Origin of the sequence: Microbacterium sp. NPDC058021, assembly GCF_042885955.1 — a bacterium.
Classification (GTDB): domain Bacteria; phylum Actinomycetota; class Actinomycetes; order Actinomycetales; family Microbacteriaceae; genus Microbacterium.
This window is the reverse complement of the sequence record NZ_JBHVRF010000003.1, coordinates 111,533-490,659: the sequence shown is the minus strand read 5'-3', so window position 1 is coordinate 490,659 and position 379,127 is coordinate 111,533. Positions and strand designations below refer to the sequence as shown.

Here is a 379,127-nt window from a genome sequence, read left to right as displayed (position 1 = left end):
GCGAGCGCGGCGACCGCGGCCGGGTACCGGTCCAGCAGGGTGGTGGCCTGGTGGATGCGGTTCTGCATGCCCCGATCCGACCGGCGGATCGCCGCGGCCAGTTCCGCCGCGATCGACCGCAACGGCATCTCCCGCTCCCGCTGCAACCCGAGCGGGATGCGGACGGTCTGCTCCGCCGCGATCTGCCCCGCCCGACCCAACAGCACCAACTGCCGGGCCTGCAACGCCGCGATGCCCCGCTCCGTCGCCACGAGCTCCGCAACCACCCCGGACGCCGACAACACGGCATCCACGGGACGGGTCGGGGAACTGTTCATACCCCCATCCTGCCGACCCCCACCGACATTGAGAGCCCGGAAAACCCAGATCAACCCACGTTGTGGACAACCCGCAAAAGATCCATCCTGGGGAGGAAGCGACGGGTCAAGACGGCAAGAGTAAGGGCCGGTCGGAGAGGCTCCCGACCGGCCCTTGTCCCTTGCACCAAGAGTGTCCTGCAATCACATGAAGGGTAGTTGCCACAGCAAAACAACTACCGTGCGAGCACTCTATAACGGAAAGATAACGACCCACAAGGGTTCGTCGTTACCTTTTTGTAATCAGTTCGCCGGCGGGCGCACAGCCCCCGGCGCGGCGCGCTCGTCGAGCCGGCGCACCGACTCCCGCACCGCGCCGTGCAGCATGATCTCGAGATCGCCGACCACGCGGTACGGATGCTCGACCATCCCGTCTGAGACCCAGCGCAGCACCACGGCGAGCACCGCCGAGGTGTAGAAGTCGACCACCAGCACGCGATCCTCCGCGCGCACCGGGCCCCCGCCGTCCTGGTCCATGACCGCTTCGGTCACGGGCCGCATCTGTTGGAACAGGAAGCGTTCGAGTCCCGAACGGCCCAGCCCGTCGAGCACCCCGAGCGTGGACGAGCGGTTCTCGCGCATGTACAGCATCAGTCGCACGAGCCCGTCGGCCCAGCCGAGCTCCGAGGTGAAGGAGCGCACCCGGCCCGCGACCTCGGTCTCGAACACCCAGACAGCCAGATGCCGCACGTCGGGGAAGTGGTAGTAGAACGCCTGTCGGGCCAAGCCGCAGTCGCGCGTCAGCTGCGTGACCGTCACCTTGTGGAGGGGTTCGGTGCGCAGTCGTGCCTTCAGCGCGGCCGCCAACGCGTCGCGGGCACCCGCCCGCCGACCCGCCTCGGAGCCCGCATCGACCATGCCTCACGGTACCGCCCGGCGTTCCTGGACACATCGCATCGATTGTCTAATGACGAGATGAGCGCAGATTTCTACCGTGGTTAACCGGACGGCACGCGTCCGGCGGGCCGCTGAGGAGAGGTCCACACACATGTTCTTGTACGAATCGATTCCCTGGTATTCCTGGGCGATGTTCGGGGTCGTCCTGGTCGGCCTCATCGCGCTCAACGAGGTCACGCGGCGCTGGAAGTGGGCCGGCATCGGCTTCTTCGTGGTGCTGCCCCTTCTGCTGACGATCTTCGTGTGGCCGACGACGGCCGGCGAAGGCTCGTCGACCGGTACCTGGTTCCACTGGGTGAAGGTCTACTCGGCACTGATCGGATGCCTGGGCTTCATGCTCATCCGCTACGTGCCGCGTCTCGCGGCGAACCGCTGGATGCTGCTGTTCCCCCCGCTGATCCTCGCGATCAACATCGGCGAGGCCGTCATCCGCGACTTCGAGGTGGCCGGCCTGCAGGGCATGCACGACGGCGTCTTCATGGTCGGCGGCCCCTGGAACTACATGAACGCCATCGCCGGCATCCTGAACCTCGTCACCATCTGCGGCTGGGCCGGCATCATCGTGTCTCGCGACAAGTCGAAGGACATGATCTGGCCCGACATGATGTGGTTCTGGGTCATCGCGTACGACCTGTGGAACTTCGCCTACGTCTACAACTGCGTCGGTGACCACTCGTTCTACGCCGGCGCTGCCCTGCTCATCTCCTGCACCATCCCCGCCTTCTTCATCAAGAAGGGCGCCTGGCTGCAACACCGTGCTCACACGCTGGCTCTGTGGATGATGTTCACGATGGCCGTTCCCACGTTCGTGACCTCGTCTCCGTTCGCCGTGCAGTCGTCGCACAACCCGACCGCCCTGTTCGTCGTGTCGGCCATCTCGCTCGCGGCCAACGTCGCCGTCGCGGCCTACCAGCTGCGCACGATCATCAAGCTGCGCCGTAACCCGCTGCGCGACGAGCTGTACACCCAGCTGCCGCAGTACCAGGAGGTGCGCGAGGCGAACCTCCCCGTCGAGGTGCCTGCCACCCGGTCGGTCACCCGGGAGACCGAACCACTGGTGACGGTCTGACACCACTCCGCGCCCAGGCCCTCGGCCGGACGCGCCAGACACCCCGCGCCGTGGTCGAGCTCGACGAAGCTCGACCACGGCGCCGGCGCACCCACCGAGCCCTTAGCGTTCGGGGTCGGTCACTCGCCGCGTCTTGCGCGATGGGGGAGCCGGGGAGGGGGTGCGCGGGGGCTGCGAGGGGATGCCGCCCCTGTCGGCCCTTCCCGCGCGGGGGTAGACTCCCGCGCCAAGCAGAGTCGACGACGCCCCGGCGCACGGCTTTGCGCAGCGCTCTCCTCGCTACCTGCGTACGAGCCTCCGGGCTCGGGTTCGGAGATCTCCATGCCTGCCTTCTTCGCCGATCTCGTCCGCGAGACCAGTTCCGATCTCAGCCTCGGCGAGCTGCTCGAAAAACCCGTCACGGAACTCATCGGCGTCAGCGACACCGCAGCCGCCGCGCTGGCGCCGCTCGCGATCGAGACGATCTTCGACCTCGGTTCGTCGTCGGTGTTCGCACGGGCAGCGGCGGCCGTCGCCGCGGCTGACGGCGACGTGCGGCTCGTGCCGCGCGACCTGCTGGGCCCGTCGGGCGCGGACCTCGACCCGGCCGGCATCCCCGAGCTGCCGCTTGTTCGCATGCACGGGCTGTCGCAGGCGGTGGCGGCGGCACTCACGGCGGCACTGGCCGTCGCCAGCATCCGCGAGTTCGCGCTGTGGCCGCCGCGTCGTGCCGCGCACGCCATGGTGTCGGCTGCCTCGGGCAGCGACCTCGGCATCGACGAGGCCGAGGCAGCGGCCGAGCAGCTGCGCCCCTCGATGGGGGAGTACCCCACCGAGCGGGTTTACTACGACACCCTCTTCATGCTCGGGACCGACGCGGCTCGCAATCAGCAGCCGCTCTCGCAGCCGTTGTCGCTGGCACGACTGGCGAGCGGGTCGCTCGCTTTCGGCACACCAGCGATCGGCGCCGTCGCGACCTATGCGCAGTCGTGGTTCGCGCAGGGCATCACCCTCGGCCACATGGTGCATTCGCTCGCACTGGCCCCGGGTGAGGCGACCCGGCTCGCTGTGATCGACTGGACCCGGCGGACCACCGCCACCTCGAGCGAGAGCATCGATGAGAGCGAGCGACTGTCGAACTCGACGAGCCACGTACGTGCGATCAGCGAAGTGCAGAACGCGGTGGCCGACGAGATGCAGGAGGGCGGCTCGATCGCGACGGGCTGGGCGAAGTCGTCGAGCAAGAGCAAGGGCATCGCCGGCAGCGTCGGCGGCGGCATCGCCGGGTCTATCGGCTCCGCCGTCGGCGCGCTGGGCTTCGGCGGTGGCGGGTCGGCCACGAGCCAGTCGTCGGAAACCCGATCCGAGGCGACGAGTGCCTCGTGGTCGGTGGGCTCGCGATCGGTGCTGGCCGAGATGAACCAGCGGGTGAACGATCGCACCGAGCAGAACGCCACGTCGGTGCGCAACCGCCGCGCAACGGCGGTGCGCGAAGTCTCGCAATCCGAGCACGAGCAGGTCAGCACGCGCATCGTGGCGAACTACAACCACATGCACGCCCTCACCGTGCAGTACTACGAGGTGGTGCAGATCTATCGCGTGGCGGTGGAGCTGAATCGCTTCGACCGCGCGCTGTTCCTCCCGTTCGAGCTGCTCGACTTCAGCGCACCGGGCGGTGCCGATGTGGTCGCCCGCTTTCGCGGTGAGCTGCTGGCGGGTGCGCTGACGCCGCGCGCGGCCGAGTTACTGCTTGATGACCGTGGGCGCATCGAGGTGCGCGGCGCAGTGCGGGTGCCGTTCCCGATCCGGGTGGCCGATGTGCTCGACCTCGCCGCGACGGCGACCCCCGCGACTGCGGCGGCGCGCGCGGCACTTCGGCGCACGGGGGCGGCGGCCCTGGAAGAGGTCGTGGATGAGGGTGCCGGCGTGCTCGCGGCGACGGCGCACGTCGTGCCGTCGCGGGTGGTGTCGAAGTTCACCGTCGTGCGACCGGGCCCGATCGCCGAGGTCGTCCCCGGCGACGCCCGGGTGACGTCGATCGCCTTCGACGACGTCACCGTCGGCCGGGTGCGGCTGGACCAGCCCGGGGTGTCGGCCGAAGCGAGCACCTTCGTCGTGGCGGCTGCCGAACAGCAGGTGGATTTCCCCCGTGGCATCCCGATGCGCGGGTTGGAATCGATCAGCGTCGGCCATGACTCCGGTGCCGCGGCGGAGGGATCGATGGTGATCCGGTTCGAATCCGACGGCCACGCCGCGATCGCGGTCGTGCCGGTCTCGCTACTCGCCACGGGCGCGATGCAGAAGGTGGTGATCTTCCACGGCGATGCCGCTGACCGCCGAGGGGAGCTGCTCGAGCACCTGCAGGCCAACCGCAGTCATTACACCCGCGTCGTGCTGGGGCGGCTCGACGCGGCATCCCTCGCGCTCCTCCTCGCCGACGTGTCCTGGCTGGGGCGGCCGCTGGCGGAGCAGGTCGAGCCCACGCCACTGGCGGTCAGCGGCAACTACCTGGTGCTGCGCGCGCCCGCCGAGGCCGGTGATCCGAGCGGGCTCGCGGCCTTCCCGACCTGGGGGGACGTCTTGAAGGACCGGGGCGTCGACTTCACATCGCAATCGACCCGGCTCGTGCCCATCCCCACCGCCGGAGTCTTCGCGGAGGCCGTGCTGGGGCGCTCGAACGCTGCGGAGAAGCTCGACATCACGCGCTTCTGGAACTGGCAGGACTCGCCCATCCCGCTGCAGCCGCCCGAGATCTCCCCAGTGGGGACCGGTTCGCGCGCGACCGCAGAAGACCTGACCCCCGGGGCGCTCGGCGCGCCCGTGCTCAACATCGCCACCCCCACGTCGGTGCCTGACCCGGCCGGCCTCGCGGCCGCGCTCGGGGCGCTCGCCAACGGCAGCATGTTCCGCGACATGGCGGGGCTTGCGGGCACTCAGGCCGCTGCGCAGGCGGCGTCGGCGGGCACGCTGGATGCCGCGACCGAGGCGGGTCGCATCGCGAGCACCAACTTCCAGGCGGCGACGACGCAGGCGACCGAGATGGGCAAGGCCGCGGCCAACATGTTCTCGGCGATCAAGACCGGCGAAGCGGAGAAGGGCCGCGCCGGCGGCATCTCCGGTGACGGCGCCCGCATCAACCACGGTCGCGACATGGATGAGCGCGGGGTGCCGTCTGGTGCAGGCGCGGGCGGGCGTGCCGCCGCGAGCGGCACCGGCGGTGGCTCGTCGGGCGGTGAGGCCGTGGGAGGAGCCGGCGACGGCGACGGCGGCACTGCGCCCGACGTCATGCCCGGGGTCGGGCAGTTCCCGCGCGAACTCGCCTTCGCCGACGACGCGGCGGCGGTCTCGCCGGATCTGCTGGGGGCGACCACGGCGGCGCTGGGCGTGCCGCTGATCCCGGCGTCCTTCGGCGGTGGCAGTGCCTCGACCAGCGCCCTGGCCACGAGCGCGAAGGCGCTCCTGGACGCCATGCGTGCCGACGCGAAATCGGCCGGGGTCTCACTGGCGGGGATCACCCTGCGTCCGATGGTGCGCCACCGAAACGCCGCCACGTTCGAGGCCGTGCCCTACGCCGCCTGGACCGACGATGCGAAGAGCATCTATGTGAACACCAAGCTGTTCCAGAAGACCATCGCGTCGATGATCAGCGCGGGCGCCGCGCAGATCGTCGCGGAGGACTTCGTGCGCGGGCAGGCGTTCGTCGCGCTGCTGCACGAACTCGTGCACATCGGCCAGGCGAAGACGCTGACGACCCGTGTGCCGTCCTTCGCCCAGATGGTCGACTTCGAAGTCCAGGCGTACACCGCGGATGTGACATGGATCTCGACCGCCGCCAACCGGCAGCGCATGGACAACGAGTTCGGCTGGGATGCCACGGACTGCGCAGATCAGCAAGCGGCGTCGGATGCCAACCGCCTGGTCTTCCAGAACATCAAGAACGACCCTGCGCTGACGACGGAAGCCGACTACCGTGCGGCGATGCAGGCGAAGCAGATGCTGCCCGCCAAGCTCAACGGCAGAACGGCGTACACCTCCCGAGCCCTGTACCAGCGCTGAGCCGGAGCGTGGGATGCCGCCACCGCGGCGAGCGACTCTCGCTCCTGGATCGGAGCCGGCCTCTCGACGCCGACTTGCAGCCGTCCTGCGAAGGAGGCGCCGTTCATCCGAGCAGGATCAGCAGCCGGCGAGCGCCGCTTGCGCACCGCCTCGGCTAGCGACCGGCATCCCGGGGTTCGATGGAGATGAGGTCCTGCGGGGTGCAGTCCAGCGCATCGCAGATCAGGCCGATGCTGCTGGCCAGATAGACGTTCGCGACGGTATCCATGACGCCCTGCAGCACGCCGCCCCCGAGCAGGGCGAGCGTCAACAGGCGCCAGTTCCAGGGTTCCGGTCGCCCCCTCGCGAAGGTCGGCCTGCAAGAGTTGTGGCAAGAAGGAGAGTGGGAGGCGTCCATCTGTGCCACCGCCGGCCAGCAGAGCGTGCCCCGTCGTGATCGTGATCACACGCAGCGCCGGCGGGTCGCGCTGACAGTGGGCAGCGCCCGCCCGCGACCTCAGCTGCGCGCGTACTCGGCGAGCACCACGCCGGACTCGTAGGCCGTGACTCCCAGCGGCTCCAGCGCCGCCGGGTGATAGGGGCGATCACCGAACAGGCGGATGCCGTCGCCGAACAGCACCGGGTTGAGCTTGAGGGCGAGGCGGTCGATCTCGTCCGCGAGCGATGCCGCGAGCGCGCCGCCGCCGCAGAGCCAGATGCCGCCGCCGTCCTCGGCCTTGAGGTCTCGTACGACCTCCACGGGGTCGCGGTCGGTGAACTCGACACCCGTCGCCCCCTGCGGTGCCTCGTGGTCGCGGGTGAAGACGATCTGCCGCAGGTGGCGATACGGGCTCGGCAACGCGGGCAGGGCGACGGCATACGTGTTCCAGCCCATGAGCACGGTGTCGAAGGGGCCGTCCGCCACCGACAGGCCCCCCGCTACGGCCAGGTCGGTGGGGGCGGTGCCGCCGTACCGCGACCAGATGTCGACGGCGTGGTCGCCCTCGACCAGGAAGCTGTCGAACTCGCCGGCCGGACCGGCGATGAAGCCGTCCATGCTCACGGCGACGAAATAGGTGAGGTCTCGCATCATCGCTCCAATAACTACAGGTGAAGTGGTTGGAACCATAGCAGCTGTCGTGGTTGCGGGCTAGGGTGGTCGGCATGGCGAAGAACGAGGCGCGGCGCAGCGCCCTGGCCGACGCCGGGATCTCGGTGCTGGCGCGCGAAGGATCGCGTGGCCTCACGCATCGGGCGATCGATGCCGAAGCGGGTGTGCCGGTCGGGACGACGTCCAACTACTTCCGCACGCGGGAGACGCTGATCGCGGGGCTGTTCGAGCGGATCGGCGCGCGACTCGCCCCGGCCCCCGCCGACCTCGAGGCGAGGGCCGCCGAGCCACCCAGTCGGGAGCTGTTCGCGGCGCACGTGCGCGACATCGTGCGTCGGCTGACGGCGCAGCCCGAGGTGACCCTCGCGCTCTACGAGCTGCGGCTCGAAGCCGCACGGCGGCCCGAGCTCGCCGCCGCGCTCGGCGAATGGCAGCGCGCAGGACTCGAGGCTGACATCGCCTTCAACGCCGAGGCCGGGCTCCCCGGCGGGCGCCGCGAGATCGTGCTGCTGCACTACGCGATCGAAGGGCTCGTGTTCGACCTCCTCACCTCTCCGATCGACCCGGGAACGTCCATAGACGAGGTGGTCGACGCGTTCGTGACACGCCTGCTGCCCTGAGTCCCGCCGTCGCCGTCAGCGTCGGCGGGGCGGTGCCGTGCTCTCCCGCACGGTCAAGCTGGTCGCCAGCTCGACGTGTCGTGAGGACGGGTGCTGTCCCTCGGCCATGACCCGCAGCGTCTGAACCGCCATCGCGCCCATTCCCTCCAGGTGCTGGTGCACCGTCGTGAGGGGCGGGGTCGTCCAGGCCGCCTGCGGGGTGTCGTCGAACCCGGTGACGCTGAGGTCCTCGGGCAGGCGCACGCCCAGCTCGTGCGCGGTGGCGAGCACGCCGACGGCGATCTCGTCGTCGGCCGCCATGATGGCCGTCGGCGGCTCCGGCGCGGTGAGCAGATCGCGGGCGTGGATCGCGCCCGTGCTGACGGTGAAGTGATCGGCGCGGATCAGCGACGGATCGACCGCGATGCCGGCGGCATCCAGTGCCGCCTGGTATCCGTACAGGCGGTCACGCGCCGCCGTCGACGTCTCGGGCCCGCCGATCCAGGCGATGCGGCGGTGGCCGAGGTCGATCAGATGCTCCGTCGCGGTGCGCGCCCCGGCCCAGTTGCTCGACCCGACGCTCACCATCCGGGCGTGGCTCGTGTCGACGGGGTCGACGATGACGAAGGGGAGGCTCGCGTTGCTGGCGGCGTCGATGAGGGCGTCGGGCGCCGAGAGCGTCAGCCCGATGATCCCCGTGACGCCCGATGCCTGCTGCTCGAGCACCCAGTCGCGTGCCACGGCGCGCTGACCGCGTGACGCCCGCGGGGGCGCGAGGCGGGTGAGCAGGTCGACGTGCGTCTCCGTTGCTGCGGCGAGCACGCCTTGAAGCACCCCGAGGATGTAGGGCGAGGCGGGAACGTCGAACACCACCGCGATCGCCCGCCGCGTCGATGCGCCGCCCGACACCGTCGTCGGCCGGTACCCCAGCTCGGCGACGGCGGCCAGCACGCGATCACGCGTCTCGGCAGCGATGTCGCCGCGCCCGTTGAGTGCCTTCGACACCGTCGCCGTCGATACCCCGACGGCGTTCGCCACGTCCGCGAGCGTCGCCCGACTGCTTTTCCCGTTTCTCATCTGCCCCCGAAACTATTTCGAAAGATCAGCGTTGCTAGAGCCGCGCACCGCTCGCTATCTTTTCGCCAGGCCTGCTGAAACGCGCAGTCGCCTCGTTCCGCCGAAGCTATCGCTCGCGAAACCATTTCGCAAGCAAAGTGCAATTTCTGACCAATGGAGGTCTTGTGTCCGTCGCGACCACGCCCATGCTCTCGATCGACGGCCAGTCGGCCGGGGAGATGCCGCTCCGGCACATCTGGAACGAGTGCGTGGGGGCGGGCCGGGCGAACGAGGCGCTGCGGGCGGACTGGCAGGCGCACTTCCGGGAGGCGGTCGACACGCTCGGCGCCCGGTACGTGCGGTTCCACGGTGTCTTCCACGACGACATGTTCGTCTACCGGGCATCCAACGGCGGCGGCTTCGGCCCGCCCACCCCCTTGGCGAAGCCGGTGTACACGTTCGCGTACGTCGACAAGGTGTTCGACGCCATCCTCGAAGCAGGTGCCCGCCCCTTCGTGGAGCTGGGCTTCATGCCCCGTGAGCTGGCGACGCAGACCGAGACGCTGTTCTGGTGGAAGGCGCACTGCAGCCCGCCGAACGACATGCAGGCCTGGGTCGACCTCGTCACCGCCACCGTCACGCACTGGATCGACCGCTACGGCATCGACGAGGTGCGCACCTGGCCCTTCGAGGTCTGGAACGAGCCCAACCTCGTCCCTCACTTCTGGACCGGCACGCGCACGGAGTACTTCGAGCTGTACGCCGCCACCGCCCTCGCGCTGAAGGCGATCGATCCCGCGTTCAAGGTGGGCGGGCCGTCGTCGTCGGTGTTCGTCCCCGACGAGAGGTATGACGGCGAGTACCACGACAAGAGCGTCGAGGCCGCGACGGCAGAGGCGAGCGACCCCGACGTGCTGCCGTGGAAGCCGGTGTGGATCCACGAGTTCATCGCCTACTGCGTCGAGCGTGACATCCCGATCGACTTCCTCTCGACGCACCTCTATCCGACCGACTTCGCCTTCGACACCCAGGGCAAGGGGCGCCCGATCAGCCGCGGTCGCGACGCGACCCGCGACGATCTGCGGGTCATGCGCGAGCTCATCGCCGCGTCGCCCTATCCGCATGCCGAGCTGCACATCACCGAGTGGTCGACGTCGCCCTCCAGCCGCGACCACATGCACGACACGGTGTTCGCCGCCACCTACATCGTCCGCGCGTTCCTGCAGAGCACCGACCTCGCCGACTCGATCTCGTACTGGACGTTCACCGACGTCTTCGAGGAGGGCGGCGGCGGCATCGGTCCGTTCCACGGCGGGTTCGGTTTCGTGAACGAGCAGGGCATCCACAAGCCGACCTTCCACGCGATGGCGATGCTGAAGCGGCTCGGCGCCCACCTCGCCCTGCGGACAGAGCATGGCGTGATCACCCGCACCGACGACGGCGGCCTCGCAGCGCTGTTCTTCAACTACCCCGACTCGATGGGCTCCCGCTCGGTCGGATCGGCCACGAGCCACACGGATGCCGCCCGGCTCGCCGTGGAGGGACCGGAGCGGCGCATCACGCACGCGGTCGCCGGGCTCACCCCCGGCGACGCCTATCTCGTGGAAACGCTCGACCAGGATCACGGCAACGTCGCCGCGGCCTGGCACGCGCTCGGCGAGCCCCTCAATCTCACGCGGGAGCAGGTCGCCGACCTGGCCGGGGTCGCCGATGAGCTCGATCGGCGCACCCTCCTGGTGGATGCCGGGGGCGAGCTGACCATCGACGTCACGCTGGCCCCCTGGGCCGTAATGTCCGTCTCCCGCGTCCCCGCCTGAACCCTGCTGATCCACACGAACAACGACGTATCGAAAGGACCACATCATGAAGACACGCACCCGCGCCGCCGCCTTTGCGGCATCCATCGCGGTCAGCGCCCTGCTGCTCGCCTCGTGCTCGGGCGGCGGAGGTGACTCCGCCCAGGCCGAGGAGGCGAGCGAGGACAACAAGCCCGAGAAGCTCACCGTCGCCGCCTGGATGGACTTCCCGCCGGACCTCCTCGCCTCGTTCGAGGAGGAGTACGGCATCGAGGTCGTCGTGAACTCGTTCCCCGACGGCGCCTCGGCGCAGACAGTGCTGCGCAACGGACTCTCCTCCGACGGTGCGGGACTGTCCGACGTGCATCTGATCGAGCTCGACTGGTGGACCGAGATGATGGCGGTGCCGCAGGACTGGGTGGAGCTGCCCGAGATCGATGACCGCTGGGTCGACTGGAAGGTCACGCAGGGATCGGCCGACGGCGCCGTCCGCGGCTACGGCACCGACATCGGCCCCCTCGGCATCGCCTACAACGGGGCGATGACCGGCGCCGCCGGGGTCGCAGGCGACGCCGACGCGTTCGCCGAGTTCATCGGCGGCGACGCCGCCACGTGGCAGTCGTTCCTCGATGCCGGCCGCGAGTACGTGGCCATGGCCGACAACTACTTCATCGACTCGCTCTCGAGCGCATTCCAGGCGGCGATCAACCTGCTCCCCGCGGCGTTCGAGGACCCGGAGTCGGGCGATCCGTACGACATGGCCGGGAACACCGAGATCAAGGACCTGTTCATGACGTTCGCGGAAGCGGCGGAGGACGGGATCTCGGCCGGCATCCCCATCGGGCATGCGGACTGGGGCGCCGGGTTCCAGAACGAGCAGTGGGCCACGGTCGTGACCCCCGCCTGGATGGCGGGAATCATCGCCGAGAACGCCGACGGCATCGACGGTTGGCGCGTATCGGGCACGTTCCCCGACGGCGGCGGCAACTGGGGCGGCTCGTTCTTCTCCGTCCCCGCCACGGGGGACAACACCGGCTGGGCCGTCGTGCTGGCCGACCACCTGACCACGGCCGACGCGGCCGTGCAGTGGTTCCACGAGACCGGTCAGTTCCCGTCGCAGCTCGAGGCCATCGAGAGCGCCGACATCGCCGACACGAAGAACGAGTTCTTCGGCGGGCAGCAGCTCGGCCAGGTGTACGGCGAGCTCGCCGCCGCGGCCGGTGACGCCGCGGCCGGGGGCTACCGCGGCGAGAACTTCGCCGGCATCCAGACGCTCGTGACCGACGGCATCCGCCTCGTGGAGTCCGGTGGCGCGACTGCGGACGAAGCGTGGGAGTCGGTTGTGAAGAACTTCGACGCCCTCGGCTTCGACACCGCCTCATGATGAACGGACCGCGGGCCGGTCGGGCGACCGCACCCCACCGGGCCGCGGTCCGTCCCCGCACCCGCCAGACTCCTCGGAAGGCTCTCCCGATGGCACACGATCCCGCCTCACCGCGCCCGGTCCGGCGCGTCGGATGGGGGCAGCGCATCTCGCGGTGGGACTTCAAGCTCTCGCCCTATCTGTACATCTCCCCGTTCTTCCTGCTGTTCGCCGTGTTCGGTGCGTTCCCGCTGTTCTTCAACGTCGTCGTGGCGCTGCACGACTGGCATCGGCGCACCGGCATGGGCGAGTTCGTGGGCCTGGACAACTTCACGTGGGTGCTGCAGCAGCCGCTGTTCTGGCGCTCGTTGGAGAACACGATCTCGATCTTCCTGCTCGGGGGAGTGCCGCAGCTGTTCCTCGCGCTGCTGATCGCGGCGATTCTCGATCAGAACCTCCGCGCCCGTACCTTCTGGCGCATGAGCGTGCTCATCCCGTTCGTCGTGATGCCCGTGGCGACGTCGATGATCTTCGGCCAGGTGTTCGGCCAGTTCGGGATCCTCGTGCCCAACCTGCAGGAGCTGGGGCTGCTCACCGACTACAGCTCGCCCTTCTTCCAGGACCGGTTCCTCTCCCACGTCGCCATCGGCTCGATGGTGGTGTTCCGCTGGACCGGCTACAACGCCCTCATCCTGCTCGCCGCGATGCAGGCGGTCCCGCGCGACCTCTACGAGGCGGCGACTGTCGACGGGGCGAGTCGCTTGCGGCAGTTCTTCTCTGTCACGATCCCCAGCATCCGTCCGACGCTCATCTTCGTGATCCTCACGATGACGATCGGCGGTCTCGAGATCTTCGACGAGGCGCGGCTGTTCGACGGCGGAGGCACCGGCGGCGGTGCCGGCGGCACCGACAACCAGTGGACCACGGTGATGCTGTACCTGTTCAACCTCGGTTTCGGGCAGTGGCAGGACAGGCTGGGGCAGGCCGCCGCGGTGGGGTGGATCTTCGCCTTCATCATCCTGCTCATCTCTCTGGCCAATTTCTGGCTCACGCGTCGGATCTCCTCGTCGGATGCCACAGCCCCGCGGCCGCGCCGCGTGCGCCGGCGCCCGCCGGCGCCCGACCTGCCCACCCCGTCGGACATCACAGAAACCTCGCTCGAAGGAGCCCGCCGATGAGTACGGCATTCATCGAGAACACCGCCGGCCCGAGCGCCGCCCGCTACGCCCGCCGCCGCGCCGCGCGCGGGCGCCCGGTCTCGGTGAACCCGTCGTCACGCCGTCCCGGCTGGGTCACGTACGCGTTCCTGGCCGTGGTCATCGCCGTCTCGGTCTTCCCGCTGTACGCGGCGGCGATGTACGGGTCCTCGACCACGACCGAGATCACGCGCGCGGTCGGCAATCTGCCGCGGTGGCTGCCGACGATCACCCTGTGGGAGAACTTCGGCGAAGTGTTCGCGACCGAGCAGTTCAGCATCTGGGTCGCGTTCGGCAACTCGCTGCTCGTCGCGGTGACCGTCAGCGCGTCGACCGTGTTCTTTTCGGCGCTGGCGGGTTTCAGCTTCGCGAAGCTGCGGTTCCGCGGTCGGCAGGGGCTGTACGTGACGGTGCTGGCGACGCTCATCATCCCTGCGCAGGTGGGCACGATCCCGCTGTTCGTCATGATGAACGAATTCGGCTGGGTGGATTCGCTCCTGGCGCTGATCGTGCCCGGACTCGTCGGCGCGTTCGGCGTGTTCTGGATGACGCAGTATCTGCAGGAGGCGCTGCCCTACGAGCTGATCGAGGCGGCACGTGTGGACGGCGCCTCGATGTTCCGTACCTTCTGGTCGATCGCGCTGCCCGCAGCCCGGCCGGCAGCGGCGACGCTGGCCCTGTTCACGTTCATCGGCTCGTGGAACAGCTTCTTCTGGCCGTCGGTGGTCATGCGCTCCCAGTTGACGATGCCGTTGGTCGTGCCGCAGCTGCGGGGAGTGTTCACCTCCGACACCGGGCTGGTGATGGCGGGCGTCTTCCTGGTCGCGGCGCCCCTGCTCGTGGTGCTCGTCCTCGCCGGCCGTCAACTCGTCGCCGGGGTGATGGCGGGGGCGGTCAAGGGCTGACGCGTCAGGCGCAGGGCCGCGCCGGGTTGCTGTGTACTGTCGAAGCGTGCGCCTCGGCGGTCACTCGAATCGCCGCGCCCCCCTGCTCCCCGTGAAAGGCCCGTCGGCACCCGTGTACTCGCTTCTGCTCACGATCATCTACGTCGCCTTCGTCAGCCTGGGCCTACCCGACTCCCTCGTCGGCGCCGGCTGGCCGGTGATGCACCAGGACCTCGGCGTCCCGCTCGCCGCAGCCGGCCTCATCACCATGATCATCGCCGGCGGCACGATCCTCTCCAGCCTCGCCTCCGAGCGCGTCACGCGCCGGTTCGGGGCGGGCGTGGTGACCGCCGTGAGCGTGGGCATGACCGCGGCCGCCCTCGTGGGGTTCTCGTTCTCCGGCTCGTTCTGGATGCTGTGCCTCTGGGCCATCCCCTACGGACTGGGCGCCGGCGCCGTCGATGCGGCGCTGAACAACTACGTGGCGCTGCACTACGCGGCGCGGCACATGAACTGGCTGCACAGCTTCTGGGGTCTGGGCGCCTCGATCAGCCCGTTCATCATGAGCTACGCACTCACCTCGGGCCTCGGGTGGTCCAGCGCCTACCTCATCGTCGGCGTGGTGCAGGTCGCGCTCACCTTCGTGCTGTTGGTGAGCCTTCCGCTGTGGGGCAGGGTCAACTCCGTCGTGCCCGCAGGGGCCGGCGCCGAGACGGATGACGCAGCTGACGACGCCGATTCGTCCGGACGGGGGACCGCGCACGTCCCGCTCGCCCAGGCGTTGCGCATTCCCGGTGTCGCGCTGATCCTCACCGCCTTCTTCGCCTACTGCGCGCTGGAGTCCACCGCGATCCTGTGGGCGTCCACCTGGCTCGTCACCGACCGCGCCGTCCCGGCGGCCACCGCGGCCGCGTTCGCCTCGCTCTTCCTCCTCGGCATCACCGGCGGCCGGTTCCTCGCCGGGATCTTCGCCGACCGCGTGGGGGACCGGGCGCTCATCCGGGGCGGGTTCGCCCTGGTCGCGCTCGGCGTCGTGCTCCTCGCCCTGCCGCTGCCGACCGACGCGGTCGCCCTCGCGGGTCTCGTGCTCACCGGGCTCGGCGCCGCGCCGATCTATCCCGCGATCATCCACTCCACGCCGATCAACTTCGGCCGGCGCAACTCGCAGGCCATCATCGGCATCCAGATGGCGGCGGCCTACACCGGTTCCACGCTTGCACCGCCCCTGTTCGGCGTGCTCTCGGAGTGGGTGGGGATGTGGCTGTTCCCGGTGTTCCTCGGCATCCTCGTGATCCTCGGCGTGGTCATGTCGGAGCGACTCAACCGCCTCGTCGACCGTCGCGACCGCGCCGATCAGCCGGCCGGCTGAGCCGGCGGGCCGCCGCACCACGGCACCCCACCACCCCCGCGTGTCAGGGTAGGGGGATGAGCCGTCGCCCCGACCCGCGCACCTACGACCTCGATCGGCTCCGCGCGGAGGTGCTCGCCGAAGACGGCGGTGAGGTGCACGACAGCATCCCGCAGCTCGCCGAGGCCGACTCCGGGTTCTGCGCCCTTGCCATCGCCCTGCCTGACGGCAGTGTGCGTTCGAGCGCGCAGGCCGACGTGCGCTTCAGCGTGCAGTCGGCCGTCAAACCGTTCCTGTTCGCGCTCGCCCTGTTCGACACCGACGGCGAGGCCCTCGACCGCATCGGCATCGAGCCCACCGGCGAGGCGTTCGACGCGATCAAGCTCGAAAGCGGCACCGGTCGGCCGCCGAACCCGATGGTCAACGCCGGCGCCCTGCTGACGGCGGCCCTCGTCGACGGCGACGACGTCGCCGCGCGCGATGAGCGCATCCTCGCCGGGCTGTCGGCCTTCGCCGGCCGCGCCCTCGAGGTCGACGAGGAGGTGGCCCGCGACGAGCACCTGCTCGGCGATCGCAATCACGCCCTCGCCCACCTCATGCGGGCCGAGGGCACGCTGCGGGTCAGCGCCGACGACGCCGTCGCCGTGTACGCCCGCGCCTGCGCCGTGCTCGTGGATGCCGAGGCGCTTGCGGTGATGGGTGCGACGCTGGCCTTCGGTGGCCGCAACCCCGTGACGGGCGAGCAGGTGGTGCCGGCGGACGTGGCCCGCGACGTCGTCTCGGTCATGGCGACCTGCGGTGTGTATGACGGGTCGGGCCGGTGGATGCGGGCCGTGGGGGTGCCGGCGAAGTCGAGCGTCTCGGGCGCGATCGTGCTCTCCGCCCCCGGGCGGCTGGGCGCGGCGGTGGTCAGCCCGCCGCTGGACGGATACGGCACGAGCGTGCGCGGCCATGCGGCGAGCCGGCGACTCAGCGACGACCTGGGACTGCACGTGTTCGGCGATACCGGCGAGCCGACCGGGATGCCCGCACCGCGCGACTGACCCGGCGCGCGAAGCTGCGGCTTCGTGCCCGTCCGCGACGCAGCCCCTCACCCCGCGACGCCGGCGTTCAGACGCTCCCCGCTGTCGACGTCGAAGACGTGGATGCGCCCGGGCTTCGGGGTCGCCGAGACCGTGTCGCCCACGGCCGGGTGCACCCGCCCGTCGACCCGGGCGATGATCGCGATGCGCTCGCCGTCGATGTCGGCGTGCCCGTAGAGGTATCCGTCGGCGCCGAGTTCTTCGACGAGGTCCACGGTGATCGTCAGCCCCGCGTCGGCCGTGCTCCCGATGGCGACGTCCTCCGGTCGGACGCCGATGGTGACACGCGGCCCGGCGGCCGCGACGACGTCGCGCTCGACGGGAGCGATGGCGCTTCCGAATCGCATGCCGTCCTCGGTCGCGTCCGTGGTGAACAGGTTCATCGCTGGGGATCCGATGAAACCGGCGACGAACACGTTGACGGGGTGCTCGTACAGGTCGCGCGGTGTGCCCAGCTGCTGCAGCGCGCCGTCGGCCAGCACGGCGATGCGGTCGCCCATGGTCAGCGCTTCCACCTGATCGTGCGTGACATAGACGGTGGTGACGCCCAGGCGGCGCTGCAGTGAGGAGATCTGCGTGCGGGTCTGCACGCGCAGCTTCGCGTCGAGGTTCGACAGCGGCTCGTCCATGAGGAACACCTGGGGCTGGCGCACGATGGCGCGACCCATGGCGACACGCTGCCGCTGCCCCCCGGAGAGGGCCTTCGGCTTGCGCTCGAGGAACGGCACGAGGTCGAGCAGCTTGGCGGCCTCGAGCACGCGGGCGGCGCGCTCCTGCGTGCCGACGCCGGCGATCTTCAGAGCGAAGCCCATGTTCTCGGCGACAGTCATGTGCGGGTACAGGGCGTAGTTCTGGAACACCATCGCGATGTCCCGGTCCTTCGGTGGGACGTCGGTGACGTCGCGGTCGCCGATGAGGATGCGGCCGGAGTCGACCTCTTCGAGGCCGGCCAGCATGCGCAGCGAGGTGGACTTGCCGGAGCCCGACGGCCCGACCAGCACCAGGAATTCGCCGTCGGCGATATCCAGATCCAGCTTGTCGACCGCGGGGCGGCGCACGCCGGAATACTCCCGCGTCGCCTGGTCGAAGGTCACTGTCGCCATTGTCTCTTTCCTTTCACCGGCGGGTACGCGCCGGACGATCCGTAGTGATGGAGTCCCCAGGGCCGAGGTCAGGCGGCCGCGTCGGCACGCTGGGGCTGCCGCACGTCTTGGAGGGCTTCGGACCAGGCGACGAGCTGGTCGAACAGGATGCCGAGGTGGGCGGACTGCTCGCGCCCGGGGGTGAAGGTGGCGAAGTTCTCGAACTCGGTCATGAGGGAGAGGGTCAGGGTCTGGCGCACGGTGGCGACCTGGAGTTCGGCCAGCACGAGCCGCAGATGCTCGATCGCGCGTGCTCCGCCGACCCCGCCGTATCCCACGAGCGCGGCCGCCTTGTTGTTCCACTCGGTGTACAGGTAGTCGATCGCGTTCTTGAGCACGCCGGATGTGGAGTGGTTGTACTCGGGCGTGACGAAGATGTACCCGTCGAACTGGGCGATCTTCTCGGACCACCGCCGGGTGTGGTCGTTGCTGTACTGACCCGACATCGCCGACATCGGCTCGTCGAGGTGGGGGAGCACGTAGTCGGCGAGGTCGACGAGCTCGAAATCGGCGTCGTCGCGCTGGGCGGCCTGCGCGAGCACCCAGTCCGCGACCTGCTTTCCGTTGCGGCCGGGACGGGTGCTTCCGAGGATGATGGCGATCTTGGTCATTGCTGCACTGCTCCTTCTTTGTGTGGTTCGTGTTCATCGATCAGCAGACGCAGGTCCGCTGCCGGGAGATGGGCGCCGAAGGCCGGATGGCCCGGCTGCAGCACGACGCCCGCAGCGAGGGGACCGACGATGACGGGGTCGAACCCGAGGGCGTCGACGAAGTCCGCCACGCGCGCGAGGTCGGTGGCGCGGTCTGCCGCGATCGCGATCGCCTTGCGGCCCATCGCGCCGGTGGGTCGTGCCTCTTCCTCGAGGTCGTGGTAGCCCATGTGGTTCAGCGCCTTCACGACGCGCGAGCCCGCAAGGAAGACCTGGACGATCTCGCTCGTGGAGATGCGCGGGTCGTCCAGGTCGTCCCGGATGCCGTCGGTCTCCCACCAGTAGTTCATCGCGTCGACGACGAGCTTGCCGTCCAGTTGCGTGAGGGGAAGGCGGCGGTGCTTGCCCAGAGGCAGGGCGAGCACGACGATGTCCGCCTCCATGGCCGCCTGTTCCGCACGCACAGCGGTCGCCCCGGGTGCGAGCACGTCGATCGTGAGAGCGATCCGCTCGCGGTCCCCGGAACCGGCGACCAGGACGCGGTACCCAGCGGCCACGGCGAGGCGGGCGAGAACCGTGCCCACTTTGCCGGCACCGAGGATGCCGACGGTCGTCGTGCTGCGGCTGGTGATGTCCATGTCGTCGGTCTCCTTCATCGCCGGAACGCCGCACCGGTCGTCGCCCGTCGGCCGGGGGTCTCGGCGAGGAGCTCGCGGACCATCGGGATCACCTTCGTGCCGTACAGTTCGACGGCACGGAGGCGGGCACTCGCGGCGAGGGCCCCGCCGGCGGCGTAGGTGAGATCGAACCGACCGACGTCGAGCGTCGTGATGGCATCCGCCATCTTGCGGGCGACGGTCTCGGGCGAACCGACGTACAGCGAGCCCCGCTCGACGTCGGCCTCGAACTGCGATCGCTGCACCGGCGCCCAGCCGCGCTCGGCCCCGATGCGGTCGTGCATGACCTTGTAGCCCGGGTAGAAGAGCTCCTTGGCTTCGGCGTCCGTCTCGGCGATGAAGCCGGGGGAGTGCATGCCCACCGGGAAAGCGATCGTACCCAGCTGCTCCGTCGCCCGTCGATACAGGTCGACATACGGCGCGAAGCGAACGGGTGGGCCGCCGATGATGCCGAGCATGAGCCGGAATCCGTAGTGCGCCGTGCGCAGCACCGACTGAGGGGTGCCGCCGACGCCGACCCACGTGCGCAGCCGACCGGAGTCGGTCTTCGGGAAGACGTCGGCTTCGTGCAGGGGCGCGCGCGTCGTTCCTTCCCACGTGACCGGCTTCTCGTCGAGGAGCGCATGGAAGAGGTTGATCTTCTCGTCGAACAGCACCTCGTAGTCGGCGAGGTCATAGCCGAAGAGCGGGAAGGACTCGGTGAAGGATCCGCGGCCCAGGATGACCTCGGCGCGCCCGTTCGAGAGAACGTCGACGGTGGCGAAGCGCTGGAACACCCGCACCGGGTCATCGGAGGACAGGACGGTGACGCCGGAACCCAGTCGGATGCGTTCGGTCACGGTGGCGATGCCTGCCAGCACGGTCTCGGGCGACGAGATCGCGTACTCGGGCCGGTGGTGCTCGCCGACGGTCATGGCATCGACGCCGATGTCGTCGGCGAGCACGGCCTCGGCCAGGGTGGCGCGGATCGCTTCCGCGTACGAGACGACGGCGCCGCGGTCGTTGCGCGGCAGATCGCCGAAGGTGTCGATGCCGAACTCCATCTGGGTGGTCATGATCCCATCCCTCCCGTCACCGGCCCCTCCGGATTGACGTGTCAATGCGTCAACCGTAGGATTGACGTATCAATTCCCAAGGAGGCGGAATGGGCGAGAAGCACCGGTCGATGCCCACCCGGGAACAGCTGCGCATCTGGCGGGAGTACATCGAGACGGCAGAGGCGCTGCGCACGCGCCTCGCGAACCGACTGCAGACCGAGTCGGGCCTCTCATCGGGCGATTACCAGGTGCTGATCGCTCTCACCGAGGCGCCGGAACACACGCTCCGTTCGTCGGAGCTCGCGACGGTGATCGGGTGGGAGCGCAGTCGCCTGTCGCATCATCTGGGGCGGATGGAGAAGCGGCAGCTCATCCGAAGGGCGCACTGCGCCGACGACGTGCACGGGGTGGACGTGACCGCGACGGAGCACGGCCGCGAGGCGTTCCGCGCGGCATCCGTCCCGCACCTTCGCGCCGTGCGGGAGCTGTTCCTCGATGCGCTCACCCCTGAGATGCTCGCCCATGTTGACGACGTCGCCACCGCCCTGAGCCGGCACCTCGCGCCGGGTTCGGTGCCGGGTCCTCCCGAGGCGAGCCGGTGATCTCGCTCACCGCAGGGTGATCAGCAGCCCGCCGAGCGCCCCGACGAGCACCACGCCCCACGCCGGCATCCGCCATGCCATCAGCAGCACGAAGCACACGGCAGCAAGGGTGAACGAGGCCGGGTCGACGACGGCGGTGACGAAGACAGGGTCGTAGAGGGCGGCGGCGAGGATGCCGACGACGGCGGCGTTCGCCCCCCGGATGAGTGCCCGGGCTGTCGGGCGGGTGCGCACGGCGTTCCAGAACGGCAGCACACCGACCATCAGCAGCAGGCCGGGGAGGAAGACCGCCACGAGCGCGACCGCGGCGGTCAGGATTCCCGCCGCTCCCGGCGCGGCCAGCGCCCCGAGATACGCGGCGAACGTGAACAGCGGACCGGGCACGGCCTGCGCCGCGCCGTAGCCGGCGAGGAACTGGTCGGCGCTCACCCAGCCGTCCGCGACCGCCTCGGCCTCGAGCAGCGGCAGCATCACGTGACCGCCGCCGAAGACGAGGGCCCCGGCGCGGTAGAAGCCGTCGGCGATGTCCGTCAGGCGCGTGCCGACGGCGGCAGCCACGGGCGGCAGGAGCACGAGCAGCGCCGCGAACACCGCCAGCGCGACGCCGCCCGCGCGGCGCGAGACCGGCGGGCTCAGGTCCGCCGCCGCCTCGCCGTCAGCGCCTTCCGGTGCGCGGCAGAGCAGCAGACCCGCCAGCGCACCCAGCAGGATCGCGGCGAGCTGCCCGAGCGACCCGGCGGCCAGCAGCGCGATGGCGACCGCGCCGACGGCGATCGTCGCGCGCCGAGCATCGGGGGCGAGGGTGCGCGCCATGCCCCACACCGCCTGCGCGACGATCGCGACCGCGACGATCTTGAGCCCGGCGACGATGCCGTCGCCCACCGGGTTGTCGAGCAGTGCGGCCCCGTACGCGAAGGCGACCAGCAGGATCGCCGAAGGCAGCGTGAACGCCAGCCATGCCATGATCGCGCCGAGGGGTCCCGCCCGCATGAGCCCGAGGGCGAAGCCGACCTGGCTCGACGCGGGCCCCGGGAGGAACTGCGCGAGCGCCACGATCTCGGCGTACCGGCGGTCGTCGACCCAGCCGCGGCGCAGCACCAGCTCGTTGCGGAAGTACCCGAGGTGCGCGATCGGTCCGCCGAACGACGTGAGTCCCAGCCGCAGGAACGCGCGGAAGACCTCGCCGGCGGTGCCGGCGTGCGGTGCGGCGTTCGCCGCGGGCTGTCGGGTCACATCCCCTCCCGGCGACCATTCAAGCGGATGCCGGTCGTGGCATCCGCTGCCAGGATCGCCGCGGGGGTGGGCTCGCAGGAGACCTCCGTCGTCAGCCGATCTCTCCGCCGGCGACCGTCTCGGCCAGCGCGTGCACGCGGGGGAGGTGGTGGGCGCCGTAGAAGTCCGCGGACGTCAGGCGGGCGGCATCCGTCTCCGATGCGGCGTCGCGCGCGAGCACGGCGGTCACCGCGAGAGCGTGCATCCAGCCGCCGGCGAGGGTGCCGAGCAGCATCAGGTAAGGCACGCTCACGGCGTAGGCGTCGCGCGGCGAAGCGGCGAAGCCGAGCAGGTCGTCGGTCGCGCGGCGGGATGCCGCGAGCGCACGCTCGAGCCGCTCCGCGGTGCGCGCCGCGACGGGGTGGTCGAACCCGCGCAGGCTCGCCACGGTCTCGTCGATGCGGTCGAACAGGGCAGACACCGTGGCGCCGCCGTCGCGCAGCACCTTGCGGCCGACCAGGTCGTTGGACTGGATCGCGGTCGTGCCCTCGTAGATCGTGGTGATCCGCACATCGCGGTAGTGCTGCGCGGCGCCGGTCTCCTCGATGAAGCCCATGCCGCCCTGCACCTGGATGGCATCGCTCGTGACGGTGATGGCGTCCTCGGTCGTCCAGCCCTTGAGGATGGGCACGAAGAACTCCGCCAGCTTCACGACGGACTCGTCGCTGTCGGCCCGGTCGAGCAGGTCGCCGACGTAGACGCCCAAGGCGCGCATCGCGAAGATCTTGCTCGACATCGACAGCAGCAGGCGGCGGACGTCGGGGTGCTCGGCGATGGGCGTGCCCGCCGGGCGCTCGAGCACGCCGCCCTGTCGGCGGTCCGCCGCGTAGGCCGCCGCCTGCTGGTAGGCGCGGTCGGCGATGCCCGTCGCCTGGAACCCCATGGCCGCACGGGCGGAGTTCATCATGACGAACATGCCGGCCAGCCCTCCGCCGACCTCGCCGACGAGGTAGCCGGTGGCGTCCTCGTAGGCGAGCACGCACGTGGGGCTGGCGTGGATGCCGAGCTTGTGCTCGATCGCGACGGTGGTGATGGCGTTGCGGTCGCCGAGCGACCCGTCGTCGTTCACGAGGAGCTTGGGTGCGACGAACAGCGAGAGTCCCTTGGCGCCCTCGGGTGCGCCGGGGGTGCGGGCGAGCACCAGGTGGACGATGTTCTCGGCGATGTCGTGATCGCCCCACGTGATGAAGATCTTCTGGCCGCGGATCGCCCAGCTGCCGTCGTCCTGCGGCGTCGCGGTCGTGCGGATGGCGCCGAGATCCGTGCCGGCCTCGGGCTCGGTGAGGTTCATCGTGCCGGTCCACTCGCCCGAGACGAGCTTGGTGAGGTACGTCTCGCGGATGCTGTCGGATGCCGCGGCGTCCAGTGCGTGGACCTGCCCGGCCGTGAGCAGCGAGCAGAGCGCGAATGCCGCGTTCGAGGCGTTCCAGATCTCGCCGAGTCCGGCACGGACGGCGCCCGGCAGGCCGTCGCCGCCGGCGGAGACCGGCGCCTCGGCGGTGACCCAGCCTGCCTCGACGAACGCGCGATATGCCGCGGCGAACCCCTCGGGCAGACGCACCTGGCCGTCTTCGAGCCGTGCGCCGACGCGATCTCCGATGACCTCGAGCGGGGCGATGACGGAGGCGGCGAACTCGCCCGCGCCCGCGATGATGTCCGTCGCGTCCTCGGCGGTGAGCTCGCTGCCCGAGGCGCGCGCGACGAGATCCTGGCCGAACGCCTCGGTGAAGAGGAACGCGTAGTCCTCGACGGGCGGCGTGTATGCGGATGCGTCAGCCATGACGGACTCCTGTGCTCGAGGTTGTGGAACTGCGGTTCATCCTACGCGGGACTGCGTTCCACCCGCGCCTGCGGTGAGGCAGGGTGCGGTGCGGGCATCACGGCCCGCCCATCCAGTGCTCGATGCGGTGGGTGTCGGGGGTGAATCCGTGTCGGACGCCGTAGAGCACCGCCTGTGTTCGGCTGGTGGCGCCGATCTTGCGATAGACGGATCGGATGTAGGACTTCACCGTGTTCGGGCTGAGATAGGTGAGGCGGGCGACTTCGGCGTTGCTCTTGCCCTGCGTGATGAGCGCGAGGATCTCGGACTCCCGATCGGTGATGCCCTCGAGGCGCCCCGGCCACTCCAGGCCCGGCGCGCTGGGCGCCCGACGGGCCTGGTCGCTGATCACGACCTCGCCGGAGTGGACCGCCTCGATCGCGGCGACCAGCTGGGCCGCGGTCAAGGTCTTCGAGAGATACCCGTGCACCCCTTGCCGGCGCGCCGACTCGATGAGCTCGGGGTGGAAGTTCCACGTGTACATGACGACCCGTCGCGCCCGCGGATTCTTGATGAGCTCCGAGATCTCCTGGTGGTCGGACTCGGGCTGGGCGAAGGAGTCGTACAGCACGACGTCGACCTGATCGCTCACGTCCCGGTTCGCGTCGATCTCCGCGATCACGACGCGGTCGCGGTAATCGTCGAACAGATGCGCCAGACCCTTCAGCACCACGTCGTAGTCATCGACGAGGGCGACCGTGATGGGGGGCGGGTTGGGGGACGAGGGCACGCCTGAGCTTTTCACCCCCAGGGGTGTGCCGCCACACCCCGAGGGGTGGTGGAGTGACGTGATGTCGCGAACTGCGGCATCCCGAGTACCGAACGGTGCCCGACACGACACGCCCCCGGGCGTTCAACAAGAGGAGCAATCATGCTCGGTCTCATCATCAGCATCATCGTCATCGGTCTGATCGCCGGGTTCATCGCCCGCGCCGTCGTTCCCGGAAAGCAGGACATGAGCCTGCTCATGACCATCGTCCTCGGCATCGTCGGCTCGTTCGTCGGTGGATTCCTCGGCTTCCTGCTCTTCGGACAGGATGCCGCCGACGGGTTCTTCCAACCGGCGGGCATCATCGGCTCCATCATCGGTGCGATCATCGCCCTGCTCGTCTACGTCATGGTGCGCGGCCGCAGCACCACGTCGCGTCGTCGCTCCTGATCCGGCGGTCGCACGCCGGGGTCGCGCCGACGCGCGGCCCCGCGTCCGGCCGAGCGGAGGTCGCGCATTCCTAGGATGATGCTGCGACGACGAGGAGGAGGGGGCATGCAGAGGCGCGTGCGAGTCGGCATCTCGGGATGGCGCTACCCGAGCTGGCGTGGCGATTTCTACCCGAAGGGCCTCGCCCAGGCGCGCGAGCTGGAGTACATCGGTGAGCAGATGTCGACGCTCGAGCTCAACGGTTCGTTCTACTCGCTGCAGCGGCCCACGAGCTACCTGAAGTGGCGCGACGCGGTTGCGGACGACTTCGTGTTCGCGGTCAAGGGATCCCGCTACATCACGCACATGCTGCGGCTGCGCGGCATCGAGGTGGCGCTGGCGAACTTCTTCGCCTCCGGGGTGCTGGCCCTCGGCGACCAGCTCGGGCCGGTGCTGTGGCAGCTGCCCGAGCGGGAGGAGTTCGACGCCGAGACGCTCGAGCAGTTCCTGGCGGCCCTCCCGCGCACGACCGGGGCGGCACTGGACCTGGCTCGGCGCCACGATGAGCGACTCGACGGGCGGTCGTGGCTCGACATCGAGCGGGACCAGCCCATCCGCTACGCGTTCGAGCCACGTTCGACGACGTTCGAGGATGCCGCCGTCGCCCCCATCCTGCGCGCGCACGACGTGGCGCTCGTCGTCGCCGACACCGCCGGGCGCTTCCCCGCCTTCGGCGAGGCGACGGCATCCTTCGTCTACGTGCGGCTGCACGGCGCGGAGGACCTCTACACCAGCGGTTACACCGATCCGCAGCTGGATGCCTGGGCCGCCCGCATCGCCGACTGGCGCTCGGGCGCGGCCGACGGCATCCCCCGCGACGTCTACGTGTACTTCGACAACGACGCCCGCGGTCACGCCCCGCACGACGCCGTCGCCCTGGCCCGCCGAGTGGGCGACACCCCACAGCGGTAGCGCGCGGGCATCCCCATCCCGGCACAGGCGATCTCCCCGCAACAGGTCGTTTCGGCGGGATCGGGCCTGTTCCGGGGAGATCACCTGTTCTGGGGAAGGCCGGATGCCACCTACAGCCTGATCGGCGGCACCAGCACCCGGTGCCGATCGCGCACCCAGCGCACGCGGTCGCGGCGGTACTCCGCGTGGCTCGAGAACCGGTAGCGGTACGACACCACCCGTACCCACCGGGGCCGCTCGCTGCCGAAGGGCGCCGCGCGCAGCAGCGCCAGCGTCGCGGCATCCGCTTCGAGCAGCCGCACCAGCAGCACCGTGAACCAGCCTTCGAGCGACCGCCCGAGCGGCAGGAACCACATCAGCCAGTCCAGCCGCAGGTGGTACGGCGCCCATTGCCGCGGCACCCGCCGCACATCGCCGGGCTTCCCCTTGAAGTCGTACTCGCGCCACGTGGCGTCGTCGGGGTCGGCATCCATCGTCGCCTCGATCACGTACTCGATGCGCTCCCGCGTCACGGTGCCGAACGCGCCGTACGCGTTGGCCAGCTGCCACCGGTTGAAGCTCGCGTTCATCAGCTGCCGGCGGGCGAAGAGGTTGCGCAGCGCCGGCCAGCTGATCACGAGGTACAGCAGCCCCACGCCGCAGGTGATCACGAGCCAGTACAGCGGGAGGCCGTCGATCGTCCAGGGCGGGTCGGATGCCACTGCGTCGCCCGATCCGGGAATCGACATCGCCGCGAAAGCCAGCACGATCGTCGCCCAGTTGAGCCAGGCGAAGTTGCCGGTCAGCACGAGCCACAGCTGCGTCGCGATGACGATGGCCGCGGCGCCCGCACCGATCAGCGCCGGGACGGGCCCCGGGATCCAGAGCCCGAGGATCGGGGCGAACAGGAGCCACGGCACCACGAGCTGGGCGAAGTGGTTGCCGATCACCTCGATCTCATGGAACCACCGCGGCAGCAGGTGCGCCTGCCGGCTGAGCGGTCCCGGCATCGGTTGCGTCTCGTGGTGGAAGGTGAGCGCCGACAGGTCGCGCCACTCCCGCCCGCCGCGGATCTTGATCATGCCGGCGCCGAACTCGAGCCGGAACAGCAGCCACCACAGCAGCACGATCACCACGGTGGGCGGCGGCTGGTCGTTGGAGCCGAGGAACGCCGCGAGGAAGCCGGCCTCCAGCAGCAGCATCTCCCACCCGAAGCCGTAGAAGGTCTGCCCGATGCTCACCACCGACATGTACCCGAGCCAGAGCAGCAGGAAGCACACCATCGGCACCCACGGCGGCCCCAGCTGGGGGATGCCGGCGATGAGCGCCGCGCTGACGACGAGGCCGGCGATGCACAGCGCCGCCAGCCGTCGGTCGGTGTAGCCCACCCGCCGGAAGAGGGTCGGGCCCAGCAGACGCGAGCGGCGAGCCGACGTCGCCACCCATGACAGCAGCTCCGGAGCCGGCAGCAGCCCGCGCTCGCCCAGGAGCGCCCGGAACTGGTTGAGCGTCGACAGGAACGCGACGGCGTACAGCGCCGCGATGCCGCGTTGCAGCACCTGCCGGGCGAACTCGAAATCGACAGCAGCGAAACCCTGCATGGACGAAACGTTAGGCCCGCCGCCCGCCTCGCGCACGGGGTTGCGCCGGCGACGGGCGTGCGCCCGCGACGTCGGCGCGAGGATAGCGCGCCGTCGCCGCCGAGGGAACGGGGTGAACACGGGCACCCAGATGGGGGACGCTCGCTGGGCGGGTGCATCGCCCGTAAAAGCCGCGACGAGAGGAGCCGACATGGCAGAGACACAGGATGCCGCTCAGGGTGGCAGCACGAGCGCAGCCGAGAGCGACACGCTCGCCGGCAGCGAGTACTCGGAGCAGCTCGACGGCGCGACCGACGAGGCGAACGAGGAGTCCGCAGACGCCGCCGGCGGCCCGTCCGAACCCGACGACCGCTTCGACGGCGGTGTCGGCGACGGCCCGGGCACGGCCGCCGAAGCCGACCTGCGCTTCGGCGACCCGGGTGCGCAGGCGGCCGCCGCCGCTGCTGCGGAAGACGTCGGCGCGCCGGCCGTGCTGCAGCCCGAGACGCAGGGGGAGGACCCCCTGATCGCGGAGCTCGGCGAGGAGGGCGAGGGCGACCTCGCCCCCGAAGACGTGTGAGATCCGAAGCGGCTGCGGACACACCAACGGCGCCGACCCCTGCGGGTCGGCGCCGTTCGTCGTTCAGGCTTCGCCGAGGATGCTGCGCATCACCTCGAGCGAAATCTCCTCGCGCTCGCCGTCGGCGCTCTCATACACGCGGAACGGCACGCCGTGCTCGAGCAGGTACGCGGCGGTCTTCTCCAGCCGGGGCACGACCTGCAGGTGGTCGGTGCCGAACAGCTCGGCGGTGTAGAGCGGTTCGCCGGATGCCACCGCGAGGCGCATCTCCACCGTGGAGCGCCCGTTGATGCGGTACAGCGACTGCAGGGCGGCCGGGGAGAGCACCGTGACGCCGTCGAGCGTGAGCGACATCGAGACGGGGGAATCGGTCATGTTCCCATCGAACCACGCCCGACGGCACCGTCACGCCGCGCTGCGGCGTACGGCCCGCGCGAGCGGCTCGGTGGCGGCCATGGCCCCGGTCACCGCGGCGAACCCGGCCACGAAGGTCAGCACCACGACGAGGATCGGCACCGGCGCGATCATGCCGGCCGCACCCACGATCGGCAGGCAGAGCGCCGTGCCGACGGCGGCCCCGCCCAGCGCCGCCCAGCGCAGCGGCACCATGACGGCGAGGCTGCGAGAGCGGCGCAGCTGGTCCTCGGGCACGCCCAGGCGATCCAGTCCCACGATCAGTTCGCGGTCTTCGAGCACGGATGCCGCCTGGGTGACGCCGACCGAGCAGGCCAGCAGCACGAAAGCGGCACCCAAGGTGACCAGCACGCCCACGCGGATGTCGGACAGGACCGTACCCTGCTCGTTCTCGCCGATCGCCTCGAGCAGGCCCATCCCGCCGCCGGCGACGACGGCGATGAACGCGATCATCGCGATGCCCGACACCCGTCGCCACGCCTGCGGTGCGTGGGCGGCCAGCTCGCGACCCGCGATGAGGGTCGCCGCCGACGTCGCCCGCCGCGCCATGCGGCGACCGTGCGCTGCGACGATGGGGGCGCCGATGACGTTGATCAGCGCCATCGCGCCCGCGAACATCCCGATCAGGATCAGCACACCCAGGGCATCGGCCACCGACACGGTCGCGGCGGCGGCGATGAGTGCGATCAGCAGCACGAGGCCGACCACGAGCACCACGACCCGGCGCGGCGCGGCATCCGTGCGCCGGCGCACGCCGAGGGGACCCAGGCGCACGGCGCGGAGGCTGAGGGCGGCGCTCGTGGTGGCCAGGGCGGTCACGCCCACGACGGCCCAGCCCAGGGCGGGCAGGCCCGCCCACACCGCGGCGATGCCGACCGGCCCGCCGAAGAAGGGCAGCAGTCCCACCAGCGGCAGGAGCGCCAGGTACAGCACGACGCCGACGAGCGCGCCGGCGAAGGCCACCAGCGCCGCCTCGGCGACGGTCATCGCCGACACCTCGGCGCTGGTCGCGCCCAGCAGCCGCAGAGTGGCCAGCCGGTCGTTGCGGCGCCGGCTCGACAGGCGGGCCGCCGCGGCGCCCAGCGTGAACACCGGCACCGCCAGCAGCACGAGGGCGAGCAGGCTCAGCATCGGGTAGAGCGGGTCGCCCGCCACCCGGGGGTCGGTGTGGAACATCACGGTGCCGCCGACGACCACGAGCAGCAACGCCGTCGTGACCGCGAACGCGACGACCGGCAGCAGCAGCGCCGCCCGCCCCTGCCGCGACGGGCGGGCCATCAGCGTCGTGAGCGTCACGATGCGCCCGACCGAGCCCACCGTGCCGCGCGGCGGGGCGGTGGGGGCGCCGACCAGGGCGGCGGTCATCGTCCGGCCCCGCTCGCGGCGGCGGCGGAGGCGGTGCCCACGGCTTCGCCGACGATGCGGCCGTCGCGCATGTGCAGCACGCGGTCGCACCGCGCAGCGACGCCGGGGTCGTGGGTGACGACGACGAGGCTGCGGCCCTGACCCGTCGTGGCCTGCAGCAGCGCCCCCATCACCTCGGCCGAGGTCGCCGAATCGAGAGCTCCGGTCGGCTCGTCGGCGAAGACCACCGGGGCGCCGGTGGTCTGGGCGCGGGCGATGGCCACGCGCTGGGCCTGCCCGCCCGAGAGCTGGCCGATGCGGCGCTCCTCCATGCCGGCCAGCCCCAGCGCCGCCAGCCAGCCGGCGGCGTGCGCCTCGGCCTGCTTGCGGGGGACCCCGGTGACGATCAGCGGCAGCGCGGCGTTCTCGATGGCGGTGAGTTCGGGCAGCAGCAGGTGCTCCTGGAACACGAACCCGACGTGCGAGCGGCGCACGGCCGACCGCTCGGACTCGCTCATGCCGACCAGCTCCTGCACCGCCGCCCCTGGCACCGTGAGTCGCACCGACCCGGCGTCGGGGGCGAGGATCGCGGCGAGGCAGTGCAGCAGCGTCGTCTTGCCGGAACCGGACGCGCCCATCACCGCGACGGATTCGCCGCGCGCGATGGTGACGTCCACGCCGGCCAGCGCGGTGAGCGGGCCGTAGCGCTTGATGAGGCCTGAGGCGGCCAGGGCAGGAGGGGCAGGGGTGTTGTTCACGATGCCAGTCTTCGCGGCGGCGGGCGTCGCGTCGTCGGCCTGTAGACGTATGCGCCATCCCACTCGGGGATGATTCGCAACCCCTCGACCGGTCGCGGATCCCGGGCTAAAGTCGCCCGCGATGGTCCTGGTCCTCCTCGCGACCGAGCCCGGTCGGCAGGCTCATCCTGGTGAAGGGAGCAGTGCTCATGCCTGACAGCCCCGCAGCCGAGATCGTCGAGAAAGTCGGCGGACCCGGCAACATCGAGAGCCTCACCCACTGCGCCACGCGACTGCGATTCCAATTGCGCGACGGGGACCTGGTCGACCAGAGCGGCATCGAGTCGCTGCCCGGCGTCATGGGGGCCGTGCCGCAGGCCGGGGACCGCTTCCAGGTCGTCATCGGCGGCGGCGTGCAGACGGTCTACAACGACATCATGGCGCTGCCCACCATGACCGGCGATGCGGAGGGCGACGTCGACGACGCCGCCGCGATCAAGGCGCGCGAGCGCGCCAGGGGTCCGCGCGGCAAGGTGGCGTGGCTGGACACCCTGTTCGAGTTCCTCTCCGACTCGTTCCGCCCCATCCTGGGTGCGCTGCTGGGCGCCTCGCTGTTCATCACCTTCATGGCGCTCATGGCGACTCTCGGGGTCATCCCCTCGTGGAACGCGCCGGGCGTGGTGCTGGAGCCCTCGTGGGCGTTCATCAACCTCATGTGGCAGTGCGTGTTCATCTTCCTGCCGCTCATGGTGGCCTACAACGCCTCGCAGAAGATCGGCGCCGACCCCTGGGTGGGCTTCGCGATCATGGCGGTCGTCATGCTCCCTGGCTTCATGGCGCTCGGTCAGGATGCCACGGCGCAGCAGATCGTCTTCCTGGGATCCGACATCACGACGGTGCCCGTCTTCGGCATCCCGTTGACGGTGTTCGACTACAGCTCGCAGGTGTTCCCGCCGCTGCTCATGGCCGCCGTGCTCGGGCCGCTGTGGAAGGGGCTGAAGAAGATCATCCCCACGAACCTGCACCTCATCTTCGTGCCGTTCCTGGCGATGCTGATCATGATCCCGCTCACGGCGTTCCTCATCGGCCCCATCGGCGTCTACGCCGGTGCGGGACTTGCGAACCTGCTGAGCTCGATCAACGACTTCTCGCCGTTCATCTTCGCCATCATCATTCCGCTGGCCTACCCGTTCATGGTGCCGCTGGGGCTGCACTGGCCGATCAACGCGATCATGCTGCTGAACATCCAGACCCTCGGCTACGACTTCATCCAGGGCCCCATGGGTGCATGGAACTTCGCCTGCTTCGGCGCCACGGCCGCCGTGCTGGTGCTGGCCTGGCGCGAGCGTGACCCGGCGATGAAACAGACCGCCACCGGCGCGCTTGCGGCGGGTCTGCTCGGCGGCATCTCGGAACCGTCGCTGTACGGCATCCATCTGCGGTTCAAGCGCATCTACCCACGCATGCTCGTGGGCTGCTTCGTCGGCGGTCTCATCATCGGCATCGGCGGCGGGGTGCGCACGGAGGCGTTCGTCTTCACGTCGCTGCTCACCATCCCCGCCTTCCAGCCGCTGGCCCTGTACGGCATCGCCGTCGCGGCGGCGTTCATCACGTCGATGACGCTCGTGATGATCTTCGGCTACAAGCCGAAGCCGACCGCCGAGGAGGCTGCTGCTGCCGACACCGACGCGACCGCCGCACCGGCGGGCCCCTCGGGCGCACCCGCCGCGGCGACCGCGGCCGCAACGGCCGGCGGGGTCGCGACCGCGACGGCCGCCAGACCCGCGACCGCGACGGCGACGGCCGATCCGGGCAATGCGCCCGAAGTCGGGACGGCACTGCAGATCATGTCGCCGCTGGATGGGCGGGCGGTCCCGTTGTCAGAGGTCCCCGACCCGGTGTTCGCGGGCGGCACGATGGGCCCCGGCGTCGCGATCGAGCCGAGTGGCGACACCGTGTACGCCCCGGGCGCGGGCACGGTGGCTGCCGCCCAACCGACCGGGCACGCCTTCGGGCTGGTGCTCGACGGGGGCATCGAGCTGCTCATCCACGTCGGCATCGACACCGTGAACCTGAAGGGCGAGGGGTTCGACGTGAAGGTGAGCAACGGCGACCGCATCGAGGTCGGCACGCCGCTGGTGACCTTCGACCGCGCGGTCATCGAGAAGGCCGGCTACCCGCTCATCACCCCGGTGATCGTGCTCAACGCCGACCAGTTCGACGCGGTCGACCCCATCGAGCTCGGCCCCACGACTGCCGGTGCGCCGCTGCTGTCGGTCGAGACGAAGGCGTCGGAGCGGTAGCGCCGGTCGGCTCACGCGGGGGCGGTGTACCGCATCGCGTGAGCCGACCAGCCCGCTTCGGCGGGGAGCGAGCGCACCCCGCGGCTGCCGACGGCCAGAGCGGTCGCGATCGCGCACAGCGCGGCGCAGGCGAGGATCGTCTGCTGGCTGCCGATCCACGTGAGGCCGAAGCCCGCGATGAGAGGTCCGAGCGGCATCGCGCCGATGCTCAGCGCCATGCTCGCGCTGTTCGCCCGGCCGAGCAGCTCGGTGGGCACCGCGACCATGAAGTAACCCAGCAGCCCCGCGTTCAGTGCGGGCAGGAGCAGCACGGATGCCGCGAGCACCGCCGTGATCGCCCCGGGGGCATGCAGCTGCGAGATCACCAGGATCCCCAGCGTCGCTGCGGTCAGGCCCGCCATGATGAGCATGCCGCTGCGCACGCGCGAGACCAGCAGCGGGGCGACTGCGGCGCCGGCGAGCATGGCCGCACCGGCGCCCGCCGAGAGCCACCCGATCGTGGCGGGGGAGTGCCCCGACTGCTGCAGGGCGAAGATCACGGTCGTGAGGCCGGCGTTGAAGCCGAGGTTGATGATCGTGGCGATGAACAGCACCGGACGTAGATCCGCACGGCCGAGCAGCCAACCGAACCCCTCGCGCATCTCGGCGATGGCGCTCGTGCTCGGGCGCGCTGACGGCAGCTGCTCGTTCACGGGCCCGGGCTCGGGTTCGGGTTCGCGGGCGAGATCGGCAGATGCCGTGCGCCGGCCGCGTCGCAGCATCTCCGCGGTGATGGCCGAGATCAGGTGGCAGAAGGTCATGGCGGCGCCGATCAGCCACGCGCCGACGGCCAGCAGCGCCCCGCCGAGCGGGCCGCCGGCCAGTTGCAGCGCGGCATCCCGAGCCTGGTTCGCCGCCTGCGCGCGACCCATCGCGCTGTCGGGAACGATCTGCTTGAGCGCGCTCTCGCCGGCGACGTCGAAGAACCCGGCGCGCGCGGCGAGCAGCACTGTCAGCACCAGCAGTGTCGTGAAGGTGAGCGAGCCGCCGAGGGCGAGCAGGGTGAAGGCGAGGGAGAGGACGACACCGGTCGCCGCCCCCAGCACCATCAGCCGGGTGCGGGAGTGGCGATCGGCCAGCACGCCGCCGTAGAGCGTCGTGAGCGTGCGCACGACGCCGGCGACGGCGCCGATGATGCCGGCCTGCATCGCGTCACCGGTGACGATCAGCGTCACCAGCGGCAGGGCGAAACCGAACAGCCCGGCGGCGAGACCTTTGCTGGTGTCGCTCACCAGCCAGATGAGGAAGGGGGTGTTGCGCCACAGGCGGTGCGGCACGGTCGTGGTCGTCATGGCCTCAGAGTAGTTACGCAAGAGAAGTTGCGCAACTACGCGTGCGCAATATGTCTTGCGGATAGACTCGGCCCATGGCCGATGAAACGGATGACGACCGCGCCGCAGTCATGACCTCCGCCATGCTGAAGGCGATGTCGCATCCGCTGCGCCGCGGGATCCTCAAGGTGCTCGCGTCGCGCGATTTCGCGCGGGCCGCTGATATCGCCGCCGTTCTCGAGGCGCCAGCGAACAGCGTGAGCTTCCACCTGCGGGTGCTGGCTGATGCCGGCCTGATCGTCGAGGCGCCGGAGAAGGCGCGTGACCGCCGGGACCGGGTCTGGACCGCCGTGCCCGGTGTGCTCAATCTCGGCACCCCCGAGCATCCGGTCGAGGATGAAGCGCTCGGCGGCGCCCTGCTGGGGGCGCTGGCGCAGGAACATACCGAGGTTCTGCGCCGCGTCATCGCGTGGGCTCCCGAGTACACCGCGGCGCGGACCACTGAGGTCCACGGCACCTTTTTGCGGTCGACGCTGCGCCTCACGGAGGGAGAGTTCGAATCGCTGATGACAGCGATCAGTCAGGCGATCGACGACGCCCGCGAAGCGCACGATCCCACGGCGGCCGGGATCCGGGTCTGGGATCTCGACATCGTCGCCGCCGACGACGCGATCTGACCTCGCGGCTCAGCCGGCGGCGGTGACGGCGTCGCGCAGGCGTTCGCCGTCGGTGCCGTCTTCCCGGATGTCGAAGGTCTCGCCGTCGACGACCAGGAGCGGCACATGGTCGACCGCCGACTCGCTGCCGACGGTCTTGCCCAGCCAGTGGTCGTTGCTCTCCTGCACCCACTCGGCCATCGTCCGGCCCTCGACGCCCGCGGCGAGGTCGGCGGTGACGCCCGCCTCGGCGGCGAACTCCAGCAAGTCCGCGTCGGTGGGTGCGCCGTCGGCGTCGACCTGGTTCGCCTGCAGCAGGGTGTACAGCGGCAGGACGGCGTCGAGCTCGCCGGCATCCGCCGTCAAGGCCAGCAGATTCGCGGCGCGCGTGGAGTAGTCGGTGGTGTCGCCACGCTTCGTGCTGACGTAGTTCATGGGGTGGATCGTGAGGGTGATGGTGTTGTCGGCGACCCATGTCGCGATGTCGTCGCCGGTGGCCGCGTCCAGTAGTGCGCAGTGCGGGCACGATGTGTCGGTCCACAGCTCGACGGCGACCGGCCCGTCGCCGAGCACGATGCCGTCGGCGGCCACCAGCGAGGTCGGTGCGGACGGCGCGGCGGCCTCCGGCGTCGCGGTGGTGCAGGCGGTGAACGCGAACACGGTGGACGCGACGAGCGCGGCGAGGGCGAGAGGGCGGAGACGGCTCACCCTTCGTTCCTACCGTGCCCGTGGTGCTTTCCTCACGTCGGTGGTGGGCGTCCTACGAAACCGTGGCGTCTATGGTCTGACCATGTGGAGGAGGTCTACGAACTCGACATCCGGGGCCGCGCATTCGCCGCGTAGGGCCGGACGCTCATATTTCGGCGCATGCCAAATGATTCCGGTTCTATGGTCGTGCCATGACGATCCATTCATACGAGAGCACGTTGAGCTGGCGCGGCCGCACGCAGCACTACGACAGCTACGACCGTCGACACGACGTGACCATCGCGGGCACCCAGTTGGCGGTGAGTGCGGATGCCGCGTTCCGTGGCGACGCGGCTCTCCCCAACCCGGAGCAACTCGTCGTCGCGGCGGCGAGTTCGTGTCAGCTGCTCTCGTTTCTCGCGGTGGCCGCTCTCAGCGGGGTGGAGGTGGTCGAGTACAGCGACCGGGCGCGGGGGGAGATGCAGGCAGACCAACGCCCGATGCGTTTGACCCGGATCGTGCTCCGCCCGCATATCGCCGTGGTGGGTGGGAGTGTCGAGCGGGTGGAGCGGCTCGTGCACAGGGCACATGAGCAGTGCTACATCGCCCACAGTCTCACCGCGGAGGTCTCCATCGAGCCCGTCATCGAGGTGGTGTGATGTTCGATATCGAGGTGCCGGCACCGGAAGGCGCGAGATCGCTCATGCAGATCGGGCAGGCACTGGGCCTGGCGGGAGTCGGCCTCGAAGGCGGGGGCATGTGGTCGTCAGTGGCGCACTACCTGATTGCGGACCCCGAAACCGCGACTCGCGTCCTCGCCGCGGCTGGATGCGGAGGCGCCATCGTCCGGCCGGTTCTCCTCGCCGAGTTGGATGCCGATGTCCCCGGAGCCCTGGCGCGGATGATGCGTTCGCTGGTCGACGCGGGTGTCACGTTGCACGCTCAGTACAGCGATCACGACAACCGCAAGGTGCTCGTCGTGGATGACGTGGAGCGCGCCCGTGAGGCACTCGGGGCAGCATAGGGCCATGAGTGGGGAACCCGACATCGCGATACCGGCCCGGGCGCTGGGCGATCCCGCACGGGGGCTGATCGCCTCTGCATTGCTGGGTAACCGGCAGATGCCGGCGGGCGAGTTGGCGCGCGCAGCGGGTGTCTCGCCCTCGACCGCGAGCGAACACCTGCACGTGCTCCGCGCGGCCGGCATCGTCGAAGTGGAGCATCGTGGTCGTAACCGCTTCTACCGCCTGGCCGACGAGGACGTCGCGCGCGCGATCGAAGCGCTGCAGGCCATAGCCCCGACGAGTCCCGTGCGGTCCCTTCGTCAATCGAGCATCTCCATCGAACTCCGGTCGGCGCGGACGTGCTACGACCACCTCGCCGGCGATCTCGGACTGCGGATCATGGACCTGCTGACCGCTACCGCCGTCGTGCCGGCGCTCGCGGTGGGATCAGTGGCACAAGCTCCGCAGCCGTTCCCCGACGGGGTCGTCGTCGAGATGCTCGGCCTCCGTGCTCCGGAGGGTCGCCGCCCGTGGGTCCGTGGGTGCCTCGATTGGAGCGGGAGGCGCCCCCACGCGGGAGGGCAGCTGGGCGCGCAAGTCCTCGAAACCTTGGAAGCGAACGGCTGGATCGTCAGACGGAGAACCAGCCGGGCGGTGCGCCTCACTTCACCCGGGGAGAGTGCCCTTGCGCTGCTCGAGACTCAGGCTGGCCGTGATCATGCGCCCGAGGGAACCCGTGACCGGCATCGCGGACCTCAGTGACACCCGGGCGCTCGGTTGTCTGTTCTCCGCGAAACGGCAGGATGGGCTACTATCGATTGTCGATAACAGACGAACGGTAGACGATAGGTAGCTCATGAGATCTCCGCTCATCGTGGTGACGAAGGCGTTGATCGTCGTGATGTTCGCCACCGTCGTCGCCTGTCAGGTCTGGGTGGTTCCGATGATTGCGTCGGGGTTCGCGAGGACCGCGCCCGAGTTCGCCCATCTCGAGATGCCGGGCATCGCGCTCGTCGTCGCTCTGCTCATGTGCGTCGAGGCGGTGCTCGTGTGCGTGTGGCGATTGCTCACGTTCGTCTCACGGGGCAGTGTGTTCGATGCGCACTCGTTCCGCTGGGTCGATGCGATCATCGCTGCGATCGGTGCAGCCGGGGCGATCGTCGTCATCGGGATGACGGTGATCTCAGAAGCGCGGGCGGGAAATCCGTTCGTCGCGCTGATGGGCACGATCGCGTTGGTCACCATCATCGGCCTCGCCCTCGTCGTGCTGGTCATGCGCAGGCTGTTGCGCCAGGCGACGGTGCTGCGGCAGGAGATGGCGGAGGTGGTGTGATGCCGATCATCGTCGACCTCGATGTCGAACTCGCGAAGAAGAAGATGAGCGTCTCCGAACTGGCCGCCGCGATCGACATCACCCCGGTCAACGTCTCCGTGCTCAAGAACGGCCGCGCAAAGGCGGTGCGGTTCTCGACCCTCGATGCGATTTGCCGAGTGCTCGACTGCCAGCCCGGCGACATCCTGCGATGGGTACCCGAGACCGTGCCGGTACCCGAGGGGACGCGTTCGTGAGCGCACCAGCCCACCGCGGCGGTCCGGATGGCGCGTCGGCGACGCCGAGGCTCACCCGCAAAGCCCGAACGTTCGTGGTCGCGTTCGTGGTCGCCGTCGTGGTCCCGCTCGCCGGGTGCGCCGCGATTGCCGAAGAGGACTATCTCAGGGCCCTCGAGAAGAGCGCACCCGTGCTGCACGCAGCGAACTCGCGTCACGACTTGACGGGGAGGGGCCGTGAGGCGTGCAACGCGCTGGCGACGGATGCGCTCCCGACGCTCTTCGATGGACGGGCCGTCGACGGCTCGAGCGGCGCCACGGAATGGAGCCGCATTCTCGACGCCGCGGTTGACAGCCTCTGCACCGAACATCGGACTGGGCTCGATGAGTGGTTGAACGAACACAAGTAGCGCCCGGGACACAGCCGCATCAGGTGACCGATGTGACGTGCACGAAGCGGGCTCACCGGTCTGCGAACGGCCGGCACCGCCCGCCCCGGCTCCGTTCTCGCGCCCACGCGCGAGGTGGTGTTCGCTGCCGCGGTGGTGCTGTTCGCGGTGGGGCTGACGACGGTCTTCTACGTGGATCTCCTCGTATCGCTCAGCGCGGCGCTCATCGCCGTCGTGCAGATCGCCCGGGCGCGCGCTGGGTCACAGCCACCCCGCGTGTGATTGAGTGGGGGCGATATGGCAGCGGCGGTTGGGGGCAGCACGGTGAATCGAAGAGCCGGCTTCCGCGCGCACGCCTTGATCGCAGCGGCGGTGGTCCTCTCGGCCGCCCTCACCGGGTGCGCGACCGCGACTGCGGCGAGCCCGGACGCCATCGCCGAGCGGGCGGACGCGGTCGGCATCGCACCCGAGCTCGTCTACACGACCGACGTCGACGGCTACGACCTGGCGCCGCAGTCCGTGGGGCCGACCGGCGGCATCGGCATCTCGGCCACCTGGTTCAACAACAGCACGGGCGCCATGCTGACCATTCGCACCGAGCCCGGTGAGCTCACCGCGGCCTCCTGCGCTTCCACGCCGCTGTGGGACGGCCCAGATGAGCCGGTGACGTGCGCTGAGGAGCAGGGCGTCTGGCACCGCGTAGGCGGCGACGTGCACGAGTACGTCGCGCAGCGAGGCGATGCGCAGATCTGGGTCACCGGCAGCAGCAACGCGCCACCGGAGCATCTTCTGCAGGCAGCGAACGCCGCACGTGTGCCGTCGGATGCGGAGCTCGAACGGCTCTTCTCCGACCTGCCTGCGACCCCTGCCGGCCCCGTGGAACGAGGCGACCTGCCCGAGAACGGCGACGGCGCGCCCATCGATCCCTCGGGGCCCGGCGGCTGACGGTTCCGCACGGCCTCGTTCCCCCGTCGCGCGATGTCGCTTCCGGGAGCGCGAACCCGCAACGCGCGACGGGCGAGCAGGCGAGCGCGAACCCGCAACGCGCGACGGGCGAGCGGCGGGCGGATGCCGCAACGCGCGGCTGACGATCCGGGTCAGGCGCGACGGTGGGTGCGGTAGTACTCCAGGAGCGCGCGCGTGGAGGCATCCTGTGCCTCGAGGGCATCGGCGTCGCCCTCGATCGCCGGGGCGATCTGCATCGCGAGCTGCTTGCCGAGTTCCACGCCCCACTGGTCGAACGAGTTGATGCCCCAGATCACGCCCTGCGTGAAGGTGATGTGCTCGTACAGCGCGATGAGCTCGCCCAGCACGCGCGGGGTGAGCGCGTCGGCGAAGATCGACGTCGTCGGCCGGTTGCCCGGGAACGTCCGCGCCGCCACGAGCGGCCCGGTGGTGCCCTCGGCCTCGACCTCCTCGGCGGTCTTGCCGAAGGCGAGCGCCTTGGTCTGCGCGAGGAAGTTCGCCAGGAACAGCCCGTGCACGTCGCGCCCATCGTCGGCGAGCGGGTAGGCGGGGTTCACGAACGCGATGAAGTCCGCCGGGATCAGCCGGGTGCCCTGGTGGATGAGCTGGTAGAACGCGTGCTGCCCGTTGGTGCCGGGCTCCCCCCAGAACACCTCGCCGGTGTCGGTCGTGACGGGCGTGCCGTCCCAGCGCACCGACTTGCCGTTGGATTCCATCGTCAGCTGCTGCAGGTAGGCCGCGAAGCGATGCAGTTGCTGCGCGTAGGGCAGCACGGCGTGCGACTGCGACCCGAGGAAGTTGGAGTACCAGACGTTGAGCAGGCCCATGAGGACGGGGACGTTGCGCTCGAGCGGGGTCGTGCGCACGTGCTCGTCGACGGCGTGGAAGCCGGCGAGCAGCTCGCGGAACACGTCGGGGCCGAGCTCGATCGCCAGCGACAGCCCGATCGCCGAGTCCACCGAGTAGCGGCCGCCCACCCAGTCCCAGAACCCGAAGGCGTTGGCGGGGTCGATGCCGAATGCGGCGACCTTGTCCAGCGCCGTCGAGACGGCGACGAAGTGGTGCGCCACGGCATCCGTGCGCGCGGCTTCGCTGCCGTCGATCGCACCGGCCTTCTCGAGCTGCGTCCACAGCCAGTCGCGTGCGAGCCGCGCGTTGGTGAGGGTCTCGAGTGTCGTGAAGGTCTTGGATGCCACGATGAACAGCGTGGTCTCGGGGTCGAGGCCCGCGGTCTTCTGCGCGATGTCGGTGGGGTCGATGTTCGACACGAACCGGGCCGAGATGCCGGCATCGGCATACGGCTGCAGTGCCTCGGACACCATGACCGGGCCGAGGTCCGAGCCGCCGATGCCGATGTTGACGATCGTCTGCACCTTCTTGCCCGTGACGCCCACCCATTCGCCCGCGCGCACGCGGTCGGCGAAGGCCGACATCGCCGTCAGCACCTCCTGCACGTCGTGGTCGACGTCCTGACCGTCGACGACGAGCGCGGGGGTGGCGCCGGCGGGGCGGCGGAGCGCGGTGTGCAGCACGGCGCGGTCCTCGGTGGTGTTGATGTGCTCACCGGCGAGCATCGCCGCATAGCGCTCGGCGACGCCGGTCTGCTCGGCCAGCCGAACGAGAGCGGCCAGCACCTCGTCGGTGACGAGGTTCTTGGACAGGTCGACGTGGAGGTCGGCCAGCGGCAGGCTCAGCCGCTCGGCGCGGCGCGGGTCGATGGCGAACCAGCCGCGCAGGTCGGGGGTGAACGAGTCGCGCAGGGCGGCGAGCTCGGTCCAGGCGGGCGTGGCAGTGGCGTCGATGGGGGCGGTCACGCCGTCAACGCTAACGCGGCGGAGCCGACAGCGTCCACGTGGGGGCCGTGACAACGGCAGGCGGAAGGGCCGGTCGGAGCACTCCGACCGGCCCTGGTTCCCCTGCGCCGGGGATGCCGCACCGCCTGGGTTCAGCGATCCGAGCGCAGCGTCACGTCTCCTGCCGACACGCTCACCGAGATGGTGCGGGTGGCCTGCGACGTGGTCTCGAGTCGGTTGTCGAGGCCGCCGGCGGAGACGTCGGACTCCACTCGGTACTGCCCGTCGGGCACCGTGAGGTCCAGCGAACCGGCGCTGACGTCGATGGTGACGTCGTCGGGGGCACTGCCGGTGAGCACGGCCTTCAGGCCGCCCGCGCTGACGTTCAGGCTGGCGGTGTCGATGTCTGCCAGCTCCAGGTCCGCCCGGCCCGCGCTGACGTCGGTGTGGAGTTCCGTGGCGGAACCGGCGAGGGTGAGTTCGCCCGCGTTCACTTCGAGATCGAGCGCCCCGAAGTCGCCGTCGACGTCCAGCGACCCGGCCGAGAGCACGAAGTCCGCGTCGAGTCCGGTGCCCTGCAGCGCCTCGGGGAGCTCCAGCACGACCCGGGTCGGGCCGTCGTAGAACCACCAGCCGAAGAACCAGCGCTGCGGGGAGCGCACGACCAGTTCGTCGCCCTCGCGGGTGAGGGTCCAGTTGCCGGCGCCGGCATCCGCCGTGATGTCGAGCACGGCCTCATCGGTGTCGGTGAACAGCACCCGCACATCGCCGGCGGACACATCGATGTCGAGGGAGTCGACCCCGGCGGCATCCACCGCGATGCGGTCGTCGACCGGGCCGCCTGTGCGCACGACGGCGCCCAGGATGCCGAAGGCGACCGTGCCGAGGATCAGCAGACCGCCGACGACGATGGCGATGATGGCCACGATGCGGCCCGCGGACGACCGCTGCGGGGGCGGGGTGGGGGCGGCGGGCTGGGGGCCTGCCGGGGGAGTGAGGGTCGTGCTCATCGCGATGCTCCTGTCTGCGGCTGGTCGCCGCCGTGTTCGAGGTGGACGAGCGCTGCCAGCACCCGCCGGTTTCCTGCTTCGTCCTGCTCGAGGTCGAGCTTCTGGAAGAGGGACGTGATGTACTTCTCGACGCTCGCTTCGCTGACGTGCAGCGTGCGGGCGATCGCCTGGTTGGACTTGCCTTCCGCGATGAGCGCCAGCACCGTGCGCTCACGGTCGGTGAGCCGGGCCATGCGGTCATCTCGGGTGCGGCGCATGAGCAGCTGCGAGACGACTTCCGGGTCGAACACGGTGCCGCCGGCGCCGATCTGGGCCACCGTCTCGACGAAGTCGGCGACGTCGGCCACCCTGTCCTTCAGCAGGTAGCCCAGCGCCCCGCCCCGCCCCGCGATGAGCTCCGACGCGTAGCGCTCCTCCACGTACTGGCTGAGTACGAGCACCGGCAGCTGCGGGTTCGCCGCGCGCAGGGTGAGCGCGGCACGGATGCCCTCGTCGGTGAACGTCGGCGGGAGCCGCACATCGAGGATGCAGAGGTCGGGTGTCGTGTCGGCGACGACCGTGTCGAGGTCGTGGGCGTCGGGGAGGGCGGCGACCACGGTGTGGCCGGCGTCTTCGAGCAGTCGTACGAGGCCTTCGCGCAGCAGCGCGGAATCCTCACAGATCAGGATGCGCACGGCACACTCACCTCCAGCGAGGTCGGGCCCCCCACGGGGCTGTCCAGACGCACCGTGCCGCGCGCGGCGACGATGCGGTTCGTGATGCCGTCGAGGCCGCCGCCGGGGAGCACGCGGGCGCCTCCCGTGCCGTTGTCCTCCACGCGTGCCCAGAGCGTGCCGTCGTCGCGGCTGCGCACGACCACGCGGCATTCGCTGGCGTGGGAGTGCTTGGCGGCGTTGGTGAGCGACTCGGCGATCGCGAAGTACACCGCGGCCTCCGCCTCGCGGGTGCAGCGTCCGTCGATGCGCACATCGACGTGCACGGGCACGTGGGAGCGGGCGACGAGGGCCGACAGGGCGGCGTCGAGGCCGCGGTCGTCCAGCACCGAGGCGTGGATGCCACGTGCCAGCTGCCGCAGCTCCGTGATGGCGGCCTTGGTCGAGGTGTGCGCCTCGGTGATGAGCTCACGCGCGGCATCCGGGTCGGTGTCGAGCTTCTGCTGGGCGAGCCCCAGCGTCATGCCGACCGACACCAGCCGAGGCTGCACCCCGTCGTGGAGGTCGCGCTCGATGCGGCTGCGCTCCACTTCGCTGGCGCGGACCGCGCCGGCGCGCTGCACGTCGGAGGTGTGCACGCGCTCGGCCAGCATCGCCTCGCGGGAGGGGACGAGGATCGCCCGGGTCAGGATGCCGTCCAGCAGCGCGATGCCCACGAGCATCGCGGCGCTGATGACGACGGCGAACCCGCCGATGACGGCGGCCCAGCCGCTGTCGACGACGGCACCGGTCCAGGGGATGCGCACGACGTCGTCAGCGAGCGGAGCGAACAGCAGCCCGACGCCCGAGGCGAGGGTCGACAGCAGCGCGAGCACGAGCGAGCCGAGGAGGGTCGCGAGCGCAGCGCTGGCGATGCCGCGCCACATCGGGCCGTCGATGAACTGCTGCCACAGCATGCGCAGCCAGCCGCCGAAGCCCGGCCGCGTCATGCGGCGGGGACGCAGCGACGGCAGTCCGTAGTCGTAGAAGCCGTCGGCGCGGGCGTACTCGAGCCAGGCGGTGGCGTAGAGCACGTAGACGAAGCCGATGAGGAACAGCAGGCCGATGCCGAGCACCAGCGCGAGGCCGAGGCCGAGGCTGAGGAACGTCACGATGACGGTGAACAGGACGGTCCCGGCGATGGCCCAGGCGGCCAGCATGGCCAGGGCGCCGAGGACGCGCAGCGGCGTCACGCGTGGCGTGTTCGTGCCCGGTGCGGCGGGGACGGGAGGAGTGGTCATGGCTCAAAGGTAGGGCGGGGGCGGGCTGCGCCACCGCCCCGGCATCCGGAGTCTTTTGTTCGGGTTATCCCGAGAGCCGCGTTCAGCGCGGGCTGAGACGATGGGGCGGTGACTGCTCCCGACATCCGCCTCATCGCCGTCGACATGGACGGCACGCTCCTCGACCCCGACGGCGCGGTGCCGCCGCGGCTGTGGCCGCTGCTGGAGCGGCTGCGCGAGCGGGACATCGCCTTCGCTCCGGCCAGCGGCCGTCAGCTGGCGACGCTGCAGCGATCGTTCGGTGCGGCCGGGGGCGGGCTGGACTACATCGCCGAGAACGGTGCGTACGTCGTGCGCGACGGAGTCGAGGTCAGTTCCGACGCGCTGGATGCCGCGTTCGTGCGCACCGTCGTCGAGCGACTGCGCGCGCTCGCCGCGCAGGGCATGCGGCTGGGCGTGGTGGTGTGCGGCAAGGCGTCGGCGTACATCGAGTCCCCCGATGAGCGGTTCCGCGCCGAGGCGGAGAAGTACTACGCCAAGCTGACCGAGGTCGACGACGTGCTGGCGCAGGACGACCAGGTGCTCAAGATCGCCGTGTACGACCACGATGGCAGCGAGACCCACACCGCCCCGGCGCTGCGCGACCTGGGGGAGAGCCACCAGGTGGTCGTCTCGGGTCACCACTGGGTCGACATCATGAACCCGGGCGTCAACAAGGGCGTGGCCCTGCGGCACCTGCAGCAGGCGCTCGGCATCACCCCCGCCCAGACCGCGGCGTTCGGGGACTACCTCAACGACATCGAGCTGCTGCAGGCCGCCGACTGGTCCTATGCGATGGCGGACGCGCACCCCGACGTCGCCGCGGTCGCACGGTTCCGGGCGCCCTCCAACGCGGAGTACGGCGTCATCACGACGATCGAGTCGCTGCTGGACTGAGCCCGCCCCCGAGGCGGGGGAGCGGGCGTAGCGTGGAGGCATGATCACGATCCCCACGGTGACGCTCAACGACGGCACGGACCTGGCGCAGCTCGGCCTCGGAACCTACAACCTGCGCGGCCCGGAGGGCGTCGATGCGATCGCCGCCGCGATCGACAGCGGCTACCGACTGCTGGACTCGGCGGTCAACTACCAGAACGAGGCCGAGGTCGGCGAGGCTGCCCGGCGCAGCGGCATCCGCGACGAGCTCACCGTCACGACCAAGGTGCCCGGCCGCGACCACGGCTACGAACAGACCCTCGCCAGCGCCGCCGGCTCGCTCGAGCGGCTGGGGCTCGACCGCATCGACCTGTACCTCATCCACTGGCCGAACCCGTCCGTCGACCGCTTCGTCGACACGTGGCGCGCCATGGTCGAGCTGCGGGAGCGCGGCACCGTCCGTTCGATCGGGGTGTCGAATTTCACCGAGCCCATGCTCGCCCGTCTCATCGACGAGACCGGCGTCACGCCCGCGGTCAACCAGGTGGAGCTGCACCCCTACTTCCCGCAGGCGAAGCTGCGCGCCTTCCACGCGGCGCAGGGCATCCGCACCGAGAGCTGGAGTCCGCTCGCCCGGCGCAGCGAGCTGCTGACCGAGCCGGTGCTGGCCGAGGTCGCCGCAGCGCACGGGGTCACCCCGACCCAGGTCGTGCTGCGGTGGCACACCCAGCTGGGCTCGACTCCCATCCCCAAGTCGGCCAGCCCCGAGCGGCAGCGCGAGAACGCCGACGTGTTCGGCTTCACCCTCACGAACGACGAGGTCGCCGCGATCAGCGCGCTCGAGCGCGGGCGGCTGTGGGACGGCGACCCCGACACGCACGAAGAGATGTAGCGAGCGGATGCCGGAGCTCCCGGCATCCCGTCACCGGTTCGCGAGCCACTGCGCGAACGTGACCATGCCGTGGTCGGCATCCGGACCGGGCAGCAGCGTGCCGTCGCGCTGCGCGCGGCCGAGTGGGCCGGGAAGCGGGAAGGCGGGGATCCAGCCGCGGTGACCGGTCGCCCGCGCGTAGGCGCGGATCATCTCGACGAGCGACTCCTCCCGGGGCCCCGCGAGGTCGCGTGCCCGCCCTGCGGGTGGCGCTTCGGCGAGGTCGACCAGCCGCGTCGCGACATCGTCGAGTGACACCGGCTGGGTGCGCATCTGCGGCGCCACGTGCACGGGGCCGACGTGTGCCGAGGCGAACACCTGCGCCGCGAAGTCATGGAACTGGGTCGTGCGCAGGATCGTCCACGGCACCTCGTCGGCGGTGATGAGCGATTCCTGTGCCACCTTGCCGGCGTAGTAGCCGTACGGGGCCCGGTCGCAGTTGACGATCGACAGCGCCACGTGGTGCCCCACCCCCACATCGCCTTCGGCGGCGAGCAGGCGTCCGGTGGTGGCTCGGAAGAACTCCTCGCTCTCACGGGCGTTGAGGGTCGAGACGTTGAGGGTGTCGATGACGACATCGACGTTCTTGAGTGCGTCGCGCAGCCCGGCGCCGCTGGCAGCGTCCGCTCCCGTGCTGCGCGTCACGATCACCACATCGTGGCCGCGGGAGCGGGCCACCTGCGCCACGCGGCTCCCGGCGGCACCCGTGCCGCCCACCGCCGCGATCCTCACGACGCGGCGGCTGCGGTCCGGCCCCCCGCGTCTTCTGTCGCGGGGTCGACCGAGACCAGCCACGAGATGCCGAACCGGTCGGTGAGCATGCCGAACAGCCCGCCCCACGGCGCGTCGCCGAGCGGCATGGTGACGTTGCCGTCGGTCGACAGTGCGTCCCAGAAGCGGCGGGCCGCCGGTTCGTCGTCGCCGCTGATCGACACCGAGAACCCGGTGGCGGCATGATGCGACATGCTGCTCGGGGTGTCCGCCGCCATGAGCGTGAATCCCTGCGGCGTCTCGAGTTGGGCGTGCATGACGAGGTCGGCATCGGCGGGGTCGTCGGTGCCGCCGAATGAGCCGAACGTGTCGACGGTCAGCTCGCCGCCGAACACCTCCTGATAGAACTCCATCGCCTCGCGCGCCCGGCCCGGGAAGTTGAGGTACGGATTCAGGGTCAGCATGACGGTTCCTCTCGCGCCGGTGCGGGATGCCGGTGGTCCCGGCGGTCCTCAGTATTCAGCCGCGCGCCCCGGCGGGCAAGGCGGCGCACCCGCGTCCGCACAATAACCCCTGATCGCGTAGTCATCTCCGCTTTCACGGTTCGCTCAGTATCGGCGGAGGGTTCGTCCAGACAGACCTTGCACAGTGGGTTACCGCGCCCGGCCCGAGGGCGTGGCGCCGCCGTGCCGGCGCACTCCGCTCACGAAAGCACGTTTCCCATGCCTTCAGCATCCACGTCAGCCCTGTCCCGGCGCGCCCTGCGCGTCGAGCACCTCCGCCGCGTCCATCGTCGTCTGGCCGTTGCCGGCGCCATCCTCGGCGGCATCGCCCTGGGCGGGCTCGCCGCGACGGGAGCCGCCGCCGCCGCCGACGCGCTGCCGATGTCGGACGACCCCACGGGTGCGACGACACTGCAGCAGGTCGCGGCCGAGGCCGAGGCGACCGTCGGAGAAGCCCACGCCGCGATCGCCGCCGCCGAGACGGTCAGCGCCGAGATCGCACAGTCCGGGCTCGACCTCGGCGTCGAGACCACGGAGGTCGACACGACCCACCTGGATGCCGCGGTGGAGCGGCTCTCGGACTTCGAGGTGATGCCGCTGCTGCTCGTGCCCGACGTCGTCGATGAGACCGAGGAGCACATCGAGACGGTCACGGTCCGCGTCGCCGACCTGCGCTCCCGGCTCGACGCGGCGCTCGCCCAGAAGGCCGCGGAAGAGGCGGCCGCCGCGGCAGCCGCAGCCGCCGAGGCCGAGGCTGCGGCGATCGCCGCGGGCAACACCGTCGAGGGTGCCAAGGCGACCGCCGCCCACCTCGCCGCCACTCAGTACGGCTGGGGGAGCGACCAGTTCCGGTGCCTCGACTTGCTCTGGCAGAAGGAGTCGGACTGGAACTACCAGGCCGTGAACCCCTCCAGCGGTGCCACCGGCATCCCGCAGTCGCTGCCCGGGCACAAGATGGCCGCAGCCGGACCCGACTGGCAGACCAACGCCACGACGCAGATCAGGTGGGGCCTGGACTACATCTCGCGGGCGTACGGCACTCCGTGCGCCGCGTGGGCGCACTCGCAGGCGACCGACTGGTACTGAGCCGCAGCCGCCCGCTCAGTGCGGTGCGTGGTACTCGTCCTCGCCGCGCTTCCAGTACCCCTTCGCCACGAACGAGTCCGGCTCGAGGCCCCAGCGCTCCTGCAGCAGGGCGCGTGCGGGCTTGACGATGCCCTGCTCGGCCGCGACGAAGCCGAACACGGCGCCCGTGGGGCGGTCGTCGGCGGTGAGCGCGTCCAGTCGGCGTGCGAGTGCCGCTCCCGCGGCATCCCCGCCCCGGTGCACCTGCTCCACCGTGACGCCCGACGGCGCCTCGATCGGCAGCTCGTGACCCGCGTCGGGCACCTCGACGAAGATGCGGCCGACCGCGTCGGCATCCATCGCGTGGGCGAAGCGTCGCATCGCGGGGACGGCGGTCTCGTCGCCGGCCAGCAGCCACGCGTCGGGCCGGCCGGTGATGATCATCGAGCCCCGGGGGCCGCCGACGCCGGCGATCGCGCCGATCTCGGCGGTCGCCGCCCACTGCGTGGCGACGCCCTCGCCGTGGATCGCGAACTCCAGGTCGAGCCAGCCGTCGTCGGAGCTCCACGCGAGCGGCGTGTACTCCCGGTTCGGCGCCGCGCGCAGCTCCTCGACCGTGGCGGGAGGCGAATCGGGGAAGAACACCCGGATGTGGTCGTCGGCGCCGAGGGAGTCGAAGCCGCGCAGGTCGTCACCCTCCAGCCGCACCCGCACGTAGCCGGGAGTCAGCCACCGCCGAGCGGCCAGACGGGTCATGCGGAACCGCAGGTCCAGCGGACGACGCTCGAGGCGGAAGGATGCCGAGGTGGTCGAAGTCATGAGGTTAGGCTAACCTACATACGGCTGGTGTGATGTGATCCCCGGCCTTTCCCACCCTACGACGATGCCGTCGGAGCCGACGTCATCCGTCGATGCATCGCGCTCCGAATCGTCGCCCCCCACAGGAGATGACACCTCTATGCGCACCACACGACCGCTGCTCGCGGCCTCCCTCGCCTTCGTCACCGCCGTCGCCCTGACCGGCTGCGCGACGGGCTCCACCGAAGAGACCGCCGAAGCGGCCGAGGGTGCCGACGCCGGCACCGTCTCGTACTCGTGGGACCGCAACCTCGCCGGCGAGGACGAGGAGCCGCAGTACGAGGAGACCACGGTCGAGGTGCCCGTGAACCCCGAGACCATCGTCGTGTTCGACATGGCCAGCCTCGACACCATCGGCGCGCTCGGCGGCGAGGTCGCCGGAGCGCCGCTGGAGTCCGTCCCCGACTACCTGCAGGGTTACCTCGCCGACGACGCGTTCAACGCCGGCACCCTGTTCGAAGCCGACCTCGTCGCGATCGAGGCCCAGCAGCCCGACCTCATCATCATCGGCGGGCGCTCCACCGGTCTGTACGAGGACCTCAGCGAGATCGCGCCGACTGTGGACCTCAGCATCGCCGGCTCCTTCCAGGAGACCCTCGAGCGCAACACCACGTTCCTCGGCGAGGTCCTCGGAGCCGAGGATGCCGCAGCAGAGGCGCTCGCCGAGCTCGAGGCCGGCATCGAAGAGGCGCGGGCAGCGACCGCCGACGCCGGCACGGGCCTGGGCCTCATGGTCTCCGGCGGCCGGCTCAACGCCATGGCCCCCTCGGAGGGCGACGCCACCGGTCGCAATGCCCGCGGCGGACTGATCTACGACGTCTTCGGCGTCGAGCCCGTCGTCGAGGACGTCAAGTCGGCCACCCACGGTGAGCCGGTGTCGTTCGAATTCCTCCTCGAGCACAACCCCGACTTCCTCTGGGTCGTCGACCGTGACGCCGCCACCGGCGAGGAGAACGCGCAGGCCGCGGCCGCGGTGCTCGACAACGACATCATCAAGCAGACCACGGCGTACCAGGAAGACCAGATCGTCTACCTCAACCCCACCGCCTGGTACATCGTCTTCGGCGGGATCGACACCACCCGCATCATGATCGAAGACGTCCTGCAGATCGCCGAATAGGCGCTCGATCAGAGAGAACCGGCACTGAGGTGACTGCGACGGTCGTCGCGACGACGAGCGCCCCTGCCCCCGCCCGCCCCCGGCGGACGTGGGTGGGGGTGCTCATCGGCGTCTGTCTCGTGCTGCTCGGCATCGCCAGCCTCTTCATCGGGGTGTCCGACGTCTCCCCGGCGGCGCTCCTCGAAGGCGGCACGGACGGCACGGCTGCGTTCCTCCTCGCCGCCAGCCGCGTGCCGCGCACCGTCGCGGTGCTGCTCGTCGGCGCATCGCTCGGCATCGCGGGGCTGATCCTGCAGATGCTGGTGCGCAACAAGTTCGTGGAGCCGGGCACCACCGGTGTGACCGAGTTCGCGACCCTCGGCATGCTGGTGACCATCGTGCTGTGGCCGGGCATGGCCGTCATGGGCAAGATGGGCGTGGCGGCTGCGTTCGGGCTCGTGGGCACGTGGGTGTTCCTGCGCGTCGTGCGGGCGGTGCCGGTGCGCCAGCTCGTGCTCGTGCCGCTCGTGGGCATCATGCTCGGCGGGATCGTCGGGGCCGTGACGGCATTCTTCGCCTACCGGCTCGATCTGCTGCAGTCCCTCGGGCAGTGGTCGCAGGGCAGTTTCGCGACGATCATGGCGGGCCGGTACGAGTACGTCTGGATCGCCGGCGTCATGGTGATCGTCGCCTGGATCGCCGCCGACCGGTTCAGCGTCATCGGCCTCGGTGAGGAGTTCGCCACGAACCTGGGCTTGGACTACCGCCGGGTCGTGGCGATCGGCATGGTGGTCGTCGCCGTCATCACCGCCGCGGTGCTCGTCACGGCGGGGATGATCCCGTTCCTGGGGCTCGTCGTCCCCAACATCGTGAGTCTCATCATCGGCGACAACGTGCGCCGGTCGATCCCCTGGGTCGCGGGGCTCGGGGCCCTGTTCGTGCTCGCGTGCGACATCGTCGCGCGCACGGTGCGCTTCCCCTACGAGATCCCCCTGTCGGTCATCGTCGGCATCGTCGGGGCGGGTCTGTTCCTCTGGCTGCTGCTGCGAAAGGGCTCTCGTGCGCACTGACACCGTCGCCCCCACGGCATCCGCACCCGAGCCCGCCGTCGCGTCGCCCCGTTCGCGCCTGGCCTCCGCCTGGGCGCGACCCGGCGTGCGCCTCGGGTTGCTGGTGACGCTCGTGCTGGCCCTCGCCGCGGTGTACCTGTTCACTGCGGTGCCGGGTTCGCTCGAGTACGCCCTGAAGATCCGCAGCACGACCGTCGTGGCCATGGTGGTCGTCACGATCGCGGTGGGCGTGTCGACGGTGGTCTTCCACACCATCACCCAGAACCGCATCCTGACGCCCTCGATCATGGGGTTCGACGCGTTCTACATGCTCGTCTCCACCGTCATCGTGTTCTTCCTGGGCGCGACGACGTTCCTGCGTGCCGACCCGGTGACGCTGTGGCTCGTGCAGGTGGCGATCATGGTCGCCTTCAGCGTGTTCCTGTTCACCTGGCTGTTCGGCGGCAAGCGCCGGTCGATCCACCTCATGCTGCTGGTGGGCATCGTGCTGGGCACGTTCTTCCGCAGCCTCACCGAGTGGATGCAGCGGATGCTGGACCCGCTGGATTTTCAGGTGCTCACCGACACGGGCTTCGCCTCGCTCACCCGACCCGACGAGACGCTGCTGCTGCTCACCGGCGTCCTCGTCGTGCTGGGCTGCATCGCCGTCCTCCCGCTGTTGCGCACGCTGGACGTGCTGACCCTCGGTGAGCCGGTGGCCGTCGGACTCGGCGTCAACCACCGGCGTGTGATCATGGCCCTGTTCGCGATCGTCTCGGTGATGGTCGCGGCATCCACGGCGCTGGTCGGGCCGATCCTCTTCTTCGGACTCATCGTCGCCAACCTCGCCTATTCGTACGCCGGCACCTTCCGGCATCGGTGGACGCTGCCGACCGCCGCCCTCCTGGGCGTGGTGTTCCTGCTCGGCGGCCAGCTGCTGCTGGAGCGCCTGTTCGGGTTCGGCGGGAGCCTCTCGATGGTCATCGAGTTCGCCGGCGGACTGTTCTTCCTCTACCTCGTGCTGCGAAAGGGGGCGCGATGATCGCGCTCGACTCCGTCACCAAGCGCTACAACGGCCGCGTCGTGCTCGATGACGTCTCGATCACCCTCGGGGGCGAGGGCGTGACCGCGCTCATCGGGCCCAACGGGGCCGGCAAGTCGACGCTCTTCTCGCTCGTCGGGCGGCTGGTCCGGCCCGACAGCGGCACCGTCACGATCGACGGCCAGGATGTGCGCACGGCGGCATCGGGCGACTTGGCGAAGACCCTGGCGGTGCTGCGGCAGGACAACCACATCGCTGCGCGTCTCACCGTGGCCGACCTCGTCGAATTCGGGCGTTTCCCGCACTCCAAGGGACGGCTGACCGCGGCGGACCGGGAGCAGATCGACCGGGCCATCGCGTACCTCGACCTCGAGGGTTTCCGCGACCGCTTCCTCGACGAGCTCTCGGGCGGCCAGCGGCAGCGCGCGTTCATCGCGATGGTGCTCGCGCAGGACACCAAGTACGTCCTGCTGGACGAGCCGCTGAACAACCTCGACGTGCGCCACATGGGCGAGATCATGAAGCTCGTGCGGCGGATGGCCGACGAGCTCGGCAAGGTCGTCGTGGTGGTCCTGCACGACATCAACTTCGCGGCGACCTACTCCGACCGCATCGTGGCGATGCGCGACGGGCGGGTCATCGCGGACGCCCCGGTGGCGGAGATCATGCGCCCCGAGGTGCTCGCGGAGGTCTACGAGACCCCCGTCGACGTACGCGAGATCGACGGGCGGCCCGTCGCGCTGTACTACGCGTAGCTACAGCTGCGCGCCGTCGTCGTCACGGTCGTAGATGCCGGTGTTGCGGCCGCGCCAGGACTCGTACGCGATGAGCCAGCCGATCGAGACCGCGCCGGCGAGCACGAGGCCCAGCCAGACGTTGTCCATGATCATGCCGAACAGCACGCCGACGACGAGCAGCAGCACGGTGCCGGCGATCCAGCCGATGCGCCCGCGGGGCCACCCGGAGTCGGTGCGAGGGTCGGTCATCCCGCCAGCCTACGCGCCGACCAGTCCGCGGAGCATCCCGCAGCCCACCCGCCCTGTGTGAGCGGGAACTCACGCAACGTGGGCAGACCCGGCGGGTCGGGGCGCCTGCCGGCATCCGGCACGAATCCCGCGCGCTCGCGCGCACAATGTCGCCTTTTCAGGGCGTTCGGATCGGCGGCGCCCGGTTTCGGCGGCGGGCCCGGCCGGATTGGCGACGTTGTGCAGGGCCGCCCCCTCGCGGCGCTCAGCGGTCGCGGTGGTCTTCGGGGTGCAGCCGCGGGCCGCGGCGCTGCTCGCGCACACCGCTGGCGTAGATGAGCCTGATCACCCGCTGCCGGTGACCTGCCCAGGGCTCGAGCAGCTCCAGCATCCCGTCGTCGTCCACGCGGTGGCCGGTGAGGGCGTTTCCCACCTCATGCGCGAGGTGGTAATCGGCGACGCTCACGGCATCGGGGTCGCCGAGGGCGCGGATGCGGGTCTCGGCGGAGGTCCAGATGCCGATGCCGCGCAGGCTCATGAGCACCCGGTCCACGGCCTCGCCGGCACCGGCATCCGTCACCGCCGCCACGACCGTCGCACCGCGTCGGGCCGTCTCGACGATCGTGCGCGCCTGCGGCGGCTCGACACCCGCGCGATGCCACGCCCAACTCGGGATGTGCCGCCACCCGTCGATCGACGGCGGCGCGAACATCGGCTTGGGGGTGGGGCCCGGCGCCCGCTCGCCGAAACGGGTCACCAGCACCCGCCACGCGCCGAAGGCCTGCAGGCCGGTGACCTTCTGCTCGATCACGGCGCTCGCGAGCGCCTCGAAGACGAGGTCGGTGCGGCCGATGCGCAGTCCGGGGTTGCGGCGGTGCACGTCGGCGATGAGCGGATGCCGCGCGGCGTCGAAGCCGGTGGGATCGTCGAGCCCGCCGCACAGCGCCGGCAGCTGGTGCAGGGCCCACTCCGCCCCCGGTCCCCACGCCGCCGCGCGGATGCGGTCGCGGTCGGCGCGGATCGCGAGGGTGGCGATGCCCTCGGGGGTGCGGCTCGCGCGCCAGAGCACCTGGCCGTCGACGGCGAAGGTCGGATCGTGCGCGCCGTGCCGCTGGTAGCGGATCGCCCCCGCCGCGTCGATCGGCACCCGCGGCCGGTACTCCGTCTCGAGGGGTCGGGCGGTCGGCGCGGTGGTGTCGGTGCGGTTCATGGTGCCGGGCCGCGCGCCGACGCGACCGGCTGCGCGTGGCATCCGTCCCGCGTGCACCGTGCTCATGCCGTCGACCCTACGCGCACCCCGCCGACATCCCGCTGAGCGTGGGCTCCCGCTCGCTGGCGTCGCCGATGCCCGCGGCATCCGCTCGCCTGTCGCTTGTTGCGGGTTGCGTGCCGCGCAAGCAGCAGCGCGCGACAGGGGAAGCGCCCGAAGCGCCGGCGCGGGTCAGAAGCGGTCGGGCGAGGGCGAGCCGTGGCCGTAGCGGATGACGACGTCGGCGTGCCGGTCGAAGCGGTAGCCGACGCCGCGCACGGTGCGCACGATGTCTTCGTAGCGGCCGAGCTTGGCGCGCAGGCGCCGCACGTGCACGTCGATCGTGCGCTCGCCGGGGGCGTCGTCGTCGGCGGTGCCCTGCCACAGCGACGACACCAGCTCGGTGCGCTCGATGGTGCGCCCCTCGCGCAGCACGAGGTACTGCAGCAGCTCGAACTCCTTGAAGGTGAATGCCGCCGAGGCGCCGTCGATCAGCACGCGCTTGCGGGAGATGTCGACCGTGACGCCGCCGGGGGCGGCATCCTCGTCGGGCTCGTCCTGCTGCGTGCGGGCCACGGCGCTGGGCTCGTGGAGGGCGAGGCGCACGACGTCGACATCGCGGCCGCCGGCGGTCGTGGGGGCGAGGGCGACGGTGGCGTAGGTCTCGGCGTGCGGGGCAAGCTCCCCCAGCGTGCGGCGCAGTGCCTCGACCAGAACCGACAGCGAGACGCCGTCTTCGGCGGCCTTGGCCTCGTCGATGCCGACGTACAGGGCGAAGCCGCGGGGCGCGGTGCCGGCGGGCAGCTGCCGGGCGGCGGGGGCGGGAGCGGCGGCCGGGGCGGTCGGCGCCGGGGCCAGCGGGGCGACGTCCTCGACGGCGCGCAGGTGACGGGTGACGGCGGGACGGGTGAGGAGAGCGGTGTTCGACATGGGAGAAGTCCTTGTGGAGAAGAACCCGGGCGATGCGCCTGGAGTGGGTTCGGAGTGTGTTGCGAGGGGCCGACGTTGGCCAGGTGACGAAGCAGTCGACGACGCCGCGGGGGCGTTCGTGACGATGCTCGGGGGCTCGGCCGCGGCGTTCAGATCAGCGGCGGCAGGAGCCCGGCGGGGTCATCGTGTCAGCGACACATTCGGCAACACATGACAGCAACACGGCCGGCCATCATCATGGCGGCAGTCCCGTTCGCCTCCACGGCGGACAGAGAGCGTGCGTTGTCAGTCATGTGGGTCATTATGACCAACGATGTCGAAGCATGTCAAACCGCACGGATGCCGCGCCTTGAGGATGACGAAATGTGACAGATTGCTCAATCCGCCGAGCAGCGCCCCCCGCGGCGCTGCAGGACGGATAAGTTGCCAATTTCCACAAACGTCTTGACCTCGCGCCCCCGACGGCTCTAACTTCGACTCGAAGCGCTTCCGCGAAACGCTTCGACAGCGAGAGGGACGACGGAGTCGACGTGGCGAACATCAACGAAGTGGCCGAGGCGGCCGGGGTGTCCATCAGCACCGTCTCCTACGCGCTCAGCGGGAAGCGGCCGGTGTCGCCGGCCACGCGGCGGCGCATCGAGGAGGCCGTGCGCGACCTCGACTACAGCCCGAACGCCGGGGCTCGCATGCTGGCGGGGACGCGCACGCAGATCTTCGCGCTCACCGAACCGCTCCGCAAAGACACCCACGCTCCGACCCACATGGCGTTCGTGCTGGCGACGGCGATCGCGGCGCGGCGCAACGACTACGACATCCTCCTGCTCACCGATGAGGAGGCGCAGGCGGGTATGCGTCGCGTCGCGGCCAACGGACTGGTCGATGCGATCCTCGTGCTCGACGTCGCGCCCGACGATCCGCGCGTCGCGTTGGCGCGGCAGATCTCCACACCCGCCGTGTTCATCGGCATCCCCGACGATCATGAGGGCCTCATCTGCGTCGACCTCGACTTCGAGACCGCAGCGGCGGTGGCGGTGGATCTCCTCGCCGACGCCGGGCACCGGTCGATCGGACTGGTCGGCCAGATCGAGACGGCCTACACGACGTCGAACTTCCCACCCCGCGTGCGCGCCGGCTACCTCGATCGCGCACGCGAGCGCGCGATCGAGGCCGCGCACACGACCACCGGGGTGACGCACTCCGACCGCGCGGTCGCCCGGCGAGCGGCAGCCACGCTGCTCGACGGCGGTGCGACCGGGCTCGTGCTGCACTGCACCGACGACGCACACGCCGCGGTGCTGGCCGAGATCGCCGATCGCGGGCTCCGCGTGCCCGAGGATGTGTCGGTCGTGTCGGTGGGGGCGTCCTTCGACACCGCGGCGCTTTCGGCGCCGGTCGACTCGATCCCGCTGGTGCCCCAGGCATCGTGCGATCTGGCCGTCGAGCTGGCGCTGCAGGCGCTCGAGCCCGGCGGGGTCGGGCCCGGCGTGCGTCTCATCCCACCCGCGCACCATGACCACGGCTCCATCGCCGCGCCGCCAGAGGTCCGCATCGCGGCGGACTGACCGCGGCATCCACGGCGCTTCCGCATGCCCTGCATCGAAGCGCTTCGACAACGCAGCACCACACCGACCGATGACGGTCACCGAGAAAGGAGTGCCGACGATGGCACGCAGCACACACACCCACACCCGGCGGGCCCTCGCGGCCGTCGGCGCCCTGACGGCGGGAGCACTCGCACTGGCGGGATGCAGCGGGGGAGCCGGCGACGACGCCGACGGCGACACGCTGACCCTCTGGCACTACGAGGGCGCCAACAGCGCGATGGGAATCGCGTGGGCAGAAGCCATCAAGGTCTTCGAGGAGGAGACCGGCGCGACGGTGGAGTTCGAGGAGAAGAGCTTCGAGCAGATCCGCTCGACCGCCAGCCAGGTGCTCAACTCCGATGAGGCCCCCGACCTCATGGAGTTCAACAAAGGCAACGCGACGGCGGGGCTCCTGGCCAGCCAGGGCCTGCTCGCCGACATCTCCGAGGCGGTGGAGGAGTACGGCTGGGACGACAAGCTCGCTCCCGCGCTGCAGACGACGGCACGCTACAGCGAAGACGGCGTCATGGGCACGGGTTCCTGGTACGGCGTGCCCAACTATGGCGAGTTCGTCACCGTCTACTACAACGCCGACGCCTTCGCCGAGGCGGGGCTGGAGATCCCCACGACGTACGAGGAGTTCACGGCCGTGCTCGACGCGTTCGTCGCGCAGGGGGTCACGCCGCTGGCGGAGGCCGGTCTGGAGTACCCGCTCGGACAGCTCTGGTACCAGCTCGCGCTGAGCCAGGCCGACCGCGGCTTCGTCGATGACTACCAGCTCTACACCGGCGCGGTCGACTGGGAGGGCGAGGAGATCACGTACGCCACCGAGACGCTGGCCGACTACGTCGACGCGGGGTACATCTCGCCCGACGTCACCGGGCTCAAGGCGGAGGATGCCGGGGTGTCGTTCATCAACGGCACGGCCCCGATCTTCGTCTCCGGCAGCTGGTGGTACGGGCGATTCGGCGATGAGATCGACGGCTTCGACTGGGGGCTGTTCCCCTTCCCGGGTGCCGACCTCAGCCTGGGGTCGTCGGGCAACCTCTGGGTCGTGCCCGAGCGGGCGGCCAACAAGGACCTCGCGTACGAGTTCATCGAGATCACGATGCGCCCTGAGATCCAGGCGCTGATCGGCAACAACGGCGGGCTGCCCGTCGCGGCCGACGAAGCCGACATCACCGATGAGAAGAGCCTCGAGCTGATCCAGGCGTTCAACGCGATCAACGAGAAGGACGGACTGTCGTTCTACCCGGACTGGCCGACCCCCACCTTCTACGACACGCTCGTCGCCGAGCTGCAGGAGCTCGTCAACGGCACCAAGTCGGCTCTGCAGGTGCAGCAGTCGCTGGGCGCCGAGTACGACTCCTACGTGGCGGACTTCCGCTGATCCGCTGCCCGGGCGGCTGATCGGCCGCCCGGGCACCCTGCCACAGGAGAAGGTCATGACCGCCGTTCCCTTCGTGCGCCCCGCCAAGGCCAAGCGCACCCCCTTGCCACCGGAGGAGCCGCTCATCCCGCAACGGGGTGGGCGCGGCTCCGGCTCGTACTGGCTGTATCTGCTGCCCGGGTTCACCCTGCTGACGGTGATCGTCATCATCCCGCTGGGCTGGAACCTCTTCCTCACCTTCACCGAGTGGCGGGGCATCAAGCCGCCCGAGTTCATCGGCCTGGACAACTGGATCCAGCTGTTCGGCGACGCGAAGTTCTGGACCTCGTTCGGCAACAGCGTGTGGATGATCGTGGCGATGGTGGTCGTCCCCACCCTCGTCGGGCTCATCCTCGCCGCGCTGCTGTTCGACCTCGTCGGCCGCAAGTTCGGCGGCAAGACCGCGAGCTTCCTGCGCGCAACGTACTACCTGCCGCAGATCCTGCCCGCCGCGATCGCCGGCATCGTGATCGGCTGGATCCTGCGACCGCAGGACGGTGCGCTGAACACCATCTTGGAGAGCATCGGGCTCGGCGCGCTCGCCCACAACTGGCTCGGCAGTCCTGACACCGCGCTGGTGAGCCTCATGGTCGTGCTGGTGTGGATCCAGATCGGATACCCCGTCGTGGTCTTCATGGCGGCGCTGCAGCGGGTGGACCCCGAGCTGTACGAGGCCGCCGAGCTCGACGGCGCGAACTGGATCCAGCGGTTCCGCGCGATCACGGTGGCGATCATCCGCCCCGAGATCTATGTCGTCACCCTCACCTGCACCATCGCCGCCCTCAAGGTCTTCGGCCCCGTGTACGTGCTCACCCGCGGTGGACCCGGCACCTCGACGATCGTCCCCGCGTACTACGCGTACACGGAGTTCTTCCAATCCCAGCAGGTCGGCTACGGCGCGACCATCGCCACGGCCCTGACGATCGTCATCGCGATCGTGTCGGTGCTGTTCATCCGCGCGCAGAACGCCGCGGAGCGCAAAGAAAGGGCGGGACTGTGATGGCCGCCACGACCACGTCCGCCCCGGTACGGTCCCGCCGCACGCACCACGCGACCCCGCCCGCGCGGAGCCGCCGCGCTGCCCGCCCCCGCGGGGGCATGCGCAAGCGCACGGGTGTGGACTGGCTGATGCTCACCTTCGCGGTGATCGCCGCGATCGCGATCATCGCGCCGTTCTACCTGATCCTGGTGAACTCGTTCAAATCGCCCGCGGACTACTCCAACGGCGGACCCCTGCAGCTTCCGAGCGCGCTGTACTTCGACGGCATCGTGGCGTTCTGGGAACGGGTGAACTTCCCCGAGAAGGTGTGGAACTCGTTCTTCATCTCCGGCATGGTCGCCGTGCTCGCGGTGCTGATCTCGGTGCTCAACGCCTTCGCGATCGGCATCGGGCGCGTCAAGGGCCGGTCGTGGATCGTGCTGCTGTTCCTGCTGGCGAACCTGCTGCCGCAGGAGGCACTGCTCTACCCGCTGTACTACATGTTCAAGGCCGTCGGCCTCTACAACAACGTGTGGTCGGTGATCATCGTCTTCACCGTGATCCAGGCCGCGTTCGGCACGTACCTGCTGGCGTCGGTGTACGGCACCTTCCCCAAGGAAGTGCTGGAGGCGGCATCCATCGACGGGGCCAGCCGCTGGCAGATCCTCTGGCGCGTGATCTTCCCGATCTCGCGGCCGACGCTGTCGGTGCTGGTGATCTTCTTCTTCATCTGGACGTGGAACGAGTTCCTGATCCCGCTGACCTTCCTCGTCTCCAACGAGAACCAGACCGTCCCTGTCGCGATCAGCATGCTCCAGGGCGACCGGCTCATGGACGTCACCACGACGAGCGCGTCGGCACTGCTGGGCCTCATCCCCACCCTCATCTTCTTCCTCATCTTCCAGCGCACCCTCACCCGGGGCATCACGGCAGGAGCAGTCAAGTAATGAAGTTCACCGACGGGTTCTGGCAGCTGCGCCCCGGCGTCACCGCCCTGTACGCCCAGGAGGCGTACGACATCGAGCAGACGGATGCCACGGCCGACGGCCCGGGCTTGGTGATCACCGCGCCCACGGCGGTCATCACCAAGCGCGGCGACACCCTCAACCGCCCTGTGCTCACCGTGACGCTGTCCTCGCCGCTGGAAGGCGTCGTCCGGGTGCGCATCGCGCACCACGAGGGCGGGCGGTGGCACGGCGGGTTCGACCTGCCGGGCGCGGTCGCCGGCGGGGTGGGATCGGCGGTCGTCGACGCTGAGGGCGGGAGCCTGCGCAGTGGACCGCTCACCGCGCGGGTCGCGCCGGGCGCGCCGTGGAATGTGTCGTTCGAGTCCGGGGGGCGCCGTCTCACCGGCAGCGGGCACAAGGCGCAGGGCTACGTGCGCCTGGCTCCGGGCGCCCAGGTGGATCCCGGCATCGTCGGCAACGCACGCACCGGCGAGACGGCAGGCAACCCCGACACCTTCGTGCACGAGCAGCTCGACCTCGACGTCGGGGAGCTCGTCTACGGGCTGGGGGAGCGGTTCGGCCCGCTCGTGAAGAACGGCCAGACCGTCGACATCTGGAACGCCGACGGCGGCACCTCCAGCGAGCAGGCCTACAAGAACGTGCCGTTCCACCTCTCCAGCAAGGGCTACGGGGTGCTCGTGAACGACCCCGGCCACGTCTCGTACGAGATCGGTTCCGAGACCGTCGAGCGGGTGCAGTTCTCGGTGCCGGGCGAGGCGCTGGAGTACTTCGTCATCGCGGGGCCGACCCCCGCGGACGTGCTCGCCCGCTACACCGCGCTCACCGGGCGGCCCCCGGTCGTGCCGGCCTGGTCCTACGGGCTGTGGCTGTCGACGAGCTTCACGACCGACTACGACGAGCAGACCGTCACGTCGTTCATCGATGAGATGGCGCGGCGTGAGCTGCCGGTGTCTGTGTTCCACTTCGACTGCTTCTGGATGCGCGAGTTCAACTGGTGCGACTTCGAATGGGATGCCAGGGTCTTCCCGGATCCCGAGGGCATGCTCGCCCGGCTGCACGAGAAGGACCTGCGGGTGTGCGTGTGGCTGAACCCCTACATCGGGCAGCGCTCGGCGCTCTTCCGCGAGGCGGCCGACCTCGGCTACCTCGTGACGCGGCAGGACGGCTCGGTGTGGCAGTGGGACCTGTGGCAGGCGGGCATGGGGCTCGTCGACTTCACGAACCCGGATGCCACCGCCTGGTACCAGGCGCACCTGCGCCGCCTCATCGCCCAGGGCGTGGACTGCTTCAAGACCGACTTCGGGGAGCGCATCCCCGTCGACGTGGAGTGGTTCGACGGCTCGGACCCGTCGCGCATGCACAACCTCTACACCCAGCTGTACAACGCCGCCGTGCACGAGGTGCTCGTCGAGGCCCGCGGCGATCTCGACGCGGTGCTCTTCGCCCGGTCGGCCACGGCGGGCGGCCAGACCATGCCGGTGCACTGGGGTGGGGATTCCACCTCGACGTTCGCATCGATGGCCGAGACCCTGCGCGGCGGCCTCTCGCTCGCCCTCAGCGGCTTCGCCTACTGGAGCCACGACATCGGCGGCTTCGAGGGCACGCCGGATGCCGGGGTGTTCAAGCGCTGGACGGCTTTCGGCCTGCTGGGCTCGCACTCCCGCTTCCACGGCTCGCAATCCTACCGCGTGCCGTGGGCCTTCGACGAGGAGGCGGTGGAGGTCACCCGGGTGTTCACGCGGCTGAAGATGCGGCTCATGCCCTACCTGTTCGGGCTGGGGGTCACGGCGGCCGAGAGCGGCATCCCGCTGATGCGGCCGATGATGCTGGAGTTCCCCGACGACCCGGCGACGGCCTACCTCGACCGGCAGTACATGCTCGGTCCTGATCTGCTCGTCGCCCCGGTGTTCAGCGAGACCGGCGAGGTGGAGTTCTACCTGCCGACCGGCACCTGGACGAGCGTGCTGACCGGCGAGAGCGTCGAGGGCGGGAGATGGGTGCGCGAGACACACTCCTTCACCAGCATCCCGCTCTACGCCCGGCCCGGTGCCGTGCTGCCGTGGGGCGCGCGCGAGGACCGTCCCGATTACGACTACCTGGACGGGCTCACCCTCCGCGTCTTCCCGGGCGGCACGGGCACGGCGGAGGTCCTCGTGACGACGCCCGACGGCCGCACCGCGACGTTCACCGCCGACCGGAACGACGTGACCCGATGAACCCCGTGACTTCGACGGCCACGCCGGGCTGTTCGGACGTGGCATCCGACCCGTGGTGACGTTGGCCACAACCGGCGTGCTTCCGGCCTGGGGAGTCCCCTCCCAGGCGTAGCCTGGCGGCATGACCGAATCGCGGTTCGAGAATCAGACCGACGCCTCCCGCTGGGCGATGTTCCGTGGCGACGACCTGGTGAGCGTGCTGGACTACCGCGACGACGGTCGCACCGTCGCGATGACGCGCGCCTACACGGTGCCCACATTCCGTGGGCACGGCTACGCGGGTCAGCTGGTCGCGCACGCGGTGGCCGAGCTCGAAGCCCGGGGCGACCGTTCGGTCGTCCCCACCTGCTGGTACGTCGCCGACTGGTTCGACGCCAACCCGCGCCACCGCGGCATCCTGCGCGAGGCTCACACGGCTTGAGCGCGCTCCCGTCGCACGCAGGCGCTTAGGCCCGCGGCGGGCCATCCGTCAACCCCATGCGGCACCCGCCGGTGCGGGGCGAGAGTGGGACGCAGACGAGAGGAGCATCCCATGACCGCAACCCCGGATCAGGAACTGCCCGAGGGCGTCATCGACGCCGACCCGCCCGGTGGGTGGGAGGGCATCGACGATGTGGAATCGCGCGAGCGCAACGCGGATGCCGTCGGCTCGCCCGACCTGAGCGGTGCGCCGGAGGACGTGGGCGATGTCGAATCGCCCGAACCGTCCCGCGGCACCGACCCCGACCTGGGAGTGGAGGAATCATGACCGAGCGCGAACGCGAGAACGAGTTCGACAACACCGGCGGCAACTACCCCGACCAGGGTGGCGCGGACGCGGCGGCGATGCAGGAGACGGCCGCGGCCAGCCCTCGCGAGACCGACCCAGCAGACCAGGCCGACGGGACGGACTCCGCAGCCGAGCCCGTCGACGGCTCCGCGCCGCCCGCCGGACCGCCGAGCCACGAGGCGGTCGGTGTCGGTGTCATCGACGGCGAGCCCATGGGAGCGGATCACCACGGTCAGGACGAGGGCCGCGACACGCTCACCGTGAGCGAGACGCAGCAGCGCGACCTCTCGGACGCGCAGGAGCAGCGGCTGCCGGCGATGTCGCAGAACAACGCGCCCGAGGTCGACAAGGTCGCGGGCATCGTCGCGCAGACCCGGTCCGACGTCGCCACCGAGCCGCACGAGCGCATCGTCGAGGTGCTGCACCAGCGGCTGGAGCAAGCCGGCATCCACCTGCCCGACGACGAGGTCTCGGAGCTGGCGCGTCAGGTGTCGACGGGCTGAATCCCGAGGTCGGCGAGGATCGCGCGCGCGGCGGGTGCCGCGTCGCGGATCATCGTCTCGTGGCCGTGCCCGGGGATCTGCACCACCTGGGTCCCGAGCGCGGCCGCGACCTGCGCGCACCACCCGGGTGGGCACACCACGTCGTTCTCGCCGCGGATCACCAGCGCCGGCACCCGCACGTGCGGATAGGCGTGCTCGGGGCGGTGGATGAGCATGGCCCGCATCTTGCGACGCAGGTGCGGCCCGGCGCGCACGTACTCCCGGGCGCCGACGAACAGCACCCGAGGGCTCTCGATGAGCAGATCGTGCCCGAGCCGGGCGAGCTGCCCGAGGGCGGTGCGGGCGGCGGGGTCGACGGTCGGGGCGACGAGCACGATGCGGTCGACCCGCCCCGGATGCCGGGAGGCGAGCTCGGTGACGACCTGCGTGCCCATGGAGTGGCCGATGGCGATCGTCTCACCGGGCGCATCGTGTGCGCGCAGGTACGCCGCGAGCAGGTCGGCGAGCCGCTCGATCGTGGGGATGCGGGCCGGCTCGGCGGCATCGCCGTATCCGGGCAGGTCCACCGCCACCACCCGGCCGTAGGGGGCGAGCTGGGCGACCAGCTCGCCGAACACCCGGCGCCCCATGCCGATGCCGTGCACGAGTAGGAACGTCCGCGTCCCGTCGCCGGTCTCCTCGACGACCAGCTGTGCGCCGTCGTGCCGGAAGGTGCTGACGCGGGGCTCGGGAGCCGGGGGTGCGGGGTCGCTCACCGTACGACAGTACGGGCTCGCCGCCGCGGCACCCTGAGCGGACGCAGGGCGCGGCGCGGTGTGCGGGGCTGCGGGGTGGTCGCTGCGGCATCCGGAGCGTACGGTGACCGCATGTGCCGGAACATCCACACCCTTCACAACTTCGAACCCGCCGCGACCGGCGACGAAGTCCGCGCGGCCGCGCTGCAGTACGTGCGCAAGATCTCGGGCACGACGAAGCCCTCGAAGGCCAATGCACAGGCGTTCGATCGGGCCGTCGATGAGATCGAGCATGCGACGCGGCATCTGCTGGCCGACCTCGTCGCCGTCGCTCCGCCGAAGAACCGCGAGGAGGAGGCGGCCAAGGCGCGCGCCCGGGCGGAGAAGTCGGGGCGCTACGCGCCGCGCGTGGCCTGACCGTCGCGCGGGCGGCGCGGGCGGCGCGGGCTGTCGAGGCCGATGTGGATGCGGGTGCGCTTGCGCTCCACCACGATGAAGACGCTCCCGATGACCCACAGCGGCACCTGCGTGAGGAACGCGAGCCGGAACGCGTCGAGCGTGTAGGTCTCCGGGGTGCCCGCACCCTGCAGATCCAGCGCCACCCCGATGAGGAAGATCGCGATGAGCCCGGCGAGGAAGCCGCCGGCGTTCGTGATGCCGGTGGCGGTGCTCAGCCGGTGCGACGGGTTGTGCGTGCGGGCGTGATCGAAGGCGATCATCGACGCGGGGCCGCCCATGGCCAGGGCGATGGCGAGGCCGAGCAGCATCCACAGCGGTGCGGGTCCTGGCTGGGCGATGACGATGAGCCACGCCACCGCCTGCACCACGATCGACGGCAGCACGAGCGCCCGTGAGCGCACATGCGGCACGCGGGACGACAGGGCGCCCATGATCGGTCCGATGCAGATGCCGGCGAGCACGTACACGGTGGTCACGAGCGCGGCCTGACCGGGCGTGAGGCCCTCGCCGGCGGTGAGGAAGGGGAAGCCCCACAGCATGACGAACGCCGATCCCGCGAACGGGGTCGTGAAGTGCGACCAGAACGCCAGGCGGGTGCCGGGGTGCGACCAGGCGGCACGGATGCCGACGCGGGTGTCGACGGCCGAGGTGACGACGCGGATCGTGCCGGTGTCGGTGTCGACCGTGACGTCGGTGTCGCGGTCGGGCGGCCGGTTGCGGATGACGGCGAGCACCAGCACCGTGAACAGCACGCACAAGCCCGCGAGGCTGCCGAACGCGACCGACCAGCTGGTGGCGTGCAGCAGCGCCGCCAGCGGCACGACCGCGGCGATCTGACCGAGTTGACCCAGGATGCCGGTGAGCTGCACCATCACGGGTCCGCGCTGCGCGGGGAACCAGGTGGCGATGACGCGCAGCACGCTCGGGAACACCGCGGCGTCCCCCGCCCCCAGCAGCACACGCGCGGTGATCGCGATGCCCACATCGGGGGAGACGGCCATGACGAGCTGACCGGCGGCCATGAGGGCCATGCCCGCCGTGATGAGCGGGCGCGCGCCCCAGCGGTCGAGCATGAGGCCGACCGGGATCTGCATCGCGCCGTACACGCCCAGCTGGATGACGGCGAACATCGACAGCGTCGACGCGTCGATGTCGAAGCGGTGCGAGGCATCCACCCCGACCGAGGCGAGGGAGGTGCGGTTGGTGACCGAGAGCATGTAGGCGACGACCCCGACCCCCCACACCGTCCAGCTGCGCCACGAGGGCGAGGAGACGGGGAGGGCGGTGGTCACGGCTGACCCAGCCTACGCGGGCGATCCTCCCCGTCGATGTCGGCGGTGCCGATTACCGTGAAGACATGCGCATCCTGCACACCTCCGACTGGCACATCGGGCGGACCTTCCACGGTCACTCCACGCTCGATGCGCTCGGTGGCGTGCTGCGGGCGCTCGTGGCGCAGGTGCGCGATCACGACGTCGACGTCGTGATCGTCGCGGGCGACGTGTTCGACTCCGCCACCCCCGCCGCCGGCTGCTACGCGCTGCTGACCGACACGCTCGCGGCCATCGCCGACGCCGGCGCGCAGGTGGTGGTCACCAGCGGCAACCACGACTCCGCGGCGCGGCTGGGGTTCCAGTCGACGCTGCTGCGGCCCGGCATCCACGTCGTCACCGACCCGCAGACGGTGGGCACGCCCATCACGGTCAGCGACGCCGACGGCCCCGTGCACATCTACGGCATCCCCTTCCTCGAGCCGGCGCTGCTGCGGCACGTGTGGCCCGGGGTGCGTACGCAGGCTCAGGTGCTCGGGCGGGCGATGCAGCTGGTGCGCGACGACCTCGCCACCCGCGGCGGGCGCTCCATCGCCGTGGCGCACTGCTTCGCTGCGGGCGTGGAGCCCACGCCGCGCCTCGAGCGCGACATCCAGCAGGGCGGGCTCGACGTCGTGCCGCTGTCCACCTTCGACGGCGTCGACTACATGGCGCTCGGCCACATCCACGGGCGGCAGCGGCTGTCGCAGCGCGTGCGCTACGCCGGCGCGCCGCTGCACTACAGCTTCGGCGAGGGGGACAAGCCGCGCGGGTCGTGGCTGGTCGAGCTGGATGCCACGGGCCTCGCCGACGTCACCTGGCTCGAGCTGCCGGTGCCGCGCCGGCTCGTCACGCTCGCCGCCCCGCTGGAAGACCTGCTCACCGACGAGGCGTACGCCGGACACGAGGGCGACTGGGTGTCGGTGGAGTACACCGACACGCTGCCGCAGCGCGACCCGATGCGGCGGCTGCAGGAGCGCTTCCCGCACTGCGCGTGCGTGGCCCACAAGCCCGCAGAGAAGACGCGTGACGACGGCCTCAGCTACGCACGCCGGGTGCGGTCGGCGCGGAGCGACCGCGAGCTGCTCGACGCCTTCCTGCGTCACGTGCGCGAGGGCGACGGGGCGAACGAGCGAGAGACCGCCCTCATCGACGACGTCCTCGATGCGCGCACGGTTGCCGAGGCGGCCACATGAAGCTGCACCGCCTGGACCTCACCGGGTTCGGCCCGTTCCTGGCCACCCAGACCGTCGACTTCGACGCATTCGAGCGCGACGGCATCTTCCTCATCTCCGGCCGCACGGGTGCCGGCAAATCGAGCATCCTCGACGGGGTGAGCTTCGCGCTCTACGGCAGCGTGCCCCGCTACGACAGCGGCGACAAACGCCTCCGAAGCGACCACTGCGCGCCCGAGGACCCGACCGAGGTGCGGCTGGAGTTCACGGTCGCCGACCGCCGGTGGCGCGTCACGCGCGCGCCGGAGTATCAGCGGCCCGCCCGTCGCGGCGGCGGCCTGACGACCGAGGCGACCCGCGCCGAGCTCGAGGAGCTGGTCGACGGCGTGTGGATCGGCCGGGCCGCCAAGCCGCGCGATGTCGGGCTGGCGCTGGACGAGATCATCGGGCTCAACGCGCAGCAGTTCCAGCAGGTCATCCTGCTCGCGCAGAACAAGTTCTCCCGGTTCCTGCTCGCCTCCGGCGCCGATCGTCAGCCGCTGCTGCGGACGCTGTTCGGCACACGGCGCTACGAGGAGTACGTGCGCGCCCTGGGCGAGCGCAGCAAGGCGGCGCAGGCCGGGCTCGACACCCTCGGCGAGCACGCCCGCACGCTGCTCGACCAGGCCGAGCGCCTCATCACCGAGCATGCGCTCGCCGGTGACGGCGCCGCACCCGACGACCTGGCCGGGCGCCGCCAGGCCGCCGAGATCGCGGTGCAGCGCGCCGACTACCGACTCGACACGCTCGCTCGCGAACGGGCGGCTGCCGATGCGGCGTTCGCCGCGGCGACGACCGCCCACGCCGAACGGGTGGCGCTGGCGAAGGCGCAGGCCGATCTCGCACAGGCCCGGACGCGGCTGGCGGCGCTCGAGGCCGATGCCGAACGGATCGCACAGGCGCGGCGCGAACTCGAGCGCGCCCGCGCCGCCGAGGCACTGCGCTCGGTGCTCGACGCGGCCACCCGCACGGCGCGGGCCGCCACGGCGGCGGCCGCAGACGCCGCCACGGCCGAGCGGGTGTGGGAGCAGGTCGCGCCCGATCCCGACACCGACCTCGCCCGCTACGTCGAGCAGCTCACCGGCGACCTCGCCGTCTGGTCGGCCGCCGCCGAGCAGGAGGCCGCGCTCGCCGCCCGCGAGGCCGAGACGGCCGCGGCGGCCGAGCGCGTCGCCACGCTCGAACGGGAGCTGCAGGCCCTCGACCAACAGCGCGCGCAGATCCCCGCGGAACTGGCCCGGCTCGGCGACCTCCTCGCCGCGGCCCGGGCGCAGGCGGCCACGCTCGACACCGCGCGCGCCCAGCGGGACGGCCTTGCGGCCAGGGTCGTCGCTGCGCGCGAAACCGAGATGCTCGCCGTCGCGCTCCGCGAAGCCGATGTCGCCCGCCTCGACGCGTCGGCCGCCGCCGATGCGGCCGCGGCGGCTGTCACCGCGCTGCTGCGACGGCGGCTCGACGGCTACGCCGGCGATCTCGCCGCGGCGCTGGTCGACGGTGAGGCCTGTGCGGTCTGCGGCTCGACCGCCCACCCGCACCCCGCCGCCCGCGGCGACGAGCCGGTGACCGATGAGATGCTCGCCGCGGCCGAAGCCGCCAGGGATGCCGCACAGGCTGCCGACCGCACCGCCGCCGAGGCGGCGCGCGCCGCACGTGACCGGCACGCCGCGGCGGCCGCCCGCGCGGGCGGTGAGACGCTCGACGTGCTCGAGGCGGCGCTCGCGAGCGCGGAGGAGACACTCGCCGCCGCCGAGACCGCCGTGCGCGAGCATGACCTCCTCGCGGCCCAGCGCCGCGAACTCGAAGCGCTCGACACCGCCTCGCAGGTGGCTCGCGACGAGCTCGCCGCGCAGCTGACCGATGCCGGTGCGGCGGTGGCCGCACTCGGGGCGACGCTCGACGGCATCCGCGCCACCGTCGACGCGGCACGGGGCGATTGCGCCACCGTGGCCGAACGCGTCGCCGAGGCGACCGTGCGGCGCGAGGCCGCCCGCTCCTGCCTCGCCGCCCTCACCGCCGTCGCCCGCGCCGACGCCGACCTCGCGGCGGCCGCGACGGAGCTCGACGAGCGCCTGGCGGCATCCGACTTCGCCGACGCGGCCGACGCGACAGGTGCCCTGCGTGACGCCGGCGCCGTGCGCGCCCTGGCCGAGCGCGTCGCCGCGCACGACGCCGCACTCGAGGCGACCCGGGTGCGCACGCTCGAACTCGAACTGGAACTCGCCGGCACTTCCGAGGACCCGGTGGACCTCGACGCGTCGTCGGCCGCCGTGGCGACGGCCGATGCCGCGCGCGCGGCGGCGATCGCGGCGGAGCGCGATGCCCAGAACGTCGCGGCACGCCTGCGCGACCTCGTGGTGCAGACCGACGACGCCTACGCGGCGGTGGCCGAGCACGCCGAGGCGGCCGAGGCCGTGCGGCGCCTGGCCGACACCGTAGCCGGGCGCGCGCCCAACACGATGAAGATGGATCTCGAGACGTTCGTGCTCGCCGCCGAGCTCGAGGAGATCGTGGCGGCGGCCAACGTGCGGCTCGAGGAGATGTCGGCCGGGCGGTACACGCTGCACCACTCCGACGCGCGGGCCGCCCGCGGCGCGGCATCAGGTCTCGGCATCGACGTGCTCGACGCCCACACCGGCCAGCTGCGGCCGCCGCAGTCGCTCTCCGGCGGCGAGACGTTCCTCGCCTCGCTCGCCCTCGCGCTCGGGCTCGCCGAAGTCGTCACGGCGCGCGCCGGCGGGATGCGGCTGGACACCCTGTTCATCGACGAGGGGTTCGGCTCGCTCGACGCCGACACCCTGGAGCTCGCCATGCGCACGCTCGACGAGCTGCGCGCCGGCGGCCGCACCGTCGGCGTCATCAGCCACGTCGAGGCGATGAAGGAGCAGCTGCCCGCTCAGCTGCTGGTCGAGGCGACGCCGCGCGGGCCCAGCCTCATCCGGCAGGACGACGTGCTCGCGGCCTCGTAAGCTGGCGTCATGAACACAAGCACTCTGTGGACCGTCGTCGGCGTGATCGCTGCGGTCGTGATCGCGTGGATCCTGGTCAGCGTGCTCGGCAGCCTCCTGTGGTTCGTCGCGAAGCTCGCGATCGTGGCCGTCGTCGCGGTGATCGTCTTCTTCGCGCTGCGCGCGGTCTTCTCGGGCTCGCGGTCGTAGCGGCATGAGCTCCGCGGATCCGCAGAAGAACAAGCCGTCGCCGACGCGCGTCCTCATCTGGCTCGTCGTCGGAGCCATCGGCGTCTACTTCCTGGCATCCGGGGTCATCGGCATCATCGCCGGCGGCAGCTGAGGAATCCGAGAGGTTTTGCACGGGCGGGTGGCGTGGCTACTCGACGTGTTCTCGGCGAAGATGAGACATTCGGCGGTCCTTCCGCCGGGGAGAGGTACGTCATGGAATCCATTCCGCTCGACACGCCCGACGGCATCACCGCTCGGCTCGGCTGGGACCCCAGCGTCAGCGTGCACGACCGTCGCCGCATCCTCACCCGCGAGATCGTCGCGGGGCTCGTGCGCTGCGACCCGAAGGAGATCCGCGTCGAGCGCGAACCTCCCCGGGGGTACGGCTACCACACACGGCTCATCGCCTCCCGCAACGGGGAGGACCTGCCCTACGCCGTGAAGACGGCCAGCTTCCGCGCGGCCACCGTCGTCGCCGTCGCCGCCCCGTCGATGCCGCTCGGCATCGACGTGCGCGACATGCACCCTGACGCGGTCGACATCCACATGATGCAGAAGCACTCGCACCTGCTGGACGAGAACAACATCCCCGCGCTCGTGGATCACTGGACGAAGGTGCAGGCTGTGCTCGAGGCCGACGGCCGCGGCGTGCGCGTGGCCGCCGAGCACGTGCGGCTGGATCCCACCGGCCGCAAGGGATGGCTGCCCGACCGCAAGTCCGGGTACCACCTCGTCGACCTGTCCCGCGAGGGTTGGATCATCACGATGGCCTACGGGTCGCTCACCGTCTGAGCCCGCCCCGCGCCCCCAGGCGCTCGCTCGCCCGTCGCGTGTTGCGCTTCCGCGCGCCCGCAACCCGCATCGCGCGACGGGGGAGTGGATGCCGCGCGCTGCTACGCCGGCGGGAACGCGGCGTCGAGCTCGGCGAGCCACGCACGGGCGTTGCCGTCGCTCGGTGCCCGCCAGTCGCCGCGGGGTGACAGCGACCCGGCGGCGGTGACCTTCGGGCCGTTGGGGATCGCGGAGCGCTTGAACTGCGCGAACCCGAAGTAGCGCTGCAGGAACACCCGCAGCCACCGCACGATGGTCTCGCGGTCGTAGCCGTAGCGCTCGTCCTCGGGGAATCCGGGCGGCCACGCACCGGCATCCGGATCGGCCCACGCGTGCTCGGCGAGGAAAGCGATCTTCGAGGGCCGGAACCCGTAGCGCAGCACATGGAACAGCGTGAAATCGTGCAGCGCGTACGGGCCGATGGTGTCCTGGGTCGACTGCACCTTGCCGTCTTCGCCGGCCGGCACCAGTTCAGGGCTGATCTCGGTGTCGAGCACCGATCGCAGCACCGACACGGCCTCGTCGCTGAGGCTCGTGGCGGCGTCATCGGGCGTTGATCCGGCGCCGGGCCGGTGGGCGATGACCCAGCGGATGATGTGCTGGATGAGGGTCTTGGGCACCCCCGCGTTGACGGCGTAGTGGCTCATGTGATCGCCGACGCCGTACGTCGCCCAGCCGAGTGCGAGCTCGGACAGGTCGGACGTGCCGATCACGATGCCGTTCTCGCGGTTGGCGATGCGGAACAGGAAGTCGGTGCGCACCCCCGCCTGCACGTTCTCGAAGGTCACGTCGTAGACCGGCTCGCCGGAGGCATACGGATGCCCGATGCCCTTGAGTAGCTCGTTCGCGGCGGGGCGGATGTCGATCGTGGAGATCGTCGCCCCGATCGCCTCGGCCAGGGCGATGGCGTTGGACTTGGTGTGCTCGCTCGTCGCGAAGCCGGGCATCGTGTACGCCAGGATGTCGCTGCGGGGGCGGCCCATGCGGTCCATCGCCCGCGCGACCACGAGCAGCGCGTGTGTGGAATCGAGGCCGCCGCTCACTCCGATCACGGGGCGCGGGCCGCCGATGGCGCGGAGGCGCTGCTCGAGCCCGGACACCTGGATGTTGAACGCCTCGTAGCAGTCCTGGTCGAGGCGGGCCGGGTCGTCGGGCACGAAGGGGAACCGGTCGAGCGGGCGCCGCAGACCGATGTCCTTCGCGGGCGGCTCCAGGAAAAGTTCCACCGTGAGGAATTCGCCGCCGTCGGCGAGCCGGTTGTCGTCGAACGTGCCCTGACGGATGCGGTCCTGGCGCAGCCGATCGAGGTCGATGTCCACGACGCTGCGGCGGGCGCCCTCGGGGAAGCGTTCGGTCTCCGCCAGCAGCGTGCCGCCCTCGTAGATCATCGTCTGGCCGTCCCATGAGACGTCGTTCGTCGATTCGCCCATGCCGGCAGCGGCATACGCGTAGGCGGCGAGGCAGCGCAGCGACTGCGACTGGCACAGCGTCTTGCGGTCGTCGGCCCGGGCGATGGTGATCGGGCTGCCGGAGAGGTTGGCGAGAACCGTGGCGCCGGCCAGTGCCGCGCGTGACGAGGGCGGGATCGGCACCCACACGTCCTCGCAGACTTCGGCGTGCAGCACGAGCCCCGGCACGTCGCGCACGTCGAACAGCAGGTTGTTGCCGAAGACGGCCTCGTACACCCCGACGCGGATCGACTCGCCGTCCCACGGCGTGCCGGCGGCATACCAGCGGCGCTCGTAGAACTCGCGGTAGGTGGGCAGGTACGACTTCGGCGCGACCCCGACCAGTTCGCCGCGGTGGATGACGACCGCGCAGTTGTAGAGCCGGTTGCCGTGGCGCAGCGGCGCGCCCACGACGAGCACGGGGAAGAGATCGGCGGATGCCGCCACGAGCCGCTCGATCGCCTGCTCGACGGCATCCAGCACGGCATCCTGCATCACGAGGTCCTCGATGGAGTACCCGCTCAGGCACAGTTCGGGGAAGATCGCGACGGCCACCGACTCGTCGTGGCATTCGCGCCACGACGCCAGGACCGACTCGGCGTTGGTCGCCGGGTCGGCGACGGCGAGGGGGATCGTACATGCGGCGATGCGCGCGTAACCGTGCCGGTAGATGCTCTCGAAGGGGAGGCTCATCCGTCCAGTCTGGCACTGTCGGACCCCGCGGCTAGGGTCGAAGGCGAAAGGTGGACATGCGATACATCGAGGACGAAGCCCGAATCGTCTGGAGCGCGAGCGACCTGAAGGCCGCGGCCGAATGCGAGTTCGCGTGGCTCCGCGCGATCGACGCGAAGCTGGGGCGCGTGGCGGCCGTCGAGGAGCCCGTGGACCTCACGCTCGAGCGCGCCGGCCGCCTGGGCATGGCGCACGAGCACCGCGTGCTCGAGGCGTACCGTGACCAGTTTCCCGGCCAGGTGATCGAGATCCCCGAGGCCCGGTCGACGGATGCCACGGCCCTCGGTGACGCGGTGCAGCGCACCAACGAGGCACTGCGCTCCGATGCCGAGGTCATCTACCAGGCGGCCTTCGCCGCCACCGACTTCGTGGGCTTCGCCGACTTCCTCGTGCGCGATCCCGCCACCGGCGGCTGGGTCGTGCAGGACACCAAGCTCGCCCGTCACGCGCGCGTGACAGCGCTCATGCAGCTGGCGGCCTACGTCGTGCAGCTCGATGCCCTCGGGGTGGCGCGCGCCGACCACGTCGAGCTGCTGCTGGGCGACGGCACCGTCTCGACCCACGCGGTGCGCGACCTGCTCCCCACCTTCCGACTGCGCCGCGCCCGCCTGCTCGCTCTCATCGCCGATCGCGAGGTGGCGGCGGGGGCCGCCGGGGCGCCCATCCCGTGGGGCGACCCGCGCGGCGAGCTGGGCGTCATCGCGTGCGGCCGCTGTGCGACATGCGACCTCGAGGTCGTTGCGCACCGCGACCTGCTGGTGGTCGCCGGCATGCGCCCGGTGCAGCGCGAACGGCTGCGCGCCGGCGGCATCACGACGATCGACGACCTCGCCGCAGCCCGCGAGGCACCCGCGCGCATGTCGTGGGACGTCTTCGCGAGCCTGCGCACGCAGGCGCGGCTGCAGCTGGACAGTCCCGCCGGCGTGCCCGAGCCGGCGGCATCCGTCGCGGTCGCACAGGCTGTCGCGGCCGGCGATTCGGGCGCGGCCGACCCCGCGGGCCTTCTCGCGCCCGTCACCGGGCCGGCGCCGATCCCGACGTTCGAGGTCGTCTTCCCGCAGGCGCTCGGCGCGCTGCCGCTGCCCGATGCGGGCGACATGTTCTTCGACTTCGAGGGCGATCCGCTCTACACCGAGGGTGCGGGGACGACGTGGGGCATCGACTACCTCTTCGGCTGGGTCGACGTGCGCGAGCAGTACAGCGCGCTGTGGGCGCACGACTTCGGCGAGGAGCGGGCCGCGTTCGAGCGCTTCCTCGACCTGGTGTCGCTGCGCCGCCGCGAGCGCCCCGGCATGCACATCTATCACTACGCCCCCTACGAGCCGACGCACCTGCTGCAGATGGCGGCCCGCTACGGCGTGCGCGAGGGCGACGTCGACCGGCTCCTGCGCGACGGCGTCTTCGTGGACCTGTACCCGATCGTGCGCCGCGCGCTGCGGGTGGGGTCGCGGTCGTACTCCATCAAGAAGCTCGAGCCGCTGTACATGGGCGACGAGGTGCGCACGAGCGACGTGCAGCGCGGCGACGACTCGATCGTGAAGTACGTGCAGGCCCGCGCCCACGCCGCCGACGGCGACACCGCGGCATCCCAGCAGATCCTCGCCGACCTCGCCGACTACAACCGTTACGACTGCGTCTCCACGCGGCGGCTGCGCGACTGGCTCGTCGAACGGGCGAAGGATGCCGGGATGCGGCCTTCCGTCGAGCCCGACCCGGTCGACTCCGGTTACGACCCCTCGCCGCGCGCCGAGGCGCTCGGTCGGCTCGCCGCGACCGAGGACGACGCCGACGCCCGGGCGCTGCGGCTGGCGGCCGCCGCCATCGACTACTACCCGCGCGAGCGCAAGACGTTCTGGGCCACGCACTTCCTGCGGCTGCGCGAGCCGGTGTCGGTGTGGGCCGACGCCCGCGACGTCGTCGTCTTCGACGCCGAGCGGTCCCGCGTGCTCGAGGACTGGCATCGCCCCGAGGGTGGCAGGGTCGACCGCCGCCTCGTGGAGCTCCGCGGCGAGCCGGCACCGGGCACCCGGCTGAAGGAGCGCGGGCGGCCCTACCTCGTGTACGAGCGGCCCGCGCCCTTCCCCGTCGACGCCGGGCCGCGCGCTCTGCACGCCGCGCGCTCGGCCGAGATCGTCGAGGTGCTCGATGACGGCGTCATCGTCAGCGAGACGCCCGTCGACGGGTTCACCTGGTCAGAGCTGCCGGTCGCGTTGACCCCCGAGGGCCCGCCCGCGGCCGGCAGCCAGCAGGGTGCGATCGACGAGTGGGCGGATGCCGTCATCGCCGCGAGCCCGGCTCTGCCCGCCGATGCCGCCACGGACCTGCTGCGCCGCATCCCGCCGCGCACGCGCTCGGGAGCCCTGGCGCGCGGCACGGGGGACCGCATCTCCGACATCACCGCGACCATCGCCGACCTCGACCACAGCTATCTCGCCGTGCAGGGACCTCCCGGCACCGGCAAGACCTTCGTCGGCTCGCACGTCATCGCGCGGCTGGTGGCCGAGCGCGGCTTCCGCGTGGGCGTGGTGGCCCAGTCGCACGCCGTCGTCGAGAACATGCTCGACCGCATCGTCGCGGCGGGAGTGCCGAAGGGGCAGGTCGCCAAAGCGATCAAGGACGCCCCGACGGGGGAGGAGTCCTTCACCGTCATCGCCAAGAACGGGGTCGCCGCCTTCACCGCCGATCAGCCCGGCGGGTTCGTCGTCGGCGGCACGGCGTGGGACTTCTGCCACCCCGCCCGCGTGCCGCGCCAGAGCCTCGACCTGCTCGTGATCGACGAGGCCGGCCAGTTCTCATTGGCATCCACCATCGCCGTCTCGGTCGCCGCGTCGCGGCTGCTGCTGCTGGGCGACCCGCAGCAGCTGCCCCAGGTCAGTCAGGGGACCCACCCCGAACCGGTGGACACCTCCGCCCTCGGGTGGGTCATGGACGGCGCCGAGGTCATCGACGAGGCGTACGGGTACTTCCTGGCGCAGACGTGGCGCATGCATCCGGCCGTCGCCGCGCCCGTGTCGGAGCTGGCGTATGCCGGTGAGCTGGCCTCCCACCCGTCGGCTGCGGAGCGGCTGGTGGCCGGCATCGAGCCGGGAGTGCACCCCGTCGCCGTGCGGCATCACGGCAATGCGACGCAGTCGCCCGAGGAGGCGGCGGAGGTCGTGCGCATCGTCCGCGACGTCGTCGGGCGGGCGTGGACCGACGGCGCCGGTGCGCCGCCGCGACGGCTGACTCCCGCGGACATCATCGTGGTGACGCCGTACAACGCGCAGCAGGTGCAGGTGGAGGAGGCGCTGGCCGCAGCCGGATTCGGCGACGTGCCCGTGGGCACCGTCGACCGGTTCCAGGGGCAGGAGGCGGCGATCGCGATCGTCTCGCTCGCGGCATCCAGTGGACGAGACGCCCCGCGCGGGCTGGAGTTCCTGCTGCTGCAGAACCGGCTCAACGTCGCGGTCTCGCGCGCGAAGTACGCCGCCTACGTCGTGTACGCCCCGGGTGTGCTCGACGACCTGCCGCGCACTCCGGAGGGCGTGGCGCGGCTGAGCGCCTTCGCCCGCCTCGTCGGGGCGTAGGGCTCAGGCGCGGCCGGCTCAGCGGTGCGGGTCAGACCGTGCCGTAGAGGCGGTCGCCGGCGTCGCCGAGGCCGGGCACGATGTACCCCTTCTCGTCCAGACGCTCGTCCAGCGCGCCGAGCACGAGGGTCACGTCGCGGTCGCCGACCTGCTTCTCGATGGCCGCGACGCCCTCCGGGGCGCCGAGGATGCAGATGGCGGTGACGTCCTGGGCGCCGCGGGCGAAGAGGAAGTCGATCGCCGCGCCGAGTGACCCGCCGGTGGCGAGCATGGGGTCCAGCACGAAGCACTGCCGGTCGCTGAGGTCGTCGGGCAGCCGCTCGGCATAGGTGGCCGGCTGCAGGGTCACCTCGTCGCGCAGCATCCCGAGAAAGCCCACCTCGGCGGTCGGCATGAGCTTGACCATGCCCTCGAGCATGCCCAGACCCGCGCGCAGGATCGGCACGACGAGCGGACGCGGCTCACTGAGCTTCACGCCGGTCGTCTCGGTGACGGGGGTGCGGATGGCGACGGGCTCCACGTGCACATTGCGGGTCGCCTCGTAGGCGAGAAGCGTGACGAGTTCCTCGACCAGCTGGCGGAACATCGGCGACGGGGTGCGCTCGTCGCGCAGCACGGTCAGCTTGTGGGTGATGAGGGGGTGGTTGGCCACGTGCACACGCATGAGTCCAGCCTACGCGGTGGGCTCCTCCGCCGCGGGCGCCGCATTCCAGGCGGCGCCCAGGATGATGTTGTCGGCCAGCAGCCGCACCTCGGCCAGCTGTTCGAGGTGGGGCGTCGAGAAGCTCACCAGGCACAGCCCCCGGCCCGTCGGGGAACGCGAGCCAGTAGTCGATGACCCCCAGGGGGCGCCCCGCGAGTTCGGCCGGCCCCATGCGGCGGCTGGTCAACCGCAGTGCGATCGGCTTCGACTCCGGTTGCTCGGTCACGGTCACCCCGCACAGTCGTCGCCAGCCTATCCACGCATGCTTCGCCCGCCCGCCCGCCCGCCCGCCCGCCCGCCCGCCGCGTCCGCGTCGTGGTGGCTCACCTGCCGCGTGGTGCGGCTTCCGCGCCCGGGAACCCGCGTTGCGGGACGGGGGAGCGCCGCCGCGTCGCGTCGTGGTGGCTCACCTGCGGTCGCGGACGCGTGTCATCGCACCGTGAGCGTCAGGTCGTCGACGGGATCAGGACGTTCGGATGTTCTGCATCAGCCATAGGCGCGGAGGAGGGCACTGAACAGCCGGGCATCGTTCGTGATCATCGCCTCGCCGATTTCGCGGAATCGGCGACCGTTGCTGGGAAACCGTTGAGGTTCCAGTCGCAGTCCTGGGGACACTTCGTACAGCAGGCCTTCCGCGACCGGTTCGTCGTCGTCGGTCCAGACTGACCGTGAGGCGACGTACCCGAACCTCGCGCCGCCGGCCGCGTCCAAACGGACGAACCCGCGGTACGGCTCGCCTGCGTGTACCGGTGATGTCGCAGGCAACCGCTCTGCTCGCCACTCGGGAGCAGACGCAGCCAGCGAGACAGTGTGGGCGAATTCACGCGCGTCGATGCGGGTCACGGGAACGCCCCCTGCGACGTGGTGACGCGGCCGACGAGCGGATCGAACGGGTCGCCGCCGCGGAACACCCACTCGGCACCTCCGCCGGGCATGCCGTCCAGCGGCAGTGCGTGCCGGACGTGCAGCACTTGCGAGGCATCGGCGACGGTGCCAACGGACAGCTGGGTCATGCCGTTGACATCCGGCAGGCCGAACAGGTCGATCTTCAGATCCGGCATCCGGTGCTCCTCCCCGCCGTGAGCGAGTCTAGGGCGCGCCCGGCTGCGCGCCGATGGGGAGAAGTCCCCGTGTGCGCCGGCCGGGCAATAGCCTGGTCGCGTGGATCTCCCCGCCCGTGACGCCGACCTGGCCGCGATGGACCGCGCGCTGGCGCTCGCCGCCGAGGCCGCCGAGGGTGGCGACATCCCCGTCGGGGCGGTGGTGACGGATGCCGCCGGCACGATCATCGGTGAGGGGCGCAATCTGCGCGAGGCGACGCACGACCCCCTCGCGCACGCCGAAGTCGTCGCGCTGCGCGCCGCCGCCCAGGCGCTGGGCTCGTGGAACCTGTCCCGCTGCACGCTGGTCGTGACCCTCGAACCGTGTCTCATGTGCGCGGGCGCGATCATCCAGTCGCACGTGGACCGGCTCGTCTTCGGAGCCTGGGACGACAAAGCCGGGGCGGCGGGGTCGATGTATGACGTCGTGCGCGACCGGCGGCTGCCCCACCGGGCCGAGGTGATCGCCGGGGTGCGTCAGGAGGAGGCATCCGCGCTGCTGCGCGCCTTCTTCGGCGCGCGCCGCGACCCCTGAGCCGGCGGAGGCGGGAGCTCAGTCGGACGAGGCGATGACGATGGCCTCGGTGGGCGGGGCGGGGTCGGCCGGGCGGCCGATGTAGCCGATCGCGGCGAGCAGAGCGTGTCGGAACTTCGCCGGGCTCTCCAGGTGCGGCGTGTGGCCGATGCCCTCGAGGGCGAGTTCCACGACCTCGCCGCCGGCGGCGGCGTAGGCGCCGAGCACGTCGCGGGTCTGGGTGACCATGGGCTGCGCCGGGGCCACCTGCTCGCCCGGCCAATCGGGGATCACCCCGACCTCGCCGAGTTGGTTGACGTCGGAGAACGAGGCATCCGACACGATCACATCGGCGGTGCCGTGCACCCACAGGATCGGCGGCTTGGGCTCGATCGAAACGATGCCGGACACGTCGAAGTACCGCGGTGCGAGCGCGTTGAGCGCGCCGATCGTGCCGGCGGCGAAGCCCGGCCAGGTGTCGGTGTGGACGATGTCGCCGGGGTAGTTGCCGGTAGCCGTCGAGGTGCTGAGCATCGACGCGACCCACACGTCCTCGTGGTCGGTGCGGTAGTCGGGTGCGACATAGGTGGCGCGGAAGACACGGCGCGGCGAGGTGATGGCCTCGTCACCGTCATCGCGCGCCGTCAGACGGTCGACGAAGTCGGGATTGGCCGTGCCCGCGCCGCACCCCGCGTCGTCGTCGGTCAGGCGCGATCCGTCGCGGCGGGTGCCGCCGAAGCCGTAGGGCGAGACGGGGGATTCGAGCGTGAGCGAGAGCACGGGGTGATCCAGCGCGTACTGCATCACCACGCCCGCCCCCATCGCCCAGCCGACCAGGTGCGTCGCCGGCAGCCCCAGCGCCTCGAGCACGGCGTGCAGGTCGTCGCTGAAGTCGCGCACGCCCCGCGTCGCGTCGACGGGCTCGTGGTCGGTATCACCGTAGCCGCGCAGATCCACCGCGATGGCACGCAGGTCGCCGGGCAGATCCTGCATGAGTTCCTGCCAGATCAGGCTCGACGACACGTTGCCGTGCACGAAGACCACGGTGCGGTCGGCGGGGGTGGCGGCGTCGTCGGCGATGCGCTCGAGGATGTTGACCGTCAGGCGCGGCGTCTCGATGAGGCGTGCCGAGATCCCGTCGAGGAGGGTCTGCATGGTGCGTCCTTCGTCTGCTCGGTGGCCCGGCCGGCGGGGCCGTGCCCGTTCTCGTCACTATAGCCGCGCGCCGGCTCCGATCCGATGGGCCCGGAGCCGTCTCAAATCACCCGCCGGGAGTGTCTGGGAAGATGGCGGCATGACTTCTGCGCTGCCTCCTGTCGCGATCCTCGGTGCCGGTTCCATGGGTGGGGCGGTGCTGCACGGCCTCGTCCGATCGGGGCTCGCCCCGGCGGTGACGGTCACCAACCGCACCGCCGAGAAGGCGGCGAAGCTCGACGGGCTCGCGGGCGTCACGAGCATCGCGCTGGAGAACGAGCCCGACGGCAACGCCCGCGCCGCGGCATCCGCCGACATCGTGCTCATCGGCGTGAAGCCGGGCATGGTGCCCGATCTCCTTCGCGAGATCGCGGGCGGGCTGCGCCCCGGCACGATCGTGGTGAGCCTGGCCGCCGGCGTCACCGTCGCGACCTTCGAGTCGATCCTCGGCTCCGACGTCGCGGTGCTGCGCTCCATGCCCAACACGCCCGCCCTCGTCGGCAAGGGCGTCACGGGCCTTGCCGGCGGCACCGCCGCGACCGCCGAGGACATCGCGCTCGTGCGGCGCCTGTTCGAAACGGTCGGCGCCGTGGTCGACGTCCCCGAAGACCAGATCGACGCGCTCTCGACGATCTCGGGCTCGGGCCCCGCGTACGTCTTCCTGCTGATCGAACAGCTCACCGCGGCCGCCCGCGGCAAGGGCTTCGACGATGCGTCGGCGCGGCTCATGGTGGAGCAGACGTTCATCGGTGCCACGGCGCTGCTCGAGGCATCGGGGGAGGAGCCGGCGGAGCTGCGCCGTCAGGTGACCAGCCCCAAGGGCACCACCGAGCGGGCCGTGGCCGTGCTGCAGGACGCGCACCTGGACGACGTGTTCGCCCGGGCGACGGATGCCGCGCTGGCGCGGGCCCGCGAACTCGCCGCCGGCTCCTGACACCCGCCCGCCGCGCGCGCCGTCGTGCTCGGTGGTCGCGAAGGTCCCGCCGCGCGCGCTGCGGGGGTGCGGATGCGACGACCGAGCCCCGGGCGGCCGCGACCCGTCGCGCTCGGTGGTCGCGAAGGTCCCGCCGCGCGCGCTGCGGGGGTGCGGATGCGACGACCGAAGGTCAGCGGTCGAGTCCGGCGAACCGTTCGATGTCGGAGTTGGTCCCCGACACGATGATGAGGTCGTGGTTGGTGACGACCGTGTTCGCCTCGGCGTAGCGGAACGGCTTTCCCGGGCTCTTCACGCCCACGACCGTGACGCGGTACTTGGTGCGCACGCCCGATTCGTTGAGGCCGACGCCGCGGATGAACTTCGGCGGGTACATCTTGGCCAGTACGAAGTCGTCGTCGAACCGGATGAAGTCCAGCATCCGCCCGCTCACCAGGTGCGCCACGCGCTCGCCGGCTTCGCGTTCGGGGTAGACCACGTGGTTCGCACCGACGCGGGCGAGGATCTTGCCGTGCGACTGCGAGACGGCCTTGGCCCAGATCTGCGGCACCTTGAGGTCGACGAGGTTCGCGGTGATGAGCACGGATGCCTCGATGGAGGAGCCGGTCGCGACGATCGCCACCTGGAAGTCCTGCGCGCCCACCTGCTTCAGCGCATCGATGTTGCGGCCGTCGGCCTGCACCGTGTGGGTGACGCGCTCGGACCACTTCTGCACGAGCTCGAGGTTGGCGTCGATGGCGAGCACCTCGCGATCGAGGCGATCGAGTTCGCCCGCGCACGCGGCGCCGAACCGGCCGAGGCCGATGACGAGGACGGGGGCGTCGCCCCGGATCTGCTCAACCAACGATCGGCCTTTCCACCGGCATCGAGTACAGCTGCGAACGCGCGGTCGCTGCCACCGCCGCTGCGAGTGTCACTGTACCAACGCGCCCCATGAACATGGTCGCCGCGAGGACGTAGATCGCGGAGTCCGGCAGCTCTGCGGTGAGCCCGGTCGACAGGCCCACCGTCGCGAAGCCGGAGATCACGTCGAACAGCACCAGCTCCACCGGTGCCTTCGTGATCTGGGTGATGGTGATCGTCGACAGCGCAACGATGGTCGCGCCCCACGCCACGACCGACAGCGCGACGCGCTGCACGTCGCTCGGGATGCGACGGCCGAACGCCTCGACAGACTGGCGACCCTTGGCCTCCGACCACACCGCGAGGGCGAGCACGGCCAGCGTCGTCACCTTGATGCCGCCTGCGGTCGAGGCCGACCCGCCACCGACGAACATGAGCATCGAACCCGCCACGAGCGACGAGCCGTTGAGTTCGCCGATGTCCACGACCGAGAACCCACCCGAGCGTGTCATCGCCGACAGGAAGAACGACTGGAACACGGTGTCCCAGGCATCCATCGACCCGAAGGTCTTGGGATTGAGGTACTCCAGGCTCAGGAACACGATCGCGCCGGCGAAGAACAGGATGACGGTCGTGATGAGGGTGAGCTTGGAGTGCAGCGACCAGCGGCGCACGTGCCAGGTGTGCCGCCAGAGCGTGAAGATCACCGGGAAGCCGATGGACCCGAGGAAGACGCCGGCCATCAGCACGCCGAGGAAGTAGTAGTCGTCGGCGAAGGGGGCGAGTCCCTCCGCGTTCGGCACGAAGCCGGTGTTCGTGAACGACATCGCCGCGTAGTACGGCGCTTCCCAGAGGGCGGCGACGGGGTCGATGCCCGCGACGATCAGCGCGGGGTAGATGAGGATGGTCAGCACGGCCTCGATGATGAGGGTCGACAGTGCCACGGTCGCCAGCAGCTGGCCCACTTCGCCCAGTCGCACGGTCTGGCCCTCGTTGACGGGCCCGCCGTGCGCGCGCAGCGGGTTGCTGTCGCCGGCGGCGATGAGCTTGGCGCGCAGCCCGAGGCGCTTGGAGATGACGAGCCCGAGGATGGAGGCGAGGGTCAGCACGCCGAGCGCGCCGACGTTGACGCCGATGTAGGTGAACACGTGCCCCAGCGGGGACCAGTGCGAGTACATGTCGACGGTCGACAGGCCCGTGACGCAGATCGTGGACACGGCGGTGAAGAGGGCATCGGCCAGCGCGGTCGGCTTGCCGTCGGCGGCCGCCGCCGGAAGCGAATACAGCGCCGTGAACAGCAGGATGAGCGCGACGAAGATCAGCACCGCGAAACGGGCAGGGGAAGCGGTGGTCAACGAACGCAGTTCGTCCCACACCCACTCGAGCCGAGCCAGAATGCCGCGCCGCAGACGCGTGCCGACGGTGTCCCCCGTCATGCGGCGTCCTCCTCGCTCTTGGATCCGTGTCATGGTACTCCCGCGGAGGCGCCGCTAACCTATCCTCATGGCGGATATCTTCGACGTGATCGCCGACGGCACCCGTCGGGACATCCTGCAGCTTCTGCTTGATCGCGCCGGCAACGGCGAACGCGGAGGCACCAGCGTCTCGCACATCGTGCAGGACCTCGGCGTCAGCCAGCCGACGGTCTCCAAGCACCTCAAGGTCCTGCGCGAGGCCGAACTCGTCTCGGTGCGCGAGGAGGGCCAGCACCGGTACTACAGCCTGTCGACCGCGCCGCTGGACGCCGTGGACGACTGGCTCATGCCGTTCCTGCTCGAAGAGGAGTCCGACGACGGCTCGCCGAGCCTCAACGACTCCGCCGCTCAGGCCGCCGAAGCGGTCGGGCGCGCTGCGGCATCCGCCAAGCACGCCCTCTCGAACGTGTTCAGCAGGATGCCGGGGCGCTGACCCGACGCAACGCCGCTCCTCTTCCGTCACAGGGGAAGCGTCTGCCCCAATCGCCCCACGAATCCCAGTGGTTTACAGGCGTCGCCCCCACGGCCTAGAGTGGCCACAGCGTGAGGGGGAAACCATGGCTGAACTGCCGGATATGCGATTCTTGACGGTCGCCGAGGTCGCCGATCTCATGCGTGTGTCGAAGATGACGGTCTACCGTCTCGTGCACGCGGGGGAGCTGCCCGCCGTGCGGTTCGGGCGCAGTTATCGGGTGCCCGAGAGCGCGGTGCTCGACGCCCTGCAACGTCCCGTCGCCGACGTCGGCTAGACTGATCTGAGGCATTTTTCGTTTGCCCCGATCCCGGGTGCGGTACCGCCGCTCCCAGACCCCCGACATAGTGAGGTTTTCCGTGGGTTCTGTCATCAAGAAGCGCCGCAAGCGCATGGCGAAGAAGAAGCACCGCAAGCTGCTTCGCAAGACTCGCCACCAGCGCCGCAACAAGAAGTAAAAAGCGGCATCCGACACAAGCGCCCCCGACCGGTCCTTTGCAGTCGAGACGCGGCTCAGCCGCGGATCGATGACCGCGTCGCAGGGGGCGCTTCGTGTTCTGTCGAAGGGACCGTCATGAAGTCGATCACCGTTCAGCAGCTGCGCGAGCGTCAGGGCACGCCGCTCATCGACGTGCGCGAGGAGCACGAGTTCGCCGCCGGCCACGTGCCCGGCGCGATCAACCTGCCGATGTCCGCGCTCGGCGGGCAGCTCGACCGCCTCCCCGACGAACCGTTCGATGTGATCTGCCAGGTCGGCGGGCGGTCGGGCCAGGTCGTGGCCGCCCTCACCCAGCGTGGGTACGACGCGACGAACGTCGACGGCGGCACGTCCGAGTGGATCGCGGCGGGGTTCCCGGTCGAGCACTGACGTGACGACGCTGACCATCATCACCAAGCCCGACTGCCACCTCTGCGACGTCGCACGGGAGATCGTCGACGCGGTCGTCGCCGACTTCCCCGAAGACCGCGTCGAGGTTGCGGAGGCGTCGATCCTCGACGACCCCGCGCTCTACGAGCAGTGGTGGGAGAAGATCCCGGTCGTCCTCATCGACGGTCGGCTGCATGCACACTGGCGCGTCTCGCCCGACCGGCTGCGCGCCGCACTCACCGAGGAGATCTCCGCATGATCCGTCACATCGTGGCCTTCAAGCTCGCCGCCGACGACGCGGGCACCCGTGCCGCGCAGGCCGCAGAAGCCGGCCGCCGCCTCGAGGCGCTCGTGGGCGTCGTGCCGACGCTGCGCGCCATGAGCGCGGGCGCGAACGCACTCGACCTTCCCGGCAACTGGGATCTCGCCCTCGTCGCCGATTTCGACGGCGCGGCGGGCCTCGACGCCTACCAGGTGCACCCCGCGCACGAGGAGGTCGCCGCGTTCATCGGCGGCATCCGCTCCGACCGCGTGGCCGTCGACCTCGAGGTCTGACGCGACGGCTGCCGTACCGTCGCGCCCGCCGATCAGGCGGCGAGGCGTGCGCGCAGCGCGGCCAGCTCGGTGTCGGTGAGGCCGCCGGACTGCAGGTACGCCGCCGATCCGCCCCGCTCGTCGAGCCAGCCGAGGGCTTCTTCGATGGCGGATGCCGGTGAGCCGACGACCAGCGATGTGAGTGCGGGGGTCAGCGGGACCCCCATCTTCTCGATCACTCCGAGCATGCGCTCGGCCCACGGCCCCGACAGGTTCCGCTCGGACACGGCGTAGTCCGCCACGATCGCCTCCCGCTCGGCGCCGACGGCATCGAGAATGACCGCGATGGCCACTCCCGTGCGGTCCTTCCCCGCCGTGCAGTGGACGAGCACGCCCTGCTGGGGTGTCGTCGGCACGGCGATCGTGCGCGCCACTTCGGCGAACGCCGTGGCGCCGTGCTGGAGCATCCCGATGTACAGCTGCCCGAGCGTCGGCAGGTCGTGGAGGGCCTCGGCGACCGCGCTCGCGGCGGCATCCGCGTCGCCGGCCTGGCGTCCCGCCTGCATGGCCTGCTGTGCGAGCCCCGTCAGCGCGCCCTCGAGCAACGGCAGGGTCACGGTGCGGAAGGAGCGGCTGGCCGGCAGCCGGTTGGGGGCCATCTGCTGCTCGAACGCCGTGCGGAAGTCGACGATCACGTCGATGTCGGTCGCGGCGAGCTGCTCCAGGCCGTCGGCGGTCAGCCCGCTCAGTGCATCGGAGCGGTAGAGCACCCCGGTCGGGGTGGCGCCCCCGCCTCGCAGCGGCATCCCGCCGGTGTCTCGGGAGTTGACGGTGCCTTCGAGCATCTGCGACATGCGCCGAGCCTAACCCCGCTGCCGCGCCGTGGCAGCGGACCGCAACCCCTCTCTGTTCACGAAGACCCCGCTGAAGAAGTACGACCTGCCGTACACGACGGCGCCGTTCGTCATCGTCGCGACGATCATCGTGCTGTCGACCCTCGTTCTGGCCGTCGACGGCGCGGCATCGGATCTGCCCGACGAGCCGTGCAGGCGTTCTTCCTGTCGCTGCTGACCAACGTGTCGCAGGTAGTGCTCGTGGACAGCCCCATCGCGGGCGCCCTCATCCTGCTCGGACTGTTCATCGCCAGCTGGCAGGTGGGGCTGGCCGCGGTGCACGGCTCGGTCATGGGCACGCTCACGGCCATCGTGATGGGCGAATCGTGGAACGAGATCGCCAACGGGCTCGCGAACTACTCGGGGGTGCTGACCGCGATCGCGCTGGCGGTGACCTTCCTCAAGAGCTCGACGGCGTCGTGGCTGTACGCGCTGCCGTGGATCGTCATCACCGCGATCGTCACGCTGCTGATGCACCGGCTCGGCCTCGAGACCTATACGTGGCCTTACATCCTCACCACGTGGGTCGCGCTGATCGTGGCGTACTACGTGCAGGGACTCAAGCGCACGTGACGCCCGTGCGGGGTGCGCGCGGGGTAGAGGATGCCGCGTGCCGGTGGCACCATGAGGGTCATGCCTGACCCCGGAGCCCGCCTCGAGCACGATGCGATGCACTCCGCCGCGCGGGACGAGGACCTGCGTGCCGCGCTCGCGGCGCTGCGGCAGCGGGGAGAACGGGTGACCGCTCCCCGCCGCGCCGTGCTGACGGTGCTGGCCGGCCGTGCCGACCACCTCACCGCCGATGACGTCTCGGCGCTGCTGGAAGGCAGCGACGTGCACCGCGCGACCGTGTACCGCACGCTCGATCTGCTGGCGGCATCGGGCGTGGTCTCACGGCAGCACTCGCAGGGCGGTGCGACGCGCTTCCACCTGGCGACGGTGGGGGAGTCCCGTAAGCACCTGCATGGGCACTGCACCGACTGCGGCGCCGTCGTCGTGCTCCCCGTCGGCGCGTTCCGCACGGCGGCGCGCATGCTGCGGGCGTCGACCGGCTTCGCGATGTCGCTGCCGCAGAGCACGCTGATCGGGCGGTGCGCCGCGTGCCTGGCGGCCGCCGCCGCCCCCTCCCGCTGAAACCACAGTTGGCGGCCGAGACAATGGGAAATCCCCATGGTCTCGGCCGCCAGCTGTGGTCTCACGGACCGGGGGCCGGGCCGGGCCGGCGCCGCGGCGCGGCGGGCCGGCCTACGGGGCCAGGCGGGTGGGGCCGCGGAAGAGGTAGGTGACCTCGCGGATCGAGTCCTGACCCAGCAGCAGCATCATCACGCGGGCAAGGCCCATGCCGAAACCGCCGTGCGGCGGGGCGCCGAAGCGGAAGAAGTCGAAGTAGAAGTCGAGGTGCTCCGGCTCCAGACCCTTCTCGCGGGCCTGCTCGATCAGCACATCCACGCGGTGCTCGCGCTGCGCGCCGGTGGTGATCTCCACGCCCTTGAACAGCAGGTCGTACGACTTCGTCAGCCCGGTCTCCTCGTCGCGCATGTGGTAGAACGCACGGATCTCGGGGTGGTAGTCGGTGATGAAGACGAACTGGTGTCCGTAGGTCTCCTCGACGTAGGCGGAGATCTGACGCTCGCCCTCGGGGTCGAGGTCGCCGTCGGTGCGGGGGATGTCGTATCCGCGTGCCTTGACGATCTCGCGGGCCTCGGCCAGCGGGATGCGCGGGAACGGCAGCTGCGGCACCTGCACGTCGATCCCGAACAGTTCCTGGATCTCGTCGCCGTGCTTGTCCTTGACCGCCTGGATGGCGGTGGCCAGCAGTTCCTCCTGCATCGCCGCGACGTCCTCGTGCGAGTCGATCCAGCTGATCTCGGCGTCGATCGAGGTGAACTCGGTCGCGTGACGGCTCGTGAACGACGGGTCGGCGCGGAAGGCGGGGGCGATCTCGAAGATCTTGCCGAAGCCGGCGACCTGCGCCATCTGCTTGTAGAACTGCGGCGACTGCGCGAGGTAGGCCGTCTTGTCCTCGAAGTAGGGCACCTCGAACAGCTCGGCGTTGGACTCCGAGGCGGATGCCATGAGCTTGGGGGTGTGGATCTCGATGTAGTCGCGCTCGATCCAGTACGACCGCATCGCGTGCTCGAGGGTGGTCTGCACGCGGAAGATGAGGTTGTTGCGACGCTGGCGGAGGTCCAGGAAGCGCCAGTCCATGCGCTTGTCCATGCCGCTGTCGGCGGCGATGGGGGTCTCCGGCAGGGCGGCGGATGCCACGTCGAGCGTGCCGATCTTGATCTCGACGCCGCCGAGCTTGACGCGCTCGTCGTGCTTGAGCTCACCGGTGACGGTGAGGAAGGTGCCGGTGGTCAGCTCGGAGATGAGCGAGGTCAGCGCCAGCGCTGCGGCATCCTGCTCTGCCGCCGCCTCGGGATCGGCGGCCGGGCGCGTGGCGGGATTGACCAGCTGCACGGCGCCGGTCTCATCCCGCAGGATGACGAACTGCACCTTCTTCTGGTCGCGGACGGTCTCCACCCATCCGGACACCGTGACGGGCCCATCGGGGAGACCCTGAAGCTGCTGGACGAGAACGCGTTCACTCACGATCGACCAGTCTACGTGCGGGAGGCTTTCGCGGAATCCCGGCCGACGCGTACGGGCTTCGCCCAGGTTTCCCGGCACCGCCTTCCCTAGCGTGGAGAGATGACGCTCGCCGCCGTGACGATTGCCGCCGCCGCCTCCGACGCCTCGGACGGCTCCTGGCTGACCGCACTGGCGGATTGGACGGTGTCGCTGATGGACACCATCGGCCCCGTCGGCGCGGGGGCGGCGATCGCGCTGGAGAGCCTCTTCCCGCCGCTGCCCAGCGAGGCCATCCTGCCGATGGCGGGCCTGGCGGCCAGCCGCGGCGGATTCACCCTGTTCGAAGCGCTGCTGTGGACGACCGCCGGATCGGTGGTCGGAGCGTTCCTGCTCTACGGCCTCGGCGCGTGGCTCGGTGCCGGCCGGCTGCGGGCGATCGCCGCGAAGGTGCCGCTGCTGCATCCCGAGGACATCGACCGCACCATCGCGTGGTTCGCCAAGCACGGCGGCAAGGCCGTGTTCTTCGGGCGCATGATCCCGATCTTCCGAAGCCTCATCTCCATCCCGGCCGGCGTCGCCCGCATGCCGGTGTGGCGGTTCGGTCTGCTGACGCTTGCGGGAAGTGCGATCTGGAACAGCATCTTCGTGCTGGCCGGGTTCTTCCTGGGCGAGTCGTGGCACGTCGTCGAGGCGTATGCCGATGTGCTGCAATACGTCGTGATCATCGCCGTGGCGGTGGGTGTGGCCTGGTTCCTCTACGCCCGCATCCGGGCGCTACTGGACGCCCGCACCCCGGACGCCGACGCCGCCTGAGATCCCCGCACGCTCAGCGCGTGCACAGATCCGACCCCCGTAGACTTGCCGGGTGCCTGCCGATCGCCTCCACCTCGTGCGCCACGGCGAGGTCCACAACCCCGCGCGCGTGCTCTACGGGCGACTCCCCGGCTTCGGGTTGAGTGTCGACGGCCGCCGCATGGCGCGCCAGGCAGCCGAGTACATCCAGTCGCTCGAGAGACCCGTCGGGAGCCTCGTCTGCTCGCCGCTGCAGCGCACCCGCGAGTCGTCGGAACCGTTCACCGAGCTGTTCGGGCTCGAGCCGCAGATCGACGAGCGCGTGATCGAGCCCACCAACGTCTTCGAGGGTCGCCGCATGAAGCGGGCCCTCGCCAACCCGGTCAACTGGCGTCACCTGCGTGCCCCCGACCTGCCCAGCTGGGGCGAGCCCTACCTGCAGGTCGTGGCCCGCATGGATGCCGCGATGCGCGACGCGTGGGATGCCACCGAGTCCGGCGACGGGGTGATCGTGTCGCACCAGCTGCCGATCTGGGTGACCCACCTGGCCGTCACCGGTGCCCTGATGCGGCACAACCCCACGCAGCGTCGGTGCGCCCTGTCGAGCATCACGAGCTTCACCCTCGCCGAGGACGGGACCTGGTCGGAGGTCGCGTATGTGGAGCCGGCGACCCTGTCGGGCGCCGTGGATGTGGGAGCGGTCTGATGTCACGTGACCCGAATCGTCGCCGCCGCGTGCGGTCGGTCGCCGCTGCCCTGGTCGCGGTGGCGCTGACGGCCGGTCTCGCCGCCTGCACCGGTGAGAACGACGACCTCGTCGACGCCTACCGCGAGGGGGACACCTCCGGGTTCGTCTCCCGCGACTTCGCCACGAGCGAGATCGCTCCCGACGAGCGCGAGGAGCCGATCGTCTTCTCCGGCACCGCTGTGGACGGCGGCACGATCTCCAGCGACGATCTGGCCGGCGACGTCGTGGTCGTCAACTTCTGGTACGCCGGCTGCGGCCCGTGCCGCGCCGAGGCGCCGTACCTGCAGGAGGCGAACGAGGAGTTCGCCGACGAGGACGTCTCGTTCCTCGGCGTCAACATCTACGACGAGGCCGCCACCGCGGCATCCTTCGACCGCACCTACGGCATCACCTACCCGTCGGTGCTCGCCCACCGCGACCCCGACCTCAAGCTCGCCTTCGCCGAGGTGACCTCGCTCCAGGCGGTGCCGACGACCCTCGTGCTCGACGCGCAGGGCCGGTTGGCCGCGCGCATCATCGGTCAGCTGCAGGACGCATCGATCCTCACCACGATCGTGGCCGACGTGCGCGCGGAGACGTCGTGAACCCCTTCGCGATCGTCTTCGACGGCGCGCTGTGGCTCGCGATCCCGATCGCGGTGCTCGCCGGTCTCGTGTCGTTCCTCTCACCCTGCGTGCTGCCGCTCGTCCCGGGTTACCTGGGCTTCCTCGGCGGCGCCGTCCCCGAGCGCACCGGCGGCACGCGCACGAAGAACCGCTCGCGGCTGCTGTGGGGCGTGCTGCTGTTCATCGCCGGGTTCACCGCGGTGTTCGTGACGATCTTCGTGCTCGGGGGCACGTTCGGCCAGCTGTTCATCCAGTATCAGGACCCCATCACCCGGGTCCTCGGCGTCGTCGTGATCCTGCTGGGGCTCGTGTTCATCGGCGTGTTCGGCGTCGCCCAGCGCAGTTTCCGCCCGCGCATGCGCGAGAACCTCGGTCTTGTCGGGGCTCCGCTGCTCGGCGTCGCGATGGGCGTCGGCTGGGCCCCGTGCATCGGCCCGACCATGACGGCGATCCTCGCGATCTCGATCAACCAGGGCGACCCGGTGCGTGCCGGCATCCTCGGGGTGGCCTACTCGATCGGCCTGGGCGTTCCATTCATCCTGCTCGCCATCGGCTTCGGCTGGGCGACGCGGTCGGTCGCCTTCTTCAAGCGCCACATCCGCGCCATCAACATCACCGGAGGGGTGCTGCTCATCGCACTCGGACTGCTCATGGTCACAGGCGTCTGGACCGATCTCATGTCGCGGCTCGGGGCGGTGATCGGCAGTGTCCAGCTCCCGCTCTGACCGAACCACGCCCGCGGAGCCGATCGACGGCCCGCTGCGCCCGACCGACCACGCCGACGGCGACGCGCCCGATGGCATCCGTCAGCCCACCCTCGGGTTCGTCGGCTGGCTGCGCTGGGGCTGGCGACAGCTGACGAGCATGCGCACGGCCGTCGTGCTGCTGTTGCTGCTCGCGATCGCCGCGATCCCCGGCTCCATCGTGCCGCAGCGCACGGCCGACCCCAACGGCGTCACCCAGTACAAGAGCGACAACCCCGACCTGTACCCGATCCTCGACAGCCTGAGCCTGTTCGACGTGTACGCGTCGCCGTGGTTCTCGGCGATCTACCTGCTGCTGTTCGTCTCGCTGATCGGCTGCGTGATCCCGCGCACCAAGCACCACTGGAAGGCGATGCGGTCGCGTCCGCCGCGCACTCCCGCGCGCCTCGCGCGCCTGGATGACCACACCGAAGCGGTCGTGCAGCTGCCGGAGGGGGCGGATGCCGAGGCCACCGCCGCCGAGGCCGTCGACCTCGCCGCCGATCAGCTGCGCCGCGCCGGTTACCGCGTGGAGCGCTACGACGGCCGGGGCACGTTCTCGGTGTCGGCCGAGCGCGGGTACCTGCGTGAGACCGGCAACCTCGTCTTCCACGCGTCGCTCGTGGGCGTGCTCATCGCCGTGGGCGTCGGAGGGGGCTACACCTACACCGGGCAGGACGTGCTGGTGGAGGGGCAGAGCTTCGTCAACACCCTCGCCGACTACTCCTCGTTCAACCCCGGTCGCTTCGTCGACACCGAGACGCTGCCGCCGTACTCGATGACCCTCGACGAGTTCCAGGTCAGCTACATCCCCGCCGGCGAGCAGGGGGCGGGACAGGCGGGCGATTTCGCCGCGATCCTGACCACCCGGGTGCCGGGGCAGGAGGAGAAGGCCGGCGAGGTGCGGGTCAACCACCCGCTCGACCTCGAGGGCGACCGCATCTACCTGATGGGCAACGGCTACGCGCCGACCCTGACGGTGCGCGATGCGGAGGGACTCGTCGTCTTCAGCGAGTCGGTGCCGTTCCTGCCGCAGGACGCGAGCATGACCTCCCTCGGCGTCGTCAAGATCACCGACGGGATGCCCGAGCAGCTGGGCCTCATCGGCTTCTTCTACCCGACGGCCGCGACCCTCTCGACCGGGGCGCTCACATCGGTCTACCCCGACCTCGTCAATCCCGTGCTCACCCTCGACGTCTACGCCGGGGACCTCGGCATCGATGACGGCACGCCGCGCTCGGTCTACACGCTCGACCCGGAGGGCATGGATCAGCTCACCGGCCGCGCCGTCGACGTCGATTCGATCGAGCTCGCCCCCGGCGAGACCGCGGATCTGCCGGACGGGCTCGGCACGATCACGTTCGAGAACGCGTCGCCCGCCGGGGCGGACGGCTACGCCGAATCGGTTCCCCGCTTCGCGTCGCTGTCGATCCACCGCGACGTCGGCGCCCCGTGGGTGCTGCTGTTCGCCGTGCTCGCGACGCTCGGTCTGCTCGTCGCCCTCTTCGTGCCGCGCCGGCGCATGTGGGTGAAGGCGACCGTCGCCGGGAAGACGGTGCGGCTCGAATACGCGGGCCTCGCCCGCGGTGAGGATCCGACGCTGCGCGCGGCCGTCGACGACGTCGCCCGCCGCCACGGCGACGCCCTCGAAGCGCGCCTGCGCGCCACCGACTGACCCCGCGGCGGCGCACTTCCGCGGCGCCGCCGCCCCCATGAACCGCGCTCCGCCGCCCCGAATCGGCGCGACGCGCCCGACGTAGACTGGATGCCATGCCTGCCACCGAAGCGCTCTCGCTCGACGACGTCTCCGTGCTGCTGGTGTGGACGGCCATCGTCATCTACGCCCTCGCGTTCATCGCCTACGCCGTCGACCTCGCCCGCCGTTCGGACCAGGCCATCAAGGCACAGGACGAGCGCGTGCGCGAACTCGTCGGCGCCGGCGGCGTCGCGAACGGCGAGGGCCTCAGCGACCTGCGCGCGCAGGAAGCGGCATCCGCTGCCGCACTCGACGCGCGTCCGGGCCAGCGCGCGCGCTACCTGTGGGCACGCATCGCCACGGCGCTGACCTGGCTCGCCTTCCTGTTCCACGTCGCCGCCGACGTGCTGCGCGGCATCGCCGCCGAGCGCGTGCCGTGGGCCAACATGTACGAGTTCGCGCTGACGGGCACGATGCTCATCGTCGCGGTATACCTCGGTGTGCTGTTCCGCTACGACCTGCGCTTCCTCGGCGCCTTCATCACGGGGCTCGTCGTGGTGCTGTTGGGAGGGGCGACCCTGGCGTACTACGTCGAGGTGCAGCCGCTGATGGATCCGCTCAAGAGCGTGTGGCTCGTGATCCACGTGTTCGTGGCATCGCTCTCCACGGCGTTCTTCGCCCTCGCGTTCGCGCTGTCGGTGCTGCAGCTGTTCCAGGCACGTCGTGAGACCCGCGCCCGCGCCGCCGCGACGGTTGCCGTCGATGCCGCCGTCTCGCGCCCCGCCCGTTCGGGGTTCCTGCGCATCCTCCCCGGCGCCGACGCGCTGGAGTCGCTGGCGTACCGCTTCGCGATCATCGGCTTCATCTTCTGGACCTTCACCCTCATCGCCGGCTCCATCTGGGCCAACGACGCGTGGGGCCGTTACTGGGGCTTCGACACGAAGGAAGTGTGGACCTTCGTCATCTGGGTGCTCTACGCGGGCTACATCCACGCCCGCGCGACGCGCGGGTGGCGGGGCACGCGGTCGGCGTGGCTGTCGATCATCGGCTTCGCGACCGTCATCTTCAACTTCACGATCGTGAACCAGTTCTTCAAGGGGCTGCACGCCTACAGCGGCCTGGAGTGACCCGCGGGGAATCTCACCAGAACAGGTGATCTCACCGGAACAGGTCGTTCCGTGGGGCATCGTCCTGTTGCGGTGAGTCTTCCTGCGGCGGGGAGGGGATGCCGGCCGGCGCCGGCCCCCTCGCTCAGGCGACGGCCAGCACCTGCCGCGCCGACGTGGTGCGCCGGCGGGCGACGGCCACGGTCGTCGCGATGAACGCCAGCGCGCCCCAGAACACGAGGCCGAGCACCCCGGCACCCACGCCGCCCGCGGCGGTGAGCGCACCGACCAGCGCGTTCGAGGCGGGCCCGGTCGGCAGCAGGGCGGCGATCGAGGTGAGCACCCCGGGCACCGTCGAGACGATGCCGGTGGCGATCGCGAGCACGCCCACCAGGGCGGCGATCCAGCGTCCGGCGCCGCCGAACACGGCCACGAGCGCCTGGTTGACGGCGGCGAACGCGACGCCCGCGACCACGCACACGAGCGCGAACAGCGACCAGTCGGCCCAGTCGTACCCCGCCGCGAACTGCACGACCGCGGCCACGAGCACGCCCTGGGCCGCGCCGATCACGGCAGCCGGGGTCAGCGACCGCAGCGCGAGCAGCGCCGACGGGCGGCGCGAGGTGAGGGCGTGCGACGACACGGCGCGCAGCACCACGAACGAGCCGAGACCGCCGAACCACAGGGCGAGGGTCACCAGCAGCGGCACCGCGGTCGCACCGAACAGGTCGGTGCCCACGCCCGCAGTCGCGACCGGGTCGGCCACGACCGAGGCGAGATCGGCTGCCGTCTCGTCGGTGTAGGACGGCAGTGAATCGGCCGCTGTGCCGATGCCCTCCGCCAGGGTGTCCACCCCGGAGGCCAGCTGGCCGGCACCGTCAGCCAGCTCCGTGCCGCCGTCGGCGGCTGCCGTCGCGCCGGAGGCCAGCTCGTTCGCGCCGCCCGCCAACTGGCCGGCACCGGACGAGAGCTCGCCGGCACCGGCCGCGAGCTGCTGCACGCCGCCGGCGGCCTGCTGAGCGCCCCCGGCGAGGGCCTGGATGCCGCCGGTGAGCTGCCCGGACTGGCGAGCCAGCTCGCCGAGCCCCGCGCCGAGCGCCGGCAGCTGGTTGAGCCCGTCGAGTCCCACAGCGATCGTGCCCGCCTGCCCGACGAGCGCGAGCGCGGTGGGGAGGGAGTTCTCGGCGGCTTCGGCCGCAGCGGTGATGTCGGCGCAGAGTTCGGGGGTGCCGGTGGCCGTGCACTGGTCGGCGAGGATCCGCAGCTGCGCGGCGGAGTCGGTGAGCTGCTGCGAGATCGCGGTGCTGTCGGCGGCGATCGCGTTGGCGGCATCGATGAGTTCCTGCGGCACCTGCGCCTCGGTGGGGAATTGTCCGGCGATGGCGCCGAGGGCGGCGGTGATCTGCGCAGATCCGTCGGCGAGCGTCGTGGCGCCGCCCGCCCATTCGCGCAGGCCGTTCGCGGCCGTCGTGGCGCCGCCGGCGAGACCGGCCGCCCCGTCGGCGAGACCCTGTGCACCCGTGGCGATTCCGTCGGACCCGGTGGCGAGCTGACGGATGCCGTCGGCGAGGCTCACCGCTCCGGTCGCGGCGGACTGCGCACCGTCGGCGAGCTCAGCGGCGCCGTCGGCCGCCTCGCCCAGCTGGTCGCCGAGGGTCGTGAACCCCAGGAACACGTTCTCCAGGTAGACCTGCGACAGCTGGCTGCCCATGAGCGCCGCCGCCGCGCGGGTGACCTGCGCCGTGATGGCGTCGTCGACGACGAGGTTGTCGGGGGCGGTGGTCACCGTGATCGTCGCCTGCTCGGGCGTCTGCCCGGGCGCGGTCGACGTGGCGGCCGCGGAGAAACCCTCCGGGATCGTCACGACGGCGGTGTAGTCGCCGTCGGCGAGGCCCGAGCGTGCGTCGTCGGTGTTGGTGATCGTCCACGTCGGGTTGCTGGGGGTGTCGTCGCTGCCCTCGACCAGGCCCGCGATGAGCTGGCGGCCCAGCGGCACCATCTGACCGTCGATCGTCACAGGCTCGTCGTCGTTGACGACGGCGACGTTGAGCGCGTCGAGTCGCTCGACGGGGTTGTACAGAGCCGCGACGAGGATGCCGCCGATGAGGGCGGGCAGCAGCAGCACGCCGAGCAGGGTGCGCCAGGTGATGGGGCCGCGCGAACGGGCGCGCTCGATGGGGAACGTCATGCGTTCACCTCGCTTTCTGCCGTGACGGTGTGCGCGGGGGAGGTGCTGTCACCGATCGGCCGGTCGTGCAGGTGGAGCGTGCTGATGCCGGTGCCGCGCGCGTCGGCGAGCACCGCGGCGGCAGTGCCGCCGGGGCGACCGGACGCGACGACGGTCAGTGTGGACCGCGGGTCGCCCGAGCGGGCCGAGAGGGCGGATGCCGCGTCACGCAGGATCGCGGCGGCGGCGCCGGCCTCGGCGGGGGAAAGCAGGTCGAGCCCGTCGATCGCGACCACGCGCGGCGACCCGGCGAGGGCGCGGCGCAGCTCCGCGCCGGCGTCGGGCGCGCCGTCGAGGAGCGCTACCCCGACGTGCGAGCGCACCCACGCCCCGCGGCCGGGAAGCAGGTGCCCGGCGACACGGAGCAGGCCCGCGTCGGGGGCGACCCGGCCGGCGACCATGAGCACGAACGCGCGGGCGGCGGCGCGGTCGTCGGCGTCGACGAGCAGCGTGCCGCCGTCGTCGAGGTGGAACGAGGCCTCGGCGAACACGGTGCGCTGCGTCCCGTCACGGTCGGTCGCGTGCAGGGCCACGTCCTCGCCGGCGACGGCGGCGGGGCGTTCGGGCCAGTTCGCGGTGGCGAGCTCGCGCTCCACCGCCTCGCCCTCGATGTCGAAGTGCGGGAGCGAGCGGTCGAGCCACCGCGGCATCCACCACGCCTTCTCGCCCAGCAGCGCCATGACCGCCGGCACCAGCGTCATGCGCACGAGGAACGCGTCCACGGCGATGCCGGCGGCCAGGCCCAGCGCGATCGGTTTGATGGACGAATCGCCCTCGGGGACGAACGCCGCGAACACCGCGAGCATGATGACCGCGGCGGCCGTCACGACGCGGGCAGACGCGGTGAAGCCGGAGCGCACGGCGGCGATGGCGGTGTGCCGGTCGTCCCGGCCCCCACGCGCCCGCCGGGCGTGAACATAGTCCTCGCGCATGCGGGACACGAGGAAGACCTGGTAGTCCATCGCGAGGCCGAAGAGCACACCCATGAGGATGATCGGCATGAAGCTGATCACCGGTCCCACGCGGGTGACGTGGAGGAGGTCGGCGAACCAGCCCCATTCGAACACGGCGGCCACGACACCGAACGAGGCGGCCACCGAGAGCAGGTAGCCGGCGGCGGCGGTCAGCGGCACCCAGATCGAGCGGAAGACGATCGCCAGCAGCACGAGCGAGAGCCCGACGACGAAGATGCCGAACGGCACGAGCGCCGCACCCAGGCGGTCGGAGATGTCGATGCCGACGGCGGTGTACCCGGTGACCTTCAGGTCGACGCCGTACTCCTCGAGGAAGCGATCGTGCTGGGCGCGCAGCTCCCGCACGAGGTCGGCGGTGGCGGGATCGTCGGGCCCGGTCTCGGGGATCAGCTGGATGAGGCCGGTGTCGGCGGTCTCGTTCGGGGTGGCCAGCACTACGTCCTTCACACCCGGGATGGCCGCGACCTCGTCGCCCAGGTCCTGCATGAGGGTGAGCGGGTCGGTGGAGGTGACGATCGTCCCCGTGAGGATCAGCGGACCGTTCTCACCGACCCCGAAGTGCTCGGCGGTGAGGTCGTACGCCTGGCGCGCCTGGCTCGACGTCGGCTGCACGCCGGCGTTGGGAAGGGCGAGGGTGAGGGATGCCGCAGGGATCGCCACGACGCCGAGGCCCACGATGACGGCGACGGTCGTCAGCACCGGGTGGCGGGTGACGGCGGTCACCCAGCCGTGGGCGAACCCGCGGCGGGTGCGGGCGGGGCGGCCGGCGCGCGTGCGGCGCGTGCGACGCGGCCAGCCGGCGACCCGGCCCTTGGCGAAGCCCAGGAGCGCGGGGGTGAGGGTGACGGCCACCGCCACGGCGATGGCGACCGCCACTGCGGCACCGATGCCCATCGTGGTGAGGAACGGGATGCCGGCGAACGAGAGCCCGATGAGCGCGATGAGCACCGTGACGCCGGCGAAGACGACGGCCGAGCCGGCCGTGCCCGTCGCGCGGGCGGCGGACTCCTCCGGTTCCACGCCGTCTCGCACCTGATCCTGATGCCGCGCGACGATGAACAGGGCGTAGTCGATGCCGACCGCCAGCCCCAGCATGATCGCCAGCATCGGCGTCGTGGAGGAGATCGACGCGAACGCGGTCGCCGCGTAGATGAGCGCGATCGCGAGCCCCACGCCGATGAGGGCGCTGACGAGGGGGAACCAGGCGACCACGAACGAGCGGAAGGTGACGATCAGCACGAACAGGGCGATGAGCACGCCCACCGCCTCGATGAGCGACAGCGCCGGGATCGACGCGGCGAACAGGTCGCCGCCCAGCGCCACCTGAGCCTCCGCGGGCAGCGCGGCGCGCAACTCGTCGGTGATCTCCCCGAGCGCGTCGGTGGTCGCGGGCGACACCGACGTCGCCTGCCCGTCGAACTGCAGCGTCATGATCGCGGCTCGACCGTCGTCGGACACGAGGCCCGTGATCATCTCGTCGAACGGGCTCGTCACCGCCAGTACGCCGTCGAGGTCGGCGAGTTCGGTGAGGGTGTCGTCGATGGCATCCGCGTAGGGGGCGTCGGTGACCTCGGCCCCGTCGGCGGCGACGACGATGATCTGCGCGCTCGTGCCGCTGGCCTGCGGGAAGGTGCGTTCGAGCAGTGCGATGCCCTCCTGCGCCTCGGTGCCGGGGATCGAGAACGCGTTGTCCGTCCCCTTCATGAACAGGCCGGCACCGGCACCGGCGAGCGCCAGCAGCAGCAGCCACGACACCAGCACCCGCCAGGGGTGACGGTACGACCAGCGGCCCAGGGAGAACAGCAGAGTGGACACGGCAGCCTTCGGATCGTCGTCGGAGGTTTCGATACAGCGGTGTATCCAATACGTAGGTGTATCGTAATTGCCGCAGAGACCGCGAGCCTGAGCGGTTCATGTGAAGACGGGGAACGGGGTGAATCAGGATGCGACCGACCACACGCAGCCGCGAGAACACCCGCGGTCGGCTCATGGATGCCGCCCTCGAGGTGTTCGCCGAGGTGGGCCTGGACGGAGCGTCGGTCGAAGCGGTGTGCGAGCGCGCCGGGTTCACCCGAGGAGCCTTCTACTCCAACTTCGCCTCGAAGAACGAACTGTTCCTCGCCCTCGTCGCCCGGTTGGCGGAGGGCAAGCTCGAAGAGGTCGAGAGCCGCGTGCACGAGTTGGAGGCGGGCGAGGTGCCGCCGGATCCCACCGAGCTGGTGCGACGGGTCGTCGGCCTGTCGCTCGACGACATGGACCCCGCCCTCGTCAGCGAGATCCGCGCGCAGGCGCTGCGCGACCCGCAGATGGCTGCGGCCTACCTCGCGTGGCAGGACGGTCTCATCGCACGCATCGCCGAGATCGTGTCGGGCCTCGTCGACGTCTACGGGCTACGGCTGCGGCTGCCCGCCGAGGAGGTGGCTCGCCTGTTCGTGGAAGTCGCCGACGACACGAGCGCGCGAGCGGCGTTGCTGGGCCTCGGCAAGGAGGAGGCCGGCGAGATGCTCCATGGGCGCGCCGAGCGCCTCGCGACCGCGCTGGTGGATCCGCCGCTCAGCTGACCTGCGCGAGCAGCGCGTGGCAGCGCGCGACGCGGTCGAGCCACCAGGCGCGTCGATCGGCGGATGCCGCGTGGGCCGCCAGGGCATCGGCCTCCGGCTCGACGCGGCCGATGGGGAGCGATCCGCCCTCGGGCGAGAGTGCCGGCGCGGTGATGTCGCCGGTGAACAGCGCGGCCGTCCCCAGCCCGCAGTCGAAGTCGAGCTGCGGCAGCGCGGCCGCGAGGGCGACCCCCATCGACAGGCCGATCGAGGTGTCGAGGGCACTGGAGACGACCGCCGGCAGGCCCGCCTCCGCGACGATCTCGAGGGCGCGGTGCACGCCGCCCAGCGGCTGCGCCTTGACCACCACGATGTCCGCCGCGCCTGCTCGCGCCACCGCGAGCGGATCCGCGGCTTTGCGCACGCTCTCGTCGGCGGCGATGGGGATGCCCATGTAGCGGATGCGGCTGCGCAGTTCCACGAGCTCGGGGACGCTCGCGCAGGGCTGCTCGACGTACTCGAGGTCGTACTCGGCCAGCGCGTGCACGGCGTGCTCGGCCTCGTCGACGTTCCACGCGCCGTTGGCGTCGAGGCGCACGCGGCCCTCGGGGCCGAGCGCCTGACGCACGGCGCGCACGCGCGCGACGTCGTCGGCGAGCGTCTGGCCGGGTTCGGCGACCTTGACCTTGACGGTGCGGCATCCGTCGAACCGGGCGAGCACCTCGTCGACGCGGCTCGCCGCCACGGCGGGCATGGTGGCGTTCACCGGCACGCGGTCGCGCAGCGGCGCGGGGGAGTCCCGCCAGCCGAAGTCGATCGCCCCGGCCAGCCAGGTGGCCGCCTCGGTGTCGTCGTACTCGGCGAACGGGGAGAACTCGGTCCAGCCGGCCGGTCCGCGCAGCAGCACCGCCTCGCGCACGTCCACGCCGCGGAAGCGGGTGGCCAGCGGCAGGGCGACCACGACGGCGCCGTCGAGCAGTTCCGGGAGCGGGGGGAGAGGGGTCACCCCTTCATCCTGGCCCGATCGTCGGCCGGCCGTCGGTGCCGCGCGAGCGCTCGCGAGAATTGTGATGGACAATAGTGTGTGACGCACAGTACAGTGTGAAGCATGAGCGAGACGGAAGCCCTCGAGACGCACCTGCAGGAGCTGCGGCGCGGCACGATCGTGCTCGCGTGTCTCCGCCTGCTGCGGGATCCGGGCTACGGCTACGGGCTGCTGGAGGAACTCAACCGGCGCGGCTTCGACACCGACGCCAACACGCTGTATCCGCTGCTGCGCCGCTTGGAGAAGCAGGGGCACCTCACGAGCGAGTGGAACACCGACGAGGCCCGGCCTCGCAAGTTCTACCGCACCACCGCCGCCGGTCGACGACTGGCCGGCGCCCTCACCGACGACTTCACGGCGATCGCCGACGCGATCGCCGCCCTCCCCGAGGAGAACTGACGATGAACGTCACCGCAACTCTCACCGACCGCTACGTCGAGACCGCGATGCGCACCGTGCCGGAGAAGCAGCGTCCCGACCTCGCCGCCGAGCTGCGCGCGTCGATCGAAGACCAGATCGATGCCCGCATCGCGGCCGGCGACCCCGCAGACGAGGCCGAGCGCGCCGTGCTCACCGGCCTCGGTGACCCCGATGCGCTCGCCGCCCAGTACACCGACCGGCCGCTCTGGCTCATCGGCCCGCGGTACTACCTCACCTGGTGGCGGCTGACGAAGCTGCTCTGGGCCATCGTGCCCGCCTGCGCCGCGTTCGGTGTCGCCCTGGCCCAGATGCTCGCGGGGGCGGGCATCGGCGAGGTCATCGGCGCGATCGTGCCGGTCGTGATCTCCGTGATCGTCAACATCGGCTTCTGGACCGCCCTGGTGTTCTTCATCATCGAGCGCAACGTCGGCGGTAAGGACATCGCCCTCGGCGCAGGCTGGACCCTGGATCAGCTGCCGGAGAAGAAGGAGCGGGGTGCGGGACTGTCAGACCTCATCGCGAGCCTCATCTTCCTGCTGCTGGCCGCCGGGGCGGTGGTGTGGGACCGGTTCGTGGGACTGGCCTACCTCGCCGAGGGGGACGGCTGGATGCCCGCCCTCGCGCCGGCGCTCTGGCCGGGCTGGATCCTGGGGCTGTTCGTCCTGATCGCCCTCGAGATCGCGCTCGCCGTCTGGGTCTACCTGCAGGGGCGGTGGACGCCGGCCGCAGCGGCGGCGAACGCCGCGCTGAACATCGCGTTCGTGGTGCCGCTGCTGTACCTGCTGACGCGTGACGAGCTGCTCAACCCTGCTGTGTTCCCGGCTCTTCTGCCGGCCGAGTCCGCGCAGACCGTCATGACGATCCTCACGCTGCTGCTGGGCTTCGGTGCCGTCGGCGTCGCCCTGTGGGACACCATCGACGCTTTCCTCAAGGCCCGCCGCGCTCGGTGACGCCGGGCGACGGAAGCAGCTGCCGCGCGGCGACGCCGACCAGGCGCTGCCCGCCGGTGCCTTCGTGACCCTGCGGGCGCGGATCGTCGGGCGATGGGGGATGGGCAGCGCGATCGCGAGCTCCCTGCTCGCGCTGGCGTGGGCGCTGCCGGTCGTGCTGCTCGCGCTCACCGGCGGCCTGTTCGATCCCGCGCGCGCGGCGCCCCTAGGCTGATCCCCATGCCTCTCATCGACACCCCCGTGCGCCTCGGCATCCAACTGCAGCCCCAGCACGCTGCGTACCCCGCCTTCCGCGACGCCGTGCTGCGGCTGGAGGAGATGGGGGTGGACATCCTGTTCAACTGGGACCACTTCTTCCCGCTGTCGGGAGACCCCGACGGGATGCACTTCGAGTCGTGGACCATGCTCGCCGCATGGGCGGAGCAGACCGAGCGTGTCGAGTTCGGGGCGCTGGTCAACTGCAACAGCTACCGCAACGCCGACCTGCAGGCCGACATGGCCCGCACGATCGACCACATCTCCGCAAAGGGCGGCACCGGCCGGTTCATCTTCGGCACCGGCGCCGGCTGGTTCGAGCGGGACTACCAGGAGTACGGATACGAGTTCGGCACGCCCGGCTCGCGGCTGCGCGACCTCGAGCGAGGGCTCGAGCGCATCGAGCGGCGCTGGGAGAAGCTCAACCCGCAGCCCACCCGCCGCATCCCCGTGATGATCGGCGGCAAGGGCGAGCAGAAGACGCTGCGTCTGGTGGCTCGTCACGCCGACATCTGGCACAGCTTCGTCGGCCCCGACGAGCTGCCCCACAAGCTCTCGGTCATCCAGAAGTGGGCCGACGTCGAAGAGCGCCCCGCGGACGGGCTGATCATCTCGAACGAGCTGAAGGACCGCGACGAGGACTTCGCCGATGCCCTCTACAGCGCGGGCGTGCGTCTGTACACGCTCGGCTTCCAGGGGCCGGACTGGGACTACGCGCTCATTGAGCGCTGGCTGCGCTGGCGCGATCGCAAGAACGACGCCTGACCGGAAAGGTGTGATTCAAGGCTCGATTCAGGCCGCAGCCTCTTGTAGAGAAGTGACCTCGCGCGGCGGAGGCCAACTGCGGCGGTCGACGACTCAGTCGTCAGCCAGCATCTTCGGGAGGTACCCAAGCGTGTCGAGCCGACGAATGAGACGCGGAGCGAGTGGCCCCCGGGAGAGCGACAGCCGATAGAACCGAGGCCCTTCTTCGGCTTGCTGGAGAAGCCCACGGTCAAGCAGGGCGCGAATCGACCTCGATCGATGTGACGCCGACCCCGGGATAACGTGCTCGAGGTCGCCAGCCTTGACGACGCCCAGCTCGAGCGTTCTGCGTAGAGCAGCCGCTTCCTCCGAAGAGACCAGTCCATCACGCCGTAGGGAGTCGAGCGCTGGCCCAACGAGCTGATCGGTGACGAAGTCGTGCTGCTGGAGTTGGACCAGCCGGGCGACGTCGTCGCGGATGCCGCGCACGAAGAACTCCGCCCACGCGACCGTCCCGGAGTCGGTGAGTCCGTCGGCGCGCTCAAGCGCCGAAATGTATGCATCCCGATTGTTGCCGAACACCGCAGTTGGGTTCAAAGCGCTGTGACCACGAGTCGCGAAGATGGTTTTGCGGAGCATCGCGTAGGTGAGCAGACGCGAGACTCGGCCGTTGCCGTTGCGGAAGGGGTGGATCCACACGAAGCGATGGTGCGCGATCGCAATCTGCAACATCTGCTCATGCATCGGGCGGTTCTCGTTCGCGAAGTCAAGCAGAGAAGTCATCTCCGCATGCACAGTCACCCAGGTTGGCGGCGTGTGGGCAGAGTTGGAGATCGCCACCTCCTGTTTGCGGTACGCCCCCGGAGTGGGATCGCCCTCTCGCATGAGTCCGCCGACCGTTCGTTTGTGCAACTCACGAATGAACGAGTGCGTGAGCGGCGCGTCTGCTTCCAGCTGATCGATGAACCGCGCGGTCTCCGCGATGTTGGAGATTTCGCGGAGGTGGTCTTCGCCCGTCCTGGTGGCGGTGTCGATCTGGTCGAGTGCATCGTAGACCGTCGTGTGGTTGCCCTCGATTCGAGCTGACACCACGCTCATGACCAGGTCGAAGAGTCGATGAAGCTCGACATAGGTGTCGGCGGGCGTGGTGCCTGTTCCGATGTCCGCGCGCAGGCGCTCGATCTCGAACAGGGTTCCCACGAGCTCGGAGCCGAAATCGAGACTTGGAATCGAGTACTTGCTGGTCATCAGTCTCCTTCTTGCTTCCTAGTTGCCCAGCTTTTTGCAAGCTACCACGCTGTAGCCGCATTTTTATGGTGCTTTTTCGTCTCACTGCTGAGTGACTAATTGCTCGATCGACGATCAGAACTTGACCACGACCTTCCAGGATTGTTGGCGGGCTCATCGTCTCCAAGAGCTGCGCGGCCGTGACGAGGAGCTCATCGAGCGCTGGCTGCGGTGGCGCGATCGCAAGAACGACGCCTGACCGCCGTCGGGCCTGACGACCGCGGCGGCCGGGAATAGGCTGGAGGCATGGTCTCCGAGCTGTTCGATCCGACGATGTGGCAGCCGGCGCCCGGCGCCGATGCCTACACCGACATCACCGCGCACGTGTCCGGCGACGGACGCATCGCGCGCATCGCGTTCGATCGGCCCGAGGTGCGCAACGCCTTCCGTCCGCACACCGTCGACGAGCTGTACCGGGCACTGGACATCGCACGGCAGGACTCCCGCATCGGCGTGGTGCTGCTCACCGGCAACGGACCGAGCCCCAAGGATGGCGGGTGGGCGTTCTGCTCGGGCGGCGACCAGCGCATCCGCGGCCGCGACGGCTACAAGTACGAGGGCGACGAGGCGTTCGTGCCCGACCCCGCCCGATCGGGGCGGCTGCACATCCTCGAGGTGCAGCGGCTCATCCGGTTCATGCCGAAGGTCGTGATCGCGGTGATCCCGGGGTGGGCTGCCGGCGGCGGGCACTCGCTGCATGTCGTCTGCGACATGTCGATCGCCTCGCGTGAGCAGGGCCGCTTCAAGCAGACCGATGCCGATGTCGGCTCGTTCGACGCCGGATACGGCTCGGCGTACATGGCTCGCCAGGTGGGGCAGAAGATCGCCCGCGAGGTGTTCTTCCTCGCCGAGGAGTACTCCGCCGATCGGGCGTACGAGATGGGGGCGGTCAACCGCGTCGTCCCGCACGCCGACCTCGAGCGCGAGGCGATCGCGATGGCGCAGACGATCCTGACCAAGTCGCCCACCGCCATCCGCATGCTGAAGTTCGCCTTCAACGCCGTCGATGACGGCCTGGTCGGCCAGCAGGTGTTCGCCGGTGAGGCGACGCGTCTGGCCTACGGCACCGACGAGGCCGTCGAGGGGCGCGACTCGTTCCTCGAGAAGCGCGATCCCGACTGGTCGCCCTACCCCTGGCACTACTGAGGCGACGATGAAGCTCGAAGCGGTCTCGGGCGAGGATCCCCGCGAGGTGCTCCGGGGGCTGCGGGCCGCGATCCACGGCACCGGTCCCGCACTCGGGCTCGGCATGGTCGAGTCGGCGCCGCGCGTGGTCGATGCCGGCACCGCCGTCGTCGTGACGACGTCGGGGTCGACCGGCGTGCCGAAGTCGGTCGTCCTCAGCCGCAGCGCCCTGACCGCCGGCGCCATGGCGACCGCGGCGCGCATCGGCGAGGGTGCGTGGCTGCTGGCGCTCCCGGCGTCGTACGTCGCCGGGCTGCAGGTTCTCGTGCGCGCGATCGTCTCCGGTCGGGAACCCGCCGTGCTGTCCGGCGCGTTCACGCCGCAGGCCTTCGCCGCGGCATCCCTCATGATGCTGTCCACTGAGCACGGCGAGCGCGTCGCGAGCTACACCTCTCTCGTGCCCGCACAGTTGACGAAGCTCCTCGACGCCGCCGAGCACGACGGCGCCGTGGCCGCGGCGCTGCGCTCGTTCGAGGCGATCCTCGTGGGCGGGCAGGCCCTGCCGCCGGCGACCCTCGAGCGGGCGCAGACCGCCGGCGCGCGGATCGTGCGCACCTACGGATCCACCGAGACCAGTGGCGGCTGCGTCTATGACGGCGTGCCGCTGGACGGGGTGCGACTGCGCATCGTCGAAGGCGAGGTGCAGGTGACCGGCCCCATCCTCGCCGACGGGTACCTCGACGAGCCCGAGCGCACCGCCGCGGCCTTCCCCCGCGACAGCGACGGCACCCGCTGGTACCGCACGGGCGACGCCGGCCTCCTCGCCGGCGGGGTGCTGCGCGTGCGGGGGCGACTGGACAACGTCATCGTCTCCGGCGGCATCAACGTGTCGCTGGACCGGGTGGAGCAGATCGTTCGCGACGTCCCGGGGCTCGCGGGCGCCGTCGTCGTCGCCGTTCCCGACGAGCGGTGGGGCGAGGCGTCGGTCATCGTCGCCGCCCGTGGCGAGGCGCTGCGCCGCAGCGAAGCCGATCGGCTCGACGCGGCCCGCGACGCGGTCGCCGCAGCGATCGGTCCGCACGCCCGTCCGTCGCAGCTCGTGCTGGTGGATGAGCTCGCGACCCTCACCAGCGGCAAGCCCGACCGCGAGGCGATCCGCCGTGCGGTGCGCGATCTCGCGCACTGACCACGCCCGGCGGCATTGACCCGTCAGCGCACACCGGCCGTCCACGGCCCCGACGGCGACCGCCTAAACTGACTGCTCGTGGCAGCACGCACCCGCAAGAAGCGCTCGACGTCGGCATCGAACCGCACGCCCCGCGGCAACCCGCAGAAGGCGACGGTCGCGCGCGGCCCGGTGGCGCCTCAGAAGGCGACGCTGCGGGACTGGATCGGCGCGGCGCGACTGCGCACCCTGCCGCTCGCGGTGACGCCGGTGCTCATCGGCACCGGCGCGGCGCTGCTGGTGGACCGCGAACTGCACTGGGTGCTCGCGCTGGCCTGCCTGGTCGTGGCCGTCGCGCTCCAGATCGGCGTGAATTACGCCAACGACTACAGCGACGGCATCCGCGGCACCGACGACCACCGTGTGGGCCCCGCGCGCCTGACCGCGTCACGCAAGGCGCAGCCGCGCACCGTGCTCATCGTCGCACTGGCGTTCTTCGGCATCGCCGCCGTCGCGGGCCTGGGCATCGTCATCCGCACACAGCACTGGTGGATGCTGGCGGTGGGACTGGTCTGCATCGTCGCGGCCTGGTTCTACACCGGCGGCAAGCGGCCCTACGGTTACGCGGGGCTGGGAGAGCTGTTCGTCTTCGTCTTCTTCGGGCTCGTCGCCACCGTCGGCACGACATTCGTGCAGGTGGGCGTGGTGCCGCAGGAGGCCTGGCTGGGTGCGGTGGGCGCGGGGCTGCTGGCGTGCGCCGTGCTGCTGGCGAACAACCTGCGCGACATCGACCAGGACCGCGTCGCCGGCAAGCGCACCCTGACGGTGCGCATCGGCAAGCGCGCCACGCAGGTGCTGTTCACCGTGTTCCTGCTCGTGCCGTTCGCCATCGCCGGGCTCCTGGCGCTGCTCTACCCGATCGCGTGGCTGTCGCTGCTGGCGCTCATCCCCGCCGCCGCGGCCATCCTGATCGTCTGGACCTACCGTGCCCCGCGGGAGCTGGTGGTGGCCCTCGGGGTGACGTCGCTGACGTCGGTCGCCTACGGCGCGCTGCTGCTGTGGGCGTTCGCGGCCTGACTCAGCGGGACGTCGAGTCGTCGCCGAGCGCGTCGCTGGCGGCATCCTCGGCGTCGGCGTCGTTCTCCGCGCCGGTGCGCCGGCCACGACGCTCGGGCAGGCCGGAGGTCGCCTCGGCGAGCGGGCGGCGCAGGAACAGCAACGACAGGCTGAGCCCGATGAGCGCGGCGAAGATCGCCGCGAGCCAGTAGTACTCCCGCAGCACCGGCGACAGCATCATGAGCCCGAAGGGCACCAGGAATGCCAACAGTCGCAGCACCGAATAGACGATCGCGGGGCGTGCTTTCACGTCTTCCATCCTAGGCGTCGGCTGGGTGCGGCTTCGGTTCGGTCACGGGAGGGCGACCGCATGCTCCAGCGCGCCTAGGATGGGACCGTGGCGCGTATCCTTCTCATCGTTGCGCTGCTGTTGGCAGTCTTCTGGGTCTACAGCATCGTCGACTGCGCCGTGCAGCATCCCTCACGGCATCGCGGGGTGAGCAAGCCCATGTGGATGCTCATCGTGATCGCACTGCCGGTTGTCGGCGGCCTGCTCTGGTTCACCATCGGTCGCACCCGTGCGTCGGCGGTACCGCGGGTGAGGGCCCCCGACGACGACCCCGAGTTCCTCGGGCGCATCGGCGACATCCGCGATCAGGACGAGCGCATCCGGCGCATCGAGGAAGAGCTGAAGGCGCTCGACTCCGAAGACGACGACCCCCGGTCGGGAAACCCGCCGCAGCGACCCACCGACGCATGAGCATGGGCGGGCAGGCGCCGGCGACGGATGCCGCAGCGGCACTGCTGGGCCGACTCGTCGAGTCGGGCGTGCAGCACATCGTGCTCAGCCCCGGTTCCCGCTCGCAGGCGCTGGCCCTCGTCGCCGCCGAACTCGAGAGCCGCGGTCTGGTGCGCCTGCACGTGCGCATCGACGAACGCGTCGCGGGGTTCACCGCACTCGGTCTCGGCCGCGAGACCGGTGTGCCCGCCGCCGTCATCTGCACCTCCGGCACCGCCGCCGCCAACCTGCTCCCCGCCGCGCTCGAAGCCCACCACTCCGGCGTGCCCCTTCTGCTGCTGACCGCCGACCGCCCGCCGGAGCTGCGCGGCGTCGGCGCCAACCAGACCACCCGTCAGCCCGGCATGTTCACCGCCTGCGCGCGGCTCGAAGCCGACCTGCCGGTGCCTGACGAGACGGATGCCGACGGCGCCGCCGACCAGACGGCCATGTTCCGCGGCGTCGCCGACGACGCCTACACCGCGAGCCTCGGGTGGGGGAGTCGCCCCGCCGGGCCCGTGCATCTGAACCTGCCGACGCGTGAGCCGCTCGGCGGCGTGCTGCCGGCGTGGCTGCCGGGCCGCCCCGACGACGACGCCCCCGCGGTCGCGTCCGCCGAACCCACGCCCCCCGCCGATGACGCCGACGACGTGTCCGGCGCGCTGTACCAGGGCGGCGGCGGTATCGGCCAGGCCGACGTGCCGGTGGACACCGACGACGGCCCGCTGCTGCTCGCACCGGGCCCCCGCACGATCGTCATCGCCGGCGCGGACGCCGGCGCCGATGCCGAACAGCTCGCGCACCTCGGCTCGTGGCCGCTGGTCGCCGAGATCGTCAGCGGCGCCCGCTTCGGCCGTAACCTCGTACACGGCTACCGCGCGCTGCTGCGCGATCCGGAGCTCGGCGGCCGCGTCGAGCGAGCCGTCGTGTTCGGTCACCCCACCCTCAGCCGTGAGGTCGTGGCGCTCCTCTCGCGCCCCGATGTCGAGGTCATCGCGGTGCGCGGCCCCGGCGAGCCCCTCAACCTCAACGGCACGACCACCGCCGCGGGCGCAGTGGGAGTCGCAGCGGGGGAGGCCGATCGCGACTGGCTCGGCCACTGGCTGCGTGCCTCGCGTGCGGCATCCGTCGACCTCGCCCCGCCCGCACCCGATGCCGACGGGCTGGCCTCCGCCGAGCCCGCCGCGCGTCTGGGCGCCATCGCCGCAGAACTGTCCGCGATCCGCGCACCCCTCGACCGCGAAGCCCTCGTCGACGCGGTGTGGCGGGCGACGTGGCCGCACGACCGGCTGATGTTCGGGTCGTCGCGTCTCGTCCGGGTCGCCGACGCCGTGCTCGGCGGCAAGAAGGTTCCCGTGCACGCCAACCGTGGGCTCGCCGGCATCGACGGCACCGTGGCGACGGCGCTGGGCATCGCGCTGGCCTCGCAGGGCGGCGGAGTGCCCGGGGTCACCCGGCTGCTGCTGGGCGACCTGGCCTTCCTTCACGACGTGGGCGCGCTGCTGCTGCCGCCGCGCGAGGACGAGCCGCGCATCCAGGTGATCGTCGGCAACGACGGTGGCGGCACGATCTTCGACGGGCTGGAGGTCGCGGCCGTCGCTTCGGCCGATGCGATGGACCGTGTGCTGTACACGCCCCAGACCGTGCGCCTCGAGCAGCTCGCCACCGCGTACGGGTGGGAGTATCAGCGGGTCACGACCCGCGCCGCGCTCGACCAGGTGCTGACCGCGCCCGTGGGTGGCCGGCAGCTCATCGAGGTTCCGCTCCCGCGCTGAGCCCGGCACCATGCCCGGCCGCAGTGGTGTGCAGCGGGGGCGCGCAAGCGGATTCCACAGGCGTGCGGATTCCGCGGGCGCGCGGCATCCGCCATGATGACGGCATGACAGCGAGAAGTCAGAAGCACTGGGACGGCGACGCGGTGACGCCGCTGCGGGTGGGCGAGGGGTTCCGGCTCGCCGACGTCGACCCCGCCGCCACGCCCGGCTTCGGGGGAGACCGCAACGACGCCGAGCAGGATCTCGAGGCGGGCGCGGCGGAGTTCGACGAGCTGCAGGAGCGCCTGTACGCGCAGAGCCGCGAGAACACCCGGACACCGTCGTTGCTGCTCGTGCTGCAGGCGATGGATTCCGCAGGCAAGGGCGGCATCGTGCGGCACGTCATCGGCACGACCGACCCGCAGGGCATCCACCTGAAGGCGTTCAAGAAGCCGACCGAGGAGGAGCTCGCCCACGACTTCCTGTGGCGCATCGAACGCGACGTGCCCGAGGCCGGGTACATCGGCGTGTTCGACCGCTCCCATTACGAGGACGTGCTGATCGGGCGGGTGCGCAGCCTCGCCGAGCCCGATGAGATCGAGCGCCGCTACGGCGCGATCAACGACTTCGAGCGCCGGCTCACAGAGACCGGCACGCTCATCGTCAAGGTCATGCTGCACATCTCACCCGGTGAGCAGAAGAAGCGCCTGATGCAGCGACTGGATCGGCCGGACAAGCACTGGAAGTACAACCCCGGCGACGTCGACGAGCGCAAGCTCTGGGACCAGTACATGGATGCCTATCAGATCGTGTTCGACCGCACCTCGACCGATGCCGCGCCCTGGCACGTCGTGCCCGCGAACAAGAAGTGGTACGCCCGCCTCGCGGTGCAGGAACTCGTGCTCGAGGCGCTGGAGCGCCTCGACCCGCAGTGGCCGCCGGCATCGTTCGACGTGGAAGCCGAGAAGAAGCGTCTCGCCGCGACCTGACCCTGGGGTGCTTCGGTCGTCGCATCCCTCCCGGTTTCGGGGCGTGGCGCGGTCGTTTGCGGCGACTGAGCGCGGTGGTCGCTTCCGCGGACCGCGGGCGATGCTTCGGTCGTCGCATTCGCCCCGTAGGGAGGGGCGTGGTGGGACGTTTGCGGCGACTGAGCGCGGCGGTTGCGGTCGCGCGTTGCTTCGGTCGTCGCATTCGTCCCGGTTCCGGGGCGTGGCGCGGTCGTTTGCGGCGACTGAGCCCGGGGCGGCATCCGCGGGCCGCGGGCGATGCTCCGTCGTCGCGTTCGCCCCCAGGGAGTGCCTTGGTGGGCGCGTTTGCGGCGACTGAGCGCGGTGGCGGGCGTCGCGCGTCGGTTCCGCGGACCGAGGGGCACGCTCGGTCGTCGCATTCGCCCGCAGGGAGGGGCGTGGTGGGCGCGTTTGCGGCGACTGAGCGGCGCAGCGCGGCCGGGCCGGCGCGGGCTAGGCCAGCGCGTCGACGATCGGGCGGAACTTCACGCGCGTCTCGATGAGCTCGGTCTCGGGATCGCTGTCGGCGACGATGCCCGCACCGGCATACGCCGTCACCGGGATGTCGGCGCCGTCGGCGGTGGCCACGGTGTCGAACTGGGCGCAGCGCAACGCGATCGCCCATTCACCGTCCCCGCGGGCGTCGATCCACCCCACCGGGCCGGCGTAGCGACCGCGGTCGAACGGCTCCAGCCGGTGGATCAGCTCGATCGCGGCCTCCGTCGGGGTGCCGGCGACGGCCGCGGTCGGATGCAGCGCGCGCACCAGGTCGAGAGCGGATGCCGCCCCGCTCAGTTCCCCCTCGACGTCGGTGGCGAGGTGCCAGACGTTGGGGAGTTTCAGCGTGAAGGGCGCGTCGCTGGCCGCGAGCGCGCGCAGATGCGGGCGGAGGGAGGCCAGCACGCTCTGCACCGCGAACTCGTGCTCATCGAGGTCTTTGGTGCTGGAGGCGAGAGTGGATGCCGCGGCGGTGTCGGCATCGGCATCCGCACCGCGCGGCGTCGTGCCGGCCAGCACCCGGGCGGTCACCGTGCCGGCGTGCACCGTGACGAGCGTCTCGGGGCTCGCGCCGATGAGGCCGTCGACGGCGAACATCCAGGTGTCGGGGTAGTCGGAGCCGAGCGCCCGGGCGAGGCGGCGCAGATCCGAGCCGCCGGGCACCGTGCCGCCGAGGTCGCGGGCGAGCACGACCTTCTCGACCTCGCCCGCCGCGATCGCGTCGAGGCCCGCGCGGACGGCGGCGAGGTACCCCTCGGGCGACTGCTCGCCGGGACCGAGGGTGCCCGACCAATGCGTGCCGTAGGGGGTTTCCGTCGCCTCGGCGGGGCGCTCGCCGTCGTGGTGGATGGTGGTGACCCACGAGCGACCGCCCCGGCGGCCCACGACGACGCTCGGAACGCGCACAACGCTGTCGTGCGCGGAGCGCGGGTCGAAGGCGAGGGCGCCGAAGGCGATGAGTCCCGTGCCCGGAAGTCCGACAGGGTCATCGATGTCCGCCGCGGCGGACAGCCGCTTCCACTGCGCCGCGAGGGCAGCGTACGCCTGGTCGCCCCGCTGGCGCAGCGAGAACGCCTCACCGACGGCCGCCATGCCGTCGCCGCGGCGGATCCATGCGGTCGGGTCGTGCGGCGACGTGAACGGCAGCAGGTCCTCGACGTGGTCGATCTCCCGCGTCCGGACGACGAGGCGCGGCAGGGTCAAAGTCACCCCTCAAGCCTAGACTCGCGAAGATGAACGCGATCCCCGCGGCATCCGCCCGCCCTCTGCCCGGCACACCGCTGCTGTTCCGGTGGCGCAAGTGGGACGGCGGGGCGCACTGGGTGCACGAATGCGTCTATCTCGGCAGCGACCGGTGGGGCGACTGGTTCGGACAGCGGGTCGGCGACCGCAGCGTGCGTCCGGGGCGCGACTTCCTCGCCGTGTACCCGAACATCACGCTCATGCCGCCCGACGGCGATTGGGTGCTCACTGTCAACGCGCCCCCGCACCGCACCGCCATCTACATCGACCTCGCGTGGGCTGTCGAGTGGATCGAGGGGGAGCCGGCGGGCATCGACATGGACCTCGACGTCGTGGAACGCGCCACCGGCGAGCTGTACATCGACGACCAAGACGAATGGGACGCGCACCGGGTGGCCTATGGCTACCCGCTGGACATCGTCGACCGTCTCGAAGCGCGAGCCGTGGAACTGGAGACCCGCGTTCGCGAACACGAGGCGCCGTTCGACGAGGAGACCACCCAGCGCTGGTTCGACCGGCTCGCCGGATTCGATGGGGCGGCCCACGCCGCGCCGTAGGATCGAACGGTGACTTCCGACTCGCATCGCGCCGACCTCGGCAAGGACCCCTCGCGCGTCAGCGGGATGTTCGACGAGGTCGCCCCGGCCTACGACCGCACCAACACCGTGCTGAGCCTCGGCAACGACAAGCTCTGGCGCGTCGCGACGACGCGGGCCATCGCCCCGCGCCCCGGCCAGCGCATCCTCGACCTCGCCGCCGGCACCGGCGCGAGCTCGGTCGCGCTCGCCGCGAGCGGTGCCGAGGTCGTCGCCGCCGACTTCTCGCCCGGCATGATCGCCGAGGGCAAGCGTCGCCACGGCGGCGTGGAGAATCTCTCGTTCGTCGAGGCGGATGCCACCGCCCTCCCGTTCGAGGATGACGCGTTCGACGCCGTGACGATCTCCTTCGGCCTGCGCAACGTCAACGAGCCGAAGAAGGCCCTCGCCGAGATGCTGCGGGTCACCGCGCCCGGCGGCCGGCTCGTGATCTGCGAGTTCTCGCACCCCCGCTCACCCGTCTTCGCGGGGCTCTACCGCTTCTACAACGACCGCGTTCTGCCGGTGGTCGCGCGCACCATGAGCTCCAACGCCGCCGCCTACGACTACCTCAACGAGTCGATCCGCGACTGGCCCGACCAGACCACCCTGAGCTCCTGGCTCCGCGAAGCCGGCTGGACCCACGTCGCCCACCGCGACCTCACCTTCGGCATCGTCGCCCTCCACCGCGCCCGCAAGCCGCTGGTCGCCCCGGCCGGCTGAGACTCTTCCGTGCGTCCGTCGGGCGAAGCGGCGCCCCCCGCGACCCCGGTAGGCTGGAGAGCGTGACTGCGAGCCCCCCCGCGCCGGGTACGCGCCTGGCCAGCCGTCTCGGACTGACCGAGCGGGTGTTCGCCGGACCCCGCGGACGCAAGCTCATCTCGGTGATCGAGGAGGGTCTGGACCGCGTCGAGGCGAACATCGCCGCCGAGCTGAAGAGTGCCGATCAGCTCGTCGACGCCACCACCCGTTACCTGTACGAGGCCGGCGGCAAGCGCGTGCGCCCCATGCTGGCGCTGTTGACCGCCCAGCTGGGCGACGGTGCGACCGACGATGTCATCGCCGGCGCCACGGCACTGGAACTCACCCACCTCGGCTCGCTCTACCACGACGACGTCATGGACGGTGCCGACGTGCGTCGGGGCGTCCCCAGCGCCCACGCGGTGTGGGGCAACAGCGTCGCGATCCTCACCGGCGATCTGCTCTTCTCCCGTGCCAGCCAGATCATGGCCGGGCTCGGCGAACCCGCCATCCGTATGCAGGCCGACACGTTCGAGCGTCTCGTGCTGGGGCAGATGCACGAGACCGTCGGTCCGCAGGCCGGCGACGACCCCGTCGCGTTCTACCTGCAGGTGCTCGCCGACAAGACCGGATCGCTCATCGCGGCGGCCGCGCAGGCCGGCGTCACCTTCAGCAACGGCCCCAGCGAGTTCGAAGCCCCCCTCATCGCGTTCGGCGAGCGGGCGGGTGTGGCGTTCCAGCTGCTCGACGACGTCATCGACCTCTCGGCCGACCCCGACGAGACCGGCAAGGTCCCCGGCACCGACCTGCGCGCGGGCGTGCCGACCATGCCGTACCTGCTGCTCGGTCAGCGAACGGATGCCGCCTCGGTGGCGCTGCGCGCGCAGATCGACCAGGGCGTGGCCGACATCGCCGATGGTGCCGACCCCGCCATCCTCGACGAGCCGCTCGCGCGGCTGCGCGACCACGAGGCGACCGCCGCGACCCAGGCGCTCGCCGGGGAGTGGTCGGACGCCGCGATCGACGCCCTCGGACCCATCCCCGACGGTGCGGTACGTGAGGCGCTCACGCGATTCGCGCGAGCTGTCGCCGACCGCTCCAGCTGACGGCATCCGCCCCTTCGACGGGCCGGGACCGCGGTCCCGGTGTCGACCACGAAAGGACCATCATGACCAAGCTGCGACTCGCCATCGTCGGAGCGGGCCCCGCGGGCATCTACGCGGCCGACATCATCCTCAAGGCCGAGCGTCGCTTCGACGTGTCGATCGACCTGTTCGAGCAGCTGCCCGCGCCCTACGGACTGGTCCGTTACGGCGTCGCCCCCGACCACCCGCGCATCAAGGGCATCATCACGGCGCTGCGCGAGGTGCTCGACCGCGGTGACATCCGCCTGTTCGGCAACGTGCGTTTCGGCGAGGACATCACCCTCGACGACCTCAAGCGTCACTACAACGCCGTCATCTTCGCCACCGGCGCCATCCGCGATGCCGAGCTCGAGATCCCCGGCATCGACGCCGAGGGTTCGTACGGCGCAGCCGACTTCGTGAGCTGGTTCGACGGTCACCCCGACGTGCCGCGCACGTGGCCGCTGGAGGCCGAGTCGATCGCCGTCATCGGCAACGGCAACGTCGCGCTGGACATCTCCCGCATGCTCGTCAAGCACGCCGACGACCTCCTGCCCACCGAGATCCCCGACAACGTCTACGAAGGACTCAAGGCCTCGCCCGTCACCGACGTGCACGTGTTCGGCCGCCGTGGCCCCGCACAGGTGAAGTTCACCCCGCTCGAGCTGCGTGAGCTCGGCGAGCTGCGGGACGTCGACATGGTCGTCTACGACGAGGATTTCGACTACGACGAGGCATCCAAGGCCGCCGTCGCCAGCAACAAGCAGGTCATGGTCATCGACCGGGTGCTGCAGTCGTGGCGTCAGCGTCCGTCGGCCAACAACGCCGGCGGCGAGGCGTCGCGCCGACTGCACTTCCACTTCTGGGCCAAGCCCGTCGAGGTGAAGAAGGACGAGGCCGGCCGGGTCAGCGCGTTCGTGTACGAGCGCACGCGTCCCGACGGCCAGGGCGGTGTCGTCGGCACCGGCGAGCTGCGCGAGGTGCCGGTGCAGGCGCTGTACCGCGCCGTCGGCTACCTCGGCTCACCCCTCCCGGGTGTGCCGTTCGACAAGCGTCACGGCGTGATCCCCAACCACGAGGGCCAGGTGCTGCGCAAGGACTCGAACGAGCGCGTGCCCGGCGTCTACGCGACCGGCTGGATCAAGCGCGGGCCGGTGGGCCTCATCGGTCACACCAAGTCCGATGCCATGGAGACGGTCAGCCACATCATCAACGACCAGGGCTCGTGGTGGGACCCCGAGGACGCCTCCGAAGAGGCGATCCCCGAGTTGCTCGCCACCCGTGGCGTGCGCTGGACGGACCTCGAGGGCTGGCACCGCCTCGACGAGTACGAGGTCGCCCTCGGCGCCGCGCAGGAGCGCGCCCGCATCAAGGTCGTCTCGCGCGAGGAGATGATCACCGTCTCGCGCGGCGAGTAGCACCCGGGCGGCGGCGGTGTCCCACCGATAGGCTGACGGCATGCCGGAGCAATGGGTCACCGACATCCTCGGGGAGCCGTTCGAGAGCCTCACGATCCCGCTCGGCGAAGACGAGGAAGGCCCGCTCTTCGCGACCCTCGTGCGCAGCCTTCCGCAGCTGACCTCCCGGTTCACCGGACCGCTCCGCGACGTCGACGTGCTCTACGTGCACGGCTGGTCGGACTACTTCTTCCAGACCGAGCTGGCTCGGTTCTGGAACCGCCTCGGCGCCCGATTCCATGCCTTGGACCTGCGCAAGTACGGGCGCAGCCTCCGCCCGGGGCAGACGCCGGGCTACATCACGAGCCTCGATGAGTACGACGTCGACATCGAGGCGGCCCTGACCGTGATGGGGCACGCGAAGGATGCCGCGACCGGCCGTCGCCTCGTGCTGCTCGGGCACTCGACGGGCGGGCTCACCCTCACGCTGTGGGCCGCGCGCCACCGCGGGCGCGCGGCGGCGCTCGTCCTCAACAGTCCGTGGCTCGAACTGCAGCTCGGCGCGATCGGGCGCCAGGCCATCGCCCCGCTCGTGCAGGTGCGCGCCCGGCTTGATCCGCTCGGGACCCAACCCGCCGTCGATCTCGGTTTCTACACCCGCGCGCAGACCGAGCTGGGATCTCTCCCCGACCGTGTCGAACGGGTGCTGTGGCGGCCCGACCGCGGCTTCCCGACGCATCCAGGCTGGCTCATGGCGATCCTCGAGGGGCACCGCCGCGTCGCGGCCGGTGTCGACGTCGGCTGCCCCGCCCTCGTGATGCTCTCGACCCGTTCGTCGAACCCGCTGGTATGGGCGCCCGAGATGATCTCCGCCGACTCGGTGCTCGTCGTCGACGACATCGCCAAGGCCGCCACGCGCATCGGCACGCGCGTGAGCGTGGACCGCATCGACCGCGGCATCCACGACCTCTTCCTCTCTGCGCCGGAGCCGCGCGCCGAGGCCTACGCGGCTCTGAATGCTTGGCTCACGCGCGGGGCCCTCAGCCGGGTGTGATCTCTAGTCTGGAGACATGAACGGCTCTGTGAGGATGCCGCAGGGGAGCGCGGCACGATGACCGGTGATCTGCTGCTCAACATCGCGCTCGTGCTGGCGTTCGTGCTGATCGGCGGCGTGTTCGCCGCCACCGAGATGGCGCTCGTGACACTCCGCGAGAGTCAGGTGAACGCGATCGCGTTGCGCGGGCCGCGGGGCCAGAAGGTCGCCGACCTCGCCCGCAACCCCAACACATTCCTCTCGGCAGTGCAGATCGGGGTGACCGTCGCCGGCTTCGCCTCGGCGGCGTTCGGTGCCTCGTCGATCGCTCCGTCGGTGGCGCCGCTGTTCGTGGCGTGGGGGTGGTCGCAGTCCACTGCGACGCTCGTGGCGACCATCCTGCTCACGCTCGTGATCGCCTACCTCTCGCTCGTGTTGGGCGAGCTCGTCCCCAAGCGGCTCGCGATCCAGCGCAACGCGCAGTTCGCCTACGGCATCGCACCGCTGGTGAACGGCTTCGCGCGGCTCATGCGCCCCGTGATCTGGCTGCTGTCGGTTTCGACGAACTCCATGGTGCGGCTGCTCGGCGGCGACCCGAACAAGACCGCCGAGGGGCTCAGCGACGAGGAGTTGCGCGACATCGTCTCGAGCCATGAAGGGCTGCCCGAGGACGAGCGGCGCATCCTCGACGACGTGCTGTCGATCCGTCACCGTCATCTGAGCGAGGTCATGCGGCCGCGGCCCGAAGTGATCACGCTCGATCTCGACGCCACGGTGGCCGAGGCGGCGGTACGTGTGCGCGACCTGCCGTTCTCGCGGTATCCGGTGCTCGACCAGTCGATCGACGACATCACCGGATTCGTGCACGTGCGCGACCTGCTCGAGGCTGCCGCCGATGATCCGGCGACGCCGCTGTCGACCATCGTGCGTCCCATCCGCTTCCTCCCGTCGACGGCGCGCGTGCTGCCGACGCTCACCGGCATGCGCGCCGACGGCGACCAGATCGCCGTCGTGGTCGACGAGTACGGCGGCACGGATGGCATCGTCACGCTGGAGGACCTGGTCGAGGAGGTCGTGGGGGAGATCTTCGATGAGTACGACACCGAGGTCGCCCCCGCGACCCTCGCCGCGCACGGCGGGCTCGTCGACGGACGGCTGAACCTGCAGGACTTCGAGGAGACCACCGGCATCAGCCTGCCGCGCGGGGCGAGCGACACCGTCGCGGGATTCGTCATCGAGCAGCTGGGCCGCCTCGCCGTGATCGGCGACAAGATCGAGGTGTCGGGGGCGACGATCCAGGTGGCCGAGATCGATCGTCGGCGCATTTCGCGCGTGCTCGTCACTCCTCGCGACGCCGGGGAGACGGTGGCCGCGCCCGGCGCGGACTGAACCATCGGGCGGAAGATACACCCGCCGAACCGGGCGTGTCGTGTACCGACAGGGTGTCGGTAAGGTGGGATGCATGGAGATCCTGAAGAACGTCATCCTCGCCATCCACATCATCGGAGTCGCGGCTCTGCTCGGAGGCGTGCTGTACCAGATGGGCTCCTCGCGCCGCGGCACCCCCCGCGTGCTGCCCGCCATGATGCACGGCGCCTGGACGATGCTCGCCACTGGCGTGCTGCTCGTCGGCCTGCAGTACCCGATCGGCAACGAGCCCAACAACGTCAAGATCAGCGTCAAGCTGGCCATCCTGATCGCGATCATCGTCATCGCGTTCATCAACCGCAAGAAGGAGCAGGTCGCTTCGTGGGTGCTGCCCACGATCGGTCTGCTCACCGTCGTGAACATCCTGCTCGCGACGGTCTGGAAGTAATCCCGCCGCCGGATGCAGCCCGGCTGTCACGACGATGCCCGCCCCGGTTTCCGGCGGCGGGCATCGTCCTTCAGCTGAATGAGTCTCCCAGCTTTTCCTGACATACTGTCGGCATCATGTCGACGGTTGTCGACAACCTCTCGATCAGAAAGCCCTCCATGTTCCTTGCCTTGCGCGAATTGAAATTCGCCCGCGGCCGTTTCGCTCTGATGGGTGTGGTCATCGCCCTCATCTCGCTGCTCGTCGTGCTGCTGTCCGGCCTGTCATCGGGCCTCGTCAATGACGGCGTCTCCGGCCTCAAGTCCGTGCCCGCGACCGCGTTCGCGTTCGACGGCGGCACCAAGAAGGACAACGCCTTCAGCCGCTCGGTCGTCGACGAGGAGCAGCTGGCCGCGTGGCAGGGCGCTGAGGGCATCGCCGAAGCCGAGCCGATGGGCGTCAACATCGTCAACGGTGTGACCGACGACGGCACCCAGATCGACCTGACGCTGTTCGGCGTCGAGCCCGACGGGTTCATGGCGCCCCCGGTGTCATCGGGTGAGGGCATCGCCACTCCCGGCGGCATCGTCGTCTCGGAGCCGCTGAAGGACGAGGGTGTCGAGATCGGCACCGTCGTGACGCTCGAGCGCCTCGACCTGGAGCTGACCGTCGTCGGGTTCACCGAGGGGCAGGCGACCTTCGGCCACGTCGACGTCGCCTACCTGCCGCTGGACACCTGGAAGCTCATGGCAGCCGGTGCCGCCCAGCCCGGCGCCCCCACCGACGAGCAGATCGCCGCGCTGGACTTCCCATTCTCGAGCGTCGTGGCGCTCCAGGCGGCCGACGGTGTCAAGCCCGACTACGCCGCCGTCGACACGGATGCCGACACGACGACGATGACGCTGACCGAGTCGTTCAACGCCTCGCCCGGCTACGAGGCCGAGACCCTGACGCTCAGCATGATCCAGTTCTTCCTCTACGCCATCTCCGCGCTCGTCGTGGGCGCGTTCTTCACGGTGTGGACCATCCAGCGCAGCCACGACCTCGCGGTCCTGCGCGCCGTCGGTGCGTCCAGCCGCTACCTGCTGCGCGACAGCCTGATGCAGGCGGCCATCCTCCTCGTCGGCTTCACCGCGCTCGGCGTGGCGGCCGGCGTCGGACTCGGTGCGCTCATGCCGGACGCCATGCCCTTCGCGCTCGAAGCCGCCCCGATCGCCGTGGCATCCGGTCTGACGATCGCGCTCGGCCTCATCGGCGCCGCCGTCGCGGTGCTGCGCATCGTCCGAATCGATCCGCTCCGAGCCCTGGGAGGCCAGCGATGAGCACCGACAACATCCCCGCCCTCGACGTCAGCAACGCCGTACTCGAACTCGGCGACGGCGACTCGCGCGTCCGCGCCCTCGACGACGTGTCGGTGACCGTCATGCCCGGCGAGTTCCTCGCCATCGTGGGTCCCTCGGGCTCCGGCAAGTCGTCGCTGCTCGCGATCGCCGGCGCGCTGGCACACCCCGACAGCGGCACCGTGCGCGTGCACGGCACCGACCTGGCGACGCTGTCCAAGCGCACCCGCGCGCGGTTCCGCCTGCGCAACATCGGGTTCGTCTTCCAGTCGGGCAACCTGCTGCCGGCACTCACGGCCGCGGACCAGCTGCGCCTCGCAGGCCGTCTGGCGGGCAACCGCCACGTCGACCCGATGCCCGTGCTGGAGTCGGTGGGCATGAGCCACCGCGCCGGTCACCGTCCGGGCGAGCTCTCCGGGGGCGAGCGTCAGCGCGTGGGCATCGCCCGGGCGCTGGTGAATCACCCGAGTCTGCTGCTGGTCGACGAGCCGACTGCCGCGCTCGACCGCCGTCGGAGTCACGAGGTGGTCCAGCTGCTGGCCGACCGGGCGCACGACGCCGGCGTCGCCGTGGTCATGGTCACCCACGACCGTGACGTGCTGGAGCACTGCGACCGTGTGCTCGAGATGGTCGACGGGCGCCTGGGCGTTCCCGCCGTCGTCTGAACCGCGGCATCCATCCGCGGCTCTCGACGCCGCTCCACAGACCGCCCTGCGCCGCGCCGCGTGGGGCGGTCTGCCGATTCCGGCCGGAGAAGGAGGATAATTTCCGGATGCCCAAGATCACCGCGCCCACCGTGGCCGAGCATCGCGCCGCGCAGCGCGCCGCGCTCGTGAGCGCCGGTGAAGCGCTGCTGACCGAGAAAGGCCTCGCGGCTGTGACTCCCGGCAGCGTCAGCGAGCGGGCCGGCATGGCGCGGTCGAGCTTCTACGACTACTTCCCCTCGAAAGACGACCTGCTGGTCGCGATCGCCATCTCCGCGATCGACCGGTGGGATGCCGAGATCGAGCAGGAGCTCGACGGGGTCGAGCCGGGGCTTCCCGAACTGCGCGCCTATGTCGATGCCACCATGCGCATGACGGCCGACGGCAAGCACGCCATCGCCGGGGCTCTGCGGGAGGCCAACCTCAGCCCCAGCCGGATGGACGACCTCATGGTGCTCCACGACGCGCTCATGCGCCCGCTCATCCGCGTGCTCGAGGATCTGGGCCTGCCGGCATCCCCGTCGACCGTCGCTCTCGTGCAGGGAGTGCTCGGTGCCGGCGTGCAGTTGGTGACGCACGGCATCGCGCCCGACGCGGCCGCCGACGACGTGTACCGGCTGCTCACCCGCGGGATCGTGCCTGATCCCGGCGCCCGCCCGGCGCCGTCCGGCGCCGTCTGAAGCTACACCTGCCGGTCCCGGCGGTCGAAGGCACCGCCACGCACCGACGTTTGCGGCGGGGGCATCCGCTCTGCCAGGATGGGCGCGGCTGGGGAGCCGAATCTGGGGATTCCGCGGACGCGAGCGGTTGTTCATCGCGTCTTGAGGCACCGACACTGCAGTGTGCCGAGCGGTTCGCGCGGCGAGAGGACACTTCCCGAGTCAGGAACCCACCGCGGAGATGATCCGCTCTCGAGGAAGCGTCAACGAAGAAGTGACCGAGTCGTACCAGCACCAGCACGTCGTCTACCAGCACATCGTCCGAGCGCCGTCGAACGGGCAGGGGGTGGCCGCGCTCGTTGTCGGCATCCTGGCGATGTTCTTCGGGGTCACCGTTCCCATCCCGGTGTGGGGCCTCTTCGTGAGCTTCGTGGCGTTTCCGCTGAGCGTCGTGGCCATCATCCTCGGACACATCGGCCTCGCGGCGGCGCGGCGCGTCGGAGTGGGACGCGGCAACGCGCTGGCCGGGGCGATTCTGGGGTACATCACGCTGGCCATCTGTCTGCTCACGACCGGGTTCTGGTTCGCGGCCCTCAGCGGGGCCGCATCGAGCGCGTCCCTCTGAGCGTCACGTGCGCAGAGTGCGGGTCGGCGGCGTGGCGGCGGACTTCCTCGTGCCGCCGAAGTGGCCGACGCCGACGGACAGATGGATCCGCAACAACACCTTCTGGGAACCGCCGCCGGGGTGGACTCCGCTCGGCGGCCTGCCGCCGGCCCCCGTCGGGTGGGTGTTCTGGAAGCCCAACCCGCAGTTCCTGCGGCGCCGCATCGCGACCGATGCGGCGCTGGCGCTGTGGGCGCGGCTGTCGAATCTCCTCTTCCTGTTCTGGGTGGCGCTCGCCGCGCTGCACGTCGTGGTCACGGTGATGGAGTTGCCGCGTCCGCCCGCCCTCGGATTCCTCCTCAGCGGGGCGTTGATCGCGAGTCTTGGCTGCACGATCGTGCGCGAGTCCCTGCGGACCCGGCTCATCCGGCGCACCGCGCAGCAGGCCGCCGTCGCTGCCGCCGACGAGCGGCAGCGCCGGCTCGTCCGTGAGTACCAGCGGTACCTGGCGGACCCGGCATGACGCTGGACGAGGCACGCGCCGTCCTCGGCCTCGAGCGTGGAGCGACCGGTGAGGAGGTCCGCAAGGCGTATCTGCGGTGTGCGCGCGTCTCGCACCCCGACCGGCATCCGGAGGCGGATGCCGCAATGCGCGCGCAGTACGCGCACGACTTCGACCGCGCGCGCGAAGCCCGCGACATCCTGTTGCTCGTCGCGCCGGCCACCTGCCGACCCGCAGCCCCGGAGCCGCCGCGGCCGGCCCCGGCATCCGATCGGAACCCTGCTCCAGCATCGTCGGCACCCACGCCGGGCAGCAGGCGGGCGGCACGCGCGCGACGCGCGCAGCCCCGCGCCACCGACATGCCGCCGCGCACGACCCTGCGGTTCGAGGAGTTCGTGCGGCAGACGGATGCCGAGGGCTTCGGGCCCGGGGTGAAGACGGGCCTGTACCGCGACCTGACGAGGGTCGTCGTGTGGTCAGGGCTCGCGCTCGTCGCGGGAGGCGTCGGTGCGGGCATGGTGCTCCTGGCGGTCGGCTGAGCACCGCCTGGTGGGCGCGGGAGTCGGCTGGCGGTGGTCGTCGATGACGGGGCGCGCGGACCTCGCGAGCGGCCCACGTCCCCTACGCCGCGCGTAGCCTGGATGCATGAGTGGCGCACTGAGCACGACCCCGGCGCTGGGGAGTCGCTACGCCCGCGAGTTCCCCGAGCTGGCGGTGCCGTGGCGGGCGCAGGAGTTCCCCGACGCGCGGCTCCTCGTGCTCAACGAGCCGCTGGCCGCCGAGCTGGGTTGGGATGCCGCAGCCCTGCGCGACGGTGACGGCGCCGGCGTGCTGGTCGGTGCCGGACTCCCCGACGCGGCGGAGCCGGTCGCCCAGGCCTACGCCGGCCACCAGTTCGGCGCGTACTCGCCTCGTCTCGGCGACGGTCGCGCGCTGCTGCTCGGCGAGGTCGCCGACGCGAACGGGCACCTGCGCGACATCCACCTGAAGGGTTCGGGCCCGACGCCGTTCGCCCGGGGCGGCGATGGGCTGGCGGCGACCGGACCGATGCTGCGGGAGTACATCGTCAGCGAGGCCATGCACGCCCTCGGCGTACCGACGACCCGCGCGCTCGCCGTCACCGCGACCGGCGAGGACGTGTACCGCGAGAGCGTGCTCCCCGGCGCGGTACTCACCCGCGTCGCGAGCAGCCACCTGCGGGTGGGCACTTTCCAGTACGCCGCCGCGATGGGGGACGACGACCTCGTGCGTCGCCTCGTCGCCCACGCCCTCAACCGGCACTACCCCGACCGTGCCGCGGCCGACAACCCGTCGCTCGCGCTGCTCGAGGCCGTCATCGACGCGCAGGCCGCGCTCATCGCGCAGTGGATGCTGGTGGGCTTCGTCCACGGCGTCATGAACACCGACAACATGACGATCTCGGGGGAGACGATCGACTACGGCCCGTGCGCCTTCATGGATGCCTTCGATCCGGCATCCGTGTACAGCTCGATCGACCTGCAGGGCCGCTACGCCTTCGGCCGGCAGCCGCTGATCGCCGAGTGGAACCTCGCGCGATTCGCCGAGACCCTGCTGCTCACGCTCGACGACGACGAGGACCGCGCCGTCGAGCTCGCCCAGGAGGCCCTCGGCCGGTTCCGCGGCGCGTACAACGCGGCCTGGTTCGGCGGGATGCTGCGCAAGCTCGGTCTGCCGGCAAGCGCGGGCGCCGGCGCGACCGAGGACCCGGTCACCACGGCGCTGCTCACCGACCTCATCGGCCTGCTCCACGTCGGTCGCGTCGATTACACCGGGTTCTTCCGGCAGCTCAGCGCCGCTGCGCGCGGCGACCAGGCGCCGGCGCGTGAGATGTTCAGCGACCCCGACCCGTTCGATCTGTGGGCACCGCGCTGGTTGGAGCACGGCCCCGACGCCGACGTGATGGACGCGGTGAACCCCGTCTACATCCCGCGCAATCACCTCGTCGAAGAGGCGTTGGATGCCGCGACGGGCGGTGATCTGTCGCCCGTCGAGCGACTGGTCGACGCCGTGACGTCACCGTATGTCCAGCGCCCCGGCTTCGAGCGTTACGCGGAGCCCGCGCCCGAGGCGTTCGGCCCGTACCGCACCTTCTGCGGCACCTGACGCTCGAGGGGGTGTGACGCGAGCCCGTGTCAGACCCGTTGCCGCACGACGCGCGCCGTGGCATCCGGGTCGGGTCGGTGCATGACCGATTCCGGCACGATCACGAGCTCGGCGTGCGGCATCGCCTGCGCCAGCCGATCGGCGGAGGCGACCAGCATGGGGAACGTCTGCTCGCCGCGCAGGATCGTGACCGGCTGCGACACTGCCAGCATCTCGGGAGTGGGCGTCGACAGCTGGCGTGTGAGGGTGGCGTCGTAGACGGTGGACTGGGCGACCGCGACGAGCGAATCGAACATGTCGCTCCGGCGGATCTGCTCCACCATCTCCGGCGGCAGTTCGACGCCTTCGAGCTGGAACGTGACGACGGCCTCGTCGCTCCTGCCGTCGTCGACGAGGCGCTGCAGTCGCTCGGGCAGGTCTGCGGCGGGGTCGTCGACGCCGAACCGGAACGGCGGCTCCGAGAGGAAGAGGGCGCTCATCGGCACGCCGCGGGCTGCGGCGAACAGGGCGAGCACGGCACCCGACGAATGCCCGAGCACCATCGCGTCGCCGCCGACCGCATCGACTACCGCGGCGACGTCGTCGGCCTCGTTCTCGGGCGTGGAGCCGCGGCGGTCGCCGCTGGAGCCGCGCCCGCGCCTGTCGACGGTCACCGCGCGGAACCCCTGTTCCGCAAGCGCGTTCGCGATCGGCGCGCCGTCGGAGGCCACCGAGAACGCGCCGCCGACGATGATGATCGGCGGTCCGTCTCCGACCTCGTCGAACGCGATCGTGGTGCCGTCGGCGGACGTCGCTGTCTTCACGCTGACAAGAAAGCACGGACCACGCGCACCCGCAAGACATCGAGCGGCGCGTCCGCGCCGGCATCCCTCACGCCCGCGAGCCGGTTCCGCCCCGCCGTCGTCTCGGGTACCTTTTCGGACATCGCCCGCCGAGGGAGGGACGCGGATGCCCGAGACCACCTGCCACGTCTCGATGTCCCTCGACGGCTTCGTCGCAGGGCCCGACCAGAGCCTCGACGATCCGCTCGGCAGGCGCGGCATGGAGTTGCACCGCTGGCACCTGGGCGACCCGCGCGCGACCCAGGCCGACGCCATCACGTCCGCCCGGCTGGGGCGCCCGCGCGGTGCATACGTGATGGGACGCAACATGTTCGGCCCGATCCGTGGCGCGTGGGATGGTGACTGGCGCGGCTGGTGGGGACCTGAGCCGCCGTACCACGCACCCGTGTTCGTGCTCACCCACTACGCCCGCGACCCGATCGAGATGGAAGGCGGAACCACCTTCCACTTCGTCACCGGAGGCTTCGATGACGCCTACGCGCGCGCGGTCGAGACCGCAGGCGAGGGCGGCGTCCACATCGCGGGCGGAGCCTCGACCGTGCGGCAGGCTCTGCGCGCGGGGGTCGTCGACGAACTGACCCTCGACATCGCGCCCGTGCTGCTCGGCTCGGGGGAGCGCATCTTCGACGGAGGCGAGTCGTTCGGGTTCGAGCCCGTCGAGGTGCTGCACTCGCCGCTGGCCACGCACGTCCGCTACCGCCGGGTGGAGGTGGCATGACCTACCGTTTTCACGGGATGTGTCTACCGTTTGCGGCGTGACACGGTGACCAAGCGGACCACCTGATCGCGCGTACGCTGGAAGGCATGCTGATCGGTTCCATCCGCCCTGTCGAGACCCGCGAGATCGCGGTTGAAGGTGATTCCCTCGCGGAGCTGCACAAGAAGCTCACTGCCCAGACCCCGGCGGGTTGGGAGCTCGCGGAGGCTCCGGTGCGTATGACGAAGGGTACCGTCGCGGTGACCGCTGTCGGGAAGTTCGTCCGCCGCGACGGAGCGCGCGAGATCGAAGCGGACGACATGGCCGCCCTGCGAGCAAAGGTTCCGGCCGGTTGGCAGTTGACCAACGTTCGGCAGATCTGAGGACGACGGCATTCATGTGTGCAGCCGACGTCGGAAACCGCTGAGCGTCACCATCACACTGTTCGGGTGCCCGGCAGGTGCGCCAGTTCTCGCTCCAGCCCGCCGCCCTACCGGTAGTTGATGAACTGCAGGTCGACGTCCAGGTCGGCCGCCTTCAGCAGTCGCTGCACTTCCTGCAGGTCGTCGCGGCTCTTGGACTGCACGCGCAGCTCATCGCCCTGGATCTGCGACTTGACCGACTTCGGGCCCTCGTCGCGGATGAGCTTGCCGATCTTCTTCGCGTTCTCCTGCGAGATCCCTTCCTTCAGCGTGGAGACGATGCGGTACTCGCGGCCGCTGGGGACCGGGTCGCCCGTCTCGAGGCTCTTCAGGGAGATGCCGCGCTTGATGAGCTTGGACTGGAACACGTCGAGCACGGCCTTCGCGCGGTCCTCGCTGTTGGCCTTGATGAGGATCGAATCGCCGCTCCACTCGATCGACGCGTCGGTGCCCTTGAAGTCGTAGCGCTGCTCGACCTCTTTACGCGCCTGGTTGAGGGCGTTGTCCGCCTCCTGGCGGTCGATCTTCGAGACGATGTCAAAGGAGGAATCAGCCATGTCGTGAGTCTACCGAGCAACGCGTCGGGCACTATGTGTCCCATGGGATCAGCGTTGACCACCATCGGACTACCCGTCGCCCTCGGCATCATCATGCTGGGCCTCGGCCTCAGCCTCACCCCGCGCGACTTCGCGCGGGTCGCGAAGCAGCCCAAGGCGGTGATCGTCGCCCTGCTGTGCCAGCTGGTGCTGCTGCCGGCGATCTGCTTCGGCCTCGTGCTGCTGTTCCAGCTGCCGCCCGTGCTGGCGGTGGGCATGATGATGCTCGCCGCCTCGCCCGGCGGCACCACGGCGAACCTCTACAGTCACCTCTTCCGCGGCGACATCGCCCTGAACATCTCCCTCACGGCGCTCAACTCCGTGATCGCCGTGGTGACCCTGCCGATCATCACGAACCTCGCCATCGCCTACTTCGACCCGTTCGACGGTGAACTCGGAATGCAGTGGGCCAAGACCGTCGAGGTGTTCGCCATCGTGCTGCTGCCGGTCGCGCTCGGGATGCTCGTGCGGCGCGTGTGGCCGCAGTTCGCCGACCGCATGGACAAACCGGTGCGCATCGTCTCGGTGATCGTGCTCATCGTCGTGATCGCGGGAGCCGTGGCATCCAACTGGGCGCTGCTGGTGGAGAACGTCGCGAGCCTCGCGCTCATCACGGTGCTGTTCTGCCTCATCAGCCTCGGTGTGGGATATCTGGTGCCGCGCCTGCTCAAGGTCGGCAAGCGACAGGCGATCGCGTCGTCGTTCGAGATCGGCATCCACAACGCGACCCTGGCGATCGTCATCGCCCAGACGGTGATGGGCTCGGTGGAACTCAGCCTGCCGGCGGCCGTCTACGGCGTGCTGATGTTCTTCATCGCGTTCGGGTTCGGCTTTCTCATCCGCGACCGGCGCGCGACGGCATCCGAGATGCGCCAGGAGGATGCCGCGACGGCGGCGCCTTCGTAGACTGGCCCGCATGCGTCCGCTCACCGAGGACGAACTGCGCACGTCGTTCGTCAACGCCGGCCCCGACGACATCCGCCAGGTGGCGGTGCCCGCCGACTTCCTCTTCGCCGACTGGGACCACCTCGACTTCTACGCGTGGCGGGATCCGCGCACCCGCAGTCGCGGGTACGTGGTCGCCGAGGTCGGGGATCGTCTCACCGGCGTCGTGCTGCGCGCGGCCGATGGATCGGGCCGGGCCAGGGCGGCGATGTGCAACCTCTGCCACACGATGCAGCCCGCCGATCAGGTGGCGCTGTTCACGGCGCGCAAGGCGGGGGATGCCGGTGCGCACGGCGACAGCGTGGGGACCTACATCTGCGCCGACCTGTCGTGTCACGAGAACGTCCGGCTCGCCGCACCCCTCGCCCCCAGCGAGGTCCGGGCGAGCGTGGATCGCCGCATCGACGGCACCAGGCAGCGCACCGAGGCCTTCGTCGCGCGGGTGGTGCAGGGCTCGGTCTGAGCCGATTTCGGACACCCGGCGGAACAGAGTAGGATTGTCAATCGCGCCTCCGGTCGACTGGATAAGCTGGGCGGGTGCGCACCTGGCGAGTTACCCAAGCGGCCAAAGGGATCTGACTGTAAATCAGACTGCTCAGCATTCGGGGGTTCGAATCCCTCACTCGCCACGAATGTGAGTCACCAATGAACGAGAGCCCGGCCATCGGCCGGGCTCTCGTTTTGGTTGCGCCTGCGGGTCCGGTGGACCGCAGGGAAAAGAAGAGGGAGCCCGCCCTCTGCTGAATCAGCAGGAGGTCCGGGCTCCCTGGCTCTGGAGGCCTGTGGGTCAGGCCATCGGCACCGTGGCGCCCACGCACACCCGCAGGCTCTCGCGGATGGCGGCCACGACATCTTCGGGGCCGTAGCCGAGCGCAGCCTGCACCGGCTCCGGGTCGATGTACGCGAACCGTTCCTGCACCTGCACCGCGTCCGCCTGGTGCATGCCGTGCTCGATGCCGCGCGCCGCCTCAGCCTCGTCGAAGGCGATCATCCCGGGCAGGAACGCCGCAGCGGGCAGCGGCGTCACGCGCGCCGGGTCCATGCCGGCCTCTTCGGCGATCATGCGGTGGAAGTCCGCGTAGGTCATGTTGATGCCGCCGAGCGCGTAGGTCTTGCCGTGCTCACCGCGTTCGATCGCACCGCGCGCGGCCTTGGCGACCTGGCCTGTGGTGACCATGACCGTGCCGCCGGAGGCCACGGCGATGGGGGCGTCCTCGGGGACGGCGGCATCCATCGTGACGAACATGTTCCACAGCGGAATCGTGTCGGGCATGGTCCCGAAGATCCAGGGGAGCCGGAGCGAGGTGACCGTCATTGCACCGTCGCCCTCGAGGAAGGCGACCTGCTCCTGCAGCAGCCGGGTGCGCACGTACCCCGCCTTCTCGCGCAGGCCGATCTCGGGCCACCGCTCGGCGAACTCGGAGAAGTAGGAGCCGAACACGACGAAGGAGCTGACGCCCGCCTCTCGGGACAGGCGCGCCATCCGCTGGGTCGGCAGCACGTTGGCGCGGTAGAAGAAGCCGGCTGCGGGGGCCTGGGGGGCGACCCGCTCGTCGACACCAGCGGCATAGGCGACGGCGTCGACTCCCTGGAGCAGCGCCAGCAGTTCATCGTCCGATGCCTCGGCGACGTTGCAGTAGGCGTACCGCACGCCCTCGAGCGGGTGGGCGGTCTCGGGCGGGAGCGCGATCGAAAGGACGTCGTATCCGTGGGCGAGGAGTTCCTCGGCCGTCGCGCGTCCGAGGAGACCGGTTCCGCCGATGATGGCAACTGTGGACATGGTGTTCCCTTCGTGATGGGTCAGTTCGCAGTTGTCATCTACGGCTCTGGCCTGTGGTCTGACCACAACCTATCGCGGTGGATCGCCGCGCACCAGAGCCACCGGCCGGAAATAATCCAGACCGGTCGGGGTGGCCTCAAGTGGTCCGCAGCACGCGGTCGTGGAAGTATGGGGGCTCTGCGGCGGCCACGCCGCGGGAGAGGATCAACGATGACTGAGCCGATCACGAGCCCTGCCTCCGCCAAACTGCTGCGTATCGCGATCTGGGTCGCGATCGGTGCGCTGATCGCCGCCGCCCTGGTATGCGTCGTCTGGGTGCTGTTCGGACCCGAGAGCGGCATCGTCGGGCGCGCGTTCCTCACGATCCTGTTGCTCGCGGCCTTCGCCGGCATCTCGATCCTCGAGACGCAGCTCGCCCCTCGCCGCCCCGCCTGGTTCGCGCTGGCGAGCATGGCGGTGTGGGTCATCACGCTGCTGATCGGCGCGTTCATGATCTGGATGCCGGAGGCGGACCGCTACTTCGGCATCGGCGCCGACCGCTTCTTCCGCTTCCTGCTGATCGTGCTGGTGCTGCAGCTCGCCCTGCTGCACGTGCGGCTGTTCAGCAAGGCGCATGCGCGGTGGTCGTCCACGTTCACCACGATCGTGACCTACGTCACCATCGCGCTCGTCGTGATCCTCGCGATCATGCTCGTGATTCCGCTCATCTTCTCCGAGTTCTACGACTTCCTCGCCATCTACTGGCGCATCGTGGTGTCGCTCGCGATCCTCGCCGCCGTCGGCACGGCGTTGGTTCCGCTGGTGAACGCGCTGCTCTCGCCCAAGCGCCCCCGCCCTGCCGTCGCCCCCTACGCCGCGCCGCAGGCCGCCCCGCACTCCGGGTCCTACGCCCCGACGTACGCGGCCCCCGCTCTGCAGGCCCAGCCGGCGCAGCAGTGGCCGACCTACGCCGACGGCTACACGCCGCTGCCGGTCATGCCCGACGGGTCGCCCGACTGGAACGCCTACTACACCGGCTACCCCACCTACGCTCAGCCCGGCTACGCCGCGGTCGAGCAGACTCAGCCGTCGACGCGCACGACCGAGCACGCGCCCGCACCCGAGCCCCAGCCCGAGTCGGCGGCGGCGCAGGAGGACTTCCCGCCCGTGCCCCCGCGCCCCCCGCTTCCCCCGCGCCCGTAGCGCCGAGCCGTGGTCCGGCGCGTCAGCGATCGAGCAGTTCCAGCGCGGCGTGTGCGGCGTTGTGACCGCCGATGCCGCTGACGGCGCCGCCGCGGCGCGCCGCCGACCCACACCACAGCACCCGCTCGTGCCCGGTGGAGACTCCCCAGCGCGCGGCCGGGGAGTCGAGGTCGTCGTCATCCTCGGCCCACGGCCATGACAGGTCGCCGTGGAAGATGTCGCCCCCTGTCATGCCCAGAGACGCCTCGAGGTCACCGGTCGTGCGCGCTTCGATACACGGCGCACCCTCGGGGGTCTCGTAGAGGACGTCGGCGATGGGCTCGGCCAGCACGCTGTCGAGCGTCGCCTGCGCGGCGCGCAGCAGGTCGGCACGCGCTCGCTCAGGGTCGGCGCCGGCGACCAGCCGGTGCGGCGCCTGCAGTCCGAACAGGGTGAGCGTCTGTGCGCCGGATGCGCGCAGTCCGCTCCCCAGGATCGTCGGGTCGGTGAGCGAATGGCAGTAGATCTCCGCCGGCAGGGGAGTCGGCAGGCGGCCCGCGGATGCCGCCGCGTGCGCGGCATCCAGCTGGGTGAGCGTCTCGTTGATGTGGAAGGTGCCGGCGAAGGCGGCGGTGGGGTCCACGGCGTCGTCGCGCAGCCGCGGCAGCCGGCGCAGCAGCATGTTGACCTTGACCTGTGCGCCCTCGGGCGCGGATGGCGCGTCGCCTGCCACGCCGCCGGCGGCCAGGAGCCCGTGCAGCACCGCGGGGCCCACGCCACTGAGCACCAGACGGCCGTGGAAGACCCCGCCGCCGGCCGTCTGCACCTCGCCCTCGGGGGTGACGGAGGTGACGGTCGCGTCGGCGATGAGCTCGGCGCCGGCCTCGCGCGCGGCGCGCTCGAGCTCGGCGGACACCCGGCCCATGCCCCCGACCGGCACGTCCCAATCGCCGGTGCCGCCACCGATCACGTGGTAGAGCAGGCAGCGGTTCTGCCGCAGGCTCGGGTCGTCGGCTGTGGCGAACGTGCCGATCAGGCCGTCTGTCAGCGCGATGCCCCTGGCGAGGTCGGTGCGAAGGCTCTCACGCAGTAGTTCGCCGAGGGGTGCCTGTGTCACGGCGTGCCACAGGGCGTCGTCGGCCACCTGCGTGCGGACATCGGCGGCCCGGGGGAGAGGCGCGGTGACGGTGGGGAACACGGCGCGAGCGAGTGCGCTCAGCCGGGTACCCAGCGCGGCGAAGCGCTCCGCCTCGTCGGCATCACCCGTGGTGCGGGCGAAGCTGCGCGCGGTCGCCGCGGCATCCGCCGTATCGATCAGGATGCCGCGCTCGGGCCGTGCCGGGTCGGGGGTGTACGACGAATAGCGTCGACGGCGAAGCGGGATGCGCATACCCAAGTCGTCGATGATGCGGGCGGGCAGCAGGCTCACCAGGTAGCTGTAGCGCGACAGGCGGGCGTCGACGCCCGGCCACGGCTGCTGCGACACGGCCGCACCGCCGAATCGGCCGAGGCGCTCGAGCACGGCCACGGAGCGGCCTGCGCGGGCGAGGTAGGCGGCAGCGACGAGGGCGTTGTGGCCGCCGCCCACGATCACGACATCGTGGGTACGGGCTGCCTCGACCATGGCGCCACCATAGTGCGCGTAGCGTGGTGCGCATGGGTCTGGAGCAGCAACTCGAATCCCTCGCCGTCGATATCGCCCGCGAGGCCGGAGCCCTCGCCCGGGCGAGACGGGAGGAGGGCGTGTCGATCGCGGCGAGCAAGTCGGCGCTCGCCGACATCGTCACCGAGGCCGACCGTGAGGTGGAGGCGCTGATCCGCGCCCGCATCGCCGCCGCACGCCCCGGCGACGGGTTCCTCGGGGAAGAGTCGGACCCCGAACGCGGTTCGACCGGCGTCACCTGGGTGGTCGACCCGATCGACGGCACCGTCAACTACGCCTACGGCATCCCCTCGTACGCCGTCAGCATCGCCGCCGTCAGCGGCGAGCCCGACCCGCTCTCCTGGACAGCCCTCGCCGCCGCCGTGCATGCGCCGGCTCTCGGCGAGATGTTCCACGCCGCACGCGGCGAGGGGGCCTGGCTGGGCGAGTCCCGGCTTGCCGTGAATGCCGAGGTCAACCCGGCCGGATCGCTCCTGGCCACCGGCTTCGGCTACGACCCGGCCACCCACGGGCCGCAGCTGGCCCTGCTCGGGCGGGTCATGCCGCTCGCGCGCGACATCCGTCGCATCGGTGCCGCGTCGCTGGATCTCGCCTATGTCGCCGCAGGCCGCCTGGACGGGTACTTCGAGCGCGGACTGAATCCCTGGGATCACGCCGCCGGCGTGCTGCTGGTGCAGGAGGCCGGAGGTGTGGCTGTGGGGATGCCGGGCGACGCGCCGAACCGCGACATGACGATCGTCGGCAATCGGGCGCTGGTGCAACGCCTCGCCGACGTGGTCTTCGCAGACGACACGGCAGGCGACACGCAGGGCCGCTGAAACGGTCGAATTCGGGCGTGACAATCACCTCGCGCGCGGGGTAGTGTTTACCCGATCGTTACTTTCTCGGCCCGAACGAAAAGGTGACATCACCACCACCCGAAGACGTCCCTCGCCCCCCGAGCGGCCGACCCGAGAGCCCGCGATTTGACCATCGACGCCGACACGGCTGTTCCTGCGCCCACGCGCCGGTCCAGCCGCACCGTCGCCACGCCCCCGAGCGAGACGCCGAGCGCGCTCACTCGCGCGGAGCTTCGCCGTCGTGCCGCACGGCAGGCCGCTCAGCAGAGCGAAGCGGTGGAACTGGCCGCCCTCGTCGTCGCAGCGGCCGCGATAGAGCTTCCCGCATCCCTCACCCCGGATGCCCACCCCTTGACGTCGGCGACGGATGCCGCTAGTGACGCGGCCCCCGAGCACGTCGAGGCGCCCGTCGTCGAGACGCCCGTCGTCGAGACTCCCGCTGTCGTCGAGGTCGCGGCGCTGCCGCTGTCGCGCCGCGCCCGCCGTGCGACATCCGCCGCGCCGCTGATCGTCGAAGCCGCGCAGCAGGCCGAGACGCAACCCGGGGCGGATGCCGCCCCGACCACCGCCGCGGTGTTCGTCGCGACCGCTCCTGCGCTCGAGGCATCGGCCGCCGCATCGGTCCAGAGCCGGCACGACGATTTCGAACAGGCTGCCCGCTTGTTCGCCTTCAGCCCCGCAGTCGCCGCCCCGACCGCTCGCACCGAGCCCGAGCAGCAGACCGAGTGCGCGCTGGTCCGCGCGCAGCCGCGGCCGCCGCGCTGGGCTTCCGCCCGCAAGCGGCTGGCCGCCGCGTCCGTCTCGATCGGCGCCATGGGCGTCGTGGGGTTGCTTGCGGTCGGAATGACCACCCCCGCCGGTGCCGTCGGCGCGAGTGCAACCAAGGGCAGCGCCGCGACGACCTCGCTCGCCGCGGCGGCGCCGTCGGGCGAGGAAGAGATCCAGGCGTTCGTCGCCTCCTCGACGGTGGGCGATGTCACGCTCAACCGCGACGAGAGCTACTCGACCGCGACGATGTCGGATCTTGCCGCAGCATCGGGCGTGCGCAACTTCGACAACTCGTTCATCAACAACCCGAACTCGCCCGTGCAGTGGCCCTTCCCCGTCGGGGTGCCCTACACGTGGGGCTTCGAGATGCGCGACGGCAGCCTGCACCACGGCATCGACTTCGTGCCCGGTCAGGGTGCCGAGATCCACGCGATCGCCGACGGCACGGTGCGGATCGCGACAGAGTCGGGCGGCCTCTACGGCGTGCACGTGGTCATCGACCACGAGATCGACGGTGAGCTCGTCTCGAGCCACTACGCGCACATGGAGTACGGCTCGCTGCGGGTCAAGACCGGCGACACCGTGAAGGTGGGCGAGGTGCTCGGAACCGTCGGCGACACCGGATACTCCTTCGGCGCGCACCTGCATTTCGAGGTGTGGCAGAACGGTACGACCAAGATCGACCCGCTTCCGTGGATGAAGGAGCACACGGCGGGGTGACCCGCGTTTCAGAGGAGGCGTTCGCTCTGATATCCTCTTCTAGTTGCCTGCTTGCAGGCAGCACGCCCCGATAGCTCAGTGGCAGAGCACTTCCATGGTAAGGAAGGGGTCGTCAGTTCAATCCTGACTCGGGGCTCGCAGTATCCATCGGATGCATCGCGGCAGGGTAGCTCAGTTGGTGAGAGCGCACGACTCATAATCGTGAGGTCGCGGGTTCGAACCCCGCTCCTGCTACAGAAAGCCCCGGAATCTCAACGATTTCGGGGCTTAGCTGTTGTCGGCGACTGCGCTCTCCCCGCACAAACCCCGCAGATTCAGAAGCCCAGCACCAAATCAAGAGCCTCTGAGGCTCGGGTGCCGCCCACGGTCTTCGACATATACGTGCCCATGGTGAGCGACGGGTCGCTGTGCCCTAGGTACTCCGCGATGTCGCGGGGGGTGAGGCCTGCCTGGTCCAGAGCCGTGGCGACTGTTTTGCGGAATGAATGGAAGCTGTAGTCCCCGAGGTTGAGCCGGACGCGCGCGGCCGCCCAGTCTCTTGCTGTGTTGCGCGGGTCGCGGATGTTCCCGAGAACGGTCGGGAAGACGAGGTCGTGGGGATTCGGCCCGATGCGGAACCGACGATCGCCCAGGATGCCCACAAGCGCACCGGGGAGCTGGATACGTCTGGTGCCAGCCTCGGTCTTGGTGTGCTCCTGGCGGATGACGCCACGCCCGGTTGCGCGCACGACGTTCGCTCGAATGGTCACCGCGCCTGCGGAGAGGTCCACATCGCTCCAGGCCAGTCCGCACGCCTCACTGATCCGCGCGCCGGTTCCGGCGACGAAATCGATGAGGTCAACCATGTCCAGCTGCTGCAAGCGTTCGTCTGCGCGCACACTCTCAAGCAATCCGGCCAGTGCCTCGAGCGGCACGGGTGACGCGCCCGTCGCCCTCGCTCTCACTGTCTCGAGCTCCCGCACGGGGTTGTGGCGCACGGCATCTGCGCGCGTTGCGAGGCCCATCATGCCGGAAAGCACAGCGCGTACGGTCTTCGCGCTACCGGGGCCGATGTCGGCCGTGACAGAGTCCAAAAAGCGCTGCAGGCGGTCCGGCGTGGCCTCGGAGACGGACAGGTCTCCGATGCGGGGAGCGATGATCTTGCGAACGCAACGCTCATACGTCTCCAGGGTCCGGGGAGCGCGGTCTGCCTTGGCGAGGAGGAAGCGCTCGCCAAGGTCTCGGAGGCGAGTTTCGCGGCGCACCTCCACCGCGCTCGACGCCTGGATATCCGCAAGCGCCTGCCGCAGATTGGCCTGAGCCTTGGCCTTGGTCGGCGCAAACCGTTCAACCTGTCGGAGCTTGCCATCGTCGAAGCGATGGCGGGCGCGTGCTCGCCATTTTCCGGGCGTGACCTCCGAGAGGTGGATGGTCCCGTGGCTACTCAGCGGTGTCCGTGGTCGAGCCATCAAGGTGCCTTTCTAGTTCGAGAATCAATTGACGAGTGATGTGCCCACGAGCCTGGGGTGAGCCTGTCGTTGCCCGTTTGGCGGCTTCTTCGTCGAGTGTTTGTCCCCAGATTTGCTGGGCCCAGTCGTTTACAACGGAGGCTTCGACGCCTAGCCGCCTTGCCGCGCGTCGCTCAGCGAGGGTGGAGGTGTTATCAGCGGTTGGTGGGGCGGGTGCCGGAAAACCGAGCCGGTGGACGCTCGCCTGCGCGACCCCGTGGGGGCGGTCGGTGCTCGCGAATCGAGAGTCATTCGGGAGGGTGGACGCCATGTCGAGGTTCGCGAAGTCGCCCGAGATAAAGCTGCTCAGGTCGCCAACGCTGATGCTCCATCGATCGGTGATCGGGATATCAGCGTGACCTGCCAGATCAGACACCGAGACACGGTAGCCCTCACGTTCGTTCGAGAGTGCAGCGGCCACGCACAGCAAGACCGGCAGTGTGATGCGACGTTCTCCACGCTCCAGTTCGCTCACACGTGACGTCGTCCACGCGAGGCCGTACGCACGCGCCTTGCGCGCTAGCTGATCCTGGGAGAGCCCCAGCTCCTCGCGTGCTTTGCGTACGGCGACTCCGACTGCACGGCTATCAAGTGACATGGCACGAGCATACATGAATGAAGTAACCACCCATTGGAAACTTCTGATAGCGTCCTCAAGTAGCCAATATCTGGTTACTTCAGAAAGGAGCACGTTATGTCGGCAGTCACGGTCGAACTCCCGGAGGTCGCAACGCGGTCGCAGGTTGCGCATTACACGCAGACGTCGGTGCCCACACTTGCGCGTTGGGCGACTGAAGGAACCGGTCCGAAGGTCACCAAACTCGGACTGCGAGCGGTCCGCTATCGGCGCGAAGACGTCCTCGCCTGGCTGCAGCAGATGGCGGAGGCCGGTGACCGCTGAGCGCGCAGGCAGGGGCGGACGGGGATTCCGCCGTGATCGGCCGAAGACTCGCGTGGTGAGCACGTTGGTTGCCCGTGCGTCGCGCCCGGGGTCGGGGGCGTGGCGCGCAAAGAGGATTGGAGGACCGCAATGTCGTCGCATGCGATGAGCGATCTCGGCGATGGCCTGGTGAGGTGGGCGCTCGGTGCGGAACTGACTGAGCGAAGTCCCAGCGTCGGGCCGGATCGGGCGAGTCGGGTACTGGTCGCCCTCGCGCTCCACGCCGACCCGACTGGGGTCGCCTGGCCGTCTGCGGCCACTCTTGCAAGCATGCTTGGGGGTCTCCAGCGACGCGACGTGCGGAACGCGCTGGAGTTGCTTGAAGCGAATCGTTTGATCGAACGGGTGGCTACGGCACCCACGGCCCGTAGGTCCATCACGTGGCGGATCCTTGCGCCCGACGTAGCCTCGTGGGCATCCAATCGGCGCGCGCAGGATGTGGCGGGGTATCCCGCCACTGCGCCCAGCGGAACCTCGGAAACGTTGCGTAAGAGCGTGGCGGGGTATCCCGCCACCGAGGGCGGGTCGCATGTGGCGGGGCATGTGGCGGGGCGTGTGGCGGGGCATGTGGCGGTATACCCCGCCGCGAAGGAAAGGGAACAGAACTCTCTGGGGGATGACGTGGCATCGGCGTCGATTGGCGCTAGGACGAGCCGTGCCTGCACGCGGCACGCACACTGGGCGCACGATGAGCCGTGCCGCGCGTGCATGGTTGACCGGAACGCAGAGAAGTCGCGAGGGGCCGCCCAGCACCTGGGCAGGACCGATGGCTTGCGTACGGGGCACCGTCCGCTGGCAGAGGTGTCCGCGGCCGAACGGGCCATGATTGAGGACGCCTTGCGGGGATACCGCTGCGACCTCCCTGAGCATCTGTCGATCGCGTTGGTTGAGGCGCGGCTCGAGCGCGATCTTCTGACGCCGGTGGGTGTCTAGCGACGGGGACTTGCGACGCGGCAGCGATGGCGAGCCAACACGAAGGCAGATCGGCCCAGTACAACGTCGGGCGCGGTGACCCGCGCCGGTTGCACCGAGCGCTCTACGAGGAGGGGGTAGCACCCCGCCCCCCTCCTCGCCCCCGGCCCGCAAGCGTTCTGCCTCTCTCCCCGCGCGCGGGTTCAGGGGGTAGTGGCAGCGGGTGAAGGGTTCCCGGCGACGCGCTCAGGAGGCTTGTGCGGCCACGCGATCCACGCCCACATCGGAGGTCGTTCTTGCGTGCCATTCGACGGCATGCCGCCCGTACGCCTGCATCGGTGGCATGAATGGCGGTTCTGCTCGAGCACTTGCTGCCGCTTCTCGTCCGTGACGAGCGCGATCCCATCGGCCAGGTATCCCTTCCCCGGCCGAGCTCAAACAACCCCACGTCGGTACGAAGCACATTCGTTGATCAGTGCCCGCGTGCCATTCGTCGTGCTAAGGCAGGGGCAGTGTCCGTGGGGGGCCGTACGTTAAGGGCATGACTAACGATTACGCAACTGCATGGGACGCGCTCGCATCGGCGATCGGTGCGGCAAAGGGCATGTCAACTGGAAACGTCACGAGTGTGGAGCACATGACCGTCGACCAGCAGCTGAAGGTGGCGGAGGTCGCCGCGCTGCTTTCCATCTCTCAGGAGCTTTCGCAGATCCACCACGATGGCATCGCGGAGCATCGCGCGCGGTAGCGACATGCATCGCTCCCCGGCGAGCCCTAGCGAGGTGCTGGCCCGGACGGCCGGTCCGTCACAACGTGCCCGGATCGCCTGGAGACGGCATTGTGCCCAGAAACACCAACGAGCACGTCACACACGCAAACCCCTTACCCGTCGACCGGAGCACCGTCCCGCACCCCGGGCATCGTGGCTGCGCGACGTCGTCGAGGTCCATGGAGGAACGCTACGCTCCGTGCGAGGACGTTTCGAGGGGATTCCGAACCATGACGCACTGTGTGCCAGGGCGCGAATGCCGATGCTGCGGCGTCGCTACGCCCTTCACCGGTACCGCACGACCTGTCGTGTCAGATGAACTTCCGGGCATCGACGGCTCACTGTGTGTGCCGTTGCGCACCGACGGGGCCGGACGCCCTGCCCCCTCCGCGCGTAGCCCGCAAGCGTTCTGACGCTCGCCGTGCGCGCGGGTCTGCGGGGTGGTGGGAACTGCGCAGGACCCGGTGGTGACCCGCGGGTGCGTGTTCGGCTGACGGCACGAGATCGTAGATTCCGAGAGTTGACTGAGCTGCGGATACCGGCGAGCCAGCTAATTGCGAGCCGCCAAATTGGCTATTTGAGCCGAGGAAGCGGGATGGTATCGTGAGGTCATGACGGGCCGCTGGAACGTCATCCGCCTGAGGCCCCGCTGAGCGGGGCCTTCAGTGCGTTAAGGGGTCCATACGTGCTGGCCTTTGAGGCATGGGATCGCGAGGTTACGGATGCGCTCCACTTCCGCGACCGTGCGCGGATGCGCGCTCGCGAAGCCGTACCGCTTGCGCAGATAGATGTAAGTGAGCATGTCCGATGCCTGCAACGGTCGATGCTCACGGGAGTCGACCCAGTCAAACGGGCGCTCGATGCGGTCGAGCGCAAGGGCCTTCCAACCAGGTGTGCGGCCCACGTCCTGCCACTGCTGTACCCGCGCCTCGTGATGGGCCTGGTCCGGTACTTGATCCGCGATGATGGTGACACGAGACCCTCGCTCGGCCGCATACTGATCGACCAGTTCGAGCGCGTACTGCAATGAGATCTCGTGTGGGGGCCACGGGTCGACATATCGCTTCGCGAGTCGGTCCACACGGCTTACCCCTCCGATGAACCACGCCCCTCCCACGTTCGCTATCTGTGCGATCGCCCGGCGGTATAGGGCGAAGGCAACGGCTTGCTTGTTCCGAAGGCATGACCACTCTTCGGATCTCTGGAAGAGATTCTGCCCGTGGAACTCTGCAGTGAGTGGAACTTCGGGGTGCGCGCGATTGGTCTTCCAGAGCACGTCGTCCAGCGCCAGGCGGATCCTGTCCACCTGCCGTGCATCGAGGACTAGCGCACCCACCAGGTGCACCTTGCCCTCTATGTACGACTCGTCGATGTAAGCGAACAGCACGGCCCCGAGCATAGACAGTCGACGCCCGGCGTGGGAATTAGGACGCAGACCTGAGCGCAGAGCCTTCGCAGCCGCATCGGGGATGGCATACTTGCGCTGAACTTATGCACAGTCAGCGTTTCGCTGGCCACATCTGGGCCCGAAGAGGCGAGTGCGAGTCTGACAACGCAGTTGGGGGAACATGCGCTTTTACGTGGAGTCCGGTCACGCTCCCGATCCCAACCATCGGGGGGCTGTCAGGCTCACCCGTCAGGACTGGGACGATTGGTTCAAGTACGCGACGCTCTACTCGGTTGAGTACATAGACGCGGAAGGTCGAGAGCACTATGTAGGCAACACGAAGATCGGTCGCTTCGGGCTAAAGCCAGCCCGAGCGAGGGATGCGGGGCCAGGCGAACGCACGCCAGCGCCGCCGTCCGCTTTCGATCGACTCCCCGCTGACTTCTTCTCACTTGGGCAGGATCCCTCGTACTACGAGGATCTCACCAAGCTGGGCGGTCAAATCAGGGAAGCAGTGTTGCTGGGGCTTCGCGACATCGCCCACGATCCCGATCTACTTCGACAGGCTGAGTCCGAGGACGTCACGCGCGTTTCACTCCTACGAACGGTGCCGTTGCCGACTGTCCGCGACCAGTTCGCGCGCCTGGCGCGCGGTGGAGCACGTCTTACCCCCTACGAACTCTCCTACTCGCTCAAGTACTCCAAGCCGAAGCCGGTGCGAATCGAGTTCTCGGTGACTCCGGGGGCGGTGCCCCCGACGAACGTTCATGTCCTGATCGGGCGGAACGGGGTTGGCAAAAGCACGTTTCTCAACCGTCTCGCAAAGCACCTGGTGCAGAAGGAGGCGCGCGATGCCCCTGATACTGACGCAGAGAGCGCGGCGCTCGCCAACTTGGTCTCTGTATCGTTCAGCGCGTTCGACGAGTTTGAGCCTATTCCTGTGCCCCAAGACCGGACGAAAGGGCTTACCTATCACTACGTAGGGCTGAAGAAGATCGGCGGGAAGAAAGACGATCCGTTCAAAAGTCACCAGGCCTTAGCGTCGGAGATGACTAGGAGTGCGAAGCTCTGTCTCGACCGGGGCCGTCGCCAGAGGTGGCTCGACTCCCTTCGCCTTCTGGAATCAGACCCGATCTTCGGTGCGGCCGGCATCGCGGACACCATCGAAGAGGGGGAGGACGAAGCTGAGATTCTTGATTACATCTCAGACCGATTCCGCTTGCTCAGTTCGGGTCACAAGATAGTCCTGCTCACGATGACTCGGCTCGTCGAGACTGTCGAGGAGAAGAGTCTTGTCTTGCTCGACGAACCCGAGGCACATCTCCATCCGCCGCTTCTCTCAGCGTTCGTGCGCGCCCTGAGCAGTCTCTTGATCGACCGCAACGGCGTGGCAATCGTCGCGACGCACTCACCCGTGGTGCTGCAGGAGGTGCCGAGGTCGTGCGTGTGGCGCCTCGACCGAAACGGGAAGCAATTGTCGCTGGCCAGGCCGACCATTGAGACCTTCGGGGAGAACGTGGGCACCCTGACGAACGAGATCTTCGGGCTCGAAGTAATCTCGACCGGCTTCCACGGCGTGCTTGAGGAGGTCGTTTCGAGAGCCCGGACATACGAAGCGTCGATCCAAGAACTCGACGGCCAGGTCGGTGCAGAGGGTCGCGCGATTCTGCGGGCTATGGTGAATGCGGCTATCGAGGACACCAATGTGGCGCATTGATCGTCCGGCGATCACCGTTCACGACGTTGCCACGCAGTGTGCAGCCGGCGTGCGTGACAGTGCGTTTGCTCGCCGCATCCGGAGTTCTCGCGCGAATCTCACGGCCAACAGCCTCCGACTCTCGGCTGCTCACGACTCCGACCGCTTACACGATCTCGATCCTGATCATTTCGAGGTGTCAGATCTGACTGATGCGGAAATGAAAAAGATCTACAAAACGCAGCTAGCCCGCAGTGGGCGGCCAGCGCGCTCGAGCTATGACGAGCTCATATCGGGCGCTCTGCGAAATCTGTGCACGTACTGTCAGTATGGGGTGGCTAACACCCTGGATCACTTCGTTCCGAAGGACGTGGTTGCGGGCCTCGCAATCGAGCCGCTGAATCTGATACCGGCCTGTAGTCGATGTAATCACGTGCTTGGCAGTAGCGTCGCGGACGGCTACGACGACCAGTTTTTGTACCCGTATGGGGCCCCGTCGCTAGGCCGGTGGCTCTGGGCCGAGCTCCTGGAGACCGAGCCGGTGAGCGTGCGCTTCGTCGCGCGTCCCCACCCCGGACTAGCACCCACTGTGCAGTCGAGAGTGACGTTTCAGTTCAGACAGTTGAAACTTGGGCAACTCTTCGCGGTGGTCTCGGCGACCGACTTGGCGGAGATGCGTGAGACGCTGACGGCCAACTTCTCCGATGGGTGCGCTGACGATGTCCGAGGGCACCTCCGCGACACAGCCAGAATCCTGTTCGGTGTGGACGAGAACAACCGTCGTGCAGTCCTCTTCGAAGCGCTCGCAGACAACGATTGGTACTGCGAAGGCGGCTACTCGTCCCTGTAGTGCGTTGCGGGCGCCAGCCTGCTCACGTCCAGGCCACCACTTGACCACCCCGCATAAACCCCGCGTATTGCTCAAGCATCCGTGCACGTCGACGAGTTCTCAAGAACTGTCACCGTCAGACTATTGGGCGCGTTGACGTCGCATGCGTTCTCGTGAAACCAGCCGACGCCTAATCGTGAGGTCGCGGGTTCGAACCCCGCTCCTGCTACAGACGAAGAACCCCCGGCTCACGCCGGGGGTTCTGTCGTTCCGGTGCCGCGGGCCTACGCCGTGATGAGCACCTTCAGAGCCTTGGTCTCGGCGGCGCGCCCGAACACGTCATAGGCCTTCTCGATCTCGGCCAGCGTGAATTCGTGGGTCACGAACCGTGAGGCATCCAGCTTGTGCTGCTCGACCAGCTTGAGCAGCGTGTCGGTCGTGTTGGTGTTCACGAGCCCCATCGTGATGGCGATGTTGGCGATCCACAGGCGGTCGATCGGCAGCTCGACGGGCTTGCCGTGCACCCCCACATTGGCGACGACCCCACCGGGACGCACGATGTCGATCGCCGCGGCGAAGGTCGCCGGGATGCCGACCGCTTCGATCGCGACGTCGACCCCCAGTCCGTCGGTCATCGCCATCACCTGGTTGCGCCAGTCGGCCTCCGATGACAGCACGCCGTCGGTCGCGCCGAACCGGCGGGCCTGCTCGATGCGGTTGGCGTCCAGGTCCATCGCGATGATGCGCGACGGTCCGTACAGCCCCGCCGTCGCGATCGTCGCCAGGCCCACGGGCCCCGCCCCGATGACCGCCACGACGTCCCCCGCCTTGACCTTGCCGGCGAGCACGCCGATCTCGTGGCCGGTGGGGAGGATGTCCGACAGCAGGATCCCCTCGGCGTCGGTGACGGAGGCGGGAACCTTATAGAGCGAGTTCTCGGCATACGGCACCCGCACGTACTCGGCCTGCGTTCCGTCGATGAGGTGGCCGAGGATCCACCCGATGCCCGAGGCGCCCTCGGGCGCCAGGCAGTGGGAGTACACCTGCTTGCGGCAGTAGGCGCAGTGACCGCACGCGCTGACGCACGAGATGATGACGCGGTCGCCGATGGCGAGGCCCTCCACCGCGGCGCCCACCTGGGTGACGGTGCCCACTCCCTCGTGGCCGAGGACGCGCCCGTCGACGACAGCGGGCACATCGCCCTTGAGGATGTGGAGATCAGTGCCGCAGATCGTCGTGGAATCGATCTTCACGATGGCATCCGTCGGGTTGGTGATGACGGGATCGGGCACGTCCTCCCACGCCTTGTTTCCCGGTCCGTGGTAAACGAGCGCCTTCATGGCGGCCTCCTATCGTCGGTGTGCCCATGATCACCCCGCACCGGGTGGCGCGGAAGGCCCCTTGTCGCGCCACGAGGGTGCGATTAGCGTCGGCCGGACGACAGTGTGCAGCAGCGGACGCTCAAGGGCGCCTGGTGGTGCATCCCGAACGCTGCCCGCTGTGGAGCGTCGCTGTGGGTGGCTCGATCAAAGGTAGGAACCCATGGCTGATCTGATCGTCATCGCCTTCGACTCGGAGTCCGACGCCGAGGCGGCGTACAACACCGTGCAGCAATTGCAGGACGACCTGGTGGTGCAACTGGCCGGCCTCGCGCTGGTGAAGGTGAACAGCGAGGGGAAGACGAGCGTCGAGTACCCGGGCGGTGTGGCGAACATCGGGTTCGGCGCCGTCGGTGGAGCCCTGTTCGGCACGCTCATCGGGATCCTCTTCTTCGTCCCCGTCGCCGGTCTCGTCGTCGGCGGACTCGTCGGTGCCCTGTTCGCGGGGCTCGACAAGGCGGGGATGGACTCCGAGTTCCGCGGCCGCGTGCAATCGGCGGTCTCCGCCGGCAAGTCGGCGGTCGTGATCTATGCGACCAAGCTCACCGCCGACAAGTTCGCCGCGGCGTTGGCGCCTTTCCACGGCACGATCATGCAGACCTCCCTCTCACAGGAGGCGGAGCAGGAGCTCGCGCACGACCTCGCCGCCGGGGCAGAGACCCCGGCCCCGACGCCCGCGCCCGCGCCGACGCCCGGCCCGCCTCCGACGAACACCGCCGGCTAGGACCTGTGGGGCGCTCGCTTGCAACGAATGCGGGCGAGCGCAACCCCGGGTCTTTCCGGCCGGCGGGTTCTAGGGTGGGCGGATGCCGGTGAAGACTCTGTGGCTCGTACGACACGGCGAGAGCGTGGGAAACGTGGCGGCCACGCGCGCCGAACGCGAAGGCCTCGAGCGCATCCCGCTCGACATCCGCGACAGCGACGTTCCCCTGTCGCCCACCGGCCGGGACCAGGCCGCTGCCCTCGGCGAGTGGCTGGCCGAGCAGCGGGCGGGCATCGGCACCTACTGGGTGTCGCCCTACCTCCGCGCCCGCGAGACCCTCGCCATCGCGCTGGGCGACGACCCGGCCGTCGTCCTGGTGGACGAACGGCTGCGCGACCGCGAGCTCGGCATCCTCGATCTGCTGACCACCCGCGGCGTGGCGCGGCTGCACCCGGAGGAGGCGGAGCGCCGCCGGCACCTCGGCAAGTTCTACCACCGGCCGCCGGGTGGGGAGTCGTGGGCCGACGTCGCCCTGCGGCTGCGCTCGTTCCTGGGCGACCTGTTCGCCGGCCCCGGGGAATCGGCGCTGATCGTCGCCCACGACGCGGTCGTGACGCTCATCGCATCACTGCTGCGCAGCCTGCAGGAGCAGGAGCTGCTGGAGTTCGCCGCGGCCAATCCGGTGCTGAATGCCTCGGTCACGCACCTCGAGTTCACCGGTGAAAGCTGGGAGATGCCCGCCTTCTCCGACGTGCGGCACCTGCGCGAAGAGGGAGCCACGGTCACCGTGCACCCCGGCACCCCCGAGGTGGGGGATCCGCAGGCCGCGGACGCCGAGCAGGACCCGGCGCGATGAGCCGCCGACCGGAGCCGGTCGACCCCGAGCCGGTCACCGGCGAGGTGCTCGCCCGGTGGGGGCTGCCCGACCCCGGTGCCGACAAGAAGGCGCGCGGCGATGTCATCGTGGTGGGGGGATCCCGCCGCACGCCCGGGGGAGTGATGCTCGCGGGGGAGGCGGCGCTGCGCGTCGGCGCGGGGCGGCTGGGGGTCTTCGTCCCGGGCTCGATCGACGCCCAGGTCGGCATCGTGCTGCCCGAGGCCGCCATCTACGCCCTGCCCGATCGTGCCACCGACCCGTTCGAGGAGCCTGATCGGCGGAAGATCGCCGCAGCCGACGCTGTGCTCGTGGGTCCGGGCTTCGACGACGCCGACGAGACCCGCGACACCCTGCTCGCCATCGCCGACGCGGGACCGGCGTGCCTCGTGCTCGACGCCTATGCCCTCGGCATCCTGCCCGGCGTCGATCGGGACCGGCTGCCGGACGGGCTCGTCCTCACTCCCAATCGTGAGGAGCTCGCCCTTCTGCAGGGTCAGGCGCTCGGCGACGACATCGAGGGCGACCTGACGGATGCCGTGCGTGACGTCGCCCGCCGCCACAGAGCCGTCGTCAGCTGCTACGACCTGGTCGCCGACCCCGAGGGCGCCGTCTGGCGCATCGACGGCGGTGGCCCGGGGCTCGCGACCTCGGGGAGCGGCGACGTGCTCGCCGGCGCCGTCACCGGCTTCGTCGCGCGCGGCACCGGGCTGGCGCGCGCCGCCGTGTGGGGCGCGTGGGTGCACGCCCGCTCCGGCGACCGCCTCACTGAGCGGATGGGACTCGGCTTCCTCGCGCGCGAGCTCGTGGCGGAGCTGCCGCTCGCCGTTCTCGACGCCGACTGACGCCTGTTACGCCGCCGACTCGCGCGCCGCGGCGTCGGCCTCCAGAGCGGCCGCCATACGCTCCACGGCCTCACGCAGCAGCGGGCGCGGCAGTGCGAACACGAAGCGGGTGTGACCGCGGCCGGCTTCGCCGCACGCGATGCCGTCGGTCATCGCGACACGCGCGTGCTCGCGGAACCACTCGCTCAGGTCGCCGTCGAGGCCGTAGGCCCGCAGGTCGATGAGGGCGATGTAGGTCCCCTCCGGCACGGTCATGCGCGCCTGCGGCAGCAGCTGCGCCACCAGCTCGGCCAGCAGACGCCGATTGCCGTCGAGGTACGCCACGACCTCCTCGAGCCAGGGCGCGCCCCCGGTGTAGGCGGCGGTGTTCGCCAGCACGCCCAGGGTGGCGGTGCCGTGGCCGGCCCAGAACCCGAACTCCTCCCACGCCGTGGCATCCGCGTCGCTCGAGAGGATGACCTGCGCGCACTTCAGTCCGGCGAGGTTCCACGCCTTCGAGGCGGATGCCGCGGTGAGCGTGTGTGCTGCGGCGACGTCCGAGATCGACGCGTAGGGGATGTGCTGGGCCGGGCGGTAGACGATCGGTGCGTGAATCTCGTCGGAGAACACCCGGCCACCGGCGGCGTCGACCACCGCAGCGACGGCCTCGAGCTCCTCCCGCGTGAACACGGTGCCGAGCGGGTTGTGCGGGTTGCAGAGCACGAGCAGGCCGCCGCCGTCCTCGAACGCGCGGGCGATGCCGTCGAGATCCATGACCATGCGGCCGTCGACCTCGATGCTCGGCACCTCGATGACACGGCGGTCGTGCATGGGCGGCACCGACAGGAAGGGCATGTACGCGGGGGTGGGGACGATGACGGCGGATCCCGGCGCGGAGAACCGCTCGAGGGCGAGTTCGAACGCGGCGATGACGTCGGGCACGTGGTGCACGCGCTCCGGCGGCACCGCCCAGCCGTAGCGGTCGGCATACCAGGCGGCGGTCGCGGCCGACAGGTCGGCCGCGGCCTGCGCCGGCAGGTAGCCCGTGGCGCCGCGGTCGAGGGCACCGGTGATCGCGTCGCGGATCGCGGGCGCGACGCCGAAGTCCATCTCGGCGACGAACGCGCCGATGGCGTCGGGGAACATGGTCCACTTCAGGCTGCCGTTCTCACGCAGCTGCGCTTCGGTGAGGGCGTCGAAGTCGATCGATGGCACGGCGGTTCCTTTCGCATGCGAACGCCCCCGCCGACGGATCGGATGTCCGGCGGATCGATGCGGGGCATCCGCAGTGAGTCGCTTCCAGCGTCGCACACTCCGGGGACGCCAGATCGGTTCGGCGCAGCGCAGACCCTCGACCGCTTGCCCGATGCACAGCGCCGATGCCATCGTGACCTATGAGCACCGCGCCCCTCCCCGCAGACGTCGCGACCCATGCCCGCAACGCGATCGCCTGGGCGATGCGCCGGGTCGGGTCGACCGCGTACGCCACCCGCTGCCTGGCGTTCGTCGAGGATGCCATCGAACGCGCGAACGCGCTGGAGCTGTTCGGCGGCGACGATGCCCACGAATCGGCCGAGCTCTACGACGCCGCCGCGAACACCGGGGTGCCGCCGGCGGGTGCCTTGGTGTTCTACGACGCGTTCGGCGAGCTGTTGAGCACCCACCGCAACTGGGGTCATGTGGGACTCGCGCTGGGCGACGGCGACGTCATCCACGCGTGGGACCGCGTGCGCGTCGACGGCTATCGCGGCCTGGCGGCACTGACGCCCGCCCCGGGTTGGGAGTCGCCGCGCTTCGTGGGCTGGGCGCCGCTGGCTCGCGTGCTCGAGGGCAGCATCCGTCGGGAATGGCCGGCCGACGACGACCCCGCCGAGACGGCGAGCAGGATGCAGACCGACCGGTTCGCCCCGCGTTCTGGCTAACGCACCTCGATCGCCACGTCGTTGCCGCCCTCTTGCGTGAGGCGCGCGCCCACCTGCACGATCTGCGCCTGCTCGGCGAAGCCGCCGGCGAACAGCGCCTGACCCTGACGGAACGACGGCGCCTGGGTGAGCAGCTCGTCGGGCGCGTAGCCGAGCTGGCGGCCGAGGTCGGCGACGTCGGACAGCGAGCTCATCTTCATGAGGGCGAGGTTGTCGCACTGCGACAGCGCGTTGGGGTGCACCTTCGACGGGCGTTGCGTGGACAGCAGCAGCCAGATCCCGTACTTGCGGCCCTCTGCCGCGATCTGCACGATGCGCTCGGTGAGCAGGCGGTCGACCTCTGTCACCGGATCGGGGGAGCACAGGTTGTGTGCCTCGTCGATGACGATCAGGCGACCGACCCGCTCGTTGCGGTTGTTCCACAGGTGATCCAGCAGCGCGAGCGCCGCGGCCTTCGGCTCGAGGGGGGTGGAGAAGCCGCCGAGGTCGATGACGGTGGCATCCGCCCGCTCGTCGACGACGTCGATCAGGTCGCGCCCGCCCCAGGCCCACACGTCGAGGTCCGCGATGCCGAGGTTCTCCAGGCGCATCGCGAGGCGATGCCATGCCGGGTCGTTCTGCTCGCGCAGCCACTGCACGAGGTGCCCGCGCAGATCGGTGTGCACGAACGACTCCAGCCGCAGCATGGCGTTGTAGTCCTCGGGATCGATGATGGGGTCGATCTTGAGCACGGCGGCGCGCGCCTGCAGGGTCATCCCCAGAAACCTCACCCGCAGGCGGTCCTCTTCGGGTCCGTCGAGCCGGAGCACGCGGATGTCGCGTTCGCGCCACAGCGCGGCCGATTCCGGGGGTGCGGTGTCGCGCAGCTCGCGCAGCCGCACGAAATCGGAGTTCGGGTCGAGCACGACCACCGGCAGCCGCGTGTCGAGGATCAGCTGCTCCAGCAGCACCCCGAGCGCATAGGTCTTGCCCGATCCGCTCTGGCCGCACCAGAAAGTGTGCCGGTTCAGTTTCTTCGCGAGAACGTGGGCGGGGACGCTCGAACCGAATCGAGTACCGATGGTGAGATCGTTCGACATGACCGCAACCTAGCGGCCGTCGGCCCCCGGCACCATGGTGGATGCCGGGGGATCGAGGGTCAGGCCAGTGCCGAGGACGAGCCCTGGCGGGCGTCGTCGGCGACGTCCATCGACTCGGTGTCGAAGTGCTCAGCGATGAGCATGATGCCGCCGGACGAGCTCGCGCTGCTGGCGAGCTCCTCGACCCAGCTGCGGCTCAGCTGCGCGGGCTCGGGGTCGTCGAAGACGAACCGCAGCGGAATGGACGGGTGGATCCAGACCGTGCTGCGACCGCGCGGCTGGTCGTCGGGGTGGCGCCAGGAAACGGTGAAGCTCTCACCTCGGCGCAGCTTGGTCGCGATCACGACCTTGAGGTGGGCCAGTGCCCGGTCCTCGATGTGGACGGCTGTAGATTCACCGCCGTAATACAGGGTTCCCATGAGGCTTACGCTTCCTTCTGGCTGAGGTTGTTCACCACGTTGAGAAGGTGGCGTGCAGCATTTCGCAGTCTACCTCTTATGCCTCTCTGCGGGTCGGCGCAACCTCTCCCGCACATTCCGCGGCGCGGCATACATTGCGTGCATGGTGTTTCTGTTGGTTGGCGGACCGAGGGCAAGACAGCTCGTGGACGACCTTCCCCGGGGCTACCGCCGGGTGGATCCGAAGTCGGGGTCGGGGGTGGTGACGCTGCTGGAGGACCTCGTCGTGGAGGAGGCCGTGTGGACGGGCAGCTCCGCGTACTCGCTGGCTTGACGCGCACCCCCCACCGAGCGTCGCCGGGTGCTGCGCCCATGCCAGGCTGGGCGCATGACAGTTCCCACCCTCACGCTCAATGACGGCCACACCATTCCGCAGCTCGGGTTCGGTGTCTTCAAGGTCGACCCCGCCGAGACCGAGCGCATCGTCACCGACGCGCTCGAGGTCGGCTACCGCCACATCGACACGGCAGCGGTCTACGGCAACGAAGAAGGCGTCGGCCGCGCGATCGCGGCATCCGGTATCTCCCGCGATGAACTGTTCGTCACCACGAAGCTGTGGAACGCCGACCAGGGCACGCAGTCGGCCTACGACGCGCTCGCGACGAGCCTGGACAAGCTCGGCCTCGACCGGGTCGACCTGTACCTCATCCACTGGCCGCGCCCCGACCTCGACCGCTACGCCGAGTCGTGGCGTGCGCTCGAGCAGCTGCGCGACCGGGGACTGACCCGCTCCATCGGCGTCTCCAACTTCCACCGCTCGCACCTCGAGCGCATCCTCGCCGAGTCCGACACGGTGCCCGCGGTCGATCAGATCGAGCTGCACCCCGCCTTCGCGCAGCGCGAACTGCGGGCGTTCACCGAGCCGCTCGGTATCCGGACCGAGGCATGGGGGCCGCTCGGTCAGGGCAAGTACGACCTGTTCGGTGAGCAGGCGATCGCCGGCGCCGCTGCCGCCCACGGCGTCACGCCCGCCCAGGTCGTCATCCGCTGGCACCTGCAGCAGGACATCATCGTGTTCCCGAAGTCCAACTCCCGCGCGCGCATGGCCGAGAACTTCGACGTGTTCGGGTTCGAGCTTTCGGCGGCCGAGATGGCGGCGATCGACGGCCTCGACCGCGGTCAGCGGGTGGGGGCGGACCCCGACCTCGCGACGCACTGAGCGAGCGGACCGAAAACACGGCCCGGGCGGTGAGCCCGGGCCGTCTTCCTGGCGGGGTGACCCGAACACCGCACAACCAGGGTGGAGCACCTCAACGGTAACGCCGGGATGCCGGAGAGCGCTCGAAGGGTGAGAACACTCTCACCGGAGAAGTGTGGATGCCGTGCCCGAACGACCCCGGTGGGAGGGCCAGGGCGAGGGCTAGGCTGATCCGGCGGCGGCATCCGTCGTCCGGGAACGGTCATCGCACACGCGAAGGAACGCCATGAGCACAACACCTCCGGGCTGGTACGACGACGGCAGCGGGACCCAGCGTTGGTGGGACGGTGAGGCGTGGACCGATCAGGTGCAGGCCGGCTCCGCCGACGACTCCCCTCCCGCGGCAGAAGCCGGCTCCGCCGCGCCCGCCGAGCCGGGCAGTCCTACGGCTGCCGAGGCGCTCGCAGGTCTCGACCCCGCCGCGGCCGCAGCCGCCGGCATCGCCCCGACCGGCGCCACCCCCGACACCCCCGGCTACCCGGCACACGCGGCCTCCGGTGCCCCGGTCGGCGCCTACCCCGGTGGTTTTCCGGGCGAACCGGCAGCCGGCGCCGCCGATGGGCGCGCCACCTATCAGGAAGGGTCCCCGCAGCCGGCGGCGAAGTCGAAGCTCTGGATCGTGTTCGCCGTGCTCGGCGTGCTCGTGGTCGCGCTCATCGTGCTGGCGGCGGTGTTCATCCCGCGTCTCATCGGCCAGATCACCGGCGGCGGCTCCCCGGCGGGCAGCGACGCGGAGCGCGCGGCGGTGGAGGTCGTCGAGCGGTACGACGACGCGTGGGACGACGCGGACTGCGACCTGTACTTCGAGACCACCACCGAGGGGTATCGCCAGGCGCTGGGGATGACCGACTGTGCCGCGTTCGAGTCGACCGCGGAGGTCTTCGACGAGTCGACGGACGAGTACGAGATCGAGGTCGACACGGTCGAGCAGACCGGTGAGAACATCACCGTGTTGACGACCGAGCGCTACCTGAGCCTCGTCGATGAGAACGGGGACCCGCTTCCGACGCCCGACCCGATCGCCGAGCCCCTCCAGTACACCCTCGTCCCCGCGGCGGGCGGCTGGGCGATCGACAACGTCCAGTAGCCGATGACCACTCCTGCTCCCCGCGCCGAGCGCAACGCGCGGTTCATCCTGTCGTGTCTCGGCGTCGGCCTCGCGGCCGGCCTGCTGTCGGGCTTGTTCGGCGTCGGCGGCGGCACCGTCATCGTGCCCTTGCTGGTGCTGCTGCTGCATTTCGATCAGCGGCTTGCGGCGGGCACCTCGCTCGCGGCGATCGTGCCGACGGCGACGGTCGGTGTCATCTCCTACGCCGTCAACGGCTCGGTCGCGTGGATCCCGGCGCTCATCCTCGCCGCCGCGGCCGTCGTCGGCGCACAGGTGGGGGCGCGGCTGCTGGCGCGGCTGCCGCAGAACGTCCTGCGCTGGGGGTTCGTCGGGTTCCTCGTCGTGGTCATCGTGTCGCTGTTCCTCGTCGTGCCGTCGCGTGACGCCGAGCTGACGCTCACCTGGCTCACCGGCACGGGGCTCGTGGTGCTCGGCTTCATCACCGGCATCCTCGCGGGCCTCTTGGGCGTCGGCGGCGGAGTCGTCGTCGTGCCCGCTCTCATGCTGCTCTTCGGCACCAGTGACCTCATCGCCAAGGGCACGTCGCTGCTCATGATGATCCCGACGGCGTTGTCCGGGACCATCGCCAACGTCCGCCGGGGCAACGTCGATCTGCTCGCGGCGGCGCTCGTGGGGGTCGCCGCGTGCACCACCACGGCTCTCGGGGCGTGGATCGCGACGCTCCTGGACCCGTTCACCGCCAACGTGCTGTTCGCGGTTTTCCTCACCTTCATCGCCGTGCAGATGGCGTTGCGGGCGCTGCGGCCGCGCCGGTCGTGAGACCGCGAACGCCCGGGGCGGCTGTGCGAGGATGGAACGCGTGTCCGTGAATCCCGAGCTCGTCGGCCGTGTCTTCCCGCCGACGCCGCCGTACCTCGTGGGGCGTGAGAAGGTGCGCGAGTTCGCGCGTGCCGTCTTCGCCACCGACCCGCAGCACACCGACCCGGCCGCCGCGCAGGCGCTGGGCTACCCCGACGTGGTCGCGCCGCCGACGTTCGCGATGGTGGTGCAGGACCTGACGCTGCAGCAGCTGCTGGCCGAGCCGGATTCCGGCATCGCGCTGGAGCGCACCATCCACGCCGAGCAGCGGTTCCGCTACACGCGGCCGATCGTCGCCGGCGACGAGCTGACCGCGACCCTCACCGTCGCCACGGTGCGCCCCTTCGGCAAGGGCGCCATGGTCACCAGCGAGGCGGAGATGACCGATGCCACCGGCGCCCACGTCGTCACGGCGATCTCGGTGCTGCTGATCGGGGGAGAGGACGCATGAGCGAGCTCACCGTCGGAGACGTCGTCGCCCAGCGCACCGTGCACCTCACGCGCGAGTCGCTCGTGCGCTACGCCGGAGCGTCCGGGGACTTCAATCCCATCCACTACCGCGACGATGTCGCCGCCCGCGTCGGGCTGCCCGGGGTGCTCGCCCACGGCATGCTGACGATGGGCCTGGCGGTCGAGACGATCGTGCCGTGGCTCGGAGATGCCGGGCGCATCGTGGAGTACGGCGTGCGGTTCACCCGGCCGGTCGTCGTCGACGCCGAGGACGGCGCCGACGTGGAGGTCACTGCGACGGTGGGAGCGGTGGACGCGGACGCCGCGCGCATCGATCTCACCGTGACGAGCGCCGGGACGACGGTGCTCGGCAAAGCCCAGGTGCGCGTGCGTCTCTGACATGCCCGACATCACACCCCGGCCGATCGCCGACCTCACCACGCTGCGTGCCGGCGGCATCCCCCGCCGTCTCGTCGACGCGCGGACCCGCGACGAGCTGATCCAGACCATGCGGAGCCTGTGGGCCGACCGCGAGCCGTGGCTCGTCGTCGGCGGCGGCTCCAACCTGCTCGTGGCGGACGAGCCCTTCGAGGGCACGGTCGTGCTCGTGCGCACGCAGGGCATCCAGCGTCTGGCATCCCCCCGCGAAGGCTTCGTGCGACTGCGCGTCGAGGCAGGGCACGACTGGGACGAGCTGGTGTCGTACGCGGTGGCGGAGGGGCTCGCCGGCATCTCGGCGATGTCCGGAATCCCCGGCACCGCCGGCGCGGCGCCGATCCAGAACATCGGGGCGTACGGCCAGGAGATCGTGCAGACCCTCGTCGAGGTGGAGCTGCTCGACGAGGCCACCGGTGAGCTCGTCACGGTTCCCGCCTCCGAGCTCGGGCTGGGATTTCGCACCTCGGTGCTCAAGGACCACTACGGCATCGGCGCCGAGCGCCACGGCGTCATCGTGTCGATCACGTTGGAGCTGGCCGACGTCGGCCACGGCGATCTGCCGGTGCGCGGCGCCCAGTTGCGGCAGGCGCTGCGCCTGGCCCCGGATGCCGAGGTCTCGCTGGCCTGGACACGCGAGACAGTGCTGGCCACCCGACGCTCGAAGGGCATGGTGCTCGACGACGCCGACCCCGACACCTACAGCGCGGGATCGTTCTTCCAGAACGCGATCGTCTCGGCCGAGTTCGCCCGCACCCTCCCCGCGGAGTGCCCGCGGTGGCCGGTCACCCCTGATGTCCCTGCCGTCACCGTGATTCCGCTGGACACCTTCGACGGCATCGTGCCTCCGCCGGTCGTGGCGGAGTCCGACGTCAAGGTCAGCGCGGCCTGGCTCATCGAGCATGCCGGCCTGGGCAAGGGCTTCCGTCTTCCCCGCTCACGCGCGGGGCTCTCGACCAAGCACGCGCTGGCGATCACGAATCGCGGTTCGGCGACGGCCGCGGAGATCGCCGAGCTCGCCCGGTTCATCCAGCAGCGGGTGCAGGCCGAGTTCGGTCTCATCCTGCAGCCCGAACCGGTGCTGGTCGGCATCCAGCTCTAGCCGCCGCCCGCGGCATCCACCCTCACCCCGTGAGACACCACTTTCCGGCTGAGACACCACGCGGGGCGGTGGGTGTCAGCCGGGAAGTGGTTTCTCGCCGCGATGACGGCGCGCGGACAGCACCGCGGCGCGCGCGGCGCGCGGACGTGACCGCGGCGCGGTGACGGTGGGCGCGGGTCAGGCGAACAGCGACTGCAGGCGCTGGATGCCTTCGAGCAGCTGCTCGTCGCCGAGCGCGTACGACAGGCGCAGGTATCCGGACGGCCCGAACGCCTCGCCGGGGACGACGGCCACCTCGGCGCGCTCGAGGATGAAGTCGGCCAGCTCCAGCGACGTCGTCGGGGTCACGCCCGCCCAGGTGCGGCCCAGCAGGCCCGTGACGTCGGGGTAGACGTAGAACGCACCGAGCGGGTTGGGAACCGTGACGCCGTCGATCTTCGACAGCTCTTCGACGATGAGGCGCCGGCGACGGTCGAATGCCTGTCGCATCTGCTCGACCTCGTCCTGCGGCCCGGTCAGCGCGGCCAGCGCTGCGCGCTGCGCGATGTTGTTGACGTTCGAGCTCAGGTGGGACTGCAGGTTGCCGGCGAGCTTGATGGCGTCGGCGGGGCCGACCATCCAGCCCACGCGCCAGCCGGTCATGGCGTAGGTCTTCGCGACGCCGTTGACCAGCAGCGTCTGGCCGGCCAGTTCCGGCACGGCCTCGACGATCGAGACGGCGCGGACACCCTCGTAGACGAGGTTCTGGTAGATCTCGTCGGTGATCACCCAGATGCCGTGCTCGAGGGCCCACTCGCCGATCGCCGCGGTCTCCTCGGGCGTGTAGACGGCACCGGTCGGGTTCGAGGGCGAGACGAACACGAGCACCGTCGTCTTGTCGGTGCGGGCGGCCTCGAGCTGCTCGACGGTCACCTTGTACCCCTGGTCGGCGCCGGCGAACACCTCGACGGGGACGCCGTCTGCCAGCGCGATCGCCTCGGGGTACGTCGTCCAGTACGGCGCCGGGAGCAGCACCTCGTCGCCGGGGTTCACCACGGTCTGGAACGCCTGGTACACCGCCTGCTTGCCGCCGTTGGTGACGATGACCTGGGCGGGAGAGATCTCCAGCCCGGAGTCGCGCAGCGTCTTCGCCACGATCGCCTCGCGCAGCACGGGCAGCCCCGCCGCGGGGGTGTAGCGGAAGTTCGCGGGGTCGTGCAGTGCCTCGGCGGCGGCATCCACGATGAACTGCGGCGTCGCGAAATCGGGCTCGCCGGCGGCGTAGGAGATGACGGGGCGGCCGGCAGCCTGCAGCGACTTCGCCTTGGCATCCACCTTCAGCGTCGCGGATTCGGCGATGGCGGACAGCTTGCGGGACAGGGGAGCGCGTTCGGTCACGAGAGAAATCGTAGCCCGCGCCGCCGCCTCGCGCGGCTCGGGGCCGGCCCCGGCGAAAAGGCTTAGGGAAAGGCGCGCCGAACGCGCATGCTGTATCAATGGACACCGATGCCGTGCGCGTGGCGAACCTGCGCAAGACCTACGGCGACACCCCCGTGGTCGACGACGTGAGCTTCACCATCGCGCGCGGCGAGACCTTCGCTCTCCTCGGCCCCAATGGGGCCGGAAAGTCCACGACGGTGGAGATCCTCGAGGGCTACCGGCGCCGCAGCGGCGGGTCGGTGAGCGTGCTCGGTGCCGACCCCGGCACGGCGGGGCTCGCCTGGAAGGCACGCATCGGCATCGTGCTGCAGTCCGCCGGCCAAGGCGGCCTCTACACGGTGCGCGAGCAGCTGCGGCAGTTCGCGGCGTACTACCCGCGGCCCCGCGACGTCGAAGAGGTCATCGCCGCGGTGGGCCTTCAGGCTCAGGCGAACACCCGCATCGCCAAGCTCTCCGGCGGTCAGCAGCGGCGCGTCGACGTGGCCCTCGGCATCATCGGCCGACCCGAGCTGCTGTTCCTCGACGAGCCCACCACCGGGTTCGACCCGCAGGCGCGTCGCGAGTTCTGGCAGTTGATCCGCGGATTGCAGGAGGAGGGCACGACGATCCTGCTGACCACCCACTACCTCGACGAGGCTGCTCAGCTGGCCGACCGCGTGGCCGTCATCACCCGAGGCAGGCTGCGCGCGATCGGGCCCGTCGCCGGCTTCGGCGGCGAGCAGGCCCGCACGCCGCGGGTCACCTGGCGCGAGGGCGGGGTGCTGCGCGAGGCGCGCACCGCCCGGCCGTGGGAGTTCACCGCGGCCCTGGCCGAACGACTCGGCGGGGAGCCGGAGGCGCTGGAGATCCGCCGCCCGGCACTGGAGGAGATCTACCTCGAGATGGTCGATGAGCACGATGGGGCTGCCGCGCAGGATGCCGCGGACGACGATGCCCCGCAGGCGCCCGCGACCGAGGGGGCCGGCCGATGAGCGTGCTCGCCCTCGGCGCGCACCGCGCCGCCTACGAAGTGCGCGGCTACTTCCGCGCCGGGGACACCCTCTTCTTCACGTTCCTGTTCCCGGTGTTCATGCTCGCGCTGTTCAGCACGATCTTCCAGGAGGAAGGCGGTATCGCCGGCGGCCCCGGCGTGCCCGAGCTCTCGGCGGCCGAGCTGTACCTGCCGGCCATGCTCGCCGCCGGGTTGCTGCTGTCGGGGTTCCAGAACCTCGCCGTCGACATCGCGATGGAACGCTCCGACGGCACCCTCAAGCGCCTCGGCGGTACCCCGCTGTCTCCGGTGAGCTACTTCGCCGGCAAGATCGCGCAGGTGCTCACGACCGGCATCCTGCAGGCGTTCATCCTCATCGTCGTGGCCGCCCTGGTGTTCGATGTGGCCCTGCCGTCGGATGCCGACTCGTGGATCACCTTCACATGGGTGTTCTTCCTGGGGATCATCGCGTCGGCGCTCATGGGCATCGCGGTGTCGGCGCTGCCCCGCTCGGGGCGCAGCGCCACGGCGGTGGTCGTGCCCATCGCGCTCGTGCTGCAGTTCGTCTCGGGTGTCTACATCTTCTTCTGGCAGCTGCCCGACTGGCTGCAGTACGTCGCCAGCGCGTTCCCGCTCGTGTGGATGGCGCGCGGGATGCGCGCGGCGTTCCTCCCCGCCGAATACGCCACCCTCGAACCCGGGGACGGCTGGGAGCTCGGCTGGGTGGCGATGGCCCTCGGCATCTGGCTGCTCGTGGGGCTCATCCTCAGCCGTGCCACGTTCCGCTGGATCCGCCGCGACGCCTGAGCGCAGGCGCGGACGGGCGGGGCCGGGTGTCGGCCCCGCCCGTCCGGCTGCCTACAGGTCCAGCGGCCAGGCCGGATGCAGCTGGATGACCCCGGCGGTGGCCATCGGATGCCGCGAGGCGAGCTCGACGGCCTCCTCGAGGGTGTCGCACTCGAGCACGTCGAACCCGCCGATCAGTTCGTACGCCTCGGCGAAGGGACCGTCGCTGACGATCACCTCGCGCCGCCGCCGCCGCACCGTGGTCGCCTCCGACGCCGGCCGCAGCCGGTCACCGGTCACCGCCCGCCCGGTGTCGTAGGCCTCCTGCACCCATTGCTCGATCGGGACCGGCACCTCCTCGGGTGTGTCCAAGTCGGGATCCGTGAGCACCAGCATGAGATATCGCATCGCACTGCCTTTCGTCTGTGAGTGACGCTACGACAGGGCGTCGTACCGGCGGCAGTGCCGATCGACATTCCGATCGGGATTCGGCGCATGACACGGCGGATGCCCCGAACCGGGTGGTCCGAGGCATCCGCCGTGCAGGTCGAGCCGAGCGCTCAGCCGAACTGGTTCATCGTGTTGTGCTGGCCGCCGGCTTTGAGGGCTGCGGCGCCGGCGAAGTACTCCTTGTGGTTGTCGCCGATGTCACTTCCCGCCATGTTCTGGTGCTTGACCGTCGCGATGCCCTCGCGGATCTCGCGGCGCTGCACGCCCCGGACGTAGGCGAGCATGCCTTCGTCGCCGAAGTACCCCTTGGCGAGGTCATCGGTCGAAAGTGCCGCCGTGTGGTAGGTCGGCAGCGTGATGAGGTGGTGGAAGATGCCGGCCCGGGCGGACCCGTCGCGCTGGAAGGTGCGGATCTTCTCGTCGGCCAGCCGGCCGAGGTCGGTGTCGTCGTAGACGACGTTCATGAGGTCGCCGCGGTCGTAGGCCGAGACGTCCTGGCCTTCCTCGGCCAGCTGGTCGTAGGCCTGCTGGCGGAAGTTGAGCGTCCAGTTGAACGACGGGCTGTTGTTGTAGACGAGCTTGGCGTCCGGGATCTCCTCGCGGATCGCGTCGACCATGCCGGCGATCTGCTCCACGTGCGGCTTCTCGGTCTCGATCCACAGCAGGTCCGCGCCGTTGCGCAGCGACGTGATGCAGTCGAGCACGACGCGCTCCTCACCCGTGCCGGCGCGGAACTGGTAGAGGTTGCTCGGCAGGCGCTTGGGGCGCAGCAGCGCGCCGTCGCGCTTGATGACGACATCGCCGTTACCGAGGTCGGCTTCGGAGATCTCCTCCGCATCGAGGAACGCGTTGTAGCGGTCCCCGAGATCGCCCGGCTCCTGCGTGACGGCGAGCTTCTGCGTGAGGCCGGCTCCCAGCGAGTCGGTGCGGGCGACGATGATGCCGTTGTCGATGCCGAGCTCCAGGAACGCGTAGCGCACGGCGTTGAGTTTGGCGATGAAGTCCTCGTGGGGGACGGTGACCTTGCCGTCCTGATGACCGCACTGCTTCTCGTCCGACACCTGGTTCTCGATCTGGATGGCGCACGCGCCCGCCTCGATCATCTTCTTGGCGAGCAGATACGTGGCCTCGGGGTTGCCGAAGCCGGCATCGATGTCGGCGATGATCGGCACGATGTGGGTCTCGTAGGAGTCGATCTGCGCCTGGATGAACTCGGCGGCCGTCTCATCGCCGGCGCTGCGTGCGCGGTCGAGCTGCGTGAAGAGCAGGTCGAGTTCGCGGGCGTCGGCCTGGCGGAGGAACGTGTACAGCTCCTCGATGAGGGCGGGGACCGAGGTCTTCTCGTGCATGGATTGGTCAGGCAGCGGCCCGAACTCCGAGCGGAGCGCGGCGACCATCCACCCCGAGAGGTAGAGGTAGCGCTTGTTCGTCGTCTTCAGGTGCTTCTTGATCGAGATGAGCTTCTGCTGGCCGATGAACCCGTGCCAGACGCCGAGCGACTGGGTGTAGACCGACGAGTCCTGGTCGTACTCGGCCATGTCGCGGCGCATGATGTCGGCGGTGTACTGGGCGATCTCGAGTCCGGTCTTGAAGCGGTTCTGCGCCCGCATGCGGGCGACGGACTCGGGGTCGATGGCATCCCAGGCAGAGCCGTGCTGCGCCTTGAGAGCCCGGATGGCGTCGATGTCGTCCTGGTAGGTGGTCATTTCTCTTCCCTTCGTGGGGCTGACGGTGGGGGCTACTCGGCTTCGACGAGGAAGCGCGTGTAGGCCGGGAGGGTGAGGAAGGCCGGGAAGTCCTGACCCAGGGCGACGTCGCGGAAGACCTCCGCGGCGTCGTCGAACCGATCACCCTCGCGGCGTTCGGCCTCGCCCAGCACCTCGGCGATGAGCCCCTCGATGTACTCGCGGGTGATGCGGTCGCCTTCGGCGGTGGACAGGTCCTGGTGGATCCACTGCCACACCTGCGAGCGGGAGATCTCCGCCGTTGCGGCATCCTCCATCAGGTTGTCGATCGCGACCGCGCCGAGGCCCCGCAGCCACGCCTCGATGTAGCGGATCGCCACCGAGACGTTGCCGCGCACACCCTGGGCGGTGATGGGGCGCCCGATGTGCACGTCGATCAGATCCGCCGCCGAGACCTCCACCTCGGGCCGCTGGCGATCGAGCTGGTTGGGTCGGTCGCCCAGCACGGCGTCGAACTCGGCCCTCGCGGTGGGGATGAGGTCGGGGTGGGCGACCCAGGTGCCGTCGAAGCCGTCGCCGGCCTCGCGCTTCTTGTCAGCGGCCACCTTCTCGAAGGCGAGCCGGGTCACCTCGGGGTCGCGGCGGTTCGGGATGAACGCGCTCATGCCGCCGATCGCGAAGGCGCCGCGCCGGTGGCAGGTCTTCACCAGCAGCTCGGTGTAGGCCCTCATGAACGGCACCGTCATCGTCACCTCGCTGCGGTCGGGCAGCACGAACCGGGCGCCGCGGCCGCGGTAGTTCTTGATGATCGAGAAGATGTAGTCCCAGCGCCCGGCGTTCAACCCCGCGCAGTGGTCGCGCAGTTCGAACAGGATCTCCTCCATCTCGAACGCCGCCGGCAGGGTCTCGATCAGCACGGTCGCGCGGATCGTGCCGTGCGGGATGCCGATGTACTCCTCGCTGAAGCTGAAGACGTCGTCCCACAGCTTCGCCTCTTCGCTCGATTCGAGCTTGGCGATGTAGAAGTACGGTCCCCGGCCGTTCGCGATCAGCTGCGCGGCGTTGTGGAAGAAGTACAGGCCGAAGTCCACGAGTGAGCCGGATGCCGCCATCTCGCGGCCGAACCGGTCGGTGAAACGCAGGTGGTGCTCGGTGAGGTGCCAGCCGCGCGGGCGCATCACGATCGTCGGGGTCTCTACGGCGGTGACCTCGTAGCGCTTGCCCTCGGGACTCGTGAACGACAGCTCGCCGCGGATGGCGTCGCGCAGGCTCAGCTGGCCCTCGATGACGTTCTTCCAGGTGGGGCTCGTGGCGTCCTCCTGGTCGGCGAGCCAGACCTTGGCGCCGGAGTTGAGCGCGTTGATCGTCATCTTCGGGTCGGTGGGGCCGGTGATCTCCACACGGCGGTCCTCCAGGCCCGGACCCGCGCCGGCGACCCGCCACGACTCGTCCTCGCGGATGTGGCGGGTGTCGTGGCGGAAGTTCGGGTCGTGGCCGTTGCCGATCTCGAAGCGACGGCGCATGCGGTCGGCGAGCCGGTCGTGGCGACGGGCGCCGAAACGGTGGTGCAGTTCGACGAGGAAGGCGAGGGCGTCGGGGGTGAGGATCTCGTCGTAACGGCGACCCAGGGGGGCGGCGATCTCGATCGACGGCTCGGAGGTCGGGGTGGCGATGGCCCCGGTACGGGTGCGCATCGGGGTGGCGGTTGCAGGTGTCATGAGCCTGATCTCCTGTGGGCGAGTGCGGGCGGGTGGTTCCGGGACCGCGTCCCCCGACGAGTGGGTCGGGTGCGGCAGTCCGTGATCCGCGGTCCGGATCCCTGGGTGGTGCGTCGTGTGTCCACTATCCGGTGAACTTCCCGGCCCTTGACGACCGAATCCGGTGTGAACTTTCTGGATAGTTCTGCTTTCGTGACAGAATCGCGGCATGACCACGCACCTCCAGGGCGCAATGACGAGCCTCACGACCGACGATCATGAGGTGGACTCACTCACGATGGGCCGGCGGATCCGGCAGCTGCGCACCGCACGGGGGATGACGCTCGACGAGTTGGCGACCGCCGTGGAACGGGCCCCCAGTCAGCTGTCGATGATCGAGAACGGCCGGCGCGAGCCGAAGCTCACGCTGCTGCGCGCGATCGCCCGGGCGTTGGGGACGACGTTGGATGCGCTCCTGGAGTCCGAGCCGCTGGACGAGCGGTCGACGCTGGAGATCCAGCTCGAGCGTGCCATGCAGGGGCAGACGTTCCAGGCCCTCGGCATCGCGCCGTTCCGCGTGGGCAAGACGGTGCCCACCGAAGCACTCCGGGCCCTGATGGCGCTGCAGGGCGAGATCGAGCGGCTGCGCGACGAGCGGTCGGCGACCCCCGAGGAGGCGCGTCGGGCGAACGTGGAGCTGCGGCGCCTCATGCGCACCCAGAACAACTACTTCCCCGACCTCGAGCAGCACGCCCGCGGCATCCTGGACGCCGTCGGCCACCCCGGCGGGCCGCTCACGCAGCGCACGGCATCCGACATCGCCGCGCACCTCGGGTTCACGCTGCACTATGTGTCCGACCTGCCGCAGACGACCCGCAGCGTCGCGGACATCAAGAACGGGCGGCTGTACCTGTCGAGCCGCGTGACGGCCAAGGCCGACCCCCGCACCGCCGTGCTGCAGGCGCTGTCCAGCCGCATCCTCGGGCACTCCGAGCCGCACAGCTACGCGGAGTTCCTGCGCCAGCGGGTGGAGACCAACTACCTCACCGGGGCGCTGCTCATCCCCGAGGCGCACGTCGCGCCGGCGCTGCAGGATGCCAAGGCTCGCCGTGCGCTGTCGATCGAGGACCTGCGTGACACCTACTCGGTGTCGTACGAGACGGCCGCGCACCGCTTCACCAACCTCGCCACGATGCACCTGGACATCCCGGTGCACTTCCTCAAGGTGCACGAGTCGGGCACGATCACGAAGGCGTACGAGAACGACGACGTGAACTTCCCGACCGACGGGCTGGGTTCCATCGAGGGGCAGCTGTGCTGCCGCAAATGGACGAGCCGGGTCGTCTTCGACGTCGACGACCACTTCAACCCGTACTACCAGTACACCGACACCGGCAACGGGACCTACTGGTGCACGGCGCGGGTCGAGGCATCCAGCGAAGGCGCGCACTCGGTGAGCGTGGGCGTGCGCTTCGACGACACCAAGTGGTTCCTCGGGCGCGACACCCCCAACCGCGGGGTGTCGAAGCACTCCGTCGAGGTGTGCTGCCGCCGGGCGCCCGCCGATCTGGAATCGGCCTGGCGCGAGCATTCGTGGCCGAACGTGCGCACACCCCGGACGCTTCTGGCGACCCTGCCGACGGGCGCCTTCCCCGGCGTGGACACGACCGAGGTGTACGAGTTCCTCGAGGCGCACGCGCCGCGCTGACCGCCCCCTCTCGAGCTGCTCCGGTGTCACTCGCGCACAGTCGCGAGCTGTGGCATCCGCCATTCGTGACACTCGAGCCGCCCTCGGTCGCGGGGCGACCGAAACGAGCCCGGCGCGCGCGGCGCGCGGGTTCGGTCGTCGCGAACGACCCCGAGCGCGCCCGGAAAGGGGCGGATGCGACGACCGAACGGGGCGGCGCGGGCGGGCGGGTCAGTCGAGGGCGGCGAACGCGGCCCAGAGCTCTGCCCGGGCGGCGAACGACGACAGGTCGATGCCGAGCAGCGTCTGCGCGGCGCCGAGGCGGGTGCGCACCGTGTGCCGATGCACGCCGAGGGCGCGGGCGGCGGATTCGTGGGAGCAGTCGGCGGCGAGCCACGCGCGCAGCGTGGCGACGAGCGCGGTCGCGTGCGCGGCATCGTGCGCGGCGAGCGGGTGCAGCGCCGCCGCCGCCAGCGATCGCGCCTCGGGGGTGGTCAGCGCCGAGCGGATGCCGCCGCGCGCCGTGTCGGCGAAGTGCGTCACCCCGGGCCCGCCGCGATCGCGCGCGACGCGCGCCTGGTCGAGCGCGGCGGCGAACCCGTCGTACCCCGTCGGTGCCGACACCCCGATCGACAGCGCGAACCGGCCGGCGAACTCGTCGAGGCTGCCGACATCGGTCGCCGACACCGCGATCACCATGCCGTCCTCGCCTCTGCCGTAGAACAGTGCTCCCCGCCGCTCGTCGGCGCGCAGCTCCAGCAGTTCGCCGAGCGCGTCGGAGTCGGCGGCGGTGGCGTCGGTCACCGCCACCACGACGGGGGCTGCCGGCAAGGGTCCCCACACATCCCGGGAGATGCGGCGGGCGAGGGTGGGATCCCCGGTGCGCAGCGACTGCAGCATGCCCGTGCGCAGCACGGTGCGCGCCCGCCCCAGGCGCTGGTGCTGCTCGAGGGCGAGGCTGGCCATCGAGATCACCGACGTCACGACGTCACGGCCCTCGCGGTCCAGCCCGCCCGCCGCGATCGCCACGACGCCGCGCAGGCGGCCACCCCGGCCGAGGGTCTGCAGCGTGAACGCCGTGCCCTCTCGTCGCACCGACGATCCCGCGCGGGCGCCGCGGCGCAGCACCGCGCCGACCTCGTCGTGGACGCTCCGGGCGATGGCGGCATCGAGCGCGCCTGCGGGGTGCTCGCGCACGAGCTCGCCGGCGGCGTCGTACATGCCCACCCACGTGTCCAGCTGCCGGGCGAGCTCGCCGATCGTGGCATCCAGCCCGTCGGGACGGAGGGCAGCGAGCGAGATGGCGCGCTGCGCCGCGAGCGCCCAGCTGCGCCTCGCGTAGGCCTGCGCGGCGATCGTCTCGGCGTTGGCGCGGGCGACGGCGATGAACGGCGTGTCGTAGGGCACCTCGAACAGCGGCATCCCCGCTTCGCTGCAGGCGCGGGCGAGGGCGGGCGGGATGCCGGCGCGCGCGACCTCGGTGCCGAACCCGAGCCCGGCGACACCGCGCTCGGACAGGCGTGCGACGTAGTCGTCGTAGGGCTCGGAGGCGGCATCGCCGGTGTCGGCGAACTGCGTGCCGGTCGTCAGCAGCACCAGGTCGTCGGCGAGGAACGGCGTGGGATCGGCGAGATCCGAGCTGTGCACCCAGCGGATGGCACGGTCGAGGGCCTCGGCCGGGAGATGCTGCGGATCGGAGGCCAGCCGCAGGCGCAGCTCGCCACGGCGCAGCAGGGCGCGCAGCGTCGGTTCGAGGTCCGTCGTCGTCGCCACCACCGGCATCTCCGCTCTTGTACAGGCTGTACATCAGCCGCCTCGAAATATACAGCGGGGCGAGTGCTCTGCGGGGCTCGAGGCTCCTACGCTCGCCGACATGACCCTCATCGACGCCTCCCCGACGCCGCACGGCGGACCCGGCCTGCCACAAGTGCGCCGCCTCGCCACCACCATCCCCGGACCCCGCTCCACCGCGATCCTTCAGCGCAAGGCGGCCGCCGTGCCGGCCGGGGTGGGTCACACGGTGCCGATCGCGGCGGTCGCCGCCGGCGGCGGGGTGGTCGTCGACGCCGACGGCAACTCGCTCATCGACCTGGGTTCGGGCATCGCGGTGACCACCGTCGGGTCCGCTCACCCCAAGGTCGTCGAGGCCATCGCCGCGCAGGCGGCCCAGTTCACCCACACCTGCTTCATGATCTCGCCCTACGAGTCCTACATCGCCGTGGCCGAGGCGCTCAACCGGCTCACCCCCGGTGACCACGAGAAGAAGAGCGCGCTGTTCAACTCCGGTGCCGAAGCCGTCGAGAACGCCGTGAAGATCGCCCGCAAGCACACCGGCCGTCAGGCCGTCGTCGCGTTCGACCACGGCTACCACGGCCGCACGAACCTCACGATGGCGCTCACGGCGAAGTCGATGCCCTACAAGAGCGGGTTCGGGCCGTTCGCGCCCGAGGTCTACCGCGCCCCGGCGTCGTACCCGCTGCGCGACGGGCTCACCGGGCCCGAGGCCGCCGCCCGTGCCCTCTCGCTCATCGAGAAGCAGATCGGCGCCGACAACCTCGCCGCCGTCATCATCGAGCCCATCCAGGGCGAGGGCGGCTTCATCGTGCCGGCCGACGGGTTCCTGCCGGCCGTTGCCGACTGGTGCCGCGACAACGGCGTGGTGTTCATCGCCGACGAGGTGCAGTCGGGCTTCGCCCGCACCGGCGCGATGTTCGCCAGCGAGCTGTTCGGCATCGTCCCCGACCTCATCACGACGGCGAAGGGGATTGCGGGGGGCATGCCCCTGGCCGCCGTGACCGGCCGGGCCGAGATCATGGATGCCGCCCACGCCGGCGGCCTCGGCGGCACGTACGGCGGCAACCCCGTCGCGTGTGCCGCGGCGCTCGCCGCGATCGACGCGTTCGAGAACGACGGGCTCATCGAGCGGGCGCAGCAGATCGAGCAGATCCTCGGCGATCGCCTCGGCGCGCTCGCCGCCGCCGACCCGCGCATCGGCGAGGTGCGCGGGCGCGGTGCCATGATCGCCGTCGAGTTCGTCGACCCGGCAACCGGCGCACCCGACGCGGCCCTCACCGGCGCGATCGCGAAGGCCTGCCTCGCCGACGGGGTCATCGTGCTCACCTGCGGCACGTACGGCAACGTCATCCGCTTCCTCCCGCCGCTGTCGATCCCCGACGCCCTGCTCCACGAGGGCGTCGACGTCGTGGCATCCGCCCTCGCCGCACGCTGACCCGGCCGCCGCGCTCGCCCCGACCCCACCCGAACCGCCTCGACCAAGGAGTGCACATGAGTGAGATCACGAGAGACGTCGTGATCGTGGGGGCCGGCGCCGCCGGCCTCACCGCCGCCCACGAACTGCAGAAGGCCGGCCTCTCGGTCGCCGTGCTGGAGGCGCGTGACCGCGTCGGCGGGCGGCTGTGGACCGACACGATCGACGGCGCGATGCTCGAGATCGGCGGGCAGTGGGTCTCGCCCGACCAGGATGCCCTCATCGACACCCTCGCTGAGCTGGGGCTGGAGACCTACAGCCGCTACCGCGACGGGGACAGCGTCTACGTCGGGCCCGACGGCACCGTCTCGCGGTTCACCGGCGACATGTTCCCCGTCAGCCCCGAGACCGAGCGCACGATCGCCGAGATCACCGAGCGGCTCGACGCGATGGTCGCCGAGATCGACCCCGACCGCCCGCACGCCCACCCGCGGGCCGAGGAGTGGGACACGATCTCGTGGGACGCGTGGCTGCGCGCCCAGACCGACGACGACGAGGCGGTGCGCAACCTCGCCTTCGCCACGGGGTCGGCGATGCTCACCAAGCCGACCCACGCGTTCTCGTTGCTGCAGTCGCTGCTCATGGCCGCCAGCGCCGGAAGCTACTCGAACCTCGTCGACGCCGACTTCATCCTCGACAAGCGGGTCGTGGGCGGGTTGCAGCAGGTGCCGCTGCTGCTGGCGGAGCGCCTCGGTGACGATGTGTTCCTGAACCAGCCGGTGCGCACGCTCGAGTGGTCCGATGCCGGGGTGACCGCCGTCGCCCACGGCATGACGGTGCGCGCGCGCTCGGCGATCCTCGCGCTGGCTCCTGTGCTGTACAACCGCATTTCGTTCGTCCCCGCGCTGCCGCGCCTGCAGCACCAGATGCACCAGCACCTGTCGATGGGCTTCGTCATCAAGGTGCACGCCGTCTACGACCGGCCGTTCTGGCGCGAACAGGGCCTGTCGGGCACGGCGTTCAGCCCGTACGAGCTCTCGCACGAGGCGTACGACAACACCAACCACGGCGACGAGCGGGGGACGCTCGTGGGCTTCGTCTCCGACCGCCACGCCGACGATGTCTTCCGGCTGAGTGCCGAGGAGCGCAAAGAGCGCATCCTCGAGTCGCTGTCGCACTACTACGGTCCCGAGGCGAAGAACCCGGTCGTGTACTACGAGAGCGACTGGGGGAGCGAGGAATGGACCCGCGGTGCGTATGCCGCGAGCTTCGACCTCGGCGGGCTGCACCGCTACGGCGGCGACCTGCGCACGCCCGTAGGACCCATCCGCTTCGCGTGCAGCGACCTGGCCGGCGCCGGGTACCAGCATGTGGACGGCGCGATCCGCATGGGGCGGCTCGTCGCGCACGACATCATCGAGGGGAATCGCACATGACCGTACGCATCGTCGTCGGCTACACCGCCACGAAAGCCGGCCGCGACGCGGTGGCGTTCGCGTCGCGGCTGGCCGCGGCATCCGCCGCCGAGCTCGACATCGTGCTCGTGCTGCCCGCCGAAGGGCGCAGTGTCATCACGCCGCCGGATGCCGGCTACGACCGGTACCTGCGCGATCAAGCCGACGCGTGGCTCGCGGAGGCGGCGGCGCGCGTGCCGGAGGGGATCGCGCACCGCGAGCACGCCCGCTACGCCGATTCGTTCGCCGAAGGTCTCATCGACATCGCGGGCGAACTGGGCGCGGGGCTCATCGTCGTCGGGGCCGCCGACGGCAGCTCGCGCGGCCGCCACCGGCTGGGGTCCACGACCACCGAGCTGCTGCACTCCTCGGACGTGCCGGTCGTGCTCGTGCCGCGCGGTGCCCGCAAGGTGGCGCCGGAGGCGGGCATCAGTCGCCTGACCGTGGCCGTCGGGCTGCGCCCCGGCGCCGAGGCGCTGCTGGACGAGGCGGTCGCCCTGTCCACCGCCACCGGCGCCCCGCTGCGGCTGCTGTCGTTGGTGACGGTCGACCTGCCGGCATCCGTCGATACCGGCGTGATCCGCATCGCCGGAGCCGCCCACGCCGAAGACGTGCTCGCCGAGACCCGGCGGGCGCTGCCGGCCGGCGTGGCGGCCGAAGCCGTCACGGCGCGCGGCGCATCGATCGAGGAGGCGGTGACCCACCTCGACTGGCAGCCCGGTGAAGTGATCCTCGTCGGCTCCAGCCGCCTGGCCCAGCCGCGACGGCTGTTCCTCGGCTCCACGGCAGCGAAGATGCTGCACGAAATCCCGGTGCCGATGGTCGTCGTGCCCCGTACCCGCACCCGAGAAGAGGCAGGCCGATGAGCCAGCAGACGAGCGCGGTGAGCGGCGAAGACGCCGCCACCGGCGGAATCACCAAGAAGGGGTTGAGCGCCGGCACCGTCGGCCTCATCGGAGCCGTCGTCATCGGCATCTCCTGCATCGCCCCGGCCTACACCCTGACGGCCGCCCTCGGCCCGACGGTCTCCGAAGTCGGCTTCCAGGTGCCGGCGATCATCCTCGTCGGGTTCATCCCGATGCTGCTGGTCGCCTTCGGCTACCGCGAGCTCAACAAGGCGATGCCCGACTCGGGCACGTCGTTCACCTGGGCCGCGCGTGCCTTCGGCCCGTGGGTGGGCTGGATGGCCGGCTGGGGCCTGATCGCCGCGACCATCCTGGTGCTGTCGAACCTCGCCGGCATCGCGGTGGACTTCCTGTTCCTGCTCATCGACCAGATCGCCGGCAGCCCCGGCACGATCGCCGCGCTCGCCGCCGAACCCGGCATCAACGTCGCGGTGTGCCTGCTGTTCATGCTGGGGGCGACGTTCGTCTCCTACCGCGACATGCAGACGACGCAGAAGCTGCAGTACGTGCTGGTGACCTTCCAAGTGCTCGTGCTGCTGGTGTTCTCGATCGCCGCCTTCGTGCACGTGGCCGGCGGCACCGCCTTCGACGCCAGCCCCATCGAGCTGTCGTGGTTCAACCCGTTCGCCGTCGGTTCGGTCGCCGCGGTCGTGGCGGGTCTGTCGCTGTCGATCTTCATCTTCTGGGGATGGGACGTCACCCTCACGATGAACGAGGAGACGAAGGACCCCGAGCGCACCCCGGGCCGCGCGGCGACGCTGACGGTCGTCACGATCGTCGTGCTCTACCTGCTCATCGCCCTCGCGCTGCTGTCGTTCGCCGGCACCGGCGACGGCGAGCTGGGACTCGGCAACCCCGACATCCAGGACAACGTCTTCTTCTTCCTCTCCGGCCCGATCCTGGGCCCGCTGGCATTCCTCGTCTCTCTCGCGGTGCTCACCAGTTCCGCGTCGTCGCTGCAGTCGACGTTCGTCGGGCCGGCGCGCACGCTCCTGGCGATGGGCCACTACGGGGCGCTGCCGAAGCAGTTCGCCGCTGTCAGCCCGCGGTTCTTCACGCCGGGGTTCGCCACCGTGGTCGCCGCGGTCGTGGCATCCGGTTTCTACGCGGTCATGCGCTTCGTCAGCGAGAACGTGCTGTGGGACACGATCACCGCGCTCGGCATGATGATCTGCTTCTACTACGGCATCACGGCGTTCGCGTGTGTCTGGTACTTCCGCAAGCAGTGGTTCGACTCGGTGCGCTCGTTCCTGTTCACGATGCTGTTCCCGCTCGTGGGTGGTGTGATCCTCGCCGTGCTGTTCGTCATCACGCTGCGCGACAGCATGGCTCCCGACTACGGCAGCGGATCGAACATCGCCGGTGTCGGACTCGTGTTCATCCTCGGGGTCACCGTCATCCTCCTCGGCGTCGCGGTCATGATCTGGCAGGCCGTCAAGCGACCCGCCTTCTTCCGCGGGGAGACCCTTTCGATGGATGCACCGGCGAGCCTGCGCCGCCGGCCGAAGAACACGACGACAGGAGGCGGCCGATGACCGCGGCTCGCGAAGCGGATCTGCTCGGACGGGTGCCGACCGGGCTGTACATCGATGGAGCGTGGACGGATGCCACGGGCGGCCGCACGTTCGCCGTCTACGACCCTGCGACCGGGGACGTCCTCCGCGAGATCGCGGACGCGTCGCCCGAGGACGGCATCCGGGCGCTCGACGCGGCCGTGGCCGCGCAGGAAGGCTGGGCGGCCACCGCGCCGCGGGCGCGCGCCGAGGTCCTGCGGCGGGCATTCGACCTCGTGCAGGAGCGACGCGAGGACCTCGCGCTGCTCATGACGATGGAGATGGGAAAGCCCCTCGCCGAGGCGCGAGGCGAGGTGGGCTACGGCGGGGAGTTCCTGCGGTGGTTCAGCGAAGAGGCGGTGCGCATCGCCGGCCGGTACGGCCTGAACCCCGAGGGCACCGGGCGCATGGTCGTCTCGCAGCGCCCCGTCGGGCCGTGCTTGTTCATCACGCCGTGGAACTTCCCCTTCGCCATGGCCACCCGCAAGATCGCGCCCGCCCTCGCGGCCGGCTGCACCGTGGTGATCAAGCCGCCGGAGCTCACGCCCCTGACGACGCTGTTCTTCACGCAGCTGCTCGCCGACGCCGGAGTGCCGGCCGGGGTCGTCAACGTCGTCACGACGACGACCTCCGGGGAGGTGTCGGCCCCGATCATCGCCGACCCACGCCTGCGCAAACTGTCGTTCACGGGGTCGACGCCGGTGGGCCGCAAGCTCATCGCGCAGGCCGCCGAGGGCGTGCTGCGGGTGTCGATGGAACTCGGCGGCAACGCGCCGTTCGTGGTGTTCGACGACGCCGACCTGGACAAGGCGGTCGACGGGGCGATGCTGGCGAAGTTCCGCAACGTCGGACAGGCCTGCACAGCGGCGAACCGCTTCATCGTGCACGCCGCGGTCGCCGACGAGTTCACCCGGCGCATCACCGAGCGGGTGCAGGCGATGCCCGTCGGCCGTGGCACCGAGGACGGCGTGCAGATCGGCCCCCTCATCGACGAGAAGGCGGTCGCGAAGGCCGCGGAGCTCGTCGAGGATGCCGTGGCGCGCGGCGCCCGCGTGCTCACGGGCGGCACGGCGCTGGAAGGCCCCGGCACGTTCTACGAGCCGACGGTGGTGGCCGGTGTCACGGCCGGCAGCGCGATCCTGCGCGAGGAGATCTTCGGTCCGGTGCTCGCCATCGCGACCTTCACCGACGAGGATGAGGCCGTGCGCCTGGCCAACGACACCGAATACGGGCTCGTGTCGTACGTCTTCACCCAGGATCTGGCCCGCGGCCACCGGATGATCGATCGCCTCGAGACGGGCATGATGGGGCTGAACGTCGGGGTCGTGTCCAACGCCGCCGCACCGTTCGGCGGCGTCAAGCAGTCGGGCATCGGCCGCGAAGGCGGTGCCGAAGGCATCCACGAATTCCTGTCCACCAAGTACACGCTGATCCCCGTCGACTGACGGGGGAACGGAGCACCATGAGCACGTATGCGGTCGTCAACCCCGCCACCGGCGAGACCCTCGCCACCTACCCCACCGCCACCGCCGACGAGGTGGAGGCGGCCCTGGCCGCCGCGGATGCCGCCGCCCGCGGGTGGCTGCGGGAGTCGTCGACCGACGAGCGGGCGCGGCTGCTGCGCCGCGTCGCCGAGCTCCACCGCGAACGCCGCGACGACCTCGCCGCGATCATCGTGCGGGAGATGGGCAAGCCCCTGGCCGCCGCCGAGGGTGAGGTGGACTTCGCCGCCGACATCACCGAGTACTACGCCGACCACATCGGCGAGATCACCGGGGACACCCCCGTGGACATCCTGGGGGAGGGCACCGCGGTCATCCGCCGGGCGCCGCTCGGGGTGCTGCTGGGGATCATGCCGTGGAACTTCCCCTACTACCAGGTGGCGCGGTTCGCGGCGCCGAACATCGCGATCGGCAACGCCATCCTGCTCAAGCACGCCTCGCAGTGCCCGCAGTCGGCCGAGGCGATCGAGAAGATCTACGCCGACGCCGGATTCCCGGCGGGGGTGTACACCGACCTGCGCCTGACCAACGAGCAGGCGGCGGAGGTCATCGCCGACCGCCGCGTGCAGGGCGTGTCGGTGACCGGTTCCGAGCGCGCGGGCGCGGCCGTGGCCGAGGTGGCCGGACGCAACCTGAAGAAGGCCGTGCTGGAGCTCGGCGGGTCCGACCCGTTCCTGCTGCTGTCCACCGACGACCTCGACCAGGCCGTGCAGGCCGCCGTCGACGCGCGGCTGGACAACGTCGGGCAGTCCTGCAACGGCGCCAAGCGCTTCCTCGTGGTGGACGACCTGTACGACGCGTTCCTCGAGAAGTTCACCGCAGCGATGGCCGCCGCCACCGTGGGCGACCCGTTCGCCGAGGACACCGTGCTCGGGCCGCTGTCGTCGCTGACCGCGGCCGAACGCCTCGCCGAGCAGGTCGACCGTGCGGTGGCGCAGGGGGCGACCCTCGTCACCGGCGGCGTCCGTGACGGGGCCTTCTACCCCGGGACGGTGCTCACCGACGTCACGCCCGAGATGGACGCGTACCAGGAGGAGTTCTTCGGCCCGGTGGGCGTGGTCTACCGGGTGGCCGATGAGGACGAGGCGGTGCAGATCGCCAACGACACCGGCTTCGGGCTCGGGTCCTACGTCTTCACGACCGACCCGGAGCAGGCGGCGCGCGTGGCCGACCGCATCGAAGCCGGCATGGTCTACGTCAACCTCGTGCTCGCCGATTCGCCGGAGCTCCCCTTCGGTGGCGTCAAGCGCAGCGGGACCGGGCGGGAGATGGGTCTGCTGGCGGCGGACGAGTTCGTCAACAAGAAGCTGATCCGCGTCGCGGCAGCCCCGGCCGAGGGCGCATAGCCTCTGGCATCCTCGCCCTTCGCGGGCTTTGATGGAGGTATGGACCAGACGCAGGATCCCGTCGCCGCGCTGTCGGACGAGGAATGCTGGGAGAGGCTGACCCGGCAGGAGCTCGGCCGCATCGTCACACGCGTCGATGCGGTGATGGACATCTTCCCCGTCAACTTCGTCGTCGACGGCCACGCCATCCTGTTCCGCACGGCACCGGGCAGCAAGCTGTTCGAGCTTACGGTGAACGACGAGGTGCTGTTCCAGGTCGACGACCACACCGACACCGACGCCTGGAGCGTCGTGGTGCGCGGGCGGGCGCACGTGCTCGACACGAGCGACGAGGTGCGCGCCGCCGACGCGCTGCCGCTGCGACCGTGGGTGCCGACCTTGAAGTACCACTACGTGCGCATCGAGCCCACGGTGCTGTCGGGGCGTGCGTTCGCGCGCCTGCCCGAACCCGACCGCTACGGCATCGCGGACTACTGAGACCGCGTGGTGCGCGCCGCGCCGGGGTCGCCTGATTCGCGGCGGCCTCCGGCCATGCCGTACACTGGAGAGTGCAGTCGAAATCTGCATTCTTTCGCCATGCCCGCGTACCGAAGATCGGGACGTGTCATGTCGGGAATCGGATTTCACCCAGGGCCCCCGGGCCTTAGGGCGGTAGCTCAATTGGCAGAGCAGCGGTCTCCAAAACCGCAGGTTGCAGGTTCGATTCCTGTCCGCCCTGCGCGTCAGCACTCGCTGGCACACCAGGTCACTAACAGGTGGGGTTGATGGTCCAGGACGAGCCGAAGGGCGAAGTCGTCGCCTCGAGCGACGCATCGCGCGAGAAGAAGCCCAACTTCTTCCAGCGCATCGCTATCTTCATCCGTCAGGTCTTCGCGGAACTCCGCAAGGTCGTGACCCCGACCCGCCAGGAGCTGCTGAAGTTCACGGGCGTCGTACTCGGATTCGTCGTCGTGATGATGGCGATCGTCTACGGCCTCGACTGGGTGTTCACCTGGGTCGTGCAGGTCGTCTTCGGCGTACCGAGCTGAGCCGCTCCCGCTGACGCAATCCGGTGAGCCTTGCTGAGTCGCCGGAACCACGAACGGAAGAGAACCCAAGTGTCTGAAAAGTATGTCGACGACGCCGATTGGGCGACCGCCGCAGAGCAGTCCAGCGAGGACGACGAAGCCCAGGAGGGCAACATCCTCGCCGCCGAGGAACGCTCCGTCGAGCCCGCCGAGCACGTGGCGCTGCACATCGTCGATGAGAACGGCGACGACGAGGACGGCGACACGTCGGACCGCGAACTGGACGACATGGACATCGACGACCCGGAGGCCGACGCCATCGTGAACGACGCACTCGAGATCGATGAGACCGCCGAGGTCGAGGCCGCCGCCGAGGTGCTGACGGACTCCCTCGCCGAGGAGCAGGCCGAGCGCGTCGCCGAAGAGGCCGACGAGGTCACCCCCTACGACGGCCCCGACGTCAACGGTGAGCCGGACGCGCCCGTCGAGAGCACCGACTTCCTGAGCGATTTCGAAGCCGCTGCGGGCGTCGTCGCCGAGGTGCAGGACGACGAGGATGCCGAAGAGGACCCCTATGAGGCGTTCCGCGCGGAGCTTCGCAGCCTCCCGGGCAAGTGGTACGTCATCCACTCCTACGCCGGCTTCGAGCGCAAGGTGAAGGCCAACATCGAGCAGCGCAAGTCGACGCTCGAGGTGGAAGAGGACATCTACCAGGTCGAGGTCCCCATGGAGGACGTCGTCGAGATCAAGAACGGTCAGCGCAAGATGGTCACGCGCGTCCGGATCCCCGGCTACGTGCTCGTGCGCATGGAGCTCAACGAGGACACCTGGTCGGTCGTGCGTCACACGCCCGGCGTGACCGGCTTCGTCGGCAACGCCCACAACCCGACGCCGCTGCGCTTCGAAGAGGCCTTCAACATGCTGAAGTCGCTCGTCGAGGTCAAGGAGGTCGCCTCCGCGAAGGGCGCCGCCAAGGGCTCTGCGACGCAGGCGCGCTCCATCCCCGCCGAGGTCGACTTCGAGGTCGGCGAGACGATCACGATCAAGGAGGGCTCGTTCGCGGGTCTTCCCGGTTCGATCAGCGAGATCAAGCCCGAGAGCGGCAAGCTCACCGTGCTCGTCTCCCTGTTCGAGCGCGAGACCCCCGTGGAGCTGTCGTTCGACCAGGTCACCAAGCTCTGACGCCGAACCGCGTCGCGACGAACGCCCCGCCGGCCCACGCCGGCGGGGCGTTCCCGCGTGTACGGGGCGGCAGGCTGCACGCGTTCGCCGCGCGCAACTCGGCATCCGCCCCGCCACTTCTCCGGAGAAAGCCGCTACTTCGGAGCGGGAACCCGGAAACGGTCCGAAGAACCGGCGATTACCGAAGAACCTGCGAAGTGGGTGCGGCCGGCCGCGGTGGGGACCAGCCTACCGCGTCGGGTAGGATGGGATGGTTTGCGTGTGCTTTCGCGCGCGCGGACGAACCGCTGTCCGGAACCGCCGGACCCGCGGGAGATGGACAGGCCCTTCGCGCGTCGCGGGGCAGGTCCCTCGAGGAGAGGAAAGCAACATGGCACCCAAGAAGAAGGTGACCGGCCTGATCAAGCTCCAGATCAAGGCTGGCGCTGCCAACCCGGCGCCGCCGATCGGCCCCGCGCTCGGTCAGCACGGCGTCAACATCATGGAGTTCTGCAAGGCGTACAACGCCGCGACCGAGTCGCAGCGCGGCAACGTCATCCCCGTGGAGATCACGGTCTACGAAGACCGCAGCTTCACGTTCATCCTGAAGACGCCCCCGGCAGCCGAGCTCATCAAGAAGGCCGCAGGCGTGGCCAAGGGTTCGCCGACCCCGCACACCACCAAGGTGGCCAAGCTCACCAAGGAGCAGGTGCGTCAGATCGCCGAGACCAAGCAGCCTGACCTGAACGCGAACGACATCGAGGCCGCCTCGAAGATCATCGCCGGCACCGCCCGCTCCATGGGCATCACGGTTGAGGACTGAGGGGATAACGAACATGGCTAAGTCCAAGCTTTACAACGCCGCCGCCGAGAAGATCGAGCCCGGCAAGTTCTACACGTCCACCGAGGCCGTTGCGCTGGCCAAGGAGACCGGGTCGAAGAACTTCGACTCGACCGTCGAGGTCGCCCTCAAGCTCGCGGTCGACCCGCGCAAGGCCGACCAGATGGTGCGTGGCACGGTCATCCTGCCCCACGGCACGGGTAAGACCGCGCGCGTCATCGTCTTCGCGACGGGCCCGGCCGCTGAGGCCGCCATCGCCGCGGGTGCGGATGAGGTCGGCGGCGCCGAGCTCATCGAGAAGGTCGCCGGTGGCTGGACCAACTTCGACGCCGCGGTGTCGACCCCCGAGCTCATGGGCCAGGTCGGTCGTCTCGGCAAGGTGCTGGGCCCCCGTGGCCTCATGCCGAACCCGAAGACCGGCACCGTGACCCCCAACCCGGCCAAGGCCGTCGAGGAGATCAAGGGCGGCAAGATCGAGTTCCGCGTCGACAAGCACGCCAACGTGCACTTCGTCGTCGGCAAGGCGTCGTTCTCGGCCGAGCAGCTGGACGAGAACTTCAAGGCCGCTCTCGAAGAGATCGTGCGTCTGAAGCCGTCGAGCTCGAAGGGCCGCTACATCCAGAAGGGTGCCGTGTCGACCACGTTCGGCCCCGGCATCCCGCTGGACGTCAACGTCTTCTGAGCCGCCGCGCTCTGAGCTGACGCTCACGATGGGACCTCGCCTCCGGGCGGGGTCCCATCGTCGTTCCCGGGGTGCGTTCCCACCCACGCCGGGCGCCGCGCGGTTCGCCGGGGCGGTTGCGGTGTCGCTTTCGCACAGTCCGCGGCCGCGCGACCCGCCATTAGTGACACACGAGGAGCCCTGGGCGAGCCCGGGGCTGGCCAGCGCGGCTCCGGTGTCGCTTTCGCACAGTCCGCGGCCCCGCGACCCGCCATTGGTGACACCCGAGCAGCCCTGGACGGGGCGGGTCAGGCGGTGGGGAGCACGGTGAAGCCGGGGGTGCGCTCCGGCTCGCGGTCGTGGACGGTGGCGGAGGCGACCAGCGACCCCGGCGGGCCTTCGGCCATCCACGCGAGCACCGCGTCGACCTGCTCGGCAGTGCCCTCGATCTCGGCCTCCACCGTGCCGTCGCGACGGTTGCGCACCCACCCCGACGCGCCGGCATCCTGCGCCACCATGCGCAGGGTGTAGCGGTAGCCGACGCCCTGCACGTCGCCCCGGACGATCACGTGCACCCGTCTCATGCCCCCATCGTGCCGTGCCCGCGCGCCGGGCGCGACCACGTGCCAGGATGCCGTCATGGGAACCATCGACGACTACCTGTCGGGCCTCGCCACTGCCGACGCCGCGGTGATCGGCCACGCTTACGACGTCGCCCGCGAGGTCGTGCCCGAAGCAGAGCAGGGACTCGGGTACGGGATGCCGGCGCTGACCTACCGCGGCAAGCCGCTGCTGTCGGTCATGCGTGCCAAGACCCATATCGGCATGTACCCGTTCAGCCCGGAGGCGATCGCCGCGTCGGCGGCGCTGTTGGAAGGCGTCGACTCGGCGAAGGGGACGATCCGCTTCGCCCCGGAGACCCCGCTGTCCGACGAGGCGATCCGCGCCGTCGTGTCCGCCCGGCGGGCGCAGATCGAGCGCTGAGGTCAGCGCGGCAGGACGAGACTCACCGCGAGCGCCGCCATGACCACGGCGATGACGCCGTCGAGTACCCGCCAGGCGCGGGGGCTCGCGAGCCACCGTCCGAGGTGCCGCGACCCGAAGGCGAGGGAGAAGAACCAGACGATGCTGGCGGTCATCGCCCCGATCGCGAACCACCAGCGCCCGTCGCCGTGCGTGCTCGCGACGCTTCCGAGCAGGAACACCGTGTCGAGATAGACGTGCGGGTTCAGCCAGGTCAGGGCGAGGCACGTGAGCAGAACCGGTGCGAGCCGGGTCGCGGTGCGGGTCCCGGGCCGCGCCGGGGTGTCGTCCGACACCACGGCCGCGTCGGCGGTCAGTGCCGCACCGCTCGGGCGCCAGGCGCGCCGCGCGGCCAGCAGCGCGTATCCGAAGAGGAAGGCCGCACCCGCCCAGCGGACGACATCCACGAGCCACGGCACCGCCTGCAGCACGGCCCCGAGCCCCGAGACCCCCGCCGCGATCAGCGCGGCATCCGACACGGCGCACACCGTCGCGACCGCGGCGACGTGCTCCCGCCGCAGCCCCTGACGCAGCACGAAGAGATTCTGCGCGCCGATGGCGACGATGAGCGAGAGACCCAGCGCGAAGCCGGCGACGAGGGAGGAAGACACGCTCCGACGCTACGTCGACGCAGCGAATCAGTACAGCTCATGATTCTTCAGCACCATTAGCATGGTTTGTGATGCGTATTCCGGTCGATCTCGCCGAGACCCTCGCCGTCGTCGTCGACGAGGGGACGCTGGATGCCGCCGCAGGGCGGTTGCACGTGACACCCTCCGCTGTCAGTCAGCGCATCAAGGCGCTCGAGCAGCACGTCGGCAGGGTGCTGCTCGTGCGCTCCAAGCCCGTGCGCGCGACCGAGGCGGGGCAGGCGGTCGTGCGCCTCGCCCGTCAGCTGGCACTGCTGGCGCACGATACGGCGCGCGAGCTCGGCGGCGAGGATCAGGCGGTCACCTCGGTGCCGCTCGCGGTCAACGCCGATTCGCTCGCCACCTGGTTCCTGCCGCCGCTCGCGCGACTGTCCGAGCGGCATCCGGTCGTGTTCGATCTGCACCGCGACGACCAGGACTTCACGGCGGGGCTGCTGGAAAGCGGCACCGTGATGGCCGCCGTCACCTCGCAGGGCACCCCCGTCGCCGGGTGCACCTCGACCGCGCTCGGGACGCTGCGCTACGAACCGGTGGCCACCCCGGCGTTCGTGGCGCGGTGGTTCGCGGCGAGGATGGATGCCGGCGCCCTCGCGGCAGCGCCCCTCGTCGACTTCGACCGCCGCGACGACATCCAGCGCACGTGGCTGGCGCGGCGGGGAGTGGACCCGGCCGTGCCGCCGCGGCACTATGTGCCGGCATCCCACGACTTCGCCACCGCGGTGCGGTGGGGGCTCGGCTGGGCCATGCTGCCGCGGCTGCAGTCGCAGCAGGCGCTGGATGCCGGTGAGCTCGTGCGCCTGGACGGCGACGCGGTGGAGGTGCCGCTGTACTGGCAGCAGTGGAACCTGCGCTCCGCACTGCTGGACGCCGTCGCCGCCGAGCTGATCGCCGAGGCGCGGGGCGTGCTCGTGCAGCCGGGTGCGGCATCCCCGGCCTCATGACCGGCGCGGTCAGTCGTCGCTGACGCGCAGCACCGACTTGCCGCGGGTGTGGCCGCGCTCGAGTTCAATGTGGGCGGCGGCGGCATCCTCGAGGTCGAAGACGCGGTCGATGAACACCCGGATCGACCCCGATTCGAGCAGTCGCGCAAGCGTGGTCAGCACGCCGCCGTCCGGGATCACCTTGTACGACGTGGCGCGCACGCCCGCCGCGGCCGCGGCCTCGGCGTAGTCCGGCCAGCCACCCGTCGGCACCAGGATGTACAGGCCCCCGGGGCGCAGCACCGAGAGCGATCGCGTGCCGGTGTCGTCGTGCACGTTGCCGACGAGGTCGATGACGACGTCGACCTGATCGGCCACGTCCTCGAAGCGGGTCGTGGCGTAATCGATGACCACCGAAGCGCCCAGCTCCCGGAGCCACGGCAGGTTGCGCTCGGATCCGGTCGTGATCACGTGGGCGCCGAAGTACGCCGCCAGCTGCACCGCGAAGTGGCCGACGCCACCGCTGCCGGCATGGATGAGGATGCGCTGACCCTCGTGGGCGCGCGCGGTCTCGACGACGAGCCCCCACGCGGTCAGGGCTGCCAGCGGCACGCCCGCGGCCTCGGCGTGGGAGAGGGAGGCGGGCTTGCGGGCGACCGAGAGCGAGGGTACGACCGCGTACTCCGCGTAGGTGCCGCCCGAGCGGGGGAACGGGACCATGCCGTAGACCTCGGTGCCCGGCGGCAGCGGGTGGGACTCGTAGGGGGCCTTCACGACGACGCCGCTGAAGTCGAAGCCGAGGGTGCTCGGGTACGACGGGATGCCGCCGGTGGCGCCGGCGCCCCCGCGGGTCTTCGCGTCGATCGGGTTGACGCCGGCGGCGACGACGCGCACCAGCACTTCGCTGAGCACGGGAGTCGGCACCGGCATCTCGGCCACGTGCAGCACGTCGGCGGGGCCGGGCCGGTCGTAGACGACGGCCTTCATGGTGGGCGGGGGAGTGGAGACGACGCGGTTCCCGGTTTCGGGGACGACGGTCGATCTCAGCGGCCGGAAACGCATCGGTCGCTCCTTCCGCGCGCCGCGGATAGGCGGCAGCGCTGCTCGGTTCGGCCCGGGAGGGGCTGGGGTACCCAGTCAACCCGGAATATGTCTCGCTCGTGTTACGCGGGTGAAAAGACTCGCGCCTCCCCACCCGCCCCGCGGCATCCACCCACCGTGAGACGATTCCGGACGGCCGAGACCCTGGGTGATACCCGTCGTCTCGTCCGTCGGTATTCGTCTCACCGGTGTGTGTCAGCCACGGGCGGCGAGGGCGTCGACGTTGGCGGGGGCCAGCACGTGGCGGGTCACCATGATCGCCGCGCCCAGCACGCCCGCGGTCTCGCCGGCCTGCGACTGGACGATGCCGAGGTGCTGGGTGGCCAGCGGGATCGAGCGGCGGTAGACGACCTCGCGCACCCCTGCCAGCAGATGCTCGCCGGAGCGGGCGATGCTGCCGCCGATGACGATGAGCGACGGGTTCAGCATGTTCACGACTGTGGCGAGCACCTCGCCCACCTCGCGTCCGGCCTGCCGGGTGGCCGCCGTCGCGGCGGGGTTGCCCGCCCGCACGAGCGCCACGACATCGGAGCTCGCCCGGGCGTCGATGCCCTGCGCCCGCAGCTCTGCGGCGATCGCGGTGCCGCTGGCGATGGCCTCGAGGTCGCGTTCGTCGCCCGGCGGGCGGGGGGAGTCGTGACTGTACGGCACCTGCACGTGGCCCATGTCGCCGGCCGATCCCTGGGCGCCACGCTGCAGCTGGCCGCCCGAGATGATGCCGGCGCCGATGCCGGTGGACACCTTCACGAAGATGAGGTCGTCCACTCCGGGCCAGCTGAGCGCCTGCTCGCCGAGGGCGAGGATGTTGACGTCGTTGTCGACGAGCACGGGCACCGGGAAGGTGGTCTGCACGTAGCCGGGGACGTCGAAGCGGTCCCATCCGGGCATGATCGGCGGGTTGGTGGGGCGTCCGGTGGAGTGCTCCACGGGGCCGGGGACGCCGATCCCCACCCCGACCAGCCTCTCCGGCGTCGCGCCGAGGTCGCCGAGGATCGCCGCGGCATCCGCCAGCGCACGGTCGAGCACGGGTTCGGGTCCGTCGGCGATGTCCTGGTGGCGCGTGCGGGAGCCGAGGATGTGGCCGGCGAGGTCCGCGACGGCGACCGTCGCGTGCGTCGCGCCGAGGTCCACAGCCAGCACGAGCCCCGCGAGGGGGTTGAAGGCGATGCGCGCGGGGGGTCGGCCACCGGTGGAGACGGCTTCGCCTGCGGGGCGGATGAGACCGGATGCCAGCAGCGCGTCGACCCGCGAGGACACCGTCGAGCGGGCGAGGCCGGTGAGGGTGGCCAGTTCCGCCTTGGTGCGGGCGCGGCCGTCGCGAAGGATCTGGAAGATCTCTCCCGCCTCGGGATTCGCAGCTCCCGTGCTGCGCGCGGCGTCGACCATGGCGACAGTAAATCACAGGACTTCACTCCTGCCGCGCATCCCATTCGCATCACGAGTCGATCACTTTTGACGGATCACTAGCAAAAGTCTTCCCATGCATGTCAGAATCGCCCGCATGACAACGGACGTCATCAGCACCGGCATCGGAACGATCCGAACCGGTGTCCTCGGCGGAGGCTTCATGGCCCGAGTGCACGCCGCCGCAGCGCAGGCTGCCGGCTCGCCGATCATCGCCCTCGCCTCCTCCACGCCCGATCGCGCCGCCGCAGCCGCGAGCCGACTCGGGGCGGCACGCGTCGAACCGGATGCCGCGGCGCTCATCGCCGCGTCCGACATCGACGTCGTACACGTCTGCACCCCCAACGCCACCCACGCCCCGTACGCGCTCGCCGCCCTCGAAGCCGGCCGCCACGTCGTCTGCGAGAAGCCGCTCGCGACCACCGCCGCCGACGCGCGCCGGCTGGTTGAGGCTGCCGCACACGCCGGCGTCATCGCCGCCGTGCCCTTCGTCTACCGCTACCACCCGATGGTGCGTGAGGCCCGCGCCCGCGTCGCCCGGGGAGACGTGGGAACGCTCCTGAGCGTGCAGGGCGCGTACCTGCAGGACTGGATGCTGGCCGCGTCCGACGACGACTGGCGCGCGGACGCCGCCACCGGCGGTCCCTCGCGCGCGTTCGCCGACATCGGCTCGCACCTGTGCGACCTGCTCGAATTCGTCGCGGGGGAGCGCATCGCGCGCCTGACTGCGGTGACCCGCCGCGTGTTCGACCGCCGCGCCGAGCACGAGGTCGACAACGAGGACATCGCCGGCATCCTCGCCGAACTCGCCTCGGGCGCCGTCGCGACGCTGCTGGTGTCGCAGATGGCGCCGGGGCGCAAGAACGGGCTCACCCTGGAGCTGCACGGCACCGCGGCGAGCCTCCGATTCGCGCAGGAGCGGCCGGAGGAGCTGTGGGTCGGGGGGCGTCACGGCTCCCAGCTGCTCCTGCGCGATCCCGAGACCGCCGACGCGTCCTCGGCCCGGCTGCATCGGATGCCCGCCGGGCATCCGATGGGCTACCAGGACGCCTTCGACGGCTTCGTCGCCGACGTCCACGCGGCCGTGCGGGGCGAGGCTCCCGACGGGCTGCCGACCTTCGCCGACGGGCTGCGGGCGGCCGTGCTCACCGAAGCCGTGCTCGCCTCGGCGGCACGCCGCGAGTGGATCGAGGTGGAGGGATGAGCGACACCGCACTGGCCGACACCCCGGTGCCCGCGGGCACGGGGGATGTGGTGCTGCGCGCACGCGGCATCGGCAAGAGCTTCTTCGGTGTCTCGGTGCTGCAGGGCGTCGACCTCGACGTACGACGGGGCGAGGTACACGGTCTCGTCGGCGAGAACGGCGCGGGAAAATCGACGCTGATGAAGATCCTCGCGGGGGTCCACCAGGCCGACGAGGGCACCGTGGCGTACGAGGGTGAGACGGTCGCCTTCACCCATCCGCGCCAGGCGATGGATGCCGGGCTCGTCACGGTCTTTCAGGAGTTCACCCTGCTGCCCGAGCGCACGGTCGCACAGAACGTGTTCCTGGGGCGTGAGCCCACCCGCGGCGGATTCATCGACAAGCGCGCCATGGTGCGGCGCACCCGGGCACTGCTGACGGACCTCGGCGTCACCTTCATCGATCCGGCCGGCCGGGTGGGATCGCTCACCGTCGCCGAGCAGCAGATCGTCGAGATCGTCAAGGCGCTCTCGTTCGACGCCCGTGTCATCTCGATGGACGAGCCGACGGCCGCCCTCAGCGACCACGAGGTGGAGCTGCTGTACGCGATCATCCGCAAGCTCACCTCCCGCGGCGTCGCGGTGATCTACGTCTCGCACCGGCTGAAGGAGATCTTCGACCTGTGCGACCGCATCACGATCCTCAAGGACGGCGCGCTGGTGTCCACCGATGCCACCGCGGATCTCACCACCGGGGAGCTCGTGCGCCGCATGGTCGGCCGCCCCATCCAGTCGTACTTCCCTGCGGCGCTCGCCGGCACGACCCGCGGGGCGGCGCGCCTCGAGCTCGACGGCTGCGGCAACGACTTCGTCGACGGGGTCACCCTCGCGGTGCACGCCGGCGAGATCGTGGGGGTGGCGGGTCTGCAGGGCTCGGGGCGCACGGAGCTCGTCGAGGGAATGTTCGGCGTGCAGGCGTTCTCGCGCGGCACGATGCGTCTCGACGGCCGCCCGGTGCGCCTCACGCGCCCCCGCGCGGCGGTGAAGGCGGGTCTCGCGCTCGTCACCGAGGACCGCAAGGCTCAGGGCCTCGCACTCAGCCAGTCGGCGCTGGACAACACCCTGCTCGTGGTGCGCAGCGTCTTCGCGGGACGCACGCGCGCCGCGCGGCGCGAGGTGCCCGGCATCCTCGGGTCGCTCGAAGTGACCGCGGGTCGGCTCGACCAGGAGGTGCGTTTCCTCTCCGGAGGCAACCAGCAGAAGGTCGTGCTGGCGAAGTGGCTCGTCACCGAGCCGCAGATCGTGCTCTTCGACGAGCCCACGCGCGGCATCGACGTCGGCGCGAAGATCGCCGTCTACCAGCTCATGCGTCAGCTCGCCGCGGAAGGCAAAGCCGTGCTCATGGTCTCGAGCGAACTGCCCGAGGTGATCGGGATGAGCGACCGCATCCTCGTGATGCGCGACGGCGAACTCGTCGCGGAACTGCCCGCCGGGTCGGCTGAGCACGACGTGCTGGCCGCCGCGACCGGGTCGGACGCACCCCCATCGACGGATGCCGGGGAGGTGCGACGATGAAGCGCCTGCGGGTCGACGCGAGCCTGATCGTGCTCGCCATCCTGGTGCTCGTCGTCATCATCGGGGCGGTGCTGGTGGCCACGACCGGCCGCAGCTTCTTCAGCCCCGGGAACATCCGCGACATCCTCACCGGCATGAGCGTGCTGGGGCTGGTGGCGATCGGTCAGACCCTCGTCATCCTCGGGGCCTCGCTGGATCTCTCGGTGACTTACGTCATGAGTCTCGCGAGCCTCATCGCGGCGACGACGATGGCCGGCAACGCGGGCAACATCCCGTGGGCGGTGACGCTGACGCTGCTGGTGTGCGCGGGCATCGGACTTGCGAACGGGCTCATCGTCACGGTGCTCAAGGTCAACGGGTTCATCGCGACCCTGGGGGTCGGGCTGATCCTGCAGGGCGTGCTGAACACGAACTTCCAGGGCAGTGCCGGCGCCGTGCCGTGGGAGTTCCAGGTGATCGGCGCCACCGGCATCGGTCCCGTGCCGATCTCCACCGTCATCATGCTGGCGCTCGCCGTCGTGGTGTGGCTGCTGCTGGATCGCACCCGCACCGGTGCCCACCTCTTCGCCGTCGGCGGCGACCCCGACGTGTCGCGCCTCTCGGGACTGCGCACCAAGCCCCCGCTCATCGTCGCCCACGTGCTGTGCTCGGTGTTCGCGGGGCTGGCGGGCCTGCTGCTGGCCAGCCGACTGGGGGTGGGGAGCCCCACCGTCGGTCAGCAGGGCGGCTACGCGCTGCTGTCGATCGCGGCGGTCGTGCTCGGCGGCACGCTGCTGCTGGGTGGTCGCGGATCGGTGTGGGGCACGATCGGCGGCGTCGCGATCTTCGCCGTGGTCGACAACGTCATGAGCGTCATGCAGGTGAACCCGTTCCTCAAGGACGTCGTGCGCGGCGTCGTGATCGTGGCGGCCGTGGCCGTCTACAGCCGCCGCGCCATCGTGCGCCGGCGGGCACGTTTCGGGCCGGGCGGCACGCGCACCGGAGGGGATGCCGCGGCGGTCGCGGCCGCGCCGGCGATGGTCGCCGCCTCTGCGGGTCTGCGCGCCGACGCCGCCCACTCGCCGGCGCCGGCGACGCCCGGCGCAGCCGGCTCGGCATCCGCCTCGAACCCGGGGGAGCGGTGATGAACGTCGCGCGTACCGTGCTCAGCCCTCGCGGGGCGGTGTTCCTGCTCCTGGTCGTGCTCCTGGTGGCGGTGACGATCCTCAATCCCGCCTTCGCGGAACCCGGCCAGATCATGCGGTTCTTGCAGCGGGTGGCCCCGATCGCGATCGTCGCGATCGGACAGTTCTTCGTGATCATCGCGGGGGAGTTCGACCTGTCGCAGGGCTCGCTCATCACCGCGCAGGTGATAGTCGCGGGCAACCTCGTCGGGCAGGACGACTCCCGCACCCTCCCGGTGCTCGCGCTCATGGTCGTCTTCGGCATCCTCGTCGGCATCGTCAACGGCCTCATCACGACCCTCGCCAAGGTGCCGTCGTTCATCGCGACGCTCGGCATGATGCTGGCACTGCTGGGCGGGGTGATGTGGTGGACCGGGGGAGCGGCCACCGGCAACCCCGCCGACAGCTTCCGGCAGATCGGCCGGGGCGGCATCCGGGACCTGCCGCTCTTCGACTTCCTGCCGTGGTCGGTGCTGATCCTCGCCGCCTGGCTCGCCCTCGGCATCTGGCTCACGACCCGCCCGCTCGGCAAGACCCTCATCGCGGTCGGCGACAACGCCACCGCCGCCCGCTACGCCGGCGCGCGCGACTGGTGGGTGACCACGCGCGCGTTCATCATCTCGTCGCTGTCGGCCACTCTCGCCGCCGTGCTGCTGGTCGGCTACGCGGGCGTGCATCCCTCGGTCGGGCGCGGATACGAGTTCGTCGCCATCACGGCCGTGGTGCTCGGCGGCGTCGTGCTCGGCGGCGGGCGGGGCTGGATCGTCGCGGCGGTCGCGGGCGCGTTCGTGCTCGAGGCACTGTTCCTGCTGCTGAACATCGCCGGTGTGCCGGCGTCGCTGCGCGACGCGGTGCAGGGCGTCATCATCATCGCCGCCGTGGCGTACTCGGGTATCGCGCTGCGCGCCCGTCGCCGCGCGGCCCCACCCGCTTCACCCGATCAGGGGAAGGAGCCCGATGCGCCCGCCGGCGCCTCGGCTCGGATGTCCGCATCACCTGCACCTGCCGCCGACGGCGGCACAGCAACCGGAGGAGACTAGCAATGCGACGATCAATGAAGATCGCCACCACGTCGGTGGCGCTCCTCGGTCTGTTCACCCTCGCGGCGTGTACGACCGACCCCGCGGTGGCCCCGCCCGACGCGAGCGAGAGTGCCCCCGCGGAGGAGGAAGCCCAGGAGTGGTTCGACCAGGAACTGTTCGACACGCAGTTCGCCCAGCGTGAGGTCGTGCCGGAAGGCCCCGAGGGCGAGCCGTACCTGCAGTACATCGACGCCGAGATGATCGACACCTCGGCCTACGCGAGCGAAGGCGCGAAGAAGGCGTGCTTCGCCAACGCCTCCATCTCCAACCCGTGGCGCCAGACCGGCTGGATCACCATGAACCAGCAGCTGAAGGCGCTGCAGGAGGCCGGGGCGATCAGCGAGATGGAGACCCGCGACGCGCAGGACTCCGATGACACCCAGATCGCCGACATCGACTACTTCATCGCCGAGGGCGCGTGCGACGTGTTCCTCATCTCGCCCAACTCCACGGCGGCCCTGACCCCCGCCGTCGAGCGCGCCTGCGAGACGGGCAAGCCCGTGATCGTGTTCGACCGCGGCGTCAACACCGACTGCCCGGTGACCTTCATCCACCCCATCGGCGGGTTCGCGTGGGGCATCGACACGGCCGAGTTCCTCATCGACAACCTCGAGGAGGGCGACAAGGTCGTGGCGCTGCGGATCCTTCCCGGCGTCGACGTGCTCGAGCACCGGTGGGCGGCGGCGGAGAAGCTCTTCGGCGAGGCCGGCATCGACGCGGTGGACTACTTCACCGGTGCCGACCCGGCGGAGATCAAGAGCATCATCAGCGATGAGCTGGCCAAGGGCGATGTCGCGGGCATCTGGATGGATGCCGGTGACGGCGCGGTCGCGGCGATCGAGGCCTTCGAGGATGCCGGCGTGGACTACCCCGTCATGACTGGTGAGGACGAGATGAGCTTCCTGCGCAAGTGGCAGGAGACCGGGCTCACCGGCCTCGCTCCGGTGTACTCCAACTTCCAGTGGCGCACCCCGCTGCTGGCGGCGCAGAAGATCTTCGCGGGCGAAGAGGTCCCCCAGGAGTGGGTGCTGCCGCAGAGCCCCATCACCGCCGAGGAGCTCGACCAGTACCTTGCCGAGAACGAGGGCATGCCCGACGGGCACTACGCCAAGTTCGGCGGCGAGAACCTGCCCGGTTACCCGGAGGTCTGGCAGCAGCGCCAGATGCCGTGACCCCAGGGTGTCCCGTCCCGCCGCTCGCGGGGCGGGACACCTGCCTCTTCGAAAGGAAACGGATGCCACGCACCATCGGCGTCAACACGTGGGTGTGGACCTCGCCGCTGACCGACCCCTCCTTGGCCCGCCTCGCCCCGCGCATCGCGGCGATGGGCTTCGGGGCGGTCGAACTGCCGCTGGAGAGTGTGGGCGACTGGTCGGCGTCCCGCGCGCGCGACCTGCTGGATTCGCTCGGTCTGCGTGCCGTCGTGGTGGGCGCGATGGGTCCAGGGCGGTCGCTGCTGGAGCGCGCCGGCAACGTCGCGGCCACCCAGCAGTACCTGACCGTGTGCATCCAGGCGGCCCGCACCCTCGGCGCGCCGGTCGTCGCCGGCCCGTTCTACGCCCCCACCGGGGTGACGTGGCGCATGAGTGCGGAGGAGCGCGAGGATGCCGCCGCCCAGCTGCGCCGCAATCTCGCCCCGCTCGCCGACCTCGCCGGCGACAACGGCGTGACCCTCGCCATCGAACCGCTCAATCGCTACGAGACGAGCGTCGTCAACACCGTCGAACAGGCGCTGGACGTGTTCGGTCCGCTGCTGGGCCGCGGCGTCGGACTCGCGCTGGACACCTACCACCTCAACATCGAGGAGAAGCGCCCCACCGACGCCATCCGCGCGGCAGGGCCCGCCATCGCCCACGTGCAGGTCTGCGGCAGCGACCGCGGTCCCGTGGGCGACGACCACACCGACTGGCCCGCAGTGCTCGCCGCCCTCGACGACGCCGGCTACGGCGGCATCCTGGGCGTGGAGAGCTTCACGGGGGACAATGCCACCATCGCGGTGGCGGCATCGGTGTGGCGGCCGCTCGCGGCATCCCAGGACGACCTCGCCGTACGATCCCTCGCCTACCTCACGGCGCTCGACGCGCCCCGCTGACCCACCCGCCACGAACAGGAGCCGCGCCATGGCACAACACCCCGTGACCCTCTTCACCGGCCAGTGGGCCGACCTGCCCTTCGAGGAGGTCGCGCGCCTCGCGGCCGCATGGGGGTACGACGGCCTCGAGATCGCGGCATCCGGGGACCACCTCGACCTGCTGCGGGCGGACGAGGACGACGCGTACCTGCGCTCGCGTCTGGAGATCCTGGACCGCCACGGGCTGGCGGTGTACGCCATCTCCAACCACCTCGCCGGTCAGGCGGTGTGCGATGCGCCCATCGACTTCCGCCACCAGGCGATCCTGCGCGAGCACGTGTGGGGCGACGGCGATGCGGAGGGGGTGCGGCGGCGGGCAGCGGAGGACATGCAGCGCGCGGCGCGCGTGGCCCGCAAGCTCGGCGTCGACACGGTCGTCGGGTTCACCGGCTCGTCGATCTGGCCGTATGTGGCGATGTTCCCGCCGGTGGCGGAGTCGGTCATCGAGGCGGGGTTCGACGACTTCGCGCAGCGCTGGCATCCGATCCTCGATGTGTTCGACGGCGAAGGGGTGCGCTTCGCGCACGAGGTGCATCCGGGCGAGATCGCCTACGACTACTGGAGCTCGGTGCGGGCGCTGGCGGCGATCGACCACCGCGGGGCGTTCGGGTTCAACTGGGACCCGAGCCACATGATGTGGCAGAACATCGACCCGGTGGGGTTCATCTGGGACTTCCAGGACCGCATCTACCACGTGGACTGCAAGGACACCCGGATGCGACCACGCAATGGTCGCGCGGGCGTGCTCGGCTCCCACCTGCCGTGGGGCGACCCGCGGCGCGGCTGGGACTTCGTCTCCACCGGGCACGGCGACGTGCCGTGGGAGGACTCGTTCCGCGCGCTCGACGCGATCGGCTACACCGGACCCATCTCGGTGGAGTGGGAGGATGCCGGCATGGACCGGCTGTACGGCGCCGCCGAGGCGCTCACCTTCGTGCGGTCGCTCCTGTGGCCGGCGCCGGACGCGCCGTTCGACGCGGCCTTCCGCAACCAGTGAGGCGCGGGTCGCGGGCTCAGCGGTCCGTGGCGGGCGTGGTCGGCGGGGTGCCCGCCGACAGGGCGTGGAGCAGCCGCGTGAGGCTGCGGATCTCGTCGACCGACCACTCCTCCAGCGACGAGGCCAGCGCGTTCTCCTGCGGCGCGCGCGCGGTCTCCAGTCGGGCCAGACCCTCCTCCGTCGGCGAGAGCAGGCTCGCGCGGCCGTCGGAGGGGTCGGGGGTGCGCTGCACGAGCCCGAGTTGCTCGAGCTCGCGCACCGTGCGGCTGAGCTGACCCTTGTCCACCAGCAGGTGCTCGGCCAGCGCCGACTGGGTCACGGGCCCTCGGCGCACGATGGTCGTGAACACCTTGTAGGCGCCGGGCAGCATGCCGGGGCTGATGCGGTTGGCGTTCTCGGTGATGATGCGGCGGAACTGGCCGACCAGCTCCCCGAATTCGGCCTCGAGGGCCCGCACCGCGTCGGTGCGCGCCGCTCCGGACTGGTCGCCGCTCATCGTGCCCACTTTAGCGCCGGCGGTCGCGGGCATCGGCTGCGCTGTCCACGTCGTCCGCGGCATCCGTGCGGGTGTCTGCGGGCGAGGCGGATGCGGCATCCACGACCGGCAGCGTGGTGCTGGCCGGGGCGACCGCCTCCATGCCGACCGGCACCGAGACCGTCGCGAGGTCGGCCTCGGAGGCGTGCATGCGCTCTGTGGTGGTCATGCGGGTCAGCGGCTCGTTGGGCAGGAACGCGATCGCCACGAGGCTGATGACGGCGAAGGGCACCGCGATGAGGAACGAGCGCGAGATGCCGTTGGCGTAGATGTCCTCGAACACGACGCGCAGTGCCTCGGGCATGGCGGCGACCTGGGGGAGCGCGCCGGTCTGCAGCTGCGCGGCCCACACCTGGCCCTGGTCGCCCAGGCTCGCCAGCGCCGCCGCGATGTCGCCGGTGCGCTCGGCGACGAGATCGGTCACGGTGGTGGCCAGAGCCGCACCCATCACCGCGACGCCGACCGTGCCGCCGAGGCTGCGGAAGAAGGTGACTCCGGAGCTGGCCACGCCGATCTGCTCGGGCTTGGCGGTGTTCTGCACCACGAGCACGAGGTTCTGCATCGTCATGCCCACCCCGGCGCCGAGGAGGAACATGTAGATCGAGACGAGGGTGAAGTCGGTGTCGTACTCGACGGTGGCGAGCATGGTGGCGCCGGCGATCAGCAGCACCGCACCCACGACGAGGTAGCCCTTCCATCGTCCGCTGCGGGTGATGAGAGCGCCGATGCCCATCGACGCGATGAGCTGGCCGGCGATCATCGGGATGGTCATGAGGCCGGCCTCGGTGGGCGTCGCGCCGCGGGCGAGCTGCATGTACTGGCTGAGGTACACCGCCGCCCCGAACATCGCGATGCCGGTGGCGATCGAGGCGACGACGGCGAGGGTGAAGGTGCGGTCGCGGAACAGCGACAGCGGAACCAGCGGCTCGGCGGAGCGCAACTCCACGAGCACGAACAGTGCGGCGCCGAGGAGGCCGCCGCCGAGCATCAGCACGGTCTCCACGCTCCACCACGCGAACACGTTGCCGGCGAGCGAGACCCAGATGAGCAGCAGCGAGACCGAGATCGCCAGCAGCACGATGCCGAGGTAGTCGATCTTGACCTTCTTGGCAGGGCGCGGGGGCACGTGCAGGGTGCGCTGGACGATTATGAGGGCGAGCACCGCGACCGGAAGGGCGACGAAGAAGTTCCAGCGCCAGCCCCAAACGTCGGCGATGACACCGCCCAGCAGCGGACCGCCCACCGTGGCCACGGCCATGACGGCCCCGAACAGGCCCATGTACTTGCCGCGCTCGCGGGGGCTCAGGATGTCGGCCATGAGCACCTGGCTGAGGGCGGCGAGACCGCCGGCGCCGATGCCCTGCACCGCGCGGAAGGCGATCATCGTCTCGGTGTTCTGCGAGAAGCCCGCGGCGGCGGTGGCGACGACGAAGATCACGATCGCCAGCTGGAACAGCAGCTTGCGGTTGGTGAGGTCGGCGAGCTTGCCCCACACCGGAGTCGAGATCGCCGTCGTCAGCAGCGTGGCGGTGACCACCCAGGTGAACGCCGACTGGTTGCCGCCGAGGTCGTGGATGATCACCGGCAGCGACGTCGAGACGACGGTCGAGGCGAGCATCGAGACGAACATCCCGAGCAGGAGTCCCGAGAGGGCCTTGAGTACCTGGCCACGGGTCATCTTCGGTGGGGCGGCGGGCGTGTGCGGGGTCGGCACGGTGGGACTCCTCGAGGGGTCGTGGCGGTGACGGCGCGACGACACTGGCGACCGAAGGTTGATGTAAGTCAATGGTTGATACGAGTCAACTATAGATCAATCGTTGATGCGTATCAACCATGCGGTCCGAGTGCACGGCGCGGAGCCGTGAATACTCACTCGGCGCGACGAATGCTCACTCGGCAGCAATGGCAGCAGCGGCAGCAGCGGCAGCGGGGCCGGCGGGGTGGGAGTCAGTCGGCGAGGGCCAGGGCGCGGAAGGGCTCGCGGGGGGCGACGGGGGCTGCGGGTGCCGCGGGGAGGACGCGCCGCTGCGTGCGGCGGTACAGCTCGTCGATGAGCGACGTGGCGAGTTTCACGAGCTTGGCGATCTCATACTCGTCGCGGTCGACCCAGGCGCAGCGTGGCTCGTCGCCGACGGGCACGAAGTCCACGTGCTGCTCCCAGGTCACCAGCGTCCGCTCCGCGCCGAGCACGTGCTGCTGCCACCACACCTGCCGCAGGTAGGTGCGGGGGATCGAGCGCCAGTGCTTGTTCGTGGTCTTGATCTCGGCCAGGATCAGCCGTCCGCTGCCGTCGAGCCCGACGCCGTCGGGAGTCGCGAGGTGACGCTTCTCGACGACCGCGTGGAACAGCGCCGACGAGGGCTGGATGCCATGGGTCGCGGCGACCCACGCAGCGATCTCCGGTTCGCGGCGTCGCCCGTGGTCGGTGTAGGCGTTGCCCGAGAATCCGGAGCCGCCGAGCTTGGCGTCCGCGGCCCGGGCGATCGACTTCTCCGAGGTGAGGGCGGCGACATCGGTCGCGGTGATGCCGCGCGAGCGGGCCCGGATCCACGCCACCCGGTCGCGGGAGTCCGCGACGATCCTGGCGGCGAGTTCGGGTGTCACGTCATCGACCCTAACCCGCGGTCCCGACCGTCGATCCCCCCGCCACGCGGTTGCCTCCGTGCTGCGATTTTGCCTGTGGCGGCGGACGACCTACACTGGTGGCAAGCCAAAGACCGTCGGTCATCGGTGTGCGCGCAAGCGCATGACGATCGAAGCTCTGCACAGCAGGGGCCCACGCAGGTGACACAGATTGATTCTCACGAATTCAGCTCCGTGCGCCTGCGCCGGAGCTTTTTTGTTGTCCAGGGGCCGGACAGAGGCCGGCGCCCCGCCACCGCGGAGCGCCTCGTACATACCAAGGAGTGACCATGGCGCAGAAGGATGCATCGGTCGCCGAGCTCACGAAGAACTTCGAGAACTCGAACGCCGTCCTGCTGACCGAGTACCGCGGTCTGACGGTTGCCCAGCTCAAGCAGCTGCGCAACAGCATCCGTCAGGACGCGCAGTACGCCGTGGTGAAGAACACGCTGACCAAGATCGCCGCGAAGAACGCGGGGATCACCGCGCTGGACGACGACCTCAATGGTCCGTCGGCTGTCGCATTCGTGCACGGCGACTTCGTCGCCACCGCGAAGGCTCTGCGTGACTTCGCCAAGGCCAACCCGCTTCTCGTGATCAAGGGCGGCGTATTCGAGGGCAACGCCCTCACCGCCGACGAGGTCAACAAGTACGCCTCGCTCGAGAGCCGTGAGGTTCTGCTGGCGAAGGCTGCGGGCATGATGAAGGCGACGATGGGCAAGGCTGCGGCCACCATCGACGCGCTTCGCGAAAAGCTGGAGACCGCTGAGGCCGCGTAAGCGACCGGCGGCTTTCTTTCCCACAAACCCCATCAATCTAGGAGATACATCATGGCGAAGCTCACCACCGAGGAGCTGCTGCAGCAGTTCGCTGACCTCACGCTCGTCGAGCTCAGCGAGTTCGTGAAGGCGTTCGAGGAGAAGTTCGACGTCACCGCCGCCGCCCCCGTCGCCGTTGCCGGTGCCGCTGGTGGCGCCGCCGCCGAAGAGGTCGAGGAGAAGGACTCGTTCGACGTCATCCTCGAGGCTGCCGGCGACAAGAAGATCCAGGTCATCAAGACGGTCCGCGAGCTCACCTCGCTGGGCCTCGGCGAGGCCAAGGCCGTCGTCGACGGTGCTCCCAAGGCTGTCCTCGAGGGCGCCAACAAGGAGACCGCCGAGAAGGCCAAGGCCGCTCTCGAAGAGGCCGGCGCGACGGTTACCCTCAAGTAATCACGCTTCTGTGATCGAAGGCCCCGGATGCCACGGCATCCGGGGCCTTCGTCATGTCCGGGCGCCGGCGGGCGGGGTGGTGGAGTTGCGCACGATGAGCCGGGCCTCGAGGCGGTACTCCATCGGGGGAGCTCCGTCCGCACCCAGCGTCGACACGAGCAGCTCGGCGGCGGCGACGCCCTGATCGCGCGGCTCCTGCGCGAAGGTCGTGAGGGAGAACATCTCGGCGTACTCGTGGTTGTCGATGCCGACCACACTGAGCCCCGCTGGCACCGGGATCGCGAGTTGGCGGGCGGCCACGATGGCCCCGATGGCGACTTCATCGCACACCGCGACGAGCGCCGTCGGGCGGCGACGGGCGTCGCTGAGCGCGTCGACGGCCACCGCATAGCCCCCGGGCAGCGACGTGGGCGAGGCGATGTGCCGCGGCGGCTGCCCCGCGGTGGCCATCGCCCGGCGGTAGCCCTCGTACCTCGCGGCATCCACTCGCTGCCAGGGCGTCTCCGCCCCGCCGCCGACGAACGCGATGTCGGTGTGCTGCAGTGCCAGCAGATGCTCGGTCGCGCGCTGCGCGGCGTGCGTGTCGTCGATGGAGACCACGCTGATGTCGTCGCTGCCGCCGACGACGCTCACGACGGGGCGGCCGATGCGCAGCAGGCGTTCGAGCTCGTGGTCGTCGGGGTCGAGCCCCACCGCGATGAGGCCGTCGAACCGCTTGCGGGCGAGGAAGTCGTCGAAGATGCGCCGTCGCCCCTCGGTCCCGGGCCGGGCGTCATAGAGCGTGAGGTCGAGGCCGTGGCGCAGGAGCGTCGCCTGGATGCCCTCGAGGACTTCCGCGAAGAACCAGCGGTTCAGTCGGGGCATGATCACCCCGACGTTGCGCGTGCGGCCGGTCGCCAGGCTCACCGCGCTCGTGGACGGCACATATCCCAGGGCGGTGGCGGCCTCTCGCACCCGCTCTCGGGTCTGATCGGACACCTGACTGCTGCCGGTGAGGGCGCGGCTGGCGGTCGCCTTGGACACGCCGGCGCGCCGCGCGACGTCAGCGATTCCACTCATGGCATCTCCTTCGACCTCTCCGCGCGCATCGTCGCAACCGGTTCCACCGGCATCCTGCCACGGATGCGTCTGTGGATGCTACCGGCGGGCATCCGTGTGGGCGTAGGGGATCGGCGGGCGGGGCCACCCTCATTTACCGAGATGTTATGTAGCGAGGTTGAGTCGCCGGGGCGCGTCCTCTAGCGTGGAATCGGAAACGGTTCCACGCCCGCGAACCAAGAGCGGACGCAACGGCGCGCTCGTGCGCCGACTCGATGAGGAGGACACATGAAGACCATCCCTCGCAGGGCATTGGCCATCGGATCGCTGCTGGCGGTCGGTGGGCTTGCACTCGCAGGCTGCAGCGGTGGACCGGGCGGCACGGACGGCGGCGGTGAGAGCGGTTCCGACAGCAACGTCGTGACCGTCTACGGCACCATCGCCGACACCGAGGCGGAACTGCTCGAGGAGTCGTGGGCAGAGTGGGAGGAAGAGAACGACATCGACATTCAGTACGAATCGTCGAAGGAGTTCGAAGCCCAGATCGCGGTGCGCGCCCAGGGCGGCACCGCCCCCGACCTCGCCATCTTCCCGCAGCCCGGTCTGCTCAAGGACATGGCCGACCTCGGCTACCTCAAGGAGGCCCCGCAGGAGGTCGCCGACAACGTCTCCGAGAACTGGTCCGAGGACTGGGCCGAGTACGGCACGTATGACGGCACCCTCTATGGCGCGCCGCTCATGGCCAGCGTCAAGGGCTGGATCTGGTACTCGCCGACGTTCTTCGCGGAGAACGGCTACGAAGTTCCCACCGACTGGCAGGGCCTCATGGACCTGAGCGCGCAGATCCAGTCCGACACCTCGGCTCCGCCGTGGTGCGTGGGCTTCGGGTCGGATGCCGCGACCGGCTGGCCGGGCACGGACTGGATCGAAGACGTCGTGCTGCGCCAATCGGGCACCGAGGTGTACGACCAGTGGGTTGCCAACGAGATCCCCTTCACCGACCCGCAGATCGCCTCGGCGTTCGAGGAGGTCGGCAAGGTGCTCAAGGACCCCAACATGGTCAACGCCGGCTTCGGCGGCACCGACACGATCGTCACGACGCCGTTCGGCGACGCGGCCAACGCGCTGGTGTCCGGTGAGTGCGCGCTGCACCACCAGGCATCCTTCTTCGACGGCTTCATCACCGACGCAGGCGGCACGGTCGCCGAAGACGGCGACATCTGGGCCTTCATCACCCCGGCCTTCGAGGCAGGCGGCGACGAGGGTGCCGTGGTCACCGGCGGTGGCGAGATCGTCGGCGCGTTCAGCGATGACGAGGCCACGCAGAAGGTGCAGGCGTACCTCTCCAGCCCCGAGTGGGCGAACTCGCGCGTGTCCCTCGGCGGCGTCATCAGCGCCAACAAGGGCCTGGACCCCGAGAACGCCTCGAGCGAGATCCTGACCGAAGCCATCTCGATCCTGCAGGACGAGGGCACCACGTTCCGCTTCGACGCCTCGGACCTCATGCCGTCCAGCGTCGGTGCGGGTACGTTCTGGAAGGGCATGAACGACTGGGTCAACGGCACCGACACCACCACGGTGCTGGAGCAGATCGAGTCGGGCTGGCCCTCCAGCTGACGGTTCCACGCACAGCGGGGCCGACCGCGACAAGCGGTCGGCCCCGTTGCCTTCCCGGAGTCCGCTGACGCACTCGAAAGGAACCCATGTCCGCCTTCCTCCAATGGTTGAGCACGCTCTCGCCATGGCTGCAGATCCCGATCATCATCGGTGTCTTCGTCGCCGTGGTCGGGCTCATCCTGTTCCTCGTGGAGATCGCGCCCCGCCGGGGCCGCATCTACACGATCATCCGGCTCGCGGTGTGTGTCGCCGCACCTGCCGTCTTCCTGTGGGCGCTGCAGTCGTATCAGATCGCGATCGTCGCGGCCGCGGCGCTGGGCCTGCTCTTCTTCTTCCTCGACATGCGGTCCAAGCAGGGCGCCGGGTCGCTGTTCGTCCTCGTGGCGTTCCTCGCTCCCGCCGTGCTGCTGCTGATCATCGGCCTCATCGTGCCGTTCATCCAGACGACGGGTCAGTCGTTCATGAACCGCAACAGCAGCGAGTGGGTGGGGCTGGACAACTTCATCTGGATCTTCACCCAGCCCCAGGGCATCCGGGTCGTCCTCAACACGATCATCTGGGTCGTCATCGCCCCGGTGGTCTCGACCATCGCGGGACTGGCATACGCCTACTTCATCGACAAGACCCGCGGTGAGAAGTACTACAAGATCCTCGTGTTCATGCCGATGGCGATCTCGTTCGTCGGCGCCTCGATCATCTGGCGGTTCGTGTACGCGGCCCGCCCAGCCGAGGCCGCGCAGATCGGTCTGCTCAACCAGATCATCGTGTGGTTCGGCGGGCAGCCGGTGAACTTCCTCGCCGTGCAGCCGTGGAACACGCTGTTCCTGATCGTCGTGCTCATCTGGGTGCAGACCGGTTTCGCGATGGTGATCCTCTCGGCCGCCATCAAGGGTGTGCCGACCGAGCAGATCGAAGCAGCGGAGCTGGACGGCACGAACGGCTGGCAGCGCTTCATCAACGTGATCGTCCCCGGCATCCGCGGATCTCTCATCGTGGTGCTCACGACCATCTCGATCGCGTCGCTGAAGGTGTTCGACATCGTGCGCACGATGACGGCCGGCGCGAACAACACATCCGTCATCGCCAATGAGATGTACACGCAGCTGCGCAGCTTCGAAGCGGGGCGATCGGCGGCGTTCGCGGTCATCCTGTTCGTGCTGGTCATGCCGCTGGTCATCTACAACGCGATCCAGCTGAAGAAGCAGAGGGAGATCCGATGAGCAGCGTCATGCCGATCGACCTTCCGGTCGACGAACAGACCAAGCGACGTCTCACCCGAGGCGAGCGCAAGGCCGAGCAGCTGTCGCTGACGGCCGGCACCAAGCGGCGCCTCACGTCGCGCTGGGCCACCCTGGCGGCGCTGGTCATCGCGGTGCTGTGGACCCTGCCGACCTTCGGCGTGCTCGTCTCCTCGTTCCGCCCGCGGGAGCTCATCGCGACCACCGGCTGGTGGACGGTGTTCGAGAACTGGGGCTGGACGACGGAGAACTACGCCGAGGCACTGCAGGCGGGCAACAGCCAGCTGAACATGGCGGGGGCGTTCGTCAACTCGTTCGCCATCACGCTGCCGGCCACGATCATCCCGATCTCCATCGCGCTGCTGGCGGCCTACGCCTTCGCGTGGATGGACTTCCGCGGCAAGAACGTGATGTTCATCCTGGTGTTCGCGATGCAGATCGTGCCCATCCAGATGGCCCTCATTCCGCTGCTGCAGCTGTTCTCGGGCGGGACGATCTTCGGCGTCCCGGTGATCGAGGGGATCGGCCAGGCGGGCTACGCGCAGGTGTGGCTGGCCCACACGATCTTCGCGCTGCCGCTGACGATCTTCCTGCTGCACAACTTCGTCTCGGAGATCCCGAACGAGGTCATCGAGGCAGCGCGGGTGGACGGGGCCGGCCACGGCCAGATCTTCTTCCGCATCATCCTGCCGCTCACGATGCCGGCGATCGCCTCCGTGGCGATCTTCCAGTTCCTGTGGGTGTGGAACGACCTGCTGGTGGCCCTGATCTTCGCCGACGGCAACGTCGCGCCGATCACCAAGCTGCTGGCCGAGATGACCGGCAGCCGCGGCCAGGACTGGCATCTGCTCACGGCGGGCGCGTTCATCGCGATCATCGTGCCGCTGATCGTGTTCCTGTCGCTGCAGCGCTACTTCGTGCGAGGCCTCCTGGCCGGTTCGACGAAGGGGTGACGTCGGGGGATGCCGCCCCGCGGCATCCCCCCTCGCCCTCTCTCCTCCGCTGAGACGACAACTGACGGCCGAGACAATGGGAATTTCCCAGTGTCTCGGCCGTCAGCTGTAGTTTCAGCGGGTGGGGGTGGGGGCGCGGGTCAGGGCGCGCAGGACAGGCGCTGCTGCATCGCCTGCATCGCGTCGATCTCGAACTGCTGGCCGTTGCGCATGCTCTCCGCGACCGTGAGGGTGCGCGGGTCGGATGCCAGTTCGAGCACAGCATCGGCCATGGGGATCGCCCCCTCGTGGTGGCGGATCATGAGGCTGAGGAACAGGCAGTCCGCGGCGGTGCCTTCGGCCTGCGCGAGAGCGGTCAGCTCGGCGGGCGAGGCCATTCCCATCGCCTCCCGCTCCTCCTCGGCGGTCATCGCCTCCGCCGAGGTGAAGCCGTGGTCGTGCCCCGCGTCGGATGCCGCCATCCAGGCCATCGGGGCGCCGCCCGACTGCGGCAGCCCCCACTTGACCAGCCAGTCGTACATCTCCCCGCGCTGGGCCGACTGGCCGGTGGCGATGTCATAGGCCAGGGCCCGCACATCCTCATCGGCGGTCTTGCGGTGGATCGTCATGGCCATGTCGATCGCCTGCGCGTGGTGCACCTGCATGTCGCGGGCGAACCCCGCCTCGGCCGAATCCGTGGTCGGCAGCGCCGGACCGGATGCCGCGAACGTCGAGAAGCGGCCCACCGCGAAGGCCACCGCGGCGACGGCGACCGCGATCAGGACGATCGCGATCCACCGGCGCCGCGGGGCCGCGGTCATGACTGCTTGCCGGGGGCGTCCAGCGCGCCGGCGCACGCGGCGTTCGGCTCGGGCACGGTCGCTGCGCGCCAGTACGAGGTGAGGAAGTCCTCGACGCGCTCGTCGTCGGCGCCGTCGAGCTTCACCTGCGCGTTCCACGCGCTCATGACGACGGGGGCGTCCAGGCCCTCGTAGGGGGAGAGGATGATGTAGCTCGAGGGGAGCTTGGACTTCAGCGTCTCCAGGTCTGCCTCGCCGACGGCATCCGCGTCGTAGGCGACCCACACCGCGCCGTGCTCGAGGGAGTGCACGGCATTCTCCTCGGGGACCGGCTCGGTGTAGACACCGCAGTTGAGCCAGCGGGCGTTGTGGTCGCCGCCCGCGGCGGGGGACTGCGGGTAGTCCACGTCGCCCTCGACGTGGTTCGCGGTGTTCTCGAACGTCTCGACACCCGAGATCGCGGTGCCGTCGCCGTCGCCGCGTGCGTAGGTCACGGGCTTGGGCGTGAGGAAATAGGATGCCGCGATGAGCGCCGCGATCGCGACGGTGGCGGTGCCGCCGACCGCCCACCACGCGATCTTGCTGCGCCGGCGCTTGGCGATCTGACGCTGGTACTCGGCGAGCTTCTCCCGCTTCTGCTGTTCGCGTTGCTGCTTTGCGGTCAGGGTGATCTGGGCGTTCACGGCGGGGTTGCCGCTCGCGCGCTTCGCGGAGGGGCTCGGGGGCGTCGGGGTCATGGGTGATCTCGGCTCGGGTCGGGCGCGTCTCGCGCGTGGGCCTGTTCAGCCTATGCGTCTGCATGGGTCCGCAAGCTGGGAAGACGCTAGACTCGACCGGTTGTCGAATCGTTTCGACATGCCCGCCCGCGACCGCTCTGGATACCGTGCCCGATACTTCCCCCGTCCCCACCCCTCCCGCATCCGCCGCACCGCGCCCCACCACCGGCGCCATCCGCACCCTCGGTGCGAACCCGATCACCGCCCCGATCGTGCTGCATCCCGGCGACTCGCTGTCGACCGCGCGACGGGTGATGTACATCATCCTGCTCGGTGCGCTGACGGCGCTCGGCCCGTTCACGATCGACCTCTACCTGCCGGCGTTCCCCGTGCTCGAAGAGGACTTCCAGACCTCCGCCGCGGCCATCCAGCTCACCCTCACCGGCACGATGATCGGCTTCGCCCTGGGTCAGCTGGTCGTCGGCCCGCTGAGTGACAAGGTGGGCCGTCGCGTCCCCCTCATCGTGGTCACGGCGCTGCACGTGCTCGCGAGCACCGCCGCCGCCTTCGCCCCGACGCTGGAACTGCTGTCGGTCGCGCGCGTCCTGATGGGCGCGGGTGCGGCAGCCGGTGGCGTGGTGGCCGCCGCCATCGTGCGGGACCTCTTCGGCGGGCGGCGCCTCGTCGTCATGCTCAGCCGCCTCGCCCTCGTCTCCGGTGTCGCGCCGGTCGTCGCCCCGCTCATCGGCGCGGGGCTGCTGGCGGTCATCCCGTGGCGTGGGCTGTTCATCGTGCTCGCGCTGTACGGGGCGGTCATGCTCGCGTGCGCGCTCATCTTCCTGCCCGAGACCCTCCCCCCGGCCCGCCGGCACGAGAAGGGCTCGACGACCGTGCTGCAGCGCTACCGCAGCGTGCTGGGCGACCGCGTCTTCATCGGCGTGCTGATCATCGGCGGCATGACCTTCAGTGGCCTGTTCTCCTACCTGTCGGCGTCGTCGTTCCTGTTCCAGCAGACCTACGGGTTCGACGCGCAGCAGTACGGACTGCTGTTCGCCATCAACTCCATCGGTGTCGTCATCGGTGTGCAGACGGCCTCGCGGCTGGCCACGCGCTTCGGCCCGCAGTGGGTGATGGCGGCCTCGACCGCGGCGCTCGTTCTCTCGGCGACGGCCATCATCCTCGGCGACATGCTCGGGGCGGGACTGTGGGCCGTCGTCATCCCGCTGTTCTTCTTCATGACCGCGTGCGGCTTCACGTTCCCCTGCGTGCAGGTGCTCGCGCTGGATCGCCACGGCAAGGCGGCCGGCACCGCGCAGTCGCTCATCGGCGCCGTGAACTTCGGCGTCGCCGGTCTCGTGTCGCCGGTCGTGGGCTGGGTCGCGGGCGACGCCGGCATCACCCCCACCACGATGGCGACCGTCATGGTCGGCTGCTCGGTGATCGCCGTGCTGGCGCTGTGGATCGTCGTGCGTCCGAAGACCGTCGCGCAGCTGGCCCCCTAGCGTCGCGGCGCGCACCGGCGCAAGCCCGTCGAGACGGCGGGACGGCTGGGTGAGAATGGCTCGATGGATGCCCTCGGTCACCCCGTCTCGCGCCTGCTCGTGCCGGGCCTCGTGCTCATCGCCTTCGCCTGCGGGCTGGGCGGGTGGATCCTGCTGCGCGGCCCTGAGGCGTTCGAGCTGGACCAGATGTGGAACACCGCGCTGGCGCAGTGGCGGGTCGAGGCGCTCGTCTGGTTTTCGCAGACGATGAACTGGCTGGGCGGCGGGATCGTGGGGGTGTTCGTCGTGCCGATCGGCGGTGCGCTGCTGCTCGTGCTGTTCCGGCGCTTCTTCGGGGCGCTGTTCTTCATCGCGGCATCCATCTTCAGTGCGGCGGGGGTGCAGGCGCTGAAGCATCTGTTCGGGCGCGCCCGGCCGGAGGACATCATCGTCGTCAGCGACTACGGCTCGTTCCCTTCGGGACACACCGCCAACGCCGCGACGATCGCCGTGGTGGCGGTCGTGCTCTTCCCGCGGCTGTGGGTCGCGATCGTCGGTGCGGCGTGGGTGCTGCTCATGGCGTTCAGTCGCACGTACCTGCATGCGCATTGGCTGAGCGACACGGTCGGCGGCGCCCTCATCGGCGCCGGCATGGCCCTCGTCGTGGCGGCGGCGTTCGCCACGCGGCTGCGGGCGGAGCAGCACCGGGCGAGCCGGGCGGTGCCCTCGCTAGGCTGACCGGCATGACAGCGTCGTCAACGCCGGATCCCGCCGTCGCCGAAGCCGAACTCGCCCGGCTCCGTGCCGAGGCGGAGGCCGCGGAGGCCGCCCTCCGCGCCGCGCAGGCGCGGGCGGCGCTGGCGGCAGCCGAAGCCGCCGCCGCGCAGGCCCGCGCCGGCGGCGCAGCGGATGCCGGGGATGCGCCCACGGATGCCGCGGATGCCGGGGCTGCCCCGGAGGCGCCGGCGCCCGAGGCGCCCGCTCCCGACGTGCCCGATGCCCCCGCTCCCGACGTTCCGGAGGCGCCCGATGCCGCCGAGGCCCCCGCGCCCGACGCGCCCGACGCCCCGCTGGATGCGGCGGAGGTCGCCGCGATCACGGCGGGGTACGCGTTCGCGGGCGAGACGCTCGACCTCGGTGCGCTCCGCAACGGCGAGCCCGTCCCCGAGGCGCAGATCCGCATACCGCTGGCCATGATGAACCGCCACGGTCTCATCGCCGGCGCCACGGGCACCGGGAAGACGCGCACGCTGCAAGGTCTCGCCGAGCAGCTCGCCGCGAAGGGCGTGCCGGTGTTCGCCGCCGACATCAAGGGCGACCTGTCGGGGGTGGCCACTCCGGGGGAGGAGAGCGAGAAGCTGCGCGCCCGCACGCGCGCGATCGGGCAGGACTGGCATCCCACGGCATCCATCACGGAGTACTTCGCCCTCGGCGGCGCTGTCGAGCCATCGGTACCGGCGACGGGCATCCCCATCCGTGCGACCGTGTCAGGGTTCGGGCCGCTGCTGCTGAGCAAGGTGCTGGGCCTCAACCAGACGCAGGAGTCGAGTCTCGGGCTGGTCTTCCACTACGCCGATGCGCACGGCCTCGCGCTGGTCGACCTGTCGGACCTGCGTGCCGTGCTCACCTACCTCACCGGCGACGAGGGCAAGGCCGAGCTCAAGGAGCTGGGCGGACTCTCGGCGGCGACGGCCGGGGTGATCCTGCGGGAGCTCATCACCTTCGCCGACGGCGGGGCTGACGTCTTCTTCGGCGAGCCCGAGTTCGACGTCACCGACGTGCTGCGCCTCGCCCCCGACGGGCGGGGAGTCATCAGCCTGCTGGAGGTGCCGGGGGTCGCCGATCGCCCGGCGCTGTACTCCACGTTCCTCATGTACCTGCTGGCGGAGCTGTTCGAGGTGCTGCCGGAGGTGGGCGACATCGACAAGCCCAAGCTGGTGTTCTTCTTCGACGAGGCGCATCTGCTCTTCCGCGACGCCTCGAAGGACTTCCTGGCGGCGATCGTGCAGACGGTGCGGCTCATCCGCTCCAAAGGGGTGGGCGTCTTCTTCGTCACGCAGACCCCCAAGGACCTCCCTTCCGACGTGCTGGCTCAGCTCGGCTCGCGCGTGCAGCACGCCCTGCGTGCCTTCACCCCCGACGACGCGAAGGCGCTGCGCGCGACGGTCGGCACGTATCCGCGGTCGGGCTACGACCTCGAACGCGTGCTGCAGGAGCTCGGCACCGGCGAGGCCATCGTCACCGTGATGAGCGAGAAGGGGGCGCCGACCCCCGTCGCCTGGACGCGCCTTCGCGCCCCGCAGGGGCTCATGGCTCCGACGTCCGCCGAGGCGATCGCCGCCACGGTCGCCGCTTCACCGCTGCTGGCCGCCTACGCGACGCCGATCGACCGTGAGTCGGCGCGCGAGGTGCTCGGCGCCAAGATGAGCGCGGCCGCGGACGCGGCTGCCGCGGAGGCAGCCGCCGTGGCGAAGGCGAAGACGGATGCCGAGTACGCGCGGCAGCAGGCGGCGATCGAGAAGGCGCAGGCCGCGGCTGCGGCCAAGGCCGAGCGGGAGTACGAGCGGCTGCTGAAGAAGACCTCCGGCAGCACCCGCACGACCCGCTCGGCCCAGCGCAGCCCGCTCGAGCAGGTGCTCGGATCGAAGGCGACCCAGAGCATCCTGACGAGCGTCATCCGCGGCGTGTTCGGCACCGGCCGCCGTTAGCGACTATTGCTGCGCACCAGCTCCGGCGAACCGGGGGAGTCGTCGCTGCGGGTGATGAGCGTCGGCATGGTCGAGGTGTCGATGAACGGGTCCTCGTCCTGACGATCGACGACCGCCTCGGCCTCGGCGACGGTCTCGACGGTCGGCACCGATCCCAGCATCGGCCGCTTCGCGGTCTCGCGCATCGTGAGCATCGCGATGCCGCCGAGCAGGGCGAAGAACATGATGTAGTACGCCGGCATGTAGGGGTTGCCGGTGAGCTCGATGAGCGCCTGGCTGAACAGCGGTGTCGTCCCGCCGAACAGCGACGCCGACAGGTTGTAGGCGATCGCCATCGCGCCGAAGCGTGACGCCGTGGGGAACAGAGCCGGCAAGGCGGAGGCTGCCACCGCGACGTAGAACGCCACCGGCACGGCCACCATCGTCAGCGCGACGAACACGGCCCATTCCTGACCGATCTGCATGATCGCGAACGCGGGCACCATGAGCGCGAGGGTCGACCCCGACGCGATCAGGTACACCGGGCGACGGCCGATGCGGTCGCTCAGGCGCCCGATCAGCGGCAGGCACGCCGACATCACGATCAGCACCGGCACCGTCGCGAGGGCCGCACCCAGGTTCGAGATGCCGACCTCCTGCTCGAGGTAGGTGGGCATGTAGCTGGTCAGCGCGTAGCCGGCGGTGTTGGTGGCGGCCACCAGGCCGATCGCGATGAGCATGGGACGCCAGTGGTGGCGGAAGATGCCGGTGACGCCGTGACGGGCCAGCGGGTCGCCCGCATCGACGTCGGACTCCGCCTCGGCCTCGAGTTCGCTCGTCGTCTCGTAGGCGGGGCTCTCGGGGATGCGCAGGCGGAACCAGATGGCGACGGCGCCGAGCGGGATCGCGATGAGGAACGGGATGCGCCACCCGAAGTCGACCATCGCCGTCGGGCCCCAGAAGTTCTCGGTGATGAGGGTCGTCAGCGCCACGACCGACGCGCCGGCGGCGAAGCCGATGTACGAGCCGACGTCGAGCCACGACGACCAGAAGCCGCGCCGGCGGTCGGGGGCGAACTCCGCGACGTAGGTCGCTGCGCCGGCATACTCGCCGCCCGTGGAGAACCCCTGCGCCATCTTCAGCAGGTACAGCGGCACGATCGCCCAGAGCCCGATCTGCTGCGAGGTGGGCAGCACGCCGATGAGGCCGGTGGCCACAGCCATGAGGGCCATCGTGAAGAACAGCACCTGCTTGCGGCCGATGCGGTCTCCGAGCGGTCCCAGTACGAGACCGCCGATGGGGCGGACGAGGAATGAGATCGCGAAGCCGAAGAGGGTCACGAGCAGGCCCCAGGGCTCCGGCAGGTCGGCGGTGAACACCACGGCGAGGGTGACGGCGAGATAGCCGTAGATGCCGAAGTCGAACCATTCCATGAAGTTGCCGACGACCGTCCCGCCGATGGCCGTGCGTACCCGCTTCTTGTCGACGACGATGACGTCGTCGACTTCGAGCCGCGGATGATCGGGGTCGGACGTTGCTCTGGGTGTGGTGGTCATGTCTTCCTTCTGATCAGCTGCGCGCCACACGGCGCAGACAGTCGCCTGGGTCAAGGGACGTTACGCGAAGTCCTCAGCGGTCGCCTCCACTTGGCATCCGGTGCGCGAATGCGATATCGCGCGCGGTGCGTAGCAGGCCGATTCCGCCCAGGCTGTGCAGAACCCGGGGATCGACGTACCGTCGGGGGATGAGCAGGCTCACCGCCCCCACCGGTCGCGAAGACGCCCTGCGCGCGCGGCCCCGCCCCGATGGCACCCCACCGCTGGCCCTCGTGCTCGGCGGCACCGGGTATATCGGCGGGCGCCTCGTCCCGCGCCTGCGGGCAGCAGGGCACCGCGTGCGGGTGCTCGCGCGCGACCCGCAGCGCGCCGCGGCGTTCCCCTGGGGTGGCGACGTCGAGATCGTCGCCGGATCGGCCGACGACGCGGCGGTCATGGCCGAGGCGGTGCGCGACGTCGATGTCGTCTATTACCTCGTCCACTCGATGCGCGCCGGCGCCCGATTCGAGGAGACCGACCTGCGCGCGGCGGAGACCGTGGCGGAGGCGGCGGCTGCGGCATCCGTCGGACGCATCGTGTACCTCGGCGGACTGCATCCGTCGCAGGGGCGCCTCTCGCCGCATCTGCGGTCGCGGGTCGCGGTGGGAGAGACGTTCCTCCGCTCGGGCGTGCCCACGCTCGTGCTGCAGGCCGGGGTGGTCATCGGGTCGGGGTCGGCGTCGTTCGAGATGGTGCGCCATCTCACCGAGGTGCTGCCGTACATGCCGGCGCCGCGGTGGGTGCGCAACCGCATCCAGCCCATCGCGATCCGTGACGTGCTGCACTACCTGCTGGGTGCGGCGCGGGTGGATGCCGGCGTCAACCGGGCCGTCGACATCGGCGGGCCCGACGTGCTGCGGTACGGGCAGATGATGAACGGCTACGCCGTGGCGGCGGGGCTGCCGCAGCGGGCGATCGCGTCGCTGCCGGTGTTCACCCCCGAACTCGCCTCGCACTGGGTGAACCTCGTCACTCCGATCCCGCGGTCGATCGCCCGGCCGCTCGTGGCATCGCTGCAGAACGAGTGCGTGATGGACGACCATGCGGTCGACGCGCTCATCCCGCAGCCGGAGCGCGGACTGACGTCGTACCGCCGCGCTGTGGCACTCGCGCTCGGGCGGGTGGCGGGCGACGACGTGGAGACCAGCTGGCAGGACGCGGAGGTGCTCGGCGCCCCGTCGGATCCGCTGCCGTCCGACCCCGAGTGGGCAGGACGCACGGTGTACACCGACGAGCGCACCGCCCAGACGTACGCGACGCCGGAGCGGCTGTGGGGCGTGATCGCCGGCATCGGTGGGGCCAACGGCTGGTATTCGACGCCGCTGCTGTGGGCGGTGCGGGGCTGGATGGACAAGATCGCCGGCGGCGTGGGCCTGGCCCGCGGGCGTCGCAGCCGTTCTCGGGTGGCGCCCGGCGACGTCATCGACTTCTGGCGCGTGGAGACCGTCGAGGAGGGCCGCATGCTGCGGCTGCGCGCGGAGATGAAGGTGCCCGGCCAGGCGTGGCTGGAGCTGAGATGCACTCCGACCGACGGTGGGTCGCAGTACGACCAGCGGGCGGTGTTCTTCCCGCGCGGCCTGGCGGGGCGCCTGTACTGGCTCGCCGTGCTGCCGTTCCACGGGTTCGTCTTCCGCGGCATGGCCAACCGGATCACCGCGACGGCCGAGGCCGAGGCGGTCCGCGTCGACCGCGACGCCCGTCGGAATTCAGGCGGGGACGGGGTGACGGCACCCGCACCCGCCGAAACCGCCGCGACAGCCTGAATTCCGACAGCCGGTGGTCGGGGCGACGCCGCGGGGGTTCGTGCCGGTGCGGAGCGGGCGCCCGTCGGAATTCAGGCGGGGACGGGGGCGGCGCGAGTCGCGGGGGTCGGAAGGCCAGCGACAGCCTGAATTCCGACAGGCGTGGGCGGGAGCCGCGCCGCAGGCCGCGTCGTCGTGACCGTCTCGGACCGGTCGCCGTGGCACCCGGCCCGGCGCGCGCGGGCCCGGACTCCCCGGCGTCGCCGAGGGGGTGTCGTCGTCGAGGCCTGCGCCGCCGCCGAGCGCGGCGCGGCGCGGCGCGGCGGGCAGGATGCCGCCGAGCCCGGCCGCGTCAGGGCGCGCCCGCCGCCTGCCAGCCGCGCGCGAGCTCGGTGACCGCGGCCACCGCGTCGCGGGTGTCGTCGGGAGTGCCTCCGGCGCGCCCGGCGACGAGGCCCGCGACGAAGGCGCTGAAGGGCGCCGCGGGGCGGGCCACGCCTGCGGTGACGTCGCGGGCGAGGTCGAGGATGAGCGCGATCGGAAGATCGTCTGCGGTCAGGTCGAACCGTTCGCGCAGGGCCGCGGCCCACGCGTCGAGGGCTTCGGGCGGAAGCGTGCGATCGCTCACGGTGTCTCCTCTTCGCTGAATCGGCGCCGGGCTCGGGTGAGATCCTCCCACGTGTCCACGTCCGCCGTCTCGCCCTCGGGCGCGACGACGGTCGCGATCGCGAGGTCGTCGAGCAGCTCGTGCACCGAGGCGCCGTGGCCACGGTCGGGCAGCGCCGCCGCGCCTCGGCGCAGCGCCGCCGTGCGGTACACGCCGATCAGCCACTGCGGCCGTGAACGGGCGTCGGCAAGACACAGCCCGTCGGTGTCGGTCGGCAGCAGCACCAGATCCCGCACGAGCCGCGCGACGGCAGCCTGCGCCCCGGGGAGGTCGGTGGCGAGCACCAGTGTCCATTCCGGCGCGGCATCCCAGGACTCCAGCGCCGCGACGATGCCGGCGACGGGTCCGCCGAAGGGCGGTTGCTCCCGCGTCCAGGTGACGGCGGTGGGGATGGATGCCGCGGCGACGGCGACCTCGGGGTGCAGGTCGGCGTGGGGCTCGGGCCCCACGATCGTGACGGGCCAGGCCCCGGCGGCGGCGGCCGCTTCGACGGCATGCCGCAGGAGGGTGCGGCCTCCCACGTCGAACAGCGGTTTCGCGGCGCCGTCGACCCGGGTCGCCCTCCCTCCGGCGAGCAGGATCGCGGCGAGTGTGCTCATGACTCCACGGGGCGCGTCCAGTTGCCCGAGCGCCCGCCCTCCTCCGCCGTGATGCGCCCGCCCTGGATCGAGGCGGACGTGTCCATCCTCTCCAGCATGTCCACGACCGTGGGGGCGGCGACCGACACGGCGGTCAGCGCCGCCATCTCGACTCCGGTGCGGTCGGCTGCTTCGCGGTGACGTCCACCATGCGGGTGTGACCGGCGGCATCCGGGTGCGTGAAGCTCATGTCACCAGCATGACACCGACGACGTCGCCGGGGGCGACGGCCGCCACGTCCGCGGTACGACGGCATATGCCTCGCCACGGCCGAGGGCCCCGCCAGGTGCCGGTGTCCGCGGCGGATGACAGGATGGCGGCATGACCCGCATCCGTCCGTTCCAGCCCGGTGACGAAGCCGCCCTGTCCCGCGTGTGCCTGCTGACAGCGGATGCCGGTGGGGATGCCACCGGCGTGCTGGAGGACGACGACCTCTGGGGCGAGGTGTTCGTGCTGCCCTATGTGGCGCGGCATCCCGAGTTCGCGTTCGTCGTGGAGACCGACGACGGCCGCGTCGCCGGCTACATCGTGGGCGCCCCCGACACGCGGGCCTTCGAAGAGTGGTTCGCGTCACAGTGGTGGCCGCGGTTCGCCGACCGGTGGCCGCGGCCCGACGTCGAGCGCACCCGGCAGGACGGCACCCTCCGCTATGCCTATGGCCGCGGCCCGGGCGTCGAGCCGTACGGCGACACACATCCCGCGCACCTGCACATCGACCTGTTGCCCGAGCTGCAGGGGCAGGGCTGGGGCCGACGGCTCATCGATACCCTCAGCGAAGCGCTCCGCGCCCGTGGTGTGCCGGGCCTGCACCTGGTCGCGTCGTCCGACAACACCGGGGCGCTCGCCTTCTACGACCGCCTCGGGTTCGAGCGGGTGCCCTCGCACGACGGGGTGCAGGCGTTCGCCCGCACCCTCTGACCTAGAGCGTCTTCACCCGACGCCGCTCGTCGAGGGTCTGCGCGTCGGGGCTGCCGACGAGGATGTCCTCGAGCTTGCGGGCACCGTCCTCGCTCCACCCGTGACGCTCGTAGAACGACGCCGCCCGGTCGTTGCCCGCGAGCACCCATAGACGACCGCGCGCGAAGCCGCCGTCGCGCAGCGCCTGCTCGGCGCGGCTCAGCAGGGCATGCCCCACGCCGGCATCCCAGTGCTCCGGCAGCACATAGAGCGCGTACACCTGGCCGTCGCCGTCGCCGTCGAGGCTCGTGCCCACGGCGGCCCAGCCCACCGGCTCATCACCGACGAAGGCCAGCAGGTCGACATGGTGCGGATCGGCGTGCGCGGCGTCCCAGCGGCGCCGGCGGTGGTCGGCGTCGCGGTGGACGTCGAGGCGATCCAGCGCGCGCTGCGGGATGAGGCCCGCGTACGCCGCGCGCCAGGTCATGACCCGGATGGCGGAGATGGCGGGGGCGTCGTCGGCCGTCGCCTCGCGGATGCGGACAGTCATGGGCCCGAACGTAGCGGACGGCGCTCCGGGGAGGCGAGCATGAGGCCCCGACCGCGATGGGGAGATCTCCCCATCGCGTCGGGACCCCCTCGGTGATGCACTGGAGGCCAGGAGGATCGATGACCGCCGCCACTGCGCACGCCTGGAATACCGCGGATGCCTGGACGGCGCTGCAGCGGGCCGAGACGACCCCGCACGAACTCGCGGCGATCGCCGCGGCGCACCCCGACTACGCGACGCAGATCGCCGCGCACCCGCAGGCGTACCCCGCGCTCGTCGAATGGGCCGAGCAGGTCGCGGCGCAGCGGTCCGCGCCCGACGCGTCGCCGGCGGCGGACGCCACCGACCTCGTCGGCGGTACGCGCCGTGCCTCCGGGGCCCACCCGCTCGCCTTCTCGGCCGACGCCGACGCCTGGCGCGCCGCCGTCGCCGCCGGTGCCGCGCTCACCGAGGGGGCGCCGCCCCATGCGGGCGCCCCGCGCGCCGGCGACCTCCCCACCGACCGTGTCGCGTGGACGCCCGCCGCCGACCTCCCCGTCGCCGGGGTCGAGAAGGCTCGGGATGCCGCTCCCACCGCCATCGCCCCGGCATCGCCGGAGGCCGAACCGGCGCAGCCCGGCGCCGAAGCGGGGGAGCCCTGGTGGGCCGGGGTCAGCCCCGCCGCGCCCGACGCGACGCCCAGCGCCGCGTCCGACGCCTCGCACCCCGCCCACCGCGCGACCTTCGAACCCCTGGCCGCCCCGAGCGCCGAGGCGCTCGCCGTCGGCACCGCCGCGGGCGCGGCGGGAGTGAGCCCCGCGCCGCCGGAGCGCCCGGCGCAGTCCGCGCGCCCGGCCCTGCCCCGGCAGAGCGCGGCGGCCGCTGCCCGCGCCGCCGGCGCGGCGTACGCGGCGGCAGTCGCACCGCAGGCCTCGCCTGCCGTGGCATCCGCCGCTCCGGCATCTCTGAGCCCCGAACCCGCCCCGAGCGCCCCCGCCGCCGCCGTGGTCGACGCGCGGGCACTGCTGGCCTTCGTCTTCGCGTTCGTGGTGGCGCCGCTCGGGATCGTCTTCGGGCACCTCGCGCTGCGGGACATCGCCGCTACCGGCGCGCCCGGACGCGGCTACGCGGTGGCGGGACTCATCGTCGGCTACACGGTGATCGCGACCGCCCTCGTCGCGGCGGTGGTCACCGCGCTCACCCTGCTCGCCCTCTGAGTGGGCGGGCTCGCCGGCTGAACCGGTGGGTCAGCGCAGCCGGCCGCTGTCGAGCCGCACGGTGCGGTCCACCAGACCTGCCGGCACCGACACGTGGGAGATGAGCACGACGGCTTGCTCGGGCGAGACGGCCTGCAGCAGATCGGTCAGCAGCGCATCGGATGCCGCGGGGTCGACGCCCGCGGTCGGCTCGTCGAGCACCAGCACGGGGAAGCCGTGCAGCAGTGCCCGCGCGAGCGCGATGCGCTGGGCCTGACCGCCCGAGACGAGCGCTCCGCGTTCGCCGACGCGCGCGTCGAGGCCGCCCCGCTCGGCGAGCCAGGAGCCGAGGCCCACGCGCTCGAGCACGGCGACGAGTTCGTCGTCGGTCGCGGTGTCGCGTGCGAAGAGCAGATTCTGGCGGATGTCCTCGTCGAACAGCATCGGCTGCTGCTCGCACAGGCCGACGGTCAGTCGAAGGTCGTCGGGAGCGATCTCCCGCACCGACCGGCCGCCGATCTCGTACGTGCCGGCGCACTCGAGGAACCGCACCAGCACGTGCGCGAGGGTCGTCTTGCCCGCCCCGCTGGAGCCGACCACGAGCAGCCGCTCACCGGCGCGCACGTCGAGGTCGACGTCGGCGAGCGAGGAGCGGCGGGCGCCGGGCCAGGTGGCCGAGACGCCGCGCAGCCGCAGACCGTCGCCGAGCGCCGGTGCCGCGCCGGTCGCCGCCGGTGCGTCACGGACGAGGCCGTCGGGGATCTCGCCGGGGACCGATTCGGCGATGCGCGCCGCCGAGGCGCGCACCTGACGCCACGAGGCGGCGGCCAGCGGCACGGCGCCGAACACCTCGAACACGGCCATCGGCACGAGCACGGCCACCGCGAGAGCGGGCCCGCCGAGGGTCGCGGCATCCGGAGCGGTCACGAGCACCGCGAGGATCGACGCGGCACCGGCCAGCAGCGACACGATCGCGGTGGTGGCCGCCTGCGCGCCGGCGCGGCGCACGACGGCCCGGCGCACGGCGGCGTCGGCGCGGGCGATGCGCGCACGGCTCTCGGCCTCGGCGCCGTAGGCCTGCAGCACATCGAGGCTGCCGAGGTGGTCGGTGACGGCGTCGGCGAGCTGGGCGCGCAGCGGCGCGATGGCACGCTCCGCCCGCCCGCCGGCGGCCCAGCCCCACGCCGTCGCGACGAGGGCGGCGACGACGAGGCAGCCGAGGAGGGTGAGGGCGGCGGGCCACGACACGAAGCCCACGAACACGACGGCGGCGATCGCGACGACGGCCGAGCCGACGAGCGGCTCCACGACCCGCAGCGGCAGGTTCTGCAGCTCGTCGACGTCGTCCACGAGCGCGCCCAGCACCGAGCCGCGCCGCGTGCGGGCGAGCCCGTCGGGGGCGAGCGGGATAAGACGGCGCACGAGCGAGGTGCGGGTGGTGGCGAGTTGGCGCAGCGCCGCGTCGTGCGCCGTCAGCCGCTCGAGGTAGCGGAACACCGCGCGGGAAAGTGCGAACGCGCGCACCCCGACGACGGCGGCGGTGAGGTACATGACGGCCGGCTGCTCGCTGGCGCGCACGATCAGCCACGCGCTCACGGCGAGGAGGGCGACGGCGGATGCCTCGGTGGCGAAGCCCGATGCGACGGCACGCCAGAAGCGTCGCCACGGCGGCATCGCGCCGCGCAGCACATCGGCGGTCGTGGTGGGGGCGGGGGTCGTCATGCCGGCACCTCTGCGGTCTCGAGGCGCACGACGCGGTCGGCGTAGGCCCGGGCGGTGGTGCGGTGCGACACCAGCAGCACCGTCGCGCCGTCGTCGGTGAGGCGGCGCAGGCTCCGCCACAGCAGGTCCTCGGTGGTGGCGTCCAGCGCCGCGCTCGGCTCGTCGAGGGCGATGACGGATGCCGCGCCGCGCAGATACCGGTAGAGCGCGCGGGCGACGGCGACGCGCTGCGCCTGCCCGCCGGAGAGCCCCGCACCCTGCACGCCCAGGTCGTGAGCGGCCTCAAGGTCGCCGGCGCCGGCGAGGTTGAGCGCCCGCGACACCGTCGGGAGATCGGGCTGCACGTCCCCGAGCGCCACGTTCTGCGCGATCGTGCCGGCGATGAGCCCCGGGTGCTGTCCCGCCCACGCGAGCCACCGGTCGGGGGTGAGGTCGGTCACCGGAACACCGCCGAGAGTCGCCTCGCCATCGAACGCCGCGGCGCCGCGGAGCGCGGCGAACACGCTCGACTTGCCGGCGCCGCTGGCACCTTCCAGCAGCACGAGCTCGCCGGCATCCGCCGTGACGTCGACGGGGGCGAGGGTGCGGTCACCGTAACGCACGCGGAGTCCGCGCACCACGAGCGGCGGGCGGGGGAGTGCGGAGCGGTCCGCGCCGTGCGGTGCGTCGGCCGACGCGGTGGTGCCGTCATCGGCAGGTCGCGTCCGGCGGGACTCTCGAGCTTCGTCGAGCACCGCGAAGACGTCGTCGGTGGCCGAGACGCCTTCGGCGGCGGCGTGGAACTGCACGCCCACCTGCCGCAGCGGCAGATACGCCTCGGGGGCCAGCAGCAGCACGAACAGTCCCACCAGCAGCGCCAGTTCGCCCTCGAGCAGGCGGAACCCGATCGAGACGGCGATGATCGCCACCGACAGGCTCGCGAGCAGCTCGAGTGCGAAGCCCGACAGGAACGACACCCGCAGCACGCGCATCGTCTGCGCGCGGTAGCTCTCGGTCACCCGCTGGATCGACGCGACGGCGCGGTGCTGGCGCCCGAAGACGGTGAGGGTCGACAGGCCCCGCACGGTGTCGGAGAAGCGGGCGGCCAGCTGACGCAGCGTCTGCCACTGCCGGTTCTGCACGGCGCGCGTGCTGACGCCGATGAGGATCATGAACATCGGGATGAGGGGGATCGTGAGCACGACCGTGAGACCGGAGATCCAGTCCATCCACCACATCACGAGCACGATCAGCGGCGTCGCGATGACCGTCTGCACGAGCTGGGGCAGGTAGCGCCCGAAGTAGGCGTCGAGGGCGTCGAGGCCGCGACCGGCGGTGACGGCGAGCTGAGCCGAGTTGTGCTGGGCCAGCCAGCCGGGGCCGAGCTCGTCGACGGCTTCCACGAGGTGGGCGCGCAGCTGCGCCTGCACCCTGGCCGACGCGCGGGCGCTGACGAACTCGCGCAACCACACCAGGCCCGCCCGCGCGGCCACGACACCGGCGAGGCCGGTGAGGATGCCGGCGAGCTCGGGCCATGGCATCCCGTCGATGGCGCCGACGATCGCGCGCGTCAGCAGCCACGCGAACGCGACGATCACGAGAGTCTGTGCGAGCCCGATCGCCCCGAGCGTGACGAAGAACGCGCGCGATGCGCGCGCGTACCTCAGCAGCCGAGGGTCGAGGGGTCGGCCGCCCACACGCGGTGGTGCGTCCGCGTCCTGCGAAGCCATGAATCGATCCTCCCACGCGAGCCGGTGGCCGATCGCTCACCGGCACCACAGACCGCCCCGGTCCGGCGCGCGACTCGCGCGTCCTGCGACCGGGGCGGCCAGGTCTCAGTGCACCGTTTCGGCAGCCTTCTCGATGTGCGCCCGGGTGACGCGCTTGCGGAACACCCAGTACGTCCAGCCCTGGTACAGCAGCACCAGCGGCAGGAAGATGACCGCCGCCCACGTCATGATCGTGAGGGTGTAGTCGGTGCTCGACGCGTTCTCGATCGTGAGGCTGAAGGCCGGGTCGGTCGTGGACGGCATGACGTTCGGGAACAGCGCAAGCCACAGGGTCAGCACCGCGAACATCACGGTGCCGGCGCCGAAGCCGAACGCCCAGCCCTCGCGGTCGCGGCGGTTGGCGACGATCGAGGCGATGAGCAGCACGGCGGCCACCGCCGCGCAGGCGATCACGAGCATGATCAGCGGAGCGCCGGCGCCGGCGGCCATCGCCACCGTCCACACCAGGAACACCGCGGCCACGACCACCGTGAGGATGCCCGCCTTCGCGGCCAGCGCCCGGGCATCGGTGCGCACCTGGCCGTCGGTCTTCAGCGCCACGAAGTACACGCCGTGGGTGAAGAACAGCAGCAGCGTCGTGAGTCCGCCCAGGAGCCCATAGGGGTTCAGCAGCGTCAGCAGCGAACCGACGAACTCGTGGTCGGCATCCAGCGGCACGCCCTGGACGATGTTGGCGACCGCGACACCCCAGAGGAAGGCCGGCACGGCCGAGCCGATGACGATCATGCGGTCGAAGTTGCGCTTCCACCGCAGGCTGTCGCGCTGGTGGCGGTACTCGAAGGAGACGCCACGGGCGATGAGGGCCAGCAGGATCAGCAGCAGCGCCAGGTAGAAGCCGCTGAACAGCGTCGCGTACCACTCCGGGAAGGAGGCGAACAGGCACGCGCCGGCGACGATGACCCACGTCTCGTTGAGGTCCCACACCGGGCCGATCGTGTTGATCACCTGGCGGCGGGAGACCTCGTTCTTGCCGAGGAAGGGCAGGGACATGCCCACGCCGAAGTCGAAGCCGTCGAGCACGAAGTAGCCGACGAACAGCACACCGACGATGAAGAACCAGAGATAGGCGAGATCCATGACGTGCTCCTAGTAGACCGTCGTCGGGGTGTCTTCGAGGGCCGTGGGCTCGGCACCCTCGGCATCGGGGTCGGGCAGCGGGTCGGGGCCCTTCTGCGCCGCCTTGAGGATGAGGCCGAATTCCACCACCGCCAGCGCGGCGTAGATGAGAGTGAAGGCGATCAGCGAGATCAGCACCGTCCAGCCCGGCACGTTCGGCGAGACGCCGTCCTCGGTCAGCATGAGGCTGAACACGATCCAGGGCTGGCGGCCCATCTCGGTGAAGACCCAGCCGACGAGGCTGCCCAGCAGCGGGAGAGGCGCCGACCAGATCGCGATCTTCCACATCCAGCGGGCGACGGGGCGCGTGGCCTTCTTGCGGGTGACCCACAGGCCGGCGACCGAGATCAGCGTGGCGATGCCACCGAGGGCGATCATCCAGCGGAACGACCAGTAGGTGACCCAGACGATCGGCATGTAGTCGATGCCGGCGCCGAACTGCTCGGTGTACAGCGCCTGCAGGTCGTTGAGGCCCTCGACGCAGCCGTCGAACGTGTGCGTCGACAGGAATGACAGCAGGTAGGGCACGCGGAGCGACCAGATCTCCTCCGACCCGTCGGGCGTGCCGATGGAGAAGAGCGAGAACGAGGCATCCGCGCCGCAGGCGGTATCCCAGATCGCCTCCGCGGCCGCCATCTTCATGGGCTGCGTCGCGACCATCACCAGACCCAGCTGGTCACCGGAGAGGAAGACGCCGACGAAGGAGACGATCATGAACCACATGCCGAAGCGCAGCGACTTGCGCAGCGTCTCGAGGTGCTGGCCGCGGGAGAGGTGCCACGCGCTGACGGCGATGACGACGGCGGCGGCGAACATCCAGGCCGCGAAGATCGTGTGCGGGAAGGCCGCCAACACCACGGGGTTGGTCAGCACCGCCCAGAAGTCCACCAGCTCGGCACGACCGCCATCGGCGGCCATCTCGTAGCCCACCGGGTTCTGCATGAAGGCGTTGGCGGCGAGGATGAAGTAGGCCGACAAGGTGGAGCCGAGCACCACCATCCACATGGAGGCCAGGTGCAGGGCCTTCGGCAGCTTGTTCCAGCCGAAGATCCACACGCCGATGAATGTGGCCTCGAAGAAGAAGGCCATGAGGCCCTCGAAAGCCAGCGGGGCGCCGAAGACGTCACCGACGAAGCGCGAGTATGCCGACCAGTTCATCCCGAACTGGAACTCCTGCACGATGCCGGTGACGACACCCATCGCGAAGTTGATCAGGAAGATCTTGCCGAACAGCTGCGTCAGGTGCAGCCACGCCACGTTGGCCGTGCGGTACCACACCGTCTGGAAGATGGCGACGACGAGGGCGAGACCCAGCGTCAGCGGCACGAACAGGTAGTGGTAGAGCGTCGTCAGGCCGAACTGCCAGCGCGCGAGCAGCAGCGGATCGAGCAGTTCCATTGCAGTCCTTCCCAGTGTTTCCGTCAGCCTGAAGGTATCCAGCAGCCGGGTCCCCCAAAAGGGGGACGAGCCGTGAATAATCACGGGTGTGGTCAGACCACTCCGGCCAGATACGAGAGTACCCTCAATCGCCGGGATTGGCATCTCGATCCATGCCGCCGGCGAAGGTGGGTCATCGGCCCACGCCGGATGCCGCGATCGAGCAGCTGCGGCGCGCGTGCGCACGCGGCACACTGCCCGGGCACGCGGTCGACGACTCGTCGTTCCGGCAGCCCTCGCGGGGGATCGAACGCGGTCGGAGGCTGACCTCCGTCGGGTGGGGAGGGGGATCAGCCCCGAGCGGAGAGCTGCACGATGCAGTCGCGCGGGTCGCACGACGACCGCATGCCGTCGACCGTGAGCGGGCCGCCCGCCTGGGCGATGACGCCCTGCATGAGGCCCAGGTGCACCGAGCACAGCATCTGGCGGTGGGCGGACTGCACCTCGGCGTGCGCGCAAGGGGTGAGGTCGATGGTGAGGTCCGATTCGTCGACGATGGGGTCGAAGCCGGCATCAACGAGGTTCTCCACGAGGGCATCCACCTGGTGGAGGGCCTCGGTGGTCAATTCCGGCGGCAGCTCGCTGGGGAGCACGCGGCGCATGAGGTCGCCGCGCTGGGCCGCCTCCTTCACCTTGCGACGCTGCACCGGGCTCGACGCCTGGCCCCCGTCGGCGGCGCTGTAGAGCACGCGGGGCCGCCCTCGCGTGGTGCGGTGCTCGATCTCGGACACGACGTAGCCGTCGTCGATGAGACGCTGCAGGTGTTCGCGCACCGTGTTGGCGTGCAGTTTCGTGGCAGCCACGAGGTCGGCCACGGTGCGCTGGGGCTGCTCCTGGATGTGGTGGAGGATCTCCACTCGGGAGTAGCTGGAAATCGCGCTGTAGCCCGCGGCCTTCGTCGTCACGTTCCCATTATTCACGGGAATGCGCCGCCGCCTGCACGCGACGATTTGCCGGGGGCGCGGCAAGTGCGTGCGGACGGGACGCCGGATGGTCGCCGCTGGTGATCGCGGCGCGCGTGGGCCAGAGTGGGCGGATGATCGGCATCGTCTTCAATCCCGTCAAGGTCCAGCGCGACCGGCTCGAGCAGGCCCTGTCCACCCGCACCCAGCCGGTCGAGGTGCGCTGGTACGAGACGACGCTCGAGGATGCCGGGCAGGGCTTGGCCCGCCGCGCACTCGAGGAGGGCTGCGACGTGGTGATCGCCGCCGGCGGCGACGGCACGGTGCGCGACGTCGCGACGGCGCTCGTGGGCACCGAGGTGCCGCTGGGGATCGTGCCGGCCGGCACCGGCAACCTGCTGGCCCGCAACCTCGGCATCCGCATCGGGGATGCTGCGGCGGCGCTGGCCCGCGCCATCGACGGCGACGACACCCCGTTGGACGTCGGCCACATCGAGCTGGTCGACCGTAGGGAGGAGTTCATCTTCCTGGTGATGGTGGGATTCGGCATCGACGCGCAGATGCTCGCCGAGACCGACGACGAGGCGAAGGACAAGGCCGGCTGGCTGGCGTACGTCGGGGCGCTCGGGCGTGCGATGGCGGCGACTGACCTCGTGGATGCGACCGTCGCGTTCGACGCCGACGTGCCGGTCACCGAACCCGCCCACACCGTGCTCATCGGCAACTGCGGGATGGTGCAGGGCGGGCTGCGGATCCTCCCCGACGCCGAGCCCGACGACGGGCTGCTGGACATCGTGCTGGTCGGCGGCGAGGGCCCGGAAGGCTTGCAATGGCTCGACGCGCTGAAGTCGGTGGTGTGGGACAACGGCATCCGCCGCGCGGTCGCCCGCGACGACACCGCAGTGGACACCGCGACCACCCGGCACCGGCAGGCGATGTCGGTGCGGGTGACGCTGCCGCGCGCGCAGGCGTTCGAGATCGACGGCGAGGAGGTCGGGGAGACCGCCGACATCCTCGCGACCGTGCAGCCCGGCGCGCTGCGCGTGCGGCGCTGACACGCGGCATCCGTCGCTGTGGCCCCTACGCTGGGGCGCATGGCCGACCCTGAATCCCCCGCCGAGTTCTGGAACCAGCGCCGCGCGGAGCTGCCCGAGCTGCCCGAGGCGCTCCCCGAGGTGTGGGGGTTCGGCGCGGTGCCCGCTCACGCCGACGAGCTGCTGGGACTCGTGCTCGCCGGGGTGAAGACCGGCACGGCGTCGTCGCTGTGGGACTACGAGGCCACGGGCGACGCGCTGCCCGAGGTCGGCGACTACAGTGTCATCCTCGACGGCGCGGGCGCACCGCGCGCTGTCATCCAGACCACCGCGCTGGAGGTCGTCCCGTTTCACAGGGTGGATGCCGAGCACGCGCGCGCCGAGGGTGAGGGCGACCGCACACTGGCGCACTGGCGCGAGGTGCACGAGCGGTACTGGCGCACCTACTCCGACAGTCCGCGGGGGTTCGAACCGGACATGCCGGTGCTGTGCGAACGGTTCCGCCTGGTGTACCCCGTCGGCTGATCCCGGCGGTGCCGTCGGAATTCAGGCTGTGCGCATGGGAGCCGGTGTGCGCCGGGGGTTCACGACCGCTGAGCCTGAATTCCGACAGCCGACGCGACGGCTCACCGTGCGGTCGTCGGCTCCCAGCCGAGCGACGGCGCGACGTGGGTCGCGAACGCCTCGATCAGCCGCAGGTTGAACTCCACCCCCAGCTGGCTCGGGATGGTCAGCATGAGGGTGTCGGCACTGGCGATCGCGGCATCCTGCTGCAGTTGCTGGACGAGCACATCGGGGGATGCCGCGTAGGTCTTGCCGAAGGTCGAGCGGATGCCGTCGATGTAGCCGACGCCCTCGCCCTCGGACGCGTGCCCGAAGTACAGCTCGTCCTCCGCGGTGGTGATGGGGAAGATCGACCGGCTCACCGACACCCGGGGGTCGCCTTGGTGGCCGGCCTCGCGCCACGCGGCGCGGAAGGCGTCGATCTGCTCGGCCTGCAGCACGTCGAACGGGACGCCGCGGTCCTCTGTCAGCAGGGTCGACGACATGAGGTTCACGCCCATCGTGCCCGCCCATGCCGCGCTGTCGCGGTTGCCGGCGCCCCACCACACGCGCGAGCGCAGGCCCGGGGAGTGCGGCTCGATCCGCTGCATGCCGGTGCCGCCGCCGAACGGGCTGTCGGGGTCGCGTTCGGCGAGCCCTTCGCCGTCGATGGCGCGCAGGAACAGGTCGAAGTGGGCGCGGGCGATGTCGGCGCCGCGCGGGTCCTGGGACCCGGTGTAGCCGAACGCCTCGTAGCCGCGCACGACGGTCTCGGGTGAACCGCGGCTGACGCCGAGGGCCAGGCGGCCCTCGCTGATGAGGTCGACCGCCGCGGCCTCTTCGGCCAGGTGCAGCGGGTTCTCGTAGCGCATGTCGATGACACCGGTGCCGACCTCGATGCGCTTGGTGGTCGCCGCGATGGCGGACAGCAACGGCATCGGCGACGCCTGCTGCCGGGCGAAGTGGTGCACGCGGAAGTAGGCGCCGTTGACACCCAGATCGTCCATGCCCTGCGCGAGGTCGATCGCCTGACGCATCGAGTCACCCGCGGTCAGTTCCCTGCCGCGGCCGAGGGGGCCGTAGTGGCCGAACGAGAGCGTTCCGAAGCGTTGCATACCGAGTGCAACGGATGCCGCGTGGCATCCATTCCGCCGCATGCAGTGGCGGATGCGGGGCTTCGGTCGTCAGGAACGGCCCGCGACCGGCGCGGACGGGGACGTCTGCGACGACCGAGCGCGGCGCGTGCGGGAGACGAGGGCGGCGACCACGCGCCAGCCCACGAGCATCACGAGCAGTGTGAGCGTCGCGACGATGATGAAAGGCACCGCGGTGCCCTGCCCGCTCAGGGCGCGCAGCACCATGCCGCCCGCGACGGTGATCACCCAGACGCCGAGGCCCGTGCGCACGGGGGCCGCGGGAGCCCGCCAGGCGCGGGCGGCGAGCCACCCGACGACGAGCGCGACCAGGAAGGGCCACGCGGTCGTGACGAGCCCGATGCCGAAGGCGGCGGAGTCGTGGCTCGCGCGGCCGATCGCGGCGAAAGCGACGACGAGCACGGCGTCGAGGGCGAACGCGCCGATCACAGTACGGGTCATGCTTCCATTGTCGGCGATCCGGGCCGAGCGGATGCCGAGGGTGGCGCGCTCAGGGACCGACAGGCTCGGCGGGCTCGGCGGGCTCGGTGGGCTCGGCATGCCCGGCGGGAAGCGCAGCGGCGGCATCCAGCACGGCGGCGGCGGGCGCCGTTGCCGCGGCATCCTCCGCGGCGAGCGCCAGCACGATCTGCCGCCACCGCAGCAGGAACGCCGGTTCGTCCAGCCGTCGCCGCCGCATCCACGACGTCACCTCGTCGTTGCTCTTGCTGGCGTTGCACGAGCGGCATGCGGGCACGACGTTGTCGATCGTGTACCGGCCGCCGCGGGAGATGGGCAGCACGCAGTCGCGCTGCAGTGCCGCGCCGTCCCCGCCGCAGTAGGCGCATGCCGCCCACGCGTCGAGGATGCGCCGCCACTGCGCCTCGGTGAGATCGCTGCCCGATGCCGCCACCCGCTTCACGCGGCGGCGCTGCGCCCGCGCGCGACGGGTCTGACGGACGGCCATGGCGTCAGGGTATCCGGCGGCGGGGGAGGGATGCCGGTGGCGCGCGGCGGTGCCCGCGACCCTGTCCCGATGGGCCACCACCCCGCTAGCGTGGGGCGATGACCACTCAGGCCCAGCGCGCCCAGAACCTGTCCGAGCTGCACGCGGCATCCGAGATCCTCCGCGTCGTGAACGTGTGGGACGTCGTATCGGCGCAGGCGATCATCGCGCTCCCCGAGACGAAGGCCCTCGCCACCGCCGGTCACTCGATCGCCGCGACCTTCGGGTACGCCGACGGCGAGAACATCCCGCTGGAGGTCATGCTCGACATGGTCGGCCGCATCGTCGCGGTCGCCGGCGACCTGCCGGTGTCGGCCGATCTCGACGCCGGCTACGGCAACCCGGGCGAGACCACGCGCCGGGCCATCGGCGTCGGAGTCGTCGGTGCGAACGTCGAGGACCGGCTGAAGCCGCTCGCCGAGTCCGTCGCCGCCGTGGAGGCGATCGTCGCCGCCGGCCAGGCCGAGGGTGTGCCCTTCGCGCTGAACGCCCGCACCGACGCCTTCGTGCGCGCGGGCGACCGGCCGCTGGAGGACTCGATCGCCGACGCGATCGAGCGCGGCCGCGCCTATCTCGACGCCGGCGCGGACGTGGTGTTCGTGCCCGGGCCGTTGGACGTGGATGTCACGCGGCGGCTGGTCGACGGCATCGGCGTGCGCAAGGTGAGCGTCATCGGCCTGCCCGGCGCGCTCACCGCGGCGCAGTACGAGGAGCTCGGCGTCGCCCGCATCTCCTATGGGCCCCTGCCGCAGCGCGTGGCGCTGACCGCCCTGCAGGACGTCGCCATCAGCCTCTACGCCGACGGCGTCATCCCCGCCTCCACCCGCGCGCTCAACTGACCTCGGTCGGGGCGGCCCGGGCCGCCCCGTAGGATCGAAACGGCGTCCCGTACGGCGCCGCAGGGAGGTCGCAGTGGGCGACGCACAGGGCGCATGGGTGCTGGTCGATGGCGAGAACATCGACGCGACCCTCGGCGGATCGATCCTGGGCCGCCGGCCGCAGCCCGATGAGCGGCCGCGCTGGGACCGCATCCTCTCGTTCGTCGAGAAGACGTGGCAGCAGCCGACCCAGGGCCTGTTCTTCCTGAACGCGACCACCAACCTGCCGATGACGTTCGTGCAGGCTCTCGTCGCCCTCGGCTACAAGCCGGTGCCGCTGTCGGGCCCCTCCGACGAGAAGATCGTCGACATCGCCATCCAGCGCACCCTCCGGGCGCTGCGCGACCGCGACGACGACGTCATGCTCGTCAGCCACGACGGTGACTTCGCCGACGACGTGCGCGCGCTCGCCGACGGTCGCCGCCGCGTCGGCGTGCTGGCGTTCGGGGAGTTCCGCAACACCGGCTTCGTCACCATTCCGGGGCTCGAGACCTACGACCTCGAGTTCGACGCCGCTGCGTTCGACGCCCCGCTGCCGCGCGTGCGCGTCATCCCGATCGAGGAGTTCGACCCCGCGCAGTTCCTGCGCTGACCGTCGCCCCCGCCACCCGGGCTTCCCCCGTCGCGTGTTGTGGCTTGCGGGCCGCTGAACCCGCATCGCGCGCCGGGCGAGCGACGCGGCGCGCGCCCGCGAATCGCACGGCGCTCGCGGGGTTGTCAACCCTTGCCCGCTGACGCGCTCTCCCACCGAGACTGGACGGACCCCGTCGGTGAGAAGGAGCACGTGTGACCTGTCAGCCCATCGAGTCCTACGCCCCGATCGGGGACGGACGCACGGTGGCGCTGGTGGGCTCAGACGGATGCATCGACTGGATGCCGCTGCCGGAGCTGACCTCCGACGCGGTGTTCGCGCGCATCCTCGACGACGAGACCGGCGGATGCTTCGCGCTCTCGCCCGCGGCCGAGTTCACCGTGCGACGGCGGTACATCCCCCGCACGAACGTGCTCGAGACGACCTTCACCACCCGCGACGGCGTCATCAAGGTGACCGACGCACTCGTCTCGGGCGTCGCCGGCCGGCTGCCGTGGGCCGAGCTCGTGCGACGCGTGGACGGTGTCGAGGGGGAGGTGCCGATGACGTGGGCGGTGCGTCCGGGCACGTCGCTGCACACCGCGGCGCCGTGGATCGAGCAGACCACGCACGGCGCCGTCATGCGCTGCGGTCGCACCGGGCTCACCGTCGTGGGTCTGCGCCACGGCCCCTCGGCCCCGGATGTCGGCGCCCCCGCCGGGCCCGAGCTGGCCGGCCGGTTCACCGCCACCGCGGGCTCGCGTCATGTCGTCGTGGTCGCGGCGACCCACGACGAGCCCGTTCCGTTCGTCGATCCGCAGGTCGCCGATGACGGCATCGACCGCACCATCGCCAACTGGCGCACCTGGTCGCGCGAGTTCTCCTACGAGGGGCCGTGGGCGCCGCACGTGCAGCGCAGCGCCCTCGCGCTGAAGCTGCTCATCTACAGCCCCACCGGCGCGATCGCCGCCGCGGCCACGACGTCGCTGCCCGAGAGCGCGCGGGGCGGCAAGAACTGGGACTACCGCTTCGCATGGGTGCGCGACCTCGCCTACACCGCACACGCGCTCGTGCGGTTCGGGCTGCGCGAAGAGCCGCACGCGGCCTTGTCGTGGCTGCTGCAGACCATCCGCGCCCACGGCCCGCGGCTGCACGTGATGTACACCCTCGACGGCGGCCTCGTGCCCGAGCCCACCGAGTACGACGTGGCCGGGTGGAACGGCATCGGCCCCGTCGTCTCCGGCAACCCCGCCGTCGAGCAGCTGCAGCTCGGCGTCTACGGCGACCTCATGGCGATCTGCCGCACCTATGTCGAGGCCGGCAACGTCCTCGACACCGAGACCGGCCGGATGCTGGCGGGCATCGCCGACCGCACGTGCGACCTGTGGCGCAACCCGGATTCGGGTATGTGGGAGCTGCCCGAGCAACGCCACTACACGTCGTCGAAGATGGGCTGCTGGAAGGCGCTGGACGATGCCGTCTGGCTCGCCGAGGCCGACGTCATCCCGGGCAGCCCCGCCCGCTGGCGCGCCGAGCGCGACCGCATCCGCGGCTGGATCGAGGAGCACTGCTGGTCACAGGACCGCCGCGCGTATGTGTGGTTCGCCGGCTCCAGCGACCTGGACGCCTCGGTGCTGCTGCACGCCCCGAGCGGCTACGACCGCGGTGAACGCATGTCGAGCACGATCGACGCGCTCACCGAAGACCTCGGCGCCGGGTCGCTCATGTACCGGTACACCGGGGCTGACCAGGTCGAGAAGACCTTCGTCGCCTGCGCGTTCTGGCGCGCGCACGCCCTGGCCTGCGTCGGCCGTCACGACGAGGCGCTCGCCCACATGGACGCCCTGGTCGGCGCCGCGAACGACGTCGGCATCTACGCCGAGATGATCGACGAGGACGACGGCTCGGCGTGGGGGAACACGCCGCAGGCGCTCAGCCACCTCGCTTTCCTCAGCGCCGCGCTGACCATCCGCGAAATCGTCCCGGAGCCCGTGCTCCGCGGCCGTTGACCATCCACGAGAGAGGAGACACCATGTCCCGCGATCAGTACAGCTTCACCGACCCGGCGAAGCTCTACGCCGACATCGAGCCCCAGAAGCAGAAGATGGCCGAACCCGGGTTGGACGCCGATCTGACGCCGAAGGCCGACCTCGGTGAGGACACCTATCGCGGCAGCGGTCGCCTGACCGGCCGCAAGGCGCTCATCACCGGCGGCGACTCCGGAATCGGTGCGGCCACCGCCATCGCGTTCGCCCGGGAAGGCGCCGACGTGGCGCTGTCGTACCTGCCCGAAGAGCAGCAGGACGCCCAGCGCATCGTCGGGATCCTGCGTGAGGCCGGCGCGACCGTCGTCGCCTTCCCCGGGGACCTGAAAGACCCGGCGTACTGCCGCGAACTCGTCGCGCAGGCCGTCGAGGGGCTCGGCGGGCTGGACATCCTCGTCAACAACGGCGGCAAGCAGATCTACAACGAGGATCTGACCACGCTGTCCGACGAGCAGTTCGACCACACGTTCAAGACGAACGTGTACGCGATGTTCTGGATCACCAAGGCGGCCCTCCCGCATCTTCCGGCGGGCTCGGCGATCATCAACACGACGTCGATCCAGGCATATTCTCCGTCCGGCATCCTGGTGGACTACGCCTCGACGAAGGCGACGATCAACGCGTTCACGAAAGGCCTGGCCGAGCAGCTGGCGCCCCGGGGCATCCGCGTGAACGCCGTCGCCCCCGGCCCGATCTGGACGCCGCTGCAGCCCAGCGACGGCCAGCCGCAGGACAAGGTCGCCGAGTTCGGCAAGGACACTCCGCTCGGGCGCATGGGGCAGCCCGCCGAACTCGCCCCCGCCTACGTCTTCCTGGCGTCGGCTGAGTCGAGCTACGTCCTCGGGGAGACCCTGAACGTCAACGGCGGCATGCCGACGCCCTGAGGGGCCCCGCACGATGAAAGCCCGTCCGGCGAACCGGACGGGCTTTCGTCTCTCCTGCGCGAGAGGATCAGCGCTGCGGCGTGCGATTCTCCGCGCTCACCATCCACGAGAGCTGCTCCAGCCGCTCCAGGACGGCATGCAGGATGTCGGCGCTCGTGGGGTCTTCCTCATCGACGTCGTCGTGCACCTCACGGCATGTCGCGCAGACGTCGTCGAGACGTTCGGTGATGAGGTCGATGACCTCGGTGGTGCCGATCTCGCCCTGGGGGAACTCCGGCAGCGTCGTGGTCTGGGCGACGACGTCGCTGCGGCCGTCGGGGAGGGCGTGGAGGGCACGCATGCGTTCGGCGATGGTGTCGGAGAACTCGCGTGCAGCCTCGATGACCTCGTCCAGCTGCAGATGGGTGTCGCGGAAGTTGCGCCCCACGACGTTCCAGTGGGCCTGCTTGCCCTGCAGCGACAGCTCGATGAGGTCGACGAGCACCTTCTGCAGGTTCTCGCCGAGGGCGGCCGACGCGGTGAAGCCCTTCTCGGCGTTCTCCTCCTGGGTCAGCTTCGCGCCCTTGCCGCCCGGGGCCGCGCGGCGCTTGTTCTTGGGCTCGGTCGTCGAGGTGCTCTTGCTCTTCGTGGTCGATGCCATGTCTGCTCCTGTTCGATCGGGTTGATCCGACGGTAGGTCGACCCGGCAGTGGTCAGCAGGTCCTTGCACTCCCGCGCGCGCAGTGCTAGACATCCGGGCGCGTCGCGCGAACGTCCGGCGCATGCCGCGGGCCGTCGTGCCCGCGCGCTACGCTCGCGCCATGACGCACGACGCCGTGCGCGCCGCCGACACGTCGCTGCGACGCACCTACCGCTACCTGCGGCTGGGCGTGGCCGGCACCGCCGTGGTGATCGCCGTCGCGGTGGCGATCACCGTCGCGCAGCTGGGCATGCTGGAGTCCATCAGCGCGGCCTACTACACCCCCGCACGGGATGCCTTCGTGGGGGCGCTGATCGCGGCATCCCTCGGCCTGCTGGCCCTGTCGGGCCGGGGCGTGCAGCGCGGGCTCCTGGATGCCGCAGCGCTGCTGGCGCCGCTCGTGGCGGTCGTCCCGACACCGGTCATCACGATCGCGGGCGTCGAGGTCTGCGGCGGCGAGGCCTGCGTGCCGGCATCCGTGCACCCGGCCGTCGACACGTCGGTGGCGACCTACCTCGTCGTCGGCGCGCTCGCCGTGGCGGTGGCGGTGGTGCTCGGCCTGCGGCGGGATGCCGGACGGGCGGCGCTCGAGCGAGTCTGGCCGTCGATCGTGCTGAGCGTCATCGTGCTCGCGGTGGTGTGGGCGTGGTGGGGGCTGGGCCGGGAGTCGTTCTTCGGCTTCGCGCACTTCGTGGCGACGGCGGGGTTCTTCGGGATCCTCGCGATCGTGTCGCTGCTCGACGCCCTGCGCACCGACTGGTCACCGGAGCCGACCCCCTCGCGCGCCGTGCGCACCGCCTACGCCGTGATCGCGGGGCTGCTGGCGCTGGACCTCGTCGCGGTGACGATCTTCGTCGCCGTCGGCGGACCGGCCGCGACGACGTTCCCGGTGGTGTTCGTGTGCGAGTTCGTCGCGCTCGCGCTGTTCTGCCTGTACTGGGTGCTGCAGACCGCGAACACGTGGAACCAGGCCGATCCCGCCCTGGTCGGCGGCATCGGGTAGCCGGGCGCGGTTCAGCCGTCGCTGAGCCAGCCGTGCAGCGCGGCTGTCGCGTCGTTCATGCCGACGAGCTCGACCGTGGCGCCGTGCTGCGCGTACTTGGTGACGATCGCATCGAGCGCGGCGACCGTCGAGGCATCCCACACGTGCGAACGGGTCATGTCGATCACGACACGGGCGGGGTCTGCGGCGTAGTCGAACTGCGTCGTGAGGTCGTTGCTGGAGGCGAAGAACAGCTCGCCGTCGACGGTGTAGCGCGCGACCGCGCCGTCGTCGGAGAGCGTGCGGGTCACAGTGGTGAAGTGTGCGACGCGGCGGGCGAAGGCGACCATCGCGGTGAGCACGCCCACGCCGACCCCGACCGCGAGGTTGCTGGTCCACACGGTGGCGACGACGGTCACGAGCATGACGAGGGTCTCGCTGCGCGGCATCCGCTTGAGGGTCGAGGGGCGGATGCTGTGCCAGTCGAAGGTCGTCGCCGAGACGAGCACCATGACGGCCACGAGGGCGGCCATGGGGATGATCGCGACGACGTCACCCAGCGCCACGACGAGGAGGAGCAGAAAGATCCCCGCCATGAACGTCGAGATGCGGGTGCGGGCGCCCGAGGCCTTCACGTTGATCATCGTCTGGCCGATCATGGCGCACCCGCCCATGCCGCCGAACAGGCCTGAGGCGACGTTCGCGACGCCCTGGCCCCACGCCTCCCGGGTCTTGCGGGAGCGGGTGTCGGTGATGTCGTCGACGAGCTTGGCCGTCATGAGCGACTCGAGCAGGCCGACCACCGCCATCGCCAGGGCGTAGGGCGCGATGATCTGCAGCGTCTCCCATTCCAGCGGCACCTGCGGGATGAACAGCTCCGGCAGGCTCCGCGGCAGCGCGCCCTGGTCTCCGACCGTCGGCACCGCGATGCCGAACACCACGACGACGAGGGTGAGCACGACGATGGCGACGAGCGGCGCCGGGACGGCCTTGGTCAGCCGTGGCCAGAAGTACAGGATGCCGAGCCCCGCCACCACGAGCGGGTACACCGCCCAGGGCACGTCGATGAGCTGCGGCATCTGCGAAACGAACACCAGGATCGCCAGCGCGTTGACGAAGCCCACCATGACGCTGCGGGGGATGAAGCGCATGAGTCTGGCGACCCCGAGCACCGCGAGGAGGATCTGCAGCACCCCCGCCAGCAGCACCGTCGCGATGAGGTAGTCGAAGCCGTGCTCCCGGGCGACGGGGGCGACCACGAGGGCGACCGCTCCAGTGGCGGCGCTGATCATCGCGGGACGGCCACCGGTGAAGGCGATGACGACCGCCATGACGAACGACGAGAACAGCCCCACGCGCGGGTCGACGCCGACGATGAGCGAGAAGGCGATGGACTCGGGGATGAGGGCGATGGCCACGACCAGGCCGGCGAGTGCTTCGCGGGTGAGCAGTCGGGGGCTGCGGAGGGCCTGAAGGACGGTGGGTTCGATGCGGTTGCGGGCGGCGACGGACACGCGGACTCCTGACAGGGGGATGCCACGACGGCGGCACCTCGATTCTACTTTCGCCGCCACCCCTAGGCTCGACGGGTGACCTTCCGCACTTTCGACGACGGCGCGGTACTGCGCGCCGCCCGCCCCGGTGACGAACCCGGCATCCTCGCCCGCATCGTGGACCTCGCCGTCTACGAACGCGAACCCGATGCCGTGGCGAACACCGTGCCGGCGCTGACCGATGCGCTCTTCGGACCCGACCCGCGCGTTTTCGCGCACGTCGTGGAGCGCGACGGCGAGATCCTCGGCATCGCGATCTGGTTCCTCACCTACTCGACGTGGACCGGCCGGCACGGCATCTGGCTCGAGGACCTGTACGTGCACGAGCAGCACCGGGGAAGCGGCTACGGCAAGGCGCTCATCGCCTCGCTCGCGCAGGTCTGCGTCGAGCGCGACTACTCGCGGCTGGAGTGGACGGTGCTGGATTGGAACGCGCCGTCGATCGCGTTCTACCGCGCGATCGGCGCGGAGCCCATGAGCGAGTGGACGGCACAGCGCCTCGCCGGTGACGCGCTCGCGGCGCTGGGAACGCCCGCGCAGGGATAACAGACGGGCATTCGAGGGGCAACCCCTTCGTCGGGGCGGGCCGGGCGGGACAGGATGGCCGTTCATCATCTCGTTCGGAGAAAGGAACGCCCCATGGCCCGCATCACCGAGAGCATCGATGTCAACGTCCCCGTGACGACCGCCTACAACCAGTGGACGCAGTTCGAGTCGTTCCCGCAGTTCCTGACGTTCGTCGACTCGATCACGCAGGGTGACGACCAGACCACGCTGTGGAAGGTGAGCGTCGCCGGTGTCGCGCACGAGTTCACCGCCAAGATCACCGAGCAGCACCCGGATGAGCGCGTCGCGTGGAACAGCATCACGGGAGATGTGAATCACGCCGGTGTCGTGACGTTCCACCGCCTGGACGACAACACCACGCGTGTGACGGTGCAACTGGACTGGGAGCCCGAAGGGTTCCGCGAGAAGGTCGGCGCCGCGATCGGCTGGGACGACCACGCCGTGAAGAAGGACCTCAAGAAGTTCAAGGAGTTCATCGAGTCGCGTGGCACCGAGACCGGCGCCTGGCGCGGCGACATCAGCTGACCCGTGCTGTGCGAGACCCCGCCGCGCCCATCCGGGTCGGCGGGGTCTTCGCGTCGGATGGGGTGCGTGCGGCATCCACGCTCGCGGCATCCGTGCGGCATCCCCGCTCGCGGCGTCCGCTCGGCGCGCGTCCGTAAGCTGGAACCGTGCCCTCCGTCCTCAACGTCTCCGCGTACCTGTTCACGCGGATCGACGACCGCGAGACCCTTCGTCCGCTCCTGCGTGAGCGCGCGGATGCCGCGGGGCTGAAGGGCACGATCATCCTCGCCGAGGAGGGGATCAACCTCTTCCTCGCCGGCGACGCCGCCGCCGTCCGCGGGTTCGTGGCCGAGCTGCGCGCCGATCCGCGCTTCGCCGCGCTGACGCCGAAGGAGAGCTGGTCCGACACGCAGCCCTTCGGCAAGATGCTCGTGCGGCTCAAGCGCGAGATCATCCGCATGGACCGCCCGACCATCCGCCCTGAGGCGGGCCGCGCCCCCGCCGTCGCCCCGGCCACGCTGCATCGCTGGCTGCAGCAGGGACACGACGACGACGGCCGCGACATCGTGCTGCTGGACACCCGCAACGCGTTCGAGGTCGACTACGGCACCTTCCGCGGCGCGGTCGACTGGCGCATCGAGCGGTTCACGCAGTTCCCGGATGCCGCGGCGTCGCATCGCGACGACCTGGCAGGCAAGACGGTCGTGAGTTTCTGCACCGGCGGCATCCGCTGCGAGAAGGCGGCCATCCACCTGCGCGAGGAGGGCGTGGACGCGTTCCAGCTCGACGGCGGCGTCCTCGGCTACTTCGAGCAGGTCGGCGGCGCCCACTGGGAGGGCGAGTGCTTCGTGTTCGACGAGCGCGAAGCCCTGTCGCCCGATCTGGCGCCGCGCGCCTGACGCTGCCCGCCGCGTCCGCTGGCATCCGTTGAGCGGGTCGCTCTCCCGCCAAGAAACCACATCCGGGTGGGGCACCACGCGATGCGGTGTGTCTCGACCGAGAAGTGGTTTCTCGCCGGGCGAGGGGGATGCCGGGGCCGTCGGGTGCGCGCAGCGCATGCCGCAGCGCCGCGATCAGCGCGTGCCGATGCGGGCCTGCAGGTCGCGGATGATGGCCCCCAGCGCACCGGAGGCCAGCAGGCCCGGCCCGAGCGGTCCGGCGGAGTCGGCCCCCAGCGCGGGAAGCTGCGCGAGCGCGTCGCGCTGTGGCGGCGAGAGCCGCGCCAGCTGCCACCGCACCTCGGCGGTTGCGGCATCGCCGCGGACGGGCTGGGCCAGCTCCGTCGCGCGCACGGCGTAGGCCGCCGCCCCCAGCGCGTGGGCTCCCATGTGCGCCACGCCCGCAGCCTGCGCCGCCGCACGCGCTGCGGCCTTCCCGGCCGGTGAGGAGGCGGATCCCGCCGCCCGGCCCGCCACGAAACGGCGCCGGATCTCACCTGCGGCGCTCAGTTCACCGCGCGCGAAGGCGTTCGCGCGGGCGATGGCATCCCGCACGCGGTCGTCATCGGGAGCCTCGGCTTCGAACAGCGGCCGCACTCGATCGGCGCACTCCGCCGCCCACGCCGCCACGAGGCGGCGGTCGGCTTCACTGAGTGACTGCGGCGACACCACGGTCCCACCCTGCCACGACCGGTGCTCGTCCGCCGCTCGCACCCGTCGCCCGCGTCCGCCGCTCCCGCACCGCCCCCGCCCGCCGAGAAACCACATCCCGGGTGGGACACCACGCGATGCGGTGTGTCTCGACCGAGAAGTGGTTTCTCGGCGGGGGGTGAGGGGATGCCGCGGCCGTCGGGGGAGGGCGCGCAACGGCGGGTGGATGCCGCGCGCCGGCGCCGCGGCGCCCGCACGGCGCCGAACCGCGCCCCGCGCGCAGAGCCGCCGCCGCGGGTAGCGTCGGAGCATGGTCGCGCGCATCGTCATCCTCACCGGCGCCGGCGTTTCGGCGGAGTCGGGGCTGGCGACCTTCCGCGCCGCCGACGGGCTGTGGGAGGAGCACCGCGTCGAGGATGTCGCGACCCCGGAGGGGTTCGCCCGCAACCCCGCGCTCGTGCAGGCCTTCTACGACCAGCGCCGCCGTGCCGCGCTCGCCGCCGAGCCGAACCCCGCCCATCGCGCGCTCGCCGAGCTGGAGCGCGCGCTCGACGGCGAGGTGCTCATCGTCACCCAGAACGTCGACGACCTGCACGAGCGGGCCGGGTCGCAGCACGTCATCCACATCCACGGCGAGCTCGGCAGCGCGCTGTGCACGAGTTGCGGGGCGCGCACACGCTGGTCGGGCGACCTCGCGGAGGAACCGCCGTGTCCCTCGTGCGGGCACCGCACGCTGCGGCCGGACATCGTCTGGTTCGGGGAGCCGGTGTACCGCCTCGACGAGATCTACGACGCCGTGGGGCAGTGCGAGCAGTTCTGGGTGATCGGCACCTCGGGCAACGTCACGCCCGCCGCGACCCTCCACGCCCTGGCCGGTGCGGTGGGGGCCAAGACCGTGCTGCTGAACCTCGAGACCCACGACGACACGTCGCTGTTCGACGAGGTGGTGCTGGGCCCCGCATCCGTCGTCGTCCCCGCGTATGTGGGGCGCGAACTGGGCTTATAGCCCGCTCATAGGTCACGCGCGCTATCCTGGTAGAGGTGCGCCCGCAAGAAGCGGGCGCATGACACGGTGCATCTACCTGCTGGAAAGGCAAGGCGGCACATTCTCCCGCCACGCTGAACGAGGTATCCCACCATGTCTGCATCCGCCGCCGACGATCGATCGCTGATCGCCTACACCGGCCGGTGGTACTTCCCGATCGCGTTCGTCGCGCGCCTGCCGTTCGCGATGATGGTCGTCGGTGTGCTCACTTACGTCGTCTCGGCGACGGGCTCGGTCGCACTCGGCGGACTCACCTCCGCCGCGGTGGGCGTCGGCACCGTCATCGCCGGCCCGCTCATCGGCGACGCCGTCGACCGTCACGGGCAGCGGCGCGTGCTGGTGCCGCTGGGACTCGCGAACAGCGCGCTGCTGGCGGCGTTCCCCTTCGTCGTCTCCGCCGGGGCTCCCGACTGGCTCATGCTGCTCGCGGCGCTCGGCATCGGCGTCTCCGCCCCGCAGGCCGCAGCGATGTCGCGCAGCCGCCTCATCGCCATCATCGGCCAGCGGCTTTCTCCGAATCGGCGCGAGCGCACGTTCTCGCGCACGATGGCCTACGAATCCGCCGCCGATGAGACCGCGTTCGTCATCGGCCCGGTTGTGGTCGGCATCCTCGCCGCTCTGATCGCGCCGTGGGCGCCGATCGCGGGCGCCGCCGTGTTGAGCTTCGTGTTCGTGACCGCCTTCGCGCTGCACCCCACCTCCCGCGCGGGCGCCGCCGCCGGAGACGAGCCGGCCGAGATCGCGCCTGCCCGCGAACTGCTGCGCGCGCCCGTACTGGTGCTCGTGGCCGCGACCTTCGCGGTCGGCATGTTCTTCGGGTCGACCCTGACCTCGCTCACCGCGTTCATGGCATCGCAGAACGATGTGGATGCCGCATCGCTCCTCTACGGCCTCATGGGCGTCGGGTCGGCCGTGCTGGCGCTGTCTGCGGCGCTGCTGCCCGCGCGCTTCGCGCTGCGCTGGCGCTGGATGCTGTTCGCGGGCGTCCTCACCGCCGCCACGCTCGGCTTCACGCTGAGCGGCTCGGTGTCAGGCGTCACCGTGGCGCTCTGCCTCATGGGACTCGGGGTCGGCCCGACGCTCGTGACGCTGTTCAGCCTCGCCGGCACCCGCAGTCCGCTGGGCCGCTCGGCGACCGTCATGACCGTGCTCGGTTCGGCGATGGCACTGGCGCAGTCGGTCGCCGCCGCCGTGACCGGAGCGGTGGCCGAGAGCGTCGGCGTCGGGGCCGCGATGATGCTGCCGTTCGTCGCCGCGGCGCTCGTGCTCGTCTTCGGCGTGATCAACCTCGCCGTCGAGCGGCGTGGACGGGCAGGAGCGGCCGCTGCCGCGGCATCCGCCCCTGCCGCGTCCCTGCTGCCTGTCGGCGACCGGGCCTGATCCCGCGTCACGAAGCGGGAGGCGCGGGGAAGGGGCGTTCCTTCAGCAGCGTGGCCAGGTGGGCGGCGTGACGTGCGAGCGTTTCGGTCGTGGTCGCGACCTTCTCGGGCGTCTCGTCGAGGTCCTTGTAGTCGGTGGACTGCATGGCCTCGCCGTTCCAGTAGACCCCGCCCTGCGACGGGACGTTGAAGCCCACGTCGTTGAGGCCCTGGAAGGCATCGGCGATGATCGCGTGCGCGCCGTCCTCGTTGCCGACGACGGCGACGACCGCGACCTTGCCCGACAGCAGCGGGCGGCCCTCGTCGTCGGTCTCGGAGATCTCGGCATCCAGTCGCTCGAGAACGCGCTGCGCCACGGAGGACATGTGGCCCATCCACGTCGGCGTCGCGAAGACCAGGATGTCGGCTGCCAGCACGCGCTCGCGGATGATCGGCCATTCGTCGCCGTCGCCCATGTCGGCTTCGACGCCGGGCTTCACATCGTGGTCGACGATGCGGATGCTCTCGCCGTGCACGTCATGGGCGGCGAGCGCGTCGAGCACCTGCTGGGCGAGGAGCTGGCTGCTGGATTCGGCGGGCGAGGGCTTGAGCGTGCAGTTGAGCACGAGTGCGCGGAGCATGGTGATTCCTTTCGGTTTCACCCCACGCTAAGAACTCACCCGCGCCGGCACGCAGGGGTTGACAGGGTCACGCGCCCCTGCGAATACTCACTCGCCGGTGCGAATGCTCACTCGGCGGCGCGAATGCTCACTCGCCGGCGCGAATGCTCACTCGCGCCAGGAGATTCCGGCGGCGGCGATGCGGCGGGCGGCCTCGGCGGCGGGCACGTGCTCGCCGACATCGGCACCGCGGCCGAGCGAGACGGGGGAGTGCACGACCGTGTCGGCGTACACGTGCACCAGGTTGTACCCCTGTGCGGCATCCTGCCCGCGGGTGGAGCCCACGACGCCCGCGAGATCCTGGCCGTACGCGCTCGAGGATGCCACGGCGACGGGGATGCCCGCGAACGTCCCGAACGACGGATGGTGCACGTGTCCGGAGAGGATCGCGCGCACGTCCGACCCGCGCAGCAGCTCTGCGAGAGCGGACTGCCCCCGCAGCTCGACGGTGACCGCGAGATCGAGCACGGTCGGCAGCGGCGGGTGATGCACGACGAGGAGGCTCCCCTCGGGGGCCGGCTGCGACAGCTCGTCGCGCAGCCACGCCGCCTGCGCCGCGCCGATCTCGCCCCAGTGCGCGCCGGGCACCGTCGAATCGAGCACCAGCACGCGCAGGCCCCCGAACCAGCGGCTGAAGCAGAGGGGGGATGCCGGGTCGGCGGCTTCGCCCAGGGGCAGCTCCGCCCGCATCGCGGCCCGGTCGTCGTGATTGCCCGGCGCCCACACCACCTCGGCGCCGATCCGCTCGGCGACCGGTTCCACCAGCGCGCGCAGGCGCCGGTATGCCGAGCGGTCGCCGCGATCGACGAGATCGCCGGCCAGCAGCAGTGCATCGGGGCGCAGTCCGCTGGCCTCGATCCGTTCGAGCAGCAGTTCCAGGTGACCGTCGGCGTCGGCCGCGCCGTACAACAAGGCTCGGTCACCGGGCAGATGCGTGTCTGCCAGGTGCACGAAGGTCTTCGCGGGCCGCGGGTGTTCGCTCTGGATCATCAGGTCGTTCCTTGGAAGGAGTCTCGGGGCGGGGACGGCTGCGCGGCGGTCGTACCGGGGACGAGGGGCCCGGCGTGCGACCGGCGCACCAGGTCGTCGGAGTCGGAATCGAGCAGACTCTGCATCGCGACGACGACGTCGCGCGCCACCAGCTCCACCGGCACGCGCACGGTCGTAAGCCCCAGAAGGTCGGCGCCGGGGAGGATGCCGTCGCAGCCGGTGACGCTGAGATCCGCGGGAACGCTCATGCCGGCATCCCGCGCCGCGCGCAGCACGGCGAGCTGCCGGTAGTCCGATGGGCACATCACGGCGGTGATGCGGCCGGTCGATGCCAGGGCCAGCGCGGCCTCCACGCCCTCGGCGGGCCCTGCCCCGACGGGAAGGGTGGTCACGTCCACGCCCGCGGCCTCGAGATGATCGCGCATCGCGGTCGCCCGTACGTGCTCGGGGAAGGATGCCGCAGGGTCGGTGGCCAGCACGGCGACGCGACGGTGACCGAGCGTCTCGACGTGCGCCGCGAGCAGCGCGCCGTGCGTCTGCTCGTCATAGGCGACCGAGTGCACGCGGTCGCCCGTGGCATCCCGGCCCGCGCGGATGATCGGCACCTGGTCGGCGAACGGTTCGAGCTGTGCGTTGGTCACGCCGCCCGTCGCGACGATGAGGCCCGCGACGCGCATGCCCAGCAGGCGCTGGAGGGCGGTGACCTGTTTCGTCCCACCGCTGTCGGCGCCGATCGTCACGGTGACGAGGTCGAGCCCGCACCGGTTGGCTTCGTCCTGCAGGCGCGAGAAGAGCAGACCGTACGCCGGGTTGCTGGCGTCGCGCAGCAGCAGGCCGACCGTGCCGGTGCGTCCCGCAGCCAGTTCGGCCGCCATCGTGTTCGGCACGTAGCCGAGACGCTCGCTGATGTCCAGGATGCGGGCGCGGGTCTCCTCCGCGAAGCGCCCCTCGCCCTTGAGCGCCCGGGTCGCCGTGGCGCGCGAGACCCCCGCCGCCGCAGCGACGTCGTTGATGGTCACCCGCAGCGGCGGGCGATCGGTCGCGTCGCTCATGCCCGCGTCTCTCCGCCACGCCGTGCCGCCCGCGACGGTCGCCGGGGTCCGCCGGCGCGCGAGCCCCGGCCGTACACGAAATACATCACGAGACCCATGATGACCATGAGCAGCACGGTGTACACGAACGTGATCGGCATCGCGTCCAGATTGTTCTCGCCCCGCGTGCTCTCCTGGATCGCCACACCGAGGGGCTTGTACAGCGGGTGGTAGAGGAAGATCGCCGCGTCGTAGTCGTCGAGCAGGCTGTTGAAGTTGAGCGCCGTGATCGCGGCGGCCGTCGGGATCACGAGCGGGATGACGACGCGGCGGAAGGCGGTGAGCGATCGGGCCCCGAGGATCCGGGAGGCGTCCTCGAGGGAGTCCGGCACCGACGCGAACGCCGCCTTGAGCAGGCGCAGCGTGAACGGGATCTTGATGATGATGTAGGCCACCAGCAGCAGCATCGGCGTCCCGGTGAGCACGGCGCCCCCGACCCAGGCGTTGGGTTTGTCGAAGGTCATCACCAGCCCGAGGGCGATGAGCACCGTCGGCAGGATCCACGGGATGTGCAGCACGTACTCGATGAGCGAGGTCAGCGGGTTGCGGTAGCGCTGCAGCATCCGCGCCACGAACAGCAGGCCGACCACGACGACGACCGAGGCGAGGGCGCTGTAGACGACGCTCACGACGAACGGTCGGATGGCGTCGGGGGTGGTGAACACCGTGATGTAGTTCTGCAGCGTGAAGCTGTCGAGGGTGATGCTGCCGGCGAGGATGCTGCGGGCGTCCACGAACGAGAAGAGCAGGATCAGCACGACCGGGATGAGGTAGATCAACCAGACGAGGTACGCGAGGACGTGCACGACGGCGTTGGCGATCGGGTTCGGGATCCGCTGCTTCTGGATGGGCGTGGCGACCTTCGCGACCGAGAAGTACACGCCGTTCTTCTCGGCGCGGTTCATGACCGCCAGCAGGATGATCGTCGCCACACCCAGCACGATGGCCAGTAGCGCCGCGATGTCGCGGGTGACCGGGCTTCGGGAGAGGTCGACGATGAGCGGTGCCACCGTCTGGAAGTCCGGTCCGCCCAGCACGAGCGGCGCGGTCAGGGCGCCGAGCCCGATGAGGAAGGTGAGCACCGTCACGGCGAAGAGCATGGGGCGCATCACCGGCAGCACGATGCGTCGCAGGATCGTCCACGTCGACGCGCCCATGAGCTTGGCCGCCTCGATCGAGGCGAAGTCGATCTTGGCCAGCGACGACGAGAGGAACAGCATGTGGTTCGTGGTCGTGGCGAAGGTCATCACGAACACCACGGCGAAGTACCCCGAGAACCAGTCCCTGTTCAGGTCGGGCCAGATGTTCAGCGCGAGGTTCGTGACGAAGCCGAACCGGCCGTAGATGAAGTTGTAGCCGGCGGCGAGCACGATGCCGCCGTAGATGAGGGTCGTGGCGTAGCCGAGCCACAGCAGCCGCGAGCCCCGGACGCGGAAGTACTGCGTGACCAGCACGATGAACACGCCCACGATGTTGACGGTGATCGACAGCGTCACCGCCAGCAGGAAGCTGTTGCCGAGCGTCCGCATCGCGCGCTCGCTGCCGACGAGCTTCTCCACCGCCCGCAGGCTGAACTGCCCGTCGGGGAAGAAGGTGGTGCCGAGCAGCGTGAGGTTGGGCAGTACCAGGAAGGCCGCGGCGAACCACAGCACCGCCACGCCGGTGATCCACACCATGGGTGAGCGCAGCATCGAGCGGGCCTGTCCGCTGCCGCGCCGGCGTCGACGGCGCGGGGACGGCAACGCTGCGGCAGCCGCGGGCAGCTCATCGGCCTCGGGGGGAGGGGGAGTGAACAGCGCCATCTCAGGCCTCCGGGTACTGCAGCACCCAGCGCGGATCGATCCCGAGGGTCACCCGCGTCCCCGGCTCCCACCGCTTGGCGGCGGCGGAGCCGGGCACGCTGACGCGCAGCCGCGCGTCGTCCACCGCGACGGTGTAGACGCTGTGGCTGCCGTGGTACGTGCGCCCTTCGACGGTGCCGTCGACGGAAAGGATGCCCTCTGCGGCCCCCCACGCCGGTGCCTCCACCGTGACGGACACCTTCTCGGGGCGCACGTAGCTTTCCGCGTCCTCAGCGAGGACGGGAAGATCGGATGCCGCCGTGCTCGCGGCCGCGCTCTCGCGCAGCCGTCGGAGCACGGCGGGGGTGAGGCGGTTGCTCTCACCGATGAACCGGCAGACGAACGAGGTCGCACTGCGGTCGTAGATCTCCTCGGGGGTGCCGACCTGCTGCAGCTCGCCGGCATCGAGCACGGCGATGCGGTCGCTGAGGGTCAGCGCCTCTTCCTGGTCGTGTGTGACGTAGACGGTCGTCACGCCCACGTCGTGCTGCAGCTGTTTCAGCTGTTCACGCAGCTGCACCCGCAGCTTGGCATCGAGGTTCGACAGCGGCTCGTCCAGCAGCAGGATCTTCGGGGTCAGCACCAGCGCGCGCGCGATCGCCACGCGCTGCTGCTGACCGCCGGAGAGTTCCGCGACGTTCTTGTCCAGCTGAGAAGCGGCAAGACCGGTGCGGTCTGCCACCTCGTCGACGAGCCGCCGCTGCTCAGCCTTCGGCGTCTTGCGCACCGCGAGTCCGAACGCGATGTTCTCGCGCACGTTCATGCTCGGGAAGAGGGCGTAGTTCTGGAAGACCATCCCCACGCCGCGCTTCTCGCTCGCGACGTTCGTCACGTCCCGGTCGCCGATGAAGATGCGCCCGGCGCTGGGCTGGATGAAGCCGGCAAGCGAGCGCAGCGCCGTGGTCTTGCCGCACCCCGAGGGGCCCAGGAGGGTGAAGAACTCGCCCTCCTGGATCTCGAGGCTCAGCCCACGCACGGCGCGGTGCTCGCCGAAGGTTACATCGACGTCGTCGAAGCGGATCACAGTCGCGTCCTGTCGTGTCGTTTCTCAGCCGATGTATTCGAGCGTGACCTTCTCGACCCAGTCGCCGAGGTGCTCGCTGACGAAGCCGAAGTCGATCTCCTGGCGGGGCAGTTCGGCGAGCAGTGCCACGACCTCGGGATTGGCCTCGGCGACGGCGCCCTCGTTGACGGGCATCGCGTTGAACTCCGCGGCGAAGGCGCCCTGCACCTCGGCGCTGCCGAACCAGTCGATGAACTCCTGCGCGCGCTGTTCGTTGCCGGAGCCGTTGATCACCGAGATCTGCTCCGTGACGTAGGGGACGCCGTACTCGGGCACGATCATGCCGGTCGTGGTGCCGTATTCCTCATCGCGGGCGGCGATGCCGCTGGAAGGCAGCACGCCGTAGTCCACCTCGCCTCGCGTGATGCGCGCGTAGAGATCGGTGCCCTCCACCACGGGGGAGCCGTTGGCGTAGTAGGCCTCCACGAGCTCCCAGCCCTCGTCGCTCACGCCCAGGTCGCCGTCCTCGTCGAGATGGCGGGTGAGCATGCTCGCGAGCACGAGTTGGGGCGTGGCCTGACCCAGGGCGGGGTTGACCTCGTAGCGACCGGCGAAGGTCGGGTCGGTGGCGAGGTCGTCGGTGTCGCTCGGGGCGTCGGTCACGGTGTTCTCGTCGTAGACCGTCACGATGGCCTGCTGCACGAGCGGCCAGTACGCGCCGTCCGTCGGGTCTCCGGCGTCGGCAGGAACCTCGCCGCTCCAGCTCGGCTCGTACGCCGCGATCGCGTCCTCCGCCTTGAGCTGCTCGAAGAACATGTTGTTCAGGCCGAAGACGACGTCGCCGACGGGGTTGTTCTTCTCCGCGATGATCCGGTTGGTCAGGTCTGCGCCGCCGAGCCCGACGATCTCGATGTCGAAGCCGGCCGCTTCGGCCTCGGCCTGCAGCCACTCGCCGCGGCCGTCGGAGTTGGAGTTGGTGTAGACGATGAGGGTCGCGTCCGACGCCCCGGCGCCGGCATCGCCGGTGTCGGTCTCGGTGTCGCCGCCGGCGCAGCCGGTGAGGGCGAGTACGGCCACCGCCGTTGCGCCCGCGATCGCCAGGGTCTTCTTGCGTGCTCCGAACATGCTGTGCCTCTCGCTCTTCGTTGAGATGGATCCCACGTAGGGACTTTACTCCACCTTTTGTGTCAAACGCACAACTAAATCGCCGATACGTGAGTGCGGTCGCGCGTTCGCATCCACGCTAAAGGCGCGCCATGAACGAGGAGCGTGCGCCAGGTGAACGATGAGCCAACACGCGGACAGCGTCGGCGTCGGCAGAGTGGATTTCGATCGGGAACGCGCGCTGCGCTCCCTGTGGGCTCGCTATGCTCCAACCATGAGGAAGAAGCCCTGGGCGGCGGCCGCTGCAGTCGTGATGGCCGTCGGGCTCGCAGGTTGCGTCTCGCCCGGGGGGAGCGCGTTGGAGACGACCCCCCGTGCGTCTCCGTCTCCGGCCGCCTCGTCGCCGGCGTCCATCGCGCCGACGCCGACGCCGTCGGTGCCTGACTCGGCCGCGCCGCCGACGTGCGAAGACATCACACCGGAAGGTTTCCTTGCGGATCTGCAGAGCCGGCATCCGTCGGTCAGCATCGTCACCGAGTTCGGCCCGTCCGACTTCGAAGAGCGGGGACTGGTCACCGACGTCTTCGAGTGCGCGTGGGGGCCGGCCGACACCGAGGTCTGGGGCGACGTCGCTTTGTACTTCGGGTATGCACGCGTGATCGACGAGAGCGCCCTGATCGCCGCGATCGAAGAACTCGAGCTCTCCGAGGTCGCGGCGACGTCGGGGCGGTTGTTCTTCAGCACCGAGGAAACCACGTACACCGAGCGCCCGTTCTGGATCGTCGACGGCGGCCTGCATTGGGCCAGCAACGTCGACCACCTGAAGGAGTGGACGGGTTTCAGTCTCTGACCGACATTCGAGACGGCTGTCACCGGTGACCACGAGCCTGCTGCTCATCTCCGACACCCACGTCCCCGGCCGCGCCCGGCGCCTGCCCGATGCCGTTCTGCGCGCCGCGGATGCCGCGGATCTGGTGATCCACGCCGGCGACTGGGTGACGGCATCGGTGCTCGACGAACTGGCCGAGCATGCAGATGTACTCGGCGTCTACGGCAACAACGACGGGCCCGACCTGCGGGCGCGTCTGCCCGAGGTCGCCCGCCGCGAGATCGAGGGTGTGCGGTTCGCCGTCGTGCATGAGACCGGTGATGCGCGGGGGCGTGAGACGCGGATGCCGCGCGCCTACCCCGACGTCGACGTGCTCGTCTTCGGGCACAGCCACATCCCCTGGGACACCACGGCCCCGGGCGGGCTGCGGCTGCTTAATCCGGGCTCGCCCACCGACCGCCGCCGGCAGCCGCATCACACCATGATGACGGCGATCGTGGATGCCGGTGCGGTGCGGGACGTGCGGCTGATCACCCTCTGACGCACTCCCGCGTTTGCCACGGTCTGCCGGGATCCGCAACCCCCGGACATGGGCCGGGTGTCCGGGTGACACTGGTCAACCGACAAGGAGGCCAGATGAAAGCCATGACCTATCGCGGACCGTACAAGCTCCGCGTGGAAGAGAAGCCCGATCCGACCATCCAGCACCCGAACGATGCGATCGTGCGGGTCGAGCTCGCCGCCATCTGCGGTTCGGACCTGCACCTGTACCACGGCATGCTGCCCGACACCCGGGTGGGCCACACCTTCGGCCACGAGTTCATCGGCCGTGTGGAGCAGGTGGGCTCCTCGGTGCAGAACCTGAAGGTCGGCGACCGCGTCATGGTGCCCTTCAACATCTACTGCGGCAGCTGCTTCTTCTGCGCACGAGGACTCTTCTCCAACTGCCACAACGTCAACTCCAACGCCACGGCCGTGGGCGGGATCTACGGTTACTCGCACACCGCCGGCGGCTACGACGGCGGTCAGGCCGAGCTCGTGCGCGTCCCGTTCGCCGACGTGGGCCCTGCCGTCATCCCCGACGGCGTCAATCCGGAGGACGCGCTGCTGCTGACGGACGCCTTCTCGACGGGCTACTTCGGCGCGCAGCTCGCCGACATCGCCGAGGGCGACACCGCGGTGGTCTTCGGTGCCGGTCCCATCGGACTGGCCGCGGCGCGCTCGTGCTGGCTGATGGGCGCCGGCCGCGTCATCGTCGTGGACTATCTGGACTATCGCCTGCGCAAGGCCGAGGATTTCGCCTACGCCGAGACGATCAACTTCGGCCAGGTGAACGACATCGTGCTCGAGCTCAAGAAGCAGACCGGCGGACTCGGCGCCGATGTCGTCGTCGAGGCGGTGGGCGCGGAGGCCGACGGCCACATCCTGCAGCACGTGACGTCGGCCAAGCTCAAGCTGCAGGGCGGCTCGCCCATCGCGCTGAACTGGGCGATCGACTCGGTGCGCAAGGGCGGCACGATCTCGGTGATGGGCGCCTATGGCCCGCTCTTCAGTGCCGTGAAGTTCGGCGACGCCATGAACAAGGGCGTGACGATGCGCATGAACCAGGCCCCGGTCAAGCGCCAGTGGCCCCGGCTGATCGAGCACATCGCCGCCGGGCACATCACGCCCAGCGACATGATCACGCACCGCATCCCGCTGGAGCACATCGCCGAGGGGTACCACATCTTCTCGTCGAAGCTCGACGACATCATCAAGCCCGTGATCACGGTGGCCTGAGCGCCGTTTCGAAGGAGACCGACATGCCTTACACCGCAGACAAGCCCGGTTCCACCCCCGACCCCGAAGCGCTGCGCGCCCGCATCCCCGGCTGGGGATCCGACCTCGACCCGGCAGATCGGCCCGCGTTCCCGCGCGAGCAGCCGGGCATCGAGACCGGCGCGCACTGGGAGCTGCCCCCGCAGCAGTCCGGCGCGGCCGGGCGCGAGCGGTCGATCGAGCACGAGCGCGTGACGCCCGTCTTCGGCACCGCCCAGCCGCTGCACGGCATCTCCGGCCGCATCCGCCGGTTCGCGTACGACCGCTTCAGCGAGGGACAGACCGCGCACTGGCTACTGCTCGTGGCGGGAGACCGGGTGGATGCCATGACGGCCCACGTCGTGTCGCTCTTCAGCAAGCGCCCCGACGACCCGATCACCGAATCGGGTGTGACCGGCGAAGTCGCCCACCGGCCCATCGCCTCGCGCGTCGGACGCGGGCGCATCGACCTGAAGCACGCCTGGATGGACCCGATCCTCGTGGTGGGGCCGTGGGTGGTGGCGGCCGTGCTCGGCGTCAAGCTCGTTCGAGCCGTGTTCCTGCCCGCGTCGAAGCGCGGGAAGTGACACCGGTCGCCCGGTACCACTGCGCGCAGAAGATCACGATCGTGATCGCCTCCACCCACGCGCCCGCGTAGTACATCAGCTGCGCACCCGCCCGCACGTCGAGGATCTCCAGACCTGCGGGCGGGTTGGCGTAGAGGAACTTGGCGAGGATGCCGTGCGAGGCCATCGTCGCCACGATCACGACCGCCGTCAGCACGCGTCCGGGCGGGTGCGGGCGGGGGTCGAGCCCGATCACCGCGGCCAGGAAGAGGTAGCCCGCGGCGACGAGATGGGCGTGGACCAGCACATGCACGAGTGGCTGCGTGCGCATCGCGTCGAAGGCGGGCGTGAGGTAGATCAGCCAGAGCCCGCCGGAGCTGAGCACCGCAGCGGTGATCGGGTGGGCCAGCAGGCGCGCCGGCGCGCTGCGCAGCAGCCGGCTCAGGCGCCGTGCCGGGGTGACGTCGAGCGTGCGCAGGGCCAGGGTCACCGGCGCCCCCAGCGCCATCAGCAGCGGGGCGACCATGCCGCCGAGCAGGTGCGCCCACATGTGGGCGGTGAAGCTGTCGTGCGCGGCGGCCGCCAGCGGCCCCGCCGCCGCGGCGGCGCCCGCCGCGATCCCGGCGCACCAGCACACGGTGCGGGGCATCGGCCAGTCGCGGCCGCGGCGCCGCGAACCTGCGACCCCGCCGAGGTAGCAGGCCACCGCGACCACCGCGACGAACAGGACGAGCGCATCCAGCGACACGCCGCCGCCGTGTGCGTGGGTGGCATCCATCTGCACCAGCCGGCTATCGCGCGGAGGACTCGACCCGCACCGGCGCAGTGCTGCGGGTGAGGTAGACCAGCACGGCCCCGGCCAGGATCATCGCGACGGCGACGAGGTTCCAGACCAGGTCGTAGACGAAGACGTCCTCGACGTAGCGGATCTGGTGGATGCCGAACACCTTGTGCTGCACGGTGCCGTCGTACAGCTGGAAGACGCCGGCGCCCAGCAGCACACCGCCGGCCCACCGCTGCCAGTTCAGGGCATCGCGGCGACGAAGGTCGGCGAGCAGGAACAGGCCGGCGATGGTGGCGAACCAGCTCACCGCGTGGAAGACGCCGTCGGAGACGAGGCCCATCGCCGGTGTCGACAGGTCGTAGAAATGGTGCCAGTGCAGCAGCTGATGGAAGACGGCCTCGTCGATGAACGCGATGAGACCGACGCCGAACAGCACGCCCGACCACAGGTTCTGCGCCGAGCGGCGACCCGGCAGGGAAGCCGCGCTCATCCTCCGGACGGGTTGTCGACCGGACGGCCCTTTTCGTCGGTCGTGTCGGGCAGCTCCGGCGCGCCACCCGAGGCGGTGTCGGCCTCGATGTCGCCGTCGGGAGTGCCCTGCGTGTTGTGCTTGTCGTTCGTCATGATCGCCTCCGGGGTCGTGCGGTCTGAGGAAACGCCAGTACAGCATCGCCGGCGCGCTCGCGCGGGGGCCTTGCGCAGGGATGCGGGATGTGGAAGACGGTCGCGGGGCGGCCTACGCGTCGGGGCGCAGCAGGCGCGCGCGCCCGACGAGCACGGATGCCGCCGCGGCGCCGAGTCCGCCGATGGCCATGTCGCCGATCGTGTCCGGATAGGTCACGAAGATCTCGTCGGTGATGAACACATACCCGGCCCACTCGATCATCTCCCACACCGCGCTGGCCGCCAGCCCGAGCACCGTCACCAGCACGAGCGCGGTGCGGCCGCGGAACGCGGGGTCGCGCGGGTCGGTGACGATCGAGAAGCGCGCCAGCCCGAGGTAAGCCACGACGGCGAGCACCCCGGTGCAGACGAAGTGGGCGACGAGATCCCATTCCGCCAGGGTGCGGTACAGATCGAGCACGTTGCTCCAGGCCGCCACGAGCACCGTCACCGAGTAGGCGATGTCGAACCACGACCGCACGCCCAGGAATCGGGGGATGAGGAGGGCGGGGAGGGCGAGCGCGAGGATGCCGGCGTCGGTCGCGGTGCTCCAGATCGCCGCGCCGATGACGCTCAGCAGCCCCACGACCCGCAGGGCGTCGGCGGCCCATTCGCCGGCAGTGCGGGGTGGACGCAGGAAGTTCTCGATCACGCTCGGGCCTCGGTTCGGGGCAGGCGCACGACCGCCTGCACGGGAAGATGATCCGACGGCCAGCCGCCGTCGACGGGGCGGTCGTTGATGCCGGCGCTGCGCACCGCGACGCCGCGCGAGACCGCGATCCAGTCGATGCGGTGCCCGGCGCGCGGGCGGCGGTAGCCGCCGTAGGTCCCCCACTCGGGGGTGCGGGTCGCCTCGGCCGCCGTCCACGCGTCGGCGAGCAGGCCGCCGGACAGCAGCGCCCGCACCGGCGGCGACCCCGGCCCGGCGTTGAGGTCGCCGGTGACGATCGCGGGCAGCGGCTGACCGGCGACGAGCCGGCGGATCTCCTCGGCCGCGCGCAGTCGCGCCCGGCCGGAGAACACGTCGAGGTGCACGTTGACGGCGAGGAGATCGGTGGATGCCGCGCGGTCGCGCAGCGTCGCCTGCACCAGCACCCGTGGGATGACGTTGCCCCACGACGTGGATCCGGCTTCATCGGGGGTGTCCGACAGTGCCTGCTGATGCCAGGACAGCAGTTCGAACCGCTCGGCGTCGTAGAACAGTGGGCACCCTTCGCCGCGCCGGCCGGGCCGGCGGCCGTGGCCGACGAAGCGGTAGCGGTCGCCGAGCGCCTGGCCGATGGCATCCGCCTGATCGGGGAGCGCCTCCTGCACACCGAGGATCGCCGGCTGCTCGGTGCGCAGCAGCGCCTGCACGCGCGGGCGGCGCCCCTGCCACCGGTCGGCGGGCGGCCACGTGAGCCCGGGCATCCGTCGTCGCACGTTGAAGGTCATGACGTGCAGGTCGGGAGCGGCCGTGGGGCCGATGAGCGGGGCGGTCATCGGGCGCGGCTCCGCGGGGTCGGGACGCGCAACAGGTGCAGGCCGCGCCGCATCGCCAGCTTCTGCCAGCGCACCGGCGGGAAATCCTCCGGCCAGTGCGCGGTCACCGTGTGATAGCCGCGGCGCACCCGCCGGCGGAACCCGGTGCGGTCACCGAACGGGCGCATCGAGATGCCCATCGCCGCGCGGCGGAGGTAGCGGATGCGATGACGATCGCCGAGGTGGAACGCCAGGTCGAGGTCGTCGTGCATCTCCGGATCGTGCCGGTGCACGGCCTCACGCACGTCACGCCACGCCGAGGCGCGGAAGGCGAGGTTCGAGCCGAACAGCGGCAGATGACCGAGTGCGGATGCCGTGACGAGTGCGTACGCGCCGAGGTACAGCGCCGCGAGGGGGCGCCGCAGCCGGCGCGGCCCGTCGATGAACCGGGCGCCGCCGGTGAAGGCCGCGACCTCGGGACGTGCCCGCAGCGCGCCGGTCATTGTGGCGACCCAGGTGTGGGAAGGCAGACAGTCGGCATCCAGTCGCAGGATGTAGTCGCCGGTCGCGACGTCGTAGCCGCACGAGCTCGCCGCGGGGATCCCGGGCTCGTCGCATCGCACGACCCGCGCACCGAGCGCGCGGGCGACCTCGGCGGACGAGTCGGTGGACCCGTTGTCGACCACGACGATCTCGTCGGGCAGGCGGGTCTGCAGCGCGAGGGCGCGCAGGCATCGGCGCAGCTCGGTGTCATCGTCCTTCACGGGGATGACCACCGACACGGTCGGTCGGCTCGGTTTCACAGCGTCGGTCACGTCATCCCCTCGATGGCACGTGGATGCCACGCTAACGCTTCACGGGGAAGGTGGGCGCGATTACGCTTGCGCCCGTGCATCGGATCTTCACCATGAGCTTCGCCTCCGTCTATCCGCTCTACGTCGCCAAACTGGAGCGCAAGGGCCGGACCCAGGCGGAACTCGACGAGGCGATCGGCTGGCTCACCGGGTTCGATGAGACGCAGTTGCGCCGTCATCTCCAGGACGGCACGACGTTCGAGGAGTTCTTCGCCGACGCGCACCTGAACCCCGCCGCGGCGCTCATCACGGGGGTGGTCTGCGGGGTGCGGGTCGAGCAGATCGAGGATCCGCTCATGCAGAAGATCCGCTACCTCGACAAGATCGTCGACGAGCTCGCCCGAGGCAAGGCGATGCAGAAGGTGCTGCGCGCCGCATAGTCGAACGGCCGGCCGCAGCGCGCCGTCGCCGGCGGCTGCGACCGGCCGTGCCGGGTGCCTGTGCAGGAGGGGTCAGGAGCGCGTGCTGGTGCCCGGCGTCTGCTCGTCGGACGGGGTGTCGGGCGTGGTCCGTCCGGACTCGTCGTCGGGCGTCGTCTGGTCGGAGTCGCCTTCGTCGGGGGTCGTCGGGCCGGGCTGCCCGTCGCCGGGCATCTGGCCGCGCATGTCATCGGACATCTCGCCGCGTGGGCCGCCGAACGGACCGCGCTGGTCGGACTCGTCGGAGTCGCCGGGCCGGCCGGGAACGTCGCCCCGATCGTCCGGGTCCCACATCTCGGAGTCGCCGGGCATGTCGGGCCCGTCGCCGATCGCAGACGCCGTGGCGATGCCGGCGCCGATGCCGATGCCGATGCCGACGAGCAGCAGCGCCGCGACGACGCCGCCGACGATGCGCACCCAGGTGCGCTTCACGAACGGCGTCTTCTCGGCCTTCTCGGTCGTCGCCGCGTCGGCGGGTGCAACAGGTGCAGCCGGGGCGGCGGGCGGGGCCGGGGTGGTCTCGGGGGCGGGCGGGTTGTCGTGGGGGGTGGTGTTCTCAGGCATGACCACACTGTCGCGCGCGCGTTCAAAGCGTGATCCAAGAATCCGCAGGTCCCGGGGTATTCATAGCCCCGTGATCGAGGACTGTCAGAGGGGATGCCGCGCTGCGTGCCTGCCGCGCGCCGGCAGGGTGAGGAGGAAGGTCGAGCCCTGCGGGGACGACGCTTCGAGTTCGACCGACCCGCCGAATCGGGTGGCGATGTCGTGCACGAGAGCCAGCCCCAGACCGAATCCGGACTGCCCCGACGGTGCCGTGGACCGGGCGAAGCGTTCGAACAGGCGGGCGGGGTCGATGCCGGTGACACCGGTGCCCTGGTCGATCACGCGGATCTCCACGCGGCGCCCGGCGGGGCGCGCGGCGATGCGCACGACGGCGCCGGCGGGGGAGTGGCGCACCGCGTTGTCGAGCAGCGCGATGAGGGCACGCGTCAGGGCGGCGCGGTCGGCGCCGGCATCCAGGTCGGGTGGGGCCTCGATGCGGATCGCCACCTGCCGCTCGGTTGCGCGCGGGCCGATCACCGCCGCGGCATCCTGTGCGGCCGCCGCGACCGGGGCGACGGCGGTGTCGTCGCCTTCGCGGGCTCCGGCGCTCTCGGCGCTGATGAGCAGATCGGTGAGTGCGGCGTCCATCACGGCGGCATCCCGACGGAGGTCGGCGAGCACCTCGTCGACGTCGCCCCCGCGCTCGGCGCGATGCTGGGCGAGCTGGATGCGGCTGGTGAGCGTCGTCAGGGGCGTGCGCAGCTCGTGACTCGCGTCGGCGACGAACGCGCGCTGCACGCGCAGCGCCTCGGCCAGCGGCAGCGCCGCGCGTTTGGAGGCGTACCAGGCGATGAGCCCGAGGACGACGACGCCGACGACGCCGAGGGTGATCGTGATGGGCACGACCTCGTCGAGGTCGACGACGCGCACCGCCGGCCCGCCGCGCCCGCCGCCGCCGTCGGGCCGGGGACCGCGTTCGGGTCGCGCCGTCGCGATCATGACGGTGACGGTGACGGCGGTGATGACACCGACCACGGCCGCCGACGCGAGCGCGACCCAGAGCCCCGCCCGCAGCGCCGCCCGGTCGACCCGGCGGCGGTCGGCGGCGATCGCCGCGTCGGTGCGCGCGTTCATCGTGGGGTCCCCGCGCGGTACCCCCGCGCGCGCACGGTCTCGATGATCTCGGGGGTGGACTTGCGCCGGATGTAGTGCACGTACGTGTCGACGGTGGCGCCGGAACCGCCGGGGAAGACGCTCGCGATGATCTCGTCGCGGGTGAAGACGTGCTCGGGGCTGGAGGTGAGCAGCTCCAGCAGCTCCGTCTCGGCGGGGGTCAGCGTGATGCGGCCGGCGGCGGGCGAGTACAGGGCCTGGCTGGCGGGGGTGAACACCCAGTCCCCGATCTCGCGGCGGTCGCCCGGGCCACGGCCGCGGCGCAGAGCCCGCAGGCGGGCCCGCAGTTCGGCGAAGTCGAACGGCTTGACGAGGTAGTCGTCGGCGCCGGCATCCAGCCCGCTCACCTTGTCGTCGACGGCGCCGAGGGCGGTGAGCATGAGCGCCGGCGTCGTGATGCGGGCGGTGCGCACCGCCTCGAGCAGGTCGACCCCCGACATGCCGGGCAGTCGACGGTCGATGACCATCACGTCGTAGCGACGGCCCAGTGCCAGGCGCAGCCCCTCTTCGCCCGTGGATGCCACATCGATCTCGTAGTCGTCGGCGAGCACTTCGGCGACGATCGACGCGATGTCGGACTCGTCCTCGACGTAGAGCAGTCGGGGCTTGTGGTCCATCCGCTCAGGGTAGGAGAGCGCAGTGATGTCGGGAAGGGCGTCGCATGCTCGCCACTATCGCCAACTGGGTGTTTCCCCGCATCGCGCCGATGCACCCCGCGGTCTTCCTGGGGCTCGTCGCGCTGGCGGCGGTCACCCTCGGTCACCTGGGTCTGCGTCGCTCCCGCGAACTCGGTGGCGCCGGCCGCGGGTGGGCGCTCACGGGCATGGTGGTCGGCTACATCATCTTCGCGATTATGGCGGCAGGGCTGCTGATCCTCACGCCGGCCTACAGCACGACCTCGGTCGTGATCCACCCCTGAGGCAGCTCGCGCCGGCGACGAGGCCGGACCCTAGGCTGGCGCGCATGTCACTGCTTTCGATCGTCCGCTCCGCCGCCGGGGCCGCCCTGCTTCTCAATGCCGTGCCCCACGGGGTCAAGGCCATCCAGGGAGAGCCGTTCCCATCGCCCTTCGCGAACCCGCCCGGAGTAGGCATGTCCCCACCCGCGGCCAACGTCGTATGGAGCGCCATCAACGCCACGCTCGGATCGCTGCTGATCGGCCGCGGCGTGCGCACCGTCGGCGAACGCATCGCCGCGGGGCTCGGCGCGCTCGGCATGGCGTTCGTGCTCGCGGCGCAGTTCGGGGACGTGATGCGCGGCGGCACGGGATTGGCCGGCCGCCGCGCGAAAGGGTGACGCGATCGCGGGTCAGCTGACCGCGGCATCCCGCTTCGGCAGCACCCAGCCGGGACGCACGAAGTGGCACGTGTAGCCGTGGGGGATGCGCTGCAGGTAGTCCTGGTGCTCGGGCTCGGCCTCCCAGAACGGGCCCGCGGGCTCGATCGTGGTGACGACCTTGGCGGGCCAGATCCCCGAGGCATCCACGTCGGCGATGGTGTCGCGCGCGATCTGCTCCTGCTCGGGGGTCAGCGGGAAGATCGCCGAGCGGTAGCTCGTGCCGACGTCGTTGCCCTGGCGGTTGAGGGTCGACGGGTCGTGGATCTGGAAGAAGAAGGCCAGGATGTCGCGGTACGTCGTCTGGGTCGGGTCGAAGACGATCTCGACCGCCTCGGCGTGGCCCGGGTGATTGCGGTAGGTGGCGTGGTCGTTCTCGCCGCCGGTGTAGCCCACGCGCGTGTCCAGCACGCCGGGCTGGCGACGGATGAGGTCCTCGACGCCCCAGAAACAGCCGCCGGCGAGCACGGCGGTCTCGGTGCCGGGGGTGCGGGTGATGGCTCCGGTGTCAGTCATGATGCGTGCTCCTCGTGCTGTCGTGTCAGCGGCCCGGTGGGACCGTTGCAGTATTTCAGCCCCGGCCGATGTCGGGGCGGTGCCGGTCATAGAGAGCAACGGATGCCGGGCCTGTTTTGGTCCCGCGAACCTGGGAGCGGGCTTCGAATCGGGCCCGACCGGCGTCACGGCGCCGAGGCCTGCCAGCCGCCGATGCCGAGTTCGGTGCCCGAGCGGGTGACGAACTGGTCGAAGTACACCCGCGACACGAGTTCGCCGCGGCTGGTCACGCCGGCCTTCTCGAAGATCGACTTGAAGTGGTCCTGCACGGTGTAGGGCGACAGGTGCAGCGCGCCGGCGATCTCGCGGGTGTCCGAGCCCCGCAGCACCATCCCGACGACCTCGCGCTCGCGCGCGGTCAGCCCGAACGCCGCGGCCACCAGATCGATCACCTCCTGCGGGCGCGCCTGTTCGATCGTGACGACCACGTCCCCGGCGCGGTCGCCCATGCCGCCGAGCGGAGCCGCGTGCAGCACCAGCCAGCCGCCGTCGTGCCGCCGGGCGCGCACCCGCGGGATGCTGTCGCTCGTGCCACGCGCCACCCGTCGCGCCGCGCTGACCAGTGCCTGCACCGAGACGAGCGGGTCGCCCATGCCGGGCGCCACCGACAGCTGTCGCAGATGCTGCTCGGCGGCGGGGCTCGACTGCACGACGCGGTCGTGCGCGTCGACGACGATGACGGCAGGGCCGGTGGATGCCGCGTCGTGCTGCCGGCTCTGCTGCGCGAGAAGGCCAGTGCGGAAGCCGCGCGTGAACGCCGGCGCCACGGCGGCGATGAACGCGATCTCGGCGGGGGAGAACGGGGAGTCGTCGCTGCCGCGGAACAGCGCGAACGCGCCCCAGGCTCCCGTGCGGTCGGTGAAGAGGGCGCGTGCCTCGTCGTGGAAGTCGAAGCGAGGCCGCAGCAGTCGCGTCATCCGCGGCGACCGCTCCACCGCGCCGGCGGTCGCGTCGTGCAGGCCCAGGGAGACCTCGCCGGCAGCCAGCATGGCGGTGTAGGCGGTGGGATCGTCCCCGGCGTACTCGATCTGCGCCCACAGGATGTCGCCCTCGTTGCGGCCGGTGAGAGCGCCGAGCTTCGCCGTACTCGAGACCATGGCCGTTGCCGGATCGAGGGTCGACAGGCAGGCCGCGACGAACGGCACCGCCGTCTGCAGTGCCGCCGCCGCCTCGTCGGCGAAGTCCAGCAGCGGCAGACCGGCGCGCGACATCACATCGATGTCGCTGCGGGCGCGACCCAGCGCGATCGCCGAGGCCATGCAGATCAGTGTGAACCCGCGCGGTCACGCGCGCCATCCCCAGGTATCTGGGGGTGCCGAAGTCCCTCCTGCACTGGGATGGTGGGCGTCGCGGGGCGCTCGGCAGACTCAGCGACGACCTCCCACTCCCGACAGATCGGACGGCACCCGCCATGACCGTGCAAGACCTTCCCGTCGACACCCGCGCCGCACAGCTGCGCGAGGCTCTCGGCGACCGCATCGTGCTCGCAGGCGATGCCGACTACGACACCGCCCGACTCGCCTGGAACCGGGCCTTCGACCAGCGTCCGTTCGCCGTCGCCCGCCCCGAGAGCGCCGAAGACGTCGTCGCCGTGGTGCGCGCGGCCACCGCCGTGGGTCTGCGGCTCGCGCCGCAGTCGACGGGGCACGCCGCCGGCGCGCTCGCGGGGTCCGACCTTTCCGACGCGGTGATCGTGCACCTTGCGCGGTTGCGCGGAGTGAGTGTGGACCCCGTCGCCCGCACCGCTCGCGTGCTGGGCGGTTCGCAGTGGAACGACGTGCTCGCCGCGGCGGCGCCACACGGGCTGACCGCCCTGCACGGCAGCGCCGGCGACGTCTCGGTGGTCGGCTACACGCTCAGCGGTGGCGTCTCCTTCTACGGGCGCGCCCACGGTCTCGCCGTCGGCAGCGTGCGGGAGGTGCAGCTGGTCACCGCCGACGGCGCGCTCGTGCGGGTCAGCGCCGACGAGCACAGCGAGCTGTTCTGGGCGGTGCGCGGTGGAGGGGGCGCGTTCGGCGTGGTCGTCTCGGTCGAGATCGACCTGCTGCCCTACGCCGATGTCGTGGCGGGGATGCTGCTGTGGGACGTGTCCCGCGCCGGGGAGGTCGCGCGCGCCTGGGCGCAGTGGACCGCGAGCGCGCCGGAGAGTGCGACGACGTCGCTGCGCATCCTGCATCTGCCGCCGCTGCCCGAGCTGCCACCATTCCTCAGCGGCCGGTCGCTGGTCGTGATCGACGGGGCCATCCTCGAGACGGATGCCGCGGCATCCGAGATGCTCGAACCCCTCCGTGCACTGGCACCCGAGATGGACACGTTCGCGCGCATCCCCGCCGCTGGGGTGGTCGAGATCCACATGGATCCGCCCGAGCCCTCGCCCGCGGTCTCGATGCACGCCGTTGTCTCGGCGCTGCCCGTGGAGGCGGTGGACGCGTTCGTCGCAGCCTCGGCGACACCGGGACTGTTCGTCGCGGAGCTGCGACACATCGGCGGCGCGTTCGCCCGCCCCGCGGAGGGCGGTGGCGCGGTGTCGGCCATCGCGGGCGAGTACGTCGCGCAGGGGATCTCGATCGTGCCGGCAGCCGAGCTCATGCCGGTGATGGATGCCGCCGTGCGCGCGGTCGTCGCAGCACTCACGCCGTGGCACGCCGACGCCGTGGCACTGACCTTCATCGATGTGGCCGACGTCGACCCGGCCGCCGCCTACGGCGCGGGGCTGGAACGGCTGCGGCGGCTGAAGACCGAACACGACCCGCGCGGGGTGTTCGTCGCGGCGCGGCCTGTCTAGGGGGAGCCGACGCCGCGTCCTCGTGGGGACGGGGAGCGGGTGGGGGCGGCCGCGGGGCCGCCCCCACCGTGTTTCGGCGTGAATGTCACGTGCGGGGGCGGATGCCGCAAGCGAGCGGATGCGCGCGTGGTGCGGCATCCGTTCGCGGCGGGTGACAATGGTCGGGTGCCCCCTGTGTTGAGCGACATCGCCCAGTCCGAGTTCGTGCTGCTGACGACATTCCGCAAGACGGGCGTTGCTGTGGGCACGCCGGTGTGGATCGCCCCTGATGGCGATGACCTGCTGGTGACGACCGGCGGCACGTCAGGCAAGGTCAAGCGGCTGCGTCACACGGCGCGCGTCACCCTCACCCCCTGCGACGCACGCGGCAAGGTGGCCGACGGTGCGCCCACGGTCGAGGCGACGGCGGTCGTGCGCGACGACGACGAGACCATGGCCCGACTCGACCGGGCGTTGAAGGCCAAGTACGGCATGAAGTACACGATGCTGCGTGCCGGACAGAAGCTGCGGCGCGGCGGCTCCACTGGTTCGGTCGCGCTCGTCGTCAGCTGACCGCTCTGGTCACTCTCCGGCCGGAGTGAGACGCCCGAGCCGCACCAGGATCTCGAACCGGTCGGGCACTCCCCAGTGCTCGACGATGCGTCCCTCGTGCACCCGCGCGATGTCGATCACCGTGAAGCTCACCGGCCGTCCGGTCGGCGGCCCGAGGAACGGGCCGGTGTTCGTCGCGGTCCCCTCCGCGCGCACCCACACGATGTCGTCGTGCTCGGCCCAGTCGGCGACGGTGAAACGCAGGTCGGGCATGGCGCGATGCACGTCGGCGATGCCGCGCTTGACCTTCGCGATCGCATCGGCACCGGTGCCCGAGAGCCCGAATTGGTGCTCGATGAGATCGGGCGAGCACAGCTCGTCGACGATGTCCTGATTCCCCGCGGCGAAGCCCTCGTGCAGCATGCGCTCGAGCACCTGCAGTGCGGTCGACTGCGTGCGTGTGGCATCCATTTGGTCCCCCTTGGATTCTGCAGTTGAAATGCAGTCAATGCAGTAACACTGCAACGAGTGCAGTAGCTAGTGTTGCTCTCGTGGAGAGCGACGTCAAGACCCCCGGCTCGTCGTACCGGCAGGAGCAGGCGACGGCGACGCGCGTGCGCATCGCCGAGGCCGCGCAGCGCCTGTTCGCGCGCGATGGCTACGCCGCAACGAGCATGGATGCCATCGCGAAAGAGGCCGGCGTCGGCAACCGCACCGTCTACGCCGCGTTCGGTGCGAAGCGCGAGATGCTCAACCTGATCTGCGAGCGCTGGCTCGAACGCGCCGACGCGCGGGGGCGCGCCCGCGCCATCCTGGGCGAACCCGATCCGGTGACCCGCGTGCGGGGCGCGGCGACCTGGCTCACGGTGCTGTACTCGACGGACTTCGATGTCGTGCTCATCCTCGATTCCGCGATCGATGAGGATGCCGACACGCGTGCGCTGCTGCGTACGAAGCTGCGTGGCCGCAACCGTGTGATGGACGAGATCGTCGCGTCGGTCGCGAAGGATCTCGTCCTTCCCCTCGCCGATGCGCAGGCGATCTACCGGGCCTTCGCGGCCCCCGGGGTCTACGGGGCGCTGGTGGTGGATTCGGGCTGGGAGCCGGAACGGTTCGAGCAGTGGCTCGCCGGCATGCTGGTGACCCAACTGCTCGGCGACCCCGCCTGAACGCGCGGGCGCACCGAGCGCCAAGGCCGCGAACTACGATCGAAGCACCGCCCGTCGTCCCGAGGAGTCCTCCCGTGCCCGCAGTCGCCGATGCGCTCGCCCATGCCGAAGACCTCGCCGCGTTCGTCGCGGCGTCGCCCTCGAGCTTCCACGCCGCCGCCCATGTCGCGGCGCGGCTGACGGATGCCGGTTTCACCCTGCTGAGCGAGGACGAGCCGTGGCCCGCCGTGCGCGGCGGCCGCTTCGCGGTCGTGCGCGACGGCGCCGTGATCGCCTGGGTCGCGCCGGAGGGTGCGACCGGGCAGACCCCGGTGCGGGTGTTCGGCGCGCACAGCGATTCGCCCGGCTTCAAGCTCAAGCCGCAGCCCACGACCGGCAAGCTCGGCTGGCTGCAGGCCGGGGTGGAGATCTACGGCGGTCCGCTGCTGAACTCGTGGCTCGACCGCGAGCTGCGCCTGGCCGGACGGCTCGTGCTCGACGACGGCTCGTCGGTGCTCACCGCGACCGGGCCGCTGCTGCGGCTGCCGCAGCTGGCGATCCATCTCGACCGCGAGGCCAACGACCACCTGGCCCTCGACAAGCAGACCCAGACGCAGCCGGTGTGGGGCCTGGGTGAGGCGGATTCCGCCGATCTGCTGGGCGAGTTGGCGCGCGAGGCCGGGGTGGATGCCGCGCGCATCCGCGGCTACGACATCGTCACCGCCGACGCGGCACGCGGAGCGGTCTTCGGGCTCGATGACGTGTTCTTCGCCTCCGGGCGCCTCGACGACCTGGCATCCGTTCACGCCGGCGTCGCCGCGCTGGAGCGCGCGGCCGACGGCTTCGACGCCGACCACATCGCGATGCTCGCGGTGTTCGACCACGAAGAGGTCGGCTCGGGCACCCGGTCGGGGGCGGCAGGTCCCTTCCTCTCCGACGTGCTCGAGCGCGTGTGGCTCGGCCTCGGCGCCGACCGCGAGCAGCAGCTGCGCGCGCTCGCCGCCAGCTGGTGCGTCTCGAGCGACGTCGGGCACGCGGTGCACCCGAACTATCCGCACAAGCACGACCCCGTGGTGCAGCCGAAGCTGGGCGGCGGCCCGATCCTCAAGATCAACGCCAACCAGCGTTACGCGACGGATGCCGTCGGCGCGGCAGCCTGGAACGGTTGGTGCGACGCGGCCGGTGTGGTGTCGCAGGAGTTCGTGTCGAACAACGCGGTGCCCTGCGGATCGACGATCGGACCGATCACCGCGACCCGCCTCGGCATGCGCACCGTCGACGTCGGCATCCCGATCCTGTCGATGCACTCGGCCCGCGAACTCGCCGGCGTGAGCGACCTCTGGGACCTGCAGCGCGTGGCGGAGGTCTTCTTCCGCGGATGAGGTGCGGCGCCCCGTTTGGGGCCTACGTCGTGGGTGGCTCGGTGAGCGCCGCCGCGTAGGCGCGCACCGACCGGTTGTAGGTCGGGAGCGAGGGCTCCATCGCCTCGATCGCGACGCGGAGCGCCTCGTCGACGCGACCCGCGCTGTGCAGCGCAAGCGCCAGGAACACCGCCGGCGCGGCGCCGACGGCTTCGTGCGCGGGCGCGTTCTGCAGCAGCGCGATGGCCTCGTCGATGCGCCCGAGATTGCGCAGGGTGGAGGCGTGCTGGATCACGATCCGTGCGGCGCGCGCCTCATCGATCATGGCGAGCCCCGCCGCCGTCGCCGCGGCGTACTGCTCATCCGCCTCGGCTTCATGCCCGGCGGAATCCAGTGCCCCACCGACTTCGAAGGCGGCCAGGGCCGGGTGCGGCGCGGCATCCGCCAGCGCGCGCATGCGCACGATGCGGTCGTCGTCGCTGATCTCGTCGTCGGCCCACACGTCCGCGACCTGGCGCTCCCACTCGTCGGCAGTCATCCCGCCAGCGTATTGCGGCCCGGGCGCGTCAGGCGTCGGCCGAGACCCGCCACGCGAGGCCGGGGTAGTCGATCACCATGCCGTGATGGTCGACCGTGATGTCCGAGGTGAACTCGCGATCACCGCTCGCGTAGCGCACCATCCGCTCCCCGCCGGGGCTGCGCGAACTATAGATCTGCTCCTGGCGGCTGACCTGCAGCGACGGCACGTCGACCCACGCCATCGCGAGCGACGTCTCGTCGCGGTCGGCGCGGTGCAGGTTGAGGCGGCGGATCGGCATGACGTTGGTCACGGGGCACAGGCCCAGGTCGCAGTCGACGGCATCCGAGAGGTCGACGTCGGCCCCGATGCCGGGGCTCGCGAGGTCGACGGTGCCCGTCTGGGCGACGGTGGAGCGCCATTCGCCCTCGCGGCTGCGACGGAGATCCAGTGAGCGTGACCACCCCTTGCCGAGCGAGCGCACCCGCAGGTGGTCGGTGAGCCAGCCGTCTCCCACGTCGAGCGTCCACGACAGGGTGTAGCGCCGGGTGACGGAGGAGCCGTGGGCCCGCATGCCGGAGTCGCGGAACCGCACGTAGGCGGTGTCGACACGCGACGGGTCGTTCTCCCCGCGCCACTGAAATCGCTCACTGTCCACTCACTGTGTCTACCTCGCCGCTCCCGCCGCGGCAATGGGTTGCGCGTGGCGCGGGTAACGGTGGGACGCCCGGCCGGTCACGCCCGGCGACACGGTGGTTGCCCGGTTCGCGCCCCGAACGGGGGCGGGGGTGGGTGCGTTGCCCGGTTCGCGCCCCGAACCGAGGCGGGGGTGGGTGCGTTGCCCGGTTCGCGCCCCGAACCGGGGTGGGGGTGGGTTGGGTGCCCGGTTCGCGCCCCGAACCGGGGTGGGGGTGGGTTGGGTGCCCGGTTCGCGCCCCGAACCGCGGGGTCAGCGGGCGCGGGGTGCGGGCGTGGCATCCATCGTCTGCAGGCGGCGTTCGCGCATCGCGAGGAACAGCGGGAACGTGAACGCGAACGCCGTCACCGCCGACAGCACGATGTACAGCCACGCACGCCGCATGCCGAGGCGGCGGGCCTCGGTGACGATGAGCACGCATCCGGCGACGGCGACGACGAGGAGATCCACCCCGATCGAGCCGACGGCGGGCCCGCCACCGAAGATGTCGCCGAGGTAGTCGCGGCCGGCGACCACCGACCACGCGTTGAGGGCGAACGTGATCACGAGGCCCACCAGCGCGAGCGCGAGATAGGTGAGGGCGAGGGGCGTCCAGCGTGGCATCCGGGGCGTCGTCATGGCGGCATTGTCCTCCCTGGGAAGCACGTGTGCGAGCCGTAGGGACCCTGTTGCGTTCGACGTGAGCGATATATCGTCAGCTATCGGTGAGACTCGCCGACGACGAAGGGGGACCATCATGAGCGGTTCATACACGGGCGGTTTCGGACAGAGCGGACGCGGTGGCTTCGGGGGAGGTCCCGGCGGATTCGGCGGCGGCTCGCACGGATTCGGCATCGGCGACCTCGGACAGGGCATGTGGGATGCCGTCGACCAGCTGCGGCGCACCTTCGAGCAGCGGCCCAGTGGCACGAGTCGCATGGGACGTGGCGACGTGCGCATCGCGGTGCTCAGCCTGCTCGCGGAGCGGCCGATGCACGGATACCAGATCATCCAGGAGATCGAGGAGCGAAGCGGCGGCTCGTGGAAGCCCAGCGCCGGCAGCGTCTACCCGACTCTGCAGCTTCTGGCCGATGAAGGGCTCATCACGGCGGAGGAGGCCAACGGCCGGAAGACCTACGCGCTCACCGAGGCAGGACGCGCCGAGGCGGATTCCGTCGCCGGCAAGTCCGCACCGTGGGAGGGCCAGTCGAAGGAGAACGCCCGCATGACGGCGCTGCCGAAGGCCGGCATGGAGCTGGCTCAGGCCGCGGCGCAGGTGGGCCGGTCCGGGAACCCCGAGCAGGTTGCAGAAGCGGTCGAGGTGCTCAACGAAGCCCGTCGCAGGCTGTACGCGCTTCTCGCGCAGGGCTGAACGGCGTGATGGCGCAGCGCCGGGACGCGCGCACGGACGGTCCCGGCGACGGTGTCACGCGTGCGCGCTACCGGCGCATCCTTCGGTTCGCCGCGCGTGCGCTCGTGCAGTCGTGGTGGTTCGAACTGTTCCTCCCGCGGTTCGGTTTCGCGCGCTTCGTCGCCCGGGGACGCGCCGCGCGCATGACCCGCATCGCCCGGCGCTTCCACGTGCTGGCGGTCGATCTCGGCGGCCTCATGATCAAGGTCGGGCAGTTCATGTCCTCGCGCCTGGACGTGCTGCCGCCGGAGATCACGAAGGAACTCGAGGGGTTGCAGGACGAGGTGCCGCCGGTGTCGTTCCCCGCCATCCGGGCGGCCGCCGAAGCCGAACTCGGGATGCCGCTGGACCTCGCGTACGCGTCGTTCGACGAGGTGCCGGTCGCGGCGGCATCGCTCGGCCAGGCTCATCGTGCCCGGCTCACGGCGCTCGACGTCGAACTCACCGGGTTCGAGGACGTCGTGGTCAAGGTGCAGCGTCCCGGCATCCAGCAGATCGTCGATGTCGACCTGCTGGCGCTGCGGCGCGTGGCGCGGTGGCTGAGTCGCGTGCAGGTCGTGGCGCGCCGCGTGGACATGCCCGCGCTCGTGGAGGAGTTCGCGGCGACGAGCATGGCCGAGATCGACTACCTGCTCGAAGCGGGCAACGCCGAGCGTTTCGCCGAGAACGCCGCCCGCGAACCGCGCGTCACCGTGCCCGAGGTGGTGTGGGAGCGCACGACCCGTCGGGTGCTGACCCTCGCCGACGTCACCGCGATCAAGATCAACGACGTCGACGCGCTCCGCGCCGCCGGCATCGACCCCTCCGACGTGGCGCACACGTTCGCCGCGGTGATGTTCGAGCAGCTGTTCGGCGATGGGTTCTTCCACGCCGACCCGCACCCGGGCAACATCTTCGTCACCCCGGTGGGCGAGCCCGGCGCGGCGGATGCCGCGGGGTCGCGTCCGTGGCGGCTGACCTTCATCGACTTCGGGATGATGGGTGAGGTCACCCCGACCCTCCGCCGCGGCTTGCGCAAACTCGTCATCGCCGTGGCGGCGCGCGACGGGAAGGGGCTCGTCGACAGCATCCGTGATGTCGGGGTGCTCCTGCCCTCGGCGGACACCCGCGAACTGGAACGGGCGATGACCCAGCTGTTCGCGCGCTTCGGCGGGATGGGCTTCGCGGAATTGCAGCAGGTGGACCCGAAGGAATTCCGTGACTTCGCTACGGAGTTCGGCGACGTCGTGCGGGAGATGCCGTTCCAGCTGCCCGAGAACTTCCTGCTCATCATCCGGTCGATGTCGCTGGTGTCGGGGGTGTGCAGCTCGTTGGAGCCCGGCTTCAACATGTGGGAGGCGATCGAGCCTTACGCCGGACGACTGATGCGCGACGAGCGCGGCAACCTCGTGCAGGACGTCGCGCGGCAGGCGGCGTCCACCGCGGCGATCACCGCGGCGCTGCCCCGGCGGATCAACGACGTGATCGAGCGGATCGACGAGGGGCGCCTCGCGGTGGAGACCCCGCGCCTCGACCGACGACTGGCGCGCCTGGAGCGTGCGGCCCGGCGCATCGTCTCGGCGATCCTGTTCGGTGCGCTGTTGGTGGCCGGGTCGATCGTGAGGCCCGCCGAGGAGGTGTTCGGCACGGTGTTGATGGTCGCATCGGTCGTGCCGCTCGCGCACGCGCTCTTCGCGGGCGTGATGGGTTCGCGCGGACCGTCGTAGGCCGAGGGGCGCGAGGCGAGCGGGTCAGCCGGCGGTGGGCTTGTGGCGCGGCATGAACCACTCGACGAACTTCTTCGCCCGCCCGTCGGGCGCGAAGTGCACCTCCCAGAGGTTCACGTACGAGGTGTCGCCCGGGTAGTCGATCGAGCCGCTGATGATGCCGAGCCGGTCGTTCTCGATCAGCACCGACAGGTCGTGTCGCGGATCGGCGCCGTCCGACTCTGGCCAGGCATCGAGGATCGCGTCGATGCCGCGCGCGGGCTCGGCGTCGTCGGGCCGGAACCAGTACTCGGCATCCTCGGTGAAGAGGGCGCGGACGTCGTCGGGATGCTCGGACTTCCAGGCGGCGGTGTAGCCGTCGAGCCAGGTGCGTGTTCTGCTCATGCGTACGGTCTACCCCGGGGTGCGGACACCGGGCAATGGCATCCGCTGCCGCCCGTCGCTTTCGTGGCCCCTGCCCTCTCCAGCGCCGGGATCAGAACGGAGCGGCGTCGAGCTCGGGCTCGGTCGCGAAGGCGACTTCGCTGACGGGGCGGTCGATGTAGGTGCGGCCGGTGGGCGAGGTCCACTCGAGGATGCCACCGGGCAGCTGCACCACTCGCCACGCAGAGTTGTGTTTGCCGGTGTGATGTCGTTCGCAGAGGTGGGCGAGATTTCGCCGGTCGGTCGGCCCGCCCTCGGCGTACGCGATGGTGTGGTCGATGTCGCAGAGGCGTGCCGGCATGCGGCAGCCGGGGAAACGGCAATGCTGATCGCGCGCGCGGAGGTAGCGTCGCATCTCCTCGCTGGGTCGATAGCGGTCGACTTCGAGGACGCTGCCGGAGATCGGGTGTGTGAGGATGCGGTCCCACCCCGGCGCGTCGGCGGCGAGCAGGCGCGCGGTGGTGCCGTCGATCGGGCCGTGTCCGGCGAGCATGGTGGCGTCGAACGGGTCGGCCGCGGAGTCGCTGATGAGGCTGAGCACCGGAACCGTGACCTGCACATTCGCGCGGATCGCCCTCAGGCCACCATCGGGGACGGACAACGACGACGGTTCTGCGGTGAGCAGCAGATCGCTGAGCACGTCGGCGCGCAGTTCATCCAGCCTGCGTGCGTCGGGTGTGACGTCGGCAGCGAACAACGCGTCTTCGTCGGCTGCGTCGCGGGTCGACTGCGCGAGGCGGGCGAACTGCGACAACCGGTCGAGAGCGCCGTGCGCGAGCACCGCGGGGAGGATCGCGGTGAGCTCGGCCATGCCGTCGGCGAGATCGTTGACGAAGACCCGGCGGCCGAGGCGCGCCTGCCGATGACGCTCGTCGAAGGTGGTCTCGGCGTACCACTCGGCGCGGCGGCGAGCGATGGGTGCCAGCCGCGTGGCAGCCTCGCTCTCGGCGTAGGGGAGGACGGAGTCTTCGTACTCCCCGCGAAGTTCATCCCGGGTGATGAGTGCGCCGTGGGTGACGATGATGCGCGCGTGCGCGAGCGAGATGCGCCCTGCTTCGAGCGATGCGAAAGTCGCGGGGTAATCGTGGACGAGGGTGGCGGCGTCGCCGATCTGCCGCTGCACGGTGCGGTCGCTGACCCGCCAGGCGGCGGCGATCTCGGATGCGGCGATGCGGTGCGGCATCTCGGCCTCGGAGCGGCGCTGCAGGCCGGCATCCGACACCCAGTCGTCGATGATCCCGCTCGTCTGCGCCAGCAGTCGTGCCTCGTGCGCCTGGAGCCGGGCCATCTGCTCCCGCACCCCGATGAGGTCGGGCAGCACGTCGCCGAGCCGCCCGACGGCGCGCGCGGCGGCCTCGTCGGCGGGGAGGTATCGGCTGTCGTGCATGGGTCCATTGTCGCGCAAGCCCCCGACATTACTTCGAGAGAAGGCGGGGTCTGTGGAAAACTCCCCCGTAGAGATGTTCCATCCACGCCTCTGACGAGATGCCGAATTGACTCTCCCGCTGGGGGAGACGGGATGCTGGACTCATGTTGAGTATCGGTGAGTTCGCGGGCGTGACAGGACTGAGCGTCAAGGCGCTGCGGCACTATGACGAGAAGGGGGCGCTCGCGCCGGCCGACGTGTCCGACACATCGGGCTATCGGCGGTACGACGAGCGTCAGGTGCGCGATGGAGTGGTCGTGAAGACCCTTCGGGATGCCGGAGTGCCGTTGCCTGCGGTCGCCGACGCTCTGGCGGCGGGCACCGCGCTCGACGTGCTCGAGGCGCATCGGCAACAGGTGCTCGCTGCGCGGGATGCGCAGGACCGCGCACATCGGGATGCGCGTGCGGTGCTGCAGGCGCTCGCGATGCCCGTGGACGTCATCGAGCGTGACATGCCCGCGCAGGCGTTCGTGGCGCGGGCGTTGCCCGTCGCCGCAGACGCGATCGACGACCTCGGCGACGAGGCGGCGAACGCCGTGTTCGAGGAGCTCTACGGGCTGGTCGAGGCGTCCGGGCTCGGGCCGACCGGGGGATTGTGGACGGCGATCCGCACGGCCGATCGCGGGGCGGTCGAGGTCCTGTGCTGCTGGCCGACCATGACGGAGCCGGAGGCCGGCTGGGGTGGGGACGGCGTCATCGTGCGCACTCTGCCCGCGCGTCGCGAGCTGACAGCGATCTGGCGGTCCGCCGACGAGCTACCCGGAGGCGCCGTGCATCCGGCGGCCGTCGCGCTGTTCGACGCGTTGGGCGAGCGTCGCATGCAGACGGCGCCGTTCGAAGTTCGACAGAGCGTGGTCGCCCAGGCAACGGGGGAGTTCGCCGTTCACGTCTCGGTGAGTCTGGCGGGCGAGGACTGACCCCGGCGATCGCGCCGGACGCGCGGGCGGGATCAGTACCAGCCGACGGACTGCGACTGACCCCACGCGCCGCACGGCGTGCCGTAGCGGCCGGAGATGTACCCGAAGCCCCACGCGATCTGGGTTGCGGCGTTGGTCTGCCAGTCGGCGCCGGCCGAGGCCATCTTGCTGCCGGGCAGTGCCTGCGGGATGCCGTAGGCGCCGCTCGAGCGGTTGTGCGCCTGGTAGTTCCAGCCGGACTCCTTGTTCCACAGCGACACGAGGCATCCGAACTGGTCGTCGCCCCAGCCGTAGCCGGCGAGCATCGATCGTGCGGTCGCCTGCGCATCGGCCGGGCTGCTGCCGCCCACGGCGCCGCCGGTGGCGTACACGGGGTTCGACGCAGCGGCACTGGACGAACCGGACGAGCCGGACTGGGCAGCCGTGGCCTCGGCGGCTGCTGCGGCCTCGGCGGCGACGCGGGCCGCCTCGGCGGCTGCCGCTTCGGCCGCGGCCTTGACGGCGACCGCGGCGTCGAGCTGGCCGCGCAGGCCTGCGGCCTGCTCGGTGACCGAGGAGGCTTCGGCCGTCACGGCGTCGGTGACCTCGTCGAGATCCGCGAAGGGCAGGGCCTGCACGCGCTCGAGCTGCTGCACCGACGACTCGAGGGCGGCGGTGTCGACCGTCGTCACGGGGGTGCCGATGTCGAGCCCGGATGCCGCGATGTCCGCGGTCACCGTGGTGGATGCCGTCATGGCGGCGGCTGCCGCATCGCGAGCGTCCTCGGCGGCAGAGGCGACGGTCATCACGGATGCCGTCTCGACGGCACCGGCGTGCAGGGGGGTCGTCGACGAGGCGAGCACGAACGAGGGCGTGGCTCCGGAGGCCTGTGCGGTCGAGGTCGAGGCGCCGGTGATTCCGACAGCGGCCACGAGGCCCACGGTCAGAGTGGCCACGACCAGCATCGGGCGGCGCTGAATGCGTCGTTCGGTGCGGCGGGTGGTGCGACGATCGGGCAGAGACGTGGAGGCAGAAAGCAAAAGAGAACCGGTTCCGTATGTCGAGGGCGCGCCGGTCGGTGGCGCTGGAATCCGCTTCGGGGCGGACGCAAGTGCCCCACTCTGGTTGCTGTTTCTGGACGGTTCCGGTGCGTTACCTGAACGTTACCTGGCAGCAGGCATCGGAAAAAGGCCAGATCGCGGGCTCCAGAGGCCCCTCGCTAGGGCCTTCTCGGCGCCTTCCCGAAGGCCGGATCCGCGCCTCTAGACGAACCGTACCCAGTTGGCTCCGGCGCCCGTCTCCGCTCGCTGCAGCAGCTCCAGCCGGTCGCCCGCCACGGCGTACAGCGACACGGTCGTCGAGCGCTCGCCGGCCGCGACAAGGTAGGCGCCGTCAGGGCTCACGGCGAATCCGCGCGGCTGCGGCTCGGTCACAGTGAAGCGCTCCGGAGCCGAAACCGAGCCGTCTTGGGCGACCGCTACGGCACCCAGCGTGCTCTCGGTGCGCTCCGACGCCCACAGCCGTCGGCCGCCGTCGGAGAAGTGGAGGTCCGCGCCCCAGATGAAGTGGTTCGCCATCGGGTCGGCTCCGAACTCGCTGTGACCCAGATCCTTCGTTGTGTCGAAGGCCGTCGTGGCATCCGTCAGTGTGAGCGCGCCGGACTCGACGTCGCGCGTGAAGTGCAGCACCTCGCCCGAGAACTCGGTGAGCACGTACACCGCGTCCTGGGCGTCGTTGAACACGAGGTGACGCGGCCCACTCCCGGCGGGCGCTGCCACCGTCTCGGGGTCCAAGGGCACCAGGGCGAGGTCGTCGGCGAGGGCGTACTGCGCCACGAGGTCTGCGCCCAGTGAGACGAAATAGGCGAACCGGCCGTCGGCGCTGGGGAGGACGGAGTGCAGGTTCGGGAACTCGATGCGCGACACCGGCTCGCCCACGACGCCTTCCACGACGGGGCAGCTGATGCCGAAGCCACCGCTGTACGAGGCGCCGAGCAGCCCGGTGCCGTCGCGGGTGAGGGCGAGGTAGTTCATGCCGCCGCCTGCGAGGTCGCGGGCGCTCTGCGGCGTGAGGCGCCCAGTTTGTCGGTCGAGCGACAGCGTGAGGATGCGCGACGGCTCCCCGTCGCCGCCCTTGACACCGGCGTAGACGAGGTCGCGCGCCGCGTCGACGGCGAACGTGGAGCACCCGGTGAGGCCGTCGGTGACGGCGAGGCGCTCGAGCGCGCCGTCTGCGAGACGGAAGGTGCTGAGGGAGCCGTCACCGGCATTGGCGACGAGGACGAGGCGCGAGTCGGTCATGCCTCGATCGTAGGGGCGCCGGTCCTGCGGATGCCGCTGGTTGACAGCGCCCCGCGGCCACGCCCTCAGGTGAACGCGTGCATGCGCATGGCGGTGACGCTACCGTCCGCCATCCAGCCGGTGCGCCTGGACGGCGTCGTAGGTGCGGCGCAGCAGCTCGCCGGCGCGGTCCATCTCGCGCTGCAGCAGCCGCACCACGACGAAGTCGACGATCGCCATCTGTGCGAGGCGGCTCGACATCGCCCCCGTGCGGTAGCGCGACTCGCGCGCGCTCGTGACCAGCAGGTGGTCCGCGACGTCGGCGATGGGGGAGTCGGGGTGGTTCGTGATCGCCACGGTGGTCGCCCCGCGCTCCCGCGCCACCGCGAGCACCTGGTTCGCCTCGAGCGTCTGGCCGGTGTGCGTGACGGCGATGGCGACCCCACCGGGCCCGGTCAGGGCGAACGACGTCAGCGCCAGGTGGGCATCCGACCAGCAGAAGGTCGGGACGCCCACGCGGTGCAGCTTCAGCTGGAGGTCCTGCGCGGTCAGTCCGCTCGATCCGGCCCCGAAGACGTCCAGGCGGGTGGCGCCGCGGATCGCGTCGACCACGGCATCCAGGGCGTCGAGGTCCAGCCCGCGCGCGGTCTCCTCGATCGCCCGCGCCTCCTGATACGCCACCTTCGTCACGACGTCGAGAGCGGAGTCGTTCGCTTCGATCTCGGCATCAGCCACGCGGAACAGCTCGCGCGCCGCCTGCTCGCGGCTGTCGGCCGCGGCGATGGCCATGCGGAAATCCTTGTAGCCGTCGAACCCCACCGCGCGGCAGAAACGCGCCACAGACGCAGGGGAGGTGCCGGCGAGGGCGGCCAGTCGCGTGATGGAGGATTCCACCACGATCGAGGGGCGGTCGAGGATCACCTCCGCGATGCGCCGCTCGGCCTTGGACAGCGACGGCATCCGCTGCCGGAGGGAGACGAAAACGTCGGTCATCACTGGTCTCCCCCTGCGGCCGCGGCGTCGGTGACTCGGCGACGCATCGTCGTGATCGCGTCGGCCGGGGTGCGCAGCGGATGCACCCGGTTGGTGAGGAATACTACCGACCGCCGCCCGCCCGGTCGGGTGGCCAGAGCGGTGCCGGTGTAGCCGGTGTGGCTGACGGCCCTGCGTCCGAAGCCCCGCGCCCAGGATTCACCGATCCGCGGCCCGAGCGCCTGTGCGTAGCCGTCGGCGGCGACGGCGACCGGGGAGGTCATCGCGCGCACGACGGATGCCCGTAGGGCGCTTCCTCCCGGCGGCAATCGCAGGGCTTCGGCGAGGCGGAGCAGGTCGCGCGCAGTGCCGAACAGTCCCGCGTTGCCCACCACCCCGCCCAGGGCCCAGGCGGTCTCGTCGTGAACCTCGCCGTGCACCATGCCGCGCGGCGGATCGGTCTGGAACTCGGTTGCCGCGACCAGCGGCCGCAGGTTCGAGCCCGGTGCGAAACCGGTATCGGTCATGCCGAGCGGGGTCAGCACGTGGCGCTTCGCGAGCACGTCGAGGCTCGCCGCCCCCAGCGCCTCTGCCGCGAGACCCGCCCAGATGTACCCGACGCACGAGTAGCGGTGCCCGGTTCCCGGCGCATCGACCGGCCGGGCTTCGGCTCGGAATCGCGCCGCACCCGGGTCGGGGGTGCGGTCGTGCCACTCTGCGGCGAAGCCGGCGGTGTGGGTGAGCGGCTGAGCGACGGTGATGCGCCGCAGGGCGGGGGTGTCGAACTCGGGAAGGATGCCGACGACCGGCACCGCGGCGTCGGCTCCGCGCTCGTCGAGCAGGGTGAGGAGGGTCGCGGCGGTCACGAGCTTGGTCAGCGAGGCGAGGTCGAAGCGCGTCGCGGCATCCGTCGGGCGCCCCGTCTCGACTGCCGGAACGCCCGGGGCATCCCACGTGCGGGTGTCACCCACGGCATGTTCGGCGACGATCTCGCCGTCCACCGCGATCGCCACCACGGCGGCGGAGAACACGCGCTCACGCATCCCGTCCTGGAGGACCCGTTCCACGGCCGTCATGTTTCGCACATGAAAAAAATAATCGACATCCTTTGATCTGGCGACAGTTATGACCATACTGGGCTTCGACCACCCCGATGACGTGAAGGATGCGCCGGCCGATGCCCACGCCACCCCTGGCCCCCACCGAGCTGCGGCTTGCGGCCTCCACCGACCTCGACGCCCTTGCGAGCGTCGACGTGCTGCGGTTGCTCAACGACCAGGACCGCGTGGCCGTGGACGCCGTCGCAGCCATCCTGCCGCAGCTGGCGGAGGTCGTCGACATCGCCGCCGAGCGCTTCCGTCGCGGGGGAACCGTGCACTACTTCGGCGCCGGGACGTCGGGGCGGCTGGGCGTACTGGATGCCGCCGAACTGCTGCCGACCTTCAACCTGGAGCCCGGCCGGGTGGTCGGGCACATCGCGGGCGGACACGTCGCGCTCGTGAACGCCGTCGAGGACGCGGAGGACTCCGACGCCGACGGCCGCGCCGAGGCGGCGGGCCTGGGCCCGGACGACCTCGTGGTCGGGCTGGCCGCGAGCGGCAACACCCCGTACGTCGGCGGCGCGCTCGCCGCCGCCCGCGAAGCCGGCGCCTACACGGTGCTGGTCTCCAGCAACCCGCACGCCGCCCTTGCGCCGCTCGCCGACGCGAACATCGTCGTCGACACCGGCGCCGAGGTGCTCACGGGGTCCACCCGGCTCAAGGCGGCGACCGCCGAGAAACTCGTGCTCAACGGTTTCTCCACCGCTCTCATGGTCGCCGTAGGGCGCACCTGGTCGAACCTCATGGTGTCGCTCGTGGCCACCAACGCCAAGCTGCGACTGCGCACCGTGCGGATCCTCCGCGAGGCCACCGGTCTCGACGACGAGGCTGCGCGGGACCTCCTCACGATCTGCGACGGCGAACTGAAGCCCGCGATCGTCGCCTCCCTCGCCGACATCGCGCCCGAGCGTGCGCGGTCGCTGCTCGAGGCGCACGACGGCTCCGTACGCGCGGCGCTCGCCGCGGCATCCACCCCATCCACCCTCCGCTCCCCGAATCCTGAGCAGTCCCGCACACCTTAAGGAGAAACCGATGCGCAGACGCATCCTCACCACCACCGCGCTCGTGGCCGGCTCCGTGCTCGCCCTCAGCGCCTGTGCGCCCAGCGCGTCCAGCGGCGACACCGAAGCCGAATCGGGCGACGACGTCACCCTGACCGTCTGGTCGTGGCGCACCGAAGACGTCGAGGCCTACAACGCCATCTTCGACGTGTTCGAGGAGGCGCACCCGGGCATCACCGTCGAGTTCGAGGCCTTCCAGAACACCGAGTACAACCAGATCCTCACCACCGGTCTCGCCGGCAGCGACGGCCCCGACGTGCCGATGGTGCGCGCCTACGGTCAGCTGCAGCCCAACATCGAAGCCGGTCAGCTCGAGCCGATCGACGGCGAGGTCGAGGGTCTCGACGAGATCGCCGAGAGCGTGCTGGCCGGCGCCAAGGGCAAGGCCGACGGAAAGACGTACGCCGTGCCGCTGGCGACCCAGACCCTGCAGATGTTCTACAACAAGGCGATCTTCGAAGAGCAGGGGCTCGAGGTGCCGACCACGTGGGACGAGTTCATCGAGGTGAACGAGGCGCTGCTGTCCGCGGGTGTCACTCCGATGGCCCTCGGCGCCAAGGACGACTGGATCCTCCCGATCTTCGCCGACATCGTCGGCAGCGCCCGCTACGGCGGGTCGGAGTTCGAGCAGAAGGTGCTCACCGGCGAGACCGACTTCACCGACCCCGACTACGTCGCGTCGCTGGAGATCATCTCCGAACTGCAGCCCTACCTCACCCCCGACGTCGTGGGCGTGGGCTACACCGACAGTCAGATCCAGTTCACCTCGGGTCAGGCCGCGCAGTTCCCCGGCGGCTCGTTCGAGATCGCCACGTTCCGCAACCAGGCCCCCGACCTCGAGTTCGGCTCGTACCAGGTGCCGCTGCCCGAGGGCGCGGTACTGGATGCCCCCGTGTCGCCGGCCTACGCCGACGGCAACTTCGCCGTCAACGCCAAGTCGGAGAACAAGGAGGCCGCCTTCGAACTGCTGAACTGGCTCGCGACGGCCGAGTTCGGCCAGCTGGTGGCCGACGAGCTGAATCAGTTCTCGGCGATCCCGGGCGTGACCTACTCCGACGAGGTCATGCAGGAGGCGTGGGACAACTACGAGCAGGGCCAGGCGCCCTACCTGCTGCTGGTGGACTTCCGGTACGGAGAGCCCCTCGGCACCGCCGTGCTCGGCACCGAGATCCAGCGCATGTTCCTCGGCGAGACGGATGCCGCGGGGGCGGCCGCCACGCTGCAGACCGGCATCTCGCAGTGGTTCACGCCCGGCCAGTGATCCGCGTCCTGCCGCCGACCCTCTGAAGAAGGAGCAACGAAGACCATGTCCGTCATCGCCGTGCCGAAGGTGCGCAGCAAACGCGTGACCACCGGCGTGACCCTGTCGAGGCGAACGGGCATGGTCTTCGTCCTCCCGGCCCTCATCCTGTTCGCGGTGTTCATCGCCTACCCGCTGTTCACCGCGCTCAGCTACTCGTTCTTCTCGTGGACCGGCATCGTCCGCGGCGAGTTCGTCTGGTTCGAGAACTACGTGACGCTGTTCACCAAGCTGCCCTACAGCACCGACATCCCCAACGCCTTCCTCCACAACATCCTGCTGTTCGTGGGGGCGATGGTCTTCCAGAACACCATCGGCCTGGGGCTTGCGACGCTGCTGCACCGCGTGGGCCGGTTCAAGCAGTTCTTCCAGACGATGTACACGCTGCCCTACCTCGTCTCCCCGCTCGTGATCGGCTACCTGTGGTCGCTCATGCTGTCGCCGCTGTTCGGCCCGGTCAACGCCGTGCTGCGCGCGGTGGGGCTCGACGAGCTCGCCCAGCCCTGGCTCGGCAACCCGCAGACCGCGATCTGGGTGGTCGTCATCGTCACCGCCTGGCAGTGGATCGGGTTCCCGGTGCTTCTGTACGGCGCGGCGCTGGGCGGCATCCCGCAGGAACTCGACGAAGCGGCATCCCTCGACGGTGCGAGCGCGTGGCAGCGATTCCGCTCGGTGACCCTGCCGCTCATGGTGCCGGCGATCGGCACGGTGAGCGTGCTCACCTTCATCGGCGCGATGGAGGCGTTCCCGATCCCGTACGCGCTCGGCGGGTCGCAGGGCAACCCCGCAGGCGCCACCGATGTGCTGAGCCTGCTGTTCTACCGCACTGCGTTCGAATCGGGCGCGTCCAACGCGATCGGCACGAGCTCGGCCATCGCCACGCTGCTGTTCGCCTTCATCTTCGGTGTCGCCGTGCTGTTCACGGTGATGCTGCGCCGCGCAGAACGGAACCTCACCTGATGACCGCGACGCTCACCCCGACCGCCGGCCCGCGCGGATCGGCATCCACCCCGCCCGACGCACACCGTCGCCGGAGGCAGCGCCCCACCGTCGGCGGGTTCGCGGCCAGCACCTTCCTGTGGCTCTACGCCGCGATCTCGATCGCGCCGCTGCTGCTGATGGTCTCCAACTCGCTCCGCACGACGCAGGACATGGCGCAGAATCCGCTGGGACTGCCCCTGCCACCGGACTTCACGAGCTACCAGAAGGCGTGGGTCACGGCGTCGTTCGAGACCTACTTCTTCAACTCGATCTTCGTCACCGTCGCTTCGGTGGTGCTCTCCACTGCCGTGTCGCTCCTGGCGGCGTACGCATTCGCGCGCACCCGGTCGAAGATGTTCACCTCGCTGGAGGGCCTGTTCCTCTCGGGCCTCATGCTGCCGGTGTACCTCGCGATCCTGCCGCTGTTCTTCCTGCTCGACTCGCTCGGGATGATCTCGAACCTCTGGAGCCTGATCCTGGTCTATGCCGCGCTCGGCATCCCGTTCTCCACCTTCGTGCTCGCCGCCTTCTTCCGGCAGCTGCCGATCGAGCTCGACGAGGCGGCCAGGCTCGACGGCGCCGGCCCGTTCCAGACCTTCTGGCGTGTGCACCTGCCGCTGGTCAAGCCCGCCATCGCGACGGTCATCGTCTTCCGGTTCGTGCCGGTGTGGAACGACTTCTTCTACCCGCTCATCCTGATCCGCGACCGCGACTCCTACACGCTGCCGGTGGGTATCACCCGCTTCTTCGGCGAATACCAGACCGACTGGGCGACGCTGTTCGCCGGGCTCACCCTGGCGACGATCCCACTCGTCGTGCTGTTCCTCATCGCGACCAAGCAGATCGTGTCGGGGCTGACCGCGGGCATGAGCAAGTGAGGTATCTGCTCGGCATCGACATCGGCGGTTCGGGGAGCCGGGTCGCCCTCGCCGGGGGCGGTGCGGGGCGCACCGAGTTCGCGGGGGAACGCATCGGGATCACGGCCGCGGGCAGCACCGTTCCCGACACGGTCATCGCACTCGTGCGCCGCGCGCTGGCGGAATGGCCCGCGGCCACCGAGGACCTCGCCGGCGTCGGGGTGGGTGCGACGGGGCTCGCGACTCTCGTCGAGCGCCCCGACGACCTCGTCGCCGACGTGGCGATGACGGTCGCCACGGCGACGGGGCATCGGGTGGGAGTCGCGATCGCGGTCGACGCCGTCACGGCGCACCTCGGTGCGCTCGGTGGCGACGGCGGGGTGATCGTCGCACTCGGCACCGGCGCCATCGCGTTGGGCACCGACGGGCGCGACATCTGGCGTCGCGTCGACGGCTGGGGACACCTCCTCGGCGATCGCGGCGCCGGGGCGTGGATCGGCATGCAGGGTCTCGGGCAGGCGATGCGGGCATACGACGGCGTGGATGCCACCGGTGCGGTGCTGCTCGATGCCGCGCGCCGCCGCTTCGGCGAGCCGCTCACCTGGCCGGGGCAGCTCTACACGCGGGCAGATCGGGCCGGGGTGCTGGCGTCGTTCGCCGCCGACGTCGTGTCGGCCGCGGCCGACGGCGACGCGTCGTCGACCGCGATCGTGGTGGAGGCGGGGCGTGAGGCCGCCCGCAGCGCCGCGGCCGCGCTGCACCCGGGGCTGCCACCGGTCGTCGCGACCACCGGAGGCATGTTCCGCGCCGCCGGCGCGCTCACCGCCGCGTTCGCAGAGACGCTCAGCGAGCTGCGCCCCGACGCGGCGCTGCAGACTGCGGTCGGCGATCCGCTGGACGGTGCGCTGATCCTGGCCGAGCGAGCCGCGAGCGGGGCGATCGACACCCACACGCCGTACGTCTGGGTGGGGTACTGACCCTTCCGCCGCGGCGCGGGCCCGACGGCGGGGTGTCGGCGATCCGGCGTAGCCTGAGGTCATGCCCGCCACCCTCGCCCCGCAGTTCGCGCGGGAGCAGCTGGCGGCGCTCGCGGCGCAGGCGGCGAGCGGTGAGGGTGCCGGTTTCGCCTCCCTCATCGAGCAGCCGATCCCGGCGGACTCGCGTCCGGCCGCCGTGCTCATCCTGTTCGGCGTTCTCGACGAACGGCTCAGCGCCCACCAGGCGCAGGATGCCGCGGTCTCGCGCGACCTCGACGTGCTGCTGCTCGCGCGCGCCGCGACCCTGCGCTCGCATCCGGGGCAGGTCGCGTTCCCGGGCGGCCGCGTCGACCCCGGCGACGGCGGCGCGGTCGGTGCGGCGCTCCGGGAAGCGCGGGAGGAGACCGGGCTCGAGCCGTCGGGTGTCGAAGTTCTCGGCGAGCTCGAGACCATTCCGCTGGTGTACTCCCGGCATCTCGTGACCCCTGTGCTCGGGTGGTGGCGGCATCCGTCGCCCGTCCACGTCGTCGACGAGGCGGAGTCGGCGGATGTCTTCCGGGCCCCCGTCGCGGACCTTCTCGACCCCGCCAACCGCGGCGTCACCGTGCTGCGCCGCGCCGGTCAGGAGTTCCGCAGCGCCGCGTTCCACGTGCACCACGGCACCGGGGTGCACCTGGTGTGGGGATTCACGGCGATGGTGCTCGACGCGCTGTTCGAGCGCCTCGGCTGGACCGAGCCGTGGGATGAGACGGTCGAGCTGCCCCTCGACCCTCCCGTGCGCTGAGCCTCAGACGAGGTCGTCGCCCGACCGGCGCGTCAGCAGCGGCTCGATGTCGAGGGTGAGGTCGATCACCTGGCGCAGCAGCCCGCCGAGGGTGGTCGAGCGCAGCAGGGTGAAGCGGTCGAGCTCACCCAGCGGGGCGATCGCGGCGAGCTGCCAGGACGATTCGACCGGATCGGGCGACAGCTCGATCGCGGCATCCCACTGCACCCGTTCGTCGTCGCCCGCGAGGGCGAGCACGCGCCGCACGATCCGCTCGGCCTCGTCGCGCAGCGGCGTGAGGGCGTCGGCCCACTGAAGCGGGGCGACGGGGGAGACCTCCGCCACCGGGTAGGGATCGTCGGGCAGCCAGCGGTCGACGGCGATGCGTTCGGCGCCCACGGCGATCACCTGCAGATCGGTCGCCGTGGCGGCCACGCGCACGAGCCGCGCCATCGTCCCGATGCTGCTGCGCTGATCGCCGCCGCCCGCTTCGGGCCCGCGTTCGATGAGCACCACGCCGAACTGCGGCTCCGTCTCATCGAGCAGGCGACCGATCATGGTGAGGTAGCGCGGCTCGAACACCCGCAGCGGCAGCGGGGTGAAGGGCAGCAGGACGGAGCCCAGCGGGAACATCGGCACGCCGGTCATGGCGACAGTCAACCACCCGCGCGCCCCGCGCAACCCCTCGCGGCGCATCTCACCGCATTCGTACAGTGAGCACATGGCCCGTCCTCATCCCGAACCCGTCACCGCCGGCCAGGAGTCGGTCTGGGACTACCCGCGCCCGCCGCGCATCGAGCGCGTCGACACCCCGGTGACCATCGACTTCGGCGGCATCCGCGTCGTCGACACCGCCGACGTCGTGCGGGTGCTGGAGACGAGCCACCCGCCGGTGTACTACCTGCCGATCGCGGCGTTCGCGCCGGGCACCCTCATCCCCGCGTCCGGCAGCTCGTTCTGCGAGTTCAAGGGAGCCGCACGATACTTCGATGTGCGTGCGGGCGATCTCGTCGCCGAGCGCGCCGCCTGGAACTACCCGGAGCCCTCACCGGGATACGAACTGCTCACCGACCGGGTCGCGGTGTACGCGGCGCCGATGGACCGCTGCACGGTCGCCGGCGAAACCGTCACTCCGCAGCCGGGGCTCTTCTACGGCGGATGGGTGACGTCGTGGGTGCGCGGTCCGTTCAAGGGCGGCCCCGGGTCGATGGGTTGGTGACCGCGGCGCCGGGACGCGCGGCCGGCGGCGCACGCGGCCGTCGCCGATGTCGGGGCGCGGTGGCATCATCGGGCCATGACGCGCTACGCGATCGATGCGCCCACGGCGCTGCGACTGATCGAAGAGGATGCCGCGATCGGTGAGGGGCACGCCCTGGTGGGGCCCGCCGTGCTGCGCAGCGACGTCCTGTCGCTGCTGTACCGGGCGACCCGAGCCGGCACGCTCGACGAGCGGGTCGCCCGTGCACGGCTGGAGCGGCTCGCCGAGCTGAAGATCCGGCTGCTGGGCGATCGCGTCTCGCGCGCCACGGCTTGGAAGCTCGCGACACGGCTGGGCTGGGACGACACCCGGCCGGCGGAGTACCTCGCCGTCGCAGTGCTGCAGGCCGACCTGATCGTCACCGCCGATCCGCTGCTGCGGGGCGGGGCAGAGGACCTCGTCGCGCTCGCCCCGTATGAGGCGCTGCTGCGCTGACGACACGCGTCAGCGGCGGATGCGCACCGTCGTCAGCTGGAACCGTTCCAGCTGCACCGTGAACCCGGCCGTCGCTGCCGCAGCCGTCGGCGTCACGGCCTTGATGACGTCCCCGGGCACAGGCCGCTCGAGCAGATCGGTCTGCTCCGCGGCCGTCCAGTCGAAGCCGGGACGGATCGTCGCGCACCGGCGGTTGCCGCGGGCCTCGTACAGGCGCACGATGACATCGCCCGAACCGTCGTCGGCGAGCTTGACCGCCTCGACCACGATGCCCGGGCCGTCGACCTCGAGCGCCGGCGCGACGGGAGTCGCTCCCCGCACCGTCGTCACCGGCAGGTTCAGCCGGAACCCCTGCGCGACCGCCTCGGACACGTCAGCGCCCGGCAGCACCGACACGCGGAACTCGTGCGTGCCCTGGTCCGCCCCCGGGTCGGGGAAGAGCGGCGCGCGCACGAGCGTCACGCGCGCGACGGTGTGACGGCCACCCGACGTGCCCGCGCCGTGATGCACGTCGTGGCCGTAGCTCGCGTCGTTGGCGATGCTCACGCCGTACGCGCCCTCCGCCAGACGCAGCCACCGGTGGGCGACGGTCTCGAACTTCGCGGCATCCCACGAGGTGTTCGCGTGGACGGAGCGGGTGAGGTGCCCGAATTGGATCTCCGACTCCGTCTGCTCCGCGCGCAGGCGCAGCGGGAAGGCGAGCTTGAGCATCTTCTGCCGCTCGTGCCAGTCGGCCCGCACGATGATGTCGAGGGCGCCGGTGGCGGCATCCACCCGGAACTCCTGCTCGATGCGGGAGGCGCCGAACGACCGGCGTACGACCAGTCCCGCGCCGTCGTCGGTCGGGCTCACCTCCTCGGCATCCCCCAGTTCGGTGGACACCGCGGTGTCCTCGGCGTCGATGTTCCACGCATCCCATTCGCGGGGCGTGTCGCGGAACAGCTGCAGCACGCCCGCTGGGCGGTCGGGGGCGACCAGTTCACGGTCGGCGATGCGGTCGTACCCGCCGACGACCCGGCCGCCGGCGTCGAGTGTCCACGTGACGCGGGGGTGGTTGAACACCCACGTGTCGCCGTCGGCGCGCACCCGGATGGGAGCTGCCGTCGCTGCGGCGGCCACCCCGAGTGCGGCGGAGCCGGCCAGGGGCACCGGAGCGGCGTTGGCGGTGAGTTCCACATCGCCGAACCCGGTCAGCACCTGGAGTGCGGTGTCGATGATGTCGCCCAGCTCGGCGGCGACGCGCGCGTACTCGGCCTCCGCCTGCTGGTGCACCCACGCGATGGACGTGCCCGGCAGGATGTCATGGAACTGCTGCAGCAGCACGGTCTGCCACAGGCGCCGCAGCCGCTCGGCGGGGTACGGGGCGCCGGTGCGCACGGTGGCGAGCGTCGCCCACAGCTCGGCGGCGCGCAGCAGGTGCTCGCTGCGGCGGTTGCCGCGCTTGGTGCGGGCCTGCGCGCTGTAGGCCCCGCGGTGGTACTCGAGGTACAGCTCGCCCGACCAGACCGGGGGAGCGCTGTACTCGGCTTCGGCGTCGCGGAAGAACTGCGCGGGCGAACCCAGGCGCACCTTCGGCGACCCCTCGAGGTCGGCAGTGCGGCGGGCCGCCGCGATCATCTCGCGTGTCGGCCCGCCGCCGCCGTCCCCCCAGCCGAACGGAGCCAGTGACGAACTGGCATCCGCCTTCTCGCCGAACTGTCGTTCGGCGCGAGCGAGCTCTGCGCCGGACAGTTCGGAGTTATACGTGTCGACGGGCGGGAAGTGGGTGAACACCCGCGTCCCGTCGATCCCCTCCCACAAGAACGTGTGGTGCGGCATGCGGTTGGTCTCGTTCCAGGAGATCTTCTGGGTGAGGAACCACCGCGACCCCGCTTCGGCGATGATCTGCGGCAACGCCGCCGAGTAGCCGAACGAGTCGGGCAGCCACACCTCGAGCGGCTCGACGCCGAACTCCTCGAGGAAGAACCGCTTGCCCTCCACGAACTGGCGCACCAGCGCCTCGGAACCGGGCATGTTGGTGTCGGATTCCACCCACATCCCGCCGACCGGCACGAATCTGCCCGAGTGGACCGCCGTCACGATGCGGGCGAACAGCTCGGGGTAGTGCTGCTTGATCCATGCGTACTGCTGCGCCGACGAGGCGGCGAAGACGAAGTCGTCATCGCGCTCGATGAGATCCAGCACGTTCGAGAACGTGCGCGCCACCTTGCGCACCGTCTCGCGCACCGGCCAGAGCCAGGCGGAGTCGATGTGCGCGTGACCGACGGCGGTGATGCGATGCGAGGATGCCGCGGCCGGCGAGGCCAGCACGCCCGCCAGTTCGGCGCGGGCGGCCGTGGCGGTGCCGGCCGGGTCATCGGGGTCGAGGGCGTCGACGGCGCGACCGAGCGCGGCGAGCACGCGCGCGTGGCGGGTGCGGTCGGGGTCGAGCTGGTCGACGAGGCCGCGGAGGGTCCAGATGTCCTGGGTCAGCTCCCACACCTCGCGGTCGAGCAGCCCCAGTTCGAGCGTCTCGAGGCGGTAGATCGGGTCGGCGCCGGCCGTCGCCAGGTCGCCCAGCGGCGTCGGGGCGAAGGTGAAGGTTCCCGCGACGCTCGGGTTGCTCGCCGCCTCGATGTAGAGGTCCACCGTTTCCGTCTCGATCGGCACCGTGGCGTTGCGCGGCTCGATGGCCTTGACGATGGATCCGTCTGGGCGGAACACCAGCGCCTCCGCCTGGAACCCCGGCGCGGAGGAGTCGAAACCGAGATCGACGCACAGCTCGACCGCGGTGCCGGCGGCATCGGCCCAGCCGGCGGGCACGACGCCGGTGACGTGGAACCACACCGTGCCCCACGGCCGGCCCCATCGGGTGCCGACCTCGAACGGTGCGTATGTCGCCGCCACGGCCTCGGCGAACGGCACCGGTTCGCCGGGCACCTCCCACGCGGTGATCGTGAGCGGCGCGCGATCGCGGTACAGCGCCGCGCCCAGCCGGTCGCGGCTGAGGCGATCGATGCGTTGGAGGGAGAGGCGGTCGTTGCGGTGCATGCGTGTCCAGACGTGGGGAGCGGCGGGCGTCAGCCCTTGACCGCACCGGAGAGGGCGAAGGTGCCGCCGAGGCCGCGCGTGACGAGCACGTACAGACCGAGGACCGGCAGGGAGTAGAGGAGGGAGTAGGCGGCGAGGCGGCCGTATGCGACGGTGCCGTACTGGCCGAAGAACGAGTAGATGGACACCGCGGCGGGCTGCCAGTCGGGGGAGTACAGCAGCACGAACGGGACGAAGAAGTTGCCCCACGCCTGCAGGAACACGAAGACGAAGACGACGCTGAGGGCCGGGCGCATGAGCGGCACGACGATGCGGCCGAGCGCCGTCATGGCGCTCGCCCCGTCGACCCATGCGGCCTCCTCGAGGCTCACCGGAACGGAGTCCATGAAGTTCTTGGTCATCCACAGCGCCATCGGCAGCGCGCTCGCCGCGAGGAACAGCGCCACCGCCCACGGCTGGTCGATGAGGCGCAGCTGCACGAACAGGCTGTACACCGGCACCATGATCGCGGTGATCGGCAGGCAGCTGGCGAACAGCACGGAGTACAGGAACGGGGCGTTGAACCGCGACCGGAACCGCGAGAGCGGGTAGGCGGCGAGCACGGCGACGACGACCGTGACCAGGGCCGCCGCCGTCGACAGCAGCAGGCTGTTCAGCAAGGGCCGGAGCGTGAGCTCGGGGGTGAGCACGTCGGTGAAGTTGTCGAGCGTGGGCTGGGTGGGGATCTTCACCTGGTAGCCGGCCGACGAGTCGAACGCCGCCAGCACGACCCACGCCAGCGGCAGGGCGAAGATCACTCCGATGACGATGAGCACGAGGTTCGCCCAGAACTTCGTGGCGGAGCGGGTGGGCCCCGCGATGCTCGGCAGGCTCATGCGCGACCACCGGCGCGTCGCAGCGACACGACGTACCCGATCGAGAACACGGCCCCCAGCACCAGCATGATGACGGCGATCGCATTGCCGTACCCGATGTCACCGAACTGGAACGCCTCGGTGTAGGCGAGCACCGGCAGGGTGCTCGAGAGGTTGCCGGGGCCTCCGCTGGTCATCACCCAGATGAGGGTGAACACCGACAGCGTCTGCAGCGTCGTCAGCATGAGGTTGGTGAAGATGGTCCCGCGGATCATCGGCAGGGTGATGAGCCGCAGCCGCTGCCAGCCGCCCGCACCGTCGAGCATCGACGACTCGATGATCTCCGGCGGCACGTCATCGAGCGCGGCGCGGTAGATCATCATCGAGAACGCGGTGCCGCGCCATGTGTTGGCCAGGATGATCGCGACCACGGGGAACGCGTACAGCCAGTTCGGGCCCTCGATGCCGACGGCCGCGAGGATGCCGTTGAGCGTGCCGTCCGCCGACAGGAAGGCGTAGCTGACGAACGCGGCGACGATCTCGGGCAGCACCCACGCCGTCACCACCAGCACGCCGACGGTGCCGGCCACGGCGCGACTGCCGGAGCGGAAGAGGACCGCCAGGAGCAGGCCGAGCACGTTCTGGCCGATGATCGCCGAGCCCACGACGAACACCACCGTCACGCCGATCGACAGCGGCAGCACGGGGTCGGCGAACAGTCGCGCGTAATTGTCGAAACCGACGAACTGCGGGTCGGCTGCCCGCGTGCCGCTGAGCGCACGGTCGCTCAGCGAGCCGACCAGCGCCCACGCGATCGGGCCGGCGAGGAAGATCAGCAGCAGCCCCGCAGCGGGCACCAGCGGCAACGCCCGGGCGGGCGTGGCTCGATCGCCGATGCGGCTGCGGGGCTGACGGCGGATCGTCGTCGGCTCGGTCGCGGTCGAAGTCATCCGCTACTTCACGATGACGTTGTCTTCGCCGACGATCTGACGCACGGCGTCGTCGTAGGCGGCGGCGGCTTCTTCGGGGCTCTGCTGACCGGTGATGACCGCTTCGGTGGCCTGCTGCGCCGCCACCGAGATCTGCGGGTAGTCGCCGGTGGCGGGGCGGAAGTGGGTCACCGCGACCGCCTCCGACACGTCGCCGACGAACGGGTTCGCCTCGAGGTAGCTGGGCTCCTCGGCCACGTCGGTGCGCACCGCGATCTGCGCGTTGTTGACGGCGTACCAGAGTGAGTTCTCGGCGTTGAGCGCCGTCGTGATGAATTCGAATGCCAGATCGGGCTGGTCGGTCGTGGCGGAGGCCGCGAGGGTCCAGCCGCCGGACATGCTCACCCCGCCCGGCTCCTCACCGTTCTGCGTCGGGAACAGGGCGACGCCCATGACCTCGCCGTACTCGGGCCACTCGTACGAGCCGCCCTCGATCCAGAACGACGGCGTGTACGAGCCCTCCACGGTGGCTCCCAGCATGTCCTGCGGGAACATCTCGCCGAACACCGCCTGCCACACATTCGGGTCGAGCGCCTGGTCGGGGGCGACGGCATACCCCTCTTCGTACAGCGTCTGCAGGAACTCGAGCGAGTCGATGAACCCCTGCGACTCCACGACCCACTTGCCCTCGGCATCGTCGTAGAGGCCGGTGCCGTCGCCGGTGCCGTAGAGCAGCTCGTAGAAGCTCTGCATCACGGTGCCCTCGCCCGTGCCGGTGCCGGCATACATGTTGAACGGGACGACGTCGGGCTGGCTGCTCTTGATCTGTGCGGCGACGTCGAGGATGTCCTGCCAGTTCTCCGGCTGCCAGGGCACCGGCACCCCGGCTGCTTCGAGCACGTTGGTGTTGTACCAGATGACGCGGGTGTCGGTGCCGAGCGGGAGCGCGTACACGCTGCCGTCACCGCCGTCGCCGGCGGCCTTCGCCCCCTCGTCGAAGAGCGCCCAGTCCTCCCACTCGGCGAGGTGATCGTCGAGGTTCAGCAGATACCCGGCCTCCACATCGCTGCGCACATTGAAGGTGTCTTCGTAGAACACGTCGGGGGCGGTGTCCTCGGAACCCAGGGACAGCTGCAAGCGCGTCTTGTAGTCGTCGTCGGTGGCCGTGATCGGCTGCAGGTCGACGGTGATACCTTCGTTCGCGGCCTCGAACTGCTCCTTCGCCTTCGTGAGGAGAGTGTCCAGCGCCGTGAACGAGTCGGTCTTGGAATACACCACGGTGATCGTGTTCTCGTCATCGGCGGAGTCGCCGGCGGTGCATCCGCCGAGGACGAGGGTGAGTCCGGTGGCCGCGGCCAGCGCCGTCAGTGCTGCTGACTTTCTCATGGTGCTCCCTTGCTCGCATGTGACCGCGCAGCGAGACCGCCGGCGGACGGCCAAATAAGTCAAGCGAATGGACTATTAGGTGTCAAGCCGACCCCACGGCTGTCGGGTCACGCTTCGGTCACGCTTGCGGCAGGTCTCAGCTCAGCAGCAGGGATCGCGGCTGCGGCGCGAGCGCGGCATCCAGGACGAGACACGCGGCGCCGATCGCGCCCACGTCGTCGCCGAGACCCGTGCCGGCCACGTCGACGTGGTGGAGACCGCGAGCCACCAGCAGGGCTGTCAGCAGTTCGGGGATGTCGGCCTCGAGCCACGGGGCGAGACGGTGCCACATCGGGCCGCCGATGATGACGCGGTCGACGTCGAGCAGGTTGCACACCACCGCCAAGGCTCGTGCGATGCGCTCGGCGGCGCGCTCGAGCAGGGCGAGCGCGCCCTCGTCGCCGGCAGCGGCCAGTTCCACGAGGCGGGTGAGGGCCTCATCGATCGATCGCGGGTCGTTGTCGGCGTGCGTCGTGGCGAGCAGTCCGAGCGCCTCGGCCTCCGCCACCAGCGCCGCCGGCGTGCAGCTCACCGCAACGCAGCCGCGGGAACCGCACGCGCACGGCGGACCGTCCGGGTCCACCGGGATGTGGCCGATCTCGCCGGCGTTGCCCGAGCCGCCGCGCACGATGTCTTCGCCGAGCACGAGGCCGACACCGAGGCCGATGCCGATGTAGAGGAACGCGAAGCTCATGCCGCCCGGGGCGCGCTCGTTCCATCGCTCGGCGACGGCGGCCGCCGTGACGTCCTTGTCGAGTACCACCGGCAGCCCCGTGCCCTCAGCGATCGCGTCGCGTAGCGGCACCCGATGCCAGCCGCCGAGGTTCGGCGGATCGACGATGATGCCCCGCTCGGCGTCGATCGGGCCCGGGGCGGCGATGCCCACCCCGACGACGCGGTCGCGGTCGACGGCGGACGTGTTCAGCAGGCGGTCGATTTCGGTGACGATGAGCCGGACGGTGTGCTCGGGGTCGTTCGCGCTCGGGGTGGGTCGAGTGCGGCTGTCGATGACCGCGCCGTCGATGCCGAGCAGCACGAAGGTCAGCACGCTCGGGTCCAGGTGCACCCCGACGGCGTACCGGCTGGTTCCCACCAGGCGCAGCGTCGTGCGGGGCTTGCCCGGGCCCGCTGCGGCGGCGGAGCGGCCGGCTTCCTCGATGATGCCGGCATCCAGCAGTCGGGCGCAGATGTTCGAGACGGTCTGCGCCGACAGGCCGGTGGTCGCGGCGAGTTCGACGCGGCTGAGCCCGTCGGCGCGACGGATCTGGTCGAGCACGACGGCCTGGTTGTACCCGCCGACACTCGGCTGATTCGCGCCGCGTCTGACCATCGCGCACTCGCCTCGACTCTGTTGGCTCGCCCGGCATGGCATGCGCGGAATCCGGGCCCGCGCACCGGGTACGGCACTGAGCGTAGCGGGGCCGCGGACCGTTTGCCTCCCCCGTCGGCGCCGGCGCCGGCGGCAGGCCCTCCGCAGAACCGAAACGTTTCAACTCCGCGCCGTCGCGCGTGCCCGTCGCCGTCGGTGCCTCCCCGCGCGCGGGCCGCCCCGCGCCCGCGCGCGAGCCGCCCCGCGCCCGCGCGCGAGCCGCCCCGCGCCCGCGCGCGAGCCGCCCCTCGGAGCTGCTCCGGTGTCACTCGCGCACAGTGCCCGCCCCTAGCATCCGCCATTCGTGACACTCGAGCCGCGCGGGATGGGCGAGCGGGCTGCTCGGGTGTCGGTTGCGCACAGTCCGGGGCGGCGGCACCCGCCATTAGTGACACTCGAGCAGCTCGGGGCGGTGGCGGGACACGCGCGGCGAGACGGGCGGGGTCAGGGAAGGACGCGGGCGACGGCGGCTTGTACCTGGGCGTAGGTCGCGGGGTCGAAGGCGACGATGCGCGCCTCGGCGACGGCGGTGTCGGCGGCGGTGATCGTCTCGACCGCGACGGCGATGGCATCGGGCTTCGGCCAGCCGTAGATCCCGGCGCTCACGAGCGGGAACGCCACCGTGCGGGCACCGAGCTCGTCGGCCACGTCCAGCGACCGTCGATAGCAGGAGACCAGCAGCGAACGGTCGCGCTGACCTGCGGCGTAGTTCGGTCCGACCGTGTGGATCACCCACCGCGCAGGGAGGGCGCCCGCCGTCGTCCAGCCCGCGTCGCCGGTGGCGAGGCCATGGGGGAAGCGGGCGATGCACTCGCGCAGGATCTCCGGCCCGCCCGCGCGGTGGATCGCGCCATCCACCCCGCCACCGCCGCGCATGCGGGTGTCGGCGGCGTTGACGACGGCGTCGACGTGCTGCTCGGTGATGTCGCCCTGTACGGCGATGATCCGGGTCATGATGCCAGTGTCGCCCCGGCGGCGGGACCGGCGCGAGCGCTTTCCGCGTCGCATCGGTGTCGCCCTGCCGCTGTGAGGGCTCGGCGTGGTATCCGTTGAGCGACCCGAAGGGACGCCATGGCACCCACGACGACGCGTGACGCGGAGCTGCCCGACCTCACCGGCCGCCGCGCGCTGGTCACCGGCGCCGGCTCCGGCATCGGCCTCGAGATCGCCCGCGCGCTCGCCGCCGCGGGAGCGGAGGTCACCCTGCCGGTGCGCAACCGCGACCGGGGTGCCCGCGCGATCGCGCATATCCGCCGCACTGCGCCCGACGCGCGCCTGCGGCTGCGCGACCTCGACCTCGCCCGGCTCTCGACGGTGTCGGCGCTCGCCGAAGACCTGCGCGCGGAGGGCGCGCCGATCCACCTGTACGTCGTCAATGCCGGCGTCGTCATGTTCGGCGATCGCACCCGCTACCTCACCGAGGACGGTTTCGAACTGCACTTCCAGACGAACTTCCTGGGACACATGGCGCTCACCGCCGGGCTCCTGCCGCTGCTGCGGCAGTCGGGCGCGCGCGTCGTGCTGCAGACGAGCCTGGCCGCGGCGGTCAGTCGTATCCGCTTCGACGACCTGCAACTCGCACATCACTACGGCGCGCTCCGCGCCTACGGGCGTTCCAAGCTCGCCCTGGGTCTGGCAGGCACCGAGCTGGCGCGTCGCAGCGACGCCGAGCGTTGGGGTGTCACCGTCGTGCACGCGCACCCGGGCGTCGCGCCGGCGACCGCCATCGCCACCGACATCCGCCGGCGACTGCCGCAGCCGTTCGTGCGATGGGCCACCGCCCATCTCGGCAACCCGCCCGCGCAGGCTGCGCTGCCCGCGCTGCAGGCGCTCACGGTGGATGCCGCGAACGGCGACTTCTTCGCGCCCTCCGGCCTGCTGCAGTTCGCGGGTCCGCCGCGCCGGGGGCATCCCTTCCGCCGCATGGTCGACCCGGTCGCCGCCGGCCGCATGTGGCGCGTCGCCGACGGGCTGCTCGCGGCATCCGGTGCGGGTGGGGGACGCCTGCACTAGCGTCGACCGCGTGACGCACCGGCTCACCGTCGACCAGGCTCGCCGCATCGCCGTGCGCGCGCAGCTGCTCGACGCGGAGCGGCCGGGCGACGTCGTGGAGGTCGCCGAGCAGATCGGCGAGATCAAGATCGACCCGACCGCCACCATCGCCCCGTGCGAGCACACCGTGCTGTGGTCGCGCATCGGCTGGTCGTACGAGGCGGGCCAGCTGCGCAAGGCGGTGGAAGGCGACCGTCTGCTGTTCGAGTTCGCCGGCACCTTCCGCCCGGTGAGCCTGCTGCCGCTCCTCCTCCCCGAGATGCGTCGGTGGCCGCAGCGCGAGAGCAGCAGGCAATGGCTCGAGGCCAACGCGCGCTTCCGCGACGACGTCGTCGCGCGCCTGCGTGCCGAGGGCCCGCTGCCGGCCGGGCAGATCCCCGATACCGCAGCGGTCAGTCGGCCGCCGGACGGCTGGTCGGGATCCAGCCAAGTTCCGCACATGCTCGAATTCCTGATGCGGCAGGGGCGCGTGGCGATCGCCGGGCGCGAGGGTCGCCACCGGCTGTGGGACCTCGCCGAGCGCGTCTATCCCGCCGGCATGCCCGACCTCGATGAGGACGAGGCGACCCACCTGCGGCACGAGCGGCGACTGCAGGCCGCCGGCATCGCGAAGCAGCGCTCGCCGTGGACACCGGTCGGCGACGCGGGCGAGCCGGCGACGATCGAAGGCAGCAGTCGCCGGTATCGGGTGGATCCGGCCGCGGTCGCCGCGCTGGACGACGACGCCGGCGGCCGCGTCGCCTTCCTCAACCCCTACGACGGGATGCTGTTCGACCGGCCGCGCCTGCGCGAGATCTTCGCCTTCGACTACGTGCTCGAGCAGTTCAAGCCCAAGCCGCAGCGCCGTTACGGATTCTTCGCGCATCCGATCCTCGTGGGCGACCGCTTCGTCGGCATGCTCGATGCCCAGGTCGACAGGCAGCGTGAGGTGCTCCGCGTCGACGCCGTGCACGAGTTCGCGCCGTTGGAGCCGGAGGAGCACGAGATGGTGCGTGCCGAGATCCACGAGCTCGGCGACTGGCTCGGGATGCCGGTGGACGGCGAGGAGTGACGGCGTTTCGTCTCGCTGCGCTCGCTCAACGACCGGCTGCGGGTCGTTGAGCGAGCGGAGCGACCGAGACGAAACGCGGTGCGCCACCGGGCTCAGCGCCCCGCCGCGCGCCCCGCCCATGGGTCGTAGTCCACCTCGAGCGGCCCCTGCTGCGGCCGGTCGGCCTCGGGCACGTGCTGCAGATTCACCCGGATGCGGTACCAGAGCGAACTCGACCCCCGCATGCCGTCGACGAGCACGTCGGCGGGGGAGAGGTGCGCGACGACGCCGGGATGCCGCGCCTTCCAGGCATCCAGTCCCGCCAGCGCCTCTTGCTTGGTCGCCGCGCGGGCGATCTCGATGAGCGGCATGGTCGAGGTTCGCCGGCCGTCGCCGCTGCCCGCCCCGCCCGCTCCTCGCGGTGCCCGCTCCGGCGGGCCCAGTTCCTCGGCCAGCGTCAGCAGCGCCGCGAGAGAACCCGGGGCGTCGTCGATGCCGGCGTGCGCGTCGCCGCGCTCGGCGACGCGGACGAGCACGGTCGGCACCGTGAACTCCTCCGGCCGACGCGTGCGCAGCTCGTCCCACTCCAGCGGCGTGGAGACGCGGGCATCCGGCAGCGCCCGCACCGAATACGCGGACGCCACGGTGCGGTCCTTCGCGTTCTGGTTGAAATCCACGAACACGCTTTCGCCGCGCTCCTCCTTCCACCAGTGCGCGCTCGCGAGCCCCGGGGTGCGGTTCTCCACGTCGCGGGCGAGCGTCTGGGCGGCCAGGCGCACGGCCGCGAAATCCCACTCGGGATGAAGCCGCACCAGGATGTGGATGCCGCGCGAGCCCGACGTCTTCGGCCAGCCGACCAGGCCCACATCGGTGAGCACGTCGCGCGCGACGAAGGCGACGTCGACGATCTGCTGCCAGTCCACACCAGGCATCGGGTCGAGGTCGATGCGCAGCTCGTCGGGGTGATCGAGATCCCCGGCGCGCACGGCGTGGGGATTGAGGTCGAGGCAGCCGAGGTTCGCGATCCACGCCAGCCCCGCGGCATCCTGGACCACCGCCTCCTCGGCGCTCGTGCCCGAGGCGTAGCGCAGAGTGGCGGTGTGGATGAAGTCGGGGTGGTTCTCGGGCACCCGCTTCTGGAAGAACGGCTCCTTGTCGATGCCCTTCACAAAGCGTTTGAGCACCATCGGCCGGTCACCGGCGCCGCGCAGCGCCCCCTCGGCGACGGCGAGGTAGTACTCGACGAGGTCGAGTTTCGTGAGCCCCGGCGCGGGGAAGACCACCTTGCCCGGATGGCTCACCCGCACCTCGTGCCCGTCGATGTCGAGCGTGACGGCGTCGTCCTTCGCGGATGCCATGCGGTCACCATACGCCTCGGGCGCCCTGGGCCGTCGCGCGTCCACCGGGCGGTGCCGGCGCATGCCACGGTGCCCGGTGCCGTGATGGCTCGAGGTGCCTACGATGGGCACCGAGGGGTCCTCCCGGATCCTCGGTGAGGGGAGCAACATGGTCCAGGTGCGTGTCGCCGGTGTCGCTCTCGATCCCGAGGGGCAGCGCGTCGTGCTGCTCAAGCCCATCGACGCCCTGCCGGGCGAAGGGGCGATCCTGCCGATCTGGATCGGCGCCCAGGAGGCGACCTCGATCCTCATCGCCGTGGAGGGGGCGGTCACCCCGCGCCCGCTCGCCCACGACCTCATGCGGTCGATGATCACGACCCTCGGCGCGGAGGTCGACCGGGTCGAAGTGGCCCGCATCGACGACGGCACCTTCTACGCCGAGGTGACGCTGTCCTCGGCGCGCGGCACCCAGGCCGTCGACGCCCGCCCGTCGGATGCCATCGCGCTGGCATCCCGCACGGCCGCGCCCATCTTCGTGGCAGACGAGGTGCTCGCCGAAGCGGGCATCCCCGACGTGCTGGCCGAGGCCGACGCCGAGGAGAACATCGAGGAGTTCAAGCACTTCATCGACGACGTCGAGCCCGACGACTTCCGGGAGAGCTGAGGGGTGCGGCCTCAGTCGCCCGCCGCTGCCGCGAGGTGACGGATGAACAGGGTCTGCGCCACGATCATCCGCTCGATCTCGCCCGGATCCACCGACTCGTCGGACGCATGGATGCGTGACTGCGCCGTGTCCTCCGCGCCCCACAACAGGATCGCGGCGTCGGGCGACACCTTCTTCAGCGAGGCGACGAGCGGGATCGAGGCGCCGCTGCCGATGTTCTCGACCGGCGACCCGTAGGCCTCTTCGAGCGCCTGCTCGGCGGCGACGACCGCCGGGTGGGACGAATCGACCGCGAACGCGTGGCCGACCTTCACCTTCTCCACCTCGACCACGCAGTTCCACGGGCGCTGCGCCCGCAGGTGGGCCATGAGCGCCTCGAGCTGGGCGTCGCCGTCGGATCCGGGCACGATGCGCATCGACAGCTTCGCCGTCACGTCGGGCAGGAGGACGTTGGATGCCTCTGCGGTGCTGGGCAGGTCCATGCCGAGCACGGTGACCGACGGCTTGGCCCAGATGCGGTCGGAGAGGGTGCCGGTGCCGAGGAAGTCGACTCCCGGGAGGATGGCCGACCCCTCCCGGTACACCTCCTCGTCCATGGCCGCGCCCTCCCAGCTGAAGCTGTCGACACCCGGGATGGCGGTGTCGCCGTTGTCGTCGTGGAGGGTGTCGAGGATGCGGATCATCGCCGTCAGGGCATCGGGAGCTGCGCCGCCGAACATGCCGGAGTGGACGGGGTTCGCCAGCGTCCGCACCGTGACGGTGCAGGCGACGTCGCCGCGCAGCGCCGTCGTGAGGCCGGGCCGCCCCACCCGCTGCGGGCCGATGTCGGCGATGACGTAGGCGTCGGCCTCGAACAGCTCCGGGTTGTTCTCGACGAAGTCCTCGAGGTGCGAGATGGTCTCCTCCTCGCCCTCGATGAGGATCTTCAGGTGGCAGGGAAGCGGGGCGCCCAGCATCTTCAGCGTCGCGTAGTGGATGACCAGGCCCGACTTGTCATCGGCGGCGCCGCGACCGTAGATGCGGCCGTCGTCCTTCGTCGTCGGGACGAAGGGGTCTGACGACCAGTTCTGGCTCTCGGGGGCGGGCTGCACGTCGTAGTGCGCGTAGAGCAGCACGGTGGGAGCGCCCTCCGGGCCGGGCACGTCGGCGTACACGCAGGGGTAGCCGTCGGGCACGTCGAGCAGGCGCACCCCGGGGATGCCGGCCGCCTCGAAGAGCGCGACCACCGCCGCGCCCATCTCGTGCACGGGCGCCGGGTCGAAGCCGGGGAAGGCGATCGAGGGGATGCGCACGAGGTTTTCGAGGCGGTCGATCACCTCCGGCATGATCCCCGCCGCGGCATCCTTCAAGCCGTCGAGATCGTTCATGATGCTCCTTCGATGAGAGGTCGAGCGTCGCTCGCCGCCGGTGCTCAGACGGGGACGACGAGCTGGATGAGCAGGCCCGCCAGGACCACTGCCACCCACGAGACCACCATCGGAACGGTGAACGAGTGGTAGACGGGCACTTGGGTGAGCTTGGTCGAGCCGGTGAGGTCGGTTTCGACCGAGGCGATCTGGGAGCCGTTGGCGGGGAACAGCCACACGCCGATGAGCGAGGGCCACATCGCGGTGATGATGCCCGGCGCGAGCCCGGCCGCGAGTGCGATGGGGATCATCGTGTTGGTCGTGGCGGATTGGCTGGTGGTGAGGCCGCAGACGAGGAAGAGCGCGACGGCGAGGAGGAGCGGGTTGGCCTCGATCATCGCGCCGAGGGGCTCGATGATCGTCTCCTGGTTGGCGGCGATGAAGGTGTCGGCCATCCACGCGATGCCGAACAGCGCGACCGCGGCGACGAAGCCGGCCTTCAACAGCGGCTGCTCCACGACGAGCGACGGCTTGATGAGACCGACCAGGATCACCACGAGCGCGACGGTGAACATGATCATCTCGATCACCGTGGACATGCCGATGGGCGTCATCGCGCCCTCTTCGTCGGGGAAGGCGGGGCGCAGTCCGGGGAACAGGCCGAGCAGCACGATCACGAGCGTGCCGGCGACGAAGATCATCGCGGAGGTCTTGCCGCCCTTGGGTACGGGGTGCTCGATGATCGGCGGGCGGGTTGCGGCACGGGTCGGTGTGTCGGCGCCGCCGGCCGGTGCGGTGACGAGGCTGTCCGGTGGGGTGGTCGCGGGTGCGGTCGGGGGCGTCGCCGTCACTGCGGCCGTCGCTCCGACGGCGGTGGTGACGCCGCCGAACTTCGCTTCGTACCGCTCGCGGAGGGCGGCGGGGACCTCCACAGTGCCCGCCTTCACGCGCTTGAGGTACTCCGGGTCGTCGAGCAGATCCTTGCCGATGCGCTGCTGCACGAACGAGGTCACGATGCACGCCACGATCGCGGCGGGGACGGTGATCGCGAGGATCTGCGGCAGGCCGTAGCCGGTGCCCTCCATGAGCACGAGGTACGCGGCCATCGCCGCCGACACGGGGCTCGCCGTGATCCCGAGTCCCGACGTGACCGTCGACGATGCCAAGGCGTGCTCGGGCCGTTGGCCGTTGCGGTACGCGGTCTCGTAGATGACCGGGATGAGCGCGAAGAAGATGTTGGACGTGCCCGAGAGCACGGTGAAGACGAAGGCGACCAGCGGCGCGACGTAGGTGAGCCGCTTCGGATTGCGCTGGATGATCTTCGACGCGATCGCGACGAGGTAGTCGATGCCGCCGGCGGCCTGCATCGCCGACGACGCCGTGATGACCGCGATGATGATGAAGAACGCGTCCACGGGGACGGAGCCGGGCGGCAGCCGGAACGCGAAGACGAGGATCACCGTGCCGAGCACGCCCCAGAGGCCGAGCCCCAGGCCGCCGGTGCGGACCCCCATGATGATCGCCCCGATGACCACGCATGCCTGCAATATGACGACGAAGGTATCCATCGGAACGCCTCAGCAATGTTCGTCTATGCGACAGCACCGTTGCTGTCGCGCTCAGGGTAGACCCACGGTCACAGCCCGTCTATATGGGTGCTGCGCGATCGAGGATGCCGCTGCGGGCGTCGGCGGCCGGGCCTACACTCGGCCCCATGGTCTTCGCCAACGTCGGCACTCTCGGCACCGTCGCGGGCAAGCGCGATGAGCTGGTCGCGCTGCTCATCCGGCGCAGTGATGCGCTGAGTCACGTCGGGTGCCTCCTCTACGAAGTCGGCATCAACGACCACGAGCCCGACACCGTGTATGTGGTGGAGCTGTGGACGAGCGCCGACGCGCACCGGGCGTCGCTCGCGCTGCCCGAGGTGCAGGCATCCATCGCCCGTGCCCGCCCGCTGCTGACCGGCGATTTCGGTGGGTTCGAGTTCGACGTGGTCGGTTCCCCCCTGCGCGACCTCTGACCCGCGCCCGCCGCGCTCCGCCGTCTCCGCCGCGCGCCGCCGCGGCGCCACGGCGCCCCGGGCGCTGCCCGCAGGCCGTGCCGTGTCCCGGTCCGGGCTGCCGTGCCCGGGCTGCTCGAGTGTCCGGGCTGCTCGAGTGTCACGTGTGGTGGGTGTTGCGGGCGCGGACTGTGCGCGAGTGACACCGGAGCAGCGCGGATGGCACGCGGCGGGCGGGTCGGGGCGGGCGCGGATGCCGCGGCGGACGAGCCGGCGCGGTTCCGGTGTCACTTGTGGTGGGTGTTGCGGGCGCGGACTGTGCGCGAGTGACACCGGAGCAGCGCGGATGCCGCGGCGCGCGGCGCGCGGGCGAGCGGGGCGGATCCGGCGCGCGGGCGGGGCGCGCGTGAGACCGCGGGGTGAAAAAGTGGCGGAGGATAGGGGATTCGAACCCCTGAGAGCTTTCACTCAACACGCTTTCCAAGCGTGCGCCATAGGCCACTAGGCGAATCCTCCATGGCCCCGGAGGGCCGCGGGACAGTCTACCTGGTGCGCGACACCGCTCGCGCACGCGGCCACTCGACAAGGGCCGCGGCCGACGTCACGCCGGAACGCGCGCGGCGGCATACGCGCTGCCGGGCCGCACGACGAGCGACCGCGGCACCACCGTCGCCAGCAGCCGTCGGCCACGCGACTGACTGGCCGACATCGCGCCCGTCACCGCCGAGACGGCATTCGACAGCGCGGAATCCGGCGCCGCACCCGCGCTCGCACCACCCGCCGCACCGGCCTCGGGCGCGTACGACGCACGCTCGATCGCCGTCACCAGCAGCGACACGGCATCGGGCGGCGCGTCGTATTCCGCGATGAGCCGCGCCCCGAATGCGCGCGGGGACTCGGCGGCGGGGACGGGGATGCCGAGGTCCACGGCGGCCTCCCGCACCCCCAACCACGCGGACGCGGCATCGCCGCGCCGTGCGGCGGTCAGGCGTCGACGACGCACGATCTCACGCAGCGCGGCGGGCGCCGCGAGCAGCAGGAGCACCGCGATCGCCGTCAGCGCGCCCGTGAGCGAGATGCCGGCGGGCGTCGCCGGGCCCGACAGTGCCTGGTCGTCGCGATCGGGGTTCATCGCGGGGTCGGTGGGAGCGATGGACGCGCTCGGCGCGACGGGCTCCTCCACGCCACCGGTGAGATCTTCGCCGGCGTCGTCGGTCGGCGCGACGCGTTCGGGAAGGAACGAGGTGGGAGTGCCGAGGCTCTTGGTCGGCTCGAACGGCACCCAGCCGATGCCGTCGAAGTGCACTTCGGGCCACGCGTGCAGCTGGTCGCTGGTCACCTGGTACTGCACCTGACCTTCGACGATGCTGCCGTTGCCCGTGCCGGGCAGGTAGCCCACGACGATGCGCGCGGGCATGCCCATCAGCCGCGCCATCACGGCGAAGGCCGATGCGAAGTGCACGCAGTAGCCCTCTTTCTGCACGACGAACTGCTCGATCGCCTCGATTCCCGAGCCGTCGAAGCCGTCGGCGACGGGTGCGTCGAGGGAGTAGGTGAACTCGTCGCCGCGGAACCAGCTCTGCAGTGCGATCAGCCGGTCGTAGTCGTTCTCCGCCCCCGCCGTGACGGCGGTCGCGGCCTGCCTGATCGCGTCCATCGGCACGTCGGGCAGGGCGTACGTGGCATCCCGCAGCACGGTGCCGCCCGCGCGCGTCGCCCGGATCTGCTCGCGCGTCGGACGCGGCACGTGGGTCTGCACCTCGTACGACTGGCCCTGCGAGTTCGCGGTCTGGCTTACGACCGTGCGGTTGAAGGGCATCGCCTCCCAATCGCCCTCGAGGCCCTCCACCGCAACCGCCGGAAATGCCACCGGCAGCCAGGCCGACGCGAGGTTGGTGACCTCCACCGTCGTGCGGTAGGCGGTGACCCGCAGCGACTCATCGGTGCGCAGCTCCCCGAAGCCGTAGGAGCTGTCCAGCGGCAGGGTGCGGATGCGATCGGGCAGCCAGCGGCTGCCGTCGAAGCTCGACAGAGTCGCCACCCGCAGGTACGGCGCCTGAGGGGCGTTGGAACGGACGTACAGCACCGGGATGTTGTTGAGCCGCCGCAGGTCCTCGCCCAGGTCCAGCGACGGGTTGATCGTCGCGGCGGTGCCGAGGCCGCCGGCGGCGCCCGCGCGCATCGTCGGCGCCGGGAGGAGAGGGGTCACCGTGATCGCCACGACGATCGCGATCGCCCCGATGCCGACGGCCGTGGCGCCCACGCCCGCGCGCCGCACGGTGGGGGTGGCCGCGGTCGCCCGCCCCGGCGGCACGGCCGGGGTCTCCCGCGTGCGGGTCTCGGCGCGCAGCAGGAACAGGATCGCGGCCGCCAGGAACGCGAACGACACCACGTCCATCCCCGACGGCGCCGCGAGGGCGGGGACCAGCCACACCGCGACGACGCCGGCGACCGCCAGCAGCGGCATCCGCGCCGTCACGACGACGTGGTCGAGCACGATCGCGAAGAGTCCGATCGCACCCACCAGCAGCAGCGTCAGCCCGTCGCCCGCCGACAGCGGCGCGGTCCCGACGAAGATCTCGTTCATACCGGCGGTGAGCAGCGCCGGTGCCTCCCGCAGCGTCTCGGGGGTGGGAAGGACCCACAGCAGCGCCGTCTCGGGCAGGTAGCAGGCGGTGAGGAACACCGCCCACAGCAGCAGCTGGATGCCGCTGACGGCGACCGCGGGCAGGCGTCGCCGATGCGCGAGGTAACCGGCGGCGAGGATGAGCGCGGCCAGCAGCACACCCGCCGCGAGCCACGAGCCGGGGGCGATCACGCGCAGCAACGGCCCCATCGCCGCGATGAGGACCGCCGCCACCGCGATGGTCAGTCGCAGGTCGGCGCGCCCGCGTCGCGGCGGGCGCGGGGCGGGGGAGCCGCGGTCGACGGTGATGGGCGACGCGAGCACGCGCACGCTGTCGGTGTGGGCGACGTCAGGCGACCACATGGCCGACCCCCCGTTCCACGGCCGACTGCCACGCGAGGGCGAGGTCGGCGTCGGGGGGAATGGCGGCGACGTGCCATCCGGATGCCGCGGCGCGCGACAGCGCATCGCCGACGGGCGCCACGGCGAACAGCAGCGGCAGCGAGCTGTGATGGGCGACCGGGCCGAGGAGGGCGGCGTCCGCCGCATCGAACTGCCCCACGACGACGACGAGCGGGCCCCCGGCAGCGCCGGCGAACAGCGGCACGAGCTGGGCGAGGTGGTCGTCGCGGCGGGTGAGGAGTGTCGCGAAGTCGCCGGCGAGCACTTCGACGGCGGCGAGATCGCCGCCCTCCAGCGCATCGCCCAGCGGATGCCCGTCGGAGTCGATCACCGCGACGGTGTACCCCTCGCGCACGAAGCGGGCCACCACCGAGACGCACGCGCTCACGGCGCTCTCGAACCCCGGGTCCAGGCCCGGTCCGCGCATGGCATCCATCGTGTAGCGCCGGGTGGACAGGTCCAGCACGACGGTCGCCGAGGGCGTCGACTCCTGCTCCTCCTGCCGCACCATCAGCTCATCCCGGTGGGCGCTGGCGCGCCAGTGGATGCGGCGCATCGAGTCGCCGGGGACGTACGCACGCGGGATCAGGTTGTCCGACCCCTGGCCGAGCTCATTGGTCGCGCTGTGGCGGGTGCCGCCCGCTTCGCCCGGCAGGTCGTTGAGCGCGGGCAGGTCGACGATCTCGGGCGCGACGACGACGGTCGTGCGCTCGCTCATGACGTGGGTGCGGCGCACCAGCCCGAACGGGTCGGTCGACGACACCGAGAAGGGGCCGATCGCGGGCATGCCGCGGCGCACGCCCCGCACCCGGTAGTCGACATCGACGGTGTGCGCCTCGCCGCGCAGCCCCGACTCGAGGGCGGGGAAGACGCCGCGCGCAGCCCCCGTCGCCGCCCGCCGTCGGAAGCCCGCCGTCATGACGGAGGGCGCTGCGGCATCCGCGCTCAGCGCGCCCTCGCGGGCAGGGTCGCACCATGCCAGGCCCGGCGCCAGTGCGTCGCGCCACGTGCCCGACCCCGACGCGAGCGCGGCCCGCAGCGAGACGCGCACGGTCACCCGGCCTTCCCGCCCGACCGTCAGCACGTCCGGCTCGACGGTGCGGGTGATGCCCTCTGCCCGCCGGACGGCGTACAACGCCAACAGCGCCGCACCGACCACCGCGAACAGCAGCATCGCGACGTAGAGCAGCTGCACCACGCCGCGATCGGCCGCCACGATGAGGCAGCCGAGCCCGAGCAGCACGGCGCCCGTGCCTCGGATCGTCAGCGGCCACAGGCGTCCCACGACATCACCTCACGCGCGGGCGGTGAGCGGCACCCGGACGGATGCCGCGATCTGCGTCAGCACCGAGGTGATCGCATCGGCGGTCGACCGCGCGCGGGCGGTGCCGGCGCTGCGGGCGGGGATGAGCCGGTGCGCGAACACCGGGACGAGCAGGGCCGCCACGTCGTCGGGGATGACGAACTCGCGACCGTCGAGCGCGGCGCGCACCTTCGCCGCGCGCACGAGCTGCAGCGTCGCGCGGGGGCTCGCGCCCAAGCGCAGGTCGGGGTGCGTGCGGGTGGCCTGCGCGAGCGCGACGGCGTACTCCTCGACGGCGGGGGAGAGGTGCACGCTGCGGGCCCATCCGATGAGCGCCCGCACCCGCTCCGCGTCGACGACGGGGGTGATGGCGACGAGGGGGTTCACGGTGTCGCGCTGGCGCAGCATGAGCCCTTCGCTCGCGGCATCCGGATACCCCATCGAGATGCGCATCATGAAGCGGTCGCGTTGCGCCTCGGGGAGCGCGTACGTGCCCTCCATCTCGAGCGGGTTCTGGGTCGCGACGACCAGGAACGGCTCGGGGAGGGCGTGCGACTCGCCGTCGACGGTGACCTGGTGCTCCTCCATCGCCTCCAGCAGGGCCGACTGCGTCTTGGGGGAGGAGCGGTTGATCTCGTCGGCGATCACGATGTGCGCGAAGATCGCGCCGCGCTTGAACTCGAACTCGCGGTCGACCGGATTGAACACCGACACGCCCGTGACGTCTCCGGGCAGCAGATCCGGCGTGAACTGGATTCGGCGAACCGTGGCATCGACGGATGCCGCGAGCGCCCGGGCGAGCATGGTCTTGCCGACGCCGGGGACGTCTTCGATGAGCAGGTGCCCCTCGGCCAGCAGACACATGAGCGCGGAGCGCACCGCGTCGGGCTTTCCGTCGATCACGCGGGTGATCGAGTCGAGCACGGCGGTGGTGGACCGGGCGAAGGATTCCGCGGTGATCGGCTCGACGGACAGATCGCTCATGCGTTCCCCTCGACGGGTAGCGGGGTGCGGCGCGTCGTCGCGTCGCTGCCATGATCGTAACCCGCGCGCACGAGCAGTGGGCCGGTCGCGTACACTGGTGTCAGCTCTCCGCGAGGCGGCATCCAGGCCAACTCCCCCAGGACGGAAACGTAGCAAGGGTAACCAGGCTCTGCCGGGTTCGCGGAGAGTCTTAATTTTCCCCCGCGGCGAGGACGCCGAACGGGGATCTGCAGGCGCCGTGCTCCTGATCCGCGCGGCCCCCGTTCGGCGGAACGACACGGGCCCGCCGCCTCCCGCGGAGGAGGCCAGTCGGGTTATTCACGGACCACGGCCTGTCCGCCGCGAAGGCCCCCGCCTAGGCTGTGCACGTGGCTCAGAGCATCTACATCACCTCCGTCGAAGGTCATTCCGGCAAATCCACGATCGCGCTCGGCGTGCTCGATGCGCTGAGCCGGGCCACCCCGCGGGTGGGGGTGTTCCGCGCGGTCGCACGCTCGACGGAGGAGCGCGACTACGTGCTCGAGATGCTGCTGGACCACGACGGTGTGGAACTCGACTACGACGAGTGCGTCGGTGTCACCTACGACGACGTGCGTGCCGACCCCGAAGGGTCGCTGGCGACCATCGTCGAACGCTTCAAGACCGTCGAGCGGCAGTGCGACGCCGTCGTGGTCGTCGGCAGCGACTACACCGACGTGGGCAGCCCCGCCGAACTCGCCTTCAACGCGCGGGTCGCCGCGAACCTCGGCACGCCGGTGCTGCTGGTCGTCGGCGGCCGCGACAGCCAGGGCCAGAGCGAGCAGCTGGGCACCACCATCGCCCGCACCCCCGCCGAGATGGGCCAGATCGCCGCCCTCGCCCTCGTGGAACTGGCCAACGGTCGTGCCGACCTCTTCGCGGTCGTCGCCAACCGTGCCGACGGGGACCGGCTCGACGAGACCATCGCCGCCATCGAGTCGGCCGTGACCGCCGCCCGCCCCGGGCGCGACATCCCCGTGCTCGCCCTTCCGGAGGACCGCTACCTGGTGGCGCCGTCGGTGAGCGACATCCTGCGCGCCGTGGAGGGGACGCTCGTCAAGGGCGACCCCGAGCTGATGTCGCACGAGGTGGTCAGCATCGTCGTGGCGGGCATGTCGATGGTCAACGTGCTGCCGCGGCTGACCGACTCCGCCGTCGTGGTGATCCCCGCCGACCGCACCGAAGTGCTGCTGGCGACGCTGCTCGCCCACACCTCGGGCACCTTCCCGGCCGTCGCGGCCGTCGTGCTCAACGGGCCGTTCCCGCTGCCGGAGACCATCGAGAGCCTCATCGACGGCCTCGGCGCGACCGTGCCGATCATCGCGACCGACCTCGACACCTACGAGACCGCCGTGCGTGTGATGGGCTCGCGCGGGCGCCTGGCGGCCGGTTCGCCGCGCCGCTACGAGACGGCGCTGGCCCTGTTCGACAAGCACGTCGACACCGAAAAGCTCACCCGCGCGCTCGGCGTCGCCAAGACCACGGTCGTCACGCCCCTCATGTTCCAATACGGCCTCATGGAGCGCGCGCGCAGCGACCGCCGCCGCATCGTGCTGCCCGAGGGCGACGACGACCGCGTGCTGCGTGCCGCGGCGACCGTGCTCGCGCGCGGCATCGCGGACCTCACGATCCTCGGCGAGGAGGCACAGGTGCACGCCAGGGCGCGCGAGCTCGGCATCGACCTGTCGAAGGCCCAGATCACGAGCCCCTTCGACGCCGGCTACGTCGACACGTTCGCCCAGGAGTACACGCGTCTGCGCTCTCACAAGGGGATGACCTACGAGAGGGCCGCCGACACCGTCACGGACGTGTCGTACTTCGGCACGATGATGGTGCACCTCGGCATCGCCGACGGCATGGTGTCGGGAGCCGCCCACACCACGGCCCACACGATCCGGCCGGCGTTCGAGATCATCAAGACCAAGCCCGGCGTCTCGGTCGTCTCCAGCGTCTTCCTCATGGCGCTCGCCGACCGCGTGCTCGTCTACGGCGACTGCGCGGTCATCCCCGATCCCACGAGCGAGCAGCTGGCCGACATCGCGGTGTCGTCCGCGGCGACGGCGGCCCAGTTCGGCATCGAGCCGCGCGTGGCGATGCTGTCGTACTCGACGGGGGAGTCCGGCAGCGGCGCCGACGTCGACAAGGTGCGCGCGGCCACCGTGCTCGTGCGCGAACGCGCGCCGCAGCTGCCGGTGGAGGGGCCGATCCAGTACGACGCGGCCACCGACGCCGCCGTGGCATCCAAGAAGCTCCCCGGCTCGAACGTCGCCGGGCGCGCGACGGTGTTCGTCTTCCCCGACCTGAACACCGGCAACAACACCTACAAGGCCGTGCAGCGGTCGGCCGGCGCCATCGCCATCGGCCCCGTGCTGCAGGGGCTCAACAAACCCATCAACGATCTGTCGCGCGGCGCCCTCGTCGACGACATCGTCAACACCATCGCGATCACCGCGATCCAGGCGCAGGGAGAGGCAACCGCATGAGCGTCGTGCTCGTCGTCAACAGTGGCTCGTCGTCGTTCAAGTACCAGCTGCTGGAGCCTGAGGACGGCCGCGTGCTCGCCTCCGGACTCGTGGAGCGCATCGGCGAATCGGTCGGTGCCGCCAAGCACAAGGTCGTCTTCGGCGCCGGGACGGGCGAGGGCGAGGCGGTGACGGCGACGGATGCCACCTACACGCTGGAGCTGCCGATCCCCGACCACACCACCGGGTTCCGGGTCATGCTCGACGCGTTCGCCCAGTGGGGGCCGTCGCTGGAGGAGTTCCCGCCCGTCGCCGTCGGCCACCGTGTCGTGCACGGCGGTGCGCGCTTCTTCGAGCCGACCCTCATCACCAACCTCGTCGAGATCAACATCGACGAGCTGTCGGTGCTCGCCCCGCTCCACAACCCGGGCGCGCTGCAGGGCGTGCGTGCCGCGAAGGCCGCCTTCCCCGACCTCGCGCACGTAGCCGTCTTCGACACCGCGTTTCACCAGACCCTCCCGCCGGCCGCCTACACGTACGCGATCGACAAGGAGCTCGCCGAAGCCCACCGCATCCGCCGCTACGGCTTCCACGGCACGTCGCACAAGTACGTCAGCCGCACGGCAGCGGAGTTCCTCGGCCGTCCGCTGTCCGAGCTCAAGCAGATCGTCTTCCACCTCGGCAACGGCGCATCGGCGGCCGCCGTCGACGGCGGCCGGTCGGTGGAGACCTCGATGGGGCTCACGCCCCTGCAGGGGCTCGTCATGGGCACGCGCTCGGGCGACATCGACCCCGCCGTGCTGTTCCACCTCGCCCGCCGGGCGAGGATGTCGATCGACGATCTCGATGACCTCCTCAACAAGGGCAGTGGTGTGCTGGGGCTCGCCGGCGTCACCGACATGCGCGACCTCGAAGAGCGCGTCGCGGAAGGCGACGAGGATGCCACGCTCGCCCTCGAGGTGTACCTGCATCGCCTCCGCGCCTATGCGGGTTCCTACATCGCGCAGCTCGGCGGCGTCGACGTGATCGTCTTCACCGCCGGCGTCGGCGAGAACTCGCCCCTCGTGCGGGCGGGGGCGCTGTCGACCCTCGGCTTCCTCGGGGTGAAGATCGACCCCGAGCGCAACGAGGAACGTCGCCGCGACGTGCGCGTCATCTCGGCCGACGACTCGGCGGTCACCGTGCTCGTCGTCCCCACCAACGAAGAGCTCGAGATCGCCCGGCAGGCCCTCGAGGTCGTCGCCGCCCTCTGACCCGGTACGCCAGGCGAGCGGACGCAGTGGACCCCGGCATCCGCGCACTTTCGCACAGGCAGCGCGACTACGCTGGCGAAGTGTCCACACGCGCTCTTCCCGACCTCACCGCCTTCGATGCCGTGCTCTTCGACCTCGACGGCGTCCTGACCCCGACGGCAGAGGTCCACATGCACGCCTGGCAGGCGATGTTCACCGAGCTGTTCGCCGCGTGGGGCATCGCGCCGCCGTACACCGAGGCCGATTACTTCCTCTACCTCGACGGCAAGAAGCGGTACGACGGGGTGGCCAGCCTGCTGCGCAGCCGCGACGTCGAGGTGCCGTGGGGCGAACCCAGCGATCCGCCCACCGCCGACACCGTCTGCGGCATCGGCAATCGCAAGAACCTCGTGTTCGAGCGGGTGCTGCGCGAGGAGGGCATCGCGCCCTACCCCGGGTCGCTGGCGCTGCTGGACACGCTGCAGGCCGCGGGCACGCCCATCGCCGTCGTGTCGAGCTCCAAGAACGCCCGTGAGGTGCTCACGGTCGCCGGCATCATAGACCGGTTCCCCGTCATCATGGACGGCCTGGTCGCCGAGCAGCAGCACATCCCCAGCAAGCCCGCCCCCGACATGTTCGTCGTCGCGGCGCGCATGGTGGGAGTGGACCCCGCCCGCAGTGCGGCCATCGAAGACGCCCACAGCGGCGTGCAGTCGGCCTCCGCCGGCGGCTTCGGCCTCGTCGTGGGCGTCGATCGCGGCGTCGGCGCGCAGGTGCTGCGCGACGCCGGAGCCGACGTCGTCGTCGACGATCTCGCCGAATTCCTGGACTGAACCCGAACCCGCAACCCGCCCTCACCCGGAAGGCTTTTGATGATCGACCGCGATCGCTTCCCCGTCGACCCCTGGCGCCTCGTGGAGAAGAAGTTCTCCCTCGAGGACGTCGGCGTGACCGAGACCCTGTTCGCCGTCGGCAACGGGTACCTCGGCATGCGCGGCAATCAGCCGGAGGGTCTGCACGGGCACGAGCACGGCACCTTCATCAACGGCTTCCACGAGACCTTCCCGATCCGTCACGCCGAGCAGGCCTACGGGTTCGCCGAAGTCGGGCAGACCATCATCAACGCCCCCGACGCGAAGGTCATGCGCGTCTACGTCGAGGACGAGCCGCTGTCGCTGGACATCGCGGACGTGCGCGAGTACGAGCGCGTGCTCGACATGCGCGACGGCGTGCTGCGCCGCCACGTGCTGTGGGTGACCCCGAGCGGCAAGGAGGTGCAGATCGACTACGAGCGGATGGTGTCCTTCGAGGAGAAGCACCTCTCGGTCATGACCATCACCGTCACCGTGCTCAACGCCGACGCCCCGGTCACCATCAACTGCCAGCTGGTCAACCGCCAGGACGGCGAGGACGTGTACGGCGGCACCGCCGTGGCCCCCCGTCGCGCCGGCTTCGACCCCCGCAAGGCCGACCGCATGCAGGAGCGCGTGCTGCAGCCGCAGGACTACTGGCAGGACGGTGCGCGCACGGCGCTGTCGTACCGGGTGTCCGCGTCGGGCATGACCCTCGCCGTCGCCGCCGACCACATCATCGAGACCGAGAACGAGTACGACGTGCGCGGGCTGATCGAGCCCGACATCGCCAAGAACCTGTACCGCGTGCAGGCCAAGGCGGGCGTGCCCACCACGGTCACCAAGATCGTGACGTACCACACGTCCCGTGGCGTGCCGGCGCGTGAGCTCGTCGACCGCTGCCGCCGCACCCTCGACCGCGCCCAGAGCGTGGGGGTGCCCGCACTGTTCGAGCGCCAGCGCGCATGGTGCGACGACTTCTGGGACCGCTCCGATGTGAAGATCGCCGGCCACGACGACCTGCAGCAGGCCACCCGCTGGTGCCTGTTCCAGCTGGCGCAGGCCGCGGCGCGCGCCGACGGCCTGGGCGTGCCGGCGAAGGGCGTGACCGGCTCGGGCTACAGTGGCCACTACTTCTGGGACACCGAGATCTACGTGCTGCCGTTCCTGGCGTACACGACTCCGCGCTGGGCGCGCAACGCCCTGCGGATGCGGTACCTGATGCTCCCGGCCGGCCGCAAGCGTGCGGCGCAGCTCAACGAGGCGGGCGCGCTGTTCCCGTGGCGCACCATCAACGGCGAGGAGGCATCGGCGTACTACGCCGCCGGCACCGCGCAGTACCACATCAACGCCGACGTCTGCTTCGCGCTGGCGAAGTACGTGCGCGCCACCGGTGACCTCGACTTCCTCTACACCGACGGCATCGACATCGCCGTCGAGACGGCGCGCCTGTGGGCGACGCTGGGTTTCTGGCGCACGAGCGACGGCATCCACGACGATGACGACGATGTCGACGGCGACACGTTCCACATCCACGGCGTCACCGGCCCCGACGAGTACACGACCGTCGTCAACGACAACCTGTTCACCAACGTCATGGCGCGGTTCAACCTGCGCTTCGCCGCACGCACCATCCGTGACATGCAGCAGGATGCCCCCGAGGCGTACCAGATCGCCGTGGATCGGCTGGGCATCGAACCGGGCGAGGCCGACTCGTGGGACCGCGCGGCCGATGCCATGCACATCCCGTACAGCGAAGCCCTCGGCATCCACCCGCAGGACCACGTCTTCCTCGAGAAGGAGGTGTGGGACCTGGAGAACACGCCGCCGGAGCGGCGGCCGCTGCTGCTGCACTTCCACCCGCTCGTGATCTACCGGTACCAGGTGCTCAAGCAGGCCGACGTGGTGCTGGCGCTCTTCCTGCAGGGCAACCACTTCACCGACGAGGAGAAGCTCGCCGACTTCAACTACTACGACCCGCTGACGACGGGGGACTCCACCCTGTCGGCGGTCGTGCAGTCGATCCTCGCGGCGGAGGTCGGGTACCAGGAGCTCGCGCTGGAGTACTTCCTCGAGTCGATCTACGTCGACCTCGGCGACCTGCACCACAACGCCGCAGACGGCGTGCACGTGGCGTCGGCCGGCGGGGTGTGGACGGCGCTGGTCTGCGGTTTCGGCGGCATGCGCGATCACTTCGGCGATCTGTCGTTCGATCCGCGACTGCCGGAGGACTGGCCGTCGCTGTCGTACTCGCTGCTGTGGCACGGCACGCGCCTGGACGTGGAGATCACCGCCGACAAGATCACGTTCGCGGCCGGTCCCGGCGGGCCGATCGTGCTGTCGGTGCGGGGCGCGGGCCACGTCATCGCCGGCGGCGAGACCCTCGTCGTGCCGCTGCAGGGTCAGGGGCCGCGCATTCCCGGCCGCCCGTCGCTGCAGGAGATCGAAGACGCGCGCCGCGACGACGGCACCTTCCTCTCGGCATCGATCCCCACCCTCACCAGCTCGATCCCGATCATCGGCGACGACGAGCCCGCGGGCGAGGATGCGAGCGTCGGCGCCGACAGCTGACGGCTACGGCAGGCCGGTGAACGTGACGATGTCGACCCCGACGGCCACCTGGCCGGGGTCGATGCCGACGCGTTCTGCCGTCGCCGGGTCGCCCCAGGTGAGCACGAGCGTCTGATCGGCCAGTTCGGTGCCCGCCGTGCGCAGCAGGTGCGCGGCGGCATCCGCCCCGCCACGTCGCGCCGTCGTGTCGTAGCCGGCGGCTTCGAGCGCCGTGATGACGGCCTCGACGTGCGCGGCGGCGGTCGCGGCATCCGGGAAGACCCAGACCCGCACATCGGAGGCGGCTTCGACCTCTTCGATGTCGGTGAAGGAGAGATCGCTGCCGGTGAAGGCGCACGACGGCGCGGCGAGACCGGAGAAGTCGACGGCCGGATCGCTCGGCACGGGGTCGGGCACGCGATCGTCGGCGATGAGTCCCGAGATCCCGAGCACCCAGTCGGCGAGGGCTTCCGGGCAGGGGAGGGGTGCGGCGGCGCTGCCGTCTTCGTCGCCCTCGGGCCGCTCGGGGATCGTCGCGTCGGGTCGCCCGGGGACGACCGGTGCCTCGGCGGACGGCGACGGCGACATCGACGCGGTGGGGCTGGGCACCCCGCCCGACGGGTGGATGCGCGGCGTGCAGCCGGTCATCAGGGCAGAGACGGCGACGGATGCCGCCAGCAGCGTCGCCACGGCGACCCGGTGCGGTCGGGAGGTGGGCATGCATGCAGTCTCCCGCATCGCTCGGACACGCGACAGCGCCCACCGGTGGCGTCCGCACGGTCGAAGCCGTGAAAGCGCCGGACGCGATGTCGCGGGCACGCCGTAGGCTAGTCGGGTGACCACCGCCCTCTACCGCCGCTACCGTCCCGAGGCGTTCGGCGAGATGATCGGGCAGTCCCAGGTCACCGACCCGCTCATGACCGCGCTGCGCAGCGACCGCGTCGGGCACGCCTACCTGTTCTCCGGCCCGCGCGGGTGCGGCAAGACGACGTCGGCGCGCATCCTGGCCCGCTGCCTCAACTGCGCGCAGGGCCCCACCGACACGCCCTGCGGCACGTGCCCGAGCTGCGTGGAGCTCGGCCGGGGCGGGGGCGGCTCGCTCGATGTGGTCGAGATCGACGCGGCATCGCACAACGGCGTCGACGACGCCCGCGACCTGCGTGAGCGCGCGATCTTCGCGCCGGCCCGCGACCGCTTCAAGATCTTCATCCTCGACGAGGCGCACATGGTGACGCAGCAGGGCTTCAACGCGCTGCTCAAGCTCGTCGAAGAGCCGCCGGACCACGTCAAGTTCATCTTCGCCACCACCGAGCCCGAGAAGGTGCTCGGCACGATCCGCTCGCGCACCCACCACTACCCGTTCCGGCTCGTGCCGCCCGCCGCGATGCTCGACTACGTGCAGGAGCTGTGCACGCAGGAGGGTGTGGAGGTCGAGACCGGCGTGCTGCCGCTCGTCGTCCGCGCCGGCGGGGGATCGCCGCGCGACACGCTGTCGCTGCTGGACCAGCTCATCGCCGGGTCCGATGTCGCCGAGGGTGGCACGGTGCGCGTGCGCTACGAGCGGGCTGTGGCGCTGCTGGGCTACACGCATGCGGAGCTGCTCGATGAGGTGGTGGAGGCGTTCGGTTCGGGGGATGCCGCCGGCGCGTTCACCGCGGTGGACCGCGTCATCCAGACGGGGCAGGACCCCCGCCGGTTCGTCGACGACCTGCTCGAGCGCATCCGCGACCTCATCGTGGTCGCCGCCACCGGCGACGGCGCTGCGGCCGTGCTGCGCGGCGTTCCCGAGGACGAGCTCGAGCGCATGGGCCGACAGGCCGGGGTGTTCGGCACCGACCGGCTCTCGCGCACCGCCGATCTGGTCGTCGCCGCGCTCGACGACATGACGGGGGCGACCTCCCCGCGGCTGCAGCTGGAACTGCTGGTCGCCCGCGTGCTCGCCCAGACCGCCCCCGGCGCCGTCGTGCCCGGCGTGGCGGCCGCCGCCGCGCCCCTTGCTGCGCCCGCGCAGGCTCCGGTCGCCGCACGGGCTCCGGTCGCCCCACCCACGCCTGCTCCTGCCGCACCCGCACCTGCGCCCGCGCCCGCGCCTGCGGTACCCGCAGCCGCGTCTGCCGTCCCCGCGCCGGCATCCGCCGCCGCACACCCGCTGCCGGACGAGCCCGTCGCGCCGCCCGCCGACGAGGAGATCGCGCCGGAGCCGGAGGACGACACGTCGGCACCCGCCGAGCCCATCGTGCCCGCCGGTCCCATCACGTTCACGCACGTGCGCGACGCGTGGCCCGAGATCCTCAAGCGCCTCGAGAACGTCAGCCGCACGTCGTGGCTCGTGGCCACCGTCGCGCGTGTCGCCGCGTTCGACGACGATGTGCTCACCCTGGCGTTCCAGAGCCAGGCCGACGTCGCCGCCTTCAAGAAGCTGCAGGCCGGTCAAGGCCCCAGCGAAGACCTGCGCGGGGTGATCCAGCAGGTGCTCGGCATCCGCGTCAAGTACATCGCCCGCCACGACAGCGACCCGACCCCGCCGCCCGCCGGCGCGGTGCCGCCTGGTCCGGCACCGGCAGGTCCCGACACTCCGCCTGCGCCGCCGAGCGGACCCCGCGGCGGTGGCGGCGCCCCGAGCGCCCCGCCGGCCGCGCCCGCCGCACCCGCTCCGGTGCAGGCCTCGGCCGCGGCGGCGCCGGTGACGCAGTGGGCGGTCGCACCGATCCCCGTCGACGACCCCACCGCACCGGCATCCGCGCAGTTCGCGGTCGACGACGAGCCCGAAGACGCCGCGGTGTCCCCGATGCGCGTCGCCACGCTCGCTCCGGCGCGCGAGGGCGATGTGCTGCCGGCCGATGCCGTGGCCCCGCCGGAGCCCGCCGACGACGAGGGCGACATCGATGTGCCCGACGTGCCCGTCGACGTGCCGGTGCCGCCGGTCGTGGTCACCAGCCGCCCCATCGCGACACGCGGGGGAGTGGAGCGCTACGGCGAGCCGGTGGTGCGCCAGATGCTCGGCGCCACCTTCGTGCGCGAAGAGCCCTACACGTCGCCCACGAGGTTCAACTAAGCCATGTACGACGGCATCGTCCAGGACCTCATCGACGAATTCGGTCGCCTGCCCGGCATCGGTCCGAAATCGGCGCAGCGCATCACGTTCCACATCCTGCAGACCCCCAACTTCGACGTGGCCCGTCTCGCGTCGCTGCTGAGCGACATCCGTGAGCGGGTGCGCTTCTGCGAGGTCTGCGGCAACGTGTCGGAGCAGGACCGCTGCGGCATCTGCCGTGACCCGCGCCGGGATGCCACGTTCATCTGCGTCGTGGAGGACGCCAAGGATGTGGCCGCGATCGAGCGCACGCGGGAGTTCCGCGGGCTCTACCACGTGCTCGGCGGCGCGATCAGCCCCATCGCCGGGGTGGGTCCCGACGACCTGCGCATCACCCAGCTCATGCAGCGTCTCGCCGACGGCACGGTGCAGGAGGTGATCCTGGCCACGAACCCCAACCTCGAGGGCGAGGCCACCGCGACCTACCTCAGCCGCCTGCTGCGCACGCTCGAGATCAGCGTCACGCGCCTTGCCTCGGGTCTGCCCGTCGGCGGCGACCTCGAATACGCCGACGAGGTGACTCTGGGGCGCGCCTTCGAGGGTCGCCGCTCGGTCTGAGCCGCCGCCTCCCGCCGCGTGCCGCCCGCGCAGCGTCGCGGTGCGACGCGTGTCAGCGGCGCACGCGCGCGCGGGCGCGGGTGACGCCGGCCAGCGACGCCCGCAGAGGCTGTCCGAGGTAGATCCCCAGCGACGCCCCCACCGCCAGGCTGATGCCGACCGTCGCCGCTGCGGCGAGGGTGCCGAACCCGGTCAGCAGCATGGCGGGGTCGGTCCCGGATTCCACGATCGACAGGAGCCCCCGGAACACCGCGGCGCCGGGCACCAGCGGCAGGATCGCCGCGGTCGTGATCGCCACCGACGGCACGTGCAGCCGGTAGGCGATGACGACGCCCAGCAGGCTGCCGCCGAAGGCGCCCGCGCCGGCGGCGGCAGCGGAATCGAAGCCGATGGCCGAGGTCGCGAGGAAGCCGAGCCAGGCGACGGTGCTCAGGACCACGCTGATGATGATGATGCGGGCGCCCGCGCCGTTGAACACCGCCACAGCCACGGCGATGAGCGCTGCGCCGAGCAGCTGCAGCGGCACCGGTCCGAACGGCACGGCCTCGCTCGGCGGTTCCATGCCGAGCCCGACCACCCGCGCGGTCTCGAGGCCGGCGAGGATGCCGAGCACGACGCCGAGCGTCTGCGTCATGAGTTCGAGGATGCGCCCCGTCGCCGTCAGTGCGAAGCCGTCGATGGCATCCTGCGCCGCGCCCACCACCGTGAGCCCGGCGAGCATGAGCACGATCCCCGACGCGACGATGACGGACGGGCGGATGGCTGCCGCCGCCTCCCACCCGGTGGCGGCCAGCAGCGGGCTGAGGGCCGCGACGATCGTCAGCACGAAGGCGCCGGCGACCTGGCTGAAGAAGTAGGGCACGCGCGCCTTCGCCAGACCGAACTGGGTGACGGCGGCGAGGGCCGCCGCGACGAAGGCCAGCGTGATGACGAGCCAGTTGCCGCCGAACATGACGGCAACTCCCACCGCGAGCAGCGCCTGCGCGGCGATGACGATGGCCGGGCGGTACCGGAACGGCGCGCGCCGGATGGCGCGGAACCGCCCGGTCGCGGCATCCAGGGGGAGCCCGGCGACGATGTCGGCGACGAGGCTCTGCAGCTTCTGCAGCCGGTCGTGGTCGGGGACGGGCCCCCGCACGACCCGCAGCAGGGTGATCGGGCGGGCCTCGTCGCCGCGGTGGTGCGCGACGGTGATGGCGTTGTACGTGATGTCCACGTGCACGGGCTTCAGTCCGTAGGCGCCGGAGACGCGCACGATCGTCAGCGCCACTTCGCTGGCGCCGGCGCCGGAGACGAGCATGCTCTCGCCGATGCGCACCGCGAGATCCAGCATCCGGGCGGCGAGGGCGTCGTCGATGATCGGCAGCGCCTCGGTCAGGGCGGGGGAGGTGTCACTCCCGCTGATCAGGGTGCCCAGGGATCGGGCCAGCCGCTGCCTTCGCTGCATTCTCTGCCCGTCTCCGCATCCGTCGTACCGCTCGTTCGATCGTACGCGGCGTGCGGCGGGGCGCAGACAGGCGTCACATGGCAGAGAGGGAATGCCGCGATCCTTAGAATGGACCGTCGGGCGGCATGCGCCCACAATCCCTTGGAGTTCCCCTATGGCGTTGATCGTGCAGAAGTACGGCGGCTCGTCGGTCGCCGACGCGGAGAGCATCAAGCGCGTCGCCAAGCGCATCGTCGACGCGCGCCGCGCCGGACACGAAGTGGTCGTCGCCGTCAGCGCGATGGGTGACACCACCGACGAGCTGCTCGACCTCGCCCACGAGGTCGCGCCGATCCCCGCGCCGCGCGAGCTCGACATGCTGCTGTCCAGCGGTGAGCGCATCTCGATGGCGCTGCTGGCGATGGCGATCCACTCGATGGGCTTCGAGGCGCGCTCGTTCACCGGCAGCCAGGCGGGCATGATCACCGACGCCACCCACGGCGCCGCCCGCATCGTCGATGTCACCCCGGTGCGCCTGCGCGAAGCGCTCGACGAGGGCGCCATCGTCATCGTCGCCGGCTTCCAGGGGTTCAACCGCGACACCCGCGACATCACCACGCTCGGCCGCGGCGGCTCCGACACCACCGCCGTCGCCCTCGCCGCCGCGCTCGACGCCGACGTGTGCGAGATCTACAGCGACGTCGACGGGATCTTCACCGCCGACCCGCGGGTCGTGCCCAAGGCCCAGAAGCTCAGCGTCGTCAGCAGCGAAGAGATGCTCGAGATGGCGGCCAACGGAGCCAAGGTGCTCTACATCCGTGCGGTGGAGTACGCCCGCCGTCACGGCGTCATGATCCACGCCCGTTCGACGTTCTCGTCGGGCATCGGCACCTATGTGCTCGCACCCGGCATGAGCCTGCCGGACAGCGAAGAGGGAGCAGAGATGGAAGAGCCGACCGTCGCGGGAGTCGCGACCGACCTCGGACAGGCGAAGGTCACGGTCACCGGAGTGCCCGACGTGCCCGGTAAGGCCGCGGAGATCTTCAAGGTCGTCGCCCGATCGGGCGCGAACGTCGACATGATCGTGCAGAACGTGTCGGCGGCTACCACCGGCCGGACCGACATCTCGTTCACGCTCCCGAAGAGCGACGCCGGCAAGGCGCTGCGCGCGCTCGCCGCAGACCAGAGCGACATCGGGTTCGAGAACCTCGTGCACGACGACCAGATCGGCAAGCTCTCGGTCGTGGGCGCCGGCATGCGCACGCACTCCGGCGTCTCGGCGACCCTCTTCGAGGCGCTGAGCACCGCCGGCATCAACATCGAGATGATCTCCACCTCGGAGATCCGCATCTCGGTGGTCGTGCGCGGCGACGACCTGGCCGCGGCGGCGCGCGTCGTGCACACCGCATACGGTCTCGACGGCGACGCCGAAGCCGTCGTGCACGCCGGCACCGGGCGCTGACCCGCGGCATCCGCGTTCCCCCGCGTTCCCGGTACAGGAGAAATCACCGGCACAGGACGTTCCCTGACGGTTTCGTCCTGTTGCGGGGAGTCCTCCTGTTTCGGTGAGGGGTGGATGCCGCGTCACACGGCCGCGCCCGCGCGGCGGCGGCCGGTAGAATCGCGGCATCCGCCCGCTCGGGCACGCTCCTCCCCGCACCGCAAGGATCCGCCATGACCCGTATCTCCGAATCCGGACTCTCCGTCGCCATCGTGGGCGCTACCGGCCAGGTCGGCACGGTCATGCGCGACATTCTGGGGGAGCGGGCATTCCCGATCCGCGAGCTGCGGCTGCTGGCGACCGCCCGCTCCGCCGGCACCGCGGTGGACTTCGGCGGCCACACCGTCATCATCGAGGACGTCGCGACGGCGAACCCCGCGGGTATCGACATCGCGCTGTTCTCCGCCGGCGCCACCGGCAGCCGCGCCCACGCGCCCCGCTTCGCCGAAGCCGGTGCCGTCGTCATCGACAACTCCAGCGCCTGGCGCATGGACCCCGAGGTGCCGCTGGTGGTGAGCGAGGTCAACCCGCACGCCATTGGCGAAGCGGTCATGGGCATCATCGCCAACCCCAACTGCACCACGATGGCCGCCATGCCCGTCCTCAAGCCGCTGCACGCCGAGGCGGGCCTCGAGCGTCTCATCGTGAGCACCTACCAGGCGGTGTCGGGCTCCGGCATCGCCGGCGCCGAGGAACTGCTCGGCCAGGTGGAGGGTGTGCTCGCCCAGGGCGACACGCTCCGCCTCGTGCACGACGGCTCGGCCGTGGACTTCCCGCAGCCGGAGAAGTACATCGCCCCCATCGCATTCGACGTCATTCCGCTGGCCGGCTCGATCGTCGGCGACGGGCAGAACGAGACCGACGAAGAGAAGAAGCTGCGCAACGAGAGTCGCAAGATCCTCGAGCTGCCCGACCTCCGCGTCGCCGGCACCTGCGTGCGCGTGCCGGTGTTCACCGGCCACTCGCTGTCGATCCACGCCGAGTTCGCCCGTGACATCACGCCCGAGCGGGCCCGCGAGATCCTGGCATCCGCCCCCGGCGTGGTGCTGGAGGAAGTGCCGACGCCGCTGCAGGCCGCGGGCAAGGACCCCGCGTTCGTCGGCCGCATCCGCGCCGACCAGTCCGCTCCCGAGGGCAAGGGCCTCGTGCTCTTCATCAGCAACGACAACCTACGCAAGGGTGCGGCGCTGAACGCCGTGCAGATCGCCGAGATCGTCGCTGCGCGCCTGGGCGCCACCGCCTGACCCTCGCGCGCGCTGCCATTACGGCCGTGGCCGGTGGATGCTGCGCGGTCGGGAGCGTGTGTGAGGCCAACTAGACTGGATCATCGTGATTGAGACGTACGATGCCGTGCTCATCGGTGGTGGGGTCATGAGCGCCACTTTGGGCACCCTCCTGAAGGAATTGCAGCCCGACTGGAAGATCGTCGTCTGCGAGCGACTGGGCGATGTGGCTCTCGAGAGCTCCAACGCCTGGAACAACGCCGGCACCGGCCACGCGGCACTGTGCGAGCTGAACTACATGCCCGAGGGCAAGGACGGTTCGGTCGACCCCGCCAAGGCGGTGGCGATCAACGAGCAGTTCCAGCAGAGCCGACAGCTGTGGTCGTCGCTGGTCGAACGCGGCGTGCTCGACGAGCCCTCCACCTTCATCAACGCGACCCCGCACATGACATTCGTGCGCGGGGAGAAGGACGTCGCCTACCTCAAGAAGCGCTACGAGGTGCTCAAGCAGCAGCCGCTGTTCGAGGGCATCGAGTACAGCGAGGACTCGCGCGTCATCAACGAGTGGGCCCCGCTGCTCATGCAGAAGCGTCGCAAGGGCGAGCCGTTCGCCGCGACCCGGGTGCCCGCGGGCACCGACATCGACTTCGGTGCGCTCACGCGTCAGCTGTTCGACAACCTGAAGGAACAGGGCGTCGACGTCGTCACCGATTGCGAGGTGCGCCGGCTGAAGAAGCAGAAGGACGGCACCTGGAAGGTGTCGTACCGCAACACCATCGGACGCACCCCCGGCAGCATCAACGCGCGCTTCGTCTTCGTCGGCGCCGGCGGCTGGGCGCTGAAGCTCCTGCAGCGTTCGGGCATCCCCGAGATCTCCGGCTACGGCGTGTTCCCGATCGGCGGACAGTTCCTCAAGACGACCAACCCCGCCGTCGTCGCCCAGCACAAGGCGAAGGTGTACTCGCAGGCATCCGTCGGCGCCCCGCCCATGTCGGTGCCGCACCTGGACACCCGCGTCGTCGACGGTGAGGCGTCGCTGCTGTTCGGTCCGTTCGCGACCTTCAGCCCCAAGTTCCTCAAGAACGGCTCGATGCTCGACATCGTCACCCAGGTGCGTCCGGGCAACCTCCTCCCCATGCTCAAGGTGGCCATCGACAACCCGTCGCTCATCACCTACCTCGTCAGCGAACTGGTGAAGAACCACGCGAAGAAGGTCGACAGCCTCCGCGAATTCGTGCCGACCGCGAAGGACGAGGACTGGGAGCTCATCCAGGCCGGTCAGCGCGCGCAGGTCATGAAGAAGGATCCCGAGAAGGGCGGCGTGCTGCAGTTCGGCACCGAGGTGATCGCTGCGGAGGACGGCTCGATCGCCGGTCTCCTGGGCGCGTCCCCCGGAGCGTCCACCGCCGCCTCGATCATGCTGGGGCTGCTGAAGACGTGCTTCCCCGAGCGCATGCCCGAGTGGGAGCCGCGCCTGCGCGAGCTCATCCCCAGCTACGGCGAGACGCTCAACCCGCGCCCCGAGGTCGCGCGCGCATCGATGGATGCCACCGCCACCACCCTGGGGATCAACCCGTAACGGCCTCACGGTGCGCCTGTGGTCGCTGCATCCGGCCCTCCTCGACCGGGCGGCGCTCGTCGCGGGCTGGCGGGAAGGGCTGCTCGCCCAGGCGGTGCTGAGCGGCGGGACGCGCGGCTACACGCGGCATCCGCAGCTTGAGCGCTTCCGCGCTGAAGCCGATCCGGAGGCGGCCATCGGCCACTTCCTCGCGAGCCTGCAGGCAGAGGCGACGGCGCGCGGGTACCGGTTCGACGCGACGCGCATCCGGCGACCGGATGCCGCGAGACCCGCGATCGAGGTGACGACCGGTCAGCTGGAGTACGAGCTGCAGCATCTGCGCCGTAAGGTCGCCGAGCGCGCGCCGGCATGGCTCGAGCGGCTGCCCGTCGCCGAGCCGGCGGCGGGACCGACCTTCGTCGTCGTCCCCGGGCCGCTCGCGTCGTGGGAACGTCCGTAGGCCCGGCTCGTTGCCCGTTTCGCGCCCCGAGCGAGGGTCAGCGGGGTTTGTTGCCCGTTTCGCGCCCCGAACGGGGCTGGCGCGGGTTGGTTGCCCGTTTCGTGCCCCGAACGGGGCTGGCGCGGGTTGGTTGCCCGTTTCGTGCCCCGAACGGGGCCGGCGCGGGTTGGTTGCCCGTTTCGTGCCCCGAACGGGGCCGGCGCGGGTTGGTTGCCCGTTTCGTGCCCCGAACGGGGCGGCGGGGTTTGTTGCACGTTTCGTGCCCCGAGCCGGGGTCGGCGCGGGTTTGTTGCCCGTTTCGTGCCCCGAACGGGGTGGTGGGGTTGGTTGCCCGGTTCGCGCCCCGAACGGGGCGGAGGTCAGAGGGCGGCGGCTTTGCCGCGCAGCACGGCGGCCTCGCGCTCGTTGGATGCCAGGTTCGCCGCGGTCAGCAGCTCGGACCGGGCCTCTTCGACGCGGCCGAGGCGGCTGAGCAGCTCGCCGCGCACGCTCGGCAGCAGATGCGAGCCGCGCAGCGCGCCGTCGGACTGCAACCGGTCGACGATGCGCAGTGCGGTTGCGGGTCCGGTGGCCATCGAGACCGCGACCGCGCGGTTGAGATCGACCACAGGGCTCGGCGCGAGGCGGCCGAGCGCCTCGTACAGCACGACGATGCGCTCCCAGTCGGTGTCCTCGATGCGCGGCGCCACGGCGTGACAGAGCGCGATGGCCGCCTGCAGCGCGTAGGGACCGCGGCCCTGGCCGCGTGCGTCGGCGCGGTCGAGCGCGGCCTGCCCCCGGGCGATCTGCGCACGATCCCACCGCGAGCGGTCCTGGTCGCTCAGCAGCACGGGTGAGCCGTCCCGTGCGACGCGGGCCGCGAACCGGGACGACTGCAGCTCCAGCAGCGCCACGAGGCCGTGCGCCTCGGGCTCACGGGGCATGAGGCCGGCCAGTACGCGGGCCAGGCGCAGCGCCTCGCCGGCGAGTTCCTCGCGGATCCAGCGGTCGCCACTGGTGGCGGCATAGCCCTCGGTGTAGATGAGGTACACGACCCCGAGCACCCCGCCCAGCCGCCCCCGCCACTCGGTGGGCTCGGGGGTGTCGAACGGCACCCGGGCAGCGGCGAGGGTCTTCTTCGCCCGCGTGATGCGCGCCTGCACGGTCGCCACCGGCACGAGCAGCATGCGCGCGATCTCCTGCGTCGAGAGGCCGCCGACGACCCGCAGCGTCAGCGCCACCTGCGACTCCCGCGAGAGCACCGGGTGGCACGCGATGAACACGAGCCGCAGCATGTCGTCGTCGATCGGCTCCCAGTCGTCGTCGGACGACTCGGACAGATCGTGCGCGATCGCGCGGTAGCGCTCGTCCAGCGCTCCGCGACGGCGCCAGGTGTCGATCGCCCGACGTTTTGCGACGGCGGTCAGCCACGCACCGGGATTGCGGGGGATGCCGGCATCCGGCCATTGCTGGATGGCCTCGACCAGCGCCTCCTGCGCGAGATCCTCCGCGAGGCCCACGTCGCCGGTCGCCTTCGCCAGCGTCGCGACGATGCGCGCACTCTCGATGCGCCAGACGGCGTCGACGGTGCGGTGGATGTCGTCGGTCATGATCGTGGGCTCGTGTCGACTGGGATGCGGGGAGGGGCGCGCTGCGCGTGTCAGCGCGCGTCGCCGCCGACCTCGACGCCGAGGTCCTCGCGCCACCCCTTCTCCTTCTTCACGTACTCGTTGTCCTGGTAGTCCGCGAAGTCGGAGTCGTCGGTCATGCGACGCACCTCGATCTTGTTGCCGGGGCCGAGCGGTGCGCGCTTGGCCCACTCCACGGCCTCGTCCTGCGTGGCCACCTGGATGGTCCAGAACCCGTTGAACAGCTCATGGGTCTCGCCGTACGGGCCGTCGGTCACCAGCGGCGCGTCGGCGGTGAACTCCACCACGGCGCCCTGCGCGGCATCCGTCAAGCCGTCGCCGCCGAGGAGGACCCCCGCCTTGATCATGGACTCGTTGTAGGCGCCCATCGCGTTGATGACGGCCTCGAAGTCCATGTCCTCGTAGTTCTGCTCCGAACCGCTGTTGCGCATGATCAGCATGTACTTCGACATGATGTGGATCCTTCGTCTCGGTGGGGCTGCGGTGCCGCCCCTCTACTATCGCGTCGAACGGCATCGGCCGGAATCGACATCGCACGTAGAATCCACGAGTGGCAAAACTCTACTTCCGCTACGGGGCGATGAACTCCGGCAAGTCGACGGCTTTGCTGCAGGCGGCGTACAACTACGAGGAGCGCGGTCAGCGCGTGCTGCTGGCCAAGCCCGCGATCGACACGAAGGGCGCGGGGGAGGTCTCCAGCCGCCTGGGCATGACCCGTCCGGTCGACTTCCTCATCGGGCCGGATGCCGATCTGCGGGCACTGTTCCGGGAGCACCGTGAGCGCGTGCGTGCGGCGGCGGCCGACGAGCTGCTGCCCGAGACGGCGCCCGACGTGGCGTGCCTGCTCGTGGACGAGGCGCAGTTCCTCACCCGCGACCAGGTGGACGACCTGCTGCGGATCGTGGTGCTCGACGGCGTGCCCGTGCTCGCCTACGGCATCCGCACCGACTTCCGCACCCACGCGTTCCCCGGCTCGGCGCGGCTCATGGAGCTCGCCCACTCGCTGGAGGAGCTCAAGACCATCTGCCGCTGCGGGCGCAAGGCGCTCTTCAACGCGCGTCTGGTCGGCGGTAGGTTCGTCTTCGACGGCGACCAGGTGGCCATCGACGAGCTGACCGCCGACCGCGTGACCTACGAGTCGATGTGCGCCGAGTGCTACCTGCGCGAATCGGGTGGCCGCCTCGACGGATAGCGCGACACACGGGCGCCGGCTTGCTTGGTCAGACCACTGACGTCTATCGTGGTCAGACCACGAAGAGGAGGACCGTGCCAATGACGGACAAAATCGAAGCACCGGCACGCGCCTGGAAGGTCGTGCTGGACAAGATCGAGACCGATCTGCTCGAAGGCCGACTGGGACCCGGTGACCGTCTGCCCTCGGAACGCGATCTCGTCGCGCAGTTGGGCGTCGGGCGATCGAGCGTCCGCGAGGCGCTGCGCGTGCTCGAGGTGATGGGGCTCATCCGCACCGGCACCGGCTCAGGCCCCTCTGCCGGCGCCATCGTCATCTCTTCGCCAACGGGGGGGATGTCGGCGCTCCTGCGGCTGCAGGTGGCCGCTCAGGGCTTCCCCATCGACGATGTCGTCGCCACCCGCCTGTTCGTGGAGGAGTGGATCGTCGCGACTCTTGCCGCCAAGCCCGATGCCGATCTCGAGACCGCCCGCGCGACGGTCGAGGCGATGGATGCCGCGCCGCTGCCGCCGGAGGAGTTCCTCGCCCTGGACGCACAGTTCCACTACGCACTCGCTGCGGCATCCGAGAACACCGTGGTCGCTGCGACCATGGCGGGCCTGCGCTCCGCCATCGAGGGCTACACCTCCCAGATCGCCGGCCGCATCGCCGACTGGCCCGCCGCCAGCGAGCGCCTGCGCCACGAACACCACCAGATCCTCGACGCCATCGACGCCGGTGACGCCGAGCGCGCCCGCGCGCTCATCCCCCAGCACATCTCCGGCTACTACGCCCCCTGACCCCGAGAGGTATTCACATGGTCAAGCGCCAGCTTCCCAAGCCCACCGAACTGCTCGAGCTCATGCAGTTCAAAAAGCCCGAACTCAACGGCACCAAGCGCCGGCTCGACAGCGCGCTCACGATCGCCGACCTGCAGAAGATCGCCCGCCGTCGCACCCCGAAGGCCGCGTTCGACTACACCGACGGCGCCGCCGAGGGGGAGCTGTCCCTCACGCGCGCGCGTCAGGCGTTCGAGGACATCGAGTTCCACCCCGACATCCTGCGTCCCGCCGCCAACGTCGACACATCGGTGGAGGTGCTCGGCGGCCGCTCCGCGCTGCCCTTCGGCATCGCCCCGACCGGCTTCACTCGCCTCATGCAGACCGAGGGCGAGACGGCAGGCGCCGGTGCGGCCGCGACCGCCGGCATCCCGTTCACGCTTTCGACCCTCGGCACCACCTCGATCGAGGACGTCAAGGCCACGAACCCGAACGGCCGCAACTGGTTCCAGCTGTACGTCATGCGCGACCGTGACATCTCCTACGGTCTGGTGGCCCGCGCGGCCGCCGCCGGGTTCGACACCCTCATGTTCACCGTGGACACGCCCATCGCGGGCGCCCGCCTGCGCGACAAGCGCAACGGCTTCTCCATCCCGCCGCAGCTCACCGTCGGCACGATCATCAACGCGATCCCGCGGCCGTGGTGGTGGATCGACTTCCTCACCACTCCGAAGCTCGAGTTCGCGTCGCTGTCGACCACCGGCGGCACCGTGGGCGAGCTGTTGAACGCGGCCATGGACCCGACGATCAGCTACGAGGACCTCGAATACATCCGCAGCATCTGGCCCGGGAAGATCATCATCAAGGGCGTCCAGAACGTCGCCGACAGCAAGCGGCTCATCGATCTGGGCGTCGACGGCATCGTGCTGTCCAACCACGGCGGGCGCCAGCTCGACCGGGCGCCCATCCCGTTCCACCTGCTGCCGCAGGTCGTGCGCGAGGTGGGCAAGGATGCCACGGTCATGATCGACACCGGCATCATGAACGGCGCCGACATCGTGGCCTCGATGGCGCTCGGGGCGAAGTTCACGCTCATCGGCCGTGCGTACCTCTACGGCCTCATGGCCGGTGGCCGCGCCGGCGTCGACCGTACGATCGAGATCCTCCGCACCGAGATCGAGCGCACCATGGCCCTGCTCGGCGTCTCGAGCATCGAGGAGCTGGAGCCCCGCCACGTCACGCAGCTGCAGCGGCTCACGCCTGTCGCGCAGCCCGCGGACGTGGCGCTCCCGCACCCCATCGCCTGAGGCGACACGACGGAAGGACGGCCCGGTGCGGGCCGTCCTTCTGCGTTGCGGCGCCAGCCCGCTAGCTGGGTGGTCGCGTTCGTCCCTGTGCGGAGTGGAGGTCGGTGCGTATGCGCCGACCGAACCGGGGCAGCCGGCCCGGGGTGGGCTTCGGTGGTCGCGTTCGACCCTGTGCGGGGTGGATTCCGGTGCGTGTGCGCCGACCGAACCGAACCGGGGTGGTCCGAGAGCCGCGGGGCTACCGGGCGCGCGTCACACGCGGACGGGGAGGCGGGGGATGAGGTCGGTGAGGAACGCGGCGGTGTCTTCCCAGCCGTCGACGGCGTGGCAGGTGACGCCCATCGCCAGCACCGGGTAGTCGTTGCCGTCGGGGTCGAGGCGATCGCCGACGAACAGCATGTCGTCGAGCGGGATGCCGGTCTGCTCCGACAGCTGCCGCATGCCGTAGGCCTTGTCGATGCCGCGGTGGGTGATGTCCACCGACGTGGAGCCGCCGGAGCGCACCTCGAGGTCGGGGATGCGCGCGGCCACGGCTTCGCGCAGGGCGTTCTTCTTCGCGCCGGTGGGATCCCAGGCGATCTTGGCCGCCAGTGGCGCGGACTGGCCGAGCGCGGAGAAGGTGATCTGCGAGCCGCGGTCCTCGAGGATGTCGCCCCAGGTCTCGCTCTCCCACAGCTCCAGGCGTCGTGCCTCTTCTTCGACGGCCGCGAGCGCGCGGGCCTTCTCGTCGTCGGTCAGACGGTGGGCGTAGACGGTGCCGATGCCGTCGGCCGTGAGGCGGTAGTACTGCGTGCCGCAGGTGGGGAGGAGGTGGAGGGCATCCCGCACGGCGTCCGAGGCTGCCGGCAGGTTGTCGACGACCTGCACCTGGAACTGCTGCAGCTGACCGCCGGAGATGATGGCGACCTCGACGCGTTCGGCCAGTTCCACCAGCAGCGCGCCCATGCGCGGGTCGATGGCGCTCTTGGACGGCGCGAGGGTGTCGTCCAGATCGAAGGCGATGAGGCGGGGGGTCGGCATCGGTCGCTCCTGTCGGACGTGAGTGTAAGAAGGGCCCCGCCTTTCGGCGGAGCCCCTCTGTTGTCGGGGTGACAGGATTTGAACCTGCGGCCTCGTCGTCCCGAACGACGCGCGCTACCAAGCTGCGCCACACCCCGTGGCAACCCCTCTAGCCTACCCGATGTGAGGGCGTGCTCCGAACCGGATCATGCTCGCGGAACCAGCGTGAGCAGCGTCGCCTCGGGCAGGCACCCGAATCGCACCGGTGCGTAGATCGAGTGTCCGATGCCCGCGCTCACGTTCAGCGGGGCGGATGCCGCGCCGGTCGTCCACGTGCTGAGGCCCCGCGCCTGATCGAGCGGGATGTCGCAGTTGGCCACGAGGGCCGAGCGCGATCCGGGGATGCGCACCTGGCCGCCGTGGGTGTGGCCGGCGATGAGCAGATCCGCCCCCCGCGCGGTGAAGTCGTCGAGGATGCGCCGGTACGGGGCGTGGGTGACGCCGAGGTTCAGATCCCCCGCCGGCAGTGGAGCGAGCGCCGCGTGCATCTGGTCGAGGTCGTCCCAGTCGCGGTGGGCGTCGCTCACGCCGAAGGCGCGGATGTGCAGGCCCCCGGCATCCACCATCGCCGCGCTGTTGTCGAGGTCGACCCAGCCGAGCTCGTCGGTCAGGAACCGGTCGAGCGCGCCCGTGTCGAGCCGCGTCGCCTTTCGGTGGCGCTGCGAGGGACCGCCGAAGTAGCGCAGCGGGTTGCGGGGGGAGGGGGCGACGAGGTCGTTGGAGCCGTGCACGTAGACGCCGGGGATGCCGGCGAAGGGAGCCAGCGCCATCCGGATGCCGTGCAGGCCCTCGGCATGGCCGAGGTTGTCGCCGGTGTTGACCACGAGGTGGGGCTCGAGTTCGGCCAGGGACGCGATCCAGCGCTGCTTGCGCCTCTGCCACGGCGCCATGTGGGCATCGGAGATGTGCAGGATGCGGATGGGCCGCGTGCCGGCCGGCAGCAGCGCGAGGTCGTGCCGGCGCAGCGTGTACAGGTGCCGCTCGATGCCGATGCCCCAGACCGCAGCTGCAGCTCCCGCCGCCCCCACCGCCGCGAGGGCGGTGAGGGCGATGCGGGGCGCGGTGGCGCGCTCAGCCACAGGTGAGGGTGATGGTCGCGCCGCGACCGGTCACGGTGCCGGCAGCGGGCGTGGTGCCCGTCACCTTGGGGCCATCGTCGTTACCAGGCCCGTCGCCCCCGCCGCCGTCCGCACAGGGGACGATCGACGAGAAACCGGCGCTCCGCAGGGCATCGACCGCCTTGTCGGAGGTCATGCCGGCCACCGTGGGCACTGCCACACCCTGACCGTTGCTGGGGCTGATCCGCACGGTGGTGCCTCCGGGCACCCGACCGGCGCCCGGGTCCTGCGCGGCGATGATGCCGGCGGCCTCCGCGGCGTCGACGGGCTCGGTCACCTCAACGCTGAACCCGGCGGCCTCGAGCGTCTTCGTGGCATCCTCGACGGTCATGCCGACGACGCTGGGAAGGTCGGAGAGGATCTGGCGGGTGAGGTTGGCGTCGGGACGCGGGAAGGCGTCGCCGCCGTACTTCGCGTTGGCCGCGCGCTGCATCTCGGGCCAGATCGCATGCCGCATGCGCCACAGCTGGTAACCGTTGGCGCGCATGCGGTGCAGCTCCGAGAAGCCCTCCACGTTGCCGACCCAGACGACCGTCGCGACCTTGGTCGAGCTGCCGTCCATCCAGGTCTGGAACTGCTCGTGGATACCGGTCTTGCCGATCACGGGCACGCCGTCGAAGGTGCGCGACGCGATGGCGGAGCCGCTGTTGATGACGTTCGCGAGCGTGTACGCCGCCGTCGCCGCGACGGTCTCGTCGAGCACGCGCGTGCACGTGGTCTCCGGGATCGGAAGGTCGTTGCCGGCCGAATCGGTGATGCGGTCGATCGCCTTCGGCTCGCAGTACATGCCGCCCGAGGCGATGGTGGCGTAGACGCCCGCCATGTCGATCGGGGCGATGTTCATCGAGCCGAGGATGTCGTACGGCGCGTTGGGCGAGTTGCCCGCCTCATACGTCTTGGTGCCGTCGGCGATCGTCACGCCAAGGCGGTCGGCCATCTTGTTGATGTCGCAGACGTTGAGCTTCTCCGCCATGGCGAAGAACCCGGAGTTGAGCGAGTCGGAGGTGAACTTGAACGGCGTGCTGACGTAGCCGCGCGACCCCTCGAAGTTACCGACCTCACCGGCGCGGATCGTCTGGGTGCCGAGGTCGCAGCCGCGGTCGATCTTGAAGGTGCGCAGCGTGCCGTTGAGGGTCTCGTTGACGGAGTGCCCCTTCTCGAGCCACTCCAGCAGGGTGAAGACCTTGTAGGTCGAGCCGACGTTGAAGCCGTTGGATCCGCCGTTGGCCTTGCGGGTGTTGAAGTTGATGGCCGAGTACGTGGGGTCTTCCAGCTGGGAGGCCGACTGCGCGTAGTTCTTGTTCTGCACCATCGACAGCACACGGCCGGTACCGACCTCCAGCTGCACGCCGGAGGAGCCCAGGTTGATGCCGTCCATCGCCTTCGGCACGATCGAGATCGCTTCCTCCGAGGCGGCCTGCAGGTCGAGGTCGATGCTCGTGTAGATGCGGTACCCACCCTGACGCAGCGCAGCCTTGCGCTCGTCGGAGGTCTCGCCGAACACCGGATCGGTTTCGACGATCGTGCGCACGTAGTCGCAGAAGTAGGCCGATCCGCCGGCCATCTGGCAGCCCTGATCGGTCGGGGTGATGTTGGGCGTGATGGGCTCTGCGTAGGCCGCGTCGTACTCGGCCTGGGTGATCTTGCCGTCGGCGAGCATGCGGTCCAGCACGTAGTTGCGCCGGTCGAGGGTCTTCTTGTACCCGTTCGCCACGCCGTTGGTCTCGCTGTCGGGACGGTCGATGCGGTACCCGTTGGGCTCCTGCACCATGCCCGCGAGGGTCGCGGCCTGGCTGAGCGTCAGGCTGGCGGCATCCACCCCGAAGTAGTACTTGGCCGCGGCGCCGATGCCGTAGGTGCTGCCGCCGAAGTTGACGATGTTGAGGTAGCCGAGGAGGATCTCGTCCTTCGTGTACGTCTTCTCCAGCTGAATGGCGTAGCGCATCTCCTGGAGCTTGCGCTGCAGGCCGCCCTCCGAGATGTCGCCGTTGGTGGCCTCGAAGTAACAGGCGTCCCGCTCTTCGGCGTTGGCGGCGTTCTCCTCGCAGCGCTGCACGAGGATGTTCTTCACGTACTGCTGGCTGATGGAGGACCCACCGCGGTCGGAGGTGCCCCGGACGTTGGCGATCACGGCGCTCATCGTGCCGACGAGGTCGACACCGCCGTGCTTGTAGAAGTTCTTGTCCTCACTGGCCAGCACCGCGTCGTAGACGAGGGGGCTGACCTGGTCGAACTCCATCGGCACGCGGTTCTGGTCATAGAACCGGGCCAGCAGCACGGGCTGGTCGTTGTGGGTCGCGTAGATCTCGGTCGGCTCCATGAGCTCGTCGATCTCGAGATAGCTCGGCATGTTCTCGAACATCGAGATCGCATTGCCTGCCGCGTAGCCGCTGACGGCGATGGCGGGCGTGACCGTCGCGGTGACCAGGATGCCTGCCACGGCGCTCAGGCCGACCAGGCCCAGTACACCGCCGAGCACACCGCTGGCCGTCCGTTTCTTGTGGGGCATAGGCTGATCGTAAGCCAGAACCCTGGGGGAAGGCTCGACAGGATGCCGTGCGTCGCGCCGTGCGGGTGCCCGGCGAGCCCGCCTTGAAACGTCGAGATCCGGAGCCGCCATGACCACCTGGGAATACCTCACCACCCCCCTGCTGATCCACAACACCGCTGCCATCCTCAACAACTGGGGCAAGCAGGGGTGGGAGCTGGTGCAGGTCGTGACCGGTCCCGAAGGCGGCCTGGTGGCCTACCTCAAGCGCCCGACCGGCGGCGGCTCGGCCAACGCCGGCCTCGACGCCGCGGCGCAGGCCGCCCGTCAGTTCGAGGGGGAGTGAGCATGGGTCTCTCCGCGCGTCTGACCGAGCTCGGCATCGAGCTTCCCGCCGTCGTCCCGCCCGTCGCCGCCTACGTGCCGGCGAAGGTGCACGGCGACCTCGTGTACACCGCGGGGCAGCTTCCGATGGTCGCGGGCGCACTCCCGGCCACGGGCAAGGTGGGCGACGGCCACGGCCTCGTCCCTGCGGCGGATGCCGCCTCCTACGCGCGCCAGTGCGCGCTCAACGCGATCGCCGCCGCCGCGGCCGCCGCCGGGGGCGTCGACCGCCTGGCCGGCGTGCTGAAGGTCACCGGCTTCGTGGCATCCGTCCCCGAGTTCACCGGCCAGCCCGGCGTCATCAACGGTGCGAGCGAGGTGCTCGGCGAGATCTTCGGCGACGCCGGTCGCCACGCCCGCTCGGCGGTCGGCGTGCCGGTGCTGCCGCTGGACAGCCCCGTCGAGGTCGAGGTCGTCTTCACCCTCGCCTGAGCCGAGCCGCGAACGCAGAGATCCCCGGGACGAGCGAATCGGCCCGGGGATCTCTGCGTGCGGATGGCTCTCAGCGCACCTGCGCGGAGATCACGCTCATCACGGCGGTGTCGGCCAGGGTCGTGGTGTCGCCCACCTCGCGGCCTTCGGCGACGTCACGCAGCAGCCGCCGCATGATCTTGCCCGACCGCGTCTTGGGTAGCTCGCCGACGATGTACACGTCGCGGGGGCGCGCGATGGGGCCGATCTGCTCACCGACCCACGACCGCAGACCCCCGGCCAGTCCCTCGGGGGAGTGCGCGGAGAGGTAGCTCTGCTTGATGATGACGAATGCCACGACCGCCTGGCCGGTCGCCTCGTCCGAGGCCCCCACGACCGCCGCCTCGGCGACCGCTTCGTTGGCCACGAGCGCCGATTCGATCTCCGTCGTCGACAGCCGGTGACCCGAGACGTTCATGACGTCGTCGACGCGGCCCATGAGCCACACGTCGCCGTCGTCGTCGAGACGGGCGCCGTCACCGGCGAAGTAGTAGCCCTGCGTGCGGAACTTCTCCCAGTACGTCTCGACGAAACGGTCGGGGTCGCCCCAGATGCCGCGCAGCATGCTGGGCCAGGGCTCGGTGACAACGAGCAGGCCGCCGTTGCCGTTGCCGACATGGGTGCCGTCCTCATCGACGACGTCGATCGAGATGCCGGGCAGGGCGACTTGTGCCGCGCCGGGTTTGGTCTCGGTGACCCCCGGCAGCGCGGAGATCATGATCGAGCCGGTCTCGGTCTGCCACCACGTGTCGACGATGGGCGTCGTCTTGCCGCCGATGATCTTGCGGTACCACATCCACGCCTCGGGGTTGATGGGCTCTCCCACCGATCCGAGCAGTCGCAGCGACGAGAGATCGAACTTCTGCGGCACTTCGCGCCCGACCTTCATGAAGGAGCGGATGGCGGTGGGCGCGGTGTAGAGGATCGTGACGCCGTACTTCTCGACGATCTCCCACCACCGGCCCGGATGCGGCATGTCGGGGGTGCCCTCGTACAGGACCTGCGTCGCGCCGTTGGCCAGCGGGCCGTACGCGACGTAGCTGTGGCCCGTGACCCAGCCGATGTCGGCGGTGCACCAGAACACGTCGGTCTCGGGGTGCAGGTCGTGCACGACCCGGTTCGTGAACGTCGTCTGCGTCAGGTAGCCGCCGGAGGTGTGCAGGATGCCCTTGGGCTTACCCGTCGTGCCGGAGGTGTACAGGATGAACAGCGGGTTCTCGGCGGGGAAGGGCTGCGCCTCATGCTGGGGTGAGGCTGCCGGCACGACGTCGTGCCACCACAGGTCGCGTCCCTCGGTCCACTCGACGTCGTTGCCGCCGCGGCGCACGACCAGTACGTGCTCGACCGTCTCCTGCGCGCCGCCGCCGTTGCGCCCGGCCAGGGCGAGGTCGACGGCGGGCTTGAGGGGGGAGACCTTGCCCTTGCGGTAGCCGCCGTCGGCGGTGATGACCAGCTTCGCGCCGGCATCGTCGATGCGGGTGCGCAGGCTGTCGGCGGAGAACCCGCCGAACACGACGGAGTGGATGGCGCCGACACGGGCGACGGCGAGCATGGCCGCCACCGCCTCGGGGATCATCGGCAAGTAGATCGCGACGCGGTCGCCGGCGCCGACGCCGAGGTCGGTGAAGACGTTCGCGAGGCGCTTGACCTCGTCGGTCAGCTCGGCGTATGTCACGCGGCGGGAGTCGCCCGGCTCGCCCTCCCACAGCAGCGCCACCCGGTCGCCGTTGCCTGCCTCGACATGGCGGTCGAGGCAGTTGTAGGCGACGTTGAGCTCGCCGTCGGCGAACCACGTCGCGAACGGCGGGTTCGACCAGTCCAGCACCTGCGTGAACGGCTTGTGCCAGTGCAGCAGGTCGCGGGCCTGGTCGGCCCAGAACCCCTCGCGGTCGGCGGCGGCCCGTTCGTACAGTTCCGCAGTCGCCACGGCGTTGTCGGCGAACTCTGCGGATGGCGCGAACCGGCGCGTCTCGTTCAGCAGGTGGTCGATCTGGCTGCTCATCGGCACGCTCCTTTGCGGGTCGGCGTGACGGACTGACCGTCATCGCGGGTCACTCTATTGAGCCACGCGGCCGGCTCACTACCGCCGATAGTGGGGGGCAACGACGGATGCCGGCACGAATTTGAGTAGAAACGGCGCGCTCGTTTGGTGCGGCGGGCCCGGCTTTGTAAGCTCGGTCTCGGCCGAATTCAATTTCTGGCATATGCAACGCCCGTCCTCCCCCCGGACGGTGTTCGTTGTCCGGCGGCATCCCATTCCCCCCATGGGATGCCGCCACTTCCTTTTTCGCCTCCTCCCCAGGGCGGATCGTCGGGTGGTACGTCCACCGATCGAGGTCTGCGGCCCGCGCCGCGAGTGCACTTCGGCTTAGCGTCGCGGCATGACCACAGCCTTCGTCGTCCAGCCGAGGCGACCCTCCGCCGCGCCCGCCACCGGTGCACCCCTCACTAGGCCGGTGGTTCCGTTCGTCGGTGCGCGGCCCCGGGACCGCGTCGTCGCCGCGCCCGCGCCGCAGCCTCGCCGCGCGGTGCCGGCTGATGTCGCGCTCGCCCCGCTCGCGACGTACCTCGCGGACCCCGAGGTGACCGACGTGTTCGTCAACGGGGCCGGTGGCCTGTTCGTCGACCGCGGCCACGGCGCGCAGCCGGTCGCCGCGTGGCGGGCGGCGGAAGAAGAGGTACGCGCGCTCGCCGTCGATCTGATCGCGCTGGGCGGGCGCCACCTCGACGACGCGACACCGTGCGTCGACGTGCGGCTGGAGGGCGGGCTGCGTGTGCACGCCGTGCTGCCGCCGGTCTCGCGCGGCGGCACCCTCATCTCGGTGCGGGCCGCTGCGGCGCAGGTGCCCGACCTCGATGCCCTGCAGGAGCGCGGCATGTTCACCGCACGCACGCGGGAGCTGCTGGACGCGCTCGTGACCGAGCGCATCAACCTGATGGTCACCGGCGCGACAGGCGCGGGCAAGACCACGCTGCTCGCGGCTCTGCTCGACCGCGTGCCGCACAGCGAGCGCATCGTCACGATCGAGGATGTGGCGGAGCTGCGGCTGCGGCACCCGCACCACGTGCGGCTCGAGGCGCGCCAGCCCAACCTCGAGGGCGCGGGTTCGGTCCCGCTGGCGCGGCTGGTGCGTGAGGCGCTGCGCATGCGACCCGATCGGCTGGTGGTGGGGGAATGCCGTGGCGAAGAGGTGCGCGAACTCCTGACGGCACTGAACACCGGGCACCACGGCGGCGCGGGGACGATGCACGCAGGCGGCATCGGCGAGGTGCCGGCGCGGCTGGAGGCTCTCGGCGCGCTCGCCGGGATGGATGAGCGGGCGGTGGCGCGCCAGGTGGTCAGCGCCATCGGCTGCATCGTGCACGTGGCGCGCGGCGGCGATGGGGTGCGCCGGGTCGTCGGCATGGCCCGGCCGGTGCTCACCGGCGCCGGGCTGTCCCTCGACGAGGTGCCGCGGTGAGAGGGCGGCGGCCGCCACCGCCGTCGGCGGATGCCGCGGCGACGACCGTGCTGCAGCTGGCGGTGCTGCTGCAGGCGGGCATCACGCCGTCCCAGGCGTGGCGGCATCTGGCGTCAGCGGGCGATGCGGTGGCGGCCGGGGTGTGCGAACGCACCGCTGCGGGAGTCGCCGTGCCCGCGGCGATCGCGACGGCAGGCGACGCCTGGCGCCCGGTCGCCGACGCCTGGACGGTCGCCACAACGGTCGGTGCGCCGCTCGCTTCGAGCCTGCGCGCCGTCGCCGAGGCCCTGCGCGACGCGCAGCAGGCCGCCGACGACGTGCGGGTGGCGCTGGCGGAACCTGTCGCCACGTCCCGGCTCATCGCCTGGCTGCCGGTGGTGGCCGTCGGGCTGGGCGCCGCGCTCGGATTCGACTCCATCGGCGTCGTCTTCACCCAGCCGCTGGGCGCGGCGGCGGTGGTGGCCGGTGCGCTGTGCATGCTGGCGGCGCACCGCTGGACGGCGCACCTGGTCGGGCGGGCGCAACCGCCGCCCGGCATCCCGGGGCTGGAGGCCGAGCTCTTCGCCGTCGCGCTGGCGGGCGGGGCCTCGATTCCGCGCGCCCAAGAGCTGGTCGTCGCCGCCGGTGCCGAGCCCGAGGCTGCGACCTCGGCCGTGCTCGACCTCTCCCGCACCGCGGGAGCGCCGGCGGTCGAACTGCTGCGGGCTGCCGCCGCGCACGCCCGCCATCGTGCCCGGGTCGACGGGCGGCTGCGCGCGGCGCGGCTCTCGTCGCGCCTGCTCCTGCCGCTGGGTGTCTGCACGCTGCCCGCCTTCCTGCTGCTGGGCGTCGCCCCCATGCTGCTCGGCGTGCTGGCAGCCACGCCGCTCACTCTCTGACCCGTGCCCACCCTCAACAACCGAAGGAGCACCATGACACGGAAACACCCTCCCGCCCTCCCCGCGCTCACGCGTCGCCGGGCGGCGCGGCTGCTCGACGACGACGCCGGGGCCGCGACCGCGGAGTACGCCGTGGCGACCATGGCCGCTGTCGCGTTCGCCGGTCTTCTGGTGGTGATCATGCGCTCCGACGAGGTGCGCGGCATCCTCACCGACCTGGTGCGGCGCGCCCTCACGGTCGCCTGATGCCCCGCCGCCGGTGGGGCGAGCGTGGCTCGGTGACGGCCGAGTTCGCGGTCGCCCTGCCTGCGGTGGTCGTCGTCTTCGTGCTGTTCGCCGGGGCCCTGAGCGCCTCGGGGCGCCAGGTCAGACTCGAGCAGGGCGCGGCGCAGGGCGCGCGGCTGGCGGCGCGGGGCGAGGTCGACGCACGCGTGCAGGATGCCGTGTCGCGCGCGGTCACCGGTGCCACCGCCGCCATCGGATCCGACGGCGACCTGGTGTGCGTCACGGCCACCGCGCCGACGGGCCTGCCCCTGCCGCTCGGCGCGCTGCGCGCGACCGCGTGCGCAGTGGGGGAGGGTCGCTGATGCCCGGTGCGGTCGCCGCCGTCGGTGTGCTGGCGACGGGCGTGCTCCTCGGCGCGTCGCTGCTGAGCGTCGGAACCGCGGCGGCGTGGAGCCAGCGGCTCTCTGGGGCCGCCGACGCCGCCGCGCTCGCCGCTGCCGACGCGGCATCGGGTGCCGTCGCAGGCGTGCCGTGCGAACGTGCAGCCGAGGTCGCCGCCACCGCGGGGGCGGCGGTGATCGCGTGCGAGCTCGACGACCTCGTGGCCACCGTCACCCTCGGTGCGACGTACGGTGTTCTGCCCGTTTCGGTGGCCGCCCGTGCCGGTCCGCCGCCGGGAGCGCCTGCCGGTCCGCCTCTGGCCCCGCCGTGAGGGGTGTGATGGAGACGTCGGAGATCTCTCGGTGTTCTCCAAGCGAGCGCTGAACGGGCGTGGTTATCCTTTCGCTCCGTCGGGCGACGGCGGACACCCGACTGACGGACGTCGTGGATTTCCCCGGCCGTCCTCAGATGATCCGCGAGCAGTCGCCTGAGTACCCTGTCGCCGCGTCTCCAGCGGTGGTTCCGGCCGTCAGCTGCATTCGGCACGATCACCGGTGGGGTGCGGTGCGACCACGTGCGCCGCACCGCGGCGCAAGTCGGAAGGCACTCATGAACTCGCACCTCTCTTTCCTGCGCCGTCGGCGCCATCGCAGGCACGGCCTGCTCGCGGTTGTCGGCACGCTCGCCGCAGCCGCACTGGTCGCGACGCCGTTGATGCCCGCACAGGCGAGCATCGACGACGCCGCCCCGGTGGCCGACGCGAGAATCGGACCGAACACCGAGATCATCACCAAGGCCCCCGCCGAGGGACTGCGGACCACGACCTATCTGCCGCCCACGGCCATCGTGCCCGATCCCGCAGTCCCGTACCCCGACGATGCACCGGCGGACTTCACCTCGCAGTACGGGTTCATCGGCATCATCAACACCACGTCGGTCGATGACCCGTCCCTCATCGGTGAGATGTACTGCATCTCCGTGCGCGTGCCCGCCGCTGCCGGCATCAGCTACCGGTCGGGGGCATGGTCGGAGGCCAATGTGCCGAACATCGGTTACGTCACCTACGTCCTCAACAACTATTTCCCGGCGGTCGCTGCGCCGGCGGGGCTGACGCCCGACCAGCAGGCGGCCGCCGTGCAGGCGGCGATCTGGTACTTCACGGACGGGGTGGTGCTGGGCGTGGATTCGCCTGTTCGCGCTGCCACCGCGGCGATCATCGCGGACGCCCAGGCCAACGGGCCGGTCACCGAGCCGGCGGCGCCCGAGGTGGCGATCAACCCGGCATCCGTCTCCGCACCCGTGGGGAGTGTCGCGGGGCCCTACGTCGTCACGGCCGGCGGCGCCGCGGCGGTGACCGTGAGCGTGCCGACGGGCTACACGATGTACAGCGACGCCGCCGCCACGATGCCGATCGCGAACGCGAGCAGCGTCCCCTCGGGGACATCGATCTGGGTCACCGGGCCAGGGGCGACGGGCGTGGAAACAGTCCTCAACGCGCGAGCCAGCGTGACGGTGCAGCGAGGCAACATCTACCTCTACGACGGCGACACCCCGTTGTACAGCGAGGCGCAGCCGCTGATCCTCGCCGAGACGACGCAGCTGGATGCCGTCGCGACGGCGACGACGGAGTTCTTCACCGCCGGCGAGCTCACCGTCCACAAGGCATATGCCGGGGGCGCCGTGGGCCGGCAGGGCGTTGCTCAGCTCCTCATCGACTGCGGCGAGGGCTACACGTTCGCGCAGGACATCCCCGCGGGGACCAGCACGACCCAGACCTACTCGTTCCGCGGCATCCCGGTCGGCAACACGTGCACGGTCACCGAGCCGACCACAGGAGCCACCACCGAGGTCGGCGTCACCACCGACGCCCCGCAGACGGGAACGATGGCCGAGGAGGGCATCGCGCTGACGGTGACCAACACCGTTGAGCTCAACCCCGGCTCGCTCACCGTGGTCAAGGTCATCGACGGCACGGCCGCCGGGCAGCAGTCCGCCATCTCCCTGTCGGCGACCTGCGACAACGGCCTGGCGGAGACGTTCGACATCCCCGCCGGCGCGACCGCAGGGGAGTACGCGCAGACGTTCGGCGGCCTGCCTGCCGGCACGGAGTGCACCGTTGCGGAGCGGGAGTCGGGCGCGAACAGTTCCGTACGCGTCCTCGCTGACGACCCGGTGACGGTGACCATCGCGCCGGGGGCAGTGACGGAGGCGAGGCTGACCAACACCGTGGAGCCCGAACAGGCCGCGTCCGGTAACACGGGGTCGATCTCGGGAGGCGGCGTGGCGCCGATGCCGGGAAGCGACGCGGTGCCGATGCTCGGCGGCGACGGGCTGGCGAACACCGGAGGCGACTCGCCGATGCCGCTTCTGGCGGCGGCCGCGGGCGTGATCGGTCTCGGCGCGCTGCTGATGGTCGCCGTGCGAGCGAACCGTCGCAAGGCGGAGTGAGTTGAGGGTGGGGTGGATGCCACGGCATCCGCCCCACCTGCACCCCGCACCCGGAAATGAGGGTCCTGCGCCTTGAGCGTACTCAGGTTCTGCTCTGCTCGCCGGTGTGTATGGTGTGCACGGATAGAAAGGCGGCCACCGTGGCACAGGGCAAGAAGCTCGTCATCGTCGAGTCCCCGACGAAGATGAAGTCGATCCAGGGATACCTGGGGGACGGCTACGAGGTGCTCAGCTCGGTGGGCCACATCCGCGACCTCGCGGACAAGAAGGACATTCCGGCGGAGAAGAAGAAGGCGTACGGCAAGTACTCCATCGACGTCGAGAACGACTTCGACCCGCTCTACGTCGTCAACGACCGCAAGACCAAGACGGTCGCCGAACTCAAGCGCGCACTCAAGGGCGCCGACGAGGTCCTGCTCGCCACTGATGAAGACCGCGAGGGCGAAGCCATCGCGTGGCACCTGCTCGAGGTGCTCAAGCCCAAGGTGCCCGTCAAGCGCATGGTGTTCCACGAGATCACCAAGGACGCCATCCAGGCGGCCGCCGAGAACACCCGTGAACTCGACCACGCCCTGGTCGACGCGCAGGAGACCCGCCGCGTGCTCGACCGCCTCTACGGGTGGGACGTCTCCCCGGTGCTGTGGCGCAAGATCGGCAGCGGCCGCGAGGGTCAGGCGCTGAGCGCCGGCCGCGTGCAGTCCGCCGCCACCCGCATGGTCGTCGAGCGCGAGCGCGAGCGCATGGCGTTCGTGTCCGCGTCGTACTGGGACGTCGAGGCGACCGCAGCCAAGGACGGCAGCAGCTTCGGCACGCGCCTGGCCCGCGTCGACGGGCTGCCGCTGGCACGCGGCACCGACTTCGACGACAAGGGTGAGCTGAAGAAGGCCGTCATCGTCTTCGACGAGGAGCAGGCGCGGACGCTGGCCGAGGCGATCGCCGCCAAGGCCACGGCATCCGTCAGTGCCGTCGAGGCCAAGCCCGGCACCCGCAGCCCCAAGGCGCCGTTCACGACCTCGACGATGCAGCAGGAAGCCGGCCGCAAGCTCTCGATGAGCGCCAAGCACGCCATGAGCGTCGCGCAGCGGCTCTACGAAAAGGGCTTCATCACCTATATGCGTACCGACTCGACGGCGTTGAGCACGCAGGCCGTCGAGGCCGCGCGGGCGCAGGCGACGGCGCTGTACGGCGCGGCATCCGTGCCCGACAAGCCGCGCGTCTACCGCAGCAAGAGCCGCAACGCCCAGGAGGCGCACGAGGCGATCCGTCCGTCGGGTGAGCAGTTCCGCACGCCCTCGTCGGTGTCGGCCGAGCTCGACCGCGACGAGGCGCGCCTGTACGACCTCATCTGGAAGCGCACCGTCGCCAGCCAGATGGCCGATGCGAAGTACGAGACCACGACCGTCACCCTCACCGCCACCGCGGCCGGCCGCAGCGCCGAGTTCACCGCGTCGGGCACGGTCTACACCTTCAAGGGCTTCCTCGAGGCGTACGAAGAGGGCCGCGACGAGAAGCGCGGCGACGCCGACAAGGATGCCGACCAGTCGCTGCCCGCGCTCGCCGTCGGCGACACGCTGAGCCTGCGCGACGTCGAGCCCAAGGGGCACGCCACGAGCCCCAAGCCCCGCTACACCGAGGCCAGCCTCGTCAAGGCGCTGGAGGAGAAGGGCATCGGTCGCCCGTCGACGTTCGCCAGCATCATCGACGTCATCCTCGACCGCGGCTATGTCACCAAGCGCGGGCAGGCCCTCGTGCCCAGCTGGCTCTCGTTCAGCGTCGTGCGTCTGCTCGAGGAGCACTTCGCCGACCTCGTCGACTACGACTTCACCGCTGCCCTCGAAGACGACCTCGACGCGATTGCGCGCGGGGAACAGCAGCGCGTGGCGTGGCTGAAAGACTTCTACTACGGCTCCAAGGACCACGTGGGCCTGCGTCACATCGTCGACAACCTCGGCGACATCGACGCGCGTGAGCTCAACTCCACGCGCATCGGCGACGTCGCCACGCTCCGCTTCGGCAAGTACGGCCCCTACCTCGAGGTTCCCGACCCGAGCGGCGACCCCGAGGCGAAGCCCCGCATCGTGAACGTCCCCGACGACCTCGCCCCCGACGAGCTCACCCCGCAGAAGGCGCAGGAGCTGATCGACGCGCCCGTCGCCGGCGACCGCGTGCTGGGGGAGAACCCCGACAACGGCAAGCTCATCGTCGTGAAGGACGGCCGATTCGGCCCGTACGTGCAGGAAGTGGAGCCGGTCGACCCGGACGCCGTCGACGCCGCAACCGGCGAGGTGGCGGAGGAGCCGAAGAAGAAGACCACGCGCAAGAAGGCGGAGGCGGCGCCCAAGCCCCGCACGGCGTCGCTGTTCAAGAGCATGTCGGTGGAGACGATCGACCTCGAGACGGCGCTGAAGCTGCTGTCGCTGCCGCGCGTGGTGGGAGTGGACCCCGAGACGGGCGTCGAGATCACCGCGCAGAACGGCCGGTACGGTCCCTACCTGAAGAAGGGGACCGACTCGCGCACGCTGCAGAGCGAGGACCAGCTGTTCGACATCACCCTCGACGAGGCCCTCGCGGTGTACGCGCAGCCCAAGTACGGCGCCCGCGGCGCCTCCAGCGCGCTCAAGGAGTTCGAAGCCGACCCCGTCAGCGGCAAGCCGATCAAGCTGAAGGACGGCCGCTTCGGTCCGTACGTCACCGACGGCGAGACCAACGCGACCATCCCGCGCGGCGAGAACGCCGAAGAAGTGACCTTCGAACGCGCCGTTCAGCTGCTGGCCGACAAGCGTGCCAAGGGACCCGCCCCCAAGAAGCGCGCCGCCGCACGCAAGACGACCACCCGCAAGCCCGCGGCGAAGAAGTGACCGGCGCCGGCGGACTCTGGGTCACGTTCGAAGGCGGCGACGGCACCGGGAAGACCACGCAGGCGGCCCTGCTGCAGTCCTGGCTGGAAGAGCAGGGACGCACGGTCGTGCGCACCCGCGAGCCGGGTGGCACCGAGGTGGGCGTGCTCATCCGCGACATCGTGCTGCACCACCGCGGCGACATCGCGCCCCGGGCCGAGGCCCTGCTGTACGCCGCCGACCGCGCCCACCACGTGGCCACGGTCGTCCGGCCTGCCCTCTCCCGCGGCGAGGTGGTCATCCAGGACCGGTACCTCGACTCGTCGGTCGCCTATCAGGGCGCGGGCCGGGTGCTGGATGCCGACGAGGTGCGGCAGCTGTCGCTGTGGGCGACCGAGGGTGCACTCCCCGACGTCACGGTGCTGCTGGACCTCGACCCGGCCGCGGCGCGTCAGCGGCTGGATGCCGACGACAAGCCGTTCGACCGTCTCGAGGCCGAGCAGGCGGACTTCCACGAGCGGGTGCGGGCCGGGTTCCTGTCGCTGGCGGCATCCGAACCCGAGCGGTTCGTGGTGATCGACGCGCGGCTTCCGGTCGACGAGATCGCCGCGCGTGTGCAGCGCCGCGTCGCCGCGGCCCTCTCCGCCGACACCGCGCCGTAGCGCGAGCGTCACGGAGCGGAGCTGCCGAGTCCTCCGGCGCCGACGACTCCGAGCTCGTAGGCCGCGATCACGGCCTGCACGCGGTTCGGGAGCTGCAGCTTGGCGAGAATGCGCCCGACGTGCGCCTTGACGGTCGATTCGCTGAGATGGAGGGTCTGCGCGATCTCGCCGTTGGTCAGGCCGCGTCCGACCAGGACGAACACCTCGCGCTCCCGATCGGAGAGCGCGGACAGCTCGTCGTCCGGGCGGACGTCGGGTCGCTCGAGATGGGGGACGGCGACCTCGATGAGCTTGGCCGTGACGCGGGGAGAGACGACCGAGTCGCCGGCTCTCACCGCGCGCACCGCGGCGACGAGCTCTTCGGGGCGGGTGTTCTTCAGCAGGAACCCCGCCGCTCCTGCCTTCAGCGCGCCGAACGCGAATTCGTCGCGGTCGTACGTCGTCAGCACCAGCACGCGGGTGTCGGGGTGGCGCAGCGAGATCTGCTTCGTCGCTTCGATCCCGTCCAGATCCGGCATCCGCACGTCCATGAGCACCATGTCGGGCTGGAGGCGTCGGACGGACTGCAGCGCCTCGACCCCGGTGGCGGCCTCGCCGACGACGACGATGTCCGGCTGTGCTTCGAGAACCAGGCGCAGTCCGTACCGGACGAGCTCCTGGTCGTCGACCAGCAGAACGCGGATGCCGTCGGTCACGGGCGCCTCCTCGATCATCATCCGTCCAGCGGAAGCCGGACGAAGACGCGCCAGCCGCCGCCCTCCCGAGGCCCCGCCTCCACCTCGCCATCGTAGAAGGCGCCCCTCTCCCTGATGCCGACGAGCCCCCGGCCGGGGGAGTCGGCGGGCAGCGCAGGGGCGGAAGAGTCCTGCACCAGGACGGTGACCTCGTCGTCGGCGAGCACGACGCGCACGAACACGTCCCGCACCTCACGGGCGTGCCGCAGCACGTTCGTCAGCGACTCCTGCACGATCCGGTAGACGGTGGGTCCGACGGAGGAATCCGTCGTCACCGCGCCGGTGAGCTCCAGCCGCACCGGGAGACCTGCGGCGACGAACTCGTCCACCAGCGCGGGCAGCTGCGCCGGGCCGGGCGACGCGGATGTCGTCGCGTCGTCGTCGACCCGCGCGAGCAGCCTGCGCACCTCGCCGAGCGTGCGCCGACCGGTGTCGGCGACTCGGGCGATGACGCGCTGGGACTCCTCGGGGCGGGTCGGTGCGATGGCGTTCGCCCCGTCGGCGAGGGCGATCATGACGGCGAGCGAATGGGCGATCACGTCGTGCATCTCCCGCGCGATGCGCTCGCGTTCGAGAGCGCGCGCGATGCTGGCCTCCTGGTCGCGCTCCCGCTTCATCTGCTCCGCACGCTCGACGAGCCCCGCGACGTGACGCCGCTGGTGGCCCCGGTTGATGCCGAGGAGCGTCGCGATCACCGCCGCGCCGGCGAACAGCGCCAGGCTGCTGACCCAGTCCGTCGGCCACGCGTCGAAATCCGAACGCGGAGCGAGGCCGAGGATGGGCGGACCGACCCGCACCCGCATCGCCAGGATCAGGCCGGCCACGGCGCCCGCCGCCAGCGCGACCCCCAGCGCGCGCCACGCATGCCGTGCCCGGCTCGAGAGTCCGACCTGGTAGAGCGCGAGGACCACCAGCGCGGTCTCGGCGCCGGTTCCCCACGCGGCCGAGGCGATCATGAGCACCAGCAGGGCGAGGAATGACGCGCGCGGCCACCGGTGCCGGCAGAGCACAGCGGCCACGCCGCCCGCGGTCATGAGCACGATCGGCCACAGCGGTGTCACGATCGTCGACTCGACCGACAGGTACCCGAACGCCGCGGCGAACAGCAGGTAGCCCGACAGGATCGAGCCGTCGGCCAGTGACCAGCGCGCCGCCCGGGGCCGGGGTGCGGACGCGGCATCGCCGGGCGCCGCGACGGCGGCACCCGGCGAGGAGACGGACGACGGCCTCACGCGTCGCGTTTCGTCAGCGCCACGGCGCCCGCGGTCAGCGCCGCCGCGACCCAGAGGCAGACGAACAGCGCGCCCGCTTCGGCACTGATGTGGCCGGCCCACACATCGAGGAAGGGAGCGCCCTCCGGGGCGACGCGCGCCATGGCATCCCCGGCGTTGCCGAGCAACATGACGCGCAGGACGCGCGAGAACAGGCTGTACGGCAGCACCGAGGTCAGCACGGGCCCGAGGAGCGTGACGATGAACACGATGATCGCGCCCGCGGTCGTGGAGCGCACGACCGCGCCGAGACCCACGCCGAACGCCGCACAGAGCCCGAGGTACGCCGCAGCGCCGAGCAGCGCCGGCAGCACGCCGGGCGCGCCCAGCGGCGCGTCGAGTCCGAACTGCGCGTAGAGCGGGTAGGTCGCCGCCCACGAGCCGAAGACGGTCACCAGCGCGACCACCGTCACGACCCCGAATGCCACGATCGCTTTGGCCCACAGCGCCCGCAGCCGCGTCGGCGAGGCGAGGAGGGTGGACTGGATGGCGCCCGAGGAGTACTCCGCGCCGATGGACATGACGCCGAGGATACCGGCGATGATCTGCCCGACGACCACCGTCCCGATCGTCACCTCGCCCATCGTGCGCTCGATGGACGGCACCGACGGGACTCCCGAGGACTCCAGCGTGAGGGCGAGGAACAGGGCGCCGCCGAGCCCCACGGCGAGGATTCCGCCCAGCGCCAGGAACGACGACGGCAGGCTCGTGAGCTTGATCCACTCCGAGCGGAGGGTCGCAGAGAACGGGGGGCGACGCGTGCGTGCGTCCGCCCGGTGGGCCTTGGTGGCGAGCGACGTCATCGGACGGCTCCTTCCCCGGCGGCGGGCGCCGATCGGTATTCGACCGCGCCTGCGGTCAGCGAGAGATAGGCATCCTCGAGGGAGCCTGCGACCGTGGTGATCTCGTAGAGCACCACACCGGATGCCGCGGCGGCATCGGCCACCTGCTCCGCGGTCAGCGATGTGATGTCGAGGGCCCCGTCGGGGCGGGTCGACACCGTGACCTCCGGCGCCGCGATGGCAGTGATGAGCCGGTCGGCGTCCCGGGTGCGCACGCGGACGGCGGACCGTGTGGCCCCGGCGACCACCTCGTGCATCGGGCCGTCGGCGAGGATGCGGCCCTGCCCGATGACGATGAGATGGTCGGCGGTCTGGGTCATCTCGCTCATCAGGTGGGACGAGAGCAGTACGGTGCGTCCTTCGGCTGCGAGTCGGCGCAGCAGGCCCCGGATCCACAGGATGCCTTCCGGATCGAGCCCGTTGACCGGCTCGTCGAGGATGATCGTCTGCGGGTCACCGAGGAGGGCCGCGGCGATGCCCAGGCGCTGGCCCATGCCGAGGGAGAACCCGCCGACGCGCTTGTCGGCCACGGCTTCGAGCCCGGTGAGGCCCATCACCTCGCGCACGCGCGGGGCACCGATGCGATGCGTCGCGGCGATCGACAGCAGGTGCTTGTAGGCGGTGCGGCGCCGGTGGGCCGCGCGGGCGTCGAGGAGCACGCCCACCTCGCGCAGCGGCGCGGGCAGCTCCCGATACGGACGCCCGTTGACCTCGGCTGTGCCGGAGGTGGGGCGGTCGAGCCCCACGATCATGCGCATGGTCGTGGACTTGCCCGCTCCGTTCGGACCGAGGAAGCCGGTCACTCTGCCCGGCTCGACGGTGAAGTCGATGCCGTGCACGGCCACCTTCCGGCCGTAGGTCTTCGTCAGGGATCGAACCCGGATCATCTGTGCACCTTTCGTCGCCTTCGACGCTACGGACGCGCATCAGCACCGGCATCCGCCTGTGGTCGTGACTTCGGCGGCCGACCAGTACCCAGGTCCTACCGTGGCTCCTCGCCGTGTGGGCGGCCCCGGATAGGCTGGTGCACATGGAGACCGCCGCCCCGATCACGCACGAATTGCCGTGGGGTGAGGTCTGGGGGCAGGACGCGGCCGTCGCGCAGCTGCAGGCCGCGGCATCCGACCCGGCGGCGATGACGCACGCGTGGCTCATCACGGGCCCGCCCGGATCCGGCCGCTCGACTCTCGCGCACGCGTTCGCCGCCCAGCTCATCGCGAACGACGGTGAGGACCACGTCATGCGACAGGTGCTCGCCGGCACCCACCCCGACCTCACGACCCTCCGCACCGAGGGCGTCATCATCTCGATCAAGGACGCCAGGGCGCTCGTCGAGCGCTCCTACTTCTCACCCTCGCTCGGCCGCTACCGGGTGATCGTCGTCGAAGACGCCGATCGCATGACCGAGCGCACGTCCAACGTGCTGCTGAAGGCTCTCGAAGAGCCGCCGGAGCGCACCGTGTGGGTGCTGTGCGCGCCCAGCGACGCCGACCTGCTGCCCACCATCCGCTCCCGCGTGCGCACCCTGCGCCTACGCGACCCCGAGATCGCCGACGTCGCGCGGCTCATCGTGCAGCGCACCGGCGTCGATGAGGCGGTCGCCGAGCAGTCCGCCCGCCTCGCGCAGCGGCACATCGGCATGGCGCAGCGCCTCGCGACCGATGCCGCCTCCCGCGCCCGCCGCGAGCAGACGATGCGCGCCGTGCTGAGCGTGCGCGGTGTCGGCGACGCGGTGGAGGTCGCCGGCCGCATCGTGCAGGCCGCCACGGAGGACGCCAAGTCGCTCACCGCGACTCGCGACGAGGCCGAGCGGGCCGCCCTCCGGCGTACGCTCGGCGTCGCCGAGGGGGCCGCGGCACCGCCCGCGGTGCGTGGACAGCTCAACGCGCTCGAAGACGAGCAGAAGCGGCGCGCCACGCGCAGCCTCCGCGACGGCATCGACCGGGTGCTCACCGACCTGCAGTCGCTGTACCGCGACACGCTCATGCTGCAGTTCGGCCGCGACGGCGATCTCATCAACCGCGAGCTCGAGGACGACCTGCGCGCCCTCGCCGCGGCCTGGACCATGCAGCGCACCCTCACCGTGCTCGACCAGATCTCGGTGACCCGCAGCAACCTCGAGTTCAACGCCGCGCCGGCGCTCGCCCTCGAGAGCATGCTCATCACCGTCGCCAGTGGAAGGACCCCGTGAGTCTTCGTCGTCGACTTCTCGTCGTCACCGCCTCGCTCGCCGCGCTGACGCTCGCTCTCACCGGGTGCCTTTCGGCGATGATCCCCGACCAGGCCGAGCCCGCACCCGGGCCCAGCCGCCCTCCGGTGACCGACGGCGTGTCCGCCGAGCTGCTGCCGTTCTACGAGCAGACCATCCGGTGGCAGCCCTGTGAGGGCGCGGACGAGGGCTACTACGACTGCGCCACGGTGACGGCCCCGCTCAACTGGGACGACCCGGGCGCCGGCGAGATCGATCTGGCCGTCATCCGCCGCCACGCCGACTCCGGTGAGCCGATCGCGTCGCTGCTGACGAACCCCGGCGGCCCCGGCGCCAGCGGCGTGGCTCTCATCCGCGACTCGGCGAGCTTCGCCACCGGCGACGCGCTGCGCGACGCGTACGACGTCATCGGGTTCGACCCGCGCGGGGTGGGCGAGTCCACCGCGGTGCGCTGCCTCGACGCCCCGGAGATGGACGCGTACCTGTACGACATCCCCGGCAGCCCACGCGGAACGCCCGCGTGGGAGGCCGAGCTGACCGACCGCAACGTCGGGTTCGCCGAGGCGTGCGAGGCCAACAGTGACGGCATCCTGCCCTACATCACCACGATCCAGGCCGCCCGCGACCTCGATCTGCTGCGCGGTGTGCTCGGCGATGAGCAGCTGCACTACCTGGGCTACTCGTACGGCACGTTCCTCGGCGCCACGTACGCCAAGCTCTACCCCGAGCGTGCCGGAAGGCTCGTGCTCGACGGCGCCATCGATCCCGCCGTCTCGGGTCTGGACGTCTCCACGACGCAGGCGGTGGGCTTCGAGTCGGCGCTGCGTGCCTTCATGGCGGACTGCCTCGCCGGCAGCGACTGCCCGTTCCGCGGCACGGTCGATGACGCCATGGCCGACCTCGGCACCCTGCTGGCCAGTGTCGACGCCCGCCCGCTCGACGGCGCGGACGGACGGCAGCTGGGGGCGGACACCCTCATGACCGGCATCATCGCGGCGCTGTACTCCGAAGACAGCTGGCCGTACCTCATCGCCGGTCTCACCGACGCGCTGTCGGGCAACCCCGACCTCATGCTGCAGCTCGCCGACTTCTACAACGGGCGCGAGGGTGGCGTCTACGCCGATAACTCGACCGAGGCCTTCCGGGCCTACAACTGCATGGACTACCCCGTCGGCGACGAGGCGGAGGACGAGGCGGCCGCTGCCCTGCTCGCCACCGAGGCCCCCACCGTCGCGCCGTACTGGGTCGGACCCGACGCCTGCGCCGTGTGGCCGTACCCTCCCACCGGCGTGCGCGAGCCCATCGCCGCGGCCGGTGCGGCGCCGATCGTCGTGGTGGGCACGACCAACGACCCGGCCACCCCGTACGACTGGTCGGTGTCGCTGGCGGAGCAGCTGGAATCGGGTGTGCTCGTCACGCGCGTGGGGGAGGGGCACACCGGCTACAACAAGGGCAACGCATGCGTGGATGCCGCTGTCGAGGACTATCTCGTCAACGGCACCGTCCCCGAGGACGGTCTGCGCTGCGAGTGACGCGCTTCCGGTTCGCGAGCGCACTTTCGGCCATGTAAGATCGATGATCGTGCACCGCGCAAGCGGAGTACGCCACCTTAGCTCAGACGGCAGAGCGATTCACTCGTAATGAATAGGTCAAGGGTTCGATTCCCTTAGGTGGCTCAAACCGAAAGTGGGGCTCCTCGGAGCCCCACTTTCGTATCGCCGATCGAGCGCGCAGGGGGACTCATGGATGCCGCGCTCGACGCGATCCTCGAGATCTTCAGCTGGGTGGGACTCGGCGCCGGCGTGCTCGTCGGGCTTGTCGCGCTGATCCTCTGGGCCGTCGACGGCTCTTGGCTCCCCGCGCGCGGCGTCATCGACCACGAAGACGACCGTACGGTCGTGCGCTGGTTCGACGACGCCGGGGGAGTGGGCGCCGCCACCGCGACGCACGCCGAGGCGGAGCGTCTCGCCGGCGAGTCCATGACCGACATCTGGTACCGGCTCGGCTCGCGCGATCGCTTCCGCCTGACGAAGCGCTCGCCCGCCGTGCGGGCCACCGCCAGGCTCGCCGCGGGGCTTGCGCTCCTGGGCGTGGTGGCGTTCGCGGCATCCTGGATCCTCCTGTTCGTCCGCGCGTGATCCGCCGAGTGGCGTTTCCGCCGATTGCTAGATAAGCTAGCAATATGGCAAATGAGCGAAATGTGCCGCGCTGGCTGCGCATCGGCATTCCCGTCGTCCTGGTGCTGGTGTGGCTGGTCGGCGGCGCGATCGGCGGACCTTACTTCGGCAAGGTCGATGAGGTCGCGATCAACGACCGCTCTGCCTTCCTGCCGTCCAGCGCCGACGCGACGCAGGTGAACGACCGTCTGAGCGAGTTCCTGGGCGACGACAGCATCCCCGCCCTCGTGGTGGCATCCGGCGACGGGAAGCTGACCGAAGAGCAGCTCACCGAGCTCGGCGACCTCGCCGCAGGCCTGGCCGACATCGACGCGGTCGCCGGTGAGGTGTCGCCGGCGGTGCCGTCGGAAGACGGTGAGGCGGTGCAGATCTTCGTGCCGCTGGATGCCGAGGCCGACGTCGCCGACGCGGTCACCGGACTGCGCGAGCATCTGGCCGAACAGGCGCCGGACGGGATTGAGACGTGGGTGACCGGGCCTGCCGGATTCTCCGCCGACCTCGTGGAGGGCTTCCTCGGCATCGACGGCCTGCTCCTCGGGGTCGCGCTCATCGCCGTGTTCATCATCCTCGTGATCGTGTATCGCTCACCCCTGCTGCCGGTGCTCGTGCTGCTGACTTCGGTGTTCGCGCTGTGCGTCGCGCTGCTGACCGTCTGGTGGCTCGCGAAGGCGGGCGTGGTCGTGCTGAACGGGCAGGTGCAAGGCATCCTGTTCATCCTCGTGATCGGCGCGGCGACCGACTACGCCCTGTTGTACGTCGCGCGCTTCCGGGAGTCGCTGGCCTCGGGTCAGCGGCGCTGGGAGGCGACGATGTCGGCCTGGCGCGGTGCGTTCGAGCCGATCCTCGCCTCCGGCGGCACGGTCATCGCGGGTCTGCTCTGCCTGCTGCTCAGCGACCTCGCCACCAACCGCGCGCTCGGCCCCATCGCCTCCATCGGCATCGTGTTCGCGATGCTGTCCGCCCTCACGTTCCTGCCCGCGCTGCTGGCGCTCACCGGTCGCGCGGCGTTCTGGCCGTTCGCGCCGAAGCCCGACTCCATCGGCATCCCCGACGACTTCACCAAGCCGGTCAAGGGTGTCTGGCCCCGCCAGGCGCGATTCGTGTCGCGCCACCCGCGCGCGGTGTGGATCGTCTCCACCCTCGTGCTGCTGGTCGCGTGCTTCGGCGTCACCCAGCTGAAGGCCGACGGCGTGCCCTCGAGCGACCTCGTCCTGGGCGAGTCGCAGGCCCGCGACGGTCAGGCGGAGCTCGCCGAGCACTTCCCGGGCGGCTCCGGCAGCCCGGTGTACGTGATCGTTCCCGAGGACGAGCTGGCCGAGGGGGTCGAGGTGCTCCTCGACAACGACGGCATCGACTCGGTCGCCGCGGCATCCGAGGACTCGCCCAACGGTCAGGCCGCCGTCGAGGTCACCGGTGGCGAAGCGGTGTTCACCGCGATGGGCCCTCCCGGCACCCCCGCCCCGGCGCCCACCGTCTCCGAAGGCGACGTGCTGCTCATCGCGACGCTCACCGACACGGCCGACTCGATCGCCGCGGAGGACGTCGTGCGGGAGCTGCGCACCGACCTGGAGGATGCCCTCGGCAGCGGTGTGCTGGTCGGCGGCGAGACGGCGACCGACATCGACACCAACGACACGTCGATCCGCGACCGGACGCTGATCATCCCGATCATCCTGCTGGTGATCCTGGTGATCCTCATCCTGCTGCTGCGCTCGCTGCTCGCGCCGGTGCTGCTCATCGGCACCGTGATCCTCTCGTTCGGTTCGGCCCTCGGCGTCAGCGCCCTGGTGTTCAACGGGATCTTCGACTTCCCGGGTGCGGACCCTGCGGTACCGCTCTACGGATTCGTCTTCCTCGTGGCGCTGGGCATCGACTACAACATCTTCCTGATGACGCGCGTGAGGGAGGAGTCCCTCACGCACGGCACGAGGCAGGGCATCCTGCGCGGTCTCGTCGCCACCGGCGGTGTGATCACGTCGGCCGGACTCGTGCTGGCGGCGACCTTCGCCGCGCTCGGTGTCATCCCGATCCTGTTCCTCGCGCAGCTCGCGTTCATCGTGGCGTTCGGTGTGCTGCTGGACACCTTCATCGTGCGCTCGCTGCTGGTGCCCGCCCTGTCCTACGACATCGGGCGCGCCATCTGGTGGCCGTCGAAGCTGTGGCGCAACGACATCGGCCCCCGCAAGGTGGTCGCCGGTGCCGAGCCGGCGCCTGAGGTCGATGACGCGCCCGGCGTCACCGCTGCCGGCGACGCGCGCACGACCCGCCGTTCGCTGCGGCGCCGCTGACCGGATCAGCGACGATGTACAGGAAGGGCCGCGGCAGACGCCGCGGCCCTTCCTTCGTCCCGCGACGACTCCCGCCGGGTCGCGGCCGCAGTGGCGATGGCCGCTGCCGCGCACAACGTCGCTGATCCGGGCCCGGAAGCCCGCGTACCGCGGCCGCGGGCCTCGCATCCACGCGGATCAGCGACGTTGTGCGCCGCGGGGGTGGGCGTAGGCTCGGCGTATGGGCACCGCACTGTTCATCGTCGACGTGCAGAACGACTTCACCGAGGGCGGCGCGCTGCCGGTGACCGGCGGTGACGCGGTCGCCGCGGCCATCACCCGCCACCTCGCGGCCCACGCCGACGAGTACGAGCTGATCATCGCCTCGCGCGACTGGCACGACGCCGACGGCGACAACGGTGGGCACTTCGCCGCCGGGGATCCCGACTACGTCGACACCTGGCCGGTGCACTGCGTCGCCGGCACGGAGGGCGCCGAGTACGACCCCGCGCTGGTGACCGACGCCGTCACGCACCATGTGCGCAAGGGGCAGGGTCAGCCGGCGTACTCGCTCTACGAGGGTGCGACCGAGGACGGCGAGACGGTGGCCGAGTTGTTGACCTCGCGCGGCATCCTCGAGGTCGATGTCGTGGGGCTTGCGACCGATCACTGCGTGCGCGCGTCGGCCCTGGATGCCATCGAGCACGGCCGCCGTGTGCGCGTGCTGACCGACCTGGTCGCCGGCGTCGCCCCCGACTCGACCGATGCGGCTCTCGCCGAGCTCGCCCACGCCGGTGCGGAGTTGGCAGAGTCCGGAGCCTGACCCGCCCGACCCCACGGCAGCAGGCTGCCGGAAATCCGTTGATGCGCGCCCGTGCCGCGGCGTGATAGACAGCAATCGGATGGGGGTCCCGTACGACATGACGACGCAGCACCGGCCCGACGATGCGCTCGAAGACTTCACGGAGCTGATCCGTGACGAGCAGTTCTTTCCCGGCGGACGCGCGCCGGACGACCCCGAGGTCCAGCGCCGCCGCCGCCGCAGCCTGATCGTCACCGCTGTCCTCACGGTCGCCGTGCTGACATCCGGCGGCGGGTACACCGCGTGGGCGGTCACGGCGCCGGTCGCCGACCCGGTGGCGACGTCGCAGGTGCCCGAGGCGCCCACGACGACGGCCGCGACGATCGCGCTCCCGCAGGAGGGGGCATCCGCCCTCACCGTCTCGGGCGCCGACGCGTACCTCGGCCCGGTCGAAGGCACCATCTGGGTCGCCAGCGGCACCGACGACCCGCGCCCCATGGCGAGCATCACCAAGCTCATCACGGCGCTCGTCGTGCTCGATGCGGTGCCGCTTGCGGATGCCGCTGACCCCGGCCCCACGCTCGCCTTCGACAGCGCCGACTACGCGCTGTACGACAAGTATTACGTGATGGGGGCCTCGATCGCGGAGATGCCGCGCGGCAGCTCGATGTCGCTGCGCGATGCGATCGCGACGATGCTCGTGCCCTCGGCGAGCAACTACGCCGAAGCGGTGTCGACGTGGGCGTTCGGCTCGCAGAGCGCGTTCGTCGGTGCCGCCAGGCGCTGGCTCGCCGCCAACGGGCTGGCGAACACGACGATCGTCGAGCCCACGGGCATCGATCCCCGCAACACCAGCACCCCGAGCGATCTCATCGCGCTCGGGCGGCTCGCCGCCGCGCACCCGGTCGTCGCGCCGATCGCCGCGATGCCCGGGATCACCCCGCCCGGCCTCGACGGCATGTCGAACACGAACGCGCTGCTGGGCACCCATGGGATCACCGGGCTCAAGACCGGCACGCTGGGCGAGAGCGGATCGAATCTGCTCTACACCGCGACGTTCGACGTGGGAGCGGCCGCGCCGCTGTCCGTTGTCGGGGTCGTGCTCGGCACGTCATCGCGCGACGGCGCGAACCACGCGGTGGTCACGCTGCTCGAGAGCATCTCGGCCGGGTTCACCCAGGTGCCCTTGGCCGAAGCGGGGGAGGTGGTCGGGTCGTATGCGACGCCCTGGGGGAGCAGCGCCGACATGGTGATCGGTGCGGATCCCTCAGTGTTCCATTGGTCGGACACCCCCATCACCGTGACGATGGAGACCACCGAGCCGGCCGAGTGGGCGGACGGCGAGACCGTTGGCAGCATCACATGGACGAGCGGGCCGCACACCGCCAGCGCGCCCCTTGTCATCGAGGGCACCATCGAGCCGCCCACGACGTGGTGGCGGCTGACCCACCCCGGCGAGCTGGGCTGACCGGACCGTCACACCAGCGCGCGGATGTCGTCGGCGACCGCCCGCAGATCGTCGCCCAGCTGGTGGCCGCCCGTCGTCGTGCGCACGCGTGCCCGCGGGATCCCGGCGGCGTACAGGTCGCGATGCGCGAACGGCACCGTCGCGTCGTCCTCGCTCGCGTACAGACGTACTGCGGCGTCGGCAGGCAGGCGCTGGTCGAGGTCGGAAGCCAGCTCGAAGCCTTCGAAGGTCCAGGCGGCGTCGCCGCCGGGGAACGGCACCGCGATCAGGCAGATCGCGGCGATCGGCGTGGTCAGGCGCCTGCTCGTGAGGTACCGCAGCAGCACGTACCCGCCGGCGGAGTGCGCCACGAGCACGACGGGCGGTGCGGCCTGGGCCAGAGCCGCGTCGATCGCCTCGAACCACCGCCGATCGCCCCCGTCATCCTCTTCGGGAAGCCGTGGGTAGTGCACGGCGTACCCCTCGCCCAGCTCCTGAGCGAGGCTCTCGACCATCAGCGCGTCCTCGTCGTGCGCGCCGCGCCCGGCGCCGTGGAGGAACACCACATCCACGCTTACGTCGCCCTCCCTTCCAGGCTCAGCGCGGCGCGGGCGGCCGCCGCCGCTTCGAACAGCAGCCGCGGGTCGGGGTCGCCCTCCCACCGCGTGAAGACGACCGTGGTCATCCCCGCCGCCACCAGATCCACCGCCTGAGCGGCGGCATCCGCCGCAGGCTCGACGTAGCCGACGACGTGCAAAGCGTGCCCCGCCAGCGGCGACGACGCGCGCGCCTCGCGCACGAGGAGAACGGCGGATGCCACGGCATCCGGGGTCGGCACGTCGCCGAGCACCACACCGTCGGTGATCTCGCCCGCCAGCGCCAGCGCCTTCGGGCCGTTGGCGCCGAGCAGCACCGGCGGCACGGCGTCGGGTGCGGGCGGCAGGGAGAGCCGCACTCCGTCGAGGCGCACATAGCGGCCTTCGACCGTGACCTCCTCGCCGTGCAGCAGCGCCCGCACGGCGCTCGCGTACTCGCGCAGCAGGGTGAGCGGGCTCGCGACAGCGGCCCCGGCCGACTGCATCCACTCCCGCACCCCGTGGCCGAATGCCGGCACGAAGCGCCCCGGATGCCGGCGGCTGAGCGCCGCCACCTCCATCGCCGCGAGCGCGGGGTGGCGCAGCGGCGCGGGCATGAGCCCGAGCCCGACGCGCACGGTCGAGGTGGCATCCAGGGTGAGTGCCGAGGTCACGAGGCCCCCGCTCCAGAAGCTGTCCTCCCACAGCCACAGGTCGTCGACGCCCGCGGCCTCCGCTGCGCGGGCGGCGTCGGGTAGCCGCTCGGGCGGCAGCTGCGGCCGGGCGACGACGCCGACGCGGACGGCCGGGGCGGAGTCCATTCCCGGATCGTAAGCGGCGGCATCCACTCGTTCAAGGGAGGCCGCCGCGGCGGGTCGTTCTGGGCGGTCACCAGTCCCGACCGCCCGGAGTACCACCTGACGAACGCGCTCTATGCGGCATGCAAGGCGGCGGCCACCATGCTCACGCTGCAGTACGCCAAGCAGGAGCCCAGCATCGTCTTCACCGCGATCGAGCCCGGCTACACCGCGACCGACATGACCGCGGCCTTCCCGGGTGGCCGATCGGCCGCAGAGAGCGCCGCCGTCGTTGTGCGTGCGGCGACGCAGGACCGTGACGGCGTTACCGGCACGCTGCGGGACGAGAACGGCGTGCTCGCCTACTGAGGAGCCGCGACGACCCCGGTGATCGCTGTGACGGCGAGGCTCGCCGCGGTCTCCTCCGACAGGAAGGTGCCGTCGGCGATCGCCCATACGTTCGCGTCGAAGGCATAGGCGATCGTCGAGCCCAAGCCCTCCTCGATCGTCATTGAGAACACCGGAATATCGCCGTGCGTTGTCGCGGTGTAGCGCGCAGACGAGCTGAGGGCGTCAATGAGGTTCTCGCTCGTGGCAGGACTGATCAGCGCGACGGAGACGGAGGCGATGGCGTCAGTCATGGGGATGCCGTAGGTGCAGGTGACCGCAGCAGATGCCGAAGCGAACGCCTGCTGCGCTACCGGGCCGGGCAGGAAGCTCCCATCGAAGTCGTCTTCCGCCCACAGGTATTCGGCATTCTGCGCCCGAGTCGCACTCCTGATCTCGTCGGGCGTGAGCAGGCTCGCACAGTCGGGGAGAATCGTGACCGTCGCCTCGCCGGGGGTCGGGGTCGGTGTCGGGGTCGGCGGTGACGTGGTCGGCGAGGCCGACGCGGTCGGTGCGTCGGGGCTCGCAGGGATCGCCCCGAGCGTCCGTGGCTCGCTCGAGCAGCCGGCGAGCACGGCGATGGCGACAACGCCGAGGAGGCAGGGCAGGGTGCGGCGCATGCTTTGACTGTGGGCGATGACTGCCTCGCCCGTCAAATTCGCCCGTGGACACCGACGGTGGCGGCGGGAAGGCATCTCGCGCGATCATGCCGACTCTGCGGTTTTGCCTGTCCCTGTGGCTCCAGGCAGACCGAAAGCGAGGGGCTGAGTCGACGCTCAGTCGAGCACGACGACGACCTTGCCGGGCATGTCGCGTTCTTCGACCGCCCGCTGCGCCTCGGCCACTTCGCCCAGGCCATGGAAGACGTGGGCGATTGCCGGGGTGGTGCGTCCGGCGGCGATCGCCTCGAGCTGCTGCGCGAAGGCGTCTGCGGGCAGGTCGGATGCCTCGCCCGCGTAGGTGGTGAGCCGCACGCCGGTGGGGATGACCGCGAAGGGGGAGAAGCTCTCGAGCGTCCAGGTCCCGCCGAGCGCCCCGGTGAAGCAGCCGACGCCGCCGCGCCGGAGGGCGGCCAGCGTGTCGGGCAGCACGTCGAGACCGACGAGTTCGAGGGCGGCGTCGAGGCCATCGGGATGCCGCTCGCGCACCGCCGCCGCGACGTCGCCGTCATCGGTGATGGTCTCGTCGGCGCCGTGCTCGCGCAGCAGCGCCGCGTGATCGGGATTGCGGGTCGTGGCGATGACGTGGGCGCCGAGGCCGTGGGCGAGCGCGATGGCTGAGAGGCCGACGGTGGACGTTCCGCCGCGGATGAGCAGAAACTGACCGGGCTGCAGCTCGAGGCCGGTGGCGAGGGAGCCGTAGGCGGTCTGGAACATCTCGGGCAGCGCGCCCACGGTCTCCCAGGGCAGGTCGGAGGAGAACGGGATGACGTTCTCCTCGCGGACGAGGGTGTACTCGGCGTAGCTGCCGTCGATGCTGCGCCCCATGCCGCCCATCATCGACACCACCTGCTGCCCCTCGTGGAAGCGGCTGCCGGGCGCGACCTCGTCGACGACGCCCGCCACTTCGATGCCGAGGATGCGCGGAAAGGAGAAGTCGGCGCTGGAGCCGCCCTGCCGGCTGGTCACCTCGGATTCGTTCACGCCGAACGCCTTCACGCGGATGCGCACCCACCCGGGCGCGACCTCGGGGCGTGGGACCTCGGAGACCCGCAGCACGTCGTAGCCACCCGGTCCATCGAGCCGGATCGCCTGCATCGTGTCGGTCATGGTCGTCGCAGGTCAGCGGCCGGTGGGCGGCAGCTTGTCGACGCCGTGCCGGTCGGGCTTGCCCGGCTCGGCGGCCGTCGCCGGCGATGCCTGGGTGTGCTCGGTGCCGCCGCCGGTGTCGGGGTAGTGCGGCTCGTCGACCTCGATCGCTTTGTCGCGCTCTTCCGTCGGCGGCAGATGGTCGAGGGGCTGCTTGATGTCGTCTCGATCGCTCATGCCTCCCATGGTGGATGCCGCGCAGAGCACGCGGAACCGGGTTGACACCCGAGAGGGGCGCAGCATTCGGGTGGTGCGCGGGCTCTTGCTGCTTCCACGTCGGCGCGGACGCGGGTCGCTGGCCGCCTTGCCGTTCGGGGCACGGTGTCCGCGGGGTGGCATCCCTAGGATCAGGACATGCGATCACGTCCCGGGCGCGGTGCGGCCGCACTCGTTGCGGGGCTGGCGTTGTGTGGGTTGATCGTCGTCGGGTGCGCGGCGCAACCGTATGACAGCGCGCTCTGGCGACAGATCCGGGCGCAGCAAGCGGTGGTGAGCGACGAGTTGCTTCGATCCCCGCAGCCGTTCCCGCGGGATGCTCTGGTGGACAGGCTGCGCACGGTCAGCATCGTCTGGGAATCGCGGGAGACACCTCCACTGTTTCCCGGCACCGAGCCGGCATCCGTGATCCACAGCATTCGCGAGGCCGGGGTCGACAGCTTCGGTGACCCCCTTGTGCGGTTCACCGAGTTCGTCTCCTCAGGCGTTCGGCAGGACGTGCCCAGAGGCGACGAGAGGAGGCGCGAAGGACCCTCCACGATGTACACGTGTTACACGTGGGAGGTTGTCTTCGTCGCTGACCGGGTCTGGGACGCTCGGAGGCCTGGTTACGCGGAAGGCGTCGATGTCGAGTGCGACGAGCGCCTGATCGCTCTCTTGCCCGAGGACGCGACCCACATCGCTACTGCCGATCTCGTCGAGTGAAGGCGGGCGGCTGCGGTCAGGAGCCGGTGCCCGCCTGGCGCGCGGCCTCATCCGTGTGCGTTGCCGACGAGTCGCTCTCATCGGCAGCCGCGTAGGGCGACCAGGCCGGTTCCCGCAGGGCGGGGCAGTGCTCCGGGGTGGGGCACGCTCGACGTCATCCGCGCGTTCCGCCCGGCGCTCGCAGCGATGATCCACCCCCGCGAGGTGCCGCGCGCCGCGTTCGACGGCCTGGCCCGAGGCGACATCGAGGTGATCGTCGACGACTGGACCGCGATGGTGAAGGCGTCGGTATCGGGCGACCCCGCGCCGTTCTACGCGAAGATCACTGCGCTGCTCGGCTGAGAGGGCTGCTGCTGCGGGCGGGACCGGTGGCTACGCGGGGCGGGATCCTCCGGCCCCGGTCGCCGCCCGCCCGCATTCCGACTGCGGGAGGTTATCGCGCACTCGCTCGTCGTGTGGCGATGGCGGCGACGTGCTGCAGTGCCGCTAGGACCCTTCGGACGGGCGCGTGCGCGAGGGCGTCGGGACGAGCGAGCACGTCGACGTGGCGGACGAGTGAGACACCGGTGACCGGACGCAGCACCATTCCGTCGACCGCCAGTGGGGCGGCAGTCGTCCGTGGCATCACGGCGATCGCCGCGCCCGTGCGGACGACTTCGGCGGCGACGGAGAATTCGTTGATGCGGTGATCGACCTGGGGCGCTTGACCGATCACGGCTCCGAGGTGGGCGAGCACACCGGTGAGGGGGAACCCCTCGTGGGTGGAGATCCAACGCTCATCCCGCAACTGCTCAGGCCTGATGTCGGGATACGCCGCCAGGGGGTGCTCGGCGTGCAGGGCTATCTCGAGTGGTTCGACCAGAAGCGGTGTCACGACGAGGCGCCCGGTCGGCCAGGCGGGGTCATGTGCGAGACGGTGCGCGATGACGAGGTCGTAGTCCGCGGCAAGGCCGGCGAACTTGTCTTGCGCGACGTCGGCGTCGGCGAGGGAGACGCGCGAACCAGCGCCCAGCTCGGTGAGGAGCGGACCGAACAGGGCGAGACCGGCACTGTGGAATGCCGAGACCGTAACGGGTCGCTCGTCGTGTTCGAGGAATGACCCGATGGTCTCTCGGGCTTGGGCGAGGGCCTCGTCGACGCGTGCCGAGGCGACCGCCAACGCTTCACCCGCTTCCGTGAGCACGAGTCGGCGCCCCTGCTTGATCGTCAACGGGACCGGGATGCCGGCCTGCAACGCCGCGAGCTGCTGTGAGACGGCGGACGCGCTGACGTGCAACGCCGTCGCCACGGCAGCGACGCTGCCCCGGTCGCCCAGCTCGCGGAGAAGACGAAGGCGAGCAGGATCCATAAGCGTTCCCTAAATCGTCGATCAAGACATTGCCCGTAGCTCTTCGGCATCGGGTCTCTAGAGAGTAGTGGCATGGCAATTCGTTTGCGCTCCGAACTCGTCGTCGACCTGCTGCTGCTCGGCGTCGCCGCAGCCTGGGGCGCGAGCTTTCTCGCGGCGAAGGATCTCGCCGCTGAGACGGGCGTACCCGCGGCTGTCGCCCTCCGCTTTCTCGTCGCTGCAGCCGCGACGTGGCTCGTGTGTCTCCTGCGACGCGAGCGACTCCCCCGGGGACGGGGCCTCGTGATCGCGGTCTGCCTGGGCTGCTCGCAAGCGGCCGTCATCGGGCTCGAGACCTGGGGTGTGAACCTGACCTCCGCGACCAATGCGGGGCTGCTGATCAGTCTGGCGCTGGTGATGACGCCCGTCCTCGACGGCATCGCGTCCCGATCGTGGCTACCCCGGTCTTACTTCATCGCCGCCGTAGCTGCCTTCGTCGGCGTCGCGCTCCTCGTCTCCGAGGGCGGCCTTCGCACACCGACAGTCGGTGACGGCCTCGTGATCGCCGCCGCGATCGTGCGGGCCTGCCACGTGACGGCAAGCGCGCACCTGACACGCGGGCGCGCAGAGGGCACCTGGGGTGTGGTGCTTGTGCAGATGGCGGTGTGCGCGGCCACATTCACCGCCATGGCCGGGCCCGACCTTCCCGCCGCCGCCGCGCGCCTCGATGCACACCAGTGGGCGAACGTGCTCTTCCTCGGTCTGGTCTGTTCAGTATTCGCGTTCATCGTGCAGCTCTGGGCGGTGAGGCGAACCTCGGCCTCCCGCGCGAGCATTCTGATGGGAACCGAACCGGTGTGGGCCCTGCTCGTCGGAGTGCTCATCGCCGGCGAAGCGATCGGACCGCTCGGAATAGGCGGCGCTGTCTTGATCGTCAGCGCGAGCTATGCCGGGCAAACCATCGAGCGCCGGCATCGACAACAGATCGCCCACGCGGCCGCCGGCCGAATTCAAAGAGAGCCCGAGGCTGATCGCCCGCGTTTACCTCAGGAGACGTCAACCACTCGAGGAGAACCGTCTCGATAGACGATCCCTCAGCTGGCAGTGCGCAACGGTGGGGCGTCGCCGTGCGGAAATAGTCAGGCGCCGGTCCACTTGATCGCAAGCGGCCTTCTCGCCGAGTCCAGCACCGGTGGTTGGATCAGACTGTGCCCCAGGACTTGATCTTCACCCCTGACCTATCTGCCATGGACGTTGATCGTATACATCGCTGGTTGGCGGAGGAGTCGTACTGGGCGCGGGGCCGGAGCCGTGAGGCGCACGAGGTGGCCATGTCCGGCTCCCGCAACTACGGCGTGTTCGACGCAGGGAGTGGTCGACAACTCGGCTACGCGCGAGCGATCACCGACGGCGCTACGTTCGCCTGGATCGCGGATGTCTTCGTTGACCCCGCCGCGCGTGGCCGAGGCGTCGGGAAACGAATCATGGCCGGCATCATCGATGACCTCAAGCCTCTCGGACTTAAGCGCACCGCGCTCTTCACCGAAGACGCCCAGGGCCTGTACGAACAGTTCGGGTTCGAGCAGCTTAAGGACGCGCAATCCTGGATGCTGCGCTGGGGTGAGGGATACGCGCCAATCGAATAGCAGGCCCGATCCGCCGGCACCGGTCACACAGCGTCTGGATCCCTACGCGGGCACTGTCGCTCGGGGGACGATAAGGCGCGCTGTTGAACACTGCCCCGCATAGCCGAAGCAGGAGCCAGCAGTTCTGCCGACTCCTGCTTCAACTCTCACATGTTGGCGCAGTGACCGCAGAGGGGCCACCCATTCGTGCCCGAACGGCGGTTGTGGGCTGGGATCTGCTGCCCACTCGGACAATCGCTCTGGTTGTGATGCACGCCGGGGTCGGACTGGTTCGTCGAGTGGTAGGTAGAAACTCTCATGCTGGCCTCCATCGGGTAATGCGGCATCGTTGCCGCACGCCCACCGTAGTGAGAGCCTCGGACAGTTGGCGGAAGCGCCTGGTTAGGACCACGAGGCAGCTGATACTGATGGCGGGCTATTCCACGCGGATCCCTATTCGGGCACTGCCCGCAACCGGGTCGTTGCGGGCGAGGCTGAGTGGGTGCGATCGGGTTCGCTTGCGGGTGCCGGCATGTGTGAGCGTCAGCACTTCGTGCAGCAGTCCCGAACGCCCATATTCGACCGGGCGTTCGCATCACTCGACGCGCGCGTACGCGAGTCGAGTGTCCGGCGGCTCGTCGTAGCCTGAGGGGATCTCATCCCTGGCGGAAGGCGGTCCGGTGGCAAGCCCTTCAGAGTTCGCGCTGGCTGATCTAAAGGAGAAGTACGCGAGCCAGGCGGCATCGCCAGCGTTCACTCGGATCTATGATGATCCCGAGTTCGGCCACATGTTCGCGGTGCTCCACCAACGCCTTAACCAGCACTTCAACGAGATCAACGGCCGCGCGACGACCACCAATCACTATTGGGCTGATAACAGCCGCGAGATGCTCGGGCTGATCAAAGAGATCAACCAGGACCTCCACGACCTAGGGCGCGCTGGGGTCCAGGTGCAGCTAATCGACAAGTACCAGGCGTCGATTGAGCGGTGTGAACCGTGGCTTGCGCCGAGCGGCGGAAGCGCGGTGCCGGACGACTTCGAGCTAATCGACGTCATCAAGTACGAGCCGGTGTTCACGCGGCCGGCAGCCTCGGTGAGGCTGAAGAAGCAGCAGACGCGGGTCGAGCTCAAGATGGTCGGTGAAGGCTCTTACGCCACCGTGCACTCCTACGTTGATCCCGACTACGGAATCAAGTTCGCCGTGAAGCGTGCGAAGCGCGGAATCGACGAGCGCGACCTCGTCCGCTTCAAGCAAGAGTTCGAGGTGATGAAAGGGCTGCGTTTTCCGTACGTCGTGCAGGTCTACAAGTACGACGACGACCAGAACGAGTACCGCATGGAGTTCTGCGACGAGACGTTGCGCTCGTTCATCTCGAAGCGCAACGGCAGCCTCCCATTCGCCTCTCGGAAGCGGATCGCACTGCAGTTCCTCTACGGGCTCAACTACCTGCACGCGAAGGGCCTATTGCACCGCGATATCAGCCTGCAGAACGTACTTCTGAAGGTCTTCGACGACGGGGCCGTCCTGGTCAAGCTCAGCGACTTCGGGCTCGTGAAGGACAAGACGTCACAGTTCACCCGCACTCAGACCGAGATGCGAGGAACCATCCGCGACCCGCTCCTCGACAACTTTAAGAGCTACGACGTCGCCAACGAGATGTACTCGATCGGCTGGGTGCTCTCCTACATCTTCACAGGGAAGGAGTCGCTGAGCTCGGTCGGTGACGAGGCGAGCCGGATCGTTCAGAAGTGCGCGGCCCACGATCTGTCGGCACGCTACCCGAACGTCCTGGAGCTGATCGCCGACGTTGAGCGCCTCGAAGCGAAGCCGACAGCGTCGCAGCCGCCTGCCTAGCGGAATCTGGTCTGCGGGGCCAGCGGTCTCTCGCGAATCGTGGCACATGGATCGTCGTGAGCGACCGCCGACGCCCATGCCCTCTCCCCAGGAAGCCCTCCAAACGCCCATTCCTTACGGGCAGGCCCGTTCCATCGCGCAGTTCCTTGTCGTCGCCGACCATCTTTCCGAGCGCGAGCGCGAGCCGGACGCGCCGCTCGTCTTCGAGCAAGCCCCCGACGAGGCGCACGAATAGCTCGGATTCAACAACGTGGCCCATCCCTATCCGTGCGACGAACGCTCGAGGGACCCGTGACCACCGAACCGGGTTCAGCCCCGTCAGACGTGCGCGATACCGTGGGTCTCAGCGACTGGGGGCAGCGATATGGAATCAGGCGAGGTAGGCAAGCGTCGGTTGCGCTTCTACGGAGCCGGGGACTACGCGACCTATTGGCAAGTCGACGAGGCCGTCGAAATCGTGCGCAGATTCGATGACGTGTGGTCAAGTCGAAACGTCGCCGATGTCATCGAACTCCACAACGCGCAACAGTTGGTGCAGGCGGGTTTCGTACCGCAGTCCCTCACTGACATCGAAAAGTTGGGACTGGCGGCGACAAGCTCACGGATCCGAAGCTCAGTTGCACGATTCTTTACGAGTGTCGACAGTTCCAATCTCGACGAACTCATCGATGGTGTCCCCTTCGAATACCACACCGACCTCCTCGTGCTTCTCGGTAACAACCGGGCGTTTGAACGATGTGATGCGGATCAGATGCTCTCAGTACTCACCACGAACGGGATCCACCTGCGAGAGCTACTTGGAAACAAGAAGCTCGTGCGCGCCTACGACCTTCACGTGCGGGAAGTCCTACTGAGGGATCCAAGGAATGCGGAGCTTCTCATCCAGCACCACTTCATGAAGGACCGGCGCGAGGAACTTCACATCCCACCGTCGGTCACACCAGCCGACACGCGAGTCCTCATGAGCCGCTACGTGCAGATCGAGGAGGCAAATCCGAACTACGTGCGTCTCATCGAGACGGCTCCCATCAGTCAACTCACCGGCGTGGATGCTCGTCTGAAGCTCGAAGCCAAACGGCGACATGAACGCCAGACTGAGGCCGTCTTCAAGGACAACCCGGGGGTCAAGTCGGGAGTCGAGCTCAGCATCTCGGACGACCAGGATGAACCAGTGATCACCGCTCTCGATGGCATGGTCGCCACCTACTCGTACAGCCGTAAGTGGCTGGAACACACGATGGACTACGCAAGCGTTCTGAACAACTTCCAGCACCTCTTCGAGTTCGCGGATCGCGATGTCTTACTGACCCTGCCCGCGTATCGCGCAGAGCTCGGCGTTTTCGAGAGATTCTTTACGACGACAGGGCACACCGACTACCAGATTGGTGCTGCCTACCGGATCCGCGACATGAGCTCGACCCTGCAAACGCAGTTAGCGTTCACTTTCCTCGGTGGCAGCGGGATCGAACTCGAATCGGTCGTTTCGTGGTTCTTTCAGGAGTATCTGCCTGCCGAGTTCGATGCACACGGATTCACGTTCTCCCCATCAGCGAAAGACTCCAGCTTTCTTGAAAAGACCAGACATCTTCTCGTAGAGATGGAGAGCGTGGTACGCCAGTTCGGTCTTTACGTGGAGGATGGCGAGATCGACCGAGAACTGCTCGCCATTGTCTCTGACACAGTGCGCTACAAGCAGGTGCCGAGCCTCGTCAAGGGAAAGTACCTCTACTCGACGGACAATCCAGAGATTCGGGGAGTGCTGGACGCCCTGTTTTCTGACCAATCGTCGATGACCTACATCAGCGAGGAGGTGCGCGGCGACGACCTGGCCGAAGTTCTCATCCGAAACCAGGTCACGTACGAGGATTTCGCAGACCATCAGAGACCGATCCTCGACCACCTTGTCGCCCTCGAAGTTCTGAGCAACAACCGCGGACGCATCGAGATTGCGAGCCCTTCGCAGTTCCTGATACTCAGATCCATCTATTCGCAGGAGGCTGCAAGCTACGTCCACCTGTCGGGACCGGCGCGCGCCCTGGCCGACGAGATGGTCGATCGTGGGTGGCTCCGAATGGCTTCGACGTTGTTGACCTCCGCCGAAGCCAGCTACCTCAACTATCAGCTCAACAAGGCCGAATTCAGCAACGGACCGGAATTGCGCAACAAGTATCTGCACGGTTCGCAGGCAGACGCCGAGGGGCGTGACGCTCATTTCGGCGCATACCTCGCAACGCTCAAGCTGACGATCGCTCTGGTCATCAAGATCAACGATGACTTCGCAACCGTCGCCTCGGCGCACGGCGGTGTATCGACTACGCGTTGTGCGGACTGACAGCTTGCTGTCAGCGTTGGATGAAGCGAGCACGGGGGCCTTTGCCGCCCGAGAGCCGGTCGTTCATCGTGCGGCTCACACGATGTGTTCGAGCGTCGCTGGATTCGGATCTCTAGTCCGCTCCGAAGGTCTCGTGTCGCAGGGATCTGATTCAGTAGAAGCGTGACCGATTCCGACGTGCCCGAACTTCATACTGATGGCGATGGCGATGGCGATGGCGATGGTGAGCTGCGGCCCGAGCGCGAAGCCATGCTGGGCGGGATCGACACCTCGTGGATGAAGGGCCTCGACGCTGGCGCGTTTCTGGGCGGGATCGACACCTCGTGGATGAAGGGCCTCGACGCTGGCGCGTTTCTGGGCGGGATCGACACCTCGTGGATGAAGGGCCTCGACGCTGGCGCGTTTCTGGGCGGGATCGACACCTCGTGGATGAAGGGCGTTGCGGACTTCGTCGGCGGGCGGTTTCCTGGCCTCCCTCCGAACTGGTCGGGCGTCTCCGCGACAGTCCATTTCGACGAGGACGAGTTGCGGTCGATCATCCTTGTGGAAGGTATCCCTTTGGCATGGGTGCCCAGCGCGGCGCTCATCGACCGACTGCTCACGGCCGAGCACGCGAAGGCTCGGCGCGAGCAGATTCGGAATGGGTGGCGTGGGATTCTGCGCGATTGCGAGCGCGCCGTGGGTGAGCTGCCTAGCCGACAGGCTAGATCTCACGCGCGGTTCGTCAGCATGTCGGCGTCCGCGATTCGGGATGGCCACTACGAAGCGGCGCAGGCTCTTGCCGCCAACCTCGTGGATACGCTCGGTCGATCGTTCATTAAGGCTCAAACGGTGGGGTACAACTGGTCGCTCGTCACATCCAAGAATCAACGCCCGAAGCTGTCCAAGCTCGCTCTGCGCGCTGTGATGGTTCTTGGGCCGCTGGCTGCTGGACATGCCGACTACCACCCAGGCGATGCGATCCCGAGGGCCTTCTCTCGGCACGCCACCGCTCACGGCGTTTCGCCGCGACAGTACACGAGAGTCAATAGCCTGTTCGCGTTGATGAACGCCACAGCGTTGCTGTGTTGGCTTGAACGGGACTCTGACGTTTTCAGCGCGAAGTAGGTTTGCCATCATTGGCCGCGCGGGCGCCCGGAGCAGGCGGCGTTCGCGCACGCGGCGCGGACACCAAGTCGTGCTCGGCCGGATGCGGATCCTCAAACGCGCACCGCCCGCTGGGCGGGCGTCGGCGTGCGGAATCGATCCCTGATCGCGCGATGCACGACAGGGGCCGGTTCACGGGCATTGCGGGCAGACGATCGTCATTACCACGCCGGAGCCTGGGCATACGACCGATGCGAGGCGTGCGTGCGCACACGGTGATGGCACCTCACCACGCAAGAGGCATCTTTCGAGTCGATTCCGCTTGTCGCTGACTTTAGATTGTCGGACGTGGCCTGCGGGACAGAGATGCAGTCGAGGCCACCCGTCCTTGAGGCGGCTTAGCGGGCCGCCTCAACCGTTGGTGCCTCTCCGAAGTGCTCTCTCGCGAGCTCACATGTCCAACGAAGGTCGCGGTTCTCATGCAGGGCTCGATTCATCCGCTCCGGAGAGACCCCAAGCTTGCCGAGGAGATTCATGGTCACGACCGCGGCCGTAACGACGACGATCGCATGGAGCTCGTCGTAGCGGGAATGACCGGTCGTGCCGAAATGCGCGACGCCATCGCGAGACTGTGCGGCCGCCTTGGCCCACGCGTCGGGATTCGGCACGAGATCCTTCATGAACGGACCGGGCCGGCGAGCGAGGTCGACAAGGCGCTCCCTGAGAGTGGGTTGGTTGTACCGCGTCCGATCGTGCAGCCACTGCCGGTGCTGGTCGGGCACAGCCGCGAACAGTACGTCTCGCAGGCTCGAGTGCTGAGCATCAGTTAAAGGCGGGGGCGCGTCAAGGGCGCGATGGAAGGCTTCAGCCGCCGAGACCGCACTCACCACTCGGCTTTGCAGGTACCCGCCCGTCACGTACCTGAGTCCAAGCAACGTGTCGAGGGCGGCCCTGAACGTCTGACGGAGTTCGAACCACCGTGGGATCAACACCTCGAACGGTTGATCCTCGCGACTCATTATGAAGTCGGTCCAGACAGTGGCACCAGCTTCGGGCTCCGGCGTCCGCGTCCGGTACTGGTAGACGTCAACCCTGTGTGGAGCAGTCGCGTAGACATGTCCCTCGGGATATCGGTTGGGAATCGGGGGAGTGTAGAGACGCACGGTGATGTCGGCGCACGGCGCGAGCGTCGACAGGGTCATAAGGTCGCTTACACTTCCCATCATCTCGAAGAAGTCGTCCATCGGACGAGGTGTCTCCGATACGAACTCCATCGCCGCCTGCTCCCAATGCTGGGTGTGGTAGCCATCGCGCTTCCGACTCCACGATCGGTAGGAAGACAACGTGTGGAGGCGGACTGTGAACTCGTCTTCTGTCGCTTCCAGAGGTTCGAGGCTCTCAGCTACAACCCCGGTTCCTCGCTCATCGCGGAGACCCGTTCGTCGCGTCCACTCGTTGAGGTTCTCGGTCGTCACCCAGCCAGAGATAAACGCAGGGTCGTCCTCCGCATCGAGGTGGAAATCAACGAGGAGCGTCATCGCGCCGATGCTGAGCCCGTCCGGGCGATCGTCGTCGGTGCCCCGCGCTTCACTCACCCAGGTGTCGACCAGGGTTAGCGGGGTTTCGCCCGTTCGACCGTGAATGATCGGCCAGCGTAGGAGATCGCCGCGGCCGACACGCAATCCCGGGAACGGTTCGACCGGTTCGGCGTACCTCCATCCGCCGATCAGACGGAGGCTCAGTTCTTTGCCGGGCTCATATGCGAGCACTCCGCCAAAGGTCTGCTCGGGTGCACTTGGGAGCCACCACTCGCCGCTCCATTCGCGGCGCTGATCAAGCCGAGGATCATCCATAGAGCCATCATCTAGGAGCTAGCCGACGTATTGAGGGATCGCGGCGCGCCACGTCGCCCACCTGGGGGAGGTCGCGCGCCGAATCAGCGCGATCCCCATGCGGGCGATGCCCGGTGACCGGGCGTCGGGGTGCGGTAACGAAACCGAGGGAGATCGCGACAGGGCTCCGGCGCAACCCCGACGGCACACCGATCGTTGGATGCGCGATCGAATCCTCGCTCGATCGGGTGCCCCCCCCGGGGGGAGGAGCCCATCCCGTTCGCTCGTCGCCCGTGGCTCCTATGCGTGGAAGGGGAGGAGCACGCGGATGGGGCTATTGCCGTGCATTCTGGCAGGATGGCGCCGTGCCGAACACGCAACAGCCCTGCAGCGCCGCGGGTTGTGTGGCGCCCGCTGTCTACCGGACCCGGACGAAGCCGGCATACTGCCTGCACCACGTCGACGACATCTTCCGCAGAGGTGGCCTCGAGCCGATCGGCACCTTCGGTAAGCCGGACAAGATGCGGCGTTGCCGCTGCCTCACGTGTGACGTCGAGGCCGACTACCGCATGGTGACGGTCGAGGAACGCACGCACCTCAGGGCCACCACGTGCGACGCCTGCAGGTGGCGAGCGTGGGCGGAGATGGCGAGGGCCACGGCGGGTGCCTACGCGAACACCACTCCGAACGATCTCGACGCTGTCGCGAAGTTCGCCAGCGATCATTCATTCATCTATCTCGGCCCACTCACCGACCCGTCACTGCCAGACGACCCGCACCTCACCGAGTGCGAGCAGTGCGGCGTGCGCAGCGTGCAACGCGTCGGAGACATGGGCTTCTTCTGCGGATGCACGAAGAGCCGCACACGCACGGCGCCGCCGGGGAAGAAGCTGTTCAAGGACTCAGGCTCAACGGCACTTGACTGGTGGGCCGAGGACAACGACCCAGTCCTGCTCGCGACAGCGACCATGAAGGCCAACCGCGAAGCGGGTTGGGTCTGTCCCGAAGGACACCGCTTCACCGCCCCGATACGGACCATGAGCGAGACTCCGGGATGCGGCGAGTGTGCCGACGAGCGCCGACTTGTTGACATGGTGCGCATCCAGGCCATTGCGCACTTGACCATCTCGCAGGTGCCGGAACTTGCGGAGTCCTGGGATGATCCGGGGCACGACCCGGCCGAGGTGATGGTCCTGGAGGATCGCCCGCTCGTCGGGAACGGGTTCCGCTGGAAGTGCCCAGCCGGACATCACCCGCGCCTGTCGATCTCTCGCTGGTACCTCTCGGGATGCGACCACTGTGCCGCCGCCAAAACGCGAAGTTCGAAGGCCGGCGTCGTGCAACTCGAACCGGAGATCGCGAACCAGTACGCCGAGAACAACTCGACGCCGCTCGAAAAGGTCACACCGGGATCAGCCAGGCCACGATGGTGGAAGGACCCCGTTTGCGGACACGAGGGGGAAGCCTCTCCGCGGGAGCGGATGCAGCAGCCCGTCTGGCGCTGTCCGATCTGCCGTACGCGAACGAACTCGTTCGCATGGAACTATCCGGCGCTAGCTGAAGAGTGGGCGGACACCAACCCGGCGACGCCATTCCATGTTCTACCGACAGGGCGGATGTCATTCACACCGGAATGGGTGTGCGCAGAGAACCCGGCACATCGCTGGTCCGCACCGCTCGCCTCGCGAGTCGCCGGTGCGGGCTGCCCGGAGTGTCGATTGTCCGGGAAATCGAAGATGGAGGCACTCTATCTGGATGCTGCCGCGGCCATCTTCGGCGAGGCGCTCTCCGGACGCGCAGTCCGTCACGCGGCGTTCAAGCGTCGAGGGAGCTGGACAGTGGACATTCTGGTCGGTGACGTCGCAATCGAGTACGACGGGTCATATTGGCACGCCGGCAAAGTGACCCTCGACACGGACAAGTCCCTCGATCTGCTCGCAGCTGGACTCAGAGTCATACGTTTGCGCGAGCATCCGCTGCCTCCGCTGCAGATCAGTGATCCGTCGTACGCCGAGTTCACGGTCTACGCCTCGGCGCCGGATCCGTCGGGGGTGATGCAGCAGGTCGCCGCTTGTATTGATGCGTCGAAGGTCAGCCGACAGTAGTTCGGGACGGCGGGGCTGCGGTGACCCGATACGGACAGATGGCAACACCTTCCCCTACAGCAGAGGAATCGCACCCCAAAGCGGATCGCTCTGCGGGCGGTGCCCGCTGGGGTATCCGCTCCGGGCAAGCCGGGTCGGATGTCACCTACTCGCACAGCAGTCCCTCCAGACAAGGTAGCCGCAGCCTGCTGGCTCGTGAGCGACGTTGATATTTGGCAGATGATAGCCACGGCCTTGGGGACGAGGAAGCAAGGCAAGCTATCACCGAGTCAGGTGGTCAAGAAGGACTGGGGACTGATAGTCGATCGCCGGAATCTGATCGTCCATGAGGCCGACCTAGACCCGTCGCCGCCCCGCAACCGCCGCTATTCAATTAACCAAGTCATGACGGACGAGGCACTCGAGAAGGTCGGCCAGGTTGCACGACTAATCGAGGCTTTGCTATAGCCGTCCTCCTGGCGTCCGGCTGAATGGAGCACCCAGACCCAGCCAGCCGACGCCGAGCCGTCTCCCGGGTGTGCGCGTTATCCCGACCGGGATAGGCGAACTCCTCATTCGTCTCGCCCCGGCTGTGTGGTAACAGTCGGGGCTATTCTGTGTGTCGGCGACGGTTCAATCTGACGCATAAGCGACGGGCGAAAACGAGGCCACCCAGAGCAGATTGGGTGGGTGATCTCAGTGGAAGATTGGGCGTTGATTCGGCGGCTGGTCGCGGACGGGGTTCCGCAGCGGCAGGTCGCGAGGCAGCTGGGTATTGGGCGGTCGACGGTCGATAGAGCGTTGGCGTCTGACCGGCCGCCGAAGTATGAGCGGTCGGTGCAGCCGACATCGTTCTCACCGTTCGAAGCGCGAGTCCGAGCAGTGTTGGCTGAGCATCCGTCGATGCCGGCGACGGTGATCGCGGAGCGGGTGGAGTGGTCGGGGTCGATTACCTGGTTCCGAGAGAACGTCAGGCGGCTGCGGCCGGAGCATCGTCCGGTCGATCCCGCGGACCGGTTGACGTGGGCGGCGGGTGATGCGGCGCAGTGTGATCTGTGGTTCCGCCGCGGAAGATCCCGCTCGAGGATGGCACGACGGTGTTGTTGCCGGTGCTGGTGATCGTCGCGGCGCATTCGAGGTTCCTCACGGCGAGGATGATCCCGACCCGCAAGACCGAGGACCTGCTGCTGGGGTCTTGGGAACTGATCCAGCATCTTCGCGCGGTGCCGCGGCGGCTGATCTGGGACAACGAGCCAGGGATCGGGCAGAAGGGCCGGCTGGCGCAGGGCGTCGCATCGTTCGCCGGGACGCTCGCCACGAAGGTCGTGCAGTTGCGGCCCTACGACCCGGAATCGAAGGGGATCGTCGAGCGCCGCAACGGCTGGATGGAGACTTCGTTCATGCCCGGCCGGACGTTCACGTCTCCCGCGGATTTCAATGCCCAGCTCGCCGATTGGGTGGAGAGGGCGAACAGCCGGGTGGTGCGGACCATTAAGGCGCGGCCCATCGATCTGATCGAGCATGACCGGTCGCGGATGCTGCCGTTGCCGCCGATCCCGTTGCAGCTGGGGTGGCGGGAGCGGATCCGTCTGGCTCGGGATTACTACGTCCGCCTCGACGCATCCGACTACTCCGTCGACCCGCACGCAATCGGCCGGATCGTCGACGTCACCGCCGACCTCGAACGGGTTCGTATCCGGCTCGATGGGCGGGTCGTTGCCGACCATGCCCGGGTCTGGGCACGCGGCAGCACCATCACCGATCCCGGTCACGTCGAGACTGCGAAGCGCTTGCGGCAGCAGTTCCAGCAGCCGCGGCCGGCCGCGGCCGGGGAAGAGTTGATGCGCGATCTCGCCGACTATGACCGGGCGTTCGGGATCGAAGGGGTTGCGTGATGGCCGGCAAGACAACGGACACGATCAAGCAGATCACCTATCTCGCCGGCGCCCTGAAAGCACCCCGGATCACCGAAGCCGCCGCGCGGATGGCCGATCAGGCGCGGGACGCGGGCTGGTCATTTGAGGACTACCTCGCCGCCGTGCTGGAACGGGAAGTGAGCGCCCGCAACGCCTCCGGCGCGGAGCTGCGGATCAAAGCGGCCGGATTCCCCGCACGCAAGACGCTGGAGGACTTCGACTGGGACGCCCAGCCCGCCGCACGGCAGCAGATCGCGGGCCTGGCCTCCGGAGGGTTCCTGCTCGAAGCGCAGAACGTCGTGCTGCTCGGACCCCCGGAACAGGGAAGACCCACCTCGCCACCGCACTCGGGATCGTCGCCGCCCGCCACGGGCACCGGGTGCTCTTCGCGACCGCCACGGATTGGGTCACCCGACTCACCGACGCGCACCGGCAAGGGAACCTGCCCCGAGAACTGGCCCGGCTGCGCCGTTACGGGCTGATCATCGTCGACGAAGTCGGCTACCTGCCGTTCGAGCAAGACGCCGCGAACCTGTTCTTCCAGCTCGTCTCATCCCGATACGAGCACGCCTCCCTCATCCTCACCAGCAACCTGCCGTTCTCCGGCTGGGGCGGCGTCTTCGGCGACCAAGCCGTCGCCGCCGCGATGATCGACCGCATCGTTCACCACGCCGACGTCCTCACCCTCAAGGGCGCCAGCTACCGGCTCCGAGGACGCGGGATCGACAGCCTCCCCAGCATCAGAACGCAAGATCCGGCAGACTAACGACACGACAAGGTGGCCTCATTTTCGAACGTCGCAATGGCCTCATTTTCGAGCGTCGTCGACACTGTGTGGGGTGATCTGCGTCGGCGCGCCGCGCGAGGCAGATATTCACCGCCGGACGTGGGCCCTGATTCGGCCCGCAAGCCGGTCCGTGATCGCACGCCCTCGTGCCGGCGGTCGTCGGCCATGGCCGTCGCGGCCGCCTGGTCGCAGAAGACCCGCGCGCATGCATTCTCAACGAGCGGACCCTTTGCGATGTGCCGTGCACGCCGCACGGGACCTGAGCCGCCAGGCGCTCAACATCTCTCGCTGAGGAGTGGGTCGCTATGGGCAGCACCCATCCGGACGCGCCGGCACCCGGCCGACGCTATCGGGTCAGCTTTCTCCAGCCGACGGCTGGCACGCGACCCAGCGCGGAATCACCATCAAAGGCGAAAGCGCTGGCGAGGCGAAGATTGAAGTGGGCCCCGTGGGGCTCGAACCCACGACCCGCGGATTAAAAGTCCGATGCTCTACCGACTGAGCTAGAGGCCCTCGACATCCAGCCTAGTAGGCGCTCAGGGCTTCCCGTTCCCGTTGCCGCTGTTGTTGCCCGGTCCGCGGTTGGTGTTCGCGTTGCCGTTGTTGTGGCCCGGGCCCTTGTTCGGGTTCGCCTCGGCGGGGCCACCGCCGTTGCCGGGCTTCTCTGCCGGCGCGTCCACGGGCGTCACGACGATCGGCTCCGGCGCAGGGGCCTCGGGCTCCACCGCCACGACGGCAGGGGCCTCTTCTTCGGGCACCACCGTCGGCTCCTGGTCGACGGGGGCCGGCTCCTGCTGCACGACCGGAGCGGGGTCCTGGGCGACGCTCGCGCCGATCACGGCCGAGATCGCCGACACCGACAGCACGGCCAGCACCGCGACGGCCGCAGCCGCGGCGTACACGCGGCGGGGGTATCGGGCGGCGGGCCGTGCGACCGGCATCAGCCCGGGGTCCTCCGTCGCCGTCGTGTCGCTACGGCGCACCGACACGGCCGACGACGCCGCCAGCGGTGCCGCGACGGTCGGCAGTTGCAGGGGAGCGGTCGGGGCCGTCGCTGCGGCAGCGCGCGAGCGCCGCGTCATGGGCACGGGGAGGGGCGCCGTCACGGGCGCCGTCGTGTCGTAGGCGATGGCATCCGGAACCGTCAATCGCGCCGCCGCACAGGCGACTTCGAGCGCGCTCGGGCGGTCTTCGGGCCGCATCGCGGTCATCGCCTGCAGCAACTCGCGCCACGGCGCAGGCAGCGACGCAGGGATGGCGGGCGGGTCGATGAGGCGTGCGGTGATCGCGCCGATTCCCGAGGCGTCGCCGAACGGACGCTGGCCGGTGAGGGCCTCGATGAGCAGGATGCCGAGCGCGTAGATATCGGCGGCGGGGGTCGCCGCCGCGCCGCGCGCCTGCTCCGGCGCGAGGTAGGCGGCGGTGCCGATGACGAGCCCCGGCGCGGTGGCCCGGGTCGTGTTCGCGAGGTAGGCGATGCCGAAGTCGGCGACCTTCGCGCGCCAGCGCCCGTTGGCGAGTGGGGAGCGCCACAGCAGCACGTTCGACGGCTTGATGTCGCGGTGGACGACACCCGAGGTGTGGGCGACGTGCAGCCCCTCGGCGATGTCGAGCGCGATGCCGGCGAGCTCCCTGGCATCCATGTCGCCCTGCTTCAGGCGGGCGCTCAGCGTGAGCCCGGGCACGTACTCCATGACCAGGTAGGTGATGTCGTCGTCGGCGCGCCCGATGCGGGCGTCGAAGAGCGTGACGAGGCACGGGTGGTTGAGCGAGGCCAGCAGCAGCATCTCGGCACGCGCGCGATCCACCGAGCCCAGTCCGTCGGTGTGACGGTGCATGACCTTGACGGCGATCGGCCGTTGCAGATGCAGGTCGTCCGCGAGGAAGACCCTGCCCGCGCCGCCCGACCCGATCAGCTCGCGCAACCGGTACCGGCGCTCCAGCACCGAGCCCTCGGCCATCTCGCTCACACCCGCGTGCAACATGGCCCTCCCAGCCCATCGTCGGCGGCCCAGCCCTCGACCCGATCATTTACGACGCTAACGAATTCGCCATTCGGGTGACGCCGCTTGACGCGGCCACCCAAACATGACAGTGCGGCCGGCGCGCCCGGCGTACAGCGCGGCCGTCATCCGCCCACACGCAAGAACGACCGCCGGCGACATCGCAGCGCCGGCGGTCGTCCCGCCCATCACGGAACGCGCGCCCCCCGACCGCGCTCCGCTGGTCTCATTCCGCCGGCGGCATCAGCACCGTGTCGATCAGGTACACGGTGGCATTGGCCGTCTGCACCCCGCCGCAGATGACGCTCGCGTCGTTGACCATCCACTCGTCGCCCGAGCCGGTCACCTCCACGTCCTCGCCCTGCAGAGTGGTGTGCGTGCCCTCGATGTCGGCGGGATCCACCCGGCCGTCGACGACGTGGTACGTCAGGATCGACGTCAGCGTGTCGCTGTCGGTCTTCAGTGACTCGATGACCGCCGGGTCGATCTTCGCGAACGCGTCGTCGACCGGCGCGAACACGGTGTACTCGCCGCCGTTGAGCGTCTCGACGAGATTCACGTCGGGGTTCAGCTCGCCGCTGACAGCGGCGGTCAGCGTGGTCAGCAGCGGGTTGTTGGATGCCGCAACGGCCACCGGCTCCTGCGACATGCCCTGGATCGAGCCCGCGCCATCGGGCACGGCCTCGGCGTAATCCTCACACCCGGCGCCGACGAGCATCGCCGTGGCATCCATCGCCTCGGGCGTGGCCGCCTCCGAACTCTCGGTCGACATGGAGCCGGTCTCTTCGTCGGTGGCATCGCCGCCCATCGTGCACGCCGACAGCGCGAACGCTCCCGCCAGCGTGAGGGTCAGAGCCGCGGTGATCTTCTTCCTGGTGCTGAGCATGATGTCCTCCGTTGTCGACGCCGCCAGGACTGCGGCGATGACAGATGTTCGGAGCGGCGCCCGGATCGGATGGGAACCAATCCGATCGGCATCCCGAGCCGAAGAACCCCCGACAGAGACGGGGACGGCGTGGAGCTCATCATCATCGGCCTGCTGGGGGGCCTCATCACGGGCATCTCGCCGTGCATCCTGCCGGTGCTGCCGGTCATCTTCCTCACCGGCGGCGCGCAGTCGGCCCGGTTCGAGGGGGATGCCGCACCGCTGCCTGCCCGGCGCAGTCGCCCCTATCTCGTGATCGCGGGGCTCGTGACGAGCTTCACGCTGGTGACCCTCGCCGGGTCGCTGCTTCTCGGGGCGCTCAACCTGCCGCAGGACGTCATCCGGTGGGTGGGGATCGCCGTGCTCGTCCTGATCGGGGTGGGGCTGCTGGTGCCGCGGTTCGAGCAGCTGCTCGAGAAGCCGTTCCAGTGGCTGCCCCGCCGCGAAGTCGCCAACCGGGGGAGCGGCTTCGCGGTGGGGCTCGCGCTCGGCGCGGTGTTCGTGCCGTGCGCGGGGCCGGTGCTGGCGGCGATCATCGTCGCCGGCGCCACCGGGCGCATCGGCATCGACACGGTGGCCCTCACCGCATCGTTCGCGATCGGTGTGGCCATTCCGCTGCTCGGCTTCGCGCTCGCCGGGCGCGGGCTGATCGAGCGCATCAAGGCCTTCCGCACCCGCGAGCGGGGGCTGCGCGTCGCCGCCGGTGTCGCGATGCTCGCGCTCGCCGTGGGGCTCGTGTTCAACGTGCCGCAGCTGCTGCAGCGCTTCGTGCCCGACTACACCGCGCAGCTGCAGCGCGACCTCACCGCCGGCGACGCGGCCGCCGAGGCCCTGAACCTCGGCGGCATCGTGACCGACGAGAACCGCGAGCTCGACAACTGCACGAACGGCGCCACCGAGCTGGAGTCGTGCGGCACCGCCCCGGGCATCCGGGGGATCGACGCGTGGCTGAATACGCCCGACGGGGGCGGGATCGACCTCGCGGACCTGCGCGGCCATGTCGTGCTGATCGACTTCTGGGCCTACTCGTGCATCAACTGCCAGCGCTCCATCCCGCACGTCGTCGCCTGGGACGACGCCTACCGCGACGCGGGCCTGCAGGTCATCGGCATCCACTCGCCGGAGTACGCGTTCGAGAAGGATGCCCAGAACGTCGCTGCCGGCGCACGCGACTTCGGGATCGAGTACCCCGTCGCCCTCGACAACTCGCTGTCGACCTGGACCAACTACCGCAACCGCTACTGGCCCGCGCACTACCTGATCGACGCCGACGGCACGGTGCGCCACATCTCGTTCGGCGAGGGCAACTACGCCGCGACCGAAGCGATGATCCGCGAGCTGCTGGTGGATGCCGACGCGGATGCCGCGCTGCCGGCGGCCACCGACGTCACCGACGACACCCCCGAGGCGGGATCGCGCACGCCCGAGACCTTCCTGGGGTCGTCCAAGTTCGTCAACTACGCCGGGGGCGGCCGCTACGGCGGGGAGCAGACCTTCGGGTACCCCGAGGCCCAGCCCGCGGATTCGTTCGCCCTCACCGGCGACTGGGACGTGGAGTCGCAGTTCGCCACGCCGACCGGTGACGACGGCGGCATCCGCCTGTTCTATCGGGCCGCCGAGGTGCGCGTCGTGCTCGCCGGGGAAGGGCGTGTCGACGTCACGATCGACGGAAAGCCGTCGCCGAGCCTGGACGTGGGCGGCACGCCGCGGTCGTACGAGCTCGTCTCGGCGGACCGCAGCAGCGAAGGCGTGATCGAGGTGACGGTGCCTGCCGGCGTGCAGGCCTACTCCTTCACGTTCGGTTGAGCAAGACCCGCGACACGACGAAGGGATAGGGCATGCTGGGGGCGATGGTCATCGACGGGGTGGATGTGCCCGAGGAGGGCGCGGCGCGCGATCACGCAGCCGACCTCCTCCTTCGCGTTGCCACCGGCGACCAGGGCGCGTTCGCCCGGCTGTACGACATGCTCTCGCCGCGGGCATTCGGTCTGATCCTGCGGGTGCTCGTGGACCGGTCGCAGAGCGAAGAGGTGCTGCAAGAGGTGTTCCTCGAGGTGTGGCAATCCGCTGCACGGTTTGCTCCGAATAAGGGGCAGGGGAGGGCGTGGGTGCTGACGATCGCCCACGGCAGAGCAGTGGACAGGGTGCGGGCATCTCAAGCGAGCGCCACCCGCGACGTGCGCGCAGGGTTGCGTGATCTCGACGTCGCCCACGACGGTGTCGCCGAACAGGTGGAGCTGAAGGTGGAAGGGGAGAAGGTGGCGGGTGCGCTGTCGACGCTCCCCGATCCGCAGCGCGAAGCGATCGTGCTGGCCTACTACGGCGGCTACAGTCAGAGCGAAATCGCCGTGCTGGTGGGCGCACCGCTCGGAACGATCAAGACCCGGATGCGTGACGGACTGTCGCGCCTTCGCAGCGCGATGGGGGTGACCGCATGAACGAGCAGGAGTTCGCCGAACTCGCCGCCGGTCACGCCCTGCACGCGCTGTCGCCCGACGACGAGTCCCGCTACCGCGAGGCGCTGGCGGAGCACCCGGAGTGGGAGGGTGTGGCGCTGGTGGATGCCGCTGTCGCGGCATCCCTCGCCGAAGGCGTCGGCCGCGTCGCGCCACCGTTGACGATGCGGTCGACGCTGCTCGCGCGAATCGGGTCGCTGCCGCAGGTGCCGCCGGTGGCGGGGGCTGCGGGGTCTGGGGCTGGCGTTTCGGGAGCGCTGCGGCGGGACCGGTCGGGGCGCGCGGGCGACGGCGACGAGCCGGCTGGGGACGACGATGTTGCGGAGACGGTCGAGGCTGAGGTCGAGGCCGTTGAGGCCGAGTCCGAGGCTGTCGAGGCTGAGACCGAGGCTGTCGAAGACGAGACCGAGGCTGTCGAGGCGGAGACCGAGGTTGTCGAGATCGACTCTGAGGCCGTTGAGGCCGTTGAGGCCGAGCGCGACCCCACCGACCCGCTGATCGTGCTGCTCGGGACGGTGCCCGACGCGACCGACGACACCGCTGAGTCCGCCACCGCGACGACGGCGCTGCCTGTCGAACCGGCCGACGCCGCCGTGCCGATCGAGACGGAGCTCCCCGACGACGCCCCGCCGTCCGCTGCCGCGGAACCCGTACCCACCACGACGGCCATGCAGGCCGTCGCCCGACGCAACTGGACCCGTGGTCTGCTCGCGCTCGCCGCCTGCCTGACGCTCCTCGTGGGTGTCGGGTTCGGTGCTGGGGCGCTCTACAACTGGATGAACCGTCCCGCCGCGGTGGTCGCCCTCGATGAGATCGAGTCCGCGCCCGATGCACAGTCGGCCACCGTTGTGGAGGAAGAGGGGCTGACGGCCACGGTGCATTGGTCGGAGCAGCTGGGCAAGGTCGTGCTGGTGTCCGACGGGCTGCCGTCGATTCCCGAGGACGAGACGTTCGAGCTGTGGTTCGTGCGCGGCGACGAGGCGATCTCCGCCGGCACGTTCGCCCCGGACGGCAGTGCTGCGACGACCGCGCTGGAAGGCGAGATACAGCCGGGCGACGTCATCGCCGTCACGGTGGAACCCGCCGGGGGAGCTCCCGACGGTACCCCCACGAGCGATCCGATCGTCGCCGTCCCCACCGCCTGAGCGCGCTGTCCGGCCTCGCCGCGCGACGTCGCCGGTAGCCTGGAATGATGACGGACGACGCCGGAAACCCCTTCCACAAGCCGGTCCGGCGGCCCTCGGAGACCTTCGATCGCCTCTTCGCGGCGGAGGACCCGGCGGAGGTGTCGCGGGTCGCACACGCCACAGCCCACGCGCTGATCACCCGCGTGCGCGAGGAGCAGGACGCCGACGTGGTGGAGCGTCTCATCGGGTTCACCGATCGCCATGGCATCCACGACATCGCCGAACTGTGGTCGCGGTCGCCGGCGCGCACGCTGCCGGGTGCGCTGTGGCGGTTGTACCTGCTGCAGCTGATGATCCACGACGATCCCCAGACCGCGGCGCTGCTGTACGACCGGGGACGGGTCGCGATCGTCAGTGCCGACCCCGTCGTCGCGGGGGCGCCGACGCCCGCCGGGCCCGACGAGCTGGTGGAACTGGTGGACACGATCATGCGCGGGTTGTTCACGGGCGACTTCGCCGTCGCGCTCGACCGTGCGGCGGCGTTCTGCCGCGTGGAGTCCAGCGGGGCGACGCACCTGGCCGACGACTATGAGGCG

At 70.5% G+C, this 379,127-nt stretch carries 373 protein-coding genes, 8 tRNA genes, 1 other RNA gene and 3 pseudogenes (1 of these 385 cut by a window edge); 234 read left to right on the top strand and 151 right to left on the bottom strand.

Features of this window, described 5'->3' with window-relative positions:
• Together ACFVR6_RS09260 and ACFVR6_RS09255 are read right to left on the bottom strand one after the other, a co-directional pair.
• Positions 1–317: pseudogene (locus ACFVR6_RS09260) on the bottom strand (hypothetical protein); the annotation flags it as partial.
• Positions 318–599: 282 nt separating this feature from the next.
• Positions 600–1,214, bottom strand: a complete 615-nt coding sequence (locus ACFVR6_RS09255) for a TetR/AcrR family transcriptional regulator (RefSeq protein WP_386961660.1) — start codon at positions 1,212–1,214, stop codon at positions 600–602.
• A 130-nt stretch (positions 1,215–1,344) separates the two neighbouring features.
• Between ACFVR6_RS09255 and ACFVR6_RS09250 the strand changes: the two genes are divergently transcribed.
• Together ACFVR6_RS09250 and ACFVR6_RS09245 are read left to right on the top strand one after the other, a co-directional pair.
• Complete coding sequence (locus tag ACFVR6_RS09250) at positions 1,345–2,322, top strand: DUF5692 family protein (RefSeq protein ID WP_386961657.1); 978 nt, start codon at positions 1,345–1,347, stop codon at positions 2,320–2,322.
• A 321-nt stretch (positions 2,323–2,643) separates the two neighbouring features.
• Positions 2,644–6,357, top strand: a complete 3,714-nt coding sequence (locus tag ACFVR6_RS09245; protein WP_386961654.1) for a hypothetical protein — start codon at positions 2,644–2,646, stop codon at positions 6,355–6,357.
• A 154-nt stretch (positions 6,358–6,511) separates the two neighbouring features.
• On the opposite strand, the gene ACFVR6_RS09240 is transcribed toward ACFVR6_RS09245, so the two are convergent.
• Both ACFVR6_RS09240 and ACFVR6_RS09235 read right to left on the bottom strand, forming a co-directional pair.
• A complete protein-coding gene (locus tag ACFVR6_RS09240; RefSeq protein WP_386961651.1) occupies positions 6,512–6,667 on the bottom strand; it encodes a helix-turn-helix domain-containing protein in 156 nt (51 codons plus the stop codon).
• 186 nt (positions 6,668–6,853) lie between these two features.
• Positions 6,854–7,426 (bottom strand): dihydrofolate reductase family protein, encoded by a 573-nt coding sequence (locus ACFVR6_RS09235; protein WP_386961647.1) that lies wholly within the window; start codon positions 7,424–7,426, stop codon positions 6,854–6,856.
• 74 nt (positions 7,427–7,500) lie between these two features.
• Between ACFVR6_RS09235 and ACFVR6_RS09230 the strand changes: the two genes are divergently transcribed.
• Positions 7,501–8,067 (top strand): TetR/AcrR family transcriptional regulator, encoded by a 567-nt coding sequence (locus ACFVR6_RS09230; protein WP_386961645.1) that lies wholly within the window; start codon positions 7,501–7,503, stop codon positions 8,065–8,067.
• Between the two features lie 15 nt (positions 8,068–8,082).
• Here ACFVR6_RS09230 and ACFVR6_RS09225 read toward each other — a convergent pair whose 3' ends face one another.
• Complete coding sequence (locus ACFVR6_RS09225) at positions 8,083–9,084, bottom strand: LacI family DNA-binding transcriptional regulator (protein WP_386961642.1); 1,002 nt, start codon at positions 9,082–9,084, stop codon at positions 8,083–8,085.
• 203 nt (positions 9,085–9,287) lie between these two features.
• Between ACFVR6_RS09225 and ACFVR6_RS09220 the strand changes: the two genes are divergently transcribed.
• The 6 genes from ACFVR6_RS09220 to glsA all read left to right on the top strand — a co-directional run bounded on the left by ACFVR6_RS09220 (position 9,288) and on the right by glsA (position 16,732).
• Positions 9,288–10,919 (top strand): GH39 family glycosyl hydrolase, encoded by a 1,632-nt coding sequence (locus tag ACFVR6_RS09220; RefSeq protein WP_386961639.1) that lies wholly within the window; start codon positions 9,288–9,290, stop codon positions 10,917–10,919.
• Between the two features lie 46 nt (positions 10,920–10,965).
• Positions 10,966–12,282 carry a carbohydrate ABC transporter substrate-binding protein gene (locus ACFVR6_RS09215; protein WP_386961636.1) on the top strand — a complete coding sequence of 439 codons (1,317 nt, stop codon included), beginning with the start codon at positions 10,966–10,968 and terminating at the stop codon, positions 12,280–12,282.
• A gap of 89 nt (positions 12,283–12,371) precedes the next feature.
• The gene (locus tag ACFVR6_RS09210; protein WP_386961633.1) at positions 12,372–13,439 is read left to right on the top strand and encodes a carbohydrate ABC transporter permease; all 1,068 of its coding nucleotides are present in this window, start codon (positions 12,372–12,374) and stop codon (positions 13,437–13,439) included.
• Positions 13,436–14,362 (top strand): carbohydrate ABC transporter permease, encoded by a 927-nt coding sequence (locus tag ACFVR6_RS09205; protein ID WP_386961630.1) that lies wholly within the window; start codon positions 13,436–13,438, stop codon positions 14,360–14,362. Before ACFVR6_RS09210 ends, ACFVR6_RS09205 begins: the two co-directional genes overlap by 4 nt.
• Before the next feature lie 112 nt (positions 14,363–14,474).
• The gene (locus ACFVR6_RS09200; RefSeq protein ID WP_386961628.1) at positions 14,475–15,710 is read left to right on the top strand and encodes an MFS transporter; all 1,236 of its coding nucleotides are present in this window, start codon (positions 14,475–14,477) and stop codon (positions 15,708–15,710) included.
• 56 nt (positions 15,711–15,766) lie between these two features.
• Complete coding sequence (gene glsA / locus ACFVR6_RS09195) at positions 15,767–16,732, top strand: glutaminase A (protein ID WP_386961625.1); 966 nt, start codon at positions 15,767–15,769, stop codon at positions 16,730–16,732.
• Positions 16,733–16,779: 47 nt separating this feature from the next.
• Here glsA and ACFVR6_RS09190 read toward each other — a convergent pair whose 3' ends face one another.
• From ACFVR6_RS09190 to ACFVR6_RS09175, 4 genes are all read right to left on the bottom strand, one after another.
• Positions 16,780–17,874 carry an ABC transporter ATP-binding protein gene (locus tag ACFVR6_RS09190; RefSeq protein WP_386961622.1) on the bottom strand — a complete coding sequence of 365 codons (1,095 nt, stop codon included), beginning with the start codon at positions 17,872–17,874 and terminating at the stop codon, positions 16,780–16,782.
• Between the two features lie 68 nt (positions 17,875–17,942).
• Positions 17,943–18,524 carry an NADPH-dependent FMN reductase gene (locus tag ACFVR6_RS09185; protein WP_386961619.1) on the bottom strand — a complete coding sequence of 194 codons (582 nt, stop codon included), beginning with the start codon at positions 18,522–18,524 and terminating at the stop codon, positions 17,943–17,945.
• Positions 18,521–19,219, bottom strand: a complete 699-nt coding sequence (locus ACFVR6_RS09180; protein ID WP_386961616.1) for an NADPH-dependent F420 reductase — start codon at positions 19,217–19,219, stop codon at positions 18,521–18,523. The genes ACFVR6_RS09185 and ACFVR6_RS09180 overlap by 4 nt, the downstream gene beginning before the upstream one ends.
• Positions 19,216–20,295 (bottom strand): LLM class flavin-dependent oxidoreductase, encoded by a 1,080-nt coding sequence (locus ACFVR6_RS09175; protein WP_386961613.1) that lies wholly within the window; start codon positions 20,293–20,295, stop codon positions 19,216–19,218. The genes ACFVR6_RS09180 and ACFVR6_RS09175 overlap by 4 nt, the downstream gene beginning before the upstream one ends.
• An 89-nt stretch (positions 20,296–20,384) precedes the next feature.
• Here ACFVR6_RS09175 and ACFVR6_RS09170 point away from each other — a divergent pair, with 89 nt between their 5' ends.
• A complete protein-coding gene (locus tag ACFVR6_RS09170; protein WP_386961610.1) occupies positions 20,385–20,879 on the top strand; it encodes a MarR family winged helix-turn-helix transcriptional regulator in 495 nt (164 codons plus the stop codon).
• A gap of 6 nt (positions 20,880–20,885) precedes the next feature.
• Here ACFVR6_RS09170 and chrA read toward each other — a convergent pair whose 3' ends face one another.
• The 3 genes from chrA to ACFVR6_RS09155 all read right to left on the bottom strand — a co-directional run bounded on the left by chrA (position 20,886) and on the right by ACFVR6_RS09155 (position 24,700).
• Positions 20,886–22,112 (bottom strand): chromate efflux transporter, encoded by a 1,227-nt coding sequence (gene chrA / locus ACFVR6_RS09165; protein WP_386961608.1) that lies wholly within the window; start codon positions 22,110–22,112, stop codon positions 20,886–20,888.
• A gap of 91 nt (positions 22,113–22,203) precedes the next feature.
• On the bottom strand, positions 22,204–23,931 hold the full coding sequence (locus ACFVR6_RS09160; protein WP_386961605.1) for an acyl-CoA dehydrogenase: 1,728 nt from the start codon (positions 23,929–23,931) through the stop codon (positions 22,204–22,206).
• A 97-nt stretch (positions 23,932–24,028) separates the two neighbouring features.
• On the bottom strand, positions 24,029–24,700 hold the full coding sequence (locus tag ACFVR6_RS09155) for a response regulator transcription factor (RefSeq protein WP_386961602.1): 672 nt from the start codon (positions 24,698–24,700) through the stop codon (positions 24,029–24,031).
• 141 nt (positions 24,701–24,841) lie between these two features.
• Here ACFVR6_RS09155 and ACFVR6_RS09150 point away from each other — a divergent pair, with 141 nt between their 5' ends.
• Both ACFVR6_RS09150 and ACFVR6_RS09145 read left to right on the top strand, forming a co-directional pair.
• On the top strand, positions 24,842–25,129 hold the full coding sequence (locus ACFVR6_RS09150) for a GlsB/YeaQ/YmgE family stress response membrane protein (RefSeq protein WP_386961600.1): 288 nt from the start codon (positions 24,842–24,844) through the stop codon (positions 25,127–25,129).
• A 105-nt stretch (positions 25,130–25,234) separates the two neighbouring features.
• Positions 25,235–26,080, top strand: a complete 846-nt coding sequence (locus ACFVR6_RS09145) for a DUF72 domain-containing protein (protein ID WP_386961597.1) — start codon at positions 25,235–25,237, stop codon at positions 26,078–26,080.
• 110 nt (positions 26,081–26,190) lie between these two features.
• On the opposite strand, the gene ACFVR6_RS09140 is transcribed toward ACFVR6_RS09145, so the two are convergent.
• The gene (locus ACFVR6_RS09140) at positions 26,191–27,660 is read right to left on the bottom strand and encodes a lipase maturation factor family protein (protein ID WP_386961594.1); all 1,470 of its coding nucleotides are present in this window, start codon (positions 27,658–27,660) and stop codon (positions 26,191–26,193) included.
• A gap of 190 nt (positions 27,661–27,850) precedes the next feature.
• Between ACFVR6_RS09140 and ACFVR6_RS09135 the strand changes: the two genes are divergently transcribed.
• On the top strand, positions 27,851–28,219 hold the full coding sequence (locus tag ACFVR6_RS09135; protein WP_386961592.1) for a hypothetical protein: 369 nt from the start codon (positions 27,851–27,853) through the stop codon (positions 28,217–28,219).
• 63 nt (positions 28,220–28,282) lie between these two features.
• On the opposite strand, the gene ACFVR6_RS09130 is transcribed toward ACFVR6_RS09135, so the two are convergent.
• Genes ACFVR6_RS09130 through ACFVR6_RS09120 form a run of 3 tightly spaced genes read right to left on the bottom strand, consistent with a single transcriptional unit; the run spans position 28,283 to position 30,735 of the window.
• Complete coding sequence (locus tag ACFVR6_RS09130) at positions 28,283–28,594, bottom strand: hypothetical protein (protein ID WP_386961589.1); 312 nt, start codon at positions 28,592–28,594, stop codon at positions 28,283–28,285.
• A 30-nt stretch (positions 28,595–28,624) separates the two neighbouring features.
• Complete coding sequence (locus ACFVR6_RS09125) at positions 28,625–29,998, bottom strand: FtsX-like permease family protein (RefSeq protein ID WP_386961586.1); 1,374 nt, start codon at positions 29,996–29,998, stop codon at positions 28,625–28,627.
• Complete coding sequence (locus ACFVR6_RS09120) at positions 29,995–30,735, bottom strand: ABC transporter ATP-binding protein (protein ID WP_386961583.1); 741 nt, start codon at positions 30,733–30,735, stop codon at positions 29,995–29,997. The genes ACFVR6_RS09125 and ACFVR6_RS09120 overlap by 4 nt, the downstream gene beginning before the upstream one ends.
• A 188-nt stretch (positions 30,736–30,923) precedes the next feature.
• Between ACFVR6_RS09120 and ACFVR6_RS09115 the strand changes: the two genes are divergently transcribed.
• The gene (locus tag ACFVR6_RS09115) at positions 30,924–33,017 is read left to right on the top strand and encodes a glucose PTS transporter subunit IIA (RefSeq protein ID WP_386961580.1); all 2,094 of its coding nucleotides are present in this window, start codon (positions 30,924–30,926) and stop codon (positions 33,015–33,017) included.
• Positions 33,018–33,028: 11 nt separating this feature from the next.
• Here ACFVR6_RS09115 and ACFVR6_RS09110 read toward each other — a convergent pair whose 3' ends face one another.
• On the bottom strand, positions 33,029–34,348 hold the full coding sequence (locus tag ACFVR6_RS09110) for an MFS transporter (protein WP_386961577.1): 1,320 nt from the start codon (positions 34,346–34,348) through the stop codon (positions 33,029–33,031).
• Positions 34,349–34,422: 74 nt separating this feature from the next.
• Here ACFVR6_RS09110 and ACFVR6_RS09105 point away from each other — a divergent pair, with 74 nt between their 5' ends.
• On the top strand, positions 34,423–35,004 hold the full coding sequence (locus ACFVR6_RS09105) for an ArsR/SmtB family transcription factor (protein WP_386961574.1): 582 nt from the start codon (positions 34,423–34,425) through the stop codon (positions 35,002–35,004).
• A gap of 9 nt (positions 35,005–35,013) precedes the next feature.
• On the opposite strand, the gene ACFVR6_RS09100 is transcribed toward ACFVR6_RS09105, so the two are convergent.
• On the bottom strand, positions 35,014–35,691 hold the full coding sequence (locus ACFVR6_RS09100; protein WP_386961571.1) for a DsbA family protein: 678 nt from the start codon (positions 35,689–35,691) through the stop codon (positions 35,014–35,016).
• Between the two features lie 191 nt (positions 35,692–35,882).
• On the opposite strand from ACFVR6_RS09100, the gene ACFVR6_RS09095 reads away from it, so the two are divergent.
• From ACFVR6_RS09095 to ACFVR6_RS09060, 8 genes are all read left to right on the top strand, one after another.
• Entirely contained in the window at positions 35,883–36,329 is a 447-nt protein-coding gene (locus ACFVR6_RS09095) for an OsmC family protein (RefSeq protein WP_386961568.1), read from the top strand.
• Positions 36,329–36,694 (top strand): hypothetical protein, encoded by a 366-nt coding sequence (locus ACFVR6_RS09090; protein ID WP_386961565.1) that lies wholly within the window; start codon positions 36,329–36,331, stop codon positions 36,692–36,694. The genes ACFVR6_RS09095 and ACFVR6_RS09090 overlap by 1 nt, the downstream gene beginning before the upstream one ends.
• A 4-nt stretch (positions 36,695–36,698) precedes the next feature.
• Positions 36,699–37,436 carry an ArsR/SmtB family transcription factor gene (locus ACFVR6_RS09085; RefSeq protein ID WP_386961562.1) on the top strand — a complete coding sequence of 246 codons (738 nt, stop codon included), beginning with the start codon at positions 36,699–36,701 and terminating at the stop codon, positions 37,434–37,436.
• Positions 37,437–37,575: 139 nt separating this feature from the next.
• Positions 37,576–38,007, top strand: coding sequence for a DUF2975 domain-containing protein (locus ACFVR6_RS09080; protein ID WP_386961559.1), 432 nt, complete (start codon positions 37,576–37,578; stop codon positions 38,005–38,007).
• A complete protein-coding gene (locus ACFVR6_RS09075; protein WP_386961556.1) occupies positions 38,007–38,243 on the top strand; it encodes a helix-turn-helix domain-containing protein in 237 nt (78 codons plus the stop codon). Before ACFVR6_RS09080 ends, ACFVR6_RS09075 begins: the two co-directional genes overlap by 1 nt.
• A complete protein-coding gene (locus ACFVR6_RS09070) occupies positions 38,240–38,632 on the top strand; it encodes a hypothetical protein (RefSeq protein ID WP_386961553.1) in 393 nt (130 codons plus the stop codon). The genes ACFVR6_RS09075 and ACFVR6_RS09070 overlap by 4 nt, the downstream gene beginning before the upstream one ends.
• A gap of 114 nt (positions 38,633–38,746) precedes the next feature.
• Complete coding sequence (locus ACFVR6_RS09065) at positions 38,747–38,893, top strand: hypothetical protein (protein ID WP_386961550.1); 147 nt, start codon at positions 38,747–38,749, stop codon at positions 38,891–38,893.
• Positions 38,894–38,935: 42 nt separating this feature from the next.
• Positions 38,936–39,556: a hypothetical protein gene (locus ACFVR6_RS09060; RefSeq protein ID WP_386961548.1), complete on the top strand. Its 621-nt coding sequence runs from the start codon at positions 38,936–38,938 to the stop codon at positions 39,554–39,556.
• A gap of 152 nt (positions 39,557–39,708) precedes the next feature.
• On the opposite strand, the gene pgi is transcribed toward ACFVR6_RS09060, so the two are convergent.
• The 4 genes from pgi to ACFVR6_RS09040 form a co-directional block, all read right to left on the bottom strand.
• Positions 39,709–41,391, bottom strand: coding sequence for a glucose-6-phosphate isomerase (gene pgi / locus ACFVR6_RS09055; RefSeq protein WP_386961545.1), 1,683 nt, complete (start codon positions 41,389–41,391; stop codon positions 39,709–39,711).
• Between the two features lie 131 nt (positions 41,392–41,522).
• The gene (locus ACFVR6_RS09050) at positions 41,523–42,380 is read right to left on the bottom strand and encodes a DUF4097 family beta strand repeat-containing protein (protein ID WP_386961542.1); all 858 of its coding nucleotides are present in this window, start codon (positions 42,378–42,380) and stop codon (positions 41,523–41,525) included.
• Positions 42,377–43,054 (bottom strand): response regulator, encoded by a 678-nt coding sequence (locus tag ACFVR6_RS09045; RefSeq protein ID WP_386961540.1) that lies wholly within the window; start codon positions 43,052–43,054, stop codon positions 42,377–42,379. The genes ACFVR6_RS09050 and ACFVR6_RS09045 overlap by 4 nt, the downstream gene beginning before the upstream one ends.
• A complete protein-coding gene (locus ACFVR6_RS09040) occupies positions 43,042–44,313 on the bottom strand; it encodes a sensor histidine kinase (RefSeq protein ID WP_386961537.1) in 1,272 nt (423 codons plus the stop codon). Before ACFVR6_RS09040 ends, ACFVR6_RS09045 begins: the two co-directional genes overlap by 13 nt.
• Before the next feature lie 108 nt (positions 44,314–44,421).
• Here ACFVR6_RS09040 and ACFVR6_RS09035 point away from each other — a divergent pair, with 108 nt between their 5' ends.
• The gene (locus ACFVR6_RS09035; RefSeq protein WP_386961534.1) at positions 44,422–45,228 is read left to right on the top strand and encodes a Cof-type HAD-IIB family hydrolase; all 807 of its coding nucleotides are present in this window, start codon (positions 44,422–44,424) and stop codon (positions 45,226–45,228) included.
• 40 nt (positions 45,229–45,268) lie between these two features.
• Complete coding sequence (locus tag ACFVR6_RS09030; RefSeq protein WP_386961531.1) at positions 45,269–46,099, top strand: aldo/keto reductase; 831 nt, start codon at positions 45,269–45,271, stop codon at positions 46,097–46,099.
• A gap of 30 nt (positions 46,100–46,129) precedes the next feature.
• Here the strand turns inward: ACFVR6_RS09030 and ACFVR6_RS09025 are convergent, their stop codons facing one another.
• Together ACFVR6_RS09025 and ACFVR6_RS09020 are read right to left on the bottom strand one after the other, a co-directional pair.
• Positions 46,130–46,855: an SDR family oxidoreductase gene (locus tag ACFVR6_RS09025; RefSeq protein WP_386961528.1), complete on the bottom strand. Its 726-nt coding sequence runs from the start codon at positions 46,853–46,855 to the stop codon at positions 46,130–46,132.
• A gap of 11 nt (positions 46,856–46,866) precedes the next feature.
• Positions 46,867–47,313 carry a VOC family protein gene (locus tag ACFVR6_RS09020; RefSeq protein WP_386961525.1) on the bottom strand — a complete coding sequence of 149 codons (447 nt, stop codon included), beginning with the start codon at positions 47,311–47,313 and terminating at the stop codon, positions 46,867–46,869.
• Positions 47,314–47,571: 258 nt separating this feature from the next.
• Between ACFVR6_RS09020 and ACFVR6_RS09015 the strand changes: the two genes are divergently transcribed.
• Entirely contained in the window at positions 47,572–48,438 is an 867-nt protein-coding gene (locus ACFVR6_RS09015; protein WP_386961522.1) for an aggregation-promoting factor C-terminal-like domain-containing protein, read from the top strand.
• 15 nt (positions 48,439–48,453) lie between these two features.
• Here the strand turns inward: ACFVR6_RS09015 and ACFVR6_RS09010 are convergent, their stop codons facing one another.
• A complete protein-coding gene (locus tag ACFVR6_RS09010; protein WP_386961519.1) occupies positions 48,454–49,236 on the bottom strand; it encodes a siderophore-interacting protein in 783 nt (260 codons plus the stop codon).
• Between the two features lie 139 nt (positions 49,237–49,375).
• On the opposite strand from ACFVR6_RS09010, the gene ACFVR6_RS09005 reads away from it, so the two are divergent.
• The 4 genes from ACFVR6_RS09005 to ACFVR6_RS08990 are packed head-to-tail and all read left to right on the top strand — an operon-like array spanning position 49,376 to position 53,220.
• Positions 49,376–50,395 carry a siderophore ABC transporter substrate-binding protein gene (locus ACFVR6_RS09005; protein WP_386961516.1) on the top strand — a complete coding sequence of 340 codons (1,020 nt, stop codon included), beginning with the start codon at positions 49,376–49,378 and terminating at the stop codon, positions 50,393–50,395.
• Between the two features lie 29 nt (positions 50,396–50,424).
• Positions 50,425–51,444 carry an ABC transporter permease gene (locus tag ACFVR6_RS09000; protein ID WP_386961513.1) on the top strand — a complete coding sequence of 340 codons (1,020 nt, stop codon included), beginning with the start codon at positions 50,425–50,427 and terminating at the stop codon, positions 51,442–51,444.
• Positions 51,434–52,465, top strand: coding sequence for an iron chelate uptake ABC transporter family permease subunit (locus ACFVR6_RS08995; RefSeq protein ID WP_386961510.1), 1,032 nt, complete (start codon positions 51,434–51,436; stop codon positions 52,463–52,465). Before ACFVR6_RS09000 ends, ACFVR6_RS08995 begins: the two co-directional genes overlap by 11 nt.
• A complete protein-coding gene (locus ACFVR6_RS08990; protein WP_386961508.1) occupies positions 52,462–53,220 on the top strand; it encodes an iron ABC transporter ATP-binding protein in 759 nt (252 codons plus the stop codon). Before ACFVR6_RS08995 ends, ACFVR6_RS08990 begins: the two co-directional genes overlap by 4 nt.
• Here the strand turns inward: ACFVR6_RS08990 and ACFVR6_RS08985 are convergent, their stop codons facing one another.
• The 3 genes from ACFVR6_RS08985 to ACFVR6_RS08975 form a co-directional block, all read right to left on the bottom strand.
• On the bottom strand, positions 53,221–53,451 hold the full coding sequence (locus ACFVR6_RS08985) for a hypothetical protein (protein ID WP_386961505.1): 231 nt from the start codon (positions 53,449–53,451) through the stop codon (positions 53,221–53,223).
• Between the two features lie 244 nt (positions 53,452–53,695).
• Positions 53,696–54,640 carry a DNA-3-methyladenine glycosylase family protein gene (locus tag ACFVR6_RS08980; protein ID WP_386961697.1) on the bottom strand — a complete coding sequence of 315 codons (945 nt, stop codon included), beginning with the start codon at positions 54,638–54,640 and terminating at the stop codon, positions 53,696–53,698.
• Between the two features lie 231 nt (positions 54,641–54,871).
• Positions 54,872–55,609, bottom strand: coding sequence for a winged helix-turn-helix domain-containing protein (locus tag ACFVR6_RS08975; RefSeq protein WP_386961502.1), 738 nt, complete (start codon positions 55,607–55,609; stop codon positions 54,872–54,874).
• Positions 55,610–56,139: 530 nt separating this feature from the next.
• On the opposite strand from ACFVR6_RS08975, the gene ACFVR6_RS08970 reads away from it, so the two are divergent.
• The 8 genes from ACFVR6_RS08970 to ACFVR6_RS08935 all read left to right on the top strand — a co-directional run bounded on the left by ACFVR6_RS08970 (position 56,140) and on the right by ACFVR6_RS08935 (position 64,056).
• A complete protein-coding gene (locus tag ACFVR6_RS08970) occupies positions 56,140–57,171 on the top strand; it encodes a LacI family DNA-binding transcriptional regulator (RefSeq protein WP_386961499.1) in 1,032 nt (343 codons plus the stop codon).
• 100 nt (positions 57,172–57,271) lie between these two features.
• A complete protein-coding gene (locus ACFVR6_RS08965) occupies positions 57,272–58,582 on the top strand; it encodes an ABC transporter substrate-binding protein (RefSeq protein ID WP_386961496.1) in 1,311 nt (436 codons plus the stop codon).
• A gap of 55 nt (positions 58,583–58,637) precedes the next feature.
• Complete coding sequence (locus ACFVR6_RS08960; protein WP_386961493.1) at positions 58,638–59,621, top strand: carbohydrate ABC transporter permease; 984 nt, start codon at positions 58,638–58,640, stop codon at positions 59,619–59,621.
• Positions 59,621–60,547, top strand: a complete 927-nt coding sequence (locus ACFVR6_RS08955; RefSeq protein WP_386961490.1) for a carbohydrate ABC transporter permease — start codon at positions 59,621–59,623, stop codon at positions 60,545–60,547. The genes ACFVR6_RS08960 and ACFVR6_RS08955 overlap by 1 nt, the downstream gene beginning before the upstream one ends.
• A complete protein-coding gene (gene yicI, locus ACFVR6_RS08950; protein WP_386961487.1) occupies positions 60,547–62,784 on the top strand; it encodes an alpha-xylosidase in 2,238 nt (745 codons plus the stop codon). Before ACFVR6_RS08955 ends, yicI begins: the two co-directional genes overlap by 1 nt.
• Positions 62,785–62,905: 121 nt before the next feature.
• Complete coding sequence (locus tag ACFVR6_RS08945; protein ID WP_386961485.1) at positions 62,906–63,205, top strand: GNAT family N-acetyltransferase; 300 nt, start codon at positions 62,906–62,908, stop codon at positions 63,203–63,205.
• A gap of 111 nt (positions 63,206–63,316) precedes the next feature.
• A complete protein-coding gene (locus tag ACFVR6_RS08940; protein WP_386961482.1) occupies positions 63,317–63,532 on the top strand; it encodes a hypothetical protein in 216 nt (71 codons plus the stop codon).
• Positions 63,529–64,056: a hypothetical protein gene (locus ACFVR6_RS08935; RefSeq protein WP_386961479.1), complete on the top strand. Its 528-nt coding sequence runs from the start codon at positions 63,529–63,531 to the stop codon at positions 64,054–64,056. Before ACFVR6_RS08940 ends, ACFVR6_RS08935 begins: the two co-directional genes overlap by 4 nt.
• Here ACFVR6_RS08935 and ACFVR6_RS08930 read toward each other — a convergent pair.
• The gene (locus ACFVR6_RS08930) at positions 64,038–64,811 is read right to left on the bottom strand and encodes an alpha/beta fold hydrolase (RefSeq protein WP_386961476.1); all 774 of its coding nucleotides are present in this window, start codon (positions 64,809–64,811) and stop codon (positions 64,038–64,040) included. The genes ACFVR6_RS08935 and ACFVR6_RS08930 overlap by 19 nt on opposite strands.
• Positions 64,812–64,922: 111 nt before the next feature.
• Between ACFVR6_RS08930 and ACFVR6_RS08925 the strand changes: the two genes are divergently transcribed.
• Complete coding sequence (locus ACFVR6_RS08925) at positions 64,923–65,207, top strand: DUF2277 domain-containing protein (protein WP_386961473.1); 285 nt, start codon at positions 64,923–64,925, stop codon at positions 65,205–65,207.
• Here the strand turns inward: ACFVR6_RS08925 and ACFVR6_RS08920 are convergent.
• Positions 65,186–66,466 (bottom strand): MFS transporter, encoded by a 1,281-nt coding sequence (locus ACFVR6_RS08920; RefSeq protein ID WP_386961694.1) that lies wholly within the window; start codon positions 66,464–66,466, stop codon positions 65,186–65,188. The two genes, ACFVR6_RS08925 and ACFVR6_RS08920, sit on opposite strands and share 22 nt — an antisense overlap.
• Before the next feature lie 140 nt (positions 66,467–66,606).
• Between ACFVR6_RS08920 and ACFVR6_RS08915 the strand changes: the two genes are divergently transcribed.
• From ACFVR6_RS08915 to ACFVR6_RS08895, 5 genes are all read left to right on the top strand, one after another.
• Positions 66,607–67,755 (top strand): exonuclease SbcCD subunit D, encoded by a 1,149-nt coding sequence (locus ACFVR6_RS08915; protein ID WP_386961471.1) that lies wholly within the window; start codon positions 66,607–66,609, stop codon positions 67,753–67,755.
• Positions 67,752–70,739 carry an AAA family ATPase gene (locus ACFVR6_RS08910; RefSeq protein WP_386961468.1) on the top strand — a complete coding sequence of 996 codons (2,988 nt, stop codon included), beginning with the start codon at positions 67,752–67,754 and terminating at the stop codon, positions 70,737–70,739. The genes ACFVR6_RS08915 and ACFVR6_RS08910 overlap by 4 nt, the downstream gene beginning before the upstream one ends.
• Positions 70,740–70,748: 9 nt before the next feature.
• Positions 70,749–70,928 (top strand): hypothetical protein, encoded by a 180-nt coding sequence (locus tag ACFVR6_RS08905; protein WP_386961466.1) that lies wholly within the window; start codon positions 70,749–70,751, stop codon positions 70,926–70,928.
• Between the two features lie 4 nt (positions 70,929–70,932).
• The gene (locus tag ACFVR6_RS08900; protein ID WP_386961463.1) at positions 70,933–71,061 is read left to right on the top strand and encodes a hypothetical protein; all 129 of its coding nucleotides are present in this window, start codon (positions 70,933–70,935) and stop codon (positions 71,059–71,061) included.
• Positions 71,062–71,162: 101 nt separating this feature from the next.
• Positions 71,163–71,741 (top strand): hypothetical protein, encoded by a 579-nt coding sequence (locus ACFVR6_RS08895; protein ID WP_386961460.1) that lies wholly within the window; start codon positions 71,163–71,165, stop codon positions 71,739–71,741.
• Positions 71,742–71,842: 101 nt separating this feature from the next.
• Here ACFVR6_RS08895 and ACFVR6_RS08890 read toward each other — a convergent pair whose 3' ends face one another.
• On the bottom strand, positions 71,843–73,921 hold the full coding sequence (locus ACFVR6_RS08890) for an NAD(+) synthase (RefSeq protein WP_386961457.1): 2,079 nt from the start codon (positions 73,919–73,921) through the stop codon (positions 71,843–71,845).
• A gap of 56 nt (positions 73,922–73,977) precedes the next feature.
• Here ACFVR6_RS08890 and ACFVR6_RS08885 point away from each other — a divergent pair, with 56 nt between their 5' ends.
• Positions 73,978–77,526: a TM0106 family RecB-like putative nuclease gene (locus tag ACFVR6_RS08885; protein WP_386961454.1), complete on the top strand. Its 3,549-nt coding sequence runs from the start codon at positions 73,978–73,980 to the stop codon at positions 77,524–77,526.
• A 31-nt stretch (positions 77,527–77,557) separates the two neighbouring features.
• Here ACFVR6_RS08885 and upp read toward each other — a convergent pair whose 3' ends face one another.
• From upp to ACFVR6_RS08870, 3 genes are all read right to left on the bottom strand, one after another.
• On the bottom strand, positions 77,558–78,190 hold the full coding sequence (gene upp, locus ACFVR6_RS08880) for a uracil phosphoribosyltransferase (RefSeq protein ID WP_386961451.1): 633 nt from the start codon (positions 78,188–78,190) through the stop codon (positions 77,558–77,560).
• Between the two features lie 525 nt (positions 78,191–78,715).
• A complete protein-coding gene (locus ACFVR6_RS08875) occupies positions 78,716–79,072 on the bottom strand; it encodes a hypothetical protein (RefSeq protein ID WP_386961448.1) in 357 nt (118 codons plus the stop codon).
• A complete protein-coding gene (locus ACFVR6_RS08870) occupies positions 79,069–79,290 on the bottom strand; it encodes a hypothetical protein (protein WP_386961445.1) in 222 nt (73 codons plus the stop codon). Before ACFVR6_RS08870 ends, ACFVR6_RS08875 begins: the two co-directional genes overlap by 4 nt.
• Positions 79,291–79,426: 136 nt before the next feature.
• Between ACFVR6_RS08870 and tadA the strand changes: the two genes are divergently transcribed.
• Positions 79,427–79,864, top strand: a complete 438-nt coding sequence (gene tadA / locus ACFVR6_RS08865) for a tRNA adenosine(34) deaminase TadA (RefSeq protein ID WP_386961691.1) — start codon at positions 79,427–79,429, stop codon at positions 79,862–79,864.
• An 18-nt stretch (positions 79,865–79,882) separates the two neighbouring features.
• Here the strand turns inward: tadA and ACFVR6_RS08860 are convergent, their stop codons facing one another.
• Positions 79,883–80,998, bottom strand: a complete 1,116-nt coding sequence (locus tag ACFVR6_RS08860) for an alpha/beta fold hydrolase (protein WP_386961442.1) — start codon at positions 80,996–80,998, stop codon at positions 79,883–79,885.
• A gap of 139 nt (positions 80,999–81,137) precedes the next feature.
• Here ACFVR6_RS08860 and proC point away from each other — a divergent pair, with 139 nt between their 5' ends.
• Positions 81,138–81,971 (top strand): pyrroline-5-carboxylate reductase, encoded by an 834-nt coding sequence (gene proC / locus ACFVR6_RS08855; RefSeq protein WP_386961439.1) that lies wholly within the window; start codon positions 81,138–81,140, stop codon positions 81,969–81,971.
• Positions 81,972–82,143: 172 nt separating this feature from the next.
• Here proC and ACFVR6_RS08850 read toward each other — a convergent pair whose 3' ends face one another.
• Positions 82,144–82,815, bottom strand: coding sequence for a potassium channel family protein (locus ACFVR6_RS08850; protein ID WP_386961436.1), 672 nt, complete (start codon positions 82,813–82,815; stop codon positions 82,144–82,146).
• Positions 82,808–84,250 carry a TrkH family potassium uptake protein gene (locus ACFVR6_RS08845; RefSeq protein WP_386961433.1) on the bottom strand — a complete coding sequence of 481 codons (1,443 nt, stop codon included), beginning with the start codon at positions 84,248–84,250 and terminating at the stop codon, positions 82,808–82,810. The genes ACFVR6_RS08850 and ACFVR6_RS08845 overlap by 8 nt, the downstream gene beginning before the upstream one ends.
• A 67-nt stretch (positions 84,251–84,317) precedes the next feature.
• On the opposite strand from ACFVR6_RS08845, the gene ACFVR6_RS08840 reads away from it, so the two are divergent.
• From ACFVR6_RS08840 to ACFVR6_RS08815, 6 genes are all read left to right on the top strand, one after another.
• Positions 84,318–84,722, top strand: coding sequence for an ArsR/SmtB family transcription factor (locus tag ACFVR6_RS08840; protein ID WP_386961431.1), 405 nt, complete (start codon positions 84,318–84,320; stop codon positions 84,720–84,722).
• A 124-nt stretch (positions 84,723–84,846) separates the two neighbouring features.
• Positions 84,847–85,038 carry a helix-turn-helix domain-containing protein gene (locus ACFVR6_RS08835; RefSeq protein WP_386961428.1) on the top strand — a complete coding sequence of 64 codons (192 nt, stop codon included), beginning with the start codon at positions 84,847–84,849 and terminating at the stop codon, positions 85,036–85,038.
• Positions 85,039–85,120: 82 nt separating this feature from the next.
• Complete coding sequence (locus ACFVR6_RS08830; RefSeq protein ID WP_003792170.1) at positions 85,121–85,219, top strand: 30S ribosomal protein bS22; 99 nt, start codon at positions 85,121–85,123, stop codon at positions 85,217–85,219.
• Between the two features lie 116 nt (positions 85,220–85,335).
• Entirely contained in the window at positions 85,336–85,629 is a 294-nt protein-coding gene (locus tag ACFVR6_RS08825; RefSeq protein ID WP_386961426.1) for a rhodanese-like domain-containing protein, read from the top strand.
• Position 85,630: 1 nt separating this feature from the next.
• On the top strand, positions 85,631–85,888 hold the full coding sequence (locus ACFVR6_RS08820) for a glutaredoxin family protein (protein ID WP_386961424.1): 258 nt from the start codon (positions 85,631–85,633) through the stop codon (positions 85,886–85,888).
• On the top strand, positions 85,885–86,184 hold the full coding sequence (locus ACFVR6_RS08815) for a Dabb family protein (protein WP_386961421.1): 300 nt from the start codon (positions 85,885–85,887) through the stop codon (positions 86,182–86,184). The genes ACFVR6_RS08820 and ACFVR6_RS08815 overlap by 4 nt, the downstream gene beginning before the upstream one ends.
• Before the next feature lie 32 nt (positions 86,185–86,216).
• Here the strand turns inward: ACFVR6_RS08815 and ACFVR6_RS08810 are convergent, their stop codons facing one another.
• Entirely contained in the window at positions 86,217–87,017 is an 801-nt protein-coding gene (locus tag ACFVR6_RS08810) for a tyrosine-protein phosphatase (RefSeq protein WP_386961418.1), read from the bottom strand.
• Positions 87,018–87,045: 28 nt separating this feature from the next.
• Between ACFVR6_RS08810 and ACFVR6_RS08805 the strand changes: the two genes are divergently transcribed.
• From ACFVR6_RS08805 to ACFVR6_RS08795, 3 genes are read left to right on the top strand one after another with little or no spacing between them, the layout of a single operon-like run.
• On the top strand, positions 87,046–87,234 hold the full coding sequence (locus ACFVR6_RS08805) for a hypothetical protein (RefSeq protein ID WP_386961415.1): 189 nt from the start codon (positions 87,046–87,048) through the stop codon (positions 87,232–87,234).
• Positions 87,207–87,629 carry an urea transporter gene (locus tag ACFVR6_RS08800; RefSeq protein ID WP_386961412.1) on the top strand — a complete coding sequence of 141 codons (423 nt, stop codon included), beginning with the start codon at positions 87,207–87,209 and terminating at the stop codon, positions 87,627–87,629. Before ACFVR6_RS08805 ends, ACFVR6_RS08800 begins: the two co-directional genes overlap by 28 nt.
• A gap of 60 nt (positions 87,630–87,689) precedes the next feature.
• Complete coding sequence (locus ACFVR6_RS08795; RefSeq protein WP_386961409.1) at positions 87,690–88,190, top strand: Fur family transcriptional regulator; 501 nt, start codon at positions 87,690–87,692, stop codon at positions 88,188–88,190.
• A gap of 111 nt (positions 88,191–88,301) precedes the next feature.
• On the opposite strand, the gene aspS is transcribed toward ACFVR6_RS08795, so the two are convergent.
• Positions 88,302–89,651 carry an aspartate--tRNA(Asn) ligase gene (gene aspS / locus ACFVR6_RS08790; RefSeq protein ID WP_386961406.1) on the bottom strand — a complete coding sequence of 450 codons (1,350 nt, stop codon included), beginning with the start codon at positions 89,649–89,651 and terminating at the stop codon, positions 88,302–88,304.
• Between the two features lie 99 nt (positions 89,652–89,750).
• Between aspS and ACFVR6_RS08785 the strand changes: the two genes are divergently transcribed.
• The 6 genes from ACFVR6_RS08785 to ccsB all read left to right on the top strand — a co-directional run bounded on the left by ACFVR6_RS08785 (position 89,751) and on the right by ccsB (position 95,341).
• Positions 89,751–90,443, top strand: coding sequence for a DedA family protein (locus ACFVR6_RS08785; RefSeq protein WP_386961404.1), 693 nt, complete (start codon positions 89,751–89,753; stop codon positions 90,441–90,443).
• 52 nt (positions 90,444–90,495) lie between these two features.
• Complete coding sequence (locus tag ACFVR6_RS08780) at positions 90,496–91,128, top strand: histidine phosphatase family protein (RefSeq protein WP_386961401.1); 633 nt, start codon at positions 90,496–90,498, stop codon at positions 91,126–91,128.
• On the top strand, positions 91,128–91,754 hold the full coding sequence (locus ACFVR6_RS08775) for a TlpA family protein disulfide reductase (protein ID WP_386961398.1): 627 nt from the start codon (positions 91,128–91,130) through the stop codon (positions 91,752–91,754). The genes ACFVR6_RS08780 and ACFVR6_RS08775 overlap by 1 nt, the downstream gene beginning before the upstream one ends.
• A complete protein-coding gene (locus ACFVR6_RS08770) occupies positions 91,751–92,500 on the top strand; it encodes a cytochrome c biogenesis CcdA family protein (protein WP_386961395.1) in 750 nt (249 codons plus the stop codon). The genes ACFVR6_RS08775 and ACFVR6_RS08770 overlap by 4 nt, the downstream gene beginning before the upstream one ends.
• Positions 92,481–94,193, top strand: a complete 1,713-nt coding sequence (locus ACFVR6_RS08765) for a cytochrome c biogenesis protein ResB (RefSeq protein ID WP_386961392.1) — start codon at positions 92,481–92,483, stop codon at positions 94,191–94,193. Before ACFVR6_RS08770 ends, ACFVR6_RS08765 begins: the two co-directional genes overlap by 20 nt.
• 95 nt (positions 94,194–94,288) lie before the next feature.
• Entirely contained in the window at positions 94,289–95,341 is a 1,053-nt protein-coding gene (ccsB, locus tag ACFVR6_RS08760) for a c-type cytochrome biogenesis protein CcsB (RefSeq protein WP_386961390.1), read from the top strand.
• A gap of 124 nt (positions 95,342–95,465) precedes the next feature.
• On the opposite strand, the gene ACFVR6_RS08755 is transcribed toward ccsB, so the two are convergent.
• Both ACFVR6_RS08755 and ACFVR6_RS08750 read right to left on the bottom strand, forming a co-directional pair.
• Positions 95,466–97,508, bottom strand: a complete 2,043-nt coding sequence (locus ACFVR6_RS08755; RefSeq protein WP_386961387.1) for a YhgE/Pip domain-containing protein — start codon at positions 97,506–97,508, stop codon at positions 95,466–95,468.
• Positions 97,505–100,336 (bottom strand): MMPL family transporter, encoded by a 2,832-nt coding sequence (locus tag ACFVR6_RS08750; protein WP_386961384.1) that lies wholly within the window; start codon positions 100,334–100,336, stop codon positions 97,505–97,507. Before ACFVR6_RS08750 ends, ACFVR6_RS08755 begins: the two co-directional genes overlap by 4 nt.
• A 128-nt stretch (positions 100,337–100,464) precedes the next feature.
• Between ACFVR6_RS08750 and ACFVR6_RS08745 the strand changes: the two genes are divergently transcribed.
• Positions 100,465–101,082, top strand: a complete 618-nt coding sequence (locus tag ACFVR6_RS08745; protein WP_386961381.1) for a TetR/AcrR family transcriptional regulator — start codon at positions 100,465–100,467, stop codon at positions 101,080–101,082.
• Here ACFVR6_RS08745 and ACFVR6_RS08740 read toward each other — a convergent pair.
• Entirely contained in the window at positions 101,075–102,067 is a 993-nt protein-coding gene (locus ACFVR6_RS08740) for an o-succinylbenzoate synthase (protein WP_386961378.1), read from the bottom strand. The two genes, ACFVR6_RS08745 and ACFVR6_RS08740, sit on opposite strands and share 8 nt — an antisense overlap.
• 102 nt (positions 102,068–102,169) lie before the next feature.
• On the opposite strand from ACFVR6_RS08740, the gene ACFVR6_RS08735 reads away from it, so the two are divergent.
• The 4 genes from ACFVR6_RS08735 to ACFVR6_RS08720 all read left to right on the top strand — a co-directional run bounded on the left by ACFVR6_RS08735 (position 102,170) and on the right by ACFVR6_RS08720 (position 104,496).
• Positions 102,170–102,505: a PadR family transcriptional regulator gene (locus tag ACFVR6_RS08735; protein ID WP_386961375.1), complete on the top strand. Its 336-nt coding sequence runs from the start codon at positions 102,170–102,172 to the stop codon at positions 102,503–102,505.
• Between the two features lie 2 nt (positions 102,506–102,507).
• A complete protein-coding gene (locus ACFVR6_RS08730; protein WP_386961373.1) occupies positions 102,508–103,476 on the top strand; it encodes a permease prefix domain 1-containing protein in 969 nt (322 codons plus the stop codon).
• Between the two features lie 64 nt (positions 103,477–103,540).
• Complete coding sequence (locus ACFVR6_RS08725) at positions 103,541–103,690, top strand: hypothetical protein (RefSeq protein WP_386961370.1); 150 nt, start codon at positions 103,541–103,543, stop codon at positions 103,688–103,690.
• Positions 103,691–103,695: 5 nt separating this feature from the next.
• Positions 103,696–104,496 carry an LLM class F420-dependent oxidoreductase gene (locus ACFVR6_RS08720; RefSeq protein ID WP_386961367.1) on the top strand — a complete coding sequence of 267 codons (801 nt, stop codon included), beginning with the start codon at positions 103,696–103,698 and terminating at the stop codon, positions 104,494–104,496.
• A 93-nt stretch (positions 104,497–104,589) separates the two neighbouring features.
• On the opposite strand, the gene ACFVR6_RS08715 is transcribed toward ACFVR6_RS08720, so the two are convergent.
• A complete protein-coding gene (locus ACFVR6_RS08715) occupies positions 104,590–105,723 on the bottom strand; it encodes a Fic family protein (protein WP_386961364.1) in 1,134 nt (377 codons plus the stop codon).
• Between the two features lie 285 nt (positions 105,724–106,008).
• Between ACFVR6_RS08715 and ACFVR6_RS08710 the strand changes: the two genes are divergently transcribed.
• The 3 genes from ACFVR6_RS08710 (at position 106,009) to ACFVR6_RS08700 (ending at position 109,129) form a co-directional block, all read left to right on the top strand.
• Positions 106,009–106,908: a 1,4-dihydroxy-2-naphthoyl-CoA synthase gene (locus ACFVR6_RS08710; RefSeq protein WP_386961361.1), complete on the top strand. Its 900-nt coding sequence runs from the start codon at positions 106,009–106,011 to the stop codon at positions 106,906–106,908.
• Between the two features lie 7 nt (positions 106,909–106,915).
• Positions 106,916–108,073, top strand: coding sequence for an AMP-binding protein (locus tag ACFVR6_RS08705; RefSeq protein ID WP_386961358.1), 1,158 nt, complete (start codon positions 106,916–106,918; stop codon positions 108,071–108,073).
• Positions 108,074–108,151: 78 nt separating this feature from the next.
• Entirely contained in the window at positions 108,152–109,129 is a 978-nt protein-coding gene (locus tag ACFVR6_RS08700; RefSeq protein WP_386961355.1) for a 1,4-dihydroxy-2-naphthoate polyprenyltransferase, read from the top strand.
• 1 nt (position 109,130) lies between these two features.
• On the opposite strand, the gene ACFVR6_RS08695 is transcribed toward ACFVR6_RS08700, so the two are convergent.
• Positions 109,131–109,418: a DUF4229 domain-containing protein gene (locus ACFVR6_RS08695; protein ID WP_386961352.1), complete on the bottom strand. Its 288-nt coding sequence runs from the start codon at positions 109,416–109,418 to the stop codon at positions 109,131–109,133.
• Positions 109,419–109,505: 87 nt separating this feature from the next.
• Between ACFVR6_RS08695 and ACFVR6_RS08690 the strand changes: the two genes are divergently transcribed.
• The 3 genes from ACFVR6_RS08690 (at position 109,506) to ACFVR6_RS08680 (ending at position 112,629) form a co-directional block, all read left to right on the top strand.
• Positions 109,506–109,868 (top strand): PLD nuclease N-terminal domain-containing protein, encoded by a 363-nt coding sequence (locus tag ACFVR6_RS08690; protein WP_386961349.1) that lies wholly within the window; start codon positions 109,506–109,508, stop codon positions 109,866–109,868.
• On the top strand, positions 109,865–111,661 hold the full coding sequence (gene menD, locus ACFVR6_RS08685) for a 2-succinyl-5-enolpyruvyl-6-hydroxy-3-cyclohexene-1-carboxylic-acid synthase (RefSeq protein ID WP_386961346.1): 1,797 nt from the start codon (positions 109,865–109,867) through the stop codon (positions 111,659–111,661). Before ACFVR6_RS08690 ends, menD begins: the two co-directional genes overlap by 4 nt.
• A 104-nt stretch (positions 111,662–111,765) precedes the next feature.
• Positions 111,766–112,629, top strand: a complete 864-nt coding sequence (locus ACFVR6_RS08680) for a polyphosphate kinase 2 family protein (RefSeq protein ID WP_386961343.1) — start codon at positions 111,766–111,768, stop codon at positions 112,627–112,629.
• Positions 112,630–113,100: 471 nt separating this feature from the next.
• Here ACFVR6_RS08680 and ACFVR6_RS08675 read toward each other — a convergent pair whose 3' ends face one another.
• The gene (locus ACFVR6_RS08675) at positions 113,101–114,348 is read right to left on the bottom strand and encodes an isochorismate synthase (protein WP_386961688.1); all 1,248 of its coding nucleotides are present in this window, start codon (positions 114,346–114,348) and stop codon (positions 113,101–113,103) included.
• Between the two features lie 29 nt (positions 114,349–114,377).
• On the opposite strand from ACFVR6_RS08675, the gene ACFVR6_RS08670 reads away from it, so the two are divergent.
• The 14 genes from ACFVR6_RS08670 (at position 114,378) to ACFVR6_RS08605 (ending at position 126,985) form a co-directional block, all read left to right on the top strand.
• Positions 114,378–114,944, top strand: coding sequence for a DUF402 domain-containing protein (locus ACFVR6_RS08670; RefSeq protein ID WP_386961340.1), 567 nt, complete (start codon positions 114,378–114,380; stop codon positions 114,942–114,944).
• Positions 114,945–115,010: 66 nt separating this feature from the next.
• Positions 115,011–115,685, top strand: coding sequence for a bifunctional demethylmenaquinone methyltransferase/2-methoxy-6-polyprenyl-1,4-benzoquinol methylase UbiE (ubiE, locus tag ACFVR6_RS08665; RefSeq protein ID WP_386961686.1), 675 nt, complete (start codon positions 115,011–115,013; stop codon positions 115,683–115,685).
• A 62-nt stretch (positions 115,686–115,747) separates the two neighbouring features.
• On the top strand, positions 115,748–116,809 hold the full coding sequence (locus ACFVR6_RS08660; protein ID WP_386961338.1) for a polyprenyl synthetase family protein: 1,062 nt from the start codon (positions 115,748–115,750) through the stop codon (positions 116,807–116,809).
• Positions 116,810–116,871: 62 nt separating this feature from the next.
• A complete protein-coding gene (locus ACFVR6_RS08655; protein WP_386961335.1) occupies positions 116,872–118,245 on the top strand; it encodes an FAD-dependent oxidoreductase in 1,374 nt (457 codons plus the stop codon).
• Between the two features lie 40 nt (positions 118,246–118,285).
• Positions 118,286–119,278 (top strand): alpha/beta hydrolase, encoded by a 993-nt coding sequence (locus ACFVR6_RS08650; protein ID WP_386961332.1) that lies wholly within the window; start codon positions 118,286–118,288, stop codon positions 119,276–119,278.
• Between the two features lie 57 nt (positions 119,279–119,335).
• Positions 119,336–120,646, top strand: a complete 1,311-nt coding sequence (locus ACFVR6_RS08645) for a hemolysin family protein (protein WP_386961329.1) — start codon at positions 119,336–119,338, stop codon at positions 120,644–120,646.
• Between the two features lie 73 nt (positions 120,647–120,719).
• Positions 120,720–121,073, top strand: a complete 354-nt coding sequence (locus ACFVR6_RS08640) for a hypothetical protein (RefSeq protein WP_386961327.1) — start codon at positions 120,720–120,722, stop codon at positions 121,071–121,073.
• A gap of 158 nt (positions 121,074–121,231) precedes the next feature.
• Complete coding sequence (locus ACFVR6_RS08635; RefSeq protein ID WP_386961324.1) at positions 121,232–122,374, top strand: ABC transporter permease; 1,143 nt, start codon at positions 121,232–121,234, stop codon at positions 122,372–122,374.
• On the top strand, positions 122,371–123,057 hold the full coding sequence (locus tag ACFVR6_RS08630) for an ABC transporter ATP-binding protein (protein ID WP_386961321.1): 687 nt from the start codon (positions 122,371–122,373) through the stop codon (positions 123,055–123,057). The genes ACFVR6_RS08635 and ACFVR6_RS08630 overlap by 4 nt, the downstream gene beginning before the upstream one ends.
• Positions 123,058–123,164: 107 nt before the next feature.
• A complete protein-coding gene (locus tag ACFVR6_RS08625; RefSeq protein WP_386961318.1) occupies positions 123,165–123,776 on the top strand; it encodes a TetR/AcrR family transcriptional regulator in 612 nt (203 codons plus the stop codon).
• Between the two features lie 220 nt (positions 123,777–123,996).
• Entirely contained in the window at positions 123,997–124,380 is a 384-nt protein-coding gene (locus ACFVR6_RS08620; RefSeq protein WP_386961315.1) for a DUF4190 domain-containing protein, read from the top strand.
• Between the two features lie 7 nt (positions 124,381–124,387).
• Positions 124,388–124,882, top strand: coding sequence for a hypothetical protein (locus ACFVR6_RS08615; protein ID WP_386961312.1), 495 nt, complete (start codon positions 124,388–124,390; stop codon positions 124,880–124,882).
• Positions 124,879–125,400 carry a DnaJ domain-containing protein gene (locus ACFVR6_RS08610; RefSeq protein WP_386961308.1) on the top strand — a complete coding sequence of 174 codons (522 nt, stop codon included), beginning with the start codon at positions 124,879–124,881 and terminating at the stop codon, positions 125,398–125,400. The genes ACFVR6_RS08615 and ACFVR6_RS08610 overlap by 4 nt, the downstream gene beginning before the upstream one ends.
• A 106-nt stretch (positions 125,401–125,506) precedes the next feature.
• On the top strand, positions 125,507–126,985 hold the full coding sequence (locus ACFVR6_RS08605; protein ID WP_386961305.1) for a protein adenylyltransferase SelO: 1,479 nt from the start codon (positions 125,507–125,509) through the stop codon (positions 126,983–126,985).
• Between the two features lie 29 nt (positions 126,986–127,014).
• Here ACFVR6_RS08605 and ACFVR6_RS08600 read toward each other — a convergent pair whose 3' ends face one another.
• Positions 127,015–127,788: an alpha/beta fold hydrolase gene (locus ACFVR6_RS08600; protein WP_386961302.1), complete on the bottom strand. Its 774-nt coding sequence runs from the start codon at positions 127,786–127,788 to the stop codon at positions 127,015–127,017.
• A gap of 145 nt (positions 127,789–127,933) precedes the next feature.
• Here ACFVR6_RS08600 and ACFVR6_RS08595 point away from each other — a divergent pair, with 145 nt between their 5' ends.
• Together ACFVR6_RS08595 and ACFVR6_RS08590 are read left to right on the top strand one after the other, a co-directional pair.
• Positions 127,934–128,545 carry a dihydrofolate reductase family protein gene (locus ACFVR6_RS08595; protein WP_386961299.1) on the top strand — a complete coding sequence of 204 codons (612 nt, stop codon included), beginning with the start codon at positions 127,934–127,936 and terminating at the stop codon, positions 128,543–128,545.
• A gap of 86 nt (positions 128,546–128,631) precedes the next feature.
• Positions 128,632–128,907 (top strand): hypothetical protein, encoded by a 276-nt coding sequence (locus ACFVR6_RS08590; RefSeq protein ID WP_386961296.1) that lies wholly within the window; start codon positions 128,632–128,634, stop codon positions 128,905–128,907.
• A gap of 107 nt (positions 128,908–129,014) precedes the next feature.
• Here ACFVR6_RS08590 and ACFVR6_RS08585 read toward each other — a convergent pair whose 3' ends face one another.
• Complete coding sequence (locus ACFVR6_RS08585) at positions 129,015–129,503, bottom strand: YajQ family cyclic di-GMP-binding protein (RefSeq protein ID WP_386961293.1); 489 nt, start codon at positions 129,501–129,503, stop codon at positions 129,015–129,017.
• A gap of 42 nt (positions 129,504–129,545) precedes the next feature.
• Between ACFVR6_RS08585 and ACFVR6_RS08580 the strand changes: the two genes are divergently transcribed.
• The 3 genes from ACFVR6_RS08580 (at position 129,546) to ACFVR6_RS08570 (ending at position 131,116) form a co-directional block, all read left to right on the top strand.
• Positions 129,546–130,448 (top strand): bile acid:sodium symporter family protein, encoded by a 903-nt coding sequence (locus tag ACFVR6_RS08580; protein WP_386961290.1) that lies wholly within the window; start codon positions 129,546–129,548, stop codon positions 130,446–130,448.
• 10 nt (positions 130,449–130,458) lie between these two features.
• Entirely contained in the window at positions 130,459–130,950 is a 492-nt protein-coding gene (locus ACFVR6_RS08575) for an FBP domain-containing protein (RefSeq protein ID WP_386961288.1), read from the top strand.
• An 84-nt stretch (positions 130,951–131,034) separates the two neighbouring features.
• A tRNA-Tyr gene (locus ACFVR6_RS08570) sits at positions 131,035–131,116 on the top strand.
• A 158-nt stretch (positions 131,117–131,274) separates the two neighbouring features.
• Here the strand turns inward: ACFVR6_RS08570 and ACFVR6_RS08565 are convergent.
• Positions 131,275–132,267, bottom strand: a complete 993-nt coding sequence (locus ACFVR6_RS08565; RefSeq protein WP_386961285.1) for an NAD-dependent epimerase/dehydratase family protein — start codon at positions 132,265–132,267, stop codon at positions 131,275–131,277.
• Between the two features lie 210 nt (positions 132,268–132,477).
• Here ACFVR6_RS08565 and ACFVR6_RS08560 point away from each other — a divergent pair, with 210 nt between their 5' ends.
• Positions 132,478–133,449, top strand: coding sequence for a hypothetical protein (locus tag ACFVR6_RS08560; RefSeq protein ID WP_386961282.1), 972 nt, complete (start codon positions 132,478–132,480; stop codon positions 133,447–133,449).
• Positions 133,450–133,471: 22 nt separating this feature from the next.
• Here the strand turns inward: ACFVR6_RS08560 and ACFVR6_RS08555 are convergent, their stop codons facing one another.
• The gene (locus ACFVR6_RS08555) at positions 133,472–135,052 is read right to left on the bottom strand and encodes a phytoene desaturase family protein (RefSeq protein ID WP_386961280.1); all 1,581 of its coding nucleotides are present in this window, start codon (positions 135,050–135,052) and stop codon (positions 133,472–133,474) included.
• A gap of 32 nt (positions 135,053–135,084) precedes the next feature.
• Between ACFVR6_RS08555 and ACFVR6_RS08550 the strand changes: the two genes are divergently transcribed.
• From ACFVR6_RS08550 to ACFVR6_RS08535, 4 genes are all read left to right on the top strand, one after another.
• On the top strand, positions 135,085–135,909 hold the full coding sequence (locus ACFVR6_RS08550; RefSeq protein ID WP_386961278.1) for an inositol monophosphatase family protein: 825 nt from the start codon (positions 135,085–135,087) through the stop codon (positions 135,907–135,909).
• Positions 135,910–136,056: 147 nt separating this feature from the next.
• Positions 136,057–137,418 (top strand): M23 family metallopeptidase, encoded by a 1,362-nt coding sequence (locus ACFVR6_RS08545; protein WP_386961275.1) that lies wholly within the window; start codon positions 136,057–136,059, stop codon positions 137,416–137,418.
• A gap of 64 nt (positions 137,419–137,482) precedes the next feature.
• Positions 137,483–137,554 (top strand) — tRNA-Thr (locus tag ACFVR6_RS08540).
• Positions 137,555–137,578: 24 nt separating this feature from the next.
• A tRNA-Met gene (locus ACFVR6_RS08535) sits at positions 137,579–137,652 on the top strand.
• 80 nt (positions 137,653–137,732) lie between these two features.
• Here the strand turns inward: ACFVR6_RS08535 and xerC are convergent.
• Positions 137,733–138,866, bottom strand: coding sequence for a site-specific integrase (gene xerC / locus ACFVR6_RS08530; RefSeq protein WP_386961272.1), 1,134 nt, complete (start codon positions 138,864–138,866; stop codon positions 137,733–137,735).
• Complete coding sequence (locus ACFVR6_RS08525) at positions 138,838–139,503, bottom strand: helix-turn-helix domain-containing protein (RefSeq protein WP_386961269.1); 666 nt, start codon at positions 139,501–139,503, stop codon at positions 138,838–138,840. Before ACFVR6_RS08525 ends, xerC begins: the two co-directional genes overlap by 29 nt.
• A gap of 96 nt (positions 139,504–139,599) precedes the next feature.
• Between ACFVR6_RS08525 and ACFVR6_RS08520 the strand changes: the two genes are divergently transcribed.
• The 3 genes from ACFVR6_RS08520 to ACFVR6_RS08510 all read left to right on the top strand — a co-directional run bounded on the left by ACFVR6_RS08520 (position 139,600) and on the right by ACFVR6_RS08510 (position 141,505).
• On the top strand, positions 139,600–139,806 hold the full coding sequence (locus ACFVR6_RS08520; protein WP_386961265.1) for a helix-turn-helix transcriptional regulator: 207 nt from the start codon (positions 139,600–139,602) through the stop codon (positions 139,804–139,806).
• Positions 139,807–139,935: 129 nt separating this feature from the next.
• On the top strand, positions 139,936–140,778 hold the full coding sequence (locus ACFVR6_RS08515; protein WP_386961262.1) for a helix-turn-helix domain-containing protein: 843 nt from the start codon (positions 139,936–139,938) through the stop codon (positions 140,776–140,778).
• A gap of 520 nt (positions 140,779–141,298) precedes the next feature.
• Positions 141,299–141,505, top strand: coding sequence for a hypothetical protein (locus tag ACFVR6_RS08510; RefSeq protein ID WP_386961259.1), 207 nt, complete (start codon positions 141,299–141,301; stop codon positions 141,503–141,505).
• Between the two features lie 691 nt (positions 141,506–142,196).
• Here ACFVR6_RS08510 and ACFVR6_RS08505 read toward each other — a convergent pair.
• Complete coding sequence (locus tag ACFVR6_RS08505) at positions 142,197–142,913, bottom strand: DUF3800 domain-containing protein (protein ID WP_386961256.1); 717 nt, start codon at positions 142,911–142,913, stop codon at positions 142,197–142,199.
• Between the two features lie 181 nt (positions 142,914–143,094).
• Between ACFVR6_RS08505 and ACFVR6_RS08500 the strand changes: the two genes are divergently transcribed.
• Both ACFVR6_RS08500 and ACFVR6_RS08495 read left to right on the top strand, forming a co-directional pair.
• Positions 143,095–144,630, top strand: a complete 1,536-nt coding sequence (locus tag ACFVR6_RS08500; protein ID WP_386961253.1) for an AAA family ATPase — start codon at positions 143,095–143,097, stop codon at positions 144,628–144,630.
• Positions 144,596–145,459, top strand: coding sequence for an HNH endonuclease (locus ACFVR6_RS08495; RefSeq protein WP_386961250.1), 864 nt, complete (start codon positions 144,596–144,598; stop codon positions 145,457–145,459). Before ACFVR6_RS08500 ends, ACFVR6_RS08495 begins: the two co-directional genes overlap by 35 nt.
• Before the next feature lie 263 nt (positions 145,460–145,722).
• Here ACFVR6_RS08495 and ACFVR6_RS08490 read toward each other — a convergent pair whose 3' ends face one another.
• Positions 145,723–146,778 carry a zinc-dependent alcohol dehydrogenase family protein gene (locus ACFVR6_RS08490; protein WP_386961247.1) on the bottom strand — a complete coding sequence of 352 codons (1,056 nt, stop codon included), beginning with the start codon at positions 146,776–146,778 and terminating at the stop codon, positions 145,723–145,725.
• Between the two features lie 202 nt (positions 146,779–146,980).
• Between ACFVR6_RS08490 and ACFVR6_RS08485 the strand changes: the two genes are divergently transcribed.
• From ACFVR6_RS08485 to ACFVR6_RS08475, 3 genes are all read left to right on the top strand, one after another.
• Positions 146,981–147,541 carry a DUF1269 domain-containing protein gene (locus tag ACFVR6_RS08485; RefSeq protein ID WP_386961244.1) on the top strand — a complete coding sequence of 187 codons (561 nt, stop codon included), beginning with the start codon at positions 146,981–146,983 and terminating at the stop codon, positions 147,539–147,541.
• A gap of 82 nt (positions 147,542–147,623) precedes the next feature.
• Positions 147,624–148,376 (top strand): histidine phosphatase family protein, encoded by a 753-nt coding sequence (locus ACFVR6_RS08480; RefSeq protein WP_386961241.1) that lies wholly within the window; start codon positions 147,624–147,626, stop codon positions 148,374–148,376.
• The gene (locus ACFVR6_RS08475; RefSeq protein WP_386961238.1) at positions 148,373–149,239 is read left to right on the top strand and encodes an NAD(P)H-hydrate dehydratase; all 867 of its coding nucleotides are present in this window, start codon (positions 148,373–148,375) and stop codon (positions 149,237–149,239) included. Before ACFVR6_RS08480 ends, ACFVR6_RS08475 begins: the two co-directional genes overlap by 4 nt.
• A gap of 6 nt (positions 149,240–149,245) precedes the next feature.
• Here the strand turns inward: ACFVR6_RS08475 and ACFVR6_RS08470 are convergent, their stop codons facing one another.
• Positions 149,246–150,433 (bottom strand): MalY/PatB family protein, encoded by a 1,188-nt coding sequence (locus ACFVR6_RS08470; RefSeq protein ID WP_386961234.1) that lies wholly within the window; start codon positions 150,431–150,433, stop codon positions 149,246–149,248.
• Positions 150,434–150,612: 179 nt separating this feature from the next.
• Here ACFVR6_RS08470 and ACFVR6_RS08465 point away from each other — a divergent pair, with 179 nt between their 5' ends.
• Complete coding sequence (locus tag ACFVR6_RS08465; protein WP_386961231.1) at positions 150,613–151,140, top strand: hypothetical protein; 528 nt, start codon at positions 150,613–150,615, stop codon at positions 151,138–151,140.
• Here ACFVR6_RS08465 and ACFVR6_RS08460 read toward each other — a convergent pair.
• Positions 151,137–152,219: an ATP-binding protein gene (locus ACFVR6_RS08460; protein ID WP_386961229.1), complete on the bottom strand. Its 1,083-nt coding sequence runs from the start codon at positions 152,217–152,219 to the stop codon at positions 151,137–151,139. The genes ACFVR6_RS08465 and ACFVR6_RS08460 overlap by 4 nt on opposite strands.
• A gap of 59 nt (positions 152,220–152,278) precedes the next feature.
• Positions 152,279–152,638: a DUF7882 family protein gene (locus ACFVR6_RS08455; RefSeq protein ID WP_386961226.1), complete on the bottom strand. Its 360-nt coding sequence runs from the start codon at positions 152,636–152,638 to the stop codon at positions 152,279–152,281.
• Positions 152,639–152,822: 184 nt separating this feature from the next.
• On the opposite strand from ACFVR6_RS08455, the gene ACFVR6_RS08450 reads away from it, so the two are divergent.
• The 7 genes from ACFVR6_RS08450 to ACFVR6_RS08420 all read left to right on the top strand — a co-directional run bounded on the left by ACFVR6_RS08450 (position 152,823) and on the right by ACFVR6_RS08420 (position 157,789).
• Positions 152,823–152,951, top strand: a complete 129-nt coding sequence (locus ACFVR6_RS08450; protein ID WP_386961223.1) for a hypothetical protein — start codon at positions 152,823–152,825, stop codon at positions 152,949–152,951.
• A 54-nt stretch (positions 152,952–153,005) separates the two neighbouring features.
• The gene (locus ACFVR6_RS08445) at positions 153,006–153,836 is read left to right on the top strand and encodes an aldo/keto reductase (protein ID WP_386961221.1); all 831 of its coding nucleotides are present in this window, start codon (positions 153,006–153,008) and stop codon (positions 153,834–153,836) included.
• A gap of 265 nt (positions 153,837–154,101) precedes the next feature.
• Positions 154,102–154,962, top strand: coding sequence for a DUF2510 domain-containing protein (locus tag ACFVR6_RS08440; RefSeq protein ID WP_386961218.1), 861 nt, complete (start codon positions 154,102–154,104; stop codon positions 154,960–154,962).
• 3 nt (positions 154,963–154,965) lie between these two features.
• A complete protein-coding gene (locus ACFVR6_RS08435; protein WP_386961215.1) occupies positions 154,966–155,763 on the top strand; it encodes a sulfite exporter TauE/SafE family protein in 798 nt (265 codons plus the stop codon).
• Between the two features lie 40 nt (positions 155,764–155,803).
• Positions 155,804–156,253: an FAS1-like dehydratase domain-containing protein gene (locus ACFVR6_RS08430; protein ID WP_386961212.1), complete on the top strand. Its 450-nt coding sequence runs from the start codon at positions 155,804–155,806 to the stop codon at positions 156,251–156,253.
• A complete protein-coding gene (locus ACFVR6_RS08425; protein ID WP_386961209.1) occupies positions 156,250–156,651 on the top strand; it encodes a MaoC/PaaZ C-terminal domain-containing protein in 402 nt (133 codons plus the stop codon). Before ACFVR6_RS08430 ends, ACFVR6_RS08425 begins: the two co-directional genes overlap by 4 nt.
• Position 156,652: 1 nt before the next feature.
• Positions 156,653–157,789, top strand: a complete 1,137-nt coding sequence (locus tag ACFVR6_RS08420; protein ID WP_386961206.1) for a UDP-N-acetylmuramate dehydrogenase — start codon at positions 156,653–156,655, stop codon at positions 157,787–157,789.
• A gap of 177 nt (positions 157,790–157,966) precedes the next feature.
• On the opposite strand, the gene ACFVR6_RS08415 is transcribed toward ACFVR6_RS08420, so the two are convergent.
• The gene (locus ACFVR6_RS08415; protein WP_386961203.1) at positions 157,967–159,166 is read right to left on the bottom strand and encodes a pyridoxal phosphate-dependent aminotransferase; all 1,200 of its coding nucleotides are present in this window, start codon (positions 159,164–159,166) and stop codon (positions 157,967–157,969) included.
• 98 nt (positions 159,167–159,264) lie between these two features.
• Here ACFVR6_RS08415 and ACFVR6_RS08410 point away from each other — a divergent pair, with 98 nt between their 5' ends.
• Complete coding sequence (locus ACFVR6_RS08410; RefSeq protein WP_386961200.1) at positions 159,265–160,179, top strand: ABC transporter ATP-binding protein; 915 nt, start codon at positions 159,265–159,267, stop codon at positions 160,177–160,179.
• The gene (locus ACFVR6_RS08405; RefSeq protein WP_386961197.1) at positions 160,176–160,985 is read left to right on the top strand and encodes an ABC transporter permease; all 810 of its coding nucleotides are present in this window, start codon (positions 160,176–160,178) and stop codon (positions 160,983–160,985) included. Before ACFVR6_RS08410 ends, ACFVR6_RS08405 begins: the two co-directional genes overlap by 4 nt.
• A 51-nt stretch (positions 160,986–161,036) precedes the next feature.
• Here the strand turns inward: ACFVR6_RS08405 and ACFVR6_RS08400 are convergent, their stop codons facing one another.
• The 3 genes from ACFVR6_RS08400 to aceB form a co-directional block, all read right to left on the bottom strand.
• A complete protein-coding gene (locus ACFVR6_RS08400; protein ID WP_386961194.1) occupies positions 161,037–161,372 on the bottom strand; it encodes a YciI family protein in 336 nt (111 codons plus the stop codon).
• 152 nt (positions 161,373–161,524) lie between these two features.
• Positions 161,525–163,120 carry an isocitrate lyase gene (locus tag ACFVR6_RS08395; protein WP_386961191.1) on the bottom strand — a complete coding sequence of 532 codons (1,596 nt, stop codon included), beginning with the start codon at positions 163,118–163,120 and terminating at the stop codon, positions 161,525–161,527.
• A 32-nt stretch (positions 163,121–163,152) separates the two neighbouring features.
• On the bottom strand, positions 163,153–164,817 hold the full coding sequence (gene aceB / locus ACFVR6_RS08390) for a malate synthase A (protein WP_386961188.1): 1,665 nt from the start codon (positions 164,815–164,817) through the stop codon (positions 163,153–163,155).
• A gap of 208 nt (positions 164,818–165,025) precedes the next feature.
• Here aceB and ACFVR6_RS08385 point away from each other — a divergent pair, with 208 nt between their 5' ends.
• Positions 165,026–166,504 carry a helix-turn-helix domain-containing protein gene (locus tag ACFVR6_RS08385; RefSeq protein ID WP_386961185.1) on the top strand — a complete coding sequence of 493 codons (1,479 nt, stop codon included), beginning with the start codon at positions 165,026–165,028 and terminating at the stop codon, positions 166,502–166,504.
• Positions 166,505–166,714: 210 nt separating this feature from the next.
• Here the strand turns inward: ACFVR6_RS08385 and ACFVR6_RS08380 are convergent, their stop codons facing one another.
• Complete coding sequence (locus ACFVR6_RS08380) at positions 166,715–168,256, bottom strand: PucR family transcriptional regulator (protein WP_386961182.1); 1,542 nt, start codon at positions 168,254–168,256, stop codon at positions 166,715–166,717.
• 100 nt (positions 168,257–168,356) lie between these two features.
• On the opposite strand from ACFVR6_RS08380, the gene gabT reads away from it, so the two are divergent.
• The 12 genes from gabT (at position 168,357) to rplA (ending at position 180,142) form a co-directional block, all read left to right on the top strand.
• Entirely contained in the window at positions 168,357–169,712 is a 1,356-nt protein-coding gene (gabT, locus tag ACFVR6_RS08375; RefSeq protein WP_386961179.1) for a 4-aminobutyrate--2-oxoglutarate transaminase, read from the top strand.
• Between the two features lie 56 nt (positions 169,713–169,768).
• Positions 169,769–171,127 carry a flavin monoamine oxidase family protein gene (locus ACFVR6_RS08370; RefSeq protein ID WP_386961176.1) on the top strand — a complete coding sequence of 453 codons (1,359 nt, stop codon included), beginning with the start codon at positions 169,769–169,771 and terminating at the stop codon, positions 171,125–171,127.
• The gene (locus ACFVR6_RS08365) at positions 171,124–172,011 is read left to right on the top strand and encodes a universal stress protein (protein WP_386961173.1); all 888 of its coding nucleotides are present in this window, start codon (positions 171,124–171,126) and stop codon (positions 172,009–172,011) included. Before ACFVR6_RS08370 ends, ACFVR6_RS08365 begins: the two co-directional genes overlap by 4 nt.
• Positions 172,008–173,585 carry an APC family permease gene (locus ACFVR6_RS08360; protein WP_386961170.1) on the top strand — a complete coding sequence of 526 codons (1,578 nt, stop codon included), beginning with the start codon at positions 172,008–172,010 and terminating at the stop codon, positions 173,583–173,585. Before ACFVR6_RS08365 ends, ACFVR6_RS08360 begins: the two co-directional genes overlap by 4 nt.
• Positions 173,582–175,048 carry an NAD-dependent succinate-semialdehyde dehydrogenase gene (locus ACFVR6_RS08355; RefSeq protein ID WP_386961167.1) on the top strand — a complete coding sequence of 489 codons (1,467 nt, stop codon included), beginning with the start codon at positions 173,582–173,584 and terminating at the stop codon, positions 175,046–175,048. Before ACFVR6_RS08360 ends, ACFVR6_RS08355 begins: the two co-directional genes overlap by 4 nt.
• 17 nt (positions 175,049–175,065) lie before the next feature.
• On the top strand, positions 175,066–176,451 hold the full coding sequence (locus ACFVR6_RS08350; RefSeq protein ID WP_386961164.1) for an NAD-dependent succinate-semialdehyde dehydrogenase: 1,386 nt from the start codon (positions 175,066–175,068) through the stop codon (positions 176,449–176,451).
• A 39-nt stretch (positions 176,452–176,490) separates the two neighbouring features.
• A complete protein-coding gene (locus tag ACFVR6_RS08345; RefSeq protein WP_386961162.1) occupies positions 176,491–176,928 on the top strand; it encodes a pyridoxamine 5'-phosphate oxidase family protein in 438 nt (145 codons plus the stop codon).
• Between the two features lie 168 nt (positions 176,929–177,096).
• Positions 177,097–177,169 (top strand) — tRNA-Trp (locus ACFVR6_RS08340).
• A gap of 46 nt (positions 177,170–177,215) precedes the next feature.
• Positions 177,216–177,479 carry a preprotein translocase subunit SecE gene (gene secE / locus ACFVR6_RS08335; protein ID WP_386961159.1) on the top strand — a complete coding sequence of 88 codons (264 nt, stop codon included), beginning with the start codon at positions 177,216–177,218 and terminating at the stop codon, positions 177,477–177,479.
• Positions 177,480–177,548: 69 nt separating this feature from the next.
• Positions 177,549–178,640, top strand: a complete 1,092-nt coding sequence (gene nusG, locus ACFVR6_RS08330) for a transcription termination/antitermination protein NusG (protein ID WP_386961156.1) — start codon at positions 177,549–177,551, stop codon at positions 178,638–178,640.
• Positions 178,641–179,010: 370 nt separating this feature from the next.
• Positions 179,011–179,442 carry a 50S ribosomal protein L11 gene (gene rplK / locus ACFVR6_RS08325; RefSeq protein ID WP_386961154.1) on the top strand — a complete coding sequence of 144 codons (432 nt, stop codon included), beginning with the start codon at positions 179,011–179,013 and terminating at the stop codon, positions 179,440–179,442.
• Positions 179,443–179,455: 13 nt separating this feature from the next.
• Complete coding sequence (rplA, locus tag ACFVR6_RS08320) at positions 179,456–180,142, top strand: 50S ribosomal protein L1 (protein ID WP_386961151.1); 687 nt, start codon at positions 179,456–179,458, stop codon at positions 180,140–180,142.
• A gap of 287 nt (positions 180,143–180,429) precedes the next feature.
• Here rplA and ACFVR6_RS08315 read toward each other — a convergent pair whose 3' ends face one another.
• Complete coding sequence (locus tag ACFVR6_RS08315) at positions 180,430–180,705, bottom strand: acylphosphatase (protein WP_386961149.1); 276 nt, start codon at positions 180,703–180,705, stop codon at positions 180,430–180,432.
• Between the two features lie 55 nt (positions 180,706–180,760).
• On the opposite strand from ACFVR6_RS08315, the gene ACFVR6_RS08310 reads away from it, so the two are divergent.
• A complete protein-coding gene (locus ACFVR6_RS08310) occupies positions 180,761–181,105 on the top strand; it encodes an iron chaperone (RefSeq protein WP_386961146.1) in 345 nt (114 codons plus the stop codon).
• A gap of 2 nt (positions 181,106–181,107) precedes the next feature.
• Here the strand turns inward: ACFVR6_RS08310 and ACFVR6_RS08305 are convergent, their stop codons facing one another.
• Complete coding sequence (locus tag ACFVR6_RS08305; RefSeq protein ID WP_386961143.1) at positions 181,108–181,755, bottom strand: LysE/ArgO family amino acid transporter; 648 nt, start codon at positions 181,753–181,755, stop codon at positions 181,108–181,110.
• Positions 181,756–181,826: 71 nt separating this feature from the next.
• Here ACFVR6_RS08305 and ACFVR6_RS08300 point away from each other — a divergent pair, with 71 nt between their 5' ends.
• On the top strand, positions 181,827–182,735 hold the full coding sequence (locus ACFVR6_RS08300) for a LysR family transcriptional regulator ArgP (RefSeq protein WP_386961140.1): 909 nt from the start codon (positions 181,827–181,829) through the stop codon (positions 182,733–182,735).
• A 9-nt stretch (positions 182,736–182,744) separates the two neighbouring features.
• On the opposite strand, the gene ACFVR6_RS08295 is transcribed toward ACFVR6_RS08300, so the two are convergent.
• Both ACFVR6_RS08295 and ACFVR6_RS08290 read right to left on the bottom strand, forming a co-directional pair.
• Entirely contained in the window at positions 182,745–183,776 is a 1,032-nt protein-coding gene (locus tag ACFVR6_RS08295) for an NADP-dependent oxidoreductase (protein WP_386961137.1), read from the bottom strand.
• A gap of 234 nt (positions 183,777–184,010) precedes the next feature.
• The gene (locus tag ACFVR6_RS08290) at positions 184,011–185,201 is read right to left on the bottom strand and encodes an ROK family transcriptional regulator (protein ID WP_386961134.1); all 1,191 of its coding nucleotides are present in this window, start codon (positions 185,199–185,201) and stop codon (positions 184,011–184,013) included.
• A gap of 115 nt (positions 185,202–185,316) precedes the next feature.
• On the opposite strand from ACFVR6_RS08290, the gene ACFVR6_RS08285 reads away from it, so the two are divergent.
• The 7 genes from ACFVR6_RS08285 to ACFVR6_RS08255 all read left to right on the top strand — a co-directional run bounded on the left by ACFVR6_RS08285 (position 185,317) and on the right by ACFVR6_RS08255 (position 193,349).
• A complete protein-coding gene (locus ACFVR6_RS08285; RefSeq protein WP_386961131.1) occupies positions 185,317–186,423 on the top strand; it encodes a Gfo/Idh/MocA family protein in 1,107 nt (368 codons plus the stop codon).
• A complete protein-coding gene (locus ACFVR6_RS08280; RefSeq protein WP_386961128.1) occupies positions 186,420–187,976 on the top strand; it encodes a sugar ABC transporter ATP-binding protein in 1,557 nt (518 codons plus the stop codon). The genes ACFVR6_RS08285 and ACFVR6_RS08280 overlap by 4 nt, the downstream gene beginning before the upstream one ends.
• On the top strand, positions 187,973–189,100 hold the full coding sequence (locus tag ACFVR6_RS08275) for an ABC transporter permease (RefSeq protein WP_386961125.1): 1,128 nt from the start codon (positions 187,973–187,975) through the stop codon (positions 189,098–189,100). The genes ACFVR6_RS08280 and ACFVR6_RS08275 overlap by 4 nt, the downstream gene beginning before the upstream one ends.
• A complete protein-coding gene (locus ACFVR6_RS08270) occupies positions 189,100–190,179 on the top strand; it encodes an ABC transporter permease (protein ID WP_386961122.1) in 1,080 nt (359 codons plus the stop codon). The genes ACFVR6_RS08275 and ACFVR6_RS08270 overlap by 1 nt, the downstream gene beginning before the upstream one ends.
• Positions 190,180–190,193: 14 nt before the next feature.
• Complete coding sequence (locus ACFVR6_RS08265) at positions 190,194–191,393, top strand: substrate-binding domain-containing protein (RefSeq protein WP_386961119.1); 1,200 nt, start codon at positions 190,194–190,196, stop codon at positions 191,391–191,393.
• A gap of 62 nt (positions 191,394–191,455) precedes the next feature.
• On the top strand, positions 191,456–192,313 hold the full coding sequence (locus ACFVR6_RS08260) for a sugar phosphate isomerase/epimerase family protein (RefSeq protein ID WP_386961116.1): 858 nt from the start codon (positions 191,456–191,458) through the stop codon (positions 192,311–192,313).
• A gap of 28 nt (positions 192,314–192,341) precedes the next feature.
• Positions 192,342–193,349 carry a sugar phosphate isomerase/epimerase family protein gene (locus ACFVR6_RS08255; protein ID WP_386961113.1) on the top strand — a complete coding sequence of 336 codons (1,008 nt, stop codon included), beginning with the start codon at positions 192,342–192,344 and terminating at the stop codon, positions 193,347–193,349.
• A gap of 16 nt (positions 193,350–193,365) precedes the next feature.
• Here the strand turns inward: ACFVR6_RS08255 and ACFVR6_RS08250 are convergent, their stop codons facing one another.
• The 3 genes from ACFVR6_RS08250 to ACFVR6_RS08240 all read right to left on the bottom strand — a co-directional run bounded on the left by ACFVR6_RS08250 (position 193,366) and on the right by ACFVR6_RS08240 (position 196,488).
• Complete coding sequence (locus ACFVR6_RS08250; protein ID WP_386961110.1) at positions 193,366–193,845, bottom strand: MarR family winged helix-turn-helix transcriptional regulator; 480 nt, start codon at positions 193,843–193,845, stop codon at positions 193,366–193,368.
• A gap of 10 nt (positions 193,846–193,855) precedes the next feature.
• On the bottom strand, positions 193,856–195,562 hold the full coding sequence (locus ACFVR6_RS08245; RefSeq protein WP_386961683.1) for an MDR family MFS transporter: 1,707 nt from the start codon (positions 195,560–195,562) through the stop codon (positions 193,856–193,858).
• A gap of 269 nt (positions 195,563–195,831) precedes the next feature.
• Positions 195,832–196,488, bottom strand: a complete 657-nt coding sequence (locus tag ACFVR6_RS08240; protein ID WP_386961107.1) for a YqaJ viral recombinase family protein — start codon at positions 196,486–196,488, stop codon at positions 195,832–195,834.
• A gap of 308 nt (positions 196,489–196,796) precedes the next feature.
• On the opposite strand from ACFVR6_RS08240, the gene rplJ reads away from it, so the two are divergent.
• Positions 196,797–197,285: a 50S ribosomal protein L10 gene (gene rplJ / locus ACFVR6_RS08235; RefSeq protein ID WP_386961104.1), complete on the top strand. Its 489-nt coding sequence runs from the start codon at positions 196,797–196,799 to the stop codon at positions 197,283–197,285.
• A 51-nt stretch (positions 197,286–197,336) separates the two neighbouring features.
• Positions 197,337–197,717, top strand: coding sequence for a 50S ribosomal protein L7/L12 (rplL, locus tag ACFVR6_RS08230; RefSeq protein WP_386961101.1), 381 nt, complete (start codon positions 197,337–197,339; stop codon positions 197,715–197,717).
• Positions 197,718–197,768: 51 nt separating this feature from the next.
• On the opposite strand, the gene ACFVR6_RS08225 is transcribed toward rplL, so the two are convergent.
• A complete protein-coding gene (locus ACFVR6_RS08225; RefSeq protein WP_386961098.1) occupies positions 197,769–198,776 on the bottom strand; it encodes a LacI family DNA-binding transcriptional regulator in 1,008 nt (335 codons plus the stop codon).
• A 267-nt stretch (positions 198,777–199,043) separates the two neighbouring features.
• Between ACFVR6_RS08225 and ACFVR6_RS08220 the strand changes: the two genes are divergently transcribed.
• The 3 genes from ACFVR6_RS08220 to ACFVR6_RS08210 all read left to right on the top strand — a co-directional run bounded on the left by ACFVR6_RS08220 (position 199,044) and on the right by ACFVR6_RS08210 (position 202,563).
• Positions 199,044–200,372: an ABC transporter substrate-binding protein gene (locus ACFVR6_RS08220; RefSeq protein WP_386961095.1), complete on the top strand. Its 1,329-nt coding sequence runs from the start codon at positions 199,044–199,046 to the stop codon at positions 200,370–200,372.
• 86 nt (positions 200,373–200,458) lie between these two features.
• Positions 200,459–201,592, top strand: coding sequence for a carbohydrate ABC transporter permease (locus ACFVR6_RS08215; RefSeq protein ID WP_386961091.1), 1,134 nt, complete (start codon positions 200,459–200,461; stop codon positions 201,590–201,592).
• Positions 201,589–202,563, top strand: coding sequence for a carbohydrate ABC transporter permease (locus ACFVR6_RS08210; RefSeq protein WP_386961088.1), 975 nt, complete (start codon positions 201,589–201,591; stop codon positions 202,561–202,563). The genes ACFVR6_RS08215 and ACFVR6_RS08210 overlap by 4 nt, the downstream gene beginning before the upstream one ends.
• A gap of 140 nt (positions 202,564–202,703) precedes the next feature.
• Here ACFVR6_RS08210 and ACFVR6_RS08205 read toward each other — a convergent pair whose 3' ends face one another.
• Complete coding sequence (locus ACFVR6_RS08205) at positions 202,704–203,363, bottom strand: DUF305 domain-containing protein (protein ID WP_386961085.1); 660 nt, start codon at positions 203,361–203,363, stop codon at positions 202,704–202,706.
• Positions 203,360–204,079, bottom strand: a complete 720-nt coding sequence (locus tag ACFVR6_RS08200) for a DUF3105 domain-containing protein (RefSeq protein WP_386961082.1) — start codon at positions 204,077–204,079, stop codon at positions 203,360–203,362. Before ACFVR6_RS08200 ends, ACFVR6_RS08205 begins: the two co-directional genes overlap by 4 nt.
• Positions 204,080–204,225: 146 nt before the next feature.
• On the opposite strand from ACFVR6_RS08200, the gene ACFVR6_RS08195 reads away from it, so the two are divergent.
• From ACFVR6_RS08195 to ACFVR6_RS08185, 3 genes are all read left to right on the top strand, one after another.
• A complete protein-coding gene (locus ACFVR6_RS08195) occupies positions 204,226–205,560 on the top strand; it encodes a multidrug effflux MFS transporter (RefSeq protein WP_386961079.1) in 1,335 nt (444 codons plus the stop codon).
• 63 nt (positions 205,561–205,623) lie between these two features.
• Positions 205,624–206,277 (top strand): phosphatase PAP2 family protein, encoded by a 654-nt coding sequence (locus ACFVR6_RS08190; protein ID WP_386961076.1) that lies wholly within the window; start codon positions 205,624–205,626, stop codon positions 206,275–206,277.
• Positions 206,278–206,282: 5 nt separating this feature from the next.
• Positions 206,283–208,247 (top strand): helicase HerA-like domain-containing protein, encoded by a 1,965-nt coding sequence (locus ACFVR6_RS08185; protein WP_386961073.1) that lies wholly within the window; start codon positions 206,283–206,285, stop codon positions 208,245–208,247.
• On the opposite strand, the gene ACFVR6_RS08180 is transcribed toward ACFVR6_RS08185, so the two are convergent.
• The gene (locus tag ACFVR6_RS08180) at positions 208,244–209,782 is read right to left on the bottom strand and encodes an MFS transporter (protein WP_386961069.1); all 1,539 of its coding nucleotides are present in this window, start codon (positions 209,780–209,782) and stop codon (positions 208,244–208,246) included. The genes ACFVR6_RS08185 and ACFVR6_RS08180 overlap by 4 nt on opposite strands.
• A 188-nt stretch (positions 209,783–209,970) precedes the next feature.
• On the opposite strand from ACFVR6_RS08180, the gene ACFVR6_RS08175 reads away from it, so the two are divergent.
• Positions 209,971–211,584: an SDR family oxidoreductase gene (locus ACFVR6_RS08175; protein WP_386961066.1), complete on the top strand. Its 1,614-nt coding sequence runs from the start codon at positions 209,971–209,973 to the stop codon at positions 211,582–211,584.
• A gap of 331 nt (positions 211,585–211,915) precedes the next feature.
• On the opposite strand, the gene ACFVR6_RS08170 is transcribed toward ACFVR6_RS08175, so the two are convergent.
• From ACFVR6_RS08170 to ACFVR6_RS08160, 3 genes are read right to left on the bottom strand one after another with little or no spacing between them, the layout of a single operon-like run.
• The gene (locus ACFVR6_RS08170) at positions 211,916–212,191 is read right to left on the bottom strand and encodes a DUF6457 domain-containing protein (RefSeq protein WP_386961063.1); all 276 of its coding nucleotides are present in this window, start codon (positions 212,189–212,191) and stop codon (positions 211,916–211,918) included.
• Positions 212,188–212,829 (bottom strand): molybdenum cofactor guanylyltransferase, encoded by a 642-nt coding sequence (locus ACFVR6_RS08165; RefSeq protein WP_386961060.1) that lies wholly within the window; start codon positions 212,827–212,829, stop codon positions 212,188–212,190. The genes ACFVR6_RS08170 and ACFVR6_RS08165 overlap by 4 nt, the downstream gene beginning before the upstream one ends.
• Positions 212,826–212,975 (bottom strand): hypothetical protein, encoded by a 150-nt coding sequence (locus ACFVR6_RS08160; protein WP_386961057.1) that lies wholly within the window; start codon positions 212,973–212,975, stop codon positions 212,826–212,828. The genes ACFVR6_RS08165 and ACFVR6_RS08160 overlap by 4 nt, the downstream gene beginning before the upstream one ends.
• Before the next feature lie 214 nt (positions 212,976–213,189).
• Here ACFVR6_RS08160 and ACFVR6_RS08155 point away from each other — a divergent pair, with 214 nt between their 5' ends.
• Complete coding sequence (locus tag ACFVR6_RS08155) at positions 213,190–213,786, top strand: GNAT family N-acetyltransferase (protein WP_386961053.1); 597 nt, start codon at positions 213,190–213,192, stop codon at positions 213,784–213,786.
• A 1-nt stretch (position 213,787) separates the two neighbouring features.
• Here the strand turns inward: ACFVR6_RS08155 and ACFVR6_RS08150 are convergent, their stop codons facing one another.
• On the bottom strand, positions 213,788–214,315 hold the full coding sequence (locus ACFVR6_RS08150) for a GNAT family N-acetyltransferase (protein WP_386961050.1): 528 nt from the start codon (positions 214,313–214,315) through the stop codon (positions 213,788–213,790).
• 119 nt (positions 214,316–214,434) lie between these two features.
• On the opposite strand from ACFVR6_RS08150, the gene ACFVR6_RS08145 reads away from it, so the two are divergent.
• Positions 214,435–215,511: a DUF4190 domain-containing protein gene (locus ACFVR6_RS08145; protein ID WP_386961047.1), complete on the top strand. Its 1,077-nt coding sequence runs from the start codon at positions 214,435–214,437 to the stop codon at positions 215,509–215,511.
• Positions 215,512–215,541: 30 nt separating this feature from the next.
• Here ACFVR6_RS08145 and cydC read toward each other — a convergent pair whose 3' ends face one another.
• The 5 genes from cydC to ACFVR6_RS08120 all read right to left on the bottom strand — a co-directional run bounded on the left by cydC (position 215,542) and on the right by ACFVR6_RS08120 (position 222,439).
• A complete protein-coding gene (cydC, locus tag ACFVR6_RS08140) occupies positions 215,542–217,212 on the bottom strand; it encodes a thiol reductant ABC exporter subunit CydC (RefSeq protein ID WP_386961044.1) in 1,671 nt (556 codons plus the stop codon).
• The gene (gene cydD / locus ACFVR6_RS08135) at positions 217,209–218,921 is read right to left on the bottom strand and encodes a thiol reductant ABC exporter subunit CydD (protein WP_386961041.1); all 1,713 of its coding nucleotides are present in this window, start codon (positions 218,919–218,921) and stop codon (positions 217,209–217,211) included. The genes cydC and cydD overlap by 4 nt, the downstream gene beginning before the upstream one ends.
• Before the next feature lie 105 nt (positions 218,922–219,026).
• The gene (cydB, locus tag ACFVR6_RS08130) at positions 219,027–220,058 is read right to left on the bottom strand and encodes a cytochrome d ubiquinol oxidase subunit II (RefSeq protein WP_386961038.1); all 1,032 of its coding nucleotides are present in this window, start codon (positions 220,056–220,058) and stop codon (positions 219,027–219,029) included.
• 9 nt (positions 220,059–220,067) lie between these two features.
• Entirely contained in the window at positions 220,068–221,495 is a 1,428-nt protein-coding gene (locus ACFVR6_RS08125) for a cytochrome ubiquinol oxidase subunit I (RefSeq protein ID WP_386961035.1), read from the bottom strand.
• Between the two features lie 329 nt (positions 221,496–221,824).
• Positions 221,825–222,439 carry a helix-turn-helix transcriptional regulator gene (locus tag ACFVR6_RS08120; RefSeq protein WP_386961033.1) on the bottom strand — a complete coding sequence of 205 codons (615 nt, stop codon included), beginning with the start codon at positions 222,437–222,439 and terminating at the stop codon, positions 221,825–221,827.
• Positions 222,440–222,570: 131 nt separating this feature from the next.
• Between ACFVR6_RS08120 and ACFVR6_RS08115 the strand changes: the two genes are divergently transcribed.
• Positions 222,571–223,491, top strand: a complete 921-nt coding sequence (locus ACFVR6_RS08115) for a diacylglycerol/lipid kinase family protein (protein WP_386961030.1) — start codon at positions 222,571–222,573, stop codon at positions 223,489–223,491.
• A gap of 39 nt (positions 223,492–223,530) precedes the next feature.
• Positions 223,531–223,995 carry an ASCH domain-containing protein gene (locus tag ACFVR6_RS08110; RefSeq protein WP_386961027.1) on the top strand — a complete coding sequence of 155 codons (465 nt, stop codon included), beginning with the start codon at positions 223,531–223,533 and terminating at the stop codon, positions 223,993–223,995.
• 101 nt (positions 223,996–224,096) lie between these two features.
• Here the strand turns inward: ACFVR6_RS08110 and ACFVR6_RS08105 are convergent, their stop codons facing one another.
• The 3 genes from ACFVR6_RS08105 to ACFVR6_RS08095 form a co-directional block, all read right to left on the bottom strand.
• On the bottom strand, positions 224,097–225,128 hold the full coding sequence (locus ACFVR6_RS08105; RefSeq protein ID WP_386961024.1) for an LLM class flavin-dependent oxidoreductase: 1,032 nt from the start codon (positions 225,126–225,128) through the stop codon (positions 224,097–224,099).
• A 69-nt stretch (positions 225,129–225,197) separates the two neighbouring features.
• A complete protein-coding gene (locus tag ACFVR6_RS08100; protein ID WP_386961021.1) occupies positions 225,198–225,608 on the bottom strand; it encodes a DUF3054 domain-containing protein in 411 nt (136 codons plus the stop codon).
• Between the two features lie 49 nt (positions 225,609–225,657).
• Positions 225,658–226,113, bottom strand: a complete 456-nt coding sequence (locus tag ACFVR6_RS08095; RefSeq protein ID WP_386961019.1) for an HNH endonuclease — start codon at positions 226,111–226,113, stop codon at positions 225,658–225,660.
• 98 nt (positions 226,114–226,211) lie between these two features.
• Between ACFVR6_RS08095 and ACFVR6_RS08090 the strand changes: the two genes are divergently transcribed.
• From ACFVR6_RS08090 to ACFVR6_RS08075, 4 genes are all read left to right on the top strand, one after another.
• On the top strand, positions 226,212–226,991 hold the full coding sequence (locus ACFVR6_RS08090; protein ID WP_386961016.1) for an isocitrate lyase/PEP mutase family protein: 780 nt from the start codon (positions 226,212–226,214) through the stop codon (positions 226,989–226,991).
• Positions 226,992–227,064: 73 nt separating this feature from the next.
• Positions 227,065–227,622: an NYN domain-containing protein gene (locus tag ACFVR6_RS08085; RefSeq protein WP_386961013.1), complete on the top strand. Its 558-nt coding sequence runs from the start codon at positions 227,065–227,067 to the stop codon at positions 227,620–227,622.
• A gap of 194 nt (positions 227,623–227,816) precedes the next feature.
• The gene (locus ACFVR6_RS08080; RefSeq protein ID WP_386961010.1) at positions 227,817–229,610 is read left to right on the top strand and encodes a glycoside hydrolase family 15 protein; all 1,794 of its coding nucleotides are present in this window, start codon (positions 227,817–227,819) and stop codon (positions 229,608–229,610) included.
• 23 nt (positions 229,611–229,633) lie between these two features.
• The gene (locus tag ACFVR6_RS08075) at positions 229,634–230,530 is read left to right on the top strand and encodes an SDR family oxidoreductase (protein WP_386961007.1); all 897 of its coding nucleotides are present in this window, start codon (positions 229,634–229,636) and stop codon (positions 230,528–230,530) included.
• Between the two features lie 67 nt (positions 230,531–230,597).
• On the opposite strand, the gene ACFVR6_RS08070 is transcribed toward ACFVR6_RS08075, so the two are convergent.
• On the bottom strand, positions 230,598–231,170 hold the full coding sequence (locus tag ACFVR6_RS08070; RefSeq protein WP_386961004.1) for a Dps family protein: 573 nt from the start codon (positions 231,168–231,170) through the stop codon (positions 230,598–230,600).
• A 160-nt stretch (positions 231,171–231,330) separates the two neighbouring features.
• On the opposite strand from ACFVR6_RS08070, the gene ACFVR6_RS08065 reads away from it, so the two are divergent.
• Complete coding sequence (locus ACFVR6_RS08065) at positions 231,331–232,212, top strand: hypothetical protein (RefSeq protein ID WP_386961001.1); 882 nt, start codon at positions 231,331–231,333, stop codon at positions 232,210–232,212.
• A gap of 11 nt (positions 232,213–232,223) precedes the next feature.
• Here ACFVR6_RS08065 and ACFVR6_RS08060 read toward each other — a convergent pair whose 3' ends face one another.
• Positions 232,224–233,705 carry a SulP family inorganic anion transporter gene (locus ACFVR6_RS08060; RefSeq protein ID WP_386960998.1) on the bottom strand — a complete coding sequence of 494 codons (1,482 nt, stop codon included), beginning with the start codon at positions 233,703–233,705 and terminating at the stop codon, positions 232,224–232,226.
• A 75-nt stretch (positions 233,706–233,780) separates the two neighbouring features.
• Here ACFVR6_RS08060 and ACFVR6_RS08055 point away from each other — a divergent pair, with 75 nt between their 5' ends.
• From ACFVR6_RS08055 to ACFVR6_RS08045, 3 genes are all read left to right on the top strand, one after another.
• Positions 233,781–234,290, top strand: coding sequence for a GNAT family N-acetyltransferase (locus tag ACFVR6_RS08055; RefSeq protein ID WP_386960995.1), 510 nt, complete (start codon positions 233,781–233,783; stop codon positions 234,288–234,290).
• Positions 234,291–234,383: 93 nt separating this feature from the next.
• Positions 234,384–234,836, top strand: a complete 453-nt coding sequence (locus ACFVR6_RS08050) for an SRPBCC family protein (protein WP_386960992.1) — start codon at positions 234,384–234,386, stop codon at positions 234,834–234,836.
• A 146-nt stretch (positions 234,837–234,982) separates the two neighbouring features.
• The gene (locus ACFVR6_RS08045; RefSeq protein ID WP_386960989.1) at positions 234,983–235,714 is read left to right on the top strand and encodes a sulfurtransferase; all 732 of its coding nucleotides are present in this window, start codon (positions 234,983–234,985) and stop codon (positions 235,712–235,714) included.
• A gap of 174 nt (positions 235,715–235,888) precedes the next feature.
• On the opposite strand, the gene ACFVR6_RS08040 is transcribed toward ACFVR6_RS08045, so the two are convergent.
• Entirely contained in the window at positions 235,889–236,425 is a 537-nt protein-coding gene (locus tag ACFVR6_RS08040) for a putative immunity protein (protein ID WP_386960986.1), read from the bottom strand.
• Positions 236,426–236,714: 289 nt separating this feature from the next.
• Between ACFVR6_RS08040 and ACFVR6_RS08035 the strand changes: the two genes are divergently transcribed.
• Both ACFVR6_RS08035 and ACFVR6_RS08030 read left to right on the top strand, forming a co-directional pair.
• Positions 236,715–237,410: an NAD-dependent deacylase gene (locus tag ACFVR6_RS08035; protein WP_386960983.1), complete on the top strand. Its 696-nt coding sequence runs from the start codon at positions 236,715–236,717 to the stop codon at positions 237,408–237,410.
• A 132-nt stretch (positions 237,411–237,542) separates the two neighbouring features.
• A complete protein-coding gene (locus tag ACFVR6_RS08030) occupies positions 237,543–238,829 on the top strand; it encodes an MFS transporter (protein WP_386960980.1) in 1,287 nt (428 codons plus the stop codon).
• A 7-nt stretch (positions 238,830–238,836) separates the two neighbouring features.
• Here the strand turns inward: ACFVR6_RS08030 and ACFVR6_RS08025 are convergent, their stop codons facing one another.
• The 6 genes from ACFVR6_RS08025 to ACFVR6_RS08000 form a co-directional block, all read right to left on the bottom strand.
• Complete coding sequence (locus ACFVR6_RS08025; protein WP_386960977.1) at positions 238,837–239,448, bottom strand: flavodoxin family protein; 612 nt, start codon at positions 239,446–239,448, stop codon at positions 238,837–238,839.
• A 147-nt stretch (positions 239,449–239,595) separates the two neighbouring features.
• Positions 239,596–240,477 (bottom strand): metallophosphoesterase, encoded by an 882-nt coding sequence (locus ACFVR6_RS08020; RefSeq protein ID WP_386960975.1) that lies wholly within the window; start codon positions 240,475–240,477, stop codon positions 239,596–239,598.
• Entirely contained in the window at positions 240,477–241,529 is a 1,053-nt protein-coding gene (locus tag ACFVR6_RS08015) for a LacI family DNA-binding transcriptional regulator (protein ID WP_386960972.1), read from the bottom strand. The genes ACFVR6_RS08020 and ACFVR6_RS08015 overlap by 1 nt, the downstream gene beginning before the upstream one ends.
• Positions 241,526–243,259 carry an ABC transporter permease gene (locus ACFVR6_RS08010; protein WP_386960969.1) on the bottom strand — a complete coding sequence of 578 codons (1,734 nt, stop codon included), beginning with the start codon at positions 243,257–243,259 and terminating at the stop codon, positions 241,526–241,528. The genes ACFVR6_RS08015 and ACFVR6_RS08010 overlap by 4 nt, the downstream gene beginning before the upstream one ends.
• Positions 243,260–243,371: 112 nt before the next feature.
• On the bottom strand, positions 243,372–244,433 hold the full coding sequence (locus ACFVR6_RS08005; protein ID WP_386960967.1) for an ABC transporter ATP-binding protein: 1,062 nt from the start codon (positions 244,431–244,433) through the stop codon (positions 243,372–243,374).
• Positions 244,434–244,457: 24 nt separating this feature from the next.
• Complete coding sequence (locus ACFVR6_RS08000; protein WP_386960964.1) at positions 244,458–245,537, bottom strand: extracellular solute-binding protein; 1,080 nt, start codon at positions 245,535–245,537, stop codon at positions 244,458–244,460.
• Positions 245,538–245,697: 160 nt separating this feature from the next.
• Here ACFVR6_RS08000 and ACFVR6_RS07995 point away from each other — a divergent pair, with 160 nt between their 5' ends.
• The 4 genes from ACFVR6_RS07995 to ACFVR6_RS07980 all read left to right on the top strand — a co-directional run bounded on the left by ACFVR6_RS07995 (position 245,698) and on the right by ACFVR6_RS07980 (position 248,729).
• The gene (locus tag ACFVR6_RS07995; RefSeq protein WP_386960961.1) at positions 245,698–246,366 is read left to right on the top strand and encodes a hypothetical protein; all 669 of its coding nucleotides are present in this window, start codon (positions 245,698–245,700) and stop codon (positions 246,364–246,366) included.
• A gap of 25 nt (positions 246,367–246,391) precedes the next feature.
• Entirely contained in the window at positions 246,392–246,886 is a 495-nt protein-coding gene (locus ACFVR6_RS07990) for a metallophosphoesterase family protein (RefSeq protein WP_386960958.1), read from the top strand.
• A 95-nt stretch (positions 246,887–246,981) separates the two neighbouring features.
• Positions 246,982–248,124, top strand: a complete 1,143-nt coding sequence (locus tag ACFVR6_RS07985) for a zinc-dependent alcohol dehydrogenase (protein ID WP_386960955.1) — start codon at positions 246,982–246,984, stop codon at positions 248,122–248,124.
• A 23-nt stretch (positions 248,125–248,147) separates the two neighbouring features.
• Positions 248,148–248,729: a hypothetical protein gene (locus tag ACFVR6_RS07980; protein ID WP_386960952.1), complete on the top strand. Its 582-nt coding sequence runs from the start codon at positions 248,148–248,150 to the stop codon at positions 248,727–248,729.
• On the opposite strand, the gene ACFVR6_RS07975 is transcribed toward ACFVR6_RS07980, so the two are convergent.
• The 6 genes from ACFVR6_RS07975 to ACFVR6_RS07950 all read right to left on the bottom strand — a co-directional run bounded on the left by ACFVR6_RS07975 (position 248,680) and on the right by ACFVR6_RS07950 (position 252,431).
• Entirely contained in the window at positions 248,680–249,486 is an 807-nt protein-coding gene (locus tag ACFVR6_RS07975; RefSeq protein ID WP_386960949.1) for a cytochrome c oxidase assembly protein, read from the bottom strand. The two genes, ACFVR6_RS07980 and ACFVR6_RS07975, sit on opposite strands and share 50 nt — an antisense overlap.
• Positions 249,487–249,499: 13 nt before the next feature.
• Positions 249,500–249,982, bottom strand: a complete 483-nt coding sequence (locus ACFVR6_RS07970) for a DUF2243 domain-containing protein (protein ID WP_386960946.1) — start codon at positions 249,980–249,982, stop codon at positions 249,500–249,502.
• Positions 249,979–250,116: a hypothetical protein gene (locus ACFVR6_RS07965; RefSeq protein ID WP_386960943.1), complete on the bottom strand. Its 138-nt coding sequence runs from the start codon at positions 250,114–250,116 to the stop codon at positions 249,979–249,981. Before ACFVR6_RS07965 ends, ACFVR6_RS07970 begins: the two co-directional genes overlap by 4 nt.
• A gap of 112 nt (positions 250,117–250,228) precedes the next feature.
• Positions 250,229–250,807: a DUF2238 domain-containing protein gene (locus ACFVR6_RS07960; protein ID WP_386960940.1), complete on the bottom strand. Its 579-nt coding sequence runs from the start codon at positions 250,805–250,807 to the stop codon at positions 250,229–250,231.
• Positions 250,804–251,637, bottom strand: coding sequence for an endonuclease/exonuclease/phosphatase family protein (locus ACFVR6_RS07955; RefSeq protein WP_386960937.1), 834 nt, complete (start codon positions 251,635–251,637; stop codon positions 250,804–250,806). The genes ACFVR6_RS07960 and ACFVR6_RS07955 overlap by 4 nt, the downstream gene beginning before the upstream one ends.
• Positions 251,634–252,431: a glycosyltransferase family 2 protein gene (locus tag ACFVR6_RS07950; protein ID WP_386960934.1), complete on the bottom strand. Its 798-nt coding sequence runs from the start codon at positions 252,429–252,431 to the stop codon at positions 251,634–251,636. The genes ACFVR6_RS07955 and ACFVR6_RS07950 overlap by 4 nt, the downstream gene beginning before the upstream one ends.
• 74 nt (positions 252,432–252,505) lie before the next feature.
• Here ACFVR6_RS07950 and ACFVR6_RS07945 point away from each other — a divergent pair, with 74 nt between their 5' ends.
• Positions 252,506–252,850 carry a DUF2200 domain-containing protein gene (locus ACFVR6_RS07945; RefSeq protein WP_386960931.1) on the top strand — a complete coding sequence of 115 codons (345 nt, stop codon included), beginning with the start codon at positions 252,506–252,508 and terminating at the stop codon, positions 252,848–252,850.
• 72 nt (positions 252,851–252,922) lie between these two features.
• Here ACFVR6_RS07945 and ACFVR6_RS07940 read toward each other — a convergent pair whose 3' ends face one another.
• The 3 genes from ACFVR6_RS07940 to ACFVR6_RS07930 form a co-directional block, all read right to left on the bottom strand.
• The gene (locus tag ACFVR6_RS07940) at positions 252,923–253,453 is read right to left on the bottom strand and encodes a hypothetical protein (RefSeq protein ID WP_386960927.1); all 531 of its coding nucleotides are present in this window, start codon (positions 253,451–253,453) and stop codon (positions 252,923–252,925) included.
• 84 nt (positions 253,454–253,537) lie between these two features.
• Complete coding sequence (locus ACFVR6_RS07935) at positions 253,538–254,566, bottom strand: sensor histidine kinase (RefSeq protein WP_386960924.1); 1,029 nt, start codon at positions 254,564–254,566, stop codon at positions 253,538–253,540.
• Entirely contained in the window at positions 254,563–255,222 is a 660-nt protein-coding gene (locus ACFVR6_RS07930) for a response regulator transcription factor (RefSeq protein ID WP_386960921.1), read from the bottom strand. The genes ACFVR6_RS07935 and ACFVR6_RS07930 overlap by 4 nt, the downstream gene beginning before the upstream one ends.
• A gap of 44 nt (positions 255,223–255,266) precedes the next feature.
• Here ACFVR6_RS07930 and ACFVR6_RS07925 point away from each other — a divergent pair, with 44 nt between their 5' ends.
• Together ACFVR6_RS07925 and ACFVR6_RS07920 are read left to right on the top strand one after the other, a co-directional pair.
• The gene (locus ACFVR6_RS07925) at positions 255,267–255,524 is read left to right on the top strand and encodes a DUF4190 domain-containing protein (RefSeq protein WP_386960918.1); all 258 of its coding nucleotides are present in this window, start codon (positions 255,267–255,269) and stop codon (positions 255,522–255,524) included.
• Between the two features lie 44 nt (positions 255,525–255,568).
• On the top strand, positions 255,569–255,901 hold the full coding sequence (locus ACFVR6_RS07920) for a hypothetical protein (protein ID WP_386960915.1): 333 nt from the start codon (positions 255,569–255,571) through the stop codon (positions 255,899–255,901).
• A 12-nt stretch (positions 255,902–255,913) separates the two neighbouring features.
• On the opposite strand, the gene msrA is transcribed toward ACFVR6_RS07920, so the two are convergent.
• Both msrA and ACFVR6_RS07910 read right to left on the bottom strand, forming a co-directional pair.
• Positions 255,914–256,456 carry a peptide-methionine (S)-S-oxide reductase MsrA gene (gene msrA, locus ACFVR6_RS07915; protein WP_386960912.1) on the bottom strand — a complete coding sequence of 181 codons (543 nt, stop codon included), beginning with the start codon at positions 256,454–256,456 and terminating at the stop codon, positions 255,914–255,916.
• A gap of 164 nt (positions 256,457–256,620) precedes the next feature.
• Positions 256,621–257,754, bottom strand: coding sequence for a helix-turn-helix transcriptional regulator (locus ACFVR6_RS07910; protein ID WP_386960909.1), 1,134 nt, complete (start codon positions 257,752–257,754; stop codon positions 256,621–256,623).
• A 152-nt stretch (positions 257,755–257,906) separates the two neighbouring features.
• On the opposite strand from ACFVR6_RS07910, the gene ACFVR6_RS07905 reads away from it, so the two are divergent.
• Both ACFVR6_RS07905 and ACFVR6_RS07900 read left to right on the top strand, forming a co-directional pair.
• Positions 257,907–259,280 (top strand): FAD-dependent oxidoreductase, encoded by a 1,374-nt coding sequence (locus tag ACFVR6_RS07905; protein ID WP_386960905.1) that lies wholly within the window; start codon positions 257,907–257,909, stop codon positions 259,278–259,280.
• A 165-nt stretch (positions 259,281–259,445) separates the two neighbouring features.
• A complete protein-coding gene (locus tag ACFVR6_RS07900) occupies positions 259,446–259,832 on the top strand; it encodes a PPOX class F420-dependent oxidoreductase (RefSeq protein WP_386960902.1) in 387 nt (128 codons plus the stop codon).
• Between the two features lie 9 nt (positions 259,833–259,841).
• Here the strand turns inward: ACFVR6_RS07900 and ACFVR6_RS07895 are convergent, their stop codons facing one another.
• Positions 259,842–260,282, bottom strand: a complete 441-nt coding sequence (locus tag ACFVR6_RS07895; protein WP_386960899.1) for an ester cyclase — start codon at positions 260,280–260,282, stop codon at positions 259,842–259,844.
• An 80-nt stretch (positions 260,283–260,362) separates the two neighbouring features.
• Here ACFVR6_RS07895 and ACFVR6_RS07890 point away from each other — a divergent pair, with 80 nt between their 5' ends.
• Together ACFVR6_RS07890 and ACFVR6_RS07885 are read left to right on the top strand one after the other, a co-directional pair.
• The gene (locus ACFVR6_RS07890) at positions 260,363–260,980 is read left to right on the top strand and encodes a TetR/AcrR family transcriptional regulator (RefSeq protein WP_386960896.1); all 618 of its coding nucleotides are present in this window, start codon (positions 260,363–260,365) and stop codon (positions 260,978–260,980) included.
• Positions 260,981–261,054: 74 nt separating this feature from the next.
• Positions 261,055–262,341: a M18 family aminopeptidase gene (locus tag ACFVR6_RS07885; RefSeq protein ID WP_386960893.1), complete on the top strand. Its 1,287-nt coding sequence runs from the start codon at positions 261,055–261,057 to the stop codon at positions 262,339–262,341.
• Positions 262,342–262,363: 22 nt separating this feature from the next.
• On the opposite strand, the gene ACFVR6_RS07880 is transcribed toward ACFVR6_RS07885, so the two are convergent.
• The 3 genes from ACFVR6_RS07880 to ACFVR6_RS07870 form a co-directional block, all read right to left on the bottom strand.
• On the bottom strand, positions 262,364–262,858 hold the full coding sequence (locus ACFVR6_RS07880; protein ID WP_386960890.1) for a tetratricopeptide repeat protein: 495 nt from the start codon (positions 262,856–262,858) through the stop codon (positions 262,364–262,366).
• Positions 262,859–262,886: 28 nt separating this feature from the next.
• Positions 262,887–263,495: a putative glycolipid-binding domain-containing protein gene (locus ACFVR6_RS07875; RefSeq protein WP_386960887.1), complete on the bottom strand. Its 609-nt coding sequence runs from the start codon at positions 263,493–263,495 to the stop codon at positions 262,887–262,889.
• A gap of 291 nt (positions 263,496–263,786) precedes the next feature.
• Positions 263,787–264,152, bottom strand: coding sequence for a DUF2834 domain-containing protein (locus tag ACFVR6_RS07870; RefSeq protein WP_386960884.1), 366 nt, complete (start codon positions 264,150–264,152; stop codon positions 263,787–263,789).
• A gap of 118 nt (positions 264,153–264,270) precedes the next feature.
• On the opposite strand from ACFVR6_RS07870, the gene ACFVR6_RS07865 reads away from it, so the two are divergent.
• The gene (locus ACFVR6_RS07865; protein ID WP_386960882.1) at positions 264,271–264,885 is read left to right on the top strand and encodes a PadR family transcriptional regulator; all 615 of its coding nucleotides are present in this window, start codon (positions 264,271–264,273) and stop codon (positions 264,883–264,885) included.
• A gap of 8 nt (positions 264,886–264,893) precedes the next feature.
• On the top strand, positions 264,894–266,630 hold the full coding sequence (locus tag ACFVR6_RS07860; protein WP_386961680.1) for an ABC1 kinase family protein: 1,737 nt from the start codon (positions 264,894–264,896) through the stop codon (positions 266,628–266,630).
• 24 nt (positions 266,631–266,654) lie between these two features.
• On the opposite strand, the gene ACFVR6_RS07855 is transcribed toward ACFVR6_RS07860, so the two are convergent.
• Complete coding sequence (locus ACFVR6_RS07855; protein WP_386960879.1) at positions 266,655–267,014, bottom strand: nuclear transport factor 2 family protein; 360 nt, start codon at positions 267,012–267,014, stop codon at positions 266,655–266,657.
• A gap of 91 nt (positions 267,015–267,105) precedes the next feature.
• Entirely contained in the window at positions 267,106–268,440 is a 1,335-nt protein-coding gene (locus ACFVR6_RS07850; protein ID WP_386960876.1) for an HNH endonuclease signature motif containing protein, read from the bottom strand.
• A 143-nt stretch (positions 268,441–268,583) separates the two neighbouring features.
• Here ACFVR6_RS07850 and ACFVR6_RS07845 point away from each other — a divergent pair, with 143 nt between their 5' ends.
• On the top strand, positions 268,584–269,396 hold the full coding sequence (locus tag ACFVR6_RS07845; protein WP_386960873.1) for a MerR family transcriptional regulator: 813 nt from the start codon (positions 268,584–268,586) through the stop codon (positions 269,394–269,396).
• Positions 269,397–269,428: 32 nt separating this feature from the next.
• Here ACFVR6_RS07845 and ACFVR6_RS07840 read toward each other — a convergent pair whose 3' ends face one another.
• From ACFVR6_RS07840 to ACFVR6_RS07825, 4 genes are all read right to left on the bottom strand, one after another.
• The gene (locus ACFVR6_RS07840) at positions 269,429–270,340 is read right to left on the bottom strand and encodes an aggregation-promoting factor C-terminal-like domain-containing protein (protein ID WP_386960870.1); all 912 of its coding nucleotides are present in this window, start codon (positions 270,338–270,340) and stop codon (positions 269,429–269,431) included.
• Between the two features lie 297 nt (positions 270,341–270,637).
• Entirely contained in the window at positions 270,638–271,675 is a 1,038-nt protein-coding gene (locus ACFVR6_RS07835; protein WP_386960867.1) for a lactonase family protein, read from the bottom strand.
• 99 nt (positions 271,676–271,774) lie between these two features.
• Positions 271,775–272,647 (bottom strand): MurR/RpiR family transcriptional regulator, encoded by an 873-nt coding sequence (locus tag ACFVR6_RS07830; protein ID WP_386960864.1) that lies wholly within the window; start codon positions 272,645–272,647, stop codon positions 271,775–271,777.
• Positions 272,647–273,693, bottom strand: coding sequence for a serine hydrolase domain-containing protein (locus ACFVR6_RS07825; protein ID WP_386960862.1), 1,047 nt, complete (start codon positions 273,691–273,693; stop codon positions 272,647–272,649). The genes ACFVR6_RS07830 and ACFVR6_RS07825 overlap by 1 nt, the downstream gene beginning before the upstream one ends.
• A gap of 110 nt (positions 273,694–273,803) precedes the next feature.
• Here ACFVR6_RS07825 and ACFVR6_RS07820 point away from each other — a divergent pair, with 110 nt between their 5' ends.
• The 6 genes from ACFVR6_RS07820 to ACFVR6_RS07795 all read left to right on the top strand — a co-directional run bounded on the left by ACFVR6_RS07820 (position 273,804) and on the right by ACFVR6_RS07795 (position 279,686).
• Positions 273,804–274,748 carry an N-acetylmuramic acid 6-phosphate etherase gene (locus ACFVR6_RS07820; protein ID WP_386960859.1) on the top strand — a complete coding sequence of 315 codons (945 nt, stop codon included), beginning with the start codon at positions 273,804–273,806 and terminating at the stop codon, positions 274,746–274,748.
• Between the two features lie 10 nt (positions 274,749–274,758).
• Positions 274,759–276,048 (top strand): ABC transporter substrate-binding protein, encoded by a 1,290-nt coding sequence (locus tag ACFVR6_RS07815; RefSeq protein WP_386960856.1) that lies wholly within the window; start codon positions 274,759–274,761, stop codon positions 276,046–276,048.
• 45 nt (positions 276,049–276,093) lie between these two features.
• The gene (locus tag ACFVR6_RS07810; RefSeq protein ID WP_386960853.1) at positions 276,094–277,047 is read left to right on the top strand and encodes a carbohydrate ABC transporter permease; all 954 of its coding nucleotides are present in this window, start codon (positions 276,094–276,096) and stop codon (positions 277,045–277,047) included.
• Positions 277,047–277,946, top strand: a complete 900-nt coding sequence (locus ACFVR6_RS07805; protein WP_386960851.1) for a carbohydrate ABC transporter permease — start codon at positions 277,047–277,049, stop codon at positions 277,944–277,946. The genes ACFVR6_RS07810 and ACFVR6_RS07805 overlap by 1 nt, the downstream gene beginning before the upstream one ends.
• The gene (locus tag ACFVR6_RS07800; protein ID WP_386960848.1) at positions 277,943–278,902 is read left to right on the top strand and encodes an N-acetylglucosamine kinase; all 960 of its coding nucleotides are present in this window, start codon (positions 277,943–277,945) and stop codon (positions 278,900–278,902) included. Before ACFVR6_RS07805 ends, ACFVR6_RS07800 begins: the two co-directional genes overlap by 4 nt.
• A 61-nt stretch (positions 278,903–278,963) precedes the next feature.
• Positions 278,964–279,686: an NUDIX hydrolase gene (locus ACFVR6_RS07795; RefSeq protein WP_386960845.1), complete on the top strand. Its 723-nt coding sequence runs from the start codon at positions 278,964–278,966 to the stop codon at positions 279,684–279,686.
• A gap of 3 nt (positions 279,687–279,689) precedes the next feature.
• On the opposite strand, the gene ACFVR6_RS07790 is transcribed toward ACFVR6_RS07795, so the two are convergent.
• Positions 279,690–280,313: an LON peptidase substrate-binding domain-containing protein gene (locus tag ACFVR6_RS07790; RefSeq protein ID WP_386960842.1), complete on the bottom strand. Its 624-nt coding sequence runs from the start codon at positions 280,311–280,313 to the stop codon at positions 279,690–279,692.
• 73 nt (positions 280,314–280,386) lie between these two features.
• Here ACFVR6_RS07790 and ACFVR6_RS07785 point away from each other — a divergent pair, with 73 nt between their 5' ends.
• Positions 280,387–280,884, top strand: a complete 498-nt coding sequence (locus ACFVR6_RS07785) for a DUF427 domain-containing protein (RefSeq protein WP_386960840.1) — start codon at positions 280,387–280,389, stop codon at positions 280,882–280,884.
• A gap of 75 nt (positions 280,885–280,959) precedes the next feature.
• Positions 280,960–281,358 (top strand): hypothetical protein, encoded by a 399-nt coding sequence (locus tag ACFVR6_RS07780; protein WP_386960837.1) that lies wholly within the window; start codon positions 280,960–280,962, stop codon positions 281,356–281,358.
• 9 nt (positions 281,359–281,367) lie between these two features.
• Here ACFVR6_RS07780 and ACFVR6_RS07775 read toward each other — a convergent pair whose 3' ends face one another.
• The 6 genes from ACFVR6_RS07775 to ACFVR6_RS07750 all read right to left on the bottom strand — a co-directional run bounded on the left by ACFVR6_RS07775 (position 281,368) and on the right by ACFVR6_RS07750 (position 289,919).
• Positions 281,368–284,388, bottom strand: coding sequence for an alpha-mannosidase (locus ACFVR6_RS07775; protein WP_386960834.1), 3,021 nt, complete (start codon positions 284,386–284,388; stop codon positions 281,368–281,370).
• Positions 284,389–284,417: 29 nt separating this feature from the next.
• The gene (locus ACFVR6_RS07770) at positions 284,418–285,263 is read right to left on the bottom strand and encodes a carbohydrate ABC transporter permease (RefSeq protein ID WP_386960832.1); all 846 of its coding nucleotides are present in this window, start codon (positions 285,261–285,263) and stop codon (positions 284,418–284,420) included.
• Positions 285,260–286,192: a carbohydrate ABC transporter permease gene (locus ACFVR6_RS07765; protein WP_386960829.1), complete on the bottom strand. Its 933-nt coding sequence runs from the start codon at positions 286,190–286,192 to the stop codon at positions 285,260–285,262. The genes ACFVR6_RS07770 and ACFVR6_RS07765 overlap by 4 nt, the downstream gene beginning before the upstream one ends.
• A gap of 3 nt (positions 286,193–286,195) precedes the next feature.
• A complete protein-coding gene (locus tag ACFVR6_RS07760) occupies positions 286,196–287,557 on the bottom strand; it encodes an extracellular solute-binding protein (RefSeq protein ID WP_386960826.1) in 1,362 nt (453 codons plus the stop codon).
• Between the two features lie 136 nt (positions 287,558–287,693).
• Entirely contained in the window at positions 287,694–288,926 is a 1,233-nt protein-coding gene (locus tag ACFVR6_RS07755; protein WP_386960823.1) for an ROK family transcriptional regulator, read from the bottom strand.
• A 483-nt stretch (positions 288,927–289,409) separates the two neighbouring features.
• Positions 289,410–289,919: an O-acetyl-ADP-ribose deacetylase gene (locus ACFVR6_RS07750; protein ID WP_386960820.1), complete on the bottom strand. Its 510-nt coding sequence runs from the start codon at positions 289,917–289,919 to the stop codon at positions 289,410–289,412.
• 117 nt (positions 289,920–290,036) lie between these two features.
• Between ACFVR6_RS07750 and ACFVR6_RS07745 the strand changes: the two genes are divergently transcribed.
• Both ACFVR6_RS07745 and ACFVR6_RS07740 read left to right on the top strand, forming a co-directional pair.
• The gene (locus ACFVR6_RS07745; RefSeq protein WP_386960817.1) at positions 290,037–290,978 is read left to right on the top strand and encodes an SDR family oxidoreductase; all 942 of its coding nucleotides are present in this window, start codon (positions 290,037–290,039) and stop codon (positions 290,976–290,978) included.
• 10 nt (positions 290,979–290,988) lie between these two features.
• Positions 290,989–292,068 (top strand): DNA glycosylase AlkZ-like family protein, encoded by a 1,080-nt coding sequence (locus ACFVR6_RS07740; RefSeq protein WP_386960814.1) that lies wholly within the window; start codon positions 290,989–290,991, stop codon positions 292,066–292,068.
• Between the two features lie 92 nt (positions 292,069–292,160).
• Here the strand turns inward: ACFVR6_RS07740 and ligD are convergent, their stop codons facing one another.
• The gene (gene ligD, locus ACFVR6_RS07735) at positions 292,161–293,405 is read right to left on the bottom strand and encodes a non-homologous end-joining DNA ligase (RefSeq protein ID WP_386960811.1); all 1,245 of its coding nucleotides are present in this window, start codon (positions 293,403–293,405) and stop codon (positions 292,161–292,163) included.
• Between the two features lie 148 nt (positions 293,406–293,553).
• On the opposite strand from ligD, the gene ACFVR6_RS07730 reads away from it, so the two are divergent.
• On the top strand, positions 293,554–294,048 hold the full coding sequence (locus tag ACFVR6_RS07730) for a bifunctional nuclease family protein (RefSeq protein ID WP_386960809.1): 495 nt from the start codon (positions 293,554–293,556) through the stop codon (positions 294,046–294,048).
• 11 nt (positions 294,049–294,059) lie between these two features.
• Here the strand turns inward: ACFVR6_RS07730 and ACFVR6_RS07725 are convergent, their stop codons facing one another.
• Positions 294,060–295,415, bottom strand: coding sequence for a M20/M25/M40 family metallo-hydrolase (locus ACFVR6_RS07725; RefSeq protein WP_386960806.1), 1,356 nt, complete (start codon positions 295,413–295,415; stop codon positions 294,060–294,062).
• Between the two features lie 44 nt (positions 295,416–295,459).
• The gene (locus ACFVR6_RS07720; protein WP_386960803.1) at positions 295,460–296,962 is read right to left on the bottom strand and encodes an anaerobic C4-dicarboxylate transporter family protein; all 1,503 of its coding nucleotides are present in this window, start codon (positions 296,960–296,962) and stop codon (positions 295,460–295,462) included.
• Positions 296,963–297,108: 146 nt separating this feature from the next.
• Between ACFVR6_RS07720 and ACFVR6_RS07715 the strand changes: the two genes are divergently transcribed.
• On the top strand, positions 297,109–297,414 hold the full coding sequence (locus ACFVR6_RS07715) for a putative quinol monooxygenase (RefSeq protein ID WP_386960800.1): 306 nt from the start codon (positions 297,109–297,111) through the stop codon (positions 297,412–297,414).
• 407 nt (positions 297,415–297,821) lie between these two features.
• Here ACFVR6_RS07715 and ACFVR6_RS07710 read toward each other — a convergent pair.
• From ACFVR6_RS07710 to ACFVR6_RS07695, 4 genes are all read right to left on the bottom strand, one after another.
• A tRNA-Ser gene (locus tag ACFVR6_RS07710) sits at positions 297,822–297,909 on the bottom strand.
• Positions 297,910–297,994: 85 nt separating this feature from the next.
• Complete coding sequence (locus tag ACFVR6_RS07705) at positions 297,995–300,382, bottom strand: transglutaminase family protein (RefSeq protein ID WP_386960797.1); 2,388 nt, start codon at positions 300,380–300,382, stop codon at positions 297,995–297,997.
• Positions 300,369–301,706 (bottom strand): DUF58 domain-containing protein, encoded by a 1,338-nt coding sequence (locus tag ACFVR6_RS07700; protein ID WP_386960794.1) that lies wholly within the window; start codon positions 301,704–301,706, stop codon positions 300,369–300,371. Before ACFVR6_RS07700 ends, ACFVR6_RS07705 begins: the two co-directional genes overlap by 14 nt.
• 9 nt (positions 301,707–301,715) lie before the next feature.
• Positions 301,716–302,708, bottom strand: coding sequence for an AAA family ATPase (locus tag ACFVR6_RS07695; RefSeq protein ID WP_386960791.1), 993 nt, complete (start codon positions 302,706–302,708; stop codon positions 301,716–301,718).
• Between the two features lie 99 nt (positions 302,709–302,807).
• Here ACFVR6_RS07695 and ffs point away from each other — a divergent pair.
• From ffs to ACFVR6_RS07670, 5 genes are all read left to right on the top strand, one after another.
• Positions 302,808–302,904: signal recognition particle sRNA small type (gene ffs, locus ACFVR6_RS07690), an RNA gene on the top strand.
• Positions 302,905–303,076: 172 nt separating this feature from the next.
• Positions 303,077–305,209: a phosphate acetyltransferase gene (gene pta, locus ACFVR6_RS07685; RefSeq protein WP_386960788.1), complete on the top strand. Its 2,133-nt coding sequence runs from the start codon at positions 303,077–303,079 to the stop codon at positions 305,207–305,209.
• Positions 305,206–306,441 carry an acetate/propionate family kinase gene (locus ACFVR6_RS07680; protein WP_386960786.1) on the top strand — a complete coding sequence of 412 codons (1,236 nt, stop codon included), beginning with the start codon at positions 305,206–305,208 and terminating at the stop codon, positions 306,439–306,441. Before pta ends, ACFVR6_RS07680 begins: the two co-directional genes overlap by 4 nt.
• A gap of 80 nt (positions 306,442–306,521) precedes the next feature.
• Positions 306,522–307,253 carry an HAD family hydrolase gene (locus tag ACFVR6_RS07675; RefSeq protein WP_386960783.1) on the top strand — a complete coding sequence of 244 codons (732 nt, stop codon included), beginning with the start codon at positions 306,522–306,524 and terminating at the stop codon, positions 307,251–307,253.
• Positions 307,254–307,292: 39 nt separating this feature from the next.
• Positions 307,293–309,842 carry a glycoside hydrolase family 65 protein gene (locus ACFVR6_RS07670; RefSeq protein ID WP_386960780.1) on the top strand — a complete coding sequence of 850 codons (2,550 nt, stop codon included), beginning with the start codon at positions 307,293–307,295 and terminating at the stop codon, positions 309,840–309,842.
• Between the two features lie 3 nt (positions 309,843–309,845).
• Here ACFVR6_RS07670 and ACFVR6_RS07665 read toward each other — a convergent pair whose 3' ends face one another.
• On the bottom strand, positions 309,846–310,541 hold the full coding sequence (locus ACFVR6_RS07665) for a hypothetical protein (RefSeq protein WP_386960777.1): 696 nt from the start codon (positions 310,539–310,541) through the stop codon (positions 309,846–309,848).
• Positions 310,542–310,656: 115 nt separating this feature from the next.
• On the opposite strand from ACFVR6_RS07665, the gene ACFVR6_RS07660 reads away from it, so the two are divergent.
• Together ACFVR6_RS07660 and recR are read left to right on the top strand one after the other, a co-directional pair.
• The gene (locus tag ACFVR6_RS07660) at positions 310,657–312,876 is read left to right on the top strand and encodes a DNA polymerase III subunit gamma and tau (protein WP_386960774.1); all 2,220 of its coding nucleotides are present in this window, start codon (positions 310,657–310,659) and stop codon (positions 312,874–312,876) included.
• A gap of 3 nt (positions 312,877–312,879) precedes the next feature.
• On the top strand, positions 312,880–313,473 hold the full coding sequence (recR, locus tag ACFVR6_RS07655; RefSeq protein WP_386960772.1) for a recombination mediator RecR: 594 nt from the start codon (positions 312,880–312,882) through the stop codon (positions 313,471–313,473).
• A 52-nt stretch (positions 313,474–313,525) separates the two neighbouring features.
• Here the strand turns inward: recR and ACFVR6_RS07650 are convergent, their stop codons facing one another.
• The gene (locus tag ACFVR6_RS07650; RefSeq protein WP_386960769.1) at positions 313,526–314,920 is read right to left on the bottom strand and encodes a threonine/serine ThrE exporter family protein; all 1,395 of its coding nucleotides are present in this window, start codon (positions 314,918–314,920) and stop codon (positions 313,526–313,528) included.
• A gap of 154 nt (positions 314,921–315,074) precedes the next feature.
• On the opposite strand from ACFVR6_RS07650, the gene ACFVR6_RS07645 reads away from it, so the two are divergent.
• The 4 genes from ACFVR6_RS07645 to ACFVR6_RS07630 all read left to right on the top strand — a co-directional run bounded on the left by ACFVR6_RS07645 (position 315,075) and on the right by ACFVR6_RS07630 (position 319,641).
• The gene (locus ACFVR6_RS07645) at positions 315,075–316,361 is read left to right on the top strand and encodes an aspartate kinase (protein ID WP_386960766.1); all 1,287 of its coding nucleotides are present in this window, start codon (positions 315,075–315,077) and stop codon (positions 316,359–316,361) included.
• 212 nt (positions 316,362–316,573) lie between these two features.
• Entirely contained in the window at positions 316,574–317,644 is a 1,071-nt protein-coding gene (locus ACFVR6_RS07640; protein ID WP_386960763.1) for an aspartate-semialdehyde dehydrogenase, read from the top strand.
• A gap of 79 nt (positions 317,645–317,723) precedes the next feature.
• The gene (locus ACFVR6_RS07635; RefSeq protein ID WP_386961677.1) at positions 317,724–319,202 is read left to right on the top strand and encodes a malate:quinone oxidoreductase; all 1,479 of its coding nucleotides are present in this window, start codon (positions 317,724–317,726) and stop codon (positions 319,200–319,202) included.
• 10 nt (positions 319,203–319,212) lie between these two features.
• Positions 319,213–319,641, top strand: a complete 429-nt coding sequence (locus tag ACFVR6_RS07630) for a pyrimidine dimer DNA glycosylase/endonuclease V (RefSeq protein ID WP_386960760.1) — start codon at positions 319,213–319,215, stop codon at positions 319,639–319,641.
• Positions 319,642–320,000: 359 nt separating this feature from the next.
• On the opposite strand, the gene ACFVR6_RS07625 is transcribed toward ACFVR6_RS07630, so the two are convergent.
• Positions 320,001–321,230: an RNA polymerase sigma factor gene (locus ACFVR6_RS07625; protein WP_386960757.1), complete on the bottom strand. Its 1,230-nt coding sequence runs from the start codon at positions 321,228–321,230 to the stop codon at positions 320,001–320,003.
• Positions 321,231–321,280: 50 nt separating this feature from the next.
• Positions 321,281–321,721 (bottom strand): YciI family protein, encoded by a 441-nt coding sequence (locus ACFVR6_RS07620; protein WP_386960754.1) that lies wholly within the window; start codon positions 321,719–321,721, stop codon positions 321,281–321,283.
• A 98-nt stretch (positions 321,722–321,819) separates the two neighbouring features.
• Here ACFVR6_RS07620 and ACFVR6_RS07615 point away from each other — a divergent pair, with 98 nt between their 5' ends.
• From ACFVR6_RS07615 to ACFVR6_RS07605, 3 genes are all read left to right on the top strand, one after another.
• Positions 321,820–322,461 carry a thymidine kinase gene (locus ACFVR6_RS07615; RefSeq protein ID WP_386960751.1) on the top strand — a complete coding sequence of 214 codons (642 nt, stop codon included), beginning with the start codon at positions 321,820–321,822 and terminating at the stop codon, positions 322,459–322,461.
• Positions 322,462–322,541: 80 nt separating this feature from the next.
• A complete protein-coding gene (locus tag ACFVR6_RS07610; RefSeq protein WP_386960748.1) occupies positions 322,542–323,240 on the top strand; it encodes a FadR/GntR family transcriptional regulator in 699 nt (232 codons plus the stop codon).
• A 17-nt stretch (positions 323,241–323,257) separates the two neighbouring features.
• Entirely contained in the window at positions 323,258–324,526 is a 1,269-nt protein-coding gene (locus tag ACFVR6_RS07605; RefSeq protein WP_386960744.1) for an alpha-hydroxy acid oxidase, read from the top strand.
• A 252-nt stretch (positions 324,527–324,778) separates the two neighbouring features.
• On the opposite strand, the gene ACFVR6_RS07600 is transcribed toward ACFVR6_RS07605, so the two are convergent.
• From ACFVR6_RS07600 to ACFVR6_RS07585, 4 genes are all read right to left on the bottom strand, one after another.
• Complete coding sequence (locus tag ACFVR6_RS07600) at positions 324,779–325,546, bottom strand: HAD-IIB family hydrolase (protein WP_386960741.1); 768 nt, start codon at positions 325,544–325,546, stop codon at positions 324,779–324,781.
• 63 nt (positions 325,547–325,609) lie between these two features.
• Positions 325,610–325,683, bottom strand: a tRNA-Pro gene (locus ACFVR6_RS07595).
• Between the two features lie 48 nt (positions 325,684–325,731).
• Entirely contained in the window at positions 325,732–326,664 is a 933-nt protein-coding gene (locus ACFVR6_RS07590; RefSeq protein ID WP_386960738.1) for a metallophosphoesterase, read from the bottom strand.
• The gene (locus tag ACFVR6_RS07585; protein WP_386960736.1) at positions 326,657–329,212 is read right to left on the bottom strand and encodes a transglycosylase domain-containing protein; all 2,556 of its coding nucleotides are present in this window, start codon (positions 329,210–329,212) and stop codon (positions 326,657–326,659) included. The genes ACFVR6_RS07590 and ACFVR6_RS07585 overlap by 8 nt, the downstream gene beginning before the upstream one ends.
• A 109-nt stretch (positions 329,213–329,321) precedes the next feature.
• Between ACFVR6_RS07585 and ACFVR6_RS07580 the strand changes: the two genes are divergently transcribed.
• Both ACFVR6_RS07580 and ACFVR6_RS07575 read left to right on the top strand, forming a co-directional pair.
• On the top strand, positions 329,322–329,537 hold the full coding sequence (locus tag ACFVR6_RS07580; protein ID WP_386960733.1) for a hypothetical protein: 216 nt from the start codon (positions 329,322–329,324) through the stop codon (positions 329,535–329,537).
• A gap of 2 nt (positions 329,538–329,539) precedes the next feature.
• Entirely contained in the window at positions 329,540–330,007 is a 468-nt protein-coding gene (locus tag ACFVR6_RS07575; RefSeq protein ID WP_386960730.1) for a RidA family protein, read from the top strand.
• A gap of 70 nt (positions 330,008–330,077) precedes the next feature.
• Here the strand turns inward: ACFVR6_RS07575 and acs are convergent, their stop codons facing one another.
• Positions 330,078–332,048, bottom strand: a complete 1,971-nt coding sequence (gene acs, locus ACFVR6_RS07570) for an acetate--CoA ligase (protein WP_386960727.1) — start codon at positions 332,046–332,048, stop codon at positions 330,078–330,080.
• A 379-nt stretch (positions 332,049–332,427) separates the two neighbouring features.
• On the opposite strand from acs, the gene ACFVR6_RS07565 reads away from it, so the two are divergent.
• The 8 genes from ACFVR6_RS07565 (at position 332,428) to tmk (ending at position 340,938) form a co-directional block, all read left to right on the top strand.
• The gene (locus tag ACFVR6_RS07565) at positions 332,428–333,507 is read left to right on the top strand and encodes a TadA family conjugal transfer-associated ATPase (protein WP_386960724.1); all 1,080 of its coding nucleotides are present in this window, start codon (positions 332,428–332,430) and stop codon (positions 333,505–333,507) included.
• Positions 333,504–334,385 carry a type II secretion system F family protein gene (locus ACFVR6_RS07560; protein ID WP_386960721.1) on the top strand — a complete coding sequence of 294 codons (882 nt, stop codon included), beginning with the start codon at positions 333,504–333,506 and terminating at the stop codon, positions 334,383–334,385. Before ACFVR6_RS07565 ends, ACFVR6_RS07560 begins: the two co-directional genes overlap by 4 nt.
• 33 nt (positions 334,386–334,418) lie before the next feature.
• Complete coding sequence (locus ACFVR6_RS07555; protein ID WP_386960718.1) at positions 334,419–334,631, top strand: DUF4244 domain-containing protein; 213 nt, start codon at positions 334,419–334,421, stop codon at positions 334,629–334,631.
• Positions 334,631–334,972 (top strand): TadE family type IV pilus minor pilin, encoded by a 342-nt coding sequence (locus ACFVR6_RS07550; RefSeq protein ID WP_386960715.1) that lies wholly within the window; start codon positions 334,631–334,633, stop codon positions 334,970–334,972. The genes ACFVR6_RS07555 and ACFVR6_RS07550 overlap by 1 nt, the downstream gene beginning before the upstream one ends.
• The gene (locus ACFVR6_RS07545; RefSeq protein WP_386960712.1) at positions 334,972–335,322 is read left to right on the top strand and encodes an Rv3654c family TadE-like protein; all 351 of its coding nucleotides are present in this window, start codon (positions 334,972–334,974) and stop codon (positions 335,320–335,322) included. Before ACFVR6_RS07550 ends, ACFVR6_RS07545 begins: the two co-directional genes overlap by 1 nt.
• 278 nt (positions 335,323–335,600) lie before the next feature.
• Positions 335,601–337,439: a DUF5979 domain-containing protein gene (locus tag ACFVR6_RS07540; protein ID WP_386960709.1), complete on the top strand. Its 1,839-nt coding sequence runs from the start codon at positions 335,601–335,603 to the stop codon at positions 337,437–337,439.
• A 140-nt stretch (positions 337,440–337,579) separates the two neighbouring features.
• Complete coding sequence (gene topA / locus ACFVR6_RS07535) at positions 337,580–340,297, top strand: type I DNA topoisomerase (RefSeq protein ID WP_386960706.1); 2,718 nt, start codon at positions 337,580–337,582, stop codon at positions 340,295–340,297.
• A complete protein-coding gene (gene tmk / locus ACFVR6_RS07530) occupies positions 340,294–340,938 on the top strand; it encodes a dTMP kinase (protein ID WP_386960703.1) in 645 nt (214 codons plus the stop codon). The genes topA and tmk overlap by 4 nt, the downstream gene beginning before the upstream one ends.
• Positions 340,939–340,946: 8 nt before the next feature.
• Here the strand turns inward: tmk and ACFVR6_RS07525 are convergent, their stop codons facing one another.
• The 4 genes from ACFVR6_RS07525 to ACFVR6_RS07510 are packed head-to-tail and all read right to left on the bottom strand — an operon-like array spanning position 340,947 to position 344,672.
• The gene (locus ACFVR6_RS07525; RefSeq protein ID WP_386960700.1) at positions 340,947–341,633 is read right to left on the bottom strand and encodes a response regulator; all 687 of its coding nucleotides are present in this window, start codon (positions 341,631–341,633) and stop codon (positions 340,947–340,949) included.
• 17 nt (positions 341,634–341,650) lie between these two features.
• The gene (locus tag ACFVR6_RS07520) at positions 341,651–342,904 is read right to left on the bottom strand and encodes a sensor histidine kinase (protein WP_386960697.1); all 1,254 of its coding nucleotides are present in this window, start codon (positions 342,902–342,904) and stop codon (positions 341,651–341,653) included.
• Entirely contained in the window at positions 342,901–343,746 is an 846-nt protein-coding gene (locus tag ACFVR6_RS07515; protein WP_386960694.1) for an ABC transporter permease, read from the bottom strand. The genes ACFVR6_RS07520 and ACFVR6_RS07515 overlap by 4 nt, the downstream gene beginning before the upstream one ends.
• Entirely contained in the window at positions 343,743–344,672 is a 930-nt protein-coding gene (locus ACFVR6_RS07510; protein WP_386960691.1) for an ABC transporter ATP-binding protein, read from the bottom strand. Before ACFVR6_RS07510 ends, ACFVR6_RS07515 begins: the two co-directional genes overlap by 4 nt.
• A 143-nt stretch (positions 344,673–344,815) precedes the next feature.
• On the opposite strand from ACFVR6_RS07510, the gene ACFVR6_RS07505 reads away from it, so the two are divergent.
• From ACFVR6_RS07505 to ACFVR6_RS07475, 7 genes are all read left to right on the top strand, one after another.
• On the top strand, positions 344,816–345,976 hold the full coding sequence (locus tag ACFVR6_RS07505) for a DNA polymerase III subunit delta' (protein WP_386960689.1): 1,161 nt from the start codon (positions 344,816–344,818) through the stop codon (positions 345,974–345,976).
• On the top strand, positions 345,973–347,526 hold the full coding sequence (locus ACFVR6_RS07500) for an alpha/beta hydrolase (protein ID WP_386960686.1): 1,554 nt from the start codon (positions 345,973–345,975) through the stop codon (positions 347,524–347,526). The genes ACFVR6_RS07505 and ACFVR6_RS07500 overlap by 4 nt, the downstream gene beginning before the upstream one ends.
• Positions 347,527–347,597: 71 nt before the next feature.
• A tRNA-Thr gene (locus ACFVR6_RS07495) sits at positions 347,598–347,670 on the top strand.
• A gap of 66 nt (positions 347,671–347,736) precedes the next feature.
• The gene (locus ACFVR6_RS07490) at positions 347,737–348,132 is read left to right on the top strand and encodes a hypothetical protein (RefSeq protein ID WP_386960684.1); all 396 of its coding nucleotides are present in this window, start codon (positions 347,737–347,739) and stop codon (positions 348,130–348,132) included.
• A gap of 44 nt (positions 348,133–348,176) precedes the next feature.
• Positions 348,177–350,459, top strand: coding sequence for an MMPL family transporter (locus tag ACFVR6_RS07485; protein ID WP_386960681.1), 2,283 nt, complete (start codon positions 348,177–348,179; stop codon positions 350,457–350,459).
• A 220-nt stretch (positions 350,460–350,679) separates the two neighbouring features.
• Positions 350,680–351,261 (top strand): isochorismatase family protein, encoded by a 582-nt coding sequence (locus tag ACFVR6_RS07480; RefSeq protein WP_386960678.1) that lies wholly within the window; start codon positions 350,680–350,682, stop codon positions 351,259–351,261.
• A gap of 79 nt (positions 351,262–351,340) precedes the next feature.
• The gene (locus tag ACFVR6_RS07475; protein ID WP_386960675.1) at positions 351,341–352,708 is read left to right on the top strand and encodes a D-alanyl-D-alanine carboxypeptidase family protein; all 1,368 of its coding nucleotides are present in this window, start codon (positions 351,341–351,343) and stop codon (positions 352,706–352,708) included.
• An 8-nt stretch (positions 352,709–352,716) separates the two neighbouring features.
• Here ACFVR6_RS07475 and ACFVR6_RS07470 read toward each other — a convergent pair whose 3' ends face one another.
• Positions 352,717–353,259 carry an alpha/beta fold hydrolase gene (locus ACFVR6_RS07470; protein WP_386960672.1) on the bottom strand — a complete coding sequence of 181 codons (543 nt, stop codon included), beginning with the start codon at positions 353,257–353,259 and terminating at the stop codon, positions 352,717–352,719.
• 2 nt (positions 353,260–353,261) lie between these two features.
• Positions 353,262–354,083 (bottom strand): LLM class flavin-dependent oxidoreductase, encoded by an 822-nt coding sequence (locus ACFVR6_RS07465; RefSeq protein WP_386960669.1) that lies wholly within the window; start codon positions 354,081–354,083, stop codon positions 353,262–353,264.
• 138 nt (positions 354,084–354,221) lie between these two features.
• Here ACFVR6_RS07465 and ACFVR6_RS07460 point away from each other — a divergent pair, with 138 nt between their 5' ends.
• Positions 354,222–354,428, top strand: a complete 207-nt coding sequence (locus ACFVR6_RS07460) for a hypothetical protein (RefSeq protein WP_386960666.1) — start codon at positions 354,222–354,224, stop codon at positions 354,426–354,428.
• Here ACFVR6_RS07460 and ACFVR6_RS07455 read toward each other — a convergent pair.
• The 3 genes from ACFVR6_RS07455 to ACFVR6_RS07445 form a co-directional block, all read right to left on the bottom strand.
• Complete coding sequence (locus ACFVR6_RS07455) at positions 354,422–355,066, bottom strand: hypothetical protein (RefSeq protein ID WP_386960664.1); 645 nt, start codon at positions 355,064–355,066, stop codon at positions 354,422–354,424. The genes ACFVR6_RS07460 and ACFVR6_RS07455 overlap by 7 nt on opposite strands.
• A gap of 156 nt (positions 355,067–355,222) precedes the next feature.
• Positions 355,223–356,215, bottom strand: coding sequence for a zinc-binding dehydrogenase (locus tag ACFVR6_RS07450; RefSeq protein ID WP_386960661.1), 993 nt, complete (start codon positions 356,213–356,215; stop codon positions 355,223–355,225).
• 12 nt (positions 356,216–356,227) lie between these two features.
• Complete coding sequence (locus ACFVR6_RS07445) at positions 356,228–356,431, bottom strand: hypothetical protein (protein WP_386960659.1); 204 nt, start codon at positions 356,429–356,431, stop codon at positions 356,228–356,230.
• Between the two features lie 177 nt (positions 356,432–356,608).
• Between ACFVR6_RS07445 and ACFVR6_RS07440 the strand changes: the two genes are divergently transcribed.
• Positions 356,609–357,175 (top strand): hypothetical protein, encoded by a 567-nt coding sequence (locus tag ACFVR6_RS07440; protein WP_386960656.1) that lies wholly within the window; start codon positions 356,609–356,611, stop codon positions 357,173–357,175.
• Positions 357,176–357,361: 186 nt separating this feature from the next.
• Positions 357,362–357,517, top strand: a complete 156-nt coding sequence (locus tag ACFVR6_RS07435) for a hypothetical protein (RefSeq protein ID WP_386960653.1) — start codon at positions 357,362–357,364, stop codon at positions 357,515–357,517.
• Positions 357,518–357,608: 91 nt separating this feature from the next.
• On the opposite strand, the gene ACFVR6_RS07430 is transcribed toward ACFVR6_RS07435, so the two are convergent.
• Positions 357,609–358,523, bottom strand: a complete 915-nt coding sequence (locus ACFVR6_RS07430; protein ID WP_386960651.1) for a LysR family transcriptional regulator — start codon at positions 358,521–358,523, stop codon at positions 357,609–357,611.
• Between the two features lie 72 nt (positions 358,524–358,595).
• Between ACFVR6_RS07430 and ACFVR6_RS07425 the strand changes: the two genes are divergently transcribed.
• The 6 genes from ACFVR6_RS07425 to ACFVR6_RS07400 all read left to right on the top strand — a co-directional run bounded on the left by ACFVR6_RS07425 (position 358,596) and on the right by ACFVR6_RS07400 (position 365,422).
• Entirely contained in the window at positions 358,596–359,588 is a 993-nt protein-coding gene (locus tag ACFVR6_RS07425; RefSeq protein ID WP_386960648.1) for a DMT family transporter, read from the top strand.
• Positions 359,589–359,749: 161 nt separating this feature from the next.
• Positions 359,750–360,148 (top strand): GNAT family N-acetyltransferase, encoded by a 399-nt coding sequence (locus ACFVR6_RS07420; RefSeq protein ID WP_386961675.1) that lies wholly within the window; start codon positions 359,750–359,752, stop codon positions 360,146–360,148.
• Between the two features lie 659 nt (positions 360,149–360,807).
• The gene (locus ACFVR6_RS07415; RefSeq protein WP_386960645.1) at positions 360,808–361,983 is read left to right on the top strand and encodes a protein kinase family protein; all 1,176 of its coding nucleotides are present in this window, start codon (positions 360,808–360,810) and stop codon (positions 361,981–361,983) included.
• Positions 361,984–362,059: 76 nt separating this feature from the next.
• Positions 362,060–362,218, top strand: a complete 159-nt coding sequence (locus tag ACFVR6_RS07410) for a hypothetical protein (RefSeq protein ID WP_386960642.1) — start codon at positions 362,060–362,062, stop codon at positions 362,216–362,218.
• A 129-nt stretch (positions 362,219–362,347) separates the two neighbouring features.
• The gene (locus tag ACFVR6_RS07405; RefSeq protein WP_386960639.1) at positions 362,348–364,315 is read left to right on the top strand and encodes a hypothetical protein; all 1,968 of its coding nucleotides are present in this window, start codon (positions 362,348–362,350) and stop codon (positions 364,313–364,315) included.
• A gap of 162 nt (positions 364,316–364,477) precedes the next feature.
• Positions 364,478–365,422 carry a hypothetical protein gene (locus ACFVR6_RS07400; RefSeq protein ID WP_386960636.1) on the top strand — a complete coding sequence of 315 codons (945 nt, stop codon included), beginning with the start codon at positions 364,478–364,480 and terminating at the stop codon, positions 365,420–365,422.
• A gap of 377 nt (positions 365,423–365,799) precedes the next feature.
• Here ACFVR6_RS07400 and ACFVR6_RS07395 read toward each other — a convergent pair whose 3' ends face one another.
• Positions 365,800–367,254 (bottom strand): ApeA N-terminal domain 1-containing protein, encoded by a 1,455-nt coding sequence (locus ACFVR6_RS07395; protein ID WP_386960634.1) that lies wholly within the window; start codon positions 367,252–367,254, stop codon positions 365,800–365,802.
• Between the two features lie 344 nt (positions 367,255–367,598).
• Here ACFVR6_RS07395 and ACFVR6_RS07390 point away from each other — a divergent pair, with 344 nt between their 5' ends.
• The 4 genes and pseudogenes from ACFVR6_RS07390 (at position 367,599) to istB (ending at position 371,999) form a co-directional block, all read left to right on the top strand.
• The gene (locus tag ACFVR6_RS07390; protein ID WP_386960631.1) at positions 367,599–369,338 is read left to right on the top strand and encodes a zinc-ribbon domain-containing protein; all 1,740 of its coding nucleotides are present in this window, start codon (positions 367,599–367,601) and stop codon (positions 369,336–369,338) included.
• Positions 369,339–369,533: 195 nt separating this feature from the next.
• Complete coding sequence (locus tag ACFVR6_RS07385; protein ID WP_386960628.1) at positions 369,534–369,785, top strand: hypothetical protein; 252 nt, start codon at positions 369,534–369,536, stop codon at positions 369,783–369,785.
• 222 nt (positions 369,786–370,007) lie between these two features.
• Positions 370,008–371,212: pseudogene (gene istA / locus ACFVR6_RS07380) on the top strand (IS21 family transposase).
• Positions 371,212–371,999, top strand: a pseudogene (istB, locus tag ACFVR6_RS07375) (IS21-like element helper ATPase IstB). Before istA ends, istB begins: the two co-directional pseudogenes overlap by 1 nt.
• 461 nt (positions 372,000–372,460) lie before the next feature.
• Here the strand turns inward: istB and ACFVR6_RS07370 are convergent.
• From ACFVR6_RS07370 to ACFVR6_RS07360, 3 genes are all read right to left on the bottom strand, one after another.
• Positions 372,461–372,533: transfer RNA gene (locus tag ACFVR6_RS07370), tRNA-Lys, on the bottom strand.
• Positions 372,534–372,556: 23 nt separating this feature from the next.
• Positions 372,557–374,005 carry a serine/threonine-protein kinase gene (locus ACFVR6_RS07365; protein WP_386960625.1) on the bottom strand — a complete coding sequence of 483 codons (1,449 nt, stop codon included), beginning with the start codon at positions 374,003–374,005 and terminating at the stop codon, positions 372,557–372,559.
• A 244-nt stretch (positions 374,006–374,249) separates the two neighbouring features.
• Complete coding sequence (locus ACFVR6_RS07360) at positions 374,250–374,909, bottom strand: fasciclin domain-containing protein (protein WP_386960623.1); 660 nt, start codon at positions 374,907–374,909, stop codon at positions 374,250–374,252.
• 129 nt (positions 374,910–375,038) lie between these two features.
• Between ACFVR6_RS07360 and ACFVR6_RS07355 the strand changes: the two genes are divergently transcribed.
• The 4 genes in view from ACFVR6_RS07355 to ACFVR6_RS07340 are tightly spaced (at most 47 nt apart) and all read left to right on the top strand, a layout consistent with a single transcriptional unit that may run on beyond the window.
• Positions 375,039–376,754, top strand: coding sequence for a cytochrome c biogenesis protein CcdA (locus tag ACFVR6_RS07355; protein ID WP_386960620.1), 1,716 nt, complete (start codon positions 375,039–375,041; stop codon positions 376,752–376,754).
• A 32-nt stretch (positions 376,755–376,786) separates the two neighbouring features.
• Complete coding sequence (sigK, locus tag ACFVR6_RS07350) at positions 376,787–377,386, top strand: ECF RNA polymerase sigma factor SigK (protein WP_386960618.1); 600 nt, start codon at positions 376,787–376,789, stop codon at positions 377,384–377,386.
• Positions 377,383–378,549, top strand: coding sequence for an anti-sigma factor domain-containing protein (locus ACFVR6_RS07345; RefSeq protein WP_386960615.1), 1,167 nt, complete (start codon positions 377,383–377,385; stop codon positions 378,547–378,549). Before sigK ends, ACFVR6_RS07345 begins: the two co-directional genes overlap by 4 nt.
• Before the next feature lie 47 nt (positions 378,550–378,596).
• Positions 378,597–379,127, top strand: partial view of a DNA-directed RNA polymerase subunit beta gene (locus tag ACFVR6_RS07340; protein ID WP_386960612.1) — the 5' portion only. Its footprint extends 111 nt past the window's final position; 531 of the gene's 642 nt are visible here — the first part of the coding sequence; it begins with the start codon at positions 378,597–378,599; the stop codon falls past the right edge of the window.

Bases quoted from the DNA above. Each gene is read 5' to 3' on its own strand.
- ACFVR6_RS09255 (WP_386961660.1), bottom strand. From the start codon at position 1,214: ATGGTCGATGCGGGCTCCGAGGCGGGTCGGCGGGCGGGTGCCCGCGAC.
- ACFVR6_RS09250 (WP_386961657.1), top strand. From the start codon at position 1,345: ATGTTCTTGTACGAATCGATTCCCTGGTATTCCTGGGCGATGTTCGGG.
- ACFVR6_RS09245 (WP_386961654.1), top strand. From the start codon at position 2,644: ATGCCTGCCTTCTTCGCCGATCTCGTCCGCGAGACCAGTTCCGATCTC.
- ACFVR6_RS09235 (WP_386961647.1), bottom strand. From the start codon at position 7,426: ATGCGAGACCTCACCTATTTCGTCGCCGTGAGCATGGACGGCTTCATC.
- ACFVR6_RS09230 (WP_386961645.1), top strand. From the start codon at position 7,501: ATGGCGAAGAACGAGGCGCGGCGCAGCGCCCTGGCCGACGCCGGGATC.
- ACFVR6_RS09215 (WP_386961636.1), top strand. From the start codon at position 10,966: ATGAAGACACGCACCCGCGCCGCCGCCTTTGCGGCATCCATCGCGGTC.
- ACFVR6_RS09210 (WP_386961633.1), top strand. From the start codon at position 12,372: ATGGCACACGATCCCGCCTCACCGCGCCCGGTCCGGCGCGTCGGATGG.
- ACFVR6_RS09205 (WP_386961630.1), top strand. From the start codon at position 13,436: ATGAGTACGGCATTCATCGAGAACACCGCCGGCCCGAGCGCCGCCCGC.
- glsA (WP_386961625.1), top strand. From the start codon at position 15,767: ATGAGCCGTCGCCCCGACCCGCGCACCTACGACCTCGATCGGCTCCGC.
- ACFVR6_RS09190 (WP_386961622.1), bottom strand. From the start codon at position 17,874: ATGGCGACAGTGACCTTCGACCAGGCGACGCGGGAGTATTCCGGCGTG.
- ACFVR6_RS09185 (WP_386961619.1), bottom strand. From the start codon at position 18,524: ATGACCAAGATCGCCATCATCCTCGGAAGCACCCGTCCCGGCCGCAAC.
- ACFVR6_RS09180 (WP_386961616.1), bottom strand. From the start codon at position 19,219: ATGAAGGAGACCGACGACATGGACATCACCAGCCGCAGCACGACGACC.
- ACFVR6_RS09175 (WP_386961613.1), bottom strand. From the start codon at position 20,295: ATGACCACCCAGATGGAGTTCGGCATCGACACCTTCGGCGATCTGCCG.
- ACFVR6_RS09170 (WP_386961610.1), top strand. From the start codon at position 20,385: ATGGGCGAGAAGCACCGGTCGATGCCCACCCGGGAACAGCTGCGCATC.
- ACFVR6_RS09160 (WP_386961605.1), bottom strand. From the start codon at position 23,931: ATGGCTGACGCATCCGCATACACGCCGCCCGTCGAGGACTACGCGTTC.
- ACFVR6_RS09150 (WP_386961600.1), top strand. From the start codon at position 24,842: ATGCTCGGTCTCATCATCAGCATCATCGTCATCGGTCTGATCGCCGGG.
- ACFVR6_RS09145 (WP_386961597.1), top strand. From the start codon at position 25,235: ATGCAGAGGCGCGTGCGAGTCGGCATCTCGGGATGGCGCTACCCGAGC.
- ACFVR6_RS09140 (WP_386961594.1), bottom strand. From the start codon at position 27,660: ATGCAGGGTTTCGCTGCTGTCGATTTCGAGTTCGCCCGGCAGGTGCTG.
- ACFVR6_RS09135 (WP_386961592.1), top strand. From the start codon at position 27,851: ATGGCAGAGACACAGGATGCCGCTCAGGGTGGCAGCACGAGCGCAGCC.
- ACFVR6_RS09130 (WP_386961589.1), bottom strand. From the start codon at position 28,594: ATGACCGATTCCCCCGTCTCGATGTCGCTCACGCTCGACGGCGTCACG.
- ACFVR6_RS09125 (WP_386961586.1), bottom strand. From the start codon at position 29,998: ATGACCGCCGCCCTGGTCGGCGCCCCCACCGCCCCGCCGCGCGGCACG.
- ACFVR6_RS09115 (WP_386961580.1), top strand. From the start codon at position 30,924: ATGCCTGACAGCCCCGCAGCCGAGATCGTCGAGAAAGTCGGCGGACCC.
- ACFVR6_RS09110 (WP_386961577.1), bottom strand. From the start codon at position 34,348: ATGACGACCACGACCGTGCCGCACCGCCTGTGGCGCAACACCCCCTTC.
- ACFVR6_RS09105 (WP_386961574.1), top strand. From the start codon at position 34,423: ATGGCCGATGAAACGGATGACGACCGCGCCGCAGTCATGACCTCCGCC.
- ACFVR6_RS09095 (WP_386961568.1), top strand. From the start codon at position 35,883: ATGACGATCCATTCATACGAGAGCACGTTGAGCTGGCGCGGCCGCACG.
- ACFVR6_RS09090 (WP_386961565.1), top strand. From the start codon at position 36,329: ATGTTCGATATCGAGGTGCCGGCACCGGAAGGCGCGAGATCGCTCATG.
- ACFVR6_RS09085 (WP_386961562.1), top strand. From the start codon at position 36,699: ATGAGTGGGGAACCCGACATCGCGATACCGGCCCGGGCGCTGGGCGAT.
- ACFVR6_RS09080 (WP_386961559.1), top strand. From the start codon at position 37,576: ATGTTCGCCACCGTCGTCGCCTGTCAGGTCTGGGTGGTTCCGATGATT.
- ACFVR6_RS09075 (WP_386961556.1), top strand. From the start codon at position 38,007: ATGCCGATCATCGTCGACCTCGATGTCGAACTCGCGAAGAAGAAGATG.
- ACFVR6_RS09050 (WP_386961542.1), bottom strand. From the start codon at position 42,380: ATGAGCACGACCCTCACTCCCCCGGCAGGCCCCCAGCCCGCCGCCCCC.
- ACFVR6_RS09040 (WP_386961537.1), bottom strand. From the start codon at position 44,313: ATGACCACTCCTCCCGTCCCCGCCGCACCGGGCACGAACACGCCACGC.
- ACFVR6_RS09030 (WP_386961531.1), top strand. From the start codon at position 45,269: ATGATCACGATCCCCACGGTGACGCTCAACGACGGCACGGACCTGGCG.
- ACFVR6_RS09020 (WP_386961525.1), bottom strand. From the start codon at position 47,313: ATGCTGACCCTGAATCCGTACCTCAACTTCCCGGGCCGGGCGCGCGAG.
- ACFVR6_RS09015 (WP_386961522.1), top strand. From the start codon at position 47,572: ATGCCTTCAGCATCCACGTCAGCCCTGTCCCGGCGCGCCCTGCGCGTC.
- ACFVR6_RS09010 (WP_386961519.1), bottom strand. From the start codon at position 49,236: ATGACTTCGACCACCTCGGCATCCTTCCGCCTCGAGCGTCGTCCGCTG.
- ACFVR6_RS09005 (WP_386961516.1), top strand. From the start codon at position 49,376: ATGCGCACCACACGACCGCTGCTCGCGGCCTCCCTCGCCTTCGTCACC.
- ACFVR6_RS08990 (WP_386961508.1), top strand. From the start codon at position 52,462: ATGATCGCGCTCGACTCCGTCACCAAGCGCTACAACGGCCGCGTCGTG.
- ACFVR6_RS08985 (WP_386961505.1), bottom strand. From the start codon at position 53,451: ATGACCGACCCTCGCACCGACTCCGGGTGGCCCCGCGGGCGCATCGGC.
- ACFVR6_RS08980 (WP_386961697.1), bottom strand. From the start codon at position 54,640: ATGAACCGCACCGACACCACCGCGCCGACCGCCCGACCCCTCGAGACG.
- ACFVR6_RS08975 (WP_386961502.1), bottom strand. From the start codon at position 55,609: ATGTCGAACACCGCTCTCCTCACCCGTCCCGCCGTCACCCGTCACCTG.
- ACFVR6_RS08965 (WP_386961496.1), top strand. From the start codon at position 57,272: ATGGCACGCAGCACACACACCCACACCCGGCGGGCCCTCGCGGCCGTC.
- ACFVR6_RS08960 (WP_386961493.1), top strand. From the start codon at position 58,638: ATGACCGCCGTTCCCTTCGTGCGCCCCGCCAAGGCCAAGCGCACCCCC.
- ACFVR6_RS08955 (WP_386961490.1), top strand. From the start codon at position 59,621: ATGGCCGCCACGACCACGTCCGCCCCGGTACGGTCCCGCCGCACGCAC.
- yicI (WP_386961487.1), top strand. From the start codon at position 60,547: ATGAAGTTCACCGACGGGTTCTGGCAGCTGCGCCCCGGCGTCACCGCC.
- ACFVR6_RS08945 (WP_386961485.1), top strand. From the start codon at position 62,906: ATGACCGAATCGCGGTTCGAGAATCAGACCGACGCCTCCCGCTGGGCG.
- ACFVR6_RS08940 (WP_386961482.1), top strand. From the start codon at position 63,317: ATGACCGCAACCCCGGATCAGGAACTGCCCGAGGGCGTCATCGACGCC.
- ACFVR6_RS08935 (WP_386961479.1), top strand. From the start codon at position 63,529: ATGACCGAGCGCGAACGCGAGAACGAGTTCGACAACACCGGCGGCAAC.
- ACFVR6_RS08925 (WP_386961473.1), top strand. From the start codon at position 64,923: ATGTGCCGGAACATCCACACCCTTCACAACTTCGAACCCGCCGCGACC.
- ACFVR6_RS08920 (WP_386961694.1), bottom strand. From the start codon at position 66,466: ATGCTCTCGGTCACCAACCGCACCTCCCTCGCCTCGGTCGGGGTGGAT.
- ACFVR6_RS08915 (WP_386961471.1), top strand. From the start codon at position 66,607: ATGCGCATCCTGCACACCTCCGACTGGCACATCGGGCGGACCTTCCAC.
- ACFVR6_RS08910 (WP_386961468.1), top strand. From the start codon at position 67,752: ATGAAGCTGCACCGCCTGGACCTCACCGGGTTCGGCCCGTTCCTGGCC.
- ACFVR6_RS08905 (WP_386961466.1), top strand. From the start codon at position 70,749: ATGAACACAAGCACTCTGTGGACCGTCGTCGGCGTGATCGCTGCGGTC.
- ACFVR6_RS08900 (WP_386961463.1), top strand. From the start codon at position 70,933: ATGAGCTCCGCGGATCCGCAGAAGAACAAGCCGTCGCCGACGCGCGTC.
- ACFVR6_RS08895 (WP_386961460.1), top strand. From the start codon at position 71,163: ATGGAATCCATTCCGCTCGACACGCCCGACGGCATCACCGCTCGGCTC.
- ACFVR6_RS08890 (WP_386961457.1), bottom strand. From the start codon at position 73,921: ATGAGCCTCCCCTTCGAGAGCATCTACCGGCACGGTTACGCGCGCATC.
- ACFVR6_RS08885 (WP_386961454.1), top strand. From the start codon at position 73,978: ATGCGATACATCGAGGACGAAGCCCGAATCGTCTGGAGCGCGAGCGAC.
- upp (WP_386961451.1), bottom strand. From the start codon at position 78,190: ATGCGTGTGCACGTGGCCAACCACCCCCTCATCACCCACAAGCTGACC.
- ACFVR6_RS08870 (WP_386961445.1), bottom strand. From the start codon at position 79,290: ATGCCGGATCTGAAGATCGACCTGTTCGGCCTGCCGGATGTCAACGGC.
- tadA (WP_386961691.1), top strand. From the start codon at position 79,427: ATGGACCGCGCGCTGGCGCTCGCCGCCGAGGCCGCCGAGGGTGGCGAC.
- ACFVR6_RS08860 (WP_386961442.1), bottom strand. From the start codon at position 80,998: ATGCAGACCCTCCTCGACGGGATCTCGGCACGCCTCATCGAGACGCCG.
- proC (WP_386961439.1), top strand. From the start codon at position 81,138: ATGACTTCTGCGCTGCCTCCTGTCGCGATCCTCGGTGCCGGTTCCATG.
- ACFVR6_RS08845 (WP_386961433.1), bottom strand. From the start codon at position 84,250: ATGACGGGGGACACCGTCGGCACGCGTCTGCGGCGCGGCATTCTGGCT.
- ACFVR6_RS08840 (WP_386961431.1), top strand. From the start codon at position 84,318: ATGGCGGATATCTTCGACGTGATCGCCGACGGCACCCGTCGGGACATC.
- ACFVR6_RS08835 (WP_386961428.1), top strand. From the start codon at position 84,847: ATGGCTGAACTGCCGGATATGCGATTCTTGACGGTCGCCGAGGTCGCC.
- ACFVR6_RS08825 (WP_386961426.1), top strand. From the start codon at position 85,336: ATGAAGTCGATCACCGTTCAGCAGCTGCGCGAGCGTCAGGGCACGCCG.
- ACFVR6_RS08815 (WP_386961421.1), top strand. From the start codon at position 85,885: ATGATCCGTCACATCGTGGCCTTCAAGCTCGCCGCCGACGACGCGGGC.
- ACFVR6_RS08810 (WP_386961418.1), bottom strand. From the start codon at position 87,017: ATGTCGCAGATGCTCGAAGGCACCGTCAACTCCCGAGACACCGGCGGG.
- ACFVR6_RS08795 (WP_386961409.1), top strand. From the start codon at position 87,690: ATGCCTGACCCCGGAGCCCGCCTCGAGCACGATGCGATGCACTCCGCC.
- ACFVR6_RS08785 (WP_386961404.1), top strand. From the start codon at position 89,751: ATGACGCTCGCCGCCGTGACGATTGCCGCCGCCGCCTCCGACGCCTCG.
- ACFVR6_RS08775 (WP_386961398.1), top strand. From the start codon at position 91,128: ATGTCACGTGACCCGAATCGTCGCCGCCGCGTGCGGTCGGTCGCCGCT.
- ccsB (WP_386961390.1), top strand. From the start codon at position 94,289: ATGCCTGCCACCGAAGCGCTCTCGCTCGACGACGTCTCCGTGCTGCTG.
- ACFVR6_RS08755 (WP_386961387.1), bottom strand. From the start codon at position 97,508: ATGACGTTCCCCATCGAGCGCGCCCGTTCGCGCGGCCCCATCACCTGG.
- ACFVR6_RS08745 (WP_386961381.1), top strand. From the start codon at position 100,465: ATGCGACCGACCACACGCAGCCGCGAGAACACCCGCGGTCGGCTCATG.
- ACFVR6_RS08735 (WP_386961375.1), top strand. From the start codon at position 102,170: ATGAGCGAGACGGAAGCCCTCGAGACGCACCTGCAGGAGCTGCGGCGC.
- ACFVR6_RS08730 (WP_386961373.1), top strand. From the start codon at position 102,508: ATGAACGTCACCGCAACTCTCACCGACCGCTACGTCGAGACCGCGATG.
- ACFVR6_RS08720 (WP_386961367.1), top strand. From the start codon at position 103,696: ATGCCTCTCATCGACACCCCCGTGCGCCTCGGCATCCAACTGCAGCCC.
- ACFVR6_RS08715 (WP_386961364.1), bottom strand. From the start codon at position 105,723: ATGACCAGCAAGTACTCGATTCCAAGTCTCGATTTCGGCTCCGAGCTC.
- ACFVR6_RS08710 (WP_386961361.1), top strand. From the start codon at position 106,009: ATGGTCTCCGAGCTGTTCGATCCGACGATGTGGCAGCCGGCGCCCGGC.
- ACFVR6_RS08705 (WP_386961358.1), top strand. From the start codon at position 106,916: ATGAAGCTCGAAGCGGTCTCGGGCGAGGATCCCCGCGAGGTGCTCCGG.
- menD (WP_386961346.1), top strand. From the start codon at position 109,865: ATGAGCATGGGCGGGCAGGCGCCGGCGACGGATGCCGCAGCGGCACTG.
- ACFVR6_RS08680 (WP_386961343.1), top strand. From the start codon at position 111,766: ATGACAGCGAGAAGTCAGAAGCACTGGGACGGCGACGCGGTGACGCCG.
- ACFVR6_RS08670 (WP_386961340.1), top strand. From the start codon at position 114,378: ATGAACGCGATCCCCGCGGCATCCGCCCGCCCTCTGCCCGGCACACCG.
- ubiE (WP_386961686.1), top strand. From the start codon at position 115,011: ATGTTCGACGAGGTCGCCCCGGCCTACGACCGCACCAACACCGTGCTG.
- ACFVR6_RS08655 (WP_386961335.1), top strand. From the start codon at position 116,872: ATGACCAAGCTGCGACTCGCCATCGTCGGAGCGGGCCCCGCGGGCATC.
- ACFVR6_RS08650 (WP_386961332.1), top strand. From the start codon at position 118,286: ATGCCGGAGCAATGGGTCACCGACATCCTCGGGGAGCCGTTCGAGAGC.
- ACFVR6_RS08645 (WP_386961329.1), top strand. From the start codon at position 119,336: ATGACCGGTGATCTGCTGCTCAACATCGCGCTCGTGCTGGCGTTCGTG.
- ACFVR6_RS08640 (WP_386961327.1), top strand. From the start codon at position 120,720: ATGGAGATCCTGAAGAACGTCATCCTCGCCATCCACATCATCGGAGTC.
- ACFVR6_RS08635 (WP_386961324.1), top strand. From the start codon at position 121,232: ATGTTCCTTGCCTTGCGCGAATTGAAATTCGCCCGCGGCCGTTTCGCT.
- ACFVR6_RS08630 (WP_386961321.1), top strand. From the start codon at position 122,371: ATGAGCACCGACAACATCCCCGCCCTCGACGTCAGCAACGCCGTACTC.
- ACFVR6_RS08625 (WP_386961318.1), top strand. From the start codon at position 123,165: ATGCCCAAGATCACCGCGCCCACCGTGGCCGAGCATCGCGCCGCGCAG.
- ACFVR6_RS08620 (WP_386961315.1), top strand. From the start codon at position 123,997: ATGATCCGCTCTCGAGGAAGCGTCAACGAAGAAGTGACCGAGTCGTAC.
- ACFVR6_RS08610 (WP_386961308.1), top strand. From the start codon at position 124,879: ATGACGCTGGACGAGGCACGCGCCGTCCTCGGCCTCGAGCGTGGAGCG.
- ACFVR6_RS08605 (WP_386961305.1), top strand. From the start codon at position 125,507: ATGAGTGGCGCACTGAGCACGACCCCGGCGCTGGGGAGTCGCTACGCC.
- ACFVR6_RS08595 (WP_386961299.1), top strand. From the start codon at position 127,934: ATGCCCGAGACCACCTGCCACGTCTCGATGTCCCTCGACGGCTTCGTC.
- ACFVR6_RS08590 (WP_386961296.1), top strand. From the start codon at position 128,632: ATGCTGATCGGTTCCATCCGCCCTGTCGAGACCCGCGAGATCGCGGTT.
- ACFVR6_RS08585 (WP_386961293.1), bottom strand. From the start codon at position 129,503: ATGGCTGATTCCTCCTTTGACATCGTCTCGAAGATCGACCGCCAGGAG.
- ACFVR6_RS08580 (WP_386961290.1), top strand. From the start codon at position 129,546: ATGGGATCAGCGTTGACCACCATCGGACTACCCGTCGCCCTCGGCATC.
- ACFVR6_RS08575 (WP_386961288.1), top strand. From the start codon at position 130,459: ATGCGTCCGCTCACCGAGGACGAACTGCGCACGTCGTTCGTCAACGCC.
- ACFVR6_RS08565 (WP_386961285.1), bottom strand. From the start codon at position 132,267: ATGTCCACAGTTGCCATCATCGGCGGAACCGGTCTCCTCGGACGCGCG.
- ACFVR6_RS08560 (WP_386961282.1), top strand. From the start codon at position 132,478: ATGACTGAGCCGATCACGAGCCCTGCCTCCGCCAAACTGCTGCGTATC.
- ACFVR6_RS08555 (WP_386961280.1), bottom strand. From the start codon at position 135,052: ATGGTCGAGGCAGCCCGTACCCACGATGTCGTGATCGTGGGCGGCGGC.
- ACFVR6_RS08550 (WP_386961278.1), top strand. From the start codon at position 135,085: ATGGGTCTGGAGCAGCAACTCGAATCCCTCGCCGTCGATATCGCCCGC.
- xerC (WP_386961272.1), bottom strand. From the start codon at position 138,866: ATGGCTCGACCACGGACACCGCTGAGTAGCCACGGGACCATCCACCTC.
- ACFVR6_RS08525 (WP_386961269.1), bottom strand. From the start codon at position 139,503: ATGTCACTTGATAGCCGTGCAGTCGGAGTCGCCGTACGCAAAGCACGC.
- ACFVR6_RS08520 (WP_386961265.1), top strand. From the start codon at position 139,600: ATGTCGGCAGTCACGGTCGAACTCCCGGAGGTCGCAACGCGGTCGCAG.
- ACFVR6_RS08515 (WP_386961262.1), top strand. From the start codon at position 139,936: ATGTCGTCGCATGCGATGAGCGATCTCGGCGATGGCCTGGTGAGGTGG.
- ACFVR6_RS08510 (WP_386961259.1), top strand. From the start codon at position 141,299: ATGACTAACGATTACGCAACTGCATGGGACGCGCTCGCATCGGCGATC.
- ACFVR6_RS08500 (WP_386961253.1), top strand. From the start codon at position 143,095: ATGCGCTTTTACGTGGAGTCCGGTCACGCTCCCGATCCCAACCATCGG.
- ACFVR6_RS08495 (WP_386961250.1), top strand. From the start codon at position 144,596: ATGCGGCTATCGAGGACACCAATGTGGCGCATTGATCGTCCGGCGATC.
- ACFVR6_RS08490 (WP_386961247.1), bottom strand. From the start codon at position 146,778: ATGAAGGCGCTCGTTTACCACGGACCGGGAAACAAGGCGTGGGAGGAC.
- ACFVR6_RS08485 (WP_386961244.1), top strand. From the start codon at position 146,981: ATGGCTGATCTGATCGTCATCGCCTTCGACTCGGAGTCCGACGCCGAG.
- ACFVR6_RS08480 (WP_386961241.1), top strand. From the start codon at position 147,624: ATGCCGGTGAAGACTCTGTGGCTCGTACGACACGGCGAGAGCGTGGGA.
- ACFVR6_RS08475 (WP_386961238.1), top strand. From the start codon at position 148,373: ATGAGCCGCCGACCGGAGCCGGTCGACCCCGAGCCGGTCACCGGCGAG.
- ACFVR6_RS08465 (WP_386961231.1), top strand. From the start codon at position 150,613: ATGAGCACCGCGCCCCTCCCCGCAGACGTCGCGACCCATGCCCGCAAC.
- ACFVR6_RS08460 (WP_386961229.1), bottom strand. From the start codon at position 152,219: ATGTCGAACGATCTCACCATCGGTACTCGATTCGGTTCGAGCGTCCCC.
- ACFVR6_RS08455 (WP_386961226.1), bottom strand. From the start codon at position 152,638: ATGGGAACCCTGTATTACGGCGGTGAATCTACAGCCGTCCACATCGAG.
- ACFVR6_RS08445 (WP_386961221.1), top strand. From the start codon at position 153,006: ATGACAGTTCCCACCCTCACGCTCAATGACGGCCACACCATTCCGCAG.
- ACFVR6_RS08440 (WP_386961218.1), top strand. From the start codon at position 154,102: ATGAGCACAACACCTCCGGGCTGGTACGACGACGGCAGCGGGACCCAG.
- ACFVR6_RS08435 (WP_386961215.1), top strand. From the start codon at position 154,966: ATGACCACTCCTGCTCCCCGCGCCGAGCGCAACGCGCGGTTCATCCTG.
- ACFVR6_RS08425 (WP_386961209.1), top strand. From the start codon at position 156,250: ATGAGCGAGCTCACCGTCGGAGACGTCGTCGCCCAGCGCACCGTGCAC.
- ACFVR6_RS08420 (WP_386961206.1), top strand. From the start codon at position 156,653: ATGCCCGACATCACACCCCGGCCGATCGCCGACCTCACCACGCTGCGT.
- ACFVR6_RS08410 (WP_386961200.1), top strand. From the start codon at position 159,265: ATGGACACCGATGCCGTGCGCGTGGCGAACCTGCGCAAGACCTACGGC.
- ACFVR6_RS08405 (WP_386961197.1), top strand. From the start codon at position 160,176: ATGAGCGTGCTCGCCCTCGGCGCGCACCGCGCCGCCTACGAAGTGCGC.
- ACFVR6_RS08400 (WP_386961194.1), bottom strand. From the start codon at position 161,372: ATGCGATATCTCATGCTGGTGCTCACGGATCCCGACTTGGACACACCC.
- ACFVR6_RS08395 (WP_386961191.1), bottom strand. From the start codon at position 163,120: ATGACCACCTACCAGGACGACATCGACGCCATCCGGGCTCTCAAGGCG.
- aceB (WP_386961188.1), bottom strand. From the start codon at position 164,817: ATGACACCTGCAACCGCCACCCCGATGCGCACCCGTACCGGGGCCATC.
- ACFVR6_RS08385 (WP_386961185.1), top strand. From the start codon at position 165,026: ATGACCACGCACCTCCAGGGCGCAATGACGAGCCTCACGACCGACGAT.
- gabT (WP_386961179.1), top strand. From the start codon at position 168,357: ATGACCCTCATCGACGCCTCCCCGACGCCGCACGGCGGACCCGGCCTG.
- ACFVR6_RS08370 (WP_386961176.1), top strand. From the start codon at position 169,769: ATGAGTGAGATCACGAGAGACGTCGTGATCGTGGGGGCCGGCGCCGCC.
- ACFVR6_RS08365 (WP_386961173.1), top strand. From the start codon at position 171,124: ATGACCGTACGCATCGTCGTCGGCTACACCGCCACGAAAGCCGGCCGC.
- ACFVR6_RS08360 (WP_386961170.1), top strand. From the start codon at position 172,008: ATGAGCCAGCAGACGAGCGCGGTGAGCGGCGAAGACGCCGCCACCGGC.
- ACFVR6_RS08355 (WP_386961167.1), top strand. From the start codon at position 173,582: ATGACCGCGGCTCGCGAAGCGGATCTGCTCGGACGGGTGCCGACCGGG.
- ACFVR6_RS08350 (WP_386961164.1), top strand. From the start codon at position 175,066: ATGAGCACGTATGCGGTCGTCAACCCCGCCACCGGCGAGACCCTCGCC.
- ACFVR6_RS08345 (WP_386961162.1), top strand. From the start codon at position 176,491: ATGGACCAGACGCAGGATCCCGTCGCCGCGCTGTCGGACGAGGAATGC.
- secE (WP_386961159.1), top strand. From the start codon at position 177,216: ATGGTCCAGGACGAGCCGAAGGGCGAAGTCGTCGCCTCGAGCGACGCA.
- rplK (WP_386961154.1), top strand. From the start codon at position 179,011: ATGGCACCCAAGAAGAAGGTGACCGGCCTGATCAAGCTCCAGATCAAG.
- rplA (WP_386961151.1), top strand. From the start codon at position 179,456: ATGGCTAAGTCCAAGCTTTACAACGCCGCCGCCGAGAAGATCGAGCCC.
- ACFVR6_RS08315 (WP_386961149.1), bottom strand. From the start codon at position 180,705: ATGAGACGGGTGCACGTGATCGTCCGGGGCGACGTGCAGGGCGTCGGC.
- ACFVR6_RS08310 (WP_386961146.1), top strand. From the start codon at position 180,761: ATGGGAACCATCGACGACTACCTGTCGGGCCTCGCCACTGCCGACGCC.
- ACFVR6_RS08300 (WP_386961140.1), top strand. From the start codon at position 181,827: ATGCGTATTCCGGTCGATCTCGCCGAGACCCTCGCCGTCGTCGTCGAC.
- ACFVR6_RS08295 (WP_386961137.1), bottom strand. From the start codon at position 183,776: ATGCGTTTCCGGCCGCTGAGATCGACCGTCGTCCCCGAAACCGGGAAC.
- ACFVR6_RS08290 (WP_386961134.1), bottom strand. From the start codon at position 185,201: ATGGTCGACGCCGCGCGCAGCACGGGAGCTGCGAATCCCGAGGCGGGA.
- ACFVR6_RS08285 (WP_386961131.1), top strand. From the start codon at position 185,317: ATGACAACGGACGTCATCAGCACCGGCATCGGAACGATCCGAACCGGT.
- ACFVR6_RS08280 (WP_386961128.1), top strand. From the start codon at position 186,420: ATGAGCGACACCGCACTGGCCGACACCCCGGTGCCCGCGGGCACGGGG.
- ACFVR6_RS08275 (WP_386961125.1), top strand. From the start codon at position 187,973: ATGAAGCGCCTGCGGGTCGACGCGAGCCTGATCGTGCTCGCCATCCTG.
- ACFVR6_RS08270 (WP_386961122.1), top strand. From the start codon at position 189,100: ATGAACGTCGCGCGTACCGTGCTCAGCCCTCGCGGGGCGGTGTTCCTG.
- ACFVR6_RS08265 (WP_386961119.1), top strand. From the start codon at position 190,194: ATGAAGATCGCCACCACGTCGGTGGCGCTCCTCGGTCTGTTCACCCTC.
- ACFVR6_RS08260 (WP_386961116.1), top strand. From the start codon at position 191,456: ATGCCACGCACCATCGGCGTCAACACGTGGGTGTGGACCTCGCCGCTG.
- ACFVR6_RS08255 (WP_386961113.1), top strand. From the start codon at position 192,342: ATGGCACAACACCCCGTGACCCTCTTCACCGGCCAGTGGGCCGACCTG.
- ACFVR6_RS08250 (WP_386961110.1), bottom strand. From the start codon at position 193,845: ATGAGCGGCGACCAGTCCGGAGCGGCGCGCACCGACGCGGTGCGGGCC.
- ACFVR6_RS08245 (WP_386961683.1), bottom strand. From the start codon at position 195,562: ATGACCCGTGGCCAGGTACTCAAGGCCCTCTCGGGACTCCTGCTCGGG.
- rplJ (WP_386961104.1), top strand. From the start codon at position 196,797: ATGGCGCAGAAGGATGCATCGGTCGCCGAGCTCACGAAGAACTTCGAG.
- rplL (WP_386961101.1), top strand. From the start codon at position 197,337: ATGGCGAAGCTCACCACCGAGGAGCTGCTGCAGCAGTTCGCTGACCTC.
- ACFVR6_RS08225 (WP_386961098.1), bottom strand. From the start codon at position 198,776: ATGAGTGGAATCGCTGACGTCGCGCGGCGCGCCGGCGTGTCCAAGGCG.
- ACFVR6_RS08220 (WP_386961095.1), top strand. From the start codon at position 199,044: ATGAAGACCATCCCTCGCAGGGCATTGGCCATCGGATCGCTGCTGGCG.
- ACFVR6_RS08215 (WP_386961091.1), top strand. From the start codon at position 200,459: ATGTCCGCCTTCCTCCAATGGTTGAGCACGCTCTCGCCATGGCTGCAG.
- ACFVR6_RS08210 (WP_386961088.1), top strand. From the start codon at position 201,589: ATGAGCAGCGTCATGCCGATCGACCTTCCGGTCGACGAACAGACCAAG.
- ACFVR6_RS08205 (WP_386961085.1), bottom strand. From the start codon at position 203,363: ATGACCGCGGCCCCGCGGCGCCGGTGGATCGCGATCGTCCTGATCGCG.
- ACFVR6_RS08200 (WP_386961082.1), bottom strand. From the start codon at position 204,079: ATGACCCCGACGCCCCCGAGCCCCTCCGCGAAGCGCGCGAGCGGCAAC.
- ACFVR6_RS08190 (WP_386961076.1), top strand. From the start codon at position 205,624: ATGGATGCCCTCGGTCACCCCGTCTCGCGCCTGCTCGTGCCGGGCCTC.
- ACFVR6_RS08185 (WP_386961073.1), top strand. From the start codon at position 206,283: ATGACAGCGTCGTCAACGCCGGATCCCGCCGTCGCCGAAGCCGAACTC.
- ACFVR6_RS08180 (WP_386961069.1), bottom strand. From the start codon at position 209,782: ATGACCACCACACCCAGAGCAACGTCCGACCCCGATCATCCGCGGCTC.
- ACFVR6_RS08175 (WP_386961066.1), top strand. From the start codon at position 209,971: ATGAGCAGGCTCACCGCCCCCACCGGTCGCGAAGACGCCCTGCGCGCG.
- ACFVR6_RS08165 (WP_386961060.1), bottom strand. From the start codon at position 212,829: ATGAGCACACTCGCCGCGATCCTGCTCGCCGGAGGGAGGGCGACCCGG.
- ACFVR6_RS08160 (WP_386961057.1), bottom strand. From the start codon at position 212,975: ATGGCGGCGCTGACCGCCGTGTCGGTCGCCGCCCCCACGGTCGTGGAC.
- ACFVR6_RS08155 (WP_386961053.1), top strand. From the start codon at position 213,190: ATGACCCGCATCCGTCCGTTCCAGCCCGGTGACGAAGCCGCCCTGTCC.
- ACFVR6_RS08150 (WP_386961050.1), bottom strand. From the start codon at position 214,315: ATGACTGTCCGCATCCGCGAGGCGACGGCCGACGACGCCCCCGCCATC.
- ACFVR6_RS08145 (WP_386961047.1), top strand. From the start codon at position 214,435: ATGACCGCCGCCACTGCGCACGCCTGGAATACCGCGGATGCCTGGACG.
- cydC (WP_386961044.1), bottom strand. From the start codon at position 217,212: ATGACGACCCCCGCCCCCACCACGACCGCCGATGTGCTGCGCGGCGCG.
- cydD (WP_386961041.1), bottom strand. From the start codon at position 218,921: ATGGCTTCGCAGGACGCGGACGCACCACCGCGTGTGGGCGGCCGACCC.
- cydB (WP_386961038.1), bottom strand. From the start codon at position 220,058: ATGGATCTCGCCTATCTCTGGTTCTTCATCGTCGGTGTGCTGTTCGTC.
- ACFVR6_RS08125 (WP_386961035.1), bottom strand. From the start codon at position 221,495: ATGGAACTGCTCGATCCGCTGCTGCTCGCGCGCTGGCAGTTCGGCCTG.
- ACFVR6_RS08115 (WP_386961030.1), top strand. From the start codon at position 222,571: ATGATCGGCATCGTCTTCAATCCCGTCAAGGTCCAGCGCGACCGGCTC.
- ACFVR6_RS08110 (WP_386961027.1), top strand. From the start codon at position 223,531: ATGGCCGACCCTGAATCCCCCGCCGAGTTCTGGAACCAGCGCCGCGCG.
- ACFVR6_RS08105 (WP_386961024.1), bottom strand. From the start codon at position 225,128: ATGCAACGCTTCGGAACGCTCTCGTTCGGCCACTACGGCCCCCTCGGC.
- ACFVR6_RS08100 (WP_386961021.1), bottom strand. From the start codon at position 225,608: ATGACCCGTACTGTGATCGGCGCGTTCGCCCTCGACGCCGTGCTCGTC.
- ACFVR6_RS08095 (WP_386961019.1), bottom strand. From the start codon at position 226,113: ATGGCCGTCCGTCAGACCCGTCGCGCGCGGGCGCAGCGCCGCCGCGTG.
- ACFVR6_RS08090 (WP_386961016.1), top strand. From the start codon at position 226,212: ATGACCACTCAGGCCCAGCGCGCCCAGAACCTGTCCGAGCTGCACGCG.
- ACFVR6_RS08075 (WP_386961007.1), top strand. From the start codon at position 229,634: ATGTCCCGCGATCAGTACAGCTTCACCGACCCGGCGAAGCTCTACGCC.
- ACFVR6_RS08070 (WP_386961004.1), bottom strand. From the start codon at position 231,170: ATGGCATCGACCACGAAGAGCAAGAGCACCTCGACGACCGAGCCCAAG.
- ACFVR6_RS08065 (WP_386961001.1), top strand. From the start codon at position 231,331: ATGACGCACGACGCCGTGCGCGCCGCCGACACGTCGCTGCGACGCACC.
- ACFVR6_RS08050 (WP_386960992.1), top strand. From the start codon at position 234,384: ATGGCCCGCATCACCGAGAGCATCGATGTCAACGTCCCCGTGACGACC.
- ACFVR6_RS08035 (WP_386960983.1), top strand. From the start codon at position 236,715: ATGGTCGCGCGCATCGTCATCCTCACCGGCGCCGGCGTTTCGGCGGAG.
- ACFVR6_RS08030 (WP_386960980.1), top strand. From the start codon at position 237,543: ATGTCTGCATCCGCCGCCGACGATCGATCGCTGATCGCCTACACCGGC.
- ACFVR6_RS08025 (WP_386960977.1), bottom strand. From the start codon at position 239,448: ATGCTCCGCGCACTCGTGCTCAACTGCACGCTCAAGCCCTCGCCCGCC.
- ACFVR6_RS08020 (WP_386960975.1), bottom strand. From the start codon at position 240,477: ATGATCCAGAGCGAACACCCGCGGCCCGCGAAGACCTTCGTGCACCTG.
- ACFVR6_RS08015 (WP_386960972.1), bottom strand. From the start codon at position 241,529: ATGAGCGACGCGACCGATCGCCCGCCGCTGCGGGTGACCATCAACGAC.
- ACFVR6_RS08010 (WP_386960969.1), bottom strand. From the start codon at position 243,259: ATGCTGCGCTCACCCATGGTGTGGATCACCGGCGTGGCGGTGCTGTGG.
- ACFVR6_RS08000 (WP_386960964.1), bottom strand. From the start codon at position 245,537: ATGTTCGGAGCACGCAAGAAGACCCTGGCGATCGCGGGCGCAACGGCG.
- ACFVR6_RS07995 (WP_386960961.1), top strand. From the start codon at position 245,698: ATGAGCCAACACGCGGACAGCGTCGGCGTCGGCAGAGTGGATTTCGAT.
- ACFVR6_RS07985 (WP_386960955.1), top strand. From the start codon at position 246,982: ATGAAAGCCATGACCTATCGCGGACCGTACAAGCTCCGCGTGGAAGAG.
- ACFVR6_RS07980 (WP_386960952.1), top strand. From the start codon at position 248,148: ATGCCTTACACCGCAGACAAGCCCGGTTCCACCCCCGACCCCGAAGCG.
- ACFVR6_RS07975 (WP_386960949.1), bottom strand. From the start codon at position 249,486: ATGGATGCCACCCACGCACACGGCGGCGGCGTGTCGCTGGATGCGCTC.
- ACFVR6_RS07970 (WP_386960946.1), bottom strand. From the start codon at position 249,982: ATGAGCGCGGCTTCCCTGCCGGGTCGCCGCTCGGCGCAGAACCTGTGG.
- ACFVR6_RS07965 (WP_386960943.1), bottom strand. From the start codon at position 250,116: ATGACGAACGACAAGCACAACACGCAGGGCACTCCCGACGGCGACATC.
- ACFVR6_RS07955 (WP_386960937.1), bottom strand. From the start codon at position 251,637: ATGACCGCCCCGCTCATCGGCCCCACGGCCGCTCCCGACCTGCACGTC.
- ACFVR6_RS07940 (WP_386960927.1), bottom strand. From the start codon at position 253,453: ATGCCTGAGAACACCACCCCCCACGACAACCCGCCCGCCCCCGAGACC.
- ACFVR6_RS07935 (WP_386960924.1), bottom strand. From the start codon at position 254,566: ATGAACGCGCGCACCGACGCGGCGATCGCCGCCGACCGCCGCCGGGTC.
- ACFVR6_RS07930 (WP_386960921.1), bottom strand. From the start codon at position 255,222: ATGGACCACAAGCCCCGACTGCTCTACGTCGAGGACGAGTCCGACATC.
- ACFVR6_RS07925 (WP_386960918.1), top strand. From the start codon at position 255,267: ATGCTCGCCACTATCGCCAACTGGGTGTTTCCCCGCATCGCGCCGATG.
- ACFVR6_RS07920 (WP_386960915.1), top strand. From the start codon at position 255,569: ATGTCACTGCTTTCGATCGTCCGCTCCGCCGCCGGGGCCGCCCTGCTT.
- msrA (WP_386960912.1), bottom strand. From the start codon at position 256,456: ATGACTGACACCGGAGCCATCACCCGCACCCCCGGCACCGAGACCGCC.
- ACFVR6_RS07910 (WP_386960909.1), bottom strand. From the start codon at position 257,754: ATGGCCTCGGCGATCGCGCTGGGTCGCGCCCGCAGCGACATCGATGTG.
- ACFVR6_RS07905 (WP_386960905.1), top strand. From the start codon at position 257,907: ATGACCGTGCAAGACCTTCCCGTCGACACCCGCGCCGCACAGCTGCGC.
- ACFVR6_RS07895 (WP_386960899.1), bottom strand. From the start codon at position 260,282: ATGGATGCCACACGCACGCAGTCGACCGCACTGCAGGTGCTCGAGCGC.
- ACFVR6_RS07880 (WP_386960890.1), bottom strand. From the start codon at position 262,858: ATGACTGCCGACGAGTGGGAGCGCCAGGTCGCGGACGTGTGGGCCGAC.
- ACFVR6_RS07870 (WP_386960884.1), bottom strand. From the start codon at position 264,152: ATGACGACGCCCCGGATGCCACGCTGGACGCCCCTCGCCCTCACCTAT.
- ACFVR6_RS07865 (WP_386960882.1), top strand. From the start codon at position 264,271: ATGAGCGGTTCATACACGGGCGGTTTCGGACAGAGCGGACGCGGTGGC.
- ACFVR6_RS07860 (WP_386961680.1), top strand. From the start codon at position 264,894: ATGGCGCAGCGCCGGGACGCGCGCACGGACGGTCCCGGCGACGGTGTC.
- ACFVR6_RS07855 (WP_386960879.1), bottom strand. From the start codon at position 267,014: ATGAGCAGAACACGCACCTGGCTCGACGGCTACACCGCCGCCTGGAAG.
- ACFVR6_RS07850 (WP_386960876.1), bottom strand. From the start codon at position 268,440: ATGCACGACAGCCGATACCTCCCCGCCGACGAGGCCGCCGCGCGCGCC.
- ACFVR6_RS07845 (WP_386960873.1), top strand. From the start codon at position 268,584: ATGTTGAGTATCGGTGAGTTCGCGGGCGTGACAGGACTGAGCGTCAAG.
- ACFVR6_RS07840 (WP_386960870.1), bottom strand. From the start codon at position 270,340: ATGCTGGTCGTGGCCACTCTGACCGTGGGCCTCGTGGCCGCTGTCGGA.
- ACFVR6_RS07835 (WP_386960867.1), bottom strand. From the start codon at position 271,675: ATGACCGACTCGCGCCTCGTCCTCGTCGCCAATGCCGGTGACGGCTCC.
- ACFVR6_RS07830 (WP_386960864.1), bottom strand. From the start codon at position 272,647: ATGACCGACGTTTTCGTCTCCCTCCGGCAGCGGATGCCGTCGCTGTCC.
- ACFVR6_RS07820 (WP_386960859.1), top strand. From the start codon at position 273,804: ATGCCCACGCCACCCCTGGCCCCCACCGAGCTGCGGCTTGCGGCCTCC.
- ACFVR6_RS07815 (WP_386960856.1), top strand. From the start codon at position 274,759: ATGCGCAGACGCATCCTCACCACCACCGCGCTCGTGGCCGGCTCCGTG.
- ACFVR6_RS07810 (WP_386960853.1), top strand. From the start codon at position 276,094: ATGTCCGTCATCGCCGTGCCGAAGGTGCGCAGCAAACGCGTGACCACC.
- ACFVR6_RS07805 (WP_386960851.1), top strand. From the start codon at position 277,047: ATGACCGCGACGCTCACCCCGACCGCCGGCCCGCGCGGATCGGCATCC.
- ACFVR6_RS07795 (WP_386960845.1), top strand. From the start codon at position 278,964: ATGCCCGCCACCCTCGCCCCGCAGTTCGCGCGGGAGCAGCTGGCGGCG.
- ACFVR6_RS07790 (WP_386960842.1), bottom strand. From the start codon at position 280,313: ATGACCGGCGTGCCGATGTTCCCGCTGGGCTCCGTCCTGCTGCCCTTC.
- ACFVR6_RS07785 (WP_386960840.1), top strand. From the start codon at position 280,387: ATGGCCCGTCCTCATCCCGAACCCGTCACCGCCGGCCAGGAGTCGGTC.
- ACFVR6_RS07780 (WP_386960837.1), top strand. From the start codon at position 280,960: ATGACGCGCTACGCGATCGATGCGCCCACGGCGCTGCGACTGATCGAA.
- ACFVR6_RS07775 (WP_386960834.1), bottom strand. From the start codon at position 284,388: ATGCACCGCAACGACCGCCTCTCCCTCCAACGCATCGATCGCCTCAGC.
- ACFVR6_RS07770 (WP_386960832.1), bottom strand. From the start codon at position 285,263: ATGAGCCTGCCGAGCATCGCGGGGCCCACCCGCTCCGCCACGAAGTTC.
- ACFVR6_RS07765 (WP_386960829.1), bottom strand. From the start codon at position 286,192: ATGACTTCGACCGCGACCGAGCCGACGACGATCCGCCGTCAGCCCCGC.
- ACFVR6_RS07760 (WP_386960826.1), bottom strand. From the start codon at position 287,557: ATGAGAAAGTCAGCAGCACTGACGGCGCTGGCCGCGGCCACCGGACTC.
- ACFVR6_RS07755 (WP_386960823.1), bottom strand. From the start codon at position 288,926: ATGGTCAGACGCGGCGCGAATCAGCCGAGTGTCGGCGGGTACAACCAG.
- ACFVR6_RS07750 (WP_386960820.1), bottom strand. From the start codon at position 289,919: ATGACCCGGATCATCGCCGTACAGGGCGACATCACCGAGCAGCACGTC.
- ACFVR6_RS07745 (WP_386960817.1), top strand. From the start codon at position 290,037: ATGGCACCCACGACGACGCGTGACGCGGAGCTGCCCGACCTCACCGGC.
- ligD (WP_386960811.1), bottom strand. From the start codon at position 293,405: ATGGCATCCGCGAAGGACGACGCCGTCACGCTCGACATCGACGGGCAC.
- ACFVR6_RS07730 (WP_386960809.1), top strand. From the start codon at position 293,554: ATGGTCCAGGTGCGTGTCGCCGGTGTCGCTCTCGATCCCGAGGGGCAG.
- ACFVR6_RS07725 (WP_386960806.1), bottom strand. From the start codon at position 295,415: ATGAACGATCTCGACGGCTTGAAGGATGCCGCGGCGGGGATCATGCCG.
- ACFVR6_RS07720 (WP_386960803.1), bottom strand. From the start codon at position 296,962: ATGGATACCTTCGTCGTCATATTGCAGGCATGCGTGGTCATCGGGGCG.
- ACFVR6_RS07715 (WP_386960800.1), top strand. From the start codon at position 297,109: ATGGTCTTCGCCAACGTCGGCACTCTCGGCACCGTCGCGGGCAAGCGC.
- ACFVR6_RS07705 (WP_386960797.1), bottom strand. From the start codon at position 300,382: ATGTGGTCGCCTGACGTCGCCCACACCGACAGCGTGCGCGTGCTCGCG.
- ACFVR6_RS07695 (WP_386960791.1), bottom strand. From the start codon at position 302,708: ATGAGCGATCTGTCCGTCGAGCCGATCACCGCGGAATCCTTCGCCCGG.
- ACFVR6_RS07680 (WP_386960786.1), top strand. From the start codon at position 305,206: ATGAGCGTCGTGCTCGTCGTCAACAGTGGCTCGTCGTCGTTCAAGTAC.
- ACFVR6_RS07670 (WP_386960780.1), top strand. From the start codon at position 307,293: ATGATCGACCGCGATCGCTTCCCCGTCGACCCCTGGCGCCTCGTGGAG.
- ACFVR6_RS07665 (WP_386960777.1), bottom strand. From the start codon at position 310,541: ATGCCCACCTCCCGACCGCACCGGGTCGCCGTGGCGACGCTGCTGGCG.
- recR (WP_386960772.1), top strand. From the start codon at position 312,880: ATGTACGACGGCATCGTCCAGGACCTCATCGACGAATTCGGTCGCCTG.
- ACFVR6_RS07650 (WP_386960769.1), bottom strand. From the start codon at position 314,920: ATGCAGCGAAGGCAGCGGCTGGCCCGATCCCTGGGCACCCTGATCAGC.
- ACFVR6_RS07645 (WP_386960766.1), top strand. From the start codon at position 315,075: ATGGCGTTGATCGTGCAGAAGTACGGCGGCTCGTCGGTCGCCGACGCG.
- ACFVR6_RS07640 (WP_386960763.1), top strand. From the start codon at position 316,574: ATGACCCGTATCTCCGAATCCGGACTCTCCGTCGCCATCGTGGGCGCT.
- ACFVR6_RS07625 (WP_386960757.1), bottom strand. From the start codon at position 321,230: ATGACCGACGACATCCACCGCACCGTCGACGCCGTCTGGCGCATCGAG.
- ACFVR6_RS07620 (WP_386960754.1), bottom strand. From the start codon at position 321,721: ATGTCGAAGTACATGCTGATCATGCGCAACAGCGGTTCGGAGCAGAAC.
- ACFVR6_RS07610 (WP_386960748.1), top strand. From the start codon at position 322,542: ATGACGGACAAAATCGAAGCACCGGCACGCGCCTGGAAGGTCGTGCTG.
- ACFVR6_RS07605 (WP_386960744.1), top strand. From the start codon at position 323,258: ATGGTCAAGCGCCAGCTTCCCAAGCCCACCGAACTGCTCGAGCTCATG.
- ACFVR6_RS07600 (WP_386960741.1), bottom strand. From the start codon at position 325,546: ATGCCGACCCCCCGCCTCATCGCCTTCGATCTGGACGACACCCTCGCG.
- ACFVR6_RS07585 (WP_386960736.1), bottom strand. From the start codon at position 329,212: ATGCCCCACAAGAAACGGACGGCCAGCGGTGTGCTCGGCGGTGTACTG.
- ACFVR6_RS07580 (WP_386960733.1), top strand. From the start codon at position 329,322: ATGACCACCTGGGAATACCTCACCACCCCCCTGCTGATCCACAACACC.
- ACFVR6_RS07575 (WP_386960730.1), top strand. From the start codon at position 329,540: ATGGGTCTCTCCGCGCGTCTGACCGAGCTCGGCATCGAGCTTCCCGCC.
- acs (WP_386960727.1), bottom strand. From the start codon at position 332,048: ATGAGCAGCCAGATCGACCACCTGCTGAACGAGACGCGCCGGTTCGCG.
- ACFVR6_RS07565 (WP_386960724.1), top strand. From the start codon at position 332,428: ATGACCACAGCCTTCGTCGTCCAGCCGAGGCGACCCTCCGCCGCGCCC.
- ACFVR6_RS07555 (WP_386960718.1), top strand. From the start codon at position 334,419: ATGACACGGAAACACCCTCCCGCCCTCCCCGCGCTCACGCGTCGCCGG.
- ACFVR6_RS07550 (WP_386960715.1), top strand. From the start codon at position 334,631: ATGCCCCGCCGCCGGTGGGGCGAGCGTGGCTCGGTGACGGCCGAGTTC.
- ACFVR6_RS07545 (WP_386960712.1), top strand. From the start codon at position 334,972: ATGCCCGGTGCGGTCGCCGCCGTCGGTGTGCTGGCGACGGGCGTGCTC.
- ACFVR6_RS07540 (WP_386960709.1), top strand. From the start codon at position 335,601: ATGAACTCGCACCTCTCTTTCCTGCGCCGTCGGCGCCATCGCAGGCAC.
- ACFVR6_RS07515 (WP_386960694.1), bottom strand. From the start codon at position 343,746: ATGACGTCGCTCGCCACCAAGGCCCACCGGGCGGACGCACGCACGCGT.
- ACFVR6_RS07510 (WP_386960691.1), bottom strand. From the start codon at position 344,672: ATGATCCGGGTTCGATCCCTGACGAAGACCTACGGCCGGAAGGTGGCC.
- ACFVR6_RS07505 (WP_386960689.1), top strand. From the start codon at position 344,816: ATGGAGACCGCCGCCCCGATCACGCACGAATTGCCGTGGGGTGAGGTC.
- ACFVR6_RS07490 (WP_386960684.1), top strand. From the start codon at position 347,737: ATGGATGCCGCGCTCGACGCGATCCTCGAGATCTTCAGCTGGGTGGGA.
- ACFVR6_RS07485 (WP_386960681.1), top strand. From the start codon at position 348,177: ATGGCAAATGAGCGAAATGTGCCGCGCTGGCTGCGCATCGGCATTCCC.
- ACFVR6_RS07480 (WP_386960678.1), top strand. From the start codon at position 350,680: ATGGGCACCGCACTGTTCATCGTCGACGTGCAGAACGACTTCACCGAG.
- ACFVR6_RS07475 (WP_386960675.1), top strand. From the start codon at position 351,341: ATGGGGGTCCCGTACGACATGACGACGCAGCACCGGCCCGACGATGCG.
- ACFVR6_RS07465 (WP_386960669.1), bottom strand. From the start codon at position 354,083: ATGGACTCCGCCCCGGCCGTCCGCGTCGGCGTCGTCGCCCGGCCGCAG.
- ACFVR6_RS07460 (WP_386960666.1), top strand. From the start codon at position 354,222: ATGCTCACGCTGCAGTACGCCAAGCAGGAGCCCAGCATCGTCTTCACC.
- ACFVR6_RS07455 (WP_386960664.1), bottom strand. From the start codon at position 355,066: ATGCGCCGCACCCTGCCCTGCCTCCTCGGCGTTGTCGCCATCGCCGTG.
- ACFVR6_RS07450 (WP_386960661.1), bottom strand. From the start codon at position 356,215: ATGACCGACACGATGCAGGCGATCCGGCTCGATGGACCGGGTGGCTAC.
- ACFVR6_RS07445 (WP_386960659.1), bottom strand. From the start codon at position 356,431: ATGAGCGATCGAGACGACATCAAGCAGCCCCTCGACCATCTGCCGCCG.
- ACFVR6_RS07440 (WP_386960656.1), top strand. From the start codon at position 356,609: ATGCGATCACGTCCCGGGCGCGGTGCGGCCGCACTCGTTGCGGGGCTG.
- ACFVR6_RS07435 (WP_386960653.1), top strand. From the start codon at position 357,362: ATGATCCACCCCCGCGAGGTGCCGCGCGCCGCGTTCGACGGCCTGGCC.
- ACFVR6_RS07430 (WP_386960651.1), bottom strand. From the start codon at position 358,523: ATGGATCCTGCTCGCCTTCGTCTTCTCCGCGAGCTGGGCGACCGGGGC.
- ACFVR6_RS07425 (WP_386960648.1), top strand. From the start codon at position 358,596: ATGGCAATTCGTTTGCGCTCCGAACTCGTCGTCGACCTGCTGCTGCTC.
- ACFVR6_RS07420 (WP_386961675.1), top strand. From the start codon at position 359,750: ATGGACGTTGATCGTATACATCGCTGGTTGGCGGAGGAGTCGTACTGG.
- ACFVR6_RS07410 (WP_386960642.1), top strand. From the start codon at position 362,060: ATGCCCTCTCCCCAGGAAGCCCTCCAAACGCCCATTCCTTACGGGCAG.
- ACFVR6_RS07405 (WP_386960639.1), top strand. From the start codon at position 362,348: ATGGAATCAGGCGAGGTAGGCAAGCGTCGGTTGCGCTTCTACGGAGCC.
- ACFVR6_RS07395 (WP_386960634.1), bottom strand. From the start codon at position 367,254: ATGGATGATCCTCGGCTTGATCAGCGCCGCGAATGGAGCGGCGAGTGG.
- ACFVR6_RS07365 (WP_386960625.1), bottom strand. From the start codon at position 374,005: ATGTTGCACGCGGGTGTGAGCGAGATGGCCGAGGGCTCGGTGCTGGAG.
- ACFVR6_RS07360 (WP_386960623.1), bottom strand. From the start codon at position 374,909: ATGCTCAGCACCAGGAAGAAGATCACCGCGGCTCTGACCCTCACGCTG.
- sigK (WP_386960618.1), top strand. From the start codon at position 376,787: ATGCTGGGGGCGATGGTCATCGACGGGGTGGATGTGCCCGAGGAGGGC.
- ACFVR6_RS07345 (WP_386960615.1), top strand. From the start codon at position 377,383: ATGAACGAGCAGGAGTTCGCCGAACTCGCCGCCGGTCACGCCCTGCAC.